The organism is Bradyrhizobium sp. CCBAU 53415 (genome assembly GCF_028128735.1).
Lineage (GTDB): Bacteria > Pseudomonadota > Alphaproteobacteria > Rhizobiales > Xanthobacteraceae > Bradyrhizobium.
Genome location: NZ_LBJF01000027.1, coordinates 514,802 through 976,174, shown reverse-complemented (window position 1 = coordinate 976,174; position 461,373 = coordinate 514,802). Strand labels below are relative to the sequence as shown.

General features: G+C 65.0%; 403 protein-coding genes, 5 pseudogenes and 3 riboswitches (2 of these 411 only partly in view). Of the genes and pseudogenes, 168 read left to right on the top strand and 240 right to left on the bottom strand.

The genetic code is table 11. The annotated features are described in order from the left end of the window. The 6 genes from XH87_RS32620 to XH87_RS32595 all read right to left on the bottom strand — a co-directional run. A protein-coding gene (locus XH87_RS32620; RefSeq protein ID WP_271590404.1) for a cytochrome ubiquinol oxidase subunit I crosses the window boundary here: on the bottom strand, positions 1 to 1,099 show its 5' portion. The gene continues 302 nt to the left of window position 1, outside the view; only the first 1,099 of its 1,401 coding nucleotides appear in the window; its start codon is at positions 1,097 to 1,099; the stop codon falls past the left edge of the window. A 240-nt stretch (positions 1,100 to 1,339) separates the two neighbouring features. Beyond that, a complete protein-coding gene (locus tag XH87_RS32615) occupies positions 1,340 to 2,014 on the bottom strand; it encodes a YoaK family protein (RefSeq protein ID WP_271590403.1) in 675 nt (224 codons plus the stop codon). 24 nt (positions 2,015 to 2,038) lie between these two features. Next, a complete protein-coding gene (gene fdhD / locus XH87_RS32610; RefSeq protein ID WP_271590402.1) occupies positions 2,039 to 2,875 on the bottom strand; it encodes a formate dehydrogenase accessory sulfurtransferase FdhD in 837 nt (278 codons plus the stop codon). Positions 2,876 to 2,892: 17 nt separating this feature from the next. Continuing rightward, positions 2,893 to 3,393: a Dps family protein gene (locus XH87_RS32605; RefSeq protein WP_035699250.1), complete on the bottom strand. Its 501-nt coding sequence runs from the start codon at positions 3,391 to 3,393 to the stop codon at positions 2,893 to 2,895. 109 nt (positions 3,394 to 3,502) lie between these two features. Then, positions 3,503 to 4,066, bottom strand: a complete 564-nt coding sequence (locus XH87_RS32600) for a cytochrome b (RefSeq protein ID WP_271590401.1) — start codon at positions 4,064 to 4,066, stop codon at positions 3,503 to 3,505. Further along, on the bottom strand, positions 4,063 to 5,115 hold the full coding sequence (locus XH87_RS32595) for a catalase family peroxidase (protein ID WP_271590400.1): 1,053 nt from the start codon (positions 5,113 to 5,115) through the stop codon (positions 4,063 to 4,065). The genes XH87_RS32600 and XH87_RS32595 overlap by 4 nt, the downstream gene beginning before the upstream one ends. A gap of 512 nt (positions 5,116 to 5,627) precedes the next feature. Here XH87_RS32595 and XH87_RS32590 point away from each other — a divergent pair. Further along, positions 5,628 to 5,903, top strand: coding sequence for a hypothetical protein (locus XH87_RS32590; protein ID WP_271590399.1), 276 nt, complete (start codon positions 5,628 to 5,630; stop codon positions 5,901 to 5,903). Positions 5,904 to 5,961: 58 nt separating this feature from the next. Here XH87_RS32590 and XH87_RS32585 read toward each other — a convergent pair whose 3' ends face one another. The 5 genes from XH87_RS32585 to XH87_RS32565 form a co-directional block, all read right to left on the bottom strand. After that, positions 5,962 to 7,248, bottom strand: coding sequence for an efflux RND transporter periplasmic adaptor subunit (locus tag XH87_RS32585; protein WP_271590398.1), 1,287 nt, complete (start codon positions 7,246 to 7,248; stop codon positions 5,962 to 5,964). Further along, on the bottom strand, positions 7,245 to 10,427 hold the full coding sequence (locus tag XH87_RS32580; RefSeq protein WP_271590397.1) for an efflux RND transporter permease subunit: 3,183 nt from the start codon (positions 10,425 to 10,427) through the stop codon (positions 7,245 to 7,247). Before XH87_RS32580 ends, XH87_RS32585 begins: the two co-directional genes overlap by 4 nt. Before the next feature lie 103 nt (positions 10,428 to 10,530). Next, positions 10,531 to 11,532, bottom strand: coding sequence for an RNA polymerase factor sigma-32 (locus XH87_RS32575; RefSeq protein ID WP_442868328.1), 1,002 nt, complete (start codon positions 11,530 to 11,532; stop codon positions 10,531 to 10,533). Positions 11,533 to 11,689: 157 nt separating this feature from the next. Continuing rightward, positions 11,690 to 13,114 (bottom strand): sensor histidine kinase, encoded by a 1,425-nt coding sequence (locus XH87_RS32570; RefSeq protein WP_271590396.1) that lies wholly within the window; start codon positions 13,112 to 13,114, stop codon positions 11,690 to 11,692. Positions 13,115 to 13,130: 16 nt separating this feature from the next. Next, complete coding sequence (locus tag XH87_RS32565) at positions 13,131 to 13,808, bottom strand: response regulator transcription factor (RefSeq protein WP_271590395.1); 678 nt, start codon at positions 13,806 to 13,808, stop codon at positions 13,131 to 13,133. Positions 13,809 to 14,293: 485 nt separating this feature from the next. Here XH87_RS32565 and XH87_RS32560 point away from each other — a divergent pair, with 485 nt between their 5' ends. From XH87_RS32560 to XH87_RS32550, 3 genes are all read left to right on the top strand, one after another. Continuing rightward, a complete protein-coding gene (locus XH87_RS32560; RefSeq protein ID WP_271590394.1) occupies positions 14,294 to 14,539 on the top strand; it encodes a hypothetical protein in 246 nt (81 codons plus the stop codon). Between the two features lie 267 nt (positions 14,540 to 14,806). Beyond that, positions 14,807 to 15,187, top strand: coding sequence for a hypothetical protein (locus tag XH87_RS32555; RefSeq protein ID WP_271590393.1), 381 nt, complete (start codon positions 14,807 to 14,809; stop codon positions 15,185 to 15,187). Between the two features lie 210 nt (positions 15,188 to 15,397). Further along, positions 15,398 to 16,258, top strand: a complete 861-nt coding sequence (locus tag XH87_RS32550; protein ID WP_271590392.1) for an alpha/beta hydrolase — start codon at positions 15,398 to 15,400, stop codon at positions 16,256 to 16,258. A 120-nt stretch (positions 16,259 to 16,378) separates the two neighbouring features. Here XH87_RS32550 and XH87_RS32545 read toward each other — a convergent pair whose 3' ends face one another. The 10 genes from XH87_RS32545 to XH87_RS32500 all read right to left on the bottom strand — a co-directional run bounded on the left by XH87_RS32545 (position 16,379) and on the right by XH87_RS32500 (position 27,092). Further along, a complete protein-coding gene (locus XH87_RS32545) occupies positions 16,379 to 16,732 on the bottom strand; it encodes a Rieske (2Fe-2S) protein (RefSeq protein ID WP_271590391.1) in 354 nt (117 codons plus the stop codon). Continuing rightward, positions 16,704 to 17,408 (bottom strand): ABC transporter ATP-binding protein, encoded by a 705-nt coding sequence (locus XH87_RS32540; RefSeq protein ID WP_271590390.1) that lies wholly within the window; start codon positions 17,406 to 17,408, stop codon positions 16,704 to 16,706. Before XH87_RS32540 ends, XH87_RS32545 begins: the two co-directional genes overlap by 29 nt. Further along, a complete protein-coding gene (locus tag XH87_RS32535; RefSeq protein WP_271590389.1) occupies positions 17,401 to 18,183 on the bottom strand; it encodes an ABC transporter ATP-binding protein in 783 nt (260 codons plus the stop codon). Before XH87_RS32535 ends, XH87_RS32540 begins: the two co-directional genes overlap by 8 nt. Continuing rightward, the gene (locus tag XH87_RS32530; protein WP_271590388.1) at positions 18,183 to 19,229 is read right to left on the bottom strand and encodes a branched-chain amino acid ABC transporter permease; all 1,047 of its coding nucleotides are present in this window, start codon (positions 19,227 to 19,229) and stop codon (positions 18,183 to 18,185) included. The genes XH87_RS32535 and XH87_RS32530 overlap by 1 nt, the downstream gene beginning before the upstream one ends. Continuing rightward, the gene (locus XH87_RS32525; protein ID WP_035699230.1) at positions 19,226 to 20,098 is read right to left on the bottom strand and encodes a branched-chain amino acid ABC transporter permease; all 873 of its coding nucleotides are present in this window, start codon (positions 20,096 to 20,098) and stop codon (positions 19,226 to 19,228) included. The genes XH87_RS32530 and XH87_RS32525 overlap by 4 nt, the downstream gene beginning before the upstream one ends. Positions 20,099 to 20,168: 70 nt before the next feature. Further along, on the bottom strand, positions 20,169 to 21,323 hold the full coding sequence (locus XH87_RS32520; protein WP_271590387.1) for an ABC transporter substrate-binding protein: 1,155 nt from the start codon (positions 21,321 to 21,323) through the stop codon (positions 20,169 to 20,171). A 75-nt stretch (positions 21,324 to 21,398) separates the two neighbouring features. Continuing rightward, on the bottom strand, positions 21,399 to 22,586 hold the full coding sequence (locus tag XH87_RS32515) for a xanthine dehydrogenase family Fe-S subunit (RefSeq protein WP_271590386.1): 1,188 nt from the start codon (positions 22,584 to 22,586) through the stop codon (positions 21,399 to 21,401). Then, complete coding sequence (locus XH87_RS32510) at positions 22,583 to 23,419, bottom strand: FAD binding domain-containing protein (RefSeq protein ID WP_271590385.1); 837 nt, start codon at positions 23,417 to 23,419, stop codon at positions 22,583 to 22,585. Before XH87_RS32510 ends, XH87_RS32515 begins: the two co-directional genes overlap by 4 nt. After that, positions 23,416 to 25,809: a xanthine dehydrogenase family protein molybdopterin-binding subunit gene (locus XH87_RS32505; RefSeq protein WP_271590384.1), complete on the bottom strand. Its 2,394-nt coding sequence runs from the start codon at positions 25,807 to 25,809 to the stop codon at positions 23,416 to 23,418. The genes XH87_RS32510 and XH87_RS32505 overlap by 4 nt, the downstream gene beginning before the upstream one ends. Before the next feature lie 5 nt (positions 25,810 to 25,814). Then, positions 25,815 to 27,092, bottom strand: coding sequence for an amidohydrolase/deacetylase family metallohydrolase (locus XH87_RS32500; RefSeq protein ID WP_271590383.1), 1,278 nt, complete (start codon positions 27,090 to 27,092; stop codon positions 25,815 to 25,817). A 184-nt stretch (positions 27,093 to 27,276) separates the two neighbouring features. Here XH87_RS32500 and XH87_RS32495 point away from each other — a divergent pair, with 184 nt between their 5' ends. Further along, a complete protein-coding gene (locus tag XH87_RS32495) occupies positions 27,277 to 27,771 on the top strand; it encodes a MarR family winged helix-turn-helix transcriptional regulator (protein ID WP_271590382.1) in 495 nt (164 codons plus the stop codon). A 266-nt stretch (positions 27,772 to 28,037) separates the two neighbouring features. After that, positions 28,038 to 29,456, top strand: a complete 1,419-nt coding sequence (locus tag XH87_RS32490) for a cytosine permease (RefSeq protein ID WP_271590381.1) — start codon at positions 28,038 to 28,040, stop codon at positions 29,454 to 29,456. Between the two features lie 79 nt (positions 29,457 to 29,535). On the opposite strand, the gene XH87_RS32485 is transcribed toward XH87_RS32490, so the two are convergent. Both XH87_RS32485 and XH87_RS32480 read right to left on the bottom strand, forming a co-directional pair. Then, positions 29,536 to 31,848 (bottom strand): TonB-dependent receptor, encoded by a 2,313-nt coding sequence (locus tag XH87_RS32485; RefSeq protein WP_271590380.1) that lies wholly within the window; start codon positions 31,846 to 31,848, stop codon positions 29,536 to 29,538. Continuing rightward, on the bottom strand, positions 31,829 to 32,908 hold the full coding sequence (locus XH87_RS32480) for a HoxN/HupN/NixA family nickel/cobalt transporter (RefSeq protein ID WP_271590379.1): 1,080 nt from the start codon (positions 32,906 to 32,908) through the stop codon (positions 31,829 to 31,831). Before XH87_RS32480 ends, XH87_RS32485 begins: the two co-directional genes overlap by 20 nt. Before the next feature lie 522 nt (positions 32,909 to 33,430). Between XH87_RS32480 and XH87_RS32475 the strand changes: the two genes are divergently transcribed. Further along, entirely contained in the window at positions 33,431 to 33,631 is a 201-nt protein-coding gene (locus XH87_RS32475) for a hypothetical protein (RefSeq protein ID WP_245333958.1), read from the top strand. Between the two features lie 25 nt (positions 33,632 to 33,656). Here the strand turns inward: XH87_RS32475 and XH87_RS32470 are convergent, their stop codons facing one another. The 10 genes from XH87_RS32470 to XH87_RS32425 all read right to left on the bottom strand — a co-directional run bounded on the left by XH87_RS32470 (position 33,657) and on the right by XH87_RS32425 (position 42,762). Continuing rightward, the gene (locus XH87_RS32470; RefSeq protein ID WP_271590378.1) at positions 33,657 to 34,658 is read right to left on the bottom strand and encodes a formate dehydrogenase subunit gamma; all 1,002 of its coding nucleotides are present in this window, start codon (positions 34,656 to 34,658) and stop codon (positions 33,657 to 33,659) included. A 40-nt stretch (positions 34,659 to 34,698) separates the two neighbouring features. Continuing rightward, the gene (gene fdh3B / locus XH87_RS32465; RefSeq protein WP_027571966.1) at positions 34,699 to 35,295 is read right to left on the bottom strand and encodes a formate dehydrogenase FDH3 subunit beta; all 597 of its coding nucleotides are present in this window, start codon (positions 35,293 to 35,295) and stop codon (positions 34,699 to 34,701) included. A 13-nt stretch (positions 35,296 to 35,308) separates the two neighbouring features. Then, positions 35,309 to 38,251: a formate dehydrogenase subunit alpha gene (locus XH87_RS32460; protein ID WP_271590377.1), complete on the bottom strand. Its 2,943-nt coding sequence runs from the start codon at positions 38,249 to 38,251 to the stop codon at positions 35,309 to 35,311. 13 nt (positions 38,252 to 38,264) lie between these two features. Then, positions 38,265 to 38,474 carry a twin-arginine translocation signal domain-containing protein gene (locus tag XH87_RS32455; protein WP_035699266.1) on the bottom strand — a complete coding sequence of 70 codons (210 nt, stop codon included), beginning with the start codon at positions 38,472 to 38,474 and terminating at the stop codon, positions 38,265 to 38,267. Between the two features lie 29 nt (positions 38,475 to 38,503). After that, entirely contained in the window at positions 38,504 to 39,283 is a 780-nt protein-coding gene (locus XH87_RS32450; protein ID WP_158670563.1) for a molecular chaperone TorD family protein, read from the bottom strand. A gap of 132 nt (positions 39,284 to 39,415) precedes the next feature. Then, complete coding sequence (locus tag XH87_RS32445; RefSeq protein ID WP_271590376.1) at positions 39,416 to 40,027, bottom strand: DUF3306 domain-containing protein; 612 nt, start codon at positions 40,025 to 40,027, stop codon at positions 39,416 to 39,418. After that, positions 40,024 to 40,539: a DUF3305 domain-containing protein gene (locus XH87_RS32440; RefSeq protein WP_158670561.1), complete on the bottom strand. Its 516-nt coding sequence runs from the start codon at positions 40,537 to 40,539 to the stop codon at positions 40,024 to 40,026. The genes XH87_RS32445 and XH87_RS32440 overlap by 4 nt, the downstream gene beginning before the upstream one ends. Next, on the bottom strand, positions 40,536 to 41,543 hold the full coding sequence (locus XH87_RS32435) for a DUF6352 family protein (RefSeq protein WP_271590375.1): 1,008 nt from the start codon (positions 41,541 to 41,543) through the stop codon (positions 40,536 to 40,538). Before XH87_RS32435 ends, XH87_RS32440 begins: the two co-directional genes overlap by 4 nt. Further along, a complete protein-coding gene (locus XH87_RS32430; RefSeq protein WP_271590374.1) occupies positions 41,540 to 42,079 on the bottom strand; it encodes a DUF6505 family protein in 540 nt (179 codons plus the stop codon). The genes XH87_RS32435 and XH87_RS32430 overlap by 4 nt, the downstream gene beginning before the upstream one ends. Further along, complete coding sequence (locus XH87_RS32425; RefSeq protein WP_333909209.1) at positions 42,076 to 42,762, bottom strand: biotin/lipoate--protein ligase family protein; 687 nt, start codon at positions 42,760 to 42,762, stop codon at positions 42,076 to 42,078. Before XH87_RS32425 ends, XH87_RS32430 begins: the two co-directional genes overlap by 4 nt. A 218-nt stretch (positions 42,763 to 42,980) precedes the next feature. On the opposite strand from XH87_RS32425, the gene XH87_RS32420 reads away from it, so the two are divergent. After that, positions 42,981 to 44,951, top strand: a complete 1,971-nt coding sequence (locus tag XH87_RS32420) for a 4Fe-4S binding protein (RefSeq protein ID WP_271590373.1) — start codon at positions 42,981 to 42,983, stop codon at positions 44,949 to 44,951. Here XH87_RS32420 and XH87_RS32415 read toward each other — a convergent pair. Beyond that, positions 44,948 to 46,159 (bottom strand): c-type cytochrome, encoded by a 1,212-nt coding sequence (locus XH87_RS32415; protein WP_271590923.1) that lies wholly within the window; start codon positions 46,157 to 46,159, stop codon positions 44,948 to 44,950. The genes XH87_RS32420 and XH87_RS32415 overlap by 4 nt on opposite strands. A 588-nt stretch (positions 46,160 to 46,747) precedes the next feature. Between XH87_RS32415 and XH87_RS32410 the strand changes: the two genes are divergently transcribed. Together XH87_RS32410 and XH87_RS32405 are read left to right on the top strand one after the other, a co-directional pair. Then, positions 46,748 to 46,954, top strand: coding sequence for a hypothetical protein (locus XH87_RS32410; RefSeq protein ID WP_158670558.1), 207 nt, complete (start codon positions 46,748 to 46,750; stop codon positions 46,952 to 46,954). A gap of 90 nt (positions 46,955 to 47,044) precedes the next feature. After that, on the top strand, positions 47,045 to 47,167 hold the full coding sequence (locus XH87_RS32405) for a hypothetical protein (protein ID WP_271590372.1): 123 nt from the start codon (positions 47,045 to 47,047) through the stop codon (positions 47,165 to 47,167). Positions 47,168 to 47,173: 6 nt separating this feature from the next. Here XH87_RS32405 and XH87_RS32400 read toward each other — a convergent pair whose 3' ends face one another. Further along, positions 47,174 to 48,169, bottom strand: a complete 996-nt coding sequence (locus XH87_RS32400) for a Bug family tripartite tricarboxylate transporter substrate binding protein (protein WP_271590371.1) — start codon at positions 48,167 to 48,169, stop codon at positions 47,174 to 47,176. A gap of 362 nt (positions 48,170 to 48,531) precedes the next feature. Here XH87_RS32400 and XH87_RS32395 point away from each other — a divergent pair, with 362 nt between their 5' ends. Next, positions 48,532 to 48,771 carry a hypothetical protein gene (locus tag XH87_RS32395; protein WP_035699280.1) on the top strand — a complete coding sequence of 80 codons (240 nt, stop codon included), beginning with the start codon at positions 48,532 to 48,534 and terminating at the stop codon, positions 48,769 to 48,771. Positions 48,772 to 49,093: 322 nt separating this feature from the next. Further along, positions 49,094 to 50,230 (top strand): GNAT family N-acetyltransferase, encoded by a 1,137-nt coding sequence (locus tag XH87_RS32390; protein ID WP_271590370.1) that lies wholly within the window; start codon positions 49,094 to 49,096, stop codon positions 50,228 to 50,230. Between the two features lie 67 nt (positions 50,231 to 50,297). On the opposite strand, the gene XH87_RS32385 is transcribed toward XH87_RS32390, so the two are convergent. Next, positions 50,298 to 51,521: an FAD-dependent oxidoreductase gene (locus XH87_RS32385; RefSeq protein ID WP_271590369.1), complete on the bottom strand. Its 1,224-nt coding sequence runs from the start codon at positions 51,519 to 51,521 to the stop codon at positions 50,298 to 50,300. Positions 51,522 to 51,978: 457 nt separating this feature from the next. On the opposite strand from XH87_RS32385, the gene XH87_RS32380 reads away from it, so the two are divergent. From XH87_RS32380 to XH87_RS32370, 3 genes are all read left to right on the top strand, one after another. Beyond that, a complete protein-coding gene (locus XH87_RS32380; RefSeq protein WP_271590368.1) occupies positions 51,979 to 53,325 on the top strand; it encodes a lipopolysaccharide biosynthesis protein in 1,347 nt (448 codons plus the stop codon). Between the two features lie 239 nt (positions 53,326 to 53,564). Further along, the gene (locus tag XH87_RS32375) at positions 53,565 to 54,740 is read left to right on the top strand and encodes a glycosyltransferase family 4 protein (protein WP_271590367.1); all 1,176 of its coding nucleotides are present in this window, start codon (positions 53,565 to 53,567) and stop codon (positions 54,738 to 54,740) included. Positions 54,741 to 54,769: 29 nt separating this feature from the next. Continuing rightward, on the top strand, positions 54,770 to 56,305 hold the full coding sequence (locus XH87_RS32370) for a glucosamine inositolphosphorylceramide transferase family protein (RefSeq protein ID WP_271590366.1): 1,536 nt from the start codon (positions 54,770 to 54,772) through the stop codon (positions 56,303 to 56,305). Positions 56,306 to 56,360: 55 nt separating this feature from the next. Here XH87_RS32370 and XH87_RS32365 read toward each other — a convergent pair whose 3' ends face one another. Further along, positions 56,361 to 57,284 carry a LysR family transcriptional regulator gene (locus tag XH87_RS32365; RefSeq protein ID WP_271590365.1) on the bottom strand — a complete coding sequence of 308 codons (924 nt, stop codon included), beginning with the start codon at positions 57,282 to 57,284 and terminating at the stop codon, positions 56,361 to 56,363. A gap of 107 nt (positions 57,285 to 57,391) precedes the next feature. Between XH87_RS32365 and XH87_RS32360 the strand changes: the two genes are divergently transcribed. The 11 genes from XH87_RS32360 (at position 57,392) to XH87_RS32310 (ending at position 68,261) form a co-directional block, all read left to right on the top strand. Next, the gene (locus tag XH87_RS32360) at positions 57,392 to 57,715 is read left to right on the top strand and encodes a Dabb family protein (protein WP_158667841.1); all 324 of its coding nucleotides are present in this window, start codon (positions 57,392 to 57,394) and stop codon (positions 57,713 to 57,715) included. Further along, positions 57,712 to 58,791, top strand: a complete 1,080-nt coding sequence (locus XH87_RS32355; RefSeq protein ID WP_271590364.1) for a maleylacetate reductase — start codon at positions 57,712 to 57,714, stop codon at positions 58,789 to 58,791. The genes XH87_RS32360 and XH87_RS32355 overlap by 4 nt, the downstream gene beginning before the upstream one ends. Before the next feature lie 4 nt (positions 58,792 to 58,795). Continuing rightward, positions 58,796 to 60,169 carry an amidohydrolase family protein gene (locus XH87_RS32350; RefSeq protein ID WP_271590363.1) on the top strand — a complete coding sequence of 458 codons (1,374 nt, stop codon included), beginning with the start codon at positions 58,796 to 58,798 and terminating at the stop codon, positions 60,167 to 60,169. Between the two features lie 21 nt (positions 60,170 to 60,190). Further along, complete coding sequence (locus tag XH87_RS32345; protein ID WP_271590362.1) at positions 60,191 to 61,093, top strand: NAD(P)-dependent oxidoreductase; 903 nt, start codon at positions 60,191 to 60,193, stop codon at positions 61,091 to 61,093. 15 nt (positions 61,094 to 61,108) lie between these two features. After that, entirely contained in the window at positions 61,109 to 61,993 is an 885-nt protein-coding gene (locus tag XH87_RS32340; protein ID WP_271590361.1) for an intradiol ring-cleavage dioxygenase, read from the top strand. Between the two features lie 59 nt (positions 61,994 to 62,052). After that, positions 62,053 to 63,447 carry an FAD-linked oxidase C-terminal domain-containing protein gene (locus tag XH87_RS32335; protein WP_271590360.1) on the top strand — a complete coding sequence of 465 codons (1,395 nt, stop codon included), beginning with the start codon at positions 62,053 to 62,055 and terminating at the stop codon, positions 63,445 to 63,447. After that, positions 63,444 to 64,970, top strand: coding sequence for a sugar ABC transporter ATP-binding protein (locus tag XH87_RS32330; protein ID WP_271590359.1), 1,527 nt, complete (start codon positions 63,444 to 63,446; stop codon positions 64,968 to 64,970). Before XH87_RS32335 ends, XH87_RS32330 begins: the two co-directional genes overlap by 4 nt. Next, positions 64,963 to 65,913 carry an ABC transporter permease gene (locus XH87_RS32325; RefSeq protein WP_158667848.1) on the top strand — a complete coding sequence of 317 codons (951 nt, stop codon included), beginning with the start codon at positions 64,963 to 64,965 and terminating at the stop codon, positions 65,911 to 65,913. The genes XH87_RS32330 and XH87_RS32325 overlap by 8 nt, the downstream gene beginning before the upstream one ends. Beyond that, positions 65,910 to 66,887 carry an ABC transporter permease gene (locus XH87_RS32320; RefSeq protein ID WP_035699329.1) on the top strand — a complete coding sequence of 326 codons (978 nt, stop codon included), beginning with the start codon at positions 65,910 to 65,912 and terminating at the stop codon, positions 66,885 to 66,887. The genes XH87_RS32325 and XH87_RS32320 overlap by 4 nt, the downstream gene beginning before the upstream one ends. A gap of 42 nt (positions 66,888 to 66,929) precedes the next feature. Continuing rightward, positions 66,930 to 67,904, top strand: coding sequence for a sugar ABC transporter substrate-binding protein (locus XH87_RS32315; protein ID WP_271590358.1), 975 nt, complete (start codon positions 66,930 to 66,932; stop codon positions 67,902 to 67,904). Positions 67,905 to 67,973: 69 nt separating this feature from the next. Continuing rightward, entirely contained in the window at positions 67,974 to 68,261 is a 288-nt protein-coding gene (locus XH87_RS32310) for a YciI family protein (RefSeq protein ID WP_158667851.1), read from the top strand. Between the two features lie 5 nt (positions 68,262 to 68,266). On the opposite strand, the gene XH87_RS32305 is transcribed toward XH87_RS32310, so the two are convergent. From XH87_RS32305 to hydA, 13 genes are all read right to left on the bottom strand, one after another. Continuing rightward, complete coding sequence (locus XH87_RS32305) at positions 68,267 to 69,244, bottom strand: ABC transporter ATP-binding protein (RefSeq protein WP_271590357.1); 978 nt, start codon at positions 69,242 to 69,244, stop codon at positions 68,267 to 68,269. Next, a complete protein-coding gene (locus XH87_RS32300) occupies positions 69,241 to 70,230 on the bottom strand; it encodes an ABC transporter ATP-binding protein (protein WP_035699335.1) in 990 nt (329 codons plus the stop codon). Before XH87_RS32300 ends, XH87_RS32305 begins: the two co-directional genes overlap by 4 nt. Positions 70,231 to 70,249: 19 nt before the next feature. After that, positions 70,250 to 71,173 (bottom strand): ABC transporter permease, encoded by a 924-nt coding sequence (locus XH87_RS32295; protein WP_271590356.1) that lies wholly within the window; start codon positions 71,171 to 71,173, stop codon positions 70,250 to 70,252. Next, positions 71,170 to 72,111 (bottom strand): ABC transporter permease, encoded by a 942-nt coding sequence (locus tag XH87_RS32290; protein ID WP_271590355.1) that lies wholly within the window; start codon positions 72,109 to 72,111, stop codon positions 71,170 to 71,172. Before XH87_RS32290 ends, XH87_RS32295 begins: the two co-directional genes overlap by 4 nt. 17 nt (positions 72,112 to 72,128) lie before the next feature. After that, on the bottom strand, positions 72,129 to 73,730 hold the full coding sequence (locus tag XH87_RS32285; RefSeq protein WP_035699341.1) for an ABC transporter substrate-binding protein: 1,602 nt from the start codon (positions 73,728 to 73,730) through the stop codon (positions 72,129 to 72,131). Positions 73,731 to 73,872: 142 nt separating this feature from the next. Beyond that, positions 73,873 to 75,543, bottom strand: coding sequence for a nickel ABC transporter ATP-binding protein NikE (nikE, locus tag XH87_RS32280; protein ID WP_271590354.1), 1,671 nt, complete (start codon positions 75,541 to 75,543; stop codon positions 73,873 to 73,875). Next, entirely contained in the window at positions 75,540 to 76,388 is an 849-nt protein-coding gene (locus XH87_RS32275) for an ABC transporter permease (RefSeq protein WP_158667856.1), read from the bottom strand. The genes nikE and XH87_RS32275 overlap by 4 nt, the downstream gene beginning before the upstream one ends. Next, positions 76,385 to 77,419 (bottom strand): ABC transporter permease, encoded by a 1,035-nt coding sequence (locus XH87_RS32270; protein ID WP_271590353.1) that lies wholly within the window; start codon positions 77,417 to 77,419, stop codon positions 76,385 to 76,387. The genes XH87_RS32275 and XH87_RS32270 overlap by 4 nt, the downstream gene beginning before the upstream one ends. Positions 77,420 to 77,447: 28 nt before the next feature. Next, positions 77,448 to 79,067 carry an ABC transporter substrate-binding protein gene (locus XH87_RS32265; protein WP_271590352.1) on the bottom strand — a complete coding sequence of 540 codons (1,620 nt, stop codon included), beginning with the start codon at positions 79,065 to 79,067 and terminating at the stop codon, positions 77,448 to 77,450. A gap of 96 nt (positions 79,068 to 79,163) precedes the next feature. Next, the gene (locus XH87_RS32260; protein WP_271590351.1) at positions 79,164 to 80,600 is read right to left on the bottom strand and encodes an NAD(P)-binding domain-containing protein; all 1,437 of its coding nucleotides are present in this window, start codon (positions 80,598 to 80,600) and stop codon (positions 79,164 to 79,166) included. Then, positions 80,597 to 81,346, bottom strand: a complete 750-nt coding sequence (locus XH87_RS32255) for an SDR family oxidoreductase (RefSeq protein ID WP_271590350.1) — start codon at positions 81,344 to 81,346, stop codon at positions 80,597 to 80,599. Before XH87_RS32255 ends, XH87_RS32260 begins: the two co-directional genes overlap by 4 nt. Before the next feature lies 1 nt (position 81,347). Then, complete coding sequence (locus XH87_RS32250; RefSeq protein ID WP_271590349.1) at positions 81,348 to 82,322, bottom strand: NAD-dependent epimerase/dehydratase family protein; 975 nt, start codon at positions 82,320 to 82,322, stop codon at positions 81,348 to 81,350. Positions 82,323 to 82,338: 16 nt separating this feature from the next. Beyond that, positions 82,339 to 83,808 (bottom strand): dihydropyrimidinase, encoded by a 1,470-nt coding sequence (hydA, locus tag XH87_RS32245; protein WP_271590348.1) that lies wholly within the window; start codon positions 83,806 to 83,808, stop codon positions 82,339 to 82,341. A gap of 56 nt (positions 83,809 to 83,864) precedes the next feature. Between hydA and XH87_RS32240 the strand changes: the two genes are divergently transcribed. Further along, positions 83,865 to 84,527 (top strand): aspartate/glutamate racemase family protein, encoded by a 663-nt coding sequence (locus XH87_RS32240; RefSeq protein WP_271590347.1) that lies wholly within the window; start codon positions 83,865 to 83,867, stop codon positions 84,525 to 84,527. Here XH87_RS32240 and XH87_RS32235 read toward each other — a convergent pair. The 9 genes from XH87_RS32235 to XH87_RS32195 form a co-directional block, all read right to left on the bottom strand. Further along, positions 84,524 to 85,183, bottom strand: coding sequence for a flavin reductase family protein (locus XH87_RS32235; RefSeq protein ID WP_271590922.1), 660 nt, complete (start codon positions 85,181 to 85,183; stop codon positions 84,524 to 84,526). The genes XH87_RS32240 and XH87_RS32235 overlap by 4 nt on opposite strands. 5 nt (positions 85,184 to 85,188) lie before the next feature. Then, positions 85,189 to 86,121, bottom strand: coding sequence for an N-carbamoyl-D-amino-acid hydrolase (locus XH87_RS32230; RefSeq protein WP_271590346.1), 933 nt, complete (start codon positions 86,119 to 86,121; stop codon positions 85,189 to 85,191). 112 nt (positions 86,122 to 86,233) lie between these two features. Beyond that, on the bottom strand, positions 86,234 to 87,916 hold the full coding sequence (locus XH87_RS32225; RefSeq protein ID WP_271590345.1) for a long-chain-fatty-acid--CoA ligase: 1,683 nt from the start codon (positions 87,914 to 87,916) through the stop codon (positions 86,234 to 86,236). Continuing rightward, a complete protein-coding gene (locus XH87_RS32220) occupies positions 87,913 to 89,208 on the bottom strand; it encodes a class-III pyridoxal-phosphate-dependent aminotransferase (RefSeq protein WP_199762918.1) in 1,296 nt (431 codons plus the stop codon). The genes XH87_RS32225 and XH87_RS32220 overlap by 4 nt, the downstream gene beginning before the upstream one ends. 11 nt (positions 89,209 to 89,219) lie before the next feature. Further along, positions 89,220 to 90,800 (bottom strand): hydantoinase B/oxoprolinase family protein, encoded by a 1,581-nt coding sequence (locus XH87_RS32215; protein WP_271590344.1) that lies wholly within the window; start codon positions 90,798 to 90,800, stop codon positions 89,220 to 89,222. After that, entirely contained in the window at positions 90,797 to 92,806 is a 2,010-nt protein-coding gene (locus XH87_RS32210; RefSeq protein ID WP_271590343.1) for a hydantoinase/oxoprolinase family protein, read from the bottom strand. Before XH87_RS32210 ends, XH87_RS32215 begins: the two co-directional genes overlap by 4 nt. Positions 92,807 to 93,233: 427 nt before the next feature. Further along, the gene (pdxR, locus tag XH87_RS32205) at positions 93,234 to 94,778 is read right to left on the bottom strand and encodes a MocR-like pyridoxine biosynthesis transcription factor PdxR (RefSeq protein ID WP_271590342.1); all 1,545 of its coding nucleotides are present in this window, start codon (positions 94,776 to 94,778) and stop codon (positions 93,234 to 93,236) included. An 89-nt stretch (positions 94,779 to 94,867) separates the two neighbouring features. Continuing rightward, the gene (locus XH87_RS32200; protein WP_271590341.1) at positions 94,868 to 96,301 is read right to left on the bottom strand and encodes an NAD-dependent succinate-semialdehyde dehydrogenase; all 1,434 of its coding nucleotides are present in this window, start codon (positions 96,299 to 96,301) and stop codon (positions 94,868 to 94,870) included. A 69-nt stretch (positions 96,302 to 96,370) separates the two neighbouring features. Next, positions 96,371 to 96,574 carry a hypothetical protein gene (locus XH87_RS32195; protein WP_442868327.1) on the bottom strand — a complete coding sequence of 68 codons (204 nt, stop codon included), beginning with the start codon at positions 96,572 to 96,574 and terminating at the stop codon, positions 96,371 to 96,373. Positions 96,575 to 96,634: 60 nt separating this feature from the next. Further along, positions 96,635 to 96,835: riboswitch (cobalamin riboswitch) on the bottom strand. Between the two features lie 72 nt (positions 96,836 to 96,907). On the opposite strand from XH87_RS32195, the gene XH87_RS32190 reads away from it, so the two are divergent. Beyond that, positions 96,908 to 97,480: a histidine phosphatase family protein gene (locus XH87_RS32190; RefSeq protein WP_271590340.1), complete on the top strand. Its 573-nt coding sequence runs from the start codon at positions 96,908 to 96,910 to the stop codon at positions 97,478 to 97,480. Between the two features lie 6 nt (positions 97,481 to 97,486). Here XH87_RS32190 and cobT read toward each other — a convergent pair whose 3' ends face one another. The 8 genes from cobT to cbiT form a co-directional block, all read right to left on the bottom strand. After that, the gene (gene cobT / locus XH87_RS32185; protein ID WP_271590339.1) at positions 97,487 to 98,539 is read right to left on the bottom strand and encodes a nicotinate-nucleotide--dimethylbenzimidazole phosphoribosyltransferase; all 1,053 of its coding nucleotides are present in this window, start codon (positions 98,537 to 98,539) and stop codon (positions 97,487 to 97,489) included. Between the two features lie 10 nt (positions 98,540 to 98,549). Further along, positions 98,550 to 99,299: a precorrin-6A synthase (deacetylating) gene (cobF, locus tag XH87_RS32180; RefSeq protein WP_271590338.1), complete on the bottom strand. Its 750-nt coding sequence runs from the start codon at positions 99,297 to 99,299 to the stop codon at positions 98,550 to 98,552. A 46-nt stretch (positions 99,300 to 99,345) separates the two neighbouring features. Next, the gene (locus tag XH87_RS32175; protein ID WP_271590337.1) at positions 99,346 to 100,023 is read right to left on the bottom strand and encodes an energy-coupling factor ABC transporter permease; all 678 of its coding nucleotides are present in this window, start codon (positions 100,021 to 100,023) and stop codon (positions 99,346 to 99,348) included. Between the two features lie 37 nt (positions 100,024 to 100,060). Further along, positions 100,061 to 100,279: riboswitch (cobalamin riboswitch) on the bottom strand. Positions 100,280 to 100,324: 45 nt separating this feature from the next. Further along, complete coding sequence (gene cobA, locus XH87_RS32170; RefSeq protein ID WP_271590336.1) at positions 100,325 to 101,056, bottom strand: uroporphyrinogen-III C-methyltransferase; 732 nt, start codon at positions 101,054 to 101,056, stop codon at positions 100,325 to 100,327. Next, positions 101,053 to 102,363 carry a cobyrinate a,c-diamide synthase gene (locus tag XH87_RS32165; protein WP_271590335.1) on the bottom strand — a complete coding sequence of 437 codons (1,311 nt, stop codon included), beginning with the start codon at positions 102,361 to 102,363 and terminating at the stop codon, positions 101,053 to 101,055. The genes cobA and XH87_RS32165 overlap by 4 nt, the downstream gene beginning before the upstream one ends. Then, a complete protein-coding gene (gene cobM, locus XH87_RS32160) occupies positions 102,363 to 103,145 on the bottom strand; it encodes a precorrin-4 C(11)-methyltransferase (protein ID WP_271590334.1) in 783 nt (260 codons plus the stop codon). The genes XH87_RS32165 and cobM overlap by 1 nt, the downstream gene beginning before the upstream one ends. After that, positions 103,142 to 103,510 carry a cobalamin biosynthesis protein gene (locus XH87_RS32155; RefSeq protein ID WP_271590333.1) on the bottom strand — a complete coding sequence of 123 codons (369 nt, stop codon included), beginning with the start codon at positions 103,508 to 103,510 and terminating at the stop codon, positions 103,142 to 103,144. Before XH87_RS32155 ends, cobM begins: the two co-directional genes overlap by 4 nt. Beyond that, entirely contained in the window at positions 103,507 to 104,688 is a 1,182-nt protein-coding gene (gene cbiT / locus XH87_RS32150; protein WP_271590921.1) for a precorrin-6Y C5,15-methyltransferase (decarboxylating) subunit CbiT, read from the bottom strand. Before cbiT ends, XH87_RS32155 begins: the two co-directional genes overlap by 4 nt. Before the next feature lie 10 nt (positions 104,689 to 104,698). On the opposite strand from cbiT, the gene XH87_RS32145 reads away from it, so the two are divergent. After that, positions 104,699 to 105,445, top strand: a complete 747-nt coding sequence (locus XH87_RS32145; protein WP_271590332.1) for a cobalt-precorrin-6A reductase — start codon at positions 104,699 to 104,701, stop codon at positions 105,443 to 105,445. Here the strand turns inward: XH87_RS32145 and cobJ are convergent. From cobJ to XH87_RS32110, 7 genes are read right to left on the bottom strand one after another with little or no spacing between them, the layout of a single operon-like run. Continuing rightward, a complete protein-coding gene (gene cobJ, locus XH87_RS32140) occupies positions 105,421 to 106,155 on the bottom strand; it encodes a precorrin-3B C(17)-methyltransferase (RefSeq protein WP_271590331.1) in 735 nt (244 codons plus the stop codon). The two genes, XH87_RS32145 and cobJ, sit on opposite strands and share 25 nt — an antisense overlap. Then, positions 106,152 to 106,883: a precorrin-2 C(20)-methyltransferase gene (locus XH87_RS32135; protein ID WP_271590330.1), complete on the bottom strand. Its 732-nt coding sequence runs from the start codon at positions 106,881 to 106,883 to the stop codon at positions 106,152 to 106,154. Before XH87_RS32135 ends, cobJ begins: the two co-directional genes overlap by 4 nt. A 2-nt stretch (positions 106,884 to 106,885) precedes the next feature. Further along, positions 106,886 to 107,515, bottom strand: a complete 630-nt coding sequence (locus tag XH87_RS32130; protein ID WP_035699398.1) for a precorrin-8X methylmutase — start codon at positions 107,513 to 107,515, stop codon at positions 106,886 to 106,888. Continuing rightward, positions 107,515 to 108,678: a precorrin-3B synthase gene (cobG, locus tag XH87_RS32125; protein WP_271590329.1), complete on the bottom strand. Its 1,164-nt coding sequence runs from the start codon at positions 108,676 to 108,678 to the stop codon at positions 107,515 to 107,517. Before cobG ends, XH87_RS32130 begins: the two co-directional genes overlap by 1 nt. Continuing rightward, complete coding sequence (gene cobN / locus XH87_RS32120) at positions 108,675 to 111,923, bottom strand: cobaltochelatase subunit CobN (protein WP_271590328.1); 3,249 nt, start codon at positions 111,921 to 111,923, stop codon at positions 108,675 to 108,677. The genes cobG and cobN overlap by 4 nt, the downstream gene beginning before the upstream one ends. After that, entirely contained in the window at positions 111,923 to 112,957 is a 1,035-nt protein-coding gene (gene cobW / locus XH87_RS32115) for a cobalamin biosynthesis protein CobW (protein ID WP_271590327.1), read from the bottom strand. The genes cobN and cobW overlap by 1 nt, the downstream gene beginning before the upstream one ends. Next, complete coding sequence (locus XH87_RS32110) at positions 112,954 to 113,328, bottom strand: DUF1636 domain-containing protein (RefSeq protein WP_271590326.1); 375 nt, start codon at positions 113,326 to 113,328, stop codon at positions 112,954 to 112,956. Before XH87_RS32110 ends, cobW begins: the two co-directional genes overlap by 4 nt. A 95-nt stretch (positions 113,329 to 113,423) precedes the next feature. Beyond that, a riboswitch (cobalamin riboswitch) is annotated at positions 113,424 to 113,643 on the bottom strand. 40 nt (positions 113,644 to 113,683) lie between these two features. Between XH87_RS32110 and cobO the strand changes: the two genes are divergently transcribed. Further along, positions 113,684 to 114,319 carry a cob(I)yrinic acid a,c-diamide adenosyltransferase gene (cobO, locus tag XH87_RS32105; RefSeq protein ID WP_271590325.1) on the top strand — a complete coding sequence of 212 codons (636 nt, stop codon included), beginning with the start codon at positions 113,684 to 113,686 and terminating at the stop codon, positions 114,317 to 114,319. A 12-nt stretch (positions 114,320 to 114,331) separates the two neighbouring features. Then, positions 114,332 to 115,780 (top strand): cobyric acid synthase, encoded by a 1,449-nt coding sequence (locus tag XH87_RS32100; RefSeq protein ID WP_271590324.1) that lies wholly within the window; start codon positions 114,332 to 114,334, stop codon positions 115,778 to 115,780. Here the strand turns inward: XH87_RS32100 and cobD are convergent. Continuing rightward, entirely contained in the window at positions 115,769 to 116,734 is a 966-nt protein-coding gene (cobD, locus tag XH87_RS32095) for a threonine-phosphate decarboxylase CobD (RefSeq protein WP_271590323.1), read from the bottom strand. The two genes, XH87_RS32100 and cobD, sit on opposite strands and share 12 nt — an antisense overlap. Before the next feature lie 11 nt (positions 116,735 to 116,745). Next, positions 116,746 to 117,687 (bottom strand): adenosylcobinamide-phosphate synthase CbiB, encoded by a 942-nt coding sequence (gene cbiB / locus XH87_RS32090; protein ID WP_271590322.1) that lies wholly within the window; start codon positions 117,685 to 117,687, stop codon positions 116,746 to 116,748. Positions 117,688 to 117,813: 126 nt separating this feature from the next. On the opposite strand from cbiB, the gene cobU reads away from it, so the two are divergent. The 4 genes from cobU to XH87_RS32070 all read left to right on the top strand — a co-directional run bounded on the left by cobU (position 117,814) and on the right by XH87_RS32070 (position 121,168). Beyond that, entirely contained in the window at positions 117,814 to 118,317 is a 504-nt protein-coding gene (cobU, locus tag XH87_RS32085) for a bifunctional adenosylcobinamide kinase/adenosylcobinamide-phosphate guanylyltransferase (protein ID WP_271590321.1), read from the top strand. Then, complete coding sequence (cobS, locus tag XH87_RS32080) at positions 118,314 to 119,099, top strand: adenosylcobinamide-GDP ribazoletransferase (protein ID WP_271590320.1); 786 nt, start codon at positions 118,314 to 118,316, stop codon at positions 119,097 to 119,099. Before cobU ends, cobS begins: the two co-directional genes overlap by 4 nt. Positions 119,100 to 119,103: 4 nt before the next feature. After that, on the top strand, positions 119,104 to 119,736 hold the full coding sequence (gene bluB / locus XH87_RS32075) for a 5,6-dimethylbenzimidazole synthase (RefSeq protein WP_271590319.1): 633 nt from the start codon (positions 119,104 to 119,106) through the stop codon (positions 119,734 to 119,736). Positions 119,737 to 120,238: 502 nt separating this feature from the next. Continuing rightward, complete coding sequence (locus tag XH87_RS32070) at positions 120,239 to 121,168, top strand: phosphatase PAP2 family protein (RefSeq protein WP_271590318.1); 930 nt, start codon at positions 120,239 to 120,241, stop codon at positions 121,166 to 121,168. Positions 121,169 to 121,265: 97 nt separating this feature from the next. Here XH87_RS32070 and XH87_RS32065 read toward each other — a convergent pair whose 3' ends face one another. Continuing rightward, positions 121,266 to 122,177 carry a LysR family transcriptional regulator gene (locus XH87_RS32065; RefSeq protein WP_271590317.1) on the bottom strand — a complete coding sequence of 304 codons (912 nt, stop codon included), beginning with the start codon at positions 122,175 to 122,177 and terminating at the stop codon, positions 121,266 to 121,268. Positions 122,178 to 122,305: 128 nt separating this feature from the next. Here XH87_RS32065 and XH87_RS32060 point away from each other — a divergent pair, with 128 nt between their 5' ends. From XH87_RS32060 to XH87_RS32050, 3 genes are all read left to right on the top strand, one after another. Further along, on the top strand, positions 122,306 to 123,244 hold the full coding sequence (locus tag XH87_RS32060) for a ring-cleaving dioxygenase (protein WP_271590316.1): 939 nt from the start codon (positions 122,306 to 122,308) through the stop codon (positions 123,242 to 123,244). Then, complete coding sequence (locus XH87_RS32055; RefSeq protein ID WP_271590315.1) at positions 123,241 to 123,861, top strand: alpha/beta hydrolase; 621 nt, start codon at positions 123,241 to 123,243, stop codon at positions 123,859 to 123,861. The genes XH87_RS32060 and XH87_RS32055 overlap by 4 nt, the downstream gene beginning before the upstream one ends. A gap of 296 nt (positions 123,862 to 124,157) precedes the next feature. Beyond that, positions 124,158 to 124,796 (top strand): cation transporter, encoded by a 639-nt coding sequence (locus tag XH87_RS32050; protein WP_271590314.1) that lies wholly within the window; start codon positions 124,158 to 124,160, stop codon positions 124,794 to 124,796. Positions 124,797 to 125,135: 339 nt separating this feature from the next. Here the strand turns inward: XH87_RS32050 and XH87_RS32045 are convergent, their stop codons facing one another. The 6 genes from XH87_RS32045 to XH87_RS32020 form a co-directional block, all read right to left on the bottom strand. Continuing rightward, a complete protein-coding gene (locus tag XH87_RS32045; RefSeq protein WP_271590313.1) occupies positions 125,136 to 126,632 on the bottom strand; it encodes an ABC transporter substrate-binding protein in 1,497 nt (498 codons plus the stop codon). 55 nt (positions 126,633 to 126,687) lie between these two features. Then, positions 126,688 to 127,692, bottom strand: a complete 1,005-nt coding sequence (locus tag XH87_RS32040) for an ABC transporter ATP-binding protein (protein ID WP_271590312.1) — start codon at positions 127,690 to 127,692, stop codon at positions 126,688 to 126,690. Then, on the bottom strand, positions 127,689 to 128,702 hold the full coding sequence (locus XH87_RS32035) for an ABC transporter ATP-binding protein (RefSeq protein WP_271590311.1): 1,014 nt from the start codon (positions 128,700 to 128,702) through the stop codon (positions 127,689 to 127,691). Before XH87_RS32035 ends, XH87_RS32040 begins: the two co-directional genes overlap by 4 nt. Before the next feature lie 2 nt (positions 128,703 to 128,704). Next, positions 128,705 to 129,592: an ABC transporter permease gene (locus XH87_RS32030; RefSeq protein ID WP_035699432.1), complete on the bottom strand. Its 888-nt coding sequence runs from the start codon at positions 129,590 to 129,592 to the stop codon at positions 128,705 to 128,707. Then, entirely contained in the window at positions 129,589 to 130,539 is a 951-nt protein-coding gene (locus XH87_RS32025) for an ABC transporter permease (protein WP_271590310.1), read from the bottom strand. Before XH87_RS32025 ends, XH87_RS32030 begins: the two co-directional genes overlap by 4 nt. Positions 130,540 to 130,638: 99 nt before the next feature. Then, on the bottom strand, positions 130,639 to 132,066 hold the full coding sequence (locus XH87_RS32020) for an amidase (RefSeq protein ID WP_271590309.1): 1,428 nt from the start codon (positions 132,064 to 132,066) through the stop codon (positions 130,639 to 130,641). Positions 132,067 to 132,183: 117 nt separating this feature from the next. Between XH87_RS32020 and XH87_RS32015 the strand changes: the two genes are divergently transcribed. Next, positions 132,184 to 133,071 (top strand): LysR family transcriptional regulator, encoded by an 888-nt coding sequence (locus XH87_RS32015; RefSeq protein WP_271590308.1) that lies wholly within the window; start codon positions 132,184 to 132,186, stop codon positions 133,069 to 133,071. A gap of 7 nt (positions 133,072 to 133,078) precedes the next feature. Here the strand turns inward: XH87_RS32015 and XH87_RS32010 are convergent, their stop codons facing one another. The 15 genes from XH87_RS32010 to XH87_RS31940 all read right to left on the bottom strand — a co-directional run bounded on the left by XH87_RS32010 (position 133,079) and on the right by XH87_RS31940 (position 148,232). Then, positions 133,079 to 134,014: a carbohydrate kinase family protein gene (locus XH87_RS32010; RefSeq protein WP_271590307.1), complete on the bottom strand. Its 936-nt coding sequence runs from the start codon at positions 134,012 to 134,014 to the stop codon at positions 133,079 to 133,081. A 5-nt stretch (positions 134,015 to 134,019) separates the two neighbouring features. Continuing rightward, entirely contained in the window at positions 134,020 to 135,663 is a 1,644-nt protein-coding gene (locus XH87_RS32005; RefSeq protein WP_271590306.1) for an FGGY-family carbohydrate kinase, read from the bottom strand. A gap of 39 nt (positions 135,664 to 135,702) precedes the next feature. Further along, positions 135,703 to 136,476, bottom strand: a complete 774-nt coding sequence (locus XH87_RS32000; RefSeq protein ID WP_271590305.1) for an SDR family NAD(P)-dependent oxidoreductase — start codon at positions 136,474 to 136,476, stop codon at positions 135,703 to 135,705. 43 nt (positions 136,477 to 136,519) lie between these two features. Next, positions 136,520 to 137,527 (bottom strand): ABC transporter ATP-binding protein, encoded by a 1,008-nt coding sequence (locus XH87_RS31995; RefSeq protein WP_271590304.1) that lies wholly within the window; start codon positions 137,525 to 137,527, stop codon positions 136,520 to 136,522. 14 nt (positions 137,528 to 137,541) lie between these two features. Next, positions 137,542 to 138,372: a carbohydrate ABC transporter permease gene (locus tag XH87_RS31990; protein ID WP_035699454.1), complete on the bottom strand. Its 831-nt coding sequence runs from the start codon at positions 138,370 to 138,372 to the stop codon at positions 137,542 to 137,544. Positions 138,373 to 138,375: 3 nt separating this feature from the next. Next, complete coding sequence (locus tag XH87_RS31985) at positions 138,376 to 139,248, bottom strand: carbohydrate ABC transporter permease (RefSeq protein ID WP_035699501.1); 873 nt, start codon at positions 139,246 to 139,248, stop codon at positions 138,376 to 138,378. A gap of 92 nt (positions 139,249 to 139,340) precedes the next feature. After that, positions 139,341 to 140,654: an ABC transporter substrate-binding protein gene (locus XH87_RS31980; protein WP_271590303.1), complete on the bottom strand. Its 1,314-nt coding sequence runs from the start codon at positions 140,652 to 140,654 to the stop codon at positions 139,341 to 139,343. A gap of 313 nt (positions 140,655 to 140,967) precedes the next feature. Then, a complete protein-coding gene (locus tag XH87_RS31975; RefSeq protein WP_271590302.1) occupies positions 140,968 to 141,918 on the bottom strand; it encodes a sugar-binding transcriptional regulator in 951 nt (316 codons plus the stop codon). A 7-nt stretch (positions 141,919 to 141,925) separates the two neighbouring features. Then, positions 141,926 to 142,588: an HAD family hydrolase gene (locus XH87_RS31970; protein WP_271590301.1), complete on the bottom strand. Its 663-nt coding sequence runs from the start codon at positions 142,586 to 142,588 to the stop codon at positions 141,926 to 141,928. Between the two features lie 73 nt (positions 142,589 to 142,661). Beyond that, entirely contained in the window at positions 142,662 to 144,578 is a 1,917-nt protein-coding gene (locus XH87_RS31965) for a nitric oxide reductase activation protein NorD (RefSeq protein ID WP_271590300.1), read from the bottom strand. A 9-nt stretch (positions 144,579 to 144,587) separates the two neighbouring features. Next, a complete protein-coding gene (locus tag XH87_RS31960; RefSeq protein WP_271590299.1) occupies positions 144,588 to 145,397 on the bottom strand; it encodes a CbbQ/NirQ/NorQ/GpvN family protein in 810 nt (269 codons plus the stop codon). A gap of 63 nt (positions 145,398 to 145,460) precedes the next feature. Continuing rightward, positions 145,461 to 146,807: a cbb3-type cytochrome c oxidase subunit I gene (locus XH87_RS31955; RefSeq protein WP_271590298.1), complete on the bottom strand. Its 1,347-nt coding sequence runs from the start codon at positions 146,805 to 146,807 to the stop codon at positions 145,461 to 145,463. A gap of 37 nt (positions 146,808 to 146,844) precedes the next feature. Then, positions 146,845 to 147,297 carry a c-type cytochrome gene (locus tag XH87_RS31950; protein WP_271590297.1) on the bottom strand — a complete coding sequence of 151 codons (453 nt, stop codon included), beginning with the start codon at positions 147,295 to 147,297 and terminating at the stop codon, positions 146,845 to 146,847. Between the two features lie 96 nt (positions 147,298 to 147,393). Then, a complete protein-coding gene (locus XH87_RS31945) occupies positions 147,394 to 147,654 on the bottom strand; it encodes a cytochrome C oxidase subunit IV family protein (protein WP_271590296.1) in 261 nt (86 codons plus the stop codon). 2 nt (positions 147,655 to 147,656) lie between these two features. Beyond that, positions 147,657 to 148,232 carry a cytochrome c oxidase subunit 3 family protein gene (locus XH87_RS31940; protein WP_271590295.1) on the bottom strand — a complete coding sequence of 192 codons (576 nt, stop codon included), beginning with the start codon at positions 148,230 to 148,232 and terminating at the stop codon, positions 147,657 to 147,659. Positions 148,233 to 148,403: 171 nt separating this feature from the next. Between XH87_RS31940 and XH87_RS31935 the strand changes: the two genes are divergently transcribed. Next, the gene (locus XH87_RS31935) at positions 148,404 to 148,559 is read left to right on the top strand and encodes a hypothetical protein (RefSeq protein WP_085973512.1); all 156 of its coding nucleotides are present in this window, start codon (positions 148,404 to 148,406) and stop codon (positions 148,557 to 148,559) included. A gap of 43 nt (positions 148,560 to 148,602) precedes the next feature. Here XH87_RS31935 and mmsB read toward each other — a convergent pair whose 3' ends face one another. From mmsB to XH87_RS31855, 16 genes are all read right to left on the bottom strand, one after another. Next, a complete protein-coding gene (gene mmsB, locus XH87_RS31930; protein WP_035699468.1) occupies positions 148,603 to 149,793 on the bottom strand; it encodes a multiple monosaccharide ABC transporter permease in 1,191 nt (396 codons plus the stop codon). After that, complete coding sequence (gene mmsA / locus XH87_RS31925; RefSeq protein WP_271590294.1) at positions 149,790 to 151,361, bottom strand: multiple monosaccharide ABC transporter ATP-binding protein; 1,572 nt, start codon at positions 151,359 to 151,361, stop codon at positions 149,790 to 149,792. Before mmsA ends, mmsB begins: the two co-directional genes overlap by 4 nt. A 192-nt stretch (positions 151,362 to 151,553) precedes the next feature. Further along, entirely contained in the window at positions 151,554 to 152,627 is a 1,074-nt protein-coding gene (chvE, locus tag XH87_RS31920; protein ID WP_271590293.1) for a multiple monosaccharide ABC transporter substrate-binding protein, read from the bottom strand. A gap of 72 nt (positions 152,628 to 152,699) precedes the next feature. After that, the gene (locus XH87_RS31915) at positions 152,700 to 153,578 is read right to left on the bottom strand and encodes an SMP-30/gluconolactonase/LRE family protein (protein ID WP_271590292.1); all 879 of its coding nucleotides are present in this window, start codon (positions 153,576 to 153,578) and stop codon (positions 152,700 to 152,702) included. After that, complete coding sequence (locus tag XH87_RS31910) at positions 153,578 to 154,654, bottom strand: aldose epimerase family protein (RefSeq protein ID WP_271590291.1); 1,077 nt, start codon at positions 154,652 to 154,654, stop codon at positions 153,578 to 153,580. The genes XH87_RS31915 and XH87_RS31910 overlap by 1 nt, the downstream gene beginning before the upstream one ends. 2 nt (positions 154,655 to 154,656) lie before the next feature. Then, positions 154,657 to 155,583 carry a Gfo/Idh/MocA family protein gene (locus XH87_RS31905; protein ID WP_271590290.1) on the bottom strand — a complete coding sequence of 309 codons (927 nt, stop codon included), beginning with the start codon at positions 155,581 to 155,583 and terminating at the stop codon, positions 154,657 to 154,659. After that, entirely contained in the window at positions 155,580 to 156,356 is a 777-nt protein-coding gene (locus tag XH87_RS31900; protein WP_271590289.1) for a FadR/GntR family transcriptional regulator, read from the bottom strand. The genes XH87_RS31905 and XH87_RS31900 overlap by 4 nt, the downstream gene beginning before the upstream one ends. After that, the gene (gene yjfF / locus XH87_RS31895; protein WP_271590288.1) at positions 156,353 to 157,333 is read right to left on the bottom strand and encodes a galactofuranose ABC transporter, permease protein YjfF; all 981 of its coding nucleotides are present in this window, start codon (positions 157,331 to 157,333) and stop codon (positions 156,353 to 156,355) included. The genes XH87_RS31900 and yjfF overlap by 4 nt, the downstream gene beginning before the upstream one ends. Beyond that, positions 157,330 to 158,322 carry an ABC transporter permease gene (locus XH87_RS31890; RefSeq protein ID WP_271590287.1) on the bottom strand — a complete coding sequence of 331 codons (993 nt, stop codon included), beginning with the start codon at positions 158,320 to 158,322 and terminating at the stop codon, positions 157,330 to 157,332. Before XH87_RS31890 ends, yjfF begins: the two co-directional genes overlap by 4 nt. Next, on the bottom strand, positions 158,319 to 159,863 hold the full coding sequence (locus tag XH87_RS31885) for a sugar ABC transporter ATP-binding protein (RefSeq protein WP_271590286.1): 1,545 nt from the start codon (positions 159,861 to 159,863) through the stop codon (positions 158,319 to 158,321). Before XH87_RS31885 ends, XH87_RS31890 begins: the two co-directional genes overlap by 4 nt. A 114-nt stretch (positions 159,864 to 159,977) precedes the next feature. Further along, positions 159,978 to 160,943 carry a galactofuranose ABC transporter, galactofuranose-binding protein YtfQ gene (gene ytfQ, locus XH87_RS31880; RefSeq protein ID WP_271590285.1) on the bottom strand — a complete coding sequence of 322 codons (966 nt, stop codon included), beginning with the start codon at positions 160,941 to 160,943 and terminating at the stop codon, positions 159,978 to 159,980. 555 nt (positions 160,944 to 161,498) lie between these two features. After that, positions 161,499 to 162,671 carry a fumarylacetoacetate hydrolase family protein gene (locus XH87_RS31875; RefSeq protein WP_271590284.1) on the bottom strand — a complete coding sequence of 391 codons (1,173 nt, stop codon included), beginning with the start codon at positions 162,669 to 162,671 and terminating at the stop codon, positions 161,499 to 161,501. Positions 162,672 to 162,783: 112 nt separating this feature from the next. Further along, positions 162,784 to 163,761, bottom strand: a complete 978-nt coding sequence (locus XH87_RS31870; RefSeq protein ID WP_035699488.1) for a HEAT repeat domain-containing protein — start codon at positions 163,759 to 163,761, stop codon at positions 162,784 to 162,786. Positions 163,762 to 163,763: 2 nt separating this feature from the next. Next, positions 163,764 to 163,997: a 4Fe-4S dicluster domain-containing protein gene (locus tag XH87_RS31865; protein ID WP_035699490.1), complete on the bottom strand. Its 234-nt coding sequence runs from the start codon at positions 163,995 to 163,997 to the stop codon at positions 163,764 to 163,766. 28 nt (positions 163,998 to 164,025) lie between these two features. Continuing rightward, complete coding sequence (locus XH87_RS31860) at positions 164,026 to 165,768, bottom strand: fumarate reductase/succinate dehydrogenase flavoprotein subunit (RefSeq protein ID WP_271590283.1); 1,743 nt, start codon at positions 165,766 to 165,768, stop codon at positions 164,026 to 164,028. 102 nt (positions 165,769 to 165,870) lie between these two features. Then, the gene (locus XH87_RS31855) at positions 165,871 to 166,644 is read right to left on the bottom strand and encodes a ferredoxin--NADP reductase (RefSeq protein WP_271590282.1); all 774 of its coding nucleotides are present in this window, start codon (positions 166,642 to 166,644) and stop codon (positions 165,871 to 165,873) included. Positions 166,645 to 166,853: 209 nt separating this feature from the next. Here XH87_RS31855 and XH87_RS31850 point away from each other — a divergent pair, with 209 nt between their 5' ends. The 5 genes from XH87_RS31850 to XH87_RS31830 all read left to right on the top strand — a co-directional run bounded on the left by XH87_RS31850 (position 166,854) and on the right by XH87_RS31830 (position 171,505). Beyond that, a complete protein-coding gene (locus XH87_RS31850) occupies positions 166,854 to 167,159 on the top strand; it encodes a gamma-butyrobetaine hydroxylase-like domain-containing protein (RefSeq protein ID WP_271590281.1) in 306 nt (101 codons plus the stop codon). Positions 167,160 to 167,357: 198 nt separating this feature from the next. Then, on the top strand, positions 167,358 to 168,131 hold the full coding sequence (locus XH87_RS31845; protein WP_271590280.1) for a Crp/Fnr family transcriptional regulator: 774 nt from the start codon (positions 167,358 to 167,360) through the stop codon (positions 168,129 to 168,131). A gap of 181 nt (positions 168,132 to 168,312) precedes the next feature. Further along, complete coding sequence (locus tag XH87_RS31840) at positions 168,313 to 169,734, top strand: ABC transporter substrate-binding protein (RefSeq protein WP_271590279.1); 1,422 nt, start codon at positions 168,313 to 168,315, stop codon at positions 169,732 to 169,734. Further along, the gene (locus tag XH87_RS31835) at positions 169,731 to 170,639 is read left to right on the top strand and encodes an ABC transporter permease (protein ID WP_035699499.1); all 909 of its coding nucleotides are present in this window, start codon (positions 169,731 to 169,733) and stop codon (positions 170,637 to 170,639) included. The genes XH87_RS31840 and XH87_RS31835 overlap by 4 nt, the downstream gene beginning before the upstream one ends. 5 nt (positions 170,640 to 170,644) lie before the next feature. Next, the gene (locus XH87_RS31830; protein ID WP_442868337.1) at positions 170,645 to 171,505 is read left to right on the top strand and encodes an ABC transporter ATP-binding protein; all 861 of its coding nucleotides are present in this window, start codon (positions 170,645 to 170,647) and stop codon (positions 171,503 to 171,505) included. Positions 171,506 to 171,715: 210 nt separating this feature from the next. Here the strand turns inward: XH87_RS31830 and XH87_RS31825 are convergent, their stop codons facing one another. The 7 genes from XH87_RS31825 to XH87_RS31795 form a co-directional block, all read right to left on the bottom strand. Further along, complete coding sequence (locus tag XH87_RS31825) at positions 171,716 to 172,774, bottom strand: YeiH family protein (protein ID WP_271590277.1); 1,059 nt, start codon at positions 172,772 to 172,774, stop codon at positions 171,716 to 171,718. A 111-nt stretch (positions 172,775 to 172,885) separates the two neighbouring features. Further along, positions 172,886 to 173,104, bottom strand: coding sequence for a hypothetical protein (locus XH87_RS31820; protein ID WP_035699514.1), 219 nt, complete (start codon positions 173,102 to 173,104; stop codon positions 172,886 to 172,888). A 166-nt stretch (positions 173,105 to 173,270) separates the two neighbouring features. Further along, positions 173,271 to 173,984, bottom strand: coding sequence for an ABC transporter ATP-binding protein (locus XH87_RS31815; RefSeq protein WP_271590276.1), 714 nt, complete (start codon positions 173,982 to 173,984; stop codon positions 173,271 to 173,273). Next, positions 173,981 to 174,736 carry an ABC transporter ATP-binding protein gene (locus XH87_RS31810; RefSeq protein ID WP_271590275.1) on the bottom strand — a complete coding sequence of 252 codons (756 nt, stop codon included), beginning with the start codon at positions 174,734 to 174,736 and terminating at the stop codon, positions 173,981 to 173,983. Before XH87_RS31810 ends, XH87_RS31815 begins: the two co-directional genes overlap by 4 nt. Before the next feature lie 132 nt (positions 174,737 to 174,868). Beyond that, complete coding sequence (locus XH87_RS31805) at positions 174,869 to 175,888, bottom strand: branched-chain amino acid ABC transporter permease (protein WP_158668026.1); 1,020 nt, start codon at positions 175,886 to 175,888, stop codon at positions 174,869 to 174,871. Next, positions 175,885 to 176,787 carry a branched-chain amino acid ABC transporter permease gene (locus XH87_RS31800; protein ID WP_035699521.1) on the bottom strand — a complete coding sequence of 301 codons (903 nt, stop codon included), beginning with the start codon at positions 176,785 to 176,787 and terminating at the stop codon, positions 175,885 to 175,887. Before XH87_RS31800 ends, XH87_RS31805 begins: the two co-directional genes overlap by 4 nt. An 86-nt stretch (positions 176,788 to 176,873) precedes the next feature. Further along, a complete protein-coding gene (locus XH87_RS31795) occupies positions 176,874 to 178,133 on the bottom strand; it encodes an ABC transporter substrate-binding protein (protein WP_271590274.1) in 1,260 nt (419 codons plus the stop codon). A gap of 173 nt (positions 178,134 to 178,306) precedes the next feature. Here XH87_RS31795 and XH87_RS31790 point away from each other — a divergent pair, with 173 nt between their 5' ends. Genes XH87_RS31790 through XH87_RS31780 form a run of 3 tightly spaced genes read left to right on the top strand, consistent with a single transcriptional unit; the run spans position 178,307 to position 182,345 of the window. Further along, on the top strand, positions 178,307 to 179,800 hold the full coding sequence (locus XH87_RS31790; protein ID WP_271590273.1) for an AMP-binding protein: 1,494 nt from the start codon (positions 178,307 to 178,309) through the stop codon (positions 179,798 to 179,800). After that, complete coding sequence (locus XH87_RS31785) at positions 179,797 to 180,438, top strand: TetR/AcrR family transcriptional regulator (protein ID WP_271590272.1); 642 nt, start codon at positions 179,797 to 179,799, stop codon at positions 180,436 to 180,438. Before XH87_RS31790 ends, XH87_RS31785 begins: the two co-directional genes overlap by 4 nt. Then, complete coding sequence (locus tag XH87_RS31780) at positions 180,435 to 182,345, top strand: flavin-containing monooxygenase (protein ID WP_271590271.1); 1,911 nt, start codon at positions 180,435 to 180,437, stop codon at positions 182,343 to 182,345. The genes XH87_RS31785 and XH87_RS31780 overlap by 4 nt, the downstream gene beginning before the upstream one ends. Before the next feature lie 141 nt (positions 182,346 to 182,486). Here XH87_RS31780 and ald read toward each other — a convergent pair whose 3' ends face one another. Then, positions 182,487 to 183,602: an alanine dehydrogenase gene (gene ald / locus XH87_RS31775; protein ID WP_035699530.1), complete on the bottom strand. Its 1,116-nt coding sequence runs from the start codon at positions 183,600 to 183,602 to the stop codon at positions 182,487 to 182,489. 144 nt (positions 183,603 to 183,746) lie between these two features. Between ald and XH87_RS31770 the strand changes: the two genes are divergently transcribed. The 6 genes from XH87_RS31770 to XH87_RS31745 all read left to right on the top strand — a co-directional run bounded on the left by XH87_RS31770 (position 183,747) and on the right by XH87_RS31745 (position 191,107). After that, positions 183,747 to 184,226, top strand: a complete 480-nt coding sequence (locus XH87_RS31770) for an Lrp/AsnC family transcriptional regulator (RefSeq protein ID WP_035699565.1) — start codon at positions 183,747 to 183,749, stop codon at positions 184,224 to 184,226. Between the two features lie 137 nt (positions 184,227 to 184,363). Beyond that, positions 184,364 to 184,855 carry a (2Fe-2S)-binding protein gene (locus tag XH87_RS31765; protein WP_271590920.1) on the top strand — a complete coding sequence of 164 codons (492 nt, stop codon included), beginning with the start codon at positions 184,364 to 184,366 and terminating at the stop codon, positions 184,853 to 184,855. After that, the gene (locus XH87_RS31760) at positions 184,852 to 185,868 is read left to right on the top strand and encodes an FAD binding domain-containing protein (RefSeq protein WP_158670877.1); all 1,017 of its coding nucleotides are present in this window, start codon (positions 184,852 to 184,854) and stop codon (positions 185,866 to 185,868) included. The genes XH87_RS31765 and XH87_RS31760 overlap by 4 nt, the downstream gene beginning before the upstream one ends. Positions 185,869 to 185,875: 7 nt before the next feature. Beyond that, positions 185,876 to 188,068 carry a xanthine dehydrogenase family protein molybdopterin-binding subunit gene (locus tag XH87_RS31755; RefSeq protein WP_271590270.1) on the top strand — a complete coding sequence of 731 codons (2,193 nt, stop codon included), beginning with the start codon at positions 185,876 to 185,878 and terminating at the stop codon, positions 188,066 to 188,068. Between the two features lie 99 nt (positions 188,069 to 188,167). After that, positions 188,168 to 190,525 carry an Orn/Lys/Arg decarboxylase N-terminal domain-containing protein gene (locus XH87_RS31750; RefSeq protein WP_271590269.1) on the top strand — a complete coding sequence of 786 codons (2,358 nt, stop codon included), beginning with the start codon at positions 188,168 to 188,170 and terminating at the stop codon, positions 190,523 to 190,525. Positions 190,526 to 190,531: 6 nt separating this feature from the next. Continuing rightward, positions 190,532 to 191,107: a GNAT family N-acetyltransferase gene (locus XH87_RS31745; RefSeq protein ID WP_271590268.1), complete on the top strand. Its 576-nt coding sequence runs from the start codon at positions 190,532 to 190,534 to the stop codon at positions 191,105 to 191,107. Between the two features lie 3 nt (positions 191,108 to 191,110). On the opposite strand, the gene XH87_RS31740 is transcribed toward XH87_RS31745, so the two are convergent. Beyond that, on the bottom strand, positions 191,111 to 191,323 hold the full coding sequence (locus tag XH87_RS31740; protein ID WP_035699540.1) for a hypothetical protein: 213 nt from the start codon (positions 191,321 to 191,323) through the stop codon (positions 191,111 to 191,113). Positions 191,324 to 191,440: 117 nt separating this feature from the next. After that, positions 191,441 to 192,490 carry a hydroxyacid dehydrogenase gene (locus XH87_RS31735; RefSeq protein WP_271590267.1) on the bottom strand — a complete coding sequence of 350 codons (1,050 nt, stop codon included), beginning with the start codon at positions 192,488 to 192,490 and terminating at the stop codon, positions 191,441 to 191,443. A gap of 260 nt (positions 192,491 to 192,750) precedes the next feature. Here XH87_RS31735 and XH87_RS31730 point away from each other — a divergent pair, with 260 nt between their 5' ends. The 3 genes from XH87_RS31730 (at position 192,751) to XH87_RS31720 (ending at position 194,390) form a co-directional block, all read left to right on the top strand. Continuing rightward, the gene (locus tag XH87_RS31730) at positions 192,751 to 193,317 is read left to right on the top strand and encodes a thiamine pyrophosphate-binding protein (protein ID WP_271590266.1); all 567 of its coding nucleotides are present in this window, start codon (positions 192,751 to 192,753) and stop codon (positions 193,315 to 193,317) included. A gap of 10 nt (positions 193,318 to 193,327) precedes the next feature. Beyond that, entirely contained in the window at positions 193,328 to 193,936 is a 609-nt protein-coding gene (locus tag XH87_RS31725; RefSeq protein ID WP_271590265.1) for a thiamine pyrophosphate-dependent enzyme, read from the top strand. 76 nt (positions 193,937 to 194,012) lie between these two features. After that, on the top strand, positions 194,013 to 194,390 hold the full coding sequence (locus tag XH87_RS31720; RefSeq protein WP_271590264.1) for a VanZ family protein: 378 nt from the start codon (positions 194,013 to 194,015) through the stop codon (positions 194,388 to 194,390). 43 nt (positions 194,391 to 194,433) lie between these two features. On the opposite strand, the gene XH87_RS31715 is transcribed toward XH87_RS31720, so the two are convergent. From XH87_RS31715 to XH87_RS31665, 11 genes are all read right to left on the bottom strand, one after another. Further along, on the bottom strand, positions 194,434 to 194,817 hold the full coding sequence (locus XH87_RS31715) for a DUF1236 domain-containing protein (protein WP_035699550.1): 384 nt from the start codon (positions 194,815 to 194,817) through the stop codon (positions 194,434 to 194,436). Between the two features lie 114 nt (positions 194,818 to 194,931). Then, positions 194,932 to 195,819: a 2-hydroxy-3-oxopropionate reductase gene (locus tag XH87_RS31710; protein WP_271590263.1), complete on the bottom strand. Its 888-nt coding sequence runs from the start codon at positions 195,817 to 195,819 to the stop codon at positions 194,932 to 194,934. A 102-nt stretch (positions 195,820 to 195,921) separates the two neighbouring features. Then, positions 195,922 to 196,707, bottom strand: a complete 786-nt coding sequence (hyi, locus tag XH87_RS31705) for a hydroxypyruvate isomerase (RefSeq protein WP_271590262.1) — start codon at positions 196,705 to 196,707, stop codon at positions 195,922 to 195,924. An 11-nt stretch (positions 196,708 to 196,718) separates the two neighbouring features. Next, positions 196,719 to 198,509 carry a glyoxylate carboligase gene (gene gcl, locus XH87_RS31700; protein ID WP_271590261.1) on the bottom strand — a complete coding sequence of 597 codons (1,791 nt, stop codon included), beginning with the start codon at positions 198,507 to 198,509 and terminating at the stop codon, positions 196,719 to 196,721. A 153-nt stretch (positions 198,510 to 198,662) separates the two neighbouring features. Further along, on the bottom strand, positions 198,663 to 200,465 hold the full coding sequence (locus XH87_RS31695) for an adenine deaminase C-terminal domain-containing protein (protein WP_271590260.1): 1,803 nt from the start codon (positions 200,463 to 200,465) through the stop codon (positions 198,663 to 198,665). Positions 200,466 to 200,546: 81 nt separating this feature from the next. Further along, positions 200,547 to 201,347, bottom strand: coding sequence for an NYN domain-containing protein (locus XH87_RS31690; RefSeq protein WP_271590259.1), 801 nt, complete (start codon positions 201,345 to 201,347; stop codon positions 200,547 to 200,549). A gap of 53 nt (positions 201,348 to 201,400) precedes the next feature. Then, positions 201,401 to 202,900: a tripartite tricarboxylate transporter permease gene (locus XH87_RS31685; RefSeq protein ID WP_271590919.1), complete on the bottom strand. Its 1,500-nt coding sequence runs from the start codon at positions 202,898 to 202,900 to the stop codon at positions 201,401 to 201,403. Next, entirely contained in the window at positions 202,900 to 203,385 is a 486-nt protein-coding gene (locus XH87_RS31680) for a tripartite tricarboxylate transporter TctB family protein (protein WP_271590258.1), read from the bottom strand. The genes XH87_RS31685 and XH87_RS31680 overlap by 1 nt, the downstream gene beginning before the upstream one ends. Beyond that, a complete protein-coding gene (locus XH87_RS31675) occupies positions 203,382 to 204,350 on the bottom strand; it encodes a Bug family tripartite tricarboxylate transporter substrate binding protein (protein WP_271590257.1) in 969 nt (322 codons plus the stop codon). The genes XH87_RS31680 and XH87_RS31675 overlap by 4 nt, the downstream gene beginning before the upstream one ends. A 105-nt stretch (positions 204,351 to 204,455) precedes the next feature. Continuing rightward, entirely contained in the window at positions 204,456 to 205,298 is an 843-nt protein-coding gene (locus XH87_RS31670) for an IclR family transcriptional regulator (RefSeq protein ID WP_271590918.1), read from the bottom strand. 143 nt (positions 205,299 to 205,441) lie between these two features. Then, positions 205,442 to 207,571 carry an acetate--CoA ligase family protein gene (locus tag XH87_RS31665; protein ID WP_035699576.1) on the bottom strand — a complete coding sequence of 710 codons (2,130 nt, stop codon included), beginning with the start codon at positions 207,569 to 207,571 and terminating at the stop codon, positions 205,442 to 205,444. A 349-nt stretch (positions 207,572 to 207,920) separates the two neighbouring features. Here XH87_RS31665 and XH87_RS31660 point away from each other — a divergent pair, with 349 nt between their 5' ends. The 3 genes from XH87_RS31660 (at position 207,921) to frc (ending at position 211,765) form a co-directional block, all read left to right on the top strand. Continuing rightward, positions 207,921 to 208,616 (top strand): GntR family transcriptional regulator, encoded by a 696-nt coding sequence (locus XH87_RS31660; protein WP_161537124.1) that lies wholly within the window; start codon positions 207,921 to 207,923, stop codon positions 208,614 to 208,616. A 74-nt stretch (positions 208,617 to 208,690) separates the two neighbouring features. Further along, a complete protein-coding gene (oxc, locus tag XH87_RS31655) occupies positions 208,691 to 210,424 on the top strand; it encodes an oxalyl-CoA decarboxylase (protein WP_271590256.1) in 1,734 nt (577 codons plus the stop codon). A gap of 63 nt (positions 210,425 to 210,487) precedes the next feature. Further along, the gene (gene frc, locus XH87_RS31650) at positions 210,488 to 211,765 is read left to right on the top strand and encodes a formyl-CoA transferase (protein WP_271590255.1); all 1,278 of its coding nucleotides are present in this window, start codon (positions 210,488 to 210,490) and stop codon (positions 211,763 to 211,765) included. Between the two features lie 365 nt (positions 211,766 to 212,130). Here the strand turns inward: frc and XH87_RS31645 are convergent, their stop codons facing one another. The 3 genes from XH87_RS31645 to XH87_RS31635 form a co-directional block, all read right to left on the bottom strand. Continuing rightward, the gene (locus tag XH87_RS31645; protein ID WP_271590254.1) at positions 212,131 to 213,126 is read right to left on the bottom strand and encodes a DUF2806 domain-containing protein; all 996 of its coding nucleotides are present in this window, start codon (positions 213,124 to 213,126) and stop codon (positions 212,131 to 212,133) included. 57 nt (positions 213,127 to 213,183) lie between these two features. Further along, entirely contained in the window at positions 213,184 to 213,432 is a 249-nt protein-coding gene (locus XH87_RS31640; protein WP_271590253.1) for a tyrosine-type recombinase/integrase, read from the bottom strand. A gap of 132 nt (positions 213,433 to 213,564) precedes the next feature. Next, entirely contained in the window at positions 213,565 to 213,810 is a 246-nt protein-coding gene (locus XH87_RS31635) for a hypothetical protein (RefSeq protein ID WP_271590252.1), read from the bottom strand. A gap of 113 nt (positions 213,811 to 213,923) precedes the next feature. Between XH87_RS31635 and XH87_RS31630 the strand changes: the two are divergent. Then, positions 213,924 to 214,287: pseudogene (locus XH87_RS31630) on the top strand (SphA family protein); the annotation flags it as partial. Positions 214,288 to 214,533: 246 nt separating this feature from the next. On the opposite strand, the gene bioB reads toward XH87_RS31630, so the two are convergent. Further along, entirely contained in the window at positions 214,534 to 215,535 is a 1,002-nt protein-coding gene (gene bioB / locus XH87_RS31625; protein ID WP_271590251.1) for a biotin synthase BioB, read from the bottom strand. A gap of 170 nt (positions 215,536 to 215,705) precedes the next feature. Here bioB and XH87_RS31620 point away from each other — a divergent pair, with 170 nt between their 5' ends. Further along, positions 215,706 to 216,395 (top strand): hypothetical protein, encoded by a 690-nt coding sequence (locus XH87_RS31620; RefSeq protein ID WP_271590250.1) that lies wholly within the window; start codon positions 215,706 to 215,708, stop codon positions 216,393 to 216,395. 76 nt (positions 216,396 to 216,471) lie between these two features. Here XH87_RS31620 and XH87_RS31615 read toward each other — a convergent pair whose 3' ends face one another. The 3 genes from XH87_RS31615 to XH87_RS31605 all read right to left on the bottom strand — a co-directional run bounded on the left by XH87_RS31615 (position 216,472) and on the right by XH87_RS31605 (position 221,897). After that, positions 216,472 to 218,577, bottom strand: coding sequence for a tetratricopeptide repeat protein (locus XH87_RS31615; protein WP_271590249.1), 2,106 nt, complete (start codon positions 218,575 to 218,577; stop codon positions 216,472 to 216,474). Between the two features lie 340 nt (positions 218,578 to 218,917). Beyond that, entirely contained in the window at positions 218,918 to 219,193 is a 276-nt protein-coding gene (locus tag XH87_RS31610) for a hypothetical protein (protein ID WP_271590248.1), read from the bottom strand. Positions 219,194 to 219,365: 172 nt separating this feature from the next. Next, positions 219,366 to 221,897 carry an arylsulfatase gene (locus XH87_RS31605; RefSeq protein ID WP_271590247.1) on the bottom strand — a complete coding sequence of 844 codons (2,532 nt, stop codon included), beginning with the start codon at positions 221,895 to 221,897 and terminating at the stop codon, positions 219,366 to 219,368. A 563-nt stretch (positions 221,898 to 222,460) separates the two neighbouring features. On the opposite strand from XH87_RS31605, the gene XH87_RS31600 reads away from it, so the two are divergent. From XH87_RS31600 to XH87_RS31585, 4 genes are all read left to right on the top strand, one after another. Next, a complete protein-coding gene (locus XH87_RS31600) occupies positions 222,461 to 223,531 on the top strand; it encodes a SphA family protein (protein WP_271590246.1) in 1,071 nt (356 codons plus the stop codon). A gap of 188 nt (positions 223,532 to 223,719) precedes the next feature. Beyond that, complete coding sequence (locus XH87_RS31595) at positions 223,720 to 224,163, top strand: SRPBCC family protein (RefSeq protein ID WP_271590245.1); 444 nt, start codon at positions 223,720 to 223,722, stop codon at positions 224,161 to 224,163. 304 nt (positions 224,164 to 224,467) lie between these two features. Further along, entirely contained in the window at positions 224,468 to 225,754 is a 1,287-nt protein-coding gene (locus tag XH87_RS31590) for a serine hydrolase domain-containing protein (RefSeq protein ID WP_442868326.1), read from the top strand. 143 nt (positions 225,755 to 225,897) lie between these two features. Further along, positions 225,898 to 226,344, top strand: coding sequence for a c-type cytochrome (locus tag XH87_RS31585; protein WP_271590244.1), 447 nt, complete (start codon positions 225,898 to 225,900; stop codon positions 226,342 to 226,344). A 37-nt stretch (positions 226,345 to 226,381) separates the two neighbouring features. On the opposite strand, the gene XH87_RS31580 is transcribed toward XH87_RS31585, so the two are convergent. Beyond that, complete coding sequence (locus XH87_RS31580) at positions 226,382 to 227,701, bottom strand: Hsp70 family protein (RefSeq protein WP_271590243.1); 1,320 nt, start codon at positions 227,699 to 227,701, stop codon at positions 226,382 to 226,384. A gap of 124 nt (positions 227,702 to 227,825) precedes the next feature. Next, on the bottom strand, positions 227,826 to 229,031 hold the full coding sequence (gene zigA, locus XH87_RS31575; RefSeq protein WP_271590242.1) for a zinc metallochaperone GTPase ZigA: 1,206 nt from the start codon (positions 229,029 to 229,031) through the stop codon (positions 227,826 to 227,828). Between the two features lie 264 nt (positions 229,032 to 229,295). Here zigA and XH87_RS31570 point away from each other — a divergent pair, with 264 nt between their 5' ends. The 15 genes from XH87_RS31570 to XH87_RS31500 all read left to right on the top strand — a co-directional run bounded on the left by XH87_RS31570 (position 229,296) and on the right by XH87_RS31500 (position 246,729). Next, positions 229,296 to 229,433 carry a hypothetical protein gene (locus XH87_RS31570; RefSeq protein ID WP_193374072.1) on the top strand — a complete coding sequence of 46 codons (138 nt, stop codon included), beginning with the start codon at positions 229,296 to 229,298 and terminating at the stop codon, positions 229,431 to 229,433. A gap of 461 nt (positions 229,434 to 229,894) precedes the next feature. After that, complete coding sequence (locus XH87_RS31565; RefSeq protein WP_442868325.1) at positions 229,895 to 230,902, top strand: Bug family tripartite tricarboxylate transporter substrate binding protein; 1,008 nt, start codon at positions 229,895 to 229,897, stop codon at positions 230,900 to 230,902. An 88-nt stretch (positions 230,903 to 230,990) separates the two neighbouring features. Continuing rightward, positions 230,991 to 231,482 carry a tripartite tricarboxylate transporter TctB family protein gene (locus XH87_RS31560; protein WP_271590241.1) on the top strand — a complete coding sequence of 164 codons (492 nt, stop codon included), beginning with the start codon at positions 230,991 to 230,993 and terminating at the stop codon, positions 231,480 to 231,482. A gap of 43 nt (positions 231,483 to 231,525) precedes the next feature. Continuing rightward, on the top strand, positions 231,526 to 233,025 hold the full coding sequence (locus tag XH87_RS31555) for a tripartite tricarboxylate transporter permease (RefSeq protein ID WP_035699600.1): 1,500 nt from the start codon (positions 231,526 to 231,528) through the stop codon (positions 233,023 to 233,025). Positions 233,026 to 233,432: 407 nt separating this feature from the next. Beyond that, positions 233,433 to 234,722 carry an oxalate/formate MFS antiporter gene (gene oxlT, locus XH87_RS31550; protein ID WP_271590240.1) on the top strand — a complete coding sequence of 430 codons (1,290 nt, stop codon included), beginning with the start codon at positions 233,433 to 233,435 and terminating at the stop codon, positions 234,720 to 234,722. A gap of 259 nt (positions 234,723 to 234,981) precedes the next feature. Then, a complete protein-coding gene (gene oxlT, locus XH87_RS31545) occupies positions 234,982 to 236,304 on the top strand; it encodes an oxalate/formate MFS antiporter (RefSeq protein WP_158668319.1) in 1,323 nt (440 codons plus the stop codon). 174 nt (positions 236,305 to 236,478) lie between these two features. Further along, positions 236,479 to 236,907: a CBS domain-containing protein gene (locus XH87_RS31540; protein ID WP_271590239.1), complete on the top strand. Its 429-nt coding sequence runs from the start codon at positions 236,479 to 236,481 to the stop codon at positions 236,905 to 236,907. Between the two features lie 97 nt (positions 236,908 to 237,004). Then, entirely contained in the window at positions 237,005 to 238,024 is a 1,020-nt protein-coding gene (locus XH87_RS31535; protein ID WP_158668320.1) for a 2-dehydropantoate 2-reductase, read from the top strand. Beyond that, the gene (locus XH87_RS31530) at positions 238,021 to 238,809 is read left to right on the top strand and encodes a fumarylacetoacetate hydrolase family protein (protein ID WP_271590238.1); all 789 of its coding nucleotides are present in this window, start codon (positions 238,021 to 238,023) and stop codon (positions 238,807 to 238,809) included. Before XH87_RS31535 ends, XH87_RS31530 begins: the two co-directional genes overlap by 4 nt. 547 nt (positions 238,810 to 239,356) lie before the next feature. Then, positions 239,357 to 239,554, top strand: a complete 198-nt coding sequence (locus XH87_RS31525) for a hypothetical protein (protein WP_193374073.1) — start codon at positions 239,357 to 239,359, stop codon at positions 239,552 to 239,554. 55 nt (positions 239,555 to 239,609) lie between these two features. Further along, positions 239,610 to 240,260 carry a hypothetical protein gene (locus tag XH87_RS31520; protein ID WP_271590237.1) on the top strand — a complete coding sequence of 217 codons (651 nt, stop codon included), beginning with the start codon at positions 239,610 to 239,612 and terminating at the stop codon, positions 240,258 to 240,260. 362 nt (positions 240,261 to 240,622) lie between these two features. Further along, a complete protein-coding gene (locus tag XH87_RS31515; RefSeq protein WP_158668322.1) occupies positions 240,623 to 241,618 on the top strand; it encodes an NAD(P)H-dependent flavin oxidoreductase in 996 nt (331 codons plus the stop codon). A gap of 25 nt (positions 241,619 to 241,643) precedes the next feature. After that, positions 241,644 to 242,612, top strand: a complete 969-nt coding sequence (locus XH87_RS31510) for a zinc-binding dehydrogenase (protein ID WP_271590236.1) — start codon at positions 241,644 to 241,646, stop codon at positions 242,610 to 242,612. 187 nt (positions 242,613 to 242,799) lie between these two features. Then, positions 242,800 to 244,173, top strand: a complete 1,374-nt coding sequence (locus tag XH87_RS31505) for a cation-efflux pump (RefSeq protein WP_271525585.1) — start codon at positions 242,800 to 242,802, stop codon at positions 244,171 to 244,173. A 225-nt stretch (positions 244,174 to 244,398) separates the two neighbouring features. Further along, the gene (locus tag XH87_RS31500; RefSeq protein WP_271590235.1) at positions 244,399 to 246,729 is read left to right on the top strand and encodes a PAS domain-containing sensor histidine kinase; all 2,331 of its coding nucleotides are present in this window, start codon (positions 244,399 to 244,401) and stop codon (positions 246,727 to 246,729) included. 274 nt (positions 246,730 to 247,003) lie between these two features. Here XH87_RS31500 and XH87_RS31495 read toward each other — a convergent pair whose 3' ends face one another. After that, entirely contained in the window at positions 247,004 to 247,897 is an 894-nt protein-coding gene (locus XH87_RS31495) for a LysR family transcriptional regulator (RefSeq protein ID WP_035699625.1), read from the bottom strand. A 224-nt stretch (positions 247,898 to 248,121) separates the two neighbouring features. On the opposite strand from XH87_RS31495, the gene XH87_RS31490 reads away from it, so the two are divergent. The 5 genes from XH87_RS31490 to XH87_RS31470 are packed head-to-tail and all read left to right on the top strand — an operon-like array spanning position 248,122 to position 254,099. After that, positions 248,122 to 248,595, top strand: a complete 474-nt coding sequence (locus XH87_RS31490) for a formate dehydrogenase subunit gamma (RefSeq protein WP_271590234.1) — start codon at positions 248,122 to 248,124, stop codon at positions 248,593 to 248,595. After that, on the top strand, positions 248,592 to 250,148 hold the full coding sequence (locus XH87_RS31485; RefSeq protein ID WP_271590233.1) for a formate dehydrogenase beta subunit: 1,557 nt from the start codon (positions 248,592 to 248,594) through the stop codon (positions 250,146 to 250,148). The genes XH87_RS31490 and XH87_RS31485 overlap by 4 nt, the downstream gene beginning before the upstream one ends. A gap of 10 nt (positions 250,149 to 250,158) precedes the next feature. After that, the gene (gene fdhF / locus XH87_RS31480; protein ID WP_271590232.1) at positions 250,159 to 253,044 is read left to right on the top strand and encodes a formate dehydrogenase subunit alpha; all 2,886 of its coding nucleotides are present in this window, start codon (positions 250,159 to 250,161) and stop codon (positions 253,042 to 253,044) included. A gap of 4 nt (positions 253,045 to 253,048) precedes the next feature. Next, positions 253,049 to 253,876 (top strand): formate dehydrogenase accessory sulfurtransferase FdhD, encoded by an 828-nt coding sequence (fdhD, locus tag XH87_RS31475; RefSeq protein ID WP_271590231.1) that lies wholly within the window; start codon positions 253,049 to 253,051, stop codon positions 253,874 to 253,876. Next, positions 253,866 to 254,099: a formate dehydrogenase subunit delta gene (locus XH87_RS31470; protein ID WP_035699633.1), complete on the top strand. Its 234-nt coding sequence runs from the start codon at positions 253,866 to 253,868 to the stop codon at positions 254,097 to 254,099. The genes fdhD (XH87_RS31475) and XH87_RS31470 overlap by 11 nt, the downstream gene beginning before the upstream one ends. Here XH87_RS31470 and XH87_RS31465 read toward each other — a convergent pair. The 20 genes and pseudogenes from XH87_RS31465 to XH87_RS31370 form a co-directional block, all read right to left on the bottom strand. Continuing rightward, entirely contained in the window at positions 254,056 to 257,043 is a 2,988-nt protein-coding gene (locus XH87_RS31465) for a bifunctional [glutamine synthetase] adenylyltransferase/[glutamine synthetase]-adenylyl-L-tyrosine phosphorylase (protein WP_271590230.1), read from the bottom strand. The genes XH87_RS31470 and XH87_RS31465 overlap by 44 nt on opposite strands. Before the next feature lie 160 nt (positions 257,044 to 257,203). Next, positions 257,204 to 259,005 (bottom strand): annotated as a pseudogene (xoxF5, locus tag XH87_RS31460) (lanthanide-dependent methanol dehydrogenase XoxF5). A 382-nt stretch (positions 259,006 to 259,387) separates the two neighbouring features. Next, the gene (locus XH87_RS31455; protein WP_271590229.1) at positions 259,388 to 259,756 is read right to left on the bottom strand and encodes a hypothetical protein; all 369 of its coding nucleotides are present in this window, start codon (positions 259,754 to 259,756) and stop codon (positions 259,388 to 259,390) included. Positions 259,757 to 259,810: 54 nt separating this feature from the next. After that, positions 259,811 to 259,984: a hypothetical protein gene (locus XH87_RS31450; protein WP_199763098.1), complete on the bottom strand. Its 174-nt coding sequence runs from the start codon at positions 259,982 to 259,984 to the stop codon at positions 259,811 to 259,813. A 712-nt stretch (positions 259,985 to 260,696) separates the two neighbouring features. Next, on the bottom strand, positions 260,697 to 262,115 hold the full coding sequence (locus XH87_RS31445; protein WP_271590228.1) for a DUF1254 domain-containing protein: 1,419 nt from the start codon (positions 262,113 to 262,115) through the stop codon (positions 260,697 to 260,699). A gap of 89 nt (positions 262,116 to 262,204) precedes the next feature. Further along, positions 262,205 to 263,014: a DUF2182 domain-containing protein gene (locus XH87_RS31440; protein ID WP_442868324.1), complete on the bottom strand. Its 810-nt coding sequence runs from the start codon at positions 263,012 to 263,014 to the stop codon at positions 262,205 to 262,207. Positions 263,015 to 263,031: 17 nt separating this feature from the next. Then, complete coding sequence (locus XH87_RS31435; RefSeq protein WP_158669988.1) at positions 263,032 to 263,691, bottom strand: DUF1326 domain-containing protein; 660 nt, start codon at positions 263,689 to 263,691, stop codon at positions 263,032 to 263,034. A 535-nt stretch (positions 263,692 to 264,226) separates the two neighbouring features. Then, the gene (locus XH87_RS31430; protein WP_035699644.1) at positions 264,227 to 265,687 is read right to left on the bottom strand and encodes a sensor histidine kinase; all 1,461 of its coding nucleotides are present in this window, start codon (positions 265,685 to 265,687) and stop codon (positions 264,227 to 264,229) included. After that, on the bottom strand, positions 265,671 to 266,351 hold the full coding sequence (locus tag XH87_RS31425; RefSeq protein WP_035699648.1) for a response regulator transcription factor: 681 nt from the start codon (positions 266,349 to 266,351) through the stop codon (positions 265,671 to 265,673). Before XH87_RS31425 ends, XH87_RS31430 begins: the two co-directional genes overlap by 17 nt. A 275-nt stretch (positions 266,352 to 266,626) precedes the next feature. Beyond that, the gene (locus XH87_RS31420; RefSeq protein WP_271525600.1) at positions 266,627 to 268,204 is read right to left on the bottom strand and encodes a Do family serine endopeptidase; all 1,578 of its coding nucleotides are present in this window, start codon (positions 268,202 to 268,204) and stop codon (positions 266,627 to 266,629) included. 221 nt (positions 268,205 to 268,425) lie between these two features. Next, positions 268,426 to 269,769, bottom strand: coding sequence for a methyl-accepting chemotaxis protein (locus tag XH87_RS31415; RefSeq protein WP_271590226.1), 1,344 nt, complete (start codon positions 269,767 to 269,769; stop codon positions 268,426 to 268,428). Between the two features lie 89 nt (positions 269,770 to 269,858). Further along, the gene (locus XH87_RS31410) at positions 269,859 to 270,359 is read right to left on the bottom strand and encodes a cytochrome c-type biogenesis protein (protein WP_271590225.1); all 501 of its coding nucleotides are present in this window, start codon (positions 270,357 to 270,359) and stop codon (positions 269,859 to 269,861) included. A 4-nt stretch (positions 270,360 to 270,363) separates the two neighbouring features. Next, on the bottom strand, positions 270,364 to 272,346 hold the full coding sequence (locus XH87_RS31405; RefSeq protein ID WP_271590224.1) for a heme lyase CcmF/NrfE family subunit: 1,983 nt from the start codon (positions 272,344 to 272,346) through the stop codon (positions 270,364 to 270,366). Further along, positions 272,343 to 272,852 (bottom strand): cytochrome c maturation protein CcmE, encoded by a 510-nt coding sequence (gene ccmE / locus XH87_RS31400; RefSeq protein WP_035699657.1) that lies wholly within the window; start codon positions 272,850 to 272,852, stop codon positions 272,343 to 272,345. Before ccmE ends, XH87_RS31405 begins: the two co-directional genes overlap by 4 nt. A gap of 37 nt (positions 272,853 to 272,889) precedes the next feature. Then, positions 272,890 to 273,993, bottom strand: a complete 1,104-nt coding sequence (ccmI, locus tag XH87_RS31395) for a c-type cytochrome biogenesis protein CcmI (RefSeq protein WP_271590223.1) — start codon at positions 273,991 to 273,993, stop codon at positions 272,890 to 272,892. Positions 273,994 to 274,123: 130 nt separating this feature from the next. Next, the gene (locus tag XH87_RS31390; protein WP_035699661.1) at positions 274,124 to 274,393 is read right to left on the bottom strand and encodes a hypothetical protein; all 270 of its coding nucleotides are present in this window, start codon (positions 274,391 to 274,393) and stop codon (positions 274,124 to 274,126) included. Between the two features lie 98 nt (positions 274,394 to 274,491). After that, on the bottom strand, positions 274,492 to 275,892 hold the full coding sequence (locus XH87_RS31385; RefSeq protein ID WP_271590222.1) for a hypothetical protein: 1,401 nt from the start codon (positions 275,890 to 275,892) through the stop codon (positions 274,492 to 274,494). Between the two features lie 162 nt (positions 275,893 to 276,054). Continuing rightward, entirely contained in the window at positions 276,055 to 277,431 is a 1,377-nt protein-coding gene (locus XH87_RS31380) for a sensor histidine kinase (RefSeq protein ID WP_271590221.1), read from the bottom strand. A gap of 121 nt (positions 277,432 to 277,552) precedes the next feature. Next, positions 277,553 to 278,227 (bottom strand): response regulator transcription factor, encoded by a 675-nt coding sequence (locus tag XH87_RS31375; RefSeq protein WP_271590220.1) that lies wholly within the window; start codon positions 278,225 to 278,227, stop codon positions 277,553 to 277,555. A 242-nt stretch (positions 278,228 to 278,469) separates the two neighbouring features. Then, a complete protein-coding gene (locus XH87_RS31370) occupies positions 278,470 to 278,625 on the bottom strand; it encodes a hypothetical protein (protein WP_271590219.1) in 156 nt (51 codons plus the stop codon). 230 nt (positions 278,626 to 278,855) lie between these two features. Here XH87_RS31370 and ku point away from each other — a divergent pair, with 230 nt between their 5' ends. From ku to XH87_RS31340, 6 genes are all read left to right on the top strand, one after another. Then, positions 278,856 to 279,845: a non-homologous end joining protein Ku gene (gene ku, locus XH87_RS31365; RefSeq protein WP_271590218.1), complete on the top strand. Its 990-nt coding sequence runs from the start codon at positions 278,856 to 278,858 to the stop codon at positions 279,843 to 279,845. A 59-nt stretch (positions 279,846 to 279,904) separates the two neighbouring features. Beyond that, complete coding sequence (locus XH87_RS31360) at positions 279,905 to 280,138, top strand: hypothetical protein (protein WP_271590217.1); 234 nt, start codon at positions 279,905 to 279,907, stop codon at positions 280,136 to 280,138. 278 nt (positions 280,139 to 280,416) lie between these two features. After that, on the top strand, positions 280,417 to 280,581 hold the full coding sequence (locus tag XH87_RS31355; protein WP_271590216.1) for a Flp family type IVb pilin: 165 nt from the start codon (positions 280,417 to 280,419) through the stop codon (positions 280,579 to 280,581). A gap of 139 nt (positions 280,582 to 280,720) precedes the next feature. Next, complete coding sequence (locus XH87_RS31350) at positions 280,721 to 282,262, top strand: thymidine phosphorylase family protein (protein ID WP_271590915.1); 1,542 nt, start codon at positions 280,721 to 280,723, stop codon at positions 282,260 to 282,262. Further along, positions 282,259 to 283,179 (top strand): ribose-phosphate pyrophosphokinase, encoded by a 921-nt coding sequence (locus XH87_RS31345; protein ID WP_271590215.1) that lies wholly within the window; start codon positions 282,259 to 282,261, stop codon positions 283,177 to 283,179. The genes XH87_RS31350 and XH87_RS31345 overlap by 4 nt, the downstream gene beginning before the upstream one ends. Continuing rightward, positions 283,176 to 284,771 carry an MBL fold metallo-hydrolase gene (locus tag XH87_RS31340; protein ID WP_271590214.1) on the top strand — a complete coding sequence of 532 codons (1,596 nt, stop codon included), beginning with the start codon at positions 283,176 to 283,178 and terminating at the stop codon, positions 284,769 to 284,771. The genes XH87_RS31345 and XH87_RS31340 overlap by 4 nt, the downstream gene beginning before the upstream one ends. 1,088 nt (positions 284,772 to 285,859) lie before the next feature. Here the strand turns inward: XH87_RS31340 and XH87_RS31335 are convergent. The 3 genes from XH87_RS31335 to XH87_RS31325 are packed head-to-tail and all read right to left on the bottom strand — an operon-like array spanning position 285,860 to position 289,222. Beyond that, entirely contained in the window at positions 285,860 to 286,492 is a 633-nt protein-coding gene (locus XH87_RS31335; protein WP_271590213.1) for a hypothetical protein, read from the bottom strand. A gap of 8 nt (positions 286,493 to 286,500) precedes the next feature. Beyond that, the gene (locus XH87_RS31330) at positions 286,501 to 288,756 is read right to left on the bottom strand and encodes a xanthine dehydrogenase family protein molybdopterin-binding subunit (RefSeq protein WP_271590212.1); all 2,256 of its coding nucleotides are present in this window, start codon (positions 288,754 to 288,756) and stop codon (positions 286,501 to 286,503) included. Between the two features lies 1 nt (position 288,757). Beyond that, entirely contained in the window at positions 288,758 to 289,222 is a 465-nt protein-coding gene (locus XH87_RS31325) for a (2Fe-2S)-binding protein (RefSeq protein ID WP_193374077.1), read from the bottom strand. A 246-nt stretch (positions 289,223 to 289,468) separates the two neighbouring features. Between XH87_RS31325 and XH87_RS31320 the strand changes: the two genes are divergently transcribed. The 3 genes from XH87_RS31320 to XH87_RS31310 all read left to right on the top strand — a co-directional run bounded on the left by XH87_RS31320 (position 289,469) and on the right by XH87_RS31310 (position 295,547). Continuing rightward, on the top strand, positions 289,469 to 291,247 hold the full coding sequence (locus tag XH87_RS31320) for a thiamine pyrophosphate-requiring protein (RefSeq protein WP_333909208.1): 1,779 nt from the start codon (positions 289,469 to 289,471) through the stop codon (positions 291,245 to 291,247). Between the two features lie 103 nt (positions 291,248 to 291,350). Next, a complete protein-coding gene (locus XH87_RS31315) occupies positions 291,351 to 293,831 on the top strand; it encodes a GAF domain-containing sensor histidine kinase (protein WP_271590210.1) in 2,481 nt (826 codons plus the stop codon). Positions 293,832 to 293,852: 21 nt separating this feature from the next. Further along, positions 293,853 to 295,547, top strand: coding sequence for an alpha/beta hydrolase (locus tag XH87_RS31310; RefSeq protein WP_271590209.1), 1,695 nt, complete (start codon positions 293,853 to 293,855; stop codon positions 295,545 to 295,547). Positions 295,548 to 295,636: 89 nt separating this feature from the next. On the opposite strand, the gene XH87_RS31305 is transcribed toward XH87_RS31310, so the two are convergent. Then, the gene (locus tag XH87_RS31305) at positions 295,637 to 297,220 is read right to left on the bottom strand and encodes an MDR family MFS transporter (protein WP_271590208.1); all 1,584 of its coding nucleotides are present in this window, start codon (positions 297,218 to 297,220) and stop codon (positions 295,637 to 295,639) included. Positions 297,221 to 297,544: 324 nt separating this feature from the next. Further along, entirely contained in the window at positions 297,545 to 298,060 is a 516-nt protein-coding gene (locus XH87_RS31300; RefSeq protein WP_271590207.1) for a YcgN family cysteine cluster protein, read from the bottom strand. A gap of 291 nt (positions 298,061 to 298,351) precedes the next feature. Between XH87_RS31300 and XH87_RS31295 the strand changes: the two genes are divergently transcribed. The 4 genes from XH87_RS31295 (at position 298,352) to XH87_RS31280 (ending at position 303,175) form a co-directional block, all read left to right on the top strand. Then, complete coding sequence (locus XH87_RS31295) at positions 298,352 to 300,640, top strand: transglycosylase domain-containing protein (protein ID WP_271590206.1); 2,289 nt, start codon at positions 298,352 to 298,354, stop codon at positions 300,638 to 300,640. A 9-nt stretch (positions 300,641 to 300,649) separates the two neighbouring features. Next, positions 300,650 to 301,228, top strand: coding sequence for a DUF1214 domain-containing protein (locus XH87_RS31290; RefSeq protein WP_271590205.1), 579 nt, complete (start codon positions 300,650 to 300,652; stop codon positions 301,226 to 301,228). Then, positions 301,225 to 301,809 carry a DUF1254 domain-containing protein gene (locus XH87_RS31285; RefSeq protein WP_271590204.1) on the top strand — a complete coding sequence of 195 codons (585 nt, stop codon included), beginning with the start codon at positions 301,225 to 301,227 and terminating at the stop codon, positions 301,807 to 301,809. The genes XH87_RS31290 and XH87_RS31285 overlap by 4 nt, the downstream gene beginning before the upstream one ends. A 385-nt stretch (positions 301,810 to 302,194) precedes the next feature. Then, entirely contained in the window at positions 302,195 to 303,175 is a 981-nt protein-coding gene (locus tag XH87_RS31280) for an ABC transporter substrate-binding protein (RefSeq protein ID WP_271590203.1), read from the top strand. A 74-nt stretch (positions 303,176 to 303,249) separates the two neighbouring features. Here XH87_RS31280 and XH87_RS31275 read toward each other — a convergent pair whose 3' ends face one another. Next, a complete protein-coding gene (locus XH87_RS31275) occupies positions 303,250 to 304,251 on the bottom strand; it encodes an AraC family transcriptional regulator (RefSeq protein ID WP_271590202.1) in 1,002 nt (333 codons plus the stop codon). Between the two features lie 393 nt (positions 304,252 to 304,644). Here XH87_RS31275 and XH87_RS36670 point away from each other — a divergent pair, with 393 nt between their 5' ends. From XH87_RS36670 to XH87_RS31250, 5 genes are all read left to right on the top strand, one after another. Further along, positions 304,645 to 305,031, top strand: a complete 387-nt coding sequence (locus XH87_RS36670; protein ID WP_035699705.1) for a helix-turn-helix domain-containing protein — start codon at positions 304,645 to 304,647, stop codon at positions 305,029 to 305,031. A 120-nt stretch (positions 305,032 to 305,151) separates the two neighbouring features. Continuing rightward, positions 305,152 to 305,826 (top strand): hypothetical protein, encoded by a 675-nt coding sequence (locus XH87_RS31265; RefSeq protein WP_271590201.1) that lies wholly within the window; start codon positions 305,152 to 305,154, stop codon positions 305,824 to 305,826. A 316-nt stretch (positions 305,827 to 306,142) separates the two neighbouring features. Beyond that, positions 306,143 to 307,576, top strand: a complete 1,434-nt coding sequence (locus XH87_RS31260; RefSeq protein WP_271590200.1) for a DUF1254 domain-containing protein — start codon at positions 306,143 to 306,145, stop codon at positions 307,574 to 307,576. Between the two features lie 202 nt (positions 307,577 to 307,778). Continuing rightward, positions 307,779 to 308,798: a SphA family protein gene (locus XH87_RS31255; RefSeq protein ID WP_271590199.1), complete on the top strand. Its 1,020-nt coding sequence runs from the start codon at positions 307,779 to 307,781 to the stop codon at positions 308,796 to 308,798. 535 nt (positions 308,799 to 309,333) lie between these two features. Continuing rightward, positions 309,334 to 309,741, top strand: coding sequence for a GFA family protein (locus XH87_RS31250; protein WP_035699772.1), 408 nt, complete (start codon positions 309,334 to 309,336; stop codon positions 309,739 to 309,741). Positions 309,742 to 309,807: 66 nt separating this feature from the next. Here XH87_RS31250 and XH87_RS31245 read toward each other — a convergent pair whose 3' ends face one another. The 7 genes and pseudogenes from XH87_RS31245 to XH87_RS31215 all read right to left on the bottom strand — a co-directional run bounded on the left by XH87_RS31245 (position 309,808) and on the right by XH87_RS31215 (position 314,899). Beyond that, complete coding sequence (locus tag XH87_RS31245; RefSeq protein WP_271590198.1) at positions 309,808 to 310,338, bottom strand: Spy/CpxP family protein refolding chaperone; 531 nt, start codon at positions 310,336 to 310,338, stop codon at positions 309,808 to 309,810. 96 nt (positions 310,339 to 310,434) lie between these two features. Further along, positions 310,435 to 311,046: a class I SAM-dependent methyltransferase gene (locus XH87_RS31240; protein WP_271590197.1), complete on the bottom strand. Its 612-nt coding sequence runs from the start codon at positions 311,044 to 311,046 to the stop codon at positions 310,435 to 310,437. Positions 311,047 to 311,200: 154 nt separating this feature from the next. After that, positions 311,201 to 311,780 (bottom strand): annotated as a pseudogene (locus XH87_RS31235) (efflux RND transporter permease subunit); the annotation flags it as partial. 1 nt (position 311,781) lies between these two features. Continuing rightward, a pseudogene (locus tag XH87_RS31230) lies at positions 311,782 to 312,006 on the bottom strand (FixH family protein); the annotation flags it as partial. Continuing rightward, positions 312,003 to 313,190 (bottom strand): MFS transporter, encoded by a 1,188-nt coding sequence (locus XH87_RS31225; RefSeq protein WP_442868323.1) that lies wholly within the window; start codon positions 313,188 to 313,190, stop codon positions 312,003 to 312,005. The gene XH87_RS31225 and the pseudogene XH87_RS31230, both read right to left, overlap by 4 nt. Continuing rightward, complete coding sequence (locus XH87_RS31220; protein ID WP_271590195.1) at positions 313,175 to 314,533, bottom strand: NAD(P)-binding domain-containing protein; 1,359 nt, start codon at positions 314,531 to 314,533, stop codon at positions 313,175 to 313,177. Before XH87_RS31220 ends, XH87_RS31225 begins: the two co-directional genes overlap by 16 nt. Before the next feature lie 48 nt (positions 314,534 to 314,581). Then, complete coding sequence (locus XH87_RS31215; RefSeq protein ID WP_271590194.1) at positions 314,582 to 314,899, bottom strand: ArsR/SmtB family transcription factor; 318 nt, start codon at positions 314,897 to 314,899, stop codon at positions 314,582 to 314,584. A 112-nt stretch (positions 314,900 to 315,011) separates the two neighbouring features. Here XH87_RS31215 and XH87_RS31210 point away from each other — a divergent pair, with 112 nt between their 5' ends. The 4 genes from XH87_RS31210 to arsC are packed head-to-tail and all read left to right on the top strand — an operon-like array spanning position 315,012 to position 316,993. Next, positions 315,012 to 315,374 (top strand): ArsR/SmtB family transcription factor, encoded by a 363-nt coding sequence (locus XH87_RS31210; protein ID WP_271590193.1) that lies wholly within the window; start codon positions 315,012 to 315,014, stop codon positions 315,372 to 315,374. Then, positions 315,367 to 315,894, top strand: coding sequence for an arsenate reductase ArsC (locus XH87_RS31205; protein ID WP_271590192.1), 528 nt, complete (start codon positions 315,367 to 315,369; stop codon positions 315,892 to 315,894). The genes XH87_RS31210 and XH87_RS31205 overlap by 8 nt, the downstream gene beginning before the upstream one ends. Next, entirely contained in the window at positions 315,894 to 316,595 is a 702-nt protein-coding gene (locus XH87_RS31200; protein ID WP_271590191.1) for an aquaporin, read from the top strand. Before XH87_RS31205 ends, XH87_RS31200 begins: the two co-directional genes overlap by 1 nt. Continuing rightward, positions 316,592 to 316,993: an arsenate reductase (glutaredoxin) gene (gene arsC / locus XH87_RS31195; protein ID WP_271590190.1), complete on the top strand. Its 402-nt coding sequence runs from the start codon at positions 316,592 to 316,594 to the stop codon at positions 316,991 to 316,993. Before XH87_RS31200 ends, arsC begins: the two co-directional genes overlap by 4 nt. A 34-nt stretch (positions 316,994 to 317,027) precedes the next feature. On the opposite strand, the gene XH87_RS31190 is transcribed toward arsC, so the two are convergent. Together XH87_RS31190 and XH87_RS31185 are read right to left on the bottom strand one after the other, a co-directional pair. Further along, a complete protein-coding gene (locus tag XH87_RS31190; RefSeq protein ID WP_158667977.1) occupies positions 317,028 to 317,789 on the bottom strand; it encodes a hypothetical protein in 762 nt (253 codons plus the stop codon). A gap of 16 nt (positions 317,790 to 317,805) precedes the next feature. Beyond that, entirely contained in the window at positions 317,806 to 317,994 is a 189-nt protein-coding gene (locus XH87_RS31185; protein ID WP_035699736.1) for a hypothetical protein, read from the bottom strand. A 265-nt stretch (positions 317,995 to 318,259) separates the two neighbouring features. On the opposite strand from XH87_RS31185, the gene XH87_RS31180 reads away from it, so the two are divergent. After that, entirely contained in the window at positions 318,260 to 319,231 is a 972-nt protein-coding gene (locus XH87_RS31180; RefSeq protein WP_271590189.1) for a DUF2336 domain-containing protein, read from the top strand. A gap of 264 nt (positions 319,232 to 319,495) precedes the next feature. Here XH87_RS31180 and XH87_RS31175 read toward each other — a convergent pair whose 3' ends face one another. The 4 genes from XH87_RS31175 to XH87_RS31160 form a co-directional block, all read right to left on the bottom strand. Beyond that, positions 319,496 to 319,840, bottom strand: coding sequence for a DUF1491 family protein (locus XH87_RS31175; RefSeq protein ID WP_035699739.1), 345 nt, complete (start codon positions 319,838 to 319,840; stop codon positions 319,496 to 319,498). A 53-nt stretch (positions 319,841 to 319,893) separates the two neighbouring features. After that, on the bottom strand, positions 319,894 to 320,106 hold the full coding sequence (locus XH87_RS31170) for a hypothetical protein (protein ID WP_199762855.1): 213 nt from the start codon (positions 320,104 to 320,106) through the stop codon (positions 319,894 to 319,896). A 157-nt stretch (positions 320,107 to 320,263) separates the two neighbouring features. Then, the gene (locus XH87_RS31165; RefSeq protein ID WP_271590188.1) at positions 320,264 to 320,977 is read right to left on the bottom strand and encodes a peptidoglycan-binding domain-containing protein; all 714 of its coding nucleotides are present in this window, start codon (positions 320,975 to 320,977) and stop codon (positions 320,264 to 320,266) included. After that, a complete protein-coding gene (locus XH87_RS31160; RefSeq protein WP_271590187.1) occupies positions 320,970 to 322,841 on the bottom strand; it encodes a PAS domain-containing sensor histidine kinase in 1,872 nt (623 codons plus the stop codon). The genes XH87_RS31165 and XH87_RS31160 overlap by 8 nt, the downstream gene beginning before the upstream one ends. Before the next feature lie 411 nt (positions 322,842 to 323,252). Between XH87_RS31160 and XH87_RS31155 the strand changes: the two genes are divergently transcribed. Then, a complete protein-coding gene (locus XH87_RS31155; RefSeq protein ID WP_271590186.1) occupies positions 323,253 to 323,699 on the top strand; it encodes a DUF5330 domain-containing protein in 447 nt (148 codons plus the stop codon). A 153-nt stretch (positions 323,700 to 323,852) separates the two neighbouring features. Beyond that, the gene (locus XH87_RS31150; protein ID WP_035699749.1) at positions 323,853 to 324,281 is read left to right on the top strand and encodes a SufE family protein; all 429 of its coding nucleotides are present in this window, start codon (positions 323,853 to 323,855) and stop codon (positions 324,279 to 324,281) included. Between the two features lie 4 nt (positions 324,282 to 324,285). On the opposite strand, the gene XH87_RS31145 is transcribed toward XH87_RS31150, so the two are convergent. Continuing rightward, the gene (locus XH87_RS31145; protein WP_035699751.1) at positions 324,286 to 324,702 is read right to left on the bottom strand and encodes a MucR family transcriptional regulator; all 417 of its coding nucleotides are present in this window, start codon (positions 324,700 to 324,702) and stop codon (positions 324,286 to 324,288) included. Positions 324,703 to 324,849: 147 nt separating this feature from the next. Then, positions 324,850 to 325,674, bottom strand: coding sequence for a DUF308 domain-containing protein (locus XH87_RS31140; RefSeq protein ID WP_271590185.1), 825 nt, complete (start codon positions 325,672 to 325,674; stop codon positions 324,850 to 324,852). A gap of 312 nt (positions 325,675 to 325,986) precedes the next feature. On the opposite strand from XH87_RS31140, the gene XH87_RS31135 reads away from it, so the two are divergent. Further along, positions 325,987 to 327,636: a glycosyltransferase family 39 protein gene (locus tag XH87_RS31135; RefSeq protein WP_271590184.1), complete on the top strand. Its 1,650-nt coding sequence runs from the start codon at positions 325,987 to 325,989 to the stop codon at positions 327,634 to 327,636. Between the two features lie 180 nt (positions 327,637 to 327,816). Continuing rightward, a complete protein-coding gene (locus tag XH87_RS31130; protein ID WP_271590183.1) occupies positions 327,817 to 328,596 on the top strand; it encodes a class II aldolase/adducin family protein in 780 nt (259 codons plus the stop codon). Positions 328,597 to 328,725: 129 nt separating this feature from the next. On the opposite strand, the gene XH87_RS31125 is transcribed toward XH87_RS31130, so the two are convergent. From XH87_RS31125 to XH87_RS31115, 3 genes are all read right to left on the bottom strand, one after another. Then, the gene (locus XH87_RS31125) at positions 328,726 to 330,120 is read right to left on the bottom strand and encodes a M20/M25/M40 family metallo-hydrolase (protein WP_271590182.1); all 1,395 of its coding nucleotides are present in this window, start codon (positions 330,118 to 330,120) and stop codon (positions 328,726 to 328,728) included. Between the two features lie 24 nt (positions 330,121 to 330,144). Beyond that, the gene (locus tag XH87_RS31120) at positions 330,145 to 331,473 is read right to left on the bottom strand and encodes a glycosyltransferase family 87 protein (RefSeq protein ID WP_271590181.1); all 1,329 of its coding nucleotides are present in this window, start codon (positions 331,471 to 331,473) and stop codon (positions 330,145 to 330,147) included. A gap of 196 nt (positions 331,474 to 331,669) precedes the next feature. Continuing rightward, a complete protein-coding gene (locus tag XH87_RS31115; RefSeq protein WP_271590180.1) occupies positions 331,670 to 333,295 on the bottom strand; it encodes a helicase HerA-like domain-containing protein in 1,626 nt (541 codons plus the stop codon). Between the two features lie 347 nt (positions 333,296 to 333,642). On the opposite strand from XH87_RS31115, the gene XH87_RS31110 reads away from it, so the two are divergent. The 9 genes from XH87_RS31110 to XH87_RS31070 all read left to right on the top strand — a co-directional run bounded on the left by XH87_RS31110 (position 333,643) and on the right by XH87_RS31070 (position 341,848). Beyond that, on the top strand, positions 333,643 to 334,008 hold the full coding sequence (locus tag XH87_RS31110; protein WP_271590179.1) for a DUF2267 domain-containing protein: 366 nt from the start codon (positions 333,643 to 333,645) through the stop codon (positions 334,006 to 334,008). A 25-nt stretch (positions 334,009 to 334,033) separates the two neighbouring features. Continuing rightward, on the top strand, positions 334,034 to 334,441 hold the full coding sequence (locus XH87_RS31105) for a DUF4332 domain-containing protein (protein WP_035716334.1): 408 nt from the start codon (positions 334,034 to 334,036) through the stop codon (positions 334,439 to 334,441). Between the two features lie 274 nt (positions 334,442 to 334,715). After that, entirely contained in the window at positions 334,716 to 335,576 is an 861-nt protein-coding gene (folP, locus tag XH87_RS31100) for a dihydropteroate synthase (RefSeq protein WP_271590178.1), read from the top strand. Further along, positions 335,573 to 335,941 carry a dihydroneopterin aldolase gene (folB, locus tag XH87_RS31095; RefSeq protein ID WP_271590177.1) on the top strand — a complete coding sequence of 123 codons (369 nt, stop codon included), beginning with the start codon at positions 335,573 to 335,575 and terminating at the stop codon, positions 335,939 to 335,941. The genes folP and folB overlap by 4 nt, the downstream gene beginning before the upstream one ends. 2 nt (positions 335,942 to 335,943) lie before the next feature. Then, entirely contained in the window at positions 335,944 to 336,435 is a 492-nt protein-coding gene (gene folK, locus XH87_RS31090; RefSeq protein ID WP_271590176.1) for a 2-amino-4-hydroxy-6-hydroxymethyldihydropteridine diphosphokinase, read from the top strand. 81 nt (positions 336,436 to 336,516) lie between these two features. After that, positions 336,517 to 338,388, top strand: a complete 1,872-nt coding sequence (locus XH87_RS31085; RefSeq protein WP_271590175.1) for a methylmalonyl-CoA mutase family protein — start codon at positions 336,517 to 336,519, stop codon at positions 338,386 to 338,388. Next, positions 338,385 to 338,849 carry a GFA family protein gene (locus XH87_RS31080; RefSeq protein ID WP_035716340.1) on the top strand — a complete coding sequence of 155 codons (465 nt, stop codon included), beginning with the start codon at positions 338,385 to 338,387 and terminating at the stop codon, positions 338,847 to 338,849. Before XH87_RS31085 ends, XH87_RS31080 begins: the two co-directional genes overlap by 4 nt. Positions 338,850 to 338,865: 16 nt before the next feature. Next, entirely contained in the window at positions 338,866 to 341,022 is a 2,157-nt protein-coding gene (scpA, locus tag XH87_RS31075; protein ID WP_271590914.1) for a methylmalonyl-CoA mutase, read from the top strand. Between the two features lie 37 nt (positions 341,023 to 341,059). Next, positions 341,060 to 341,848 carry an RsiV family protein gene (locus XH87_RS31070; protein WP_271590174.1) on the top strand — a complete coding sequence of 263 codons (789 nt, stop codon included), beginning with the start codon at positions 341,060 to 341,062 and terminating at the stop codon, positions 341,846 to 341,848. 7 nt (positions 341,849 to 341,855) lie between these two features. Here XH87_RS31070 and XH87_RS31065 read toward each other — a convergent pair whose 3' ends face one another. Then, positions 341,856 to 342,335 (bottom strand): SRPBCC family protein, encoded by a 480-nt coding sequence (locus XH87_RS31065; protein WP_271590173.1) that lies wholly within the window; start codon positions 342,333 to 342,335, stop codon positions 341,856 to 341,858. Positions 342,336 to 342,554: 219 nt separating this feature from the next. Here XH87_RS31065 and XH87_RS31060 point away from each other — a divergent pair, with 219 nt between their 5' ends. The 6 genes from XH87_RS31060 (at position 342,555) to XH87_RS31035 (ending at position 348,797) form a co-directional block, all read left to right on the top strand. Continuing rightward, positions 342,555 to 343,550, top strand: coding sequence for a tripartite tricarboxylate transporter substrate binding protein (locus XH87_RS31060; RefSeq protein WP_271590172.1), 996 nt, complete (start codon positions 342,555 to 342,557; stop codon positions 343,548 to 343,550). Positions 343,551 to 343,634: 84 nt separating this feature from the next. Then, positions 343,635 to 344,108: a tripartite tricarboxylate transporter TctB family protein gene (locus XH87_RS31055; RefSeq protein ID WP_035716347.1), complete on the top strand. Its 474-nt coding sequence runs from the start codon at positions 343,635 to 343,637 to the stop codon at positions 344,106 to 344,108. Between the two features lie 7 nt (positions 344,109 to 344,115). After that, positions 344,116 to 345,624 carry a tripartite tricarboxylate transporter permease gene (locus tag XH87_RS31050; RefSeq protein WP_035716350.1) on the top strand — a complete coding sequence of 503 codons (1,509 nt, stop codon included), beginning with the start codon at positions 344,116 to 344,118 and terminating at the stop codon, positions 345,622 to 345,624. A gap of 73 nt (positions 345,625 to 345,697) precedes the next feature. Next, complete coding sequence (gene meaB, locus XH87_RS31045) at positions 345,698 to 346,684, top strand: methylmalonyl Co-A mutase-associated GTPase MeaB (RefSeq protein WP_271590171.1); 987 nt, start codon at positions 345,698 to 345,700, stop codon at positions 346,682 to 346,684. After that, the gene (locus XH87_RS31040) at positions 346,681 to 347,334 is read left to right on the top strand and encodes a pyroglutamyl-peptidase I (protein WP_271590170.1); all 654 of its coding nucleotides are present in this window, start codon (positions 346,681 to 346,683) and stop codon (positions 347,332 to 347,334) included. Before meaB ends, XH87_RS31040 begins: the two co-directional genes overlap by 4 nt. 92 nt (positions 347,335 to 347,426) lie before the next feature. After that, positions 347,427 to 348,797 (top strand): TIGR03808 family TAT-translocated repetitive protein, encoded by a 1,371-nt coding sequence (locus XH87_RS31035; RefSeq protein WP_271590169.1) that lies wholly within the window; start codon positions 347,427 to 347,429, stop codon positions 348,795 to 348,797. 222 nt (positions 348,798 to 349,019) lie between these two features. Here XH87_RS31035 and XH87_RS31030 read toward each other — a convergent pair whose 3' ends face one another. The 4 genes from XH87_RS31030 to XH87_RS31015 form a co-directional block, all read right to left on the bottom strand. Further along, a complete protein-coding gene (locus XH87_RS31030) occupies positions 349,020 to 349,796 on the bottom strand; it encodes a TIGR03809 family protein (protein WP_271590168.1) in 777 nt (258 codons plus the stop codon). A gap of 587 nt (positions 349,797 to 350,383) precedes the next feature. Next, positions 350,384 to 352,093, bottom strand: coding sequence for a S8 family serine peptidase (locus tag XH87_RS31025; RefSeq protein WP_271590167.1), 1,710 nt, complete (start codon positions 352,091 to 352,093; stop codon positions 350,384 to 350,386). Between the two features lie 16 nt (positions 352,094 to 352,109). Then, positions 352,110 to 352,805, bottom strand: a complete 696-nt coding sequence (locus XH87_RS31020; RefSeq protein WP_271590166.1) for a hypothetical protein — start codon at positions 352,803 to 352,805, stop codon at positions 352,110 to 352,112. Beyond that, on the bottom strand, positions 352,802 to 353,371 hold the full coding sequence (locus XH87_RS31015) for a sigma-70 family RNA polymerase sigma factor (RefSeq protein WP_271590165.1): 570 nt from the start codon (positions 353,369 to 353,371) through the stop codon (positions 352,802 to 352,804). The genes XH87_RS31020 and XH87_RS31015 overlap by 4 nt, the downstream gene beginning before the upstream one ends. A 436-nt stretch (positions 353,372 to 353,807) precedes the next feature. Between XH87_RS31015 and XH87_RS31010 the strand changes: the two genes are divergently transcribed. Further along, complete coding sequence (locus XH87_RS31010) at positions 353,808 to 354,965, top strand: GGDEF domain-containing protein (RefSeq protein WP_271590164.1); 1,158 nt, start codon at positions 353,808 to 353,810, stop codon at positions 354,963 to 354,965. A gap of 63 nt (positions 354,966 to 355,028) precedes the next feature. Beyond that, entirely contained in the window at positions 355,029 to 356,132 is a 1,104-nt protein-coding gene (locus XH87_RS31005; protein WP_271590163.1) for a DUF2336 domain-containing protein, read from the top strand. 140 nt (positions 356,133 to 356,272) lie between these two features. On the opposite strand, the gene XH87_RS31000 is transcribed toward XH87_RS31005, so the two are convergent. Next, positions 356,273 to 356,911 carry an NrsF family protein gene (locus XH87_RS31000; RefSeq protein ID WP_035709467.1) on the bottom strand — a complete coding sequence of 213 codons (639 nt, stop codon included), beginning with the start codon at positions 356,909 to 356,911 and terminating at the stop codon, positions 356,273 to 356,275. A gap of 2 nt (positions 356,912 to 356,913) precedes the next feature. Beyond that, positions 356,914 to 357,459: a sigma-70 family RNA polymerase sigma factor gene (locus XH87_RS30995; RefSeq protein ID WP_158667953.1), complete on the bottom strand. Its 546-nt coding sequence runs from the start codon at positions 357,457 to 357,459 to the stop codon at positions 356,914 to 356,916. Between the two features lie 291 nt (positions 357,460 to 357,750). Between XH87_RS30995 and XH87_RS30990 the strand changes: the two genes are divergently transcribed. The 4 genes from XH87_RS30990 (at position 357,751) to XH87_RS30975 (ending at position 362,087) form a co-directional block, all read left to right on the top strand. Continuing rightward, a complete protein-coding gene (locus XH87_RS30990; RefSeq protein ID WP_271590162.1) occupies positions 357,751 to 358,404 on the top strand; it encodes a hypothetical protein in 654 nt (217 codons plus the stop codon). Between the two features lie 133 nt (positions 358,405 to 358,537). Next, a complete protein-coding gene (locus XH87_RS30985) occupies positions 358,538 to 359,317 on the top strand; it encodes an enoyl-CoA hydratase (RefSeq protein WP_271590161.1) in 780 nt (259 codons plus the stop codon). 187 nt (positions 359,318 to 359,504) lie between these two features. After that, entirely contained in the window at positions 359,505 to 360,935 is a 1,431-nt protein-coding gene (locus tag XH87_RS30980) for a TolC family outer membrane protein (RefSeq protein ID WP_271590160.1), read from the top strand. 189 nt (positions 360,936 to 361,124) lie between these two features. Beyond that, a complete protein-coding gene (locus XH87_RS30975; RefSeq protein ID WP_271590159.1) occupies positions 361,125 to 362,087 on the top strand; it encodes an amidohydrolase family protein in 963 nt (320 codons plus the stop codon). A 3-nt stretch (positions 362,088 to 362,090) separates the two neighbouring features. Here the strand turns inward: XH87_RS30975 and XH87_RS30970 are convergent, their stop codons facing one another. The 3 genes from XH87_RS30970 to XH87_RS30960 form a co-directional block, all read right to left on the bottom strand. After that, positions 362,091 to 365,207: an efflux RND transporter permease subunit gene (locus XH87_RS30970; protein WP_271590158.1), complete on the bottom strand. Its 3,117-nt coding sequence runs from the start codon at positions 365,205 to 365,207 to the stop codon at positions 362,091 to 362,093. A 29-nt stretch (positions 365,208 to 365,236) separates the two neighbouring features. After that, a complete protein-coding gene (locus XH87_RS30965) occupies positions 365,237 to 366,481 on the bottom strand; it encodes an efflux RND transporter periplasmic adaptor subunit (protein WP_271590157.1) in 1,245 nt (414 codons plus the stop codon). A gap of 145 nt (positions 366,482 to 366,626) precedes the next feature. Next, on the bottom strand, positions 366,627 to 368,039 hold the full coding sequence (locus XH87_RS30960; protein ID WP_271590156.1) for a CoA transferase: 1,413 nt from the start codon (positions 368,037 to 368,039) through the stop codon (positions 366,627 to 366,629). 110 nt (positions 368,040 to 368,149) lie between these two features. Between XH87_RS30960 and XH87_RS30955 the strand changes: the two genes are divergently transcribed. Continuing rightward, positions 368,150 to 368,440, top strand: coding sequence for a hypothetical protein (locus XH87_RS30955; protein WP_035709445.1), 291 nt, complete (start codon positions 368,150 to 368,152; stop codon positions 368,438 to 368,440). Between the two features lie 55 nt (positions 368,441 to 368,495). On the opposite strand, the gene XH87_RS30950 is transcribed toward XH87_RS30955, so the two are convergent. The 3 genes from XH87_RS30950 to XH87_RS30940 are packed head-to-tail and all read right to left on the bottom strand — an operon-like array spanning position 368,496 to position 374,258. Further along, positions 368,496 to 371,924, bottom strand: a complete 3,429-nt coding sequence (locus tag XH87_RS30950; protein ID WP_271590155.1) for an error-prone DNA polymerase — start codon at positions 371,922 to 371,924, stop codon at positions 368,496 to 368,498. Continuing rightward, the gene (locus XH87_RS30945) at positions 371,921 to 373,573 is read right to left on the bottom strand and encodes a Y-family DNA polymerase (RefSeq protein ID WP_271590154.1); all 1,653 of its coding nucleotides are present in this window, start codon (positions 373,571 to 373,573) and stop codon (positions 371,921 to 371,923) included. Before XH87_RS30945 ends, XH87_RS30950 begins: the two co-directional genes overlap by 4 nt. Then, positions 373,470 to 374,258 (bottom strand): ImuA family protein, encoded by a 789-nt coding sequence (locus XH87_RS30940; protein WP_271590153.1) that lies wholly within the window; start codon positions 374,256 to 374,258, stop codon positions 373,470 to 373,472. Before XH87_RS30940 ends, XH87_RS30945 begins: the two co-directional genes overlap by 104 nt. A gap of 162 nt (positions 374,259 to 374,420) precedes the next feature. On the opposite strand from XH87_RS30940, the gene XH87_RS30935 reads away from it, so the two are divergent. The 3 genes from XH87_RS30935 to XH87_RS30925 all read left to right on the top strand — a co-directional run bounded on the left by XH87_RS30935 (position 374,421) and on the right by XH87_RS30925 (position 378,823). Beyond that, complete coding sequence (locus XH87_RS30935; protein WP_271590152.1) at positions 374,421 to 375,656, top strand: putative DNA modification/repair radical SAM protein; 1,236 nt, start codon at positions 374,421 to 374,423, stop codon at positions 375,654 to 375,656. After that, positions 375,656 to 377,098, top strand: coding sequence for a UdgX family uracil-DNA binding protein (locus tag XH87_RS30930; protein ID WP_271590151.1), 1,443 nt, complete (start codon positions 375,656 to 375,658; stop codon positions 377,096 to 377,098). Before XH87_RS30935 ends, XH87_RS30930 begins: the two co-directional genes overlap by 1 nt. A 96-nt stretch (positions 377,099 to 377,194) precedes the next feature. Beyond that, positions 377,195 to 378,823 carry an inorganic phosphate transporter gene (locus XH87_RS30925; protein ID WP_271590150.1) on the top strand — a complete coding sequence of 543 codons (1,629 nt, stop codon included), beginning with the start codon at positions 377,195 to 377,197 and terminating at the stop codon, positions 378,821 to 378,823. A gap of 172 nt (positions 378,824 to 378,995) precedes the next feature. Here XH87_RS30925 and XH87_RS30920 read toward each other — a convergent pair whose 3' ends face one another. Further along, positions 378,996 to 380,168 carry a M20 aminoacylase family protein gene (locus tag XH87_RS30920; protein ID WP_271590149.1) on the bottom strand — a complete coding sequence of 391 codons (1,173 nt, stop codon included), beginning with the start codon at positions 380,166 to 380,168 and terminating at the stop codon, positions 378,996 to 378,998. 173 nt (positions 380,169 to 380,341) lie between these two features. Between XH87_RS30920 and XH87_RS30915 the strand changes: the two genes are divergently transcribed. The 6 genes from XH87_RS30915 (at position 380,342) to XH87_RS30890 (ending at position 385,810) form a co-directional block, all read left to right on the top strand. Then, the gene (locus tag XH87_RS30915) at positions 380,342 to 381,961 is read left to right on the top strand and encodes a GMC family oxidoreductase (RefSeq protein WP_035709411.1); all 1,620 of its coding nucleotides are present in this window, start codon (positions 380,342 to 380,344) and stop codon (positions 381,959 to 381,961) included. Positions 381,962 to 381,973: 12 nt separating this feature from the next. Then, positions 381,974 to 382,852, top strand: a complete 879-nt coding sequence (locus tag XH87_RS30910) for an alpha/beta fold hydrolase (RefSeq protein WP_271590148.1) — start codon at positions 381,974 to 381,976, stop codon at positions 382,850 to 382,852. 238 nt (positions 382,853 to 383,090) lie between these two features. Further along, the gene (locus tag XH87_RS30905) at positions 383,091 to 384,035 is read left to right on the top strand and encodes a metallophosphoesterase family protein (RefSeq protein ID WP_271590147.1); all 945 of its coding nucleotides are present in this window, start codon (positions 383,091 to 383,093) and stop codon (positions 384,033 to 384,035) included. A 26-nt stretch (positions 384,036 to 384,061) separates the two neighbouring features. Continuing rightward, positions 384,062 to 384,385 carry a cupredoxin domain-containing protein gene (locus XH87_RS30900; RefSeq protein ID WP_271590146.1) on the top strand — a complete coding sequence of 108 codons (324 nt, stop codon included), beginning with the start codon at positions 384,062 to 384,064 and terminating at the stop codon, positions 384,383 to 384,385. 112 nt (positions 384,386 to 384,497) lie between these two features. Then, a complete protein-coding gene (locus XH87_RS30895; RefSeq protein ID WP_271590145.1) occupies positions 384,498 to 385,046 on the top strand; it encodes a sigma-70 family RNA polymerase sigma factor in 549 nt (182 codons plus the stop codon). Further along, positions 385,043 to 385,810, top strand: a complete 768-nt coding sequence (locus XH87_RS30890) for an anti-sigma factor family protein (protein ID WP_271590144.1) — start codon at positions 385,043 to 385,045, stop codon at positions 385,808 to 385,810. The genes XH87_RS30895 and XH87_RS30890 overlap by 4 nt, the downstream gene beginning before the upstream one ends. 92 nt (positions 385,811 to 385,902) lie before the next feature. Here XH87_RS30890 and hpnO read toward each other — a convergent pair whose 3' ends face one another. Further along, entirely contained in the window at positions 385,903 to 387,294 is a 1,392-nt protein-coding gene (gene hpnO, locus XH87_RS30885; RefSeq protein WP_271590143.1) for an aminobacteriohopanetriol synthase HpnO, read from the bottom strand. Positions 387,295 to 387,435: 141 nt separating this feature from the next. Between hpnO and XH87_RS30880 the strand changes: the two genes are divergently transcribed. Continuing rightward, on the top strand, positions 387,436 to 388,080 hold the full coding sequence (locus tag XH87_RS30880; protein WP_271590142.1) for a DUF2147 domain-containing protein: 645 nt from the start codon (positions 387,436 to 387,438) through the stop codon (positions 388,078 to 388,080). On the opposite strand, the gene XH87_RS30875 is transcribed toward XH87_RS30880, so the two are convergent. After that, positions 388,048 to 390,636: an MMPL family transporter gene (locus XH87_RS30875; protein ID WP_271590141.1), complete on the bottom strand. Its 2,589-nt coding sequence runs from the start codon at positions 390,634 to 390,636 to the stop codon at positions 388,048 to 388,050. The two genes, XH87_RS30880 and XH87_RS30875, sit on opposite strands and share 33 nt — an antisense overlap. A 450-nt stretch (positions 390,637 to 391,086) precedes the next feature. On the opposite strand from XH87_RS30875, the gene ispH reads away from it, so the two are divergent. Next, positions 391,087 to 392,013, top strand: coding sequence for a 4-hydroxy-3-methylbut-2-enyl diphosphate reductase (gene ispH / locus XH87_RS30870; RefSeq protein WP_271590140.1), 927 nt, complete (start codon positions 391,087 to 391,089; stop codon positions 392,011 to 392,013). A gap of 36 nt (positions 392,014 to 392,049) precedes the next feature. After that, on the top strand, positions 392,050 to 393,210 hold the full coding sequence (gene hpnH / locus XH87_RS30865; protein WP_271590139.1) for an adenosyl-hopene transferase HpnH: 1,161 nt from the start codon (positions 392,050 to 392,052) through the stop codon (positions 393,208 to 393,210). Positions 393,211 to 394,550: 1,340 nt separating this feature from the next. On the opposite strand, the gene XH87_RS30860 is transcribed toward hpnH, so the two are convergent. The 8 genes from XH87_RS30860 to XH87_RS30825 all read right to left on the bottom strand — a co-directional run bounded on the left by XH87_RS30860 (position 394,551) and on the right by XH87_RS30825 (position 401,557). Further along, positions 394,551 to 394,943, bottom strand: a complete 393-nt coding sequence (locus tag XH87_RS30860) for a type II toxin-antitoxin system VapC family toxin (protein WP_271590138.1) — start codon at positions 394,941 to 394,943, stop codon at positions 394,551 to 394,553. Then, positions 394,930 to 395,205 (bottom strand): AbrB/MazE/SpoVT family DNA-binding domain-containing protein, encoded by a 276-nt coding sequence (locus XH87_RS30855; protein WP_271590137.1) that lies wholly within the window; start codon positions 395,203 to 395,205, stop codon positions 394,930 to 394,932. The genes XH87_RS30860 and XH87_RS30855 overlap by 14 nt, the downstream gene beginning before the upstream one ends. 186 nt (positions 395,206 to 395,391) lie before the next feature. Continuing rightward, positions 395,392 to 396,141, bottom strand: a complete 750-nt coding sequence (locus XH87_RS30850; protein WP_271590136.1) for a phosphorylase — start codon at positions 396,139 to 396,141, stop codon at positions 395,392 to 395,394. Beyond that, positions 396,138 to 398,090, bottom strand: a complete 1,953-nt coding sequence (gene shc, locus XH87_RS30845; protein WP_271590135.1) for a squalene--hopene cyclase — start codon at positions 398,088 to 398,090, stop codon at positions 396,138 to 396,140. Before shc ends, XH87_RS30850 begins: the two co-directional genes overlap by 4 nt. A 52-nt stretch (positions 398,091 to 398,142) precedes the next feature. Then, positions 398,143 to 399,420, bottom strand: a complete 1,278-nt coding sequence (hpnE, locus tag XH87_RS30840; protein WP_035709377.1) for a hydroxysqualene dehydroxylase HpnE — start codon at positions 399,418 to 399,420, stop codon at positions 398,143 to 398,145. Continuing rightward, complete coding sequence (gene hpnD / locus XH87_RS30835; protein WP_271590134.1) at positions 399,420 to 400,259, bottom strand: presqualene diphosphate synthase HpnD; 840 nt, start codon at positions 400,257 to 400,259, stop codon at positions 399,420 to 399,422. The genes hpnE and hpnD overlap by 1 nt, the downstream gene beginning before the upstream one ends. Further along, on the bottom strand, positions 400,249 to 401,133 hold the full coding sequence (hpnC, locus tag XH87_RS30830; protein WP_158668949.1) for a squalene synthase HpnC: 885 nt from the start codon (positions 401,131 to 401,133) through the stop codon (positions 400,249 to 400,251). Before hpnC ends, hpnD begins: the two co-directional genes overlap by 11 nt. 190 nt (positions 401,134 to 401,323) lie before the next feature. After that, positions 401,324 to 401,557, bottom strand: coding sequence for a hypothetical protein (locus tag XH87_RS30825; protein WP_035709369.1), 234 nt, complete (start codon positions 401,555 to 401,557; stop codon positions 401,324 to 401,326). Between the two features lie 463 nt (positions 401,558 to 402,020). Between XH87_RS30825 and XH87_RS30820 the strand changes: the two genes are divergently transcribed. After that, positions 402,021 to 402,518, top strand: a complete 498-nt coding sequence (locus tag XH87_RS30820; protein WP_035709366.1) for a hypothetical protein — start codon at positions 402,021 to 402,023, stop codon at positions 402,516 to 402,518. A gap of 250 nt (positions 402,519 to 402,768) precedes the next feature. Here the strand turns inward: XH87_RS30820 and XH87_RS30815 are convergent, their stop codons facing one another. The 4 genes from XH87_RS30815 to XH87_RS30800 form a co-directional block, all read right to left on the bottom strand. Next, positions 402,769 to 405,135: an efflux RND transporter permease subunit gene (locus XH87_RS30815; RefSeq protein ID WP_271590133.1), complete on the bottom strand. Its 2,367-nt coding sequence runs from the start codon at positions 405,133 to 405,135 to the stop codon at positions 402,769 to 402,771. Between the two features lie 209 nt (positions 405,136 to 405,344). Continuing rightward, positions 405,345 to 406,130, bottom strand: coding sequence for an ethanolamine ammonia-lyase subunit EutC (gene eutC / locus XH87_RS30810; RefSeq protein WP_271590132.1), 786 nt, complete (start codon positions 406,128 to 406,130; stop codon positions 405,345 to 405,347). A 6-nt stretch (positions 406,131 to 406,136) separates the two neighbouring features. Further along, complete coding sequence (locus XH87_RS30805; protein WP_035709358.1) at positions 406,137 to 407,723, bottom strand: B12-binding domain-containing radical SAM protein; 1,587 nt, start codon at positions 407,721 to 407,723, stop codon at positions 406,137 to 406,139. A gap of 158 nt (positions 407,724 to 407,881) precedes the next feature. Then, on the bottom strand, positions 407,882 to 409,264 hold the full coding sequence (locus tag XH87_RS30800; protein WP_271590131.1) for an ethanolamine ammonia-lyase subunit EutB: 1,383 nt from the start codon (positions 409,262 to 409,264) through the stop codon (positions 407,882 to 407,884). Positions 409,265 to 409,487: 223 nt separating this feature from the next. Between XH87_RS30800 and XH87_RS30795 the strand changes: the two genes are divergently transcribed. Further along, complete coding sequence (locus XH87_RS30795) at positions 409,488 to 411,227, top strand: methyl-accepting chemotaxis protein (RefSeq protein WP_271590130.1); 1,740 nt, start codon at positions 409,488 to 409,490, stop codon at positions 411,225 to 411,227. A gap of 84 nt (positions 411,228 to 411,311) precedes the next feature. Here XH87_RS30795 and XH87_RS30790 read toward each other — a convergent pair whose 3' ends face one another. The 5 genes from XH87_RS30790 to XH87_RS30770 form a co-directional block, all read right to left on the bottom strand. Beyond that, positions 411,312 to 411,887, bottom strand: coding sequence for an HdeD family acid-resistance protein (locus XH87_RS30790; RefSeq protein WP_035709348.1), 576 nt, complete (start codon positions 411,885 to 411,887; stop codon positions 411,312 to 411,314). Between the two features lie 129 nt (positions 411,888 to 412,016). After that, positions 412,017 to 413,540, bottom strand: a complete 1,524-nt coding sequence (locus XH87_RS30785) for an FAD-dependent oxidoreductase (RefSeq protein WP_271590129.1) — start codon at positions 413,538 to 413,540, stop codon at positions 412,017 to 412,019. 231 nt (positions 413,541 to 413,771) lie between these two features. After that, a complete protein-coding gene (locus XH87_RS30780) occupies positions 413,772 to 414,662 on the bottom strand; it encodes an alpha/beta fold hydrolase (RefSeq protein WP_271590128.1) in 891 nt (296 codons plus the stop codon). A 103-nt stretch (positions 414,663 to 414,765) separates the two neighbouring features. Beyond that, positions 414,766 to 415,593, bottom strand: a complete 828-nt coding sequence (locus tag XH87_RS30775; RefSeq protein ID WP_271590127.1) for an HD domain-containing protein — start codon at positions 415,591 to 415,593, stop codon at positions 414,766 to 414,768. Between the two features lie 220 nt (positions 415,594 to 415,813). After that, positions 415,814 to 416,713, bottom strand: coding sequence for a LysR family transcriptional regulator (locus XH87_RS30770; RefSeq protein WP_271590126.1), 900 nt, complete (start codon positions 416,711 to 416,713; stop codon positions 415,814 to 415,816). 157 nt (positions 416,714 to 416,870) lie between these two features. Between XH87_RS30770 and XH87_RS30765 the strand changes: the two genes are divergently transcribed. The 6 genes from XH87_RS30765 to XH87_RS30740 all read left to right on the top strand — a co-directional run bounded on the left by XH87_RS30765 (position 416,871) and on the right by XH87_RS30740 (position 423,068). After that, positions 416,871 to 418,022: an ABC transporter ATP-binding protein gene (locus XH87_RS30765; protein WP_271590125.1), complete on the top strand. Its 1,152-nt coding sequence runs from the start codon at positions 416,871 to 416,873 to the stop codon at positions 418,020 to 418,022. Further along, positions 418,015 to 418,962, top strand: coding sequence for a carbohydrate ABC transporter permease (locus XH87_RS30760; RefSeq protein ID WP_035709316.1), 948 nt, complete (start codon positions 418,015 to 418,017; stop codon positions 418,960 to 418,962). The genes XH87_RS30765 and XH87_RS30760 overlap by 8 nt, the downstream gene beginning before the upstream one ends. Continuing rightward, a complete protein-coding gene (locus tag XH87_RS30755) occupies positions 418,959 to 419,795 on the top strand; it encodes a carbohydrate ABC transporter permease (RefSeq protein ID WP_035709314.1) in 837 nt (278 codons plus the stop codon). Before XH87_RS30760 ends, XH87_RS30755 begins: the two co-directional genes overlap by 4 nt. Before the next feature lie 28 nt (positions 419,796 to 419,823). Next, positions 419,824 to 421,104, top strand: a complete 1,281-nt coding sequence (locus XH87_RS30750) for an ABC transporter substrate-binding protein (protein WP_271590124.1) — start codon at positions 419,824 to 419,826, stop codon at positions 421,102 to 421,104. 64 nt (positions 421,105 to 421,168) lie between these two features. After that, positions 421,169 to 421,993 carry a phosphodiesterase gene (locus XH87_RS30745; RefSeq protein ID WP_271590123.1) on the top strand — a complete coding sequence of 275 codons (825 nt, stop codon included), beginning with the start codon at positions 421,169 to 421,171 and terminating at the stop codon, positions 421,991 to 421,993. A gap of 454 nt (positions 421,994 to 422,447) precedes the next feature. Next, complete coding sequence (locus XH87_RS30740; protein WP_271590122.1) at positions 422,448 to 423,068, top strand: hypothetical protein; 621 nt, start codon at positions 422,448 to 422,450, stop codon at positions 423,066 to 423,068. A 168-nt stretch (positions 423,069 to 423,236) separates the two neighbouring features. On the opposite strand, the gene XH87_RS30735 is transcribed toward XH87_RS30740, so the two are convergent. The 8 genes from XH87_RS30735 to hpaR all read right to left on the bottom strand — a co-directional run bounded on the left by XH87_RS30735 (position 423,237) and on the right by hpaR (position 435,271). Continuing rightward, positions 423,237 to 424,115: a transglutaminase family protein gene (locus tag XH87_RS30735; protein ID WP_271590121.1), complete on the bottom strand. Its 879-nt coding sequence runs from the start codon at positions 424,113 to 424,115 to the stop codon at positions 423,237 to 423,239. Next, on the bottom strand, positions 424,112 to 426,637 hold the full coding sequence (locus XH87_RS30730) for a circularly permuted type 2 ATP-grasp protein (RefSeq protein ID WP_271590120.1): 2,526 nt from the start codon (positions 426,635 to 426,637) through the stop codon (positions 424,112 to 424,114). The genes XH87_RS30735 and XH87_RS30730 overlap by 4 nt, the downstream gene beginning before the upstream one ends. Before the next feature lie 27 nt (positions 426,638 to 426,664). After that, positions 426,665 to 429,934 (bottom strand): transglutaminase family protein, encoded by a 3,270-nt coding sequence (locus XH87_RS30725; RefSeq protein WP_271590119.1) that lies wholly within the window; start codon positions 429,932 to 429,934, stop codon positions 426,665 to 426,667. Between the two features lie 190 nt (positions 429,935 to 430,124). Further along, positions 430,125 to 431,429, bottom strand: a complete 1,305-nt coding sequence (locus XH87_RS30720) for a methyl-accepting chemotaxis protein (RefSeq protein ID WP_271590118.1) — start codon at positions 431,427 to 431,429, stop codon at positions 430,125 to 430,127. Next, entirely contained in the window at positions 431,407 to 431,925 is a 519-nt protein-coding gene (locus XH87_RS30715) for a PAS domain-containing protein (RefSeq protein ID WP_035709289.1), read from the bottom strand. Before XH87_RS30715 ends, XH87_RS30720 begins: the two co-directional genes overlap by 23 nt. A gap of 243 nt (positions 431,926 to 432,168) precedes the next feature. After that, the gene (locus tag XH87_RS30710; RefSeq protein WP_035709286.1) at positions 432,169 to 433,692 is read right to left on the bottom strand and encodes a UxaA family hydrolase; all 1,524 of its coding nucleotides are present in this window, start codon (positions 433,690 to 433,692) and stop codon (positions 432,169 to 432,171) included. Positions 433,693 to 433,861: 169 nt separating this feature from the next. Next, on the bottom strand, positions 433,862 to 434,638 hold the full coding sequence (locus XH87_RS30705; RefSeq protein ID WP_271590117.1) for an HpcH/HpaI aldolase family protein: 777 nt from the start codon (positions 434,636 to 434,638) through the stop codon (positions 433,862 to 433,864). 114 nt (positions 434,639 to 434,752) lie between these two features. After that, the gene (hpaR, locus tag XH87_RS30700; protein WP_271590116.1) at positions 434,753 to 435,271 is read right to left on the bottom strand and encodes a homoprotocatechuate degradation operon regulator HpaR; all 519 of its coding nucleotides are present in this window, start codon (positions 435,269 to 435,271) and stop codon (positions 434,753 to 434,755) included. A gap of 111 nt (positions 435,272 to 435,382) precedes the next feature. Between hpaR and hpaH the strand changes: the two genes are divergently transcribed. The 6 genes from hpaH (at position 435,383) to XH87_RS30670 (ending at position 441,986) form a co-directional block, all read left to right on the top strand. After that, complete coding sequence (gene hpaH / locus XH87_RS30695) at positions 435,383 to 436,189, top strand: 2-oxo-hept-4-ene-1,7-dioate hydratase (protein ID WP_271590115.1); 807 nt, start codon at positions 435,383 to 435,385, stop codon at positions 436,187 to 436,189. Between the two features lie 31 nt (positions 436,190 to 436,220). Further along, the gene (locus XH87_RS30690) at positions 436,221 to 436,619 is read left to right on the top strand and encodes a 5-carboxymethyl-2-hydroxymuconate Delta-isomerase (protein ID WP_271590114.1); all 399 of its coding nucleotides are present in this window, start codon (positions 436,221 to 436,223) and stop codon (positions 436,617 to 436,619) included. Beyond that, positions 436,612 to 438,150, top strand: a complete 1,539-nt coding sequence (gene hpaE / locus XH87_RS30685) for a 5-carboxymethyl-2-hydroxymuconate semialdehyde dehydrogenase (RefSeq protein WP_271590113.1) — start codon at positions 436,612 to 436,614, stop codon at positions 438,148 to 438,150. The genes XH87_RS30690 and hpaE overlap by 8 nt, the downstream gene beginning before the upstream one ends. A 132-nt stretch (positions 438,151 to 438,282) precedes the next feature. Further along, positions 438,283 to 439,266, top strand: coding sequence for a 3,4-dihydroxyphenylacetate 2,3-dioxygenase (gene hpaD, locus XH87_RS30680; RefSeq protein ID WP_271590112.1), 984 nt, complete (start codon positions 438,283 to 438,285; stop codon positions 439,264 to 439,266). Between the two features lie 195 nt (positions 439,267 to 439,461). Further along, positions 439,462 to 440,331: a fumarylacetoacetate hydrolase family protein gene (locus XH87_RS30675; protein ID WP_271590111.1), complete on the top strand. Its 870-nt coding sequence runs from the start codon at positions 439,462 to 439,464 to the stop codon at positions 440,329 to 440,331. A 26-nt stretch (positions 440,332 to 440,357) separates the two neighbouring features. Continuing rightward, the gene (locus tag XH87_RS30670) at positions 440,358 to 441,986 is read left to right on the top strand and encodes a thiamine pyrophosphate-dependent enzyme (RefSeq protein ID WP_271590110.1); all 1,629 of its coding nucleotides are present in this window, start codon (positions 440,358 to 440,360) and stop codon (positions 441,984 to 441,986) included. Here XH87_RS30670 and XH87_RS30665 read toward each other — a convergent pair. The 5 genes from XH87_RS30665 to XH87_RS30645 form a co-directional block, all read right to left on the bottom strand. Next, a complete protein-coding gene (locus tag XH87_RS30665) occupies positions 441,964 to 443,208 on the bottom strand; it encodes an MFS transporter (RefSeq protein ID WP_271590109.1) in 1,245 nt (414 codons plus the stop codon). The genes XH87_RS30670 and XH87_RS30665 overlap by 23 nt on opposite strands. Positions 443,209 to 443,264: 56 nt before the next feature. Continuing rightward, the gene (gene alkB, locus XH87_RS30660; RefSeq protein WP_271590108.1) at positions 443,265 to 443,918 is read right to left on the bottom strand and encodes a DNA oxidative demethylase AlkB; all 654 of its coding nucleotides are present in this window, start codon (positions 443,916 to 443,918) and stop codon (positions 443,265 to 443,267) included. A gap of 9 nt (positions 443,919 to 443,927) precedes the next feature. Beyond that, complete coding sequence (locus XH87_RS30655) at positions 443,928 to 444,674, bottom strand: 2OG-Fe(II) oxygenase (protein ID WP_158671685.1); 747 nt, start codon at positions 444,672 to 444,674, stop codon at positions 443,928 to 443,930. A gap of 82 nt (positions 444,675 to 444,756) precedes the next feature. After that, positions 444,757 to 445,443, bottom strand: a complete 687-nt coding sequence (locus XH87_RS30650) for a DUF2848 domain-containing protein (RefSeq protein ID WP_035709252.1) — start codon at positions 445,441 to 445,443, stop codon at positions 444,757 to 444,759. Next, on the bottom strand, positions 445,436 to 446,785 hold the full coding sequence (locus tag XH87_RS30645) for an amidase (protein ID WP_271590107.1): 1,350 nt from the start codon (positions 446,783 to 446,785) through the stop codon (positions 445,436 to 445,438). The genes XH87_RS30650 and XH87_RS30645 overlap by 8 nt, the downstream gene beginning before the upstream one ends. A gap of 176 nt (positions 446,786 to 446,961) precedes the next feature. Between XH87_RS30645 and XH87_RS30640 the strand changes: the two genes are divergently transcribed. The 4 genes from XH87_RS30640 (at position 446,962) to XH87_RS30625 (ending at position 450,793) form a co-directional block, all read left to right on the top strand. Beyond that, positions 446,962 to 447,375 carry a Zn-ribbon domain-containing OB-fold protein gene (locus tag XH87_RS30640; protein ID WP_100178942.1) on the top strand — a complete coding sequence of 138 codons (414 nt, stop codon included), beginning with the start codon at positions 446,962 to 446,964 and terminating at the stop codon, positions 447,373 to 447,375. Between the two features lie 3 nt (positions 447,376 to 447,378). Next, on the top strand, positions 447,379 to 448,518 hold the full coding sequence (locus XH87_RS30635; RefSeq protein WP_158671687.1) for a thiolase C-terminal domain-containing protein: 1,140 nt from the start codon (positions 447,379 to 447,381) through the stop codon (positions 448,516 to 448,518). A 125-nt stretch (positions 448,519 to 448,643) separates the two neighbouring features. Continuing rightward, on the top strand, positions 448,644 to 449,558 hold the full coding sequence (locus XH87_RS30630) for an SDR family oxidoreductase (protein ID WP_271590106.1): 915 nt from the start codon (positions 448,644 to 448,646) through the stop codon (positions 449,556 to 449,558). 116 nt (positions 449,559 to 449,674) lie between these two features. After that, entirely contained in the window at positions 449,675 to 450,793 is a 1,119-nt protein-coding gene (locus XH87_RS30625; protein ID WP_271590105.1) for an SMP-30/gluconolactonase/LRE family protein, read from the top strand. A 99-nt stretch (positions 450,794 to 450,892) separates the two neighbouring features. Here the strand turns inward: XH87_RS30625 and ppc are convergent, their stop codons facing one another. Beyond that, positions 450,893 to 453,691, bottom strand: a complete 2,799-nt coding sequence (gene ppc, locus XH87_RS30620) for a phosphoenolpyruvate carboxylase (RefSeq protein ID WP_271590104.1) — start codon at positions 453,689 to 453,691, stop codon at positions 450,893 to 450,895. Between the two features lie 1,309 nt (positions 453,692 to 455,000). Between ppc and XH87_RS30615 the strand changes: the two genes are divergently transcribed. Further along, on the top strand, positions 455,001 to 455,360 hold the full coding sequence (locus XH87_RS30615) for a GNAT family N-acetyltransferase (protein ID WP_333909207.1): 360 nt from the start codon (positions 455,001 to 455,003) through the stop codon (positions 455,358 to 455,360). Positions 455,361 to 455,800: 440 nt separating this feature from the next. Beyond that, complete coding sequence (locus XH87_RS30610) at positions 455,801 to 456,718, top strand: NADP-dependent oxidoreductase (protein WP_271590102.1); 918 nt, start codon at positions 455,801 to 455,803, stop codon at positions 456,716 to 456,718. 128 nt (positions 456,719 to 456,846) lie between these two features. On the opposite strand, the gene XH87_RS30605 is transcribed toward XH87_RS30610, so the two are convergent. From XH87_RS30605 to XH87_RS30590, 4 genes and pseudogenes are all read right to left on the bottom strand, one after another. Next, complete coding sequence (locus XH87_RS30605) at positions 456,847 to 457,251, bottom strand: YccF domain-containing protein (protein WP_158667570.1); 405 nt, start codon at positions 457,249 to 457,251, stop codon at positions 456,847 to 456,849. A 300-nt stretch (positions 457,252 to 457,551) separates the two neighbouring features. Further along, positions 457,552 to 458,215: pseudogene (locus XH87_RS30600) on the bottom strand (enoyl-CoA hydratase/isomerase family protein). Positions 458,216 to 458,363: 148 nt separating this feature from the next. After that, positions 458,364 to 459,908 carry an acyl-CoA synthetase gene (locus XH87_RS30595; RefSeq protein WP_271590100.1) on the bottom strand — a complete coding sequence of 515 codons (1,545 nt, stop codon included), beginning with the start codon at positions 459,906 to 459,908 and terminating at the stop codon, positions 458,364 to 458,366. 133 nt (positions 459,909 to 460,041) lie between these two features. After that, positions 460,042 to 460,851: a crotonase/enoyl-CoA hydratase family protein gene (locus tag XH87_RS30590; RefSeq protein ID WP_271590099.1), complete on the bottom strand. Its 810-nt coding sequence runs from the start codon at positions 460,849 to 460,851 to the stop codon at positions 460,042 to 460,044. A 105-nt stretch (positions 460,852 to 460,956) separates the two neighbouring features. Between XH87_RS30590 and XH87_RS30585 the strand changes: the two genes are divergently transcribed. Beyond that, positions 460,957 to 461,373: the beginning of an SDR family oxidoreductase gene (locus XH87_RS30585; RefSeq protein WP_271590098.1), read on the top strand. It continues 456 nt past the right edge of the window; only the first 417 of its 873 coding nucleotides appear in the window; its start codon is at positions 460,957 to 460,959; its stop codon lies beyond the right edge, outside the window.

Below are 461,373 nucleotides of genomic sequence, written 5' to 3'. Positions count from 1 at the left end.
AGGGCAATGGAAAGCTGAGGAAGATGCCCCACAGCAGCAGGCGGCTGCGCTCGAGCCGGTGCCTGAGCCCGAGCCAGGTCCCGAGCCAGGCAAGCCCCAACATCACGAAGCCGCAGCCGACCATGATGCGGAAGGCAAAGAACGGGATCGCCACCGGCGGGCGGTCCTGCGGCGCGAAGCTGCTCAGGCCGATCTCCTTCGAGCTCAGGCTCATGCTTGCGATGATGCTGCCGAGCACGGGGATCGATATCGCGTATTTGTTCGACTCGGTGCTTGAATCCGGGATCGCGATCAGCACCTCCGAAGCCGGTTGCTCGTCATGCCAGCGCGCCTCGATCGCGGCGAACTTGGCCGGCTGATAGTCGTGGACGTAGTCGCCGACGAGATGCCCGATGAACAATTGCAGCGGAAGCAGCACCGCCGCGAGCGCAAGACCCATGCGCAGCATCACATGCGCCTCGGCCCGATAGGTCCGCCGCAGCAGATACCACGCGCCGGTCGCCGCCACGCAGAACGCGCCGGTCAGATAGGAGGCCAGCAGCATGTGCGGAAACCGGACCCAGACCACCCGGTTGAAGATGATCTGCGCCCAATCGTCAGGCACGAACTGACCGTTTTGCAGGACATAGCCGGTCGGCGCCTGCATCCAGCTGTTGTTGACCATGATCCAGAACGCCGACAGCGTGGTTCCGAGCGCGACCATCGCAGTCGAGAACAGATAGAACCAGGGCGGCACCCGCGACCGTCCGAAGATGAGGATACCGAAGAAACCCGCCTCCAGCATGAAGGCGGTGAACGTCTCGTAGGCCAGCAGCGGGCCCTGGATCGGCCCCGACATCCTGGACAGCACGCTCCAGTTCGTTCCGAACTGGAACGCCATCACAACGCCCGATACGACGCCCATGCCGAAGGCGACACCGAAGATCTTGAGCCAGAACTCGAACAGCGTCCGGTACACTGGCCTGCCACGGTACAGGTGCATCGCTTCGAGCACGGTCAGCCAGGCGGCAAGCCCGATCGTGAACGCCGGGAAGATGATGTGGAACGAGATGGTGAACGCGAACTGCAGCCGCGACAGGAGAAGCGCCGTCGGATCCATTGGGAAGCCCCTTCTTTTCTCACGCTCGCTTCGCGAACTCGTCCGCCGGATCCGGCACTTCACCGAGGCTGCCGGTCTCTTTGCGGAGGTCGTTCATTCTTGCCTCCCTGGCAGTTGATGTCGGCGGCGCCGTTCCGGCACTTGCTGGAAATCATAGGCCGCGCACGGCGCCCCCGCTTCCGCGAGCGAACGTCCCTTTTCCGAATGGCATGGTGCGTCGGCGCATGTCCGGGAGACCGCTCAGCCGGTGTCGCACCAGCGCCGATTCCGCAAGCACACCAGGAGCACAGAGGTCGACAATGTGATCGGCACGGCAAGACCGGCCGCATCCAGCCGCCTCGTCGCATAGCCGCCGACCGCGGCGCCGAACAGGAACATCAGGCAGAGCACGAGCATGGCCGCGCCGCCACGCGAGGCGTCGCGATCGGATGTCGACACGAATTGATCGATGGCGCGCAGCATGTTGCCGGTCACGGTGACCGAGAGATAGCCCCAGCGCTCGACGTGCCTGAAGCTGGCGGACTGCAGCGCGATACCAAAGGAGATTCCGAGGATCACGATCGAATCAGGGACCCGGTGCAGCAGCAGCATCGCCGCCGCGAGGCAGGCAATATGCGCCATGAGACAACGCAGCGGCGCCTGGATGCGGATCGCCACCCAGGCGCCGAGCAGAAAGCCGACGATCGGCAGCAGATGGTGCTCGGCCCGCGGCCACCGTCCGGACAGGGCGTCGATGCCAAGGAAGACGACATTGCCGGTCTGCGAGCTCGCGAACACACCTCCGAGCGAGAGCCAGGTGAAGGCATCGAGAAAGCCGCCGGACATGGTCAGCAGGGATGCAACCAGGAGCGACCGCTCCGGCATATGGGCTGTGACGCGTGGCTCGGCTCCCGGCTCCGCCGATGCGGCCTGCATCACCATCCTGGTCGGCCCGCAATGTCAACAGCCGGGGCGCGGCGCGGCCTCGTCGGGCAGCACGACGCGTCGCGGGTGCGTGAACACGCCGTATCCGTCATCGCGGGCGATCGCCACGAGCGTGATGCCCGCTTCCCTCGCGGTCTGGATGGCGAGTGCGGTCGGGGCGGACACGGCAACGACGACCGGGGCGCCGATCATCGCCGCCTTCTGCACCATCTCGACCGAGACGCGGCTCGTCAGGAGCACGGCGCCTTCGCAGGCCGAACCGCCGCCGCGGAGGATCGCGCCCGCGAGCTTGTCGAGAGCATTGTGGCGGCCAACGTCCTCCCTGACCGGACCGATGCCGGTGCGAGGGGTCCAGAAGGCCGCTGCATGAACCGATCGCGTGTGCCGGTTCAATGTCTGAAGCGGAGACAGCGCCTGCATCGCGTCCAGCAGATCCGCTGCGTGAAAGGCAACGCCGCGATCTTTCACCCGCGAGGGCGCGCGGCGGGCCTGTTCAAGGCTTTCGATGCCGCATAGCCCACACCCAACCGGGCCGCTGATGGAGCGCCGGCGGGCCGCCAGGGATGCCGCGCGGTCGCCATCGAGCCACATCCGCACCTCGACGCCAAGCTCGTTCGGGATCAGATCGACGCTCCTGATCTCGCTTCTTCGTCCGACGATGGCCTCAGTGAGGCTGAAGCCGATACCGAAATCTTCCAGATCGGCGGGCGTTCCCATCATCACGGCATGGGTCGAGCCGTTATAGGTGAGCGCGATGGCCGTCTCCTCGGCAACCAGCCGCGAGGTCGACCGCATCTGACCGCCGCGCCAGGCAATCTCCCGGTGCCGCGTGAATGTCGAACCCGTCATCATGGCTCATAGCCTCGCGCTTACGAATTCGGGCCGCTTCGCCCGGTCTCGTACAGGAACCAGATCCGCCGCTCCGTCTCGTCGATCCAGTTTTCCAGCACGCTCGCGGTGGCGACATCGCCATATTCGTCACAGAGCTCGTGGACCCGGCGCATTTCCCGTGTCAGTTGCTGGTTGTCGCTGCGCAGTTCGGCCAGCATATCCTGCGGATCGACATAATCCGCATCGTTGTCGAGAATGCGCTGCTCGCGGGCGATGTGGCCGATCGAGCGCAGCGTGGTGCCGCCGATCTTGCGCGCGCGCTCGGCGATATCGTCGGTCATGGCGAAGATCTGTTCGGCCTGCTCGTCGAGCAGGAGATGGTAGTCGCGGAAGTGACTGCCCGACATGTGCCAATGGAAATTCTTCGTCTTCAGGTACAGCGCGAAAACGTCGGCCAGCAACGCTCTCAACGCGGCGGGAATGTCCCGGTTCGCATTGGCTCCCAGATCCGTCGGGCTTTGCAGGTCTGCTTTGGTCATGGTCGGCATCCTTGTCGGAGGGTCGGAAACTTCTCGCCAGACGGTGGGCAGCCGGTCTTTCCATCCCGAAGGATCGTTTCCGGATTGCACGCCTGCCAGCGCGGGAGGCTCATTCGGTCGGCTTCATCCGCTCCCGCTGCGGCAGGGGCGAGATCGTCGCGAACACGCCATCGCGACGGATCAAGGCGTGGAACAGGGCCGCGGCCAGATGCAGCAGCACGAGGGCGAAGAACGCGAGGCCCAGATACACATGGGCATTCCAGAGCAGCGTGTGCGCCTGGTCGCTCTGCGGCAGCAGCGCCGGTATCTGAATTCCGCCATACAGGACGACCGGATAGGCCGCGGACCAGAGCATGCCGAGGCCAAGCAACGGCATGACGATCATGAAGCCGTAGAGTAGCAGATGCGACAATCGCGCGCCCAGCTTCATCGCCGGCGGAAGGTCGGCCGGCAATGGCGGCGCGCCGAAATGAAGCCGCAGCGCCAGCCTGACCAGGACGAGCACGAGCAGTGCAACGCCGAGCGTCTTGTGGATCAGGATCAGCGGCAGGTAATTCGGCGCGACGGTGGACACCATGCCGACACCGATGAAGAGCATGGCGATGATGCAGAACGCCATCAGCCAATGCAGCAGCCGCTGAATCGGGGCGAAGCGATGCGGGACGTTGCTCATGGCTTGGCGGCCTCGCTTCTCGGATAATCCCTGGCTTCGGCCGCGCGCAGATCGTAGGATTTGCGGTAGACCGACGAGCGCGCCGCCGGGAAGGGATCGTCCGACACCCGGATTCCCTGCGGCAGCACGGTCGGATCGAAGTTGATATCGCGGCAGGGCCCATCCCGCTCGGGTTCAATTCGCTGCACGACCAGCGTTCCGACCTGCACCTTGCGCCGGTTCTCCGGCCAGGCTCTGCTGGGATCAGCGGTCGGATCGCCCGGATCGGCGACAGTCGTGACCATGGTCCATCGTTGCGGCGCGGACTGTACCCGGTCCGTGATCTCCTGCTCGAGAAAATCCGGGCCGCGCCTTTCCAGCTCCGCCTGCGAGATGGCAGCAGGCTCTGCCATGGGCACCAGCGACCATCGCACGGCGTGCTCGTCGCCTTTTGCATTCGTGAAGACGAAGCTGTTGAGACTGTTGTAGGGTTCTTCTGCATAGCTTCCGGTCCAGGGAGCCGCCTTGGCCCAGGCCGCGAAAGCCGCGAATTCCGGATTTGCGCGCGTGAACGTCTTCATCGCCTCCGGATCCTTCTTGCCGGCCGCAACCAGCAGGTCGTGAAACGCCTCGGGCGTCGACACCGCAAAGAATGGCGGATTGATCATTGCCATTCGCCATTCCTCTCCGTCCGCCGCCGATATCTGGAGCCCCATGCCGCGCACGCGCACGGTCGCGTCCACCGCGTTCGGATCGGCCGTACCGAGATTGAAACGACCCAGGACCGGATAGCGGCCCTGCACGAACACCTTGGCGCGGGACAGTTCCACACCATTTCCGCTCGCTTCGAACATGCCGGTGAAGCAGATGCCCTTGGCATGATTCCGCCGGTGTCCGAGCGGCGGTCCGCTCGGAGGCGTCAACGCCGCGATCATGCGATCCGGCGTAAGACGCTCCGGCGCGAGCCACCCCGCGGTGTATGCGAAGGCCGCCGCGCTACCGCCAAGGACGGCGGCAATCAGGGTGAGCCATCCAAGGCTCGAACGTTCTCGTCCACCCGACTGGTTCATCAAGTCTCCTTGCAACGCCTCGGCCGCCTGGCGCTCGAACGCGCGCAGCTCTCCGCCCAAATGACACGACGCGAAGCTAGCTGATCGCCGCCATGCCGATCTTCCCAAACGCACCGTCAATTTCGCGAAGGCACGGCCGGCCTGCCCCTCAGCACCCCGGCGGCAGGATCGGCGAGACTCCGGGCGTCGGCGCCGCACCTGACGCGTTGGCCGGCAGCACTGTCGCAGGCGATGCCAGATTCATCGTCATTCCTTCCGCACAGGTCGAGGTGTTGGGGCTGGGGGCGACGGCAGCGCTTGGATCAATGCCCGTGCCGACGTCGCCGCTGATGACGACCGGGATCGTACCCGGAGGCGGCCCTGCCTGCACTTGCGGGATCGTGAGCGGTAAACTCGCAGCGCTCGCCACCACCCCGCCTGGCGTTGAGCTGCACGCCACCGCCACTCCTGTCCCTGACGGCGCGGCCGCGGAAATTGTCCCGGTCGAGCTCCCGTTTTGTCCCGTGACCGGTATGATTGGACCCACATTGCCCGCCGTCGGCGATCCCGTGCTCGATGCGGTCGGCATCGTCGGCACCGACGTCGGAGACGTCGATGGTGGTGCACAGACGACGACCGTCCCCGGCGTCGTCGGGTCCGAGGCGAGCGGAACCGGTGACAGCGTGGTGTCGGGCGCGTCCTGCACGGTCGTTGCGGAGAACGGACCCGGGCTATTGAGCGGTGAGGTGACGATCGCGCCCGGCACGGTCGGGAGGCTCATCGCCGTGCTGCCGGTCGTCGCGACCTGAGCTTTGCCCGTGGAGCAGCCGAGCAGCAGGACGGCAAGCGTGGCGCATACGATCCGGATCATGTCGACGCCCCCTGGCTCGCCTCATCCTTGCGAATGGTGACTCTGCTGCCCTCCGCCAGATTGACCGCCGGATTGAGCACGACTTGCTCGCCGGGCCGCACGCCCTCGCGCACCTCTATCGAAGTGCCGAAATCTCGCGCGATCGAGATCTTCTGCAAATGAACGGTGCCGTTGCGCACGACTGCGACATGAAGGCCGTTCTGATTGAAGATCAGCGCATCGGCCGGAACCGACATCGACGGCGTCTTGCGCGGGATCGACAGTTCGACCGTGCAGTAGATGCCGGGGCTCAAGGCACCGTCGGGATTGGGCACGTCGATCTCGGTCAGCAGCGTTCGGCTCCCGGGCTGCAACGCGCTCGCGATGCGCGTGACCTTCCCCGGAAATGCCCGGCCCGGAATCTCGGGAACGTGAATCTCGGCATCGACGCCCGGCGTGACGCCGAAGGCCTCGTCCTGCGGCACGAAGACTTGTGTTCGGATCACGTTCGAATGCATCAGCGTGAACATGAAGGTCGATCCAGCCTGGACGAGGCTGCCATTGTCCACGTTGCGTTGCGTGATCACACCATCGAACGGCGCCACCACACGCTGATAGGCCTTCTCCTGCTGGAGAACACGAATCTGCGCCTCCTGTGCCGTGATGTTCGACTGGGCGACGTTTACGGCGGCCTGCTGGGCGCGCAGGGTGAGACGGTCGTTGTCGCCCTGCTGCGCCGTCAACCAGCCCTGCTTGACCAGATTGCTGTCCCGCGTATTGGTGACGTCGGCAAGCTCCCGACTCGCTTGCGCCTGCTGCAACGCGGCCTGGTTCTGCGCCAGCGTCGCCTGCGCCTGCGCGATCTGCTGGTCGAGTTCCGGCGCGGTGATCTCCGCAAGGAGATCGCCCTTCTTCACGTGATCGCCGATGTCGACGTAGCGCTTCTCGATGTAGCCGCTGGCCCTTGCGAAGATGTTCGCCGCCTCGAATGCCGTCGTCGTCGCCGGCAGGGTGACCTTCGTGAACTCGGCGCTGGCGCGGACCGTCCCCACGCGAACCGCCGGAACGGCGGTCCTGATCTGCTCTGCCGATACGGCAAGATCGCGTGCGGCCTGATAGTGCCGCCAGGCGCCCACGCCGACACCGCCGGCAAGGAGCACGAGCACGGCGCCGCCGAGCCATGCGCCGCCGTAGCGGCGCCGCGGTCGCGCGTCCTTGCCGGGCAGCTCCACGATGCGGCGGCTCTCCGCATCATGCGGCCCGCTCACGTCGTGGCTATTGGTCCGCACGCGAACATCACTCATTCCGGTAACTCCTCGAACACGCCGTGGTGAGGCTTGCCGTCATTGCCCTTGCGCAGCCAGGCAAAGAGATAGGGCACGATCAGCAATGTCGTCGGTGTTGCGAACAGCAGGCCGCCGATGACGGCGCGGGCGAGCGCCGCGTTCTGCTCCTCGCCCGGGCCTCCGATCGCCATTGGAATCATGCCCACGATCATCGCGGCAGCCGTCATCAGCACGGGGCGGATTCGCGTGCGACCCGCGCTCAGCGCAGCTTCGAACGCAGTGTGCCCATTCAATTGCGCATCGCGGGCGAAGGTCACGAGCAGAATGGAATTGGCCGATGCAACGCCCACCGCCATGATCGCACCCATCAGCGAAGGCACGTTCAACGTCGTCCCCGTGATGAAAAGCATCGTCACGATACCGCAGAAGGTCGCCGGCAATGCCATGATGACGACGAAGGGATCGCCGAAGTTCTGGTAGTTCACGACCATCAGCAGATAGACCAGGATGGCGGCAAACAGCAGACCGATCCCGAGGTCGCGGAACGATTGACGCATGCTCTGGATCTGCCCCAGGACCTGAATTGAATTTCCCGGCTGGAGCCGCTTTTGAAGCGTCGACGTGACCTTGTCGATGTCGGCCGAGACGCTGCCGAGATCGCGCCCCTGCACGCTCGCATAGACGTCAAACACCGGCTGAACGTTGGCCTGGTTCGAATTGGTCGGCACAGTCCCCCGCTTGAAGGTCGCGACATTGCTGAGCAGTCCAGGCACGGTTTGTCCGCTTGCAGCCGACGAGGCCGACACCGGTGTGTTCTCCAGCGCATTGAGTGAATTGGCTCGATACTCCGGCGTCTGAACGGCGAGATAATAGGGGATGCCCGACGTAGGGTCGGTCCAGAAATTCGGCGAGACCTGAACCGACGAACTGAGGCTGACATTGATGTTGGTTGCCACCGTGCTGGCATTGAGCCCCAGCTGTGCGGCCCTTGTGCGGTCGATGTCGGCGTAGAACGCGGGAGCGTCGACCTCCTGTTGAAGATGCGCGTCGACGACTCCCGGAATCGCCGCCAGGCTCTTTTGCAGCTCCTTCGCCACGGACAGATTGTTGGCGCCGTAGCCGACGGTACGAACGTCGATCTGCGCCGGCAGCCCGAAATTCAGGATCTGGGTGACAATATCGGCCGCCTGGAAATAGAAGGTGTCTTCGGGGAATGCCGCCGGCAAAACCTGGCGGAGCTTCCTGACGTAATCCGCAGTCGGCCTGTGGCCGTCCTTGAGCGATACGAGGATCGTGCCGTCGTTCACCCCTATCGTCGAACCGTCGGTGAAGGCCAGATTGTAAGGACGCGCCGGCAGTCCGATATTGTCGACGATCAGCCCGCGATCCCGGTCCGGAATGATTTCGCGGATCTTGTCCTCGACCGCCTGGAAGATTGCCTCGGTACGCTCGATGCGAGTCCCGGCGGGCGCACGAACATGCAGCTGGATCTGACCGCCGTCGATCAGGGGATAGAAATCCCTGCCCACGTAGACAAACATGACGGCCCCGAGCCCCAGCACGAGCACGGCAGCGACCGGCACGATGCTGCGACGCCGGAGCAGGGTCGTCAGGAGTTCGGAATAGCCGTCGCGCAGGCGCTCGAAGCCGCGCTCGAACATGGCCGAGGCGCGCGAAAACACGCCGGACGAACGCTCGCCATCGCCGTGGCGCCGCTCGCCCTTCAGCAGCAGACCGATCGTGATCGGCGTGAGAGTCCGCGACAGCGCATACGACGCCAGCATGGCAAAAACCACCGCAAGGCCGAGCGGCGTGAAGAGGTATTTGGCGGGTCCTTCGAGGAATACGACGGAGGTGAAGACGCAACTGATGGCGAGCGTGGAAACGAGCGTCGGTACGGCGATTTCGGCTGCGCCGTGCAGCGTCGCCTCCGACAGCGGCATCCCCTCCTCGGTCCAGAGCCGATGCGTGTTCTCGATCGTCACCGTCGAATCGTCGACCAGGATGCCGACCGCAAGCGCCAGCCCACCCAGCGTCATCGTGTTGAGGGTCTCGCCCAGGAAATGCAGGACGATGAGCGAACACAGCATGGCGAGCGGGATGGAGATCAGGACCACGAGCGTCGACCGCCACGATCCCAGAAAGACCAGGATCATCAGCGCCGTGAGACCGGCCGCGATCGCGCCTTCGCGCAGCACACCGTCGACGGAGTGGGTGACGAAGACCGATTGGTCGAACAATTCGGTGATCTTCAGCCCGGCTGGCGCCGAAGCCCGAATCGACTTCAGGGCCCGCTTGACCCCGTTGACGACGGCAAGCGTCGAGGCGTTGCCGTTCTTGATCACGCTGAGCAGAACCGAGCGGTGACCGTCCTCGCGCACGATATTCTGCTGGACCTGAGATCCGTCCCGAACCTGGGCGACGTCCTTCAGCAGGATCGTCGCCCCATTCGCGAACTTGACCGGGATCATGTTGAGATCCTTGATCGAGGCCGGCGTCGCATTGGTCCGCACGGTGTACTGGGTGTCGCCGATCTTCGCCGTTCCGGTCGGCAGCGTCAGGTTCTGGGTATTCACCGCATTGACGATGTCGAGCGGCGTCAATCCGCGCGACAACAGCTTGTTCGGATCGATGTCGACCATGATCTGGCGATACTTGCCGCCCGCGGGCGTCGGCAATGTCACCCCGGGAACGGGAGCCAGTTGCTGCCGGATCCGGTAGATGCCAAAGTCGTACAATTGCTGCTCGTTCAATTTGTCCGACTCGAGGCTGAGCTGAAGTACCGGCACGCTCGACGCGTTGAACTGCACGATGACGGGCGGCTGAATGCCCGGCGGCATCAGGGCGCGGATGGCGTTTGTTGCCGATACGATCTGCGAGATCGCGAGATCGAGATTGACGTCCGGCTGGAAGTAGATCTTTTGAACCGACAGGCCGTTGAGCGTCTGCGCCTCGATGTTCTTGATGCCGCTGACATTGGCGCTGATCGAGTACTGGCTGTAGGTGCTGACGCGCTGCTCCATCTCCGGCGTCGAGAGGCCGGTGTAGCTCCAGATGACCGTGACGACAGGGATGCGGATCTCGGGAAAGATGTCCGTCGGCGTCGACCAGACCGAGATGCCGCCCAGGAACAGGATCAGCGCCGCGAGCACATAGAATGTGTGCGGAAACCGGAGCGCAAAGCGGACAATTCCCATGGAGACGACTACCTGGAGCGGTTGCGGGAAATTTCTGTTCAGATGACGACGAGGCGCGACCGGTCAAATGACAACGAGTTCAGCATCGCCGGCGCTTGATCACTCACGTCGAAGCGAACGCCACGCGCCTCGCGTGCGAGATGTTGTCCGGACCGGCAGGTGGCGACAGGGACGGCGACACGTGCCGCCCCTGTCCGCGGGAGCTCGCCGGCTCCTCCGTGGCACGGATCGCGGCGCACCTGACCTTTGCAAAGGCCCGAATCTCGATCTGCCGAACGCGCTCGCTGGAGATCGAAAGCTCTCGGGCAAGTTGCTCGAGCGTCGGGGGATGCTCCGCCAGCCGTCTTGCCTCCAGCACGCGCCGCTCGCGCCACGTGAGGCCGTTCAGCGCAGCGCGCAGGGCGTCGGTCCGATGCTTCATCTGATCCTGATCGGCAAGGACGGTCTCGGCGTCGCTCGCCTCGTCCACCAGCAAGGCTTCCCACTCGGAACCGTGCTCGTCGCCGCCAACACGCGCATTCAGCGACAAGTCGCCGTTCAGGCGGCAATCCATCTCCATCACGTCACGGGCCGAGACTTCGAGCTTGGTGGCGATCGCCTCGGCGACATCAGGCGTAAGCCCCGCCATCCCGCCCCGGCCATCCTTTCTCATCTCGCGGCGGAGCCGGAAAAACAGCTTCTTCTGGGCGGCCGTCGTTCCGATCTTGACCAGCGACCAGGAGCGCAGGATGTATTCGTGAATGGCGGCCTTGATCCACCACGTCGCATAGGTCGAAAATCGCGAGTTTCGACCGGGCTCGAACCGCGACGCGGCGATCACGAGCCCGAGACTGGCTTCGGCCATGAGATCGGCGAACGGGAGATTGTATCCCCTGTAGCTCCGCGCGACCTTGGCGGCGAGCCGGAGATGGCTCGTGACGAGCATGTTCGCGGCATCACCGTCCCTCGTCTCCCGCCAGCGGCGCGCAAGCTGCTGCTCCTGCTCGCGTTCGAGCAGGTCGTACCGGCCGATGACTGCGGAATACGCACTGAACACACCGGCCGCCGTACGCCTGCCCGGCTCAGCCGCATCGATCTTGCTCAAACCCGCGCGACGCATTTGCATCCTTTGCTCCCACATTCTAGCCGACGAAGGGACAGTAAGAGGCCTCCGAATGACGGCGCCAGTAAATTGAACTTAACGAGCCTGAATTCGCTTTCAGAGATCTCGACCTTCTTTCCGCTTCGCACGTGTCGCACACGGCATCGGCGGTCATCGGTGGTCACATCGGCGCGAGGCTCGCGTGAAGCGAGCGGGCGGACGCGGACGCCGTGGCCTCGCGTGATGTCGCTCCCGTCGAGACCAGGATCTCCACCCGTCCGCCCGGTGCCGGGCAAATGGTCAGGCAGAAGCCGTGCAGCTTGACGATGGCCGCGACGAGGCTCAGTCCCAGTCCCACTCCCGGCGTGTTGCGCATCTTGTCGGAGCGGTAGAACCGACGCAGCACCGCCTCGCGCTCCCACTCGCCGATGCCGGGCCCCGTATCGCGCACGCGCATGAGCACGGCCCCGTCGTCCGACACCAGTTCGAGCGTCACCCTTCCGCCCGCGGGGGTGAACTTGACGGCATTGTCCACGAGATTGGCAATCGCCTCGAACAGCAGGTCCCGATCGCCCCGCACCTTCACTTTGCGCTCGATCTCGACCTCAATCTCGATATCCTTGTCTTCGGCAATGGGTTCGTAGACGTCGCACACCTGTCGCAGGATCTCGTCGAGCGCGACGTCGCCGAAACCGGCCGTGCGGCTGCTGCTCTCGATTTCGGCGAGGCGCAGCAGCGCGGTGACGATTGCGAGCGACTGATCGATTCCGGCCATTGCCTTGTCCACGATGTCCTGAAGGTCCTCCAGCGTGGCCGCATGCGTGCGCCCGCGCTCCAATGCCAGGCGGACTCGCGTGAGCGGCGTTCTGAGATCGTGAGCGATATCGTTGCCGACACCGGCCAGAGCGTTGATCGTGGTCTCCATCTCGTCGAGCATGCCGTTGACGATCCCGGCCAGCCGCGCAAACGGATCGTCCGCATTGGTCTGCGGGAGCCGCTCGCGGAGATCGCCGGCAACGATGCGCTGAACCCTCTGGTTCACCTGCTCCACGCGCCTCTGGGCGCGGACACTCAGCCAGGCCCCGGCCAGCAGGCAGAGGCAGAATGCCGGCAGCAGCCCCAGCACCAGCGCCTGGCCGACGACGCTGGATATCTCGCGCGTCTCGTCGACGTTCCTCCCAATCACGAGGATATGGCCGCTGCCCAGCCGCCTGCCGGCGGCCTTGACGACGGCATCGCGATCCGCCGACGGTCCGACCCGGGCGAGCCGTACGCTCTGAACCGGTCCGCCGAGTTCGAACTTCGACGGCAATCGCGCGATGTTGCCGGCAAGCCGGGCCCCTGCGGCATCGAACAGCCCGGCATATTGCACGCCCCTGGAATCCTGCTTGAGATGATCTGAGATCGCGTCGATGAGGCGGCCGGGCGGCAGTTCGGCCATGGAGTTGAGCTGCGTGGCGATCATGAGGTCGGATCGCACGATCAGGTAGTCGTCGATCTTCCAGTAGATGAACGCGAACAGCCCGGCGACGAACAACGCCAGTGCGGCTGCTATCGTCGCGGCCCACAGGAACGTGTTCGAACGAATGAACTGAATCTGGCGCATCGATCCGCCGGACTTGTCAGCGAGTGCGCAGCACGAAGCCGGAGCCGCGAACGTTGTGGATGAGCTGCGTCTCGCCGGAGCCGTCGACCTTGTGACGAAGGCGGCCCATGTGCACGTCGATGAGATTGGTGGTTGCCGGCACGAATTTGTAGTTCCAGACCTCCTCGAGCAGCATCGCGCGGGTCAGCAGCTGATCGCTTCGGCGCATCATGTATTCGAGCAGGCGGAATTCGCGCGGCAGCAGATCGATCTCGCGCTCGCCTCGCCGCACGGTCCGCTCGATCAGGTCAAGCTCCAGCGGCCCGGCGCGCAACGTGGACTCTCGGCTGTCGATCGGACGGCGCAGCAACGCCTCCACCCGGGCGACGAGTTCGATCAGCGCGAACGGCTTGGTGAGATAGTCGTCTCCGCCGACGCGCAATCCGCGCACCCTGTCATCGACCGCGCCGAGCGCACTCAGCACCAGGACGGGCGTCCTGACCTGATCCTTGCGCAAGGCCTCGATGACGGTCAGCCCGTCCATTCCGGGCAGCATGCGATCGACGATCAGGGCATCGGGAGACGATTCGCGCGCCCGATCGAGACCGCCGATGCCGTCGGGCGCCCATCGCACCTCGAACCCGCGCTCGGTGAGTTCGGCCACGATCGCATCGGCGGTCTCGGCATCATCCTCGATCAGGAGAATCCGCGTCATTGTGCTGGTCCCACGTCCTGCGAGGCCTCGAGGCCGGCGGCGAAGCATGGGCTCGGTGATCCGTGTCGGCATGTTCAACGCCCGCCCGGGCCGAACACGCGAGGCAGGACCGGCATGCGACGCACCGCTGGCTCGCAGGACAAGTAACCCTGCGCGGAATGGCACGCCATTAAATAGCATGTCAGAGAACAGGGGCGCGCAGCCACCGCTGGCGACGGCGCGATGGCGATCGAATGTGCTGTCGCAGCGATCATTTCTCATCTCCATGCTGCAGGACGCTTCCACACATAAGTCCTCGGGGAGGCCGCTGTTACGCGTCGGAAGCGCAATCGTTGCGCGTTTGCACGATCGTGCTTGCCGGCAAGGTCGGAATCACGGGCCATTGAACGCAGGTGAGCAATTCGTGCGTTTTGTTGACGCGCGCTCGTCCGCACCTCCTTCGCAGGCCGGCTTGGAATGCCGGCTGTCATCAAAGGAGAAGCCAAATGACCACTCTCAAGCTCTTGTCGACCGGACTGATCGCAGTCGCCATGCTCGGGGGACCCGTCATGGCGCGGGAAAGCCATGCCGTCGCGCGATCATCCGCCATGCAAGCCGATCCGATGGCATCGGACGGGTCGGTCTATCAGGTCGGCCACGCCTGCGTTCCGGCGCCACGTGTCGGCGCGTTTGCGACGGCGCCATGGACCGGCAACAACGTTCCCTGTGAGCCGGGCCCCGGCAGCTTCTGATGCCGACAACGCAGCGGCCGGCCGGGCGGGCGTCTCGCTCGGCCGCCACCGTTCAACGATGGGGATGGGCCCGACGCCGGGCCCGCCCTCGCGTGGTCGTCGCGCCGGATCACCCTCGCCGATGCGCAGCGCCCCGCTCCTGAAATCGAATTCAGTGGGATTGCCGCGCGACCTTCCTATCTCCCCTTCACGACGGGGCTTGCTGACGGCACGAGGCTGAAGCGACGGCATCGGCCGCCGGGCATCTGGACACGAAAGGAGTCTCTCATGAAACGAGCATTGATGATCATAGCGACCGCGGCGCTCGCCTCCGCGCTGGCTGTCGGAACGGCCGAGGCACATGGCGGCGGTGGCCACGGCGGCGGTGGCTTCGGTGGCGGACATATGGGCTTTGGCGGCGGCCATATGGGGTTTGGTGGCGGCGCGCATTTCGGCGGCATGGGACATGCCGGCGGATTCCGCAGCGGAGCCCGATTCGGCGGCGAGCACCTCGGCTTCGGCGATCATGTCGCAACCGGCGGCCTGCGGCAGCACGCATTTCACCGCTATGACCGCTTCCGGTCCGGATATGGCTTCTACGGCTATCCGGATTGCTATGACTGGTACGAGCTGCATCCCGGCCGGCCGTTGCCGCTGAGCTGCAGCTAATCCTGTGAAAGGCGCCGATCGGTCCGGACCACGCCAGCGCGCAGTCCGGATCGATCCAACACCAGCGGATGGCGCCTGTGCGTCATCTCGGGAGGATGCTGGCACGCCGGATGCATCGAGTGAGGCAAGCCCTATTGCATCCACGCACGGAATCGCCGATCCAAGCTGGACAAGTGCGCCACCCGGGGCGCAGGCGCAATGGAGAGTCTCTTGGCTGAGAGCGCTCATTCGACGGTTCGGTCGCTCGACCCCCGTGGCAGGTGGTCCGAGCTGCCGCAGGCAGAACGCGACGCCGCCTATGACAACAACGCGGCCGTCAAGAACAGCGCGGCCCTGATCGCCGAGCGCAACGAGGCCTCCAGCCGGCTGCGGGGCACGTTGAACTCCAACCTCGACCTGCCCTATGGCGAACGGGCCAACAACAAGATCGACCTCTATCCGGCCGCGAAACTTGACGCGCCGTGCCTGGTCTTCCTGCATGGCGGCTATTGGCAGCGCAATTCGCGCGAACTGTTCGCCATGCTGGTCGAAGGCGTCGCCGCGCATGGCTGGTCCGTTGCGATACCCGGCTATTCGCTGGCGCCCGAAGTGTCGCTGACTGATATCGTCGGCGAAATCCCGCGTGCACTCGACTGGCTCGCCGTGCATGGTCCGTCCTGCGGCGTTGCCGGGCCGACCGTGCTGGCGGGCTGGTCCGCCGGTGCCCATCTCGTGGCGATGGCGCTCGATCATTCGCATGTCCACGCGGGCCTGGCGATATCGGGCGTTTATGATCTCGCGCCGATCCGCGATACCGGGCTCAACAACGCGCTGAAGCTGACGGATGCGGAAATCGCCACGCTGTCGCCGCTGCGCCTGCCCGTGACGCCAAAGCGGCTCGACATCGCCTATGGCAGCAGCGAGCTGCCGGCCCTCGTGAACGATTCAATCGATTTCCACGACAAGCGCGCCGCGGCCGGAGCGCCCGGCAAGCTCATTCCCGTCGAAGGCGCCGACCATTTCACCATTCTCGAGGCCCTGCGTCGGCCGAACGGCATCCTGGTGGAGGCCGCTCGGAGGTTGCTGGACTAGAACTGCGAAAACAACCCCATGCACAGTAGAGACGTCGTTGTTTTCAAAGACACATTTTTGAAGACGGATCGACGCCGACGACCGCTTTGACTCGTCGGGCAAAACAGGGGCATGATGTCATCATCGCCCCGGTTGCCGCTCCTGCATCTCAATCCAGATTTGCTCGCCGATGATGCGCACCGGATAAAGCCGCAGCGGCGGGCTCGGCCATCCCGCGGTGATTGCTCCATCGCGCAAGTCGAATGATGCCGCATGGCGGGGACAATGGAGTCGCCCCGCTGTCACCTGTCCCAGAGCCAGATCCGCCTGCTCGTGCGGGCACGCACGTTTGCAGGCAACGACGTTGCCCTCGTTCCAGATCACGAGCAGGTCGCGCCCGACGACGCGGACGATCGCCTCCGCCTTCAGCCGGTCGAGATCGCAGGCCGGAATCCATACTGCCCCATCATCCACCGAGATAGGCCTTGCGCACATGCTCGTTTTCGATCAGCTCGGTCCCGGCGCCCGACAGCACGATACGGCCGTTCTCGAGCAGATAGGCATGGTCGCACATCTCCAGCGCGGCGAAGGCGTTCTGCTCGACCAGCAGCACCGTGGTGCCGGCATCACGGATACCGCGGATGATCGCAAAGGTGCGCTCGACGATGTTCGGCGCGAGCCCGAGCGATGGCTCGTCGAACATGATCAGCCGCGGCCGCGACATCAGTGCACGCCCGATCGCAAGCATCTGCTGCTCGCCGCCGGACAACGTCCCCGCCGCCTGCCGGCGTCGCTCGGCAAGCCGCGGAAATTCCGCGTAGATGCGGTCCCGGTCGGCTGCGATCTCGCCTGAACCGCGACGCAGGTAAGCCCCCATGTCGAGATTTTCCTCGACGCTCATATGCGGAAACACCCGCCGCCCTTCCGGACAATGCGCGATTCCGCACGCCAGCACGCGCGGGGCCCTCGCACCGGTGATGTCGATGCCCTCGAACCGCATCTGGCCCGAGCGTGGCGGCACGAGGCCGGAGATCGCGCGCAACGTCGTGCTCTTGCCGGCGCCGTTGGCACCGATCAGCGCGACCAGCTGGCCGGCCTTCACGTCGAGCGAGATGCCGCGCAGCGCAGTGACGCCGCCATAGCCGCACACCAGGTCGCGGATCTCAAGCACGTCCCGCTCCATGTCCGAGATAGGCCTCGATCACCGCCGGATCGTTGCGGATCACCTCCGGCGTCCCTTCCGCGATGATGCGGCCATAGTTGAGCACCACGATGCGGTCCGAGACCGTCATCACCATCGGCATGTCGTGCTCGACCAGGAGAATCGTGATGCCGCGGTCGCGGATGCTGCGGATGAGCTCGACGAATCGGTGCGTTTCCGAGGCGTTCATGCCGGACACCGGCTCGTCGAGCAGCAGCATCGATGGTTCTGCCGCGAGCGCCAGCGCGACACCGACGAGACGCTGCTCGCCGTAGGACAGCGAGCCCGCTGCATCGTGCGCGCGGCGTTCGAGCCCGACCCATTCCAGCAGCTCGCTCGCCCGCTGACGCAGTCTGCGCTCCGAGGCACGCGCGCCTGGCAGGCCGAGGATGGCGTCGAGCAGCCTGACCCGGCCTTGGCGGTGCAGGCCGATCAGGAGATTGTCGTAGACGGTGTCGTTGGGAAACACGCTGGTGCGCTGGAAGGTGCGGATCAGACCGAGATCGGCGACCTGATGCGGCTTCAAACCGGCGAGCGCAGTGCCCTGATAGGTGACGCGGCCCGCGCTCGGCGTCAGGAAGCCGGTCATGACGTTGAAGGCGGTGGTCTTGCCGGCGCCGTTCGGCCCGATCAGGCTGACGATCTCGCCCTCGCCGACCGTGAAACTCATGTCGGAGATCGCGACCAGGCCGCCGAACCGGACGGCAACCTGCTCGACGCTCATGGCAACGCTGCGCGCCGTCATCACGCCGGCTCCTTGGCAGCGGTCTCGGCCAGGGCGACAGGCGCCAGCGTCGTCACCCCGCTCCGTCGCCGGCCGAATCGCTGCGCGAGCGACGGCACGATGCCGCGCGGCAGCACGAACAGGATCGCGATCAGCACGCCGCCATAGGCGATCCACTGCGCTTCCGGCGCCATGACCGGCCGCAGCGCAACCGGCAGCAGCCCGAAGATCAGGCCGCCGACGACCGGGCCGGCCAGCGAGCCCTTGCCGCCGCTGATCACCATGATCACCATGGTGACGGTGTTGATGAAGGCGAAGACCTCGGGATCGATGATCCGGATGTAGTGCGCATAGAGGCTGCCGGCCGCCCCCGCGATCGCCGCCGATATCACCGCCGCGATCGTCAGCGTCCTGGTCACGTCGATGCCGACGGAGACCGCCAGCGTCTCGTTCTCCATCAGCCCGCGCATCGCGCGGCCGAAATGCGAATGAACGAGGCGCGCGATCAGGAGATAGGCGATGAGCGCCACCACCAGCACGAGGTAGTAGTTCTGCATCTTGGTGCGAAGGGTCAATTCACCGAAGCCAGGCAAGGCCAGCGCGATGGAGGGAATGTTGGTCAGCGCCAGCGGGCCCTGCGTCAGTTCGACCCAGTTCAGCGCGACCAGCCGGACCACCTCGGCAAAGGAGATCGTCACGATGACGAAATAGGCGCCACGGACGCGGAACGAGAGCAGCCCGACGAAATAGCCGCACAATCCGGCGATCAGGATCGCAAGCGCGAAGCCCGCGATCGGCGGCCAGGGCGCGTGGACCAGACGGATGTCTCCGGGCAGGCCGATGTCGAAACCGAGCGACGTCAGCGCGCTGACATAGGCGCCGATGCCGAAGAAGGCGATGTGACCGAGGCTGAGCTGGCCGGTGAAGCCGAGCAGCAGGTTGAGGCTCATCGCGCCGATGACGAAGATCCCGGTCGTGATCAGCGCATTCAGGAGATAAGGATCGCGCAGCCAGAGCGGCACCGAGGCCAGCGCCGCGACGGCGAGAATGGTGATGATCGCCTTCATCCGACGCGCTCCGCGCGCGCGAACAGGCCGGTCGGCCGGAAGATCAGCACCGCGATGATGATGAGGAAGCCCATGGCGTCGCGGTAGCCCGACGAGACGTAGCCGGCACCGAGCTCTTCGGCGAGCGCCAGGATGAAGCCGCCGATCACCGCGCCGGTGATGTTGCCGAGGCCGCCGAGGATGACGATGGCGAAGGCCTTCACCGCGGCGAGATCGCCCATTTGCGGGAAGATCACGTAGACCGGCCCGAGCAGCGCGCCCGCCGCCGCGGCCAGGCTGGAGCCGATCGCGAATGTCGAGGTGTAGATCATGTCGACATTGACGCCCATCAGCGACGCCGTGTCGTGGTCCTGGAACGTCGCCCGCATCGCGCGGCCCAAGCTCGTCTTGTTGATCAGGAGGTACGTCACCAGGATCAGCAGCGCCGCGGCGGCGAGCACGAACAGGCGCAGCCAGGAGACCGACACCGGCCCGAGCACCAGCGGCGCCTCCGGAAACGGCGTCGTCACCGATTTGGCGACCCCGCCCCAGATCCACAGCGCACCCGACTGCATCGCGATCCAGGCGCCGATCATGACCAGCATCGTGGTGTCGATGTCGGAGCCACGCAGTGGTCGCAGCAAGGTCAGCTCGATCGCCGCCCCGAGCAGCCATCCGGCCAGCACGGCCACGGGCAGGGCCAGAAAGAAGTTCAGCCCGAGCTGCTGCACCACGATGAACATGATGTAGGCACCGAACGTGTAGAGCACACCATGCGTGAAGTTGACGACGTTCATGATGCCGAAGATCAACGTGAGCCCGATGCCCAGCAGCGCATAGGTGCCGCCGAGCACCAGCATGTTGATCAGATGCTGGAGGAATTCGCTCAAGACCGTTCCTGTATGACTCGTAGTGAGGCGAGAGCGGCGATGTGCCGCTCTCGCCTGTGACTGACCGACGTTAGAGCGTCTTCATCGCGACCTTGCCGTCGTTGATCTCGATGAGATAGACGTTCGGCTGGCTCTGTCCGCTCTCCTTGCCTTCAGGACCGGACTTGCGGAACACGATGTCGCCGTTGAGTCCCTTGATGTTGATGTTCCACAGCGCGGCCTTGATCGCAGCAGGCTCGGCCTTGCCGGCCTTCTCGATCGCGGCCGCCGCGGTGCGGATGCCGTCATAGCCGCGGAAGCTCTCGGTGCAGCCGGCGAACTCGAAGCCGCGCTTCTTCCATTCCGTGATGAAGTAGTTGGTCGCTTCCGGATTCGGCGTCTTGTCCGGGAACCAGGGCAGGAAGGTGGTGAGATGCATGGTGCCGTTGGCGGCGGCTCCCGCCTGGGCGATGATCTGGTCCGGGTTCTGCGAGCCGCCGGTGGTGATGATGCGCTTCTTCAGGCCCAGCGCGGCGGCCTGCTTGAAGATCAGCGTCAGTTGGTCGACCGCGGTCGTGACGATGACCGTCTCGGAATCCGAGCTCTTGATCTTGGAGAGCTGGGCGCTCATGTCCTGCGCGCCCTGGTCCATGGTCTCGACCAGGCCGATGCTGATCCCCTTCTCCTTCATCATCTTGCTGAAGTCCTCGGCAGTGCCGCGGCCCCAGTCGTTGTTGATGACGAGGAAGTCGACCTTCTTCAGCGCGAGCTTGTCGACGATGCCCTTGAACGCGGCCGCCTCGATCGCCGAGGGCGGCGAGATGCGGAAGATGAAGGGATTGCCCGTCGTCGTGATCTTGCCCGAGGACGAGGTCTCGACCACCATCGGCGTCTCGTATTCCATCAGCTTCGGCATCACCGCGAGCGTCAGGCTCGAGCCCCAGGCCCCCATCAGCACCGGCACCTTGTCGCTGGTGATCAGTTTTTCGGCGACGGCGGCAGCTTCGGTCGGGTTGCTCTTGTTGTCCTCGATCACCAGCTCGATCTTCTTGCCCAGGATACCGCCCTTGGCGTTGATCTCGTCGGCGGCAATCTTCGCGCCGTTGACGACGTAGGTGCCCGATGCCGCGAACGCGCCGGTGAGCGGCTCGTTGACGCCGATCTTGATGGTCTGCGCCTGCGCGGCGCCGCCGACCAAGGCCACCGCAAGCGCGACGGCCGGAACCAGTCCGAGTGCTCGTGTCATGTTGTCTCTCCAATTCCCACGCTGTTGATGTCTAGTCTGTCCAGGCTTCGTCACTTCCGGTGTGCGGGCACACCGTCACCCCGCCTCGCTCCGGCGGCCAAAGATGCGGGCGATCCGCGCGCGCAAGACGTCCGACGCAATCGACCAGAAGCTCAGCTCCGCCGGGGCGATCTGCTCCGATGACGCGCCGGACATCTGGCGATCGAGATTTCCCGCGAACTCCGCGATCAGGCGCCGGGCGAGATCGCGCACCAGGCCGGGCCGGCCGATCTGGGCCAGCATTCCCGTGAGCGTGTAGCCGATCGACAGCTCGACCGCGGTCGCCGCACCGCCTTCGAGCGGAAGCAGGCGATAGCGAATCTCGCCTTGCGTCGCAGAATGGCTGCGGCGATCGGTCCCGATGCCGACGATGCGGCCGGAGAGCGTCACGGGATCGCGCTCGACGCGCGCGGCGCCCTCGAAGGCCGCGGCGACCGGCCCGAGCCTGACGCGGATGGCGCCTTCGACGCGCTCAGGGCTCGGTACCCCCGTCAGCGCCACGCCGGGAAGGCAGGATGCAATGCCCGCGATATCGTCGAACATCGCGAACACCTTTGCCGGCGGATGCGGCAGCGTGAAGCGCTGGTCGAGAACGGTCGCCGGGGTGAAGTCGGGAATGGTGCCTCGCGCGACGCTTGCGGACGCCGGAGCCAGCAACGTGCGCGCAGGCTGCGGGTCGTATCGGCCGGATTCAGCTCGCCCCGAGCCGGCCGGACCAAGGATAGTCCTGCCGCCATCGACCAGCGGCCCGATGTTGCGCGCGCGCCTCGCCTCGATCACGGACTGCACCGCGCGCACGATGCCGACATAGCCGGTGCAGCGGCAGAGATTGCCGCTCATGCCGACGCGGATGCGCCGCTCGTCGGCATCGGGCAGACGCAGCACGAGGTCGCGCGCCGAGACCAGCATTCCCGGCGTGCAATAGCCGCATTGCAGGGCATGCTCGCGGGTGAAGGCGGCGCGCAGCTCGGCCGTAACCTCGTCCTCGTCGAGGCCCTCGATCGTGGTGACGTCGGCCCCCTCGCAGGCCGCCGCATAGGTGATGCACGAGCGCGCCGGCACGCCGTCGAGCAGCACGGTGCAGGCGCCGCAGACGCCGTGCTCGCAGCCGAGATGAGTGCCGGTCAGATCGAGCTTGTCGCGAACGAAATCGGCAAGGCTGGTGCGCGGCTCGGCCGACAGCTCCACCGCGCGGCGATTGACGTTGAGCGCGATCGTGCTCATGCCGCGGCCTCCTGGACGGCGCGCTTCAACACGCCGACATGGATGTGGCGCTGCGCGGCATCGTCAATGCCGGCCTTGGCCAGAAGAACGTCGGCGACACGGACGTCGAAACGCTGCTTGTAGTCGGCGGCAATCCGACCGCGGAACAGCTCGGCGGCGTCGGTGATGACGATGGGAGCAGTGTCGATCGCGCCAATCACGATCCGCGCGGAAGCCGCGGCGGGATCGATCAGGACCGCGCCGATGGCATGGGCGAACTCGCCTGTCTTGCGGCAGCTCTTGGCATAGCCCCAATGCGCCGAGGCCAATCGCGCCGGCACATGGACCGCCTCGACGATCTCGCCCGTGTGCAGCGCGGATTCCAGAGCGCCCACCACGAACGCCTCGACGGGCATCGTGCGCGCCCCGGCAAGACTGCGCAGCGTCACCCGTGCGCCCAGAGCGGCGAGCGCCGAGATCCAGTCCGCGGCGGGATCGGCATGGCTGAGCGAGCCGCCGATCGTTCCGCGGTTGCGCACGGCGCGAAAGGCGATGTTGGCCGCCACGCCGCGCATGGCCCCGCGGGTCACGTCGGCCGCGCGCCCGTCTTCGATATCGGCATGGGTGACCAGGGCCCCGAGCACGAGCTCGCCGCCGGAAATCTCGGCGCGCTTGAGCTCGGCCAGACCGGAAATATCCACGATCAGCTCCGGCTGCACCAGCCGCAGATTGAGCATCGGCCCGAGCGACTGGCCGCCGGCGATGACTTTCGCCGAGCCGCTGCCGGCAGCCAGCATCGAGAGTGCTGCCGTGAGATCGCGTGGGCGTTCATAGGCGAAGGGAGCGGGCTTCATGCCGCACTCCCTTCGGCCACGCGCGCGGCCAAGACGGCAGCGACGATCCGATGCGGCGTGATCGGCGATTGCATCAGCTCGACGCCGAGCGGGCGCAGCGCGTCGTTGACGGCGTTGGCGATCGCGGCCGGCGGCGCGATCGCCCCGCCCTCGCCGATGCCCTTCACGCCGAACTGCGTATAGGGCGACGGCGTCTCCATGTGATCGAGGCGAGCCGCGGGAACTTCGGTCGGTCCGGGCAGCAGATAGTCGGCGAGCGTCGTCGCCAGCGGCTGACCGGAGGCATCGAACGGCATTTCCTCGTAGAGCGCGGTGCCGATGCCTTGCGCGAGGCCGCCATAGATCTGGCCGTCGACGACGAGCGGATTGACCAGCACGCCGCCGTCCTCGACGATCATATAATCGAGGATCTCGACCTCGCCGAGATCCGGATCGACCGCGACCACCGCCGCATGCGCGGCATAGCTGAAGGTGCCGCTGTCGCGCACCGGCTTGTAGCCTTGCGTCACTTCAAGCCCGCCCGGATCGACGTCAGCCGGCAGATCCTGCGGGCGGCGATACCAGGTGTGGGCGATCGCCTTCAGGCTGACGCTGCCGTTGACGCCGCGCACCTCGCCATTCTGCAACACCACCGAAGCCGAATCATGCTGCAACAACTTGGCGCCGATGCGCCGGGCGCGCTCGCCGAGCTCGCGGCAGGCCGTCGCGACCGCGCCGCCCGCCATCACCATCGAGCGCGAACCCCAGGTCCCGGTCGAATAGGGCGTCATCGCGGTGTCACCGAGGATGATGCGGATCTTCGCGACATCCACCCCGAGGATTTCATGCGCGACCTGGGCCAGCGTGGTTTCCATGCCCTGTCCGTGCGAATGCACGCCGACGCGCAGTTCGAGGCCGCCGTCGGGCGTCAGCCGGGCCGAGGCCTGCTCATGGCCCGGCACCATCGGGATGCCCCAGCCGGAATAGACTGACGTGCCGTGCGCGGCCTGCTCGCAATAGATGGAGACGCCGACGCCGATGCGGCGGCCGTCGGCCTCACCCTTGCGCTGACGGCCGCGAATGGCATCGATATCGATCTGTGCCAGCGCGCGGCTCAGCGCTTCCGGATAGTCGCCGCTGTCAAAATGTTTCCTGGTGATGTTGTCGAACGGCATCTGTTCGGGGCGCACCAGATTGCGCAGCCGCACCTCGCCGGGCTCGAGGCCGGCCTCCGCCGCCACGAGATCGAGCATCAATTCCAGCGCGAAGCAGACGCCGGTGCGCGCCACGCCGCGATAGGGCAGGATCGGGCATTTGTTGGTGGCGACCGAGAAGGTGCGGCAACGATAGGCCGGCATCCTGTAGGGGCCGGGCAGGATGCTGGCGACCTGCGCGGCTTCCAGGCAGGCCGAGAACGGATAGGACGAGTAGGCGCCGGAATCCACGGTCGCCTCGCAATCGATGCCGCGCAGCGTGCCGTCGCGGTCGGCGTAGACCGTGATCCTGTAGTGGTGTTCGCGGCAATTGGAGCTGGCGACGAGATGCTCGCGGCGATCCTCGAGCCAGCGCACGGGATGGCCGCAGCGCATCGTCAGCCAGGACAGGCAGACCTCTTCGGGCAGCAGGATGCCCTTGTGCCCGAAACCGCCGCCGACGTCGGGCGAGATGACGCGGATCTGGCCCTCCTCCATGCCGAGACATTCGGCAAGACCGCTGCGCGTGATGTGCGGCATCTGCGCTGCGGAATGCAGCGTGAGCTGGCCGAGCCTCGGATCGAAGGTCGCGACCACGCCGCGGCCTTCGAGCGGCGACATGCACTGCCGCGCGGTCGAGATTTCGCGCGTCACCTTGATCGGCGCATCCAGCGCGGCCGAGATGTCGACCTCGTAGTTGGTTTCGAGGAAGACGTTGTCGCCCCAATGCTCGTGCACCAGCGCCGTATCAGGCTCGCGCGCCTTCAGCATGTCGGTGACGGCGGGCAATTCCTCCAGATCGAGCGTCACCGAGGCCGCGATATCCTCCGCCTCGGCCCGCGTCGGCGCGAGGCACATCGCGACGAGTTCGCCGACCTGGCGCACCTTGCCGGTTGCCAGCACCGGCTGCTCGGAAATCTTGAAGCCCGGAAGAGCCGAGATCGCGCGGATGGGCTTGATGCCGTCGAGATCGGCCGCCGTGAACACGCTGCCGCGATGGCGTTCCGGCACATGAATCCCGCGGATGCGTGCATGCGCCAGCGGGCTGCGCACGAAGGCGACGTCCTGAAGACCGGCGAGCCTGATGTCGGCGACATACTGGCCGCGACCGCGCATCAGGCGGTCGTCCTCCTTCCGAGGCAGCCGCGCGCCCACGCCCTGCCCGGACTTGCCAGAAGGAAATTCTCGCTCGTTGCGCACGCCGGCGTTCTCCTCCACCGCCCTTATGCCGCGACAGCTTGCGGCAGGATCGGCGCGACCGCGTCGAAGCGCGTGCCGGCGCGCAGGCAGAAGGCCGGCTGCAGCAGGCGCTCCGCGATCACCTCGTTCTTCTCATTGTCCGTGAGGACGAAACGGCCGTTCTGCTCCGAGAGCACGGAGACGTCGGCATCCATGCCGACCCTGAGCGCGCCGATTTCCCCGCTGCGGCCGAGCATCTTTGCGGGATTGGAGGTGACCATCGGCACCACCTGCTCCAGCGACAGGCCGAGCGCCATCATCGAGCTCATCGCCTGGACCAGGCTGAACTTGGCCTGGCCTGCGAACGGATGGTTCTCCTCGTCCTCATGCTGGTCGGGCGTCCCGGCCGGCGCGGGCACATGGGTGTTGTAGCCATGGATGTCGGCGCCGAGCGTGGTCGGAATGATGCCGGCGGCGATCGCCTTCTTCGCGAGTCGATAGGAAAAGTGGCTGCCGTGCCCGACGTCGACCTTCAGCCCGCGATCGAGCGCGGCCCTAATCACCGGATGCACCTCGCCCTCGCGATTGACGAAGCCGCCGGGATGGCGCGTGAAGGGATGGGCGAGAATGTCGCCCTCGCGCAAGAGCGGAATCACACGCGTGAGGATCGTGTCGGCATCCTCGCCGTTGGCGCCGCTCTCGGGCAGGCCCCAGAGCTGCCCGAAATGCACGTAGACCGGCAGGTCGGCGCGCTTGCCGATCTCGGCCGCCATCTCGATGACGCGAATGCCCCAGCGCGCGAAACCGCCGATCTCGGCGTGGGCCTTGATGCCGCGCACGATGTCGGGATTGGCCGTCGCTGCCTTGACGGTCGCGCCGATGTCGACGCCATCGGGGCTGTAGAGCTGCGGATAATAGTGGCCCTCGAGGCCGCCGACGAGATAGGCGGACAGGAAGGCGTAGACGCGCGAGGCGGCGGGCTCCGCGATGAAGTGACGGAAGCCGGGCAGCGTCATGCAGGACGGGCCGCCCTGGTCGACCAGCGTCGTTACGCCCGACTGCACGCCGACCATGTCGGGATTCATGCCGAAGCGGCCGGAGACATATTGATAGACATGCGCATGGGTGTCGATCAGCCCGGGCAGCACCAGCTTGCCGCTGACGTCGACGACCTCCCTGGAGCTGGTCGGCAGAATGTCGGACGCGACCGCTGCAATCCTGCCGTTGCGGATGGCGACATCCTTGATGCCATCGACGCCGGAGGCCGGACAAATCACGCGACCGCCTCGCAGCAGAAGGTCGAAGCTGGCAGTGACGGACATGGTGCTCTCCTCATTCTTGCGAGGGCGAGGGCCTCGCCCGAATTACGAAGCATGCTTCGTATTTCGACATTACGAAGCATGCTTCGCATTTTGACAAAAGCAAGCTTCGTGCCATGATCCTGATGTGGCGGGCGCACTCGAATCGAGCTAAGCGCGGCAGGGTTCAGGCTTGGGAGAGTGTGCATTGCGGCAGGCGAAGACACGTCGCGGCGGGGGCAGGCACCGCCCCTGGCCATTGTCGGAACGGCCCGGCTATCTGATCCGCCGACTGCACCAGATTCACGTCGCGCTGTTTCAGGAAGCCTGCGGCGAATTCGAGGTCACGCCGCTGCAATACAGCCTGCTCTCGGCGCTGGCGGTGCGTGAAACCGCCGATCAGACCACTTTGGCCGCCGATATCGCCCTGGATCGGACCACGACGACCGGCGCCTTGAAGCGGCTCGCCGCCCGACATCTGGTCGAGCGCGCCATCAACAAGGACGATCGCCGGGCCCGGCTGTGCCGACTGACGCCGGCCGGCGCCGCGCTGCTGGTCAAGATCGAGGGCGCGGCGCGACGGGCGCATCGTGCGACGCTCGGCGATTTGAGCCAGCGGGAACAGACGCTTTTCATCGAGATGATGCAGCGCATCGTCGCCGGCAACCCCAGTCGCGACAGCGCCGCTGCCCTATTCGATTAGGAGTGACTGCCGCGCTTTTGAGTTGGGCTGCTCAATTTATCATCGTACCGCTGCCCGGCCGGGCAACATCGTCCGCCTCTCGCCGGCGCGCCAGACGTGCCGAAGCGCACTCACGCGCAGGATCGGGCTGCGCCTGAAAACGCAGTCGGATCCGGCGCGACGCGCGCGACCTCCGGCGTCGACGCCCGCCTGCTCGGCAGCCTCGCAATTCAATGGCACGATTTATGCTGCCGTGATGCGAAGCGTGCTTCGTATTGGGGGATGTCATGACGGATTCCGAACTTCGCGCTGATATTCACAGCATCGAGCCAATTCCCGACGCGGACCGGGACTCCACCGGGCCGCAGCAGATGTGGATCTGGGCCGGCGCCAACATCGCGCCGGTCAACTGGGCACTCGGCGCGCTCGGCATCATCCTGAAACTCGGGCTGATGGAGACGATCGCGGTCATCGTGCTCGGCAACATCGTCGGCTGCGCGATCTTCGCGACCTTCACGGTGATGGGGCACAAGACAGGCGTCAATCAGATGGTGCTGAGCCGGTCTGCCTTCGGCGTCCGCGGCGCCTATCTGCCCAGCATCCTGATGTTCCTGATGACGCTGGGCTGGATCGGCGTCAACACCTACTTCCCGGTCAAGGTCTCGATGGGCATCCTCGGCCAGTTCGGCGTGCCCGACACCTGGCTGATCGAGATCGTCGTCATCACGCTGGTGATGGCGGTGCAGGTGCTGATCGGCGTCTACGGCTTCTACGCGATCCGCACCTTCGAGAAATACACGGTGCCGCCGACCATCGCCATCATGGTGCTGATGAGCGTGCTGGCCTGGACGCAGCCCGGCGTCGTCAATTGGAGCCTGACGACCTCGCTGCCGCCCGGCGCGCATCTTGCGATGCTGACCTTGCTGACGACCGCGATCGGCGTCGGCTGGGGCATTTCCTGGGTCACCTGGGCCTCCGATTATTCGCGCTTCGTGCCGAGAAGCGTGCCGTCGAAATCCGTGTTCTGGTACAGCTATGTCGGCATGTTCGTGCCGACGGTCTGGCTCGGCATTCTCGGCGCGACCATCGCCTCGACGACGCTGGACACCGATCCTGCCAAGATGGTGAGCGCGGTGTTCGGCGGTCCCGTCAGCATCCTGGTCCTCCTGATGGTGCTGCACGGCCCGATCGCCACCAACATCCTCAACGTCTATTCGGCGACATTGGCGGCGCTGAGCGCGGGGCTGAAACTCCCGCGTTTCTGGCTCACCGTCATCGTCGGCATAGCCGGCTATCTGGTCACCCTCTACTTCATCTTCGCGCCGTCCTTTGCGAAGGCGTTCGACAACTGGATGATCAGCCTCCTGCTTTGGATGAGCCCGTGGGCCGGCGTGGTGCTCGCCGACTTCTTCGTCAAGCGCCAGGGCAGGATCGACGTCGCCGAGCTCTATCGCTCGCCGGAGACCAGCGCCTATGGCGACATCAATTGGGCCGGCATGATCGCGTTCTTCGCGGGTCTCGTCGCCGGCTGGCTGGTGGAGGACGGCCTGGTCGGCGCGCTGCAGGGGCCAATCTCGATCAACCTCCTCGGCGGCGCCGATCTGAGCTGGCTGTTCGGGATTGGAGTCGCGAGCCTCGCCTATCTTGCGCTCGGCAGGTTCGCGACCTCGCCCTCGCCGGCCGTCGCGAGCGGCGCAGGCAGGTAGCGGCGGGGACGGACCTCGTCCTGCGATCAGCCCTGCTGGCCAAGCCTCACGATCACGTCGCCGGGCACCAGACCGAGCCTTAAAACGTTCCGGCCATAGTGACCCGGAACGTCAGCGGCTCCACGGGGTGCAGCACGTAGTCCATCACGCCATTCTGACAGACTGCCGTTGGCGCGGTGCCTGATGTGCAGAGGTTGTAGAGCGTGTCGGTCTTGAGCAGCGACCCATAGGCGTAGGTGATCTGGTTCGCCTTCGTGTTGAAGAGGTTGAGAACGTCGAGCTGAAGGCGCCAGCCAGTGTCGATACGATAGCCGAGGCGGCCGTTGAAGATGCTGATGGCGGAGGAGCGGAACGCATTGTCCTCCGTCAGAGGGCTCGAGGCCAGATAGCGCCAGCGCAGGGTTCCGAACCAGCCGGTCTTCTCGCCCAGCGTGACGCCGGCTGACGCCACCATCGCCGGCGCGTTCGGAATGTAGTTTCCGGGCGCATTGCCGGTCTGCGCCTCGGGATAGCCGGCGAGCGAGGCATAGACCTCCGCCTGCTCGCTGTCATAGCCGCGAAAGCGCGCATGCGTCATTGCGAGATCGGCGTCGATGTCGACCCACGACCATGGCCGGTAGTGGTTGGTCCACTCGAAGCCGTCGCGGCGGCTGGCGCGGGACGCCGAGGTATCGCCGGCATCGCCGGAGAACAGGATCTCGGAATCCTGATCCAGGATGAAGAGGCTGAGCGAGGTGTCGAGGCCGGGAACGATCCTGCTTCGAACACCGATCTCTGCGCCTCTGGTGCGCACCAGGAGCGGCGACGGCGTCAGCCTTGTCGCGGGATCGGCGGGATCCTCCGTCGTGGTCGCGCCGCGGGCGTCGTTCGAATGCATGCCGTAGCCGGCACCAAGGAAGAATTCGGTCCGGTTGAACGGACCAAGCACCATCCTGAATTTGGGGCTGCCGAGCGCGGCATCTGCGCGACCGGAATTGCCGGCATTGAAGAGGGAGGTGACGTCCGCGGCATAATAGTCGCCACGCCAGCCCACCGTCGTCCTGAGCCAGTCGGTCCAGCGCACCATGTTTTCGGCATAGATCCCGACGCTGCCCTCGCCGACCTTGTCGCTGCGGATATTCGCAAGGAAGCCGCGCCGGAAAGTGTCGGTGAGCGCGAGGTCGATCGCATCGTAGCGCGACTGCAGGCCGAAGGTGGTCTGCATCGGCAGGCCGGCAAGGGAGCCGTTCAGCGTGCGCGAGACGTTGGCGCCGGCCATCAGGCGGTCGTCATGCTGGTGGAACTGGTCGCCGAGCACGGGATCGTCGAGGAAGTAGGTGAAGTTGTTGAAGAGGTCGAGCTGGCTCTTCACCACATAGGCGTTCGCCTTCCACGACCCCATATCGTCGGTCTGCGCGATCCGGCCGGAGAGCGCGAAACGGTTGGCGTTGCCACCGTCGCTCGGGTCTTCCGAACCGTATCGGTCGAGCGGGCCGCCGGTGATGGCGCGCTGCGGCACCTGGTCGGTCGAATTCCATTTGTTGACGTAGGCCATGCCGGTGACGGACACGCCGTCGGTCGCGGTGCCCCGGCTGTAGCGCACGAAGCCGTTGAGCTTTCGCACATTGTCCGGATTGTCCCACGGGCCGTTGTAGGTGCCGATCTCGCCAGCGACCAGCAGCGAACCGTCACCGACCGTCGCCGAATCCATGCCGAGCAGGCGGCGGTAACCGAAGCTGCCGGCGCTCACCTGCGCGAGTCTCCTGGTGCGGTCGATCAGGTTGATATGAACGCTTCCGACCGAGGCGAAATCGCCTTCGTCGGCGAAATAAGGTCCCTTGCGCACGTCCATTGCGGCGATGGTTTCCGGGATCAGCCAGTTGAGATCTGCATAGCCCTGGCCGTGCGCGTGGGTGCGCATGTTGACGGGGACGCCGTCGACCGTGATCGCAAGATCCGTGCCGTGGTCGAGATTATAGCCGCGCAGGAAATACTGGTTGGCTTTGCCCTCGCCGGAATGCTGCGTCACGATCAGGCCCGGCACGGCTTCGAGCACCTCGCCCGGCCGCGAGACAGGGCGCGCCTCGATCTCATCGCGGGAGACGGTGATCTCGCTGGCCATGCCGGCCTCGCCCTTGGCACCCGAGCCGGCACTGCGCGCGTCCGAGGCCTGCGTCGATGCCGGATTCAGGAAGATGCGGTGACCGACCGGGGGCGGTCCAGCGGCGCGCCGCGATGCGACCGGCATCTTGCGCCCCGGCGTCTCGCTGCCCACGACCTGGACCGGGGGCAGCTCGCGTGAGGCGTTATTGTTCTGCGCAAAGGCGCGGCCACCACCCGCGAGCAGCGCCAGGGCCGGGAGTACCGTCAGCGCGCCGCCGCGACGGCCGGGCTCAAGCCACCTCGGTCGCATCGGCGCATTCCAGAACTTTCGTCCCGGAACGGCGGCGGCCGTCCGCGACGATGCGGCGGTAAAGCACGACCGAGACGAGCCACGCGATCGCGAACAGCGCGATCACGATGAAGCCGACATTGGCGAGCGAATCATTCAGACCGTCGACGAGCGTCCACATGCCGCCGGAGAGGCCAAGTCGATCGCTGATCAGGCCGAGCGCCTCGATGCCGCCGATGAACAGCGCCACTGCGACGGAGGCCCCCGTGATCGTGAGGTTGTACCAGAGCTTGCGCAGGGGATCGACGAAGGCCCAGCGATAGGCGCTGACCATCAGCGCCGAATCGGCAGTGTCGACCAGCGCCATGCCGGCGGCGAACAGCGCAGGAAAGACCAGGACATCGGCGAACGAGGCGCCGCGCGCGGCTTCACTGGCGGAGATGCTGAGCAGGCCGATTTCGGTCGCGGTGTCGAAGCCAAGTCCAAACAGGAAGCCGAGCGGGTACATGTGCCAGGGCTTCGTCACCAGGCGGAACATCGGCCCGAGCAGCCGCGCCAGGACGCCGCGTTTGGCGAGCAGCGCGTCAAGCTGCGCAGCGTCATGAACGCCCTCCTCCCGTGCCGCGCGAAACGTCCGCCACAGGCCGGCGAAAATGACGAGGTTGATGGCCGCGACCACGAGCAGGAACAGCGCCGACACCGAGGTGCCGATGAAGCCTCCGATCTCCTTGAGCAGGCTATCGCCGCCGAGGGTCACGATGCCCAGCGCCAACAGCATGGTCGCGATCACGACCACGGTGGAATGCCCGATCGCGAAATAGAGGCCGACGCAACGCGGCGTCTCACCCGCATGCATCAGCTTGCGCACGACATTGTCGATGGCGGCGATGTGGTCGGCATCGACGGCGTGACGCAGACCGAACACCCAGGCCAGCAGCGCGGTCGCCATCACCGTCGGCCGGTCGCCGAACAGCGCCAAGGCCCAGGCCCAGGCGCCGGTGTTGGCGGCGACGAGCCCGCCGAACAGCACCACCGTTCCGGGCTCTACATCCCGCAAAATCCGCCTCGCAACTCGCTCCATCCGCCCGTCCCGCAGTATGACGTTTATCAAAATCCCTCATACTAGCAAGAGCAAGAGCTGGACCATTTTCGACCTGACGGCTGAAAAGCCGCCAGGAACGGAAGCCGAATGGTTGCTCTGATGGATGAATTCTGCGCTCAGCCCATCACGACGCCGGTGCGGAATGGGGCGCTTCCGTTGACAAGCTACCATCCACTTTGACGACCAAGTCGACGGTCGGCAGGGGATCATGGACGCGCCTGCCGCGTGGCGCCATCCAATCGGAGGATGACGCGCACGTTAAAGCGCGATGCGATTAGGATGAATCGTCATCGCGCTTTAGGTTGTTGTTTGAGCATGATCTTTTCGGAAAACCGCTGTGCACTTTTCCGGATCATGCTCTAGCGCCGCAAGTGCTGGCTGCTTCCAGAACAGGCTCCGTTTCAACGGATGTGGAACCGATCGCCGTGAAGCGGCTCACATCCAGCAGGACGATCTGGATGTATTGGTCGTGCCGGGTGGAGATGGCAGAGGGAGATGCGCATGAAACGCCTCATGCTCTCGTTCATTGCAGCCATGCTTCTCGGTGCAGCCAGCAACGCCTTCAGGTCGCATGCCGTGTTCCAGTTCGGTCAGCACGGCATGGCATCCATTCAAGACATGCAGACAGGCCAAGCCAACAAGCTTCCCGAGCAGGAGCTGCAGGATCGCTCCGTCCTATTTGCGAAAGAGCCGGCTCGGTAGTCGGAGCGCCCGCGTCGAGCTCGCCCTATTCGGCCGCCGCGGTTGCGGGTCGCGGTTGTCCGTCGTTCGGTCCGGTTCGCGCCTTCTGCTCGTCGAGCCAGAGGCTATGGTGCTCGCGGGCCCAGTTGACGTCGACTTCGCCCGAGCCCATGGCCTCGAACGCACCTTCCATCCCGATGGTGCCGATATAGATGTGCGCGATCATCGCCGCGACGAACAGGACCGCCACGATCGAGTGGACGATCTGCGCCATCTGCATGCCCTCGATGCCCGTGCCGTAGAACGGGAACATCAGCGCATAGCCGGATGCTGCGACGAGCCCGCCGCCGATCACGACGATCCAGTAGATCATTTTCTGGCCGCCGTTGAAGCGGTAGGCCGGCGGATGGTCATGGCCGATCAGACCGCCGCCGCGCTTCGCCCATTCGATATCCACCTTGCTCGGGATATTGCCGCCGATCCACATCAGGAAGATCAGGACGACGCCGATGGTGAACGGGAAGCTCAGATAGTTGTGAGCGAACTTGGCCCATTGCGACCATTCCGAGAAAGCCTCGAAGCCGATCAGCGGCAACAGCAATGGCCGACCGAACGTGATGTTCAGCCCGGAAATGGCCAGGACGATGAAGCAGCTTGCCGTCATCCAGTGAACGAACCGCTCGAATCCGTTGAAGCGCACGATGGTCCGGCCCGACCGTCCGGCTTCGAGACGCACCATTCCGACAGTAAGATAGAAGATCACGATGGCTACGATCATGCCGAGGATGGCGATGCCGCCGATCCATCGCAGCGTCACATTGCGGAACTCCCGCCACTCGCGTCCCTGCGGCTGCTCGAGAACGCCGGAGCGTTGATCGGGAATGCTGACGCGGCCCTGAATCCGGTTGAGCTCCTGCAGGAGCTGCTGCTCCTTGACCGAGCTCGCGGTCGGATTGACCTGTTGAGCGCTCGCGGGCACCGCCGTCACCAAAAGAAGCAGCGCCCAGGCGCCGAACGCCAGACGAATGAACCTTCCAAACGATGCCATCACGTCCTCCCCGGTATTGCGCGCCCTTCGGCTGCCCACGTCAGGACTCGATTGTCTCGCGATATGCGGTCTTCCAGCCCCATGCGCCCGAGCCATAGCCGCGCTTCATGACGCGCTCCTTGTAGATCTGCGCAATGATCTCGCCGTCGCCCGCAAGCAACGACTTGGTCGAGCACATTTCGGCACACAGCGGCAGCTTGCCTTCGGCCAGCCGGTTCGCGCCGTATTTCTCGTATTCCTCCTTGCTGCCGTCGGCCTCCGGGCCACCGGCGCAATAGGTGCATTTGTCCATCTTGCCGCGCGAACCGAAGTTCCCGACCTTCGGATATTGCGGCGCGCCGAACGGGCAGGCGTAGAAGCAATAGCCGCAACCGATGCAGAGGTCCTTGGAGTGCAGCACCACAGCATCCGCGGTGGTGTAGAAGCAGTTCACCGGGCACACCGCCGCACAAGGCGCGTCCGTGCAATGCATGCAGGCCATCGAGATCGAGCGCTCGCCCGGCTTGCCGTCGTTGATGGTGACGACGCGGCGCCGGTTGATGCCCCAGGGCACCTCATGCTCGTTCTTGCAGGCGGTGACGCAAGCGTTGCACTCGATGCAACGATCAGCGTCGCAGAGAAATTTCATCCGAGCCATGTGCGTGCTCCTCTCAGGCTGCGACGATCTGACAAAGCGTGACCTTCGGCTCCTGCATGCCGGTTGCAGGATCGTAGCCGTAGCTCGTGATCGTGTTGGCGCTCTCGCCCAGCACGATCGGATCGGTGCCGGCGGGATAGTTCTTGCGCAGGTCCGCACCGCCGAACCAGCCGCCGAAATGGAACGGCATCCAGGCAACGCCCTTGCCGACGCGTTCGGTCACCAGAGCCTTCATCCTGGCGCGCGAATTGTTCTCGGCACCGCTCACCCACACCCAGCCGCCGTCCTTGATGCCGCGATCGGCGGCATCAGCCGGGCTGATCTCGATGAACATGTCCTGCTGCAATTCGGCGAGCCATGGATTGGTGCGGGTCTCCTCGCCGCCACCTTCGTATTCGACGAGGCGCCCCGAGGAAAGGATCAGCGGAAACTGCTTTGCGATTCCCTTCTCCACCGCCGCCTTCTGCACCGAGAAGCCGATATTGGGCAGGCGGAACTGCCTGGCATCGGGCAAGGTCGGATATTTCGCAACGAGATCGACGCGCGGCGTGTAGATCGGCTCGCGATGCACCGGAATCGGATCCGGCAGGCCGAACGCATTCATGCGCGCCTTGCCGTTGCCGAAGGGCACGCAGCCATGCTTCAGCGCTACGCGCTGGATGCCGCCGGAGAGGTCGAGCGCCCAGGACACTGCATCCGGATTGGCCGGGTTGACCCGCTGGATCGTCGCCATTTCAGCCTCGGTGAGATCCTGGTCCCAGCCGAGCTTCTTCAGGCTTGCCAGCGTGAACTCGGGATAGCCGTCCTCGATCTCCGAGCCCTTGGAGAAAGATTTGTCGGCAAGCAGGCTCACCTTCCGCGTCGTGCCGTCCGGCAGCTTCTCCTCGCGTTCGATGCCGAAGCGTGGACGGAATGTGCCGCCGCCGTCCATCACGTGCAGATTGTTGTTGTAGAGCAGCGGCGAGCCGGGGTGCTTCACTTCGGGCGAGCCCCAGCACGGCCACGGCAGGCCGTAATAGTCGCCGCCGACTTCCGGATCGTCCTTGGGCGCGCGCATCGTCACCAGGTCGAACTTATGCTGGTTCTTCATATGCGCCTTGATGCGCTCCGGCGACTGCCCGCAGTATCCGGTCGACCAGCTTCCGCGGTTGATCTCGCGCAGCACGTCCTCGGCGACCGGAAGATTGTTCTCGACCTTGATGTTCTTGAACATCTTGTCGGCGAAGCCGAACTTCTTCGCCATCAGATAGATGACCTCGAGGTCGTCCTTGGATTCGAAGATCGGCTTGACGATCTGCTCGCCCCACTGCATCGAGCGATTGGAGGCGACGCGCGATCCCGTGCATTCGAACTGCGTGGCCACGGGCAGGATATAGACGCCGTCCTTGCGTCCCGCCTCGACCGCCAGGGATGCCCAGGTGGTCGGGTGTGGATCGGCGATCACCAGCAGTTCCAGCGCCTTCAGGCCCTTCATCGACTCCGGAATGCGGGTGATGCTGTTGCTGGCGTGGCCTTGCACGAATACCGCCTTGACGTTGTCCTTCTGTGCGACGTCGGCCTTCGGCAACAGCGCAGCATCGAACCACCGCGTCAGCGGGATGCCTGGCGTCTCCATCAGCTTCTTCTCGTCGAAGCGGGAGACGAGGTAATCGTAATCGACCTCCCAGACCCGGGACCAGTGCTTCCACGCGCCTTCGGCGAGGCCGTAGTAGAACGGCAGCGTCACGATATCGAGGCCGACGTCGGTCGCGCCCTGCACGTTGTCATGGCCGCGCAGGATGTTGGCGCCGGCGCCGGCCCTGCCGACGTTGCCGGTCATCAGCAGCGCGATGCAGCTCGCGCGCACGTTGGCGGTGCCGACCGTGTGCTGGGTCTGCCCCATGCACCAGATGATGGTCGCGGGCTTGGCCGTCGCGAACATCTTGGCAACGCGTTCGAGCTGCGCGGCGGGCACGCCCGTGACGCGCTCGACCTCTTGGGGATTCCATTTCTCGACTTCCTTTCGCAGGTCGTCGAAGCCGTAGACGCGCTGGGCGATGAACTCCTTGTCCTCCCAGCCGTTCTTCAGGATGTGCCACATCATGCCGTAGAGCACGGGGATATCGGTGCCCGGACGGATCCGGACATAGTCGGTGGCGTGCGCCGCGGTGCGGGTCAGGCGCGGATCGAAAACGATGAAGTTCGCCTTGTTGAGCTCCTTGGATTCGAGGAGGTGCTGCATGCTGACGGGATGCGCTTCCGCGGCGTTGCTGCCGATGAACAGCATCGTCTTGGAGTTGCGCATGTCGTTGATGCTGTTCGTCATCGCGCCATAGCCCCAGGTGTTGGCGACGCCGGTGACGGTGGTGGAGTGGCAGATCCGGGCCTGATGGTCGGTGTTGTTGGTGCCCCAGAACGCGCCGAACTTGCGGAACAGGTAGGAGCCTTCGTTGGTCATCTTGGCCGAGCCCAGCCAATAGACGGAATCGCTGCCCGACTTCTCGCGAACCTGGAGCAGCTTGTCGCCGATCTCGTTCACCGCCGTGTCCCACGACACCCGCGTCCACTGCCCGTTCACCAGCTTCATCGGATAGCGCAGACGGCGATCGCTGTGCACGAGCTCGCGCACCGAAGCACCCTTGGCGCAATGTGAGCCGCGGTTGATCGGCGAATCCCAGCTCGGCTCCTGCCCGATCCAGACGCCATTGAGCACTTCCGCCGTCACGGTGCAGCCCACGGCACAATGCGTGCAGATGCTCTTCTTGACGATGGCGCCAGCGGCGAGCGGGCCGGCAGCGGCCGCTTCCGCCTTGCGCACGCTGACGGCCGGCATGGTGCCCAGCGCGGCGAGAGCGCCGCCGGCCAGACCGGACCTGCGCAGGAATGTGCGGCGATCAAGTCCCCCGCCCTGGCCCGCAAGGGATTCGGCGACGGAGCCTCGGCGATCGGAACGCTGGTGTGTTCGCTTGATAAGCACGGCAGCCTCCCTCTCAGGCCGGATAACGATTGACGCGGTAATATGCCTTCACGTGATCGGATTCCTTGTAGCGCGCCTTGCGCTTCTCATCGTTGCTTTCGCTGTCCGCCTGCGCGGACCCGACCAACGGTGTCGCAAGCGTCGCGCCGACACCGGCCGTGCCCAAGCCGACCTTGCGAAGGAAATCGCGGCGTCCGACCTTTGCTTTCGTCTCGTCACTCATCGCATCTCTCCCGGACCGAGGCGCCTCGGTCAGTTGGCGAACGTGAATGCTTCCGTCTCTATCTCGATGAAGGCGCGACCGAGCGCACCGACCGCCGGATAGAATCGAGCGTTGCCCGCGCTCTCGATGTCGGCGAACAGCCGCCCCATCCAGGGCGACACGTGCTTTTCGAAGAAGCCGCGCTGCGCCGCCGGCGAGGCATCGAAGCGGCCATCGGCAAGGCCCGACATGATCTCGCACAGGATGGCGGCGTGATCCTCGGGTTCGGAATTGTTGGCGACCCGCTCGATGCCGAGCGTCGTCAGGTCCGCGCGCAGGCGCGACAAGGGCCGTTCGTTGAGAAAGCCCGTGAGATAGTAGGAGGCGTAAGGCAGCAATTCGCCGCGGCCGAGCCCGACGAACAGATCGAAATACTCGCGCTCGACTTTCGCCGCGACAGCGTTCGCGGCGGCGTCGGCCAGCGCCGCATGCGCGCGGCCGAGCGGCGTCGCATCGCCAGTCAATGCCGCAAGCTGCTCGAGCAATCGTTTCGACGGCGGCGCGGACAGCAACGTTGCCAGCAGCGCATATTCCTGCGCGCGCGCGGCATCGACGGGATCGACGAACTCCGCTGGGACGGCTCGCTCACTGTAGAGATCGGGCCGCAGATCGCTCCGGGAGACGCCGGTCGCGGTTTCGACTGCAACCACCCGTTGTGCGGGCACGCGGGTCCAGTTCGAGACGGAGGGCTGGCTGATGCCTATTTTGCGCGCAAGCTGAGCAATGCCGCCTGCGGCATCGATCGCACGATCAAGCCCGTCATCACGCACGTGGACCTCCCATCCGAGTCCCGTCTGCTTGATTATCGCTTTTGTTACAAAGCAGTAGACAGCGTAACCCCGGTTCCACGGACCGTCAATCGCCTGCCATAGCCTGGGCCTATAGCCTTTGGTCGGTGCCGCTCAGCGCGGCAGCGCACCACCGTGCGTACGGGGCCCGACGGGCTCGGCAGATTCCGCAGATCTGTCAGCTGCCCTCGGCTGCACTGCAGCAGGGATTGCCTGGCGTTCCGCCTTGTCCGACGGCTCAACGACATTGGAAACCACGGTCGCATCGGCTTGCTGCGATTCCGCCGAGGAATCCGCTGTTTCGATCGACGCCTCGGGGAGAGACTGCGCCACCTCGCGCACGCCACCGACAATGCGATCGGCCAGCGCGGCGAGTTCCTCCGACGAGCAATCCAGTGGTCCAAAACCCGGCATCGCAGTCGGGTCGTTGAAGTCCCATGCATTCTCCGCAAGCCCGACGAAATCGCGAATGGCGGGATCGGTCGCCCAGGCGCGGCGAAGCGCCGCACGGCTCAACTCCCGGGGAATATTCTTGCTGAGGAAGGCCGTGATGTCGGTCGCAGCATTGATCTCGTCGATCGACGGCAGACTCGAGAGATCGAACTCAGTCTCGTCGTCCCCGGCCTCGGACGCCGGCGTGTGCTGCGCCGCGACAGGCTTGGTCGGCTCCGCTCGCGCTTCACGCTTGCGGCGGGACCAACGTGCAAGGAATTCCTCCTCACTCATTCCTGTCCGCCTTCATGTTCGCGCCGTGCCAGCGCCTCCGGGTCGGCACGGCGCCGCTTGCGCTTGACGAACTCCCGCTCGACATGGTGCTCGGCAACGAAGCTTTCAATCGCTTCGCGCAGCACCTCCGGCATCGGCACGGCCTCGACGAGATTGTCGGCGGCTTCGGTAAAGCCTTCACCCTCGGCGGGGTCGGCGGTCACCGCGGTGACGGCATAGGGCCAGGCGCCGTCCGAGGGCGACAGCACAGTCCAGATGCTCGGACTGCCGGAGGCGAGATTGTCGCGATAGCGCGCCGTCTCGGACGGATAGAGATCGACGGTCGCGCTTCCGGCATAGAACAGGGTCGTGCCGTCCTGCTCGCGAAGCACGGTCCAGGGCTGTGTCACCGGCTCGTCCGGCAGGACGGCAATTCCGCGCCAGATGAAATCGACCCACGGCGAGTCAGCCTTTCGCCGCTCGACCACGACGCCGACGGCGATCGAGAGGGAGGGCAACGCCGCAGGGCTCATGTCGCCATCTCCAGGCGTTTCACCGGCAGGCCGGTCAGCAGATTTTGCGGCTTCATCCGGAGCTTCTGATCCGCCGTCATCGACAGGATCAGGTGAACCGGTTCAGCCCCGACATCGTCGAGGGCCCGGCTTGAATCCGCGAATGTCAGCTGGAACAGCGCGAGCACGCGGTCGGCGTCGCGCTCGCCAAGTTCTTCACCGTGCCACAGACGGTCGCCGAGCCTCGTGGCGCCAGCATCGAGCCCGACATACCAGGTGAGCCTTGCCTCGTGCAGCGCGCGCAGCGGCTCGATCACGACGTCGATGCCGAGCAGATGGGAGACCCAGCGCGTCATCGCCTGCGCCAGCGCAGCCGGCCCGCGGCCGCCGGCCGTGAGGTCGAAGGCCATGTCAAACTGGTCGCTGCGCTGCCAATAGGCCTCGGCATTCTCCTCGCTCAACACCTCCACCACCGCATCGGTGGCGGCACCCAGCATCGACATCAGAGAGAGCACCGGGGTCGGGCTCCGGCCACCGACGATCTCCTCGTCGCCGAGCAGCAGGGCGTGCTCATGCGGCAGGATGCGCTGGGTTCGGAAGAACAATTCGGCCGCGCGCAGCACGAATGGATCGTCGCAGCCATCGAGCGCGTTCCGCAGGATGACGTGCACGAGCTGATTGACGAACAGCGGCGGCAAATCGCTCGCGCCTGAACGCACCGATGCGAGATAGGCGGCTTCGAGCGTCGGATGCCGCAACAGAAGATCGCGAAACGTCAGCACGAGCTGCCAATTCTCCCGGGCATCGGCATCGACGATCCCGGCGATTTCGCCGGCACCGATCGCTTGGCGCGGGTCGGCAAGCAAGTCGCGGTGCAGCCGGCGCTCGATCGGGCACGCGTCGTCCGGCGGCATCAGCTCGGGACGGGCGAAATAGGCCTTGAGGAATTCCTCTGTGACACGGAGCCCACCGCCCTCGTCGCGATCGAGCAGATGATGACCACAGGCGATCCAGAAATCGTTCATCTGACGGTCGGCCCCCGGCCCAGATCCGCAAGCCTGAGATCGCCGTCAGGCTGGACGTCGTCCTCCATTTCCATGAACGAGAACGCCTTGCTGTGCCCCTGCCCCTGCCGGAGTTGCAGCCGGCGGAAGGACTCACGGACCTCGCCGCAGCTCGAGGTGCGGTGCACCGCAATAAGCGAGCTGACGGGATGACTGCACAGCGACCGCGCGAAGGCCACCTCCTCTTCCGCGGCGATCTTCGCTGCCGCCATGCCCGGGGCGCCGAAGCGATCGACGAGTTGCCTGGCAAGGAGATCGACCAGGCTGCGGCAGTCGTCCTCGGTCGCCGGAACGATCTGCGCCAGCGTCGACCAGCCCCAGGATTGCACCCCGAGGAAACCGCCGCGAAACGCCGCGCGCGCCTGGCCCTCGAGCTTCGCGCCGTCGCAATCCCAGAAGCGGAAAGCGCCGGAGACGGCCCATTCGCCCGGCTCTGCCGCCAAATCGAACACGAAGGTGTCGGAGGGATCGAGTGCGATGGTCCGCAGCAGCTTCACAGGCGCGGTCCTCCGTGGGCCGGATCGAGCCAGGACGGCGTCGCGAGCGCCTGGACGAGATCGCCCCGTTCGATCGTATCCGTCCCGATGCGGCGCGTCAGGACATCGCCGCAATCGTCGATGCGCTGAACCGTCTGCCTCTCACGCGGCACCCGCGTAAGATAATCACGCGCGACGCCGTCAAAGCCGTCGACCCGCCAGCCATCCAGCGTCAGCATCAGGTGCCGGGCAAAACTTTCCGTGATCTGCGCCGCGCCAGCCTCGCCGAAGCCTTCCTGATCGAGCGCCGAGGCCAGCGGGTGAACGCCTGGATCGTCATCGTTCATGGCAACCGTCCGGATCATGGCCCCGAATACCAGCCAGGGCGGCGGCTCATCCTCGTCAGCGGCAAAAGGCCACCCCATCCGTCCGCCGCCGACCAGCCCCCCGTCGATCCTGACCGCATCCGGCCAGCCGATCGTGATCGGCTTGCTCGGCGGCGCATAGGCGCGAAGCGCATCGGTGAGCGCGACCATGCCTGCGTAGAACGCGCGCCGCGCGCTGCGCAGCGGCTCTGTCGGCTCGAGCACCACGGCGAACTCGGCAAGGTCAAAGCGGCCGACATGGACAAGCGTTCCGGCGCCGCTTTCCGGTGCAATGCGGCATGCATGGGCAAAAGCGTCGCCACTCTCGCGCAACCGCACCAATGTGAACGGCGGCGGCAGCTGAATCGGTTCCGCCAGGGAAACTTGGCTCGCTGGGGTCGAAGGCAGGTCGTCCTCCGCTTTCCTTTTCTTCCCGATGGATAATGTCTATACGAGGCGAAGGGCCGGCGCGAGTCCGTCGTCGGCGTCCGAATGGCGGAGACGTTAACCTGGAGCAGCCAGCGAAGACCGTCCTGATCTGCTCGTGCGAAGACACGATGCGTCTCGACACGGCCGTGATCCAGCGTGGATGTCCCACCTGCGAGATCAAAAGCTTTCGCCATCTCTGCGGTCCGGAGCTCGATCATTTCCGCAAGGCCGCCGCAGCGGGAGGCGCGCTAACGGTCGCATGCACGCAGCAGTCAGCGCAGTTTTCGGACGAGGCCGGCGAACGGGCCGACGCGATCAGCTTCGTCAACATCCGCGAAACGGCCGGCTGGTCGCGCGACGGCGCGCACGCTGGCGCAAAAATGGCTGCCCTGCTCGCATCCGCCTCCATCCCCGCCCCGGACTATCCGCTCGTCACCCTGTCGAGCGAGGGCGTGATCCTGATCTACGGGCGCGACGAGGCCGCGATCGAGGCCGGCCGCCTGCTTGCCGATCACCTCGACGTCACGGTGATGCTGAAACAGCTCGATGACACGGTGTCGCCAGTTGCAACGGTCTTCCCGGTCGTGAAGGGTACGATCCGCTCCGCGACGGGACATTTCGGCGCGTTCGAGCTTGCAATCGACGACTATGCGCGTCCCCGCCCCTCTTCGCGCGATCGCTTCGTGCTGGACCCGCCGCGAAGCGGAGTGACGTCGCGCTGCGACATCGTGCTCGATCTTTCCGGCGATATGCCGCTGTTTCCCGCCCACGACCTGCGCGACGGCTACCTTCGCGCCGACACGAAAGAACCCGCTGCGGTGCTGCGCGCCGTGCTGACCGCGCGCGATCTCGTCGGCAGCTTCGACAAGCCGAAATATGTCGAACTTGCGCCCGCTCTTTGCGCCCATTCGCGATCGAAGCGCACGGGCTGCCATCGCTGCCTCGATCTCTGCCCGAGCGGGGCGATCACGCCTGACGGCGATCATGTCGCAATCGATCCGAACATCTGCGCGGGCTGCGGCCAATGCGCGGCTGCCTGCCCGACCGGCGCCGTATCCTACGCGCTGCCGCCCGCCGATGCGCAGCTCCGGAGAATTCGCGCCATGCTGCTCGCCTACCGCGAGGCCGGCGGCGTGAATGCCGTGCTGCTCTTTCATGACAGCCCGCACGGCACGCCTCTGATCGAGGCCCTCGCGCGGCATGGCGACGGCCTGCCGGCGAACGTGCTTCCCTTTGCCGTCAACGAGCTTACGCAGGTGGGGCTGGAAGCGATCGTCGGCGCCTTCGCCTACGGCGTATCCGCTGTGCGCTTCCTGCTCCGCGCCAGGCCGCGCCACGATGTGACCGGACTGTCGCAGACGATCGCAATGGCCGAAGCGATCCTCGGCGGCCTCGGATTTGCAGGCCGTCGCCTCGCCACCATCGAAACGGACGATCCCGATGCGCTCGGTGGGCATTTGACTGACATCGGGACGCTCGCGGCGGTCGCGACGCCCGCAACCTTCAAGACCGTCGGCAAGCGGCGCGACCTCTTGCGGTTCGCCCTGAGCGAGTTGCATCGTCTGGCGCCGCAACCGGTCGACGTGATCGCCCTGCCCGAGGGTGCGCCGGTCGGCGCAATCACCGTCGACACCAACGGCTGCACGCTGTGCCTGTCCTGCGTCTCGGCCTGCCCGACCGGCGCGCTGCGCGACGATCCCGAGCGGCCGGTGCTGAAATTCATCGAGGATGCCTGCGTGCAATGCGGCCTGTGCCAGAGCACCTGTCCGGAAAAGGTCATCAGCCTCAAGCCGCAGATCGATTTCCGCGCGGCGCGCGCTCCCGCCGCGATCGTCAAGGAGGAGGAGCCCGCACTCTGCATCCGCTGCGGCACGCCGTTCGGCGTCAAGAGCACGATCGACCGCATCGCAGCCAAGCTCGAAGGCCGGCACTGGATGTATCCGGCCGGCGACAAGCGGATCGAGGCCCTCAGGATGTGCGCCGACTGCCGCGTCGTCGTCATGAGCGAACAGCAATTCGATCCGTTCAAGGGCGTTCCGGAACGGACGCCGCCGCGGACGACGGATGACTATCTGCGGCCGCGCGACGGCAAGGACTAGCGCGACGTCGCGCGGCGGAGGAACTCGGTGAGCGCGCGGCGGTCCTCGGCCGAGCCGATGCGCTGCTCCGGCATCTTGGTGCCGGGGGTGTAGGCATTCGGCCCAATTTCGAACAGTCTTGCGACCGTCTCGGGCGTCCAGACGATGTCCATCGTCTTCAGCGCGTCGGAGAAGCGATAGCCCGGCAGCGAAGCGATCTTGCGGCCGTATAGTCCCGCAAGTGTCGGACCCGCACGCTGCACCTCCTTGTCCGACAGCGTGTGACAGGCAACGCACGCCCGAAATACATCGGCGCCATGATCGCCGGCATAGGCGGCGAGCGGATCGGCCGGTGTGCCGACCAGACCTGAGCCGACGGGATCGCCGGTGCGCGCATTCCAGCGCCTGATCCTGCCGTCCGCACCACCCGTCATCAGTGTCTCGCGATCTGGAAGGAAGGCGATCGACCACACCGGCATCCCGGGCCCAACCAGCGTGCGCAGCAGGTTGCGCGACTTGCGATCGATGATCGCCACTGTTCCGCCGATGCTGGCCGCAGCGATCAGCGCGCCGTCCGGCGAGATCGTCAAGGCTACCACCGGTGTCGGGCTGGCGGCGACCTCGCCGCTGACCTTGCCATCCGCGGCCAGCATGCGCAGCTTGCCATCGACCGCGCCTGTGACGATTTCACCATCCGGCGCCACGGCCACGGCGTTCAGCGGCGCCGGCAATGTCACGATTTCAGCCTGGCCATCCGACAAGCGCCAGATGCGCAGCGCAAGATCGTAGCCGACGCTGACAAGTCTGCCGTCCGGCACGAAGGCGACGCCGTTGACGTTCTGCGTATGACCTTCGAACACGCGCGACGTGCCGTCCGACAACGACCAGAGCCGTACCGTCCTGTCCCATGAAGCCGATGCGAGCAGCGTCCCATCAGGCGACACGGCAAGCGCCACGATCGGAGCGACATGTCCCTCCAGCACCCGGTCCGGCTCCAGCCGGCCCGCCGTCCACACCGCAATTCGTGCGTCGGCGCCGGCCGTGATCATGCGACCGTCCTTCAGAAACGCGACGGCATTGACGCCATCAGCATGATACCGGAGCACTTGCTCTGCGGTGTCCGTCTTGAGCGACCAGCGGATGACCGTCGTGTCGAAGCTGCCGGAGAGAAGGTCGCTCCCGTCCGGGGACACGGCAAGAGCCCGTATCGGGCCACCATGCCCGACCATGTCGGCGTGCGCGGATGATGCGGCAAAGATGGCCCACAGCACTACGGCCACCTTCGTGCACAAAGGTGATCTGTTCATTCCTGGCCGGCCCTGCTGGCATTCACGTTCCCAAGATTGCCAGAAGAGGCAATCGAAATGAATATCCGGGACCGGCCTACTTGTCCGGTGCCGTCGTGGTTTTGGACGATCCTTCGGGCGCGGCCTGCATTCCAGGCGGACTCTGGCCTTGGGGACTTTCGGCCGGCGCGCCACCCGAACCCGTATTGATCGGACCCGTCCAGCCTTGCGGCTGTGCTTGGCCCTTCTCTTCGGGAGGGGTTTGCGTCGCCGATGAGTTGGTTTGCGCGGGCTGGGCCAAGGCGCTCTCAACAAGGCAAAGTGCCGCGAAGCACAAGATCGCTCTCTGTAGTTTCACGCAAGGTCCTCCGATGCTCACTCAACTTGCAAGGGCTCCTTCCGTTCCGAAGCGTGCACCGCAACAGCCAACCCGCACATTCGCAGCTTGAATGCCGATCGGCCGCACACTAGACTCCGGCTGCTCACGTCAAGGACGACCGAATGCGGGAGCGAACGGGGCCAATTCTGCGGATGATTGCGCGGCTGCGCGTTCTTCGTGCCCTCGATGGCCTGCAAGATCCCGCCGCGCGAGAAGCCTCGCCTTTCCTCTTCCTCGTTGCCATCGTGCTTGCGCTGCTGCTCGCAATCCTGGAAGTCGATTTGAACAGCGCCGAGCTTCGGTCCCTTGGCTTGATGGGTGATGCGTTTTCCGCCGATCCCGTGTTCAAGAGCCCATAGGACCGCGGATGGCTGGAGCGATCAACGAGCTTGCTCGCGACAAGCCGTGTCGTATAGATGGCTTGCTGGTCCAATCGAGGGAGGCTGAGGATGAGGGCTTTTTTGCTCGGCTGCGTCGCGGCCCTGGTGATCGCGATTGCGGGGATGGAGATCCTGGATCGAATCCAGGAGCCCGTCGCCCAGGCGTTCGCCACGACCGCGGTGCGTCTCTGAGAACGCTCAGTCGCGCTTGAGTCCGATCGACTTGACGATGGGAGCCATGCGGGCGAGTTCGCTCTCGACCAGGCGCTGAAATTTGTCGGGGCCCGAATCGATGTCCGGCTCCAGACCCTGCGAACGATAGCTTTCCTGCAACTGAGGATCAGCCATCGCCGTGCGGGTCGCCGCGGCGATCCGCTCCACGATCGCGTCCGGGGTCGCTCTTGGGGCAAACAAGCCAAACCAGCCGGCATATTTGAGGCCGGGCATGCCGGATTCGATGACCGTCGGAACGTCCGGCGCGCCGCTCAACCGCCGTTCGCTCGTCACGGCGATCAGCCGCAGCTTGCCCGCAAAGTGCAATTGCAGGAGCTGGCTCGATACCACCGCGATGACCGAGTTGATCTGGCCACTGACGAGGTCGTTGGTAGCGGGCCCCATGCCCCGATAGGGGACGTGGACCAAGTCCGCCGCAAGCCCCGATTGCTGCCTGAACATCTCTCCGACGAGATGATTGCCGGTGCCGACACCCGGAGTGCCATAGGAAAGCCCGCCCGGATTCGCCTTCGCAAAAGCTGCCAGCTCGCGCAGGTCCTTCACCGGCGAGGACGGATGAACCGCGAATGCGAGCGTGCTTGTGATCAGCCGATACATGGCGCGGAAATCGCGAACCGTGTCGTAGGCAGGCTGCGACGAGGACAACGGAATCATCACTTGGGTGCTGCCATTGCCGAGCAGCAGCGAATAGCCGTCCGGCGCGCTCTGCGCCACCGCTGCGGACCCGATCGCACCACCGGCGCCGCCGATATTCTCGACATAGACCGGGCCCAGCAGCGACGCGATCTTGTCGGCCCAGGGGCGGCCGATCTGATCACCCGCAGCGCCGGCCGTATAGGGAATGACCAGCCTGATGGGGCGGGAGGGATAATCGTCGGCGTTTGCACCGCCGGGCCAGGCGGCCAGCGCGGTGATGCGCGCCGCAGCGTCAAACAGTTCTCGCCGTGAGAGGAACAACATCTTCTGCGCATTCAGGACCAGGCTCGCAATCATACACGAACAAGCGACCCAGAACACCCGCGCGCTACGATCGCCGCCCTGCATCGTACCGACGGCAACGACCGCGCCGGCTGTGCGATCGAGCGCTCAATCATGACATGAGTGACAGATTCCGTATCGAGAATGCGTCAGACATTCGTTGATGAATGTGCGCCATGGCTGACGCTCGTCCGCCTTCTCACAAGTGTGATGCATATCCGGTGGGGTCTGTGGACCACGCTGCCTATATCAGTCGAGACAGAAGACAATTCCGGAAACGCCACCAGCCGAGCAGCGATCCTCGCTCCAGCGACTCTCCGCACCGCAAGCAATGGAGAACCGCTATGACTGCATTCAAGATCCTGTTCGCCGCAACGCTGATCTCGACAGCAACGATATCATCGGCCTCTGCGGCCTGGTCCTTCGCCGACCAGGAGCCCGCGGCCTTTGCCTCGATGTATCCCGATCGCGACGTGTTGAACGGCGGCGCGTTGACCCCGGCGGGACGAATGGGGCTCGAACGCCCCGGCGGCGCCGCCGCGTTCGGCCCAGCTCCCATTCATAACCACCACTGGCGTCGATAACGAGGTGCACGCGCGCGCACATGATGCTGCCTGCCGGGCCGCCACGGGAGATTGTGAAGGCAACAGCCTCCAGCACTCAGGCGCTCGGTCGGCATCGTCGCCGACGAGGTTCGCTTCTCCGGCGGTGCCACTTGCGCGAGACACGGCTGCGTTGGCGAGGCCCATGCGTCTCCGGGGGTTAAGAATTTGGTAACGATACGAACATGGTTGAGTGCGTTAATGCAAATCGCACGCTGCCGGTGTCTGACCCGTAACCACCCTGCTATAAGCGCAGCTACGGTTCGATCGACGCTCGCGGATTACCTGGTTTCCTTGATTGCTCATGAACAAGCACAGCACCACGTTCGACATCGTCATCGAGCAGTCGTTCGACTTTCTGTCTCCGGAATATGCAGAGCTGTTTGACCGCTCGGCCGCCACTGCATTCCAGCATCCGATCTGGCTGCATAGCCTCTACACCACGCTCGCGCCGGAAGCGGGTGCAACGCCCATGGTCGTTGTGGTCCGCTTCCGCGCGACGGGGGCCCTTGCGATGGTGCTGCCCCTGCTCCGGGTCCGGCACGGTCCGATACGAACGGTCGAGTTCGCCGACCTCCGCGTTTCCGATTATCTGGCGCCGGTTTGCAGCCCGGCAGTGTTTTCGCAGCTGCTCGACGACGCGGCTGCATGCGCGCAGATTCGGCATCTTGTCCGTCCTTTCGATCTGCTCCGAATGGCCAAGCTGCCCGATGCCCGCCTTCCGATCGAAAACCTTCTGGCCACGTCCCGCCGCGTATCGATGGACACCAATGCCTACGCCACGGTTCTCGTCGCGCCGTTCGAGCAATGGCGGGCCAGCGCGATGGATCGCTCCTATCAGAAGGAGCTCGCAAAGAAATATCGTCAGCTCCAGAAGAAGGGCGCGCTGAGCTTCTCATGTTGCGGCGACAGCGCCACCGTGCTCGAGGCGCTGGACGTGATGAGGAAGTTTCGTGGCCCGCGCTTTCACGCACAGGGCGACGGCGATCTGCTACAGCGCCCCGAATATTACGGCTTCTATTCCGACGTCGCGCTTCGCGGCCTGGGCGCCTTTGTCCGCCTCTACGCCATGAAGATGGACGGCGAGGTGATTGCCGCCGTGCTCGGACTATGCCATCGGGGCAGCTTCCTCATCATCATGAGCGCCTTCGACATCGCCGGGTACAAGAGCCAGTCTCTCGGCGCGTTGATGTTCGAGCAGGTGGCGCGGGATTGTATCGAGCGCGAAGATCAGATGCTCGATTTCACCATTGGCGACGAGCCATACAAGAAATTGTTCGGCGCGCAGCCTTCGCCGGTGTGGGCGGTCACGCAAGCCGGCAGCATCGCGGGCGCCATCGCCCTCTTCGCGCTGAAGCAGGCTCCCTGGCTCAAGCTGGCGGCCAAGCGGCTGTCGGATCTGAGGCTCCAGCCCGCCCGCAGCCCAACTCCCACGCGCTGACCGGCGGCAGGCGCAGGGGGCGCACAACCTGAAGCGCGATGACGATTCATCCTCATCGCATCGTGCTTCAGGCGCGCAACGCGCCGCGGACACGCCCGAGCCAGCCCGGGTTCATCTGATCGACGCGGTGTGTCAGAGTGCGGCGCAGGAAGTGCAACCGTCGCCGCACGTCCCAGCCGATATCGTTGCGGGATGTCAGCGCCTGGCGGAAGCGCGCCATCTTCAGCGACTGCTGGTCCGCCGCGATCTTGTCGCGATCGGAATAGAACTGCGAAATCTTGTCCCGGCCCATGCCCGCGGTCACGAGCCACCGCGGCACGTATTCGGTGCAAAGACGATCGACGTCCACCAGCAGGCGGGCAACGCCCGTGCCGGCGGCGGGACAATTGGTCTGGAACGCATCGCCGACGAGCACGACGCCGGGCTGGAGATGTCCCTCGACGACGGTCAGATCCATCACCCAGTTCTGGACCCGGTCGGTCACGCGAAAATCGCCGAGGTAGTCCCGCAATCCCGGCAGCAGGCGCAAGACTGTCGCTTCCGGTTCGCGACGCAACTCGCGCATGATCGGATCGGTCGGATCGCGGAACATGAAAAGATTGGCCCGCATGCCGGCACGGACGGGAAACAGGCTGAGATAGTCGATGCCGTCCGCTGTACGTTCCCCATAGCAGGTTAGCGCCTCGAAATCGAACGGCGCGCCATCCTTGCGGGCGATCGTGAAGCCGAACGAAACCGAATGGCGCTCGGCCAGCACGCGCCGCCTGATGCCGAGCTTGTAACCCAGGACTCCCGCCATGCCCGTGGCGAGAACAACGAGGCGCGCCGTCACGCGCCGTCCGGAGGCCAGCGCGAGATGCTGGACGTCGTCGCTGCTGCTGATCGCCGTGACCTCGTCGACGATCAGGTTGGATGGATCTGGTATCTGGCTGCGCGCCATGGCGACGAGATCGGCATAGGGAAATCCGTAGGCCTGGCCGACGCTGACATCGACCACCTTGCCTTCGCGGATGTTGAGCACCCGATCGTATCGGCAAGCAACATGGTCGAGCGCGCCGAGGAAGCCCAGCTTGCGGAGCAGCTCCAGTTGATGACCGCCGATCTTTTCGACCCGGAACTCGTCCGGATGGACCGCCCGCTTGTCGACGAGAACAACGCGATGACCTGCCCGCGCCAGCACGGCCGCCGCAAGCGATCCCGCAAGGCCGCCGCCGACAATGGCGACGTCCGAGGCGATCGTCGCGGTCTCGCCGCCATCGATTGGCTCGGTCACGGTTCTGTCCGTCGTCATGGCTCCAGCTCCCACGGTTAACGGCGCTTCCGGTGCAATTCTCTCGCCTGATGTCGCATCGCAGGGCCAAGTGCGATCATTTCCGAAGATTGAGGTTAATGACCCGAAGCCCGGGGCTCGCTGCCGCCATCGCGGCACGCGTCTTGCTCGGGATGATCTGCAAATTCCGGTCTCGGCGGCCGATCGCTGCGAGCTATTCCGCGCTCAGACGGCCGATCTCGCCCTCGTCGGCCGTCGGTGCGGCGCCATGCCGTCAGTCCGTCGAGCTGGACCTTGCACTATTTGGGACAATGGAGACGGCGATGTTCCACAGTGAAGCAACCGGAATAACCGCAACATCGTGGCGACCGGCGACATCCCGCAAGTGGTCCATTAACACTCGCGTTTTTTCGACATGTTAGGTTGTCGCCGGTATCGGAACATGTCTCTTCAGGGGAGCGCAGCCCCTTAAACCCCCATGATCGAATCCATCCTCCAATTCATGCGGCGCGACGTCACGCGCGGTGTTGTCGGAACCATCCTCCTCAAGGTTGGCAGCGGCGTGCTCGCGTTTGCATTGTTCTCGCTGGCGGCACGAGCGATGTCGCCTGATGGCTTCGGTATCTTTGCGACCTGGCTTTCGGTCGCCCAGATCGCAGCCGTCGTGGGACTGGTCGGCCAGGAATCCCTGCTGGTGCGATTCCTGAACGAGTATCAGGTCGGCGACAGGCCGGACCTTACCAAGGGCGTCCTGCTGTCAAGCTTCAGGATCACCTCGGTCGCAATGCTGATCGTGGTCGCCGGGATCGCCATCGTGGCGGGCATGAGAGGCGACTGGTGGCTGCTGATCCTCGCGGTGTCGGCCTACACGGCCGTCAATGCCGGAGTGATGCTCGGGAGCCAGATCGCACGCTCGCTGGTCAGCATTCTCATGGGCGAAGGAAATCGCGAGTTCTTCTGGCGCGTCGTCGTGGTCCTGTTCCTGCTCGCCATGCTGCTCGGCCATCGGCAGCTCGATCCCGCCGAGTTGTTCGCGGTGATGACGATGGCCATGTCGGCGGGCCTGGTTGCGCAGATCGTTTCGATCGCGCGGGTGCTGCCGGATTTGCGCGGTACGCCGGCGCGCTCCGAAAAGTCCCGCTGGCGCTCGAGCGCCCTTCACTTCTGGCTCGCATCCATCCTTGAAGTTGCCAACCAGTATTTCGACGTCATTCTGGTCTATTGGATGCTGGATCCGGCAACTGCCGGAATCTACTTTGCCGCCTCGCGCCTCGCCAACATCTTCGCCATGCTGTCCGCAGCGCTGTACACTTTCGGCGCGCGCCGGCTTCCTTCGCTGTACTTCAGCAAGAACCACCAGGAGTTCGAGCGGACCCTGCAATTGATGGCGGAAGTGACCGCGCTTTGCGTTGTCGCCGGTCTTGCCACGATCTGGATTGGCGGCCCCTATCTCCTCAACCTGTTCGGACCTCATTTCACCGCGCAGCACTCGGTGCTGATCGTGCTCGCCATCGGAACGGCCATCCAGGCAGCAGGCGGCCCATCTGCCGCGATCCTGCAGCTGACCGGTCACGAACGAATCTATGTTCCCGTCGTTGCCGCCAACGTCGCGCTGCGGCTCGCGGGATTTCTCGTCCTCATTCCCTGGCTCGGCGTGCTTGGCGCGGCCATTTCGGCCACCGTCTCACTCGCGCTCGCGAGCATTGCCCTGAACGTCATCTGCCGCCGGCGAACCGGGGTGGATCCGTCAGTCCTCGTGCTCCTGCGCTTCTCTGCATCGAGGCGCGCCGACTATGCGGTCCGCGGTGCTGACTCGCGTGACTAGGTGTCATCACGCCGCCGCTCAGGTGATCCGCAGTCACGCGCCGGCAGCGCGCAAGATCAGTTGGTTAACGCGCTCGCCGAGCGCCAGCCGGGAACCCAAGGAAAATGCCGCGCGAACGCTGCCGTGGCCAAAGCCTCGCATTAACTCCGTTTGCCGCTAGTCGGTGTCCATGCGGTGCCCGCATGGTAGGTACGGGGTCAAGAAGGTGAAGATTTCGTTGCGTTAGCGGGTCGGGATCCGTGCTCCACTATCAGCCGAACAGGGAATTGGGCGAGACGAGCGTGACGGCACTCGCGCGACCGAACCGCGGCGGGCCGAAGCCGCACGTGCTTCTCGCGCAAACCCAGGCCGAGAACGCCGGCGCGCAGGAGATCTCCCGGCTTCTCGGCGCAGGGCTGACCGCTCGCGGCTATCGGGTCACCAATCTGTTCTTCTTCCGCAAATCGGTCTCGTTCGACGAGCCGCCCGATACGCTGTATTGCGCGCCGAGCCGGCCGGGCAATCCGGTGGCGCTGCTGCGGATGCTGTGGACACTCAGCCGCCATATCAGGACCACCAGGCCCGATGCCGTCCTGACATTCCAGCATTTCGGCAACGTCATCGGTGGTGGCGTGACCCGCCTCGTCAGCCGTGCACCGGTTGTCGCAAATCAGGTTTCATCCGCGCTGTCGATGAGCTGGCCGGTCCGCACCGCCGACATCGTCATGGGCAGCCTCGGCTTCTTTGACTGCATCACGCTCAATTCGCAGGACATGCAGCGTGAATATTCGCGCTACCCCGCGGCCTACCGGTCGCGCATGGTGCATGTGCCGCACGGATTCGACGACAAGGCCCTCTCCCTGTCGAAGGAGGCCGCACGACACAGGTTCAATCTGCCGCCGGACTGCGTCCTGCTCGGCTGCGCAGCAAGGCTGCATCCGCACAAGCGGCTCGATATGGCGATACGCCTGTTGCCGGATCGACCGTCCTGGCACCTTGCGCTCGCCGGCCAGGGCGCCGACGAGGGCCGGCTGAGGCAGCTCGCGAACGACTTGAACGTCTCCGACAGGTTGCATTTGCTCGGAGAAATCCCCCCCAGCCGGATGGCGGACTTTCTCGCCTGTCTGGACGTGTTCGTATTTCCGACACAGGCTGAAACCTTCGGTCTGGCCGCTGTCGAGGCCGCAAACGCCGGTGTTCCCTCCGTCGTGACTGATCTTCCCGTCCTGCGCGAAGTGTTGTCGTACGAAGGGAGACCGACTGCACTCTTCGTCGATGCCTCCGATCATGCAAAACTCTCCGCAGCCGTCTCCAGGCTCCTGACGGACAAGAATTTGAGCGACGAACTGCGACAAAATGCCAAAGGCCTGAGATTGCGCTATTCGGTAGATGCCATGGTGGAGGAATACGTTCGAATTCTCGACCGCGTCATTTGATCCGAGATGTTGAAATAGATTGGCTCGACATGATCATCGAGTTTCGCTGTGAACGCGAATACGCGCGGCAGTGGATGGGCCGCGAGACGCTGTCGATCGACGGCCGTGACGTTCCGGTTCGAATTGCATGGACGGCAACGACGGAGTCACGGCCCGCAGGTCTCGATGCCCTGTTCGAGCTCGAACGCGTGGTGTTGCATCGGGGCAAACACAGCGGCGCAGACAGGCTGAATCCCGTTCCGGAACGGACGCGGGCTTGCGGCGGCACGGCCGACGTGATCGTCGATTTTACGGGCGCCGCGCGGGATCCGAACTGCTCTGCCCTTCTGTATCTGCGTCCGCTGTTCAACGGAGTTGCGGGCGAAAATGCCGCGCTCGCCGCCATTCTCGCCGGCGACCTGCCCGTGATCGACATCGCCAACGAGGTCGACGGCTCGGTCCTCGACCGCGGCCATCCATCCGGAGAGATTGCCGCGGGCCTCAGCGGCGCGCTCGAAACGGTCATGGCGCGAACCCTGACCATGGTGGCGGCGATCCTGTCGGGAAGGCAGCGACTTGTGCCGCAACTGGCGCACCCCGCCGGGAATGGCTTGCGCCGCGGACCCGTTGGCTATGTCGCTCGCGGCCTTGCCGTATCGATCGCCAAGGAGATCTATCGTCTCTGCTGCTATGCCCCGCATTGGCATGTCGGATGGCGCTTCAATGACGGCGGGGGCGTCTGGCAGACCGGAGATCTATCGGGTCCAGGCTGGAACGTTCTGGAAGATCCTGGGAACCACTTCTACGCCGATCCCTTTCCCATCACGTGGCAGGGACGAACATTCGTCTTCTTTGAGGATCTCGATCATCGCGTCGGAAAAGGCATCATTTCGGCGATCGAGTTCGGTGACGCGGGACCGGTCGGCGAGGTGATACCGGTGCTGGAGGAGCCCTGGCACCTCTCCTATCCGTTTCTGATCGAAGACGATGGCGAGCTGTGGATGATCCCGGAGAGTTCGACGCGCGGGGACGTCGCCATCTACAAATGCGTTCGGTTTCCGGACAAATGGGAGCGATATGCGACGCTTCTTTCCGGCCTCGAGCTGGCCGACGCCACGATCACGCGGCACAACGGCCTGCATTATCTGTTTGGCGCCTGGCGCGACGGAACAGGCGGCTATTCGGACGCGCTGACGATCTACTACGCCGACCGCCTCCTGGGGCCCTGGTCGCCCCACGCCAGCAATCCGGTCCTGATCGACCGCGCCAGCACGCGGCCGGCGGGGAACTTCGTCACCCTCAATGACAAGCTGTGGCGACCGGTCCAGGACTGTGCCGACGGGTACGGCGCGGCGCTCGCCCTGGCGGAAGTGGTCGAACTGTCGCCGACGGCGTTCAAGCAGATCGTCCGCCACTCCCTGAAGCCGGGACCGACATGGCCCGGCAGGAAGTTGCACACCTTGAACCGCTGCGGCCGGCTCGAAGTGATCGACGGATCGCGTGTTCAGCCCAGGATGCGCGCTTTCGCGAGTTACTTTCCGTCGACGGTCGTGTCTGCGCGAACCAGCCCGAGTTCGGCTGTTTGATCTGCGTTTCGCGCGCCGATCCGCCTACGGCGACCCGAATTCTCGGGTTGCCCGCTCACTTCGCCGCGTCGATCCAGATGCCGGGCTGCGAATGCTCGCGGATATAGGTGACCAGGAAGTCCGAAAACACCCTGATCTTGGCGGGCAGCCTGACGCGGTTCTGATAAGCGATGTTCATGGTGAGCAGCGGCAGCTGCCAGTCCCGAAGGACGGGCACCAGCCGGCCGGCCGCGATGTCGCCCTGCACGATGTAAAGCGGCTGGATCAGGATGCCGAGCCCCGCGCGCGCCGCGCCGCAGATGATCTGGCCGTCATTGCTGTCGAGCGTCGGCGCGATCCGGATCGTCTGCGTCGTGCTGCCCTTGCTCAGTCGCAGCGAATAGGGATCGTTGGCGAGGTTGTAGATCAGCATGTTGTGGCGGGTGAGATCGGCGGGGTGCTCCGGACGGCCGTGCTTCGCCAGATAGGCCGGCGAAGCCGCAAGCACGCGGTGCATCTGGCCGATGCGGCGGACGACGATGTTGGAATCCGGCTCGTGCTCGCGCGTGCGGATCGCGACGTCGATGCCCGCTTCGATGAAGTCCAGATAGCGGTTGGCGCTGATGATCTGCACACTGAGATCCGGATAGAGCGCGCGGAACGCCGGCAGCATCGGCGCGAGATAGATCATCGCGAAGGACAGCGAAGACGTCACGCGCAGCATGCCCTTCGGCGACAGGGCGCGGTCGGAGACGGCGTCCTCGGCTTCGGCGAGTTCGTTCAACAACGGGCTGCAGCGCTGCAACAGCTCCTGCCCTGCCTCGGTCAGCCATTGCCGGCGCGTGTTGCGCTCGATCAGCCGGACCGCAAGCCGCTCCTCCAGCGCGCTGAGATGGCGGCTCGCGGCCGCATTCGACATCCGCAGGATCTCGGCGGCTTTGGACAGGCTGCCGAGCTCGGCGGTTTTGGAGAAGACTTCGAGTTGGAGCAGCCGGTCCATTTTTGCGAAAGCAGGAAAAGAGACTTACAAAGTTTGACCTTTATTTCCGTTTTCTGCAAGGCAAAATGACCTCAACAAAGCAGAATGGCAGGCGAGGAGATCAGGAAATGTCGGGCCCGATCAGGCACATCGTGATGTGGCGGCTGCGCGGGGAGACCCAAGAGGAGCGCTCCGCCGCCCGGCTTAAGGTCAAGACCCTGTTCGAGGGCCTCAAGGGCCGGATCGATGGCCTCACCCATATCGAGGTCGGCATGGATGTCAGCGCGGTCGACTACGCCTGCGACGTCGTTCTGTTCTCCGAGTTCACCGACCAGGCCGCGCTCGCCGCCTACGCCAACCACCCCGAACATTTGCGCGTCCGCGAGGCGCTGGGCAACTTGCGGATCGGCCGCTTCCAGGTCGATTATCCCATCAAAGAGACCGGCGCATGATCGGTTCGTTCACCTTCGAAAACCTGCCCTGCCGCGTCGTGTTCGGCAGCGGCACGTTGGCTGGCGCCAAGGCCGAGGTCGAGCGGCTCGGCGGCAAGCGCGCGCTGGTGCTGACGACGCCGCAGCAGGAGGCGCAAGGCAAGAGCCTCGGCGCGGCGCTCGGACCGCTCTATGCCGGCATCTTTCCCGGCGCCACCATGCACACGCCGGTCGAGGTCACCGAGCGCGCGCTCGTGGCGATGAAGGCGTGCGAGGCTGACTGCGTCGTCTCGCTCGGCGGCGGATCGACCACGGGCCTCGGCAAGGCGCTGGCCTTGCGCACCGGCGTCAACCAGCTCTGCATTCCCACCACCTATGCCGGCTCGGAGATGACGCCGATCGTGGGCCAGACCGAGAACGGCCTGAAGACCACGGTCCGCGATGCGGCCGTGCTGCCGGAGACCGTGATCTACGATGTCGATCTCACCTTGACGCTGCCGGTGAGCCTGGCTGCAACATCCGGCATCAACGCAATCGCCCATGCGGTCGAAGCACTCTATGCGCGCGACACCAATCCGGTGACCTCGCTGATGGCGGAGGAAGGCATTCGTGCGCTGGCGCGTGCCCTGCCCGCGATTGCCGCCAGAAGCGACGACCGCGAGGCCCGCACCGAGGCACTCTACGGCGCTTGGCTGTGCGGCGTGTGCCTCGGCACCGTCGGCATGGCGCTGCATCACAAGCTCTGCCACACGCTCGGCGGCACCTTCGACCTGCCGCACGCCGAAACGCACACCATCGTGCTGCCGCATGCGCTGGCCTACAACGCGCCGGCGGTGCCGGATGCGATGGCGCGCATCGCGCGCGCGATTGGCGCAGCCGATGCGTCCCGGGGGCTTTACGACCTTGCGAAGCGACTGGGCGCAAAGCTGGCGCTGCGTGATATCGGCATGCCCGAGAGCGGCATCGACAAGGCGGCCGACCTCGCCGTCACCAATGCCTATTGGAACCCGCGCCCGCTCGAGCGTGGCGCCATTGGCGACCTGATCGCGCGCGCCTGGGCCGGCGAACCGCCCGGCGCCGTCAAAGCGGCGGCGTGACGCGATGCGGCGCACGCTCATCAAATCGGCCACCGTCATCAGCATGGATGACGCGATTGGCGATCTTTCGAGCGGCGATGTGCTGGTCGAAGGCAGCCGCATTGTCGACGTGCGCCCGTCGATCGAGCTCGGCAGCGGCGCGACTGAGACCGAGATCATCGACGGCAATGGCCGCCTCGTCATCCCCGGCCTGATCAACGCGCACATGCACACCTGGCAGACGGGCTTGCGCGGCTTTGCCGCGAACTGGACGCTGCTGGAATATTTCCGCCGCATGCATGCGGGCCTCGCGACCGTGTTCCGGCCCGACGACATCCATATCGCGACGCTCGTCGGCGCTCTGAACCAGATCAACCACGGCGTCACCACGCTGGTCGACTGGTGCCACAACAATCCGACTCCCGCACACACCGACGCTGCGGTCCGCGGCCTGACCGAGAGCGGCATCCGCGCCGCCTTCTTCCACGGCTCGCCAAAGCCGGAGCCGAAGCCGGGCGAGCCGCACTTCTCGGAAGTGCCGCATCCGCGCCGCGAGGTCGAGCGGCTGCTGGCCGGCCCCCTCGCCGATCGCGACGGCCTCGTCACGCTGGGCCTTGCCATCCTCGGCCCGCATTATTCGACGCTCGACGTCGCCATGCACGATTTCCACCTGGCGCGCGAGCTGAACCTGATCGCCTCCATGCACCAGGGCGGCGGCGCGGCGAAGACGCCAGGCGGGTGGGAGAAGCTGATCGAGGCGGGCCTCGTCGGTCCCGGCATCAACATCGTCCACGGCAACGACCTGCCTGACGATCTGCTCGATCGGATCGTCGATCTCGGCGTGTCCTTTTCCGTCACGCCCGAGAACGAGATGATCCAGGGCCACGGCTTTCCGATCACCGGACGCCTCTTGAAGCGCGGCGTGCGCCCGACCATCGGCATCGACCTGGAATCCGTGCTGGCCGGCGATCTGTTCTCCGCCGCCCGCGTCGCGCTCTCGATGCAGCGGGCGCTCGACAATGCGGAGTCGCGCAAGGCCAGCGGCACCATCCCGGCAACGACCACGATTCCGGTGCGCGAGGCGCTGCGCTGGATCACAACAGAAGGCGCCCGCATGCTCGGCCGCGAAAACCAGATCGGTTCGTTGACGCCGGGCAAGCTCGCCGACCTCGTCATCATCAACGTCTCCGATCTCAACCTTGTCCCGGTGCACGATCCCGTCGCGACCATCGTGATGCAGACGAGCCTCGGCAACATCGAGGCGGTGATGATCGGCGGCGCCTGGAAGAAACGTAACGGCCGGCTGCTGGTCGAGGGGCTGGAGACGAAGAAGGACCTGCTGGCACAATCCGGCCGGCGGCTGGTGCAGGACATCGAACGACAGGGACGCGCCGCCTGAAGGCGCCAATGGACAAGAACAATGACTGATGCTTCAAGGAATATCGCTTTCATCGGGATCGGCAAGATGGGCCTGCCGATGTCGGCGCTCGTCGCCAAGGCCGGTTACGCGGTAACGGCGTTTGACCAGAGCGCGGCGCGGCTCGATGAGGCTCGCGCGCAAGGCGTTTCGATTGCCGCTTCGCCCGTCGAAACCGTGCGCGGCAAGGCCGCCGTTGTCACATCCCTGCCCGATGACGCCGCCTTGCGCGGCGCGCTGCTCGGCCCTGCCGGCCTGATCGCCGCGATGGCGCCCAAGACCGTTTTGATCGAGACCAGCACCGTCAGCGTCGATGCCTCTACCGAAGTTGCAGCCGCCGCGCAGGCACGCGACATTGCCTATCTTCGTTCCCCGGTCTCCGGCAATGCCAGCATCGTCCATACCGGCGCTCTGACCTGCTTCGTCTCGGGGCCGAAGGATGCCTTCGAGAGCACAAAGCCGCTGTTTGCCGCCTTCACCCGTGCCCAGACCTATCTCGGGCCGGCCGAGGAAGCGCGCTACGCCAAACTCTCCGTCAATCTGATGATCGCGGTCTCGGCCGCGATGATGGCGGAGAGCCTGGCGCTGGCGCGCAAGGGCGGCATCGCCTGGCAGGACATTCTGAAGGTGCTCGACGACAGCGCGATTGCCTCTCCGATGGTGAAGTACAAGACCGCGCCGCTGCGGACCCGCGATTTCGAGTCCACCTTCTCCTGCAAGCAGATGGCCAAGGATCTCGATCTCATCCTCGGCGCCGGACACGCCGTCGGCGTGCCGCTTCAGCTCGCGGCGCAAGTGCGCGAGACCTATGGCTCGCTGGTCGCGCAGGGCGACGGCGACACCGACTTCATCGCGACCGTCAGGCATCTCGAGCGGCTGTCCGGCCTCGGCGAGCCGAAGCTCTGATCAACGGAGGCACCCATGCGCAACTTCAACGAGACCACGATCACGGACGCGGTGCTGGAGCGGATCGCGGGCGCGACCGATCCGCGGATCAAGCAGGTCAGCGAGGCGCTGGTGCGCCACCTTCATGCCTTTGTGCGCGAGGTGCGGCCGACCCAGAAGGAATGGGAATACGGTATCGACTTCCTGACCCGCACCGGGCACATGTGCGACGACAAGCGCCAGGAATTCATCCTGCTGTCGGATACGCTCGGCGTCTCCATGCTGGTCGACGCGATCAACCATCCGGTGCCGGAAGGCGCCACCGAAACCACGGTACTCGGGCCGTTTTTCGTCCAGGCCGCGCCGGAGAAGGAGAGCGGCGCCGATATCTCGGGTCCGATGGAAGGCGATCCGATGCTCGTCACCGGCTCGGTCTCGACCATCGACGGAAAGCCGCTCGCAGGCGCCATTGTGGACGTCTGGCATTCCGATGACGACGGCTATTACGACGTGCAGCAGCTCGACGCCATCGGCGACCTCGCGATGCGCGCCCGCTTCCACACCGACGCCAATGGCCGCTTCCATTTCTGGTCGATCAAGCCTGCCGCCTATCCGATTCCGCATGATGGACCGGTCGGCGAGATGCTGGAGGTTCAGGGACGCCATCCCTGGCGCCCGGCCCACGTGCACTTCATGATCTCGGCGCCGGGTTTCGAGCAGCTCGTGACTCACGTGTTCGTTGCCGGCGATCAGTATCTCGACAGCGACGTGGTGTTCGGCGTCAAGGACAGCCTGATCCGCGAGTTCGTCCGCCACCCCGCGGGCCGTGCGCCGGATGGTCGCATGGTGGAGAGCGCGTATTTTCATCTCAACTATGATTTCGGTTTGAAGCAGCTTGCGAGCAACGCAAGGGCCGCATAAGCCAAACGACAACGCAGCGGACCGGCAAGAGTCCGATAGGGAGCAGACGGGAGCTGAGGATGGGACCGCGGGTCAGCACGAGCACATTGGCCGATCGCCTCACCAGCATGATCGGCCCGCGCGCGAGCGTCGCGCGCGGCGTGCTCGATCAGCATGGGCAGAGCGAGTCGCACTATCGGAGCCTGCCGCCCGACATCGTCGTCTTCCCTGAAACCACGCGGGAGGTCGCGGAGATCGTCAGGCTCTGCGCCGGCACCGGCATGCCGATCGTGCCGTTCGGCGCCGGCACCTCGCTCGAAGGCAATGCAGCCGCGGTCGCCGGGGGCGTCTGCTTCGACTTCGCTCGCATGAACAAGGTGCTGGCCGTGCACGACAGCGACATGGATGTCGTGGTGCAGCCCGGCATCACGCGCAAGCAGCTCAATGCGGAGCTGCGCAATACCGGCCTGTTCTTCCCGATCGACCCCGGCGCCGACGCCTCGATCGGCGGCATGACCTCGACCAGGGCCTCCGGCACCATGGCGGTGCGCTACGGCACCATGAAGGACAATGTGATGGCGCTGGAAGTGGTGCTGGCCGATGGCCGCGTGATCCGCACCGCCAAGCGCGCGCGCAAGTCGGCGGCCGGTTATGACCTGACGCGCATGTTCGTCGGCGCCGAAGGCACGCTCGGCGTGATCACCGAGATCACGCTGAAGGTGCACCCCGTGCCGCAGGCGATTTCGGCCGCGGTCTGCAGCTTCGACACCCTGCACGACGCGGTCGATACCGCGATCTCGGTGATCCAGTCCGCAATCCCCGTGGCGCGCATCGAGCTGCTCGACGACGTCATGATGCGCGGCATCAATGCCTACGCCAAGCTCGGCTATCGCGAGGCCCCCACCCTATTCCTCGAATTCCACGGCTCGGAGGCCTCCGTCGCCGAGCAGGCCGAGGCCGCGCAGGCCATCGCCGCCGATCATGGCGGCCATGGCTTTGCCTGGGCGAAGGCACCGGAAGACCGCAGCCGGCTCTGGCACGCGCGCGACAACACGCTCTATGCCGGCCTCGGCCTGCGCCCCGGCGCACGCGCGGTGATCACCGATGTCTGCGTGCCGATCTCGCGGCTGGCGGAATGCCTGACCGAGACGCGGAGCGACGCGGACGAGCACGGCTTTGTCGCGCCGATCGTCGGCCATGTCGGCGACGGCAATTTCCACATGTTGATCCTGGTCGATCCGGCAAGGCCGGAGGAGGCCGAAGGCGCCAAGGCGCTGCAGGCCCGCATGGTGGCGCGCGCCATCGCCATGGACGGCACCTGCACCGGCGAGCACGGCATCGGGCTCGGCAAGATCGAATATCTCGCTGACGAACTCGGCGACGCCGTCGACGTGATGCGGCAGATCAAGACCGCGCTCGACCCTGATGGACTGATGAACCCCGGAAAGATCTTTGCGAGCGGAGCACGCGCATGAGCAACGCGGCGCTGGCCATTGAGCCCTCCTCGCCAGTCCCGCTGCTGGAGTTGCGCGGCATCAGCAAGGAATTTCCCGGCGTCAAGGCGCTGGACGACGTGTCCTTTGCCGTCTACCCCGGCGAAGTCCACATGCTGCTGGGCGAGAACGGCGCCGGCAAATCGAGCCTGATGAAGGTACTGTGCGGCGCCTACCGCGCCGATGCCGGCGAGTTCTACTACAAGGGCGAGGCGGTCGCGATCAATTCCACCGCGAACGCGCAGAAGCTCGGCATTGCCGTGATCTTCCAGGAATTCTCGCTCGTCCCCTATCTCGATATCGCCCAGAACATCTTCCTGGGACGCGAGCCGAAGGGCCGCATCCCCGGTACCATCGACCGCCGCAGGATTCTGGCCGATGCGAAGCGCGTGCTCGATACGATCGGCTTCGATATCGATCCCTCCACCATTGTTGACAAGCTCGGCGTCGCGCAGCAGCAGATGGTTGAGATCGCGAAGGCGATCAGCCAGAAAGCCCGCATCCTCGTCATGGACGAGCCGACCGCGGCGCTGTCGGACCGCGAGACCGAGCTGCTGTTTGCACTGATCGCGCGGCTGAAGGCCGACGGCGTGTCCATCGTCTACATCTCGCACCGCATGGCCGAGGTGTTCGCGCTCGGCGATCGCATCACCGTGCTGCGCGACGGCCGCCGCATCGACGGCGTCCGTCCCGCCGACGTCACGCCGGACCAGCTGGTCCGCATGATGGTCGGCCGCAACGTCGACATGACCTATCCACGCCATTTCGCCGACAAGCCCGGCGACGTTCTGCTCGAGGTCAAGGGCCTGACGGCGCCGACCGGTATCTCCGACATCAACATCGAGGTGCGCCGGGGCGAGATTGTCGGCCTGTGCGGCCTCGTCGGCTCCGGTCGCAGCGAGGTCGCGCGCGCCATCTTCGGCGCCGATCCCGTCACATCAGGCGAGATCATCTTCGACGGCAAGACCATCTCCGGCGAGCCCGATCTCGCCGCCCGCCGCGGCATCGCGCTGATTCCCGAGAGCCGCAAGAGTGAAGGCCTCGCGCTGCTGCGTTCGGTGAGCGACAACCTCGTGGTATCGGCGCTGCGAAAACTGTTCCCGAGCGGCCTGTTCGACCAGCGCAGCGCGCAGCGCACCGCCGACAGCCTGATCCGCCAGTTGAGGATCGCGACACCGAGCGCGCGGCAGACCGTCGGCCTGCTCTCGGGCGGCAACCAGCAGAAGGTCGTGATCGGTAAATGGCTTGCGGCCGGGTCGAAGCTGTTCATTTTCGACGAGCCGACACGGGGCATCGACATCGGCGCCAAGTCGGAGATCTTTGCGCTGATCGACCGCCTCGTCGCGGAAGGCGCGGCGGCCCTGATGATCTCGTCCGAGCAGGTCGAGATCTGCCACGTCTGCGACCGCGCCTACGTCATGCGGGAGGGGCGCATTGCCGGACACCTGACGCGCAGCGAACTGACGGAGGAGAACATCGTGCGACTGGGGATGCATCATGCGTGAAGCCGCGGTCATCTCGCAGCCCAATCCGCTGCAGCGCATTCCCGGCGTCGCCATGGTGCTGGTGCTGCTGATCGCGCTGTTCAGCGTCATCGCGCCCGGCTTCCTGTCGGTCGCCAATCTCTCCAACGTGCTGGTGCAGTCGACCATTCTCACCATGCTCGCGCTGCCGATGACGCTGATCATCATGACCGAGGGGCTGGACCTGTCGATGGGCGCGGTGCTGACGCTGACCTCGCTCTGCGTTGCGATCGTATCGCTCGCGACCAAGTCGATGCTGCTGGGCCTCGGTGCCGGCCTGCTGGTCGGCACGGCCTTCGGCGTCGCCAATGGCTGGCTGGTCGCGATCCTGGGCATTCCGCCCTTCGTCGCGACGCTCGGCACGCTCGGCATGGCGCAGGGCCTGTCGCTCATCGTCAGCGACGGCCAGAGCGTGGTCGGCATTCCCCACAGCGTACGCGACATCTATTCGGCGACGCTTCTGGGCGTCCCGGTGCCGATCGTGATGGCGCTGGTCACCTATGCGGCCTTCCACGGCCTGCTCTATCACACTCGCTTCGGCACCTACATCTTCGCCCTCGGTGGCAACCGCGAGGCGCTGCGCTATGCCGGCCGCTCGCCGAACCGGCTGTTGATCGCGGTCTATGCGATCGGCGGCGCCATGGCCGGCATCGCGGGCCTTCTGATGACCGCGCGAATGAACTCCGGCCATCCCACCGCTGGCCTCGGCCTCGAATTCGATGCCATCGCCGCCGTCGCCGTCGGCGGCACCTCGTTCGAGCGCGGCAATGGCTGGTTGCTCGGCACCCTCCTCGGCGTCCTCTCGGTCGGCGTGCTACGCAACGGGCTGAACCTGATCTCGCTGCCGTCCTCGGTGCAGGTCGCAAGCGTTGGCGTGCTCGTCATCGTCGCTCTGTTCCTCGACGGCCTCAGGAGCCGCGCATGACCGACATCACCAAGGAGGCCATGGTGCCGCCCCGCTCCTTCCTGTCGCAGGATGCGATCCAGGTGTTCTATCGGCTGCTCGCGGCCCTCCTGATCTGCGCGGTGCTCGCCGTGCTCAGCGATTCCTTCCTGAGCCTCGGCAACATCCTCAACGTGCTCAGGCAGGCGAGCCTGACCTTCTTCATCGCCTCCGGCCTGACGCTGGTGGTGCTGACCGCCGGCCTCGATCTGTCCGTCGGCGCCAATGTCGCGCTGTCCGCCTGTATCGCCGGCACCGTGATCCACAAGACCGGCTCGCCGGCGCTCGGCATCCTCACCGGCCTTGCCTGCGGCGGCATCGTCGGCCTGCTCAACGGCATCATGGTCACCGCGCTCCGCATCCCCTCCTTCATTGCCACCTATGGCATGCTGTGGGTGCTGAACGGCCTCACCTATTGGTACATGGCGGGCGAGACCCTGCACGGCTTCCCCGCCGGCTTCCGCCAGATCGGCAGCGGCTATCTGTTCGGCCTGCCCATCCCGGTCTATCTGCTGCTGGTGTTCCTCGGGATCGGGACGTTGTTCGCGCAGCGCACGATCTGGGGCCAGGAGATCTATGCGATCGGCGCCAATCCGGTCGCGGCACGGCTCTCCGGCATTCCGGTCGCGCGGCGCCTGCTGCTGGTCTATGCCGTCTCCGGCACCATGGCGGGGCTTGCCTCGATCATCTTCCTGTCGCGGCTCAATTCGGCCGAGGCCGATATCGGCGAGAGCCTGACGCTGCCGGCGATCGCGGCCGTGCTGATCGGCGGCACCTCGCTGTTCGGCGGCGTCGGCACCGTGTTCGGCACCTTCATCGGCGCGCTGATCCTCACGTTGGTGCTGAACGGAATGAACCTGCTCTCGGTCAGCGCCAACTGGCAGCCGCTCGTGACCGGCGTCATCGTCATCCTCGCGGTCTGGCTCGACATGAAGACCCGCCGCGGCACGCAATGAGTTCCTGGAGTTCCAACAAGCAAAATGAGGGATGGAAGCGACATGAAACTGAAACTTGGCCACCTGGCGCTGCCGCTGCTGATGGCGACCGCACTGACCACCGAGGTACGAGCCGACGGCGAGACCATCGCCGTCTTCACCAAGAACCAGACCAATCCGTTCTTCCAGACGGTGCGGGTCGGCGCCGACAACATGGCGAAGACGCTGAACGCGAAGACGCTTCAGTACATCCCGACCAAGCCGGACTCGATCCCCGAGCAGCTCAGCCAGATCGAGGACGTCGTGGTGAAGAAGCCGAGCGCGATCGTCTTCACGCCGGTCGATTACAAGGCGATGGTGCCCGGCGTCGAGAAGATCAACGAGGCCAAGATCCCGGTCGTCAACATCACCGACCGTTCGGCGGGCGGCAAGTTCCTCTCCTTTGTCGGTGCCGACGACTACAGCCTTGGGCTGGAGACGGCGCGCTTCCTGCTCAAGACGCTGGGCGGCAAGGGCAACATCGTCATCATCGAGGGCGTCAAGGGCTCGCTGACCAATGTCGACCGCGTCCGCGGCTTCAACGACGCGCTCAAGGAAAGTCCGGGGGCCAAGCTGCTGGCCTCGCAGCCCGGTAACTACCAGCGGCTCCAGGCGCTCCAGGTCATGGAGAATTTGATGCAGTCGAATCCGCAGATCGACGGCGTGCTCGCCGCCAACGACGCCATGGCGGTCGGCGCGATCGAGGCGCTCGACGGCGCCAACCGCAAGGCCCAGGTGATCGGCATCAACGGCACCAAGGAGGCGATCGACGCGATCAAGTCAGGCAAACTGCTGGCGAGCGGCGACTACAACGGATTTGCGCAAGGCTGCCTCGGCACCATGATGGCGATCCGCGCCTTGCGCAACCAGCCCGTCATCGCCGAGATCGTGCTGAAGCCGACCGTCATCACCAAGGACAATTACGGGCCGTTCGACGTCCCGCTGGAGCAGCGGACCTGCCCGACCTTCGAGGACGCCGGCAAGCTCGGCGCCAAGTAGACCAACCCATCACGTCCGGACGGCCGCCATGGCGGCCGTCCCAAGAACCAAGTCAAGAAAGGAAGACCGATGTTGTTCGCCATTCACGCTCTCGACCGCACCGGCGCACTGCCGACGCGGCTTGCCAATTACGACGCGCACAAGGCCTTCCTGAGCGACACCTCGCGCTTCGGCGTCAGGATCGTGATGTCGGGGCCGTTGGTCTCCGACGACGGCCAGACCATGATCGGCAGCCTGTTCCTGATCGAGGCACCGGGCCGTAGCGAGGTCGAGGCCTTCAACCGCGCAGATCCCTTTGCTGCGGCCGGCATCTGGGAAAAGGTCACGATCACGGGCTTCCTGCGCCGGCAGGGTTGAGCCGCCTACGGCGGCTCGTCGAGGTGACAGGCCACCCATTGCTCCGGGCCGGCCGCGCGCAGCGTCGGCTCCTCTGTCCGGCAGCGGTCGAAGGCGAAGGGGCAACGGGTATGGAAGCGGCAACCGGGCGGCGGATTGATCGGGCTCGGCACGTCGCCCCTGAGGATGATGGGATTGCGCTGTGCCCCGGGCTCCGGCAGCGGCACCGCCGAGAGCAGCGCCTTGGTGTAGGGATGCCTTGGCGCGGCAAAGATCTGCCGGCGCGGCGCCACTTCCACGATCTTGCCGAGATACATGACCGCAACGCGATGGGTCATGTGCTCGACGATCGCGAGATCGTGGCTGATGAACAGCAGCGCGAGGCCGAACTCGCTTTGCAGGTCCTGCAGCAGATTGACGATCTGCGCCTTGACTGAAACGTCGAGCGCGGAGACCGCCTCGTCGCACACGATCAGCTCGGGTTCGGCCGCAAGCGCGCGCGCAATGCCGATGCGCTGACGCTGGCCGCCGGAGAATTCGTGGGGCCTGCGGTTCAGCGCCTCGCGCGGCAGGCGCACGGTGTCCATCAGCGATGTGACGCGAACCTCGAGATCCTCCGCGGATTTGGCGAGGCCGAAATTGCGGATCGGCTCGGCCAGGATGTCGCGCACGCGCATGCGCGGATTGAGGCTCGAGAACGGATCCTGGAACACCACCTGCACGCGGCGGCGCATCTGGCGCATCGTGCTCGGCGCAGCGTCGTCGATACGCTGGCCGTCGAGGATGACCTGGCCAGAAGTAATCTCGAACAGCCGCAAAATGGCGCGGCCGACCGTCGACTTGCCGCAGCCGGACTCGCCGACCAGCGACAGCGTCTCGCCGCGCGCGATCTCGAACGACACGCCGTCCACCGCATAGACAAATTCGGACTTGCGGCCGAACAGGCCCTTGTTGACCGGAAAATGCTTCTTGAGGTCGTTGACCTGGAGCAGCGGAGGACTCATGCCGCGACGGCTCCCTTGGCGGCGTAGTGACAGGCGGCGACGTGGCGCGGGCCCTTCTCCTCGAGCCCCGGCGCATATTGGCGGCAGAGATCGGTCGCGAGCGCACAGCGGCCGGCGAAGACGCAGCCGATAATGGGCTTGCGGAGGTCGGGCACCTGCCCCGGGATCTCGGCGAGCCGCGTTGCGGTCCCGGCCAGCGAGGAGCCGAGCTTCGGCACCGCGCCGAGCAGGCCTTGCGTATAGGGATGGCGCGGCGAACGGAACAGCTCGGCTACCGGCGCCTCCTCGACCTTGCGGCCGGCATACATCACCATGACGCGTTCGGCGATTTCGGCGACGACGCCGAGATCGTGGGTGATCAGGATGATGGCGGCGCCGACCCGGCGCTTCAGATCCAGCATCAGCCTCAGAATCTGCGCCTGGATCGTCACGTCGAGCGCGGTTGTCGGCTCGTCCGCAATGAGAAGCTTCGGATTGCACGCCAGCGCGACCGCGATCATCACGCGCTGGCGCATGCCTCCGGAGAGCTGGTGCGGATATTCGCCGACGCGCCGTTTCGGCTCGGGAATGCCGACCAGCGTCAGCATCTCGATCGCGTGCGCCTCCGCCGCCCGCTTGTCGAGGCCCTGATGGATCATCAAGGTCTCGCGAATCTGGCGGCCGACGGTGAGCACCGGATTGAGGCTGGTCATCGGCTCCTGAAAGATCATCGAGATGTCATTGCCGCGGATCGCACGCATCTCGCGATCGGACAGCTTCAGCAGATCCCTGCCCGCAAAGCGGATGGCGCCGGCGATCCTGCCCGGCGGCTCCGGAATCAGCCGCATCAGCGACATCGACGTCACCGACTTGCCGCAGCCGGACTCGCCGACGATGGCGAGCGTCTCGCCCTCGTTGACATGGAAGGACACGCCGTCGACGGCGCGATTGATGCCGCCGGGGGTACGGAAATGGGTCTGGAGGTTCTCGACTTCGAGCAAAGCCATCGCGATCAGCCTCGTTCCATCAGAGGCTCTTGGCCATGCGCGGGTCGAGCGCATCGCGAAGGCCGTCGCCGAGCAAATTCACGGCGAGCACGGTGACGGACAGGAACGCCGCCGGGAAGAACACGATGTATGGCTTCACCTGCCACAGCGCGCGGCCCTCGGCCATGATGTTGCCCCAGGACGGGATGGTCGGCGGCGTTCCGGCGCCGATGAAGGACAGGATCGCCTCGGTGATCATCGCGCTAGCGCAGATGTAGGTCGCCTGCACCAGCATGGGCGCAACCGTGTTCGGCAGGATGTGGCGCAGGATGATCATGGGCGTGCGCGTGCCGCAGGCGACCGCCGCATCCACATAGGGCTGCTCGCGCAGCGACAGCACCACGCTGCGGACGAGGCGCGAGACGCGCGGGATTTCGGCACCGGTGATGGCGAGGATGACGTTGCCGACGCTGCCGCGCGTCAGCGCCATCAGCGCGATCGCCAGCAGGATCGGCGGGATCGACATCAAGCCGTCCATGAACCGCATCAGGATGCCGTCGGCCCAGCGGACGAATCCGGAGATCATGCCGATGGCGAGGCCGGCCGCCGATGCGAAGATCGCGACCGACAGGCCGACCGTGAGCGAGACGCGCGCGCCGAACAGCACGCGCGAATAGATGTCGCGGCCGAGCACGTCGGTGCCGAACCAGAAATCGGCCGACGGCGCCCGTGTGCGCTTCGCCGGGGCCAGTGCAGTCGGATCGACCGTGCCGAGATAGGGCGCAAAAATCGCGATCAGGACCAGCGTCAGCAGCAGCGCGCCGCCGACCGCGACCGTCGGATGACCGCGCAAGAGGCCGACGAAGCCGCGCCGGATCGTGACCGGCCGCAGGATCTCAGGCAGATGTGGCGCGACGACGAGGCCGGCCGGAAGCGATTGCGGATTGACGGTGGTGTCGGTCAATAGCGGATCCTCGGGTCAACGAGCGTGTAGACGACGTCGATCATCAGATTGACGAGGACGTAGACGAAGCTGAACAGCAGCACGATGCCCTGGATCACCGGATAGTCGCGGCGCAGGATCGCGTCGATCGTGAGGCGGCCGAGGCCGGGGATCGCGAACACGCTCTCGGTCACGACCGCGCCGCCGATCAGGAGCGCGATGCCGATCCCGATCACGGTCACGATCGGCACCGCCGCGTTCTTCAGCGCGTGAATGAACAGGATGCCGCCCTGCCCTAGTCCCTTGGCCTTGGCGGTGCGGATATAGTCCTGCTGCAAGACTTCGAGCATGGCGGCCCGCGTGATGCGCGCGACCAGCGCGATATAGACGCAGCCGAGTGCGATCGACGGCAGGATCAGGTTCTCCAGCCACGGCCAGAAGCCCGAGCTGAGCGGCGTATAGCCCTGCACCGGCAGCCATTCCAGCTCGAGCGCGAAGATGTATGCGAGCATGTAGCCGACCACGAACACGGGCAGCGAGAATCCGAACACGGCAAAGCCCATGATGACGCGGTCGATCAGGCTGCCGGCCTTCCATGCCGCCACCACGCCGAGCGGCACGGCCACCACGATCGTGAGCAGCAGCGTGACGAACATCAGCGACAGCGTCGGTCCGAGACGCTGCCCGATCATCGCCGAGACCGGCAGATTGGTGAAGATCGAGGTGCCGAGATCGCCGTGCAGGATGCGCCAGACCCAGCCTCCGAACTGGACCAGGAACGGACGGTTGAGGCCGAGGCTCTGGCGGATGCGCTCCACATCCTCCGGACTCGCCTGGTCGCCCGCGATCACCACGGCGGGGTCACCCGGCGCGATATAGAGCAGGCTGAACACGAACAGCGCGACGATCGCCATGACTGGCAAGGTCGCGACGATGCGACGGAGGATGTAGGAGAGCATCTGGCCTCAGCGCACGATCATGCAGACTTGGATACGCCCCAGAAGAACGGCAGCGGCCCCTTGGTGATGCCGGAGACGTTCTTGCGCCATGCCGTGTAGCCGAGGAAGAAGCCGGTCGGCGCGAAGACGACGTCGTCGAGCGCTGCCTTGTTGAGGCGGGCGATCGTCGTCTTTTCCTCGTCGAGGTTTTTGGCCTCGAACCATGCGGCAACCTCCTTTTCGGTATCGGCGCTCGTGGGCCAGCCGAACCAAGCCTTGTCGCCGTTGGCGCGGATGGCATTGTAGGGCCCCGGATTGACGCAGTCCGCGCCCGCATGCCAGGTGTGGAACATGTGCCAGCCGCCCTGTCCCGGCGGCGTCTTCAGTGCGCGGCGGGCGCCGACGGTGCCCCAATCGGTCGCCACGAAGTCGACGTTCATGCCGAGCTTCTTCAGCAGGTCCGCAGTCACGTCGCCCTGCGCCTTGGTGATCGGCTGGTCCTGCGCGACCAGGCACGTGACCGGCTGCCCCGAATAGCCGCTCTCCGCGAGCAATTTCTTGGCCGCGTCAAAGTCGCGCTTGCCCTTCAGGATATCGCCGCCCATCTCCGAATAGAGCGGTGTACCCGGCGTGAAGAAGCCAGGCAGCGGCTTCCAGAGTGCGGTGTCGTCGCCGACGATCGCGCGCATGTAGTCTTCCTGGCTCATCGCCATCAGCACAGCGCGCCGCGCCTTGACGTCGTTGAATGGCGGATACAGGAAGTTCATGCGGAACGCGCCGATATTGCCGAGCGGATCGCCGATATCGACGCTGATGTTCTTGTTCTTCTTCAACACGGGTACGAGGTCCGCGATCGGATTCTCCCACCAGTCGATCTCGCCGTTCTGCAGCGCCGCGGCCGCGGTGGCCGCATCCGGCATCACCACCCACTCGATGCGATCGACCAGGATCTGCTTGCCGCCCGCCAGCCACGACGACTTCTCCTGGCGCGGTGCATAGTCGGCGAATTTCTCGAACACGGCCTTCGCGCCCGGAACCCACTCGCCTTTGACGAACTTCATCGGCCCCGACCCGACATATTCCGTGATCTGCTTAAATGGGTCGGTCTGCGCGATGCGCTCCGGCATGATGAAGGCGCAGGGCGAATTGTTCTTGCCCAGCGCGTAGAGCAGTTTCGGGTAAGGCGCCTTGAGGACCCATTTGAAGGTGCGGTCGTCGACCGCCGTGAGCTCCTGCTGAAGCGCCTTGATCATCAGCCCCATCGGATCGCGCACGGTCCAACGCGCGAGGCTCGCAACGACGTCCTTGCTGCGCACCGGCTCGCCGTCGTGGAACTTCAATCCGGGTCGCAGCTTGAACGTCCAGGTCTTGCCGTCAGCCGATACTTCCTCGGACTCGACCATCTGCCGTTGAGGCGTGAACGACGAGTCGATGCCGTAGAGCATGTCCCAGACCATCGCCGAGGCATTGCGCACGACATATTGCGTGCCCCAGATCGGATCGAAATTGGCGAGATTGGCCTGAGGCACGAAGCGCAAGGTCCGAGCGGATGCGCCCTGGGCGACCGCCGGGGCCGAGAGGCCGGTCAATGCCAGACCGCCCGCGCCGGCCAGTCCCTTCAATACGGTCCTGCGATCCATGAAGTCCTCCCAGTAATGCCGTGATGCCAGCTGTTCATTGGCAAAGGGCAAGTGAAACCAAGCCCATTTGCAAGCAAATGGTATGCCACTAAATGCGCCGTCGCCGATGGGATCTCGCCGCCCTTTCTGGCCGCTCGAGGCCTCAAAGAGCGGCCGCCAGCGCAGGTCCCCTCTCGATATGCGGGATCGCCTCGACCAATTTGCGCGTGTAGTCGGTCTTTGGATTGTCAAACAGGGCGCGGCTTTCGCCCTGCTCCACGATGCCGCCGTTGCGCAGCACGATGGTGCGGTCGCAGAGCATGCGCACCACGTTGAGGTCGTGGCTGACGAACAGCAGCGCGATGTCGTTCTCGCGCCGCAGGCGATCGAGCAGCTGCAGCACCACCGCCTGAACCGAGACGTCGAGCGCGGCGGTCGGCTCGTCCAGCACCAGGAGCCGCGGCCGGCAGGCGATGGCGCGGGCGATGCCGACGCGGGCTTTCTGCCCGCCGGAGAGCTGATGCGGAAACCGCGGCAGCAGATCCAGCGGCAGTCCCACCCGCTCCGCGCATTCTTCCACCCGTTTGCGCAGCGTCTCACCCGCACGCATGCCGTCGAGTCGCATCAAGGGGTGGGCAATGCAATCGAACGCCGTAAAGCGCGGGTTGAGACTTTCGTTCGGGTCCTGGAAGACCATCTGGATGTCTTTGCGCAATGGCGAGCGGTGAAAGTCACGCGACGCCACGTGGCCGATCGACTGCCCGTCGAACACGATGTCGCCCTCGCTCGGATCGATCAGGCGGCAGATCATGCGCGAGGTCGTGCTCTTGCCGGAGCCGGACTCGCCGACGAGCCCGACGCTCTCGCCGCCGGCCATCGTCATCGAGAAGTCGGCAACCGCCGCGGAACCCTGGTCGAAACGCTTTGCGAGCTTCCGCACCTCCAGGAGCGGCGGCGTGCCGTGAGCGGGCTCCTGCCTGGGCTTGCCGACTACAGCGGAGTAACGCTCGCTCTCCTCCGCCGTCACGAGGTCCTCGATCCGCGACGTCGCCGTCGGCGATGCCGCAACCAGGCGCCTCGTATAGGCGTGCTGCGGCGCGCCGAAGAGCGTGCCGGGGCTCGCCTCCTCGACGATGCGGCCACGCTCCATCACGGCGATGCGGCGGCAATAGCGCGCTGCGAGGCCGAGGTCATGCGTGATCAGGATCGTCGCCATGCCTCGCGCGGCGGCAATGTCTGCCAGGAGATCCATCACGACCTTCTGGGTGGTGACGTCGAGCCCGGTCGTCGGCTCGTCGGCGATCAGCAGCGCGGGATTGCAGGAGATCGCAATCGCGATCATGACGCGTTGGCACATGCCGCCGGAGAGTTCGTGCGGATAGGCGCTCATTCGCACCTCGGGGTCGCGGATTTGGACGGCGCGCAGCAAGTCCAGCGCCTCCGCTCGCGCGGCCTCCTTCGAAATGCGCTTGTGGGTGAGGATCGCGTCGGCGATCTGCAATCCGATGGCCCGGATCGGATTGAGCGCAGCCCTCGGGTTCTGGAAGATCATCGACATCGCGGCGCCCTGAAGCTGACGGAGGTCATCTCCCCCAAGCTTCGTGACGTCCTGCCCGCGGAACAGGATCTTGCCGCCGGTGACGCGCCCGGCTGCATCGAGCAGCCGTGTCGTCGCAAAGCCCGTGACCGACTTGCCCGAGCCGCTCTCGCCGACGAGGCCGAGCATCTCACCGGCCTCGACCGTGAGCGTCACGCCGCGTACGGCCTCGACCATTCCGCGCCGCGTCGAGAACGCGACGTGGAGGTCGTCGATCCTGAGCAGTTCCTCGCTCATGTGCGCATCCGGGGATCGAGAATGTCCCGCATCCCGTCGCCGAGGAGGTTGAAGCACAGCACCGCCATCATCAACGCCAGGCCCGGAAAGGCCACCAGCCACCAACGCCCGGTCGAGATGAAGCGCGCCCCCTCCGCGACCATGATGCCCCATTCCGGCGTCGGCGGCTTGACGCCGAGGCCGATGAAGGACAGGCCGGCTGCATTCAGAATCGCCCAGCCGAGATTGAGCGAGATCTGCACCGCCATCGCCGGCAGGATGTTCGGCAGCAGGAAGCGCAATACCACCGAGAAATGGCTCTCGCCGCAGGCGCGAGCGGCCTCGACCCAGCCGACATTGCGCCTGACATTGACCTCGGCCCGTGCGAAGCGGATGTAGAAGGGAAGGTTGATGATCGCGGTCGCGATCACGATGTTCTCGATCCGGTTGCCCAATGCGGCGACCATCGCCATCGCCAGCACGAACAGCGGAAACGCCATCATCACGTCGACGAAGCGGCCGACGGCGCGATCGAGCCGGCCGCCGGCATAGCCGCAGAACGCGCCGACGACGGCTCCGATCACGAAGGAGATCCCGACTGCGGAGACCGCGATGGCAAGGTCGAGCCGCGCGGCGATGACGAGGCGGCTGAACACGTCGCGGCCGAGCTGGTCGGTGCCGGCAATGTGCGCCGCACTGGGCGGCAGCAAGGCCTCCGATACATTCGAGGCCACGGGATCGTAAGGCACGATCCACGGCCCGAAGATCGCGACCAGGACGAAGACGAGCACGCCGGTCGCGGCAACCGCGGTGAGCGGATTGCCGCGCAGGATCCAGACCGAATGGCGAAGAGTTGCGCTGGTCATTCGATCGACACCCTGGGATCGGCGATGCCGTAGCAGATGTCGACCACGAGATTGACCAGCACGAACAGGCTGGCCATCAGCAGCACGAAGCCCTGCACCGGCGCGTAGTCGGAGGACAGCAGCGCATCGAGCGCATAGGAGGCAACGCCCGGCCAGGAGAACACCTTCTCCACGAGGACGTTGGCACCCAGCATGGTCGAGAACACGATGCCGGCGATGGTGATGACGGGAAGGATCGCGTTGCGCAGCGCGTAGGTCACGACCACCTTGCGCCAGGACAATCCGACCGAGCGCGCGGTGCGCACGAAATCGCTGCCGAGCGAAACCAGCATCGAGGCGCGCGTGATCCGCGCCAGCGGCGCGATGACGAACAGGGCCATGCTCAGTGCGGGCAGGATCAATTGCTTGAAGGCGGCCCACCAACCCTCGACGTCGCCGGCGAGCAGGAAGTCGATCGACAGGAAACCGGTGCGTTGTGGCGGCAGCGAGGTGAAGACGTCGATCCGCCCCGTGGGATCAGGCGCGAGCCCGAGCAGATAGTAGAAGACGTAGATCAACAGCAGGCCCGAGACGAAGGTCGGCACGCAGACACCGAGCGCGCAGAACAGCCGCACGCCGTGATCGACGACCGAGCCCGGCCGCAAGGCAGCGACCACGCCGAGCGGCACCGCCGCGATCAACGCGATCAGGAGCGCGGCGAAAGTGAGCTCGAGCGAGGCCGGCAGCCGCTCGCGCAGATCCTTCAGAACCGGCTGCCCGGTCATCATGGAGCGGCCGAGATTGCCGTGGCCGATGTCGGAGAGATAGAGCACGAGCTGCTCCGGCACGGATTTGTCGAGCCCCATCTGCTTGCGGATCTGCGCGATCTCCTCCTTCCCGGCGTTCGGCCCCGAGGCGAAGAACACCGCGGGGTCGCCCGGCAGGACGCGCATCAGGAGAAAGGTGAAGACCAGCACACCGAACAATGCCGGCAGCGACGACAGAAGCCGCCTGCCCGCTCTCATTATCGTTGCACCAAGACCGGTCTTCACCCTTAGCAGCCTCTCTTGCCTTCAGACATTACTTGCGGCTGAGGTTGCGGTAGTCGACCTGACGATGGAACTCGTAGATGTAGCCCTCGACCGAGGGCGCCATCACCGCATCCTGGTTCGGCTGCCACAGCATGATCTGGGGCATCAGGTCGACATGCATCGCGTTGAGCTTGCGGCCGTCCTCCTCGTATTTGGCCTTATCCGGCTCGAACCGGGCTTCCTGGGCGATCGCCGACAGCTCGGCATTGTTGATCGAGCTGTAATTCCAGCGCTGATTGCCAGTATAGAAGTTGCGGTAGAAATAGTCCGTCGACGGCAGCCAGGCGATGATGCCTTCGGTGAAGAAGGGCACCTTCTTCTCGTTGATCAGCGTCGACATCTGCGCGTCCGGCAGCTTCTGGATGTCGACCTTGATGCCGATCTTGCCGAGCGACTCCTTGACCAGCGCCGCCATCGGCTCCGCCTGGGAGGCCCATCCGACATTGAAGCTGAAGGTGGTCGAGAAGCCGTCCGGAAGGCCGGCGGCCTTGAGATATTCTTTTGCCTTGTCGAGGTCGAGCTTGACCGGCTGCTGGAACGGATAAGTCCCGCTCAGCGGCTTGCCGTCCGGCCAGCTGGCGCCGTACAGCGGCGCGCCGCGGCCGAACAAGGCTGCCTTGAACATGTCCTCGTAAGGCAGCGCGAACGCGATGGCGCGGCGGACGTTGACGTTGTCGAAGGGCGGGATCTGGTTGTTCATCGAGACGAACGTGATCGCGTTGTATTGCGGCGTCGAGACCACCTTCAACTTGCCCTTGGCCTCGAGCGACTGCACGTCGCTTGCCTGAAGATCGAGCACGATATCTGCGTCGCCGCGCTCGACCAGATTGGCGCGGGTTGCCGGCTCCGGTACCGATTGCACGATGACGCGCTTGAAGGAGGCGGGCCTGCCGGGAGAACCGCGGTTCCAGGCCTCGTTGCGCTTGAGGGTCACCTGCTCGCCGGGCTTGAAGGTCTCGACGATGTAGGCGCCGCTGCCTGCGGTGTGCTCCTTCAGCCAGGCCATCGCCCACGGATCGTCTGCGGTCGCATGCTCCTTCGCCAGCTTCGAATTGATGATCATCGGATAGACGGTGGCGAGATTCGGCAGCGCCAGCTTGTCGGGTTTCGGCAGCGTCACCTCGATCGTCAAGGGATCGATCACCTTGAACTGATCGGCGGATGTCAGCGACCCCGTCAGCAGTTGCGCCTTGCCGAGGATCGGCGCGGTGACGCAGCGGTCGAGCGACCACTTCACGTCATCCGCCGTCACCGGCGAGCCGTCCTGGAACTTGGCGTCCTTGCGCAGATGGAACGTGATCTTCAGCTTGTCAGGACTGACGTCATAGGACTCGGCGAGCTCGCCCGTGATCGTGTCGAGATCGAACACCCATTTGCCGTTGAGCTGCTTGCGGCCGAACGACACAAGCCGATCGTAGGTGCTCATGCTGAGCCCGAAGGATTCGCGCGTCGCGCCGGGAATGTTGGGATCGAGCGTGTTGACCGACGCGCCGGTCACATAGCGCAGCGTCTCCGCTCTGGATTGCGCGTGCGAAGGCGCGGTCGCGATCAGCAACAGCGCAGTGATGGCAAGGACTGAGGTCGCGGACCTGAAAGACACAAAACGCATTCGTTTTCCCTTGAATTTCGAGCAGGAAGGCCGGCAAGGCTGGTCAAGAAAGAAGCAATTTGCGCGCCAATCTTCGCCGTGGCGGGGCATGGATGATCATCGCGGTTGCTCCATTGTTCGCGCTGGCCGCGTGACCACGGCCTGCGGCACGTCATAGGCGCTGAGCGAGGCCCAGTGCCGTTCAACGTCGGCGCGGAACAGGCCGCGCGTCAGGCCATGGACCAGCTTGGGCACGGCGGTCGTCATCGCATTGATCGACGATCCCGATGCACCGAAGCTCATGGTGGACGCGATGGCGAAGAGATGGATATCGGAGATCCACGGCGTCTTGCCTGGTTCACGCTCGGTGAAGGCGTAGTCGTCGGCGAGATAGGGGAAGCGGCCGAGCCGTGGGTTGCGCTCGTCCTCGGGCGGCTGGTAGCGATCGGCCCAGGTGGCGATGTTGCCGGCAAATCGGCCGAGCTCGCCGCGTTCGGCGAAGTTCATGTCGATGCCGGTGCCGCAGATGACGAAATCCGCGGTGATGGCGCCGCGCGGCGTTCGGAGTTCAACGCCTTTGCCGGTCACGCACACGGCCTCCACCGGCGCCCCCTCGTGCAGCGTGAAATTGGCATGACGCGCGCAGCGGTCATAGGTGGCCTGCGGAAATCCCTCGCGCATTTCGAGGATGGTGCGCATGAAGCGCCAGCGCCAGGCATCGTCGAGATCGCTGAGATGGCGCAGGAAGCCGCGGAAGGTCAGCCAGCGATAGGGTTGGATCACCTGGATCTGCGTCCGGCGGCACAGCAGGTGCACCTCGGCAGCACCCGCCTCCAACGCGGTGGCCGCATTGTCGAAAGCGGATGCGCCCGCACCGATCACGGCGACACGCTTGCCGCGAAGTCCTTCGAAATCGATGTCGTCGGCGACGGTCGCGACCGAGCTTGCCGGCAGATGCGCCAGCTGCTCCGGAATCATCCAGCCGCCCATCCCCTCCTGCCCCGTCGCCAGCACGATCTTGCGCACATAAAGCGTTTCCGTCCCTTCGGCATGCTTCACGCGCGCGGCGAGCAGGCCGTCGGCCGCTGGCGCAATCTCCAGGAGCTCACAGCCGTTGCATACCGGCAAGCCGATCGTGCGCCTCAGCCAGAGCAGGTACTCGGCCCAGTGCGCGCGCGGAATCAGATCGAGCGTCTGCCAGCTTTCCTTGCCGAACCGGGCTTCGTGCCAGGACTGGTAGGTGAGGCTCGGGATGTCGAGGTCGGGGCCGGTGTAATCCTTCGGGCTGCGCAGCGTCGGCATCCGGGCATAGGTGAGCCATGGGCCCTCCTTCCCTTCCTCGGCCTTGTCGATCAGGAGGATGTTGCTGACGCGGGAGCGCATCAGGCCGAAGCCGATGGCGATGCCGGATTGGCCGGCGCCGATGATGAGCACATCCAGCGCAGGATTGCCGTCCGGCCCGGTCTTCGGTTCGAGCCATGCGGCACCGGGATGCGCGATCTTGTCGAGATCGGCGCGAATGTCGGCTTCGAGTTTTGCCAGCGCGTCGCTCATGCCGCGAGCCAGCCTCCGTCGACCACCATCACGGTGCCCGTCGTGAACGAAGAGGCATCGCTGGCGAGATGTAGCGCGGTCTGCGCGATCTCCTCCGCCTGACCGAACCGCTTCATGGCATGGCGGTTGCGCGAGGCCTCGCGCACTTCCTCCGAATTGACGTGACGGGCAAAGCTGCGGCGAAGCATCGGCGTATCGATCGCACCCGGCGCAATCGCGTTGACCCGAATGCCGTCCGTTGCGAAATCCACCGCCATCGTCCGCGTCAGGCTGACGATCGCGCCCTTGGCGGCGATATAGGCACTGTTGCCCTTGCCGCCGGCCATCGCAAGCTGCGATGCCAGCGTGATGATCGATCCGCTGTTCTGCCGTTGCATTTGCGGCACCGCCGCCCGCGCCCACAGCCAGGTGCCACCGACATTGGCGCGGAACACCGCATCCCAGTCCTCCACGCTCGTGGTCAGCACCGTGCCGCCGCAGGAGAAGCCGGCGGCAGTCATGAGGACATCGAGCCGGCCGCGCTGCGCGATGACATCGCCGACGACGGTCTCGGCGAACGCGGCATCGCCGACGTCGCCGACATGCGTCGTGGCCTCGCTCACCATGCGAAGCGTCTCCTCGAGCCCCGCGGCGTCGCGATCGACCAGAGCGAGACTGGCGCCCTCCTCCGCAAACAGCTTCGCACTGGCCCGGCCGATGCCGGAGCCCGCGCCCGTGATGATGGCCGTGCGTCCCTGCAGCCGCATGTCAGATCCACTCCCTGTGCTGCATCCACCAGGCGCTCATGGCGGCGGCCGACTCCGCGCAGCCGAACCGGGCGCGCCAGCCGAACTCATCGGCCATCCGCTTGACCGACATCGGCGCACGGTCCCCGCCGTGGAGCTTGATCACGGTCTTCTCTCCGGGAGAAGCGAGCCGACACACCAGATCGGGATGCAAGGCCGCGAACGCCTCGCCCCATTGCAACGCAGACCAGGCCGTGCCGCTGGAGATGTTGTAGAGCCGGTGGCGCGGCCGCTCGGCTTCGATCAGCAGCGCCACGGCTTCGGCGGCGTCCGGCGCGTAGGTCCAGTCCTTGATCCCTGGTCCCGGCATGATCGCGGGCTCGCCGCGGGCGAACGCCGCCAGGATCTGGAACTGAAGGCTGGGCGTATCACGCACCGCGCCGGCCCGCTCCCACGGACCGAACACCGCGCTCAGTCGCACGCTCAGGAAATCGCCGCCAAAGAGCTCGGCATGACGCGCCACGGAGCGCTCCGAGGTGAACTTGCTGATGGCGTAGAACGAGACGGGATCGCAGGGCGTTTCCTCGTCCAGAACTTCGAACCGCAACCCCGCCGCACCATAGGCCGACGCCGAGGACAGATTGACGACGCGGCGAACGCCGTGACGGATCGCCGCTTGCAGGATCGGCATCTGCGCCATCACGTTGATCTCGAGAACGCGCGCCGGCGAGGCCCGCTCGAGATCATCACCTGCGGTGATCGCCGCGCCCAGCACGATCGCATCGCATCCCCTTGCGACAAGGACGTCGATGGCTTCTACGTCGGCGATATCGCCCTGCACGGCTTCAAGCCGAGCGCCGTAGTCGGCCAGAGATCGCTGCGCACTCGGCGGCAACGCCGCACGATCATACAGCGTCACCTCGTGCCCGCGCGCGAGCAGCACCTCGGCGAGATTGAGGCCGACAAAGCCGGTGCCGCCGAAGATGACGATCTTCATTGCGCGCGATCCGCGATCACAGCAGCTTCGCTCCGAAATTCCGTTCCGGATCCATATCGGCGACCAGCCGGCCCGTCGGCTTTGCCGCCTCGCCGCCGCTGCGCGCGAGGAATTTTCCGCTGCCGGCGGACGCGAGACACTTGTTGCCGTCGATAATGACGCGGCCGCGCGACAGCACCGACACCGGCCAGCCCTTCAGCTTACGGCCCGCAAACGGCGTGTAGCCGGCGAGGTCATGCATCATCTCGTCCGCGACCGTGACTTCACGATCGGGATCCCAGATCGCAATATCGGCATCGGCGCCAACCGTGATCGAGCCCTTGCGTGGATGCAGGTTGTAGATCTTTGCCGGCGCCGTCGCGGTCAGCTCGACGAATTTTTCGAGGCCGAGCCGCCCCTTCGACACCATCGCGTCGAACAGCAGCGGCAGCCGCAGCTCCAGCCCCGGCAGGCCGTTGGCGACCTGCTTGAAATTCGGGTTGGGACCGGCGCGCAGCTTGCCGGTCTCGTCATAGCGATACGGCGCGTGATCCGATGAGATGGTCTGGAGATCGCCAAGCGAGAGCGCCTGCCACAGCGCCTCCTGGTCGGCATGGGTGCGCGGCGGTGGGCTGCACATCCATTTGGCGCCCTCGGAGCCGGGCTTGTCGAGATCGCCTGCGGTGAGAAACAGATATTGCGGACAGGTCTCGGCGAATACCTTGAGCCCCTGCCCGCGCGCATCGCGGATCACCTTGGCGCCTTCGGCGGTCGAGACGTGGAAGATCATGATCGGCTGGTCGATCAGCGCCGCCATGCCGATCAGCCGGGTGAAGGCCTCCGACTCCGACACGCGGGCGTGGCTGACGGCGTGGTACTTCGGCATCGTGTAGCCGCGCGCGAGCAGCCGCTTCACCATCCAGGCGATGATGCCGTGGTTCTCGGCATGGGCGCACAGCATCGCCCCGGACTGGCGCGCGGCGAGCAGAATGTCGAGCAGCGGCTCGTCGTCGACCTTGAGCCGGTCGTAGGTCATGAAGATCTTGATCGAGGCGTGTCCCTGCTTCACAAGGGCGGGGATATGCTCCTCGACCGTCTCCCTGGTGGCATCGGCGATGATCATGTGGAAGGCGTAGTCGATCACGGCACCCTTCCTGGCCAGCGCGTGATAGTCCTCCACCACCTGCGGCAGCTTCATGCCGACATGCTGGGCGGCGAACGGGATCACCGTGGTGGTGCCGCCGAAGGCCGCCGAAACCGTCGCGCTCTCGAATGTGTCGGCATTCATGATGCCGGCGGCGGACAATTGCTCGATATGAGCGTGGCTGTCCACGCCGCCGGGCAGCACCAGCTTGCCGCGCGCGTCGATCTCGCGCTTCGCTTGCGGAAGCCCGCGGCCGATGGCCGCGATGGTCTCGCCGGAGATGCCAACGTCGGCCTCGAACACGTCGGTGGTGGTGGCGACGCGGCCGCCGCGGATGATCAGGTCGTAAGCGGGTTCAGTCATGAGGCGCTCCGTGATAGGCTCAAGGCACGACATCGTAATTTCGCAGGAAGACCGTCATGTCCCGGCCGCGCATCCTCGTCATCAATCCGAACTCCAACCACAAGGTCACGCAAGGACTGGAGGATGCGTTGAAGCCGCTCGACTTCGAGGGCGGGCCGGAAGTCGTCTGCCAGACGCTGGCCGAGGGTCCCTTCGGTATCGAAAGCCAGGCCGACGTCGACAGCGTCGCCATGCCGCTGCGCCGGCTGGTCGAAAGCGACAACAGCTCGGCCGCCTTCGTCATCGCCTGCTACAGCGATCCCGGGCTTCAGGTGTGTCGTGAAGGCACCGACCGCCCCGTGTTCGGCATTGCCGAGTGCGGCGTGCTGGCGGCGCTCGCTCGCGCCGAGACCTTCGGCGTCATCGCCATCGCCCAGCGATCGATCCCGCGCCATATGCGCTATCTCAGGCAGATGGGACTGACCGATCGGCTCGCGGGCGAACGGCCGCTGAACATGAGCGTCGCGGAAACCGCATACGGTGAGGGAACGCTGGCGAAGATGATCGAGGTCGGCCGCGCGCTGCGCGACGAGGACGGTGCTCGCGCCATCGTCATGGGCTGCGCCGGCATGGCGCGCCATCGCCGTCCGCTCGAAGACGCGCTGCGAATTCCCGTGATCGACCCGACACAGGCGGCCGTCACCATGGCGCTGGGTACGGTGCAGTTCTCGGCTCACTAGGCGTCCTTCAGTTCCTTGGCGTCCTGCCGCGCGAGCCATTGCGCATGGCTTTCGCGGACAAGCGCAAACGTATCCCGCTGCGTCGTGTAGAGATTGCCGAACATGCGGCCGATCGGTCGGTAGGCATCGAGATCCACATACATGTTGGCGGCATCGACGAGGCCCTCGCGGACGTGCACCCTGAGCACCTCGCCAACCAAGAGCTCGCGATCCGGCGAGAAGGTCAGCACCACATGCCGGCGGCATTCCAGCGCGAACGGCGCTGTGGCGAGGCGCGGCACCTTCACATCGACGGAGGGAAGCGTGGCAAGCCCGGTCGCGGCGATCTCGCTCTCGCCGGAGGGGAAATCGACCGCGCAGTCGTTCATCGCCACCGACAGCGCCTCATCCACCATATGCACGACGAACTCGCCGTCGCGATGGATGTTGCGGGTCGTGTCCTTCGGGCTGTGGTCGGGCTTGTGCTGGAGCCCGAGCACGATCAACGCGGGGCTTTCCGAGAACACGTTGAAGAAACTGAACGGCGCGGCATTGACAGCGCCGTTCGCGTCCAGCGTCGTCACCAGCGCGATCGGCCGCGGCACCACCACGCCGCAGAGCAGCTTGTAGCGATCGCGCGGATCCAGTTCGCGAAGTGATATGCCCTTGTCCGCCATCGGCATCACGTCTCCGGCGGCGGCACCGCGCCGGTCTGGCTGGTGATCAGGCCGTAGTGCTCGATGCGGCGATGGCGGGCGAAATCGAAGATCGTGGTCTTTCCGAAGGTCGTCGCATCGAGATCGCAGGCGTGGACCAGGACCTCGTCGTCGTCCGTCTTGGCCTCGGCGACGATCTCGCCGTTGGGATCGACGATCAGGCTGCCGCCGAACAGCGGGTGGCCGTCCTCATTGCCGGCCTTGGCCACCGCGACCACCCAGGTCGCGTTCTGGTAGGCGCCGGCCTGCACCGAGAGGCGATTGTGGAACAGGCGCTTTTCGACGCCCTCTTCGCTCTTCTCGGCATTCACCGATGGCGTGTTGTAGCCGATCAGCACCATTTCCACGCCCTGCAGGCCCATGACGCGATAGGTCTCGGGCCAGCGGCGGTCGTTGCAGATCGCCATGCCGATGATGCCGCCGAGTTCGCGCCAGACCTTGAAGCCGAGATCGCCCGGCTCGAAATAACGCTTCTCCAGATGCTGGTGCGAACGCCTGGTGTCGTATTCCACATGGCCCGGCAGATGAACCTTGCGGTATTTGCCGACGATCTTGCCGGACTTGTCGGTCAGGATCGCCGTGTTGAAATGATGGCCGTCCGGCGTCAGCTCCGCATAGCCGAAATTCATCGCGATTCCGTGCTGCGCCGCACGCTCGAACAGCGGCCTCGTCGCCTCATTCGGCATCTCGCGCTCGAACCAGATGTCGAATTCGGCGCGGTCCTCCACGTACCAGCGCGGGAAAAACGTCGTGAGCGCCAATTCGGGATAGACGATCAGGTCGGCGCCATTGGCTTTCGCTTCGTCCATCAGCGCGATCATGCGCTTGACCACGGCCTCGCGGCTGTCGGCTCTCTGGATCGGCCCCATCTGGGCGGCGGCGACGTTGACGATGCGCATCAGCGAATTCCTGATCTCTTCACGAATTTCCTGGCGAGGCTGGGGATCGCAGCTTCAAGGACGTACCGGCAGCACAACGCTGCCCTGCCTCCGTTTTCCAGCCAAGCAGCTTTCATGCCGTTCGCCCCCATTCGGCGTCCTGCAACAGTCGCCAATTGATCTTGTTGCTCGCGGTGCGCGGGAGCTGGTCGACGAAGACGACCGTGCGCGGCGCCTTGTAGCTGGCCATCGCGCCGCGCGCCCAGCCAACGATGTCATCGGGCGATGTTGTTGCCCGCGCCGCCTCTTCCAGCACGACAAGCGCCTTGACGGTCTCGCCGCGGTAGTCGTCCGGCGTCGAAATGATGCAGCACTCCCGGATAGCGCGGTTCTGATACATCGCGGCCTCAACCTCGGCCGGCCACACCTTGAAGCCGCTGACATTGATCATCCGCTTCAGACGATCGACGGCGAAGAAATAGCATTCTGCATCGCGAAAGCCGAGATCGCCCGTACGCAGAAACCGCTTGCCGTCGAGTTCGATGAAGGCCTCGGCATTCGCCTGCGGCCTGTTCCAATAACCCTGCAACACCTGCGGTCCGTGCACGACGATTTCACCGACCACGTTGTCGCCGAGCTCGATCAGGCTCTCGGGATCGACGACCCTTGCGTCGGTCTCCTGCACGGCAATGCCGAGACACTGTCGCTTCGGCGCCGCCATCGGATTGAGATGGGTCGGCGACATCGTCTCGGTCATGCCGTAACCCTCGACGAAGTCGAGCCCGAAGCGCCCTTTGAGCCGTTCGGCGACCGCGGTCGGCATCGCCGCGCCGCCGCCGGTCAGAACCCTGAGCTTCGCAAAGCATGTGTCGCGGAAGCGGGCGCTGGCGAGCACGTCGACGATCATGGTCGGAGCGGCGTTCCAGAAGGTCACCCCATAGGTCTCGAACAGATCCGGCAACAGATCCTTGTCCCAGCGCGCCATCAAGAGCAGCGTGGCCCCAGTGACCATGGCCGCATTCATCGAGCCCTGCATGCCCGCAACATGGAACAACGGCATGAAGCCGGTCATCACGTCGTCGCCGGCGAGCCCATACCAGCGCGCCTGCAACACGGCGGTGAACAGCGCGCTGCGATGCGTGTGCATGCACGCCTTCGGCTTGCCTGTGGTTCCCGACGTGTAGGGCAGGATCATGAGATCGTCCGGCCCCGCGGTCATCACACCCGGCTTCAAGCCTCGTGCGATCGCGGACGGCCAGGAATGCCAGCCCGGCGATGACGGCACCTCGGCCGCGGCTTCCGTAACGCATGATGGCAGCGTATAGGGCGTCGCGGCTGGAATCTCGTCACGATACTGCGCGACAATCGCATGCCTGATGGCCTCGCCCAGCAGCGGGGCAAACACATCGCTCAATTCGCTGCCGATGATCGCGACCTTGGCGCCGCTGTCCACGGCGAGATATGCGATCTCGGCAGTTTTGTTCATGGGATTGACCGGTACGATCACGGCGTCCGCCCGCATCACCGCGTAATAGGCGATGACGTATTGCGGCGAGTTCTGAAGCGCGATCATGACGCGGTCGCCGCGCTTCACGCCGCAGGCGCCTTGCAGGAAGCCTGCCATGGCATCGACACGGTCGCACAGCTCGGCGTAGCTCAGGCTCGCGCCGTAAAACACCGTCGCCGGATGCGACGGTCGTTCACGTGCAGCACGCGCCAGTGCGTCGTAGAGCGTTCCCTCCGGCATCGCGAGATGCCAGGGCTCATCCGCCGGCCAGGCCGGCGACCGGCGGAGCGTTGCGTGATCCGCGCTCACCCGTGCTCCTCGTCGGCAATATCGAGGCCGTGGTCGAGCGCGTCCAGAAGCTGGTCGGCCTCGCGCTCGGAGATGACGAGCGGCGGCGCCAGGAACAGCGAGGTCTGCTCGCCGCTGGTGCCGATCACCGCACCGGCTTCGAGCGCCCGCTCCGCGACGCGCGAGGCGATCGGCACTTCGGTCGTGTCGGCGTACCACGAGCGCCAATCCGGCCCGTGCAGCTCCACCGTCCAGTGCAGCCCTTGCCCCGCGACGCGCTGCACGCTCGGATGCTTCTGCGCGATCGCGAGCAGGCGGCGGATGAACAGCTTCTCGAGATTTTGCACGTGCTCCAGAATTTTGTCGTCGACGACGACCTTCAGGTAGGCGCTCACCGCAGCCATGCTGATCGGATGGCCACGCAGCGTGCCATAGTTCTGCCAGCTCGTACCCTTGAGCCGCTCGACGATGTCTTTGGACACCACGACCGCCGCCACCGCGGCCGCGCCGCCGCCGAGCGACTTGCCGAGCGTCACGATATCGGGGCGGCTCTGCGCGCCCTGGAATGCGAACCAGCGGCCGGCGCGCCCAGCCCCGGTGACGACCTCGTCGGCGATCCAGTACGAGCCCGCCTGCCGCGCACGGCGCGCCACCTCGTCCTGATAGGCGCCGTCGTAGTAGATGCCGCCCTGGGTGTAGTCGATGATGGTCGCTGCGGTGTCCGAGAGCACGCGCGCGGCATCGGCGAGATATTCGCTCGGCGGCGTATTGTTGGCCGGTGCGCCATAGATCGCACCACCCGGGGCCGGAAGCACCCTTACCGGCGCCATCGGCGCCGGCAGCTTCGAGCCGCCCGAGTGCACCGCAAGGCCGCCGTGCCATTGTGGCTGGACCGTCATGCTGCGCGATAGGCCGGTGATGCCGTGATAGGCGCGCTCGCGGGTCGCCAGCGCCGAGCGCTGCGTCAGCGCCTGGCAGAGCGAGAGCGCCATGTCGTTGGCCTCGCTGCCGCTGATGCAGAAGCGCACCGCGCCGACCCAGTCCTGCTCGCCTTTGAAGGCAGTCGCCATCAGATCGTCGGCGGCCTGCTCGCGGCCGACCCAGGTCCATCCCTCGTTCACGACCGGCGTGTCGGCGGCGCGCCGGATCGCCTCCACCATCGCGGGATGACGATGGCCGAGACCGCCACCGGTGTTGCTGCCATCGATCAGCTTGCGGCCGTCCGCAAGATGAAAATAGACCCCCTCGCCGCCGACCACGGCCATCGGCGCGCTGTCGCCCGCATTCAGGCCGGTTCGCAACAATCTGCTCATCGCTGGTCCCCTCACCCTGCTGCCACCGCGCCATAGCCGCCGCCGCCGCACATCTCGATCGTGACGAGATCGTCCTGCTGCAACACCAGATTCGACTTGCCGTCGATCGCGACGTTGGCGCCCTGCCTGACAAGCGAAATTCGGCAGGCTTTGCCGGATTCGCCGCCCTGCATGCCCCAAGGCGCGATCACCATGCGCTCGATGCAGGTGGTCAGATGCATGGAGGGGGCGAGGATGCGGTAGGTACGGACCGAGCCGTCACCGCCGCGATGTGCCCCCGCACCGCCGGATCGTCGGCGGATGGCCTGCTGCTCGAGCCGGATCGCGTAGTTCGCCTCGATCACCTCGACCGGCGTGTTCGAGGTGTTGGACAGATGCACCCGGGTTGCCGAGATGCCGGCCCGATCGTGGCGCGCACCTTCGCCGCCGCCGTGAACCTCGTAGAGCATCTTCCACGATCCGTTCGGTCGCGGTTCGGCAAAGAACAGCACACCCGCAGTGGTCGCCCCGCCGGCCGACAGGCGTTCCGGAATGGTGTCCTGCATGGCGCGAAAGATCGCATCGACGATGCGCATGGACGTCTCATGGTTGCCGGCGGCGACGGACGCCGACCAACCCGGCTCCAGGATCGAGCCCGGACGCGTGACGATGGTCAAAGGCCTGAGCGCACCGGCGTTCTGCTGCATGTCGCGCCCGCTCATGATGCGCGCGGCATAGGCGACCGCCGAGCGCGCCATGAACGGCGTGGTGTTGCAGAAATTGGAGACGCGGTCGCAGCTTCCGGAGAGGTCGAAGGTCGCCTCGTCGCCGCGAATGGTGATCTTCACATGGATGCGCGCCGGCGCGTTGTTGGCGCTGCCGTCGTCGAGGTAGTCCTCGCCCTCGTAAACGCCGTCCGGAAGGTCGCGCAGCGCCTCGCGCATCTCGATTTCGGAGAGATCGTGCAGGCGCGACTGCGTCGCCATGAAAATGGCCTTGCCGTGCTCGCGGCAAAGCTCGACGATGCGCCGCTCGCCGGCCTTGGTCGCCGCGATCTGGGCGAGGAGATCGCCCTCGCAGGATTCGGAGTCGCGAACATTGGCCTTCAGCAGCTGCACGATCGGCGCATTGACGCCGGCCGCGGTCGCGATCAGCACGGGCGGGATGCGCATCGCCTCCTGGAAGGTGTCGACCGCTTTGGCAAAATAGCTGCCGGGCCAGGTGCCGCCGATATCGGGCCAGTGCGCGAGGCTGACCGCGAACGCCACGATCTCGCCCTCGAAGAAGACGGGCCGCACGACCTTGACGTCGTTGAGGTGATTGCCGCCGAGCGCGCCGACATTGTAGATCAGCACGTCGCCGTCGTTCAGGCTGTCGCGCGGCACCACCTTCAGCAATTCGGGGATGGTGTAGGCCATCGCGCCGAGATGGATCGGGATGTCGCGACCCTGGCCGACCAGGCCGCCGCGTCCGTCGGTGATCGCGGACGACAGGTCGCCGGCCTCGCGGAGCAGCGGTGAGCGCGCCGAGCGCGTCATCACCAGGCTCATCTCCTCGGCCGCGGCAGAGAGCCCGTGCCTGATGACCTCGACAACGAATGGATCGAGCTTCATGCCCTCCTCCGCGTCAGGAACAGATTGCCCGTGACGTCAGGTTCCGCCTGCCAACCGGGCGGAACGACCACGGTTGACCAGGCGTCTTCAATGATCGCCGGGCCGCTGACGATCTCGGTCAGCGAGGCGCGGTCGACGATCGCCGTCGCCGTCTCGTGGAGACCGTCGAACGAGCAGACACGCGTGCCTATGGACACCGCCCTCGCCGCCGTCGCCGGCCGGCTCACGACGGTTGTCGACGGGCGGCGGGCCTGCACCCGCACGGATTCGATGACGCAGGGCTCGCCGGTCGCATAGCCGAACAGCTCGTGATGCCGCGTCAGGAAATCCTGCTTCAGCTTGGCCACATCCAGCGGCAAGGCGAAGGGCACCGGAATGGCATCGTTCTGCGCCGCGTAGCGCATCAAGGCCACCGGCTCGACCTGGATCTCCGCCTTGGCAACGCCATTGGCGAGCAGCGGCGCCGAGGCATCGGTAATCAAGGCCTCGATACGCTCCGATACGCGTGCGAGATCGATGCCGTCGAGGGCGGCGCGAAGAGTCTGCTGCTGGAGGAAGCTGAAATCGGCGGTGAGACAGCCCAGCGCCGAGAAGGCGCTGGATGCACCGGGTACGACGACCTGCGCTATGCCGTAGAGATCGGCGAGACCCGCGGCATGCATCGGGCCACCGCCGCCGAAGGCGAGCAGCGTGCAGTCGCGCCCGTCGATGCCGCGCTCGACCGTGACGCGGCGGAGCGCACGGGCCATGGTCGCATTCGCGACCTTGATGATGCCGAGCGCCGTCTCCGTCAGGCTCAGTCCGAGCGCGCGCGCGATCGGCGCTACGACACGCCTGGCTGCCTCGACGTCGATGCCAATGCGCTCACCGAGCTTGGTCTCGGGATTGAGATAGCCGAGCACGGCATTGGCGTCCGTGATGGTCGGCTCCGTGCCGCCCCGGCCGTAGCAGGCCGGCCCCGGCTCCGAGCCGGCACTCTCCGGCCCGACCGTCAGGCCGCCGGGACCGTTACGCACGATCGATCCGCCGCCCGCGCCGATGGAATGAACGGCCAGCATCGGCTGGCGCAACGGCTTGTCGCCGAGCATGCGGCCGTCGGTCATCTCGGCCTGGCCGTCGACGATCAGGCAGACGTCGGTCGTGGTGCCGCCCATGTCGAAGGTCAGCATGCGCGACGTCCCGAGCTGGCGCGCGATGCTGACCGAGGCCGAGACGCCGGCCGCCGGGCCCGACATCGCCATCACCAGCGGCCGACGTTTCACCGCGGAGATCGGGATCATGGCGCCGGCGGAATGAAACACCTGCAGGCCGGGGCCGATCGGCAGCCGCTGCTCCAGCTCGCTGAGATATTCGACCGCGATCGGCATCGCGGCGGCGTTGAACACGGTTGCCGAGGTCCGCTCATATTCGCGTGCCTCGGGGTTGACCTCGTGCGATAGCGAGACATGCGCGACGACGCCCTCGAGGCGCTCGCCAAGCATCTTCTCGTGGACCGGATTGGCATAGGCGTGAAGCAAGGCCACCGCAACGCTTTGTACGCCGGTCTCCTTCAGCCAGGCCACCAGCCGCTCGATCTCCGCCTCTTCCAGCGCCTTCAGCACCCGGCCCTGGTGATCAAGGCGCTCGGCAAGCCCGAAGCAGCGTTCGGGCGGCACCAGCGGCGGCGATTTCGGCGGAATGTCGAGCCGATAGAGATCGCGCCGGCGATAGCGCGCGATCTCGAGCACATCGGCAAAGCCTTCGGTCGCGACCAGCGCAACCTTCGGCAACCGGCCTTCGACGATCGCGTTGGTGACGCGCGTGGTGCCATGGACGAAGCGCTTGACCTCGCTCTTGCGCAGGCCCACCGCCTCGATCGCCTCCAGCATCGCCTGAACCGGCGCCTGCGGGCGCGACGGCACTTTTGCGATCCGGGCCTCCGCGGAATCGCGCCTGATGGCGATGATATCGGTGAAGGTGCCACCGATATCGGTGCCGACTTCCCAGTGATCTTCGAAAGCGCTCATGTCTTGGGGGTCAGCTACGCGTGAGGCCCGAACCGGACGCCGGGTCCTTCTCGTCCATCGCAACGTCGAATGCCGAACCGAGAGCGCTCATCATGCATCCCCTGTCATGCCACCGCCTGGGAGCGTGCGACAGAGCGGTGGCCTCCGATAGGGCCAGAGTTGTCGCAATTCGCTGGGCCAGCAAATAGCCGGCGCAGCGCGCCGCGCCATCAGATGCACGTTTTGGTGCAACAGTGCCTGCACAGACAGCACGCGATCGCGCACCGTTGCACGCCGGTAACGTGCAACGCATCACGGATTTCTCTGAGCAAATCGTGATGCCTCTTGCACCGCAATCCGAACGACTGGAACCAGTTGTCTAATTTGCAGGCGGTCAGGCGGCCGCGCGGAATCTCCGGATGCCCATGAGCTATGCAGGGCGCTCGGCTCAGCTTCTCTTTATTGTACGATCAGTAAGGGAGCGTACCGCCCGGTCCGATGGTGCGTTGCGAGAAGCGCCGCCGATGCAGGCTGCGATCCTCGCAAGCAGCGGAGCGGCATCCTCGACGTGCAGCCGCCCGTAGCCGAACACCAGGCCTTGCCGCGTGGGCTGTTCCAGGAAATTCTGCGACAGCGGCTGCACATGGATGCCGGCCCGCTTCAGGACCGCGACCGCCTCGCGATCGCTCATCCGTGCCCGCATTGCATCGGTGAACAGCGCCACCAGGTGCAGGCCGGTGACGGCGGAGGACACGGTCAGATCATCCGGCATCAGCGCTCCGATCGCGTCGATCAGCGCCTTGCGCCTCGCAGCATAGACCCGCCGCATTGCGCGCAGGTGCCTCAGGAGGTGCCCTTCCCGCATGAACTCCGCCAGGGCGAGCTGTCCGATGCCGGAGGTGTGTACGTCGATGCGTGCGCGGCCCTTGGCGAATCCCTCGATGAAATGCCTGTTCGCGACGAGGTATCCAAGCCGCAGGTTCGGCATCATGATCTTCGAGAAGGTGCCGAAATAGATCACCCGGCCCTCGCGATCGAGCGAACGCAGCGAGGCGATCATGCTGTCCTGATGCCTGAATTCCGAATTGTAGTCGTCCTCGATGACCCAGATGTCGTTCTTGTTCGCCCAATCGAGAAGCTCGAGCCGGCGCTCCAGGCCCATGCTGACCCCGAGCGGATATTGATGCGATGGTGTGACCACGATCAGCCGCGCGCGTGGTGCGCGCCGAATTCCTTCCGAGACGACCAGCCCCTTGTCGTCGACTGGAATCGGAACGAGCTTTGCGCCGGCCGCGGTGAGCGCCCATCGCGCCTCGACGAAGCCGGGCTCCTCGACCCAGACCTCGTCGCCGGGGTCGAGGATCATCCGGCTGCAGAAATCCAGCGCCCCCGACGTGCCGGAGGTGACGACGACCTCTTCCGGCGAGCAGACGAGACCGCGCACGGAGCCGAGGAAGTTCGCGATCTCGCTCCGCAATCGCGGATGGCCTTCGGGCGGAAGATCGAGGCACTCCTGCTCTCTTGGATTTTGCCAGGCCTGGCGCAGCAGGCGCGACCAATCCTTGAAGGGAAAGGTTGAAATGTCAGGCGCACCCGGACTGAACTCCGACGGCCAGTTGGTCTCGTAGTCGAAGGCCAGCAGCGACCGCCAGCGCTCCGACATGTGGGCGGGCCTGGCCGCGGACGACGCGGACGACGGCTCCGCATGTGGCGAGGCTACCGATGCCACCATGACGCTGCCGCGCGGCGTCGATTCCAGATAGCCCTCGGCGTAGAGCAGATCCCATGCCGTCAGCACCACGGTCCGCGAGCAACCCAGTTCGCGCGCGATCTCGCGCGAACCGAGAAATTGCGTTCCTGAGGGAAAGGCGCCGCACAGAATGCCGTCCCGGATATGCTTCGCGATCTGCAAATGCAGCGGCACCGCGGAGGTCCGGTCGATATGCATCCCGGCAAGGGACACGCGCTTGCCCGGATGACGGCTGCTGTTCATGTCTCGCCCGCCGCGCAATGCAGATATTGTCCACCGTCATTCCGGGTCGCACCCTTGCCGCGAGCCCGGAATGACAGCGCGACTCTTCCTTACGCGCTCGCCTGGGTCACGAACTTCGTGTTCAGGTACCCCTCGATCGCCTCGAGGCCGCCTTCGGAGCCGTAGCCGGAATCCTTGATGCCGCCGAACGGAACTTCCGGCAGCGCGAGACCGTGATGGTTGATCGAGACCATGCCGCTCTCGATGTCCGCACCGATGGCCTGCATCGTCTTGGTCGAGGTGGTGTAGGCATAGGCCGCAAGGCCGTAAGGCAGACGGTTGGCCTCGGCCACCACCTCGTCATAGCTGCGGAACGAGGTGATCGGCGCCAGCGGCCCGAACGGCTCCTCGTTCATGATACGCGAATCGCGGGGCACGTCGGTGAGCACCGTCGGCTCGAAGAAGAAGCCTTCGTTGCCGATGCGCTTGCCGCCGGCCTTGACCTTGGCGCCGCGCTGGACCGCGTCGGAGACGAGGCCTTCCATGGCATCGACGCGGCGCGGGTTCGCCAGCGGTCCCATGCGGGTGTCCTTGTCGAGGCCATTGCCGACCTTGAGGCTCTTGGCCGCGGCCACGAACTTGTCCACGAAGGGCTCGTAGACGCTCTCATGCACCAGGAAGCGCGTCGGCGAGACGCAGACCTGGCCGGCGTTGCGGAACTTGTTGGCGGACAGAATTTTCGCGGCGTTGTCGAGGTCGGCGTCAGCGAACACGATCGCCGGCGCATGGCCGCCGAGCTCCATGGTGACGCGCTTCATGTGCAGGCCCGCGAGCGCAGCCAGATGCTTGCCGACGGCAGTCGAGCCGGTGAAGCTGATCTTGCGGATGATCGGATGCGGAATGAGATACTCCGACACTTCCGCCGGCACGCCGAACACCAGTTGCACGACGCCGGCCGGAATGCCCGCATCCGCATAGGCCCGCACCAGCTCCATGCAGCTTGCAGGCGTCTCTTCCGGTCCCTTGACGATGATCGAGCAGCCCGCGGCGAGCGCGGCCGAGATCTTGCGCACCGCCTGGTTGATCGGGAAATTCCAGGGCGTGAACGCCGCGACCGGGCCGACCGGCTCCTTGGTCACGAGCTGCGAGACGTTGCCCATCCGCGGCGGCACGATGCGGCCATAGGCGCGGCGCGCTTCTTCCGCGAACCAGTCGATGAGATCTCCGGCCAGCATGGTCTCGCCCTGCGCTTCCACCACCGGCTTGCCCTGCTCCATGGTCATCACGGGCGCGATCTCGGCGGCGCGCGAGCGGATGATGTCGGCGGCCTTTCGCATCAGCTTGTAACGGTCGAACGGGGAGGTCTTGCGCCAGATCTCGAAGCCGGCCTTGGCCGCCTCCAGCGCACGGTCGAGATCCCCACGCGAGGCATGCGGGGTCTTGCCGATCGGCTGGCCGGTGGCGGGATTGAGGATGTCCTCCGACTTGCCGGACGAACCATCGGTCCACTCGCCGGCGATGAACATCTGAACTTTCGGGTACATCCGTGCTGCCTCCTGCATGGTTTCGGTCGTCGGCGAGACCAGCGCCCGCCGTTTCGAGCCGCCGCAGAGCTACACCGAAAGCCGGGCGGCGAAAAGGGACCAGTGATGGCGGTGGTCAGGTCGAGCGGCTGGGTCGGACCCAGCAGTGTTGGCTGCGATATCTGCGCCGGTGGCGTACTGGCCGAAGAAGCTCAGGCCGGGAACGGCCTCCCACGTGTAGCCGATGCGGCGACGCGGGGGGCCGCCGACCAGCGCGAAGCTGCGCGTGAGCATCAGCTGGTCGTCGAACGACAGCGCCTCGTCGTCGATCCGCGCGGTGTGCTACATCTTCGCGTGTGACCACGGCTGACGGCAGGTCTCCTGGCTCGCGGGTCGCGACCGCTTCGTCGCCTTCCCGGAAACGAGGCCCAGTGGCTCGTGACGAAGGATTCTCCGCCCACAGTTGCGGGAGCCGCCACGGCATTGGGGACAACGTCCCCGCACCGCATTCCCTTTTCATCCCCTCTCGGAGAAACCGTCGAGAGCACCTAGGATTACCAACAAGAGTGAGTCAATGTACCAGTTTCGGCGTTGTAGCCACAGCGACCAACTTCCTCGGAGATGAGCATGGAAGGCGAGACCTTCCTTTGGCTGATACGGCATGCGCCCGTCCGCGGCACCGCGGGGACGATCCATGCTGCCGATGCGGCGGCCGATCTCGGAGATCACGCGTCGTTGGTGGCCTTGCGGCACCGTCTGCCGCCGGATGGCGCCAGCTATGCCAGCCCGTCGCGGCGCACGGTCGAGACGGCGCGCGCACTGGGGCTCGAACCGGAATTGATGAGCGAATTCCGCGAGCAGGATTTCGGCGACTGGACCAGCCATCGTCACGACGAGCTCGCCGCGACCGGTGGCGATGCATATGCACAATTCTGGCGCGATCCGGCGAGTGGACGGCCGCCGAACGGCGAAAGCTTTGCGGATCAGGTCGCGCGCGTCCGGCAGGGCCTGTCGCGGATTGGCGACGGTTCAGCGACGCTCGTCGTGCATTCCGGCACCATCCGCGCCGCCCTCTGCATCGCGCTGGACCTGACGCCCCAGGCAGCCTTGCGCTTCGTGATCGATCCGCTGTCGCTGACCCGGATCGACCGGCTCGCGGCGGGCTGGCGAGTCGTCACGGTCAACCAGCGCGCGGCTTGAGCCGGATCAGGTCGGGCGATCCGGTACGTTGGCCTGCGCGAACGTCGCCATGCCATTGTGCAGGCTGCATGCGAGACGCACCAGCGGCAGCGCGATGGCCGCGCCCGATCCCTCGCCGAGCCTGAGATCGAGGCTGATCAGCGGCTGCACGTTCAGCGCGCGTAGCACCAGCCGATGCCCTTGCTCCGCCGATTGATGCGAGGCCAGCAGGAACGGCCGGCAGGACGGATTGAGGCGTGCCGCCGCCAGCGCCGCGACCGACACGATGAAGCCGTCGATCAACACGGGAATGCGGCGCTGCGCGGCCGCAATGATCGCGCCTGAAATCGCCGCGATCTCGAGGCCGCCGACGGCGCACAGGATCTCCTCGGCCGAGGCTCCGGCGACGCCGTGGCGTGCGATCGCCGCATCGATCACCCGCGCCTTGTGCGCGCGGCCGGCCGCATCGACGCCGGTGCCGCTGCCCGCGATCTCGTTGGCGCTCACACCAAGCAGGCTTGCCGCGATCGCCGCGGATGCCGTGGTGTTCCCGATGCCCATCTCGCCGAAGATCAGAAGATCGGGCTGACTGGTCTCGGCGCGCACCACCGCACGCCGGCCGGCCTCGAAGGCACAGGCCAACTCCACAGGCGTGAGCGCAGCCTCGACGCTGAAATCGCGCGTGCCGCTGCGTGGCTTGTCGGTGACGACGCCCGCCATCTGCTCCTGGGCCAGCGTGCCGGCGTCGACCACCTCCAGGCTCGAACCCAGTTCACGCGCCAGCACCGAGATCGCTGCGCCTCCGGACGCAAAATTCGCCATCATCGCGATCGTCACGGCTTGCGGATAGGCCGACACGCCCTGCGCGACGATGCCGTGGTCGCCGGCGAAGACGATGATCGGCACGCGTGCGGCACGCGGCTGCTCGGTCGCTTGCAGGCCCGCAAGCTCGATCGCGAGTTGCTCGAGCCGGCCGAGCGCGCCGGTGGGCTTCGTCAGTTGCGCCTGCCGCGCCAATGCCGCCTCGCGATGGACCGCGGAGACCTCCGGGCAGTTCTGATAAATCCATTCGGGAAGCATGCTGCCTCGCCTATCCCCTGCGCTTGAGAATATAGCTGTCCATGATCCAGCCGTGCCGCTCGCGCGCCTCCTGCCGTGCGGTGACGATGCGCGAGCCCACGTCCGCGAGCCGACCGGACATCAGGATCTGATCGGGCATGCCGAGATAGGCACCCCACCAGATGTGGAGCCCGGTCGGATCGAGCGACTGAAATGCCGTGCCGCCGTCGAGCATCACCACGACGGTATCGACTCCCTGCGGCCAGCCGCGTTCGCCCAAGCGCCGCCCCGTCGTGACCAGGAACGGCTCGCCGACGTCGTTGAGCGGCAGTGCATGCGCCGCGCATAGCGCCTGGATCGAAGTGATGCCGGGCACGACTTCGATCTTCGGCAAGGGATCGAGCCGCCGCGCAATGCGCAGCGAGGAATCGTAGAGCGAGGGATCGCCCCAGATCAGCAGCGCAACCTTGCCTTCACCTTCGAGATGCCTCGCGATCGTCTGCGACCAGGTCGCGGCAACCGCATCGTGCCAAGCGTCTACGCCCTTGCGGTAATCAGCTTCGCCGGCATCGCGCACGGGAAGATCGAATTCGGCGATGGCTGTCTCGTCGCTGGTGAGCACGTCCGCGCAGATCGTTCGCCGGAGATCTGCGAGATCGGACTTCGCGGCGCCCTTGCGCGGGATCAGGACAAGATCGGCTGTGTTGATGGCGCGGATCGCGGCGCTCGTGAGCTGCTCGGGATCGCCGCAACCGATGCCTATCAGGGAGAGCGTGAGCATCGCGAGCGCGAAGGGCGGCCGCAGCGGCCGCCCATTCGCTTGTCTCTCAGGCAGCGTTGTGCAGACGCGGGGTGACGAGGCCGGGCGCGATGACACCACGCAGCGACTTCGCCAAGGCCAGCACAGCGAGATCGGCGAGCGGCTCGATCACGATGACCAGCGCGTAGGAGGCCGCGAAGGTCGCGATGTTGGCGAGGTTGCTCGCGGCAAAGCCGGAGCCATAGAGCGCCCAGAACGCCACCCAGGCGACCACGCCGGCCTGATAGGTCGTCGAGAGCGCCAGCGCCTGACGGTACTTCAAATCGACATAGGCGGTGTTGCGCGAAATGATCCGCGTCGCGATCGCCTGGATCGCGAACAGCGGCACCAGCAGCGTCGTGACGTTCATGCCGTATTGCGGCAAGTCGGTCGGCACGAAGAAGATGCCCTGGAGCAGGAGGCCGAGTGCGAGGCCGAAGGCCGCGGGCGCAGCACCAAACAGCAGGAACAAGGTCGAGCCGAGGATGAAGTGCACTTCGGAGACGCCGACCGGGAAATGCGGCAGGACCTGAAAGAAGGTGAAGACGAGGCCCGTGGTGGCCAGCGTGCGCGCCGCGAACGAGCCGACGCCCTGCTCGCGGACGGTTTCGGCCGCCAGCTTCAGCGCAATGCCGCCTGCGGCGATGCCGGTTGCGTAACTCAACACGAGCTTGGCGCCCGTCACTACTCCGGGTTCGATATGCATGGCTCAATTCCTTCCTGCCGTCACACCCGACGGCCTTGGCCTCAAAACGTGCAGGGCCGGTCTCCTGGCTCGCGGGTCACTGGGTTCTCCGGCCTTCCCGAACCTTTCGGCCCAGTGGCTGATAGGAGCCCCTCACCGCTTACAGTCGCGGGGGCGGCTGGGGTTTTGGGCGCCGCAACTGGGTCCGCCCACCCCCATTCCCGATTATGCTCCGGCGCTTTGCGCCGCGTCGAGCACCATGCCTCTCCTGTGTGCCCCTTTCGCGGAGCCGGCGTCAAGGGGCGAAGGGTGGCTGCGGCCGTCACGAGGGATAATCCCCTGCCAGCGCGCCGAACAGGATGACGGCGGCGGTGGACGCGGCGCCGCCGCGCGCAAGCTGCTCGGCGAGCTCGGCAATGGTGGTGCGGACCAGCCGTTCGTCAGACCGCCCGAGGGATTCGGCGAACAGCGCCGGGGTGGTCGGGGCGAGGCCGTGCGCGATCAATCTTGCGGCAAGCGCCGGAAAGGTGCGCCGGCCCATATAGACCACGGTCGTCGCCTCAGGGTCCGCCAGCGCCGCCCAATTCAGGTTCTGCGGCAGCTCGCCGCTGACATCGGCACCGGTGATGAACTGCACCCGGCGGGAGGTATGTCGGCGGGTCAGGGGAATGCCGGCCTGGGCTGCGGCGACGCAGGCGGATGTGACACCGGGAATGATCTCGTAGCCGATGCCCGCCTCGCGCAGCGTCTCCAGCTCCTCCTCGAGCCGGCCGAAAATGCCGGCATCGCCCGACTTCAGCCGTACGACGCGGGCGCCGGTTCCGGCATAGTCGACCAGGAGACGGTTGACATGGTGCTGCTTGGTCGAGGGCCGCCCCGCCCGCTTCCCCACCGCGACGAGATTGGCGCCGGGCCGGGCGAGATCGAGGATCGCGCCGGAGGCGAGGTCGTCATAGAGCACGACGTCGGCCTCGCGCAGCCGCGCGGCCCCCCTCACCGTGAGCAGCTCGGGATGGCCAGGACCGGCGGAAATGAAGGAGACGAATCCGCTCACCGGTCCTCCGCGATCAGATGGAAGAATGTGCCGGTGGCGCGGCCGCGCTGCGAGCCGGTCTCGGCGATGACGGCGCCCGTCGCATCGTGCACGACCGCCAGCGGCGCATCAGGCTGCGCGACGATCGTCGAATAGTGGAACTCGTGGCCGCGCAGGCGTGCACCGGCCTGATGTCCCGGCATCGGGGATGCGAGCGTGGCGAGACGATAACCAAGATGCATCCGCCGTTTGGCAAAGCTCGTCTCGAGGCCAAGCAGGCCCGCCATCTCATGGCGGACGCCGTCGGCATCGGTCAAAGCAGCTCCCAGCACCATATAGCCTCCGCACTCGCCATGCACCGGCCGTGTCTCGGCGAACGCGCGCAGGCCGCTGCGAAAGCGCGCATTGGCCGCGATCTTGCCGGCGTGCAGCTCGGGATAGCCGCCGGGAAGCCAGCAGACGTCGGCGCTCGCGTCAGGCGCTTCATCGGCGAGCGGAGAGAATGTCGAGATCTCGGCGCCCGCCGCGCGCCAGGCTTCCAGCATATGCGGATAGACGAAGGAGAATGCCGGATCGCGGGCCAGCGCGATGCGCTGGCCGGGCGGCGTCACATTCAGACCGTTCGCCGCAGGTTGCGGCGACCATTTGGCTGCCGATTGCAACACCACATCGAGATCGACGTGCTCGGCAATAAAGCGCGCGGCCTCGTCGATCAGCTTGCCGATCTCCGCCTGCTCCTCGGCCTGCACCAGGCCGAGATGCCGCTTCGGCAGGCTGATCTCGGCATGACGCGGCAGCGCGCCGAACACGGCGATTCCTGCATCGTTGAGCGCACGCCGCACGAGATCTTCATGACGCGGGCTGGCGACACGGTTGAGCACGACGCCCGCAAGGCGCACGCCGGCGCGATAATCGCGAAGGCCTGCGGCGATCGCCGCCGCAGTCTGCGCCTGGCCAGAGGGATCGATCACCAGAACCACCGGCCAGCCGAGCAACTCCGCAATATCAGCGGTGGCACCGGTGCCGGAGACACCGCGTGCGGCAACACCGTCGAACAGGCCCATCGATCCCTCGGCGAGCACGACATCGGCGTCGGCACCGCGGCTGACGAGATGCGCGATGCCTGCGCGGTCCATCGCCCAGCTGTCGACATTGACGGAGGCGCGTCCCGTGGCGGCAGCGTGAAAGGCGGGATCGATGTAGTCGGGGCCGCTCTTGAAGCACTGCACGTTCAATCCGCGATGGCGCCAGGCGCGGGCAAGCGCCAGCGTCAGCGTCGTCTTGCCAACACCGGAGGCCGGCGCGGAGATCACGAGCCCTGCGGGCATCACGATGCCTCCGGAAAACGCGGCTCGGCGCCCATGGGCCGATAGCGACGATCGTAGTCGGCGGCGTAGAGGCGGCTCTCGTCAAAATCCGCCGAGCCCAGTGTCCGGCCGACCAGGATCAGAGCGGTGCGCTCCATCTCCGTACCGACGGCCGCATCGAGCGAGCCGAGCGTGGCACGAACGATGCGCTCGTCCGGCCAGCTCGCGCGCCAGACAATTGCGACGGGGCAGTCCGCGCCATAATGCGGCGTGAGCTCGGCGACGACCTTGTCGAGCAGGTGAATCGACAGATGGACCGCGAGCACCGCGCCGGTCGCGGCGAATGCGGCAAGCTTCTCGCCTTCGGGCATTGCGCTGGCCCGCCCCGGCGTGCGCGTCAGCACGACCGTCTGGGCAAGACCGGGCAGCGTGAGTTCAGCCTCCAGCGCCGCGGCAGCAGCTGAGAACGACGGCACGCCCGGCGTCACCGAAAAGGGAATGCCGAGCGCGCGCAAACGGCGGATCTGCTCGCCCATCGCCGACCAGATCGAGAGGTCGCCGGAATGCACCCGTGCCACATCCTTGCCTGCCGCATGCGCGGCGGCGATCTCCGCTATGATCCCGTCGAGCGACAGCGGCGCGGTATTCACGATGCGCGCACCGGGCGGGCAATGCGCCAGCACGCCCTCCGGCACCAGCGAGCCGGCATAGAGGCAGACCGGAGAGGCAGCGATCAGATCGCGGCCGCGCAGCGTCAATAAATCGGCAGCGCCAGGCCCAGCGCCGATGAAATGCACCGTCATGCGCCGTCTCCTTCCGCGATTGCGGCAGTGGCCGAGCGATCCTGCGAGACTACACGCGTCGCAATCAGCCGCGCGCGAGGACCGGCGGCAGCAAGGGCCGCAGCTTCGGCTACCGATCCGGTGCCGAACTTTTCCACGACGAGCTTTGACTGCGTCCGCGTGTCGACACCAGACAGCACATCGGCCGGAACGGCCTTGATCGGCACACCACATTCGCGTGCGAGCTGCTTCAACACCTCTGCGTCGGCCTTGTCGCTGACTGTCGCCACCGCCGCGAGGCCTTCCGGACCGCCGGCCGCCAGCAGTGCCTCGCGCAGCGAAGCCAGCGAGACATCCTTCTTGAATCCGAATCCCGCGACCTTCATCGGATCGCACTCCATTGCACCACGGGCCGCGTCGCTTCCCACGACCGGTAACGGCCGAGCGGGGCGGCATGGGCCATCTCCACCCGCATCAACTCGCCGCCGTGACGCTGGTGCAATTCGCCGAGCAGCGCTTCCGTTTCCAGCGTGACCGAATGTGCAACCAGCCGAGCGCCCGGCGCAAGTCGGGACCAGATCACAGCGAATATTGTACTATCAAGGCCGCCGCCGATGAAGACAGCATCCGGCGGGTCCTGCGCAGCAAGGGCTTCGGGCGCCTTGCCTGCAATGACGTGGATCCGATGCGCCAGTCCGAACGCCGCTGCATTGCTGCGAACGTTCGCGGCGCGATCTTCACGCAGCTCGATGGCGGTGGCCGTCCCACCACACAGCGCCCACTCCACCGAGATCGAACCCGAACCGGCGCCGACGTCCCACAGCCTTTCGCCGGGCCGCGGCGCCAGCGCCGAGAGGGCGAGCGCGCGCACCGGCCGCTTGGTGATCTGGCCGTCATGGACGAAGAGATCGTCCGATAATCCCGAACTGCGGGGAACGCCTTTGCCTCCCCGCGCCTGCACCGCCACCGCAACCAGATTGCCGGCAATATCCCCAGCAAAGAGATCGGCGCGATGCTGGTCGATCATTTCGCGTGGGCCGCCAAGCGCAGCGAGAGTCCACACGAGTGAGGCGCCCCATCCACGTTGCGTCAGCCACTTCGTGAGATCGCCGACCGCCGTTGCGTCGCGCACCAGGCATATGATGCGTGCATCTTGCGCCAGATGCGGCACGAGACGCTCGAATGGCGCCGCATGAAGGCCGAGGCACACAACCGACTCGAGGCGCCAGCCCAGCCGCGCGGCCGCAAGCGAGAATGTCGACGGTGCGGAATGCGCGATCCATTCCCCGCCGTCGAGCTTCTCGGCGAGACTCGCGCCGGCGCCATGCCAGAACGGATCGCCGGAGGCGAGCACCACCGTCGGCCTGCCACTGCAGCTCAGCACGACATCCGCATCGAACGGCACCGGCCACGGCTGGCCGCGGCCGCCGACCTCCGCAAGCGCAAGGTGGCGCTCGCCACCGAACACGGTTTCAGCCTCGGCAAGCGCCTTTCGGCTTGCCTCGGACAGCCCGGCAAGGCCATCTTCGCCGATACCGATGATGGTCAGCCAGGGATCAGCCAAGGAATCACTCATGACACGCGCCCTCATTCTGGGCGGAACGGCCGATGCGAGCCTGCTCGCAGCGGAGATCGCGCGCGCCGGCGTCGACGCCGTCTATTCCTATGGCGGCCGCACCCGCGCGCCGGCCGACCAGCCGCTGCCGACTCGCATCGGCGGTTTTGGTGGCGTGAGCGGGCTGGCCGATTACATTCGTCGTGAAGCCATTACACATGTGATCGACGCAACGCATCCCTTTGCCGCCGAGATGAGCCGCAATGCCGTCGCGGCTTGCGCAGAAGCGGGTACGCCGTTGATTGCACTGGAACGCGCGCCCTGGACGAGAGCGACCGGCGATCACTGGATCGAAACTCGCGATGTCAACGCGGCAGCCGCTGCGTTGCCCGAGGCGCCCGCAAACGTGTTCCTCGCCATCGGCCGTCAGCACATCGCGCCGTTTGCGAGCAGGCCGCAGCATGTCTACACGTTGAGGTTCGTCGATCCGCCAGAGGCGCCCCTGCCCTTCGCCGCCGACGTGATCGTATCGCGCGGGCCATTCACGCTCGAAGGCGAGCTCGAGATGATGCGCACGCGCGGCATCGCCTGGATCGTCGCCCGCAATTCCGGTGGCGAAGGCGCACGCGCCAAGATCGACGCCGCCCGCATGCTCGGCCTGCCCGTGATCATGATCTCGCGACCGCAACTGCCCGAGCGGTTGCGGGCCGAAAGCGTTACGGAGGTGATGCAGTGGCTCGGTCATCGGACCTGCCTCGGTGCATAGACCCAGCGGCCGACCTGGCGCGTCTGCGAATTGCCGACGATCACGAGCGTGCGCATGTCGGCCATCTCGGGTGTCGCCTCGTCCAGCATGACGGTCGTGATCTTCTCGTCAGCCGCGCTGATCGCGCGTGCGAAGATCACCAGGCGTTCGCCGCAACCGGCCTCTCGAAGCACCGCAAGCGCGCGGCCAAATCCTTCCGGCCGGCTCGCCGAGCGCGGATTGTACATCGCAATGGCAAAATCGGCTTCCGCGGCCAGCCGCAAACGCTTCTCGATCACCGTCCACGGCTTGAGATTGTCCGAGAGATTGATCGCGCAGAAATCATGGCCGAGCGGCGCGCCCGCACGCGCGGCCGCCGCCAGCATCGCGGTGATACCCGGCAACACGCGGATCGGCAGCTGCTGCCATTGCGGCGCCTGTTCGAGCGCCTCGAACACGGCCGAGGCCATCGCGAACACGCCGGGATCGCCGGAGGACACGACGACGACCTGCCCGCCTTCGTCCGCAAGTCGCAGGGCCTCGCGCGCGCGTTGCAACTCCTCGCGATTGTCCGACGGGTGCAGCCTGAGCCCAGCCCGCGGCGGCACACGCGCGACATAGGGCGCGTAGCCCAGAATGTCAGTCGCGGCTGCAAGCGCGGCGGAAACCTCCGGCGTCAGCAGCGCGTCGCTCCCGGGCCCGAGGCCTGCGATGGTCAGCGTGCCCGTCATTCGGCCGCCTCCAGATGCCGGCCCTTGCCGTGCACGAGCACGATCGCAAAATAAGGACAATCGGCGACATCGATCTCGGCGAGCCGCGCGACACGTTCGCCGGGCATGGTGCCGCGCTCGACCAGCCAGGCATCGCCCAGCCGGCCGGCAGAGCCAAGCGCGCGGCGCACCTTTGCGAGATTGCGGCCAGTCTTCATGACGACGAGCGCATCGGAATCGCGCATGCGCCGTTCGAGCTCGTCTTCGGGGAGCGTGCCCATCAACACCGTCGTCACGTCGTCGCCGAGCGCGATCGGCCGTCCGACTCCGTTCCAGCACCCGACCATGCCGGGAATCCCTGCGATCACCTCGATCTCGACGCGGCCCTGCAGGCGCGTGTGCAGATGCATGAACGAGCCGTAGAAGTAGGGATCGCCCTCGCAGAGCACGACGACATCGACCGCGCGCGCCAGACGCGCCAGGCGCTCGGCCCATTCATCATGAAAGCCGGCGAGCAGCTGCACGTATTCGGGGCTGTCGAAAGCGATCTCCGTAGTCACAGGATATTCCATGGGATATTCGGTGACATCAGGAGCGAGCATGCCTTCGACGATGCGCCGCGCCTGACCCGGCCTTCCCTTCTTGCGGAAATAAGCCACGTGCTTGGCCGCGCGCACCGCGCGGTCGGCGCGCACGCTCATCAAATCGGGATCCCCGGGGCCGAGACCGCAGCAGATGATGCGTCCCATGGCTATTCGCTCCGGCTCGCCAGCGCGTTCACGGCAGCAACCGTGATCGCGGAGCCGCCGAGGCGGCCCTCGACCGTCAGTGCCGGCACCGGCGGATCCTCCATCAGCGCGGCTTTCGATTCGGCGGCGCCGACGAAGCCGACCGGACAGCCGATGATCGCCGCAGGCCGGGGGCAGTCGCGATCCTCCAGCATGTTGAGCAGATGAAACAGCGCGGTCGGCGCATTGCCGATCGCGACGATCGCGCCGCCCAGATACGGCCTCCATAGCTCCAGCGCCGCAGCCGAGCGCGTGTTGCGCATGGATTGCGCGAGCGCGGGAACGGCGGAGTCTCCGAGCGTGCAGATGACGGCATTCGCCGCCGGCAATCTTGCGCGCGTAATGCCTTCCGAGACCATGCGCGCATCGCACAGGATCGGCGCGCCCTTCTGCAAGGCCGCGCGCGCGAGGGTTGCCATGCCTGACGTGAAGCGGACATGCGCCTCCAGGCCGACCATGCCGGCGGCGTGGATCATGCGCACCACCACCGGCTCCTCGTCGGGCGTAAAGCGCGCAAGATCGGCCTCGGCCCGAATGGTCGCAAAGGATTGCCGGTAGATCGCCGCGCCGTCGGTCTCGTAGGTGTGCGGCATCAGTTCCCTCCGACCAGGATGGAGGGATCGCTGACGATATCGGCGCCGCTCAGCCCGCGCAGGATCGGCTCGTCGCGGGTCGAGCCGTTGCGGACGAGATCGAATCCGGCATGCGTCGCAATCAGCGTGACCGCAGCCCTGCCGGAATGGGCGCAGCCCTTGCCGCAGCCGGAGACGTGGAGCCGCGTATCGGCGGCAATGCGCGGCGCCAGCGCTGCTGCGAGCGCGCGCGTATCGGCATGGGCTTCCCGGCAGCGCGGTGCGCCGCTGCAGGCGATGACGCGCAGCGCCGGATCGTACGGCTCGGTGATGAGGCCCGCCCCGCTCGGCATCTCGCGCTTACCCTCGCTGAGCACCATCCGCCAGGGCGTCATGCGCAGCGCATGTCCGCAACCGGAGAACTGATGGAGCGTGGCGTGGAGCATCTGCCCGAACGCGACGCCGACCATCGCGCCTTGCGGATAGTGCCCGGGCCGAGCCGCGGCCATCACGGGCGCCGGCTCGGTCTCGCCGCGCAGCGATTGAGGCAACGCCGTCCCGGACGCGATGTGGGCCGCCATGCGCCCGCGCCCGCCCCTCGCGCCGCCGGAGATGATGAACCAGCTTGCGAGCGCCAGCGCCGTGCTCACGGCCTGTCCGCGGGCGACCGAGCGGCCGAGCCTCGCGCCGTCGGGCCGCACCAGGAGACGGCCCGAGCGATCGCGCTCGATGCGTATGTCGGCGGAATCGCCGGCCAGGACGCGCGACCTTCCGTCATCGATGGCGAAGCCGAACTTGGTGGGAAGCGCGAGGCCGGAATCGGCAAGCGCCTCCTCGAGCTCCGCAGCGAGCGACTGCGTTTCGTCGCCGCTGCTCCAGAACGGCGTCACCAGGATGTTGCGTCGAGCTTCGATGTCGGCGTCGCGGTCGAGCAGCTGGAGCTGCGCAAGGCCGTCGAGCAACGGAAGATGGCTCTCCTCCTTGACGCCCCTGATCTGGAGATTGGCCCGGCTTGTGACGTCGATCAGGCCGTTGCCGAAGCGCTCGGCGAGTTCGGCCAGCCCGGAGATCTGTGGCGCTTCAAGGCGCCCGCCAAACGGACGCACGCGCACCACGAGCCCGTCGCCCGATAGCATCGGTCGCAGCGCGCCGGGACACCAGCCCTTGACTGCCGCCGCGCTCATGAGGCCTCCCGCAGCGCCGCCGCGATCGAATTGCGGCGGGTTCGCCAGAGTGAGGCTTCGTGCAGCCGTGTGAAGCAGGCCTCCATCGCGGCGAGCGCGAACGGATTTTCACGGGCCATGAAGGCGCGGACGTCGTCGTTGCCGAGTGTCGCATCGTAATAGAGGTCGAACAGATGCGGCGGCACGGCGCCGGCGAGATGCGCGAAGGCGGCCATATGCTCCAGCGTCGCGGTGATCTCGGCGGCGCCACGAAAGCCGTGACGCATCATGCCCGCGATCCAGGCCCGATTGGCCGCGCGTGCCCGGACGACACGTGAAATCTCCTCCGTCAGCGTGCGCGCATGCGGCTCGCCGGATCGTGTCGCATCGAGATGATAGAGTGACGGCGCGCCTGCACCGAGGCGGGCTGCAGCCGCAGCGACGCCCGCTTCATGCGCGGCATAGTCAGCGGCGAGCAGGAGATCGGTTTCCGGCAAGTCCTGGATATGGACAAAAGCGTCTGCGGACGCGAGGCGCTGCTCGATGCCGGTACGATCCGGCTGCATCGTACCATCCGCGGAGAACGCCCAGGACGATGCCGACAACCAGGCTTCGCCGGCCGCATCGCGCGTCTCGGATGTGAAGGCATCCGGGATCGCCGAGAGGCCGACGCCATATTGTCCGGGCCGCGGCGCGAACACGCGGGCCACGCGGTGACGATACGGATTCTCGTCGCCCTCGTCCTCGCGCTCCGCAAGCGCCCCGGAAGCGGCTTCGAACAATTGCGCGAGACCCGCGAAGACATCGCGGAACAGGCCCGACACGCGTAGCGAGACGTCGATGCGCGGACGGCCGAGTTCGGCCGGCGCGATGATGTCGTACCCGGTGACGCGGCCGGAGGCGTGATCCCAGCGCGGCGCAAGGCCGGCCAGGTGCAGCGCCATGGCGAATTCCTCGCCGGCGGTGCGCATCGTCGCCGAGCCCCAGAGATCGACGATGAGGCCCTTCGGCCAGTCGCCATGATCCTGCAAATGGCGGCGGAGCAGCTCTTCGGCGAGCTTGATGCCTTGCGCATGCGCAGACGGCGTCGGCACCGCGCGCGGATCGACGGCGAAGAGATTGCGCCCGGTCGGCAGCACGTCCTGGCGGCCGCGATAGGGCGAGCCCGATGGTCCCGGCGCAACGCGTCGGCCTGCCAGCGCAGCAAGCAGCGCGTCCCGCTCCGCTTCGCCGCAAGCTCCGCGGCCGAACACATGCAAGCCGTCGCCGAACTGGCTCTCCTTGAGATCGCAGACGAAGCGATCGATCCGCGGGATCGCTTCGGCCGGCGCCGCCGATGCATCGAGACCGAGATCCTCTTCGAGGCCGGCGGCGCGGGCCTCGTCGCGGATCGCCGCGATGAGGCGCTGCCGGCGGGCGGGATCGAGACCGTCGGCGGTCGAATATTCGTCGAGCAGCCGCTCGAGACGGCGCAGGCCTTCCGGCACCGCGGACATTGCGAGCGGTGGCGGCAAATGGCCGATCGTGACCGCGCCGACGCGCCGCTTGGCCTGAGCGGCCTCGCCGGGATCGTTGACGATGAAGGGATAGATGATCGGGAGATCGCCGGTCAGGGCTTCAGGCCAGCAGTTCGATGACAGCGCCACGGATTTCCCGGGCAGCCACTCCAGCGTGCCGTGCGCGCCCATATGCACGACGGCGCCACAGCCCTGCTGCCCGAGCCAGAGATAGAAGGCGACGTAAGCATGGCGCGGCGTGCGGGCGAGATCGTGATAGTCGGCATCGCGCGAGGCGGCATCGCCGCGCTCCGGCTGAACTGCGACGATCGACCGACCACATTGGATCGCGGCGAAACGGAACGCGCCGTCGCGGCAGCTCGGATCGTCTTCCGGCGAGCCCCAGGCTTGCGCGAGATCATCCCGCAAGGATTGCGGCAGGCGCGAGAGCGCCGCGCGGTACTCGGCGACATTCCAGATCAATTGCTGCTTGAGCAGCGTCTCGCCGAGCGCATGAACCTGAGCAACAGCGAATCCGGCCTCAGCGAGATCGGACACCAACGCTTCGACCGAAGCCAGCGCATCGAGACCGACCGCATGCGCGATCTGGTGCGGCCGGCCGGGATAGTTCGAGAGCACGATCGCCGCCCGCTTCTCGCCGGCCGGCGTCTCGGCAAGCCGCCGCCAGGCCGCGACGCGCGCGGCGACGGCCTTCACACGCTCCGCATCGGGCGCGTGCGCCAGATGCGAGAATTGCAGATCGGGATCGCGCATCGCGGACGATTTGAAACTCACCACGCCCGCGAACAGGCGTCCATCGACCTCGGGCAGCACCACATGCATCGCAAGGTCGCCGGGCGACAGGCCGCGGAGCGACTCCGCCCAATCCTCGCGCCGCGCCGTGGAGAGCGCGACCTGAAACACGGGGCACGTCGCGGCATCGAACGGCGTCGTGCCGTCGTCGCCCACGGCCGAGAACGCCGTTGCGTTGACGATCGCGGCTGGAGGATCTTGCGCAAGATATGCGCGCAGCCAATCGGCGGCGCCCGGAGCCTTCAGCGAGGTGACGAAGGCGCCATGGGCGTCGAATCCCCTCTCGCGCAGCGCGGCAATCAGGGCATCGACCGGGCCGGTGTCCGCAGCGGTGAGATAGGAACGATAGAACGTCACTAGCGCGCGCGGCTTCCCCTCGCGGTCCGCCGGCGCCGCAATGACGCCGCGCGCGGGATCGTAGAACCCCATCTCGGGCACGCTCATCTCGCCGACGACCGGACCGGCATAGAGACCCGAGGCCAGCGCGAGCTGCGCGATAGCCGCTTGCGCCGCGACCGGGCCGCCCGTGTCGCAGAGCACCTTGAGCCGGCGCAGCGTCGAGACCGGCAGGGTCGAGTATGCATCGAGCCGCGCGTCGTCGCGGCCGTCGGCCGGCAGCACGGCCAGCACGATATTGCGGTCTCTCGCAAGTTGCTGCAGGGCCGCGAGCCCGTACGGCCAGTAGGACTCACCACCGATCAGGCGCACGAGGATGCCGCGCGCCTGCGACAGCGTACGCTCGATATAGGTGTCGACCGACAGCGGATGACGGAGCTCCGCAAGATTGGCGAGCCGCAGCGACGGCAGGCTGTCGCGCCCACGCCGCCAGCCGGCCGCGAACGCAGCCAGATCGGAATCGGAATACGAGAGCACCACGAGATCGGCCGGGTCCTGGCCGATATCTCTTGGCGTCGCGGTCTCCTCCAGACCGCGGCTCTCGCGGAAGACGACGTGCATCAGACGCCCAGTCCTGACCTGATCGCGGCCTCGTCGATGTCACCGTGCTCGCCGATCACGACCAGCTTTGACTGCCTGAGACCCGTGCCCCAGGGCTTGTCGAACTGGTGACGCACGCGCTCGCCGACGGCCTGCAGCAGGAGGCGCATCGGCTTGCCCGCGACCGCGATATAGCCCTTGGCGCGCAGCACGTTCTGCTCGCGCGCCAGACGCTGGACCGAGGCCACCAGTGCATCGATATCCGCGACCTCCGGAAGATCGATCACGACGGAGGCGAAATCGTCGTGCTCGTGCTCCTCCTCGCCGTCATGATGCGACGGGCGCGCGGCGAGATCGTTCTCGGCGGCAGCGCCAAGACCGAGGATGACACGCGCATCGATCGCACCGTCGGTGATGGGAAGCATCGGCACGCGGCGCGGCATCTCGGCGATGATCGCCGCCTTGGCGGCTTCGATTCCCGCCGCGCCCGCGAGATCCGCCTTGGTCAGCAGCACGATGTCCGCGCAGGCGATCTGGTCCTCGAACACTTCCGACAGCGGCGTCTCGTGGTCGAGATTCTCGTCCGCCGCGCGCTGCGCATCGACCGCGGCCGGATCCGGCGCGAAGCGGCCGGCTGCGACGGCTTCGGCATCGGCCAGCGCGATCACGCCATCCACCGTGATGCGCGAACGGATCTCCGGCCAGTCGAATGCCTTCAGCAGCGGTTTTGGCAGTGCCAGGCCCGAGGTCTCGATCAGGATGTGATCGGGCTTCACGGGGCGCGCCAGCAACTGCTCCATGGTCGGAATGAAATCGTCGGCGACGGTGCAACAGATGCAGCCATTGGCGAGCTCGACGATGTTCTCCTCCGGACAATTGGCGTCAGCGCATGATTTCAGGATCTCGCCGTCGACGCCCTCGCTGCCGAACTCGTTGACCAGCACGGCGAGCTTCTTGCCGCCCGCATTGCTGAGCAGATGCTGGATCAGCGTGGTCTTGCCGGAACCGAGAAACCCCGTAACCACCGTAACGGGGACTTTTGCGAGCGAGTTCATTCGGCGGCCTCCGGCACGACGGCAATGGGGGGAATGCGGGCAAGCGACTGCTTGCGGAATATTTCCGGCCGGCTGCGCCAGGGCACGAGGCCGTCGGGCGCGGCCGCATAGGCCGCGGCGCCCGCGACCACGTCGTTCGCATTCGTCTCCGACAGGCGGCCGTAGACATAGGACCAGCGGCCGGGAGCGCTGAGCGCGACCGAGCAGCCCTGGCTGCAGGCCGACAGGCATTCCACGGGAACCACATTGACGCCGTCGGGGACGCCGGCGTCGAGGATCGCGCCATGCAGGCGCTTGCCGGGCGTCGTCTCGCCCTCGCCAAGCGTCTCGCCGGCGCGGCAGGTGATGCAGACGTGAAGTGTGACGGTCATCGCCTCTTCCAGGATAGTCGGCGGGAGGCGAGAGGCGCACGGACCCTGACTCGAGAGGCCCGTTTCCCCGTCGCGGAACACCCCGTCCGCCGGTCCAAAACTCGTCCGCGCTGGCAGGTCTCCCGGCTTGCGGAGCAGGGCTTTGCCCTTCGATCCCCGCCTTCCCGATTCCCAAGGGGATCAGTGGCTTCGGGCATCTCTCCGGTCACGGTCGCGGGGGCGGCTGCATTTTGGACCCAAATCTTGCCGATTCGGACCCTATCGCATTCCCTCTTCGCCTGTCATAGGACAGGAACCAACGCCGGGCCACCATTTGCCGGTGGCCGCCACTTGTCAAGCCGAAGGACCGGGTACCATGACGCCTGAACCGGATACCCAAACAGCTGAGGAAACCGACGCCCGGCACGCCAAGAAAATGGCGAAGAAGAAGGCTGCCCGCGACAAGATCATGGCGGCCAAGAGCGGCGAAAAGGGCCTGATCATCGTTCACACCGGTGCCGGCAAGGGCAAATCCTCCTCGGCCTTCGGCATGATCGTCCGCTGCGTCGCCCATGGCTTCCCTTGCGCGGTCGTGCAGTTCATCAAGGGCGCCTGGGACACCGGCGAGCGACGCCTTCTCACCGGCCATTTCGGCGATCTCTGCCAGTTCCACGCGATGGGCGAAGGTTTTACCTGGGAGACGCAGGACCGCGCTCGCGACATCGCCGCCGCGCGCGCCGGCTGGGAGAAGGCCAAGGAACTGATCCGCGATGAAAGCTTGCGCATGGTCGTGCTCGACGAGATCAACATCGCGCTGCGCTACGATTATCTCGACATCACTGAAGTGGTCGACTTCCTGACGACGCAGAAGCCGCCGATGACGCATGTCGTGCTCACCGGGCGCAACGCCAAGGACGAGTTGATCGAGATCGCCGACCTCGTCACCGAGATGACGCTGGTCAAGCACCCATTCCGCTCCGGCATCAAGGCGCAGGCCGGCGTCGAGTTCTGATTGGGCTCCGCGATGACGCGCGCATTGATGATCCAGGGGGCCGGCTCGGACGTGGGCAAGTCGCTCATCGTCGCCGGCCTTGCGCGTGTCTTCACGCGGCGCGGCCTGCGCGTGCTCCCCTTCAAGCCGCAGAACATGTCGAACAACGCGGCCGTGACCGTCGACGGCGGCGAGATCGGACGCGCCCAGGCGCTGCAGGCGCTGGCCGCCGGAGTCGAGCCGCACACCGACATGAACCCGGTGCTGCTCAAGCCCGAGACCGATGTCGGCGCGCAGGTCATCGTTCACGGCAAGCGCATCGCCACGGCGCGTGCGCGCGACTACGCCGCGATGAAACCGTCATTGATGGGCGCGGTGCTGGAGAGCTTCGAGCGGCTGAAGGCGCGCGCCGATCTCGTGCTGGTCGAAGGCGCCGGCAGTCCGGCCGAGGTGAACCTGCGCAAGGCCGACATCGCCAATATGGGCTTTGCACGCAAGGCAGACGTGCCGGTCGTGCTGGTCGGCGACATCGACCGCGGCGGCGTCATCGCCCAGCTCGTCGGCATCAAGACGGTGATCGACCCCGACGATGCCGCGATGATCCGCGGATTTGTCATCAACAAGTTCCGCGGCGATCCCACGCTGTTCGACGACGGCTACAGGCTGATCGAGGAGAGGACGGCCTGGCGCGGCTTCGGCGTGCTGCCCCGGTTCGCGCGTGCCGGCGAACTGCCGGCCGAGGATGCGCTCGGCCTGCGCGATGCGCGCAAGCCCGGCCAATGCAAGATCGCCTGTCTCGCACTGTCGCGGATCGCCAATTTCGACGACCTCGATCCGCTCAAGCTCGAGCCGGGCGTCGATCTCGTGATGGTCCGTCCCGGCGAAGCCATTCCGGGCGACGTGCGCCTCGTCATCATTCCCGGCTCGAAATCCACTCGCGGCGACTTGGCCTTCCTTCGCGCGCAGGGCTGGGACATCGATCTCCTCGCGCACCACCGCCGGGGCGGCCACGTGCTCGGCCTCTGCGGCGGCTATCAGATGCTGGGGCGCAGCGTTGCGGACCCGCAAGGAATCGAGGGTCCCGCGGGCGACACGCCCGGCCTCGCGCTGCTGGATGTCGAGACGATGATGAGCCCGCAGAAGACGCTGACGCGGGTCACGGCCGTGCATGCCGCCACCGAGCAGCCGATCGAAGCCTACGAAATCCATATCGGCCGGACCGACGGCCCCGATCGCGCCCGCCCGTTCGCGAAACTCAATGGCGAGCCGGAAGGCGCGATCTCGAGGGATGGACGCGTGCAAGGCAGCTATCTGCATGGCCTGTTCAGTTCGGATGATTTCCGCAAGGCGTTCCTGGCCAGGCTCGACATTCCCGCAGGCGACGAGCCCTATCGCGCCAGGGTCGAAGACGCGCTCGATGCGCTCGCCGACCACATCGAAACCCATCTCGACGTCGAAGGTCTGCTTGCGCTAGCGCGGTAGGACCTCGGCAAGGCGCGCCCATTCGGCGTCGCTGCCGGGAAGCCCGAGGCGCAGCCATGTCGGCTTTTGGGCGAAGACGCGGGACCAGATCTGGCGACGCGCGAGCTTCTCTTGCGCGGCCAGCGCGTGAGGCGTCTCGTACAAGCGAAACAGCGGCGCGCCGCCGACAAGCCGCCAGCCCTGCGCCCGCGCCATGTCGTCGAGGCGGCCACAGTCGCGCGCAAGCCGCGCGGACGTGGCCCCGGCCCAGGCCTCGTCGCGCAAGGCGCGGCAGCCGATCTCGATCGCCGCTCCCGAGACCGGCCATGGACCCGACATCGCCGCGAGCCTGGCGATATCGGCGGCATTGCCGATCGCGAAGCCGAGCCGCAGGCCGGCAAGGCCATAGAACTTTCCGAAGGAGCGCAAGATCAACAGTCCCGGTCGATCCGCTTCCGGCGCAAGCGACAGCTCCGGCACGGCATCCGCAAAGCTCTCGTCGATCACGAGACGGCCGACGCGCGGCAGCAGTGCCAGCAGATCCCTTGGCATATGACGCCGGCCGTCGGGATTGTTGGGATTGACGACGATGGCGAGATCCGCGCCCGCCAGCGCGTCAGGCTCCGCGATCTCCTGGACCTCCCAGCCTGCAGCCGACAGGACGCCTGCATATTCATTGTAGGTCGGCGCGAGAATGCGGGCGCGACCAGGTGGCGCCAGTTGCGGCAGCAATTGAATGGCGGCCTGCGCGCCGCCCATCGCAATGGCGGGTGCACTCGTGCGGCAGGCCTGCTGTGCAGCCCGATGCAAGGCCTCGATCTCGGCTCGCGACGGCAGCGCGCTCCACGCATGCAAGCTCACCTCACCCACCGGATAAGGCAGCCGGTTGATCCCGGTCGAAAGATCGATCCAGTCTTCCGCGCGTCCACCAAAACGCAGCTGGGCCTGATCCAGATTTCCACCGTGCTCGCGCATGCCCCGTTCTTTCACGCGAAAGCCAGGACCGCAAGCAGGCCTGCGAGCAGCAGCATGGCGCGGCGGTAGACCGTCAGCGCCCCGGCGATCTCGGCGGCGCGCGGATCGCGGGCGCCCTCGTTCAGCCAAGGCTCGTTGGTGATGCTACCGTGATAGATGCGGGGGCCACTGAGCCGCACGCCGAGCCCGCCGGCCATCGCGGCTTCCGGCCAGCCGGCATTGGGCGAGCGGTGACGGCGCGCATCGCGGGTCATGCACGACAGCGCCTCCGATCGCTGCGGTGCCAGCAGTACGAAGAGAAATCCGGTCAGCCGCGCCGGAATGAAATTGGCGACATCGTCGATGCGCGCCGCAGCCCACCCAAAGGCTTCGTGCCGTTCGCTGCGGTGGCCGATCATGGAATCCAGCGTGTTGATGGCCTTGTAGCCGAGGATTCCGGGCAAGCCGAATAGCGCGCCCCAGAACACCGGCGCCACGATGCCGTCGGAGGCGTTCTCCGCGAGACTCTCGATCGCCGCACGCGCGATGCCGGCTTCATCGAGCGCCGCGGGATCGCGGCCGACGATGTGGGACACCGCGTCTCGTGCAGCGGCGATGTCGCCGGCCTGCAACGGGGCTGCGACGGCGGCAACGTGGTCGTGCAGCGAGCGCAAGGCGACCAGGGGCCAGGCCAGGATGCCCACCAGCATGATCTGGATCCAGCCTGAGGGAAGCAAGGATTGAAGCCCCCAACCGAGCGCGACCGAGAGCGCGATCACCACGAGTGCGCCGGCAACGCCGGCAGCGCGGCGCGACGCCGGCGGATCGGACGCGCGATTCCAGGCGGAGTCGATCGCGGCAATCAGCCAGCCCAGCCAGGTGACGGGATGGCCGATCCGCACGAACAGCGACGACGGCCAGCCCAGAAGGGCATCCACCGCCATCGCCACTGCCATGGCCCCCGCAAATTCCACGCAAATCTCCCGTCTCGCTCCGCCCCTGTTGCGCAAGACGGCGGCCGAGCGCAAGTCCCTCGCCGCATGATTTCGGCTTTGTCTTTGGGCGCGTTTGATGATTAGTGCTGGCGACAGGAGACCTTCATGGCCGTCATCTTGATCACCGGCGGAGCGCGATCGGGCAAGAGCACCCGGGCGGAAGCGCGCGCGCGCAGCTTTCCCGGCCAGCCCGTCTACGTCGCGACCGCCGAGGCGCTCGACGGCGAAATGGAGGAGCGCATCGCTCGACACCGCGCGCGGCGCGGAGCCGACTGGATCGAGCGCGAAGTCCCGCTCGATCTCGTGCCGGCGCTGCTCGCAACCGATGGCGGCGGCGCACGGCTGGTGGACTGCCTGACGCTGTGGCTCTCCAACCTGATGCATGCGGCGCGCGACTGGGAGCGAGACGTGAGGGAACTCGCCGGCGCCCTGCCCCGCTTGAGCAGCCCCGTCATCCTGGTGACCAACGAAGTCGGCCTCGGCATCGTGCCCGACAACGCGCTGGCGCGCAGCTTCCGCGATGCCGCCGGGATCATGAATCAGACCCTTGCCGGTGTCGCCGACGAGGTCGAGTTCGTCGTCGCCGGCCTGCCGATGAAGCTGAAATGATCCCGCGCGCCGAGCTCTTGCGAGACGTCGTCGCCGATCTCAGGATCGCAGCATCGTTCGTCACGATCCTCCCCGTCGCATCGTCCAAGCCCGCCGGCGACGGCGCGATCGCGCGCGCGACCTGGGCGCTGCCCGTCGCGGGACTGCTGGTCGGCCTCGCCGGCGCGTTGATCTACAAGATCTCCATTCGCTTCGGACTGACACCGGGCCTTGCCGCCCTGCTCGTGCTGGCCACGACCGCCCTCATCACCGGCGCGCTGCACGAGGACGGACTTGCCGACACCGCGGACGGACTCGGTGGCGGCCGGACACGCGAGCGCAAGCTCGAGATCATGCGTGACAGCCGGATCGGGACCTATGGTACTTGCGCGCTCATCCTGTCGTTCGGCCTGCGCTGGAGCGCGCTCGCTGCGATCGCAGATCCATGGGCCGTCATGCTGGCGCTGTGCGCTGCGCACGCAGCAAGTCGCGCCGGCGTGCCGGCCTTCATGTCGCTGGTCGCTCCGGCGCGGCCTGACGGGCTGTCGGCCAGCGCCGGTTCGCCGCCGGGCCGCAGCGTCGCCATGGCCTTCGCCGTTGGAACGCTCGCGCTTGCCCTGGCATTGGGCCCGGGCAAGGCGCTGGTCGGCCTGGTCCTGCTGTCGCTCGCCGGCCTGATGCTGGCGCGGCTTGCCATCCGCCAGATCGGCGGGCAGACCGGCGACATCCTCGGCGCGTTCGAGCAGACCGGCGAGATCCTGATCCTGCTGGTTGCCGCCGCGTCGTTCCAGACGGGACATTGACGTCATGGTCGAGTTCGACGACGCCTTCCGCCAGCACTTGCGCGAGCTGTTCGTGTGGCGCCGCGACGTCCGCCGCTTTCGGACCGATCCCCTGCCGGACGGCACTATTCCTCGCCTGATCGATACCGCCTGCCTGTCGCCTTCGGTCGGCCTCAGCCAGCCCTGGCGCTTCGTCATCGTTGACGATCACGCAACACGCCGCGCCGTGATCGAGGACTTCAAATCGTGCAACGCCGATGCGCTGAACGCCTATTCCGGCGACCGCGCAGCGCGCTATGCCACGCTGAAACTATCGGGCCTCGAGCAGGCCCCCGGCCACCTCGCCGTGTTCGCGGACAAGGCCAGCAGCATCGGCCACGGCCTCGGCCGCGCGACCATGCCGGAGACGACCGAATATTCCGTGGTCGCCGCGATCACCGCGATGTGGCTCGCCGCACGCGCCGATGGCGTTGGCCTTGGCTGGGTATCGATCCTGAGCCCGGATCGGATCCGCGCCATTCTCGACGTGCCCAGCGCCTGGAAGTTCATCGCCTATCTCTGCATCGGCTATCCGGAAGCCGAATGCGACCGGCCTGAGCTGGAGCGGGCGGAATGGGAATACCGACGCGGTGCGGACGAGTTCACGCTGCGGCGCTAGTCAGGCGCGGCGCTCGAACGCGGCGGCTCAGACAACCTGGCCGAACCGCAGGTGTCAGGATTTGGCGCTCAGCGGCCCATCCGAGTGCGGTTTCCGTTTGTGATCTTGGCGGACGTCGCTGCCGGGGCCTACTTCCAGCGCCATTTGAAACATTCGAATTGGACCCAAATTAACGGTTCGGATTCAAGCCTCCTTAATTTCTTCACGAGTAAATTTGGGTTGTTGCAACCAATTGATACACGCGACAAATACAATCGGAAGGAGACGAGTAAAGCGGCGCGGGCACGGCGTTGAGCGGTGCATTCATGGACATCAACACCAGGCTGACCACACCCTAACCTTCACGAAAAGCGGGCGGCCCACCCCCCAGCGCACCAAGGATTCCTTCGTGCGGCGATCGGTAGCTCTTCATATCTCAACCTTAAGATGTAATACGGGGAAGATGCACGACGTGCCGAATACGGATGACCGACTGTTGTCCACCGTCACGTGGCAGACCACCATGGCGATCGCTCTCCTGGCGGCGCTCTCGCTCAGCCTCGCGGGTCTGGGCTGCAGCATTGAGGTGTCAGCCGATACCCTCGTGTTGATGTCATGCTATGCTTTCTGCGCCATATATTTCAGTTTCGTTCGACCGAATCCAAAGATCGCGCGCGGCCTCATCTGCTTTGGCCAGCTCGTTGTCGTGATCCTCATGGGAGTGATGCTGAGCTACGCCGCGTCCACAGTGCCGCTGCCTTACCGGGACGCCGATCTCCACGCCATGGATCAGTGGCTTGGATTCGATCGCGCCGGCTATCTCGCTGTCGTGAAAAAGCACGAAGGACTTCGCAACGCACTTTCTCTCGCCTACAACTCCATGATGTCGCAGAATATCTTGGTGCTGGCCGCCGCCATTCTGACGCGACGGCTTGACCGATTGCAGTTCTACATCATCGCATTTGCGGTTGCTGTAACGGCGACCGCCGCAATTGCGTGCTTCATTCCGGCCGCAAACGCGATAATCTATGTGGACAGGGTTGCCACCGAACTATCAACCCTGCCGGACGGCGGGCACAGCTATTTCCCTGTCCTGGAAGGGCTTCGCAACGGAACGCTACGCGTCATCGATTTTCGGTCTGTGGAGGGGCTGATCTCCTTCCCGAGCTTTCACACGGCCAATGCCATTTTGTTTGTTTGGGCTCTTTGGCCGATCCGCATCTTGCGCTTCGTTCTCGTTCCCTTGAATCTCCTTCTCATCGCCGGAACGCCACTCTGCGGCGCGCATTATGGCGTGGACGTCATTGGCGGCGCGGCCGTGGCATGCGGAGCCATTGCTGCAACAACGTGGCTCGTCCGGGCGCGAGGCCCGAGCAGCGACCTCGTGCAAGCCATTCCCTCACCGATCGACGGCAAGCCGTGGCTGGGCCCGATCCGGTTCTCACCCGACTAGATACTGGACGATCAACGCAGGTCGAGCGCGAAGCCTGCTCATTGGGCCAAACAGACGTCGGTCGGCTGCGCCCTCGATCCGTTCGAAGCCTCGAGTCTCAACGCGCCCGCACACCTGCCTCGTCCTCCCGCCCAAACCGCTCGACCAGAAAATCGATGAACAGCCGCACCTTGACCGACAGATGCCGCGTCGGCGGATAGACCGCGTACAGCGCGAGCGGCGGCGCGGAATAGTCATGGAGCACGACGCGCAACTCGCCGTTCCGCAAGGCATCGGCGGCGATGAAATCAGGGAGCAGCGCCAGTCCCCTGCCCTTGATCGCGACGTCGCGCAGCACCTCGGCATTGTTGACGCAGAGCGACCAGGCCGGCTGGATCCAGTGATCGCCGTCGCTGCCTGAGAGCTTCCACTGGTTGCCGGTGAGCAGGAAGCCGTAGGTCAACGAGGCGTGCTCGCGCAGATCCTGCGGATGCTTTGGCGTGCCGTGGCGCGCGAGATAATCGGGCGAAGCGCAGACCATGCGCGCCACCGGCATGATTTTTCGCGCGATCAAGCTCGAGGACTCCAATTCCGCAATCCGCAACGTCACGTCGAAACCGTCCTGCACGGGATCGAGCAGATCGTCGCTGAGCACGATCTGGAGCTGCAGTTCCGGATAGCGCGCCATGAAATCGGCCAGCACCGGCCCGAGCCGCATGGTGCCGAACGACATCGGCGCGTTGACGCGTAGCAGGCCCCGCGGCGCCGACTGCGCTTGCGTCACCGCCTGGTCGGCGGCCTCGATCTCCGAGAGGATCACGACGGCGCGCTCGAAATAGCGCTGGCCGTTCTCGGTCGGGCTGGCGTGACGCGTGGTCCGGTTCAACAGCTGGACGCCGAGGCTCTCCTCGAGGTCGGCGATGTATTTGCTGATCGCCGAGCGCGACAGCCGCAGCTGCCGGCCCGCCTCGGCAAAGCTGCCGCTTTCGACCACCTTCACGAAGGCCCGGAGGCTGGCGACCTTATCCAAGGGGCCGCCCCGGCGATTGTTTCCAAATCGTAGACATAGCCGTCACAATTGCATGGATTGTCTCCAATCCAAAGCGGAACAATATTTCCAGCCAGAGCAAGACGCTCCCCGAGCTTTGGAGGACGACAATGTCTGGACTTCACCATGTCACCGCGATCGCCGGCGATCCCATCAGGAATTTCGGCTTCTACACCCGGGATCTCGGCCTGCGCTTCGTCAAGAAGACGGTCAATTTCGACGATCCTGGCACCTATCATTTCTATTATGGCGACGAGACCGGCCGGCCCGGCACCATCCTGACCTTCTTCCCGTGGGCGGGCGTTCCGGCCGGACGCCGCGGCGTCGGCGAAGCCCATCAGACCGCTTTCCGCGTGCCGCAGCGCTCGCTCGGCTACTGGACGCAACGCTTCATCGAGAAGGGCATTCCTCACGAAGCCCTGGAGAAGCGCTTCGGCGAATCCGTGCTGCCGTTCACCGACCCGGACGGCATGGCGCTCGCACTGGTCGGCATTCCCGGTGCCGAGGACGAGCCCGGCTGGAGCAACGGCGATGTGCCGGCCGAACATGCGATCCGCGGCTTCCACGGCGTGACCTTGCTGCTGGACAGCGCGGCGAAGACCGCGGCCGTCCTCACCGACGTGTTCGGCTTCAAGGAGACGGGACGCGAAGGCTCGGTGATCCGCTTCAAGGCATCAGGCGATGCCGAAGGCAGCATCGTCGACATCTACGAGGCCAAAGGATTCCTGCGCGGACATCAGGGCGGCGGTTCGGTGCACCACATCGCCTTCCGCGCGGCTGACGATACCGAACAGGGCAAGATGGCGCAGAAGCTCGTCGGCAATCACGGCCTGCACCCGACCGAGCAGCGGGACCGCAACTACTTCCGCTCGATCTACTTCCGCGAACCCGGCGGCGTGCTGTTCGAGGTCGCGACCGACATCCCCGGCTTCGCCGTCGACGAGCCTGTCGCGACACTGGGGCGTGAGCTGAAGCTGCCTGTTTTCCTCGAACAGCATCGCAAGCAGATCGAGGAAGTGCTGCCGAGCCTGGAAGAGACCGCATCATGACCGAGTTCATCCATCGTTTCGAGCCCGCACGCGATGCGGGCTCACCCCCGCTGCTGCTGTTGCACGGCACGGGCGGCGACGAGAACGACTTGCTCGGCCTCGGCAAGATGATCTCGCCGGGCGCCGCCCTGCTCTCGCCCCGCGGCCGCGTGCTCGAGCACGGCATGCCGCGCTTCTTCCGCCGCCTCGCCGAGGGCGTGTTCGACGAGGACGACGTGCGCCGCCGCGCGCGCGAACTCGGCGACTTCGTCACCGAGGCGCGGCAGCGTTACGGCATCGCCGCGCCGATCGCAGTCGGCTTCTCCAACGGCGCCAACATCGCGGCAGCGCTGTTGCTGCTGAAGCCGGAGGCGCTTGCGGGCGCGATCCTGCTGCGCGCCATGGTGCCGCTGTCGGATTCGCCGAACGCCGACCTTGCAGGCAAGCCTGTTCTGCTGCTCTCCGGGCAGGCTGATCCGATCGTGCCGGCGAGCAATTCGGCGCGGCTCGCGGCGCTGCTGTCGCAAGCGGGCGCGCGCGTGACCCACAAGGTCCTGCCGGCCGGCCATCAATTGTCGCAGGCCGACGTGACGCTGGCCCGCGACTGGATCGGCAACGTCGCGGCGGAAGCGGCCTGACTCGCGAGCGGCGCATCGTTTGCGAACGGTGCGCCGCCTCTCAATCGAACCCGCCGCGCCGCCTGAACCGGATCAGCGGCAGCAGGCCCGCTGGCAATGACATCTGCGCAAGGACCGCAACGGCGTTCGTAGCGCTGATTCCCTTGTACATTGCCCCTGCCCGGCTTTTCAGTGATCCTCATGCGGCCCTGGCAAACCCTTGGCTTCTGGTGAAACCAATTTGCTGCAAAGGCGATTGAAGCGACGAGAGTTTCGGGCAGACAAACCACGATGACGAAGCCTCGACGGAGGTGGGCATGGCAAGTTGCGGTGGCTGTTGCGGCAGCAGTGTAAAATTTGAGGGCCTTTCCTCAGACTACAAGCGGCGGCTGTGGACAGTAATCGCGCTCAATGCCGGCATGTTCATCGTCGAAACGGCAGGCGGTCATCTGGCGGGATCGAAGGCGCTGCAGGCTGACGCCCTGGATTTCCTTGGCGACGCTTTGACCTATGGGATCACCCTCGCAGCAATCGGGGCGACGGCGGCAATCCGGGCCAAGGCGGCCCTCTTCAAGGGCTTCACGCTGTTCGCAATGGGCCTGTGGGTCTTTGGATCGACGGCATATCACGTCATTGTTCTGGACGTCCCACGGGCCGAGTTGATGAGCGCAATCGGCTTTCTCGCGCTATGTGCCAACGTCTCGAGTGTCCTGCTGTTGATGAAATACAAGGATGGCGACGCCAATGTGCGCTCCGTCTGGCTGTGCTCACGGAACGATGCCATCGGCAACGTTGCCGTAATGGTCGCAGCAGGGGCCGTATGGCTCACGGCGTCAAAGTGGCCCGACCTCATCGTTGCGGCATTGATGGCGGGACTTTTCCTGTCCTCCGCGTTTCAAATTCTTCGCCAGCCGCTCGCGGAGTTGCGGGCTCCGGTCGGCGTTGCCGCCGAGTAATTTCCGGCCCCGACGTGCGGCTTGATCACGGGCGGAATCCAGGGGTGGGCTGCGTATCCGCTATAACGGGATGCCGTGCCACGGCTTCTTCAGAGGTGCCCCGCCTGATGGCGCGTCCCGAACCACGAGACCGCCCACGATCACATCATGCCAGTGTTTTGCCCGACGGGTCAACGTCGGCCCCCTTCGCGCAGACCACGGAGGGTGCAACGCGCAAGCCCTTGAAATGACTGGCCCCGTCTACTGTGCATGGGGTTGTTTTTCAGGTTTTTGTTTTGGAGCCCGTGATCTTCTCTCGGGAGAATGGACACGATCCTTTCGACCTGAGCCCGCGCGCCCCTACTCCCAATGCCACGTCGAGAAATCGTTCTCGTATTGCGGCACGTCCTTCCAGACGCCCTTCAGCTTCTTGTTGGTGATGGTGATGAGCTGCGGCTGGTACAGGTAGGCGGAGACGGCGTCAGTCGCGAGCATGCGCTGGGCGTCGCCGAGAAGTTTTGCGCGTGCCGCCTCGTCCGGCGTCGAGACGATCTGCTTGTAGAGCGCGTTGAACTTCTCGTTGTTGTAACCGAGGTAGTAGTCCGGCTCGGTGATCTTGACGAGGTCGAACGGCTCGACATGGCTGACGATGGTGAGATCGAAATTGTGCGGACCGTTGGGCGCGAACACCTGCGACAGCCACTGCGCCCATTCGACGTTCTCGATCTTGGCGATGATGCCGACCTTGGCGAGCTGGGCTGCGGCAATCTCGCCGCCCTGCCGCGCGTAGGACGGCGGCGGCAGCTTGAGCGAGAGCTCGAGCGGCGTGGTGACGCCGGCTTCAGTGAGCAGCTTCCTGGCCTTCTCGGGGTCGTAAGGATTGATCCCGGTGGTGTCGACATAGCCGAGCGCGCCGGGCACGTAGAAGCTGCCGATCGGCGTGCCGAAGCCGTCGACGGCGCCGTCGATCATGGCCTTGCGGTCGATCGCGGCAAGGATGGCGCGGCGGACGCGGACGTCGTCCAGCGGCTTCTTGCGGTGGTTGATCGCGACGATGGTCTTGGCCCTGGAGCCGCCGACCAGCACCGTGAAGCGCGGATCGGCCTTGAACTGCGCGATGGTGCGTTGGGCCGAGACCCGCGGGAACGCGTCGACGTCGCCCGAGAGCAGCGCTGCGGTCTGCGCCGCCGGATCCGAGATGAAGCGGATGGTCACCTTGGACAGCTTGACCGCGGCGGCGTTGCGGTAGTCGGCCCATTTGGTCAGCGTGATCGAGGAGCCCTTGGTCCAGGCGCCGAGCTGATAAGGCCCGGTGCCGACCGGCTGGGTAACATTGGTTGGCGCGCTCTTCGGCTCCACGATCGAGCCGCTCGCCTGCCCGAGCAGGAACGGCAGGTTCGGCTCGCCATATTTCATCGTGATCACGACCGTGTCGGCGTCGGGCGCATCGACCTTCTCGAAGGCCTGGAACAGGCTCTTGTCCTTGTTGGTGCTGGTCGGCGCGGCGTTGCGCTCGAACGAGAACTTCACCGCGGCGGAATTGAATGCTTCGCCGTTGTGGAATTTGACGCCCTTGCGCAGCTTGAACGTGTAGGTCTTCAGGTCGGGCGAAGCGGTCCAGCTCTCGGCCAGCAGCGGCGAGACCGAGCCGTCCTCGTTGATCTTGGTCAGCGTCTCATAGATGTTGTAGAGCGTGACCTCGGCGATCGCAGCCGCAGCGGCATTGGTGGGGTCGAGCCCCGGCGGCTCCAGCGCCATCGCCATGACGACGCTGTCCTTCTTGCCCTGCGCCAGCACCGGCAAAGGCGCTGCGGCAAGCGTGAGGGCAAATGCGACGATCGATAGTTTCCTGAACATGCGTAACTCCCCGGCCTGTTCTGTTCTTAAGCCTACGCCAATCCTGCTGAGGACACTAACCTTCCATGGCCGCCTGCGGCAACGCCATCACGGCCTCGGCCTTGTGGCAGGCGGCAAGGTGCTCCTCGCCGACCTTGCGTAACTCAGGCAGAACCTCGCGGCAATGCTGGTCGGCGAGCGGACAGCGCGCGACATAGGGGCATCCGGCCGTTGCCGCCGATTGCGAGGCGATCGCCTGGCCCCCGCGCCGCCGCCGGCCGCCGCCGGCGCGCGCCCGCGGCACGGCATCCAGAAGTGCTCGCGTATAAGGGTGGGCACAGCGCTCGAACAGATCTTCCGGCCGCCCCTGCTCGACGATCCGGCCGAGATACATCACAGCAACCTCGTCGCAGAGATAGTCGACGACGGCGAGGTCGTGGCTGATCAGGATGTAGCTAAGGCCGAACTGCTCCTGGAGGTCCTGCATCAGGTTCAGCACCTGCGCCTGCACGGAGACGTCGAGCGCGGAGACCGGCTCGTCGGCAACGATCAGCTTCGGCTGGGTGATCAGGGCACGCGCAATGGCGATGCGCTGGCGCTGACCGCCGGAGAATTCGTGCGGATATTTGTCCATGTCCGCATCGCGCAAGCCGACCTGGCGCAGCACCGCGGCGACGCGTTCGCGGAACGTGGTGCGGTCGGCGCCTTCAAGCACAGTGAGCGGCTCGGCGACGATCCGCGCGATGGTCTGGCGCGGATCGAGCGAGCCATAGGGGTCCTGGAACACCATCTGGAAATCACGCCGCGCGCGGCGCAACTCGTCGGCGGAGATCCGGTTGAGATCGCGACCGAGCAGCGCGACCTGCCCCGACGTCGGCTGCTCCAGCGCCATCACCAGCCGCGCGAAAGTCGACTTGCCCGAGCCGGACTCGCCGACGACGCCGAGACTCCTGCCGGGTTGGACCTGCACGCTGACCCCGTTGAGCGCACGCACCTGTCCCGGCGGCCGGAACAGGCTTTCGCGCGGCAGCGTGTAGCGTTGTTCGAGATCCCTGACGTCGAGAAGCGGCACGGCAATCATGCGGTCAGCGCTCCGACGTTTTCGGCCATCGACACGTCCGTCCTGATGCAGCGCACGAAATGGCCCGGAACGACGTCCACCATCGGCGGCAGCGCAGCGCGGCACTGATCGATCACGAGCGGACACCGATCGGAGAAAGTGCAGCCGGAAGGCAGATCGGCGAGCTCCGGCACCGTGCCCGAGATCGTCTTCAGCCGCGTTCCCTTGCGCGCGCCGAGCTTCGGCCGGGCGCGGAACAGGCCCTGCGTGTAGGGATGGCCCATGCGGCGGAACACCTCGTCGGTCGGTCCGCTCTCGACGACAGTACCACCGTACATCACCATCATGCGCTGCACGTTTTCGGCGATGACGCCGAGATCGTGCGAGATCAGGATCATCGACATGCCGCGCTCCGCGACGAGATCGGCGATGAGGTCGAGGATCTGGCCCTGGATGGTGACGTCGAGCGCGGTGGTCGGCTCGTCCGCGATCAACAGGTCGGGCTCACAGGCGAGCGCCATCGCGATCGTGATGCGCTGGCGCTGCCCGCCGGAGAACTGATGCGGATAGGCGTCGACGCGCCTGACAGCATCGGGCAGCCCGACACGGTCGAGCAAGGCGATCGCCTCTTTCCGCGCCTGCGCCGCCGAATATTTCTTGTGACGGCGCAGCGGCTCGGCGACCTGATGGCCGATCGTGTGCATCGGGTTGAGCGCGGTCATCGGCTCCTGGAAGATCATGCTGATGCGGTTGCCGCGCAGGCGGCAATAATCCGCATCGGACAGGCCGACGAGCTCGCTGCCATCCAGCTTGATGCTGCCGGCGACGACCGCACTGTCCGGCAGCAGGCCCATCAACGACAACGCCGTGACCGACTTGCCGCAGCCGGATTCGCCGACGAGCCCTAGCGTCTCGCCCCGCCTGAGAGCGAAGCTGACTCCGCGCACGGCCTGCGCCAGCCCACGGCTGGTATTGAGGCGGACGCCGAGATTGCTGACTTCGATCAGCGGCATGTTGGAACGCTCGCCCATCATCATCGCTCCCGCGCCAGCCTGGGATCGAGCAGGTCGCGCAATCCGTCACCAAGCAGATTGAGACCCAGCACCGCGATCGCAATCGCCGCACCCGGATAGACCGCGAGCATCGGCGACTGGAACAGCAGCGTCTGCGCATCATTGAGCATCCGCCCCCACGACGGCTGCGGCGGCTGGGTGCCGAGACCGAGATAGGACAGCGCAGCTTCGGCGAGAATGGCGAGCGCGAACTGGATGGTGGCCTGGACGATCAGGATCGACAGGACATTGGGCAGCACATGCTCGATGGTGATGCGAAAGCGCCCCTTGCCCGCGGCGCGTGCCGCCAGCACGAATTCGCGCGCCCAGATCGCGTTGGCCGAGCCGCGCGTCAGCCGCGTCAGTGTGGGTATCTGGAAGATGCCGATCGCGATGATCGAGGTCACCATGCCCGGCCCCGCCACCGCGGCGAGCATGATCGCGGAGAGCACCGCCGGAAAGGCGAAGGTGAAGTCGGAAAAGCGCATGATGATCTCTTCCGTCCAGCCGCGCCGGGCCGAGGCGATCAGGCCCAGCGTCACGCCGAAGGTGAGACCGATGCTGACGGCGATGACGCCGACCATGATGGTGGATCTGGCACCGGCGAGCAGCAGCGAGACGATGTCGCGGCCGAAGGAATCGGTGCCGAGCCAATGCGACGAAGACGGCGGCCGGAGTTTCGAGGCGATGTCGATCTCGTAAGGAGACCACGGCGTCCACAGCAGCGACAGCAGCGCCGAAGCGACCACCAGCAGTGTCAGTGCGCCGCCGAGCATGAAGCTCCGATGGCGCAGCGCACGGCGCCAGAACGTGCGGGCCGGCAGCGGTCGTGTTGCGATCGGCGCGTCAATGGTCAGGGGCGCGCTCACAGATCGTGGACCTTGATGCGAGGATCGATGAAGGCATAGAGCACATCGACCGCGAAATTGACGATGACGACCATGGCGGCGAGCAGCATCACGCAATTGCGCACCACGATCAGGTCGCGGTTGGCGATCGACTGGAAGATCAGCCTGCCAAGGCCCGGCAGGTAGAACACGTTCTCGATCACGATGGTGCCGGCGAGCAGATTGGCGAATTGCAGCCCCATCACGGTCATCACGGGGATCATGGCGTTGCGCAGCACGTGGCTCCAGAGCACCTCGCGCTTGCCGAGGCCCTTTGCGCGCGCAGTGCGGACGAAATCCTCGCGCAGCACTTCGAGCACGGCCGAACGCGTGACGCGCGCGAGGATGGCGGCCTGCACCACTGCGAGCGAGATTGCCGGCAGCAGCAGCGACTTCACGCCGAGCCAGATGCCGTCCTCCCAGCCGGCAAAGCCGCCCGCCGAGAGCCATTGCAGCCGCACCGAAAACAAGAGCACCAAGAGAATTGCGAACCAGAAGTTCGGCAGCGCGATGCCGACCTGGGTCAGCGACATCACGCCGACGTCGCCGAGCTTGTTGTGGTTGGCGGCGGTGTAGATGCCGGCCGAGAGCGCCAGCGCCACGGTGCTCGTCATGGCCATGATCGCGAGCGGAATGGTCAGCACCAGCCGCTCCGCGATCAGGCTGGCGACCGGCGTGCCGTAGACATAGGAGTTGCCGAGATCGCCGACGAGCAGCCCCTTGATCCACTGCAGATAGCGAACCGCCAGCGGCTGGTCGAGCCCGAGCTTGACGGTGAGCGCGCGGACTGCATCCGCCGATGCATCGGCGCCCATCAGCATCTGCGCGGCATTGCCGGGAAGAGCGTCGAGCACCAGGAAGATGATCAGCGATGCGCCGACCAGCGTCGCCAGCAAGGTCAACAGACGTCGGAGGACAAAGACGCTCATGCGCGCTCGGATTCAGGGCTTACCCGCGGCACGATCAACATGTCCGGACGCCGGAGGCAAGTCCTTTGCACACAAGCCCCTTGCTGCATGCTCATCTCCTCAAGCCGGCCAGCGGGACAGAAGATCGCTTGAAGCCTCGAACAGTGCGCTCACGCGCAGCAATTCCGCGTCAGCGCGGAAACGACCGACGAGCTGAAACCCGATCGGCAGGCCGTCGCGGGCAAAACCGGAGGGCAGGCTCACAGCTGGATGGCCGGTCATGTTGAAGGGCATGGTCCAGGGGAACCAGTGCGGCCGGACGCTGTCGAAATGCCGACCGTCGATCTCGATGGTGCCGAACAGATCCTGCTTGATCGGCAGCGCAGTGCGCGTCAGGGTCGGCATCGCCAGGAAGTGACCGCGCGCAAGCAGCGATTGCATGCGGCGGAACAGCGCGGTGCGCGCGAACATTGCCTCCTGATAGTCGACGCCGCTGACCTCGGTGGCGAGCGCGAGCTGCTTGAGAAAGGCCTCGCTCAGCTGGTCCTTGTGTTCAGTCGCCAGTTTTGCGAAGCGCGTGCGCCAGACGGTGTGGTTGATGGCCCGCCAGATCGGCTCGATGTCAAAGCCTTCGCCGGAGAACTCCTCGAGCTCGGCACCCAGGCTCGCGAGCCGATCGAGGCTCGCCTTGAAATTGGCGGCGACCTCCGTGGACACCGGACGGCCTGGCGGGGTCAGGCAGTACAGGATCCTCTGCCCGCGCAGATCGCCGCGCGGGCCAACCATGCCGACGAAGTCCGGCACGGGAACGCCGATCGACCAGGGATCGCAGGCGTCCTCACCGGCCATCACCTGCATCATTAGCGCCGTATCGGCGACGGTACGTGTGGTCGGCGTGACATAGGTCTGGTTGCCGAACACATCCAGCGCCTGGCTGTGCGGGATGACGCCGTTGCTCTGCTTCAGCCCGACCACGCCGTTGCAGGCGGCCGGAATTCGCGTCGAGCCGCCACCGTCGGTCGCGATCGCGAGCGGGGCGATGCCGCTGGCAACAGCGACCGCCGCGCCGCCGCTGGAGCCGCCGGAGGAACGACACGCGTCCCAGGCATTGCGGGTGCGACCGAACAAGGGCGAATCGGTCAGGCACTTGCTGCCGAATTCCGGCGTCGTGGTCTTGCCAATCAGGATCGCGCCCTCCGCGCGCAGTCGCGCGACCGCGACGGCATCCTCGTTCGGCACATTGTCCTTGTAGGGAACGGCGCCGAAGGTCGTCTTGACGCCCTTGGTGTTGACGATGTCCTTGACGGTGACGGGGATGCCGTGCAGCAGCCCGAGCGGCTCTCCGGCCATCACCTTGCGCTCGGCCGCGCGCGCCTGTGCCATCGCCTCGTCGCCGCAGAGCGTGATGAAACAGTTCAGCTCGCTCTGGAGCGCTTCGGCGCGCGCAAGCACGGCGCTGACGATCTCGACGGGCGAAATCCGCTTTGCGGCGATGAGGCCGCGCAATTCGGTTGCGGACAAGAGACAGGGATCGCCGTTCGTCGTCACATCACGCTCCGAATCTGGCCCTCGTTGGCCCAAAGCATTGACATCGAGGATGACAGTTTTGTTAACTCGCCGTCCAATACGATTTTGATCGCCAACCCATACATTTTCGGTATGCCAATGGATCTTCGCCGGCTCCGCTATTTCGTCGCCGTCGCCGAGGCGCGCAGCATCGGCAAGGCCGCCGAGCGGCTGCGGATGGCGCAGCCGCCGCTCTCGGTCCAGATCCGCAAGCTGGAGGCCGAGATCGGCGCGCCGCTGTTCCGCCGCGGCACCCGTGGCATGGACCTGACGGAGGCAGGCCAGGCGCTGCTGGCGCGCGCAAGCGAGGCGCTGGCGCTGGCCGTCGACGGCGCCGAAGCCGCGCGCGCGGTCGCCGCCGGCAAGCGCGGGCGGCTCTCGGTCGGCTATATGTTCGTGCTGGCGAATGCGATGCTGCCGCGGCTCATCCCCGAGCTACGCCGCTCGGTTCCCGGCGTCGACCTTCAATTCGCCGAGCTCAGCGCATCGACGCGCGAGGCCCGGGTGCTCGATCGCAGCGTCACGGTTGCGCTGTGCATGCCGGCCATCAACCATCCCGAAATCCAGGTGGCGAGGATCGGTGCGCAACGCTTCATGCTGGCGATGCCGAGCAGCTCGCCGCTCGCCCGCCTGGGCTCCGTGCCGATGGCCCGGTTGAATGGCCGTCCGCTGATCGCGCTGCCGCATCCGGACCACGGTCCCGCCTCGTCGGCCGTGGTCCCCCTGTTGCGCCGGCATCAGGTGGTGATGCCGATCGCGAGCCGGGTGGAGACGGTGCATTCGGCGATGAGCCTGGTTCTGGCCGGCGAAGGCCTTGCCATCCTGCCGGCCTGCGCGCAGCTCGGCGCGCCGCGCGGCATCGTGTTCAGGCCGCTGCGCGATGCCACCGACTCCCTCGACATGGCGGTGTGCTGGCGGCGCGATTCCCAGAGCCCACTGATCGGGATCTTCATCAAATGCGCCGAGAAAGCCGTCGCGCGGATGTGAGGCGGTGCTACCAGCTCCAATTGATCTCGCGGCTCCAGGGCGGATCGGCGCCTGGGCGCGTGCAGGTCAGGCCGGCGCAATTGGCGGCAAAGGACAGCGCGCGGCGGAGCTCGTCGGCACCGATGTCATCGAGCCGCGCGCGCGCAAGACGTTGCTGCTTGTGCAGGGCAAACAGCAGCGCCGCCTGAAAGCTGTCGCCCGCCCCGATCGTGTCGGCGACCTCGACCCTGGGCGCCTCCACCTCGATCTGCCCTGCCCTAGCGTGCCAGGCGATCGCGCCATTGTTGCCGCGAGTCATGACGACGAGGCTGGTGCCCTGTCCGAGCAGCGCGCTCGCGCGCAGCGGATATGGCTCGTCGCCGAAGAGATAGGCGAAATCGACGTCCGACATCTTAATGAGATCCGCGCTGGCGGCGAAGCCGGCCATGCACGCGAGATAGGACGGCTTGTCCTTGACCAGATTGGGGCGGCAGTTCGGATCGAAGGAAATCGTGGACGTCGCCCGCGCGTCTGCGATCAGCGCCTTGGTCTCGGCCGCGCCCTGGTCGTTGACCAGCGTGGTCGAGCCGACATGGAGCGCTTCGACCGTGTCGAACGGAATTGTCCCGCGTCGGTAAGTCCACTTCCGCGTCGCGGTCTCGGCATCGTAGAACGCATATTGCGACTCGCCTGCGACGATGCGGACGAAGGCGAGCGTGGTCTGGTGATCGCTGCGGGCGGCGAGGCTGATATCGACACTGGAGGCCGTGGCATGTTCGGCGATCATCCGCCCGAACAGGTCGGTCGAGATGCCGCCGACAAAACCGGCCGGCGCGCCCAGCCGCGCCATTCCGATCGCGACATTGAGGCAGGAACCGCCGACCGCCGGCATCACGGCCTCACGCCCATCGACGTTTCGCGTCGGCACGAAATCGATCAGCGCATCGCCGCTGGCAATCAGCATGTCCCTCAACCTCTCGCGACGCTGCGCATCGCGGCACGGCTGCCGCGATCGACCTCGCGCAGCAGCTTGTAGACCTCGCGTTTGCCGGCATGAAAGGCCGCCATGTCAGGCACAGTCGGCTCGCTCTTGCGTCCCAGCGCCGACATCCTGGCCATGGTCTCGCCGATGGTGGCATAGGCACCACCGGCCACCGCCCCCAGCATCGCGGCGCCCAGCAGCACCGGCTCCTTGGTCTGCGGCAGCGCGACGGTGAGACCCGTCGTATCCGCCATGATCTGCCGCACCAAAGCACTGCGGCTGGCACCGCCGCCCATGATCATGATGTTCGAGCGCACGCCATGCGCGGCAAAGGCCTCGATCACCTCGGCGAGACCATAGGCGAGCCCGCACAGACCGGCGACGAACAGGCGCTCCATCGAGGCGATGTCGGTGTCGAGATCGAGGCCGGCGATCACCGCGCGCGTGTCAGGGTCGGCATAGGGAGAGCGGTTGCCGATGAATTCGGGCAGCACGTGGAGATGACGCGCGAGCAGCGCGGCGCGGCTGGCATCGCCGGCGCGCGCGATGATGCGGCGCTCGAGGAAATCGATGAGGTCGAGACCCTTGCTCCGTGCCGCCGCGCTCGCCTCGGCATGGCCGGGATGCGACTTGAGCAGATGGTCGATCGCCGCGCCCGCGGCCGACTGGCCGCCCTCGTTGAGCCAGAAGTCCGGGACCATGCCGGAGTAATAAGGTCCCCACACTCCCGGCACGAAACACGGTTCCTTCGTCGTCGCCATGATGCAGGCCGACGTTCCCATGATGTAGGCGAGACGGTCGCTCACATCTTCCGCCCCGCCCGCCCCATCGCGGCCGCCGATCGCGCCGACACCGCCGGCATGCGCGTCGATCAGCGACGCGCCGACCGGCGTGCCCGGTGCCAGACCGAACTCGGCCGCGGCGGCGCGCGTGAGGCCTGCGCCGAGCCGCGTGCCCGGTGCGACGATCTCGGTGCCGATGCGCGCGTAGTTCTCGGCGACGAAGTCGGATAGACCGATGCGCTTGAAGAACGACGCACTCCAGCCACCATCATGGGCGAGGTAGTTCCACTTGCAGGTGACGGTGCAGGTCGAACGCTGCAGCGAGCCGGTCGCGCGCCAGGTCAGATAGTCGGCCAGATCGAAGAAGTGACCGGCGGCGTCAAAACTCGCGCGCAGATGCCGCTTCAGCCATAGCAGCTTCGGCATCTCCATCTCCGGCGAGATCGAGCCGCCGACGTAGCGCAGCACCGCGTCCTCGGTCTCGTTGATCAGCCGCGCTTCGGCCGTGGCTCGGTGATCCATCCAGACGATGACGTTGCGCTGCGCCTCGCCGGACGCGCTGACGGTGAGTGGCTCGCCTTGCGGATCAAGCACCACAAGGGAACAGGTGGCGTCAAAACCGATGCCGCCGACGCCGTCAGGCGTGATGCCGGCCTCCGTCATTGCGGCGCGTACCGATGCCGCGCAGGCGTCCCAAATGTCCTGGGACGACTGCTCGACGATATCGCCGGCCTCGTGCCAGATCCGGATCGGGTGTCGTGCCATCGCGAGCAGCGTGCCGGCCTCGTCAAACACCCCTGCCCGCGTGCTCATGGTCCCCACGTCGACGCCAATATACGCTCGCGGCATTGTCGCTCCCGGAAGCTCTCGTCAATTTTGACGGTAAGCCTACCAGCAAGTGTAGCCGCCATCCACCAGCACGATGCTGCCGGTCATCAGGCTCGCGGCGTCCGAAGCGAGAAACAGCACGACGGAGGCGATCTCCTCGACCTGCCCCATCCGCGCCATCGGAGTTCCACCGATCCAGGCGTCGTACATTTTCGGATTGCTCTTCACGAAGGCATTGAGCGGCGTTTCGATATAGGTCGGCGCCACCGCGTTGACACGGATGCCGCGCGCGCCCCATTCGGCAGCCAGCGACTTGGTCAGATGGTGCACGGCGGCCTTGGAGGCGTTGTAGAAGCACTGCTCCTGCGGCTTGTTGACGATGAAGCCGGACATCGAGCCGACATTGACGATGGCGCCACTCCTGGCCTTGAGCATGTGCTTGCCGAACTCGCGGCAACACCAGAAGGTGCCGTTGAGGTTGACGTCGATGACGTTGAGCCAGTGCTCGTCGGTCACGGTCTCGGCCGGGGTCTCGCTGCGGGCGATGCCGGCATTGTTGACGAGAATGTCGACCTTGCTGTGACGGGCGACGAGGTCGTTCGCCACTTCCGCCACGCGCCTGGCGTCGGTGACGTCCATGATCGCAGTCTCGATGTCAAAACCCTTCGCCTTCAAGCCGGCCTTGGCGCTGTCGGCGACCTTGCTGTCACGGTCGCCGATGATGACCCTGGCCCCGGCCTCGGCCAGCGCCTCCGCGCAGCCAAGGCCGATGCCCTGCCCGCCGCCGGTGATGAACGCGGTCTTGCCGTTCAGCTTGAATTTTTCCAGGTACATGATCGTCTTTCCGTTTTCTTGCCGTTTTCTTGCCGGTTTCTTGTCAGCCCCGAAGAGCGTTGCCGCTGTCATCGAAGCGGTGAATTCGCGCAGGGTCCGGCACCAGCGACACGCGGTCGCCGGCATGCAGGCTCAATTCGCCGATGTAGCGTGCCGTGAGCATGCCGAGCGGGCCGGCATCGACATAGAGGAACGTATCGCTGCCGAGATGCTCGGCGACCGAAATCGTCCCCCGCCAACCGCCGGCACCGTCGCGCTCGATCTTCAGATGCTCCGGACGCACCCCGATCGTGGCTGCGCCCTGCTGCTTGGCGTGCTCGCCGGTGACGAAATTCATCCTGGGCGAGCCGATGAAGCCGGCGACGAAGAGATTGGCGGGCCGCTCGTAGAGCTCCAGCGGTGACCCGTACTGCTCGATCTTTCCGCCGTTGAGCACGACGATCTTGTCGGCCATGGTCATGGCCTCGACCTGGTCGTGGGTGACGTAGACTGCGGTGGTGCCGAGCTGCTTCTGCAGCCGGGTCACCTCGATGCGCATCTGCACACGCAGCGCGGCATCGAGATTGGAGAGCGGCTCGTCGAACAGGAAGGCCTTGGGCTCGCGCACGATGGCACGGCCAATCGCAACGCGCTGACGCTGGCCGCCGGAAAGCTCCCGCGGCTTGCGGTCGAGATAGGGCGTGAGGTTGAGCGTCGCGGCCGCGGCCTCGACCTTGCGGTTGATCTCGTCCCTGGGCAGCCCGGCCATCTTCAGGCCGAAGCCGATATTGCCGCGCACGCTCATATGCGGATAGAGCGCGTAAGACTGGAACACCATCGACAGCCCGCGCTTGGCGGGCGGTGTGTCGACCACGTTCCTGCCGTCGATCAGGATGTTGCCGCCGGAGACGTCCTCGAGCCCCGCGATCAGCCGCAGCAGCGTGGTCTTGCCGCAGCCGGATGGACCGACGAACACCACGAAGGAGCCGTCGGCGATGTCCAAATCGGCGCCCTTGATGATGTGCACTGGGCCGAAGGATTTCTGCACGCCCTGAAGTGTGATCTGACCCATGATCCGGCAGCCCCCTACTTCACCGCGCCAAAAGTGAGCCCGCGCACGAGCTGCTTCTGGCTGAACCAACCGAGGACGAGAATCGGCGCGATCGCCAGCGTGGACGCCGCCGACAGCTTCGCCCAGAACAGCCCTTCCGGACTGGAATAGGACGCGATGAACGTGGTGAGCGGCGCCGCACTCGAGGTCGACAGGTTCAGCGTCCAGAACGCCTCGTTCCAGGCCAGTATCAAATTGAGCAACAAGGTCGATGCGAGCCCCGGAATCGCCATCGGCGTCAGCACGTAGACGAGCTCGCGGCCGATGGTGGCGCCGTCCATGCGCGCGGCCTCCAGAATGTCGCGCGGGATCTCCTTGAAATAGGTGAACAGCATCCAGATCACGATCGGCAGGTTGCCGAGGCAGAGGATGAAGACGAGGCCGATGCGGGAATCGAGCAAACCAAGACTCTTGTAGATCAGGTAGATCGGCACCAGCACGCCGACCGGCGGCATCATCTTGGTCGAGAGCATCCAGAGCAGGATGTCCTTGGTGCGCCTGGTCGGCGAGAACGCCATCGACCAGGCCGCGGGAATGGCTATCAGAAGCGCGATCAGCGTCGAGCCGCCGGCGATGATGACCGAGTTCATCGCGTGGTGGAAATAGTCGCTGCGCTCCTGCACGGTCACGTAGTTCTCGGTGGTCCAGTGGAAGAACAGGAAGGACGGCGGAATGGCAAAGGCCTCGAGCTCGGTCTTGAAGCTCGCCAGCACCATCCAGAGGATCGGGAAGAAGATCAAAAAACCGAACAACCAGGCTACCGCCGTCGATACCACCACCCGACGCGTCGTCGCCATGCGCGCCATGCTTCAAGCCTCCAGGTTGCGGCCGACGATGCGGACCAGGAAGAAGGCGACGATATTGGCGATCACCACCGCGACGAGGCCGCCCGCGGAGGCACTGCCGACGTCGAACTGGATCAGCGCTTGCGAATAGATCAGGAACGCGATGTTGGTGGTCTGAAGGCCCGGGCCGCCGCCGGTGGTGACGAAGATCTCGGCGAATACCGTCAGCAGGAAGATGGTCTCGATCAGGATCACCACCGTGATGGGGCGCGCGAGATGCGGCAGGGTGATGTAGATGAAGGTCGAAACCGCGCTGGCGCCGTCCATCTCGGCGGCCTCCTTCTGCTCCTCGTCGAGCGATTGCAGCGCGGTGAGCAGGATCAGCGTCGCGAACGGCAGCCATTGCCACGTCACGATCAGGATCACCGCAAGCAGCGGCACATCGTTGAACCAGTCGATCGGCGTCAGGTGGAATAACGAGGCGAGCCAGGCGAACAGGCCGGATACCGGATGCATCAGCAGGTTCTTCCAGACCAGCGCGCTCACCGTCGGCATCACGAAGAACGGCGCGATCACCATCAGGCGGACGAAATTGCGGCCGATCACCGGCTGGTCCATCAACAGCGCCAGCGGAATGCCGAGCAGGATGGTCAGCGCCAGCACCGAGCCGACCAGCACCAGAGTGTTCTGGAGCGAGGCAAGGAATGCGGGATCGGTGAGGAAGTAGCGGAAGTTTTCCAGCCCGACGAAGGATTCGGAGCCGGGATCGAGCAGGCTGTAGTGCAGCGTCGAGAAGTAGATCGTCAGCGCGAGCGGGACGATCATCCAGACGAACAGCAGCCCGACCGCCGGCGTCAGGAGCGAGCGCGCAAGAAATTGCGTCTGCCGGGTCGCCATCCCTGGCTTCTCCTTTTCGGGGAAGAAGGCGGCCATTCATCCGGGGATGGGTGGATGGCCGCAAGTCTGAGCTCAGGAGGAAGAGGCCGGATTCACTTGATGTAGCCGGCGCGCTTCATCTCGCGCTCGGTCGCCGATTGCGCCGCGGTCAGCGCGGCATCGACCGTCATCGATCCCGCAAGCGCGGCCGAGAATTGCTGGCCGACCTGGGTGCCGATCCCCTGGAATTCGGGAATCGCAGCGTATTGCACCCCGACGTAAGGAACCGGCTTTACCGTCGGCTTGTTCGGATCGGCCGCGTCGATCGAGGCCAGCGTCAGCTTGGCGAACGGCGCGACCTTGAGATAGTCGGGGTTCTGGTAGAGCGAGGTGCGCGTGCCCGGCGGCACGTTGGCCCAGCCCTCCTTCGACGCGACGAGCCTGGTGTAGTCCTTGCTCGTCGCCCAGGCGATGAACTTCTCGGCTGCTTCGGTCTTCTTCGAGCCGGCGGGTATCGCCAGATTCCAGGCCCACAGCCAGTTGGCGTTCTTGCCGAGACCGGTGTTGGGCGCCAGCGCGAAGCCGACCTTGTCGGCGACCTTGGAGTCCTTCGGGTTGGTGACGAAGGAGGCCGCCACCGTGGCATCGATCCACATCGCGCATTTGCCGGCGTTGAACAGTGCCAGGTTCTCGTTGAAGCCGTTGGAGCTTGCGCCGGGCGGGCCGGCCTCCTTCATCAGATTGACGTAGGTCGTCAGCGTCGCCTTCCATTCCGGAGTGTTGAATTGCGGCTGCCACTTCTCGTCGAACCAGCGCGCACCGTAGGAATTGGCCATCGCCGAGAGGAAAGCCATGTTCTCGCCCCACCCCGCCTTGCCGCGCAGGCAGATGCCATACGTGCCGCCGCTCTTGTCGGTGAGCTTCTTGGCCGCGTCGATCACGAAGTCCCATGTCGGCTTCTCCGGCATCTTCAGGCCGGCCTTCTCGAACAAATCGGTGCGGTACATCACCATCGAGCTCTCGCCGTAGAACGGCGCGGCGTAGAGCTTGCCGTCGGCGGAGACCGCGTCCCTGATCTTCGGCAGGAGGTCGGCGACGTCGTAGTCGGCGCCGAGATTGGCGAGCGGCACCAGCCAGCCCTTCTTGGCCCAGATCGGCACCTCATAGGTGCCGATGGTGAGCACGTCGAACTGGCCGCCCTTGGTGGCGATGTCCGTGGTGACGCGCTGGCGCAGCACGTTCTCCTCCAGCGTCACCCATTTCACGCTGATATCAGGATTTCTCTTGGTGAATTCGCTCGTGAGCCCCTGCATGCGGATCATGTCGCCGTTGTTGACGGTGGCGATGGTCAGGGTCGTTTCGGCCATCGCGGGGACGGCCAGCAGCAGGCAAGACGCGCCGCACACGGCGCCCAGGACATGTTTCACGGTGACCTCCCTTAAGTCGCGCCTTTGAGCATATGCCCACGCGTTGAGCGTATGTTCAACGCAAGGAAAGAGGATTGTCAAGCAGGCGGCGGGCGTTTGCGCAACTTATGAGTGCTGCGGTGCGGGAGTGATGGAGTGGTGCCCCCTCACCCACGGTGTCATGCCCCGCGAAGGGGCATCCAGTACTCCGTGCCGTCTATTGATTTGCCTCAAGCTTGGCCGCGGCGTACTGGATCGTCCGCTTTCGCGGACGATGACAGCGGTGTGGGTTGATAGGTCGCCCGCCTCGCGAGCGAATGGCGAGAGCTAGCCTCTACCGCTCCAGAATCGCCCTCGCCGTCGTCTCGTCCGTGATCAGGCCGTTGATCAGCCCCCCGCTCAGCGCCGCCGCGATTGCTGCCACCTTGGCCCCACCCACCGCAGCCCCGATGGTCGTGGTCTTCGCCGGCACTTCCGGCGGAATGCTGGTGAGGCGCTTGTTGGTGCCGGCCTTGAGCAGGCGACCCTTGGCATCATAGGCCCAGCCGGTGATCTCGCCGATGGCACCCAGCCGCATCATCTCGAACAATTCGTCGCGGGTGACGAAGCCGTCGACGTGCACCTGCGCCTTCTGGTCCATCTGGCCGATGCCGACGAGGCGCAGGTCAGCCCTGGCCGCGACCGCCTTCACCTTCGCGATCGGCTCGATGCGCACCATCCTGTTGCGCTCGTCCTCCGACGACATCAGGAACGGCAGCGGCATCGGGTAATGCCGCGCGCCGGTGCGGTCGGCGAGCCGGCCGACGGTGTCGTAGAAGCTCGCCGATCCGTCGGCGGAGATGTTGCCGACCAGCGAGACGATCTGGTGATTGGGCCGGTCGATCGGCGTGACGCGCTCGACCGCAGCACGCACCGCGCGGCCCGTGCCGAGCGCGACGATGACGGGCGTCTCCGAGCGCAGCGTCGCGTCGAGCAGGTTGGCACAGCGTTCGGCAATGCCCGCAGTCGCCTGCGGCGCGGCAGGATCTGCCGGCACGACCTCGCAATGGACGAGGTTGAACCGCTCCTTCAGGCGCGAGGCCAGCTCCATGCAGGCGGCAATGGGATGCTCGAGCCGGAACGTGATCAGACGTTCGGCCAGGCACAGCGAGACCAGCCGCTGCGCCGAAGCGCGCGAGACCTGGAGCATCCTGGCGATCTCGTCCTGGGTGTGGCCGGCGATGAAATAGAGCCAGCCGGCACGTGCGGCGTCATCGAGTCTCGACTTGTCGTTCTCGACGGCCATGCGGGCCTCACGCCTCCCAGAAATCGCTCATATGCGCGAAGACCCGATCGGCCCCGGCGGCGGACAATATAGCGCGGCCGTCGCGGGCGCGATAATGGCTGCCGCCGACAAATCCCCAGACGGTCATGCCGGCCGCCCTGCCTGCCTGCACGCCGCTGACGCTATCCTCGATCACCAGGGTGCGCGCAGGTTGCGCCCCCATCTTCTCCGCCGCGTAGAGGAAGAGATCGGGCGCCGGCTTGCCGTGCTCGACCATCTGCGCGGTGTAGATCCGATCGCCGAAATGCGCCCGAAGATTGGTGACGTCGAGCGACAGCGAGACGCGATCGATGTCGCTCGATGAGGCCACGCAGACCGGCACGGCGAGCCCCGAGATCACCGCCCCTACCCCCGGGATCGGCTCGAGCGATGCGGCAAACCTCTCCAGCACGCGTGACTTCAATCCCGGCAGGAAGCTGTCCGGTAGCGACCTCCCGAGATCACGATAATGCTGCTCGATCGCCTTGGTGCTGCGTCCGAGAAACAACTCCAGCGCCTGCGCCTCGCTGAGCGCGAGACCGAACCCGGCCAGCTCTTCAGACAGGCAGCGGCAGCTCAAGAGCTCGCTGTCGACGAGCACGCCGTCGCAGTCGAAGATGATCAGATCGGGTTGTGGCCGGCATTGGTGCATCCGCCCATTCGATCATATACCCAATCTATGAGCAATAGCTCACGAAGATCAAGCAAGGTTTAGGCCTGCCGGGTCAATGCGCCACCTGCCGGTAGATCGCTGGCAGTGCCCCCGGCAACCGCTTGACGTTGCCGACGATGGCGTAGCCACCGCGTCCGAACAGCGTCGGAAAGTAGGATTGTGCCGTCGCGTCGATCGTCACTCCGAAGACCGCGATGCCGAGCCGGCGCGCCTCCTGCACGGATTTCCTGGTGTCTTCGACCGCAAAGCGCCCTTCATAGTGATCGACATCATTCGGCTTGCCGTCGGTGAGGACGAGCAGCAGCTTCTTGCGCTGGGGTTGGCGCGCCAGCTCGGCCGAGGCGTGGCGGACGGCCGCCCCGATCCGGGTGTAATAGCCGGGTTTGAGCGCGCCGATGCGGCGCTCGACGACTCCGCTCATCGGCTCGCCGAACGCCTTGATGGTCTCGATCCGCACCCAGGATCGCCGGCGCGAGGTGAAGGTCAGGATGCTGTGGTGATCGCCGCAGGCCGACAGTCCGCGCGCGAGCACGAGCAGCGCCTCCTTCTCGACGTCGAGCACGCGATAGCCGTCGACCCAGGCGTCCGTGGAAAGCGAAACGTCGACCAGCAGCGTGACGGCGAGATCGTGCCCCTGCGGGCGCATCGCCATGTGGACACGATCGAGACCACTGCTGCTGCCGGCGCGGAGGTCGCATCTCGCCCGCACGAGCGCATCGAGGTCGAGATCATGTCCGTCGGCCTGGGCGCGCATCAATTCGCGGCGCGGCCGCAAGACCTCGAAGCGGCGGCGCACCTGGCGGACGTGCCGGCGCATGGTTTCATCAGGCGTCCAGCTCTCGCCTCGGTCGGAGGCCGCAGCGGCGAGCACGCGACAATGATCCGGCAGATAGGAGCTGCTGCGATAATCCCATTCGGGATAGGTCAGGTCCGCATTGAGCTGTGAGGCATCGAGGGCCTCCGGAGGCAGGTCCAGATCGAACTTGAACCGGCTCGCGGGCTTGCCGCTACGACGGCTGAGCGTGATCTCCTCGAGATCGTCGGCCGCCTTCTGCGCGTCCTCGTCCTCGCCGTTGTCGGCCGGACGATCGACATTGACCATCTCGGCCATCGCCAGGATCTTCTCGAAGCGGTTGAGCACGAAAGGATCGCAGCGGTTGGCGTTGTCCTCACGCTCGCGGACGGCAAAGCGTTTGCGATCGTTCTCGGCCGCGGCCTCCGCGCCCGGCTCGCACTCGTCCTCGCCGGCATGCGTAGGCGAGAGATCGCGCGTCCAGCAATCCCCCCAGAGTGGGCATGGCAGGATCGAATGATAGCCCGGAGGCGCCTTGGCCGGCAGCGGACACGTCCCCACCATCGCCGGCCACAGCCTGCCCGCGGGTGCTTTGCCGGCTCCGAGCAAGGCCACCACGATCTGCTCGAGCTCCTGCTCGATGCGCGGCAAGGAACGGCGAGGCCGGGCCTCGGCAGTTGCCGCGGCGAGCCGGGCGTAATCGGCGACAAGGCCGGGAAACAGGGTGAGCACGAAGACCGCCGTCTCGCTCGCCCGGCGCAACACCAGAAGATCCCGCCGCAGCGGATCGGCCTCCGCGATCGTCTCGATCGGCGCCGCCGCGAACCATGCCGCAAGCCAGCGATAGAGCGATGCATTCAGCGCACGGTCGGGAAAGATTGCGATGCGATCGGGAAGGAAGATGGTTGCGGCATCGCGGCCCGGCTGCTCGAGCCGCTCGTCGCCAAGACCGATGCGCTGTCGCCAGCCGAGACGATGCCCGGATTTTCGGGCCCCTGCGCTCGCGATCTGCACGCCCGTCTCACCGCCGAGCGCGCGGAACGTCACCGCGAGACGACCTCTCATCTCGGAAAGCGCGACGGCATGATCGTCATGAACCGGATAGCTCGCGGTGCCGCCGACCATCCGATGCCAGGCGCGGCCGATCGTCTCCTCCAGTTCGAGGAAGTCGAGCATGACGCGGCCTCACGCGATGACGGCGCGGGCGACGTCGAGCAGCGCCGCCTTCACGTCGGCGTCGTCAGTCAGCGGCTCGATCATGCCGGCCGGCACGGCATCGGCGACCGGCGTGCCCGCCGCAATCAGGGTCGCGCAATAGACGACGAGCCGGGTCGAGACGCCCTCCTCCAGATCGTGGCCCCTGAGCGCGCGCAACCGGCCAGCCAGCGCGACGAGCGGCCGCACGCGCTCCGGCGACAGTCCGCTTTCGGCGGACACGACGGCGATCTCCTGCTCGGGCGGCAGGAAGCCGAATTCGATGGCAACGAAGCGCTGCCGCGTCGAGGGCTTCAGCGCCTTCAGCAGCGTCTGGTAGCCGGGATTGTAGGAGACGACGAGCATGAAGCTGTTCGGCGCCACCAGTTCCTCGCCGGTACGCTCCAGCGGCAGGATGCGGCGATCATCGGTCAGGGGATGCAGCACTACGGTGACGTCCTTGCGCGCTTCCACGACCTCGTCGAGATAGCAGATGCCGCCCTCGCGCACGGCGCGCGTCAGCGGACCGTCGGTCCATACCGTGTCGCCGCCGCGGAGCAGATAGCGGCCAGTAAGATCGGCCGCGGTGAGATCGTCGTGGCAGGCGACGGTATGCAGCGGCAGTCCCAGCCGCGCCGCCATGTGCGCGACGAAGCGTGTCTTGCCGCAGCCGGTCGGCCCCTTGAGCAAAACCGGCAGACGCCGTCGCCAGGCATGCTCGAACAGCTCGCATTCGTTTCCGGATGGAACATAGGCCGGCAGCGCCGGCGCCGAGGTGACCGTGTGAAGGGCAGCTTTCATGATATCTCTCCGGACGTTCCAGGAAGCCTGGCGGCCGCGGCGAACCGCGGCCGCCAGTTGCGTTTACTCAGCCGGCTGCAGCGCGACGGGAATGGCCGCCTGCTTTTCGCGGCCGGGCACCAGCACGGCCCAGACGAACATCAGCGCGGAGATCGCGACGAACACACCGGAGCCGAGCCGGACCCAGTAGAACATCGCCAGCTGGTCCTGCACGTCCATGTAGCCCTGGCCGAGCACGCGCTGGAGATGGACCTGGACCACGCCGGCGAAGGTCAGCGCGAAGGTCATCACCATCATGGCGGTGCACATGATCCAGAAGCTGGTCATGGAGAGCCACTGGTTGTACGGCGCCCGTCCCTTCAGCTGCGGGATCGCATAGGCCATCACCGACAGGTTCAGCATCACATAGGCGCCGAAGAAGGCGAGATGGCCATGCGCCGCGGTGACCTGGGTGCCGTGGGTGTAGTAGTTCACCGAGGACAGCGTGTGCAGGAAGCCCCAGACGCCGGCGCCGAGGAACGCCATCACCGAGCAGCCGACCGACCACAGCAGCGCGGCGCGGTTCGGATGCTTGCGGCCGGCCTTCCAGGTCATCTGCACCGTGAAGATCACCATGGTGAAGAAGGGTGCAACCTCGAGCGTGGAGAACAGCGAGCCGATCCACTGCCAGTAGCCGGGTGCGCCGATCCAGTAGAAGTGATGACCGGTGCCGAGAATCCCGGAGAAGAGCGCAAGGCCGATGATGACATAGAGCCATTTCTCCACGACCTCGCGGTCGATGCCGTTGAGCTTGATCATGAGATAGGCGAGCACGGAGGCCATGATCAGCTCCCAGACGCCTTCGACCCAGAGATGGACGACGTACCACCAGTACATCTTGTCGACCGCGAGGTTCGCGGGGTTGTAGAAGGCGAACAGGAAGAAGATCGCGACGCCCCACAGGCCGAACAGGAGGATGTTGGTGACCGTGGTCTTGCGGCCCTTGAGCGCCGTCATCGTGACGTTGAACAGGAACATCAGGCAGACGACGACGATGCCGACCTTGATGATGAAGGGCTGTTCGAGGAATTCGCGGCCCTCATGGTAGTGGAAGAGATATCCGACCACGGCCACGCCTGCCGCGCCAAAAAACATCCAGAACTGGATTTTCGCCAGTAGCGGGCTGTACAACTCGGTCTCAGTTTCCTCAGGCAACAGGAAGTAGGTCGCGCCCATGAAGCCGATCAGCGACCATACGATCAGCGCGTTGGTGTGGATCATCCTGACGATGTTGAACGGCAGGAGGGTCGACAGGGTGTTGGGCAGGACGTAGATGGTTCCGGCGAGCAGGCCGAGCAGGACCTGGGCCAGGAACAAGGTCAGCGCGCCGTAGAAATACAGCATCGCGACTTTCTGGGTCTGATATTTCATCTCGGGTTCTCTCTGTATTGAAGAGGATGCGGCGTGTTCAACCGGCCTTGTTCGGCGGCCAGTCCTGGCGCTTGATCGTGCTCACCCATTGCAGGAAGTCGGCGAGATCGTTGAGCTCCTGGTCGGTGAGGTTGAACTGCGGCATCTGCCGGCGGCCTTCCGCGCCCGACGGCTGGGACTGCATCCAGGCCTTCAGCGTCTCGCGCGCAGCGGCCGGGTCTTCCTTGCCGCCCCAGCGATCCCAGACATTGCCGACTTCGGGCGCGAAATAGGCGCCCTCGCCCAGCAGGGTGTGGCAGTTGATGCAGGAGTTCTTTTCCCAGACATGCTTGCCGCGGGCGACCGACGACGTCAGCATGGTCGCGTCCGTGGAAGTCGTGGCCATGTAGTAATGGCTGTGCGCCGTCAGCCCTATGAAGATGGCGAAGAAGAAGGCCGAGCCGCCGTAGAAGACATTTCGAGCGGCCGACTTGGTCAGGCGTTCAGCCATTGCCAATCCTTTCCGGTTTGATTCCTGGAGAAATGCGATGGTGCGATTTATTGCCGCTTTGCCCCGCGCGTTCTTTGTCAGGGCGCAATGAGCGCGTCAGATCAGGGCGACGACGGCCGAGGCGAGCCACGCAAGCAGCAGAACGATCAGGATCCAGATTCCGACCAGACCACGCCAGAGCGCGGGCGCGGCGCGAAGATCCATGAAGTCGAGCGCGAGTCGGCGGCCCTTGAGCACGGCGAAGGCGAGCAGCAGAGCATTGCCGAGCAGCGCCCGCGGCACCAGCGGCGGCACCAGGATGGTCGCAAGCGCGAGGCCGATCAGCACGATCCAGGTGATGTCGATACGATTCGGCATCGTCATTTCACCAGATAGACAATCGGAAACATGACGATCCAGACCAGATCGACCATGTGCCAGAAGGCCGTTCCCGTCTCGACGCCCAGTATCCCGGCGCGGCGGCACACCACGGCGAGGATGACGATGCCGAGACCGACATGCAGAAGATGAAAACCGGTCAGGAGGAAGTAGAGCGTGAAGAACGGGCTGGTTTCGAGCCCGACGCCTCGTCCAATTTCTTCCGCATATTCGGCGAGCTTGATCGCGATGAAGAGACCGCCGAGCGCCATCGCGCCGAAAATCCAGGATCGCGCCACCGGCCGCTCCCCTGCACGCGCCGCCTTCGTCGCTCTTGCCGCAGCCCAGCCGCTGGTGACCAGCACGAGGGTATTGAGGCCGGCGAGATTCGAATCGAGTGCTGACTGCCCCGCCGCGAACATCGCGGGGTGGATCGCGCGCGCGACCGAGAAGGCGCCGAGGAACAAGCCGAAGGCGACGAGTTCGCTGAAGATCAGCACCCAGATCATGGGATCACCGGGGAGATCTTCCAGGATTCCCCAGCCGGCTTCTTGTTGTTCGCACTCGGCGGTCGACATCGTCTTTCCGGATCAGGACACCGGTCAGACTTAGCCCGGCTGCTCCGTTCCGAGTTTGTCGCGGGACAAACTGGAGAGTTACCGGGCGCTTGTTTGCGCCGACGCAACGTCCGGCCGGCCGGATCGCGGTACGAAATTGGCTCAGGGTTCCACTGAGCTGCGAACGTTCAAATGAGTGATGCACAAATCGGGCTGATGACCGCGACCCCAATCATTATCGCCTTCGCCATCGCTCTGCGGCGCATGGGCGTGCTGTCGACGGTGGCGACCGTATCGGCGGTCAGCCTCTCCCTCGCGATCGCAACAGTGTTGTTCACGACGCAGTAAAGAAGCCCGGATGGAGCGATAGCGCAATCCGGGCTCCGCAGCGTTACCGCCGCTGGTTATACACGTCGATGCACACTGCTCCCAGCAGCACCAGGCCCTTGATCACCTGCTGATAATCGATGCCGATGCCGAGGATGGACATGCCGTTGTTCATCACGCCCATGATCATGGCGCCCACGACGGCACCGCCGACCCGCCCTACCCCGCCATAGGCCGAGGCGCCGCCGATGAAGCAGGCGGCGATGACGTCGAGCTCGAAGCCGAGACCGGCCTTCGGCGTCGCGGTGTTGAGGCGCGCGGCGAAGACGAGGCCGGCGAGCGCGGCGAGCACGCCCATGTTGACGAAGGTCAGGAAAGTCAGCCGCTCGGTCTTGATGCCCGACAGGCTTGCCGCCTTGGCGTTGCCGCCGACCGCGTAGATCTGCCGGCCGATCACGGTGCGACGCGTGACGAAGCCGTAGAGCGCGATCAGCGCGGTCATGATCACCAGCACGTTGGGCAGGCCGCGATGCGAGGCAATCAGATAGGTGAAATAGAGCACGGCGCAGGCCAGCAGGATGCTCTTTCCGAGGAAGAACGCGTAGGGCTCGACCTCAATGCCGTGCGACTGCTCGCGCGACCTCCCCTTGGCGCCGGCGTAGACGAGCCCGAGCGCGAGCACGGCGCCGATCAGCATGGACGTCGGATGCAGCGTGCCGGCCTCGGGCAGCAGTTCCGGAATGAAGCCGGACGACAATTTCTGGAAGGTCGGCGGGAACGGGCCGAGCGACTGCCCCTGCAACACCGCAAGCGCGAGCCCCTTGAACACCAGCATGCCCGCAAGCGTGACGATGAAGGACGGGATCTTGAAATAGGCCACCCAATAGCCCTGTGCGGCGCCGATCGCGGCACCAACCAGGAGGCAGGCGATGAAGGCGAACGTATAGTCGACCTTCCAGGTCACCATCAGCACCGCGGCGACGGCGCCGATGAAGCCTGCAACCGAGCCGACCGAGAGGTCGATATGGCCGGTGACGATCACCAGGAGCATGCCGAGCGCCATGATGACGATGTAGCTGTTCTGGAGCACCAGATTGGTGAGGTTGAGCGGCTGCAGCAGCGTGCCGCCGGTCACGACCTGGAAGAACAGCATGATCGCGATGAGCGACATCAGCATGCCGTAATTGCGCAGATTGTTCTTGATGAAGCTGCCGTGCCGGCGCTCCTCGGGCAGCGACACCGTCTTGTCGGTCATGGCTGCGATCCTCCCATCTCCGCGGACGCGGCGTTCCCAGTGCTTCGTTCGTTGCGCATGATGGCGCGCATGATCTTCTCCTGCGTCGCGTCCGCGCCCTTGAACTCGCCAACGAAGGCGCCGTCATTCATGACGCAGATGCGGTCGCAGATGCCCAGCAGCTCGGGCATCTCCGAGGAGATCACCACGACGCCGCGGCCGGCTTCCGCCAGCTCGTTGATGATACAGTAAATCTCGTATTTGGCACCGACATCGATGCCGCGCGTCGGCTCGTCCAGGATCAACACCTTGGGGTCGGTCATCAGCCATTTCGACAGCACGACCTTCTGCTGGTTGCCGCCGGAGAGCTGGCCGGCCTCCTGGTAGACGTCGGAGCAGCGGATCCGCATCCGGTTGCGGTAGTCGCTGGCGACCTTCAGCTCCGCGATATCGTCGATCACCCGCCCCGGCGCGACCTGGTCGAGGCTCGCCAGCGTGATGTTCTTGCGAACGTCGTCGGCGAGGATCAGGCCGAGTTGCTTGCGGTCCTCGGTGACATAGGCAAGGCCGGCGTCGATCGCGGCCGCGACGCTCGGGAGCACGATTTCATGGCCTTCGAGCCGAATGCTGCCGCTGATATTTGTACCCCAGGAGTGACCGAACAGGCTCATGGCGAATTCGGTGCGCCCTGCACCCATCAGGCCGGCGATGCCGACAACCTCGCCGCGCCTGACGCTGAAATTGACGTTCTTGATCACCTGCCGTTCGGCATGAATGGGGTGGTAGACCGACCAGTTCTCAACGGCAAGGACGGGTTCGCCGATCTTCGTGTTGCGCTCCGGGAAGCGGTGCGCGAGATCACGATCGACCATGCTGCGGATGATGCGGTCTTCCTGGATCGGCTCGGCGTGACAGTCGATGCTGTCGACGGTGCGGCCGTCGCGCAGCACGGTGATGTGGTCGGCGACCTTGGCGACCTCGTTCAGCTTGTGCGAGATCAGGATCGAGCCGATGCCCTGCTCGCGGAAGGCCATCAGACGTTCCAGCAGCGCGGCACTGTCGGCTTCGTTGAGGCTCGCGGTCGGCTCGTCCAGGATCAGCATCCGCACCCGCTTGGACAATGCCTTGGCGATCTCGACCAGCTGCTGCTTGCCGACGCCGAGATCGGTAATCAGCGTGTCCGGCGATTCCTTGAGGCCGACCTGCGCGAGGAGCTCCCGCGTGCGCCGGTAGACCTCGTCGCGGTCGATTACCCCCAGATTCGACGGCGGATGCGACAGGAAGATGTTCTCCGCGATCGACATCAGCGGAATCAGCGCCAGCTCCTGGTGAATGATGATGATGCCGAGCGCCTCGGAATCGTTGATGTCGCGAAAGCGCCGCTCCTCGCCCTCGAAGACGATGGTGCCCTCGTAGCTGCCTGCGGGATAGACCCCGCTCAGCACCTTCATCAGCGTCGACTTGCCGGCGCCGTTCTCGCCGACAAGGGCATGGATCTGTCCGGCATGAACCGAGAAGTTGACGTCGCGCAGCGCCTGCACACCGGCAAAGCTCTTGCTGACGTTGCGCATCTCCAGCATGGCGGTCATCGGATCATTCTCCCGGACTTTTCCACGTCGTCATGGCCGGGCTTGTCCCGGCCATCCACGTGCCACCGCTTGCGAGGAAGGCCGTGGATGCCCGGGACAAGCCCGGGCACGACGGAGTACGTGGACATACGCTTCGTCCCTCATAGAGAGCTGCCTCTCGCACGCACGCGGGGTGAGGGAAAAGAAACAGTCTCACTGGAACTGCGACTTCTTGTAGTAACCGCTGTCGACCAGCACCTTCTCCCAATTGTCCTTGTAGACCACGACCGGCTTGAGCAGGTAGGACGGCACGGTCTTGACGCCGTTCTCGTAGGTCTTGGTGTCGTTGACGGTGACCTGCTTGCCGGCGAGCGCGGCGTCGACCATGTCGGCAGTCACCTTGGCGAGATCGCGGGTGTCCTTGAAGATGGTCGAGTACTGGTCGCCGCGCAGCATCGCCTTGATCGATGGCACCTCGGCGTCCTGACCCGAAATGATCGGCATGGGCTGATCGGCGCTGCCATAGCCGACGCCCTTCAACGAGGAAATGATGCCGATCGAGAGTCCGTCATAGGGCGACAGCACAGCGTTGACCTTCTTGTTGCCGTAGTAGGCGCTGAGCAGATTGTCCATGCGGGCCTGCGCTGTGGCACCGTCCCAACGCAACGTCGCGACCTTGTCCATGCCCATCTGGCCCGAGGGGACGACGAGCTTGCCGCTATCGATGTAGGGCTTCAGCACGCTCATCGCGCCGTTGTAGAAGAAGTAGGCGTTGTTGTCGTCGGGCGAGCCGCCGAACAGCTCGATGTTGAACGGCCCCTTGCCGTCCTTCAGGCCGAGGCCTTTTTCGATCGACTGCGCCTGGAGCACGCCGACCTGGAAGTTGTCGAAGGTCGCGTAATAGTCGACATTCGGCGTGCCGCGGATCAGCCGGTCATAGGCGATCACGGTGATCCCCTTGGCCTTGGCCTGCTTGAGCACGTCGGACAGCGTGGTGCCGTCGATCGCAGCGATCACCAGGGCCTTCGCGCCCTTGGTCACCATGTTCTCGACCTGCGAGAGCTGGTTCGGGATGTCGTCTTCGGCATATTGCAGGTCGGTGTTGTAACCGCGCTCCTTCAGTACCTTGACCATGTTGTTGCCGTCGTCGATCCAGCGCGCCGACGATTTGGTCGGCATCGCGATGCCGACGGTCGCCTTGTTCTGGGCGGAGGCGGTGAGGCCCGTGGCTATCGTCGCAACGCCCGCCAGCGCCAGCGCGAGGAATGTGGTCTTCAGTTTCGGCATGTTTCACTCCCTTGGGTGTCAGACTGTTTCTTCGTGTCGTCGCGAATGTGGTCGTGGGCTGCTTCGGGTCTCCTATGCGAGCTTGACGTCCGGCTCCGTGCGACCGCGCGCGGATGCCTCCAGCAGAAAAGTGCAACCGGCCAGCGGATCGGCGGCACGTGCCGCCGCGTCCATATCCTGCCAAGCCGAGGTGACGAGAAGGCGCGACAGATCTGCGCCGACGAAAGCGGGACAACTCGCCTGTCTTGCCGGCACGCTCAATGAGCGCAAACGCTCGCCTTGCGGCGAATAGACATCGATCCGGCTCGCACCCCAGCAGGCATTCCAGATCCTTCCATCGGCGTCGCACACCGAACCGTCGAGGCCGCCGATGCCCGTGTGGCGCAACAGCACCTCCGGCTCGCCGCGCGGCAGGCCAGTCGAGGGATTGAGCGGCACCGCATAGAGCACCGCGCGCGCGGTGTCGGCGAAGTAGCCGATCGCGCCATCCGGCGAGAAACAGATCGAGTTGGGAATGCTGATGCGGGGAAACAGCAGCGAGATCTTGCCGCGATGAAACGCGTAGATCGCGCCTGCCCCTGCTTCCGCCTCGCGGCCCATAGTGCCGATCCAGAACGTGCCGGACTGATGCACGCGGGCATCGTTGGAGCGGGTCGTGGGATTGTCGGCTTCGAGCGGACAAAGCAACGTCATCGCGCCGTCGGCAAGCTTGCGGATGTAGAGCCCGTCCTCGGCGACGATCAACTGCCGTTCGGCATCGATACGCCCGAGCGCACTTGCCATCCGGCCGAGCGCATGGACGCGGATGCTGCCGCTGCTCAAGTGCGCCTCGAACAGCCGTCCCTCGCGGATGTCGAACCACCAGGCGGTATCGGTGGTCATGTCATACGTCGGGCCTTCGCCGAGATGGCAAGGATCGTCCGAGAGAACGGAGGTGGGCACCTTCTCCATCACGGCGTCCTCACTGCAAAGCGATAAACCGTGTGATGGCGATAGACCTGGCCGGGATCGAGGCGCGGGCTCGGAAAATCCGGCCGGTTCGGCGCGTCAGGCCAGATGTGCGGCTCCAGGCACACGGCGTCCGACTGACGGATCAGCTTGCCGCCCTTGCCCGAGATCGTGCCATCGAGATAGTTGCCGGAATAAACCTGAAGTCCGGGCTGATCGGTAAACAGCTCCATGATGCGCCCCGAGCGCGGCGCCTCCAGCCGGGCCGCAAGCGCGAGCTTGCCGTCGCGGCCGAGGCAATAGGTGTGGTCATAGCCCCTGCCGTTGCGCAATTGCTGATCGCTCTCACGGATACGCTCGCCGACCGACCGCGGCTCGCGGAAGTCGAACGGCGTGCCGGCCACCGGGCGTGGCGACTCCGGCAGCGGAATAGCAGTGGGATCGGTCGCGAGGAAATGCTCGGCGGCGACGGTCAGCTTGTGGTCGAGAATGGGCGTGCCCGACATGGCACCTTCCAGATTGAAGAAGCTGTGGTTGGTCAAGTTGACGATGGTCGGCCGGTCTGTCCGCGCCTCCATCGTGAACGACAGTTCGGTCGGGCCGCTGACGCGATAGGTCAGGCGGACATCGAGCCTGCCGGGATAGTTCTCCTCCCCGTGCGGGCTGACATAGGTCAGCGTCACCGCGGGCGCGGCGCCGTCGTCGATCTCGGCGATCTCCCAGAGTTTGCGGTCGAAACCGTCGAGACCGCCGTGCAGCGCATTGGGGCCGTTGTTGACGGCAAGCTGCACCGTCTCGCCGTCGAGCGAGAACTGTCCCTTGGCAATGCGGTTGGCGTAGCGGCCGACGGTCGCGCCGAAAAACTTTCGTTCGGCGAGATAGCCGGAGAACGCGTCGTAACCGAGTACGACATCGTCGTATCCGCCCTTGGCGTCCGGCGCAATCAGCGCCTGGATCACCGCGCCATGGCTGATGATCCGCGCCTCGAAGCCGCCCTCCCCGCGCAGCACGATGCGTTCGACCTTGCGGCCGTCCGGCAGCGTCCCGAAGACGTCTCTTGTGATTCTTGATGCGGCCATGTTCAGTCCACAAACGGCTCCACGATCGTGCGCTTGGCGAGCAGGAAGGCGTCGGCGACAAGGCGAAGCGGCGTCAGATCGACGTCGCTTGCACCGGTCGCCGCGAGCTCGACGAAACGCCGGTAGAGTCCGCGATATTCCTCGTCGGGCGCCTCGGCAAGCACCTTGCCGTCAACGGCCATGCGCGCCCCACCGCTGGACAGCGTCATCCGGCCCTGATCGGTGTCGACGATGATATCCCAGCTCTGCGGCCCGGTCTGGCGAAAGTCGAACTCGGCAGTCACAGGCAGACCGCCAAGATCCGTCAGTGTCAGGTTCGCGGCGATCGGCGCCTGGCAATTGGCGGGAAAGGCCAGTTCGGCCGCGGTGACGAACACCGGCTTGGGCAGGATCCTGGTCAGGATCGACAACGCGTTGATGCCGGGGTCGAACACGCCAAGACCGCCTGGTTCCCAGATCCAGCCCTGATCGGGATGCCAGACGCGGACGTCCTCCTTCCAGCTGATGTGTACCGAGGCGATGCGGCGCTCGGCGAGCCATTGCCGCGCCGGCTCGACCGCCAGCGCATGGCGCGAATGCCAGGTCGCGAACAGCGTGCGTCCGGCGTTGGACGCCATCGTGATCAGCGGGTCCAGCTCGGCGACGCCGGCGCCGGGTGGTTTCTCCAGCATGACATGCTTGCCGGCGGCGAGCGCGGCTGCAGCCTGGGCCCGGCGCACCTGCGGCGGCGTACAAAGCGACACCGCATCGATCGGCGGTCCCTGCTCCAGCAATTCCTCGATCGTGGCAAAATGCGGCAGTTCCGGCAGCGAAGCGTTGCGGCTGGCAACGGCCGCCAGCGTCGCGCCCGGCACCGCGGCAATCGCGCCGACATGCTGGTCGCGCGCGATCTTGCCGAACCCGACGATGGCGATGCGAAGCTCGGTCACGATCCTTCTCCAGATTTCGCGGATGGCAGCACCTCGGCCGGCGCGGTCTCGATCGTGGCGCCCTCATGGCGGTGCATCCCGTTGTGAATGACGAAGACCATCGCTTCGGCGGCGGCGTCGGCATCGCCGGCCGCAATGGCATCGACGATCTTCTGGTGCCAGAGCAGCACGGTGTCGCGGTCCTCCGGCTCGACCGGAGCGCTGAGCAGGAACGAGGCACGCAGCGCGGCCTCGATGACATGCCCGATCGAGCGCATGAACAGATTGCCGGAGGCGCGCGCCACGGCGACGTGAAGCGCGAGATCGGCATCGGCAAAGCCGACCGAGTCGGACGCTTCAAGCCGCATGCGCTCCAGGCTGCGCCGAAGTTCGGCGAGATCCTCCTCCGACCGCTGCGTGGCCGCCAGCATCGCCGCGCGTGGCTCGACCGCGAGACGGATCTCGGCGAGATCGTTGAGGAAGCGCTTGTCGATGCCGGCGTCGAGGTGCCAAGCCAGCACATCCGCGTCGAACATGTTCCAGGCGCCGCGCTCGCGCACGACGGTACCGACCCGCGCCTTGGTCGTGAGCAGGCCCTTGGCGACCAGCGTCTTCACGCTCTCCCGCAGCACCGGCCGCGACACGCCGAACATCGCGATCATCTCGGCATCGCCGGGAAGCCGCGTGCCCTCCGCATAGCGGCCGGCGATGATGTCGACGCCGATCGAACGGGCCACTTCGGCATGGTTGGAATGGGCCCGCCGCGTCGGGATGACGACGATCCGCGAGGTCATGAGGCAGCTCCCATGCTCTTCGCCACGGGCCTGCGCGCCAGCGCAACCAGCCCCTGCTGCAAGGCGATGAAGGCGAACAACAGCACGCCGGTCGCGATCTTGGTCCACCAACTCGACAGTGTGCCGTCGAAATTGATGTAGGTCTGGATCAGGCCCTGGATCAGCACGCCGAGGAAGGTTCCGATCACCGAGCCCTGCCCGCCCGTGAGCAGCGTGCCGCCGATCACGACGGCGGCGATGGTGTCGAGTTCGACGCCGACTGCGGAGAGCGAATAGCCGGCGCTGGTATAGAAGGAGAAAACGATGCCGGCGATGCCTGCCAACAGGCTCGACAGCATGTAGATCTTGATCGTCATCTTGCCGACGGCAACGCCCATAAGGCTCGCGGTCGCGCGGCTGCCGCCGAGCGCATAGACGTTGGCGCCGAACCGCGTGAGATGCAGCAGCAAGGCACCACCGATAACGATCACCAGCATGATGATCGCAATCGCCGTCAACCGCCCGCCGCCCGGCATCCGCAGCGCGAAGTCGGAGATCGTCGAATAGACAGGTGCGGCGATCGGGACAGATTCAGTGGAGAGCAGGAAGCTCGCGCCGCGCGCCAGGAACATGCCGGCCAGCGTCACGATGAAGGGTGGCAAATCGAAGACATGGATCACGGTGCCCATCGCCGCGCCAAAGGCTGCCGAGAGCGCGAGGATGGCGACGAAGGCGACCGGCGGCGGCACGCCCCAGCGCTCGATCGCAAGCGCAACGAACACGGTGGTGAAGCCGATCACCGAGCCGACGGAGAGATCGATTCCGCCGGAGATGATCACAAATGTCATGCCGGTCGCAACGATGCCGAGGAAGGCGTTGTCGGTGAGGAGATTCCCGACCACGCGCGTGGAGGCGATATTGGGAAACTGCACGGCGCAGAGCGCGAAGCCCGCAACGAGCACGGTGGCGGTGATGAGGACTGGCGGCAAGCCTTTCATGCTTTTGCCCTCCGCAGCCGCGCAGCGATTCCGGCAAGGCCGGACAGTTTCGGCGATTGCAATAGCAGCACTGCGAGCACCACCACCGCCTTGACCAGCAGGTTGAACTCCGGAGGATAGCCTGACAACAGGATCCCGGTGTTCATGGTCTGGATGATCAACGCGCCAAGCACCGCGAGGACGAGGCTGAAGCGGCCGCCGAACAGCGAGGTGCCGCCGATCACCACGGCGAGAATGGCGTCGAGCTCCAGCCAGAGGCCGGCATTGTTGGCATCGGCGCCCATGATGTCGGCGGCCGCGATCACGCCGGCGAGCGCCGCGCAGATGCCGCACCAGACGTAGACCGCCAAGATCATTGCGCGCGTGCCGACGCCGGCAAGCTCGCTTGCCCGCGCATTGCCGCCGGTCGCCTCGATCAGGAGGCCGAGCGCCGAGCCGCGTACGACCGCGCCGGTGAGGATGAGCATCCCGAGGGCAATCGCAACCGGCACCGGCAGGCCCAGAATGGCGCCATTGCCGAGCCAGACCAGATCCGGCGAGGAAAAAGTTACGATGCGCCCCTCCGTGATGAGCTGGGCGACGCCGCGACCGGCCACCATCAGGATCAGCGTCGCCACGATCGGTTGCATGCCGAGCACGGCGACGAGAAATCCGTTCCACAATCCGCAGACGAGGCCCGCCCCAAGCGCGGCGACCAGCACCACCGGCAAGGTGTGGCCATCGGCGAGGCTCGCGGCGATCGCTCCCGAGATTGCCATGACCGCACCGACCGACAGATCGATGCCGCGCGTCGCGATCACCAGCACCATGCCGAGTGAGAGCAGCGCCACCGGCGTGCCGCGGTTGAGCACGTCGATCACGCTGCCGAACAGACGGCCGTCCTGAAGGCGCAGGTCGAAGAATTGCGGGGATACCATACGATCGGCCGCGAGGATGACGATCAGCGCCAGGATCTGGGCAAGGCCGCGGCGCGGCAACAGCGCGGTCATGCCCGGCCCTCATGCACGGTCGCGGCGCCATCGGCGGCGATCGCCGCGAGAATGTTGCCGACGTCGATCGCCTCGCCCGCGAGCTCCTCGACATGGGCACGGTCACGCAGCACCACCACGCGGTCGGAATAGGTCACGATCTCGTCGAGCTCGGAGGAGATCACGAGCAGCGAAAGCCCATCGTCACAGAGTTCGCGGATCAGGCGGATGATCTCGGCATGCGCGCCGACGTCGATGCCCCGCGTCGGCTCGTCCAGCACGAGCAGCCGCGGCGAGGTCGCGAGCCAGCGCGCCAGCAATACTTTCTGCTGATTGCCGCCGGACAACAGACCGACCGGGCGCTCGGGATCGGCCGGGCGGATGTCGAGCATCCTGACGTAGCGGTGCGCGATCTCGTCCTGTTCGCGGCGTGACAATGGCCGATGCAGGCCGCGCTTGGCCTGAAGCGCGAGCACGATGTTCTCGCGCACGCTGAGCTCGGCGACGATGCCGTCTGTCTTGCGCTCTTCCGGGCAGTAGCCGAAGCCAAGGCGGACGCCGTCGCGCGGCGAGTGTAGCCGTACGGCTGCGCCCTCCACCCTCGCCTGCCCGCGGTCGGCGCGCTCGGCACCGAACACCAGGCGCGCCGTCTCGGTACGACCCGAGCCGAGCAGGCCTGCAAGGCCAACGACCTCGCCATGGCGCAGCTCGAGATTGAACGGCGCGACATAGCCGGCCCTGCCGTAGCCTTCGAAGCTCGCGCAGGTCTCGCGCGCCATATGCTCGCTCGCAGAAGCCCGCGTGCCGGTGGTCTCCGCAAGCTCGCGGCCGAGCATCATCCGGATCAGGTCGAGCCGCGGCAGCGAGGCGGTCTCGCGCTCGCCGACCAGGCGGCCGTTCCGCAGCACCGTGATGCGGTCGGAGATCTCGTAGACCTGATCGAGGAAGTGGCTGACGAAGACGATGCCGATGCCGCGCTGGGCGAGCTGACGCATGATGCCAAAGAGGATCTCGACTTCGTGTCGGTCGAGACTCGCGGTCGGCTCGTCCAGGATCAGCACGCGCGCCGAGAGATCGACGGCGCGAGCGATCGCGGTGACGTGCTGGATGGCAACCGAATAGTTGCCGAGCGGCGCGGCGACGTCGATATCGAGACCGAAATCCGCAAGCAGCGCCTTGGCGCGGCGGCGCATCTCGCCTTCACGCACGATGCCGAAGCGCATCGGCTGGCGGTCGAGAAACAGGTTCTGTGCTACCGACAGGTTCGGCAGCAGGTTGACCTCCTGGTAGACGGTGGCGATGCCGGCCCCAAGCGCCGCCTTGGCCGAACGCGGCGCGACCTCTTCGCCGCCGAGCCTGACGATACCGACATCGCGTGGGAACACTCCGGTGATCACCTTGATCAGCGTGGACTTGCCGGCGCCGTTCTCGCCGAGCAACGCATGGACCTCGCCGGCGCGCAGCGTGAAGTCGACCTCCTGCAAGGCACGCACGGCGCCAAAGCTCTTGCTGATCCCGCGCACCTCAAGGAGCGGCGGAGCAGGATCCGGGCTGTTTTCCATCGCGACGTCACTCCCATGGGCGTCCGCTGATGATGCGGACGCCCAGCCTATTCGTTCGCGCAGCGGTCTCGAAGGGTGCCGGACCGCTGGACGCAGTCCGGCGTGTTGCCCGCCTCAGTAACCAAGGCCCTTCTTGCTGTCGTAGATCTTCTGCGGATCGTCGGCGGCGGTATAGAGCCTGGATTCGGTCTGGATCCATTTCGGCGGAACCGTGCCCTTCTCCTTGAACGCCGCGACGGCATCGAGCGCAGGGCCCGCCATGTTCGGCGTCAGCTCGACCGTGGCATTGGCCTCGCCCGCGGCCATCGCCTTGAAGATGTCGGGCACGGCGTCGATCGAGACGGTGAGAATCTCCTTGCCGGGCTTGAGGCCGGCCTCTTTCATCGCCTGGATCGCGCCGACCATCATGTCGTCGTTGTGCGCGTAAACCGCGCAGATCGACTTGCCGCCGCCTTCGGCCTTGATGAAGCTCTCCATCACCTCCTTGCCCTTGGCGCGGGTGAAATCGCCGGTCTGGCTGCGCACCACCTTCAGGTTCGCATGCTTGGCAATGGCGGTGTCGAACCCCTTCTTGCGATTGGTGGCGACGCTGGCGCCGACCGTACCTTGCAGCTCCACGATGTTGCAGGGCTTGCTACCGACGGTGTTGGCGAGCCAATCGCCGGCGACCTCGCCTTCATGCACGCTGTCCGAGGTGACGGCGGTGAGATAGAGTTCCTTGCCGGAAGGATCGATATCGCGGTCAAGCAGCACGACCGGAATCTTCGCCTCCTTGGCTTCCTTCAGCACCGAATCCCAGCCGGTCGAGACGACGGGCGCAAGGAAGATCGCATCGACGTTCTGCGCGATAAAGGAGCGGATCGCCTTGATCTGGTTCTCCTGCTTCTGCTGCGCGTCGGCGATCTTGAAATTGACCTTCCGCTTGGCTGCTTCCTGCTTGGAGACCGAAGTCTCGGCCGCACGCCAGCCGGACTCCGATCCGATCTGCGAGAAGCCGATGGTGAGCTGACCGGCATTGGCCGGCAGCGCGAGCAGCAACGCGGCCGTGGCGCTGGCCGCAAAGAGGGCTTTGAGGATCATCAGGCGTATCTCCCAAGATATTTATCCGGGGCACCAATTGGTATCGTGGCACCCGCAGGCCGGCCTTTAAGCCGGCGGAAGGCACTATTTCACGGAAGATTGGTTCCGACTAGTCATATTATTTTACTATTTGCGGAAAACACGATTTAGCAGGTTGGCCGTTCCATGACACACGGAGAGCGATTTTGTTCCGAAGATGCAACGCGGAGGTGAAGGAATTGATGGGAGCTGCGACGGCGGCGGTGCGCTTCCTCGCTCTTGCGGGGCTGCGACGAGATTCGTTCGCACCGAGAAGGCTCGGCTGAGGGACTCTCTCCACGCAAAGGTAGAAGACAAATGCCCGCACCTCTTCTCCGCGTCATTGCGAGCGCAGCGAAGCAATCCAGAATCCGTCCGCGGAAAGACTCTGGGTTGCTTCGTTGCGCTCGCAATGACGGTGTAGAGAGCTCTGCGTATCTCGACCATATCGACTCGTGGTGAGTCCCCCTCACACGGGTCGCATCTTCAATACAATCCGGCCTCTCCCGTGAGCGGGAAGCGGCGAAGGCCAGCGAGCTAAATCAGCTTCCGTTGCGCCAGGTTCTTCATCAGCGCACTGAAGCCGAAGGTCCAGGGCTCGCACTCGTCGCTTGTGCGCATGCGATTGACGAGCTTGCCGAGCTCCGGCGCTGAGATCGTGACGATGTCGTCGCGCTTATGGGTGAAGCCCTGCCCTGGGGCATCGCGGTCCTTGACCGGCGCGAACATCGTGCCGAGGAACAGCACGAAGCCATCAGGGTATTGATGGATCTTGCCGATCGTCTGCGCGACGAGGTCAGTCGGATCGCGGCTGATCTTGCTGATCGAGGAACGGCCGTCGAGAACGAAGCCGTCCATACCCTTCACGTTCAGGCTGATGTCGAGCTTGCGCGCGTCGTCGAGCGTGAAGGTGTCGTCGAACAGGCGCAGCAGCGGGCCGATCGAGCAGGACGCGTTGTTGTCCTTGGCCTTCGACAGCAACAGCGCCGAGCGTCCCTCGAAGTCGCGCAGATTCACGTCATTGCCGAGCGATCCGCCGACGATCTTGCCGCGGCTGGAGATGAACAGCACGAGTTCGGGCTCGGGATTGTTCCAGGTCGACTTCGGGTGCAGGCCGGCATCCATGCCGGTGCCGACCGAGGACAGGGTCGGCGCCTTGGTGAAGACTTCAGCGTCGGGGCCGATGCCGACCTCAAGGTACTGGCTCCAGGCGTTCTGGTCGATCAGCACCTGCTTGAGGTGCATCGCCTGGTCCGAGCCCGGCTTGAGCTTTGACAAATCGTCGCCGATCAGCCGCGTCACCTCTTTGCGGATCGCCTCGGCCGAAGCCGGATTGCCCTTGGCCCGCTCCTCGATGACGCGCTCCAGCATCGAGATGGCAAAGGTAACGCCCGCAGCCTTCAATGTCTGGAGATCGACCGGCGCAAGCAACCACGGCTTTTTCGGATCACGTCCGTCGGGTGCCGTGTTGGCAACGATTGCCTCGAGATCGCCGATGCGTTCACCCCTGGTCGAGCTGAGCGCCTTGGCGGGATTGTCTTCCTCGCACAGCGCGCTGACGGTCGGAAATTTCGCGGTGACGTCGAACACGCCGTCGGCGCGCACGGCGACCACGGCCGGACCGTTGACCTGCGGCAGCCAGACGCGGCCGGCCAACGTTCCCCGCGTGCCGTCCTCGGGGAGAAGGTCCTTCACAGTCAATGTCGTCATGGCCGGCGTCCTCGCTGCTTCTCGGACCGGCCTCGCTAGAAGACGACCGATCACGTTGGCGAAGACCAATAAACGTCTGGCCGGGGAAGTCCAGAGCGGCCGCGAAGAGCCGCTATGCCCCTGCCCGCGCCTTTCGCGCCGCGATCTGCTGCAGCGCCCAACGCGCATTCTTGCGGACATCGGGATCGGGATCGTCGGCGATGACGGCCAGGAACGCTTCACCGTCAGCATGGGCGATCTCGCCGAGCGCGGCGGCCGCCTCTTTCCGCAAATTCGCCTGATCGTGGTTGACGCAATTGCCGATCGGACGCACAGCGCGTTCGATCTTCATCTTGCCGAGGCTGCGGATCGCCTTCAGCCGCACCTGCCAGAACTCGTCGCCGAGGCAGGCGACCAGTTGGTCGGCTGCGATCGCGCCATTGACGTTGAGACCGAGCGTTTCAGCCGCCATCTCGCGGACCATCCAGTCGGCATCCTTCAGTGCGCGCGTGATCGTCTCGGCCGCCGGCTTCATCTGGGAGAAGGCCAGCGCGCTCACGGCGGCACGGCGGACATGGGCGTCGGGATCGTTGATCAGCGCGGTCAGCGCGGGAATGGATTCTTCGAGCTTCAGGAAGCCGATCACGCCGATCGCCTGCACGCGCACGGCGGCATCCGTGTCCTGGAGCGCTTCCAGCGCCGGCTTCAGCGTGTCCTTGCAGCGCAGTTCCTTCAGCGCACGCAGCGCACCCATGCGGACGAAGGCGTGCGCGTGCTTGACCAGCGGCAGGATGATCTCGGCACAGGCCGGATCCTTGAACTCGGCCATGCTGTCGGCCGCCGCCGCCGCAACGATTCTCTCAGGGTCGACCAGCAGCTTCACCAGTGCGCTCGCCGCCTCCGGCCCGTCGAACTCCCCGAGCGCCATCGCCACCTGCTGGCGCACGCCTGCGTCCGGATCGGCCACCATATTGGCGAGATGTGCGACCGCGGCCGGATCGCCGGAATGGCCGAGCGCGATGATGGCGACGCGGCGCTCGGCGGGATCGGCGGCCTGGAGCCGCTCATCCGCGTCTTCGAGGTCGTCATAGGACTCGAACGGGCTCGACATGACTACCTCAGGAGATAGGGAATGTTGACGGTGACGGCGCCGGTCGGGCAATCGGCCTCACAGGGCATGCAGTACCAGCACTCGTCATAGGCCATGTAGGCCTTGCTGGTCGTGTCGCTGATGCGCAGCACGTCGAGCGGGCAGACGTCGACGCAGACGGTGCAGCCCTTGTCCGCGATGCATTTGGCGTCGTCGACGACCACGGGAACCGATGTCTGATAAGAAGCGAGCGGCATCGTTGTCTCCTATTGTTTCGCGATGGGATCAGGCCGAAGCGCGGATGCGCTGCTTGTCGTAGAGGTCCTTCTCATCGTCCGCGATCGGCACGACATAAGGCTCGACGGCACGCTTCTCGCTGGTCATCCTGCCGTCTTGCTTGGACAGCAGCGTGTGGCAGAACCAGTTCTCGTTGTCCTTCTCCGGGAAATCCGTGCGCCAGTGATAGAGGCCCCAACGGCTCTCCTCGCGATAGAGCGAGGCGTGCGCGGCCATGTCGGCACAGTCCATGATCGACTGCACTTCGAGGGCGCGGAGCAGTTCATGCGCGTTGCGCGCGATCATGCGCTCTTGCATATCTTCCCGCGCTTCGGCAAGGCGGCGCATGCCGAGCTGGTATTTGCGGGTGACCTTCGGCGGCTGCAGATAGTCGTTGACGAGACGGCGGGTCTTGTACTCGATCTGGTTCGGCGGGATGCCGTCTTCGCGCTTCGTCGGCGCCATCACGCGGTCGCGCTCCATCGCGACGTCAGCAGCGTCGAACTCCGCGAAGTCGTGGCTGTCGGCGAACTCCATCGCATCGATGCCGGCAACGGCCCCGTTGGTGAAGGCGCCAAGCATGTAATTGTGCGGGACACTCGCCATGTCGCCGGCGGCGTAGAGGCCGGGCACGGTGGTGCGGGCGTTGTCGTCCACGAACACGCCGGAAGCACTGTGGCCGGAGCAGAAGCCGATCTCGGAGATGTGCATCTCGATCGACTCGCTGCGATAGTCTATGCCGCGCCCCTGCTGGAACAGGCCGCGCGTCGGACGCTCGACCTTGTGCAGCGTGGATTCGATCTCGGAGATGGTGTCGGGATGCAGATGCTTGAGCTGGAGGAACACCGGGCCCTTGCCGGACAGCAGCTCGTTATAGAACTCCAGCATCATCTGGCCGGACCAGTAGTCGCACTCGATGAAGCGCGATCCCTCGTTGTTCGCCGTATACGCGCCGAAGGGACCTGCGACATAGGCACAGGCCGGGCCGTTATAGTCCTTGATCAGCGGGTTGATCTGGAAGCATTCGAGGTTCGCGAGCGCGGCGCCGGCATGATAGGCCATGGCGTAGCCGTCGCCGGAATTGGCGGCGTTCTCATAGGTGCCGAACATGTAACCGGAGGTCGGCAGGCCGAGGCGGCCGGCGGCGCCCATGCAGAGGATCACGGCCTTGGCCTTGATCACCAGCATCTCGGCGGTGCGGGTGTTGACGCTGATGGCGCCGGCGATGCGGCCGTCGGACGATTTCAGCAGCCGCGTCGCCATGTAGCGGTTGGAGATCAGGATGCGGGCGCGGCGGAGCTGACGGTAGAGCGCCTTCTTCACGGTCTCGCCGTTCGGCATCGGCAGCACATAGGTGCCGATGTGATGCACCTTCTTGACGGCATAGTCGCCATTCTCGTTCTTCAGGAAGCGGATGCCGAAGCTGTCGAGCTCTTCGATGATCTCAAAGCAGTCCTGCGCGTATTTATAGACCGCCTTCTGGTCGACGATGCCGTCGTTGGCGATGGTGATTTCCTTGGTGTACTGCTCCGGCGTCGCATAACCGGGGATGACGGCATTGTTCAGCCCGTCCATGCCCATCGAGATCGCGCCGGAGCGCTTGACGTTGGCCTTTTCGAGCAGGACGACATTGGCCTTCGGGTTCTTCAGCTTCGCCTTCAGCGCCGCCATCGGGCCGGCCGTGCCGCCGCCGATGACGAGCACATCGCAGGAAACCTCCGAAAGTCCATCGACGATCTGATCTAGTGCCATCACTTGCTCCTGGTTCGCCGGTCCCCGGCGCCTTTGCGTCAGATTTGTTCAGGGGGCGTTCCGGAGATAGCAATTAGTTGTCGCCGGGACGCGATTTGCGCCTCAGCGCTCGACAAAGGCCTTTTCGATGACGAAATGGCCGGGCTGGCTGTGGTTGCCCTCGACGAAGCCGCGTGCGGAGAACATTTCGTGGAGCTCTTCGAGCATCGCCGGGCTGCCGCACAGCATGATGCGGTCGGTCTCGACATCGAGGCCCGATTGCCCGACGTCGTCGAATAGCTGATTGGAGGCGATCAGGTCGGTAATGCGGCCGCGATTCCGGAATGGCTCGCGGGTGACGGTCGGATAGTAGACCAGCTTGTTGCGGATCAGCGGGCCGAAAAACTCGTGATTGCGCAGACCTTCGACGACGTGCTCGCCATAAGCGAGCTCGGAGACCTGGCGGCAGCCATGGGCGAGCACGATGGTCTCGTAGTTCTCGTAGACGTCGGGGTCCTTGATCAGGCTGGCGAACGGCGCCAGTCCCGTTCCGGTCGAGAGCAGCAGCAGGCGTTTTCCCGGAATGAGATTGCCGGTGATCAACGTACCCGTCGCCTTGCGGCCGATCAGGATGATGTCGCCTTCCCTGATCTTCTGAAGACGCGAGGTCAGCGGACCGTCCTGCACCTTGATCGAGAAGAACTCGAGGGCTTCCTCGTGATTGGCGCTCGCCAGGCTGTAGGCCCGCATCAACGGCTTGCCCTCGATCTCCAGCCCGATCATCGCGAACTGGCCGTTCTGGAAGCGGAAGCCGGGATCGCGCGTCGCGGTGAAGCTGAACAGGGAGTCGGTCCAGTGGCGGACCGACAAAACCGTTTCCCTCTGAAATGCGCTCATGGTCTCTCCTTGGCCATCGATGGCGCACAAGGTTTCGGAGAGAGGAGAGTCCGGCAATTCGGAAGTGAAATTCCCGGTCGATTAGTTTCACATTTCGCCGGCGCTGATCGAAGTCGAGGCAGCCCAGGTCCGCGCCACACGTCCGCGACGGCAATTAGTTGCTATTCGCGTTCGTCCACGACGGCATACAAAGACGCCGGAGGCTCGTCATGACCATGACCGCATTGGTGGCACCGACCGTGACCGACTATGAAGCCAGCGCCGACCTGGCATCGCTTCTCGTCCGCACCACGCAGGACGACGCGCTGAGCGTACCGGCCGAAAAACTCCGCCTCTCCTGCAAATGCGCCCACTGCACCCGCGCCCGCTTCGACGGCCGCTTCCCGCAAGCATTTCCCGGCATCACCATCACTGATATCGGCGATCTCGGCTATGGGCTGAACATCTCGTTTTCGGATGGGCACAACCGGGGGATCTACCCGAAGCCCTATCTGCTGAGCTTGGCTGGGCGATAAGGGGCGCGCGAACGCTCCTCACTGCCCCGCCGTCATTCCCCGCGAAAGCGGGGAATCCAGTACGCCGCGGCCCCTCCGTATCCCATTGACGCCTCTGGAATACTGGGTCGCCCGGACAAGCCGGGCGACGCCAGCGGAGTGAATCTGGCACGGACATTGCTCCTCTTTAGAACGATTTGAACGTTCCGGAGGCAGACGATGTTGCAGGCGGCCAATGTGGTTCGCAGAGTTGTGGCCCCGGCAGTCCGCCCTGCCGGAAGCTCCTCGCTGCTGCTCACGGAGAACCAGCAATGGATCGGCGGACCGCCGCCGCTGATGGACAAGCTTTCTCCACGCGAGCGGGAGCTGGTGCTCAAGCAGGGCCGGCGCAAGGTGCTCAACCGCGGCCAGACGCTGTTCAGCCAGGGCGGCAAGCATGACGGTATCTGGCTGATCGAAAGCGGCCGCATCCGCGTGTTCTACACGTCGCCGCTCGGGCGCGAGATCACGCTCGCCTATTGGCATGTCGGCAATTTCGTCGGCGGCCCCGAAGTGTTCGAAGGCACCGTGCATCAATGGTCCGGCGTCGCATCCAGCAATTGCAGCGTGGTGCACCTGCCCGGAAAGGAATTGCGGTTCCTTGCCGCGGAGATCCCGAACCTCGCGATCGGGCTCATTGAAGGCCTGACCTTCAAAGGCAAATGTTATTCGGCGCTGGCGCAAATGCTGGGAACGCGCTCGATCACGCAGCGCCTCGCGCATCTCTTGCTGCATCTCGTCGAGCTCTATGGCGTCGAGGATGCCGACGGCACCGTGATCGCCGCAGCCTTCACCCACGCCGACATCGCCCACATGGTCGGCGCCACCAGGCAATGGGTCACGATCAGTCTGAAGCGGATGCAGGAGAAGGGAATCGTGCTGACCAAACGGTCGCAGATCGTGGTCTGCCGGACCGACGTGCTGGAAGAGATGCGCGGTCACGCGTCTGACTAGCCGAATTGGCGACCAAGGCCGGTGCACAGGCAAGCGGCTTTATAGTGCAGGACTGCACAAGGAGTATGCAATCAGCTTTTCCCGGCAACTAATCGACTGCGACAGCCACTCCGGATTTGCCCTGCCCACGCCCTCACCCAATCATGGCAACCACAGCACATCCAACCGAATGAGGATGAGAATGGTCCGCCATCTTCCCACGCTCTCGATCGCGATGTCCGTGACATCGCTGGCGCTACTCGTCACGCAGCCGGCCTCGGCGGAAACCGTCACGCTCGGCATCGGAACGCAGGACACCACGACCAACACGGTGACCGCCGGCGTCGTCATCCGCCAGTTGCATCTTCTTGAAAAATATCTGCCAAAAGACGGCAAATACGCCAACATCAAGTTCGAGCTGGAGTGGCAGAATTTCACGTCCGGCCCACCCGTCACCAACGCGATGATGGCGAACAAGCTGCAGATCGGCATGATGGGCGACTATCCGCTGATCGTGAACGGCTTCACGTTCGAGAGCAATCCGGAGAGCAAGAGCCGCCTCGTCGGCGTGGCTGCTTACAGCCTCGAAGGTTCCGGCAACGGCATCGTCGTTCACAAGGATTCGCCCTATTACGAACTCGCCGATCTGAAAGGCAAGCTCGTCAGCGTGCCGTTCGGCTCCGCGGCGCACGGCATGGTGCTGAAGGCGATGCAGGATCGCGGCTACGCGTCCGACTTCTTCCAGCTCGTCAGCCAGAGCCCCGAGGTCGGCTCGACCAATCTTCAGGAGAAGAAGATCGACGCGCACGCCGACTTCGTTCCGTTCGCCGAGCTGCTGCCCTTCCGCGGCTTCGCGCGAAAGATCTTCGACGGCGTCGAGACCAATCTGCCAACGTGGCACGGCGTCGTCGTGAGAACCGACTTTGCGGAGAAGTATCCCGAGGTCGTCGTCGCCTACTTCAAGGCGCTGATCGCCGCCAATCAGTGGCTGCGCGACGATCCCAAGCTCGCGGCCGAGAAGATCCAGGAATGGACAGGCATCAACAAGGAAGTCGTCTACATCTTCCTCGGCCCCGGCGGCAACATGACCACCGATCCCACCATCAAGCCGGCGCTGATCGATGCCGCCGCGACCGACGTCAAGGTGCTGCAGAATCTCGGTCGCATGAAAGAATTCGATCCCAAAAAATGGGTCGACGACAGCTACGTCCGCAAAGCCTTTGCCGAGATGAAGCTCGACTATGACGCGCAGCTTGCAAGCACGAAGAACTACGAGATTTCCGGCGAAGATTCCTTCTGCAAGAAGCCGATCGCCGATCCGCGCAAGGCCGGCGAGGTCTGGGTGGATGATGGCGGTATCATGGCCTTCTCGTCAGCCAGTTGCACACTCGGCGCCTATGCCGACTTCAAGGCCAAGGGCAAGAAGATCAACGTCGCCTACGTCTTCGACACCACGCGCGGCATCAAGCTGTTCGCCGACCAGGCCTTTTTCGCAGTCGGCAGCGGCGAGGTCGCCCCGTTCCTGCTCAAGAAGGACGCCGAAGCCTACGCCGCCAAGGTCAACGGCAAGGTGCTCGGCTTCGACGACGCCGTGAAAGCGGCGGTCGGCGGAGGCAAGACGTGAGCAGCCCCGCCCTCCTCAGACACGCCGAGGACAGCATGCCGGCAACAGCCATTGCGGAGGCGGGCCCCGCGCCCGCCGTCACACCACCCGCAACACGACCCTCCTTCGGTACGCTGGCGCTGCGCTGGTACCGGCTCAACCAGGGCCGGCTTCGCGCAACCGCGATCGGCATCATCTCGCTGCTGGCCTTCCTGCTGGTGTGGCACCTGCTCACGACCTATCGCGTCGTGTTCTTCGTCCGCTTCACCAACGTGCCCTCGCCGCTCGCGGTCTATGCGAGCTTCACCAAGGCGATCCACGACCCGAAATTCCTGTTGCACATCGCCTTGAGCTGCCGGCGTATCTTCATCGGCTTCTCGCTGGCGGCCATCGTCGGCGTGCCGCTCGGCCTCATCATGGGTCGCTTCAAGCTGGTGCACGAGATCATCTTCCCCGTGGCCGAAGTGCTACGGCCGATCCCGGCGATCGCCTGGGTACCGATGGCGATCATGCTGTGGCCAACCAACGAGCAGAGCATCGTCTTCATCACCTTCCTCGGTTCGTTCTTCCCGATCCTGGTCAACACGCTCCACGGCATGTCGCTGGTCGACCCCGTGCTGGTCCGCGCCGCGCAATGTCTCGGCGCCCGCGAGCGGTCGATCTTCCGCGAGGTGTATTTTCCTGCCTCGCTGCCACACATCTTCACCGGCCTCACCGTCGGCATGGGCGTCGCCTGGGTGTCGCTGATCGCCGCCGAGATGATCTCGGGCCAATACGGCATCGGCTATTTCACCTGGGAAGCTTATTCGCTGGTCCAGTATGCCGACATCGCGCTCGGCATGATCGCGATCGGCGTGCTCGGGCTCGGCTCGAGCCTGCTGATCCGGGGCGCAGGACAATTGGTGATGCCGTGGAGGTCGACGTGAGCGAGATGGTTGCGAGTCCGAAGGGACATATCGAGGTCAAGCACTTCTCCCTCGCCTATGAGACGATCGAGGGAGCGGTGCAGGCCGTGACCGACACGCAGATCCATGTGAAGCCCGGCGAGTTCGTCTCGATCGTCGGTCCCTCCGGCTGCGGAAAGTCGACGCTGCTCAACGCAGTCGCCGGCTTTCTCAAGCCGACCACCGGCATCGTCACCGTCGATGGCGAGCGCGTCAACGGTCCCAGCGCCGAACGCGGCATGGTGTTCCAGCAATATTCGCTGTTCCCCTGGAAGACGGTGCGGGAGAACGTCGAGTTCGGCCTGAAGATGCGCGGCATGCCACGCTCGCAGCGCGAACGCGCCGCGCGCACGCTGCTTGGGCTCGCGGGGCTGGAGGCGTTCGAGAAACACTATCCGGAAAAGCTGTCCGGCGGCATGAAGCAGCGCGTCGGCATCGTCCGCGCGCTCGCTACGGGACCGAAGGTCCTGCTGCTGGATGAGCCCTTCGGCGCGCTCGACGCGCAGACGCGCGTCATCATGCAGCAGATCCTCACCAACATGTGGCAGCGGCTGAAGATCTCGGTGCTGTTCGTCACCCACGATATCGACGAGGCGATCTTCCTGTCCGACCGCGTCTACTGCATGACCGCGCGGCCCGGCTCGATCAAGGCAGAGATTCCGATTCCGCTGGAGCGGCCGCGGCAGCAATCCATGATGATGTCGTCGGAGTTTCTGGCGCTACGCCGCGGGCTGATGTCGCTGATCCGCGAGGAAAGCCTGAAGGCGATGGGCGGCGAGATCAACGACATGGGCATGCAGGGGCTCAACATCGAGCTGCATGGGCATTCGCTCGCGGATGTGATCTAGGATCTCGCGACGCTTGCTCGCTCTTGTTCCCTCCCCTTGCGGGAGAAGGTGGCGCGAAGCGCCGGATGAGGGGTATGTCTCCGCAAGCTCACTGCAACAGATTCACGCGCGGATAGAGACCCCTCACCCGTCTCGCCGCTAACGCGGCGAGCCACCCTCTCCCCTTGTGAAGCCCGCAAGGGGAGAGGGTGCACCGTCCTTGCGGCACGTTCACTTGAACCAGTGCACCAGCGCGAGGCTGATGCCGAGCAGCAGCAGCAGCGACAGCGTGACGGCTGCCGTCACCCTGCCTCCGACATTGGCGAGCACGCGGACGTCGACACCTAGGCCGAGTGCCGCCATCGACACCACGGTGAGAAACCCGGTAATCTTCGTCACGGGGCCGACCACTGTCGCCGGCACAATCTCGAGGGAGCGCAGGGTCGCCAGCGCAAGAAAACCGAGAATGAACCACGGAACCAGGCGGAAGAAGCCGACATTGGTCTTCTTGGTATCGGCCTGCCAGCGCGAAGCGACCAGCGACAGGCCGACCACGACGGGCCCGAGCATCAGGACGCGCATCAATTTCACCAGCGTGCCGATCTGGGTCGAGACGAGTCCGGCCGGCACTGTAGCGGCCAGCACCTGCGGCACCGCATAGACGGTGAGGCCCGCGAGGATGCCGTATTGCGTGGCCGACAATTGCAGCAGCGGGATCAGGAGCGGCAGCCCAAGCACCATCATCACGCCAAGGATGGCGGTGAAGGAGATCGAGGATGCGATCTCCTCGTTGTTGGCGCCGATGATCGGCGCCACAGCGGCGATCGCTGAATTGCCGCAAATCGAGTTGCCGCAGGCGATCAGGATCGACAGGCGTGTCGACAGACCCAACAGACGGCTGAGGCCGAACGAGACCCATAGCGCGATCACGACGATGGCCGCGATCGAGGCGAGGAGCGCGACGCCCGAGGCGGCGATCGCGGCGAAGCTGATCGAGGCTCCCAGCAGCATGACTGCGACCTCAAGGAGTTGTTTTGCGCTAAAGGCGATCCCGGCCTGCCACCGGGCCGCCGGCTTCCAGAAGCTCCGGAGCGCCATGCCGAGCAGGATCGCCATGACGAGCGCTTCGACATAGGGATGCTCGAACATAACCAGTTCGGCGCGCTCCAGCAGGCCGGAGACGCCGGCGATCAGAACGCAAAGAAGAATGCCGGGAATCAGCGCCGCAATGCGGCTCGCGGCTGTGGCAGGCTTGGCGTCGGCCGGGCTGGATGCTTGATTCTGCGACACAAATCTCTCCCTAGGGAGAAAGATTTATACGCAGCGCAACCCGATAGGGAAATAAGTTTTCGACATATCAGGTCCGAGGGGAGTTCTATCCTCAGCCCGGAACGGCCAGCCTCAGAAGATCAGGCTCTTGGCGAGCGAAGCGACACGGCTGAAGGCGTCATAAACGCCGGGCTCGAAGAAGGCGGCGCGGGCAAGCACGATACCCGCAACCAGCGACCAGAACAGTCCGGTGCCGGCGCGCAGCAAAAGCTTCGACGCACGCGACTGCGGCTGGGTGTCCGTCGCAGAAACCAATTGCTCGCCGAAGGGTTCGAATCCGGTACGTTCCATGGCTCTGGCCAATCCATCAAATTCTGATGGGAATGTCGTCGTTTCGGCCTCAAACGGCAATGGAAGCGATTGGCGTTTTTGCCCTCTCGAAGGAAAACTCCTTCCGTCCGACAAGCTCAGGACAATAGTTTTCTTCTTCCGGCCTATTTGGACACCGGCGCCCGACTTACAGGGCCAGATAGCGGCGCCGGATTGCCTCGTTGGCCTTGAGTTCGTCGATCCCGGCGGCATAGACGATCTGGCCCTTGTCGATGACGGTGGCGTGGCTCGCGAGCCCCAGGCAGAAATGCATGTTCTGCTCGGCGATCAGCACGGTCGATCCGAGCTGGCGGAGCTGCCGCAACAGCTCGCCGATCCGCTGCACGATGATCGGCGCGAGCCCCTCGCTCGGCTCGTCCAGCAGCAGCAGCGCGGGGTTGCCCATCAGCGTGCGCGCGATCGCCAGCATCTGCTGCTCGCCGCCGGAGAGGCGCCCGGCGATGCGATGGCGCAGCGGCTCCAGGAGCGGAAAGACCTGGTAGATTCGCTTGATCGGCCATTCGTCCTGGCCGTCCGGTCCCTTCTTCTTCCCGATGACGAGATTGTCCTCGACCGTGTGCTCCGGAAAGATCTGGCGGTCCTCCGGCACGAAACCGAGGCCAGCGCGCGCGATTGTATGCGGCTTCAGGCCCGAGATCACCGCGCCGCGCAGGCTGACCCTGCCGCGCCGCGGCGGCGCCAGTCCCATGATCGCCCTCATCGTCGTTGACTTGCCGGCGCCATTGCGACCGAGCAGCGCCATGGTCTCGCCCTGCCGCACCGACAGGCCGACGCCGAACAGGATCTGGCTGGTGCCGTAGTAGACATCGAGATCGGCGACTTCGATGACCGCCCCGCTCATGCGGCGGCTCCCGCATGCTCGGTGCCGAGATAGGCATCGATCACGGCGCTGTTGTTGCGGATCTCATCCGGCGTGCCGGTCGCGAGAATACGGCCATAGCAGAGCACGACAATTTTTGGGGCGATCTTGAAGACGATGTCCATGTCGTGCTCGATGAAGACGACAGTGATCTTCTGGGTGTCCCAGAGCTCGCGCACCTTGTCGATCATGCGCCAGCGCTCCTCCGGGCCCATGCCGGCGGTGGGTTCGTCGAGCAGCAAAACCTTGGGCTCGAGCACCAGAGCCAGCGCGATATCGAGCAGCTTCTGGTCGCCATGCGACAGCGTCGCGGCCGTACGGTGACGCTTGCCGGCGAGGCCCAGCAGCTCCAACACATGCTCGGCGCGGTGGCGCGTCTCGGGCAATGGAAAGCGTTTGTGCAGCACCGCGGAGGTGCCCTGGTCGGCGCTGACGGCGGCGAGCATGGTCTCCTGCACCGTCAACGATTTGAATATGCTTGCGACCTGGAAGGCGCGGCCGACGCCGTGACGGACGATTTCCGGCGGCGAGCGACCGGCGAGATCGACGCCGTCCAGCAGGATCTGACCGGAGTCCGGCCTCAAGGCGCCGGTGATCAGGTTGAAGAAGGTGCTCTTGCCGGCGCCGTTCGGGCCGATCACCGCGGTGAGCGAGCCTTCGGCAAAATCGAGCGAAACGTCGTTGGTCGCTTTCACACCGCCGAAGGACTTCGCGAGGTTGCGGATCTCAAGCATGGTGCGCCTCGCGCCGTTGTCTGGCACCGTCATTCCGGGATGGTCCGTTAGGACCAGACCCGGAATCTCGAGCTTCCGGGTTCGCATTTCGTGCGCCCCGGAATGACTGCGCAATGGATCCACCGAGCATGGCTAGCGCCCCTCACCCGTCTCGCGCCGGTGCGCGAACCAGTCGGCTGCGAAATCGAGCAGGCCCTTACGCAGGCCCAGCGCGAAGAACAGGATGACGATTCCGAGCACGATACCGTGATACTCGGTGAAACGTGTAACGGTGTCGTTCAGCAGCAGCAGTAATACGGTGCCGACCATCGGGCCGAGAAACGTCGAGACGCCGCCGAGCATGTTGATGAAGATGGCTTCGCCCGAGATGGTCCAGTAGGCGAATTCCGGATAGGCGCCGGAAACGAACAGCGCCATCACCATGCCGCCCATTGACGCGAACAGCGCCGCCAGCACGAATACGGTGAGCTTGGCGCGCCAGACGTCGATGCCGAGGAAGCTGGCGCGCGCGGCGTTGTCGCGGATCATGCGCAAGGTGTAGCCGAACGGCGATTGTGCAATCTGGCGCATCGCGAGCAGGCCGAGGATCAGCAGCGCGCAGCTCGTGACATAGAGATGGACGTGATTGGACAGATCGATGCCGAGAAAGACGGGCCGCGGAATGCCGCCGCGCAGGCCCTGATCGCCGCCAGTGAACGAGGCCCATGACAGGATGGTCGAGTGGATCAGCATCTGGAAGGCGAGCGTGACGAAGGCGAAATAGATTTCCTTCAGCCGCACGCAGATCGCGCCGATGATTGCCGCAACGACCGTCGTGATGGCCAATGTCGTGACGAAAGCCACCGGAATCGGCACGCCGAGCTTCTGCATGATCAGGCCGAAGCTGTAGGCGCCAAGGCCAAAGAACATGCCGTGCCCGAACGAGATCAGACCGGTGTAGCCGACCAAGAGGTTGAGCGAGGTCGCGAACAGGCCGTAGGCCGAGCAGCGGATGACGAAATCGAGCAGCGCCTTGCTGCCCGTGAACAGCGGCAGGCTCGCCAGCACCGCGAAGGCGATCAGCGCGATCAGGACGTCGCGGTAGCGTTGCAACGCGGCAGCGCTCCGTACCGGTACCAGCGTTTGCGCGCGGCCCGCCTCCAGCTCGGTCATGCCGCCTCCTTGCCGAACAGGCCGGTGGGCTTTGAGACCAGCACGATCACCATGAACAGATACATCAGGCCTTCCGTGAACAGGGGGAAGCCGAGCGAGCCGAACGAGCGGATGAGGCCGAGCAGCAGCGCGCCGATCAGCGCGCCCAGGATCGAGCCCATGCCGCCGATCACCGTGACGATGAAGGATTCGATCAGCACGGAAAAACCCATCCCCGGCGTCAGCGAACGCACCGGCGCGGCCAACGCCCCTGCAAGCCCCGCCAGCATACCGCCGAGCGCGAACACGCCGCCATAGATCAGGCCGGTATTGATGCCGAGCGCGGAGACCATGCCGGGATTGTGCGCGGCCGCGCGGATCACCTTGCCAATACGGCTGCGCGACAATCCGATGCCGAGCACGATGGCCGCGAGAAGCGCGACGCCGATCAGCAGCAGGTAATAAGGCGGCACCACGCCACCGGCGATGAACAGCGGCATCACCTGGAACGCGGACGGCATGCCCATCGACTTGAACTCCGGTCCCCAGATGATCCGCACGACATCGTCGAAGATCAGGACGAAGGCATAGCAGACGAGCAGCTGCATCAGCACGTCCGCACCATAGACACGGCTCATGAAGACGCGCTCGAAGACCAATCCGAGAATGGCGGTGCCGGTCGCCCCCGCCAACATCGCGAGCGTAAAACTGCCGGTGAGCTGGTAGGCCGTCATCGCAAAGTAGGCGCCGAACATGTAGAAGGCGCCGTGGCTGAAATTGACCACCTTGAGCACGCCGAAGATCAGGGTCAGCCCGACCGCGACCAGGAATAGCAGCATGCCGATGATGAGGCCGCTGGTGGTTTGCGTCACCAGGCAGGCGGAACTGGAGAGACAGCCGGCAAGCGCGTCGATGTCCACGGGATCACTTCCATTGCGGGCGCGCCCGACACGGCGCGGAAAACGAGACGACGGCGGAGACGGTCACCCGTCCCCGCCGCGCGTGATCAGGTGTAGCCTTTGCTCTTCTTCCACTCGGCCTCCAGCTCGAAGATGGTCTTCCAGTCGCCGGCCTTGACCTCGGGGACATACGGCTCCTGCGGGATCGTCGTGCCCCAGCCGATGGCATAGCCGACCAAGGTGTGATCGTCGCCGCGCATGGTCACGGTGCCGTCGGCGCCGAACGGGCACTTGATGGTGAGGCCCTTCAGCACCTCCGCGATCTTCTTGCCGTCCGCCGAGTTCGCCTTCTTCGCAGCTTCCGCCATCAGCATGATTGCGGTGGCATTCTCCCACGACCAGTTGGTCGGATATTCATTGAACTTTGCCTTGTAGGCATCGCCCCAGGCAGCATTCTCCGGCGTGGTCGGGAAGGTCTTGATGTAACGGTTGCCGGAGTGGATGCCCTTGGGCAGGTTCTTCACCACGGTGAGCGCGGTGTAGTCGGCCATATTGACCGCGAACACTTCCATCTGGCCGAACATCGCGTAGATGTTGGCCTGGTCGATATAGGAGGTGAGATCGCCGCCCCACAGGCAGGAATAGAGCGCCTGGGGTTTGGCTTGCAGGATCTTCGTCACCACCTCGGTGTAGTCGGGCTGGAACAGCTTCGGCCAGGACTCGCTGATGATCTCGACATCGGGGGCGAAGCGCTTCAGGTACAGCGTGAACTCACCGGTGGTGTCGCGGCCATAGGCGTAGTCGGGCGAGCAGGTTGCCCATTTCTTCAGGCCCTTTGCCTTGGCGATCGCTGCGGCATAGCTGCCGCCGACAATGGAATCGTGCACGCCCTGCCGCGCGGTGCGGAACGCGTTGGGGATGTGCTGCTTGGGATCCGCGGTCAGCGCCGAGGTCTCCGAATTGGTGTGGATGCAGAACACGCCGAGATCGCGCGCGACCTCGTGCACCGCGAAGGCGCCCGAGGAGGCTTCGGCATCGATCATGAGCTCGCAGCCGTCGGTGTTGACGAGCTCACGCGCGACACGGGCAGCTTCCTGCGGCTGGCCCTTGGAGTCGCGGATCACCATCTCGATCTGCCGACCGGCGAGCCCGCCGGCGGCGTTGACCTTCTCGATCTCGAGCATCACCGCATTGCGCGAGGACGTGCCGAGCTGCGCGACGCGGCCCGACAAAATCGTCGGCATTCCGATCTTGATGGTCTTGGCTTGCGCACGCGCCACCCAGGGCGCGGCAACACTCATCGCACCGGCGCCCATCAGCGCCAGTGTCGAACGGCGGCTGATGCCCGGCATGCGGGTTCTCGTCATTTTCCCCTCCCTCTTTCGGGTCGGCGTTTCCTGATCCCTGTCGGAGATCGTCTCGTCTCCGTGTTTCCGAGGATTTCAGAGGTAGGGGGGTGACGTCAAGCCAAAGATGAATTACGAGTCAGAATTCATCACGGGAGAAAACGAGGCCGGCAACTGGCCCGAAACCAGCGAAAATGATCAATCTGTCGAGCTTCATCGCCTTTCATGCCCGACGCACGCCGGAGCGCCCCGCGCTGAAATATCGCGGCGAGGAGATTTCCTACGCGGCCCTTGATGCACGCGTCCGCAAGGTCGCCGGGTGGCTTGCTGCGCAGGGCATCGGCCCCGGCGATGTCGTGGCCGTATTGATGAAGAACAGCGCGGCGTTCCTGGAGCTGGTGTTTGCCACCAGTCATCTCGGCGCAGTCTTCCTGCCGATCAACTTCCGCCTCTCGCGCGATGAGGTCGGCTACATCGTCGGCAATGCCGGCGCGCGCCTGCTGATCGTCGACGAGGAGCTGGCGGCGAATGCCGCGGGCGCGAAGGTCGTCGTGCTCGATGAAGCCGCGCAGGACAGCGTCACGCGTCTCGCAAGCAACGCTGCGCCTGCGCCAATGCATCCGCGCCAGCCATCGGACCTGATGCGGCTGATGTACACCTCGGGCACGACCGATCGCCCCAAGGGCGTGATGCTCTCTTACGATAATTTCTACTGGAAGTCCGCCGACCAGACGATTGCGCTCGGCCTCAATGCCGAGACGCGACTTCTCGTCGTCGGCCCGCTCTATCACGTCGGCGCACTCGACCTGCCGGGCATCGCCGTGCTCTGGCATGGCGGCTTCATCCGCATCCAACGCAATTTCGAGCCGGAGACGGCGCTTGCGGCAATCGCCGAGGACAGGCTCAACGCCGCCTGGTTCGCGCCGGTCATGACCACCGCGATGCTCACCTGCCCCACCCGAGATCGCTATGACGTCTCCAGCCTGACATGGGCGATCGGCGGCGGCGAGAAGACGCCGGAGGTACGCATCCGCTCCTTCTCGGAATACTTCCGCAACGCGCGCTACATCGACGCCTATGGCCTCACCGAAACCGTCGGCGGCGACACCTTCATGGAAACCGGCCGCGAGATCGAGAAGATCGGCTCCACGGGGCGCGCCATCGCCCATGTCGAGATCGAGATTCGCGACGAGGACGGCAAGGTACTGCCGCCGGACGTCAACGGCGAGATCTGCCTGCGGGGCCCCAAGATCACGCGCGGCTATTGGAAGGATCCGGAGAAGACGGCTTCCGCCTTCTTCGGCGACTGGTTCCGCAGCGGCGACGTCGGTTATCTCGACGACGAAGGCTTTCTGTACCTGACCGACCGCAAGAAGGACATGATCATCTCGGGTGGTGAGAACATTGCCTCCTCCGAGGTCGAACGCGTCATCTACGATTTGCCCGAGGTGCGCGAAGTCGCCGTGATCGGCCTGCGCGATGCACGCTGGGGCGAGCGTCCCGTCGCCATCGTCGTGCTGGCTGACGGCGCCAGCCTCGACCTGCCTGCCCTCACCGAACACTGCCGCGCGCGGCTGGCGAGCTTCAAGGTGCCGAAACAGCTCGTCGTCCGCGACAGCCTGCCGCGCAATCCCAGTGGCAAGATTCTGAAGCGCGTGCTGCGCACCGAGCTGGAGACGTCTCAATGACGCAAGTGAACGCCAAGGTGACAAAGCTCAATCGCCTCGAGCGCAACGCCTGGACCAAGCAGAAGATTTTTGACGCCGCGACCAAAGTCGTCGGCAAACATGGCTATGCCGAAGCCTCGGTCGCCCGCATCACCGAACAGGCCGGCGTCGCGCAAGGCACCTTCTACAATCATTTCGAGAACCGCCAGGAGCTGCTCGACCAGCTCCTGCCCAAGATCGGCCTCGACATGGTCGCGTTCATCCGCGCCCGCACCGGCAATGCGCACGCGGCGCGGCAGGAGATCGAGCGTTTCTCCGCCTTCTTCGACTTCATCCGCGAGGTCCCGGAATTCTTGCGCATCCTCAACGAGGCGGAGTTCTTTGCACCTCACGGCTACCAGAAGCATCTCGATAACATCTCGGTCGCTTATGTCCGTATCCTTCGCCGGGCTCGGCTCGCGGGCGCGATCGAGAACTACAGCGACGAGGAATTCGAGGCGATCGTCCACATGCTGATGGGCGCGCGCGGCTATCTCAGCCGCCGCTATTCCTATTCGCAAGGCGGCGTCACGGTCGTCCCCGATCACGTCATTTCCGCCTACCGCAAGCTGATGACGCGCGGTCTCTTCGCCTCATCCGGAGATCAGGACACGCCATGAACATCGAATCGCCGCACAAGGCGCTCGACCTCGCCTCGACCATAGCCGAGGGTGACATCCGTTGCCTGCTGATGGTGCTGGTGCACATGACGGGCGACGAGAAGTGGCTCGAATCGCCGTACCTGCCCAAGCGCGACATCCGCCTCATCCCCGATCCCGAGGCCGGCGTGCCCCAGGAGATTCAGGACGAGATCCGTGCCGCGGTCGTCGAACTCTTCGCCGATGGCATACCAAAACCTGTCATCGACGACCCCGGCGAGGAATTGCTGCTGAGGATGATGCGCGTCTGCCTCGGCGAGAACGTCGCGCCGGAATATGCGCCCCTGATGCGAGAGGAGATGGGCTTCGTGGCGCGCGAGGCACGCTGGACGACGCCCCCTCCCGACAGGAAGCTTGCAGACCAGCATGTGCTGATCGTCGGCGCCGGCGTCTGCGCCATCGCGCTCGGCGTGGCGCTCGGCCATCTCGGCATCCCCTACACCATCGTCGAGAAGAACGAAGAACTCGGCGGCACCTGGTGGATCAACCGCTATCCAGGTTGCGGCGTCGATACGCCAAACCACTCCTATTCGTATTCGTTCGGCTCGCGCAATGCCTGGACGCGCTATTTCTGCCAGCGCGAGGAGCTGCTCGGCTATCTCCTGAAGGTCGCGGACGAATACGGAATCCGCAGACATCTACGGGTCGGCACCGAGCTGACATCGTCGCGCTGGGACGAAGGCAGGCGACGCTGGATCTCCACGCTGAAAACGAAGAATGGCGAAGAGACTTTCGAATCCACCGCACTGGTCTCGGCCATCGGCCAGCTCAACGATCCCTCCCGCGCGCACTTCAAGGGCGAGGACGGCTTCAAGGGAACGATCCTGCATTCGGCATTGTGGTCCGATGACATCAACGTCGAGGGCAAGCATGTTGCCGTGATCGGCACCGGCGCGACATCGATGCAGCTGGTGCCCGCGATCGCCGGCCGCGCTGCCTCGGTCACGGTCTACCAGCGCAGTGCGCAATGGGCGCGGCCGGTGAAAGGCTATGCCGATCCGATCAGCGAGGGCGCGCGCTGGCTGCTGGCGCATCTGCCATTCTATGTGCAGTGGTATCGCTTCAACATGTTCTGGCGCTACGGCGATGGCCTCCTGCCCTTCCTCCGCAAGGACCCGGCCTGGCCGCATCCCGAGCGCGCCGTCAACAAGGGCAACGACCGCCACCGCCAGGAGCTGACCGACTTCATCCTGTCGGAATTGCAGGGCCGGCCGGACCTGATCGAGAAATGCGTGCCGACCTATCCGCCCTATGGCAAGCGCATCCTGCTCGACAACAACTGGTTCAAGACCTTGAGACGGGACAACGTCGAGCTCGTCACCGGGACGATCGATCATTTTGACGAAAGCGGCGTCGTCACCGCCGACGGCCGGCAGCGCCCGGCCGACATCATCGTCGTCGCCACCGGCTTCAAGGTCACGGAGATGGCCGCGCGTCTCAACATACGCGGGCGCGACGGCAAGGATTTGCGTGAAGCATGGGCCAACGACAATCCGACCGCGTTCCTCGGCCTCACCGTGCCGGGCTTTCCAAACTTCTTCTGCATGCTCGGTCCCAATTCAGGGCCGGCCCATGGCGGCAGCGTCATATTCCAGTCGGAATGCCAGAGCCGCTACATCTCGGCGTGTCTGGTCGACATGATCGAACGAGACATCGCAGCGGTCGATGTCCGCCGGGACGTGCTCGACGAGTACGTCCGCAGGGTCGATGCCGAGCACGAGACGATGATCTGGACCCATCCGGGCATGAGCACCTACTACCGCAATTCGAGCGGCCGCGTTTTCTCGGCAATGCCGTGGCGGTTCGTGGACTACTGGCGCATGACGCACGATCCGGATCTGCGGCACTACAGGCTGACGAAGTTATAAGGCCGTCTCAGCGCTGAATCTGGCCGACGCTTGAGTTGCGCTCGTCCCACATCGTCATTGCGAGCGTAGCGAAGCAATCCAGACTCTTTCCGCGGGGGATTCTGGATTGCTTCGCTATCGCAATGACGGAGGTTGCGGCCTCTACGCCGCCAGCCCGCTCTCCACCGGAGCGAACTCCAGTCCCAAGCTCTCCGCCACCGCCCTGTTGGTGATGCGCCCGCGATGGACGTTCAGCCCGTTGCGCAGATGCGGATTTTCCAGCACCGCGGCGAATCCCCTATTCGCGAGCATCAGGCCGAACGGCAGCGTCGCGTTGTTCAGGGCCTGGCTCGAGGTCACCGGCACCGCGCCCGGCATGTTGGCGACGCAATAATGCACGACGCCGTCGACCTCGTAGGTCGGCTCCGCGTGCGTGGTCGGGTGCGAGGTCTCGAAGCAGCCGCCCTGGTCGATCGCGACGTCGACCAGCACGGCCCCCGGCCGCATCGATTTCAGCATGGCGCGCGTGACGAGCTTCGGCGCACTGGCGCCCGGCACCAGCACTGCGCCGATCACGACGTCGGCGGCGAACACCTCGTCCTCGACCGACTCGATGGTCGAGAAACGGGTGCGCACGCGTCCGGCAAAGAGATCATCCAGTTCGCGCAAGCGCGGAATCGAGCGGTCGATCACGGTGACCTCGGCACCGAGGCCGGCTGCCATGCGCGCAGCCTGCGTTCCGACGACGCCTCCGCCGAGCACGACGACGCGTGCCGGCTGCACGCCGGGCACGCCGCCCAACAGCAAGCCGCGGCCGCCGGCCGAGCGCTTGAGCGCGGCGCCGGCGGCCTCGATGGCGAGGCGGCCGGCGACTTCGCTCATCGGGGCGAGCAGCGGGAGGCGACCGCTCGCATCCGTGACGGTTTCATAGGCGATCGCGCTGCAGCCGGAGTCGATCAGGCCCTTGGCCTGGTCCGGATCCGGCGCAAGATGAAGGTAAGTGAACAAGATCTGGCCCTCGCGGAGCTGGGCCCATTCGCTCTTCTGCGGCTCCTTTACCTTCACGATCATCTCGGACCTGGCAAAGATCTCGCGGGCGGTCTCTGCAATGGACGCCCCTGCCCGCCGATACATTTCGTCGGACGCGCCGATGCCACTGCCGGCGCCGGTCTCGACCGTCACCTGGTGCCCGGCGACGACATACTCGCGGACGGCGCCCGGGGTGAGCCCGACGCGATATTCCTGCACCTTGATCTCCCTGGGCACACCGATGCGCATCCCGAACTCCCTTGCCAACGCACTGATTCCGCTCGTTCATCGTAGCGACGGTGCCCGTTTGGTTTCATGCAAATATCCGCTAGGTTCGGCATGCGCGCGCCGGTTTCCGGCGCAAAAGTGCCCTTTGACGCTGGAAACGAAACCTTGGCCCTCGACCGGAAAGACCTCGCCATCCTCGCGGAACTCACGACCAATGCGCGAGCCAGCCACACCGAGCTTGCCAACAAGGTCGGCCTGTCGAGCACGGCGCTGGCACGGCGGCAGAAGGCGCTGGAGGACGACGGCTACATTCAGGCCTACCAGGCCGCGCTCGACCTCGCCCAGTTCGGCCTCACCACCACCGTGCTGGTTCGCATTGCGCTGGAGAGCCAGAGTGACGATGCGCTGAAGGCGTTCGAGGCGGAGGTGGTGAAATGTCCCTCTGTCGTGCGCTGCTTCCTGATGTCCGGGACCGACGACTACATCCTGATCGTGCTCGCCCGCGACATCCAGGATTTCGAGCGCATCCACCGCACCGAACTGTCTCGCCTGCCCCGCGTCGCGCGGGTGCAATCGAGCTTCGCGCTGCGCGAGATCGTCAACCGCGCGGTGCCGACCGTGGTGTTCGGGGAGACGAAGCGCTGACCTCGTCCGTCCAAACGGGGAACCGGTCGGGAACCAAGCAACCCGTCATCCGTTAGGCGCTATTGGCCAGCGGCGGCAACGCATCCTCGCGTCAGCATCCAGACTTTGCCAGCTCGGCCTTCCGCAGGGAACAGAACATGGCCGATCTCAAGGATCAGATCCCCGAACGCATTTCGATCAACCTCGTCGTCAACGGCGTCAGGCGCACACTCGAGGTCGTGCCGTGGACCACGCTTCTGGATGCCCTGCGTGACCGCCTGGAGTTGACTGGCACCAAGAAAGGCTGCGATCACGGCCAATGCGGCGCCTGTACCGTGCTGATCGACGGAAGACGGGTCAATTCCTGCCTGACCCTCGCCGTCATGAAGGATGGCGCTGAGATCACGACGATCGAAGGCTTGGCCAAGGACGGCACGCTGCATCCCCTGCAACAGGCCTTCATCGACCATGACGCCTTTCAGTGCGGCTATTGTACGCCGGGACAGATTTGCTCTGCCGCGGGCCTGTTGGCCGAAGGCCGTGCGCGGGATGCCGACGAGATCCGGGAGCTGATGAGCGGAAATCTCTGCCGCTGCGGCGCCTACCCCAACATCGTCGCTGCGATCGAACAGGCAATGAGCCCGTCATGAACAACTTCCAGTATTCCCGCGCAAGCGACGTCGCCGACGCCATTCGCCTGCTCGCCGCCGATCCTGGCGCGAAGCCGATTGCCGGCGGCACCAACCTGATCGACCTGATGAAGGAGAATGTCGAAAGGCCCTCCCGGCTGATCGACATCTCCCGCCTGCCGCTCCGCGACATCGAGGAGACTGCCGACGGCGGCCTGCGCATCGGCGCCTTGGTGCCGAATTCGGATCTCGCCTACCATCCGCTGATCGAGCAGCGCTATCCCCTGCTCGCCAGCGCCATCCTGGCAGGTGCATCCGCGCAACTGCGCAACATGGCCTCGGTCGGCGGCAATCTGATGCAACGAACGCGCTGCCCCTATTTCTATGACACGACGACGCCTTGCAACAAGCGAAGTCCCGGTATGGGCTGCTCGGCACTCGATGGCCTCAACCGGAACCATGCAATCCTCGGCACCAGCGAATCCTGCATTGCGACCAGTCCATCCGACATGGGCGTGGCGCTGGCCGCGCTCGGAGCGCTCGTGCACATTGCAGGCCGCACCGGCGATCGCACCATCGCGCTGACGGATTTCCATCGGCTTCCTGGCGACAAGCCTCACATCGATACGAATCTCGGCAGCGGCGAGATCATCACCGCAGTCGAGTTGCCGCCGCAAGGTTTTGCCCGGAACTACAGCTATCTGAAGATCCGCGACCGGCTGTCCTACGCCTTCGCCCTGGTCTCGGTCGCGGCCGCGCTCGAGCTGGAGGGGAACGCAGTCAGCGAAGCGCGCCTTGCGCTCGGCGGCGTGGCTCACAAGCCCTGGCGAAGCCTCGAGGCCGAAGCGGCATTGCGCGGCCAGGCGGCGACACCGGATCATTTCGGGCGCGCCGCCGACCTGCTGCTGCAGGGAGCAACTGCTCGTTCTCATAATGGTTTCAAGATCGAGCTGGCGCGCCGAGCCATCGTGCGTACGCTGATGCAGGCCACAAGCGCCACGCCGCAATCGCAAGCTCACAAAAAGATCGCATGAGGATCCGATGAACGCCTATGTCGGAACACCAACGTCGCGCGTCGACGGCCGGGCCAAGGTCACCGGAACCGCGAAGTATGCCGGCGAGTTCACCGCCGACGGCCTGGTCCATGGTTTCGTGGTGGAGGCCACCATACCGCGCGGGCGTATCGTGCGGCTCGACACCAGCGAGGCGTTGAAGGTGGCCGGAGTGCTCGACGTGCTCACGCACGCCAATCGTCCTTCGCTCGCCGACAAGGACGAAGCCTGGAAGGACGAGGTGGCCCCAGAGGGTTCGCCGTTCCGGCCGCTATATGACGACTTGATCAGATTTAACGGGCAGCCAATTGCTCTCGTCGTCGCCGAAGAATGGGAGACCGCGAAGTTCGCCGCAACGCTGGTGCTGATCGACTACGAGCAGGACGGGTTTGCAACCGATCTCGAGGCCGAGCGCGGCAGTGCCAGCGAGATGGACAAGCCGCACAGGCCCCGCGGCGACGCCAAAGGAGCGCTCGCGGCCGCAGCCCTGCGGCACGAAGCGGACTACCTCATTCCGACCGAGCATCACAATCCGATGGAGCTCTATGCGACGACGGCGGTCTGGGAAGGCGACGGCAAGCTCACGGTCTACGACAAGACGCAAGGCGTCCAGAACGTGCACAAGTTCCTCTGCGCTGTATTCGACAAGAAGCCGGACGACGTCCGCGTGATCTCGCCCTTTGTCGGCGGCGCGTTCGGTTCCGGTCTGCGGCCGCAGTATCAGGTGGTGCTGGCGACGCTGGCCGCGCTCGCGCTCAAGCGCTCCGTCCGCGTCGTGCTGACACGGCGGCAGATGTATGGGCTTGGCCATCGGCCGATGACCATCGAGCGCGTCGCGCTCGGGGCAAGGCCCGACGGCACGCTTAACGCCGTCACCCACGAAGCTGTTGCTGTGACCTCACGCTACGAGGATTTCTCGCGCAATGACACCGGCTGGGCCGAACAGCTCTACAAGAGCCCTAACAGTCACTTTTCCCACAAGCTGGTCGATCTTGACGTCTCGACGCCCTGCGACATGCGCGCGCCGGGCGCGGCATCGGGAGTCTGCGCGCTCGAATGCGCCATGGACGAACTGGCCGTCGCGCTGAAGCTCGATCCGATCGAGCTGCGGCTGAAGTGCTACTCGGATCGGGACCAGAGCGAAGACCTCCCCTACACCAGCAAGCAATTGCGCGAATGCTACGCCCGCGGCGCGGAAGCCTTCGGCTGGGCCCGACGCACCCCCGCGCCGCGCTCCATGCGCGACGGCAAGGAGTTGGTCGGCTGGGGCATGGCGACAGGGGTGTGGGAGGCGCTGCAGATGCCGGTCGCCGTCCGCATCGTGTTGACGTCGAACGGCCATGCCGAGGTCTCCTGCGCCGCGTCCGATATCGGCACCGGGACGTACACCATCGTGGCGCAGGTAGCGGCCGATGCCCTCGGGCTGCCGATCGAGAACATCAGCGTCCGGCTCGCCGACTCGGCCTTGCCGCAAGCCCCCGTCGAGGGCGGCTCCTGGATGGCTGCGTCCAGCGCGCATGCCGTGTTGGGAGCGGCTGAAGACATTCGCCAGGAGCTCGCACGTCTCGCCAAGGCAATGCCGGACTCGCCGCTCGCTCACCTCGACGCCGCCAACGTCGCCCTGGTTGACGGCATGATCGGCAGGAACGGAGCTGCCGTCTCGATTGCGGATGTCATGCGCCACAGCAACATCGAGCGGATCGAAAAGGAGAAGCTCAACCAGTTCGCGGAGGACAAGTCGCATGCCCGCAACACGCATTCGGCGGTTTTCGCCGAGGTGAAGGTCGACGAGCAGCTGGGCGTCATCCGCGTCACGCGGGTCGTGAGTGCGGTCGCGGCCGGGCGCATCCTGAACACCAAGACCGGTCGCAGCCAGATCCTAGGCGGTGTGGTCTGGGGGATCGGGATGGCGCTGCACGAGGAGACGGCGATGGATCACCGCTTCGGCCGCATCATGAACGCGAACATCGCCGAGTACCATATTCCCGTGAACGCCGACATTCACGACATCGACGTCATTTTCGTCGATGAGCCCGACGACCGGATCAACAGGCTGGGCATCAAGGGTCTCGGCGAAATCGGCATCGTCGGCGTGCCTGCGGCGATTGCGAACGCCGTCTATCATGCCACCGGCAAGCGCATCCGGCGCTTCCCGATCACGCTGGACAAGCTGCTGGACTGAGGCCGCGGGTACTCGAACCGTCCTGCGGCACTCGGGCCTGTCATCCAACTGTCATCGAATGTGCCGAGAGGTGTGTCTCCGGCACATTCGGGACCCGACATGGACTATTTCAAGCGCTTCAACTTCCTGTTCGCCGCACCTGTGTTCGACGCCGACGATCTCGAAGGCGTCCGCTTCAACCAGATCATCGAGGAGATCCAGCGCTCCGGCTTCGAGGTGGTCCGCGCCCGCAAGCTCGAGGACGCCGAGATGGCGGTGCAGACCGACGCCGCCATCGGCTGCATGGTGGTGGATTGGGGCAAGAAGGGCCTCGAAGGCAAGACCTCGGCGCTGATCAATCTGATGCGCCGCCGGGGTCTCGACTTCCCGATCATACTCCTGATCCGTCGCAAGCGGTTTGAGGATTTGCCGGTCGAAGTGCTCGATTTCATCGACGGCTACGTCTTCCTGTCCGAGGAGACGCCGACCTTCATTGCCAAGAACCTGATCAGCCGTCTCAAGCAATATGCCGAGACGCTGAAGACGCCGTTCTTCGGCGCACTGGTCGATTATGCCGAGGAAGGCAACCAGCTCTGGACCTGTCCGGGCCACAATGGCGGCGTGTTCTACAATCGCAGCCCGATCGGGCGCGTGTTCGTCGAGCATCTCGGCGAGTCCGTGTTCCGCGACGACCTCGACAATTCCGTCCTCGATCTCGGCGACCTTCTCACCCATGAGGGCCCGGCGCTGAAGGCGCAGAAGGAGGCGGCGCAGATCTTCGGTGCGGAAAAGACCTATTTCGTGCTCAACGGCACCTCCACCTCGAACAAGGTCGCGCTCGGCGCCCTCGTCACCGACGGTGATCTCGTGCTGTTCGACCGCAACAACCACAAGGCCGCCCATCACGGCGCTCTGATGATCAATGGCGGCGTCCCCATCTACGTCCCGACCGTCCGCAATGCGTGGGGCCTGATCGGCCCGATGCGCTGGGACATGCTCGATGAGAAGGTCCTGCGCGAGGCGATCCGCAACCATCCGCTGCTCAGGGATCGCGACGCCTGGCGCAAGGAGCGGCCGTTCCGCGTCGCCGTCGTCGAGCAGTGCACCTATGACGGCTCGATCCACAGCGCCGAGATGATCCTGAAACGCATCGGCCATCTCTGCGACTACATCCTGTTCGACGAGGCCTGGGCCGGCTTCATGAAATTCCACCCACTCTATGCCGGCCGCTTTGCCATGGGCCTGGCCAATCTTCCTCCAGAGGCCCCCGGCATCATCGCGACCCAGTCGACACACAAACAACTGGCGAGCTTCTCGCAAGCCTCCCAGATCCACATCAAGGATCGTCACATCCGCGGCCAGAAGCGGCGCGTCGAGCACCGCCGCTTCAACGAAAGTTTCATGCAGCACGCATCAACGTCCCCCTTCTATCCGCTGTTCGCCTCCCTCGACGTCGGCGCACAGATGATGAAGGGCCGCTCCGGCGAAGTGCTGTGGGACGACACGATCCGCCTCGGCATCGAGCTGCGCAAGAAAATCCGCGCGATGCGCCGGGAGTTCGAGGAAAAGGAGCAGAACCCGGACCGGCGCTGGTTCTTCGAACCCTTCGTTCCCGACCGCATCGCCATTCCCGACGTCAGCCGCCCCGGCGCCGCGCACGACGTCGCCTGGGAAACGCTTTCCACCGACGAGCTGGCCACCAATCCCGCGGTGTGGCAGCTCTCCCCCGACAGCAACTGGCATGGCTTCCCCGGCCTCGCCGAGGGCTTTGCCATGACGGATCCGAACAAGCTGACCTTGCTCACGCCCGGCTTCGACCGCGCCACCGGCGCTTATGCCGAGCACGGCATCCCCGCCCCGGTCGTCGCGCAGTATTTGCGCGAAAACCGCATCGTCCCCGAGAAGAACGACCTCAACTCCCTGCTCTTCCTGCTCACACCCGGCGTCGAGGCGAGCAAGGCCGGCACGCTGATCTCCGGCCTCGTCGCGTTCAAGAGGCTGCATGACGACAATGCGCTGCTGGCCGACGCGATCCCGGAATTCCAACAGCGGCGGCAGGCGCGCTACGCAGGCGTACGCTTGCGCGATCTCTGCGGCGACATGCACCGCTTCTTCCGCAGCGCCGACGTCAGCGCGCTCCAGGCCCGGCAGTTCATGGCCGAGCACATGCCCGAGATCGCGATGTCGCCCCGCGATGCCGCGCGCTATTTGTTCCGCAACGACGTCGACTACCTGCCGATCGAGGCGATCGCCGGCCGCATCGCCACCACGCCCTTCGTGGTCTATCCGCCCGGCATCGCCACCATCGTGCCCGGCGAGCGGCTGACGGAACGGGCCAAGCCCATGATCGACTATCTCAAGATGTTCGAGACTTGCTTCAACACCTTCCCGGGCTTCGACGTCGAGATCCAGGGCGTCTACAAGGAGATCGACGCCAACGGCCGCATCGGGCTTTATACTTACGTCGTTGCCGAGTAGGTGCCGATGAACGAAACAGCTGCGCGCGGAAGTGACGAACCCGTCCTGGTCAGGCCGTCACGCGAAAGCGATGTCGAGGCGATGCTGGCGATTTACCGCCATCACGTCCGCAATGGCGTGCCGCGCGATGTCGAGGGCACCGGTGCGCCGGAGCCGGACGATCTGCGCGACCGGCGCAAGAACCTCAAGCAGACCCGCCTGCCCCATCTGGTCGCGACCTATCGCGGCGAGATCGTCGGCTATGCGTATGCCGTGCTGTTCCGCAAGCGTCCGGCCTATCGCTACACGGCCAAGCACTCGATCTACGTCCACCACGCGCATCTCGGCCGCGGAGTCGGACGTCTATTGCTCCAGGAATTGATCGATGCCTGTGCGGCAGCCGGCTTCCGTCAGATGATCGGTTATATCGACGCCGACAATGCAGCCTCGCTGGCGCTGCACGAGAGGTTCGGCTTCGCGCGCGCCGGTCTGCTCTGCGGCGTCGCCTATCGCCACGGCCGCTGGTCCGACACCGTGATGGTGCAGCGATCACTCGGCCCAGGCACAACAACACCTCCACCCACCACGACGCCTGGGCGGTAGGCCTTAGGACGGAAAGTCAGCCGGTCTGACATGGATGCGGTCGGCATGCAGCGACCAGTGATGCAATGCCTGGTCCTTGCAGAATCTTGCTTTCGCCCGCTCCCTGGCCTCATCCTCGTCGGCGGCGTCGATCTCGAGCGTACCCTGGCAAACCTCGCTCTGCCGACCGCATTCGCCGAGCACGTCCTTCATGAACTTGACAACATAGGTAGACATGGGACCTCCCAACTGCCCCGGCGGCACTCTAGTCCCATTTAGGTCAGCCGGGGGAAGGAGATTTTGACGCGGATCAAGGTCGGTAGGGTGATTTTCCACCATCGGTTCCGGCCGGCGCTACCCCGGCGTCACCCCGAATGCCTGCTTGAAGCGCTCTGCATAACGCGGCCAGACCTCGGGATTGATGATGCGCGGCGGGCGCTTGCCGTCGAGCGTCTCCAGCACCTGCTCGGCGGCGATCCGGCCCATGTTCTGGCGCGCCTCGACCGTCACTCCCGCGGTATGCGGGCTCGCCAGCACGTTGTCGAACTGGAGCAACGGATGCTCCGGCGGGGGCGGCTCCTTGGACCAGACGTCGAGGCCCGCGCCCGCGATACGCTTGTCGCGCAGCGCCTGCAGCAACGCGTCCTCGTCGTGGATGAAGCCGCGCGCCGTGGTGATGAAATAGGCATGCGGCTGCATCAGCGCGAATTCGCGTACGCTGATCATGTTGCGGCTGCCCTTGTTCAGCGGGCAGGAGATCGAGACGAAATCGGCGCGGCGCAGCAGCTCGTCGAGTTCGACCTTCTCTCCACCCCGCTCGGCCATCACCTCCGCGGTGAGGTATGGATCATAGGCCAGCACCTTCATGCCGAGCAGGCCCTTGCATAGCGCGGCGATGCGCCGGCCGACATTGCCGAGGCCGATGATCCCGACGGTCTTGTGCTCGACCTCGTTGCCGACGAGTTCGTTGCGGTTGACGTCGCGCTCGTGGCGCAGGCGGCGATCCGACTGGATAATGCGCTTGGACAGCGTCAACATCATCGCGAGCGCATGTTCGGCAACCGAGTGGGCGTTGCCGCCGGACTGGTTGACGACCACGACGCCGGCGGCCGTGCAGGCCTCGACGTCGACCGGGTCGAAGCCTGCGCCATTGCTGGAGACAAGCAGCAAATTCGGCGTCCGCTTCAGGAAGGCGGCATCGACGTGGAAATGCGGCGCCAGCTCGTCACGGGCCGCGCCGATCTGGTAGACATGGGCCGCGTCCAGGATCGGCGCATAGAAATCCTCAGGGCTCTCGTTCTCGATCCGATCGAGCCGAACGTCGGGCCGTGCCTTCAGGATGTCGATATAGATCGGGTTGGCCAGGTATTTGACGTAGAAGACGCGCTTGCTGTTGACGGACATCAGGACCTTCCGGCTCGCTCGCGAGGGAGCCCGGCAAGGTGGCGCGATGCGCTCCTCTTGTGCTTCCTCCTCGTTTTTTCGTTGTCGCCTTATGACATGGCGAGGCCAGCCACGGCAGGCCTTCTGGCGCAGATCACGGTGCCGCCCCGGACATGTTGACAATCCCGCTGCCTGCGTCAAGTTCGGCGAACCGCCGCGGCGCGCCCGAACACCGATAGGCGTGCAGCGCGGCCCATAAAAATACGCCAAGGGAGATCGCAATGGCGATTGCGGAACAGCAGGCGGCGCCCCAGGCGGCTCAAGGCTCCGGCGACAGGAGCTGGCACGGGATCGTCCTGCAAACGTTGAAGCGGAACGAGATCAGCCTCATCCCTTACGTGCCCGACCGCGTTCTGACGCCGCTGATCAAGAACCTGCACGCCGATCCCTTCTTCACCGCTTTTGCCACGGCCCGAGAGGAAGAGGCCGTCGGCATCGTCTCCGGCGCGTGGATGGGCGGACGGCGCGGCGCGGTGCTGATGCAGACTTCCGGCTTTGCCACGCTGGCCAACGTGCTGGCCTCGCTCGCGGTGCCGTACCAGATCCCGCTGATCATGTTCGTGTCCGAGCGCGGCACGCTCGGCGAGTTCAACTACGGCCAGTCGCTGGTCTGCCGCACCATGCGCCCGGTGCTGGATTCGCTGGCGCTGGAGCACCACACCATCACCCGGCTCGACGAGCTCGAATTCATCGCGGACCGCTCCATCAAGCAGGCCGTCACCACCCAGGCGCCGGTCGCGCTGATCCTCAACCCGCTGCTCACCGGCGGCAAGGTCTTCGACAAGTGAGGCCGGTCAAATGAATACTGACTTGAACGCGCGCAATACCAAGGTGATGAACCGGTTCGACGTCACTTCGCGCCTGATCGCAAAGCTCGGAAGCGAGGAAGCCGTGATCGGCGGCATCGGCAACACCAATTTCGATCTCTGGGCCGCCGGCCACCGCCCGCAGAATTTCTACATGCTGGGCAGCATGGGGCTCGCCTTTCCGATCGCGCTCGGCGTGGCGCTGGCGCAGCCCGGTCGCCGCGTCTTCGCACTCGAAGGCGACGGCTCGCTGCTGATGCAGCTTGGCGCGCTATCGACGATTGCAGCCCTGAAGCCGAAAAACCTGACGATGATCGTGATGGACAACGGCATCTACCAGATCACCGGCGCGCAGCCGACATCGGCAGCGAACGTCGCCGACATCGTCGCCATCGCCATCGGCTCCGGCCTTGCCAACAGCGCCTGGGCCGCGGACGAAGAGGATTTCGAGCGCCTGGTCGACGATGCGATGGCTGCCAGCGAGCCGGGCCTGATCGCGGTCCGGATCGACGACAAGCCGGGCGTGGGCACCACCCGCCGCGACCCCGTGCAGATCCGGGAGCGCTTCATGCACGGCCTCGGCGTGCGCGAGCCACTTTAACATTTTGTCATTAACTACACGGCGATCTGATACCGACCTCGCGACAACCCGGCCAGATCCGTGCTAAGCGGTCCGGATGTCCATTTTCATTCGTTCCTTTGCCTGGCTTCTCGCGGCCGCCGTCACTTTCGCCACTCTAGGTCCCCCCGGCCTTCGTCCCCATTCCGACCTCGGTCAGGACGGCGAACATGCGCTCGCCTTCATTCTGGTGGGATTGGCCTTCGGCCTCGCCTATCCGCGCCGGCGCCTGTTGAGCGCAGCGACCGCGGTGGTCCTGATCGGCGTGCTCGAACTGATGCAATTTTGGGCACCGGGACGCCACGCCAGGCTCGAGGATTTCCTCGTCGACGCGCTCACAGCCTGCATCGGCTTTGCGCTCGCGGCCGCGACCGATTGGCTGCTCACGCGCTTTCGCGCAGGCTCCGCCGTGACAAGCGAAGGCCCCGCGGAGTGACACCCCGCAGGGCCCATCTTCTCAACGCAAAGGTCAGCACCGATCAGTCGATGATCTTGACCACGCGGCGCGTGCGCGGCTCGACGATCACGCGGCGATCGTTCACGACCGCATAGCGATATTGCGTATAGTTCGGCACTGGGCGCAGCACCACGGTGGGCGGCAGTGGCTCGCCAACCACGACGCGCTCGTGAATCACCACGGAATCGTCGCGCGGGATTCCGCCCAGCACGGCGTTCGGAATTTCGAGGCCGGCGCCGACGGCCGCACCAACAGTGCCGCCGACCATGGCGCCGATCGGGCCACCGATGTCGCCGCCCGCGCGCGCGCCGTCCCTGGCGCCCTGTTCGGTCGTCGACTGAGCAAAGGCTGCACTCGACGCCAGCAGAGACGCGGCAGCCAACGAAATCGCAAAACGGGTCTTCATGTCCTCATGTCTCCAGTGATTGCTATTCGCCTTCAACCGCGGGGCCGGACCGTTGTTCCGGTTCCCCCGTGGCGAAAGACACGCCAGATCTGGAGACTGTTACGGCGTAACAGTTCAGGCTGCGGCGATCTCGTGACCCGCCATCAGTTCCAGCGCTCGCACCATCCCCGAATGATCCCAGGCCTGGCCACCATGTGCGGTGCAGGCCGAGAACAATTGCTGGGCCACCGCCGTGCTCGGCAGCGACAGGCCAAGCGTGCGCGCGACCTCGAGCGCGAGGTTGAGATCCTTCTGGTGCAGCTCGATGCGGAATCCCGGATCGAAGTTGCGCTTCACCATGCGCTCGCCATGCACTTCGAGAATCCGCGACGAGGCAAAGCCGCCCATCAGCGCCTTGCGCACCAGCGCTGGGTCCGCACCAGCCTTGGATGCAAACAGAAGCGCTTCGCTCACCGCCTCGATCGTCAGCGCAACGATGATCTGGTTGGCAACCTTCGTCGTCTGACCATCGCCATTGGCACCGACATGCGTGACATTCTTGCCCATCTTGTCGAAGATCGGCTTCATGGCGCAAAAAGCCCGCTCCGGCCCGCCGACCATGATGGTGAGGCTCGCCGCCTTGGCGCCGACCTCCCCACCCGACACCGGCGCATCGAGATAGTCGGCGCCGAGCGCCTCGATCTTCTTGGCGAATTCCTTCGTGGCCAGCGGCGAGATCGAGCTCATGTCGACGACGATCTTGCCCCTGGAAATGCCGCTCGCGACCCCGTCCGTGCCGAACAGCACGGCTTCGACATGCGGTGTGTCCGGCACCATGATGATGACGGCATCCGCCTCCTCTGCGACCTGCTTGCTGGACTTGCATGGAATGCCGCCGGCCGCGATCAGCTCCGGCGCGACCGGCGCGACATCATGCAGGAAAACGCGATGGCCTGCCGCCAGGAGATGGCCGGCCATCGGCCGTCCCATGGTGCCAAGTCCGATGAACCCGATGTTGGTCATGTCTGACTTTCTCTCAGTTGGATTAGCGAAATTTTATCCGCACGCTCGGTGCACCTCTCCCGCAAGCGGGAGAGGGAGCGCACCGTCGCCGTGGCCGCACTCTCACGTCTCGAACGTCTGCGCCGCATGCCACGAAAGCCCTTCCGGCGTCGTGGTGCGCGGCTTGTATTCGCAGCCGATCCAGCCGCGATAGCCGATTGCGTCGAGGTGGCGGAACAGGAAGGGATAGTTGATCTCGCCGGTGCCAGGCTCGTGCCGGCCGGGATTGTCGGCGAGCTGGATATGGGCGATCTCCGGCAGATATTCCTGCATGGTGCGGGCGAGATCGCCCTCCATGATCTGCATGTGATAGATATCGTATTGGACGAACAAATTGTTCGACCGTACCTCCGAGATCAGCTGCACCGCCTGCTCGGTACCGTTGAGGAAGAAGCCGGGAATGTCGAGCGTGTTGATCGGCTCGACAAGCAGCTTGATCTTCTCCCGCGCCAACGTCGACGCAGCGAAGCGGAGGTTACCAACCAGCGTTTCGTTGAGCTCGCGCGGATCGGCGTCGGCAGGCGCGATGCCCACGAGACAATTGAGCTGCTCGCAATCGAGCGCCTTGGCGTATTCGATGGCTCGGAACACGCCGTCGCGGAATTCGGCGGTGCGGTCAGGCAGGATCGCGATGCCGCGCTCGCCCGCCGCCCAGTTTCCGGCCGGCAGATTGTGCAGCACCTGCGTCAGCCCATGGGCTTCGAGTTGCTCGCGCAGCTGCGCCTTGTCGAAATCATAGGGGAAGAGATATTCGACCCCGGCAAAGCCCGCCGCCTTCGCCGCGGCAAAGCGGTCGAGGAACGGCATCTCGTTGAAGAGCATGGTGAGGTTTGCGGCGAATCTCGGCATGATGCTGTCTCCTATTCCGCCGGCTGCAGCACGCCGGGCCGCGTGGTCCCGCCCTCGTCGAGCGGCAGATCAAGCACCTCCTCGAACTCGACGATGTTGTCGATCTCCGTGCCCATCGCGATGTTGGTGACGCGTTCGAGGATGAACTCGACCACCACGGGAACGCGGTGCCTGGTCATCAACTCACGCGCGGTGGCGAACGCGGCCTGCGTGTCCTTCGGGTCGGTGACGCGGATCGCCTTGCAGCCGAGGCCTTCGGCGACCGCGACGTGGTCGACGCCGTAGACGCCGATCTCGGGCGCGTTGATGTTCTCGAAAGAAAGCTGGACATGATAGTCCATGTCGAAGCCGCGCTGGGCCTGACGGATCAGGCCGAGATAGGAATTGTTCACGACGACGTGGATGTAGGGCAGATTGAACTGCGCCCCCACCGCGAGCTCCTCGATCAGGAACTGGAAGTCGTAGTCGCCTGAGAGGGCGACGATCTCGCGATCGGGGCATGCGGCACGCACGCCGAGCGCGGCGGGCAGCGTCCAGCCGAGCGGACCCGCCTGCCCGGCATTGATCCAATTGCGCGGCTTGTAGACGCCGAGGAACTGCGCGCCGGCGATCTGCGACAGTCCGATCACGCTGACATAAGTGGTGTCGCGACCGAACGCCTTGTTCATTTCCTCGTAGACGCGCTGCGGCTTGATCGGAACGTTGTCGAAATGGCTCTTGCGCAACATCGTCCTCTTGTGGTCGCGGCAGGCCGCGGGCCACGCCTGGCGCTCGCGGAGCCTGCCTGACCGGCGCCACTCCCTGGCGACGGTGACGAACAGCTCGAGTGCAGCCTTCGCGTCCGAGACGATGCCGAGGTCGGGATTGAACACGCGCCCGATCTGCGTCGGCTCGATGTCCACGTGAACGAATTTGCGACCCTTGGTGTAGGTTTCGACCGAGCCTGTATGACGATTGGCCCAGCGGTTGCCGATGCCGAGCACGAAGTCGGACTCCAGCAGAGTTGCGTTGCCGTAGCGATGGCTGGTCTGGAGGCCGACCATGCCCGCCATCAGCACGTGGTCGTCGGGAATAGCACCCCAACCCATCAGCGTCGGTACGACAGGCACGTTGGCGATCTCGGCGAATTCGACCAGAAGGTCCGAAGCGTCGGCGTTGATGATGCCACCGCCCGCAACGATCAGCGGACGCTCGGCGGCGTTGAGCATCTCCAGCGCCTTCTCGACCTGCTTGCGCGTCGCGGTCGGCTTGTAGACCGGCAGCGGCTCATAGGTCTCGTCGTCGAACTCGATTTCGGCCAGCTGCACGTCGAGCGGCATGTCGATCAGCACCGGCCCCGGCCTCCCTGAGCGCATCACGTGAAACGCCTGGCTGAACACGCGCGGCACCAGCGCCGGCTCGCGCACCGTCACCGCCCATTTGGTCACCGGCTTTGCAATCGATTCGATATCGACCGCCTGGAAATCCTCCTTGTAGAGACGCGCGCGCGGCGCTTGCCCCGTGATGCAGAGGATCGGAATGGAATCTGCGATCGCCGAGTAGAGCCCGGTGATCATGTCGGTGCCGGCCGGCCCGGAGGTGCCGATACAGACCCCGATATTGCCGGCCTTGGCCCGCGTATATCCTTCTGCCATGTGCGAGGCGCCCTCGACATGCCGCGCCAGGATGTGGCGGATCGAGCCGCGCTTCTTCAGCGCCGAATAAAGCGGATTGATCGCAGCCCCGGGAACGCCGAAGGCAGTCGAGATGCCTTCCTTTTCCAGGATACGCACGGCAGCATCGACGGCTCGCATCTTCGCCATATCGGACCTCGCTTGGTTCAAGTCAGCGAGCGAGATCATCAGGTGCGCAGAAGCCGATCTCAACGAGATCGATTTTATTTTCCACGATGCGGCAGCCACGAAAAAATCGCGGATGTCTCAATCGGTTACATGGAGAGATGCGTGAAAGCCGCTTCACTCGAACAGCGGCGCCAGTTCCATCTGCGGCACCAGCACGAGACCCTTGTCGGTGATGCGAATTTCCGGAATGACCGATAGCGGAATCAAATTGAAGCCCATGTAGGGGATGGTGCAGCCGGCTTCCGTCCATTCCTTCTTCAGCACCTTCACTTCTTCCGCTACTTCGGTGACGCGCTTGTCGGACAGCAGCCCGGCAATGGGCAGCGGAACCAGCGCCCTCACCTTGCCTTCGGCGACGACGCAGACGCCGCCCTGCCGCTCCTTGATCGCGGCGATGGCGACCTGCATATCGCCCTCGTTGGTTCCGGCGACGATGAGGTTGTGGCTGTCGTGCCCGACGCTGGAAGCGACCGCGCCGCGCTTCAGGCCAAAATCCTTGAGGAGGCCATGGGCGACGTTGCCGGCGGATTTGCCGTGACGCTCGACCACCGAGACGAAGCAGAGGCCGTAGCGCGCGAACAGCGAGGGCCAGTCCTTGGCCGGTTCGATCGCGACCTTCTCATGGATCAGTGTGATGCCGGGCAACGCGGTCTTGATCGCGTTGACGGTGCAGGCTTTCACCGGCAGCTCCGGCGTCAGCCTCAGTTCTTCCGGAAGCTTCACCGTGGCGTAGGCGGCCCTCGGATATTGGTAGCGCTGCGACAAGGCCTGATCGAGCCGAGGCGTGATCTTGCCGTGCTCGACCACGAGCTCGCCGCCATACCAGGTGCATTGCGGCTTGAGCTGATCGTCCATCAGCACGAGATCGGCGCGGCGGCCGCCGCCGAGCCCGCCGACATCGCCGTCCATACCGAAACGTGTTGCGCCATGAAGCGAGCCCATCGACCAGGCCTGCTCCGGCGACATCCCCGCCTTCACCGCCTCGCGCACCACCCAGTCGAGACCGAACAGCAGCAGATCGTCGGCATCGCGATCATCTGTGCAGACCGCCGTGCGCTTGTGCGAGGCCCCGAGCTCGGTCACGGTGCGGATCGCCTGCGGCAGCGAATGCCAGGGCGTCGTGGGCGGGCCGCCGCGGAGGAACACCCAGACGCCGGCGTCGAGCAGATCGTCAGCAATATCCCGGTCGATCGCCTCGTGCGTATCGGTGACGCCGCTCGCCGCATAGGCGGCGACGAACTCGCGGCCATAGACATGACCGGACACCGGACGCCCGCGCTTCAGGGCCGCGGCGAGGATGGCATGGCTGCGCTCGTCACCCATCGTGACAGGCACAAAATCCATCTTCTCGCCAAGCGCCACCGCTTCGGGCCAGCGGTCGAACAGGCCGGCGATCTTGTCCGGCGTGAGATCGCCGCCCGCGGTTTCCAGTTCCGCCGACGTCGCCGGCACCGTGCTCGGCACCGTCAAGAAGATCGACAGCGGCGCCTCGCGCGCGTCCTCCAGCATCGCCTCGACGCCGGCGACGTCCATGACGTTGCCGATCTCATGGCTGTCACAGAAGATCGTGGTGGTGCCGTTGAGCAGCGCTGCCTCCGCATAGGCGCAGGCCGTCACCATCGAGGATTCGATGTGGATGTGCGGATCGACGAGGCCCGGCGCAATGATGCCGCCGGCTGCGTCGTAGAGCGGCACCTCGCTCCAGGCCTTCTTCGCTGTACCGCTCGGCTTCACCGCCGCGATGCGGCCGCCGGAGATCCAGACCTCCCGCCCCCGATGGATACGCTCGGAATAGGTCGAGAGCACGCGCGCCCCCGTGACGACGAGATCCGGCACGACGCGCTCCGAGGCGACGTCGGCGAGGCGCCGCGTCATGCTGTGCAGTGGCGCGACGGCGAAACGGGTAAGTTTGGTCATCGGAGCTCTCTGGTGACGTTACGGCCGAGCGATGGTTACGCCCGCCCCCCAGGCAAGCTCAAATATAGCGGCAGGACCTACTTACGTCTTCGGCGCCGAAACAGCTGCCGCCCCCGCGCCCGAAGGCCTGCGCGGGTTCCGCCTTCGCCTCGGCGGTGCGGCAGTGGGCTTGACCCGAATGCGCATCGACCGGCCTTTGGGCTCATCGATCTCGAACGCATTCGTCTTTCGCACGAGGTCGCTCAACTTGCGGAAGCCGAACGTCCTCGGATCGAAATCCGAAGCCAGATTGGCGAGTTGCCGTCCGACTTCGCCGAGCGCGACCCAGCCGTCCTCGCTCTCCATCTGGGTGATCACTTTCTTGATGATGGGCGTGGCGGCATCGGGCGGCTGAAGCGGCGGCGACCTCGAGGCGGCATCCTGGGTGTTCGCCGGGGCGGCAACCAGGTTCTCGGTGTAGACGAACCTTCGGCAGGCCTGCCGGAAGCTTTCCGGCGTCTTCTGCTCGCCGAACCCGAAGACGTCGACGCCCTGCTCCCGGATGCGGGCGGCGAGACGGGTAAAGTCGCTGTCGGAAGACACCAGGCAGAAGCCGTCGAACCGGCCGCTGTGAAGCAGGTCCATCGCGTCGATGACCAGCGTTATGTCGGACGCATTCTTTCCCGTCGTATAAGCGAATTGCTGTTGCGGGATGATGGCGTGCTTCGACAGAATGTCGGCCCAGCCCCTGGAACGCGCATTGGAGAAGTCGCCATAGATGCGTCGGACGCTGGCCTCGCCGATCTTGGCGATCTCCTCGAAAAGTCCATCCGCGATCTTCGCAGAGGCATTGTCGGCGTCGATCAGGACGGCCAGACGGGGCGAGCGAAGTTCCGACGGCATGGCATTTCTCCACGGGATGGACGCAGCATTAGAACACGCGTGCGTCTTAACGGCTAATCCTCGCTAGCCTTGAACCGGCCGAGCCCCTTCAGCACGAAGGGCGCCAGCAGCGCGATCAGCGCGATGCCAAGCAGCGTCGCCGAGATCGGACTTTGCAGCAGCGCCATGGGATCGCCGAGGCTGATCGCGAGCGCGCGGCGCAGCTGGCTCTCGGCGATCGGTCCGAGGATCAGGCCGACCACGACGGGCGCGATCGGGAAATCGAACCGGCGCATCAGGAAGCCGAGCACGCCGAAACCGGCCAGCATCGACAATTCGACCACGGACGGCTTTGCCGCGATGGTGCCCATGGTCGCGAACACCAGGATGCCGGCATAGAGCCAGGGCTGCGGGATCGCCAGCAGCCGCACCCACAGGCCGACCAGCGGCAGATTGAGCACCAGCAGCATCATGTTGGCGATGAACAGGCTTGCGATCAGGCCCCACACGAGGTCGGGCCGCTCGGCGAACAGCAGCGGCCCCGGGTTGAGGCCGTATTGCTGGAAGCCCGCCAGCATCATCGCGGCCGTCGCCGAGGTCGGCAGTCCCAGCGTCAGGAGCGGAACCAGCGTGCCAGCCGCGGAGGCGTTGTTGGCGGCTTCCGGCCCCGCGACGCCTTCGATCGCGCCTTTGCCGAACTCTTCCGGATGTCTGGTGAGACGCTTCTCGGTCGAATAGGAGAGAAACGTTGGAATCTCCGCGCCGCCCGCAGGCAGTGCGCCGATCGGGAAGCCGAACATCGTGCCGCGCAGCCACGGCTTCCACGAGCGCTTCCAGTCTTCCTTGGTCATCCACAGCGAGCCGCGCACCGGCTCGAGCTTCTCCTCGGTGTGGTGGCGGCGGGATGCGACGTAGAGCGCCTCGCCCACCGCGAACAGCCCGACCGCCAGCGTCGTCACCTCGACGCCGTCGAGCAGTTCGGGGACGCCGAACGCAAGCCGCGCCTGTCCCGTGAGCTTGTCGATCCCGACGAGTCCCAGCGTCAGGCCGATGAACAGGCTGGTCAGGCCGCGGACCGGGGAATCTCCGAAGGTCGCCGACACCGTGACGAAGGCGACGCACATCAGCGCGAAGTAATCCTCGGGGCCGAAGCGCACGGCGAAATCGACCAGCCATGGCGCGAGGAAAGCGAGCCCGATCGTGGCGATGGTGCCGGCGACGAAGGAGCCGATGGCGGAGGTCGCGAGCGCCGGCCCGCCGCGGCCGGCCTTGGCCATCTTGTTGCCTTCGAGCGCGGTCGCCATCGAGGCGCTCTCGCCGGGCGTGTTGATCAGGATCGCGGTCGTCGAGCCGCCGTACATGCCGCCATAATAGATGCCGGCAAACATGATCAGCGAGCCGCCGGGATCGAGCTTGTAGGTCACCGGCAGCAGTAGCGCGACCGTCAGCGCCGGGCCGATACCGGGCAGCACGCCCACAGCGGTGCCGAGGAACACGCCGATCAGCGCGTAGAGCAGGTTGATCGGCTGAATGGCGACGGCCATGCCGTGCGCCAGCGCCGCAAAAGTGTCCATCACAGCAGTCGCTCCAGCGGGCCGGTCGGAAGGCTCAGCGTCAACAACCGGTCGAACGCGAGATAGATGAGGGTCGACATCACGAGGGCTATGATGGCGTCGATGAGGATGGCACGGCGTCCGAAAGCCGCCGACGTCGTCACGAACAGCGCCGACGTCGCCAGGATGAAACCGCCGCCAAAACCGATGATGGCGATCAGCAGAGCAAGGCCGACGAGGATCAGAACCACGGGGATAGGATCGGCGCTCTCGCGCGCGGGCAGATTGCCGCGCAGCGCGTCGACGAAATTGCCGATCGCCAGCAGCGCAAGGCCGCCGGCGACCACGACCGGCATAGCCTCGGGTCCCATCCCGTACATCGTGGCGGATTGCAGGCCACGCGCGTCCCAGACCAGCACCACGGCGAGCGCCGCAAGCAGTGCTGCGATGACGATGCCGGCTCGGTCGACGCGCCGCGGCGGCTGGACGGGATCGCCTGAGGTCATGACTTGACCAGGCCGACCGATTTCAGCACGTCGGTGACGCGCACCGTTTCCTTCTTCAGGAAGTCGGCAAACGCGTCGCCGCCGAGATAGGCATCCTCCCAGCCCTTCTGCTTGAGGATCTCCTTCCAGGCGTCAGACTTCACCATCTTCTCGACCGCATCGCTCAAGATCTTGCGCTGCTCGGGCGTGATGCCGGGAGGCGCGACCACCGAACGCCAGTTGGCGATCACGAGGTCGATTCCCTGTTCCTTGAAGGTCGGGATGTCGCTGCCTGCGATGCGCTTCTCCGAGGTCACGCCGATCGCGCGCAGCTTGCCGGACTTGATCTGCCCTTCATATTCGCTCAGTCCCGAAATGCCCGCAGTAACCTTCCCGCCGAGAATCGCAGCCAGCGACTCGCCGCCGCCGGAGAACGGGATGTAGTTGATCTTTTTCGCATCGGCGCCGACGGCGCCGGCGAACATCGCCGCCATCACATGGTCGACGCCGCCGGCGGAGCCACCGGCGAATGTCACCTTGGCGATATCCGCCTTCACCGCGGCAGCAAGATCCTGTGCATTCTTGATCGGCGAGCTCGCGGGAACCACGATCACCTGGATTTCCTCGGTGAGGCGCGCGATCGGCGTGACCTGCTCCAGCGTCACCGGAGACTTGTTCATGGCGAGCGCGCCGACCATGACGAAGCCGTTGACCATCATCTGGTTGCCGTCGCCCTTGGCACCATTGACGAATTGCGCGATGCCGACGCTGCCGCCGGCGCCGGGAACGTTGGTGACCTGCACGCTGCGGGCGACGCCCGAAGCCACCAGGGCCTGCTGCATCGAGCGCGCGGTCTGGTCCCATCCCCCGCCCGGGGCCGCCGGCGCCATCAACTTGAGCTCGAGCTGCTGGGCGAAGGCCGGATTGGCTGCCGCCAGGGTCAGCGCGACGGCTGCGCCGACAAGGCGCGCGGAAAATCGAAACATGGGGGCATCTCCAGGCTCATGCGGACGTTTGCCGCATTGTGTCGTTTGGTCGCATATCAGCCAAAACGGCCGATGCTGTCCAGTGACATCCCCCCGGGGTTTTTGTCAGCGGGGCGTCGGGATCACCCCGCCGAGCGCGTCCGTCAGTTCGGCGGCGACATCCCGGACGATTTGCCCGATTTCCGGCAACCTCTGGTCCGTCAGCCGGCTGGTCATGCCGGAGACCGAGATCGCCGCAAGCGGCTCGGCGCAGTCGTTGTAGACGACCGCCGCAACACAGCGCAGGCCCATGCATGCCTCTTCATCGTCGAGGGCGTAGCCGAGCTTGCGGATCTTTTCGAGTTCCCTAAACAGATCGCTCGGCCGCACGATCGACTTCTCGGTCAGGCGGGGCATGCCGTGATGGCGGATGACGGCGCTGACGTCCTCGTCCGAATAGGTTGCGAGCACCGCCTTGCCGACGCCGGAGGTCACCATGGGAACGCGGCCTCCCACCTTGGTCAGCGAGCGCATGATCTCGCGACTCTCCATGCGGGTCAGCACGATGATGAACTCATCGTCGACCACGGCGAGATTGGCTGTCTCACGGGTGAGATCGCGCAGCTTGCGGAGGTATGGAATCGCCTGCGCGGAGAAATTCCGCCGCCGCGCGAAGCTCGCGCCGACCGTGAAGCTGCGAACGCCGACATGCCATTTGGATTTGGCACGGTCGAACTGCACGAAGCGCCGGCTTTCCAGCGTCGCCAGCAGGCGGTGCACCGTGGAGGCCGACAGGCCGGTGCGGATCGCGAGATCGCTGAGGCGATAGCCTTCATCGTCCTCGGCCAGCGTCTCGATGACCGACAGCGCGCGGTCGACGGACTGCACGCCGCCGTCACGGCCCTCGTGCTCGGCCTCCGACGGCGACCGGGCTTCGTGCGATCTGCGCCGGATCACGTCCTTGCTCATCGCGACCTGCCGCTTGTGCATCCGTCATTCCGGGATGGTGCGCCGGGACTGCGCGCAGCGCGGGCCTGGCGTACCAGACCCGGAATCTCGAGATTCCCGGGTTCGATGCTGCACATCGCCCCGGGATGACAGGAGAGTTAGGCTCAGAGCAGCCCTGCCCCACGTGCCCATTTGTACTTGGCGCCGAGGACCTCGACCGGCAGCTCGGTCGAGTAGGCATAGGCCGGGATGCCGTGCTGGTAGAGATATTCGGCGGCTTCCTCGACCTCGACATCGCCGGCGAGCGAGGCGACCATGGGCTTCACAAACCCCTTGGCCTCCATCTCCTTCTTCACCTCGACCATGTTGCGGGCAAACACCATCGGCGGGGTGACGATGGTGTGCCAGTAGCCGAGGATCAGCGCGTGGATGCGCTCATCCGACAGGCCGAGCTTCACGGTGTTGACGTAGGTGATCGGCGGCTCGCCGCCGGTGATATCCACAGGATTTCCGGCAGCGCCAAACGGCGGGATGAACTTGCGGAAGGCCGCATCCAGATCCGGCGGCATCGACATCAGCGACAGGCCGTTGTCGACGCAGGAGTCCGACAGCAGCACGCCCGAGCCGCCTGCACCGGTGATGATCAAGACGTTCTCGCCCTTCGGCGTCGGCAGCACCGGCACGCCGCGGGCGAATTCGAGTAGCTGGCGCAAGCTCCGGGCGCGGATCACGCCGGATTGCTTGAACACGTCTTCGTAGATGCGATCGTTGCCGGCGAGCGCGCCGGTGTGCGACGAGGCCGCCTTGGCGCCGGCCGAGGTGCGGCCAGCCTTGAGCACGACGACCGGCTTCTTCTTGGAGACGCGCTTGGCGGCTTCGGCAAAGGCGCGGCCGTCCTTGAGGTCCTCGCAGTGCTGCGCGATCAGATTGGTGTTCGGATCCTGCTCGAAGAAGGCGAGCAGATCGTCCTCGTCGATGTCGGACTTGTTGCCGAGGCCGACGATCGCCGACACCCCCATTTTCGCCGAGCGCGAGAAGCCGATGATGGCCATTCCGATGCCGCCCGACTGCGACGACAACGCCGCGTGGCCCTTGACGTCATAGGCGGTGCAGAAGGTGGCGCAGAGATTGGCCGGCGTGTAGTAGAAGCCGTAGATGTTCGGCCCCATCAGGCGGATGTCGTACTTCTTGCCGACCTCGACGATCTCGGCCTGCAGCTCCGGCGCACCGGCCTCGGCGAAGCCCGACGGGATCAGCACCGCGCCCGGGATTTTCTTCTCGCCGCATTCGGTCAGCGCCGCGGCAACGAACTTCGCGGGAATCGCGAAAACCGCGACGTCGATCACGCCCGGCACGTCCTTGACGCTCTTATAGGCCTTGTAGCCGAGGATCTCGGCGGCCTTGGGATGGATCGGAATGATCTCGCCCTTGTAGCCGCCGTTGATGAGGTTCTTCATCACGGAATTGCCGATCTTGCCGTCCTCCGCGGAGGCGCCGATCACGGCGACCGCCTTCGGCTGCATGATGCGGTTCATCGCCGCGACGATCTCTTCGGTCGGGCGCGGCTTCGGCTTCGGCACATAGGCGAAGTCGACGACGATGCGGACGTCCGCGGCGGTCGCGCCCTTCGCCGTCGCGAACACAGGGTTGAGGTCGAGCTCGACGATCTCGGGGAAATCGGTGACGAGCTGCGAGACCTTGACGATGACGTCGGCGAGGGCGTTGCGGTTCACCGGCTCGCCGCCGCGCACGCCCTTCAGGATCTCGTGCGCCTGGATGCCGTCGAGCATCGAGAGCGCGTCCTCCTTGGTCGCGGGCGCGAGGCGGAAGGTGATGTCCTTGAGCACCTCGACCAGCACGCCGCCGAGGCCGAAAGCGACCAGCTTGCCGAACGAGCCGTCGGTGATCGAACCGACGATCACTTCGGTGCCGCCCGCCAGCATCTGCTGCACCTGGACGCCTTCGATCTTGGCGTCGGACTTATATTTCTTGGCGTTGCCGAGAATGGTCTCGTAGGCCTTCTCGGCCTCGTCGGCCGTCTTGAGGCCGACGATGACGCCGCCGGCTTCGGTCTTGTGGAGAATGTCCGGCGAGACGATCTTCATCACGACCGGGAAGCCCATCGCGGTGGCCATCTTGCCGGCCTCGCCGGCCGACTTCGCCACGCCCTCCTTCGGCACCGGAATGCCGTAGGCGTCGCAGACCAGCTTGCCTTCCGGGGCCGTCAGGCTGGTGCGGTTGTCCGCCTTGACCTGGTCAAGCACCTTGCGGACGGCATCTTTGGAATTGGACATGTGGCTTCTCCCTTGACCTCAGTTCGTTCTTTACAAAGCGCGCGCGTGTTTGCGGCCGCCCGTGATGCTTGCCATTCGCCGCGCTCTGTTCCATGTCGCGGGTCGGAGCGGCGTAAAACGCCAGATTACTCCGCCGGCATGGATCAAAAATGGCTGGCGATGGCATTTGGTATGCCAGAAGCCAACTTGTCAAGCTGGAGCATGCCTTAGAACGCCGCAAAAAATAGCCAGCTTGACATTCTGGCATGTGGTATGCCAAAAACTTTCCGTCATTATTCCTGTAAAAGACGACTCCCACTGGAGGAGATTCGTCGTGTCACAACGGAAACCAATCAAGGCGTTGCCGAACATGGCCGAGGCAGACATCGCAATCGTTCGTATTGCCCCGGAGAGCAGCTTCAAAAACAAGGCGTATGACGCCTTGAAGGAAGCCATCCTCAAGATGGACATCTACTCGACGCCCGAGCCGGTGATGCTCGACGAGCGTGCGTTGTCCGAGAGGCTTGGTGTCAGCCGCACCCCGATCCGCGAAGCCATCGCGATGCTCGAGCAGGACGGTTTCGTGAAAACGGTGCCGCGCCGCGGCATCATGGTGGTGCGCAGAACCAAGAGCGAGATCGTCGACATGATCCGCGCCTGGGCGGCGCTGGAGAGCATGGCCGCGCGCCTCATCACCACCACCGCACGCAAGAAGGACATCACGGCGCTGCGCGACTTCTTCAAGGATTTCGGCAAGGACCGCCTGCCCGAGGATCACGTCGAGGAATATTCACGCGCCAACATCGCCTTCCATCAGGCGCTGATCTCGCTGTCGGAATCGCCTGTTCTGGTCGACCTCACCAACGACCTCCTGCTGCACGTGCGCGGCTATCGCCAGCTGACCATCGGACGCAAGGATCGCACCGCGACGTCGCTGCCCGAGCATCTCGGCATGATCGAAGCGCTGGAAGCGCGCGACACCGAGCTCGCCGAGAAGCGCGCCCGCGATCACACCCTCGGCCTTGCCGCTTACGTCGAAGCGCACGGCCAGGAACTGTTCACGTAGCTCTTTACCCAGCGAACGTTCACCAGAAGGGCGAAGCACTCGCCCCACTACTTGAGACCAGGGAGACAAGGCCCATGCTGAATACCGCGACCAAGTCCGAGGCACCGGGCACCGAGCAGGAACTGACGGATGGTTTTCATCTCGTCATCGACGCGCTCAAGCTGAACGGCATCAACACCATCTATAATGTGCCGGGCATCCCGATCACGGATCTGGGCCGCATGGCGCAGGCCGCCGGTATTCGCGTGATCTCCTTCCGCCACGAGCAGAACGCCGGCTACGCCGCAGGCATCGCCGGTTATCTCACCAGGAAACCCGGCGTCTGCCTCACGGTCTCGGCACCCGGCTTCCTCAATGGTCTCACCGCGCTCGCCCACGCCACCACCAATTGCTACCCGATGATCCTGGTCTCGGGCTCTTCGGAGCGCGAGATCGTCGACCTCCAGCAGGGCGACTACGAGGAGATGGACCAGCTCGCGATCGCCAAGCCGCTGTGCAAGGCAGCCTATCGCGTGCTGCACGCCCAGGACATCGGCATCGGTTTCGCCCGCGCCATCCGCGCCGCGGTCTCGGGCCGCCCGGGCGGCGTCTATCTCGACCTGCCGGCCAAGCTGTTCGGCCAGGTGATGAACGCCGAGGCCGGCCGGAAGTCGCTGGTCAAGGTGATCGATGCCGCGCCGGCGCAGATCCCCTCGCCCGCTTCGGTGAAGCGCGCGCTTGACGTTCTGAAGAGCGCAAAGCGTCCGCTCATCATCCTCGGCAAGGGTGCGGCCTACGCGCAGGCCGACGAGGAGATCAAGAGCTTCGTCGAGAAGAGCGGCGTGCCGTTCCTGCCGATGAGCATGGCCAAGGGACTGCTCCCCGACACGCATCCGCAGTGCGCGGGCGCTGCCCGCTCGACGGTGCTGAAGGACTCCGACGTCGTCATGCTGATCGGCGCGCGGCTGAACTGGCTGCTCTCGCACGGCAAGGGCAAGAGCTGGGGCGAGACGCCGAAGAAGTTCATCCAGGTCGACATCGAGCCGAAGGAGATGGACTCCAACGTCGAGATCGTCGCCCCCGTGGTCGGCGACATCGGCTCGGTCGTCTCCGCGTTCAACCAGGCGATGGGAACGGGTTGGACCGCCCCGCCCGCTGAATGGACCAAGGCCGTGTCAGCCAAGCGCGAAGAGAACGTCGCGAAGATGGCGCCGAAGCTCATGAACAACAAATCGCCGATGGACTATCACGGCGCGCTCGGCGTGCTGAAGAACGTCATCAAGGAGCACCCCGAGGCGATCCTCGTCAACGAAGGCGCCAACACGCTCGACCTCGCCCGCGGCGTCATCGACATGTACCGCCCGCGCAAGCGTCTCGACGTCGGCACCTGGGGCGTGATGGGCATCGGCATGGGCCAGGCGATCGCGGCCGCGCTCGAGACCGGCCATCCCGTGCTGGCGGTCGAAGGCGACTCGGCCTTCGGCTTCTCCGGCATGGAGGTCGAGACCATCTGCCGCTACAACCTGCCGATCTGCGTCGTCATCTTCAACAATGACGGCATCTATCGCGGCACCGACGTCAACGGCGCCAACGCCGACCCGGCGACGACGGTGTTCGTCAAGGGCGCGCGCTACGACAAGATGATGGAAGCCTTCGGCGGCGTCGGCGTCAACGCGACCTCGCCCGACGAGCTCAAGCGCGCCGTCAACGAGGCGATGAAGTCCGGCAAGCCCACGCTCATCAACGCGGTGATCGATCCGGCCGCGGGCTCGGAGAGCGGCCGCATCGGCAACCTCAATCCGCAGAGCGTTCTGCAGAAGAAGAAGTAAGTCCACCCCTCAACCCTTTATTCCCTGCCGGGTGCAGGGGCAGACAGAGTACGGAGCAACATGATGACCAAAGCGCTCGAGGGCGTTCGCATTCTCGACTTCACCCACGTTCAATCAGGACCGACCTGCACGCAGCTGCTGGCCTGGTTCGGCGCCGACGTGATCAAGGTGGAACGTCCGGGCGTGGGTGACATCACCCGCGGCCAGCTGCAGGACATCCCGAACGTCGACAGCCTGTATTTCACCATGCTCAACCACAACAAGCGCTCGATCACGCTCGACACCAAGAACCCCAAGGGCAAGGAAGTCCTGACCGAACTGATCAAGAAGTGCGACGTGCTGGTGGAAAATTTCGGCCCCGGCGTGCTCGATCGCATGGGCTTCCCCTGGGAGAAGATTCAAGCGATCAACCCGAAGATGATCGTCGCCTCGATCAAGGGCTTCGGCCCCGGGCCTTACGAGGACTGCAAGGTCTATGAGAACGTCGCGCAGTGCACCGGCGGCGCCGCTTCCACCACCGGCTTCCGCGACGGCCTGCCGCTCGTCACCGGCGCCCAGATCGGCGATTCCGGCACCGGCCTGCATCTGGCGCTCGGCATCGTCACCGCGCTCTACCAGCGCACGCATTCGGGCAAGGGCCAGCGCGTCACCGCCGCGATGCAGGATGGCGTGCTCAACCTCTGCCGCGTCAAGCTGCGCGACCAGCAGCGCCTCGCCCACGGCCCGCTCAAGGAGTACAGCCAGTTCGGCGAAGGCGTGCCGTTCGGCGACGCCGTGCCGCGCGCCGGCAACGACTCGGGCGGCGGCCAGCCCGGCCGCATCCTGAAGTGCAAGGGCTGGGAGACCGATCCCAACGCCTACATCTACTTCATCACGCAAGCCCCGGTCTGGGAGAAGATCTGCGACGTGATCGGCGAGCCCTCGTGGAAGACCGATCCGAACTACGCCAAGCCGGCGGCCCGCCTGCCGCGTCTCAACGAGATCTTCGCCCGCATCGAGCAGTGGACGATGTCCAAGACCAAGTTCGAGGCGATGGAGATCCTCAACAAGGACGACATCCCCTGCGGCCCGATCCTGTCGATGAAGGAGATCGCGGAAGACCAGTCGCTGCGCGCGACCGGCACCGTGGTCGAGGTCGACCACCCCACCCGCGGCAAGTACATCTCGGTCGGCAACCCGATCAAGCTGTCGGATAGCCCGAGCGACGTGCAACGCTCGCCGCTGCTCGGCGAGCACACCGACGAGATCCTGCGTTCGGTGCTCGGCTTCAGCGATCACCAGGTCGCCGATATCCACAAGTCCGGCGCGCTCGCCCCGCCGCAGAAGCAGGCCGCCGAGTAAGCGACGCCGCCTTGAACGATACGCGAGGGCCGCCCGAAGGGGCGGCCCTTTTTGCTTGCGAACGTCCTGCAATCGCGGGCGCCAACCAAAAAACGGAAAAACAACCCCATGCACAGTAGCTAACCTCTTGGGCGCAAGCCAATTTCCTATTTTGCGAAATCACTTTTGACCCGTCGGGCAAAACAGGGGTATTATGCCATCGTCGATGTCGTGCCGGGAGTGCACATCGGGGCGCTCGCCTGTTGCCACATCGGAACGGATCCCCGACCACACCCCGTTCGCGGAAAGCGGCTGCAAAGGTCGGTCCGGAGTCCAAGGGCGGCTATCGGACGTCAGCGCGTCGCAAGGACGTCAGCGATGAGCTGTTATCGGGCACTATAGCCCCCCTCGACACGCTTCAATCGAAGCACATCGCCGTAGGACTGCTCCAGCTTCTGAGCGTAAGCTTCCAGTACTTCCTCGTCCCTTTTTGGCAAGATCCTCGAAACGGCATGTCCCGCCTGAGTGAGAATATAGACTGGGATGACCGGCTGCCCCTCGTAAAGTCCAATTGGTTCAGTGCTCATAAGCGGTTGACGGGAAAGTGAGCTGATATCGCGAATCCCGATCGCCACTTCGCCCGTCCCGAGCATCCAAATCTTGTCGTCTGGATTCGAAGTGTGCGTCGACTCCACGAAATACTGTAGCTGCCCGCCCTCGCCAGGATCCAGGAGAAGCCCGGCCTCGACCAGCCGCGTTATTTTCTCGAACTCAAGCACTCCAGACAAAGTTCGCGGAATCACATCATTCAAACGGAAATTGCAAACCTCTTCGAACACTCGGGCAGTTTGGCCGTCCAGCTCATCGACCACCCTCAGAACTTTTGGCGCAAATGATCCGGGCTCTCGCACTTCCGCAGCCAGCACCCGGCCCCATTTTTCCCTCAGAGCTTCTGTTGATGCCTCCTCCGCGTGTCGCTCTAGTTTATCGACAAACAGAGGATCTAAGTCGCTCGCTTTGCCCGAAGCTGATGGATCTCGGCGCAAGTCCTCGATCGCATGCCGGGCAACGCCGTCCTTATTCTCTTGGCGGATACCAATGGACCGGAGATAGCTCGACACCGCGCGGTCGGCGAATTCGGCGTCCGTTTTCATTCGGCCAATGGCGTGTTTGCGCATTGCGTCCATCAGCTGGCGCTCCGCTTCGATCTTTGTCCTTGATCGAACGTTGCTGGCTTCTACTGGCAAATTGACGAAATCTACGAGGTTTCCAACCAGCCGGTCCAATGCTGCGGCGGCACGGCTTCTTGCATTGGCGTTGAGGCCTGCTTCCGTCAGTTCGACTCCGACAGAGATCTTCTTGTCCAGCGGATCGTGGGTCATCAGCTCAGCTCTCGTTTGGGAAACAGAGCTAAGCCGGAATCCTTCGCGACCGCAAGTTTACGAGCCATCGCCAGCGTGATCATCGAATTCGGTCTCGCGCCGGTCGTAAATCTTGAGCGTATCGATCTTCCTGTGCCGCGAGATCTTCGAGACCTTCAGCGGATCCTGGCCGTCGGCGAGCGCCGAAGTGACGAAGCCGGCGCGCATCGAGTGCCCGGAGAAGATGGTCTCGTCCAGCCCGGCCGCCTTAACGGCCCGTTTCACTACCCGCGCGATCGAGCGGCCCGAAAGTGGGGCCAACCCCACCTTCCCGTGTCGATCGACTTCCCGGAAGATCGGCCCCTCGGTGATGCCGGCGGCATCGAGCCATGCGGCGAAGGCGTCGACAGGCCGAAGCTGGCGGCCGTTCGGTACCGGGAGCTCTTCGCCCTTCCCTTCCTAGTCGGTCTTGGAGGCGTCGATGTGCAGCACGATTCCGCGGGCGCAGCGCTCGATGTGATGCACATGTAAGGCGGTCAGCTCAGATCTGAGCAGCGCGGCGGCGAAACTGACAAGCAAAATCGCCCGATCGCGCAAGCCGGCGAGCGCTTTTAGCAAGATGTGAATCACACGGGCGAGCAGCTCGGCCGTGGTCGAAGCCTTCCGGGGCTGCCGGACGCCGAGGGTGCGGCGGATGCCGCGCATCGTCGCCTTGACGCCTTCGGCGCTGGTCGGCAGCGGGTCGAAGCCGATTACGATGACAGTGCACTCAATTGTACTTCGCCAGCGGCAGATTAGGTGCACTGTCACCGTACTTCAACTTCGAGAACGCGGACACGAAATATCAGAGCGGCGTCGACATGCACTTCGATTGGGGCGCATCGCAATTCTTGACCAAGCAGGTCCAGGTCGGTTTGGCCGGCTACGTCTACAAACAGCTCGGCTGCGACAGCGGCTCCGGGGACCGCGTCGGCTGATTCCGCTCGCAGGTGGCCGGGATCGGTCCTCAGATCGGCTTCATTTTTCCGGTCGGCGACATGCAGGGCTATCTCAACTTCAAGGGTTATGGGGAGTTTACCGCAGAAAACCGGCCCTCGGGCTGGAACGTCTGGGTGACATTTGCCGTCTCGCCAGCCGCGCCCGCCGGCAGTGACGCCGACGAAGCACGTGAGCAGGAAGTAGCGCGTCACTGACAAGGGCGTGCGCTCGGTGCTCGGCTTCAGCGATCACCAGGTCGCCGACATCCATACGTCCGGCGCGCTCGACCCGCCGCAGAAGCAGGCCGCGGAGTAAGCGGGACGCATCGAACGAGACGACAGGGCCGCCCGAAGGGGCGGCCCTTTTTGCTTGGGAAGGCAGCGCTGACAGACGCATCAGCGAAGAAAATGAAAAAAACAACCCCATGCACATCGAAGCACCGTCGATGCCTCAAAGAGCTTCCAGCCCGAGCCGGCGGAACAGCTTTCGATCGGCCTCGTCCTGCGGATTGCCCGCCGTCAGCAGCGTGTCGCCGACGAAGATCGAGTTTGCGCCGGCAAAGAAGCACAGCGCCTGCATCTCGTCGGTCATGGCCGAGCGCCCTGCCGAGAGCCGCACGAATGAGGCCGGCATCATGATGCGCGCCAGCGCGACGATGCGCACGAACTCGATCGGACCGATCGGCGGCGCTTTCGCCATCGGCGTTCCCGCAATCGGGATCAGCATGTTGATCGGCACGCTCTCCGGCGCTTTCGGGAGGTTGGAGAGCGTGACCAGCATGTCGACGCGGTCCTGTTCGCTCTCACCCATGCCGAGAATGCCGCCGCAGCACACTTTCATGCCGGCCTCGTGGACATGCGAAAGCGTATCGAGACGATCGGCGAATGTGCGTGTGGAGATGACGCTCGTATAGTAGCGCTCCGACGTATCGATATTGTGATTGTAGTAGTCGAGCCCGGCCGCGCTCAGCCGGTCGGCCTGCCCGCGGTCGAGCATGCCGAGCGTCATGCAGGTCTCGAGCCCAAGCTGCTTCACGGCGCCGACGATCCCGACGATGGCATCCATGTCGCGCGGCTTCGGATTACGCCAGGCCGCTCCCATGCAATAGCGCGTCGCGCCACTCTCCTTGGCTTTGCGCGCCTCGGCGACGATCTTCTCGACCTCCATCAGCTTGGAGGGCGCAACAGCTGTTGAATGATGCGACGACTGGCTGCAATAGCCGCAGTCTTCCGGGCAACCGCCGGTCTTGATGTTCAGCAGCCGACTCAACTGCACGCGATTTGGGTCGAAATGCTCGCGATGCACGGATTGTGAACGGAACAGCAGATCGTTGAAGGGAAGCTGGTAGACCGCCCAGGCATCCTGGCTGGTCCATTCCTGGGTTACCGCGCGAGCCGGGGATTTTTCTTGTGAGGGGATTGGTTTGGTCTCCCCTTCTTTCGCGCCGAGCATCACACATCTCCTGACAATGCGGCGGGACCATCGCTCGATCGCGAGGTTGGCCGCTTTCGGTCGTGAGTTGGACGAGAACGGTAGCGGAATTGTGGCTTCGCTTGTCGAGGCGGCACACCTTGCCGCCGCCGTTGGCATTGAGGCAAACTGCCCGAGAAAGGGAGGTCAGCATGGCACTGCTCGGCAAGGCCGCGGTTGCGATGTGGTGGAGCGTTCGCCCGGAGCAGCGCAACGAGTTCGGCGACTGGCACTCGCATGAGCATTTTCCGGAGCGGATGAGCATTCCCGGCTTCCGGCGCGGATCGCGCTGGAGCAGCACGACGGATGCCGAAGGCTTCTTCGTGCTCTACGAGCTCGAGCAATATGAGGTGCTCACGTCGAAGGGATATCTCGACCGGCTCAACGCGCCGACGCCGTGGTCGAGGAAGATGATGCCGCATCATCTCGGCATGGTGCGCAGCCAGTGCCGGATCGTGGCGAGCTTTGGCGGCGGCATCGCGGCATCGCTTGCGACCATCAGGCTGTCGCCGGACGTCGGACGGGAGGCAGAGTTGCGGACACGCATCTCGGAAACGCTCGGCGCATTGGCGCAGAAGCCGGGACTGACAGGCGCCCACCTTTTCCTCACCGAGACGCCTCCCACGAGCGCGCCCACGACCGAGCAACAGATCCGCGGCAAAGACGGCGCCGCCGACTGGATCGTGCTGCTGTCTGGCTATGATTGCGACGTGGTCGAACGCGCGGTTGGCGACCAGCTCTCGACGCGGGTGCTTTGCGCCGCGGGCGCTCAGAATCACCCGACGGTCGGCCGCTACCGGCTGGCGTTCACGATGACGCCACAGGACATGGCGGCGATCTGACAGATCGAAGCAAGGGCCGGCCAGCCTGTCTTTGGCGAGAGCCCGCCAGCGCGGCGCCGCTCGCTTCCCGGCCCAGCTATCGCTTGAGCTCTCTGATCAGGTTCCTCAATCGTGGATCGTCAGGTCGGAAGAGCGCCAGTCGCTCGGCGTAACGAAGCGCTGCTTCGATATCCCCCTTCTCCCTGCTGAAGCTCAAAGCAGCTGAAAGCAGCTCCAGATTGTTCGGATGTCTGCGCAGACTCTGATTGAGCACAGAAAGCGCATCGTCGCGCCGGCCCATTCCGTTCAGTCCGACAGCATAGACATAGGCGTACCGCATTTGGCCGGGGTCAAGAGAGGTCGCCCGATGCAACTCGTCGATGGCCTCCTCGCTGCGCTTCTGGCGCACGAGTGTCAGGCCAAGCGCGTGGTGGAGAGATGCGTCCTGCGCCGACGCGGAGAGTGCTTCACGCAGGACTTTCTCCCCGTCACTGTCGCGCCCGAGCTGCCGATACAAGTCGGACAGGTTGACGGCGGCCGCCGCAAACGAGGGATCGAGCCTGAGGGCGGCGCGGTATTCGGCCTCCGCCGCGCCGGGATTGGCCTGGCGCAGGAAGAAGTTGCCGAGCGCCGTTCGCGAATCCGGCCGATCCGCATTCAGCTTCTGCGCAGCAACGAATTCGGCAGCCGCCCGCATGAACTTGTCGCGATCGGCCGCTGGCTGGCGCGCTGGAGGCATGGCGGCCAGAAGTTCTGCGGCGCGGACGCGCACACCTCGCACGGGATCGTCCAGCTGCGGCGAAGCGAGCGGCCAGAGCTGATCGGCCGGCACTCCTTCGAGCCGATCGAGCGCGCCGAGCCTCACGAGCGGATCGGGGTCGGAAAGCCCATGCCGGATCAGATCGAGATCCGGTGCCGGAAGCTCCGCCAGCGCGCTGGCGCGGACGATAGCAGGAACGTCGGCCGATTCGGCGATTGCGGCAAGCCGCGCTTGCGCGTCGGCAGCTTCGCTCCAGGCAGCGTGGAAGGCAGGTGCATAGATCTGATGGCCGCGTCGCTCCGGCCCGAACCAGCCCTCGATCTGATACGCTGCCCAGGCCGCTGGCTTGTCGCGATGGCAGTGGTTGCACGCATTCGGTGCGCCCGTCTGCACCGAGAGATCGGGACGCGGAACGCGGAAGCCGTGGTCGTGGCGGCGATCGACGACCATGTAGCGGCGCTCCGGCATATGGCAGGCCGGACAGCCCAGCGGCGGCGAGACACCGGCGTGGTGCCGGTGCGCCGCGGATTCATACTTGGCGGGCGTATGACACTGCGAGCAAACGCCGTCTCCGGGCGCCTTCAACGTTGCGCTGTGCGGATCGTGGCAATCGCTGCAGGTCACGCCCTTGGCGAACATCCTGCTCTGCTTGAAGGGTGCGTAATTGTAGGTCTCCTCGTCGTCGCGCATCTGGCCGTCGGCATGGAAGCGTTGGCGGTCGAGCAGCGATACGCGGTGGGTGTCGGAGAGCGGTCGGCCCGGTATCCAGTCTTCCGAAAGCTGCCCGCGGCGCGCGTGGCAGCGCCCGCAGGTCTCGACCTCCTTGCGCAGGACCGGCGCCGGCGCGCTGCGTGCGGGCGTCAATGAGCCGGCGGAGGCGGACCAGGTGATGCCGGTGCGCTCGTCGAAGCGGACCAGCAGGCCGTTATCGGCCTCGCGCGCCGCCGGCTTGCCGTGCGCCCAGGCGACGTGGCGCGAGCCCGCACCGTGGCACGCCTCGCAACCAATGCTGATCTCGGCGAAGGTCGTCGCGAAGCGGTTATCGGCAGCGTCGTAGTTCTTCTGTACGCCGGTCGAATGACACTCGGAGCACATGAAATTCCAATTCTGATTCAGCCTGGTCCAGTGCAAGGGGTCGTTACTGGTGATCGCGGCATCCGGATAGAGATGAAACCAGCGCTGCCCGCCCTGGTCTTTCGGCCTGGTGTCCCAGGCGATGGACAGGGCCTGGATGCGGCCGTCCGAAAACTCGATCAGATATTGCTGTAGCGGGTCGAAGCCAAACGTGTACTTGATCTCGAAGGTCGCAAGCTTGCCGTCCGATCCGTCTGTCTCGACGAGAAACTTGCGACCACGACGAGAGAAGCGCGAGCGAGTGCCGGCGTATGCAAACACCGCGTCGTTGAAATCGCCACGAACGGATTGGTCGGTCGCATGATCCATCGCGTGTCGGTGCTGCGAGTTCTGCCAGAGCATAGCCTGCCTCGCATGGCAGCTGCTGCACGCTTCGCTACCGACGAAGGTCAGTTCGGCCATTTGCTGTGGTCTGGCTGGGACGTTCGAAATTCTGGGCCAGAGTAGTACCCCCGCGATCAGAACGAGCAGCGAACCGCCCATCAGTACAGCGGCCTTCAGCCTGGTGGCCGAGGACTGTTGCGCGGGATGAGCAGGTTCAGGCGCGCGCGCCTTCGTGCCGGCCGTTTCGCGCTTGCGGTTCTTTCGCGAATCTTTTGCCACGTCTGCTCACCGGAGGCAGAACATCAAAAGCGTCGCCGTGACCGGGTCATCGAAGGGCCTCCACCTTCGCTGCCATGTCGGGAAAGCGGCTGACCCGATAGGTCCCATTGTCGCATTTGAGAACCCAGACCTCATGATCCGGCTTCGAGCGCTTTGTGTCCTTGCTGGCGCCGAGCGGCTTGTCACAGGCAAAGCCCTGCATGCGGATCTGGGCTGCGAGCATACCCTGAGGCGTTTCGCCGTCAGTTTGCGCGAAGCAAACGGATCCGACCGGCAGAATGCCGAAAGACAGGGCTGAGATAAGGATGAAACGAACTTTCACGATGCCTCCACCTTTGCCAGTGGCAAACGATCAATCAGACGGAACAGGGAGGTGGGGCGGACGCCCCGCCTTTGCGACTCATTGTTCCAGGGTCTATTCAACGAGTTCGCTGGCGAATGCCGTACACCCGGCCGTGAAACCAGTTCGCGGCGCTCGGCCATCGGCACCGATCCTATTTGGCGTCACGCGCGAGGCGGGCGCCATCCATCAGCTTCTTCTCGTCCTCCGCGGTCAGTTTCGGTGGATCGAGCTCGACCGTCACCTTATTGACCTTGCCGGTGAAGGCGAACGGCACCTGGTAGTCGCCATCGTCCAGCGGCGTGCCGGAGTCCTCGCCGATGTCGAAGGTCTCGTCGATCGGCAGGATGAGAGGAACGGTACGCTCCATCTTCTTCGTCGCGACGGTCTTGCCGTCCACCGTGAGGGTGCCGGTGCCGCCCTGGCCGATGCCGCTGACGCTGTTGAAGGCGAGCGTGGCGAAGCCGAGCCCGTCGTATTTGAAGTCGAACTTCAGGGTATGTTTTCCGGGAGCGAGCGCGAGGTCGCCGCCGTCCCAGCGCACCATTCCGAGCCCCATCAGGTTCCACAGGAACACCGGCTTGCCCTTGAGCAGATACAGCCCGTAGCCGCCGTACCGCCCGCCGTAGGTGACGACGACGCCCTCACCGCCTCCCTGCGGCACGTCGACTTCGGCGGTGATGGTGTAGGACGTGTTGAGCAGGTTCGGCGCGACACTTTCAGCCAGATGCACCACTGGCGTCGTATAGGTGAACTCCCTGCGGCCCGCCGTGACCGAGGGGCGCGGAGAAGCGAGCCGCGTGGCGGCCGAGGCGTCGAGCGGCAGCACCTGATATTTGGCGAACTCGCCGAACATCAGGTCACGCATCTCCTGCACCCTGGCGGGGTTGGCCGCGGCCACATCGTTCATCTGCGTCCAGTCGTTCTTCACATCGTAGAGCTCGAACTTGAACGCAGAGGCGGGATTCGGGATCGCCTTGCCGGCCAGATCCCAGGGCGCGCGCTGCGGAACTGCGCTGAGCATCCAGCCCTCGTTGTAGAGCCCCTGCACGCCCATCATCTCGAAATACTGCGTGCGGTGAGGTGACGGCGCGTCGGCCTTCGCCTTGTCGAAGGTATAGGCGAGGCTGACGCCCTCGATCGGCTTCTGCGCGATGCCGTCGATCGTCACCGGCGCCGGAATGCCGGCGGCTTCCAGCAGGGTCGGCACGATGTCGATCACGTGGTGGAACTGGTGACGGATGCCGCCCTTGTCGGTGATCCGCGCCGGCCAGGAGATCGCCATGCCGTTGCGCGTCCCGCCGAAAAAGGAGGGAATCTGCTTCGTCCACTTGAACGGCGTGTCGAAGCACCAGGCCCAGCCGATAGAATAATGCGGATAGGTCTTGTCGGTGCCCCAGGCGTCATAGAACGGCATCTGGTCCGCGATCGGCACAGTGATGCCGTTGAACGGAACGAGCTCGAACGGGGTGCCGTTGGCGGTGCCTTCGGCGGATGCGCCATTGTCGCCGCTGATGAAGATGATCAGCGTATTGTCGAGCTTGCCCATGTCCTGGACCGCCTGCACGACGCGGCCGATCTCATGGTCGGTATAGGCGAGATAGGCGGCGTAAACCTCAGCCTGGCGGATGAAGAGCTTCTTCTCCTCGTCGCTCAACTTGTCCCAGCTCTTCAGCAGATCGTCCGGCCAGGGCGTGAGCTTGGCGTCCTGCGGGATCACACCGAGACGTTTCTGGTTGGCGAAAATCTGATCACGCACCGCGTTCCAGCCCTTGTCGAACAGGTGCATGTCGCTGATCTTCTTGATCCACTCCGGTGTCGGATGGTGTGGCGCGTGGGTGCCGCCCGGCGCGTAGTAAAGCAGGAAGGGCATCGCCGGATCGATGGCGTTGAGCTGGCTGAGCCAGTCGACCGCCTCGTCCGCCATGCCGGTGATAAGATTCCACTGCGGCTTCCCACGATAGGGCTCGATGCGGGTCGTGTTGCGGAATAGCAGCGGCTGCCACTGGGTGGTGTCGCCGCCGATGAAGCCGTAGAAATATTCAAACCCCATGCCGCCTGGCCATTGATCGAACGGCCCGGCCTGGCTTGCCTGATACGTCGGCGTATTGTGATTCTTGCCGAACCAGGACGTGCGGTAGCCGTTTTCCAGCAGGATGCGGCCGATGGTGCCGGTGTCTTTCGTGATGATGCTGTCGTAGCCGGGGAAGCCCGTCGCCTGTTCCGAGATCACGCCGAAGCCGGCGGAGTGGTGATTGCGCCCGGTGATCAGCGCCGCGCGCGTCGGCGAGCATAACGATGTGGTGTGGAAGTTGGAGTAGCGCAGGCCGTTGGCCGCGATGCGGTCGAGGGTCGGCGTGGGAATGACGCCGCCGAAAGTGGACGGCGCACCGAATCCAACATCATCGGTGAGGATCAGGAGCACGTTGGGCGCGCCCTTCGGGGGCACCACGCGCATCGGCCAGGCCGACTTGGATCGCAAGGCATCGAGGCCGATCTCGCCGCGGAAAGGCTGGGGCGGCGGCGGCAGAGTGCGGCCATCGATGGTGGTGGTCGCGTTCGGCGAACCGGGGATGCCCGTAGTTTGCTGAGCGTCCGCGCTAAATACCGTCAATGGTAACAGCAAGAGAGAACCGAGCAGAATGCGTAGCGTAACTCGGTGATGCAGGTTCGAGACACTCATCATTGGCTCCTCCCGAAGACCAAACTGGCCTAAATTGGCTGGAAACCGGATCGTCTCTCCTAGACAGCAGCACGTCGCCCCATGTGTAATTTGGGTAGGTCTTGATTTGACTCGAACGGTTCGCGGACGTGCGATGCTTTGACCGGCTCGTCCGTCGTTATGTTTGCTGCTCAAATGCCGGAGCGTTGACGACGAAGGTAGTGAGATCAGAAATTTTGGGAATATTCATTGCAAATACACTGCCACGTTTCATAGCTCTACCTCAGATCGCATCTGATCGTCGAGCCTTGATCCAGATCAATGGTGCCAAATGACGCGGAAGGCTCTGAGTCCCATCAAATGAGCAAGGTAATACCATTGTTGCCACATGCGGCAGCGTTGCTGTCGGTAGTTGGCGCCTGGGAGCTGGCGAAAGCACCGTCTGCAGACGGCGGCAGCTATTCTTGCGGGCGAACCTACGTGACCTCAGCGCAACAGGTCTGAGGGACTTCATGAGATTGCTACCTTGGAGCGAGACATGGAATCACAGCCTGATACACTGTCGTTTGTTGGCGGGAGGACAATAAATGACGCGGTTCATACCCGAACCCTGGTCTCGCTTTCTTGTTCGAGCAACGATCGGCGTAGCGGTGGCGTTGGCCAGCTTCGTGTCGAACGCTGCTTATGCCGATGAGGACGGAGTTTCGTATTGGCTTCCGGGACGCTTCAGCAGCCTTGCGGCGGTGCCTGCGGTCCCTGGCTGGTCAATGGCCGAGGTCTATTATCACACGAGCGTCTCGGCCTTCGGTAGCGCCGCAGCGGCGCGAGAAATTCGTGTCGGCCGAATCCCCGCCAACGTCAATGTCGATTTGAATTTGCGCTTGAACGCGCAGGGAGACCTTCTCCTGCTCAACCCAACCTACACATTTGCAACGTCGGTACTCGGCGGACAATTAGCAATCGGCGTCACCGGCTTGTTTGGCCGATCCGCCGCAACGCTCGACGGAACACTAACGGCGGCGGTCGGGCCGTTTGCGACAACCCGCACGGGCTCGCTTTCTGATTCGGTCACCTCCATTGGCGACCTATATCCGCAGATGACACTGAAGTGGAACGCGGGCATCCACAATTTCATGACATATCTGACCGGCGACGTTCCGGTCGGCGCCTACGATCCGATGCGTCTTGCAAACCTTGGCATCGGTCACGGCGCGATCGACGGCGGCGGCGGCTACACCTACTTCAATGAGAAGTTGGGGCACGAATTTTCGGCGGTCGCCGGGTTCACTTACAATTTCAAGAACCCTGACACGCAATACCAAAGCGGCATCGATTTCCACATCGACTGGGGTGCTTCGCAGTTTCTTTCGAAGCAGCTCTTCGTCGGGCTGGTCGGCTACTATTACCAACAGATCACGGACGATTTTGGCCAGCCGCCGATCCTGGGTGGTTTCCGGTCGCGCGTGGTGGGAGTCGGTCCTCAGATCGGATACCTGTTTCCGGTCGGCGGCTGGCAGGGATATTTGAACTTGAAGGGCTATGGCGAGTTCGCCGCAGAAAATCGGCCGGCTGGCTGGAATACGTGGCTGACGTTCTCGATCTCACCGATGGCGCCCACCAGCACTGTCGCGCCGACGAAGCACGTCATCACGAAGTGACGGGCGTTCACAATGACGCCGGTGGTGTGGCGGCCGCCTAGCGGCTCGCGCCAGACCATCTGCCGCGGCGTCCTCGACAAAAAAATCCAAGACGCGTGTCGGATCGGCGGCTTCCCGGTCGTCCTCGTGACATGAATGGGCCATAGACGCCAAACTCGGGCCCATCAATCACTGAGGATGAACGAAACATGCCCAATACTGTCCGCCTGCACCGCGTCCTGGCCACCAGCCCGGAGAAAGTCTATCGCGCCTTCCTGGAGGCCGATGCGATGGCGAAATGGCTTCCGCCGAACGGCTTCACCTGCGCCGTGCATCATTTCGAGCCCAAGGTCGGGGGCACGTTCAAGATGTCGTTCCGGAATTTCACCACGGGCAACGGGCATTCGTTTGGTGGCGAATATGTCGAACTCGTCCCCGGCGAACGCATCCGCTATACCGACAAGTTCGACGATCCCAATCTGCCCGGCCTGATCGAGGTGACCGTGATCCTGAAGAAGGTCTCGGTCGGAACCGAAATCGACATCACGCAGTCAGGCATCCCGGACGTCATCCCGCCGGAGGCCTGTTATCTCGGCTGGCAGGAATCGCTGCGAAACCTCGCAAGGCTGGTCGAACCGGAGATCAACCAGTAGTCTGAACGAAATAGCTTCGGGCCGAACCATCCGGGCCGCGGGCGCGTTCAACCTCTCCCGCTTGCCTTGCGAGGGAGGTCGGCACGAAGCGCCGGGCGGCACGATCACGGCGATATATTTCAGTGGTGCAACGGGCCAGCCGCAGCCCCGGCGCGGGAGCTCCCACGCCCACAAGCGGAAATATTCGGAACAGACGTGGCGCAGCAAGCGCCCTCCCGCCTGCATGCAGGCGCTCCCTGCAGTTCGATGCCCCTTGTGCCGGTTGAGCGGACGGCTAAACTCGGGCGGAATCGGGAGGGGGTTGATGAAACCATTCCAGGCGTTGCGGATGTTTGCCTGTGGCGCGCTGCTTGTTGCGGCCGCGGCAGCTTCGGCCCGGGCCGAAGGGACTTTTGAAATTCCCGCGGGAGCACATTTCAACAAGGACAGGCTGGCAAAGATCGACGAGTTCTTCCGAAACGAAGTGGCGACGGGGAAGATTCCCGGAGCGATCCTGCTCATCCAACAGCACGGCAAGCCGGTCTATCACCAAGCCTTCGGCGTGCAGGACGTGGTGTCGAAGGCCCCGATCACCGACCAGACCATCTTCCGCCTGTTCTCGATGACCAAGGCCATCACCAGCGTGGTTGCCGTGCAGATGATCGACGAGGGCAAGTTCTCCCTCGACGACCCGGTTGCAAAATACATTCCCTCGTTTGCAAATGTGAAGGTCGGCGTCGAGAAGCAAGCCAGCGACGGTACCAAGACGCTCGAACTGGTGCCGCCGAACCGGCCGCCGACAGTGCTCGACCTGATGCGTCAGACCTCCGGCGTCACCTACGGCTTCTACGGCGACAGCCTGGTTCGCAAGGCCTACAAGGCTGCCGATATCTATGCCGGTGATTTCGACCTCGCCGAGTTCGCCGAGCGGATCGCAAAACTGCCGCTGCACAATCAACCCGGCGCACTCTGGCAGTATGGCCATTCCACCGACATCCTGGCGCGGATCATGGAAATCACGTCCGGGAAGTCGCTGATCGAGGTCGAGAGGGAAAAGCTGCTCGATCCGCTCGGCATGAAGGACACCGGCTTCTTCGTCGGCGCCCCCGACAAGCAGAAGTTGCTCGCCCAGCCGATGCCGAACGACAGCGATTTCCGGGTGGGGCGCGAAAACGATCCGACCAAGCCGAAGAAGATGATGTACGCCAGTGGCGGCATGGTCTCGACGATGGCGGACTACGCTCGCTTCGCTCAAATGCTGCTCAATGGCGGCACGTACGAGGGCAAGACCATTCTCAGCCCCAAGGCGTTCAAGCTGCTGACGACGGATCAGGTCGGGCCCGGATCGGGCGTCGAGCGGGACTTCTTCTACTTTCCGGGCGACGGTTTCGGCTTTGGGCTCGGCCTCGCCGTACGCACCGATCCGGGCAACGCCAAGCCGCCGCCGCCGGGCGATCTGGGCGAACTGAAATGGGACGGCGCCAGCGGGTGCTATTTCGTGATCGATCCCAAGCAGGACATGTTCTTCGTCTTGCTCGAGCAGACGCCTTCGGAGCGCCAGCGCATCCAGAGAACTGTGAAGCAGCTGATTTATGAGGCGATGGAGAACTGACGGCGTCAGGTCGGCGAGCGAGCGACTGCAAACCGATGTGCACGCTTCAGTTCTGGCTGTGCGGTCTTGATGTGCGTCAAACTGTCAAAAGGGCAAAGCGGCTAGGAGCACGAGTCTTCCCTGCCGGCGTCGGAGGCGAGATGATGAGATCTGCTGTCGAATGGTTGATCATTGCCGGTCTTGCCGCTGGTTTCGCTGCCGCCGCCAAGGCCGAAGAAGTCGACATCGGGAAGGCGGAATTTCTGTCTTCGTGCGCGAGTTGTCATGGCGCCGACGCAAAGGGGAAGGGACCGGTCAGCGGCCAGCTCAAGACACCGCCTTCGGACTTGACCATGCTGGCCAAGAACAACAACGGGGTGTTTCCCACCAACGCCGTTTACGAAATCATCTATGGGTCGAAATCGGTCCCGGCTCACGGCACGCGTGAAATGCCGGTCTGGGGCGAACGATTCAACCCCATCGTCAACCTGCCTCACACCGTTGATCCCTATTATTGGCAAAAAGCCGGGCCGCAGCAAAACCCGGAGGTCGTCGTGCGGACGCGCATTCTCGCCGTGATCGACTACCTGAACCGAATTCAGCAGAAATAGCGACCGAACAGCGTCGCCGCAGGAACGCTGCCGCCTGCTACGCGACCGTGGCCTGACTTGCTGCCCAGCGATCCGGTTCGGGGCTATGTCCGATCAGCGCAAGCCCGTAGGCGATCGACTCGAACTGGTCGCCTGACATCAGCCGCTCGTTGCCGAACCGCTCGGCGAACAGTTTCCGGACGGCCGGCACGAAGGACGTGCCGCCGGTCAAGAACACCTTCTCGACCTCGCGCGCGGTGATGCCGGCCTCGCCCAGCACCTTGTCGACGGTCGCCCCCAACCGGGCGATATCGTCGGCGATCCAGGCTTCAAAATTCTTCCGTGTGATGGCCGCGCCGATCTCGACGCCGCCGCCCTTGAAGCGGAAGTCCACCTCGTCCCGCGCCGACAGCGCGACCTTGGCGTCGGACACGGCGCGGTAGAGCGCAAAGCCGAGGTCGAGATCGACGATGGTGATGAAATCCTCGAGCAGATCAGGCTTCAGCGCGGTGCGCGCAAGCTCGCGGAGCTCGCGCAGATCGCCGTTGCTCTTCATCATCGCGAGCTGATGCCAGCGCGCGAGGTTGGTGTAGTGGCCGCTCGGGACCGGCAGCACCTTGTCGAACGAGCGGAAGCTGGAGCCCTTGCCGAGCCGCGGCGAGACGACGTGGTCGACGATGCGGTAGTCGAAGGTGTCGCCGGCAATGCCGATGCCGGCATGGCCGAGCGGCTCGGCGCGAAGGCTGCCGCCCGCACGCGAGAAACGCATCACGGAGAAATCGCTGGTGCCGCCGCCGAAATCGGCAACCAGCACGGTGGCATCGCGCTCCAGCCTTCGGGCAAAGGAGAATGCCGCGCCCACGGGCTCGTAGACGTAGCGCGCGTGGCCGGCCCCCAAGCGCTCGAACGCGGCGCGGTAGCGCTGCATCGCCAGCGCCTCGTCGGGATTGCCGCCGGCAAAGCGCACCGGGCGGCCGACCGTGATGTTCGCCGCCTCGAAGCCGAACTTCCCTCCGCCATGGCGCGCCAGCGTCCGCAGGAACGCCGCCAGAATATCCTCGAACTTGTAGCGCTGCCGGAACACCTGGGTGGTGTTGAAGCTGCTGCTCGCTGCAAACGTCTTGAACGACTGGAGGAAGCGGTAGACGTGACGCCCTTCGAGGAACTGCTCGATCGCCCACGGACCGCCCTCGGCCTGGGCGCCGGCGCCAGGCCGGTCCTCCCAGAAGCACAGGGCCGACACGTAGACGCTGTGGCGCTGTCCGCCATGATCGAAGCGGATGGCCTCGACCCGGCGGTCGTCCGCCGCAATCGCGACGACCGTATTGCTGGTCCCAAAATCGATGCCGATCGAGACGGCGGGCGAGGCGCTCGACATGAACCACTCTGACAGATGATTGGAAAGGGGGGCAGAGCACTAACGGCTTTGCCGTCCCCTTGCAAGACCTGGTCGGAGATGGTCGCGCCCGGACCTCACGCCGAGGCTTTGATATTCACGTCGATCAGTTGGACTGCTCGCCGCGACGCCAGGCCGGAAACGGATCGGCGAGAGCGGACCATGCGGCGATGTCCATGGTGGACGTATCAGGGACAAGGCATGCGTCCAGCCTGCGGCGGATCTCGGCTTCGTCCATGCCGGTGCCGATGAACACGATCTCCTGGCGGCGATCGCCGTACACCTTGTCCCAATACTGGCCGAGCCGCTTGCGCCAGGCCTCGTCGTTCGGCCACCGCTCCCTTGGAACGCTCGCCCACCAGAAACCCAGCGCTTCGGTCCTCACGATCGCTCCCGCCTGGCTGATTTCACCGAGCCATTGCGGCCGCGTCGCCAGCCAGAAATGACCCTTCGCCCGGATCACGCCGGGCCAGGCCCCCTTGACGAACGTGTCGAACTTCGATGGATCGAACGGCCTGCGGGCGCGGTAGACGAAGTTCCTCACGCCATATTCCTGCGTTTCAGGCACGTGGTCGGCGAAACCATAGAGCTCCTTGTACCAGAGCGGATGCTGCTGGGCCTTCTCGAAGTCGAACCGGCCGGTGTTGAGCACGCGGTCGAAGGGCACGCGGCTGTGATTGGCCTCGATGATGCCGGCTTCGGGATTCAACGAGCGGATGATCTGCCGTGCCGCCTCGCGCTGTTGCGGCGAGGCATCGTCCACCTTGTTGAGGACGATCACGTCGGCGAACTCGATCTGCTCCACGAGGAGATCGACCAGCGTCCGCTTGTCGCCGTCCAGCACCTCGCCGCGCTCGCCGAGGAACTCGGTCGAGGAATAGTCCTTCAGCAGGTTGGCGGCGTCGACCACCGTCACCATCGTGTCCAGGTGGGCGATGTCGGAGAGGCTTTCGCCCTCTTCCGAGCGGAAATCGAACGTCGCTGCGACCGGGAGCGGCTCCGAAATGCCCGTCGATTCGATCAGCAGATAATCGAAGCGCCCGCTTTCGGCGAGCGCACGTACCTCCCTCAGGAGATCATCGCGCAGGGTGCAGCAGATACAGCCATTGGTCATCTCCACCAGTTTCTCGTCAGTCCGCGAGAGGTTGGCACCACCATCGCGGACCAGTTCCGCATCGATGTTCACCTCGCTCATGTCGTTCACGATCACCGCCACTTTCAGGCCGTGCCGGTTGTTCAGGACGTGGTTCAACAAAGTGGTCTTTCCAGCCCCGAGGAAGCCGGACAGGACGGTGACGGGAAGTTTGGGCATGGAGGTCGAACAGCCTTTTGAGCGGGATGGGTCGAGGACGGCGAGACACGGCATCTCATTATGTTATGTTATAACATAACATTCTCTGTCCGACGTGCCCCTGTCAAGGTGCCCTGCCGGCGGGGGGAACCCACCGCCCATGCCGCAATGCGGAACAACGAATGCTGCTATGCAAACAAACGTATGGACGCTGGCATCTGGTATACATAGATTGCCTTTCGAAATGAGGCAGCAAGAATGACTGTCTCGAGAAAGGGATCTCCGATGTCCAAGACCGCTGCCGTCGCTCTCGCCTCCTCCTCATCGCTGTTCGCCCGCCTGATGGCCGCGATCGACAGCTTCCTGATGGCGAGCGCAGAGATTTCCAATCACAACGGCGACCTGCCGCGTTTCGGCCTGTAGGAAGGCCTTGCCCGCCCGCCAAACGGTGGGCTGACAGACCCCGCAGACGCCAGGTTCGACCAAATGGCCCCGCATGTTCGGGGCCATTTTCTGTTGCCTCCCTGCCTGGCTTCCGACCACAACTGCGACAATTCGTCCGCCGGACCGACCGCCGATCCGATTGTCTGTTCGCTGGCATCGCGCATACCATTGGACAAGCAAGAACGGTTGCACAATCCAAAGTGTAAGGCGGGGAAACGTAACGCAAGGCGGGAACGGCAGAGGGGCACATTTGCCTCGAACCTTGGCGGGATCTTAGCCGAAAGGAGCGGATGCCGCGCCCTGCCCCTGCTCATACAGTTTCTACCGGGATTGCCATGGGAGATCGACCGCAAGGATGACACCAGGCATCTGAATCGAGATGGGCTGACGCAAGTCGACGAAGAGCGGCTGCGTTGAGGGTTCGACAGGGAGAGAAACAAATGAAGCCATCCGTTCTGAATGTCGCTTTGGCGGCAATCGCGATGTCGTGCGCCAGCAGCACCGCAAGCCGTGCTGCCTGGGAGCCGGTCCGTCCGGTCGAGTTCATCGTGCCCGCGGGCACCGGCGGCGGCGCCGATCAGATGGCACGCACCATTCAGGGCATCGTCACCAAGCACAACCTGATGAAGCAGCCGCTGGTCGTCATCAACAAGGCGGGCGGCGCGGGCGGTGAAGGCTTCCTCGATGTGAAGACGTCGTCGGGCAATCCGCACAAGATCATCATCACGCTCTCGAACCTGTTCACGACGCCGCTGGCCACGGGGATTCCGTTCAACTGGAAGGATTTGACCCCGGTCGCGATGCTGGCGCTCGATGAGTTCGTGCTCTGGGTCAACGCCGAGAAGCCGTACAACAGCGTCAAGGATTACGTCGATGCCGTGAAGAAGGCGCCGCCTGGCTCGATCAAGATGGGCGGCACCGGCTCGAAGCAGGAAGACCAGATCATCACGGTCGGCATCGAGAAGGCGATCGGCTCGAAGTTCACCTACATCCCTTACAAGGGCGGCGGTGAGGTCGCGGTGCAGCTCGTCGGCAATCACCTCGATTCGACCGTCAACAATCCGATCGAGGCGGTCGCGCAATGGCGCGGCGGCAAGCTTCGTCCGCTCTGCGTCTTCGACGCCCAGCCGATGGCGTATGACGAACCGATCGCCGACGGCAAGGCCTGGAAGGATATTCCGACCTGCAAGTCGCAGGGCCTTGCGATGGACTATCTCATGCTGCGCGGCATCTTCATGTCGCCCAGGGCCACGAAGGACCAGGTCGAATACTACGTCGAGCTGTTCAAGAAGGTACGCGCCACGCCGGAATGGCAGGAGTTCATGAAGAACGGCGCCTTCAATACAACCTTCATGACTGGCGCCGACTACGCCAAGTGGATCGAGGCCGAGGAGAAGCGCCACGAAGGCTTGATGAAGGAAGCCGGCTTCCTCGCATCGGGGAATTGAGCCGCGACATCGGCGACGGCTGAGGACGCTGCTCGTCCTCACGCCCCGCCGCGACCGCGGAACACCGCCATTCCGCCCGGAGGCCCCCATGTCTGAACGATCTGAACGCGGCCCGACCCACAAGACGCTGGAAATCGGGATGGCGCTGTTGATCGGCGCCTTCGGCCTCGTCGTCATCTTCGGCAGCCTGAAGGCCGGCATCAACTGGGGCGCCGAGGGCCCGCGCGCCGGCTTCTTCCCCTTCTATGTCGGCGCCGCCATCGTCGTTGCGAGCGCCATCAACCTCTGGCATGCGCAACGCGACGACGATGGCCGGCTGTTCGCAGAATGGAGACAACTGCGCCAGGTGATGAGCGTCGTCGTGCCGACCGCGATCTATGTCGGCTCGATGCCGTTCATCGGCCTCTACGTCGCCTCGATGGTCTTTATCCCCTGGTTCATGCGCTGGCTGGGCGGCTATCGCTGGCTGACGACTATCGCAGTGGCGGTCGGCATGCCGGTGCTGACCTATCTCGTTTTCGAGCGCTGGTTCCTGGTCCCGCTGCCCAAGGGTCCGTTCGAGGAATGGCTCGGTCTGTAAGAGCTGCGCCGTCGTTTCCGTCACTGCTGCAGGACGTATCGATATGGAAGAGTTAGCCAATCTGTTTCACGGCTTCGCGGTCGCCCTGCAGCCCTACAACATCATGCTGATGATCATCGGCATCACGCTCGGGGTCATCATCGGCGTGCTGCCGGGGTTAGGGGGCGCCAACGGCGTGGCGATCCTCCTTCCCCTGACCTTCAGCATGCCGCCGACTTCGGCGATCATCATGCTGTCCTGCATCTATTGGGGCGCATTGTTCGGCGGCGCCATCACCTCGATCCTCTTCAACATACCCGGCGAGCCCTGGTCCGTGGCGACCACCTTCGACGGCTATCCGATGGCGCAACAGGGCAGACCCGGCGAAGCCCTGACCGCAGCCTTCACCTCCTCCTTCGTGGGCGCGCTGTTTGCCGTGATCATGATCACGCTGGTCGCGCCCCTCGTCGCGGGCTTCGCACTGCGATTTGGTCCGGCGGAGAAGTTCGCGGTATACTTCCTCGCCTTTTGCAGCTTCGTCGGCCTGAGCAAGGAGCCGCCGTTCAAGACGATCGCGGCCATGATGATGGGTTTTGCGCTCGCGGCGGTGGGCCTCGATTCGATCACCGGACAGTTGCGGCTGACCTTCGGTGTCACCGAGTTGCTCAACGGCTTCGACTTCCTGATCGCCGTGATCGGCCTGTTCGGCATCGGCGAGATCCTGCTGACCATGGAGGAAGGGCTGGCGTTCCGCGGCGGCAACGCCACCATCAACCTTCGCGTGGTGCTGCAGACCTGGCGGGAGTTGCCGGCCTATTGGATCACCTCGCTGCGTTCCTGCCTGATCGGCTGCTGGATGGGCGTCACGCCCGCCGGCGCAACGCCGGCCTCCTTCATGAGCTACGGCATCGCCAAGCGCCTGGCGCGACGCGGCAACAATTTCGGCAAGGGCGAGATCGAGGGCGTGATCGCGCCGGAGACGGCCGCGCATGCCGCGGGCACCTCCGCGCTGCTGCCGATGCTCTCGCTCGGCGTGCCCGGGTCCCCGACCGCCGCCGTCCTGCTCGGCGGATTGTTGATCTGGGGCCTGCAGCCCGGCCCCATGCTGTTCGTCGAGCAGAAGGAATTCGTCTGGGGCCTGATCGCATCGATGTATCTCGGCAATCTCGCCGGCCTCCTCGTCGTGCTCACCTGCGTGCCGCTCTTCGCCGCCATCCTCCGCGTGCCCTTCGGCATCATCGCGCCGCTCATCCTGGTGCTCTGTGCGATCGGCGCGTATTCGGTACACAACAGCACCTTCGACGTGATGCTGATGCTGGTGTTCGGCGTGCTCGGCTATCTCCTGAAGAAGTGCAACTACCCGCTCGCCCCGCTGGTGCTCGCCATCGTGCTCGGCGACAAGGCCGAGGAAGCCTTCCGCCAATCGCTGCTGGGATCGCAGGGATCGCTCGGGGTGTTCTTCTCCAACGGCCTCGTCAGCACGATCATGGCGCTCGGCCTGGTCGCCCTGTTCTGGTCCGCGATCCAGGAAGGCTATAGCCGGCTGCGCACGTCGATGGCGTGAGGTGCCACCTGCGCAATCGGCGCCGCCGACGCCAAATTGCCGCAGGTCGGACTTCTGGAATATAGAATTCCAGGAATGCGTGGTTGTTGACGGACCGCGCCTCGGCTGGCGCGACCAGCGCACGCGTGGAAAATTCTCAAAGCGTGCGGGCTTTCAACAGTGGTCTTGCAACGCCGTGACGGCACGAAAGTGTTCGCTGAATCAATTATTTGAATGAGCTCAGCCGCCATCGCCGCCGGCGCGCCGGCGGCGATTTGGGCTTTACAATCCCGCACTCATGGCGCATGTGAACACGCCCGCGTTATTTCGCCGCACCTCCCGTCCTCCGCTTGAATCTTGGCATAATGAATACCAGGATGCGGGCAGCGCATGCATAAAAATGATCGGCGCATTCGGGAGGGTTTTTAATGACGGACATGGTGCAGTCGGCAGCGGCCCCCAATGCCGCACGCGTAAGCGATGCCTATCGCTGGGCGCAGTTGGCGATCGGCGTGGCGGCGATGGTGATGATCGCCAACTACCAATATGGCTGGACGTTCTTCGTCCCTGACATCCAGAAAAAGTTCGGCTGGGATCGCGCCTCGATTCAATGGGCCTTCACGCTGTTCGTGCTGTTCGAGACCTGGCTCGTGCCGGTCGAAGGATGGTTCGTCGACAAATACGGACCGCGCGTGGTCGTGCTGGTCGGCGGCGTGCTCTGCGCCATCGGCTGGGCGATCAACGCTCAGGCCACCTCGCTCAACGGCTACTATCTCGGCATGATCATCGCAGGCATCGGCGCCGGCGCCGTCTACGGCACCTGCGTCGGCAATGCGCTGAAATGGTTCCCGGACAAGCGCGGTCTTGCCGCCGGCATCACCGCCGCGGGCTTCGGTGCGGGCTCTGCGCTGACAGTCGCGCCGATCCAGGCCATGATCAAGGACAGCGGCTTCCAGACCACCTTCCTCTATTTCGGCCTCGGGCAAGGTATCGTCATCTGCATCCTCGCCTTCTTCCTGCTCGCGCCGAAAGCGGGCCAGGTGCCGAACGTGGTTGCGAACGCCAATCTGCTGCAGACCCGGCGCAACTATCAGCCGACCGAGGTGCTGCGTCAGCCGGTCTTCTGGCTGATGTACTTCATGTTCGTGATCGTCGGCGCCGGCGGGTTGATGGTGACCGCAAACCTGAAGCCGATCGCGGCCGACTGGAAGGTCGACAACGTGCCGGTCACGCTGATGGCGGTGACGATGACGGCGGTGACGTTCGCGGCCACGATCGATCGCGTGCTCAACGGCCTGACGCGTCCGTTCTTCGGCTGGATCTCCGACATGATCGGCCGCGAGAACACGATGTTCATCGCCTTCGGCATGGAAGGTGTCGGCATCTGGATGCTCTACCTCTGGGGCCACGATCCGATCTGGTTCGTGCTGCTCTCGGGCTTCGTGTTCTTCGCCTGGGGTGAGATCTACTCGCTGTTCCCCTCGACCTGCACCGACACGTTCGGCGCCAAGTTCGCGACCACCAATGCAGGCCTGCTCTATACCGCGAAGGGCACCGCCGCGCTTCTGGTGCCGATCGCCAACTACATGCAGCAATCGTCGGGCACCTGGGACAGCGTGTTCATCATCGCGGCCGGCGCCAACATCCTGGCTTCGCTGCTGGCGATCGCGGTGCTGAAACCCTGGCGCAAGGTCGTGGTCGCGAAATCGACCATCTGACCGCTCCGCCACAACTCACGCGAGCACGACGCCCGGCCCCGCGGCCGGGCGTTTTCGTTTGGCGGAAGACCGCCGCGATTCTCCGGATACGAACCGAACCCGCCGCATTTTGTGAACGGGAAGCCAAGATAGGGCTTGCAATCTGGGATATCGTATACCAATCTCCGGGCAGCGCCTGCGACGATAAGACACAATATTTGCGACATCAGGTCATCTTGGCAAACTGATGCGCAGCAGACCGGCGCATTGGGAGGTTCTGATGATTTCCAGCCCGGATGGCGCCGTCACCGCCGCACCGCTTCGCACCGGTTTCCGTTGGCTCCAGCTCGGCATGGGCATCGTCTGCATGGCGATGATCGCCAATCTGCAATATGGCTGGACGCTGTTCGTCGATCCGATCGACGCCGCCCATCATTGGGGGCGCGCAGCGATCCAGCTCGCTTTCACCATCTTCGTGGTCACCGAGACCTGGCTGGTACCGGTCGAGGCCTGGTTCGTCGACAAGTACGGCCCGCGCATCGTCGTCATGTTCGGCGGCGCGATGATCGCACTGTCCTGGGTGCTCAACTCCTACGCCGATAGCCTCACCCTGCTCTACGCAGCGGCAATCATCGGCGGCATTGGCGCGGGCGCGGTGTACGGCACCTGCGTCGGCAACGCGCTGAAATGGTTTCCCGACCGTCGCGGCCTCGCGGCGGGTGCGACCGCCGCCGGCTTCGGCGCCGGTGCCGCGCTCACCGTGGTGCCGATCGCGAGCATGATCGCATCGAGCGGCTACCAGCACGCGTTCCTCACCTTCGGCATCGGCCAGGGCCTCGTCGTGTTCGTGCTCGCCTTCTTCATCCAGCCACCGCGGATCTCGATCCCGCCGAGGAAGAAGCAACTCAATCTGCCGCAGACCAAGATCGACTTCACTCCGCCGCAAGTGCTGCGCAGCCCTGTTTTCTGGGTGATGTATCTCGTCTTCGTCATGGTCGCCTCGGGCGGGCTGATGACCGCGGCGCAGATCGGCCCCATCGCGCACGACTACAAGATCGCGAATACACCGGTGACGCTCGCAGGATTCCAGATGGCGGCGCTGACCTTTGCGATCTCGCTCGACCGCATCTTCGATGGTTTTGGCCGGCCCTTCTTCGGCTTCGTCTCCGACACGATCGGCCGAGAGCCCACCATGTTCATCGCTTTCGGCACCGCCGCGCTGATGCTGCTGACGCTGTCGGCCTACGGTCACATCCCCATCGTCTTCGTGCTGGCGACCGCGGTTTACTTCGGCGTGTTCGGCGAGATCTACTCGCTGTTCCCTGCGACGTGCGGCGACACCTTCGGCTCGAAGTTCGCAACCACCAACAACGGCATGCTCTATACCGCGAAGGGCACGGCCTCCCTGCTCGTCCCGCTCGCAAGCGTGATCTCGGCGGCATATGGCTGGAAAGCCGTGTTCGTGGTCGCGGTGGCGTTGAACGCAACGGCGGCGCTGATGGCGCTGTTCGTAATCAAGCCGCTGCGCCGCTCCTTCATCCTCGGCAAGGAAGCCGAGAGCACTGAGGCCGCGACCGGCAGCGCCAAGACCGAGACGGCGTAGCAACGACCCGCCTTCACGAAGAGAAAGGGGCGCAGCGATGCGCCCCTTTCTTTTTTGGCCGGCGACAAACGTCAGTGTTCCTGCCGCAAGATTTTTCGGATCGCCCAAATCCAGCGCTTGACGATTGGCATAATGTATACCACAATTCCTCATCGTTCACCCAAGGAGGTTGCAATGCTGGTCGGAGACATTCTGCGCAAGAAGACGCCGCGCGTTGTCACGGTGCGTATGAACGAGACGGTGGGTATCGCGGCCAAGCTGATGCGCGCCAACAACATCAGCGCGCTGGTGGTCAAGGACGTGGTCCGCTCCGAGGGCAACACCGCGGTCGGCATGTTCACCGAACGCGACGTGGTGCGCGCCGTCGCCGAGCACGGTGCGAACGCCGTCAACGTCAAGGTCTCGCAGCTCGTCTCGGTGCAGCAGCTGGTGTCCTGCACCTCCTCCGACCCGATCGAGCACGTCCGCCATCTGATGAACCGGCATCACATCCGCCATCTGCCCGTGATCGACGATTACAGCCTCGTCTCCGTCATCAGCATGCGCGACATCGCCGCTGCCGTCGACGAGGCGCTCAACGGCGCGCCGCAAGCGGCAGCCTGACAGGCGGCATCCTTCCCCTGCGACTACCGGCCGGCTCGGACCCGTTCGAGCCGGACCGGATCTTTCGCGCAAAATTCCGGTCTCCCGCGAGGATTTCATGAAGATCTGCATCTACGGCGCCGGCGCAATCGGCGGATATCTCGGGGTTCAGCTCGCGCGCGCGGGGGCCGATGTCAGCCTGGTCGCACGTGGCGCGCACCTTGCCGCGATGCGCGATCGTGGCCTGACGCTGCTCGCGGGCGAAGAGAAGCACACCGTGCATCCGCGCTGCACGGACGATCCCGCCGAACTCGGCGTGCAGGATTACATCGTCATTACGCTGAAGGCGCATTCGATCACCGGCGTGATCGAGAAGATGCAGCCGCTGCTCGGGCCCCACACCCGCATCGTCACGGCCGTCAACGGGATTCCCTACTGGTACTTCTACAAGCACGGCGGCCAATACGAGAATTCGACGCTGGAGAGCATCGATCCCGGCGGACGGCAGTGGCGCGAGATCGGCGCCGGGCGCGCCATCGGCTGCATCGTCTATCCCGCCACCGAGATCGAGGCGCCCGGCGTGATCCGTCACGTCTACGGCAACAATTTCCCGCTCGGCGAGCCCTCCGGCGAAACCACATCGGACGTGCAGCGCCTTGCCGACCTGTTCGTCGCCGCGGGGCTCAAGGCCCCGGTGCTCGACCGCATCCGCGACGAGATCTGGCTGAAGCTGTGGGGCAATGTCTGCTTCAACCCGATCAGCGCGCTGACCCATGCAACGCTCGATGTGATCTGCACCGATCCGGCGACGCGTGCACTGTCGCGGGCGATCATGGTCGAGACGCAGGCGATCGCCGAGACCTTCGGCGTCAAATTCCGCGTCGATGTCGAGCGCCGCATCGAGGGCGCCCGCAAGGTCGGCGCGCACAAGACCTCGATGCTCCAGGATCTCGAGCGCGGCCGCCCCATGGAGATCGACCCCCTCGTCACCGTGGTGCAGGAGATGGGCCGCCTTACCGGAATCGCGACGCCCGCGCTCGATTCAGTGCTGGCGATGGTGACCCAGCGCGCCCGCGTCGCCGGCCTCTATGACGGGGTCTCGACGCCATCAGATCCGCGCGCACTGGCGGTGGCATGATGGGGAGCGAGATGAAGAAGTGGCTCCGCTTCCGGAACAATGGTGCGGCCGGCTTCGGCACGCTAAGCCCGTCAGGCATCAGCGTGCATGAAGGCGAGATGTTCGGCCGCAATGCCGCGACCGACAAGACGCTGGCGCTGTCGGAAGTCGAGCTGCTCGCGCCCTGCGTGCCCGGCAAGATCGTTGCGCTCTGGAATAATTTCCATGCGCTCGCGGCTAAGCTGAACCAGCCCGAGCCGTCGGAGCCGCTCTATCTCCTGAAAGCCACCACCAGCATCACAACGCCGGGCGCCGTGATCCGCCGCCCCTCCTGCTACGACGGCAAGACGACCTATGAGGGCGAGCTCGGCATCGTCATCGGCAGGACCTGCGCGCGCGTATCGGCGACAGAAGCCGACAGCTTCATCTTCGGCTACACCTGCGTCAACGACATCACCGCCAACGACATCCTGACGCGCGATCCCACCTTCCCGCAATGGGCCCGCGCCAAGGGCATCGACGATTACGGCCCGTTCGGTCCAGTCATCGCGACCGGCCTCGATCCGGCCAGGCTCGTGGTCCGCACCATCCTCAACGGTGCGGAGCGGCAGAACTATCCGATCTCGGACATGATCTTCAGCGCGCAGGAGCTGGTCAGCAGGATCTCCCACGACATGACCCTGCTCCCCGGCGACCTCATCGCGGCGGGCACCTCCGTCGGCGTCGGCGTGATGAAGGAGCCGGTGAACACGGTGACGGTCGCGATCGACGGCATCGGCGAACTGACCAACGAGTTTCGGCTGTAACCGCCCCGCAGCGCAACAAAATTGATCCGGCGCAAATCGGCCGTCGCGGCCACCGGTATCCTTCCCCCTGCAAAGGGAGGACGCCATGACGAATGCCGGTAATGCGCTTTTGTGGACGGCCCTGTACTTCGCTCTCTCGTTCGCGGCAATTTTCGTAGTGTGGTTCGCCGACAGGATCCGCTCGAACTTCCTCGGGAAACGATAGTCGGAGGCGCACTGGTTGTTTTTTGATGCAGGCGGCTGGCCCTGGTCCACGCGAGCCGGCGCAGGCATGCGCACGTCACCTCGCGTTCGCGCGCAGCGCTTGGCGCTGCTGGAATTCCGGTGCTGCGCGAACGGACGATCCGCAAAGCCCCCTCCCTACGAAATCGCAGACGTCACGCCCCCCCCGAAACATCCGGACACATCACATCTGCGCGCGCCAGACATATGCCGCCAACATGTCCCGCGCCTGCCGCAACTTGGACGCATTCGGCCGCCCTTCTGTGGGGCGTGTCTGGGGGCACGGCATGACCGTGTTTGGACCAAACCTTCTAGGGGTATCACTGTGAAAAAGACTGTACTTGCTCTGGGTGCTTCGCTTGCTCTGGTGACGGCTGCAAACGCTGCGGATCTGCCGCGCCGACAGCCCGTGCCCGCCTATCCGGCCGAGCAGGCGCCGATCGGCAAGATGCCGATTGGCAAGAGCCCGGTTGGAAAGGCCCCGATCGGCAAGGCGCCCGGCCCGGTCGCAGCGCGTTACTGACGCGCAACACGATACGCATCTCGCGTAAAGCGGCCGAGAGTCGAGGGGCAACAGCGTGACGTACAAACCTGATCGATCCGGATCCTGCATCCTCGCGGGCCTCGCGCTCGCGGCCATGATCGCATGCACGATGCCCTCGGCCTCGGCCCATGAAGCGAACAAGCGCGTTGCCGATACGAACGCGCTTGCTACGACCGACACCGTCTCGCGGCCGGCGCCGCAAGCAACGCGGCGCTCCGTCGTGCGCGCGGAGAAGGGCCCCTACTACGTCGATTTCCGCGCGCGGACCGCCGCGAGCTGGGGCCATGCCTTCGTCTGGTATGGCAAGACCAGCGAGCGCGCAGTCGAGGTCGCCGGCCTGACGCCGGCCGGCGACACGCTTGCTTACGTGCTCGGTCACATCACTTTTGTGCCGTCCGAGACCGGCGCGAGCTACGGCGATCTCGATCCGGAATATCTGACCGCGAGCTATCGGGTCTACCTGAACGAAGCGGACGCCAAGCGCGTGTTCGCCTACATCAAGAAATTGCAGGCGAATTCGCCGGTCTGGAACGCCGAGACCATGAACTGCACCGGCTTCATCGGCGACATCGCCGAGTTCATGGGCCTGGAGGTTCCCAACCGCTGGCAACGTCCGGAAAACTTCGTCAACCGCCTCAAGGAAATGAACGGCGGCCGCCAGATGGTGCGGCTGTCGGCGGAGTAGCAGTGCGCCAGCCCGCCATTGCGTTACTGCATATTGCTTGTCCGTGCCCCGGACGCAGCGCGGCGTCTCTTTGACGGTGCGCTGCAGAGCCTCGATCAGAACATCCGCGGCTGCGTGGGTCCCGGCTCAGCGCCGCCACTGAAGAGCGTTGCAGCGCGTCCGGGACAAGAGATCGCGTGGCGCCGCCCCATGTGGTCGTTGCACACCGAAATTATCCGCGTCACGGAATCATCCCCGCCGCCCGCATGACGCCTTGCCCCCACCGCACGCCCCGCTGATAGACTTTTGCCATCTCCGGCGGCATCCTCCCCGTCATCAACCGACAACAGAGCCCGCGGGCCACCCAGGGGGGAAACACATCCATGTTGCAGACACGGTTCACCAAACTCGTCGGCGTCGAGCACCCGATCGTGCAGGGCGGCATGCAGTGGGTCGGCCGCGCGGAGCTGGTGGCCGCGGTCGCCAATGCCGGCGCGCTCGGCTTCATCACCGCACTGACCCAGCCGACGCCGGAGGACCTGACCAGGGAGATCGCGCGCTGCCGCGACCTCACCGACAAGCCGTTCGGCGTCAACCTCACCATCCTGCCCGCGATCAAGCCGCCGCCCTATGCCGAGTACCGCGCCGCCATCATCGAGAGCGGCATCAAGGTGGTCGAGACCGCCGGCAACAAGCCTCAGGAGCATGTCGACGAGTTCAGGAAGCACGGCGTCAAGGTCGTGCACAAATGCACCAGCGTCCGCCACGCGCTCTCGGCCGAGCGGATGGGCGTCGACGCCATCTCGATCGACGGCTTCGAATGCGCCGGCCACCCCGGTGAGGACGACACGCCCGGCCTGATCCTGATCCCGGCCGCGGCCAACAAGATCAAGATCCCGATGATCGCCTCGGGCGGCTTTGCCGATGCCCGCGGCCTCGTCGCGGCGCTGGCCCTGGGTGCCGACGGCATCAACATGGGCACGCGCTTCATGGCCACCAGGGAAAGCCCGATCCACCAGCTCATCAAGGAGAAGATCGTCGCCAATGACGAGCGCGAGACCGAGCTGATCTTCCGCACCATGCGCAACACCTCGCGCGTGGCCAGGAACGCAGTCTCGACCAAGGTCGTCGCGATGGAGAAGGAAGGCGCGAAGTTCGAGGACATCCGCGAGCTCGTTGCCGGCGCCCGCGGCAAGATGGTCTATGCCACGGGCAATTCCGACGAAGGCATCTGGTCGGCCGGCCAGGTCCAGGGCCTGATCCAGGACATCCCGACCTGCGCCGAGCTCGTCACCCGCATCGTGCGCGAAGCAGAGGCGATCATCCGCGACCGGCTCGAAGGCATGATCGTTCAGCCGCAACGCGAAGCTGCGGAATAATCACTGGAAGTCGCGAGAGTATTGCATGAAGGCTTACGTCTACGGTCCTGATGGGGCTCGTATTTCCGACGTCGTTCAACCAAAGCCTGAGGGTACGCAGGTGCTGGTCCGCGTCCGCGCCTGCGGACTGAACCGCGCCGACACCGGCATGCGCAAGGGCCACGCCCATGGCGCGGCCGGCGGCGTCGGCACCGTGCTCGGCATGGAATGGGCCGGTGAAGTCGCCGAGCTCGGGCCGGATGCCAAAGGTGTCAAGGTCGGCGACCGCATCATGGGATCGGGCGGCGCGGCGTTTGCCGAATACACGCTGGCCGATCACGGCCGGCTGTTCCACGCACCCTCGAACATGAATTTCGAGGAGGCCGCCACCCTCCCCGTCGCGCTCGCGACCATGCACAACGCCGTCGTCACCGTCGGCGGGGTGCAGGCGGGCCAGAGCGTGCTGATCCAGGGCGCGAGCTCCGGCGTCGGCCTGATGGCGATGCAGATCGCCAGGCTCAAGGGCGCCAGGCTCGTGATCGGCTCGTCGACCGACGCCTATCGCCGCGGCCGGCTGAAGGAGTACGGCGCCGACCTCGCCGTCGATAGCTCCGATCCGAAATGGGTCGACGAGGTGCTGAAGGCCACGAACGGCGAAGGCGTCGACCTGATCGTCGACCAGGTCTCCGGCAAGGTCGCCAGCCAGAACCTCGCCGCGACGAAGGTCAGGGGCCGCATCGTCAATGTCGGCAGGCTCGGCGGCACCCATGCCGATTTCAACTTCGACCTGCATGCGGCCCGCCGCATCGACTATGTCGGCGTCACCTTCCGCACCCGCACCATCGAGGAGGTCCGCGAGATTTTTGCGGAGGTCCGCAAGGACATCTGGGGCGCGGTGGAGTCGCGAAAGCTGCAGCTCCCCATCGACAAGGTGTTTTCGTTCGACGACATCGACACGGCGTTCGCGCACATGGAGGCGAACAAGCATCTGGGGAAGATCGTGGTGACGGTGTGAGCGGCATGACGGGATAGCGAGAGTGACAGCGCACTCCTCTCTCCGTCGTCATGGCCGGGCTTGACCCACGGCTGTCCGGTTCAAGCCCGGGCATGACGGGCGTTGTGGTCACGCTCCTGCAACTCACTCGCGACTACAGCTGTGGATCGTCGCTTGATGTTCACCCCCGGGCTGCTAAATCCCCGCCATGACCTCCCAGCACAGCAAAACCTCGGTCGCCGCGATCTCGATCTTCGCCAGCGGCGGCATGGCGGCGGCCAAGTTCGTGGTCGGGATCGCGATCGGCTCGCTGGCGCTGATCTCCGAAGCCCTGCATTCCTCGATCGACCTGGTCGCGACCATCATCACCTGGGCGGTGGTGCGGGTGTCCGACAAGCCCGCGGACGACGAGCACCATTACGGCCATGGCAAGCTGGAAAGCATCTCCGCGCTCGGCGTTACCGCCCTGCTCTACGTGCTGGCCGGCGGCATCCTGGTCGAGGCCTATAGCCGGCTGAGCGAGGGAACCCCGCCGCCGACGATCTCGGCCGTCCCCTTCGTCGTGCTGGTGATCGACATCGTCGTCAATCTCTGGCGCGCCCGCGCCCTGCATCGCGCCGCGCGCGAGACCAGGAGCCAGGCGCTGGCGGCGGATGCGCTGCATTTCGCCTCCGACGTGATGGGCTCGTTGGCCGTGATCGCTGGCCTGGTCCTCGCCGCCCTCGGCTTCTGGTGGGGCGACGCGGCGGCAGCCGCGGCGGTTGCCGTGATGATCGCAGCCCTCGGCCTGCGCATGGCCGGCTCCACCGTGCAGACGCTGGTCGATCGCGCACCGGAAGGCGCGCAGGAGAAGGCCACCGCCGCGATCCGCGGCGTACCGGGCGTGATCGACGTCGACCGGTTGCGTGTGCGCATGGTCGGAGCGACCACGTTCATCGACACCATCGCGCAGGTGCCGCGAACCTATCCGATCGACCGCGTCGAGGAGATCAAGCGGAGCGCGCAAATCGCCATGGACAAGGCGTTCGGCGACGCCGACCTCACCTTCACCGCCGTCCCTGTCGCGCGCAACAACGAGACCGTGCGCGACCGCATCATGGTGATTGCGCACAATTCGGGCCTCGCCGTCCACCATGTCACGGTACACGACCTCGGCGCCAAGCTGATCGTCGGCATCGACCTCGAGGTCGACGCCGACATGCCGCTCGAGGCCGCCCATGACGTCGCCAATACGCTGGAGCGCAACATCCAGGAGGAGTTCGGCGAGGACGTCGAGGTCGACGTTCACATCGAGCCCCTGGAACCCGAACTGCCGTTCGGCGTCGATGCCGCACCGGAACGCGTGCGGACCATCGCCGCCGCGCTGGCCGAATTCGCCGGCGAAGGCGAGATCCACGACATCCACAATGTGCGGGTCCGCAACACCGACGCCGGCGAGATCGTCAATTTCCACTGCCGCGCGGCACCGTCGATGAGCGTGATCAAGGTGCACGAGCATGTCGACGCGATCGAGCGCGCCTTGCGGCGCGCGTTCCCGAGCGTGAAGCGCGTGATCAGCCACGCCGAACCGCCGCGCGCGTGAACCAGAACGTGCGGGGAGTCGCGCGTTCTCGTTTCGGACTCTTCGCGCCCGCGAGTTTGCGGACACCCGCCGCACAAACTGCGCGTTGGATAAGAATAATTTCGCGTTAACGATTCGTTGACTCTCGACAGCCCGCGAAAACTGGATTCAAATCGATGTGATTCGGAAGCAACGTGGGGCTGCTTTCGAACTTCAGTTGCAGGCAGGTTTGAGGGGGCCGAAGGCATGTCGCGTGCAGACGCCGCGAACGCGTGCGTCCAATCCGATTCGATCAAGGGATTGGCGCAATCGATCGCGAAACCTGCCTATCATCGGCTCCTGATCGCGGAGCCGGCGCTGCGCCGCGCCGTACCGACACTCATCATCGCATTCCTGATCACGATCTGCCTCGGCGCGTTCGTGCAGGTTGTCGATCAAACGCGCCAGAAGCGGCTGGTGATCCGCCACGACATTTCGGCCCTCGCCGACCTGCTCGCCGAGCGCATCGACCGCCTCACCTCGGTGCGGCAGGAGCGGCTGAAGAATATCGAGAGTCTGCCGGCGCTGTTGCCGGATCTGATCCCGGCCTGGGGCACGGCCTCGGGCCGCCACGTCATCGTCACCTCGGCTGGAATCGACCGCCGCATCCTTGCCCGCATCCCGGCCGACAGCGATCCCGTCGGCAATGACCGTCTGCTCGATGCGATCACGACGGCGCAACTGATGGCGGCGCCGCTACGCGACGGCAACGTCTCCGACTTGACGCTGCCCAGCGGCAACGCCGCGATGGCGACCTCGCGGCAGATCAAGTCGCTGCCCGGCTTCGTCACCGTGATCCAGGAGCGCAACGAGCCGATCTGGGGCTCGGACGCCGCGCTCTCGGTGACGCTGTCGGCGACCACCGGTTTCGTCGTACTGATCCTCGGCTTCGCCTTCCATTGGCAGTCCACCCGCGCCCGCGAGGGCGATCTCATCAACGACGCCGTGCGCGGCCGCATCGACACCGCGCTCAACCGCGGCCGCTGCGGGCTGTGGGACTGGGATCTGTCGCGCGGCCGGATCTTCTGGTCGCAGTCGATGTTCTCGATGCTCGGCCTCGACGGCCGCAACGAGCTCCTCACCTTCGGCGAGGTTAACGCGCTGGTGAAGTCCGACGACATCGACCTGTTCGCGATCGCCGACCAGCTCATCTCCGAGAAGATCGACCACATCGACCAGACCTTCCGCATGCAGCATGTCGACGGCCACTGGATCTGGCTCCGCGTGCGTTGCGAGAAGACGCGCGGGGCGACCGATTCCAGCGTGCACCTGATCGGCATCGCCGTCGACATCACCGAGCAGAAGAGCCTCGCTGCGCGCACCGTGGAAGCCGACCTCCGACTGCGCGACGCGATCGAGACGATTCCGGAGGCCTTCGTGCTGTGGGACGCCAGCGACCGCCTCGTGCTCTGCAACTCGCACTTCCAGCGCCTGCACAAGCTGCCCGACACAGCCGTCATTCCCGGCACCTCCTACGAGACCGTGCTCGAGGTCGGCCGCATGCCGGAGGTGCGCACCCGCCACAACGAGACCGCGGCCCAAGGCCCGGGCGCACGAACCTTCGAGGCGCAGCTCGACGACGGCAACTGGCTGCACATCAGCGAGCGCCGCACCAAGGACGGCGGCTACGTCTCGGTCGGAACCGACATCACCCGCATCAAGGAGCACGAGCAGAAGCTGGTCGACAACGATCTGCGCCTGCGTGCCACCGTCATCGACCTGAAGCGCTCGCAGGCCGCGCTGGAGCGCCAGGCGGTCGAGCTCGCCGACCTCGCCGAGAAGTACCAGCGCGAGAAGACCCGCGCCGAGGAAGCCAACCAGACCAAGTCGAAATTCCTCGCCAATATGAGCCACGAGCTGCGCACGCCGCTCAACGCCATCATCGGCTTCTCCGAGATCATGGGCTCGGGCATGTTCGGCGAGCTCGGAAGCGAAAAGTACCAGGAATACTGCCAGGACATCCTGACCAGCGGCCACTATCTACTCGAGGTCATCAACGACATCCTCGACATGTCGAAGATCGAAGCCGGCCGCATGAAACTCGACCTGGAACAGCTCGACCTCTCGAAGACGCTTGCGGAGTCCCTGCGGGTCGTCAGCGGCCGTGCGCAGGACAAGCACCTGACACTCGACGCCGACATCGCAAAATCCATCTCCGTCGTCGCCGACCGCCGCGCCACCAAGCAGATCTTCGTCAACCTGCTCTCCAACGCCGTGAAGTTCACCCCCGACGGCGGACGCGTCGTGGTGCGCAGCCGGCAGCTCGACGACAGGATCGTGCTGATGATCGCCGACACCGGCATCGGGATCGCGCCGCATTCGCTGGCGCGGCTCGGCCGCCCGTTCGAGCAGGTCGAGAGCCAGCTCACCAAGACCTATCACGGCTCGGGCCTCGGCCTCGCGATCGCCCGCTCGCTGGCGCAGCTCCACGGCGGCTCGATGCGGCTGCGCTCGAAGATCGATGTCGGCACCGTCGTCCGCGTGACCCTGCCGCGCGAGGCGGTCAAGGCGGCGTCAGGGATCTCGGCTGCGGCCTAAAGCATGATCCGGAAAAGTGCGAAGCGGTTTTCCGGAAAGATCATGCGCAAACAACAACCTAAGGCGCGATGACGATTCATCCAAATCTCATCGCGCTTTAGCGCACGGCGGGAAGCTCGCCCGAGGCCATCCTTCGAGACGCCCGCCCCCGGCGGGCCCTCGGGATGAGAGAGCGGAGTATGGGCAGCCGTTTCAACGAACACCGATACAACGGAGCCTCATCCTGAGGAGCCCGCGAAGCGGGCGTCTCGAAGGACGAGGCGCTTGCTCGGATCTACAATTGCAGCGAAGGCGCAACCTCGCGCGCGACATTGACCAGCGCCGCGATCAGCGGCGTCATCGGATCGCGCTGCGGGATCACCATGCCGATGCTGTAGTTGACGTCGGGATCGACGATCGGGATCGAACGGACGGTGTCGGACAGGCCGAGCGTCTCGGCGAGCTTGGCCGGCATCACGCTCGCCCAGCGCCCCGTCTTCACATGCGTGAACAGCACCAGCAGCGAGTTCGAGGTCAGCGTCGGCGTCGCCTCCGCGCCGACCGAGCGCAACGCGCGATCGATGATGCGGCGGTTCTGCATGTCGGGCGTCAGCAGGCACAGCGGCACCTGCCCGACCTCCTTCCAGGTCACCGTCTCGCGGTCGCCGAACATCGCATCCGGCGCGGTCAACAGGCGATAGCTCTCGTTGTAGAGCGGGATGGTGCGCACCTTGCCGATCGGCTCGTTCTCGATGTAGGTGAGCCCTGCATCGACCTCGAGGTTTTCGAGCAGCCCCAGCACCTCGGACGAGGTGGTGGACTGGATACGGAAGCGCACCTCGGGATGCCTCGCACGATACGGCGTCGTCAGCGCGGCGACCATGCCGAGCACGGTCGGGATCGCGGCGATGCGGATCTCGCCGGAGAGCTGATGCTTCAGTCCGTTGATCTCCTCGCGCATCGCGCGGGCATCGCCCACGATCCGCCGCGCCCAGTCGAGCGCCCGCTCGCCTTCGGGCGTAAATCCCTGGAAGCGCGAACCGCGCTGGACCAGCATCACGCCGAGGATCTCCTCGAGCTGCTTGAGCCCGGTCGACATCGTCGGTTGCGTCACGCCGCAGGCCTCCGCCGCGCGTCCGAAATGCCGCTCCTTCGCCAGTGCCAGCAGCAGTTCAAGCTTGTCGATCAACCGGACGTCCCCTTGAAATCCATCGTGGCATCCAAGCTAGCACGCCCACCCCTCCGCAACACGCAAAAACCGCCTGCCGGAACGGCCTTAATCGCAATTTGAAATCGATCGATTGCACTTGCCAATCGATCGGAATTCGCAATCGCAGCACGGGACAGCTTTATTGATCTTCGAATGATTCCAAATAGTTTGGGAGCAAGAAACGCTCTGGTTGAGAATGAAGAATGACAGCGGTTTATGATTGGGACGAAACGCGCGGCGCCGAGATCATTGCCGAGCATGCCGGCAAGGAAGGCGCGACGCTCGTCATCTTGCATGCGCTTCAAGAGGCGTTCGGCTACGTGCCGGAGGCGGCGATTCCCATGGTGGCGAAAGCACTCAATCTGTCGCGCGCCGAAGTCCATGGCGTGTTCACGTTCTACCACGATTTCCGCCACAAGCCGGCCGGCCGCCACGTGCTGAAGCTGTGCCGCGCGGAAGCCTGTCAGGCCGCGGGCGGCGACGCGCTGGCTGCGCGCGCCGAGGCGAAGCTCGGCGTCTCGCTCGGCAACACCACGGCTGACGATCGCGTCACGCTGGAGCCGATCTACTGCCTTGGCCTGTGCGCGACCGCGCCGTCCGCGATGCTTGACGGTCGCCTCGTTGGCCGGCTCGATCAGAAGCGTCTCGATGCGCTGGTTGCGGAGGCGCAGCGATGAGCATCCGTCTATACGTCTCGCGCGATGCCGGTGCGGTTGCCGTCGGCGCCGACGAGGTTGCCCTTGCGTTGGAGCAGGCCGCAGCCAGGCGCGGCATTGCGGTGGAGATCGTCCGGACCGGCTCGCGCGGCCTGTACTGGCTGGAGCCGCTGGTCGAGGTCGCAACGCCCCAGGGCCGGATCGCCTTCGGGCCCGTCACCGAGACCGACGTGCCCTCGCTGCTCGACGCGCTCGCGAACAATACGCCGCATCTGCTGCGGCTGGGAGCGACCGACGAGATCCCCTGGCTGAAGCGCCAGACCCGCCTCACCTTCGCCCGCTGCGGCGTGATCGATCCGCGCTCGCTCGACGATTACCGCGCCCACGGCGGCTACAAGGGTTTTGAGCGCGCACTCTCGCTCGGACCTGATGCGATCCTCAACGAAGTCACGGCGTCCGGCCTGCGCGGCCGCGGCGGCGCGGGCTTTCCGACCGGCATCAAGTGGAAGACGGTTGCCCAGGCCAAGGCCGACCGCAAGTTCATCGTCTGCAACGCCGACGAGGGCGACAGTGGCACCTTCGCCGACCGCATGATCATGGAAGGCGATCCCTTCCTGGTGATCGAGGGCATGACCATCGCCGGCATCACCGTCGGCGCGACCAAGGGCTACATCTACATCCGCAGCGAATATCCGCACGCGGTCGAGGCGATGAACGCCGCGATCCAGGCTGCAAAGCGCAGCGGCTATCTCGGCGACAAGGTCGGCGGCTCGACCCACAGCTTCGACCTCGAAGTTCGCGTTGGCGCCGGCGCCTATGTCTGCGGCGAGGAGACCTCGCTGCTGGAGAGCCTCGAAGGCCGTCGCGGCATCGTGCGCGCCAAGCCGCCGCTGCCGGCGCATCACGGCCTGTTCGGCAAGCCGACCGTTATCAACAACGTGCTGTCGTTCGCCGCCATCCCCTTCATCCTCGCCGAGGGCGCCAAGGCCTATGCCGATTTCGGCATGGGCCGCTCCCGCGGCACGATGCCGATCCAGCTCGCCGGCAATATCCGCTACGGCGGGCTGTTCGAGACCGCCTTCGGCGTCACGCTCGGCGAGCTCGTCGACGACATCGGCGGCGGCACGTTCACGGGGCGTCCGGTCCGCGCCGTGCAGGTCGGCGGCCCGCTCGGCGCCTATTTTCCCCGCGCCCTGTTCGACACCCCGTTCGACTACGAGGCCTTCGCCGCACGCGACGGCCTGATCGGCCATGGCGGCATCGTCGTGTTCGACGACAGCGTCGACATGCGCAGGCAGGCGCGTTTCGCGATGGAGTTCTGCGCCATCGAATCCTGCGGCAAGTGCACGCCATGCCGCATCGGCTCGACCCGTGGCGTCGAGACCATCGAGAAGATCATCAACGGCGAGCGCGTCGCCGAGAATCTCGCGCTCGTCGAGGACCTCTGCAACACCATGAAATTCGGCTCGCTCTGCGCGCTCGGCGGCTTCACGCCCTACCCCGTGCTCAGCGCGTTGAAGCACTTCCGGGAGGATTTCGCACCCGTCCCGACCACGCTTCAGGCCGCGGAATAGGAGAACGACAATGTCTCTGATCGAGGAAATCGACTTCGGTACGCCGGCTTCCAAATCGGAAACGATGGTGACGCTGACCATCGACGGCAATGAGGTCACGGTGCCCGAGGGCACCTCGATCATGCGCGCGGCGATGGACGCCGGCCACCAGATCCCGAAGCTGTGCGCCACCGACATGGTCGACGCGTTCGGCTCCTGCCGCCTCTGCCTCGTCGAGATCGAGGGCCGCGCCGGGACCCCCGCGTCCTGCACCACGCCCGTCATGGACGGTCTCGTCGTGCATACCCAGACCGAGCGGCTGAAGCAGCTGCGCAAGGGCGTGATGGAGCTCTACATCTCCGACCATCCGCTCGACTGCCTCACCTGCGGCGCCAACGGTGATTGCGAGTTGCAGGACATGGCCGGTGCGGTGGGCCTGCGCGACGTGCGCTATGGCTATGAGGGCGAGAATCATGTCTTCGCCAAGACACCTGGCAAGACGGACGGCTGCGCGAACGACCACTGGATGCCGAAGGACGAGTCCAACCCGTACTTCACCTACGACCCCTCCAAATGCATCGTCTGCTCGCGCTGCGTCCGCGCCTGCGAGGAGGTGCAAGGCACCTTCGCGCTGACGATCTCGGGCCGCGGCTTCGACAGCCGCGTCTCCCCCGGCATGAGCGAGAGTTTTCTGGGCTCCGAATGCGTCTCCTGCGGCGCCTGCGTGCAGGCCTGCCCGACCGCGACGCTGACGGAAAAATCCGTGATCGAGATCGGCCAGCCCGAGCACTCCGTCGTCACCACCTGCGCCTATTGCGGCGTCGGCTGCGCCTTCAAGGCCGAGATGCGCGGCGAGGAAGTCGTGCGCATGCTGCCGTACAAGGACGGCAAGGCCAATCGCGGCCATTCCTGCGTCAAGGGCCGCTTCGCCTGGGGCTACACCAACCACAAGGAGCGCATTCTCAAGCCGATGATCCGCGAAAGAATCGAGGATCCCTGGCGTGAAGTGTCCTGGGACGAGGCGTTCTCGTTCGCCGCCGCCAAGATGCGCGGCATCCAGAAGAAATTCGGCCGCGACGCCATCGGCGGCATCACCTCGTCCCGCTGCACCAACGAGGAAACCTACCTGGTGCAGAAGCTGATCCGCGCCGGCTTCGGCAACAACAACGTCGACACCTGCGCCCGCGTCTGCCACTCGCCGACCGGCTATGGCCTCGCCACCACCTTCGGCACTTCGGCCGGCACGCAGGATTTCGACTCCATCGAGGACACCGACGTCGTGGTGGTGATCGGCGCCAACCCGGCCTCCGCCCATCCGGTGTTCGCTTCCCGCCTGAAGAAGCGGCTGCGCCAGGGCGCCAAGCTGATCGTGATCGACCCGCGCCGCACCGAGATGGTGGAATCGCCGCATGTGAAGGCGCTGCACCTCCCCCTGATGCCCGGCACCAACGTTGCGGTCATGACGGCGCTGGCGCATGTCATCGTCACCGAGGGCCTCGTCGACGAAGCCTTCGTGCGCGAGCGCTGCGACTGGAGCGAGTTCGAGGAATGGGCCGCCTTCGTCGCCCAACCACAGAACAGCCCGGAAGCCACTGCCATCCTCACCGGCGTCGATCCGAAGGATCTGCGTAAGGCGGCCCGCACCTACGCCACCGGCGGCAACGGCGCGATCTATTACGGGCTCGGTGTCACCGAGCACAGCCAGGGCTCGACCACGGTGATCGCGATCGCCAACCTCGCGATGGCGACGGGCAATATCGGCCGTCCCGGCGTCGGCGTGAACCCGTTGCGCGGCCAGAACAACGTGCAGGGCTCCTGCGACATGGGCTCGTTCCCGCACGAGCTGCCCGGCTACCGCCACATCTCGGGCGACGCGGTGCGCGACCAGTTCGAGGCGCTGTGGAACGTCAAGCTCAACCCGGAGCCGGGCTTGCGCATTCCCAACATGTTCGACGCCGCGGTCGAAGGCACGTTCATGGGGATCTACGTGCAGGGCGAGGACATCCTCCAGTCCGATCCCAACACCTCGCACGTCGTCGCGGCACTGTCGGCGATGGAATGCGTCATCGTTCACGACCTCTTCCTGAACGAGACCGCGAACTACGCCCACGTCTTCCTGCCCGGCTCGAGCTTCCTCGAGAAGGACGGCACCTTCACCAACGCCGAACGCCGCATCCAGCGCGTGCGCAAGGTGATGACGCCGAAGAACGGCATGGCCGACTGGGAGGTCACCATCGGCCTTGCCAAGGCGATGGGCTTCGAGATGAACTACAATCACCCATCCGAGATCATGGACGAGATCGCGGCGCTGACGCCGACCTTCGCCGGCGTCTCCTACGCCAAGCTCGACGAGCTGGGCTCGGTGCAGTGGCCCTGCAACGACAAGGCGCCCGAGGGCACGCCGGTGATGCACATCGACGGCTTCGTCCGCGGCAAGGGCAAGTTTGTCGTCACCGAATATGTCGCAACCGACGAGCGCACCGGCCCGCGCTATCCGCTGCTGCTCACGACGGGGCGCATCCTCAGCCAGTACAATGTCGGCGCGCAGACGCGGCGCACCGAGAATGTCGTCTGGCATTCCGAGGACCGCCTCGAGATCCATCCGCACGATGCCGAGCAGCGCGGCGTGCGTGACGGCGACTGGGTGCGGCTGAAGAGCCGTGCCGGCGAGACCACGCTGCGCGCGGAGATCACCGACCGCGTCGCGCCGGGCGTCGTCTACACCACCTTCCACCATCCGGACACGCAGGCCAACGTCATCACCACGGACTATTCGGACTGGGCCACCAACTGCCCCGAATACAAAGTCACGGCGGTGCAGGTCTCGCCCTCGAACGGCCCGTCCGACTGGCAGAAGGCCTATGACGCGCAGGCGCGGCACTCCCGCCGCATCGCGCCGGCCGAGGCCGCGGAGTAAGGGCATGCACGTTCCGGTCCAGGCCATCGACCGCGAGATCTGGCGCGACGGCGCCGCGTCCGAGGGCGCGCGGCTGGTCCCCGAGGAGACGCCGCTGGCCCTGACCTATAATGGCGGCACCTACGCCGTCATGATGGGGACACCGCAGAACCTGGAAGATTTTGCGGTCGGCTTCAGCCTGGACGAAGGCATCATCGCATCGGTCGACGACATCAAGTCGCTCGACGTGGTCCGCCTCGACGACGGCATCGAGCTGCGGATGTGGCTGGCATCGGAAGATGCAGCCCGCATCAGCGAGCGCCGTCGCCACGTCGCCGGACCCACCGGCTGCGGCATCTGCGGCGTCGAATCCATTGCCGAGGCGGTGCGGCCGGCGGCCGTGGTGCCGCAGGGGCAGAGCTTCGCGCCGGAGCAGGTCATGGCGGCGATGCAGGCCATCGCGCCCCTGCAATCGATCAATCTGCAAACCCGTGCCGTTCACGCCGCCGCGTTCTGGTCCCCTGCGGGCGGCATCGCCGCGCTGCGGGAGGATGTCGGCCGTCACAACGCGCTCGACAAGCTCGCCGGCGCCCTGGCGCGCAGCCGCACGGATGCGCGCCAGGGCATGGTGCTGCTGACGAGCCGCGTCTCGGTGGAGATGGTGCAGAAGACGGCCGCGATCGGCGCCCCCGTCATGGTCGCCGTCTCCGCACCGACCGCGCTCGCGGTCCGCACGGCGGAAGCCGCCGGCATCACGCTGATTGCGATCGCCCGGCAGGACGGGTTCGAAGTATTTTCGCATGGCAGCCGGATCGTTGCGCGCCATGCCACGGAGGTTGCCGATGTCGCCTGACCGCCTGATCTACATGGCCAACCAGATCGGCAAGTTCTTCAAGAGCCAGGGCCATGACAAGGCCGTGCCTGGAATCGCCGAGCACATCAGGAAATTCTGGGATCCCCGCATGAAGCGCGCGATCTTCGCCCATCTCGAAGCCGGCGGCGCCGGCCTCGAGCCTGACGTGCGCGAGGCCCTCACCTCGTTGATGCAGGCGACGTCCCTTCCAGCAGCGCCCTGAACACGCGCCGCACCTCGCTCTGGGTCTCCTTCACCCGCGCCTCCAGCGACGAGAAATCCGGCGCGTCGCCGGCGCGCGCCAGCACGCGCAGGAGGTCGGTGCCGGCGGTCTCCGGCTTGAAGCGCTCGCTGACGCAAAGCCGCAGGATCTGCGTCAGGTCGTGATACAGCCGCGCCGCGGCGCGCAGGATCTCGGTCTCGGATTGCGCGAGCACGCCGAGCCTGCATGCATTCTCCAGCACCTGCACGGTGCTGACGTCGAGAATGTCCGGCTTCTCGTGGGCATGCACGAGCTGGAGATATTGCGCGATGAAGTCGATGTCGACCATGCCGCCGGCGGCATGTTTGAGATCCCAGCAATCGGCTTCGCCCTTCTCCTGCGCGATCGCACGCCGCATGTCGGCAACGTCGTTGGCCGTGATTGCGGGATCGCGGCGGCGGGTCAGGACATCGCGGATGACGCGCTCGATCCGTTCCCGGAATTCGGGCGAAGCCGACACCACGCGCGCGCGCGTCAACGCCATGTGCTCCCAGGTCCAGGCCTCGTCGGCCTGGTAGTCCGCGAATGAAATCAGACTCGAGGCCACGGGGCCGGCGCGACCCGAGGGCCGCAGCCGCATGTCGATCTCATAGAGCACGCCGTAATTGGTGCGCGTCGTGAACGCACTGATAAGGCGCTGGGTGAAGCGGGCGAAGTAATGCGCGCCCTGCAGCGATTTCGGCCCATCCGAGTCCGGATTGTCACCATCGAAATCGTAGAGCAGGATCAGGTCGAGATCGGACGAGGCCGTCATCTCGCGGCTGCCGAGGCGGCCCATCGCGATGATCGCGGTCTCCTGCCCCTTGATCCGGCCGTGCTGGGCGGCAAAGCGCTCGGCGACGAGGCCGTGCACGGTGTGCACGATGCCTTCGGCGACGTCTGCAAAAGCCGTGCTCGCCTGCTGCGCCGAAACCGTGCCGGACAGGATGCGCGTGCCGATCAGGAACAGGCTCTCCTGCCCGAACAGGCGCAGGCGATCGAGGAACTCTTCGTATGAGCCGGCGTCCTGCACGGTCGCAGCTAACCGCCCCGACAATTCCTGCCTGTCGGGCATGGCGCCGAAGAAGCGCGGATCGATCAGGCCGTCCATGAGCTGCGGCTGCCGCGCCAGCATCTCGCCGAGCCGGGGCGCCGCCCCCAGCACAAGCGCCACCAGCGCGACGAGATCGCGGTTCTGGCCGAGCAGCGTGATCAGCCGGCCGCCGCGCTGGAGCGCGCCGAGGAAATGATCGAACGCCACGACGGCGCGATCCGGCTCCTCGGCATGGGCAAGACCGTCGATCAGGGCCGGCACGAATTCGACGAAGGCGCTTCGCGTCGCCTCATTGCGGAATACGCGATAATCGCCGGTGATCCAGTCGCGCACGGTCTGCGCGACCGCGGCGGGCTTCTTGAAGCCGAGCGTCGTCAGATGCTGGAGCAGGCGCGGATCGTCGGGACCCGCACCGTAGTCGAGCGCCGGCAGCCTGGCCGTCCCGGTCGGATCGTCGCCCTCGAACAGTTTCTCGTAGTGCCCCTGGACGATCTGGAGCTGCCGCAGCAGGTCGGTCGCAAAGGCTTCACGACCGGGATAGCCGAAGAATTGCGCAAAACGCTCGACCGCGTCCTTGTCTTCGGGCAGCGCGTGGGTCTGCTCGTCGGCGATCATCTGGAGGCGATGCTCGACCCGGCGCAGGAACTCGTAGGCGGTCGTCAGCTCGTCGCGCGCCGCGGAGGTGATCCAGTTGCTGGAGGCGAGCACATCGAGCGCCCTGAGCGTCGGCCGCACCCGCAATTCCGGATGGCGGCCGCCCGCAATCAGCTGCTGAGTCTGCGCGAAGAACTCGATCTCGCGGATGCCGCCGCGCCCGACCTTGACGTTATGGCCCTCGACCGCGACTTCGCTCTGGCCGCGATAGGTCTGCATCTGCCGCTTCATGTCGTGCACGTCGGCGAGTGCAGCGAAGTCGAGATGCTTGCGCCAGACAAAGGGCGCGATTTCTGCCAGAAGCGCTTCACCTGCCCCGGGATCTCCGGCGCAGGCCCGCGCCTTGATCATGGCAGCGCGCTCCCAGGTGCGCCCTTCCCGCTCGTAATAGTTGAGCGCGGCGTCCCGCGAGATCGCCACCTGTGTCGAGGACGGATCGGGGCGCAGGCGCAGATCGACCCGGAAGACGTAACCGTCATAGGTGCGCTGCTGAAGGATGCGCGCCATGCCCTGCGTGACCCGGACGAAGAAAGGTTGCGGCTCGATGTCCGCCGCCAGCGTCGTGGCATCGGGATCGAAGAACACGATGAGATCGATGTCGCTGGAATAGTTCAGCTCGCCCGCGCCCATCTTGCCCATCGCGAGCACGATCAGCCCGCAGCCCTCTTCGGGTGCCTCCGGATTGGGCGGCGAGAGCTTGCCGCGTGCGGCTTCCTGCCGCAGCAGATATTGCAGCGCCGCCTGCACGGAGGACACGGCAACATCGGTGAGCGCCGCCGTCACCCGCATCACCGGCCAGACACCGCCGATGTCGCACAGCGCGATCAGCAGTGCGGCCTCCCCCTTCATCCGGCGAAGCAGCCGCATCACCTCGGCCTCGTCAGGCGCCGCGAGCACCGCGCCTCTTGCCTCAGCGATCAGTGCGGCGAGACGCGTATCCGGATCGCATTCGAGCAGCCGGATCAGGCGCAGGGCATCGGCGCGGACCAGATCGAACAGATAGGGCGAGAATTCCGCGATCCCGGCCAGGATGTTGCGGGCGAATGGGCGGCCCAGGAGCGCTTCCAGACGGGCCGATTGGGCCGGCTCGAGCTCGGCCAGCCAGCTTTCCAAACGTCGTTCGTCGGTTGTGGAAGCGGCAATATGGGGAGCTTCCGCGAAACGTGCGGCCAGCCTCTCACCATTCTTGTCCGCGTTTCCCGGCGCGGAGTGGTTCATGCCACCTTCTGTGGCACATCCTGCATCGGCGGAGCAACCCTGTCGCCACCGCCCGCGCGCGCCGGAAGCACCAGCGTGGCGACAAGACCGGGATGGGCATCGCCCAAGCGCGCATCGAACACCCGGCTTGTCCCGTGAGGTCAAGCCGGGATCTGAGGCCTCAGCTGCCCGGCAGCGAGAAGACCGTGAGCTGCCCTCCCAGCGCCGTAAAGTCATGAAGGCCAGCGTAGCCACCGACTGCACCCAAACCAGCAGTAGGCTCCGTCAATCCGGCGGCGAGCCCGATTCCGGCCCAACCACCTACTCCGGAGAGGACAGCAATGAACTGCTTCCCGTTATGTTCGTAGGTCGTCACATTGCCGATGATACCTGACGGCGTCTTGAACTTGTAAAGTTCCGTGCCCGTCTTGGCATCGACCGCCTTGAGATAGCCTTCGAGCGTTCCATAGAACACGACGTTGCCTCCGGTCGTTAACGCGCCCGACCAGACCGAGAACTGCTCCTTGTTCGACCATACGATCTTGCCGGTACGGGCGTCCCAGGCAATGAAGTTGCCCATGTGGGTCTCGCCTGGCGGCGGGTACATCGATAACGTGGCTCCGACATAGGGTTGCCCAGCAGTGTAACTCACCTTGAACGGCTCATAGTCCATACAAACATGGTTGGTCGGTACGTAGAACAAGCCGGTATCAGGTGAGAACGCGGCAGGCTGTTGGTCCTTGGTTCCCAATGCAGCCGGGCAAATCCCCTTCACATTGGTGTCCTCTCGCTGGGTAGAGTATTTCGCGTCGACGAGGGGACGGCCATAGGTCTGCGAGGCCTTGTCCATGTCGACCTTTGTGGCCCAGTTGACCGCCGGATCGTACTTTTCTGCAACGAGAAGCTCACCATTGGTTCGGTCGAGCGTGTATGCAAAGCCATTTCGATCGAAGTGAACAAGCAGCTTACGCGGCGTGCCACCGATGGTCTGGTCGACCAGGATCATTTCGTTGACGCCATCGTAGTCCCACTGGTCGTGTGGCGTCATCTGGTACACCCATCTGGTCATCCCGGTATCCGCATCGCGCGCGAAGATGGTCATCGACCATTTGTTGTCACCCGGCCGTTGGCTCGGATTCCATGTCCCCGGATTGGCGGAGCCGTAATAGACCAGGTTGAGCTCGGGATCGTAGGAGTACCGTCCCCAAGTCGTGGACCCGCCAAGCTTCCACTGCTCACCTTGCCAAGTCTTGAGGCTCGAGTCGCGGCCGACGGGCTTGCCGAGTTCTGCGGTCTTCTGCGGATCGATCAGCATTTCGTTGTCAGGCCCGATCGAATACGCACGCCAGGCTTGCTTGCCGGTCTTCATGTCGTACGCCGTCATCAAGCCACGAACCGCAAACTCGCCGCCGGAGATGCCGACGAACACCTTGTCCTTGATCACCATCGGAGCCGAGGTGCCGGTCTCGCCCCGCGATGGATCACCGTTCTTGGCTGACCAGACGACCTTGCCAGTCCTGGCGTCGAGAGCGACCAGCGTGGTATCCGCTTGATACAGGAAGATCTTGCCGTCGCCATAAGCCAAGCCACGATTGACGTATCGCAGCACATGACGGGAATCACATTGGGATCCTGCTTGGGCTCGTGCTTCCAGAGGATCTTGCCGTCATTATTGAGATCAAGCGCAAAGACTGGATTCGGAAACGGACCGTGGACGTACATGACGTCGCCGATCACCAGTGGCCCGCCTTCGTGTCCGCGCAAGACGCCAGTCGAAAACGTCCACGCTACCTGCAGCTTCGCGGCATTTTCAGAAGTGATCTGCTTGAGCTGGGAAAAGCGATGATTTGCGTAGTTGCCTGTCGCCATCACCCATTCTTTGGGATTCTGCGACATCTTGTTGAGTTCGTCATTCGCTCTGGCCACACCGATGGCAAGGCCGGCCGCAGCGCCGACGCAGACCTTGAGCAGGAGATAGCGCATCAGAGTCCTCCCTGTTGCACTTGTTAGACACGCGCCAGCTCCTGCAAGACGTTACCGCGACCGCAAGGACTCGTGCTTCGTCGCTAGGCTTTGATATCGGCATGTACTGCGGTTTTCGGCGTTTGGGCAGACGCATGTTTGTCGCGCGACAATGCGAGAACGGATGACGAAGCCGTCGGAAACATCACCGCTCAGAAATTACAACATGGCACGTATCTTCAAGTCGGAGCGGATCTTCAGTCCCGAAAGCGATACGGTGCAGGCTTCGACGTGGACGAAGGCGTGCAGCCAAATCGGAAAGTTGAGCTTGATCGCCATTCGCGGCTGCTCCCGGCCGGCGCCACTCTCGGCCTGCTGAGGACGGCCCAATACACTCGCCAGGCTAGAGTCCCGCAGTCTGCGGTTTCAATAGCAAGGCAGTGCAGGCTCTCACCAGGCCGTAATCGATGTAGCTCTTGCCCGGACGCTTGATCAGATCGGCTGGAAACGAATCCTTCGCCAGGTAGCTGTCCCGGTGAGCAGCCAGCACCTTCAGGCGTTCCTTTGCATCGGGTAGCGCTCGAAACTCGGACGCACACCCGGGCGCAAGCGCGGCCACAACCGCCTGGTCACTCTCTTCCGCCGCGAGCTTATGTGCAGTCGAAGGACTCATGAACCCGAACACCTGTGAAAGCACGACCGCGCCGACCACCATACCCGCAGCGCCACTCCAAAGACTTGGCCTCACAATGTCCCAATTGATGGCTTCCATAAAATTTCCCACGACAAGTCCCTCCTGTATGGGCAAACTCCGTTGGTCGAATTTTCAGGTCCGTTCTTGACCGTGCTCATCCCGCGTTTGACGCTTCCCCAATCTTGCCTCCAGTTCACTGACAATTTCATGGACGAGCCGGGCCGCAAACGGGTCTGTCGTTTCCTTCTCCAGCGCTTGGAGTCGCGCCAATTGCGACAAGGTCACTTTGTCTGACTTGCGATTCATCACAGCGACCCTCCTTGATAAGAGAGTCAACCTTTGCGCTCGCTGGTCGGTTCCTTTGACCTTGGTCTATTGACCGTTCAGCAGCGTACCATCTGCACTTCACGGAAGTAGCGAAAGTGAGTCGTCGGGATTTTCCTGACATAACGTGAGGAATTCGCTCGTCTGCAATCATCTGGTCCTTGAGACGCGGCTCCCGCACCAAGTGCGATATCGTACACCACGGTAAAGTTGCATGGATGCTTCAACGATCTCGATTGCAAGGCACTCCACTGCCGCACTGCCCGACTCGCTGAGGCTGACTGATGCTTAACAGGGGTCGCGCATAGACGCGCCGATCTTTCGGATACGAACGCTGCGAGGCTGGCCATGCTCGAAACGAGGGGAATCGAGATGGGCCTCTATCGGTTCGCGCGTGTCGCGCTCGGTAAGCGACCACCGCACCTCCTCGCCGCACCTCGAGGCATTTTTCGAGCGCTATCGCGCGATCGCTTACGGTCGTCGTAACCACTGGCTGAATGCACCACTCTGTCGTGCCGTCGACTATGAGATGGACCAGCATGTTCGCGATTTCGCGCGCATCACTCGTGTACTGCGGGACCTTTCCTGGTCTCGCCCGGCCATCCAGTTCGCCAACGATTCCATGCGTCGGCCGGAATGCAAACGATACCGTTGCTTTCTCCCCGAGTTCGACGCTGCTTTAGTTGCGAATGATTTACAGTATCCGCTTCAAGCCGGGCGGCTGCCACGTCCCTTTACCGATCGGCAGGATTGAGGGTAGTTCGGCTTTCGGCCAGTACAGTCGCATCGCTAGCAACAGCGGTCCGTTGGGGGCTGGCAGCCAGTTGGCCTTTCTGTCAGCGTCCGGCGGCTTATTCTGAATGTAAATCGTCAGCCCATGTTCATCTGTCGTCATCGTCGGAAGCATTGATGAATTGACGAGATACCGGTTGATTGGATTTCTGACCAGCAGCCTGGTTTTTCCGTCATAGATCGTCAGCGACCAAAATGCGTTCACCGGCGGCATTTGATCTGGCGCAAACGTCAGTGTGTATTTGTTTTCGCTGCCGTCTAACGTTTTGGCATCCTCGTCAACCTGGGCGAACAAAGAGACTGCTTCTACCGGCTCGGTGCCGAAAAAATCTGCTTTGGCTGCGGCAGCTCGCAACAACCAATTACCGTTGTAGAAGGCGCTATCGCCGAAATAGGCAGCAACACGCCACCCGTTCACGACGACGTTTGCATCGGCAATAGCTCGATCGATCTTGCGGGCACCTGCTCTGATCCCGAGGGTTATCTCCAGCTTCCGCTTCAGTGAGAGATCCCCGAAATCAAACGTCCTGCCAGGCCCGACGCCCAGTTTCGCAAGGTTTGCGTGAGCCTCCAATTCAATGAATTGAGCTGGCGCAAACTGCAAAGCAAATGCCAGGTGCTGAAAGAAATTCCTTCTCAGCAGCTTCTTCCTGATTTTCTGGAAATGGGCGATCTGGGCGGGCGGCGGTGGAGCCTGCTTAGAAAGCGGCTCCGCTCTGTATCCGGCTTGCACTTTCCTGACGTTTTCGACGTCGCCCGGGTCGAAGAGCTGCGTGCGATACAGTGCCATTGCAAACTGAGTGCTCGACCGAAATACCTTGCAGATACCGGACGGGATTTTACCGCTCCAGTCAGGCCCGACCACCATATAGTCGCCAGCGTCATTCCCTGTGCTGCGAGAGCCTATGTAACCGCAGTTGTAGAAATTGTGATCGCGCAGCATAATCGAATAGTAGCGCTTCGGGTCAATCGCGGGAACGGAGAGGACAATCGGCTCCGCACGCAGATCCATCCAGACCAACGAGCAGAGCGTATCGTTGTTCGGCAGAACCACGGCCGCGTCCTTGTAGCTAAAGACGCGGCTTTCGTTCTTTATCTGGTTGAAGGGTGCTTTGAATTTGCCTGAGCGACGGTCGACGGCATGCTCGTACATCACGGCATAGCTCATTACGATAGGCAGACCGTAGATGAATCCGTCGCGGGCGATCGCCCTTGTCGCGATAAATCCATAGCGCTGCGTCTGCGCCAACGCCCGTGTAGATCCAACCGTCGGAAGGCTCGCCAATGCGGCAGCATGGAGAAGCTGGCGTCTGGTCAACATCGGAGAGCCTCCACAGGCTCGCGCCTCGTATTTCCAAGCTCCCCCTCCATCGCCTGTGTTCCCGGAATTCGCGCGTTCTTAGTCGCCCGTCAGCCTGCCACGGACGTAAGGGCCAACGAAACGCCCCACAGGATCAAGCCAACTCCCACAACACGGGCAAGTACGCGACCACCCGGAATCATCTTTTCTAACAACACAAGAATCGTCAGTAGAGCTATCCACAAAACATTCATAACGCCACCGACAAAGAGCAAGGCCATTAGTGCCCAGCAGCAGCCGACGCAGTAAAGACCGTGGCGAAAGCCGATTACCAGCGATCCAGATGCGCTCGGTTGAAACCCACCATGTCGTTCAATGAAGATAAGAGGGGATTGGCAATAGGCTAGGCAGGCCTGTTTCAATGGTGTCCATTGAAACAGGCCTGCAGCAATCAGCACTAGGCTCCCAAGCTCCCTGCTGGCCGTTGCCATCATAGGCGTCAGGATTGCGGCACGCTCCAACAGCCATTGGCTCAGGGTTGCGATCAGCGAGAAGAACGTCCACGCGAGAAGGTAACCGCCACCAAAAGCTCCCGTGGCAGCGAATGGCGTGCCTTGCGCGCGGGCCTCGCGACCAACCCGGGCGTAGAGAAGAACTGTCGGCGAGACCGACGGGGTCATCATCCCGACCATCATGACGGCCCACATAACGAATACGTAAAGGAAATCAATCGCGGTCCACGATTTGAAGCCAGGTGCCAACATCGACACCACGCTTCCGTCAGGAACGCGCGACATCGCCGCCGCCGGCATGCTCATATGACGGGCCAGCCAAAGTGTATACGCCCATGCCAGCCCCGTCAGTGTCGCCAATGCGACGATCACAATCGTCCGGTCGCGCCTGAGTACGGTATCCAACACAGCCGGCTCCAAAGCAGCTATGCCGCGGCGGTCATTCCATCACGGACAATGCCGTGGTCCGAGAGATGAATGTTTGCGAACTGACCGTAGGAGTCGTGGAGTTCCATTTTGATCGGACCTCCTGAAACCGCACTCCAGCCGCGACCGCTCTCGGAGATTGAATACTCGAATCCGTCAGGAATATCGATGCGGACTCGATGCTCTTTTCCGGTAACAGGATTCAGTATCGGTTCACCGCGGCCTTCGGTGAAGCCTGGTACAATAACGCGTGCCCGACGGGCACGAACATCGACTTCGAAGTCGATAGCGGCGAACGCTGGGTCGTGGACCTTTTGCAGCGTGGTGGAAAACACTTGGAAGACGGTCGCACCGGGCTCAGTGTCCTGACCGCTGACGATACGCAACAACGATTCACGTTGTCGCTCATTCGCACGATCGTCCACAATGAGAAAAGCTTCACCCTTTCCTTCGTGGATCGGGCCCGGCCAGCGAAAGATGCCGATGAATCGGAGGCCATCCAGCCGGACCTCGCCGTGAAATCCTTCGTCGATCTGGAAGGCGCCTACGGCTTGACAGTATCCCGATGTTGGCGAGGCATTGAATTGGCAAGGGCACCCATAGGCGCAATTGCAATTTACGAACTCTCGTCCTTTTAGTTCCCACGTGACGGCTGCCATTTTGATACCTCCGTCGATCTTTCCTCCCACTCCAGCGAGGTCGTCGTTCGTTCCCTTAACTGGCAAGGAAGACAACCGTCGCGTCGGCTATCAAGGACAACGCCCAGCATCTTCGATAGCGGCATGCTCGTCGCATATCATAGCAAAATATTGAAAGCCCCGCCGCGCGTGAACGAAATATGCGTACGCTAGCGTCCCAAGTTTACTCATAGTGCCATGTGAAAGGATGCCATGTGAAAGGTCATAGGAACGAGTCACCTTCGTAAAGAATCCCCGCTACGAGACACATGGTCGCGAATTTATGTCCGCTCCCGGAACGTCCACGAATTGCGGATGACACTTGGGGGCGCTTTCATCGCGGGTGGCGTGACCACTCAAGCATCACGGCTGCCGCTGTCCCCGGGTCTTGACGTCACCCAACGTCCGATGGAAGGGTCGTGGCTGTCCGCAAACAGGCGGTCCGTATGGGGAGCTTCCGCGAAACGTGCGGCCAGCCTCTCACCATGCTTGTCCGCGTTTCCCGGCGCGGAGTGGTTCATGCCACCTTCTGTGGTACATCCGGTGTTGGCGGAGCAACCCTGTCGCCGGCGCCCGCGCGCGCCGGCAGCACCAGCGTGGCGACAAGACCGGGATGGGCGTCCCCCAGCCGCAATTCTCCGCCATGCAGCGTGGCAACAGCCGAGGCGAGGCTGAGTCCGAGGCCTGAGCCCGGCAGCGTGCGGCTCGTTTCCAGCCGGACGAAGCGCTCGACGGCATGCTTGCGGTCGCTTTCGGGGATGCCGGGGCCGCGATCGGTGACGCTGAGCAGCACCTGGTCGCCTTCGCGCCGGGCCTCGATCGTGATCTGCCGGCTATCCATGCTGACCACGGTTTCCGCGGGCTGCGAAGCGGGCTTGCCGTACTTGATCGCATTCTCGACCAGATTGGCGAGCGCTTGGCTGATCAACTCGCGGTTGGCATGAACCGGCGCCGGATCGGCCTTCACCTTCAAGGTCATGCCGTCGTCCTCGGCAAGCGGCTCGTAGAGCTCGTGGATGCCACCTGCGACCTCGGCGGCGTCGAAATCATCCATGTTGCCGCGCGCCTGCCCGGACTCGGCGCGCGCGATCATCAGAAGCGCGTTGAAGGTGCGAATCAGCCCGTCGGATTCCTCGATGGTCCGCTCCAGCGCGACGCGGTAATCGGCCTCGCTGCCTGATCTCGCCAGCGCCTCCTCGGCGCGGTTGCGCAAGCGCGTCAGCGGCGTCTTGAGATCGTGGGCGATGTTGTCGGAGACTTCCTTCAGCCCCGCCATCAAGGCCTCGATCCGCTCCAGCATCGCGTTGAGGTTTTCGGCGAGGCGATCGAGTTCGTCGCCGCTGCGCCCCACGGGCAGGCGCCCGCTGAGATCGCCGGTCATGATGCGCTGGGCGGTGCCGGTCATCGCGTCGATGCGCCTGAGCACCCTGCGCGCCACGAAGATGCCGCCGCCGAGGCCGAGCACCACGACGATCAGGACCGACCATTGCGCCGCCTTGGCGACGATGCCGAACAGGCGCCGCCGCTCGGCGAGGTCGCGGCCGATCAGAAGCCGGAAGCCGTTTTCGAGCTCGGTGACGCGCACCAGTGCACGATGATCGCGGTCATCGGCGTCCTCGATCCGCCGGTAGGCGGTCTCGGTCCAACCGCGCGTCGCCATCACACCGGGCGCGAGCGAGCCGACATTGCCGGCGATCGCCTGCCCCGTCGGCGTGGTCACGAGGTAGAGGTTGGCGCCCGGACGCAGCGCGCGATACTCGATCGTGCGCACGAGGTTGTACATGCCGCGGCGGTCGTAGATCTCGCTGATCTCCGAGGTCTCGGCATTCACCGTCTGCGTGATTTCCTCGGTGATCAGCCGCCGCGTGTTCCAGGCGAAATAGCCGAGCAGCGAAGCCGCGAACATCGCGAACAGCAGCAGATAGACCAGCGTCAGCCGGAACGCCGTGGTGCGGACGAGTTTACCGAATGCCGTCACGGATCATGTACCCGGCGCCGCGGATCGTGTGCAGCAGCGGGCGCTCGAAACCCTTGTCGATCTTGGAGCGGAGCCGCGAAATGTGCACGTCGATCACGTTGGTCTGCGGATCGAAATGATAGTCCCAGACGTTCTCGAGCAGCATGGTGCGCGTCACCACCTGGCCGGCGTGCTTCATCAGATATTCGAGCAGGCGGAATTCACGCGGCTGGAGCGTCAGCTCGTCCTTGCCGCGGGCGACGCGATGCGACAGCCGGTCGAGCTCGAGATCGCCGACGCGGTAGAGCGTGTCCTCGGCCGGGCCGCCGCGGCGGCGCGACAGCACCTCGACACGGGCCAGGAGCTCGGCGAAAGAATAGGGCTTCGGCAGATAATCGTCGCCGCCGGCACGCAGGCCCTTGATGCGGTCGTCGACCTGCCCGAGCGCGGAGAGAATCAGCACCGGCGCGGTGTTGCCCTTGTCGCGCAACGCGCCGATCAGCGACAGGCCATCGCGCTTGGGCAGCATGCGATCGACCACCAGCACGTCGTAATCGCCGTTCTCGGCCATGGCGAGGCCTTCCTCGCCGTCAGCGGCGTGGTCGGCGATGTGTCCGACTTCGCGAAACGCCTTGGCGAGGTAGTCGGCGGATTCGCGGTCGTCTTCGATGATGAGGAGGCGCATCGTGCGTTCGGCGGCGGTCAAGGAGGTCAACCTTCTCTAAACATGGCGCGAGCGGCAACGGCATGCAAGCCGAGCGGGAGAATGTCGAAGCAGGAAAAAGGCGGGCGGTGAGGCTGGGGGGACCTCACCGCCCTAGGCCTTCCGACGGAGGGGGGCGTAATTCCACCGGAAGGTAGACGGGGGAAGCCAGCGTTGCGCTGCTTCCCCGAAGGGCACCGGCGGCGGGGGCGACTGATGCCGGCGGTACCCTTCATCTCGTAGGCCTCCTTAAGCCCTCAGCCCTTGGCGAGGGGCACCGCGACGAAGCGCGACTGGCCGCCGCTCTTCACGCGCATCAGGACGCTGTTCTTGCTGTCGGTCCGCGCCGCATTGATGGCCTCGCGGACGTCGCCGGCGGTGCTCACGCTCTTGCCGCCGACTTCGAGGATCACGTCGCCTTCCTTGAAGCCGCGTTCGGCCGCGGCGCTCTTCGGATCGACCTCGGTGACGACGACGCCTTCCTTGCCGGCGCCGGCCACGGAATTTGCGGGCGCAACGGTCATGCCGAGCTTGGGCACGTCGGTGCCGCGATTGGCACGCTTGCCGCCGTCATTGTCGGTGTCGGCCTTGGCCTCGACCGTGTTCGGCAACTGGCCGAGGGTGAGGTTCACGACCTTGTCCTGGCCCTTGTGCAGCACGTTGAGCTTCACCGTCGCGCCTGGCGCCATGCCGCCGATGGTGCGGGCGAGCTCGCGGGCGTCCTTGACGGATTCGCCGTTGACCGCCGTGATCACGTCGCCGGACTCGATGCCCGCCTTGGCGGCCGGACCGTTGCTCTGCGGCTCAGCCACCAGCGCACCTTCGGCCTTCTTCATGCCGAGGCTGTCGGCGATGTCGGAGGTCACCGGCTGAATCTGCACGCCGATCCAGCCGCGGCTGACCGAGCCCTTGTCCTTGAGCTGGGCAACCACGCTCTTGACGGTGTTGGCAGGAATCGAGAACGCGATGCCGACGCTGCCACCCGAGGGCGAGTAGATCGCGGTGTTGACGCCCATCACCTCGCCGTTGGTATCGAAGGCGGGACCGCCGGAATTGCCCTTGTTCACGGGCGCGTCGATCTGGATGAAGTCGTCATAGGGGCCGTTGCCGATGTCGCGGCCGCTGGCCGAGACGATGCCGGCGGTCACGGTGCCGCCGAGGCCAAAGGGATTGCCGACCGCAAGCACCCAGTCTCCGATCCGCGGCTTGCTATCGGCAAGCTTCGCGAACGGGAAGTTCGAGCCACCCTCGACCTTGATCAAGGCAAGGTCGGTGCGCTGGTCGGTACCGATCACCTTGGCGGTGTAGGTCTTGCCGTCATCGGTGGTGACCTCGACCTTGTCGGCGCCGTCGACCACGTGGTTGTTGGTCACGGCATAGCCGTCGGCCGAAATGAAGAAGCCGGAGCCCTGGCCCTGCACGACGCGGCCGCGGCCTCCCTTCAGGCCCGGGAAACCATCGGGACCGCCGAAGCGGCGGAAGAAGCGCTCCATCGGCGAACCCGGCTGGAACGGCGAGGAGGAATCATCGCCGTCATCGTTGCTTGCGATCTTCTCCTTGATGTTGACCTTCACCGAGATCACCGAGGGCTTCACGCGCTCGACGATATCGGCGAAACCGACCGGACGTTCGACCTTGCGAACCTCGTTATTGACCTGCGCATGCGCCGGGCTGGAGAACAGATCGGCCGGCGAGCTCGATGGGCTGAAGCCATAGACAGCCGCGCCGAGGCCGGCGACGACCGAAGCCATCAGCGCGAGCTTGCGCGCAGAAAATACCGACCGGCGCGGCTGCCGGTACGACGGAAGGTTCGAGAGGTCGGGACGTTCGGTCATGCGGAAATCTCCAGGGCCCTGAATTCCTTTGGTGCCGGATGCCAGCACCTTACGGACCTGAAGATGGGGACTCCCGCCTTACCGCGCGCTGGCGGCGGGGTTAAACTTTTGTAATGAAGAGACGAGGCGGATGCGGCAGTTTAGCGCAGGCCGAAAATCGTGATCTTACAGGAACTTAGCCGGGCTCGCGGAACCGCGCATGGGCACGATTTTTGGCGGCCTCAGCTCGCCCTGACGCTGACGATGAACTCATCGACTTCGCGCTTCAAGGTCTCGGCCTGCTGCGACAGGTCGACCGCCGAGTCCCGCGCCTCGGCGGCCATGCGGCCTGTCTCCGCGGAGGTCGAGGTGATCTGGACGATATGGTTGGAGACGTCGAGGGTTCCGCGCGCGGCGTCCTGGGCGCTGCGCGTGATCTCCTGCGTGGCGTTGCGCTGCTGGGCGGTGTCGATCTCGATGCCGGACATGATGGACGAAATCTCCGACAGCGTCCTGGAAATACCGTCGATCGCGCCGCGGGTCTCCGCGGTGATGCCCTGGATGCTGGCGACATGGGAAGTGATCTCCTCCGTCGCCTTGCTGGTCTGATGCGCCAGATTCTTCACTTCAGAAGCGACCACCGCAAACCCCTTGCCCGCCTCCCCTGCCCGTGCCGCCTCGATGGTGGCATTGAGCGCCAGGAGATTGGTCTGCGATGCGATTGCCTGCACGAGCTGGACGACCTCGCCGATCTTGTCGGCGGCATCGGACAGCGTGTGGATGGTATCGCGGCTCTTCTCCGCCTGGGACGCCGCGCCCTCGGCGCGCTGGGTCGCGTCCGTGACGCGGCGGCTGATCGTGCCGATCGAATTCGTCATCTCCTCGGCAGAGCCCGCGACCGTCTGCACGCTGCCACTGGCCTGCCCCGCGGCGCTCGCGACCGCATTGGCCTTGGTGCTGGTGTCGTTGGCCGTCCGCGACAGCGTCTCGGCATTGGTCTTCAGATGCACGGCCGATGACGCCACGCTGTCGACCACGCTGGCGACGAGATCGTTGAAGCGCCTGATCCGATCGTCCAGGAATTTCGACCGCGCGGCCTGATGCTGCGCTTCATGTAGCTGCTGCTCGGAGAGGCGGCGCCGCTCGAGGCCGTTGGTCTTGAACACCTCCAGCGCACTGGCGAGCAGGCCGATCTCGTTGGTGCGGCCGAGCCCCGGAACCGATGTCTCGAACTTCTGGTCGGCGACCTCGCGCATGGCATGGACGATCGCCGCCAGGGGACCGAGAATGCCGTTGCGCACCGCGAACCAGGTGGTGAGGCAGATCGCGGCGGCGACGACCGCAATCACGCCGCAGGCGACCAGGAAGTAGGAGAACGCGGTCTGCGCCTGCTGATAGATCTGCATGGCATGCTCGCGCACCGGGCCGCTCAGCGTGGCGAAGTCCGAGGAGAGGCTGGTGATCTCGTTGTTGAGATAGAGCACGGCAATGAAGCCGGTGCCGCCGCCGATGCCCAGCAGGAACAATAACGCAGCGACGACGGCGCCGACCAGGAAGCGGATCGTCAGATTGCTGTTCGCGAACATCGGAGGACTCAGAGTCTGGAATCGAATCTCGGGACAAGGTTCCAGACAAAGGTCAACATAGCATGAACCACGCGGCCGCGGCCGGCGGCCTACGTAGCTTTACGTATCTCGGAAGATTTGGTGTCGTCCGACATCAAGGCTGCGAGTCGCGCCTCTTCATCGGGCGTGAGCGGCGACGTCGGTACGTCGGCACCACTCCGCGAGCGACGGCGGATTTGTAGCCACAGCGCCAGGCCGCCCCCGATCAGCAGCAGCGGCCCGAGCAGCCACAGCAGAAGGGTCTGGCGCTCGAAGCGCGGTTTCAGCAGCACGAACTCGCCGTAGCGCGCCACCAGGAAGTCGAGCACCTGTGCATTGCTGTCGCCGGCCGCAATGCGCTCGCGCACCAGGAGCCGCAGGTCGCGTGCCAAGGGCGCGTCGGAATCGTCGATCGACTGGTTCTGGCAGACCATGCAGCGCAGCTCGCGCGACAGCTCGCGCGCGCGCGCTTCCTTGGCGGGGTCCGACATGATCTCGTCGGGCTGGACAGCGTGGGCCGCAGGCAAAGCCAGCAGCATCAACGCGATGAACGCGACCATCATCCGGCGCATCGGATCACTCCGCGGGCTGGAGGCGCTGCTTGGCCCGGGCCGGCTTCGGCGCGCCGACGCGCAGGCGGCGGTCGGAGAGCGAGAGCACGCCGCCAAACGCCATCAGCACCGGCCCCCACCAGATCAGCAACACCATCGGCTTGTAGTAGATGCGCACGGCGATCGCGCCTTCGGCGGTGGCATCGCCGAGCGAGACGTAGAGCTGGCTCGCGCCGCGGGTCAGCAGCGCTGCCTCGGTCGTCGACGAGCCGCGCGTGGTGAAGCTGCGCTTCGATGGCGTCATGACCGTGAGCGCTTCGCCATCGCGGCTGATCTTGAACTCGGCGATCATCTCGCGGTAGTTCGGGCCCTGCCGTTGAAGCAGCCCGTCGAGCTTCAGGTCATAGCCGGCGACATGGGCAATGTCGTTCGGCTTCATCGTCGCGATGTATTCGCTGTTCCAGGTGGTCTCGCAGACGATCCCGATCAGCGCAACGCCGAGACCGGCATGCGCAAACGCCGTACCCCAGGCCGATCGCGGCAGGCCGCGCGCCCGGTGCAGCACCGTTGCGAACGGCAGGCGAACCAGGCCTGTCCGCTCGACGATGTCGGTGACGGCGCCGGCGATGACGAAGACGCCGAGCCCGATCGCGAGCGGCGCCAGCGCACTGCCGCCCCGCACCCAGGCCCAGGTGATGGCGATCACGACCAGCCCGGCAAGGCCGGCTGCGAGCAGGCGCTGCGTCACGCCGAGCAGGTCCCCGCGCTTCCACGCCAGCATCGGCCCGAACGGCACGGCCAGCAGCAGCATGGCAAACAGCGGCGCGAAGGTGAGATTGTAGAAGGGCGCGCCGACCGACATCTTGAAGTCGGCGAGCATCTCCATCGCCAGCGGATAGAGCGTGCCGAACAGCACCACCGCGCAGGCCACGGTGAGCAGCAGATTGTTCAGCACCAGCGCACCCTCGCGCGAGATCGGCGCGAACAGGCCGCCCTGCTTCAAGGAGGTGGCGCGGCCCGCGAACAGCGCAAGGCTGCCGCCGATGAACAGGCAGAGGATCAGCAGGATGAACACGCCGCGGGTGGGATCGGTGGCGAAGGCGTGCACTGAGGTGATGACGCCCGAGCGCACCAGGAAAGTGCCGAGCAGCGACAGCGAGAAGGTCAGGATCGACAGCAGGATGGTCCAGACCTTCAGCGCATTGCGCTTCTCCATCACCAGCGCCGAATGCAGCAGCGCGGTGCCGGCCAGCCACGGCATCAGCGAGGCGTTCTCGACCGGATCCCAGAACCACCAGCCGCCCCAGCCGAGCTCGTAATAGGCCCAGTACGAGCCCATGGCGATGCCGAGCGTCAGGAAGATCCAGGCGACCAGCGTCCACGGCCGCACCCAGCGCGCCCAGGCCGCATCGATCCGTCCCTCCATCAACGCCGCGATGGCAAAGGAGAACGAGATCGAGAAGCCGACATAGCCGAGATAGAGCATCGGCGGATGCACGGCGAGGCCGATGTCCTGGAGCACCGGATTGAGATCGCGTCCCTCGATCGGCGGGTTCGCGATGCGCAGGAACGGATTCGACGTCATCAGGATGAAGAGATAGAAGGCGCTGGCGATCCAGGCCTGCACGGCCAGCACATGCGCGCGCAGCGACAGCGGCAGATTGTTGCCGAAGCTCGCGACCAATCCGCCGAACAGCGCGAGGATCGACACCCACAGCAGCATCGAGCCTTCATGATTTCCCCAGACGCCGGTGATCTTGTAGAGCAGCGGCTTCATCGAGTGGGAGTTCTCGTACACGTTGGCGACGGAGAAATCCGAGTTCACGTGCAGCATCACCAACGCGACGAACGAGGCGCCGACGAAAAGCAGCTGCGCCAGCGCGGTGGAGCGCGCCACGTTCATCAGGGCGACATCGCCCAGGCGGGCGCCGATCAATGGTACGGTGGACTGGATCAGTGCCAGTCCGAGCGCCAGCACCAGCGCGTAATGTCCGGATTCCGCGATCACCGCATCGCTCCCTGCGGATTGCCCTGCGCGGTCGTGGCCGCAGGCTTGCCGCTGTCAGAAGGCTTGCCGCCGTAATCGTCCTTCCAGTGCCCCTGCTTCTTCAGGGCATCGGCGACGTCCTTGGGCATGTAGGTCTCGTCGTGCTTGGCAAGGACAGTGTCGGCCTTGAACACGCCGTTGGCGTCGAGCGCGCCTTCGGCGACCACGCCCTGCCCTTCGCGGAACAGGTCGGGCAGGATGCCCTTGTAGGCAACCGGCAGCTTGGCGTTGCCGTCGGCAACCTCGAAGGTTACCGCGAGATTGTCGCCGCGCTGCAGCGAGCCGGGCTGCACCAACCCGCCGAGGCGAAACCGCCTGCCCGGCTCGACATGCTTCTCGGCGACCATGGTCGGCGTCGAAAAGAACACGATGGAGTCGCGAAGTGCGTTGAGCACCAGCGCGGCCGCGAGCGCGAGCACGGCGAGCGAGCCGCCTATGATGGTCATACGTCGCTGCTTGCGCGTCATGGCGTATTCGTTCTCCGCTCGTCTCGTCCCGAAATCGTCATCCGTCGACCCCGAGAGTCCTCAGGCCTTCGTTGAGCTGGCGCAGCCGCTCGGCGTCGCCGGCAACCGCCTGCCGGGCATCGGCCGAGGCCCCCATGGCCTTGTCTCGCTCGCCCATCACGAGATAGGCGCGCACCAGACGCAGCCAACCCTCGACATCGTCGCCGTTCTGTTTCAGCCGCGTGGCCAGACGATCGACCATGCCGCGCACCATCGCGTTGCGATCGCCTTCGGCGATATCCTTGGAAGCAGCTATCGTCTCATCGGACAGCGCGGGCATCGTGCCGCCGCCGACCCGCGCCAGCGAGGACTGCACCAGGGCACGCCACGGTGCATCTGCAGGCGCCTTCGCCAGCAGCGCGCGCCACATCGTAGCTGCGTCGCCCTTGCGGCCATCCTGCTCGGCCGCAAGTCCCAGGAAGTAGTTCGCCTTGGGATCGTCGGCGTTCAAGGCGTGCGCACGCTCGAATTCAGTCTTGGCCTCGGCTGTCACCACACCGCCGGCAGCAGCCGAGATCGCTTCGCCGAGATCGGACCGGCGCTCCGCGCTCTCGCCATTGTAGGTGAGCGAGTTGCGATAGGCGCGCACCGCGTCGTCGAAACGGCCAAGCCGCTCCAGAACCGGCGCGAGCACGTTCCAGCCGCGCCCGTCGGTCGGACTCTTTTCCAGATGTTGCTCGACCTGAACGACGAGGTTCTCGAGTGACTGCGCCATGCCGGACCCGCGCTGCCGCTGCGCCAGGGGAAAGTCCTGAAGCTTGGGTGAGCCGAGTGGCATGTAGACGGCGACTGCAACGAGCGGCAGGCCGGCGAGCGCCAGCGCAGCCGCCACACGGCGCCATTTGAGGTTCGACTTCGGAGCCATTGCGGGCTCGCTGGCGGCCGCCGCGAGCAGCCTGCGGCTGATCTCGACACGCGCAGCCTCGGCCTCCGGCGCAGGGATCAGCCCTGCGGCGAGATCACGCTCGATCTCGGCCAGCTGGTCCTTGTAGACCGCGACCTCGCTGCCCTGATCTTGCGCGCCGCTACCCCGGCCAAGCGGCCAGAGCACGGCGAAAATCGCCGCGACCGTCATCAGCGCGAACACGAACCATAGCGTCATCTGGCAAGCTTCCGGCAGCGCACGAACCGCGCCTATAGGTGCCTTTACACCACGGCCGGACGATGCGGCAATTGACAATTGTCAATTCGCGCGACCGCATTCGGTCCCGAAAATGTGAAAATCCAACGGCTTAGCCGATCTCGAAGTCCGCACTTCGCGCCGCGTCCTCGCCGTGCCCGTTGAAGGCCCTCAGGAAGTATGTTCCCGGCTTGATTGCGTCCGGCAATCTGATGCGCAACGCTCCGACCGGAACCCGAGATGCAACCCTCGTGATTGTCTCAGGCAGCTGCCGATCGCTTGCCTTCTCGACCAGCACCACCTTGGCCCCAACCATCAGCCTCTGATACTTGGCAACGATGACGCGGTTCTCAATTTCGATGGAGCTGATAACGGGTTTCATGCGCCTACAGATAGAAATTCCCCGGACTTGCTCGGGGACCGTACGGCGCGCCATCGATATCGTCAACCAGAAATTGTGACCAGGAAATTTGCGCCCATTCAACCCGCGCGCGACGATTTGCGCTCGCCTGTGAGCGCGTTCTCGGCGGCCCGACTCATCAACGAGGCGTAATCGTCGCCGAACAGCACCTGGCAGAAGCGGATCGCGGCCTGCACCTGCTGCTGCCGATAGGCGCGGACCTTGTGATCGGCGGCGCGCAGTGACTGCACCAGCTGCTCGGTCGAGCGTTCCACATATTGCTGGAGATCGGAATAGGTGCGCAGCGTCACCTCGTTGATCGCAAGCTCGCTCGCATAGTTGCGGCAAGTCGCGACGAAGTCGATCAGCGCCACGGTTTCCTCGACCTCGGTGCTGTCGACCCGCGCGCCCGGCGGAATGTCCTTCTCGGGGCGCTGGCGCAGGATGCGGCGAACGCGGCCGGGAACGCTGTCGATCTCGGATTGCAGCGCATTGGAGATGTCGGCGCGGATCGACGTCAACTGCTTGCCCCAGGCGGAATCGTTGCGCAGGTCGAGCTCGGTGCGCAGGCCGCGCACGCCGTCGTGCAGCGTCTTGAGATTGCCGGCGACGTTGTCGAAATGGCCGCGCTTGATGTCCATGCGAAGGATCGCGGCCACGCAGGACAGATCATGCAGCGCGATCGTGACGGCAACGCCATAAGGCGTTGCCGCGACGCGGATCTCGTCGTCGGACGCGGCAATCTTGATGGCGAGGCGGATGATCTGCCAGGGGGCGGTCATCCGCTGCACCACCATCGAGAGCGCGAAGGGCAGCATCTGCGGCGTCTGAAGCGCGGGAATGTTGAGCGCCGACGTCACCGAGGCGATCTGGGGATCGCCGAAGGCGCGCAGGAAGCGCGGCAGCTTCTCGTTCACGGCGGCGATCGCCTCGCGGACCTGGAGTACCGCACCTATCGAATAGAGATCCTCGATCACGTTCGGCGGGCCGACACGGGCCAGCGCGCGCGATTTGTCGCCTCCGCCCGGCCCCGTCAGCTCGAAGATGGCATCCGCGGCCACCATCTGGAGCCTCGAGGTCAGGGCTTCGACCTGTCCTGCATTGTCGGCCGGCATGCGCGACAGCACCGCCTCGAATTCGTTCACCTTATCCGGTGCGCCGTCACGGCCGAGCCACTGCCAGATCGGCTGTAGCGAGGAGCGGCGAATCTGGCCGACCCGGACCGGGGTGCCCGCCTCGACCAGAAACGGTTCCAATACCTGGAACAGCAGCCGCGACAGATCGTCCGTGCGCGGCGGCGGAGCCTCATCGGCTTCGGTCTTGCGGACGATCTTGCGCAGCTGCTCGAGCACCAGGGTTGCCACAGCCGTGTCCTGGCCGCGCTCCAGTGCGCGCTCGAACTCCCGCATCAGCAGGGCCTGCGCCTGCGGCGGGAGCTGCGCGAGATATTCCCTCAGCCGCTCGATCGATGTCTGGCTCATGCGCCCGGGTTATGCACGGTAAAATGGCGGACATGGGATGCGTCCGGGCGCGATCATAGGACGGCCCCACTTAAGAAGCCGTTTAGGAAGTGGGTCCGAATGCCCCCCGGTTTCCTCCGGACGGGGATCGGCGAGGACGAAAAACCATCTCGAAACAAGGGACTACAGTCCCGGAAGGACCAATTCGGCCCGCAGGCCGCCGGTCGGCGCAGCTCCGAGCGAAAGGCTGCCGCCATAGAGCGCGGCGAGATCGACCACGATGGACAGGCCCAGTCCCGATCCGGGCTTGGACTCATCCAGCCGCTGGCCGCGCCTGGAGACCTGCGCGCGCTCGGCCTCCGACAGGCCGCGACCGTCGTCATCGACGATGATCCGCAAACGCGGGCCGGCGCCGGTCTGGTGCGGCGTCTCGACCAGAACCTCGATCAAGACGCGCGAGGCGGCCCATTTGCAGGCATTGTCGACGAGATTGCCGACCATCTCCTCCAGATCCTGCCGCTCGCCGCGAAATTTTGCCGACGCGTCGGTCTTGGCTTCGACGACAATGCCACGGTCGCGATGGATCTTCTCCATGGTCCGCCGCAGCGCCTCGATGGCAGGCGCCACGTCCGTCACGGTCGCGACCACCGATACCCGCGCTGCAATGCGCGCACGTTCCAGATGATGGGCGACCTGGTCGCGCATCAGGTCCGCCTGCTCCATCACCTTGGCCGCAAATGGATCGGCCAGGTGGGCGCCGGCCTCGTTGACGATGACCGAGAGCGGCGTCTTGATCGCATGGGCGAGATTGCCGACATGGGTGCGCGCGCGCTCGACGATCTCGCGATTGGCATCGATCAACGCGTTGGTCTCGCGCGCCAGCGGCGCGATCTCGACCGGGAATTCACCCTCGAGCCGTTCCGCCCGCCCGGAGCGAATGTCGGCGATCGACTCCGAGATGCGCTTGAGCGGTGCGAGGCCGAACCGGACCTGGAACACGGTCGTCAGCAGCAGCACGATGCCGAGCGCGGTGAAGGTGCCGCCGAGATAGTAGTCGAAGCTTCGCGTCTCGTCGAAGATCTCGGTGTCGTCGCCGGCGACGCTGACGAGAAATTTGCCGTCGGCGCCGAGATCGACCGGCCGTTCCACCATGCGCAGATTTTGCCCTTCCGGGCCGTCGACATAGGCGAGCCTGATGCCGGCCGCGGTGAGCTCGGCGCCCTGCTCCTCCAGCTTCGGCAGCTTCTTGTCCCAGAGCGAGCGCGAGGACCGCACCTCCGGCTTCTCGGTGTCGGTGCGCGTGATCTGCCAGTACCAGCCGGACAGCGGCAGCTCGAACAGGGGCTCGCCGAGCGACTGGAACTGGCGATCCGGCGGCTCGTCGGGGGTCGCGACCTCGGCGATGAGGGTGCGCAGATAAAGATTGAGCCGACGGTCGAAGGCGCGCTCGGTGGCGTTCTTGTAGACCGACGACAGCACCACGCCCGTGATGGCCAGGATCACCACGAGCCAGGCGGTCGCCGACAAGAACAGTCGGTTCGCAAGCGAGCTAGCGGCCATCGGAACGGTCCAGACGGAGGCTGGAAGTCAGGTCGTCGGAAGTCATGTCGTCTGAAGTCATGGGCCGACCAAGGCCCGTGTCGGGGCGGCCGTCAAGCCCGGACCGCTCGAAGTCCAGGCCTCAAGCGCCCGGCGCAGGCGGCGGCGTCAGCAGATAGCCGAGGCCGCGGACGGTCTGGATGATGTCGACATCGAGCTTCTTGCGGATGCGGCCGACGAATACCTCGATCGTATTGGAGTCGCGGTCGAAATCCTGGTCGTAGAGATGCTCGACCAGCTCCGTGCGCGAGACCACCCGCCCGGAATGGTGCATCAGGTAGGCCAGAAGCCGATATTCGTGCGAGGTCATCTTGACGGGATTGCCCGACACGCTGACGCGGCCGGTCCTGGTGTCGAGCGTGACGGGACCGCAGCTGAGTTCGCTCTGGGCATGACCCGCCGAGCGGCGCAGCAGGGCGCGGATGCGCGCCAGCACCTCCTCCAGGTGGAACGGCTTTGCGACATAGTCGTCGGCGCCGGCATCGAAGCCCTGCACCTTGTCGCTCCAGCGGTCGCGTGCGGTGAGGATCAGGACCGGCATGGTGCGGCCGTTGCGGCGCCAGGCCTCCAGCACCGAGATGCCGTCCTTCTTCGGCAGGCCGATGTCGAGCACCACGGCATCATACGGCTCGGTGTCGCCGAGATAGTGCCCCTCCTCCCCGTCGAAGGCCCGATCGACCACATAGCCGGCGTCGGTCAGCGCCTTGGTGAGCTGGCGATTGAGATCGGGGTCGTCCTCAACAACGAGCAGGCGCACGCTTCTCTCCAAGGATAGGCTACAAGAACAGGCTGCATGAACACCGCCAGAGATGAGCAATTCCGGCGTGAACTGAATATGAACGCGGGGAACCGGCCTACGTTACTTTTTGGTCATATAGGACCCGTCGCAAGCGAATGCGACTGCGCCCGCCATGCCGCGGGACGAGCCGGCGGCATGGCGGGCGCAATGTGCCGCGTCGCGCGGCAAGCCGGAAGGTCCGGCCGTCCGGGACCCGGTCGTCAGGTCCGGAAGAACACGAACCAGACGACGGCGAGGATCAGGATTGCAAGCCCGGTCGAGATGGCGAGCAGCGCCGCCACCGAAGGCCCGAGTTCGCCCTGGCGCGCCTCGGTCGGAGTTTCCACGATCCGCTTCTGCTCTCGCGTGGTTGCCATGGGTGACCTCAATCTCTGGCTGGCGCGTCCGATCGCCGCGACGTCTTCGCGGCTATGAAGTGCCGGGGCAACGCGTGATCTCGGGCGATGTTCCGGACCATGGGCGGCCCGGCAACAGGGCGCAGGCGGCAGTTAACGCCGTTGCAAGATTCCGCGCCGGCGGTTGCTATGATTCGCACCGGTACGATGTTATCTTTGCCGCTTGTCCTCTGTTGCGTCTGGAGTAGCCCATGGCCCCCCGCGCCAATTGGAAGGGTTTTCTGCGTCTGTCGCTCGTGACCTGCCCGGTCGCGCTCTATCCGGCCACTTCGGATACCGAGAAGGTCTCGTTCAACCAAATCAACCGCAAGACCGGCCACCGGATCAAGTACCTCAAGGTCGACGCCGAGACCGGCGACGAGGTGACCTCCGAGGACATCGTCAAGGGCTACAAGGTCGACACCGACACCTATATCGAGGTCACCAAGGACGAGCTGGACGACATCGCGCTCGACTCCACCCACACGATCGAGATCGACGAGTTCGTGCCCAAGGCCGACATCGACAACCGCTACCTGATCCGTCCCTATTATCTCGTGCCGGACGGCAAGGTCGGCCACGACGCCTATGCGGTGATCCGCGAGACTATCCGCAGCATGGACAAGGTCGCGATCGGCCGCGTCGTGCTGACCAACCGCGAGCACATCATCGCGCTGGAGCCGCTGGAGAGCGGCCTGATGGGCACGCTGCTGCGCTACCCCTACGAGGTCCGCAGCGAAAAGGAATATTTCGACGACATCCAGGACGTGAAGCTCACCAAGGACATGCTCGATCTCGCAAAACACATCGTCGAGAAGAAGTCCGGCGCGTTCGAGCCCGAGCTGTTCGAGGACCATTACGAGACCGCCCTGATCGATCTCATCAACAAGAAGCGCAGCGGCATGCCGATCACCGCGAAGGTCGCACCGAAGACCGGCGGCAACGTCATCAACCTGATGGACGCGCTGAAGAAGAGCCTCGCGAGCGAGAAGGAAGCGGCACCTGCGGCGAAGGTCGCCAAGGAGACCGCCAAGGAGACAGCCAAGGGCAAGAGGCCGAAGAAGCGCGTCGAGGGCCAGCGCGAGATGCTGCTGCCGATCGCCGGCAAGGGCGGCGGCACGGCGAAGACAGCGACCAGGGAAGCGACCAAAGACACTTCGAAGAAGGCCGACAAGCCGGTGCGAGCGAAGAAGGCCGGCTAACAGCATCAAGACCGGTGGTCGCGCCGTGATGTCTCTCCTCGCCGATCGGCCGGTCTGACATGCCCTGGTCGACCGCGTTCGACGATCCTGTTCGCGTGGGCAAGCGCAAGCTGCTCACGCTTCAGGATGCGGCGGACTACATCATGCAGCTGCCCGAGGCCGCCCAGCACGAGGCGCACTGGCAGACCGCCATCGAGACTTTGATCAATGCGGCCGAGACGGGCGGCGGCTGGGTGATGTTCGCCCGCATCGCCATGTTGCGGGCGCTGAATGCGGGCGGCCGGAGCGGATGAAGCGCGATCGAGATGTCCTTGCCGGCCCATTGACGAACAGGCTCAACAATCGGTTAAGCGGCCGCACGATCACGGCCTGACGGGCCGGTCCAGCCCCTGGGCTGCCGATTTGAAACCATTTGGACGGATCAACGGAACCTTAATTTAATGAATGCCGTCGTATGAGCAGGGATCGCGCCGGGCTCGATTCTTCTGGCGCGCACAAGGTCATATTCGATCGATTTACGAGTCCAACAAGGGCGCGACCATACATTGGATCGGATGAACGGGAGCTGGCAATGCGTCTGCTGAGGTCTTTCCTTGTCGATGAGAATGGCGCAACCGCAATCGAGTATACCCTGATCGCCGCCGGGATCGCTCTGGCAATCGTGACCGTCGTGAACAACACGGGTGGCGCGCTGCTCAACAACAAATTCAACTCGATCAGCTCGGCGATGAAGTAACGGCCGGCCCCGGCCTGCGTAACGGCGCGCCGCGCTCGCGCCCATGTCTGCCGGGCTCCGCGGGCCATGATCTGGGTCAACAGCATCAAGACGGGGACGCTTAAGCATGGAGATCCAACTCCCTGCTGCCGGCCTGTCCATGCATCCAGACCTTCCGCACTCCCAACTGAAGATCCGCCGCGTCCGGCTCGATACCGGCCGCGAGAACGTCGTCGTCGTCTCCAGGCACTCGAAGGCGCTGCGCGCGGAGATCTTCCGCGGCTTCAGCCGTGTCGAGCTTCGTCAGGGCGGCAAGGTCATGCTGGCGACGTTGCTGATCACGGATGACGACACGCTGGCCGCTCCGGACGAGATCGGACTCTCCGAACCTGCGTTCCGGCGCTTCGCGGAAGCCGCCGGCACGCCGGTCACGGTCAGGCCCGCCGCGCCTCCGGAGAGCCTGGAAGCGGTGCGCGCCAAGATCCGCGGACGGACCTTGAGCCAGGCCGAGATCGGCGCGATCATCAGCGACCTCGCGCATTATCGCTACTCCGACATGGAGATTGCCGCCTTCCTGATCGGTTCGGCCAGCTTCATCACCAGCGACGAGCTTCTTGCCCTCACCGGGGCGATGGCGCAGGCCGGCACGCAATTGGTGTGGCCGACCCCGGTCGTCGTCGACAAGCACTGCATCGGAGGCATCCCGGGCAATCGCACCTCGATGGTCGTGGTGCCGATCGTCGCCGCCCATGGCCTGCCGATCCCGAAAACCTCCTCGCGCGCCATCACCTCGCCCGCCGGCACCGCCGACACGATGGAGGTCCTGGCGCGGGTGAATATCGGCGTCGAGGAGATGAAGGCGATCGTCTCTTCCTGCAACGGCTGTCTGATCTGGGGCGGGCACGTGAACCTGTCGCCGGCCGACGACGTCCTGATCTCGGTCGAGCGCCCTCTGAGCCTCGACACGCGCGAGCAGATGGTCGCCTCCATCATGTCCAAGAAGATCGCGGCAGGCTCGACCCATCTGTTGATCGACATCCCGGTCGGGCCGACCGCGAAGGTCACCGGCGGCGTCGAGGCGATGCGGCTGCGAAAGCTGTTCGAATTCGTCGGCGACCGCTTCGGCCGCACGGTCGAGGTGATCACGACCGACGGAAGCCAGCCGATCGGCAACGGCATCGGGCCGGTGCTGGAAGCCAACGACGTCATGGCGGTGCTCGGCAACGAGCCGGGCGCGCCGCGTGATCTGCGCGAGAAGTCGCTCCGGCTCGCCGCCCATCTCCTCGAATACGATCCGAAGCTGCGCGGCGGCGCCGGCTATGCCCGCGCGCGCGACCTGCTCGACAGCGGCGCGGCGCTGAAGCAGATGCAGAAGATCATCGACGCCCAGGGTCCATCGACCTGCAGCAACGAGCTCGGACCGCTCAGCTTCGAGATCGAGGCACCGCATGACGGCATCGTGGCCGCGATCGACTGCCTGCGCCTGAACCGCCTCGCCCGCAGCGCCGGCGCGCCGCTCGACAAGGGCGCCGGCATCCGCCTGTTCAAGAAGATCGGCGACCGCGTCGAGCAGGGCGAGCCACTCTATCGCGTCTACGCTTTCGACCGCCCCGAGCATGATCTGGTTGCCGCCGCTGCGGCCGAAGAGAGCGGTTACCTCGTCAACGGTCACGAGGCGCCGCAAGGCAAGACGGCGCCATGAGCACGATCGCGCTCCAGACCTTGCCGTGCGGCGCAGATGCGGCGAAGCGCCTCGCGGCACGGCTTGGGCTTGCCTGCGGCGAGATCGCCGTGCATCGCTTTCCGGACGGAGAACTGCGCGTCGCGGTCGCGCCGGCGACCGACACCGCGATTCTCTACGCCCCGCTCGATCAACCCAACGACAAGCTGATCACCCTGCTCTTCGCTGCGGAGGCCCTGCGACGTGGCGGCGCGAAGCGGCTCGTCCTGGTCGCGCCCTATCTCTGCTACATGCGGCAGGATGCTGCATTTCATGCGGGCGAGGCCATCAGCCAGCGCGCCATGGGCAATCTGCTTGCAACCACCGTGGACCGCGTCGTCACCGTGGATGCGCACTTGCATCGCACCCCCGACATCAGGACCGTATTTCCGGGTATCGAAGCGGAGAACCTGTCCGCCATGCCGGCCATCGCGAAGGCGCTGGCGGCGGGCGGCATCGATCCGGCGACCGTCGTGATCGGTCCCGACATGGAGTCCGAGCCCTGGGTGACCGACGTCGCGAGTCGGTTGCGATTGCAGCACATGGTGGCGGGAAAGACGCGGCACGGCGATCGATCCGTGGCCGTCAACCTCGCCGATCCTGCCCTGCTCTCGGGACGACCGGCGCTCATGGTGGATGACATCGTCTCCTCCGGGACGACGCTGATGGCGACGGCGAAGGCGCTGAGAGCAATGGGCGCGACCGCCGTCGATGCGATCGCGACGCACGCGCTGTTTCCACCCGCGATGATCGCGGCATTCTCTGAGGCCGGCATCCGATCGATCCGCTCGACCGACAGCGTGCCGCATCCGACCAATGCGATTTCGCTCGACGAGATTCTCGCGGCCGCCTTGCGGTCCGAATTGACCACGGCCCAACTTCCGGAGACGACGACATGAGCATCACCGTTCGATTTTGCGGTGCCGCTCGCACCGTGACCGGCTCGAGCTATCTGTTCCAGACCGCGACCGGCCGCTTCCTGGTGGATTGCGGCCTGTTCCAGGGCCAGAAGACGCTGAAGGAGCTCAACTACGGCGCATTTCCGTTTCGCCCCGCCGATATCGATGCCGTGCTGCTCACGCATGCCCACATCGATCATAGCGGCCTGCTGCCGAAACTCGTGCGCGCGGGGTTCGAGGGACCGATCCTGGCGACGCGCGGCACGATCGACCTCTGCTCCTACATGCTGCCCGACGCCGGTAACATCCAGGAATCGGAAGTCGCTCAGCTCAACCGGCGCAACGCCTCGCGCGGGCGCAAGGAGGTGCAGCCGATCTATACGCAGGCCGATGCGATTGCATCGCTGCAATCGTTTCGCGCGGTCGACTATGAACGCTGGACCGGCGTGATCCCGGGCGTGCGCGCGCGCTACTGGAACGCCGGCCATCTGCTCGGCTCCGCCTCGATCGAGCTCGAAATCGCCGAGCAAGGTTCGACGCGACCGCTGCGCGTGCTCCTCTCCGGCGACGTCGGGCCGGAGGCCAAGCTGCTCCAGCCCGATCCCGAAGCGCCAACCGATTTCGACTACGTCATCTCGGAAGCGACCTATGGCGACCGGGTGCGTGAAACCACGACGCCTGCGCTCCGCCGCAAGCACCTCGCGGCCGAGGTGCGCGATGCTGCGGCGGCCGGCGGCGCGCTGCTGCTGCCCGCCTTCGCGGTCGAGCGCACCCAGGAGTTGATCGTCGATCTCGTCGACCTGATGGAGCACGGCGGGATTCCGACGGCACCGATCTTCCTCGACTCGCCGCTCGCGATCCGCGCGACCGAAGTGTTCCGCCGGCACGCCGAGAGCCTCGACCCATCCGTCGACGTCGCCCGCCTGCTCAACTCGCCGCATCTCAAATTCACCGAAACCGCGGACGAGAGCAAGGCGATCATGCGTCTGTCCGGATTCCACATCATCATCGCCGCGAGCGGCATGTGCGATGCCGGCCGCATCCGCCATCATCTGAAGCGCTGGCTGTGGAACGAGCGCGCCACCGTGCTGCTCGCCGGCTTCCAGGCCAACGGCACGCTCGGCCGTTTCCTCCAGAACGGAGCCAGGGCCGTGCGGATCCAGGGCGAAGAGATCAAGGTCGCGGCGCGCATCCGCATGATCGACGAATATTCGGGCCATGCCGACGGCCCCGGCATCGCCGGCTGGATCGCGGCGCGCCGACCCATCGCCCGCGGGCTGTTCCTGGTCCATGGTGAGGAAGATGCCATCGCGGGGCTCGCCGAACGCGTCGCCGAGCGCATCATTCCGGCGGCCAGGGTTTACCAGCCGATACTGGACGACATCTACGAACTCGCCGCGCCCGAACCGCGCGTGCTCGACGTCGATCACCGCCGGCGGCTGGCGCCGGAGGCCGTGACCCGTCTCGACTGGCACAACGAGATGTCGGAGCTCATGCTCGATATCAACGATCGTGTCGCAGCCGCCGCCGACGACCGCGCCCGCGGCGTCATCATCCGAAGGCTGCGCCGCGCGCTGCAGGAGAAGGCGTAGAGAGGGACGCCGATCGCAGTCAGAGACATCGGCGTCGGTCAATCTCGTCATTGCGAGCGCGTGCCGCCATAACGCGCGTCTCTCGTGTCCCGGACGCGCTGCAGCGTTCTTACGCTGCTGCGCAGAGCCGGGACCCGGAAGGCTGCGCATTTCATTGAGCGTGGGCCCCGGCTCTGCAGCGCACCGCTGAAGGAAGCGCTGCGCTGCGTCCGGGGCACGAGACCGCTGTTCAACGATAGACATAGCTGCTTATCCTCGCGGCGCGTTTCGCCCGAGCTTTGCTGTCTTCTTCCGCCCTTATCTCAACAAGGGCGCAGGGAAGGCCGGGCGCCGGCTGGCACCCGAAGTCCCGCGTGTGCGAGAGAACGCGCACGGGGTGGACGACAGGCAACGCCGGGACATCCCGGCCTTCCCTGCGCGATGGTTTTCACGGTGTCCTTCGTGCTCTCCCCGGGGAGCGATGCACTATTGCCCCCGTCACCTTGCGGATGGCTGACGCGCACACCCGGTCGGGCCGCCACATCACCGCAAGCCTTGACGCACAGACCCCGGGCGTCAGGACCACACGACTTCTCCGTCCGCGCACATCCTCATCCGCATTCCCGACGGCTGGCGTGCGCTCACCGTCGAGGCCGAACAAGGACGCTGTCAGCGCCGTGTCGTATCGCGTCTGCCGCTGCTCACGGATTTCCCCGCCCTGCAGCCAACTTCGCGCGCCGACGCCGTCGCGGCCACCGCATCCCGGCCCGCGTCTCGTGACGATCGCGAAACGCCCCTTGCGGCGGGCGGGATAACGCGGGTTGTATGGTAAAACAGAATTTCTGTAAATGCGAATATTTTGCCGCAGGGCAATTGACCCGGCATTGGCGTGTTTTGCCCGTCGGGCAGCACAACGGATTGTAGCCGGGGTGGACCAAGCTCGTGCAGGACCGATCCGGCGGCGGCATCGGCGTGCTGGACGGGGGTCCCGGCGACAACGTCGTGATCCAGTCGTTGCTCGCCCAGGCAAGCTTCCACGCGGGCACGCTGGTCCGAGCACGTGATGGTGCGGTGGGCACGATCGTGCGCGACCTCGGCGCGCGCGATCGTCAGTTCGGACAGGGTTGTCCGGCGGCGCCCCACAGGGCCATGTCCTTGACGTGATCCTCGAAGGTGCCCGGCGGCGTCGAACGGCCTGCTCCGGGCGCCCAGCCCCGCGGGATGAAGCCGTTCAGCGACGCATCGTGCCGCAAGTGCTCGACGAGGCCGGCGGCGTCGCGCCCCCCATTGCGCTTGGGGTCCTTCATCTGCGCGCAGATCTCAGCGCCGCTCTTGCCGAACCAGATGAAAGCCACCGGCGCGAGTTGCCAGTCGATGCCGGCGCGCGGCGGCGACGGTGCCGGCTCGTTCGCCTGGGTGGACGTCATGTGACAGGTTGCGCAGGGAATCGCCTCCGCGCCGATGCGGCTCTCGCCACCGTGAATATTCATGCCATGCGGGCGCGGCCTGGTTTCGCCTGCCGGGGTCCAGATCGGTATGGCCTTGGCATCGACGTGGCAGTTGGCGCACCGGGGATGGGTCACGACGGCCTCAATCCGCTTCCAAGCCTCCAGTCCGGCGGCGCGGCTGACGCTGCCGGGCGGCAGCACATCCTTTGCGGCCTCGTCGTTGGCTGCGACGATCCCGGTGAAGGCCGCGATCGCAGAAGCCGCGAAGACGACCGCAATCAGAGATCTCTTCATGGCTCGCCTCACACGAAATCGATGAACTTGTTGAAGGGCATTTCGCGGATGCGCTTTCCGGTCGCCGCGAAGATCGCATTGGCGAGCGCGGGCGCAGCAGGCGGCACCGGCGGTTCGCCGACGCCCCTCACCTTGGGATCGTTCTCCAGCCCGCGAACTTCGATGACCGGACATTGATAGATCCGCATGGCTTCATGGTGGTTGTAATTGGTCTGCTGCACCGCGCCGTTTGCGTAAGTGAGTTCGCAATTGATCGCATGGCCGAGCCCCCAGACGACGCCACCCTGCACCTGGTTCTCGAAATTGACGGGATCGACGACCTTGCCGACATCGGCCGCGACCCAGACCTTGTCGATCCTGATGCCCCGGTCCGTGGCCGTCACCTCGACGACTTCAGCCGTCGGTGTGCCGAACGATTCCACGAAGGCGACACCCCGTCCCCGGCCGTTGCCGAGCGGCCCCTTCCAGTCCGACATCTCCGCGACGGTCTCCAGCACCTTGCGATAGTGCGGCACGGTGCACATCGCGATGCGCGCCTTCATCGGATCGAGGCCGGCCGCATGGATCAATTCGTCGATGAAGCTTTCCGTGAAGAAGCCTGATGTCGAAGCGCCGACCGAACGCCACGTGGTGCTTGGCGACAGTCCCTGCGCCTCGTAGCTGGTGGCCCGGAAATTGGGGATGTCGTAATAGACGTTCCACAGGCCGGCGGCCAATTGCCCGTCGGGATCCTTCGAGGGCGTGCCCGAACGCTCGAGCAGTCCCTTGAGCGGCGTCGTCGAGGCCAGTTGCAGATCGGCGGCGACGATCTTGCTCTTGTCGACGCTGCCGCGATGCCGCGCGATCGCAATCTGCCGCGGAATGTCCTGGAGGAAATCCTCTTCGCGCGAGAACACGAGCTTGATCGGCGTGCCCTTCATCTGATTGGCGATCTCGGCGAGAACGCGGACGTTCTCGTACTCGAGACGGTGGCCGAAACTCCCACCACTCCACTGGTTGTGGAAGGTGACCTGTTCCGGCTCGAGGCCGATCGCCGTCGCCGCGACATATTGCACGAAGCGCGGGCTCTGATGGCCGACCCAGATCTCCATGCCCTTGTCGGTGACGAGGCCGATCCCGTTCAGCGGCTCGAGCGGCTGATGCGCCACATAGGGCGCGCGATATTCGGCTTCGACGAGCTTGCCCGTCTTCAGGCCGGCTTCGATGTCGCCGATTTTTCGCCACTCCTTACCCAGGAATTCCGGCTTGAAAGAGGATTCCAGCACTTTCCAATGGTCGGCCTGCTCGGCGGGATAGGCGGAGGGCGCCCACTCGCAGGCGATGGCCTCGACCGCCTTCATCGCGTACCAGCTGTTCGTGGCGATCACCGCGACGCCATTCTTGATTTCGAGGATCTTCTTGACCCCCGGCATCGACCGGGCCTTGCCGGCATCGTATGATTTCAGCGGCTGTCCCTTGTTGGGGTTCAGCTTGACGGAGGCATACATCATGCCCTCCGTTCTCTGGTCGATGCCGAACTTCAGCTCGCCCATCACTTTCGAGCGGACGTCGAGCCGCATCATCGGTTTGCCGAGCATACGCCATTTGGACGGGTCGCGCGGCTGCGCATCGAGCACCGGCGGAATTTTCGACGCCTCCGCCGCGAGTGCGACATAGGCGATCTTGGTTCCGTTGGGCAGGATCACATGGCCTGATTGAGTGCGAAGGTCGGCCACTGCGACGCCCGAACGTTTGGCGGCAGCGGCTTTGAGCGTTTCGCGCGCAACCGCGCCGGCGACACGCAGCTTGTCGTAGCTGTCCGGCAGCGTGCTCGACCCACCGGTCATCTGCAGGCCGGCCTGTCTCAGCCATTCGAGCGTCTTGGCGCGCGCTTCCTCCGCGGCCGGGCTCTGGTCCGCCGCCACGAACGGCGCGAACTCGTCGGCGAAGCCGGTGTTGAAATAGGCGGGGCTTGGACCGGCGAACCGGATTTCGAACTGGCCGGGGTCGAGGTCCATCTCTTCCGCGATCATGATCGGCTGCACCGAGCCGACGCCCTGGCCGATGTCGGCGTGTTGCGCGATCAGCGTGATCTTGTCCGGGCTGATCTCGACCCAGGGATTGAAGGTCACCGAGTTCGGTCCGAGGCCGGCGGCCAGCGGATTGTCATCGGCGCTCGGCGCGGCCGCTTCGGCGCTGCCATAGGCGCCGAAGGCAATGCCGCCGGCGACCGCGGCGGAGCCGATAACGAAGGCCCGGCGCGAAAGGCTCTGTATGTGACCCATCTCACTTCTCCGCCATCTTCTTTGCCGCAGCCGCGTGGATCGCCGCGCGGATGCGCGGATAGGTGCCACAGCGGCAGAGATTGCCGGACATCACCTGGTTGATCTCGTCGTCGGTCGGATTGGAGATCAGATCAAGCAACGAGATGGCCTGCATGATCTGGCCGGTCTGGCAATAGCCGCATTGCGGGACCTGATGCTCGATCCAGGCCTGCAGGACCGGATGCTGCTCCTTCTTGTCCAACCCTTCGAGCGTGACGACCGACTTGCCCGCGACCTCGCCGATATGCGACTGGCAGGACCGCACCGCCATGCCGTCGATCTGGACAGTGCAGGCGCCGCATTGCGCGACCCCGCAGCCGTATTTGGGACTGGTGATGCCGAGTTCGTCGCGCAGCACCCACAACAAGGGCATCTCAGGAACGACGTCGACCTGGCGCTTGATCCCGTTCACCGTGAGCTCGATCATGTCGGCATACCCCTTCGCGGCGTTGGAGTTAGCGTGCCCTCGAGCCTTCAACGCTGTCAAACCGAATCCCCACCGCGTCTGCGCCCCGTTTCGAATTCGCACGATGACGATAGAGGATTTGCGTTTGGAGGGCAGTTGCACGCGGTGAACCGCCTATCGCGACAGCAGCGGAGCGCACGAGTGCACCTTCTCGTCGCGCGACATTCTGATCAATGCCAGGACGACACTGCGAACCGCTAAGTAGCGATGGCGAACCTTCCTGCGCGCGCGTCCTGCATGGCTGACCTACCTGCGGATGCGATCAGCCATGCTTTACGCCTCCGGGAATTCCTGATCCTCTCTCCCCAATCGGCCGGACCAACCGGCCAAGCCTTAAGGGAGAGAGACGCCATGAAGCTCGGCACCGCGATTGCGGAAATCATGAGGCGCGAGGGGATCGAGATCCTCTGCGGCTATCCGGTCAACCATCTGATCGAGCATGCGGCGAAAGCCGAGATCCGCCCGGTGATGGTGCGGCAGGAGCGCGTCGGCATCCACATGGCGGATGCGATCTCGCGGGTGACGTCGGGGCGCCGCATCGGCGCGTTCTGCATGCAGCACGGGCCCGGCGCGGAGAACGCGATGGGCGGCGTCGCGCAGTGCTTCGGCGAATCCGTGCCGGTGCTGGTGCTGCCGATGGGCTATCAGCGCAGGCTGTCGCATATCGAGCCGAACTTCAATTCCAGCGAGGCGATGAAGCCGTTCGCGAAGTCGTCCGAGCCGATCATCCTGGCCGCGGAAGTCGCCAACATCTTCCGCCGCGCCTTCACCAGGCTGAAGAACGGCCGCGGCGGGCCCGTCATCGTCGAGATCCCCTCGGACATGTGGAACGAGGAAGTGCCGGAGCCGCTCGACTACACGCCGGTGCTGCGCACCCGCTACGGCGCCGACCCTGTTCACGTGAAGGAAGCAGCCAGCCTGCTCGTCAACGCGAAACGGCCGGTGATCTATGCCGGCCAGGGTGTGCATTACGCGCAGGCGTGGCCGCAACTGAGGCGGCTGGCCGAGCGGCTGGCGATCCCCGTCACCACCAGCTTGGGGGGCAAATCGTCGTTTCCGGAAACGCATCCGCTCTCGCTCGGCTCCGGCGGCCTCGCGGTGCCGCGCGCGGTGCCGAAATTTCTGAGCGAGGCCGACATCATCTTCGGCATCGGCTGCTCCTTTACCGAGACCAATTTCGGCATCGCGATGCCGAAGGGCAAGACCATCATCCATTCGACGCTCGATCCCAATCATCTCAACAAGGATGTGGAAGCCAGGATCGGCCTCGTCGGCGATGCCGGCCTCGTGCTCGATGCGCTGCTGGAAGAGATCGGCAAGGCCGTCACCGCGGATCGCGATGCCTCGGCGGTCGCAGCCGAGATCGCGGCCTCGCACAAGGAGTGGCTGGCGAAATGGATGCCGAAGCTGACCAGCAATGACGCGCCGCTCAGTCCATATCGTGTGCTTTGGGACCTGCAGCACAGCGTCGACATCGAGAACACCATCATCACCCACGATGCCGGCAGTCCGCGCGACCAGCTCTCGCCGTTCTGGAAGGCGGTGAAACCCCTGACCTATCTCGGCTGGGGCAAGACGACGCAGCTTGGTTACGGCCTTGGGCTGGCGATGGGCGCCAAGCTCGCAAGGCCCGACAAGCTCTGCATCAATGTCTGGGGCGATGCAGCGATCGGCTTCACCGGCATGGATTTCGAGACCGCGGTGCGCGAGCGCATCCCGATCATGTCGATCCTGCTCAACAATTTCTCGATGGCGATCGAACTGAAGGTGATGCCGATCTCGACCGAAAAATATCGCTCGACCGACATCTCCGGCGACTACGCCGCGATGGCGCGCGCCTTCGGCGGCCATGGCGAGCGGGTGACCAGGCCGGAGGACATCGTGCCCGCGATCAAGCGGGGCATCCAGAAGACGCAGGAAGGGATCCCGGTGCTGCTGGAGTTCATCACCAGCAAGGAGACGGAGGTGTCGCGGCCGGGCACGTGAGCAGGGCGGTTTTCAGCAAGGCTTCCGACGCTGGCTCCGGCCGTAGGGAATGTGATAATCCGGCGCGGTGCCGCGTGCGTCGCGGCATCGAGCCGGATTACGGATGACCAGCCCTCCGAACAACATCGCCGATGAACTCGCAGCCGAGAACGCGCGGCTGCGGAGCGAGCTTGCGGTAGCGTGGGATCGTCAGAGTGCCAGCGCCGAGATCCTGCGCACCATCGCGGCCTCGCCCTCCGACGCGCGGCCGGTGTTCGCGGCGATCGCGTCCAGCTCGAAGCGCCTGCTCGGAGGCTTCTCCGCCACCGTGCTTCAGTTCATCGGCGACGAGCTGCACCTCGTCGCGTTCACGCCGACCAGCCCGGAGGCTGACGAAGGGCTGATGGCGTCGTTCCCGCGCAAGATCGCGGACTTCCCGACCTTTGCCCTCGTACGCGACGGCGAGACGATCCAGTTTCCCGACAGCGAGGCCGCCGACGTTCCCGAGCTGAACCGGGAGCTCGCGCGGCTGCGCGGCTTCCGCAGCGTGCTGTTCATGCCGTTGATGAACCGGGGCGCGCCGGTCGGCATGATCAGCGTCACGCGCGCCGAGCCCGGCGCATTCGCGCCCGATCACGTGCAGCTGCTCCAGACCTTTGCCGACCAGGCCGTGATCGCGATCGAGAACGCGCGGCTGTTCAACGAGACGAAGAAGACGCTCGAGCGCCAGACGACGACGGCGGACATCCTGAAGGTGATGGCCGCCTCGCCCTCGGACGTGCAGCCGGTGTTCGATGCCATCGCCGCCAACGCCAATCGCCTGATCGGCGGATTCTCCACAGCGGTGCTGCGCTATATCGACGGTGCCGCACATCTTGCGGCATTCACGCCGACCGACCCCGCGGGCGATCGCGAGCTCCAGGCCTCCTTCCCGGTGCCGTTTGCACAGTTCCCGCCCTACCCGCTCGTGGCCAATGGTACCGCGGCGCAACTGCCCGACACCGAGCTCGAGCCGGCCGCGCGCGACATCGCCCGCGCCCGCGGCTATCGCAGCATGCTGTTCGCGCCCTTGATGAGCGAGGACGAAGCCATCGGCATCATCATCGCCACGCGCCGAACGACCGGCCATTTCGCCGAGCATCACGTGCGGCTGCTACAGACCTTCGCGGATCAGGCGGTGATCGCGATCAAGAACGTGAGCCTGTTCAACGCGACCAGGGAAGCACTGGAACGTCAGACCGCGACCGCCGATATCCTCAAGGTGATCGCGGCCTCACCGTCAGACGTCACGCCGGTGTTCCAGGCCATCTCCGACAGCGCCAAGGCGCTGATCGGCGGCCACTCCTCCACCGTCACCCGCATCGTCGACGGCATGCTGCATCTGGCGGCCTTCACCACCGACAATGACGCCGGCAACGCCGATCTGCTCGGCTCCTTCCCGGCGCCGCTCTCGGCTTCTGGCATTCACAGCCGGGTGGCACGCAGTGGACAATATGCCTTCCGCAGCGACATGCAGAGCGAACCTGATCTCACCGAAGCCATGAAGGAACTGGCGCGAACGCGAGGTTATCGCAGCATCCTGGTGGTGCCGATGCTGCGCGACGGCGTCGCGATCGGCACCATCGCCGTCACGCGGCGGGAGCCCGGTCATTTTCCTGACAAGGCGATCAACCTGCTCAAGACCTTTGCCGACCAGGCCGTGATCGCGGTCGAGAACACGCGCCTGTTCAACGAGGTGCAGGACCGCACGAGCGAGCTGGCCAGATCACTCGACGATCTGCGCGCCGCGCAGGACCGGCTGATCCAGACCGAGAAGCTGGCCTCGCTCGGCCAGCTCACCGCCGGAATCGCCCACGAGATCAAGAACCCGCTCAACTTCGTCAACAATTTCGCCTCGCTGTCCGCCGAGCTGACCGAGGAGCTGAACGAGGTGCTAGCGCCGGTATCGCTCGCAGACGATGTCCGCGCGGAGGTCGACGAGCTGACGGGGCTTCTGAAGGACAATCTCGCGAAGGTCGTGCAGCACGGCCGCCGTGCCGATTCCATCGTCAAGAACATGCTGCTGCATTCGCGCGAAGGCGGCGGCGAGCATGGGCTGAGCGACATCAACGCGCTGGTCGAGGAAAGCCTCAACCTCGCCTATCACGGTGCACGCGCCGAGAAGCCCGGGTTCAACGTGACGCTGGAGCGCGCGCTCGACCCCGCGGCCGGGCAAGCCGAAGTGTTTCCGCAGGAGATCAGCCGGGTGCTGCTGAACCTGATCTCGAATGGATTTTACGCGGTGACGAGGCGCAAGGCGAAGGACGGCACCGCAGGCTACGAACCGGTAGTGACCGCCACGACGCGCGATCGCGGCGACAGCATCGAGATCCGGATCCGCGACAACGGCACCGGTATTCCGGACGAGGTGAAGGAGAAGATGTTCAATCCGTTCTTCACCACCAAGCCGGCCGGCGAAGGCACCGGCCTCGGGCTGTCGATGAGCCATGATATCGTGGTGAAGCAGCACGGCGGCACGATCGACGTCACCACCGAGCCGGGCGAGTTTACCGAATTCACGATCCTGCTGCCGCGGAAGAGCGGCTTCCCCGACAAGGACAGGTAGCTACGCTCGGAAGGTGCTTTCATGAATCTGACCCGGCTCATTCGGCGACAACTGGTTTCGCTGTCCGGCGTCGGCCTCGTGCTGGGCGCGCTGTTCTTCGCGGCCGCGCTGACGCCGACGCTGGTGCCGCGGAGCTATCTCACGCAAGGCGCCCTCGCCGGCGCCTGCTTTGCGATCGGCTACCTCGCCGGCAACCTCTGGCGCTGGCTGTGGCACTATCTCGAGCTGCCCGAGCCCTCGACGCGCCTGCGCTCGTCTGCCAACGCACTGGTCGCGGCCGGCTGCCTGGTCGTCGTCGTCATCTATCTGCGGCGCGCCGCAGAGTGGCAGAACTCGATTCGCGCTGTGATGAAGATGCCGCCGGTCGAAACCGCGCATCCCTTCAAGGTCTGCGCCATCGCCCTCGTCACGTTCGCCGCATTGCTGCTGCTGGGGCGGCTGTTCGCGCTTGTGTCGCGATTCCTCGCCAGGCACACGAAGCGCATCATTCCACGCAAGGTCGCGAACGTCATTGGCGTGGTGGTCGCGGGCCTGCTGTTCTGGTCGATTGCCAGCAATGTCCTGATCAGCACGGCATTTCGTGCGCTCGATTCGTCCTTCCGTGAACTCGACGCCCTGCACGAGCCTGAACGACCGCAGCCGACCGCGCCGGATCGCACCGGAAGTCCGGCGTCGCTGGTGAAGTGGACGGAGCTGGGGCGCACAGGCCGCCGGTTCATTGCCTCGGGTCCGACCGCAGCGGACATCGGCGCCGTCACAGGCCGGGCCGGGCATGACCCCGTGCGCGTCTATGTGGGCCTTGCCGGCGGAGGCACGGCGCAGGCGCGCGCGAAGCTCGCGCTGGAGGAGCTCAAGCGCCAGCACGGCTTTGAACGCAAGATCCTGATCGTGATTACGCCGACCGGGACCGGCTGGATCGATCCGTCCGCGATGGATACGGTCGAATATCTCCACCACGGCGATGTCGCGAGCGTCGCGATGCAATATTCCTATCTCAACAGCCCGCTGTCACTGCTGTTTCAGCCCGAATACGGCGCAGAGGCAGCGCGCGCCTTGTTCGCGGAAATCTACGGCTACTGGACGAGCTTACCGAAGGACCGGCGGCCGAAGCTGTATCTTCACGGGCTCAGCCTCGGCGCCATGAATTCGGAAAAATCCGCGGAGCTGTTCGAGACGATCGGCGATCCCATTGCCGGCGCGCTATGGAGCGGGCCACCGTTCGAGAGCCGCATCTGGCGCTCGGTCACCGCGAGCCGCAACCCCGGCTCGCCGGCATGGCTCCCGGAATTCCGCGACAGCCGCTTCGTGCGCTTCATGAACCAGAATGGGCCGACAGTGCCGCCAGATACGCCCTGGGGCCCGATGCGCGTCGTCTACCTGCAATATGCCAGCGACGCGATCACGTTCTTCGCCTATCGCGATGCCTATCAGGCCCCGGCCTGGATGAGCGTGCCGCGCGGACCGGACGTCTCGCCGGAGCTGCGATGGTATCCGATCGTGACGATGCTGCAGCTCGCCCTTGATATGGCGGTCGCGACCAATACCCCGATGGGCTTTGGCCACGTCTACGCGCCCGAGCACTACGTCGATGCCTGGGTCGCGGTCACCGATGTCCGTGATTGGTCTGCTGAAGCGCTGGCGCGGCTCAAGGAACAGCTCGCAGCGAAAGCGCGGAAGACCGGCAATGCCGACGACGATCCCGATCGCGGCGGATAGAGCATGATCCGGAAAAGTGGGCAGCGGTTTTCCCACGCGACAAACGCGAAACGCGTTTGCGCGGAGATCATGCTCAAATAATAGAATCCCTAGTCCGCCATCTCGACGTGCTTGGTGACGGAAGGGCCGGCCAGCGGCCGCTCCTCCATCACGATCAGGCAGAGCGCGGCGCCGGTCATCAGCGCGGTGGCGGCGCCGAAGACGTAGCGGAATGCATGCCGCATGTCCTCGGCGGGGATCGCGGGGATGCCGCCTGCGGCGTGATGCTCGCCGGCGAGCGGGATGTCGGTGCCGAGCGCGATCAGCAGGATCGCCGCGAAGGCCGCGACAGTGAACGAGGACATCAGCGAGCGGAAGAAGTTCAACGCGCCGGTGATGGTGCCGACCTGTGGTCGCGCGACCGAATTCTGCACCGAGACCACACAGACCGGAAAGGTCGTGCCGAGGCCGAGCGCGAACGCCGCCATCAGCGTCAGCAGGCCCCATAGCGGCAGCGTCGTCAGCGTGAGACCGAGGCCGCACAGCGCGGCCCAGGACGTGCCGATGATGGCGACGCGCTTGTAGTGCTTGGCCCGCGCCATGGTACGCCCGGCGATGGCCGCACCGCAGGTCGAGACTGCCGCCAGCGGAATCAGCGCAAGCCCCGCCTCGCTGGCGCTGAGGCGGTAGACAGATTCGTAATAGAGCGGGAGCTGGACCGTGAGGCCCGTAATCGCGCCAAGCGCACAGCCCCCGGCCATCAGCCCGAACGGTACGACGCTTCCGCCGAGCAGCGGCAGCGGCAGGAACGGCTCCTCCGCCCGCCGTGCGTGCCAGACGAAGGTGACGACGAGCGCGACGGCGCCGCCCACCATCGCGAGCACGGTCGGCGACAGCCATGGATAACGCGTGCCGCCCCAGGTCAGCACCAGCATGAAGACGACGGCCGAGGCCATCAGCAAGACACCGCCGAGCCAGTCGACCTTGCGCTTGCGGTGGAACACCGGGATCTTCTTCATCTTCGGCAGCAACAGTCCGAGCGCCGCGGCGGCGAGCGGCAAGTTGATCCAGAAAATCATCGACCAGTGCAGATGCTCGGCGAACACGCCGCCGATGACCGGACCGAGGATGCCGCCGACCATCCAGACGCTGGAGAAATAGGCCTGGTACTGGCCGCGCTCGCGCGGGGAGACGACGTCCGAGATCACGGTTTGCACGACAGGCATGATGCCGCCGCCGCCGAGGCCCTGAAGCCCGCGCGCCAAGATCAGCATCGGCATGTTCGGCGCGATCGCGCACAGCACCGAGCCCGCGACGAACAGGCTGAGCGAGATGATGATCATGACGCGGCGGCCATAGATGTCGCTGAGCGTGCCGAACACCGGCGCGACCGCGGTCGAGGCGAGCAGATAGGCCGTGATCACCCAGGAAAGATTGGAGACGTCCTGGAACTGGCGCCCGATGGTCGGCAGCGCGGTCGCCACGATGGTCTGGTCGAGCGCGGCGAGGAACATCGTCAGCATCAGGCTGATGACGATGGTGCGGACCTCGTCGGAGGTCAGCGGCACCGGCGGCGCGATGGACGGCGCGTCATCGACGCTCAACACCTCGCTGGGAAGGCGGGAAAGCTCGTCGGCAATGTCGTCAGGCAATGTCTGGACGTCGGCAGCGTTTTGCCGTTCGAATTTGTTCATCTCGATCGGAGTTATGTCGCGGCGCAACGCCGCGCAGGATTCGTTCTATGCAATCCAATGTAGACAGCAAAGTTCTTCCCAGGCAGGCGCCGCGGCGCATGGGTGCATCCCGCCCCGGGGTCATCCCGAACACGTGATCAGTCGAATGAACGAAACTTCCGCGACGCTGGACCCTCTCTCCATCGTCATGGCCGGGCTTGTCCCGGCCATCCACGATCGCTCGTGCGGTGCAGAGAACGTGGATGCCCGGGACAAGCCCCGGGCATGACGAGTTTGCGGAACGGCTGCGGGCTCGAGAGGACTGATCCTGCCCTGGAAGGCGGATCAGTCCCTTGGGCGTCGCTTCAGACGGGCCCGTTTCGGCAGCACGGCCGGCCATTGCACGATGTGGTGCTCGAGCTCCTCGTCCGGGATCTCCTCTTCGCTGCCTTCCACGCGGCCGCGGACGGAAACGCCGGCCTCATGCACGGTGTTGGGATCGCCCGAAACCAGCGGATGCCACCAATAGAGGTCGCGCCCCTCGGCGACGAGCTTGTAGCCGCAGCTCGGCGGCAGCCAGTTCAGGGTGCGAACATTGGCCGGGGTCAGGCGGACGCAATCCGGAACCTTGTCGGAGCGATTCGGATAGTCCTTGCAGGCGCAGCTCACCCCATCGAGCAGCTTGCAGCCGACATGGGTGAAGTAGATCCGCCCGGTATCCTCGTCCTCGAGCTTGTTCAGGCAGCAGCGCCCGCAGCCGTCGCACAGGCTTTCCCATTCGGGCCCCGACATCTCTTCCAACGTCTTGGTTTTCCAGAAGAATTCTTCCTGACCTGAAGGTCGTTTGGGAGCTGCGGTCATGCGCCTCAACAAGATTCGAAAGAGCTACGGCGACGTCATCTAGGGCGCGCCGCCGCACGGGTGCAAGCAAGGCCTCCTTGAAGCCCGTAAAGACCCGGGGTCAATTAGGCCTGTTGCTCAAAATCGCGAGCGTGACCATTGGTTTATGGACCCCGCTCGGCTAGAACGAACAGCAAGTCCCTCGGATGCTGGCCGGGCGCCTTGGGTTTGCCGCAACATTCCCTCAAGACGTCTCGATGCCGTCCCGGCCGGGTGCTTGAACGCTTTCGACGCAGGCCTCAAGGGTTCTAGGTGCGCCAGATCATACCACCGCATTGGAAGCAGAGGGTCCGGAATTTCTTCCTCGACCTCGATGCGCGCATCGACTCCTCGCTGTTCTCCTCGGCCAAGGGCATCCGCGAGCTCTACGAGCGCTACTCGACCTTCATGGACCGCTTCTATGTCGGGCGCTGGAAGCGCTGGGTGTTCGTCGAGCCGCTGTCGGAAGCCGCGACCCTCGGGCTCGGCGGCCTGGTCGTGATGCTCACCCTCGCCATCCCCGCCTTCCGCGAGACCGCGGACGAGGACTGGCTGAAGAAGTCCGATCTCGCTGTGACCTTCCTCGACCGTTACGGCAACCCGATCGGCAGCCGCGGCATCAAGCACAACGACTCGATCCCGCTGGAAGATTTTCCCGATGTCCTGATCAAGGCGACGCTGGCGACCGAAGACCGCCGCTTCTACGAGCATTTCGGCATCGACATCGCCGGCACCGCGCGCGCGCTCGTCACCAACGCCCAGGCCGGCGGCGTGCGACAGGGCGGCTCCTCGATCACCCAGCAGCTCGCCAAGAATCTGTTCTTGAGCAACGAGCGCACGATCGAGCGCAAGGTCAACGAAGCCTTCCTCGCGATCTGGCTGGAATGGCGCCTGACCAAGAACGAGATCCTCAAACTGTATCTCGACCGCGCCTATATGGGCGGCGGTACGTTCGGCGTCGACGGCGCCGCGCATTTCTATTTCAACAAGTCGGCGCGCGACGTGACGCTGGCGGAAGCCGCGATGCTCGCCGGCCTGTTCAAGGCGCCGACCAAATATGCGCCTCACATCAACCTGCCCGCCGCCCGCGCCCGCGCCAACGTCGTGCTCGACAACCTCGTCGATGCCGGCTTCATGACCGAAGGCCAGGTGTTCGGCGCCCGCCGCAACCCGGCCTTCGCGGTCGACCGCCGCGACGAGGCTTCGCCGAACTATTATCTCGACTACGCCTTCGACGAGATGCGCAAGCTGGTCGACACGTTCCCGAAGTCCTACACCGAGCGCGTCTTCGTGGTTCGCACCGCGATCGACACCAACGTGCAGAAGGCGGCGGAAGACGCGGTCGAGAACCAGTTGCGCCAGTTCGGCCGCGACTATCACGCGACGCAGGCCGCGACCGTCGTCGCCGATCTCGACGGCGGCATCCGCGCCATGGTCGGCGGCCGCGACTATGGCGCCAGCCAGTTCAACCGCGCCACCGATGCCTATCGGCAGCCCGGCTCCTCGTTCAAGCCCTACGTCTACACCACGGCGCTGCTGAACGGTTACACGCCGAATTCGGTCGTGGTCGACGGCCCCGTCTGCATCGGCAATTGGTGCCCGCAGAATTATGGCCATTCCTATTCCGGCTCGGTGACGCTGACGCAGGCGATCACGCGCTCGATCAACGTCGTGCCGGTGAAGCTGTCGATCGAGATCGGCCGGCGGGATCAGCCGAAGGCGCCGAACCCGGCCAAGATCGGCCGCGCCAAGATCGTCGAGGTCGCGCGCCGCTTCGGTCTCAAGGCGCCGCTGCCCGACACGCCATCGCTGCCGATCGGTTCGGACGAAGTCACCGTGCTCGAGCATGCCGTCGCCTACGCGACCTTCCCCAACCGCGGCAAGGCGGTGACGCCGCATGCGGTGCTCGAGGTGCGCACCGGCGCCGGCGACCTGGTCTGGCGCTGGGACCGCGACGGGCCGAAGCCGCGCCAGGCGATCCCCGCCTCCGTTGCCGCCGACATGGCCGGCATGATGAGCCACGTCGTCAGCGAGGGCACCGCGCGCCGCGCCGCGCTCGACGGCATTCCGACCGCGGGCAAGACCGGCACGACCAATGCGTATCGCGACGCATGGTTCGTCGGCTACACCGGCAATTTCACCTGTGCGGTCTGGTACGGCAACGACGACTACTCGCCGACCAACCGCATGACCGGCGGCTCGCTGCCGGCGCAGACCTGGCACGACATCATGCTCGCCGCGCATCAGGGCGTCGAGGTCCGGGAGATCCCCGGCGTCGGCATGGGCCAGAAGCTGCCGCCGCAGCACGTGGCCAACGCGCAGGCCCATGCGGCACCGAGGGTGCTGGAGACCAAGCCGGGTCCGCCGCCGGTGCTGACCAAGCGCGGCGCCGACATCCTGGTGCGCGTCGAGAAGCTGCTCGACGATGCGGCCAGGACCGCGAATAAATCCGCGGCCGACGACGGCAAGCCGGCCCAGCCGTCTTCGTCGACCAGTGCGCTCGCCTTCCCGCAGAACTATGCGGAAGAGAGCCTCAACGCTTCCGCTCCACGCAAGAACTGATCGAAACCCGTGCGGCTGATCCTGATCACATTGACGGCGCTCCTTCTCGCAGGCGTGGTCGGCGTCGGCGCGACCTGGATGACGACGACGCGCGGGACCGAGATCGGCGCGCTGACCATCGGCGCCTGGACCGCACGGCCGCGCACCGGCACCGCCGACGTCGATCCCTATTCGCGCGCCACCATCGTGCGCAACGGCGAATTGCCGATCGGCACCGGCGACGGCGTCGCCTTCACCGCCACCACCGACGACAGGAAGAAGGCGCTCGACGGCCGCTGCGACGTCGTCGTCTCCGGGGTGACGCCGCCGGCGCGGTTCTGGACGCTGACGCTCTACGACCGCAAGGGCCATCTCGTCGCCAATTCGCTTGCCCGCTACGGCTTCACCAGCCAGGAGATCGTGCGGCAGTCGGACGGCTCGTTCGAGATCCGCATCGCCTCGCGCTCGCGCGCCGGCAACTGGCTGCCGACCGGCGGCATCGAGCGCTACGCGCTGATGCTGCGCCTCTACGACACCCCGGTCGGCGTCGCAACGCGCACCCAGCGCGATGCGCCGATGCCCAGCATCACGACGGTGGGCTGCTCATGATCCGGCTCGTGTTCACCATCATTGCCGGCGTGGTGCTGGGCCTCGTGGTCCATCTCGTCAGCGTGCTGGCGCTGCCGCGGATCGCGACGCAGGATGCCTATTCGCGGCTGACGCCGATGACGAAGGTGAACGCCGTCACCCAGCTTCCCCTCGCCGACCCCAGCAGTTCGCCGATGCCGTTCATGGATCCGGCCTTTGCGCTGGCGATCTGCCGCTACGACCTGTCGGGCGGACCGATCAAGCTGACGGTGCCCGTCAGCCAGGCCTACACCTCGGTGTCGTTCTACACCCGCAACGAGATCGCCTATTACGCCATCAACGACCGCTCGGCCGGCAGGAAGGTGATCGAGCTCGATTTGATGACCGAAGCGCAGCACAGCGAGCTGCCCGAGGACGAAGAGGTCACCGCGGCCGACCGGCTGATCATCGATTCCCCAAGCACGACCGGCCTGATTCTGATGAAGGCGCTCGCCCCCGAGCCCGGCCTGATGCCGCAGGCGCAAGGTTCGCTTGCGGCCGCAACCTGCGCCCCGCAGACCGAACCGCCGGCCAAGGCCGAAGCCCCGCGCGGCCGGCGCTGAGCGCGGCCGTTTTGGCGGCGCAAAACAAAAACTGCGAAAACAACCCCATGCACAGTAGCGGGGACGTTGAAATCATTACGTTCTTCCGTCGGCGATAACGAAGCTACCGGGCGACGCCTACGCTCCTTTGACCCGTCGGGCAAAACACCGGCATACTGGCATCATCGAGAGTTCGTCACACCCGCGCGGAGCAGCCCGTCGCGGGTGTTCTCATTTGGGAGCACGGATTGCGATGACCGAGAGATCCCTATCGTTCCCCACGACAAGCAAGACATAGCCGTCCCGGGCCGCGCGTTGCGGCGCAGCAATTTGCGACCACAGAGTGCGCCGACTATCAAGACCTGATACCATATCGCCTTGGTCCTCACGCTGCGATGAGGGTCGAATGAAACGGCGGAAGTTCATAGCGGGCACCGCGGCGCTGCTCATTTCGCCATGTTATTCCCGGGCGCAGGGAAAACGCCGTCGAATCGGCTTTCTCGCCGTAGGTGATGGAGGTGGGAAAGCCCTCAATCAAGCCGAGCTTGTGCTTCTTGATACGCTGCGAAGCCTCGGCTGGGTCGAGGGAAAAAATCTCGTCATCGAGTATCGCTTTTCCCATCCCTCGGATCGACTGGCGGCATCTGTCGCCGATCTGATTGCCCTCAGTCCCGATCTGTTGGTCGCTCCCGGTCCGCAAGCGGCCGTAGCGCTGAAGTCGGCAACCACCACCATTCCCATCGTATTCGTGAGTGTGGCCGACCCCGTGAAGCTTGGCCTCGTGCAAAGCCTGTCGCGTCCCGAAGGCAACGTGACGGGCCTTTCGACCATGGTACCGGATGACTTCCTCGCGAAACGTCTCGAAATCCTTCGAGAACTCGTCCCCGGCGCCTCGAAAATCGCGCTCTTGGTCAATCCGGACAATCCAATGCAAAGGCTATATCTCGCGGAAGACGTACCCCGCCTAGGCCGGGAGCTCGGCGTGGCCTTGCTGCCGGTCGAGGCAGCCACGGCCGAGGAGCTCGACGTCGCGTTTGCATCCGCTGCCGCCCAGCACGCCGATGCGATCATCGATTTTGGCGATACGCTCACCTATGTTCAGGCTCCGCGGATTATCGCGCTCGCGGCGAAATATCGCCTGCCGGCAAACTATCTGTTCCGGCATTATGCTGATGGCGGATTATCGGTCTACGGAGCCGACGCCCGAGATCTGTTCCGCCGTGCGGCGCACTACGTGGACAAGATTCTCAAAGGCGCCAGGCCTTCCGAGTTGCCGGTAGAGAGGCCAACCAAATTCGAGCTGATCATCAATATGAAGACTGCCAAAGCGCTGGGCCTCACCGTGTCCCCCTTACTTCTCGTCCGCGCCGACGAGGTGATCGAATAGCGACGACGATTGCGGAGGTGCAGGAGTCCCTTCATGGCGGATGCCGCCCGCCAAAGCTCCCAAAGTCGGACCACCTAGCTTGGTCGCGATTGCGCACGAAACTGTCGTGGCGTAACACCGGAAATCCGACGGAAGGCGCGAGTAAAGTGGGCCGGATCAGCGTAGCCCGAGGAGAAAGCGATCTCGATAATCTTGGAATCCGTGTCACGCAAAAGCCTGCCGGCATTCTCGAAGCGGATCGTATCGATCAGATCCGAGTACGTGAGACCGGCGTACGCGAGCTTGCGTTGCAAGCTCCTCGTGCTGGCGCCCGCCATCTCCGCGATTTCAGCAAGGGCTGGAAGTCCTTGATCCAGGTAAGCCGGCAACATCAACTTGAGCGTTGCGATGATATCATGATCTGACGGACCAACCTCGCCATCCTGCGAAGAAACCACGTTTTCCCTTGCACGATTGGGAAGGCTGAGGAGCGCGATCGGCACATCGATCCACGAAGACTCCTGACCAGACAGGAAGCGCGTGCTTGGCCAGAATGATTGACACGCAAGGCTCGGCGTATGGCGCGCTTCAAAGGCGATCGTTGCCGGAGCCCAATCCGGTCCGGCAAATTGCTGGACGATGTATATCGGGAAGATATTCTGAAGCCATTGTGAATGCTCGAGATGCAACAGTCCTTTTGTTCCGGTGAGTCTGCTGCAAAATCTCACGTGATCGTCGTAGCGCTCGATCCAGTTGCTCAAGTTCGAGTCCTCGATCGAGGCCCATTTGCAAGCCTGTTGCAATGCGACCAACAGCGTTGGGGAATGGCCGATCAGGGTCCGGGTTTTCTCGCTCAGGTGACAATAGTGCAGACGTCGAGAAGCGTGGTATCCGAAATCCGTGATGCCTTGCGATCTGCTGGCGATTTCTGCGAAGTCGATTGCTTGCAGTATCGGAACGTAGTGATTGGCCTTTTCTTCCAACGATGGGGGGAGACGAGTTCTTTCCAGGAGCGAACCCGCGGCTGCGCCCATTTCTCTAAGGATATCAGCGAAGGGCATGAGGAATTGGCAACGCGTCAGATGAATTGTTGCCATCGGTGCGCCCCCTCAATCGTAGCCGGATGCTGGGTTGGAATTGCGCCGTGATCCCGCAGCGATCGCCTGCGTCGAGCAGCAAAGCCGCTCCTTCGCGCCGGGTTGCCGGCTTCTTTGGCGCCTAATGGCCAGACGGCCAACAGCTTGCTGCATAGGCTTTGCATGAAATCAAGACGACGACCGAAAGATGTTCAGCTTCTCGTGCTGCATTCTCATGAACCCTGTCGCCAGCTTCGCAGCATTGCACGCGCGCGACAACTGTCGTGCGAGGGCCGCCAGGTGACGAAAGGCAATGTCTGACAAGCCGCGGTTTACCCGGGGTAGACTGCCAGAAGGGGCCCCGGAAGCGAAGGTTTTCTCCAGAGGGAGCATAGGCTTCGTGCCTCATACCAGATGAGAGCTGTCCGTTTGCCGTCATCCGACGCTGTCCGCGCGGCCATTGTCGCGTCGCTGCGACACGGTGACGCAACTCTAAATGGTACGGCCCGGATATGCAAGATCAGTACGCGGACGTTGCAGCGTCATCTCGGCCGGATGGGCACCAGCCACAGCGCGATGCTTGCAGAGGTTCGCTTGAACATCGCGTGCCGACTCCTCGCGGGTTCGAGCAAGCCCCTGTCCGATATCGCAAAATTCCTCGGCTATGCCAATGCAAGCAGCTTCAGCCGCATTTTCGTGCGTTTGATGAACGTTCAGCCCATCGTCTATAGACAGCAGCAACTTGCCGGCAAGCGACAACGGGCAGGCCATCGCAGACGCGCTCGCGCGATTGACGGCTGAGGTCATCAGCGACGATTGGCGCGAAATGGCAAGACGCTCGATCTGAATTGGCGCCAAATGCGCAGCGAAGCGACCGTCGGGCCTGGACGAAAACAATGCCGTCCCATTTCAGGGAGAGAAATGATCATGACACTTCGTGCTGCTCTATTTGCATCTTGCGCGGGCGCGTTATTGGCTTGCCCCCAAGACGTTCATGCTCAAACGGCCCTCGAATATAAGCCGCACGTTCCGCTGGAGAAATCCATCGGCCAGGCAAAGCCGGAAGTGGTGCCGTCTCTGTTCGTCCTCAATTCGCGCGGCGTGAGCTTGAAGGACGGAAAGCTTGTGCTGGCGGGAGTTTCGCCGAATGCGATCGTGTTCGCGGATCGACCGGTTCGCGCGGCCGGTCACGATCTCACGGCTCGCATCGTCGAGGATTGGGGCAACGGCACTGACAATTTCGCGAAGGATCCGCCGAACGCCACCGTTTCCGGATTCAGGAAAGACGGATCGTCGGTGGCGGATGCCGTGGTCGTTCTAAAATCGCCGAAACTTGACGGTGACAAGCTCACCTTCGATGTCGACGTGCTGGAGGGCGATCTCGCCGGCACCGATGGACCGGCCTCGGTCTTCATTGACATGATCGGGCGGCCATTCACACCGCTGTCCTTTGCCGGTGTCGCCCGCCGGACGGCTTGGCGCGGTGCATTTTATCGTGGCGCCACCTATGCGGGAGCTGCGGCCGCTGTTGGAGCCGCAACCTATCCGTACTACGCTCCCCGATGCGGATACTACCCCTATCCGCCTTGCTATTGAGCGCAGGTGCTGAGCTAGGAGGCTTTGTCGAACAAAGGGGTGCTACCACGGCCTCGCCCGCAAACATTGCCTCGACATCAAGAGGTCCCGGCAAGCCGACCACGAGGTGATCCAACACTGCACGGCTCATCCAGACCAGCTCATCATCGAAGCGATCGCAGTCGTCTTCAAGGACACGAGAGCAGCACTTGGAATCAAAATGCAACCATAGCCGCAGACAGGACGGGAGGCGCTGAAGGTCGACGCGTTGATCCCGTGTGGTCGGAGCGGTCCTCCGAAATTATTTTAAATCGTTTCAATGCAAGGGAGAGAACAAATGAACATCACTCGTCGCAATCTCACGTTTGGTGGAATGGGTCTGCTCACAGGAGCAGCGATGGGGCAATCGGCGCTCGCCCAGGACGGTTCCTTCCTGGGCGTCGGTCAAGGCTTGGAGGATTTCTGGCTGGCGAGCGACGCCTACATCTTCGGCTATCCGCTGGTGACGATGGAGATGACGCGCCGGGTCATCACCAATGTTGCCGAACCCGTCGGAACGCGCGGGCCGATGGGTCAGATGATCAAGCTGCGTCAATATCCGGACGCTTCATTCAGGGATGTCACCGCGCCCAACGCGGACACTCTCTACACAACCTCCTTCTTCGACGTCGGGAAAGAGCCGTGGGTCCTCAGCATCCCGGACATGAAGGGGCGCTATTTCCTGATGCCAATGCTGGACGGCTGGACGACAGTGTTTCAAGTGCCCGGAAAGCGCACCACCGGCACCGGAGCGCAGACCTACGCGATCACCGGACCCGGATGGAAGGGCACACTGCCGGCCGGCGTGAAGGAATACAAATCACCTACCAGTATCGTGTGGCTGCTTGGCCGCATCTATTGCACCGGCACGCCGGAGGACTACGCCGCCGTTCACAAGCTGCAGGATGAGTGCAAGCTCGTACCACTCAGTGCTTACGGCAAGCCGTACACGCCACCTCCGGGAAAGGTCGATCCGTCGATCGATATGAAGACCGCCGTCCGCGAACAGGTCAATCGCATGGACGCGGTGTCGTATTTCAAGCTGCTGTGCGAGCTCATGAAGACCAATCCGCCATCGGAAGCAGACGCGCCTCAGCTTGCCAAATTTGCCCGCATCGGCATCGATCCCGGACGGGACTTTGACGAGAGCAAGCTCAAGGCGGACTTCCTGAAGCGTCTACCAGAGGTGTCGTTTGACCGGATCATGCTCCAGTTCAAGATCAACAAGGCCGTCAAGGACGAGAATGGCTTTGCCTTCACAACGAAGACCGGCATCTATGGCACCGACTATCTGATGCGGGCCCTGGTGACCGCGATCGGGCTCGGCGCCAACCGTCCGCAGGACGCAGTCTACCCGACCTCGCTCAAGGACGCCGATGGCCGCAAATACAATGGCGCCAACAAGTACATCATGCGGTTTCCCAAGGGCCACCTGCCGCCAGCGGAGGGATTTTGGTCGCTGACGATGTACGATAGCGCGTACTTCTTCGTGAAGAATCCGATTGATCGCTACTCGATCAGCGCGCGGGAAGATTTGAAGGAAAACCCGGACGGCTCAACCGATCTCTACATCCAGAAAGACTCGCCGGGCAAAGACAAGGAATCGAACTGGCTTCCCGCGCCTGGGGGAGATTTCATACTGATGCTGCGCATGTACTGGCCGCAGGAAACAGATCCCTCGATCATCAACGGCACATGGACGGTTCCCGCCGCGAGGAAGGTTGGGACGTGAGAGATCGAGCGGATGCCGACCCATAGGGGGGCGGCATCCGTCAAATGAGCTCGCGCCGCGGAAGGAACGATGCCGCGGCAGAACAGATTGTTGCGCGATACGCCCGGAAGTGAAGGGGTGAGAGATGGACGCGGGAAAGGGACACGCCAACAGTCGAGGTCAAACAAAGCGAGGGATCCGTTTCCCGTTCAGAAGCCCGGTCATGGCTATGGCCATGCTGACAACGTCGGTCTGGTCAGCAACCGTCCGCGCCGACGAGGCCGGAGTTTCATATTGGCTTCCCGGCCGTTTCAGCAGCCTCGCAGCAACCCCTCAGGTCGCCGGGTGGTCGATGGCGGAAGTCTACTATCACACCAGCGTAAGCGCCTTCGGCAGTGCGGCGGCCTCAAGGGAAATCCAGGTCGGGAGAATTCCCGCCGCTGTGAACGTCGATCTGAACTTGCGCCTCAATGGGCAGGGCGATCTCGTTCTCCTCAATCCCACCTACACGTTTGCGACGCCGGTACTGGGCGGGCAACTCGCCATCGGCATAGTCGGACTATTCGGACGCTCGAGCGCGAACCTCGACGGAACGCTGACGGCGGCTGTCGGCCCGCTCGCGACGACGCGCACGGGCAGTTTCGGCGACTCGATCACGGCGGTCGGCGACTTGTATCCGCAGGCGACGCTCAAGTGGAACGCAGGCGTGCACAATTTCATGACCTACGTGACAGGCGATATTCCCGTCGGGGCATACAGCCCGACGCGTCTGGCAAATCTCGGCATCGGTCATGCCGCGATCGACGGCGGCGCCGGTTACACCTACTTCAACCCGCAAACGGGGCATGAATTTTCGGCGGTGGCGGGCTTCACCTACAACTTCAAGAATCAAGATACGCAATACCAGAACGGCATCGACTTCCACATCGATTGGGGCGCCTCGCAATTTCTATCCAAGCAGGTTTTCGTCGGCCTTGTGGGATATGCCTATCAGCAGATCACGGATGACTTTGGCCAGCACCCTGTGCTGGGAGGCTTTCGCTCGCGGGTGCTCGGCGCCGGGCCGCAAATCGGCTATCTGTTTCCGGTGGGGGACATGCAGGGCTATTTGAACCTGAAGGGCTACGGTGAGTTCGCCGCCGAGAATCGTCCAGCCGGTTGGAATACCTGGCTGACCTTCTCGATCTCGCCGATGGCGCCCACGACCACGGTGACGTCGACCCGGCGAATGACGACGAAATAGCGAAGCAAGCCAATATTGACGGATACCGCATCGGTTCGTCAGATTTCTCACGTTGTTCCCAGGCGGCGGCACCCGCGTTTCCTCTCGGCCCCTTGGCCGCATTCATTGCCGTGCTGATAGCCCGCCTGAACAGGATCATCGACCGATCAATCTACCTGAACCCGATCTCGCGCGAGAGGTTCGGATCGCGCTCAGCACGTTGGATGCCGGCCGCTTGAGGGACGGTGCCGCGTATTCGGCGGCCGGCGTCCGAAAGCCTGCAATGGAGGAAACCGAGCCTGAGGGAACGTAAGGCGTGCGGCAGGTGCTATCGGGATTTGAGCGCCGCGGGCGATCTGGCTGATTGAGATCGAGCCGATGCCACGAGTTGAAGAAGAACCGCAGCGTCGAGACGGTCTGGTTGATGGTCGGCACGCCGACCCATGGCAGGAGCTGTCACGCGACAGTAGGACGCAATCGCAAATCGATTGCGGCATTGAAGCGACACGTCTCGAGGGCTATCGAGCGGCGAAGCCATCTTCGATCGGAGGAACGCATGAGCACCATCACCGGCGGCTGTCATTGCGGCGCGATCCGCTATGAGGTCGAGGGCGAGGCGATCGTCCACGCGCTGTGCCACTGCCGCGATTGCCGGCTCCACGCCGGCGCCCCGGTCGTCGGCTGGACGATGTACGCGGAGGATGCCGTCAAGGTGACCAAGGGCGAGCCGAAGGTATACCACTCCTCGGAACATGCCCGGCGGCACTTTTGCGGCGACTGCGGCACCGGACTGTTCTATGTCAATGCCAGCATGATGCCGGGTGTGATCGACATCCAGAGCGCGACCTACGACGATCCCGAGGCGGTGCCAGCGACGATGCAGATCCAGGTCGCCGAGCGACTTCGCTGGATGGAGCATGCGCACGAACTGCCGGCATTCGACCGCTATCCTCCACAACCCTGACGGCGGAGGAGCACCGGCACTTTTGCCACCATCCCGAGACAGGCAACGCCCGAATCGAGGGTCAGGTCATCGATGGTGCCGGTGGCGCTCCGCGGCGTCGCTGGATGTGTACCCGCGGAGCTCGGCGTATCTTGCCAGTTGCGCTTGATCGAGAACCGCCGCAGCGCGCAGGTGATATTTGAGGTGAGCCTGCCGCAGCTCGCCCTGCGTTTTCGCGATGGCCGCCGTGGCAGAACCAAGACTTTCGGCCGTGATCGTGCGGCTGGCGAACTGCCGATCCAGATCCGCCTCCTTCTCGATCAATCTGGTGCCGATGGGAGTGGTTTCGGCCTTCATCTCGGAGAACATCTCCTCAAACTTGCTCCGCTGCTCAGGGTTCAATCCCAATTGGTCCGAGAGTTCGAGCACGTGGGAGGGCCCGGGATATCCATTGAGCTCGGCAGCGAGTGCGAGCCCCATGCCGCGTCCCGCCCGCAGATCGCCAATTTGCTGGTCCGAGAGCGCCTTGATGTGGCGGGACTGCATGCCGGCATAGGGTGTCTGCGCCCAGGCGGCAGCCGGCGCGAGCAAAGCGATGATCAAAACGACGATCTTCATGACTTTCCACCCATGTTGCGGGACATCAACCAATCATTACTGGGCGGCTTCGGGGACGTATACGCCAATCCCGCGGAGATGCTGCCGCCACGGGCATCAACGAGGGCTCGCCTGGCCCTCGTACATGAAGGTCATGGGCTTCAGCCCATTCATATATCCGGTGCGCATCTCGTCGATGCGGAAGCCGTTCCGGGTCAAGACGTCGGCAATGTCCCGATTGAGATGACAACCGCCCGAGATACGCATCCATGCGGGTGTCAGGCGATCCTGCCACCAGCGCACGCGCGGTTCGGGCGCGCGGCCATGCTCGACGAAGACCAGCTTCCCTCCCGGTTTCAGCACACGCCGCGCCTCCGTCATCGCGCGATCGACGTCCGGAATGCTGCACATGGTCCAGGTCGTCACGACCGTGTCGATGCTGCGGTCCTCGATCGGAAGCGCCTCGGCCGAAGCTTCGACAAACCCGACTGGAGTTTCCGGATGGGGAGCGTGCCGCGCCATCTCCAGAAGCTTTGGAGCGGGTTCAAGCCCCACAACCTGCTTCACCGTAGCCCCGTAGAACGGCAGGTTGCGGCCGGTCCCGACGCCGATCTCGAGCACCCGGCCCTGAGCCGCACGGGTCGCGCGTAGCCGGTAGGGCGCAAGTTCCTTGTTGCGCATCGCAAGGTCGCAAAGCCGTGGAAGAATGACGTCATTGTAGAAGCCCATGCGCGCATCTCCTAGCATCGCCGCTCAATGGTCTTGCTGATCTCTTCAGGTGCGGCAAAGATGACGTCCGCACGGTCTCCCATCATGCCAGCGGATACCAGGGCCGGCGCCCCACTTTCTGGACCATCTTTGCCCGAATCCGTCTTCAAGCGCAGATTGCGCTCCCAGAAAGCGCGCGTGACCCGGTGCCGGTGCTCCACATTATCGGCAGCAGGCCCGCCATGATGGCAACCACCGTCATCATCTTCGGGCAGACGCGCTCGACGGCGCCCTCCATGATGGCCTGGTGTCACCGCACATTGCGCCTCAGCGACGTAGCTGCCGATATCGCGATCGCGGATGTCGACGTAGCTGTCGGTCGCGAGCTGGCCATTCTCCGTCCGGATCGACGTCGGCCCCCGTGCAGGCTCGACCGTGGCGACTTCGCCAAGCGGCACGGCGCCGCCCGCGGGCATCGGCACCAGGATGTCGCCGGCGATCGCCTTCGGATTGTCGCGCAGGTCGCGCGGATAGCGCATGTTCACCGTGAACCGCTGCCGTCCTTCCACCGTCGTCGTGACCGTCTGACCACCGAGCGCGGCCGCGATGGTGTCCTGAACGTCCTGGATCAGGATGCCGTAGCGGGCGAGCGCCTCGCGATCGGGGACGATATCCAGATAGTAACCGCCGATACCGCGCTCGGCGTAGGCCGAGGATGTGCCCGGGACGGTCTTGATCACGCGTTCGACCTGCCTCCAGGGCCGACTCCATCTCGGCCATACCGTCCGGAGCCATGTCGACGCGTGTCTTGAAGATGACGGCATCCGCAACCGGCTTGCCGGTCTGCTTGTTGGTCAAGCGAACGGCGAGCGTGACGTCGCCACACTTCTTCATCTCGGGATTGACCGGCTCGAAAGCGTAATCGCCGGCACCCGCCATGGCGGCCGGAGGATGCAAGGGACTCATATGCAAGGGACTCATGTCGTCCGATCCGCACGAAGCAGCAGCAGCGCGAAGAAGGCGGAGACCGAGGCCGCCGCGCTGATCCACAGCGCGCTGCTGCCGAAATGCTCCACCATCAGTCCCAGCGCAAGCGGCGCGAAGGCGCCCGTTGCCCTCGACGGCAGCGAGATCACGCCGACACGCCTGCCGAACCCTACCGGCCCGAACAGCGCCAATGGCAGCGTACCGCGCGCAATGGTGATGATGCCGTTGCCCGCGCCATACAGCACCGTGAAGGCCGGCGCGAGCCAGGGGCCGCCCGCGACCAGTGCGAGCACGCCGACCGGATTCATGAGCACGGCGAGCCTTGTCGACAGCAGTGGATGAAACCGGCTGAGCCATCCTGCCTCCAGAAGGCGGGCGCCGACTTGCGCAGGTCCGACCAATGCTCCTGCGAACAAGGCCTGTGCCGGCGTGGCGCCGAACGCAACCAGCATGGCCGGCAGAATGGCCGAGACTCCGGAGCTGACGAAGCTTGCGGCCGCAAACATGTAGGCCAGCAGCATCATCGCGAAGGTTTCGCTCTGGCGGCCGGATTGTCGGCTCGTGCCCGGGCCCGGTCGGGAGTCCTGGTCCAACGGAGCGGCACGGGGCAGAGAAAGATTGAGCGGCAATGCAACGCCGATATGGATTGCCGCCCATACCTGACAAGCCGTGCGCCAGCCGTACTCCGAAGCGAGCCACGTCGTGAGAGGCCAACCGAGGGTGCTGGCGAAACCGGCAATCAGGGTGATGCCGGTGATCGTTCCTCGCGCATTGGCGCCGTAGATGCGCGCAAGCGTCGCGAACGCCGCTTCATAGAGGCCCATGCCCATGCCGATCCCGAGCAGGATCCAGGCGGTGACCAGCACCGCCACACCATGGGACACGGACAGCAGGAGCAGGCCCGCCACGAAGACGAGGTTCGAGACGGCAAGCAGGCTGCGCCCTCCGAACGTGTCGATGGCATGCCCGACTCTTGGGCCGAGCAGGCCTGAGATGACGAGCGCTCCCGACAGCGCGCCGAACAGGTAAGTCGGCGCAAGACCGAGATCGTGCGCAATCGGCGCGGCCAGGATCGCAGGGAGATAGTAACTCGACGCCCAGGCAATGGTCTGGGCACTGCCGAGCGCCACGACGACAGCGAGCGGGCTCGCGGTGCCTCCCGTCATGAGCAACCGCATCCCGCGCCGCCCGCCTTCCTGGCCGATTCATCGGCCGCGCAGCAGGCCGAGGGTACGTCCTTGGCCGGACCGCCGCAGCATCCCGCCGCGCCGGCGGACTCCACGCCGCCGCGTGTGCAGACGCCGGTCTCCGGCAGCACGAGTTCGACCCGTGCGGCAGCCTCCTTGTCGCCCGCGATGTCGGCGACGATCGAACGGACCTGCTCGTATCCGGTCGTCATCAGGAAGGTCGGCGCCCGGCCGTAGGATTTCATGCCGGCGAGATAGAAGCCCGGCTCGTCATGCGCCAGCTCGCGAGCGCCGTGAGGCCGCACTGTTCCACAGCTATGCTCGTTGGGATCAATGAGCGGCGCAAGCGCGACGGGCGCCTCGATCGCCGGGTCGAGCCGCAGCCGCAGCTCGGACAGGAACGAGAGATCTGGACGGAAGCCGGTCGACACCACCAGCTCGTCCGCAACCACGCTCCGCGCACCGCAGCAGGCGCCTGCCGAAATCCTGAGACGTCCCTCGAAGTCCGAAAGATGGGTGACACCGAAGCCGGTCTCGACCCCGATCTTTCCGGCAGCCACGAGCGCGGCGAAGCTGGAGCCCAGCTCGCCGCGCGCGGCAAGCTTGTCGTTGCTGCCACCGCCGAAGGCCTTTGCAGGATCGCCGCCGCGCAGCAGCCAGACGGGCTTGGTGCCGGGCACCTCCTCGGCGAGCCGCGCGAGATCGATCAGCGTGCCAAGCGCGGAATGGCCGGCACCGAGCACGGCCACGGCCTTGCCGGCATATCTGCCGCGATCCGTGCCCCGCACATCCGGCATGCCATAGGCGATGCGATCCGTGCGCTCGCGTTCGCCGATCGCTGGCAGGCCGTTGCTGCCCGCCGGATTGGGCGAGAACCACGTGCCCGACACGTCGACGACGGCGTCGGCGCGCAGCACCTCGGGGCCCTTGCCGTTCTGATAGCGGAGTTCGAAGGGCGCCTGCTCGCGGCCCCTGGTCTTCGCCTTGTCGAAGCCGGTGCGGCTGATGGCCGTGACGCGGCTCGACGTCCGGATCGCCTCGCGCAGCTTCGTTCGCATTGCGAGCGGCGCGAGATAGCGCTCGATCAGTTCGCCGCCGGTCGGATAGGATTGAGGATCGGGCGAATTCCAGCCCGTCGGCGCGAGCAGGCGCGCCGCCGACTTGTCGACATTGTATTCCCACGACGAGAAGAGCTGGACGTGCTGCCACTGCCGCACCGCATGCGCGGCCTCGGGCCCGGCTTCGAGCACGACGGGAGACATGCCGCGTTCGAGCACGTGCGCGGCGGCCGCGAGACCGACCGGCCCCGCCCCGATGATGGCTACAGTCTTCATTCCGATTCTCCTATATTTCTAGAATTATGGAATAAACGGTCAAATGAATCAGGCTGCCGTCTGAGCATCCTCGCATGCGGCTTCGTCCGCACAGCACTCTGCGACCAGGTAGTCGACCAGGCCCCGCATGGAGTCGAAATTGGCGTGGCAGATCAGGGTCGTCGCTTCCCTGGTCTGACTGACCAGTCCGACCGAGACCAGGGTCTTGATGTGGTGCGACAGCGTTGACGCCGGGATCTTCAGCTTGTCCTGCAGGCGGCCAACCGGCATGCCCGCGTGCCCGGCCCGGACCAATGCGCGGTAGATCTGAAGCCGGGTCCGGTTCCCCAGGGCTTCCAGACGTGCCGCTGCGTCATCGATCTTCATGGGCGCCACGATGTGTGCGTGCACACGAGTTGTCAAACGCTATTTCTAGAATGTTCGAAATAAACGCGCACGGAAGTTGACGCGATCCCAACAATTCCATAAGTCTGGATATATGGAAACAGAAGAGGCCGTTCTGGCGCTCGCCGCGCTGTCGCAACCGACCCGTCTGGAGGCGTTCCGGACGCTGGTCAGACACGAGCCTGACGGTCTTGCGGCCGGCGACCTCGCGCGCCTGCTCGAAGTCCCCCAAAACACGCTCTCGGCGCATCTGTCGATTCTGAGCCGCGCGCGCCTCGTGTCTTCCGAGCGGCACAGCCGCTCGATCATCTATCGCGCCAACCTCGGCGAATTTCGCGAAATTGCAGTGTTCCTGCTGCGCGATTGCTGCGGCGGACGGCCGGAGGTTTGCGACCCCGTCGTCGAGACCCTGCAATCGTGCTGCGCTCCCAAGCGAAAGGAGAAGGCCCGTGCCTGACCGCGTCTACAATGTGCTGTTCCTCTGCACGGGCAATTCGGCCCGGTCCGTGCTCGCGGAATCGATCCTACGCAAGGACGGTCGCGGGCGCTTTCGCTCCTTCTCCGCAGGAAGCACGCCGAAAGGCGCCGTGCATCCGCTGGCGCTGCGCACGCTGCAGAGCATGGACTACCCGATCGACGGGATGCGCTCGAAGAGCTGGCTGGAATTCGCGGCCGCCGATGCGCCGGTGATGGATTTCGTTTTTACCGTCTGCGACAACGCAGCCGGTGAATCCTGCCCGATCTGGCCGGGGCAGCCGATGACAGCACACTGGGGCATCGAAGATCCCGCGGCCGTCGAAGGCACCGATCTGGAAAAGCAGGCGGCATTTGTCACCGCATTCCGCTACCTGAGAAACCGGATCGATACTTTCGTGAACCTGCCGCTGAGAAGCATCGACAAGCTCTCGCTCGGCACCAGGCTGCGTGAGATTGGTCGCTCCGAAGGTGCGACGCACTCAACATCGAAGGCCGGCTAATGGACTCGTTCGACCTTTCGCGTCGGCTCGCTGCCGAAGCGCTCGGCACCGGCGTTCTCGTCGCCACTGTGGTCGGTTCCGGCATCATGGCGGAAACGCTAACCAAGGATGTGGCGCTTGCGCTGCTGTGCAACACCTTGCCGACCGGGGCCATCCTGGTTGTCCTGATCACCGTGCTCGGTCCGATCTCGGGGGCGCACTTCAATCCCGCCGTCACCCTCGTCTTCACCAGCAAGCGCGAATTGCCGGTGAATGAAGCCGCGCTCTACGTAATCGCGCAGATCGCCGGCGGCATCGCTGGGACGATCGCGGCGCACCTGATGTTCGGACTGCCCCTGCTCGACCTCTCGACCAAGCTGCGAACCGGAGGGCCGCAATGGTTTGCCGAAGCCGTCGCGGCGTTCGGGCTGGTCGCGACGATCCTGGCCGGCATCAGCTTCCAGCGGACGGCGGTTCCCTGGCTGGTCGGCCTCTACATCACTGCGGCCTACTGGTTCACCGCCTCGACCTCGTTCGCCAATCCGGCCGTCGCCATCGCAAGGTCGCTGACGAACACGTTTGCCGGGATCCGTCCCGTCGACCTGCCCGGCTTCATTGTTGCAGAGCTCTGCGGCGCCTTCGTCGGCATGCTGCTGATGAACTGGCTGCTCGGCCCCTCGCGAGCCCGCGGCCCTGTTCCGATTGCGGAGACACCCCGATGACCGTCACGATCTATCACAACCCCGCCTGCGGCACCTCGCGTAACACGCTCGCGATGATCCGGCAGAGCGGCACCGAGCCCGTCGTTATCGAATATCTCAAGACGCCGCCCTCGCGGGAGAAGCTCATCGAGCTCATCGCGACGATGGGCGTTCCGGTCCGCGCGCTGCTGCGTGAGAAGGGAACACCGTACAAGGAGCTCGGCCTCGACGACCCCAAATGGTCCGATGACGAGCTGATCGATCAGATGATCGCCCATCCCATTCTCATCAACCGTCCGATCGTGGTGACCCCGAAGGGCACGCGCTTGTGCCGGCCGTCGGAGGCCGTGATCGATCTGCTCGACAATCCCGTCGGCCGCTTCGTCAAGGAAGACGGCGAAGTGGTCGAAGCCCGATAGGATCGGGCGCTTGCGTAGCAGACGCAGGAAGCCCCTACCCCTTCGAGATGACCGCGCGGCCGTAGGGCGGTTGTGCCTGGACCGGCGGGTTGGCGGTCTGGGCGGCGAGCTCGCCGATCAGGCGGTCGGCATCGGCGGCCATGCCGTCGGGGGCCTGGATCACCAGGCGTTCCAGCGCCCAGCGGTAGGACGAGATGCGCTGCTCCAGGCACTGCTGCACCCACTGGATGATCAGCGAGTTCTCCTGCATGCGCGCGACCGCATCGTCCCTCTCCCCTGGCGAGAGCGCGGAGACGCGTGCCATGCTAGCATTGCGCTTCCTGTCGAGATCAATGACGCGGATCGCCGAGGCGAAGAACGGCTCGAAACGCGTGATGTCGTTGCGGACGTCCTCGATCAGCTGCGCATAACGCGAGGAATGCGAGCGGTGCGGCTCGTCGATCAGCGTGCGTCCGTACATGGTGCGGTCGAACACGATCTTCTGCCGCCACGGCGAGGGCAGCGCCTTGTAGTCGCCGAACACGCTCTTCCAGGCGGGGCGCGACAGCGGCGGCTCGATCATGGGATAAGCGAGGTCGCGGAGCTGGCGCTCTTCGTCGGTGAGCTGGAATTGCGAAGGCCGCAGGCCGACGCTGGAGGTCACCTCCGCGCCCAGCCAGCGATGCATGTCGTCGCTGCGCATGTCGGCCCGCGTGCGGCCGAAATCGCCGCCGCTGCAGGCGCAGAGCCCGGCGCCAAGCAGCGCAAGCAGGACGGCCGACAGGACTGGCCGGATCTGGCGGATGGAGTCCGGCATTGCCTGAAGCCGGATGTCAGCGACGGCGACGACGGCGCCCCGGCGCTGCGCCCTGCTCCGGCCCGCGATCGCCGCTGGTTTCGTCCGCCTCACGCTCGATCCGGATCACGGGAAGGATCAGCACCGTTCCCATGTCCGCGCGCGGAGCGACATCCCCCGACGAGCCCACCCGGCGACCGGCCGGAAATTCGATGATGGTCCCCATGTCAGCTCTCTTCGATTGCCGCGCGACCGAACGCGCCCCTGCAACATGCATTCATTAAGATCAGTTCATGGTTAACGGGATGTAAACGCGCCCCTCGGTCGACCCTTGGACCGTAACCTCACGGGCGCGCCGCGCCGTCCCGTTGCGGCACGACAACGCCTTAAGTTGCAGGGCCGGCTTCACGCCTCGTTTTCCTTAACGAGGCTTTAAAAGAACCTGCGCTAGGCTCGCCAACGAGTATCTTTCCCGAGTTGCGTACGCCTCCATGACCAAGTCGCTGTTTCCCGGATTCGACGGGCTGATGACCCTGTCCCGTCGCGAAGGTGTCGATGTCCGTCCGACGCTGCTGCGCGTGCTGACCGACCTTTATGTCCAGACCAGCACCCACAGCGACGATGAGCAGCGGCAGTTCGTCGAACTCGCCACGCGGTTGATCGACCAGGTCGACGATGCGACGCGCGCGGCCGTCAAGGCGCGGCTCGCGGTCTATGCGCAGACGCCCGTCCCGGTCCTGCAGAAGCTCGGGCTGGTCGCGACCCATGAGGGCCGCAGGGTGCCATTGGCCCGGGAGATCCCCACTCCGCCGTCCGGGCCCTCCCGCGTCCCGACCGAGGCCGAGCAACGCATGGCCACCAACATGGCGATGCAGCCGAAGGAGGCCGCCGAGATCCACGACATGTTCTTCCGCGCCGGTGCCTCCGAGCGCGCCCTGATCCTACACAATCTGGCGCAGAGCCCGCTGAAGGCCGCGCCGCGCATCCCGACCGTGCGCGCCAGGCGCGCGATCCAGATCCTGGAGATGGCGGCGATCGCGGGCGACGTCGAGAACTTCGCCTTCGAGCTGGTCGAGAGCCTGATTTTGCCCTCGCGCGTCGCAGCCCAGATCGTCGACGATGCCGGCGGCGAGGCGCTCGCGGTCGCCGCGCGCGCGCTCGACATGCCGAGCCCGGTCTTCCAGCGCATCCTGCTGTTCTTCAAGCCGGAGATCGGCACCTCCGTGAACGAGGTGTACCGGCTGTCGCGGCTCTACGACCGCCTCGGCGAGCGTGCGGCGCTGGTGATGCTGGCGGCCTGGCGCGGCTCGACGCTCGCTGTCACGCGCGCGAAGTACCAGGCAGCGCTGCATGACGGCGAACGCCAGCGCGCGCGGGCGGGCGCCGGCCAGACGCGGCCGGGCGCGCAGCCCGGCTCCGCGCCAGGGGTGCGGATGGGCACCGGCGGGTCGTCGGACCGCTGATTTGTTCGCGCCCGCTCCTGTTGGCGTTGAGTGTCAAGCACTCAGCGCGTTCCAAGCTCGTCATTGCCGATGCAGCGAGCGACACATTGCCCTCGTGCCCCGGACGCAGCGCAGCGCCCCCGGCGCTGCGAAGCATCGTCCGGTGCGGTGCGCTGCAGAGCCGGGGTCCATTTCACCGCGTCGATTCATGCCGCTTTCTAAGTCCCGGCTCTGCACGGCAACGCTGACGTATTGCCGCTTGTCCGGGACACGGCGGGGCGATAGCTAGGCCTTCGCCAATTCCAGAAAATGCCGCCCGGCACGATCTTCGGTCTCGACGATCCACGCGTCGGGATCGAAGCGGATTTCCTTGGTCAGCCGCTCCTCGATCGTGTGCTCCGCCAGCGGCTGCGGCGAGACGGGCACGAAAAATCGATCGATCGGCCGGCCGTCGTCATAGACGGTCTGCGGCGCCGGCGCGTACAGCATCGCGTTGCCGTCGAGCAGCGACACCTTGACGAACACCGCACCCGCCTCCTCAGCGCCGCGGCGCCGCACGGCACCGAACACGCCCTCGGTCTGGCAGCGGCGCAAGTAGGCCGCTACCCAAATGTTGGATTTCAAACGCATGAGTTCGACGATAGGCCAGCGCGAGGTCTCATGCCAGCCTCACCTCGTCCGTCTCACGCCTTGCGCGCGCCGTCCTGGCCGCCGCGAATCTGGGTCGCGACGAAATATGACAGCGGCATCGCGAGCGCGAATCCCACGGCCACGGCATAGGGGATGTTCCTGATGGCGTCGGCGGCGAAGCTCGGCACCATCAGCACGACGATCAGGCTGATGCCCGCCAGCGTCGTGCCGAGCATGATCCATACGAGAATCGAGACCTTGAACATGACGACCTCTCTTCCTTGATGAGGATGAGTGATCATGTTCCCCGAGGCCGCCCGCCGTCATTGATCCCACGCAAATCGCGCTCGCTCGCGGATCTGGTCTGCTGTGCGGGAGCCCGACGCCGGAATTGATTTGCGTCAATGACGGCTTGAGGTGCGGCTATTCGACGGGATGGCCGATCGCAGCGGCGAGTTCGCGCAGCAGCCGATCGGACAGCTGGCCGGTGACCGGCATCTTGTGCTCGCGCTCGAACTTCTGGATCGCGGACTGGGTCTCGCCGCCCATCGTGCCCGTGATCTTCAAATTGCCGTAGCCATATTCGGACAACGCGCGCTGCACGCCGGCAATACGTCGCGCGGCCGGGCTCTGCACCGGAATCGGCGCCGGCGGACGCAGGGCCGCGGGCGGCGTCGAGGTCGTCGCCTTGACCAGGTTGGTCATCGGATCGTTCGAGCGCGTCGATGCGGTCGCCTCGACGGGCTTTTCGGGCGCCTTCTCGACGGCATGCTCGGCAGGTTTGGGCTCGACGCGGAACTCCGTCGCTCGCGGCTCGAGCGGCGAGGTATCGGCGCCGACGGGGCGCGGACGCGGCAAGGGGTTCGACAGCGGCACGGACGACGGCGCGGGAAGATTGATCACCGTGCCGAACATCGGCGCGGGGTGCCGGCCGGTCTGCAGGAACAGCGCATTGGCAACGATCGCAGCGATCGCAGCGACGGCAACGAGGCCGGCCAGCGTATCCTTGGGACTGTGCAGCAGCACGCGCATCACGAGGTTGCGCTCGGTCTCGACATCGATGACCGCGGCCTTGACTCCGCCCTTGGCGCCACGGCGGCGCGGAGCGGCTTCGTCCTTGGCAGACTTCTTAGGCACTTTTCTTCACCAGAGCGTGTTGGTCGTGAGTTTGGTCTTGAAGGTCCTGGCGCAGCACCGGCGTCAGCGTCGCGATCTTGCTCTCGCTCGCCTTCTCATGGGCCGGCCTGATTTGCGGCGGCGTGTAGACGAGCGGCAGCTTGATGGTGACGGCGGTGCCCTCTCCCAACCTGCTTTGTACCGTCAATTCGCCGAGATGCAACGCCACGAGACTCTTGACGATGGAAAGTCCAAGTCCGGTGCCTTCGTGACGGCGCTGATAGGTCTTGCCGGCCTGGAAGAACGGCGCGCCGATGCGCTTGAGGTCGTCGGGTGCGATGCCGACGCCGGTGTCGCTGATGCGCAGCGTCAGCTGCGAACCCGACGCCGCGGCCGATACGGAGACCTGACCGCCGCGCTCGGTGAACTTGATGGCATTGGCCACGAGGTTGAGCACGATCTGCTTGAAGGCCCTGGGATCGCCGGTCATGACGGGCAGATCTTGCGGCACGTCGGTGATCAGGTCGATGCCGTTCTCCCGCGCCTTCAGCGCCAGCAGATTGCAGCAATGGAGCAGCGAGGCGCGCGGCGCGAACGGCTCGGACGCGATCTCGAAATTGCCCGACTCCATCTTCGACATGTCCAGGATGCCGTTGACGACAGAGAGCAGATGCTGGCCGGAATCGTTGATGAGCTGGGCGTATTCCTTGCGCTGGGCCGCCCCGAGCATCAGGGTCTGCTCCTGCGCGATCATCTCGGAGAAGCCGATGATGGCATTGAGCGGCGTGCGCAGCTCGTGGCTCATGGTGGCGAGGAAGCGCGTCTTGGCCGCATCGGCCGCCTCGGCGGCGCTGCGCGCCTGATCCAGCGCCTGCTCGAAAAGCTTGCGGTCGGTGACGTCGCGCATCACGGCGACGACTTCGACTTCACGGGTGGAAGCACGATCGGTATCCTGGCGGCCCGGATCCCGGTCGAGCGGGCGGCAGCGCATCTCGACCCAGATGAAATCGACCTGACTGCGCTCGGAGTCAACAGGTTCCCGCCGCAGCCGGAACTCGACGCTGCCGATGTCGCCACGCGCCGCATCCGACAGAGCGGTGAGATAGGCCGGCCGATCGGCGACATGGACGCGGTCGAACAGGCCGTGGCCGAGCAGCTGCGCCACTTGCACGCCGAGCATGGCCTCCACCGCCGGCGAGATGAACTGGACGGCGCCGTTGCGCTGATGCCGCGAAATCACGTCGCTCATGTTGCGCGCGAGCAGGCGATAGCGCTCCTCCTCGCGCGACAGGAGCGCGACGCCGGTGCGCGCGAGCGATTCCGCGCCGAAGGCGAGGCCTGCGGCATAGAGGGTCGCAGACGCAACGCCGAACGCCATCAGCACGCCGCGCTCGGCCGCACTCGGCTCCGCCACCGGCAGCCAGCCGAACTGGCTGATCAGGATCAGCATCCCGGCGCAGGACAGCGCGAGCAGCGAAGCGAAAGCCGCAACGCGCCGCGAGGCCGACAGTGCAGCTTCGAGCGGAACCACGACCAGCCAGACCGCGGCGAACGATTCGATGCCGCCCGTCGTGACCGCGACCGCCATGATCAGGCCGGCGAGCGCCAGCGACGACAGCACATGCGCGCCTTCGTAGCGTCCAGTGCGCGACAGGAACCAGGACAACATGATCGGCGCGATCAGCCAGGCGAAGGCCGCGACCTCGACCGCGCTCGGTGCGCCACGCAGGGCGAGATAGACCGGGAATGCGGCGAAGGCGGCCAGGCTGCCGAGCAGCCGCGGCGCCATGAAGGCACGATGGCGCGCTCGCATCAGCGCATCGTAGCGCGCGGAGGGATGCAGCAGTGCATCGAGACAATCGCGGATGATACTCAAAACTGTCACGGGTCTCGCGCTTCGGCTCGATCGTCTTCTGGAAGACGCGCCGGAACGCCTCCTTGTCGTTGAGCCACCGTGTCAGAGCGACCTTAAACGAGTGCTAAGGCGGCGCCGCGTGCCGACGGACAGCGCGCCGTCGCGGAGCTTTTTAGACGATTTGGCGACGTCTTCGCTGCGGATGGTGAACACAGGGTTTCACCGTCCTCCGCATGGTTTCGAATTGGTGGATGCGGGCGGCCGGCGGAATCACGGACGCGGACGTCAATCGAAAATTTACGAGACCGTCGCTTCCGAAGAATCTTGCGTCAACTTTTCGCGAATTAAGCTCAAGGCAATCACTTGCGATTTATCGAGAGTTGCTAGGTCCGGCATCCGCGGAGATTGCCGCGGGCGGACTCTAACGGACAGGTCGACAAGATGCGCTTTCTGCTTCGCATCACATTCTGGCTCGGGCTGGTGCTGGTGCTCCTGCCGCGGGACAAGACGCCCGAATCGGAGAAGCTGCCGCAGATCGGCGCCGCCGACGCGGTGCAGGCTGCGACTGCGGCCGTCTCCGACATGACCCAGTTCTGCAAGCGCCAGCCGGCGGCCTGCGAGGTCGGCGGACAGGCCGCGACCATCATCGGCCAGCGCGCCCAGGACGGCGCGAAGAAGCTCTACCAGATTATCAACGACAAGAAAGAGCAGATCACCAACGACAAGAACGACAAGACCGACAAGAAGGCGCCCGACCATACCGGCTCGATCGCGATGGCCGGCGAAGACGTCAATGCCGAGAACGAGGCGCCGCGCGACACCCTGACCCAGGACGACCTCGCGCTCGAATGGCGCGGACCTGCGGCGGCGAATCAGGACAATCAGTGAACTGAACCGGTGCGAGCGTGGCCCGCCTTTCGCGAGGGCGGAGGTGAGCCGGACGACCGGCTGCAGACATTCCGATCGTCAATTTGGGGCCCAACCCTATCGATTTCACGGCTTCGCGACCTTATATTGGCTTGAACGCGAACACGGGCCAGCATGACGACGATCGACGAAATCAGGGACAATTTCGAGCTTCTGGACGAGTGGGACGACCGCTACCGGTATGTCATCGAGCTCGGCCGTACCCTGGAACCGATGCCGGAAGCGGAACACTCGGCCGCCAACAAGGTACAGGGCTGCGTCAGCCAGGTCTGGCTCCAGAAGCTGGTCGACCGCGGCAATGGCGAACCGATCCTGAAATATCGCGGCGACAGCGACGCGCATATCGTGCGCGGGCTGGTCGCGATCGTGCTCGCGCTCTATTCGGGCCGCACGCCGCAGCAGATCCTCGATACCGACGCGATCGCGGTGTTCAACGAGTTCGGCTTTCGCGATCACCTGACGCCGCAGCGCTCCAACGGCCTGCGCTCGATGGTCGAGCGCATCAAGACCGACGCGAAAGAGGCGCTGGCGGAGGCGACGTAAGAAATTACTTCCGCCTCCGCTGCTGCTGCCCGAGGCCCATCCGCTTGGCCAGCTGCGAGCGCGCCACCGCATAGTTCGGAGCGACCATGGGATAGTCGGCCGGCAAGCCCCACTTCTCCCGGTATTGCTCCGGCGTCATGTTGTACTGCGTGCGCAGATGGCGCTTCAGCGACTTGAAGCGCTTGCCGTCTTCGAGACAGACCAGATAATCGGGCGCAATCGACTTCTTCAGCGAGACCGCCGGCTTGGCCGGCTCCAGCGGCGCGGTTTCGGTGCGGCCCGACGAGACGCGCACCAAGGCGCCATGCACCTGGCTGATCAGGTTCGGAATTTCGGCCGCAGGCGTCGAATTGTTGCTGAGATAGGCCGACACGATGCTCGCCGTCAGCTCGATGAAATTCTTCGCCCCAGCGTCCGACATCGGCCCGCCCTCTCTCCACCTTGCGTCTCACGGCATTGACGACGCCAAGGTATTCCGTGTCAACAATACGTTCGATTGAAATGCGACAACTGAGGACGACCCGCTGATTACTGATGAACGGCGCGGTTTTACTTGCCCGCGGCGGCCTCAACCGCGCTGGTCGAGATGGGCGCGGAGCTCGTCGATCGAGGCAAAGCGCATCATGCCTTCCGGCATCTGCGCCTCGATCGAGCCGTCGGAATAGAGCGAATAGGCCATGCCGTCGACGACGCCGGATTTGAGCACGGTCACGGGCGCCGGCTCGACAGCTGGCGGCGGTTCGGGTGCAGGCGGTGGGGCGGCCTCCGCAAAGGTCGACGGAGAACGCGGCGGCGGACGGCGCGGGGCGGGCGGCGGCTCCGGCGCGCGCGTACGGTCCGGCTTCGGCCAGGCGACGTCAAAGCTCGCAGGCGGAAGGTCCGGGGCCTCACCGGGCTCCGCAGGCGGCTGCGGCATATCTTCAGGGGCCTTCGCCTCCGCGCGCTCGCGCTCCTTGCGCGAGGTCGAGGCGAACAACAGGTTGCGCCGGCGCGGCGCTTCCGGAGCGGGCGGCGGCGTAGCAGCTTCCGCCTCCTGCGGTCCCTCGACGCGCGGACGCTCGCGCGCAGCAGCTTCGCTCTGCCAGGGCGGCGGACCTGCGGATGGCGGCGCTGGCTCGGGCGCAGCTGCGCCAGATACGGCGAGACCCGGCAGCACGGGCCTGACCCGCACCTCGGACGGCACGACCACATCGGCCAGCCGGCGGGCAATGCCCTTGAGCTCGATCAGCACGAGACGCAGGCCGATCAGTAACATTCCGGAGCAGACGCCGATGGTGCCGGAGATTATGAGAGTACCGCCGAGGCTGAACTCACTGATCGTCAGGCCGAAAATGATCGCGAGGAGACCCGCCAGTACGGCGCAAATCCCCACGATCAACAATGCCAAGCTCATCGAACTCACCCCCGGCCGCGCATCCACACGCGACAACCGCTGCGCCAAGATACCGTCATACGATGTTCCACGCCAACGGCCAATTGCGGGCGGTGTTCCTAAAGGGAAGGAAATCAGAGACTTATTCACATTCCCTTCAGCTCCGGCTCGGTACTGCTGAAACTCCTCTCAAGAACGGGAATTGCTGCGTCGCATCAGGAATTTAGCCATAATGCCCAATTACTTGGTAATGGAACTGCGCTATAGGGAGTCCGGGGAGCAGGCCCGCGCGCACCAGCAGGGCCAAGAGGGGATCCCGGGGCACCGATAGCCATGACATCCATCACGACCTCGGCGATCGACACGCCTCTGCGGCGCTCGGTCGAACGGACTTGCGACGATCTCGCCATGCTGGTGCTGGCCGCGGTCGCCGTCATTGCAGGCTTGACCTTCCGCGACTACGGGCTCGGCTGGGACGACTACACCCACGCTGAATATGCCGACCTGCTGCTGCGCATGTTTGGTTCCGGCTTCAGGGACACCGCGGCGCTCTCCTTCGCCAATCTCTACATGTATGGTGGCGGCTTCGACATGGTCGCGGCCCTCCTGCACAAGGTCATTCCGCTCGAATTGTTCGAGACGCGCCGTCTGGTCGGCGCCATCGTCGGCGTGATCGGGCTTGCGGTGACGTGGCGGCTCGGCCGCCGCGTCGGCGGCCCCCTTGCCGGTCTTGCCTCGCTCCTGCTGCTCGCGCTCTGCCCGATCTTCTACGGCCACATGTTCATGAACCCGAAGGATGCGCCCTTCGCGGTGGCCATGATCATCCTGATGCTCGGCCTCGTCCGGCTCGCCGAGGAATATCCGCAGCCGTCGCCGCGCACGATCCTCATTGTCGGCCTGGGTGCCGGCCTTTCGCTGGGCTGCCGCATTCTCGGCGGGCTCGCATTGGTCTACGCCGTGCTCGGCTTCATGCCATTGTTCCTGGAGGAACTGCGCACCGAAGGTTTGCGCGAGTCGGTCCGCCGCTTTGCCCATGTCGTCTATGTGCTGCTGCCCGGCCTCGTGCTGGGTTACCTCGTGATGGGCCTGATCTGGCCGTGGTCGATCATGGAGCCCGGCAATCCCTTCGAGGCGCTGACCTACTTCTCGCATTTCTTCGAGAAGCCGTGGAAGGAGATGTTCGACGGCGCGATCGTGTCGGTGCCCGACATGCCCTGGTCCTATCTGCCGACGCTGTTCGCACTCCAGCTGCCCGAGGTGATGCTGGTGCTGATGGCCGGCGCCGTGTTCGGCACGTTCGCCATGCTGCCCCGACGCGAGGTTCCGGCGCGCCGCAAGACCATCCTCTTGATGCTGACGCTGGCTGCCACCCTGCCGCTCGCGATCGCGATGGTGAAGCGCCCGGCATTGTACAACGGCATCCGTCATTTCGTCTTCGTGATCCCGCCGATGGCGGTGCTCGGCGGCGTCGCCTTCGCCTGGGCCATGGAGCGCCTGCGCGCCAATCACCGCACCTGGCAGCCGGTCGTGCTCGCGACCTTCTGCTTCGGCCTCGCGCTGTCGCTCGCCGAGATGATCCGGCTGCACCCCTATCAATACACGCATTTCAACCACATCGCCGGGACCGTTCGCGGCGCCGACAACCGCTTCATGCTGGACTATTGGGGCCTCGCCCTGAAGCAGGCCTCCGACGAACTGCGCGAGCAGCTCGTCGAGCGCCAGGAAGTGCCGTCCACCAATCGCAAGTGGAAGGTCGCGGTGTGCGGTCCGCAGCGTCCGGCCCAGGTCGCGCTCGGGCCCGACTTCACCATCGGCTGGGATTCCAACGCGGCCGATTTCGCCATGACCCTCGGCGAGTTCTACTGCAAGGGTCTCACCGCACCCGTCATGGTCGAGATCAAGCGCGACGACGTGGTTTTCGCCCGCGTCTACGACATCCGCGGCCGCAGCATTTCCAGCCTGCTGTCGATCCCGGCGCCGTAGTGATCGTGTCCGGCAGCCCGGATGAGCGGAAAGTGACATCCGGAACCCCTCGCCTGGTCCCGCATACGCTTGCGCTCATGCGGACTACGCTTGACTGCCGCGCTCCGGACGCGCCTTGCCGCCGCCCACCGCCACGACTAGGGTGCATCCCCGCAACAACGATGTTCGGAGAGATCGGCCATGTCGCCAGCGGAAGCGCGCCTTAAAGAAGTGCCGTCGAACATGACGGAGGCGGAGTGGCAGCAACGGGTCAATCTCGCCGCCTGCTATCGCCTCGTCGCGCTGTACGGCTGGGACGATCTGGTCGACACCCACATCTCCGCGCGCGTGCCCGGCCCCGAGCATCACTTCCTCATCAATCCCTACGGGCTGATGTTCGACGAAATCACCGCCTCCAGCCTCGTCAAGGTCGACCTGCACGGCAACCAGCTCTCCGAGAGCGAATACAGCATCAATCCGGCGGGCTTCACCATCCACTCGGCCATCCACGAGGTGCGCGAGGACGCGATCTGCGTGCTTCATCTCCACACGCTCGACGGCACTGCGGTGTCGAGCAGCGCCGAGGGCCTGTTGCCGCTGAACCAGACCGCCCAGCTCGTCACCCACGACCTCGCCTATCACGACTATGAAGGCATTGCGCTCGACCACGACGAGCGGCCGCGGCTCCAGAACGATCTCGGGGACCACAACCACATGCTCCTGCGCAACCACGGCACGCTCACGGTCGGCCGCTCGGTCGCCTCCGCCTTCGAGCGCATGTATCATCTCGAGCGCGCCTGCTCGATGCAGGTGCGCACGCGCGCGCTGGGCACGCCGGTCTATCCGGTCGACGATGTCGCGATCGACAAGAACACCGAGCTGCTGTCGAACCGCGACCGCGCCGAGCTGCGCGCGACCAACCTGGTATGGCCGCCCCTGCTGCGCAAGCTCGACCGCGTCAACCCGGGCTACAGGTCTTGAGATATTCGGGATCTGGTGTAGAGTAGCGCCCAACCAACCTCTACGCCTTTTGGAATGAAACGCCGCCCAATTCCGGGCGGCGTTTTTATTTGGTGCGGCCTTTCATTGCGAGGGTAGAGTTCTTGGTCCTCAGTTCACCTCCGCCAGCGCCGCGAGGATGCGGGCCCAGGAGCGGATGCCCTTCTGGAAGCTGCGCAGATCATATTTCTCGTTCGGCGAGTGGATGTTGTCGTCGTCGAGGCCAAACCCTACCAGCAGCGAGTCGAGGCCCAACGTGCGCTTGAAGTCGGCCACGATCGGGATCGAGGCGCCAGACCCCATCAGCACCGTCTCCTTGCCCCATTCCTCCGTCAGCGCCTTGCGGGCGGCGGCGAGCGGCTTCATGTTCCAGTCGAGCGCGACCGCGGGCGCGGCGGAGTGGTCGCCGAACTCGACCTTGCAGTCGCCGGGAATCCGCGCGGTCACGTAATCACGGAAGGCCTTGCGGATCTTTTGCGGGTCCTGGCCCTGCACAAGGCGGAACGACACCTTGGCCGAAGCATGGGACGGAATCACGGTCTTGGAGCCTTCGCCGATATAGCCGCCCCAGATGCCGTTGACGTCGCAGGTCGGACGTGTCGACGCCTGCTCGACGAGCAGTCGCCCCTTCTCACCGGCCGGGATCGACAATCCGACCGGCTTGAGGAAGAAATCCGGGGTAAAGCCGAGCTTCTTCCACTGCTCCAGGATCTCCGGCGGCGTCTCCTTCACACCATCGTAGAAACCGGGAATGGTGATGCGGTTGTCGTCGTCGAACAGGCCGCCCAGAATTTTCGTGAGCACCCGGATCGGGTTCATCGCGCTGCCGCCGAACACGCCGGAATGCAAATCGCGGTTGGCCGCGGTGATCTTCAGCTCTTCATAGAGCAGGCCGCGCAGCGAGGTCGTGATCGCCGGCGTGTTGCCGTCCCACATGCCGGTGTCGCAGACCAGCACGTAATCTGCCTTGAGCTCGTTCCTGTTGGCCTCGATGAAGGGCACGAAATTCTTCGAGCCGACCTCCTCCTCGCCTTCGATCAGGAAGGTGACGTCGACCGGCAGCGAGCCCGTCACCTTCTTCCAGGCGCGGCAGGCCTCGACGAAGGTCATCACCTGGCCCTTGTCGTCCTCGGCGCCTCGCGCGACGATGATCTTGCGGCCGTCGGCATGATCCGCGACGACGGGCTCGAACGGCGGACGGCGCCAGAGATCGAGCGGATCGACCGGCTGCACGTCGTAATGGCCGTAGAACAGCACGTGCGGCCGCCCGCCCGCTCCGGTCCTGCCGACGACGGCGGGATGACCCGCGGTCGGTCTCACCTCGGTCGCGACACCGAAGCTGGCGATGTCCTTGGCGAGATGCTCGGCCGCAGCCTTGCAATCATCCGCAAAGGCCGGATCGGCCGAGATCGACTTGATGCGCAGCAACGAGAACAGGCGCTCCAGGCTGCCGTCGAAATCCCTGTCGATGTGGTCGAGCACGGATTGGAGCTGCGCATTGGCCATGGTCGTGATCCTGATTGTTGGGTCTCAAGAGGTCCCGGGTTTTAGCGCCGGCGCGGCCCTGGGGCTAGCCGCAACCGGTGGATGCCTGATGTGCCAGGCGAGGCACCCTGCGAGGACGGCCGTCGCAGCGAGGTTGTTGCCACAGGCCTGGATGACCTTGGGAAACCACGGCAGCGACAACAGCATGAGGATGCCGGCGGCGCCCAAAGCGAGCCAGGTTCCCAGGCGCACATGCGCTCGCACGTCGAAGGCGGCACGATGCATCAACACCGTGATCGGGAAGAACAGCCACATGAAGTAGTATTGCCGGGCCAGAGGCGAGGCCACCGTCATCAGGCAGAACAGGATGCCGAGCTCCTCTGCATCGGAGCGCTCCGTTCGCCGCCGCTGTGGCGGCATCACCGCGACGAAGCCGAGCCCAAGCAACGCCGACACCGCAAGCACGATCCAGTTCGCCGTCCTGTAGTCGACGTCGATCACATTCATCGTGCGCGGCGGCTTGTTGGGATCCTCCTGATTGTAGTTGATCGGCCGGACCAGCCGATGCGTGACGGCAATGACGGACTGGTTGACCCACGACCAGTTCTGCTCGTCACGCTGACCAAAACCCTTTTCCGAGTTCGTCCCGACCATGCCCTGATACCAGGTCGCAAGCTCGGCCGCATTGCGCTCGAAGCCGCGGATCGGCGCCGGCGCGACATAGAGAAGGATGCCGGTGAAGACGATCGTGCTGACGAGGGCGGCCCACCTGCGGCGCCAGAGCAGATAGGGCAGCACGGCGATCGGAAACACCTTGATGGCGACCGCGAGCGCGAACATGAAGCCTGCTAGCCACGACCGCTGATGCCGCAAGCTCCAGAAACCGTAGAGCATCATCGCCAGCAGGACGAGGTTGGGCTGGCCAAGGTCGAACATGTCGAACACGAAGACCACAGTGACGAAGGCCGGCAGCGCTTCCAGCCAGGGGCCAGGCTTGCGGTCCGAGCCGGCCATGACTTGGGAGAACGTCCCGGTGTACCACCAGGCCACGGCGTTCAAGATCGACAGAACGACGTAGAGCGGGATCTTGCCGAACCAACTCGGGATCGCCAGCAGCATTGCCGGGAGCGGCGGATAGATGAACTCGAAATACTCGCGGGCCGTGGCCGGATAGAGCGGCCCACCCTGCAAGACCTGCTGCCCGGCCCAGTACCAGAGCGAGTAATCCTTGGTCTTGCCGTGGCCGAAAATCTCGGGGACGAGCACGTCCGCCGTCAGGAGGACGCAGCAGAATAGAAAAAGCAGGTCGAGCGGCGCACGCGGCGACAGGCGTCTCGGCGCATCAGGCTTGGCTAACGGGGCGGGAGGGGTCACGGTGCGGTCCTGTGCGGCGACGAAACAGGACCTAGCAGACCGGCAGAGGCTTGGAGAGCCCCTCACCTGAAATTGTACCGGCGCTGGCCTCGGACAACCGAGCTTCCGCAGCGTCAGGGGCGGGCTTGTCCAGGACAAGCCCGGGCATGACGACCTATTGTGGTCGAGCGGAATTGCCCGACACAGGGCGTTCTGCCTAACGCCGCAGCAATCCGCCGAGCGCGCCGCGGACCAGCGTGCGGCCGATCGAGCCGCCGAGCTGGCCACCGACCGACTTGCCTATATTGGCGGCCATGCCGCCGATCACCTGGTTGGTGACCGATCGTGTCACGTCCCGCGCAATGACCTGGCCGGTCGACAGACGGCCTCGCTTGACGTTGGTGCCGAAGATGGTGCCGACGATCGCACCGATCTGGCCAAGGATGCCGCCGGCGCCGGCTCCGCCATTTTGTGCGTCCGCAGGCGCAGCCGTGCCGGCCACGCGCTTCTGCAGTATCTCATAGGCGGACTCACGATCCACCGCGGTATCGTACTTGCCCTTCACCGGGCTCCTGCTCATGATCGTCTTGCGCTCCTCGGGCGTGATCGGCCCAATCCGCGCCGTCGGCGGCCGGATCATCACCCGCTCCACCATCGAAGGCGTGCCGTTGCCCTCGAGGAAGGACACCAGCGCCTCGCCCTTGCCGAGCTCCGTGATCACCTTGGCGGTGTCGAGCTTCGGGTTGGGCCGGAAGGTCTGCGCCGCGGCGGCGACCGCCTTCTGGTCGCGCGGCGTGAAGGCGCGCAGTGCATGCTGCACGCGACCACCCAACTGGGCCAACACCTTGTCTGGCACGTCGATCGGATTCTGCGTGACGAAATAGACGCCGACGCCCTTGGAACGGATCAGACGAACCACCTGCTCGATCTTGTCCATCAGTGCCTTCGACGCATCGTTGAACAGCAGATGCGCCTCGTCGAAAAAGAACACCAGTTTTGGCTTCGGCAGATCGCCGGCTTCAGGCAGTTCCTCAAACAACTCCGACAGCAACCACAACAGGAAGGTAGCGTAGAGCCTGGGGCTCTCCATCAGCTTGTCGGCAACCAGAATGTTGACGATGCCGCGACCGTCGCTATCGGTCTTCATGAAATCCTTCAGCTCCAGTGCCGGCTCACCGAAGAATTTCGTTCCGCCCTGGTTTTCCAGCACCAGAAGCTGGCGCTGGATGGTGCCGACCGTCGCCTTGCTGACATTGCCAAAGCTCTGCGCGGCCTTGCGGATCTCGGCCAATGGATCTTCCTCGGCATCCGCGGCCTTCTTGCCGCTGGCGGGAACGATCGCATCCAACAGCGACCGCAGATCCTTCATATCCAACAATGGCAGACCATTCTCGTCCGCAACGCGGAAGGCGACGTTGAGAACGCCTTCCTGCACGTCGTTCAGGTCGAGCATGCGCGCGAGCAGGAGCGGCCCCATTTCCGTGACGGTGGCGCGCACCGGGTGGCCCTGCTCGCCGAACACGTCCCAGAACACGGTCGAGAACTGGTCCGGCTGAAATCTGAGGCCCATCTCGCCCGCGCGCTTGAGGATGAAGTCCTTGGCCTCGCCGACTTCCGAGATCCCAGACAGATCGCCCTTGATGTCCGCCGCGAAGACCGGAACACCGGCGCGCGCAAATCCTTCCGCCATGACCTGCAACGACACGGTCTTGCCGGTTCCGGTTGCACCCGTGACGAGGCCGTGGCGATTGGCGAGCGCCAGCGTCAGCCATGCCTGCTCCTCTCCCTTGCCGACGAAGATCTTGTCGTCGGTATCGCCGAGCTTGCTGTCTTGTGCGGTCATTATTCTCTCTGATCTCTCTGCCCGGTTTCGCGTATCGACGCTCGAATGCACCAGTTCCGTAGTCTAACGCATGTCGCGCACCGATTAAAATCGTTCAACCCGCCCCGATCGGCGGCATTGTCGGACCAAATGGACGACATCAGCCGAAAGTAGGAACGAGACATTCGCAACGCGGCATTTTTTTGCCGGTTCGATCTCCGCTCTTGCACGGCTGCAACACTTTTCGCGCGTTCGATGATGAATCGGGACGGCGCCTGCGTTCATCGCTTGAATTTCACATCACACCGGCTCAAGATCATTCTTGAAAGCAATACTCCGGCATGTGAACCGGCTGAGGGGCAGGCCATATGGACGAGCTGATCGGACGGCTGGCGACAAACGCCAGCATAGATAGTGCTGTCGCCGAAAAAAACGTGGGCATTATCCTGGGCTTCCTCCGCAACGAGGGTCCTTCCGACAGCGTGCAGGCCCTGATCGACCAGATTCCCGGTGCGGAAGCCGCGATCGAGACGTCGAGGAGCGGCGGCGGACTGTCGCGGCTGATGGGCGGCGGCTTGATGGCGGTCGGCACGCGCCTGATGGGCCTTGGACTTGGCATGTCCGAGATTCAAAACGTCGCCCGTGAACTTTTCCGCTACGGGCGAGACAAAATCGGAGCGGATCAGATGGGCAAGATCATCGCGGGGACGCCGGGCCTCAGCCAATTCGCCTGAAGCCACGCATTTCACATCGAGTATCATGACATATCCGATCTCCGAGATTGAGGGACTGTCGGCCTTTGCAGCCAACAAGCTGAAGGCGCAAGGAATCCGCACCACCGACGCGCTGCTCGAGGCGGCCTCGACCGTGAAGGGCCGCAAGGCGCTTTCCGCCAAGACGGGCATCAGCGAGCAGTTGCTGCTGGAATGGGCGAACGTCTCCGACCACATGCGCATCCCCGGCATGGGCAGGGCCAAGGTCGGCCTGGTCCGCGCCGCCGGCGTCACCACCGTGCGCGAGCTCGCCTATCGAAATCCGGCACGGCTCGCCCAGAGCATGCGCGAGGCCAACGAGAAGAAGAAGCTCGTCCGCATCCTGCCTTCCGAGAAGTCGGTCGGCGACATCATCGCCAAGGCCAAGAAGCTGCCGCCGAAGATCACGTATTAGGGCGGACGTCTCAGCATTGGGCGAGCCGAGCGGCTTCTCGGCATCGTTTGCCTAGCGCGCAATAATGCCTGCTCCAACTCCGCGGTCATACTCCGCGAAAGCGGAGTATCCAGTACGCCGCAGCTTCTCCGTATCACGGCACGGCCTCTGAATACTGGATTGCCCGCTTTCGCGGGCAATGACAGCGGGGGGTGCGATCCCCCTGCCCAAACCTCGGCACCGCCCACTCCACTCCCGCCTTGACTCCCCGTCCCCGCCCGCTAAAGCCACCGGCATGAACGCCTCGCGCTCCCCTTCCGTCCCGCCGGCCGGCTCGGCCGGGCCTGATGCGCTGCGGACGCTGCTGGAGCGGCCGCTTCCGGCGGTGATGGGTGTGCTCAACATCACCCCGGATTCCTTCTCCGACGGCGGCGCGTTCATCGCGCCCGCGCGGGCGCTGGAGCGGGCGCGGGCGATGATCGCCGATGGTGTCGACATCATCGATATCGGCGCCGAGTCCACCCGGCCCTACAAGGGCGCCCGGCCGGTCACGGCGGCGGAGGAGCTCTCGCGGCTGAAGCCGGTGCTGTCCGACGTGGTGGCGCTCGGCGTGCCCGTCTCGATCGACAGCATGAAGGCGGAGGTGGTGGCCTTCGCGCTTGACCAGGGCGCGGCGATCGCCAACGACGTCTGGGGCCTGCAACGCGACGCCGACATGGCGCCACTGATCGCCGCAAGAGGCGCCCCCGTCATCGTCATGCACAATCGCGACAGCGTCGATCCCGCGATCGACATCATCGCGGACATGAAGGCGTTCTTTGCACTCTCGCTGGAGATCGCGGCAAAGGCCGGTATCGCGCGCGACAAGATCGTGCTCGACCCCGGTATCGGTTTCGGCAAGACGGCCGAGCAGAGCATGACCGCGCTGGCGCGGCTGCGCGACTTCGACATATTCGGCCTGCCGATCCTGGTCGGCGCCTCTCGCAAGCGCTTCATCGCCTCGGTGTCGCCGTCGGAACCATCGGAGCGGCTCGCCGGCTCGATCGCGGCACATCTGATCGCCGCGCAACGCGGCGTGAAGATCATCCGGACCCATGATATCGCCGAAACCCTGCAGGCCCTGCGCGTGGCGCATGCAATCGAGAGCAAGCAATGACCGACACGATCTTCGTCACTGGCCTGTCGATCCATGCCCGCCACGGCGTGATGGATCACGAAACCGAAGTCGGCCAGCGCTTCGTCATCGATCTCGAGCTCTATACCGACCTGTCGGAGCCCTCGCGCAGCGACCGGCTCGCCGATACCGTGTCCTACGCCGACGTCGTGGCGACGACAACGGCGGCGTTCAAGAATACCAATTACAAGCTGCTGGAGCGCGCGGCCGGCGCCGTGGCCGACGCCATCCTGTCGCACTTCCCGCGCATCCGCGCCGTGAAGATCACGGTGCACAAGCCGCATGCGCCGATCGCCGCGATCTTCGACGATGTCGGCATCATGCTGATGCGCTCGCGGCATCCCTGAGCATGGCAAGCGTGCTGATCGCGCTGGGCGGCAATGTCGGCGATGTCCGCGCGACGTTCGGCAAGGCGATCGCCCACGTCTGCGGCATGGCGCAAGCCGCGCTGATTGCACGCTCGTCCGACTACACGACGCCGCCATGGGGCGACGAGGACCAGGATCCCTTCATCAATGCCTGCATCGAGATCGAGACCAGTCTCGATCCGCACGCGCTGTTGTTCGTGCTGCAGAAAGTCGAGCAGAAATTCGGCCGCACGCGCGAGAAGGCAAGGCGCTGGGGCCCGCGCACGCTCGATCTCGACATGATCGCCTATGACGATGTGTCCTTGCGGAAGCCGGATCTGACGCTGCCGCATCCGCGCCTGTTCGAGCGCGCCTTCGTGCTGGTGCCGCTGGCCGAAATCGCGCCTGACCGCGTGATCTCTGGCATTCGTGTGCGTGACGGGCTCGCCGGCGTCTCGACGCAAGGCATTGAGCGGCTTCCGGATACCGGTTAACCAAAAACAACCGTTTGCAGGGACGGTCTGCCGTGGCAATTTCGCCTGCGAATAACGAGACGTTTGGGAGCCCCTCGCCGCATGACCTCCATGACTGACGACCTGCCGCTGTCGGCGGATTTTCCCAGGGCCACCGTCGAGGACTGGCGCAAGCTGGTCGACGGCGTGCTGAAGGGCGCGCCGTTCGAGAAGCTGGTCGGCAAGACCTATGACGGCATCAGGATCGATCCGCTCTATCCCCGCGCCAAGGGCGTTGCGCCCGTCGTGGGCCGGCCGGCGGCGGCGCCCTGGCAGATCGTGCAGCGGATCGACCATCCCGATGCGGCGCTCGCGAATGCGCAGGCGTTGCAGGATCTGGAGAACGGTGCGACCGGGCTCGCGCTGGTGTTCGCCGACGCCAATGGCGCGCGCGGTTTCGGCCTGGAACCTTCAGCCGAGGCGGTTGCAAAGGTTCTGAAGGACATTCATCTCGACGCCGGGATCGGCATCGAGCTCGAGATCGGCCCGCAGTCGCGCATGGCTGCGATCCATGTCGCGGAATATGCGAAGAGCAAGGGGCTCGATCCCGCAGCCTGCAACATCCGCTTCGGACTCGATCCACTCGCGGCCGCAGCGGTGTGGGGCCACAGCCCCTACACCTGGGACGAGATCGTTCCTGCCATCGCCGGCGCCATCAAAGGCCTCGCCGCGCTCGGCTTCAAGGGACCGTTCGCGTCCGCCGACGGGCGCGTGATCCATGATGCCGGCGGCTCGGAGGTGCAGGAGCTCGCCTTCGTGCTCGCCTGCGGCGTCGCTTATCTGCGTGCGATCGAAGGCGCCGGCATTCCTCTCGAGCAGGCGCAGGGCATGGTCTATGCGCGGCTGGCCGCAGATGCCGACCAGTTCCTGACCATGGCCAAATTCCGCGCGCTGCGGCTGTTGTGGGCACGGATCGAAGCAGCGTGCGGGCTGTCGCCAAAACCGCTGTTCATCGCCGCCGATACGGCCTGGCGCATGCTGACGCAGCGCGACCCCTACGTGAACATGCTGCGCGCGACCATCGCGACGTTCGCGGCCGGACTTGCCGGCGCCAACGCGATCACCGTGCTGCCGCATACGCTGGCGCTCGGCCTGCCCGATCCGTTCGCGCGGCGTGTGGCACGCAACACGCAAGCCCTGCTGCTGGAAGAAAGCAACCTCGCCAAGGTCAGCGATCCCGCGGCGGGCGCAGGCGGCATCGAGACGCTGACCGCGCAGCTTTGCGACGGCGCCTGGGCCCTGTTCCAGGACAGCGAGAAAGCCGGCGGCGCCTTCGCGGCGCTTCGGCACGGCCTCTTCCAGAGCAAGGTCGCGGCGGCACGCAAGGCGCGCGACGCCAACATCGCAAAGCGCCGCGACGTGCTGACCGGCGCCAGCGAGTTTCCGAACCTGCATGAGAGCGAAGCCGCCGTACTGAAAGCGACACCGATCACACTCGCTCCTTACGGCGAGCCAAAATACAAGTTCGATGCGCTGCCGCCGATCCGGCTGGCCGAACCGTTCGAGGCGCTGCGCGACAAATCCGACGCGGCGTTGAAGGTGCGCGGCATGCGGCCAAAGGTGTTCCTGGCCAATCTCGGCGTGCCCGCCGATTTCACGGCGCGCGCCACCTTCGCGAAGAGCTTCTTCGAAGCCGGCGGCATCCAGGCCGTGGACAGCGAGGGTTTTGCCGATCCGGCCAAGCTGGCCGCCGCCTTCAAGGCTTCCGGCGCCGAGCTCGCCTGCCTTTGTTCCAGCGACAAGGTCTATGCGGAACACGCTGAAGCTGCGGCCAAGGCCCTGCAAACCGCAGGCGGCCGACATATCTATCTGGCGGGCCGCCCGACGGATACCGAGGCGGCGCTGCGGGCCGCCGGCGTCACCGGTTTTGTCTTCGCCGGAGGCGATGCGCTTGCCACGCTGCAAGACGCCTACCGACGGATGGAGCAGCCATGACCGAAACCAGCAAACCCGTTCTCACCGGCGGCTGCCAATGCGGCGCCGTGCGCTTTGCCGTCATGACGGCGCCGACCAGGATTTCGATCTGCCACTGCCGGATGTGCCAGAAGGCAGCCGGTGCGCCATTCGCCTCCCTTGCCGACATCAACAAGACCGAGTTCGCCTGGACCAGGGGACGGCCCTCGTTCTTCCGCTCTTCCACCATCGCCGAGCGCGGCTTTTGCGCCGCCTGCGGCACGCCGCTGAGCTTCGGCCGCATCGACGGCGACCGCATCGAGATCATGACCGGGGCGTTCGACCACCCCGACCGCGTGATCCCGACGCGGCAATTCGGCACCGAATCCCGCCTCGGCTGGGTGGTCGGCATCGCCAATTTGCCGAGCCAGACCACGCAGCAGAATTACGGACCGGAGAAGATGGCGACCATCATCAGCCATCAGCATCCGGATCATGATTGATGATATGGTTGAAACCATGAGCCGCATTCCCAATTTCGCAAACATTGCCTTCGAGCGAGCCGCCACAGCCGCCCCGACCGGCAGCGCCGAGCCCTGGCTGACGCCCGAGGGCATTCTCGTAAAGCCCGCCTATGGCGAGGCTGATCTCGCCGGGCTCGATTTCCTCGACACCTATCCCGGCATCGCGCCGTATCTGCGCGGCCCCTACCCGACCATGTATGTCAACCAGCCCTGGACGGTCAGGCAATATGCCGGCTTCTCCACGGCGGAGGATTCCAACGCGTTCTACCGCCGCAATCTCGCGGCGGGCCAGAAGGGCCTCTCGGTCGCCTTCGATCTCGCCACCCATCGTGGCTATGACAGCGATCATCCGCGCGTCGGCGGCGACGTCGGCATGGCCGGCGTTGCCATCGATTCCATCTACGACATGCGCACGCTGTTCGCGGGGATTCCGCTCGACCAGATGAGCGTGTCCATGACCATGAACGGCGCGGTGCTGCCGATCCTCGCGCTCTACGTCGCCGCCGCCGAGGAACAGGGCGTGCCGCCGGAGAAGCTGTCGGGCACCATTCAGAACGACATTCTGAAAGAGTTCATGGTGCGCAACACCTATATCTATCCGCCCGCGCCCTCGATGCGGATCATCTCGGACATCTTCGCCTACACCTCGCAAAAGATGCCGAAATACAATTCGATCTCGATCTCCGGCTATCATATGCAGGAGGCCGGCGCGACGCAGGATCTCGAGCTCGCCTATACGCTCGCCGACGGCGTCGAATATCTGCGCGCCGGCCTCGCCGCCGGCCTCGACGTCGACCGCTTTGCCCCCCGCCTGTCGTTCTTCTGGGCGATCGGCATGAACTTCTTCATGGAGGTTGCCAAGCTGCGCGCCGCGCGCCTGCTCTGGGCGAAGCTGCTCAAGCCGTTCAATCCGAAAGACCCGCGCTCGCTGTCGCTGCGCACGCATAGCCAGACCTCGGGCTGGTCGCTGACCGCGCAGGATGTCTTCAACAATGTGATGCGCACCACCGTGGAGGCGATGGCGGCGACGCAGGGCCACACCCAGTCGCTGCACACCAACGCGCTCGACGAAGCCTTGGCGCTGCCGACCGATTTCTCGGCGCGCATCGCCCGCAACACCCAGCTCTTCCTGCAGCAGGAGAGCGGCACCACCCGCATCATCGACCCCTGGGGCGGCTCGTATTATGTCGAGCGACTCACCCGCGACCTCGCCGCGAAGGCCTGGAGCCACATCCAGGAGGTCGAGGAACTCGGCGGCATGGCCAAGGCGATCGAGGCCGGCGTGCCCAAGCTGCGCATCGAGGAGGCTTCGGCCAAGACCCAGGCGCGCATCGATGCCGGCAAGCAGGCGGTGATCGGCGTCAACAAGTACAAGCCGACCGACGAGGACAGAATCGACATCCTCAAGGTCGACAACACCAATGTCCGCCGCCTGCAGATCGACAAGCTCAAGCGGCTGAAGGCCGAGCGCAACCAGAAGGACGTCGATGCCGCGCTCGCCGCGCTGACTCGCTCGGCCGGCGAAGGCAACGGCAACCTGCTCGCGCTCGCGATCGACGCGGCACGGGCAAAGGCCACCGTCGGCGAGATTTCGGACGCGATGGAGAAAGTGTTCGGCCGGCACCGCGCCGAGATCAAGTCCATCACCGGCGTCTACAAGCGGGAGGCGTCCAGCATGGGTAACCAGGTCGAGAAGGTGCAAGCGCTGATCGACGCGTTCGAGGAGGCGGAAGGCCGCCGCCCGCGCATCCTGGTCGCCAAGATCGGCCAGGACGGCCACGATCGCGGCCAGAAGGTGATTGCGTCTGCCTTTGCCGATATCGGCTTCGACGTCGATATCGGGCCGCTGTTTGCCACCGCCGACGAAGCCGCGCGGCAGGCGGTCGAGAACGACGTGCACATCCTCGGCGTCTCCTCGCTCGCTGCGGCCCATCTCACCGCCGTGCCGGAGCTGAAGGCCGCGCTGAAGAAGCAGGGCCGCGACGACATCATGATCATCGTCGGCGGCGTGGTGCCGCCGCAGGATCACGATGCGCTCTATGCCGCCGGGGCGGAGGCGATCTTCCCGCCGGGCACCGTGATTGCCGACGCGGCCGAGGAGCTGATCCGCAAGCTCAACGCCCGGCTCGGGCATAGCGAGGCGGCGGAGTAGCTTCGCCGTCAATTTCCCGACAGGAAGGATTTGCGTGATGTTTCTCGCGCCAACGTTGATGCGCGCGCTCGCCGTTGCCGCAGTTTGCGGCGCGCTGTTCGGTCCCGCCCTCGCCGCCGATCCGAAGCCCGACGCCATCGTCAAGACGAAGAGCATCGAGGCCCGCATCTTCCTTGACGACAAGATCAAGGCGGATGCGGCACTGGCGGCGGATTGCCTCGCGGAGGGCAAAAAATGGCTCGACAAGAATGCCGCGGAAGCTGCCGCCTCGCGCAAAGCGGGCCCGCAGTTCTTCAAGGACGGCGGCTGGGATTTCGAGCGCAAATATGAGATCCGCTCCATCGTTGCCGATCGCTATGTCAGCATCCTGCGCAACGACTACATGAACACCAGCGGCGCGCATCCCAATTCGGACGTGAACACGATCCTGTGGGACAAGGCCGACAACAAGCGCATCTCGATCCGTCCGTTCTTCACCGAAACCGCCGACAAGGGCCCAACCATGAAGGCGATGGTGAAGGCCATCATCGCCTCGCTCAAGACCGAGAAGAAGAAGCGCGATGCCGACGAGACCGCGACCGGCGAATGGTTCAAGAGCGTGGAGCCGAGCCTGCTCAAGGTCGGCGCGGTGACGCTCGCGCCATCGACCGAGGCGGGCAAGAGCTCCGGGCTGACCTTCCATTACCCGCCCTACGCCGTCGGTCCCTACGCCGAGGGCGAGTATGTCGCCTTCGTGCCGTGGGAAACGCTGAAGCCTTACCTCACCGCGGAAGGCGCCCGCATCTTCGGCGGCGCGCGGCCGAAGAGCGACGCGGACGAACCGTGAGCGATCGCTAATCCAGTCGCGGATGGGCCCGCGCCAGCGTCCGCGCAAGCGACTCCGTCCAATCGGGAATCCACGACGCGAACAGCGCTTGCCAGCGATCTGCGTCCGCAGGTTCGGTATCGAGGACGACCGACCATTCGATGAGGGTGCGGTCGCCTTCGACGATCGGACGTAGATGCATGGTGCCTCGATAGCGCGTCGGCGCCGGCGTCCGGCTTCCGTCATCCTGCGGATACGGCAACGCTTCAAGACCGGCATAGGTCAGGCTGTGCTGCCGGTCCGAGTGATCGACCAGGCGCTGGCGGATCCAGTTTCCGAGATAGCAGAAGCGCCTGACGGCGCCGACTTCATCGCCGCGCTTGTCGTCTTCGATCACACTCTCGCTCACGCCGTCGATATAGGCGGGGTAGTTGTTGAAATCGCGGATCAGCGACCAGACTTCGTCCAGTGGGCGGTCCAGCACGGCGCTGTAATAGGCTTGGGTCATTGATGGCTCGCCTCCGGCTTTTGTTACGCGCTCAGGTTGGCAATGCGCGCAGGTAAAACCCACCCGATTTCCGACCGCCCGTCCGATGGGCACGCTGTTTTCACACAACAAGTCGGTCTCCTTGGTAGCGCTACCTTGCGGCGGCGCTGCAAAGCCGACTAGAATGCTGCCATCGACAAGAGAGCGCCCGACGTCACGGGCGCCGCTGGGAGGCATTCAATGTCCAAGATTTCGCGCCGCACCTTTGCGGCTTCGACCGCTGCTATCGCGGCATCCGCCGCTTTCGGCTTCAAGCCGGCATCCGCCGATGACGCCTATCCCACCCGGCCAATCCAGCTGATCTGCCCGTGGGGGGCCGGCGGGGGAACCGATGCCACCGCCCGCATCGTCGGCGTGCTGCTGGAAAAGGAATTCGGCCAGCCGGTGAACGTCGTCAACCGCACCGGCGGCTCAGGCGTGGTCGGTCATTCTGCGATCTCGACCGCCGCGCCGGACGGCTACACGCTCGGCATCATCACCGTGGAAATCGCGATGATGCATTGGGCCGGCCTGACCCAGCTCACGCCGAAAGATTTCACGCCGCTGGCGCTGATGAACGAGGACCCTCCCGGCATTCAGGTCAAGGCGGATTCATCCTACAAGACGGTGAAGGACCTCGCCGACGCGATCAAGGCCTCGCCACCGGGCAAGTTCAAGGCGTCCGGCACCGGTCAGGGCGGCATCTGGCATCTCGCTCTGGTGGGCTGGCTCAAGGCCATGGGCCTGCCGCCGAACCAGGTGGCATGGGTGCCCTCCAACGGCGCCGCGCCGGCGATGCAGGATCTTGCGGCGGGCGGCATCGATTTCACCACCTGCTCCATCCCGGAAGCCCGCGCGATGATCGACGCCGGCAAGGCCCGCAGCCTCGCCATCATGGCGCCGAAGCGCGCAGCGACGTTCCCTGATGTGCCGACCCTCAAGGAGGCGATGGGCGTCGACTATACGACCGGGGCTTGGCGTGGCTTCGCCGGACCGAAGGGACTTCCGCAACCGATCGCAACCAAACTGACGGCTTCGCTGAAGAAGATCTTCGAGTCCAAGGAATACAACGAGTTCATGTCGTCGCGCGGCTTCGGCGTCGTATGGAACGACGCTTCCGGCTACGCCGCTTTCATGGACAAGTCGGACGCGCAGATGGGCGAAGCCATGAAGGCTGCAGGTATCGCAAAGACCTGAAGCCCGGCTGAAAGACCCTAACCGCCCAGACTTCGAGGCCGCGCCGTCCGCGGCGCGCCTCGCTTCGATCCCAGGGAGCCGCCATTGCGCGCCAATGATGCCATCGCCGGCCTTGTGCTCATCGTTCTCTCCATCGTGATGATTGCGCTGACCGCGAGTTTCCCCGACTTTCCCGGACAGAAATACGGGCCTTCGCTGTTTCCGCGTATCCTCGGCGCCGGACTGATCGTCTGCGGCGGGATCCTGATATGGAATGGATTGACCGCGCGGCGCATGGGCGCACCGTGGGTCGAGCTCGCGCCATGGGTCAGGGAACCACGCCGCCTGGTGACGTTCTTCCTGGTTCTCGCCCTGTTGCTGCTCTACATCTTCGCGGCCGAAACCGTCGGCTTCATTCCGCTCGCCCTGCTGTTTCTGGTGACACTGTTCCTCTGGCTCGGCGTGCGGCCGTGGATCGCCGCGGCCACGGCGGTCGTCGGTACCTTCACGATCTACTGGTTCTTCGCCACGCTGCTTCGCGTGCCGCTGCCGCGCGGCTGGCTGAACTCGATTCTCTGAGGCTGACATGAACGCCCTGCTCGAAGCGAGCCGCCTGATCTTCGATCCCTACGTGCTCTGGGTCATCGCCGCATCGGCGGCGTTTGGCATGTTCGTCGGCGCAATGCCGGGGCTCACCGCCACGATGGCGACGGCGCTGCTCGTACCGGTGACGTTCTTCATGGACCCGGTGCCGGCGCTCGGCGCGATCGTCACGGCAACCGCCATGGCCATCTTCGCCGGCGACATTCCTGCGGCGCTGCTCCGCATTCCAGGAACGCCGGCGTCGGCCGCCTACACGGACGAGAGCTATGCGATGTCCAAGAACGGACAGCTCGACCTCAATCTCGGCGTCAATCTGGTATTCTCCGTGCTGGGCGGCTTCGTCGGCGTCGCCATCCTGATCATATGCGCGCCGGCGCTGGCCGAGGTCGCGATCAATTTCTCCTCGTTCGAATATTTCTGGCTGGCCCTGCTCGGCCTGACCTGTGCCGTCTTCATGACCAGTGACGTGCCGCTGAAGGGAATCACCTCCCTGCTGTTCGGCCTCGCCGTCAATTGCATCGGCATCGATCCCGCAGCAGGCTATCCGCGCTTCACCTTCGGCAGCGTCGAACTGCTGCAAGGCATCAGCTTCATTCCCGCGATGATCGGCATGTTCGCGCTGTCCGAACTGCTCCGCGGCATGGTCCACGCCGATGCGACGGGAGCCGTCATCGCGCAAAGGATCGGCAATATCTTCAGCGGCGTCTTCGGCGTCTTCAAGCGCTATTGGTTCAACTTCCTGCGCGGGTCGGCCATCGGCGTTCTGATCGGTGCACTCCCCGGAGCCGGCGCTGACATCGCGGCCTGGATCTCGTTCGCGATCTCGAAGCGCTTTTCGAAAGAGCCGGAAAAGTTCGGCACCGGCCATATCGAAGGTATCGTCGATGCGACCTCGGCCAACAATTCCGCGCTCGGCGGCGCCTGGATCCCGGCGCTGGTTTTCGGCATTCCCGGCGATTCCATCACCGCGATCGTGATCGGCGTTCTCTACATGAAAGGGATGAATCCCGGGCCGACCGTATTCCTGCAAAACCCGCAATTCATCTACGCCGTGTTCATCATATTCGTTCTCGCCAACATTCTGATGCTGCCGCTGGGCTGGATCGCGATCAAGGGCGGCAAACAGCTGTTGCGGGTGCCGCGAAACGTACTTCTGCCGGTGATCCTGATGTTCTGCCTGGTGGGATCCTACGCCATGACCAACTCGGTCTATGGCGTCATCATGATGGTGGTCATGGGCCTGATCGGCTGGCTGATGGAAGAGCACGGCTTCCCGATCGCGCCAGCGATCCTGGGACTCGTCCTGGGCGAGATGCTGGAACAAAACTTCATGACCTCGATGATCAAGGCAGACGGGGCGTTCGTCATGTTCTTCGAGCGGCCGATCGCCGCAACGCTGGGGGTCGTGACGCTGCTGATCTGGGGCACGATGCTGTGGCGCGGGATCAAGGGTAGGCCCGCAACTCTGAGTGAGGTAGCTCCGGCGCCGTGATGGGCGGCAAACGGACGGACGGTGGCGGGCGCGAACCTCTCGCCTGCGTCGACTGGCCGTTGTACATCAAGGTATGATTCAGAAGGCCAATCTCGACATCAAAACCCTCGCCAAGGAGCTCCGCGCCGGCAGCCGCGCGGCGCTGGCGCGGGCCATCACGCTGGTGGAGAGCCGTCGCGCCGACCATCAGGCGCTGGCGCGCGAGCTGGTGCAGATGCTGCTGCCCGACACCGGCAAGGCGTTTCGTGTCGGCATCACCGGTTCGCCCGGCGTCGGCAAATCCACCACCATCGATGCGCTCGGGACCTATCTGATCGAGCAGGGCCACAAGGTCGCGGTGCTCGCGGTCGATCCGTCCTCGGCACGCAGCGGCGGCTCGATCCTCGGCGACAAGACGCGGATGGCGCGGCTGTCGGCCTCGAGCGATGCCTTCATCCGCCCTTCGCCGTCCTCGGGCACGCTCGGCGGCGTCGCGGCGAAGACGCGCGAGGCGATGCTGCTGTGCGAGGCGGCCGGATTCGACGTCGTGCTGGTCGAGACCGTCGGCATCGGCCAGTCCGAAACCGCAGTCTGCGACATGACGGATTTCTTCCTGGCGCTGATGCTGCCGGGCGGCGGCGACGAGTTGCAAGGCATCAAGAAGGGCTTGGTCGAGCTCGCCGACATGATCGCCATCAACAAGGCGGATGGCGACAATCTCAAGCGCGCCAATGTCACCGCCGCCGACTATCGCGGGGCACTGCATATTCTCAGCCCTCGGTCCGAACACTGGCATCCGCCCGTTATCACCTATTCGGCGCTGGCCGGCACCGGCATCGACGCGCTCTGGCGGAAGATCCTCGATCATCGCAAGGCGATGAACGCATCCGGCGATTTCGCCGCGCGGCGGCGCGAGCAGCAGGTGAAGTGGATGTGGTCGATGCTGGAGCAGCGCATGCTGGCAAGGTTGCGCAGCGAGGCATCGGTGCGGACGAAGGTCCGGAAGATCGAGGCCGAGGTCGCCGAAGGCCGTCTCACGCCGGCGCTCGCCGCCGAGCAGATCCTGGAATTGCTGCAATGAGCGACAAGCTCCGCATTCTCCTCACCGGCTTCGGAGCGTTCCCCGGCGCGCCCTATAATCCGACGCAGCCGCTGGTGGCGCGGCTGGCGCAACTGCGCCGTCCGGCACTCGACGATGTCGAGCTGTCGAGCCACATTTTCCCGGTCACCTATGCCGCGGTCGACCGGCAATTGCCTGAGGTGCTCGCGAGAGTGAAGCCGGATGCACTTTTGATGTTCGGCCTCGCCGCGCGCACGCCCTATCTGCGCGTCGAGACCCGCGCGCGGAACGCCGTGACCATGCTGTGGCCCGACGCCGCCAACACCCGCTCGAGCAAGCGCGGCATCTCCGGCCATGCGGATGCGATGAGGTTCGGCCCGCACACCGCAAGGCTGCTGCGCGCCGCGCGCCTCACCGGCATCGACGCGCGCCCCTCACGCGACGCCGGCGCCTATCTCTGCAATTACCTGAGCTGGCGCGCAATCGAGAACGTCAGGGCCGGCGGGCCGCGGCTTGCGGCCTTCATCCATGTTCCCCTGCTTGCGCGCGGCGGCGCGGCACGGCGAAAAGGGGCACCGCGCATCACGTTGGAGGAACTGGTGGATGCAGGGGAAGCCATGCTGATGGAGATGGTGCGGCTGGCAAGGAAGACACGCAGCCCGATTGCGTAAACATTTAACCCTACCGCGAACAATCCTGACCACCCTCGCCGCCCTGCGCTACCTAATGCACGCGGACCCCCGCGTCCGCCGGAGGACGCGTCATGGACCTCAATCGCCGCCATCTCATCGGAGCTTCGACCGCGGGCATCGCCGGCGCGCTCGCCATGCCGGCCGACGCCGCGCGCGCGGCGCCGCTGACGTCCCTGCTCGGCCGCGACGCCACGCAATATGGCGTGCGCCCCGGCAGCAGCGAGGATCAGACGCGCGCGCTGCAGCGCGCGATCGACGAGGCTGCGCGGGCGCAGATGCCGCTGGCGCTGCCGCCAGGCACCTATCGGACCGGTCTGTTGCGGCTCCCGAACGGCGCGCAACTGATCGGCGTGCGCGGTGCGACCAAGCTGATCTTCACGGGCGGGGCCTCGATGATCCAGAGCGACGGCTCCGATGCGATCGGCCTCACCGGCATTACCTTCGACGGCGGCAACATTCCGCTGCCGACCCGGCGGGGGCTGATCCATGTTCTCGGCGGGCGCGACGCGCGCATCGCCGACTGCGCGTTCGCCGGCTCCGGCGGCAGCGGCGTCTGGCTCGAGCAGGTCGCGGGCGACATCTCCGGCAACATCTTCACCAACATCGCGCTGACGGCGGTGGTGTCGTTCGACGCCAGGGGCCTCAGCGTCTGCCGCAACACGATTCTCGGCACCAACGACAATGGAATCGAGATCCTGCGCACCGCGATCGGAGATGACGGCACGCTGGTCGCCGACAACCGCATCGAGGACATCAAGGCGGGTCCCGGCGGCTCAGGCCAGTACGGCAATGCCATCAACGCCTTTCGCGCCGGCAACGTGATCGTGCGCGGCAACCGCATCAGGAATTGCGACTACTCGGCGGTGCGCGGCAACTCGGCCTCCAACATCCACATCAGCGGCAACAGCGTCAGCGACGTGCGCGAGGTCGCGCTCTATTCGGAATTTTCGTTCGAGGCCGCGGTGATCGCCAACAACACGGTCGACGGCGCCGCCGTCGGCGTCTCCGTCTGCAACTTCAACGAGGGCGGCCGCATCGCGGTGGTCCAGGGCAACATCATCCGCAACCTGATTCCGAAACGGCCGATCGGCACCGCCCCCGACGATGATGCCGGCGTCGGCATCTACATCGAGGCGGACACATCGGTCACCGGCAATGTGATCGAGAATGCGCCGTCCTACGGCATCGTCGCCGGCTGGGGCAGATATCTGCGCGACGTCGCGATCACGGGGAACGTGATCCGAAAAGCGCTGGCCGGGGTTGGCGTCTCCGTGGTGCCGGGCGCCGGCACCGCGCTCGTCAACAACAACATGATCTCCGAGACCCCGCGCGGCGCCGTGGTCGGCCTCGACCACGCCCGCGCGGTGACGTCGGATCTGTCGGCCGACGGGGCGCAACGCTTCGCGCAGGTAGTGGTCGGCGGCAATGCGGTGCGGCGCTAGAGCGTTTTCGAGCGAAGTGGGCGCCGGTTCGCGTCAAGAAAACGCGTCAAAACAAGAGTCTAGAGCCCCGTTCCGATTCCATCGGAACGGAAAAGGCTCTTGGTGTGCGGCTGCTGACGGGCCGTGCATCCTTCGAGGCTCGCTCTTGCGGTGCTCTGCACCGCAAGGCTCACGCCTCAGGATGACGGGGTTGGAGAAGTTCGGCCGCCCTCTTGAACATCCCTAGAACGCGTTCCTGAGCAGCGGGTACTTCGCTTCCAGGCCATCGAGGCTGAAGGTGAATTCAACGACCCGCTCGGGGGCCGCGACGATTTCGGCGACGGGCGGGGCGAACTGCGGCAGGAGCGCTGCCATCGCCGCAGGCGCCGTCTTCGGCAGCTTCACGGCAGGCACCGCGAGCGGCGGCCTCACTTCGGGCGCGGTGAACGGCGTCATGACGGCGGGCGCAAGGGGTGATCTCACGGCAGGCGCGCTTAGCGGCGCCCTCGCGGCGGGAGCCTTAAGCGGCGGCATCTCGGCGGGGGCGGTAAACGAAGCCACCGCGACAGGTGCAGTGGGCGGCGCCATCGCGACGGATGGCAACACCGCCGCGATCGGTGCCTCGGTGATCTCCGCGAGCACGTCCGGCTGCTGATCGAGCCTGACCGCCACAGCGGTCTCGGGCGCGATGTGAACGGCCTTGGGCTGGACGATCTGCGCCTGCTGCTCGCGTGGTGCGGTGCGGGGCATCGTCGCCGGCGACCAACCGAATGCGGGCGTCACGCTTGCAGCCGCCTCGGCGACGTCCCCGCCGGTTGCGAGCGCGCGCCAGGTCTGGACCGCACGCTTGGCTTCCTGGATGTTTTCAAGGAATTCGATCTCGGAATGATACCGGCGCCAACGGCCGGTCTCGAACATCTCGGAGAGATGTTGCAGGCGCTGTTCGGCGAGAGCGCACCAGCGCGCCGCGATGGCGCGCCCAGCGACTGCGTCGCGAACGAACTCTTGGCGATGTGTCATGAACCAGCCCGTCAGGAAAAAATACGGACGCGGGGGACGCAACGCACACGAATCAATTTAGACGCGACATGAATATTTTGTGGAAAAGATTTGACTTGTCCAGCAGCGACACGGCATTGGTCATCAAATACCGTAGTCCTCCGGAAATTCGCTGCGTTTTCGAGTCAAGCTTCGCACAAGCATAACGGAGTTGCGGCGCCTTGCGCGCGCGACGGCAACGGACGGCTGCGGCGATCCTCAACCGCAAGCTGAACGAATGCGGAGCTTCAAAAGATCGGATGCCCAAAGCTTCGGTTCCGATTGAATCTGAACCGACGCTCTAGATGCTTGTTTTGACGCGCTTTCTTCACGCGAACCGGCATCCACTTCGCTCAAAAACGCGCTGAAAAGAAAAGACCCGTCCGGGGGGACAACCGGACGGGTCGAGCCATATGGGCGCTTGGGGTGGATGGGCGCTCGCGCCTGATATGACTGATGGGGAGGGATGACCGCTCCCACATCAGTTGGTCGTGGCAGCTTGCTGAACGTTCAATGCGGGGGGTCGCCTTTTTCTGCCTCAGGCCCGCACGGATCTTCGGTGGCAGCTGCTATCGCGCCGCCGGCTTATCTGCCTGAGAAACCGCGGATTTATCGTCCGCGCTCGACAGCGAGGGCTGCTCGATCGCGCGGCTGCCGGGCTCGTCGCGACGCTTCTCCGCATCTTCACGTTTTGTTGTACCGGACGCGGCCGCAACCGGCGTCGCACGGTCGGCAGGAACGGCCATGACCGCGGCAAACGCGTCGGTCTGACCGTCGCCGAACAGGTCGTCACGCCCGGGTGAACCGAGGTCGCGCGCGGTCTTTGCCAGCGTCATGCGCAGCGCCTCCGGCTTCAGGGCGTGGTTGCGCTCGAGGAGCAGCGCCGCGACGCCGGAGACATGGGCCGCCGAGAACGAGGTTCCCGAGGTCATCTGATATTTGCCGTCGGGTGCCGGCAGGAAGATGTCGACGCCGGGGGCTGCGAGTGCGATGTAGTTTCCGCGGTTGGAGGCGGAGAACAACCTGTCCTGCCGATCCGTCGCGCTGACCGCGATCACATTGGGATTGGCAGCCGGATAAAGCGGCGGCGATTTCGCGCCGGCATTGCCGGCGGCCGCGATCAGCACGAGGCCGCGCGCGGCCGTCGCCGCGATCGCGCGCTCGACGACCGCGTCCTTCGGACCGGCAAAGCTCATATTGACGATCTGCGCACCGTGCTCGGCGGCGTAGTTCAGTGAGCGCAGGATGATGTAGGACGAGCTCTCGGCGCCGCCGTTGGCACCGCCGAAGGCCCGGATGGCGATGATGCGCGCCTCGGGCGCGCTGCCCATCAGACGGGCATGCGCCACGATGGCACCGGCGATGCCGGTGCCATGGACGTGCGGCCCTTCGGCACTGCCGAGCGCATCGAAATTGTCGGCGATGGAATTGGCGAGTTCGGGATGCCTGGCGTCGATGCCGGAATCGATCACGGCAACCGTGACGTTGGCGCCGTGCGCCAGCGTATGCGCCTGCGGCAGGCGGAGTTTCGTCAGTGCATATTGCGCGGGATCGCCTTCGACCGGCGCGGACGGTTTCTGGTCCTGGAGCACGTAGCGGAAGTTCGGCTGGACCGAACGCACGCTGCCGTCGGCCGCGAACTCGCGCCGCACCGTCTCATATGGCCGGCCGTCGGTGATGCGGAACAGGCCGAACGTCGCCCCAATCAGCGGAAAATTCTCGGATGCGACGCGCGCGAGGCCGTGGCGACGCGCAAGCTCGTCGGCCTCCGTCACCGACAGGGTGCCGTCGATCTCGGCGACGAATTCGCCTGCGAAGGTGCGCTGGTTCACCGCGACCGGCGTGTTGTTGCCGCGCCCCTTGCCTGCGCTCTTCTTGCCCGATTTCCCGCTGCCCTCGCCGCCCGCGTGCGGCTGCGCCAGGCATTCGCCGTCGGCAGCTCGATAGGGCGCCGTGCAGGCCGGGTAGAGGTTGGGGGAGTAGCGCACATAAGGCAGCACCGGCGCCGGCCCTATCCGCGCCGACGGGATCCGGGCGGTCGTGATCGGACGCGGGCCGCGGTCGACCGACACCGCCCGGGCGGATACGGTCGGGCTGACCCGCGGGGCGATGCTCGGAGAGATCGTCGGCGTGCGCGAGGGAACGCTGATCGTAGGCGTACGCATGATCGCCTGCGCCTTCGCAACCTCGACGCCGAGACAGAAGGTGACCAGAAGCGCGGCCGCGACGGATGAAGCGTAGGCCCCGGCACGCACCCTGCTCTCGGACTCGCCCGTCATCGGCTCAGCGGCGCGCCTAGGGCGCCGCGACGGCGAGGTTGACGAACTTCTCGCGCTGCATCCTGCCGAGCAGCGAGGCGAGCTCGTCCTGGCTCATCGCCTTGTCGAACTGGAGGCGGAACATGCCGCCCTTGGCGTCGCCGATGATCGAAGCCTGGTAGCTGTCGAGCAGCGCGGTGATGTCGGCGACGCGCGCCTCGGGCGTGAATCGCACCAACGCGCGCGCCGGCGCAGCGGAGCCGGCAAGTTCGCGCGTGATCGGCGCGCCGGTCGAGAGCGAAGCCGTCTGGAAGGTCGCCGGCTGGTTCTTCATGAGCACGGCGCCGATGATTCCGGCCTGCAGCACGAGTGCGATCGCGCCGAGGCCCGCCGACCACGCCAGCGTCCGCGGCGACAGGCTCGCGAAGAAGGTCGAGATGCGCGCCGACAGCGGCAGCGAGCCGCTTGCCCGTGCCGGCTCAGCGTCGATCGCGGCGAACAGCTTCTGCATCGCGCGCGCCGACGGAGCGCCCAGGCTCTCGTTCAGATGGATGGTCTCTTCGTACTCGCCGCGGATCGCGGCATATTGCCTGGCAAGCACGGGATCGCGCGCCAGCGCCTCCTCGACACGGCGCGCATCGCGCGCGTTCAGCGTGCCGGCGGCGTGCCAGGGCAGCAGCAGTTCAATTTCACTGGGCTCTTGCTCCAGCATCTTCTTGCTCAATGCCATCATGGCCAGCCTCGCTCGACGCCGGCTGCCTTCAGCAGTTCGGCCAGTTTCTTGCGCGCATAGAACAAGCGCGTCTTCACAGTGTTCTCCGGAATTCCGACGATTTCGGCCACCTCTTCCACGGACTTCTCGTGGTAGTAGACGAGATCGACGATTTCCCGGTGTTCCGGCGAGAGCCCCGTCAGGCACTCTCCCAACGCTGCGCTGGTATCCTTCTTCTGCACCACCGTTTCCGGATCGTCGGACGCATCCTCGATCGCGTTGGCGGCTTCTTCGTCCAACTCGAAATCCTTCCTGCGCCGGAGCGCAGACAGGGCCTTGAATCGGGTGATGGCCAGCAGCCAAGTGGAAACGGCGGATCGGCCCTCGAACTTGCCGGCTTGACGCCAGACGTCGAGAAACACCTCACTGATGAGGTCTTCCGCCGCCTGCTCGTCCCGCACGAGCCTCAGTCCGAACCTGTAGACCCTGACATGGTGCCGCCCGTACAGCACCTGCATGGCGAGCCGGTCACCTTGAGCGATCCTGGCGATCAGAACCTCGTCGGAAGCCGCCTGTGTCACGCTCAATGGCCGTCTCGCAAAGTTGGTCGGGTCGATGCGGCGGAGGGTTCGACGAGGGGTGCAAAATTGTTCAGTCTACCGCAGTCATACGGGAGCCGGTGTGAGCTACCCCACATACGCGCATTTTTCTTGTCCCACCCGCGAGGGACAGCGGTGTCGATCCATATCGGTAACATAATACTGCGTACTTCCCTGCGGAATGCCCTTCCGGCACAGGCGGCCGGCCGAGCCGGGTTCTATAGCGGCCCTGCGCTACGTTTGTCGCGCCAAGCCCTGCTTTGGCTCGACCGCATCGCACACGATGTACGATCGCCGTTAAGAATTCTCGCGCCGGCTGATCGCCTTGTTCCGTGCTGCACGGTTCGGATTCGTTTTCAAAGGATACCAAACCTAAAGGCTTGCCATGTAGATTTTTGCGCTGACATCCACCATTGGCGGGACCATGAGCACGGCCGCGACGTCCTTTCCCGAGAGGAATGCCGCAGAGGTCGCGGATCTCGTCCTCGCGCCGGAGACAGCCGCCCCCGAAGTGAGGGCGCGCCGGGCCCGGCAGCGCCGCCAGATGTATATCGGCCAGGTCGCGAGCTACTCGCTCGGCACCTCGGTCCTGCTGCTCTACGCCTATGACGGAACGATCTCCATGGGCGTTCCGTCGCTGTTCTGGCTCGGCGGCCTCCTGATCATCGGTACGTTCACGGTGCTGTCGGAAGCCGGATTCGGCGACCGGTTCGAGGATCATTACCTCACCGTCTATCAGATCTCGGCGCATATGGCGCTGCAACTGGTGTTCCTGCTCGCGGTGCCGACGGTCGGGGTCGCGTTCCTGGCCGTGTTGTTTCTGATCTTCGCGTTCGGCACGCTGCGGATGACGTCGAGCCAGGCGATGCTCACCTGGGGCCTTGCCACCTGCGGTCTCGTCCTGGTTTTCCTGGGATCGGACCTGCCGATCGGACTGCCGGTCACGACCCGGCTGCAGCGAACCGCCTCGATGCTCTGCTTCGTGCTCGTGATCGGGCAGTGCGCCTTCCTCGGCCTGTTCGGCGCCACCCTGCGCAAGGTCCTGTACCGGCGCAGCATCGAACTGAAGGCCGCCTATCGGCGCATCGAGGAGCTGGCCGAGCTCGACGAGCTCACCGGCTCCTACAACCGCCGCTGCATCATGCGGCTTCTTGACGCCGAGATCGAGAAGTCGCGGCGGGCATCCGCGCCTTGCGCGATCGCGCTGATCGATCTCGACTGGTTCAAGCGGATCAACGACGCCCACGGCCATCCCGTTGGCGACGAGGTGCTGCGCACCTTCGCGATCACCATTTTCGCCAACCTCCGGCCGGCCGACGGTTTCGGCCGCTACGGAGGCGAGGAATTCCTGCTGCTGCTGCCGGACACGTCGGGCGACGTCGCGCACCGCATGCTCGAGCGCCTGCGCGGCATCGTTGCCGAACTCGACTGGAGCGCCTTCACTCCGGGCATGCGGGTGACCATTTCCGCGGGCGTCGCGACGCTGCACGACATTGATACTGCCGACACATTTCTCGCACGCGCCGACCGCGCGCTCTATTCCGCCAAGGCGCAAGGGCGCAACTGCATTGTAACGAACTGACCAATCCGTTTTCTCCCGGCGCGACAGAAGCCGCTGCCGGGCCGAACGCTCCAGGACAGGGCAATGAGAATCAAATCCGCAAGACCATCCGAAAACCTGCTCGAGGAATTGCAGTCTGCCCTCTCGCACGGCACCGTTGCGCGTCGGGTCGAGACGCTGCGCCGCGTCACCGATCTCTTCGTGGGCAACGCAGTGGACTATTCCGACGACCACATCCGCGTGTTCGACGACGTGTTCCAATGCCTGGTCGAGCAGATCGAGACGTCGGCCAAGGCGCTGCTCGCCGATCGCCTCGCACCGATCGCGGCTGCGCCGCCGAAAATCATCCGTACACTCGCGCTCGATGAGGTCATCGAGGTCTCCGGCCCGGTGCTGTCAAAATCGGAACGGTTGGACGAGGCGACCCTGATCGAAATCGCGCGCACCAGAGGTCAGGCGCATCTCAAGGCGATCTCGCTGCGGCGGATCCTGTCGGAAGCGCTGACCGACGTGCTGGTGGCGCGAGGCAACGAGGACGTGGTGCAGTCGACCGTCAGCAATCCGGGCGCGCGGCTCTCCGAGGAAAGTCTCACCGATCTCGTCATCCGCGCCGAACGCGACGACGACCTCGCCGGCTGCATCGGCATGCGGCCCGACCTGCCGCGCCATCACTATTTGAAACTGGTCGCCAAGGCGTCCTTGAGCGTGCGCAGGAAGCTTGCGGCCACGCATCCTGAGCTTGCGGAGGAAGTGTCGAGCGTGGTCCAGCAAGCGGCCCAACGGGTTCGCGCTGCAGCCATGACGAAACAGACCGAGATGGCCCGCGCGCTGGTGAAATCGCTGCACGACGACGGTCGCCTGAACGAGGTCCAGGTCACCGCCTTCGCCGAGCAGGGCAAGTTCGACGAGACCAATGCGGGGCTCGCAGCACTCGCGGGCGTCACGGTCGAGACCGCCGAGACCATGATGATCGAGAGCCGCACCGAAGGCGTGCTGATCCTCGCCAAGGTCGCGGGCATGCAATGGCCGACCGTGCGCGCGATCATCACCATGCGCGAGAAGCTCTCCGGCGGGCCGCAGACCGACATGCTGACGCTGCGCGATGCCTACGAGGCGCTACGCTCATCGACAGCGCAGCAGGTGCTGCGCTTCCACCGCATGCAGCTGGGCACGACGGCGCCGGCGTGAAGCCGGCGCGCTAAAGCGCGATGCGATTAGGATGAATCGTCATCGCGCGTTAGGTTGTTGTTTAAGCATGATCTCCGCGCAAACGCGCGTTCCGCGTTTGTCGCGAGGGAAAACCGCCGCGCACTTTTCCGGATCATGCTTTAGTAGCGCAGAACTCTGGATCCCACCAGCGCCCCTATCGCGGTCACCACCGCGGTCGCGAGCGTGTACCAGGTCGCGACGAACAGGGGCGAGTCGTCGGTGCAGTGCGAGGCGTAGAGGGTCGCAGCCAGGCCGGCCGACACCAGGCCGGCGAGCGCTCCGGCGAGCGCGGGACGCGACGGCGCGCCGTGGCGCAGGCCGAACAGCGCACCCGCAAGCAGCGGCAGTGACATCGCAGGGATCGCGACCAGGCACACCCTGGAGTTCCTGCCCATCAAGCGCATCGTCATCGGCATGGCCGGGGCCATCATCGCCTCGCTGCCAATCGCCACCGCCAGCAGCCCGACGGGCAGCAGCAGCAGCCAGCCCCAGCCGCGCAGCAGGGCTTCGGGACGCGACAAATGCAGGCTGACGATGATCGCGGGGATTGCGAGCGACAGCGTCACCGCGAACTTCATGTCGAAGAACGGGTTGTGCATGGCGCTCATCACGTCGGCGCGCACGCCGAGGAATGTCGCAAAAATCAGGATCGACAAGGGCGCAGCCACCAGCAGCGCCATGGTCAGCACCGCGCCGACACGTGGAGCGCGGTGCGCGTTGTCGGCTGCGAGCGAGCGAATGAGTTGATCGGTGTCCATGACTAATGGTCCCGCAGTTTGGCCGTCAGCGCGGCAAGTCCGCGATGCAGCGCGACCCGCACCGCACCCTCGCTCATCGAAAACTTTGCGGCCGTATCCTTGATCGAGGCGGCTTCGACCGCGATCGATTGCAGCACGTCACGCTGACGCTGCGGCAGGGTGCCCAGTTGGGCGGCGACCTCGCCGGCTGACGCGGTCTCCTGCGGCGCCTCGCCCGGCAGCGTCTCGGCGAAATCGTCGATGTTGACGAACACGCGCCTGCCGCGCCGGCGGAGCGTGTCGATCAGCTTGTTGCGGCCGATCGCAAACAGCCAGGGCGCGAAGGGGGCTTCGCTGTCCCAGGTGTGCCGCTTCAGATGCACTGCCAATAAAATCTCCTGCACGATGTCCTCAGCCTGGTCGGGAGGCTGACCTGCCCGCGCCAAGCCGCGTCTCGCCGCAGCGCGCAGCACCGGCGTGACTGCCTTCAACAAGCGATGATAGGCCGCGTCATCGCCAGCCATGGCCGACCGCATCAGGCCGGTCCATTCGTCCTCACGTCCGCGCACGCGCGCCCCTCACCATGCAATTCGGCCGCTCTTTCAATTTGTTACGCGGACGCCGGATATATCACAAATTCGTGATCAGAACCCGGGCCTCGCGACCGATGCAGCCGCAAACATCTGCGACGGCTCATAACACCGATCGGCGCGTCCCGCATCGGGCGGCCAGCCGCGAGGGGCGGTTTGCCCCGTTTTTGCCGGGTGAAACCCGAAGATTCCCATTTTCTGCCCCGCTGTCGTCACGCCCCAGGGTCTCTCTTCATCGCCGGGACAGGCGGAATTGGGGAGATCGTCAACATGATGAAAGCCAGCGCGCGCGCGGCCCTGACTGTCTTGGCCGGGCTTTTCTTGCTGTTCGGGGGCGTTGCACAGGCGGCGCCGGCTTCGGCCGCAAGCAACAAATCGGACAGCGCGGAGAAGCAGGCGGACACGGCCAAGCACCGGCGCCATGACTCGCGCCGCACCAGCAGCAGCAAGACGGCTCAGAAATCCGCCGACAAGCAGGACGCTGCGGCACGGGCCGACGGGGCCAAAAACGACAACAAGGTCGACAGCGGGATGCCGGCATCGAGCCAGATGCCGCCGGGGGTCGCCAATGCCAACGCGCAGCTCGCCGCCGATACGCCGACTGCGGCCGCCGCCTCGGCCATGACGAACCGCGCCAACGACAATGTTCAGGCCGCAGCAGATAATACCAGCGCCGCGTCCCCCGAAAGCCAGGTCGTCGCGCCCGATCAGCTCAACGACATCGATCGCGCCCTGCAACAGGAAAACCCGCCGGCGCAGAAGGCGGTGATTGCCGCAACCGAGGCGCAGCCACGGCCGGCGCCGGTGATGGCGAGCAGCCAGCAGAGCTCGGCCTGGGACCAGAGCTCCCTGATCGGCAAGATCTTCATCGGTGTCGGAACGCTGCTGACACTGGCGTCCGCCGCACGGATGTTCATGGCGTGATTGCCGGCCGAATACTGGCCCGAGGGACCTCGTCCGGAACGCCGTTATCGCCGCGTTCCGGCGGCCCCTAACCCCTTGAAGCCCACCGCGCCAGCGGGCACATTGCCCGCCCAATCAAAAGCGTGGGTGGAGCATGAGCACGTTCGAACACATCATCGTCGAAGGCAAAGGCGCGGTCGGCATCGTCAAGCTGAACCGGCCGAAGATGCTCAACGCGCTCTCCTTCGGCGTCTTCCGCGAGATCGCCGCGGCGGTCGACGATCTCGAGGCCGATGACGCCATCGGCTGCATCGTCGTGACCGGCAACGAGAAGGCCTTCGCCGCCGGCGCCGACATCAAGGAGATGCAGCCCAAGGGCTTCATCGACATGTTCTCCGAGGATTTCGCCGCGATCGGCGGCGACCGCCTCGCGCGTTGCCGCAAGCCGACGATCGCGGCGGTTGCCGGCTATGCGCTGGGCGGCGGCTGCGAGCTCGCCATGATGTGCGACATCATCATCGCCGCCGACACCGCCAAGTTCGGCCAGCCCGAGATCACGCTCGGCACCATCCCCGGCATCGGCGGTACCCAGCGCCTGACGCGCGCGATTGGCAAGTCCAAGGCAATGGACCTCTGCCTCACCGGCCGGATGATGGATGCGGCGGAAGCCGAGCGCTCAGGACTCGTCAGCCGCATCGTACCCGCCGACAAGCTGATGGACGAAGTGATGGCGGCAGCCGAGAAGATCGCCGCGATGTCGCGCCCTGCAGCCGCGATGGCCAAGGAAGCGGTGAACCGCGCCTTCGAGACCACGCTCGCCGAGGGCATGAGCGTCGAGCGCAACCTGTTCCACTCGACCTTCGCGCTCGAGGACCGCTCCGAGGGAATGGCGGCGTTCATCGAGAAGCGCAAGCCGGTGAACAAGAACCGGTAAGGCGCAAACAGGTCAGGCTGCTGTAAGGCTCTGCCGTGTTCCCGCAGAACGCTGTGACGGAGCTGCAACAAGCACGGATTTCATGGGGGTTTTCCCCGCGGCAGTTTGCCTGCGGGACCTCGGCTGGTTAAACAGCTAAGACGACCGCCGTTGGCGGGGGCGGGCAGCCGGGAATTCGCGGGAACATATGACTGGGCGTATCGCCAGAGCTGGTCGCGGGGTGACGCGGCACCGATCGGGCGTGGGTCCCGCGTTTGCGACATGGGCCACGCTGGCGCTCTCCTGCGCCCTGCCCTCCGCCGCCTGGGCCGAAGCCCTGCCGGAGGCTCTGGCGAAGGCCTATCAGACCAATCCGCAGCTCAACGCCGAGCGCGCGCGCCAGCGCGCGACCGACGAGAACGTGCCGCAGGCCCTCGCGGGCTACCGGCCGCAGATCGTGGCGAGCCTGAGTGCAGGCCTGCAATCGGTGCGCAATCTGTTGCCCGACAACACCATCCAGACCGCCAATCTGAAACCCTGGATCATCGGCGTCACCGTGACGCAGACCCTGTTCAACGGTTTCCGCACCGCCAACAGCGTGCGGGCCGCCGAACTCCAGGTGCAGTCGGGCCGCGAGGCGCTGCGCAATGTCGGCCAGGGCGTCCTGCTCGACGCGGTGACCGCCTACACCAACGTGCTCGCCAACCAGTCGCTGGTGGAGGCACAGCGCTCCAACGTCGCCTTCCTGCGCGAAACACTCTCCGTCACCCAGCGCCGCCTCAACGCCGGCGATGTCACGCCGACCGATACCGCGCAGGCCGAAGCCCGCCTCAACCGCGGCCTTGCCGATCTCAACGCGGCCGAGGTCGCGCTCGCCGTCAGCCAGGCGACCTATGCGCAAGTGATCGGCAATTCACCGTCGCAGCTTCGGCCCGCCGAGGTCGTCGACCGTTATCTGCCGAAGAGCCGCGAAGACGCCATGACGATGGCGATCCGCCAGCATCCGGCAGTAATGGCCGCAAGCTTCGACGTCGACGTTGCCTCCACCAACATCCGCATCGCCGAAGGCACGCTGCTGCCCAGCGCCAGCATCCAGGGCAGCGCAAGCAAGAGCCGCAACAACGACCCGACGCTGGGCACCTTCGCCGAAGACCAGGCTTCGATCGTGGCCAACGTCACCGCACCGATCTATGACGGCGGCCAGGCCGCGGCGCAGACCCGGCAGGCGAAGGAGATCACGGCGCAGAGCCGGCTCGTGCTCGACCAGGTGCGCAATCAGGCGCGCACGGCGGCAGTGAGCGCCTGGGTTGCCAATGAAGGCGCCAAGGTCACGGTCTCGGCCTCGGAGTCCGAGGTGAAGGCCGCGACCGTCGCGCTGCAGGGCGTGCAGCGCGAGGCCGCCGGCGGACAGCGCACGACGGTGGACGTCTTGAACTCGCAAGCCGATTTGATCCAGGCCAAGGCCCGCCTGATCGGCGCGCTGCGCGACCGCGTGATCGCCTCCTACACGCTGCTCAGCGCCATCGGCCATCTCGACGTCAAGACCTTGAGCCTGAACACGCCGGACTACCTGCCCGAGGTGCACTACCACCAGGTCCGCGACGCCTGGCACGGCCTGCGCACGCCATCGGGGCAGTAGCAGCCGACGCACAGCGTCTCCAGCGCTCCACCCGCTCGCCGTTTTGACGGTGCCCGGTCGGACGCGTTGACGACTCACGTCCGCTTGCGGACCTTGTTGGGCAGCTATGCAGCCGAGCGCAGCAGCTGACCCGGCTGATCTGATACTGTCCCGACAGCATTTCCAAAGGACAAGACAGGGAGAGAAGGCATGCGCAGCCGACGCAGCGTCCTGCTCGCCTCCCTTGCCGCCGGAGCAGCCATGACCAGCAAAGCCCATGCCCGCGCAGCGCAGCCCGCAACGCCGATCAATTTCGACGTACCGGCAGGTGCCTGCGACTGTCACACCCACATCCATGGCGATGTCGAAGACTTTCCGTTCTTCGCAGGGCGCGTCTATACGCCGGGACCGGCAAGTCCGGAAGAAATGGCAGCGCTGCACGAGGCGCTGCACATCGAGCGCGTGGTGATCGTCACGCCGAGCATCTACGGCACCGACAATTCCTCGAGCCTGTTTGGCATGAAGGCCCGCGGCGCGACGGCGCGCGGGGTAGCCGTGATCGACGACAAGACCAGCGAGGCCCAACTCGATGCAATGCATGCGGACGGCTTTCGCGGCATTCGCATCAATCTTGCGACCGACGGCGTCAACAATCCCGATGTCGGCCGCGCCCGCTTTACCGCCGCCGTCGAGCGCATGACGGCGCGCGGCTGGCACGTGCAACTCTACACCACGCTGGCGATGATCTCGGCCATCAAGGATCTCGTGCTGGCCTCACCGGTGCCCGCCGTGTTCGATCATTTCGGTGGGCTCGAGGCCGGTCTCGGACTCGAGCAGCCCGGGTTTTCCGACCTCGTCGCGCTGGTCAAGTCAGGCAAGGCCTATGTGAAGATCTCCGGCGCCTATCGCTCGTCGGATCTCGCGCCCGACTATCAGGACATGGTGCCCTATGCGCGCGCGCTGATCGCCGCAAACCCCGATCGTATCGCCTGGGGTACCGACTGGCCGCACCCGGATTCGGCGCAAGTCGCAGGCCGCAAGGCCACCGATCTCGCACCGTTTCACCAGATCGACGATGGCCGGCTGCTCAACCAGCTTCCGATGTGGGCGCCGGAGGCCACCGTGCGTAAGAAGATCCTGGTCGACAATCCAGCGCGGCTCTACGGGTTCTGACGGTCAGCGCGCGCGGCGGGAGAAGAAGGAGATCAGGACCGGCAAGGTCACGAGGATCACGACCGGCGCCAGCATCATGCCGGTGACGACGACGACCGCGAGCGGCTTCTGCACCTGCGAGCCGATGCCTTCCGACAGCGCCGCCGGCAAGAGGCCGACGCCGGCGACGACGCAGGTCATCAGCACGGGCCGGAGCTGCAACTCGCCGGTGCGCACCACCGCGCTCATGCGGTCCATGCCTTCTTCGATGAGCTGGTTGAACTGCGACAGGATGATGATGCCGTCCATCACGGCGATGCCGAACAGCGCGATGAAGCCGATCGCCGCAGAGACGCTGAATGCCGTGCCTGATATCAACAGGCCGAGCACGCCACCGAAGATCGCCATCGGGATCACGCTCATCGCGAGCAGCGTGTCGGTCATCGAGCCGAAATTGAACCAGAGCAGCACGCCGATCAGCGCCAGCGAGATCGGCACCACGATCGACAGCCGCCGGATCGCGTCCTGGAGATTGCCGAACTCGCCGACCCATTCCATGTGCGAGCCGGGCGGCAGCTGCACCTGCTCGGCGATCTTGTCCTGAGCCTCGCGGATGGCGCTGCCGAGATCGCGCTCGCGCACCGAGAACTTGATCGGCAGATAGCGCTCCTGCTGCTCGCGATAGATGTAGGCCGCGCCGGAGACGAGGCTGATGGTGGCAACCTCGCTCAGGGGAATCTGCGTGACGGTGCCGTTCGGCCCGGGCGCGCCGATCCGCAAATTCTGGATTGCCTCGGCACTCCGGCGGTATTCCGGCGCGAGACGCACGATGATCGGGAAGTGGCGGTCGCTTCCGGGCTCGTAGAGGTCGCCGGCGGTGTCGCCGCCGATTGCGACCTTGATGGTGGCATTGATGTCGCCCGGCGCAAGGCCGTAGCGCGCGGCCTTGGCGCGGTCGATGTCGATCTGAACGGTCGGCTGCCCGAGCGAGGTGAACACCGCAAGGTCGGTGACGCCCTGTACGGTGGCCAGCACCGATTTGATCTTGTTGGCGGTGTCGGTCAGGGCCTGAAGGTCGCTCCCGAACAGCTTGATCGAGTTCTCGCCCTTCACCCCGGAGACGGCTTCGGAGACGTTGTCCTGGAGATATTGCGAGAAGTTGAACTCGACGCCGGGAAAGCGGTCGTCGAGCTGCTTGAGCAGTTCCGCGGTGAGCTCTTCCTTGTCGCGAGTGCCGGGCCACTGACTCACGGGCTTGAGCGGCGCGAAGAATTCCGCGTTGAAGAAACCGGCGGCGTCGGTGCCGTCGTCGGGACGGCCGTGCTGCGACACGACGGATTCGACCTCGGGCCGGGCGCGGATCACCTTGCGCATCTCGTTGACGTAGCTGTTGCCTTCCTGAAGCGAGATGGTCGGCGGCAGCGTGGCGCGGATCCAGAGATTGCCCTCCTCCAGCTTCGGCAGGAATTCGAGGCCGAGCAGACGGCCGAGCGCAACCGTCATCAGCACGAGGCCGACCGCGCCGCCGAGCACGATGTTGCGATTGGCGACCGCCCATTGCAGCAGCGGCGAGTACAACCGGTGCAGGATCAGCATCACCTTCGTCTCGGTTTCCTCGACATGCGCGGGCAGGATGATCGCGGACAGTGCGGGCGTGACGGTGAACGTCGCAAGGAGCCCACCGGCGAGCGCATAGGCATAGGTGCGGGCCATCGGCCCGAAGATGTTGCCCTCGACCCCGGACAGCGTGAACAGCGGCAGGAAGGCCGCGATGATGATCGCCGCGGCGAAGAAGATCGAACGCGAGACGTCGGCGGCCGCGCTGAGGATAGCGTGGCTCTTCATGCCGAACAGCGTCTCGTTGGACATATGCTCGGCTTCCGACATCGGCGTCGTCTGCGTCAGGCGGCGGAAGATCGCCTCCACCATGATGACGGTGGCATCGACGATCAGGCCGAAATCGATCGCGCCGACCGACAGCAGGTTCGCCGATTCCCCGCGCAGCACCAGGATGATGACGGCGAAGAACAGCGCGAACGGAATGGTGGCGCCGACGATCAGCGCGCTGCGCAGATCGCCGAGGAAGATCCACTGCAGCAGCACGATCAGCAATATGCCGATCACCATGTTGTGCAGCACGGTGTGGGTGGTGAGCTCGATCAGGTCGCCGCGGTCGTAGATGCGCTCGATGCGCACGCCGGGCGGCAGGATGCTGGAATTGTTGATGGCTTGAACGAGCTGGTGGACGCGCTTGATGGTCGGCGAGCTCTGCTCGCCGCGCCGCATCAGGACGATGCCCTGCACGATGTCGTCGGCCTCGTCGAGCCCGGCAATGCCGAGGCGCGGCTTCTGGCCGACGGTGACGGTCGCGACATCCTTGACCAGCACCGGATTGCCGCCCGTCTGCGCCACCATGGTGTTGGCGAGATCGTCGATCGACCGGATCAGGCCGACGCCGCGCACGACGGCCGACTGCTGGCCAATATTGACGGTGTTGCCGCCGACATTGACGTTGGAGTTGCCGACCGCCTGGAGCAATTGCGGCAGCGTCAGACCGTTGGCGACGAGCTTGCTGAAGTCGACCTGGATCTCATAGGTCTTGCTCTTGCCACCCCACCCGGTGACGTCGATGACCCCCGGCACCGCGCGGAAGCGGCGCTGGAGAATCCAGTCCTGAATGGTCTTGAGGTCGAGCACGCTGTAGTTCGGCGGGCCGACCAGACGGTAGCGGAAGATCTCGCCGATCGGGCTGAGCGGCGAGATCTGCGGCTGCACGTTGCCCGGCAGCGGCGCGAGTTGCGCCAGGCGGTTCAGCACCTGCTGCAACGCCTCGTCATAGGTGTAGGCGAAGGAGAACTGAATTTTGACGTCGGACAGACCGTAGAGCGAGATGGTGCGGATGGTCGTGATGTTCTTCAGGCCCGCGACCTGGGTCTCGATCGGGATCGTGATGTAGCGCTCGATCTCCTCCGCCGACAATCCCGGGCTCTGCGTCACGATGTCGACCATTGGCGGGGTCGGATCGGGATAGGCCTCGATGTTGAGCTGGTTGAACGCGATCAGGCCGCCGATCAGCACGGCGGCGAACATGCCGACCATCAGGAACCGCCGGTTGACGGCAAGGGCAACGAGACGATCCATTCAGGTCTTCAATTTCTTGGGGTCGTCGATCAGCTGCCGGACGCCGCGCGGTCGATGAACAGGCTGCCTTTGGTGACGATCTGCTCGCCGGGTTTCAGATTGCTGGTGACCTCGACGAGGTTGCCGTTGATGAGGCCGATCTTGATCTGGCGCAGCTCGACCGACTTGTCGTCGCGCGCGACCCAGATGCGGACCTTGTCGGCTTCGTAGATCAAGGCCTGTTTCGGCACGGCCGGCGCGGCGCGGTCGCCGGCCGAATAGATCGTGACATTGGCGAACATTTCCGGCTTGAGCAGGCCGTCCTTGTTGTCGATAGTGGCGCGGACCAGCAGACGGCGGGTGTTGGGGTCGATCGCGGCGGCGACGTAGTTGATCCTTGCGGTCAGCGGACGGCCCGGCAGCGCCATCACGTTGACGGTGATGTCCTGCCCGATGCACACCGCGGCCGCGTCGCTCTCGCGCACGAAGGCGGTAAGCCAGACGGTGGAGAGATCGCCGATCACGAAGACCGGATCGCTGGCACCGGAATTGACGTATTGGCCGGGGCCGATCTTGCGCTGCACGACCGTGCCCGCGATCGGCGAATAGATCGTGATCTCCGGATTGATCGCGCCTCTGTCCTGGAACGCCTTGATGGTCTCGTCGGTGAAGCCGAGGATCCGCAGCTTGTTGCGTGCGGCTTCCAGCGCAGTCCCCGAGGAGCGCATGTCGTTCCGCGCCTGGACCTGGGTCGCTTCCGCCTGCTGATAGTCCTTCAGCGGAATGGCATGGCCCTCGTAGAGGTCCTTGGCGCGCTTGAACTGAATGTCGGAGAGCTCGAGCGCCGACTTCGCCTTGTTCTGCGAGGTCATCGCCGCGATGAAATCGTTCTGGGCCTGCACCGTGTCGGCGGCCTCGATCGTGAACAGCGGTTGACCCTGCCTCAGCGTCTCACCCGGCTTGGCCAGCAGCTTGGTGACGCGGCCGGCATAGGGCGAGAACACCGGCGTCGAACGATCCTCGTCGACGGCGACCTTGCCTTCGGTGACGTATTCGGCGCGGAAGGCCCTGGCCTTGACCGGCTCGATCGTCAGCGTCGCCCATTCGGACGGCGTCGGCGCGAAGTTCTGCGCATTCCTGCGCGACTGGCTGGAGATCTCGGAGTGCTTCTTTTCCTTGGCCCCCAGAGCGCGGAAGCCGTAGGCACCGGCGCCCGCAAGAGCGAGTAAAACTACGGATGTGACCACCCGCTGTTTTGTAAGCACCTGCGATCGCTTGGTCTTTTCAAGTACCATGGGGCCCGGTCGTGTCTGCGACGATCTCGGCAAATGATCGCCTCATCGGTCGCGCTAATAGTGCCGAATTGGGATTTCAAACAACCTAAAAAACGCCGGGCCCCTTGCGGTTTGCGTTAAAATTTTGCGACGTGTCAGCTTCATGTCAGCTTCGCGCAGGCCATTCTGCGGGATGAGTGCCGAGTGGCATCGCGGGACGGCTCCATTGTGCCGGCGTCTTCGACAGCACTGCCGAATGACGCACCGCCTTCAACCTGCCGAAGCCAGATGGCATGTCTTCGATGAACGCAGCATGTACGGCCTCGCCCGTAAGATCCGGGGTGTGCAGCCCGCGGTCGAGCCGGCCGAGGCTCCACAACCAGCGTCCGGTCTGCGCCAGCGACACGCGCACGTGCCAGCTGCCGCCTTCGCGGGCCTGGCGTGCCCGGGCCATCATCGCGCCGAACGCCATCAGATAGCCGGTGGCGTGGTCGAGTATTTGCGCAGGCAATTCCTTCGGACCATCGATGCCGGCGGCCTGGCCCTCGGCATGGTTGAAGCCGGTCGTGGTCTGCACCAGCGAGTCGAAGCCGCGCCGCTCGGCCCAGGGGCCGATGTGGCCATAGGCCGACAACGTGACATAGACGATGCCGGGATTGATGTGCGCTGCGTCCTCCGGCGCGAAGCCGAGGGCAGCAAGCGCACGCGGGCGATAGCCTTGCGAGAAGATGTCGGCGTCCTCCAGCAGTTCGCGCAATTGCGCCCTGCCCATCTCGCTCTTCAGTTCGATGAAAGTCGTGAGCTTGCCGCGGCCGGTGTCGATGGTGAGCCAGGGAATGGCTGGCAGCTCCGGCCCCGACACCAGCAGCACGTCGGCGCCGTGCGCGGCGAGCGTACGCCCGGCGACGGGACCCGCGATGACGCGGGAGAGGTCGAGCACGCGAAGGCCCGAGAGCGGACGATCGCCGTTTGACGATCCTTGCGGCCATGGCTTTGGCGGAGCCTCGCCGATCTTTTCGATCGAGATCAGCGGCAGTTCGGCGAGCGCGCGCGCCTGTGGCCGCGCCGACCATTCGTCGTAGCTCCGCATCAACGCAACGACGCCGCCTGCAGCATAGGCCGCGGTTTCAAAATCCTCGCCCGTCCATTGCATCAGCGCCGCCTGCACCTCCTCGCGCTCAGGCTCGCAAGCCAGCACCTTGCAGACGGCATCGCGATGATGCCGGAAATTGGTGTGGCAGCGGACGAAGCGGCCATCGCCGGTTCTGTAGACGCCGGCAATGGCGTCCCACGCCGGAGGCGGCGGCTTGTCGTCGAGACGCAGATAGCGCTCCGAGCGGCATTCGGCGGCGGCGTGGCACATGTCCACCGAAACGTCCTGCGCCTCGCCGCTGCGCAGCCGCCAGATCTCGGCCGCGGCGAGGCCTGCGGCGGCGATCGTGGTTTGCCCGGCGACAGCGACACGAAACGAGGACGGAAGCTGCGGCTCCTCGCCGGTCAGCCGCACGCGTTCGAGCGCGGCCGGATCGCCGCCGGCGGAGGTCCAGATACCCTTGAGAATGTCGGCGGAGCTTTGCATGACCGCTTCTCTCCCGTTGAAGTTGAGCATGATCTTTCGGAAAACCGCTGCACACTTTTCCGGGTCATGCTGTATTTTTACGACCATCCATCAGCACATAAGGGAATGCAATGGCCGCCATCGATCCCCTCATCGCAGGTGCCGTATTCATCGCGACGGCGGCCACCGACGCCGTCTATGTCATGTTCACCTCGGCCGTGATCGCGCGCAAGCGCATTCCGGCGGCGAACTGGAGCGCGGTCTGGTACCTGCTCTCCTCCTACGCCGTGATCAGCTACACCGAAAACGCCTTCTATGTCGCCTTCGCCGCGATCGGCTCCTGGGTCGGCGCCTACGCGTCGCTGACCTTCCTGCACCGCCCGCCCGGCGGCGGCTCGCCGGTGGGCGCGGCACCGGAGTGAGCGGCCCCGTCTCTCTCTACATCATTGCGAGCGCAGCATCCTGCGCGCCGCTCCCTCAATGAAAATCCCGCGACGGCGGCAGGATGCGGACGTTGCGGGGATGGCGGATTTTCTGCGCCGGCATATCCGCATGCGCGCGGGGGTCGTCATTGAGCGGTTCGACGACGGTGGCGCCTGCCGGCACCGGATGCTTGCGGCTCATGGCATCGTTGGCGAGGCCGACCAGATCGTGCGAGCGGTCGACCATGCGCTGGGCGATGAGATGCGTCACCTTCTCGGGGCTGCTCTGGATGTAGCCCTCGACCAGGATGAGGCGCGCGCCCATCACCTCCTTGCGATACTGCTCCATGATCTTGGGCCACACCACGACATTGGCGATGCCGGTTTCGTCCTCCAGCGTCATGAACACGACGCCGCTGGCGCTGCCCGGCCGCTGGCGCACCAGGACCACGCCGGCGCAGCGGACGCGGCGCCGCTCGTTCTCGTGGCTGATCTCCTTGCAGGCGACGACGCGCTCGCGTGAAAACATCTCGCGCAAGAATTCCATCGGGTGGCCCTTCAGCGACAGACGGATGGTCTGGTAGTCCGCGACTACCTGCTCGGCGCGCGGCATTACCGGCAGCGGCTTGGCGTGCTCGTCCGGCTGCTCGCGCGCGGTCGCCGCCTCGAACAGCGGCAGCGGCACGTCGTCGGGCAACCGCCGCACCTGCCACAGCGCCTCGCGGCGGTCGAGCCCGAGCGAGCGGAACGCGTCGGCATCCGCCAGCAGGATCAGCGCCCGCTTGGGCAGGCCGGTGTCGCGGGCGAAGTCTTCGAGCGAGGTGAAGGGACGACGGTTGCGGGCGGCAATGATGCGGTCGGCCCAGTCCTGCTCAAGGTCATTCCGGGGCGATGCGTCAGCATCGAACCCGGAATCTCGAGATTCCGGGTTCGCGCTTTGCGCGCCCCGGAATGACAACTGGGAGCGCTTCAGGCGTTCCTCATCTTCATCGAGCCAGTGGAAACCGTCGATCTGGCGGAAGCCGAGCCGCACGGCGCAGTATCTTTTGTCGGTGTTCTCCAGCGTGTTCCGCGCAAAGCTGTAGGACACGTCGATGTCGCGAACCTCGACGCCGTTCTTGCGGGCGTCGCCGACGATCTGCGCCGGCGCATAAAACCCCATCGGCTGCGAGTTCAACAGACCGCAGCAGAAGGCGTCGGGATGGTAGTGCTTCAGCCACGAAGAAACGTAGACCAGTTGTGCGAAGCTCGCGGCATGGCTCTCGGGAAAACCGTAGGAGCCAAATCCCTTGATCTGGTCAAAGCAGCTTTTGGCGAAATTGGGATCGTAGCCACGCGCCACCATGTTGCCGATCAGCTTCTCCTCGTATTGGCCGATGGTGCCGACATTGCGGAAGGTCGCCATCGAGCGACGCAGGCCGTTGGCTTCCTCGGACGTAAAATGTGCGGCCTCGATCGCAATGCGCATCGCCTGCTCCTGGAACAGCGGGACGCCGAGCGTCTTGTGCAGCACCTTGTAGAGCTCGTCCTTGTCGCCATGCTCCGGCGACGGCGAGGGATAGCTCACCTTCTCGATCCCGTTCCGCCGCCGTAAATAGGGATGCACCATGTCGCCCTGGATCGGCCCGGGCCGCACGATCGCGACCTCGATGACGAGATCGTAGAAGGTCCGCGGCTTCAGGCGCGGCAGCATGTTCATCTGGGCGCGGCTCTCGACCTGGAAAACGCCGAGCGATTCCCCGCGACACAGCATGTCGTAAACCTTGGGATCGTCCTGCGGGACGCTCGCCAGCACCCAGCGCTCGCCCTTGTGCTGATCGATCAAATCGAAACATTTCCGGATGCAGGTCAGCATGCCGAGCGCAAGCACGTCGACCTTCATCATATGAAGCGCGTCGACGTCGTCCTTGTCCCATTCGATGAAGGTGCGGTCGTCCATCGCGGCGTTGCCGATCGGCACATAGGTGTCGAGCCGGTCCTGCGTCAACACATAGCCGCCGACATGCTGGGAGAGATGGCGCGGGAATTCGATCAACTCGGTCGCAAGCTCGACCGCGAGGTTGATCATGGGATTGTCGGGATCGAGCCCGGCCTGCCTGACCTGCATGTCGTTGAGGCCCTTGCCCCAGCTGCCCCAGACGGTATCGGCGAGCGCGGCGGTGACGTCCTCGGTCAGGCCCAGCGCCTTGCCGACGTCGCGGATGGCGCTGCGCGGACGATAATGGATGACGGTGGCGATGATCGCGGCGCGGTTGCGGCCGTAGCGGCGATAGACATATTGCATCACCTCCTCGCGGCGCGAATGCTCGAAATCGACGTCGATGTCGGGCGGCTCCAGCCGCTCCTTGGAGATGAACCGCTCGAACAACAGATCAACCTTGGTCGGATCGACCGAGGTGATGCCGAGCACGTAGCAGACGGCCGAATTCGCCGCCGATCCCCGCCCCTGGCACAGGATGTTCTGGCTGCGCGCGTAATGCACGATGTCGTGCACGGTGAGGAAGTAATGCGCGTATTTCAACTCGGCGATCAGCGCGAGCTCCTTGTTGAGCGTCGCCCGCAGCTTGTCGTCGATCTTGCCGTCGAAATATTTGTCGACGCCGGCCCAGGTCAGATCCTCCAGATGCCCCTGCGCGCTCTTGCCCGGCGGCACCGGCTCGTCCGGATATTGGTATTTGAGCTGGTCGAGCGAGAAGTCGATCTTGTCCGCAAAGCGCATGGTCTCCGCGATCGCATCAGGGAAATCGCGGAACAGACGCGCCATCTCGCGTGGCGTCTTCAGGAACCGCTCGGCATTGGCCTCAAGCTTCCGCCCCACAGCATCGATCGTGGTCTTTTCCCTGATGCAGGTCAGCACGTCCTGGAGAGGACGACGCGCGGGATGGTGATAGAGCACCTCGTTGGTCGCAAGCAGCGGCACTTTTGCTTTTGCCGCGAGATCATCGAGCCGCGCCAGGCGACGCCTGTCGTCGCCGCGATAGATCAGGCTCGCCGACAGCCACACGCCCTCGGCGCGGCTGTCCCTGAGCTTTGAAAGAACATTCAGCACCTGCGCCGGGTCGAAGCGATGCGGCAGCGTCAGAACCAGCAGCTGACCTTCCGAAAACTCCAGGAGATCAGCGAAAGCGAGATGGCATTCGCCCTTCTCGATCCGCGTGATGTCGTCGCCACGCTTGCCTTTGGTCAGGAGCTGGCAGAGCCGGCCATAGGCAGCGCGGTCCCGCGGATAGACCAGGATGTCGGGCGTGCCGTCGGTGAAGACGATGCGGGCGCCGATCAGCAGTTTCGGCTTGTGCAGCACCTTGTCGTTGTCGAGCTCCTTGTAGGCCCGCACCACGCCGGCGAGAGTGTTATGGTCGGCAATGCCGATCGCGGGGATGCCGAGGATGCTGGCTTGATGCACATAGGCGCGCGGATCCGAGCCGCCGCGCAGGAAGGAGAAGTTGGTGGTGATGCCGATCTCGGCATAGGCGGGGATGTTCATGCGAAGAGACCATGCACATACCAGCCGGGAGAAGCGGGCTTGCCTTCGCCGTCGAACACTTCCCCCTCGTAGAGACCGTCGCGAAAGATCCAGAAACGCAGGCCCTCGGCATCCTCGATGCGGAAATAATCCCGCGTCAGCTGCTTGCCGTCCTGCCGCCACCATTCCATGGCGATGCGCTCGGGCCCCTCCACCCGCACCACCGCATGCAGCGCGCGGCGCCAGGTGAATTGATGCGGCGGGCCATCCGGCACAGTCGCGAACGGCACCTTGATCGGCTCCGGCTTCTCGAACAGGCGCAAGGGACGCAGCGGCGGCTCGCTTTCGGTGCGCGCCGGCCATGCGGCTTGCATGGCAGCCGTGAGATGATGCTGCGCCGGCGCGGCCAGCACCGCCCTTTCAGGGATATGGGTGTCCTGCGGCAGGTGCACGACGACGCGCTTTCCGCCGATGCGCGCTGCGATGCGGTCGATCAGCGCGGCGAGCTCGTCATTGTCGTGGACATGGGCGTCGAGATCGCGCTGCTCCTGCACCACGATCTCGGTGCGGCTCGCCGACAGCCGCACCATGTCGAAGCCGAAGCCGGGATCGAGCGGATCGGCGAGCGCATCGAGGCGCTCGCGAAACAGGCGGTCGATCACCGCGCTTCGCGTCACGGGGCGTCCGGTCTCGACCGTGATCGCGCGCACCACGCCGTCGGTGCGGAAGAAGGCGGCTTCCAGCCGGCGCGCACCCTTGCCCTGCTTCTCCATGGATGCGATCAGCGTGTCGGCGAGCCGCGACAGCGTCATCGCGATCATGGTGTCGGTCGCGATCGGCTCGGCGAAGCGCTTCTCCACGATGTAGTCGGGCAGCGGCTTTCGCGGGTTGATCGGCGCATCGCCCTGCCCCAGTGCATGCGCAAGCAGCGTGGAGAACCGCGCGCCAAACCGCGCCGTGATTTCGTGCGGCTCGCGCGAGGCGACATCGCCGATGGTCTTCAGACCGGCGCGACGCAAGCCGGTGGTGATGGCCTCGCCTGCACCGAGCGCGGACACCGGAAACTGGTCGATCGCCGCCGCCTCTCCGCCATCGACAACGACGGTTCCCGTGGCCTGCCGCGTCAGCGTGCGCGCGCAGACCGAGGTCCCGGCGATCGCCGCGCCGACGGCAAAGCCCTGTCGGCCGAGCGCCCGGACCAGCGTCTGCAACAGCGCGGCTTCACCGCCGAACAGATGCGCGCAGCCGGTGATGTCCAGGAACAGCCCGTGCGGCGGATCGAGCGCCACCAGCGGCGTGAAGCGGTCGCACCAGTCGGCGATATCGCTGAGCGTCTTCGCGTCGGCCACGACATCGGCATCGAACACCTTCAGGTCAGGACACATCGCCCGCGCATTGGCCAGGGGTTGGCCGATGTACAGGCCGAGGCGCTCGGCGACCTCATCCAGCGCATGGATCACCAGCGCATTGTTGTCCTTGATGACGACGATGCTCGGCTCAGCTTTTTGTTTTGACGCGTTTTCTTCACGCGAACCGGTACCCATTTCGCTTGAAAACGCTTGGGCTTTACCCAGCCCGGCGCTGCCAAGGAACCGCTGGATCCGGTCGATGGGCAGGCGCGGCAGCCACAGGCTGAGAATACGTCGACGGTTCACTGAACTGGCACTCATCACAATTCCATTCCATGATCCACCGGCCGCATGGGCCATGACGATTGCGCAGGAGCTCGGCATCGAACACCGGCGCGCCCCAGGCACTCCATACTGAGCCCGGCGGCGAATGCGCCGCACGCAGCATCCATCGCGTCTCCGCGGTCGAAGGCAGCGGCTGCGCGGCCATCCGCAGCAAGAGACCGGTAACGCCGGAAGATTGCGCGGCAAGCGTCAGCTTGCGGCTCGCCACGAGATCGAACTGTCTGGTCTCGCCCCAGAGCTCGAGCACGACGGCGCCCAGCGCATCGCAGGCGAGCGCATCGGCCGAGGTGCGCAGCGCGCTCTCGACATCGGCGGCGCGCACCATCACCACGCGGCGCGGGTCGAGGCCGAGCTCGGCTAGCCCGCTCATCGACAGCGCGCCCGTTTCGATTTCAGAAAAATCCTGCCGCACCCACAGCAGCGGCCGACGCGCGCTCACGCGTCCCGCAAGGCCCATGACGAAGCCGGTCGCGGCAGCGCCCTGACGCCCTTCGCAAAACACCTCGTGGATCGCCGCGCGCACGAGCCCACCCTTCAGCGCGCCGTCGGCCTCGCCGTGGCCGAGCGCGACGCGATCGTGTTGATGCACGACCTCCGCGGTCTCGATGCGCTCGATCTGCCCGCGCAGGATCGCAAGCGCGCTGATGCGTGCGCCGCTCATGCTCGCCGCTCCTTCAGGAATTGGTGCCGTGGTCTTCAAAAGAAGAACCAACGGCTGGCTCATTTGTTCATGATATGTTCTAATATAAAGCTAACGGCGCGCGGAGAGTCAATCGAATAGGCGTGCTGCCGGATTCATCAGCGGAATCAACGGGATTTAGACATGGACGTACAACGCAAGCTGGAAATTCTGGCTGATGCCGCCAAATACGACGCGTCCTGCGCCTCCAGCGGCACCGAGAAGCGGGATTCCAGCGACGGCAAGGGCATGGGCTCGACCGCGCCAGGCATGGGCATCTGCCATTCCTATGCGCCGGACGGACGCTGCATCTCCCTGCTCAAGGTGCTGCTGACCAACGCCTGCAATTACGATTGCCTCTATTGCGTCAACCGCGCCTCCTCGAACGTACCGCGCGCCCGCTTCACCATCGACGAATTGGTCAAGCTCACGCTCGACTTCTACCGGCGCAATTACATCGAGGGCCTGTTCCTCTCCTCCGGCATCATCCGCAGCCCCGACTACACCATGGAGCAGGTGGTCAGCGTCGCGCGCAAACTGCGCGAGGAGCATCACTTCCGCGGCTACATTCACCTGAAGACCATTCCCGAGGCTGACGATGCGCTGATCGCGGAAGCCGGCAAATATGCCGATCGCCTCTCGATCAACATCGAGATGCCACAGGAGACGAGCCTGCAGCAATTCGCGCCCGAGAAGGACGTCCGCGCGATCCGCCGCACCATGGGCCGGCTGCGGCTGAAGCTGGATGAGGCCGAGGAGAACCGCGCAACGAAGGCGAAGGCCAGGCCGCAGCGCTTCGCGCCGGCCGGTCAGAGCACGCAGATGATCGTCGGCGCAGATAGCGCCTCCGACCACACCATCCTCCATACCAGCGCCAATCTCTACGGCGCCTACCGGCTGCGGCGCGTTTATTATTCCGCGTTCAGCCCGATCCCCGACGCCAGCCGCGCACTTCCCCTGCGGGCGCCGCCGCTGCTGCGCGAGCACCGGCTCTACCAGGCCGACTGGCTGATGCGGTTCTACGGCTTCGATGTCGGCGAGATCGTCGACGACAGCGCGATGCTGCCGCTCGACATCGATCCGAAGCTCGCCTGGGCGCTGCGTCATCGCGACCGTTTCCCGCTCGACGTCAACCGCGCCAGCCGCGAGGAGCTGCTGCGCGTGCCGGGCTTCGGCACCAAGGCGGTCGAACGCATCATCGCGACGCGGCGCACCACCACGATCCGCCTTGCCGATCTCGCACGGCTGCACGTGCCCCGCAACAAGGCGCTACCGTTCATCGTCCTCAGCGATCATCGCCCCTCGCCACATCGCCTCGACGAGGCGCGGCTGATCGAACGGTTCAAGCCGAAGGCAATGCAACTGGGATTTGGCTTCTGATGCAGTACATCACCCTCGACACCGAAACCGATTTCGACGGCTGGCGCAGAGCCGCGCGCAGCCTCGTGCTTCGCCACGTGAGGCCCAGCGATGTCACCTGGACCGTGAAAGGTGGCGAAGCGGATTTGTTCGCACCGCCCGCGCCGTCTCCAATCCTCGAGGTGAACGACGGCACCTTCACCGTATCAGGCAAATTTATCGAGCTGGCCAAGGCCGCGATCCTGCACCGCGATCCCGAGCGCTTTGCGATCCTCTATCGCCTGCTCTGGCGATTGAAGGACAATCACGACCTCATCGAGGTCGCGACCGACCTTGATGTCGCGCAGATCACGGCGATGGCGCGAGCGGTCCATCGCGACGAGCACAAGATGCACGCTTTCGTCCGCTTTCGCGAGATCGGCCGGGAACGCGACGCCTACTACGTCGCCTGGTTCGAGCCGGAGCACCACATCGTCGAGCTCGCCGCGCCGTTCTTCGCCAAGCGCTTTGCCGACATGCCCTGGTCGATCCTGACGCCGGACCTTTGCGCGCATTGGGATGGCCACGCGCTCTCGTTCACGCCGGGTGTCAGCAAGCGCGAGGCGCCGAGCGAAGACCGGCTCGAGGAAACCTGGCGGCGTTACTACGCCAGCATTTTCAATCCGGCCCGGCTCAAGGTGAAGGCGATGCAGGCCGAGATGCCGAAGAAATACTGGAGGAACCTGCCCGAGGCTTCGATCATTAAACCCTTGATCGAGGATGCCGAGCGCATGACCGGTGCCATGATCGCCAATGCCGCAACCGATCCGCGCAAGCCTCAGAAGCGGCCGGAGGCTCCGATGACACGCAAGACCGCTGCCGACGATCTCGAAGCGCTCCGCGAGGAGGCCGCGCATTGCCGCGCCTGCCATCTCTACAAGGACGCGACCCAGACCGTGTTCGGCGAAGGACCGAAGAACGCCAACATCATGCTGGTCGGCGAACAACCCGGCGACAAGGAAGATCTCGCCGGCCACCCCTTCGTCGGTCCGGCCGGCCAGATGCTCGACCGCGCGCTGGAGGAAGCCGGCGTCGACCGCAAGAAGGTCTATGTCACCAACGCGGTGAAACACTTCAAATTCGTGCCGCGTGGAAAAATCCGCCTGCACCAGAAGCCGAACACGCCTGAGATCCGGGCGTGCCGGCAATGGTATGAGCGGGAAGTTGCGGCAATTCAGCCCGATCTCATCGTGGCGATGGGCGCCACCGCCGCGCAAAGCGTGTTCGGCAAGATCACCCCGATCGGCAAGAACCGCGGCCGGCTCATGGACCTTCCCGATGGACGCAAAGCGCTCGTGACGGTGCATCCGTCCTATCTGCTGCGGCTGCCCGATCCGGAAGCCAAGCTGCTGGAGTATCAGCGCTTTGTCGAGGATTTGAAGATCGCCGCCGGCTTGCAGAAGAAGGCCGCCCGGGCCGCTTAAACCTCGCAGGACAACGGCTTCACGCCCTGGTTGTCATCCGGCCTTCAAATCCATCGCGGACAATACCCTTACTTCAAAGTTAAGGGGCGTCCAGACATGACCGATGTTGCATTCGACCGAGCGATCGCCGATCCCGCACCGATCCAGCCGGCTTCGCGGCCAAATCTCGACAAGGGCTTCAATCCGCTGACGATGATCCTGTTCTTCGGCATCCTCGCCGCGGGCCTGCTGTTCGTCGCCTACAGCATCTATGTCGACGTCAACGCGACGGGCGCGCGGGTGACGACCTACCTGCCCTACATCCTCCTGTTCGTTGCGCTCCTGATCGCGCTCGGCTTCGAATTCGTCAACGGCTTCCACGACACCGCCAATGCGGTGGCCACGGTCATCTACACCCATTCGCTGCCGGCCGAAGTCGCCGTGATGTGGTCGGGCTTCTTCAACTTCCTCGGCGTGCTCCTGTCCTCCGGCGCGGTCGCCTTTGGCATCGTCTCGCTGCTGCCGGTCGAGCTGATCCTCCAGGTCGGCTCCAGCGCGGGCTTCGCCATGGTGTTCGCGCTGCTGATCGCGGCGATCCTGTGGAATCTCGGCACCTGGTTTTTCGGCCTGCCCGCCTCCTCCTCGCACACGCTGATCGGCTCGATCATCGGCGTCGGCGTCGCCAACGCCGTCATGCGCGGCCGCGACGGTACCTCGGGCGTGGATTGGAGCAAGGCAACGGAAATCGGCTACGCACTACTGCTGTCGCCGCTGTTCGGCTTCATCTGCGCCGCCGTGCTGTTGCTGCTGCTCAAGTTCATCGTGCGCAACCCGGCCCTCTACGCTGCGCCCGAAGGCAACAAGACGCCGCCGCTCTGGATCCGCGGCCTCTTGATCGCAACCTGCACCGGCGTCAGTTTCGCGCACGGCTCGAACGACGGCCAGAAGGGCATGGGCCTGATCATGCTGATCCTGATCGGCACCGTGCCGACGGCCTATGCGCTCAACCGCGCCCTGCCGGAATCCCAGGTCGTCCAGTTCCAGAAGACCTCGGAAGCCGCCGCCAAGGTAATCTCCGCAAAGGGCGCCGGCCACAGCATCATCGGCGATCCCCGCCCCGCTGTGACGCAATACATCGCACTGCATCAGATGAACGAGGGCACCTATCCCTCGCTCGCAGTGCTGGTGAAGGATGTCGGCGATCAGGTCGCCCAATACGGCTCCCTGAACAAGGTGCCCGCGGAGGCGGTCGGCAATACCCGCAACGACATGTACATGACCTCCGAAGCGATCCGGTTCCTGATGAAGGACAAGGAGAACGATCTCAACAAGGAGGAGATCGCGACCTTGAACGCATACAAGGGCTCACTCGACGCCGCCACGAAGTTCATCCCGAACTGGGTGAAGATCGCGGTCGCCATTGCACTCGGCCTCGGCACGATGATCGGCTGGAAGCGCATCGTGATCACGGTCGGTGAGAAGATCGGCAAGTCCCATCTCACCTATGCGCAGGGCGCCTCGGCCGAGCTCGTGGCCGCCGCCACGATCGGTGCCGCCGACGTGTTCGGCCTGCCTGTCTCGACCACACATGTGCTGTCGTCGGGCGTCGCCGGCACCATGGCAGCCAACGGCTCGGGCCTGCAATGGTCGACCATCCGCAACCTGCTGATGGCCTGGGTGCTGACGCTGCCCTGCGCGATCATGCTGTCGGCCACGCTGTACGTGATCTTCTCGCGGATGTTCTGAGCAAAACGACACTCCATGAACGCGGATGGCCGGGTTTGTCCCGGCCATTTGCATTCCAGGCTGTCATTCCGGGGCGGTTCGAGGAGCCGAACTCCGGTGCGCGATTGCGCACCTGAGAATCTCGAGATTCCGGGTCTGGTCCTTCGGACCATCCCGGAATGACGACGGAGCCTTACGACGCCGCCAGCTGCTCCTCGACCAGCTTGACCCAGTAGGACGTGCCGTAGACGATCGCCTCGTCGTTGAAATTGTAGGCGGGGTGATGCAGGCCGGCGCTGTCGCCGTTGCCGCAGAAGATGAAGGCGCCGGGCCGCGCTTCCAGCATGTAGGCGAAATCCTCGCCGCCCATCAGCGGCGGCATCTCGTGCACGTTGGCCTCGCCCGCGACCTGCTCGGCGATGCGCCGCGCCACCTCGGTTTCCGCCGCATGATTGTTCACGACGGGATAATTGCGCTTGTAGCGCAGGTCGATCTTGGCGCCCGTGATCTGCGCCACGCCTGCCACGACTTCGTGCACGCGCTTCTCGACCAGCTTGCGCACTTCCGGCGACAGCGTGCGGATAGTGCCTCTGAGCGTCGCGGTCTGCGGAATGACGTTACGCGCGTTGCCGGCGTGGAATTCGCAGATCGAGATCACGGCCGATTCAAGGGGATCGACGCTGCGCGCGACGATGGACTGCAGTGCGGTGATCACCTGCGCACCGACCAGCACGGAATCCACGCATTTGTGCGGACGCGCGGCATGACCGCCGAGGCCCTCGATCATGATGTCGACCTCGTCGGTCGCCGCCATGATCGGACCTGGCCGGATCGCGAACGAGCCGACCGGGATGCCGGGGCCGTTGTGCATGCCATAGACCTGCTCGATGCCGAAGCGTTCCATCAGCCCGTCCTTGACCATGGCAGCGCCGCCGGCGCCGCCCTCCTCGGCCGGCTGGAAGATCACCACGGCATCGCCGGCAAAATTGCGGGTCTCGGCGAGATAGCGGGCTGCCCCCAGCAGCATCGCAGTGTGGCCGTCATGGCCGCAGGCGTGCATCTTGCCAGGGGTCTTGGAGGCGTAAGGCAGGTTGGTCTGCTCCTCGACCGGCAGCGCGTCCATGTCGGCACGCATGCCGATCACCTTGAGCCCCTCGCCGGCCGGCTTGTTGCCCTTGATCACGCCGACCACGCCGGTCTGGCCGAGCCCGGTCACGACCTCATCGCAGCCGAACTCCCGCAAGCGATCCGCGACGAATGCTGCGGTGCGGTGAACGTCGTACAACAGCTCCGGATGCTGATGGATGTCCCGGCGCCAGGCCTGAATATCGGGTTGAAGGTCGGCGACGCGATTCACGATGGGCATGGAGGTCTCGAGCATTGTTGGAAATACAGGACTGTCTACCATGCAAGCGCCGGTCCACCCAACTGCCTGACATCGGGGCCTAGCCCTGCCCACCCGGCATGGCCGGGCTTGTCCCGATCCGCTGCGTCTGCCTAATAGGCGGAACGCAAAGTGACCATCCGGGTGGAAGCAGAATGCCAAGGCGGCTCGAAGGCGAGTTTGACTACATTGTCGTCGGGGCCGGCACGGCCGGCTGCATCATCGCCAACCGGCTGTCAGCCCTCCCAAGCAACCGCGTTCTCATCCTTGAAGCCGGAGGCGACGACAACTGGATCTGGTTCCACATCCCGGTTGGCTATCTCTTCGCCATCGGCAATCCCCGCTCGGACTGGATGTTCAAGACCGAGCCCGAGCCCGGCCTGAACGGCCGCGCGCTCGCCTATCCCCGCGGCAAGGTGATCGGCGGATGCTCGGCGATCAACGCCATGATCTCGATGCGCGGACAGGCTGCCGATTACGATCACTGGCGCCAGCTCGGGCTGACCGGCTGGGGCTATGACGACGTGCTGCCGCTGTTCAAGCGGCTGGAGGATCACTTCCTGGGGCCGAGCGAGCACCACGGTGCCGGCGGCGGCTGGCGCATCGAGGCGCCGCGACTGTCCTGGGCCGTTCTCGACGCCGTCGGCGATGCCGCCGAGGAGATGGGCATCAAGCGCATCCCGGATTTCAATACCGGCGACAACGAAGGCACCAGCTATTTCCACGTCAACCAGAAGCGCGGCCGGCGCTGGTCGTCGGCACGCGGCTTCCTCAAGCCCGCACTCCACCGCTCCAATCTGCGTCTCGAGAAGCGCGTGCTGGTCGACCGCCTCATCATCGAGCAGGGCCGCGCCGTCGGCGTGCGCTTCATCCAGAACGGCGAGATCATCGAGGCACGGGCGAAACGCGAGGTGATCCTCTCGGCCGGCGCGATCGGCTCGGTGCAGGTGCTGCATCGCTCCGGCATCGGACCCGCCGACTGGCTGTCGCCGCTCGGCATCGACATCGTCATGGACAGGCCCGGTGTGGGACGCAATCTCCAGGACCACCTGCAGCAGCGAGCGATCTACAAGGTCGAGGGCGTGCGCACGCTGAACGAGACCTACTACAACCTGTTCCGCCGCGGCCTGATGGGGCTCGACTACGCCTTCCGCCGCCGCGGTCCCCTGACGATGGCACCGTCACAACTCGGCATCTTCACGCGCTCCGATGCGACGCGCGCGCGCGCCAACATCCAATTCCACGTGCAGCCGCTGTCGCTCGACAAGTTCGGCGATCCACTGCACCGCTTTCCCGCCATCACCGTCAGCGCCTGCAATCTTCAACCGACCTCCCGCGGCACCGTGCGGCTCCGCTCGGCGACGCCGGAGGAAAAGCCGATCATCGCGCCGAACTACCTGTCGACCGACGACGACCGCCAGGTTGCCGCCGACGCCATTCGCACCACGCGACGCCTGATGCAGCAGAAGGCGCTCGCCAGGTATCGGCCCAGCGAATATCTGCCCGGGCCCTCGGTCGGCGACGACGACGCCTCGCTCGCAAAAGCCGCCGGCGATATCGGCACCACCATCTTTCATCCCGTCGGCACGGCAAAAATGGGCGCGGCGAATGATCCGCTGGCCGTGGTCGACGAACGCCTGCGCTTCTACGGACTGTCCGGCCTGCGCATCGTCGATGCCTCGATCATGCCGACCATCACCTCGGGCAACACCAACACGCCGACGGCGATGATTGCGGAGAAGGGCGCGACGATGATCCTGGAGGATGCGAAGTAGCGTCCGGCCATCATGATCAGTCAGCGCTTTTCAATCGGCCCCGCCGACGCAGAGATCGCCATCCTGCAATGGGGCGAGAGCGGCAAGCCGCCCGCCCTCCTCGTGCACGGCACCGGCTTCGTCGCCGACGTCTGGGACGAGGTCGCGCGCGATCTTGCATCGACCTACACGGTCTATGCGCTCGACCGCCGCGGCCATGGCACGAGCCACAAGCCGAGCGCCTATCATTTCCTCGACTTTGCCGGCGACATCCGTCGGGTGATCGACGCGTTGAAGCTGCGCAACGTCTACGGCATTGGCCACAGCGCGGGCGCAACCGATCTCCTGCTTGCGGCAAAGCTGTTGCCCGGATGCTTCACGCGGATGTTCGTGATGGAGCCGACCATCATGGATCCGCGCGCGGTGCTCTCCGGCGGATTGGACGAAGACTCCCTGTCTCGCGTGCAAGGTGCGCTGCGCCGTCAGGCCGAATTCGACAACTCCGATGCCGCCTTCAACCGCTACCGCGCAGCGCCGGCATTCGCGGACTGGACCGACACCTCGCTTCGGGCCTATGTGCGACACGGCTTCGTGACGCTCGACGATGGCAGGGTCCGGCTCCGCTGCATGCCGGAGATCGAGTCGGCAATGCTCCGTCCGATCTATGAGGCGATGGCGCAGGTCTACGTTGGCGATGCCCGCGGCAATCCGTTCGGCTCCCTCGCCGAGATCGATTGCCCGGTCCGCGTCACGACGGCCGCGAAGTCGGGGCCGATCTACCGGGAGATGGCGCGACGCGCGGTGTCGCTCATTCCGCGCGTCAGTACGCTGATGTTTGAGGATGCCGGGCATTGTGTGGCGCAGGAAAAGCCGGAGCGCGTGGTGGAAGCGGTGAGAGATTTTTCGAAATAGGTCTCGTTCCCCGGACGCAGCGCAGCACGCAGTGATGCGCTGCTGAGCCGGGGCCTATCTTACCGCGTACCGTGTGGCTTTCTGAGTCCCGGCTCTGCGGCGCACCACCAAGAGCGCTGCGCCGCGTCCGGGACACGAGATCGCGTCCTCACGAAATCGTCATCCCGTCCGGGAATAAGTCTTCCCCTCCCCCGATCACCTCCCCGAAGCCCAATTCCGGGCGACGTGGAGATGCGCGATGAGCGGACACAATCACGGGGATGACGGCGTCAGCCGCCGCAAGGTGCTGGAATGCATGACCTGGGCCGGCACCGGGGTGCTCTGGACCGTGACGGGCGGCGTGCCGCGGTCGCTCGGCATCATCGATTCCGCTGAGGCTGCGACCGCGGCCGCGCCGGGCATGAGCTTCCTCCAGATCAGCGACAGCCATGTCGGCTTCGACAAGCCGGCCAATCCCAATGCGCTCGGCACGCTGGAGGAAGCGGTTGGCAAGATCAACGCGATGCCGGCCAAGCCGTCCTTCATGATCCACACCGGCGACATCACCCATCTGTCGAAGGCCGCCGAGTTCGATAATGCCGATCGCATCATCTCGCAAAGCAAGCTCGATGTGCACTACGTGCCCGGCGAGCATGACTTCCTCGACGAGGAGGTGAAGCTCTACCGAGAGCGCTACGGCCGCGGCACCAAGGGCCAGGGCTGGTATTCGTTCGACGCCGGTGGCGTGCATTTCGTCGGCCTCGTCAACGTCGTCGACCTCAAGGCTGGCGGCCTCGGCAATCTCGGCGCCGAGCAGCTCGCCTGGCTCGAGGACGATCTGCGCGGCAAGTCGAAGTCGACGCCGATCGTGCTGTTCGCGCATATCCCGCTTTGGACCGTCTATCCCGAATGGGGCTGGGGCACCGAGGACGGCGGCCGCGCGCTGGAATACGTCAAGGGTTTCGGCTCGGTCACCGTGTTGAATGGCCACATCCACCAGGTGATGCAGAAGGTCGAGGGCAACGTTACCTTCCACACCGCGCGCTCGACCGCCTTCCCGCAGCCGGCGCCGGGAACAGCTCGCTCGCCCGGCCCGATGAAGGTCGAGGACGCAAAACTGCGTTCCATGCTCGGCGTCGCCAGCATCAACTTCAAGCAGAACGACCAACGGCTCGCGATCATCGACACGCCACTGCAAGGCTGAATCCACCGCTGAAATGGAAGCTGACCATGAAGACACTCAATCGCCGCGACTTCGGTCTCGCGATGGCCGCGGCTGTCCTGTTGCCCGCAACAGCGGCCCGTGCCGACGACATGGACGTGTATATCGACAATTTCGTCTTCCAGCCGGCCGAGCTCAAGATCAAGGTCGGCACCACCGTGACCTGGACCAACCGGGACGACATTCCCCACACCGTCGTATCGGCCGGCAAGTTCAGGTCCAAGACCCTGGACACCGACGACAAGTTCTCGTTCACCTTCACCAACGCGGGCGACTACAAATATTTTTGTTCGCTGCACCCGCACATGACGGGGATGATCAAGGTTGAGTGAAGTCTCGAACCAAGGCATCAACGTCCTGCCCGGCCGGCGGTCCCACGCCGGCCGGGGTCCCGCGTCTTCGATCACACGGCGAGAAGCACAGGAAGAGGCAAGGCGAGGAGCGATGCCCGCCACCGACGATCTGCAGAAGGCACGGCGCTTTCGCGAAGCGGCACTGCCCTATCTCGACGACGTCTATACGCTTGCGCGCTATCTCCTGCGCGATGCCTCCGACGCCGAGGACGCCGTGCAGGAGTGCTATCTGCGCGCGCTGAAGCACTTCGACAGCTATCGCGGGCCGGCGATGAAGCCTTGGCTGTTCGCGATCCTGCGCAACGTCTGCAACGCCGAACATGCGCGGCGCGCGCGCCGGCCCGGCGCGATCGAGGACACGCCCGGCGCCGCCGAGCAGACGCCGCTCTGGCAGGAGGCCGGAGCGAGCCCGGAAAGCGAAGTGCTGCGCAGCCGCGATGCCGGCTCCATTCGCAAGCTGATCGACGCGCTCGCCGAACCGTTCAAGGAAACCTTCGTGCTGCGCGAGATCAACAACCTGTCCTATCGTGAAATCGCCGAGGCCGTCGGCGCCCCCATCGGCACCGTGATGTCCCGCCTCGCCCGCGCCCGCGCCATGCTGCGCGCGGCGTGGACGGCGGAAGAGGAGCAAGCGAAATGACCTGCGACGAAGCAAGAATCCTGCTTCACGCGCTGCTCGATAACGAGCTCGACGCCGGCCATGCGCGCGAGGTCGAAGCCCACATCGCCGGCTGCCCGGCCTGCGCCGCCGAGTTCGCCGCACAGCGCGAGATGCGGCGCGTGCTCGCCGACACCAATCTGCGCTACGTGGCGCCGGCAAGCCTTCGCAGCCGGATAGAGGCCTCACTGCCCGGGCCGCAGAGCCAGCAACCGACCCGTCGCTCCGTGCTGCGCGGCTTCGCGATGGGTTCGGCCGTCTCCGCCCTCGCCGCCTCCGGGGTCGTCGCCGTGGTGCTGCGTCAGGACGACCAGCAGCGTATCCTGTCGGAGGTCGTCTCCGCCCATCTGCGCTCGCTCCAGGCCGGCCACCTCACCGACGTGGTCTCGACCGACCAGCACACCGTCAAGCCGTGGTTCAACGGCAAGCTCGACGTCGCCCCGCCCGTGATCGATCTCACCGCGCAAGGCTTTACGCTCGTGGGCGGCCGGCTCGACTATATCGACGCCCGCGCCATCGGCGCCGTCGTCTACAAGCGCCGGCAGCACGTGATCAACCTGTTCGTATCGCAGACCACGAGCACCGAAGACCGGCCGCCGAAGACCCAGACCATGCAGGGCTTCAATTGCCGCCGCTGGGGCGAGCGTGGCCTGAACTTCTGGGCCGTCAGCGACATCGGCGCCGACGAGCTCGCCGAATTCGTCGACAAGTTCGAGGCGGCGATGAAGGCGAATGTGGAGGGGTAACTGGAGCTGGCGTCGTCATTGCGAGAAGCTCGCGACAAGATTGCGCTGAAGCAGCGAAGCAATGACGAATGCCGGGATACCTCGGCGAAGACTCAAGCCGACCTTCGCACCGCGTTGTCCACCAGCGTCTTGCCGAGCGACCAGATCGCGCCGGGGACCTTGTGGCTGCCGGCGATGACGTCGTCGAAGGCGCGCTCGATCCAGCTGCAGTCTTCCTCGGTGATGGTGAGCGGCGGCAGCAGCTTGATGGTGTGGCTGCCGTGGCCGGCGACCTGGGTCAGGATCTTGTGATCCTTGAACAGCGGCACGGTGATGAGCTGGCAGAACAGGCCCTTGTTGGCAGTCTCCAGCACGTTCCAGGAGGCGCGCAGGCGCAGCGACTTCGGCGGACCGAACTCGACGCCGATCATCAGGCCCTTGCCGCGCACTTCCTTCATCAGCTCGTAGCCGGGCACCATGCGCGTCAGCGCGAGGCGCAGCTCGGCGCCGCGCTTGGCCGCGGACTCGATCAGCTTCTCGGACTCCATGACGTCGAGCGTGGCGATGCCCGCAGCCATGGCAAGGTCGTTCTTGGAGAAGGTGGAGCCGTGCACCACGGCGCGGTCCATCTGGTTGAAGATCTTGTCGAAGATGGCCTTGCGCGTCAGCACCGCGCCGACCGGAACGTGGCCGCCGGACAGCGACTTCGACAGCAGCACCATGTCGGGCTCGACGTTCCAGTGCTCGACCGCGAGGAAGCGGCCGGTGCGGCCCATGCCGGTCTGGATCTCGTCGGCGACGAACAGCGTGCCGTATTTCTTGCAGAGCGCGGCAGCGCCCGGCAGAAACTCGTCCGTGGGCATGTTGACGCCCTTGCCCTGGATCGGCTCGACGACGAACGCCGCAACCTCGCGCGAGGCCAGGGCCTTTTCCAGCGCGACCAGATCATTGAACGGGACCGGGGTGCAGCCCGGCAGCAGCGGCTCGAATCCGGTACGGAAATTCGAGTCGCCGGTCAGCGACAGCGCGCCATAGGTCAGGCCGTGATAGCCGTGCGCGCAATAGACGATGCCGGGACGACCGGTCGCGCCACGCGCGAATTTGATCGCGGCCTCGACGCATTCCGCGCCGGAATTGGCGAAGAACGCCTTGTCGAGATAGGGGACGTATTTCAGGAGCCGTTCGGCGAGTACGCCGGCGAGCGTCGAGACGTCGAACTGGACGAGGTTGGGCAGATCGGCATCGAGCACGCTCTTGAGCGCATCGCGCATGACAGGATGATTGCGCCCGATCGCAAACACGCCAAAGCCGGACAACAGGTCGAGATAGCGAGCGCCCTCGCGATCGTAGAGGTACTGCCCCTGCCCCTTCTGGAAGCCGACATCGTAGCCGATGGTCTTGAGAACCCGAACGAACTGCTCGTTCAGATACCGGTTATGCAGGGTGCTGCGCTGGGCCTGACGGTCCGCGAATAGCTGAGACATGTCTGGATTTGGGCTGTGCATCCGCTACATACTTCGGTTGAGGGCAGTCTCGTCAACTGAAAACGGACCGTGACTGAAAACGGTCTGTGCGGCCTTTTGCCCTTTTTCGGACCATCTTCGCAAGCACAGCTTTAGCCCATGTTGCACTGCCGAGGAACTATCATGCGTTTAGCCCTTTACACCGGACTAATACTGGCTGGCGGTTACACCTGCCTGACGCCCGCGCTCGCTGCAGACCCGACCGGCGACTGGCGGGTCGCCGACGGCGTCGCCAACATTCGTGTCGCCCAATGCAATGGCAGCATGTGGGGCGCGGTTTCCTGGGAAAAGCAGCCCGGCGGGCGCGACGAGAACAACCCGGATGTCTCGAAGAAGAACAGGCCGACGCTGGGCATGGCGACCCTGATCGACATGAAGAAGAAGCCCGGCATCGATCAGTGGGAAGGACAGGTCTACAACGCCAAGGACGGCCAGCTCTACAGCGCGACCATCACGCCGGCTGGTCCCGACCAGCTCGAAATCAAGGGCTGCGTGATGGGCTTTCTCTGCGGCGGCGAGACCTGGACCAGGGTCGGCCCGCCAATCCCCTCGAGTCCTGCCAACGCCATGGCCAAGGGCGCGCCGAAATCCGGCGGCGCCGCGCCGAAGGCTCATGGGACGCAGGCAGCCCAGGCCACGACAGGCGCCACCGCCCCTGCGCCCGCAGCGCCGAAGGCCGCCGGCGCAGCCAAGCCCGGCCAGAAGGGCGCCGCCGACCCCGTCGGCGACATCTGCCTACTCCCTGAGATTGCGGGGTTTGCCCATTAGGGCCGGCTGGAACAGCAGCACGGCGGCGAGCGTCGTCACCAGCGAGAGCGCCAGCAGCTTGCCCATGCTGGACGTCCCCGGATGGCTCGACAGCCACAGGCTGCCGAACGCGGTCGCCGTCGTCAGCGCGCTGAAAAAGATCGCGCGCGTGAGGCTGGTCTGAAGCAGATTTGTTCTGCCCGAGCGCCAGGCCACGACATAATAGATCTTGAAGGCGACACCGACGCCGAGCAGCAGCGGAAACGCAACGATATTGGCGAAGTTCAGCGGCAGGCCGATCAACACGCAGATCTCGAGCGTCACCGCGCCGGCAACCAGAAGGGGCACCAGCGTCATCAGCACGTCGACGAACCGGCGTAGCGTGATCCACAGCAACAGCCCGATCACCAGCAGCGCGTAGATGCCGGCATGGATGAATGCCTTCACCACGGTGTCGCCGGATTTCAGGATCGAGACCGGTCCGCCGATCGCGGTCGGCTCGGCCGCGAGCACCGCCGCCGCGAATTTGCGCAGCGTGTCGTTGTCGTTGGGATCGCCCTTGGGCAGCGCCTCGACGCGGATGATGCCGTCCTTGCTCTTCCAGGCGCTGACGAGATCGGGCGGCAATGACTTCAGGGTGACCGGCTCGGCCTGCATCGCGTTCCTGAGCTGATCGAACACGATCTTCATCGGCGTGACGAACACGTCCTGCGCCTTGTTGCGCGTGGCCTCGTCGCCATTGGCGAGCTTTTCGAGCGCGTCTGCAAGACGGCGCGAGGCGACCGCACCCGGCCCCTTCGCGTCGCCCGCGGTCCGGCGCAGACTGTCGACCGAGGATTTCAGCGACTCGACATTTTCCTGATCCGACGGCGCCGCATCGATCTGATCGGGGTTGAGCGCGGGGTTCAGCACCTTGGCGCCCTGTGCGATCAGCTTCAGCTTCGGCGGCTGATCCTGCGGCACGAAACTGTTGAGTGACATCACCCGCAGCACTTCGGGCACCTTTTCCAGCCTCGCCTCCACCTGCCTCGCCTGCTCCTCGGACGTGGTCATCACGTTGATGGCATTGGCGCCGGTGTTGGGATCCTTGCGCAAATCGAGGAAGGTCGCGATCGATTCGGCCTTCGGGTTGCGCAGGTTCATCGGGTTGAAGTCGAACTTCATGAAGTAGAGCAGCGGCAGGCCGCCGAACGCCAGCAGCAGCGTGCCGCCGACGATCAGCACGCGGTGCTTTTCGAGGAAGTGATCGAGCGGCGCCAGGAAGGCGTAACCGACCGGCTCGGGTTCGCCGGGCGGGTTCAGCAGCTTGAGCATGGCCGGCAGAACGGTGATCGACGAGAGGAACGCCACCAGCATGCCGACGCCGGCGATCTGGCCGAGCTCCGCGATGCCCTTGTAATCGGTCGGCATGAAGCAGAGGAAGCCGGCGGCCGTCGCCATCGCCGCGAGCGACAGCGGCACCGCCGACCGCTTGGCGGCCAGCACCAGCGCGCTCGAGAGGTCGTTGTGCTTGTAGCGCTCGGAACGATAGCGGACGCTGTACTGGATGCCGAAATCGACGCCGAGGCCGACGAACAGCACCGCGAATGCGATCGACAGCAGATTGAACGATCCGACCATCATCAGGCCGGCCGCAGTCGTGATCGCAAGGCCCACGAAGAGATTGACGAAGACGGCGAGGATGATCTTCGCCGAATGCAGCGCCAGCCACAGGATGAGCAGCACGACGAGAACCGTGCCGATGCCGTTGACGACGGCGCCTTCCTGGACCGTCGCGTATTCCTCGTTGGCGATCGGGACCGGGCCGGTCAGTCGCACCCGTGCCTGGTATTTGGTGGGGAAATCCAGATCCGCTGCGGCCTTGCGGATCGCATCCGTGGCGTCCTTGCCGGGCTCCAGCGCGTTGTAGTCGAGGATCGGCTTGAACTCGATGAAGGCGCGCTTGTCCGAATCCTTCAGCGGCTCGTCGCTGACGAGCTCGCGCCAGGAGAAGCTGGCATTGCCCTTGTTCAGCACGGTCTCGACCGTCTGCGCGATCAGGTTGAAGGGCCGCGCGGTATTGTCGAGCTTGACCTGGCCGCGCTTGACGCCGGCAAGGCCCGTCTCCAGCGCGCCGGTGAGGCCGCGGATCGAAGGATCGCCGGCCATGATCTCGATCAGGGGCGCGGCGGATTCGAACTCGCCGGTGGTCTTGCCGACTTCTTCCGTCGGCAGGAACAACAGCCCGTTCTTCTCGAAGAACTCGCCGCTACCGAGTTGCTGCATCGACCGGAAGTTGGCCTTGTCGTCCTTCAGCCTGGCATAGAGCGCGTCTGCCGCGGCGCTCGTCATCTCCGGCGTCCGGGCCTCGATTACAGCGAGGATCGTTTCGTTTTGATCGAACGCCTGGTCGAATTGCTGGTCGCGCTTGCGCCAGTCGAGATTTTGAGAAATCAGCGAGTTGATGTCGGTGTTGATGGCGAAGTGCCGGGACGCGTAGTAGCCCGCACCCACCGCCAGCAGGAGCCCGAGAACGACGACGAGGGAGGCAAACCGGGTGCAGGCCCTGACGATGGCAACGACGACGCTTTGCAGCACTTCTTTTCTTTCTGCGGTTAACAGCTTGCCGGAAACGCCCGCTGTTTATCGGAGTTCCCGGGCGAAACCTATTGCTGTTTTGAGTGGTTCTCGCCGCGAGAAGGTTCGAGGTAAACGGCGGGGACCGTGGCAAAATCATGCGGGGCGGCCGGTATAGCCGGGGAGTTGAGGCGGGAAAGTGACGAAGGACGATGCACGAGTGTCGCGCATTGCGCACACCACCCGCCCTACTAAAATACCTCAAAGTTGCGTTGCCAACCTTCCCGGTCTTTCCTTGCCGCCGATTTTTTGACACAAAGCGCTGTGCCTCCATGCGCCGGAGCCTACGGGGGTGGGCGGCTACCGCTTGCGCGAACCAATGGTGCGGATATTGCAGCTCATTGGCCAGTATCGGGGTGCCGCCGGGGACTTACGAAAGCGGATTGGTGCAACTTGCGTGATGGGCGTCCAATGGAAGTTTATCTGGCGCAACCGCGCGGCTTCTGCGCGGGCGTGGTGCGTGCGATCGAGATCGTGGAGCGGGCGCTGGAGAAGTACGGCCCGCCCGTCTACGTGCGCCATGAGATCGTGCATAACAAATACGTCGTCGAGAGCCTGAAGAGCAAAGGGGCGATCTTCGTCGAGGAACTCTCCCAGGTTCCACCGAAGGCAGTGACGGTCTTCAGCGCCCATGGCGTCGCCAGCAGCGTCGAGGAAGAGGCCGCCGCGCGCGACCTCCCGGTGCTCAATGCCACCTGCCCTCTGGTCACGAAAGTTCACAATCAGGGGAAGCGCTACATTGCCAAGGGCCGCACGCTGATCCTGGTCGGCCATGCCGGCCACCCCGAGGTCGAGGGCACGATGGGCCAAGTCCCGGGGCCGGTGCAGCTTGTCCAGAGTGTTGAAGAGGTTAAGGCGCTCACGCTGCCGGCGGATACGCCAGTGGCCTACATCACCCAGACCACCCTGTCGGTCGATGACACCAAGGACATCATCGCGGCCCTGCAGGCCCGCTTTACAGATCTTCAAGGTCCGGATATCCGGGATATCTGCTATGCGACACAGAACCGCCAATCTGCGGTAAGGGACTTGAGCAAACTGGTCGACGTGATCCTGGTGGTAGGCGCTGCCAACAGCTCGAACTCGAACCGGCTTCGCGAAATCGGCACCGAAGCCGGCGTCGCGAGTTATTTGATTGCCGACGGCAGCGAGCTCAATCCGGCGTGGTTGAAACATGCCAGGACCGTCGGCGTCACGGCCGGCGCCTCGGCGCCCGAGGTACTCGTGGATGACGTGATCGAAGCGATGCGGCGGATCGGACCGGTCAAGGTCCAGGTGCTGCCGGGCCGCGAGGAAAACATCGAATTCCGGCTTCCGGCCCAGTTGGCTGCGAGCTGACCCCACCCGAATTTCAAGCCCAGAAAGAAACGTGTAATGGCTATCCCCTTCTTCAAGGAAATGCGTATCGGCGGCTATTTGCTCAAGCAGAAACTGCTTGGCCGCAAGCGCTACCCGCTCGTGCTGATGCTGGAGCCGCTGTTTCGCTGCAACCTCGCCTGCGTCGGCTGCGGCAAGATCGACTACCCCGACGCGATCCTGAATCGTCGCATGACCGCGCAGGAGTGCTGGGACGCCGCCGACGAGTGCGGCGCGCCGATGGTCGCCATTCCCGGCGGCGAGCCGCTGATCCACAAGGAGATCGGCGAGATCGTGCGCGGCCTCGTCGCGCGCAAGAAGTTCGTCTCGCTCTGCACCAACGCGCTGCTGCTGGAGAAGAAGCTCGACCTGTTCGAGCCCTCGCCCTACCTGTTCTTCTCGGTGCATCTCGACGGCCTGAAGGACCATCACGACAAGGCCGTGTCGCAGAAGGGCGTGTTCGACCGCGCCGTCTCCGCGATCAAGGCGGCCAAGGCGCGCGGCTTCACCGTCAACGTCAACGCCACCATCTTCGACGGCCATCCGGCCGAGGAGATCGCGAAGTTCCTCGATCTCACCGTCGAGCTCGGCGTCGGCGTCTCGATGTCGCCGGGCTACGCCTATGAGCGCGCGCCGGACCAGGAGCACTTCCTCAACCGAACCAAGACCAAGAAGCTGTTCCGCGACGTCTTTGCGATGGGCAAGGGCAAGAAGTGGAATTTCATGCATTCCGGCCTGTTCCTCGACTTCCTCGCCGGCAACCAGGAATACGAGTGCACGCCCTGGGGCATGCCCGCGCGCAACATCTTCGGCTGGCAGAAGCCCTGCTACCTGCTCGGTGAAGGCTACGCCAAGACCTTCAAGGAGCTGATGGAGACCACCGACTGGGATTCCTACGGCACCGGCCGCTACGAGAAGTGCGCCGACTGTATGGCCCATTGCGGCTACGAGCCGACGGCCGCGACGGCCGCACTCAACAACCCGCTGAAGGCGATGTGGGTGTCGCTGCGCGGCATCAAGACCTCCGGCCCGATGGCACCGGAGATCGACATGAGCAAGCAGCGCCCGGCGCAGTACATCTTCTCCGAGCAGGTCCAGAAGAAGCTGTCGGAGATCCGCAAGGACGAAGCCGCCGCCGCGCAGGCGAAGGCCGCGCAGAAGGCTTCGACGGCGGCGTAAGCGCGCACGATCAAATCTCAAGACGAAAGCCCGGCCGCCAGCGCGACCGGGCTTTTTCTTCGGGCGCCGTTGTGCCGCAAGCAGCGGTCCGTGTCCCGGACGCGCTGCAGCGCTCTTTGCGCTGCTGCGCAGAGCCGGGACCCAGCGGCCGCGAGTCTTCGATGCATGGGCCCCGGCTCTGCAGCGCACCGTCGAAGGGACGCTGCGCTGCGTCCGGGGCACGAGACGAGATCGAGTCATTCTCTCTGGCCATCAGACGCACCATCGCGTTCTCGCGGCTTCTTTCGCCCGAGCTTTGCTGTTCGTTTCGCCCTCGAAAGACCAGAGGGCGCAGGGAAGGCCGGGCGCCGGCGGCACCCGCGGTCCGCGTGCATGGAAAACGCACACGGGGTGGACCACAGGTGATGCCGGTCGCCCGGCCTTCCCTGCGCGGATGGTTTTAACGGTGTCCTTCGTGCTCTCCTCGGGGAGCGCTGCACTATTGCCCCCGTCGCGTTGCGGATGATCGATGCGCGCGCCCGGTCGGGCCGCCGCATCACCGCATTGCTTGACGCCAGCCTGCGGGCGTCAGGACCACACGACTTCTCCGTCCGCGGACGGTTCGACCTGATCGCCGGGAGCTCGCGTGTGCTCGCCCCCGACGACGACCGAAACCGCTGTGACCGCGCCGTTCGTCCCGCGTCGCGCATGACTCACGGTTGCCCGCCCCGTCATCGCTTTCCGCGCCGGCGCTGCCGCGTCCACCGCACCCCGACCCGCATCTCGTGACGATCGCGAAGCGCCCCTCTGGCAGGGCCGGGATGGCGTCATATGCCACAAATCCGAAATTCGGGAAAGTAAAATGTTTTTCCGAGGAGGGATTGACGGACTTTGCGGTGTTTTGCCCGACGCCCCTCACTGGCGCCGGCCAAGCCCTCCGTATACATAGATGAGCATCTACAGGAGGCCGCCCTGCCCTACATCGCCAAGTCTCCAAGTCCGGCAATGCCCAGTCCGTCCAGCTGCCGAAGCAGCTCCATGTCTCGGCCGACGAGGTCGAGGTGGCACAGCAAGGTGACGACATCATTCTGCGTCCGAGGCGAAACGCTGCCGGCCCCTGGGCCTCGCTTCGCGCAGCCGTGGCGCGCGGCTTCAGCCCTGACTTCACGATGGAGAAATGAGCGAGTGGTCGCCCGTGATCCGCGATGGACACCGACTACGTGTGCCGAACCGCAACGAATTGCCGTGTCTCACTTGAGGGGGTGCAGTCCAGTGCTGGACTGCACCCCCTGAAGTGAGACACGAGGATTATAGTGACAGCGCTCCGATCGAGGCCATCAGTCCCGGCGCGTCAACCAAGACTACCCTACTTCGCGCACCCCCGCATGACCGGCCGCCTTCGCCGCCTTGACGAGCTTGCGATCGAAAGTGACGAAAGCATCGCAACGTCCCGATCTCGTCAGATGCAGGGCATCGGCGAAATCCATTCCCCTCTCGGCAAGCTCGAGCGCTGCCGCGACCATCGCGCCGTCCTCGACCATAACGGTCGGAAGCCCCGCGAACACACGAAGCGCGTGCACGATGTCTGCGGCCTGATAGCCGTACGCGCTTCGCAGCACCCATTCGACTTCGAGGAGCACCGTGACGGCGGCAAAGACCCTCTGGCCGTCGATCAAGGCGCGGGCACGCGCGGATTGAGTGGCGTGATCTCGGGTCAGGTAGCGGGCGATCAGATTGGTATCAATCGCGATCATGCCGCCGCCTGGCTTCGGCAAGCACGCTTGCGTCCATCTCTTCGAGCGTCTTCGGCTCGCCTCGATAATTCAAGACTCCGAACACTTCTTCCGGCCGCGTCGCCGCAAAGGCCGGCGCAGGCTTCAACAGGACGCCCTCCGAAGTCTCCTCGACAGTCAGCCGCGTTCCGGCCTTCCAGTCCCGCGACCTGCGAATAGCGCTGGGCAGGATGACCTGCCCCTTGGTGGAAACGACAGTGGTGAGCTTGTCTGTGTCGGCCATGGCCCAACCCCGAGGTAAGACAAACGTAAGATAAGCGTAGATGGACTCAAATTCAAGTCGGCGGCTGGCGGTAGGGAACCACATCGCGTCGATGGCCCCGCCTGTGACAACGATCTCGCAGCCCAAAAGAAAAGGCCCGGTCAGACGACCGGGCCTCTTCTTTTTCAGCTTCTCGAAGACGCCGCTTCACGCCGCCTTCGACACCAGCACTTCGCTCTCGATGAGCTCCGTCCCGATCAGATAATCCCGGCAACCGCGCAAGCTTCGCAGGGCGCGGTTGAAGTCGAGGCCGGTCGAGACCAGCGCATGCAGCGTCGCCGGATTGCGCACGATGCCGCGCAGCACGGCGGCGAGGTCGATCTGGCCGTTCGGCTTGATGGCGGCGCGGGCGAGTGCCGGCAGCGCGCGATGGGCGGGATCGCTGATGACGCGGACCGCGGCAAAGGGCAGCCCGACCTCGGCGGCATAGGCGGCCGCGATGTGGCTCTCCATGTCGACGGCAGAGGCTCCCGTCTCCGAATGCAGCGCAGCCTTGCAGGACCGCTTCGTGACCACCTCCTCGGCGCCGGCAAGGCTGCCGCGGACCACGCGGCGGCGGCCCGAGGTCAGGCGCTCGATCAGGTCGTCGCCGAGCGAGAGCCCAGCGGCCCAGCGGGTGTCGCCGGACAGCACTTCGGTTGCCAGCACGACGTCGCCGGAGCGCAGGGTCGGGTCGAGCCCGCCGGCCACGCCGAACGAGATCACGCCGCGAATCGTCTCGGGATCCACCACGGTCAGGAGCGCCCGCAACTGGGTCGGGCTGCTGGATGAACAGATCACCGCCATACCGGGCCCGGCCGCGATGCGGGCCTCCTGAACCAATCCGGTCACGATCAGTATCGGCCGCGGGTCAATGGCATGACCCGCGGTAAAATAGTCCCCCGTCCCCAAAGTCACATTCCGACCCCTACCACCCTGCTGTTGGTGTTCCGCAAGTTCCGATACCGCGCCAATGCCCACAGCGGAAAGAACTTCGGGTAACCATGATACCGTAGATAGAATACACGGGGGAAGCCTGTGGCGGTGTACCGCTGCTCGTCCCACAGTCCTTTTTTGTTTTGTGTTGCAATCAGGTACTCCACCCCGCGGGCGACGGCCGGGTGATCAACCTCGCCTGCCGCCATCAGGGCAAGCAAGGCCCATGCCGTTTGCGAGGCCGTCGAGGGCGCCGCTTCCCAGCCCTTGTAGTCCAGCCGGTAGCTGACGGCGTCCTCGCCCCAGCCGCCGTCCTCGTTCTGGATCGAGGCCAGCCAGTCGGCGGCCTTCCGGATCATGGGATCCTTTTGGTCGACGCCGGCCATGTTGAGGGCGCAGAGCACCGACCAGGTTCCATAGATGAAGTTCATGCCCCAGCGGCCGAACCAGGACCCTTCCGGGTGCTGGGTCTTCCGCAGGTAGGCGACCCCGTCGGCAACCTGCTTGCTGGTCTTCGCGGTGTCGCCGAGCTGGGCCAGCATCGAGATGCAGCGCGCGGTGACGTCCTCGGTCGGCGGATCGAGCAGCGCGCCATGGTCCGAGAACGGGATGTTGTTGAGGTAATATTCGAGATTGTTGACGTCGAAGGCGGCCCAGCCGCCATCGTCGCTCTGCATGCCCTCGATCCACTCGCGGCCGCGGGCGATCGCGGCATCATAGCCGGCCGCACCGTGCTCCCGGCGCATGCGGTCCATCGACATCACCACGACCGCGGTGTCGTCGAGGTCAGGGTAATGGGCGTTGTTGTACTGGAAGGCCCAGCCGCCCGGACGCACGTCGGGCCGCTTCGCGGCCCAGTCGCCCTTCACCTCGAGCTCCTGCTTCGGAATCAGCCAGTCGAGTCCACGCTTGGCGGCCGGTACGGCTTGCGCATCGCCCGCCTCCAGCAGCGCGTGCGCGGTCAGCGTCGTATCCCACACCGGCGAGACGCAGGGTTGGCAATAGGCCTCGTCGTCGCGGATCACGAGCAGCTTGTCGATGCCCCGCCGCGTCGTCGCGCGCGGCGGGTAGTCCTCGCCCTTGCCGAGCGCGTCGTACATCATGACGATATTGGCCATGGGCGGATAGATCGCGCCCATGCCGTCCTCGCCGTTGAGCCGCTCCTCGATGAAAGCGAGCGCGGCGTCGATCGCGCGCTTGCGCAGTCGCTTCGGAAACAGCGGCTCGATCACGCGCAGGATTGCGTCGAGGGAGCGGAACAGCAGGAACCAGGCCATGCTCTGGTGCGGCGCCTTCGCGGTCATGCCGATCGAGCGCGGGTCCTGGAGAAACAGCTCGTCGATGCCGATACCCAGCGGATTCCTCGCGCGCGGCTTCAGCGCGGCGATCACCATCAGCGGCACCATCGTGGTGCGCGCCCAGTAGGAGATCTTGTTGAGATGGAACGGTGACCAGAACGGCAGCAGCACGATCTCGATCGGCAGCACCGGCACCGCGCGCCAGGTCACGACGCCGAACGTCGCCAGCAGGAAGCGCGTGAAGACGTTGCTGTGAATCGCGCCGCCGCGGGCATGGATCGCCTCGCGCGCACGCACCATGTGCGGCGCGTCGACGGAGTCGCCGATCATCTTCAGCGCAAAGTACGCCTTCACGCTGGCGCTCATGTCGAACTCACCGTCATGCACGAGGGGCCAGCCGCCATGAGCGCCCTGGACGCGGCGCAGGTAGTTGCCGATCTTGGCCTCGAGCACGGTGTCGACGGGCTCGGCGAGATAATGGCGCAGCAGGATGTACTCGGCCGGAATCGTGCAGTCGGCCTCGAGCTCGAACACCCAATGGCCGTCGGACTGCTGGAAGCCGAGGATGCCTTGGGTGGCCGACGCAATGCTCGATTCCAGGGTCTCGCGGCTGGTCGCGTTCACGGAATCCATGTCGCTCGATTGCTCCGATAGTCGATTGAAAGTTGACCGGGACATTTGCCCGTCAGGGCCGCTTTTCAGGATTGGCGGCCAGAACCAGATCGGCGGCGCGGTCGCCGGACCGGACCGATCCCTCGATGGTTGCCGGTAATCCCGTAGCAGTCCAGTCGCCGGCGAGGAACAGGTTTTTCAGCGCGGTGACCGGCCCCGGGCGCAGGGCATTCTGCGCAGGCGTGGCCGCAAACGTGGCGCGGCGCTCGCGCACGATCTGCCAAGGGGGCAATGGAGGCGGCAGCTCACCGGACACGCCGCCCGCCTTGCAGACGTCGTTCCAGATCGCCTGTGCGAGCTCCTCGCGCGGCATGTCGACCAGACGGTCGCCATTGCTGATCGTCACCGAGAGCCGGTTCGGAAACGCGAACAGCCATTCCACCACACCGCCGATCACGCCGAGGATCGGCGCCGAGCCCGGCGGCGGTTCGAAGCGGAAATGGGCGTTGACGATGGCGCGGAATTCGGTCGGCGTCTTCAGGCCCGGCAACAGGCTGGAAGCCGCGCGCGGCGGCACCGCCATCACGACGACATCGCCCGCACCGAACTGGATCACGTCCTCGCCGCCGAAATTCAGCGCGGTCACCTTGCCGTCGGTGCTGACGAACGAACGCAGCTCATGGCCGAGCTGAACGGTGTGGCCGCGTTCAGCCAAGAACTTCACGGCAGGCTCGATCAGCACGGCGCTGAGGCCGTCGCGCGCGATCAGGGGACGGCAGGCCTGCCCGCCGGCAAGCAACGTCTCGCGCACGATTGCGCCGGCGAGCCCGGCCGAGCCCTCGGGCGGATCGACGTTGAGCGCGGCCAGCAGCAGCGGCTGCACCAGGCGCTGGTAGAGCACGCCTTCACAAGGAATGGACTTGCCGACCAGCGTCTCCTCCGACGCCCAGACCAGCGGCGCCAGCTTCAGATAATCGGTTACTCCGGTATCGGGCACACGGCGGCTCTCGTCGAGCACCCAGGTCGGCAGCCGGCCGGCGCCGAGATCGATCTGCCAGCGCTGCCCGGTCTTGAGGTCGACGAAGGGAAACTGCGCCCGCTCAGGGCCGACCAGCCCCGCCTCAGTGCCGATCGCGCGCGCATAGGCGCGCGCATGGCTGTTGCCCGACAACAGCAGATGGTTGCCGTTGTCGATGGTGAGATTGGTGGCGCCGTCGAAATAGGAACGGCAACGGCCGCCGGCCTGGTGCGTCGCCTCGTGCACGGCGACCTTGAAGCCGGCATTGGCGAGCCGCACGGCGGCGGAGAGGCCGGAAATCCCGGCGCCGATGATATGAGCTGTGTTTTGCATCAGATGAAAGCGTAACGGAGCAGGATCAGGATGCGTGTGATCTTCGACACACGCACCGGCTCGCGCGGCGCGGTGAAGCCGCGCGCGATCAGAAGATCCAGAATGGAATGATAATATTTCGACATGATCCGCGGCGCACGCACGGCGCGGCGCTTGTTGCGTTTCATGATCTCGTCCGACTTCTCGAAATGCGACTTCGCGCGCTGCGCCAGCGGCAGGCAGACCTTCGGCAGCGCGCGCTCGGCAATCACGCGGTTCGGATCATCGGAGGTGATGCCGGCATGCAGCAGCGCCTCGCGCGGCAGATAGAGCCGGCCGAGGCCGGCGTCCTCGTCGATGTCGCGCAGGATGTTGGTGAGCTGAAGCGCGCGACCGAGATGGTGCGCGAGCAGGATGCCGTCTTCCTCGGGCATGCCGAACACCCGCACCGACAAACGCCCCACCGCGCTGGCGACCCGGTCGCAGTAGAGATCCAGCGTCGCCATGTCGGGCGCGCGGATGTCCTGCGGCACGTCCATCTCCATGCCGTCGACGATCGCAAGGAAATCCTCGCGCTTGAGCCCGAAGGTCTTCACCGAGGCGACGTAGTCCTTCAGCCGCGGCGGCGGATGGCCCTGATAAAGGGCGTCGATGTCGTTGCGCCACTGCTGAAGCGCGGCGAGCCGCTCCTCCCGCGGCCCGTCGGAATCGGCGATGTCGTCGACCTGGCGGCAGAAGCTGTAGATCTGGAACATCGCTTCGCGCTGGTCATGCGGCAGGATGCGCATCGCGGCGTAGAACGAGCTGCCGGATGCGGTCGAGCCGTAATTGGCGCCGGGCGTGGTCGCCTCAAGCGTCATGCGCAGTCCCCGGTCTGGAAATGGCCTTGCGACCGATCACGCGGCGGCCGGCTTCGCCGATCATCCCGGCGAGGCTGAAAGCGAGCAGCTCGAACTTATTCAGATGCACGCGTTCGCGCAGGGGATCGCGCACCTTCAAGAGGCGCACGATGCGGTCGGCATAGGCCTGGATCACCGCGACGTCGACGCCGAGACGGAAATCCCGGATCTCGGCGGCGAGCGACCTGCCCTCGTCGAGCAGCGCCTCGTTGCGCGCGGCGAGCCCCTGCAGGCAGGCCAGCATCGCAGGCGGCGACTGTGACAGCCCGAGCTGCTCGACCGAAGCGCCGCTCGCGGCCAGCGCATCGCGCGGCAGATAGACGCGGTTGAGCTCGCGGAAATCCTTGCCGCAATCCTGCAAGTGATTGTTGATCTGCAGGCCGGCGCAGAGCGCGTCCGACGCGGCCCAGGTCGAAGTGCTCTCGCCGTGGACGTCGAGCATGAAGCGGCCGACCGGCATCGCCGAATAGCGGCAATAGTGGATGACCTCGTCCCAGGTCTCGTAACGCAGCTTGGTCACGTCCATGCGGAACGCGATCAGCACGTCGAGCGCATGGCGCGGCGCCATGCTGCGCTCGGCTAGCGCGCGACGCAGGGTGACGGCCTCGGCCTGGGTGTCGCCCTTGCCGAGCAGTTCCGCCTCGAGCAGGTCGAGGTAGGCGAGCTTCTGGTCGGGCGGCAGCGTCGCGTGGTCGGCGATGTCGTCGGCGGTGCGCACGAAATTATAGTACGCCAGGATCAGGGCGCGATGACGCGGATGGATGATCCAGGACGCGACGGGAAAATTCTCGTCGCGGTCACCCTTGCCGGATCGCAATTCGCTCGCAGAGGTCATCGAGGGCTGGTTTACAATCGTTTGGACAGGAAGGCTTTTTCGCTCGCGCGGGCTCATGCCGACGATGCCGCCGCGGCCCCCATATAGGGGAATACGGCCGCAAAACCAATCCTGTCTCTCGATGGCTGCCCTTTGCGGATCCGACCCCAAAGGCGGCTCCGGGATTCGCCTTTGGGGTCAATGGCCGGGCTTATTGGTTGTGGTTCTTCAGCACCTGGTCGCAGGCCTGCGAGATCTTGGTCCGGTTCTCCTTGAGGCAGGCCAGGATGGTGAAATCGCCCTGGTCGATGACCGGACGGCAGAACTTCTGCACGTCGCGCGTGCAGGCCTTCTGCTCGGCGTCCGTGCCACGCCCTTGTTGGGCGAACGCCACCGTCGAAAAAGATGCCGACAGCAGGGTGAGAGCGACGAGAAGCTTACGCATTGTATTCCTTCATTCTGACGGCAGAATCGCACCGGGCCCGGACTGCGCAGGGCGGACGACCGGAACGGACTATTCTGATGGCAAGTCGCCGCGCGGAAAGTGCGGCCTCAGAGAAGGCACAAGCACTGGCAAATGCGGCCAAATTGGCGCCGCGCCCGCCAAATCAGGTCTTCTCTCGACCTTCATTGGCAGATGTAAGAGATTGATACTACGTCATAATTCAGACAAGGCGCATTTTGCTGCATGGCTGTTGCAGCGCTGCATCTCTACGACCCGCCGTTTCGGCCGGAAACATGCCGAAACACGGCAGATCGCAGGGCCCGGGCACCCCGCCGGTATCCCGTGAACCGCCATCCCTGGTGCCTGCTTGTTGAACCTGACACAGGCTCGGAACACTAAACCTTCGATGTGGCGAGACGTCTTCGATCTAGGACGGACGTCGTTCCAAAACGGGATATTTGAGATGAAATTCTTTGGGCGATCTGGACTGGCAATCAAGGCGGCCGGCATCGGGGCGGCGCTGCTCTTCTCAGTCTCGGCAAGCCATGCTCAGTCGTCCGGACCGTTTGCCGGCTTCGACGGCGCCTGGACCGGCACCGGCACGGTGTCGTTGTCCGACGGCTCCACCGAGCGCATCCGTTGCAAGGCCGACTACAAGGTCGCCGGCGGCGGCCTCAATCTGAAGCAGGCGCTGCACTGCGCGTCCGACAGCTACAAGTTCGACCTCACCAGCGACGTGACCAGCCAGGGCGAGCGCATCTCCGGCAATTGGAGCGAGTCCAGCCGCAATATCTTCGGCAATCTCCAGGGCACCGCCGGCGGCGGCCAGATCGACGTGTTCGTCGAGGCCAACGGCTTTGCCGCCAACCTTTCGTTGCGCACCAACGGCACCAAGCAGACGGTGCAGATCTCTTCCAAGGGCGAGATCCGCGGCGTCAACATCACGATGACGAAGGGCTGACGCCCTTCCCGCTCCGATGGGGAAAAAGCCCCCGGTTCTTGCGAGCCGGGGGCTTTTTGCCGACATGGACCAGGTTCGCAGGTGTCCGCTCGAGACCAACGGGGCGAAAAAGGTGGTTGAATCGCCACCCCGCCTCCGCTGAAATCCCACGATCGAGTTGTCGTGCCGCATCGTCCGCATGGCGCCCCGGCCGGAATATCGGCTCAGCCGTTCAGGCTGCGCCGAACCCATGTCCGATGAATGAAGCCGCTCAGATCGCCGGCTTGTCCGGCCCTTGCAGCTTACCGTGCAGGTTGATCAGCCACATCGCCGTCGGCCGCAGGATGAAGAGGTCGGCGACGAGCGCCATCACCATCGAGAAGGCGCTGAGCCAGCCGAACAGCCGCAGCGACGGCAGGTCCGAGAACACGGTGACGACGAGGCCGCAGGCCAGCACCACCGTGGTCAGGATCAGCGCAGGTCCGACCAGAACAGTGGCGCGCTCGACCGCGAGCGCCGAGCCGACGCCCGGCTTGCTCTCGAGCCTCAAGCGGTTGAGGAAGTGGATGGTGGCGCTGAGGCCGAGGCCGAACGAGACGGTGAGCGCGACGACGCTGGCGAATTGCAGCCCCTCGCCCATCGCCCACAGCACCGTTCCCGACATCACCACCGGGAAGATGCCCGGCAGGATGCAGGCGAACATCACCACCCAGGAGCGGAACGCGAGGCCGATGAAGATCGCGACCAGCGCAAACTCGATGGTGAGGCCGTGGTTCAGCTTCTCGATCATGCTGGCCGAGTTGCGCGCAGCGATGGCGGCAAGACCCGTCACCGCGATCTCGTAGCCGGGATGCTTCTTGCGGACGGCGTCGAGCTCGTGGTCGAGCTTGTCGACGATCGGCAGCAGCTGGCTGGAATCCTTGTCCGGTACGCGGCCGGCGACCACGACGGCATCCTGCGCGGCATCGATGAACCGCCGCACCAGATGCTCGGGGATGACATTGACATATTCCTTCAACGTCGCCACGTCGGCGCTGCCCGCCCTCTCGGCCAGCCAGCGGCGTAGCGTCTCCAGCGACCAGACGTTGCCGACACCGGCCGTCTTCTCCACGGTCGCATGCACGTCGGCGATGGTCTGGAGCGTCTCCGGCGAATAGAGTGATTCGCCCTTGGGGAACTGGATCAGCACGTTGACCGGGTTGGCGCCGGTCAGCTTGGCATCGAGCCGGTCGCTGGCGGCGACCGCCTGGCGCTTGTCCGGCACCTGGTCGGCGAGCCGGTAGCGCGGCTCCAGATTGGCGTAGATGACGCCGAGGCCGCCGACGAACAGCACCGCGATCAGGCTGAACAGGCCGGGACGGCCCACCATGCGCACCGCGATCCAGTAACAGAAATTGCGCAGCGCCTGGACGCCGGCATCGGCGCCCTGGAACTTGACCGCGAAGACCTTCTCGTTGCGCACGAACAGCACGCCGAAAACAGGCACCAGCGACAGTACCGCGACCAGCGCGATGATGGTGGCGGCGAGCCCCGCCTCGCCGAACTTGCGGATCAGGTCGGAGTCGGAGAATTGCAGCGCGATGAAGGAAATGCCGGCCGTGCCGTGCGTCAGCACGCAGGCAGGTCCCACCACCAGCACCGCATTCTTGAACGCGGTGAACTTGTCCTGGCCCGCGATCAGCCGGTCGCGCGCGGCGAAGGTCAGCTGCATCGAGTCCGAGAAGCTGATGACCATGATGAGCGGCGTCATCACGTTCAGGAACATGTTGAGGTTGAAATTGGCCCAGCCGAGGGCGCCGAGCGCCAGCAGGATCGCGATCATCGGCGGGAACGCCGCCGCGATCATGAACGAGATCTTGCGGAAGAAGATGATGGCGATGATACAGCCGGCGAGGATGCCGAGGATGTTGTAGGTCAGCCCGTCGCGCTCGACCGCGTTGCGGATCTCGAGCTGCATCACCGGCACGCCGGAGAGCTGCACGTTGAGCCCGGTGTCGCCGAGGTCTTCCTTCATCAGCGCGCGGATGTCGCCCACGGTCTTGGTCAGCTTGTTGGAGGCGACCACCTCCGGATCGAGCGAGAGCACGATCAGCGCCAGCGTGCCGTCCTCCGACAACAGCTTGCCGCGGATGATCTCGTTGTTCTTGACGGTTTCGATGAACTTGTCATAGGCCGCGCCCTCGGGCAGATCGGCCGGGAACAGCGCCGCCGGCAGCTTGCCCGGCGCCGGTGCCTGACGCGCCGAGAACAGCGAGACCAGCCCGCGCGTGCCATCCACGAGTTGCAGGTCGGTGACGAAGTCGCGCAGCTTCTCCAGATTGTTCCGTGCCAGCAGAGTCTTGCCCTCGACCACGACGAGGACATCGAACTCCTCCGCGGGAAACTTCTTCGTCACCTCTTCGTACTGGCGGAATTCGCGGGTGTCGGAGCGGAACAGCTGCGACAGCGAATCGTCGATCTTGATCCTGTGGATGCCGAACACGGCGCCGACGATCAGGGCGAGCAGGACGATGCAGGAGACGATCGGCGCCCGGACGGCGATCAGCCCGAGGCGCTCCAGGCCGAAGGCGATCGAGGACGCAGGTCCCTGCTCGACCTTGTCGACATGAACCTCACTCTCGCTGTGCTTTTCGAGCATGCCTTGTCCAGTTCCTAGATCGGCTCGGTCTTGAGAGCTTATTGCGCTCCGCGAACGGCTTGAAAACGCCATACCAATGGGAGGCTTGGCCTTTGAAAATGCGCGGAAAATCGCCGCGAGGGGTTTAGCAGGTCAACAGGTCTTTTCGCAAGCTGGCGAAGCGGGGCCGAATCGATCAAGAAGCGGCGATTCCGGGTTCCAATCGCCTATCATCCCGACGACGCTGTGCCAATCTGGCGCGGCGCGCGGTCCGCGCTCTCGTCCTTCAAAGCCACGCCGGTGGTCTGCCGGGCGAGGCCCTCGCGGACGAGCCAAGCGATCTTGAACGCGGCCTCGTCGTAGCTCAACCCGGCGTGGTGGATGTTCGACACGCAATTGCGTTCGGCGTCGGTGCGGCCGGGCTTCGGCGCGAAGGTCAGATAGGCGCCGAGACTGTCGGGTGCGGACAGGCCCGGCCGCTCGCCAATCAGCACCGCGACCATGCGCGCACCGAGAATGGCGCCGATCTCGTCGCCGAGCGCAACGCGCGCGCCTGATGCGATAACGACATGGCCGATCGCGACGTCATCGCCCTGCGCGAGCAACGGCAACAGGCGCCTCACCACGATCGCCGCATGGGCGTGGACCGCCGCCGCGGACAGGCCGTCTCCGATCACGAGCGCGAGCTGGCACGGCGCCGAGGCGCTTCGTGCAAGGAGTTGCGCCGAGCCGGGTTCGAGCTGTCGTCCCAGATCCGGCCGCCGCAGATAGTCGCTGCGATCGACCGCCCGGCTCCTCACCTCGGTCACGGCAAGCCCGAGGGCGCCGAGATCGGCGACCAGACGCAGCGTGTCGAAGGCCGCATGTACGGCATCGCGCGCGCGGGCATGGTCCAGCGTGAAATCAAGCAGCGCCCTCGTCGGCATGCTCGCGCCGCTGCGCCCGAGCGCGACCCGCGCGGGCGTGAACGCCCGCAAATCGCGGGCCGGACGGCGCGGCGGAACCGGATCAGACATGTCGCATCATTCGGCGGGAACGGCGGCCTCGCGCAGGCGGATCGAATAGTTCGAGGCGTTCTGCTTGCCGCTGGAAGCCGCGCGCGCAAAGGTGATGAGATGGTGCGCGATCAGCGTGCAGCCGATCAGGCCTTCGATGTCGCCGCGCCTGATGCGCCCCAGCGCAAACTTCCAGAACACGCGCCTGTAGTCGCCGAGCACGCCGACCTTCCAGAAGATGTTGCGCAGCATGACGAGGCCGCGCCGGATGTTCGGCCAGGTCTTCATCTCGTCCGGCACCGGCATCTTGAGGCGGCGCGCATAGACGTGGTCGCATTGATACTGATAGCGCGCGTAGACCTTCTCGGGCGCATAAGCCACGCTCATCGCGTGTTTCCAGGATGCGACGACTTCGTCATAAGGCAACAGGAAGTCGACGTTGGAATCGCGGCCGTCGTCGTGGACCAGGCGGCCCTCGCGCTCCAGACGGTCCCATAGCGGCGTCTTCGGCAGCGCCTGGAGCAGATTGATGGTGAGCAGCGGAATCCGGGACTCCTCGACGAAGGCGAGCAACGCCTCCGAGGTGTTCGGCTTGTCGGTGTCGAGCCCCATGATGATGCCGGAGACCACCTCCATGCCGTGGGAGTTGATGGCGCGCACGCCCTCCAGGATCGGGACCATCATGTTGTGGTCCTTGTGCATCGCCTTCAGCGCATCGGGGTCGGGCGTCTCGATGCCGCAGAAGATGGTGACGAAATAGGCCTCGCGCATCTTCTCTAGGATCTCGGGCCGCTTGGCGATGTTGAGCGTCGCCTCGCAGGCGAGCCGCACCACATAGCCGGTCCGCTTCTGCCATTCGACCAGATGCGGCAACAGGTCCATCGCCGCCTTGCGGTTGCCGATGAAATTGTCGTCGACGAAATAAACCGTGTCGGTCATGCCGCATTCGCGCAGCCGGTCGAGCTCGGCGATGATCTGCTGCGGCGTCTTGATGCGCGGATTGCGGCCGTAGAGGCCGGGGATGTCGCAGAACTCGCACTGATAGGGGCAGCCGCTGGAATACTGGATGCTGCCGAGGAAGTACTTCTTCACGTCGGCAAGCTCGTAGGCGGGGATCGGAAACTCCGTCATCGCCACGCGATCCTTGGTGGTCAGCACCACCTGGGCCTCGGGACGCGAGGTGTCGCGCGACAGGATCTCGATCAGCTGGTTGGTGGCGTCGCCGAGCTCCCCGACATGCAGATAGTCGAAGGACGGATAGTAGTCAGGGCAGGCGCTGACCGATGGCCCGCCGAGCGCGACCGGCAGATCGAACTCATGGGCGCGACGGCAGATGTCGTTCATCTGCTGGCGCTGGATGTGCATGCCGCTGACGAAGACTGCTTCCGCCCATTCGAATTCCTCCCTCGTCGTGCGGCGCAGGTTCTCGTCGACGAATTTGACCTGCCACTCTTTCGGAAGGTAGGCGGAGATCAGCAGCAGTCCCTGCGGCGGCATGAAGGCGCGGACGCCGTCGGTCAAGGGATAGGAATGCTCGAACGTACCGAAGGACGAGGTGTAGCGCGGAAACACACAGAGAATCCGCCGGGACGTTCCGTTACTTTCAGCTCGCATCAAAGCTCCCCCGCCACGCTCGACCGATGGTGCGGAAATTGCCAGCCAGGACACCCAGCGTAATGCTGTCGCCGGAATTTCTCAATATTGTGGCAGAAGCATAATTCCGGGAGGCGCCGATGGTTTCCTCGACGGGAGAGTTGGCATCTTCCACCGCCTCACGCGATCAGCCGCGAGGCAAAATCCGGCAGCAGACCTGCATCGCCGGCCAGGCGGAAATCGGCGCCCGTAATGCCCGAGCGCGCCAGCCAGTCGTCGAATTCCGGCGCGCGGCGCAAACCGAAGACGTCGCGAACATAGAGCGCGTCGTGAAAAGACGTCGACTGGTAGTTCAGCATGACATCGTCGGCACCGGGGACGCCCATGATGAAGGTGACGCCGGCGGCGGCGAGCAGCGTCAGGAGATTGTCCATGTCGTCCTGGTCCGCCTCGGCATGGTTGGTGTAGCAGATGTCGACCCCGAGCGGCAGGCCGAGCAGCTTGCCGCAGAAATGATCCTCCAGTCCCGCCCGGATGATTTCCTTGCCGTCGTAGAGATATTCCGGGCCGATGAAGCCGACCACGCTGTTGACGAGCAGCGGGGCAAAGGCGCGGGCGACCGCATAGGCGCGCGCCTCGCAGGTCTGCTGGTCGACCCCGTGATGGGCGCCCGCCGAGAGCGCCGAGCCCTGGCCGGTCTCGAAATACATCACGTTCTGCCCGACCGTGCCGCGCCTCAGCGACAGCCCGGCCTGCTGCGCCTCTTTCAGAAGTGCGAGGTCGATGCCGAAACTGCGGTTGGCAGCCTCTGTGCCGGCGACCGACTGGAAGACGAGGTCGACCGGCACGCCCTGCCCGATCAGCGACAGCGTCGTGGTAACATGGGTCAGGACGCAACCTTGCGTCGGGATCATCAGCCGCGCAATGATTTCGTCGAGCAGCCGCAGCAATTGCGCGATGACGGCGGGATCGTCGCTCGCGGGATTGATGCCGATGCAGGCATCGCCGGCACCGAGCAGGATGCCATCGAGGATCGAGGCGGTGATGCCCCTGGCGTCGTCGAACGGATGGTTCGGCTGGAGCCGCGTGCTCATCCGCCCCTTCAGCCCGATGGTGTCCCGGAAGGCGGTGGTGACCTCGCATTTCCGCGCTGCGAGGATCAGATCCTGGTTCCGCATCAGCTTTGACACCGCGGCCGCTATCTCCGGGGTGATGCCGGGCGCGAGCTTGCGCAGGGCCTCCGATGTCGCAGCGTCTGACAACAGCCAGTCGCGGAAGGCCCCCACCGTGAGCGATGCCACCGGCGCAAAGGCCATGGCGTCATGGCTGTCGATGACGAGGCGTGTAACCTCGTCATTCTCGTAGGGGATGACCACCTCCTGCAGGAATTGGGCGAGCGGGACGTCGGCGAGCGCCATCCGGGCCGCGATCATCTGCGCGGCTGTGTCGGCGGCGACCCCGGCCAGCCGGTCGCCGGAGCGCGGCGGCGTCGCCTTGGCGAGGAGGTCGCGCAGGTCCGGAAACACGTAGCTCGTGGCGTCGATGGTATGGCGGTAGACCAAGGGCCTCTCCGGGATTCGTCGGCCAACGGCCGACTCCAAGACTATCCCGAAACTATACCTTCGGATCAAGACGCTGAAATATCTTACCTTTCGTTCGACCAAGGACGAAGAGAGGCAACCGGCGCGTTAACGCCGCATCCATCTTCATTCCGCATAGTTTCGCATCAATTTCGCACGACCCCGTTCACCGGCCGCTTCAGGCCATTCCGGGCCCCTGAACACCATGACATCAGACCGATCTGGGAATGCCATTGAGCTGGCAGGCCGCTTCACGCTTGCCGCCAAGCTCTACGCGATCTTCGCATTGTTCGCGCTGCTCACGGCGGCGATCGCGATGCTGTCCGACTACAACAGCCGCCGCAGCGCCGACCTGACCAGCGCGATCGAGACGGCGAATGCCGCCGCGCTGAACGTCGAGCGCGTCAACTCGCTGGTCTATGCGGTGGTGATGGAATCGCGCGGCGTCTACATGTCGACCGAACCCAAGGTCGTGAAGAAGTACGGCGACGGCCTGCTCAGGTTCAACGCCCAGATCCTCGACGTCGTGAAGCGCTGGGAGACCATCGTCAAAGCCGACGATGCCAGGCAGTTTGCCACCTTCAAGCAGCGCATCGAGCAGTTCGTCGAGTTCCGCAAGGAGTTGGTGCGCCGCGGCGTCGAGATCAATGCGGCCGCGGGCCGCGAATGGGGCGACAACGACGCCAACCGCGCCGTGCGCTCGGCGCTGAACAAGGATCTCGAGGCGCTGTCCAAGGTCTATGCCGAGCGCGCCAGGCAGATCGCGCAGCAGACCGAGACCAATCGCGAATTGTCCTTCGTGCTGACCTGCCTCGGCGGCGTGGCGCTCGCCCTCGTCGCGATCGGCATCGTCATCATCGCCCGCTCGATCGCCCGGCCGCTCGCCTCGATCACCGCCACCATCAAGCAGGTCGCCGACGGCGCCGAAAATGTCGTGGTGCCGCACTCGGACCGCGCCGACGAGATCGGCGCGCTGGCCCGCGCGATCCAGGTGTTCCAGGACGCCATGGGCCGCAACCGCAAGCTCGCCTCGCAAGTGTCGCAAGACGCCGCCGCACGCGAGAAGCGCGCCCGCGACATCGAACGGTCCGTCGAGGAGTTTCGCGAGGCGATCGGTGCGATCATGCGCGGCCTCAGCGACATCGCGTCGGTCATGCGCGAAACCGCGCAGAGCATCACGCGTGTCACTGCGGATGCGAGCAGCCGCGCCGGCACCGCGGCGAACGCCACCGAGCAGGCCTCGCACAACGTCACGGCGGTCGCAGGCGCGGCCGAGGAACTGTCGGCCTCGGTGGTGGAGATCGGCCGCCAGGTGCGGCAGAGCGCCGGCGCGGTCGAGCAGACCGGCCAGCGCACTGAGAAGTCGATCTCCGAGATCGAGAGCCTCGCCGCGGCCACGCAGCGCATCGACGGTGTGCTCAATTTGATCCAGGCGATCGCCGAACAGACCAACCTGCTCGCGCTGAACGCCACCATCGAGGCCGCGCGCGCCGGCGATGCCGGCCGCGGCTTTGCCGTGGTCGCCCATGAGGTGAAGGCGCTCGCGGGCCAGACCGCCAAGGCCACGGCCGAGATCAGCGAGAACGTCGCGATGATCCAGGCCTCGACCCGCAACGCGGTCGACGCCGTCCGCGAGATCGGCGGCGCGGTGCGCGAGATCAACGAGGTCACATCGGCGATCGCCGGCGCCGTCAGTCAGCAGGACGCCGCCACGCGCGAGATCTCGTCCAACGCACAAAGCGCCGCGCAGGGCAACGAGACGCTGGTGGCCAACATCACCTCGCTGCGCGACGCCATCGGCGAGACCGACACGGCGGCAGCTTCGGTGCTGACGGCGGCAAGTAGCCTGACCGCGACCGCGGACACGCTGTCGCGCGAGGTGGAGAAGTTCTTCCAGAACCTGCGGTCGGGGTCGGCGGACGTCCGCATCGCGAAGGCGGGATAGCGGCGCGGATGCCGCCGAAGAGGCCTCCGGCAAAAAAACGGAGTTCCCAAGGATGGTCCCGCGTCGAGTTGATGGCCTGCTGGCCTAACGCCGCTGCTTCAGGCCGAGGCCCAGGCTGACCCAGCCTGCGCCCGCCATGATCAGGTCGATGCCGAGGAACAGACCGAGGATGTAGACGCTGTTCACCGGCCAGCGCGCCAAGATCAGCAGCCCGAGCAGCAGCGTGATGACCGCCGACAGCGCCACCCAGACCCAAGGGCTTTCGCGCTTCATGCTGAAGGCGAGAAACAGCCTGACTGCGCCGGAGGCCAGCAGCGAAGCGCCGAGAAAGAGAGTGAGCAGCACGGCGGCGAAGAGCGGGTTCTCGAAGGTGAGGAATCCGGCAACGATGTAGAGCACGCCGAGCAAGGCCCAGATCAGGAACTTGCCCCAGCTTTTCACCTGGAATGCGCCGATCACCTCGGTCACGCCGGCAACGATCATCATCGCGCCGACCACGATCACGCTCGCCACCGTTGCCATCACCATGCTGCCGAGCGCGACGAAGCCGGCGATGAGGTAAACGACGCCGAGGGCAACGATCCAGCCCCATTTGGCATGTAGCGCCGAGATACCCGAGCCGAGACTGGAAGGATGAGACGCATCTGAAGTACTTGTCATGGCAGCCACTCCTGCATGCGAAGCCCGCGGGGACACGCCAGGATAGCACGCGCCGTACCGGGACAACAGCCAGCAGAGCAGCCCTCGCCTGCAGCAATATTGACGCAAATCAAGACTGAATGCGGCGCTTCAGGCGTGCGACCGCTCCATCTCCAATTCGGCCTTGAGATTGTCGAGATCGCGATAAATTGAAGCGACCGCAAGCACCCGACCGGCCCTGCGGTACTTCAGCAGGCAGTCCCTTCCGGAGATACTGCCGTCGATCGCGATGTCGTCGAAGCTCTCGGCGTGGCCGACATAGTTGATCGGCACGTCGTAGTGCTGGCTCCAGAAGAACGGCACCGCATCAAAGCGCTCGCGCTTGCCGAGCATGTTGCGCGCTGCGGTCTGGCCCTGCCGCTCCGCCACGACCCAATGCTCGACGCGGATGGTTTGCCGCGAATGCGGATCAGGCCAGCGCGCGATGTCGCCGGCGGCGAAGATGCCGGCGAGGCTGGTTTCCAGATATTCGGACACGCTCACGCCGCGATCGGCGGCAAGCCCCGCCTGCTCGGCGAGCGCGAGGCGCGGCTTGACGCCGATGCCGACCACAACCAGGTCAGCCTCGATGACGGCGCCGCTCTTCAGCGTCGCGCGCATGCCAGCGAGCTTTTCCACCGTATCCTTCAAGTGGAAGACGACGCCGTTCTCCTCATGCAGCGACCGGACGAAGTCGCCCATCTCGGCGCCGAGCACCTTCTGCATCGGCCGTTCTTCCGGCGCGACCACATGCACCTCGATCTTGCGCGCCCGCAAGGACGCCGCGACTTCGAGGCCGATGAAGCTCGCGCCGATCACCAGCGCATGCCTGGCGCTGCCCGCCGTCTTGATGACAGCGCGGCTGTCGGCAACGGAGCGCAATGTGTGGACATGCGGCTGGTCCGCGCCCGGGACCTGCAATCTGACCGGCTCGGCGCCGGTCGCGAGCAGCAGCCGGTCGAACGACAGCCTGTCGCCGTTGCCCAGCGTGACGCTGCGCGTCTTCGCATCGATCGCGGAGACATTCGTGTTCAGCCTGAGATCGATGCCGGCGTCCTGATAGTAGTCCGCGCCCCGCAGCGGCAGCCAGTCCTCCGGGGCGCTGCCGGCAAGATAGTCCTTGGAGAGATTGGGCCGGTCGACCGGCATCGCACCGTCATCGCTGAGCATGGTGATGGCACCGGCAAAGCCCTCACGCCGAAGCGTCTCGGCCGCGGCGAATCCGGCCGCACCTCCGCCGACGATGACGAATTTGTCCGGCGTCGGCGCGCTGCGACGAGCTGCGGACGGTTTTGGCGCCTCGCGCCGGCGCTGAACAATGATCTTGTCGCGATCACGCATCACCTCCCATACCGCCAGCGCATTCAGCGCCGGCGGACGCGTGGCTTCGCCCGATCGCAAGGAAAAGCAGGCGTGATGCCAGGGACAGCGGATGGTGTCGCCAACCACCAGCCCCTCCGCGAGCGGGCCGTGGTAGTGGCTGCAAGCCGGTTCGATCGCAAAGATCTCGCTGCCGGCCTGCACCAGCAGGACATCCTCCTCACCGACGTGGCCGAGCAATTTGGCTTCCTTGAAGTCGGTCAGCGACACGCCTTTGGTCAGGTCGGGACCGCTCGGCTTCCTCTTCTCGGTCATGGCATGTCTCCTCAAGCTAGCGCGGATCACCCGCCCGACCCACCGCGACACGCGCCAGCCCACGCACTTGTGACTTCATCAAGAACCCCCCTATCAAGAACCCTCCTGGCGACGGGCCGGCCACAGCGGCGCCTCTCAGCTTGGACGGCCTCAATCCGAAAAGGTTCCCCAGATCAGGAAAGATCGGACGGCCGGCGGACCCGGCCGGTCGGCAGGACGACAAATCAGGCTCTAACTGGCCGCATTGCGCACATCGAGCACCGCCCGCGCCCATTCGGCCGGCCGTTCCTGCGGCAGATTATGACCGGCATCCTTGAAGACGCGCCGCTCGAAATATCCCTCGAACATGCGCGCGTGGTGGGCGGTGCCGGAATTGACGCCGTCGCTGTCGCCGTCGATCGCAATCGTCGGGACGCGGATCGGCGGCTGGGCGGCGAGCCTGGCCTCGATCGCGGCATAGGCGGGATCGCCCGCCACCAGCGCGTAGCGGTGGCGGTAGGAGTGGATCACGACATCGACGAAATCAGGATTGTCGAAGGACGCGGCGGCTGTCTCGAACGTCGCGTCATCGAACGCCCATTTTGGCGACCACATCGTCCAGAGCTGGCGGGCAAAGCCGCGGCGGTTGCGCTCCAGCGCGCGGCGGCCGCGCTCGTTGTGGAAGAGATATTGATACCAGAGCGCCGCCTCCTCCGGCGGCGAAGCCGGCTCCATGGCGCGGGCGATGTTCTGGATGTTGTAGGAATTGCCGGAGACGAGCCCGATCACGCGCTCCGGATAGAGCGCCGAGACCACGCAGGCCGCACGCCCGCCCCAGTCATAGCCGCCGACGATGGCGCGCTCGATGCCGAGCGCATCCATGAAGGCCAGCAGATCGGCACCAAGCGCTGCCTGCTCGCCGGAGCGCAGCGTCCCGGCGGAGCGAAACCGCGTCGGCCCATAGCCGCGCAGCCAGGGCACCAGCACCCGCGCGCCGGCCTCGGCAATGATCGGCGCGGCCTCCGCGTAGGCGTTCACGTCGTAGGGAAAGCCGTGCCCGAGGATGCAGGGCCAGCCGGCCGGCGCGCCGTATTCGCGATAGGCGATGTCGAGGACATCCGTGGCGACGGTCTTTTGTTGCATGGTTTTCTCACGGATTTCGTAGCCGGATGAGCGAAGCGGCATCCGGGATTGGGCGCCACCGGCCCCGGAGTCGCCACGCCGATCCGGACTGCAAGATCGCAGCCTATCTCTGCGGGCCAGACAGCGAGATGTCGCGCTCGGCGCGGAATACGTTGCTGTAGAGGTTGGCGATCCACTGCCGGCCGATCTCGGTCTTGTTGAGATAGCCGATCTCTGTCTGGATGTGCGGTGCGACGCTGTTCCAATAGAATTGCGGATATCGGTTCACGATGTCGGCGGGCGAGTCGTAGCCGAGCTGACGGTTGATGCCGACCTCCTCGAACTCGCAATAGAGCGCGTTGGCCTTGCGCAGATAGTTGGGATCGCCGAGCTGGCCGATGAAGTCGGCCGCGCGCAGGATCGAGGCTTCCTCGTCATATTCCTGGCCTTCACGGGCGGGAAAGCGCGTCCCTTCGATGGCGCGAGCAATGCGCTCCGGGTCGAGACCGCGGATCGGCGGCAGCCGCCGCAGCACGAACAGTTTCGAGCGATCGACGTGATACATCATCAGACTGGCATCCGATGCACCGCGCGGTAGCGACACCTTGGTCCCGGCCTCGTCAATGATGAAACCGTCTTCGTCATCCTCCGGAAACAGGCCGCGGACATAGCCGATGTCGTGCGCCAAGCAGGCGATCAGGATGTGGAGGTAGTCCTCCGCCGCAAGATGCGCGTGGAGATTGCGTCCCGAGAGGATCGCCTGAGCGGCCAGAGTCACGAGCATGGTATGCTCGATGTTGTGGTAGAGCGCGTCGCTGTTGCCGATACACTCCATCGCGGTGCGCGTCGAGCCCTCCAGTACCCGAGCGGAAGGTTCGTCGTACCGGCGACGCATGAACCGACCTAGCATCTTCTCCAGGGTTTCGGCCGCCAGTCTCGGTAACGTCATCATGGATGCAGCCCCGTCCGCCGCTGGTGTCCCATGCCATCTCCCGACGTCTCATTCTTGTCCTCGACGCAGTGGAGAGCATAGCCCATCTTGGGCCGGGTAAACCAATCGCCGGAGCAAAAATACGTAAAATATCTTGCGGTCCCGCTGCGCAGCAGCATGGTTGTCGCTACATCTCACCACAACCAAAGCTGGCTGGAAAGCCCCAACCCCGACCAGCGCTTCAAGGTGCAGCCAGGATGTCGACGCCGGCGGCCGAGCGCGAAAGACTTCTGGCCAGATAGAACAGCTCGACCAGCTTGCCGCGTTTGCCGGCCAGCGAGAAGATGTATTCGGGCGACTCCGCCTCGATTTCCGCGATCGCCACCTTCGCGATCCGGTCGATGCGGCTCGAGCCGTGCTCCCAGACGAAGCCGACGCCGAGCCGATTGGCGACCGCCTCCAGCATCCCCTCGCGTGTATTGACGACGATCGCCGGACTGGCGCGCAGCTTGACGACGCGAAACGCCCTGTCCACGGCGCGCTGGGTCGCGGAATCCCGGGTCCGAAAGACCAGCGGGTATTGCATGAGGCCGGCGATAGACACGCGCGATTGACGACTGAGGTCGTGAACGGGATGGCAGATCGCCACGACGCGCTGCTGTACGCAGGGTTCGCGACGGAAGCGGTTGTCCTGCGGCACTTCCGGCAATACGGCGACGTCGACACGCTGGTCGACCACCGCGGCCATGATCGCCGACCAGCTGCCGATCTCGATGTTGATCTGGATCTTCGGATACAGATTGCGGAATGCTGCGATCAGCGCCATGCCCGGCATGGCGTTGCCGAGCCCGATGCGAAGCTCGCCTCCCGTGGGCTCGTCGCGCTGCTGAAGGATAGCCAGCGCATCCGCCTCGATCGCTTGCATGCGGCTCGTTGCAGCGTAGAGCCGCCGGCACAACGGCGTCGCGATCAGCGTCTGGCCGTGCCGGTCGAACAGTGCAACCGCGAACTCGGCCTCCAGATCGCGCACGAGTTGCGCAACTGCCGGCTGCGACACCCCCAGCCGCCTCGCTCCGGCCGCAAAGCTGCCGGTCTCGAACACCGCATTGACCGCACGGACGCGCGACGATGTCAACGCCACCACAACAACCCCAAGATCGCCATTCTCCCCTGTTCCGGACCCGGCGAAAGCAAAACCTGGGATGACCATAAGGACCGCCATTGACCGTAATGTGAATGTCAGATGCGCTCCTTAACTCCTCATGCGCCGCAACAAGGCCAGCAGGGGACCAGCGCGCATGGCGCAGATCGAACTTTCCGCAATCCGCAAGTCCTTTGACGGCACCGACGTCCTGAAGGGCATCGATTTCCGAATTGAGAACGGCGAGTTCATCTCGCTGGTCGGTCCTTCCGGCTGCGGCAAGTCGACCCTGCTCCGCATCATTGCCGGCCTCGAGCCGCAGAATTCCGGCCAGGTCCACATCGACGGCCGCCCGGTGGACGCCGTTCGCCCGAGCGCGCGCAACCTCGCGATGGTCTTTCAATCCTACGCGCTCTATCCGCATTTGAGTACCTTCGACAATATTGCGGTGCCGCTCAGGATGCGGCGCCTCTCGGCGATCGAACGGCTGCCGCTGCTCGGCACGCTGCTGCCGAGCCGACGCGCCAAGGAACGGCACATTCGCGCCGACGTCGAAGGGATCGCCGAGCAGCTCGACATCGCGCCATTGCTGCGGCGCAAGCCCGGGCAATTGTCCGGCGGACAGCGGCAACGCGTCGCAGTCGGACGCGCCATGGTGCGCGAGCCGCTGGCTTTCCTGTTCGATGAACCGCTCTCCAATCTCGACGCAAAGCTGCGTGTCCATATGCGCGCAGAACTCGCGGAGCTGCATCGCCGCCTCAAGGCGACGTTCGTCTACGTCACGCACGACCAGGCCGAGGCGATGACGATGTCGAGCCGGATCGCCGTCATGATGGGCGGTGAATTGATTCAGGCCGGGACGCCTGCGGAGATCTACAACCACCCCAACGACATCCGTGTTGCCGAATTCATCGGCAGCCCCAAGATCAACGTCCTCCCCGGCCGGATCCGCAAGGACGGCGGCGTCGACGTGCTGGGGACTGCCCTGAGGCTTTCGTGCAATGCGGCGGCCGGCGAATGCCGCGTCGGCGTCCGCCCGGAGCGGATCGACGTGGGCGCGGGGCCGTTCTCCGGAACCGTTGTCCATCTGGAGAATCTCGGCGCCGAGGCGTTCGTGCACCTTGCGATCGATGGCGCCGGATTACGCCTCATCGCGCGGCTCGCCGACGTCAGGCATTTGCCTGCAATGGCCAGCTCCGTCGCCTTCGGTTTCGCCGCCGACGCGGTGCGGATTTTCGATCCGGCCGGGAAGCGGATCGAGCTCAGAGCGGAGCAAGCCGAGCGCATGCGCGAGCCCGCCCATGTCTGACGGCTCCATGACCATTGGCGCGGCCATCGCTCCCGCAGGCGCGACACGGCGCACGCTGCCGGCCCACGGCAGCCGACGGACATACTCCGCTTACGCCCTGGTGACGCCGGCCGCGGCACTGATGCTGATCATGCTGCTTGGTCCGCTCGCCGGCGTGATCGCCCTCTCCTTCACCGACTATCAGCTCGGCGCGCCGCATTTCTCCTGGATCGGCCTCGCCAATTACCGGGACCTGTTCGCCGACAAGGTGTTCTGGACCGCGCTGCGCAACACGCTGGCCTATGTCGTGATCGTGGTGCCCGGCGCCGTGATCGCAGGCCTTGCGATCGCGCTTCTGATCCAGAGCGGCACCAGCCTGCGCAGCCTCTACCGGACGATCTATTTCCTGCCCGTGATGGCGACCCTGATCGCCATGGCGGTCGTGTGGGAGTTCATGCTGCACCCGCAATTCGGCCTGGTGAACGGGATGTTGCGCAGCGCGGGCCTGCCGGCCTTTGCCTGGCTGCAGGACCGCAGCACGGCCCTCTATGCGCTGTGCGCAATCGGCATCTGGCAGGCGGTCGGCTTCAACATGGTGCTGTTTCTCGCCGGCCTCGTCTCCATCCCCAAGCAGCTCTACGAGGCGGCCGAGATCGACGGTGCGTCGAGCGGCTGGGCTCGCTTCCGCCTCGTGACCTGGCCGATGCTGGGGCCGGTCACGACCTTCGTCGTCGTGATCTCCGGCATCCGCTCGTTCCAGGTGTTCGACACCGTGCACGTACTGACCAAGGGCGGCCCGTCGAAATCGACCGAGGTCCTGATCCACACCATGTACACGGAAGGTTTCGAGTTCTTCCGCTCAGGCTACGCCGCCGCGATCACCGTCGTCTTCCTGGTGTTCGTTCTCTTGCTCACCCTGATCAAATCGAGGCTCGCCGATCGCGGCGTGCACTACACATGAGCAATGCACATCCCATCCCATTCCGGGCGATCCTCCGCCACGTGCTGCTGATCGCCGGCGCCGCGCTCATGCTGGCGCCCTTCATCTGGATGATCTCGACCGCGTCCAAGCCGCAGACCGAGATCTTCTCCAGCGAGCTGCACCTGATCCCCTACCGGTTCGCGCTGGCGGATAACCTGCGCGAGGCCTTCGCCAAGGCCAATCTGCTGCGCTTCCTGCTCAACGGCGTCATCGTCACGATCTCGATCTTCGTGCTGCAGGTGATGGTGGCGCTGCCGGCGGCCTACGCGCTCGCAAAACTTCGCTTTCTCGGCCGCGAGGCGCTGTTTGCGCTCGTGCTGTTCGGGATCCTGATCCCGCCGCAGGCGACCGCGATCCCCGTCTTCCTGATGCTGCACAAGGCCGGCCTGCTCGACAGCTATGCCGCGCTCGTCCTGCCCTTCACGATCTCGGTCTTCGGCATCTTCCTGATGCGCCAGTTCTTCAAGACCGTGCCCGACGATCTCGTCGATGCGGCGCGCATGGACGGCATCTCCGAATTCGGCATCGTCTGGCGGGTGATGCTGCCGGCCGCGATTCCCGCAGTGACCGCCTTCGGCATCTTCTCCGTGGTCGCGCATTGGAACGACTATTTCTGGCCGCTGATCGTGCTCAACAGCGAGCAATTGCGTACGCCGCCGCTTGCGGTCGCGCATTTCCGCAACAACGAGGCCGGCACCAGCTACGGCCCGCTGATGGCCGCCGCGATGGTGATCATCGCGCCGCTCGTCATCGCCTTCCTCTTTGCCCAACGCCGCTTCATCGAGGGCATCACCCTGACCGGGATCAAGTAACCACGTCACCTCAAACAGGAGTCTATCCATGCTGAAGTCCATCATCGCCGCGGCGGCTCTGTCGCTAGTGGCCGGAGCTGCGCTCGCGCAGACAAAGACCGAGATCGTGATGCAGTATCCCTATCCGGAGCTGTTCACCGAGACCCACAAGCGCATCGCGGAGGAATTCGCCAAGGTGCACCCGGAGATCAAGGTCACGATGCGGGCGCCTTACGAATCCTACGAGGACGCCACCCAGAAGGTGCTGCGCGAAGCCGTCACCAATCAGATGCCCGACGTGTCGTTCCAGGGCCTGAACCGCATCCGCGTCCTGGTCGACAAGAACATCCCGGCCGAGCTCGGCGGCTACATCGCGGCCGAAAAGGATTTCGACAAGCAGGGCTTCCATCAGGCGATGTATGACATCGGCACCGCCGGCGGCAAGGTCTACGCCCTTCCCTTCGCGATCTCCCTGCCCATCGTCTACGTCAATCTCGACTTGGTGAAGCAGGCCGGCGGCGACGTGAACAACCTGCCGAAGAGCTGGGACGAGCTGATCGCGCTCGCCAAGAAGATCAAGGCGCTCGGCAACGACACCAACGGCGTCACCTATGCCTGGGACATCACCGGCAACTGGCTGTGGCAGGCGCCGGTGTTCGCGCGCGGCGGCACCATGCTCAATGCCGACGAGACCAAGGTCGCGTTCGACGGAGCGGAAGGCAAGTTCGCCATCAACATGATTGCGCGGCTGGTCAACGAGGGCGGCATGCCCAACCTCGACCAGCCGTCGATGCGCGCGGCGTTCGCTGCCGGCAAGACCGGCTTTCACATCACCTCGACCTCGGACCTCAACAAGGTCACGCAGATGACCGGCGGCAAGTTCGCGCTGAAGACGATTCCGTTCCCGGACGTCGTCTCCCCGAACGGCAGGCTGCCGGCCGGCGGCAATGTCGTGCTGATCCTCGCCAAGGACAAGGCCAAGCGCGACGCCGCCTGGGAAGCTGTGAAGTTCTGGACCGGCCCCAAGGGCGCCGCGATCATGGCGGAGACCACCGGTTACATGCCGCCGAACAAGGTCGCCAACGAGGTCTATCTGAAGGACTTCTACGTCAAGAACCCCAACAACTACACCGCGGTCAGCCAGCTCGCGCTGCTCACCAAATGGTACGCCTTCCCCGGCGACAACGGCCTGAAGATCACCGACGTGATCAAGGATCATCTCAACTCGATCATCTCGGGCGCCCGCGCGAGGGAGCCCGAGGCCGTCCTCGCCGACATGACCACGGACGTGCAGAAGCTGCTGCCGAAGACGACAGGCGCGGCGCGCTGAGCGTCCTGACATCCACTGGCACGGGGCGCGCCGGCGCCCCGTGCCCCGCTGACTGGAGATGGCGATGAAACTGCTTCACCTGAGCGACATTCACCTGACCGCGCCCGGCTCGACCATCGGCGGCCGCGATCCGCGGGTCAATTTCGAACGGGCGCTGGCGCATGCGCTGAAGGATCATCACGACGCCGAGTTGATGGTGATCACCGGCGACCTCTCGGATTGGGGCGATCTCGCCGACTATCAATGGCTCAAGCAGCGCCTCGACGAATATCCGCTGCCGGTCCGGCTGTGCATCGGCAACCACGACCGACGCGCCGCCTTCCTGAGCGTCTTCCCCGACCTCGCCGACGAGAGCGGCTTCGTCCAGGGCATCCACGATACCGCCGCCGGCCGCTGCTTGTTCCTCGACACCGCCCAACCGGAAACGCACGCCGGCCGTTATTGCGAAGATCGTCTCGGCTGGCTCGAGGCACGGCTTGCCGAGCATGACGGGCCATTCCTGCTCTTCATGCACCACAATCCCATGCCGGTGCATCTCGTCCCGTTCGACCAGATCGGCCTGCTCGACGAAGCTCCATTCCGGCGTCTCATCAATCGCCACCGGGCGAAGATCCGCCACGTGTTCTTCGGGCATTGTCACTTGCCTCTCGCAGGCTCGATTGCAGGCGTCCCGGTCTCGTCGCTGCGCGGCACCAACCATGCGAGCTTTCCGCTCTTCTCCGAGACCAAGCTGCTGAGCGCCTGCGACCTGCCGCAATCCTACGGCGTCGCATTCCTCGGGGAGGATTATGTGACCGTGCACATGGTGGAATACGGCTACGACGGTCCCATCCGCACCCAGGGTTCACCGGACTACAAGGCCTGGGATCGCGAGACCATGGTGCGATGAATGGCGAGCTCCGACCATTTTCAGGGCGCGTCCTCTTGAATCTGCGCTGCACTTCTTGGAGAGTCTGCTCCACCTTATAGCCGCGCGTTGGCGTCCCTCACCCTAGTTCGGAGATGGACCAGTTGCAGACATCGGCTACACGCGCGCATGCGCAACCTTTCAAAGCATCGAATAGTCGAACCCGGTGAAGGTTTCCAAGACTTGTGATCCTATTGCCCTGCAATTCGAACTGGTATACACGTATAAATATATTACTTGATTACGCTACATTTTTTGATTGGTCAGGTGATTGTTCATATCTGACATCGGTACCGGGACAAAGGTTGCCGTTGGCGCAGGCGTCGCTGCTGCTCTTATCGGAGGTAAAATATTATCGCATTCCGGGTCGGTCGTTTCCCACACTGGTTCAGTTATCTCCCATACCGCTCCGGCAGTAACTCGTTCAGAAATCGCATTGGGTCGCGTTGCCGAGGACATAGGTACAGGGGCGACCAGCGGCAGGATTGCTCGCGATGCTCCAGACGCGCTGGCACCCGGCGTTCATTCCACACAAATTGCGCGTGCGGGCCACGGCGGCGATTCCATCTTTGACACCAACAAACCGCTCGACGTGGGCAAGCAGGCTGAATTTACGGCCACCCGCCCGGTCGCAACCTATGCCGAAGGTGATCCGCGCTCTGTTGTTGGTCGCTATATTGCCAGTGCTGAGCCGAAACTGATCGGAGATCTGGCCAGCTTATCTCCACCGCTTTCAAAAGCCACGATTGAGATCATCATCAAAAACGATCTGGCAACAACGGCGCAGAACCTTGCCAAGGCACCTGACGCTAACGTTTCGTTCGATGTCCTCTCAGGCAAGCTGAAGGTGAACACCGCGCGGGTCGTTGGCGGCGTCAAAGTCTCAGGCGGCGAGATCAATATCTACGTCGTCGGAAGCGGCGTTACAGCGGCCGTTTTGGCATGCAATGCAGTCTCGGAAGTGACATTTAAAAATTGTATCGACGCCGGTATCAAGAAAGCAATGGCTAAGGTCTTTGATGACATTCGACCGGCCACAGCTAGGAAGGCGGACTAACGGCTGCGGAAAAAATCAATGAAGACGGGCCTAGAGGATTACCGTCGGGTATTGTGAGCCCAACACGTTAGCCATCGGTCAGGGGAGTTGCATCACAAGCTGCCAATGACCTGCAAGATGGCAGACTTCCCCTTTGCGTTGGAAAGCCGACGCTTATGAGCACCCGCCCTACTCCGTCAGCAGCACGTCGACGGCGACGCCGAGCTTCTGCTTGTGTGAGCCGACGATGATGCCGTCGACCGGCGAGACGTCGGAAAAATCGCGCCCCATTGCAAGCACGATGTGATCGTTGCCGATCAGGAGATCGTTGGTCGGATCGAGATCGACCCAGCCAAGCTCCGCTCCGCACCACAGCGACACCCACGCGTGGGTGGCGTCGGCGCCCTGCAAACGAGGCTGGCCCGGCGGCGGAATGGTGCGCAAGTAGCCGCTGACATACGCCGCCGGCAGGCCGAGCCCGCGCAGCCCCGCAATCATCACATGGGCAAAGTCCTGGCACACGCCGTGACGCTTGTCGAAGACCTCGTCGAGCGGCGTCGAGATCACCGTGGCCTTGGGGTCGTAGCGGAACTGGTTGCGGATGCGATGCATCAGATCGACCGCGCCTTTGAGGATGCCCGCGCCGGGCGGAAAGCTGATCCCCGCATAGGCGCTGACCGGGCGCAGCACCGGCACCAGGGGGCTCGCAAAGACATAGCCGACGGGCGAAGCCGGCCCGAGGCTGGTCGCCTCGAAGGCAAGATCGCGAATGCTCTCCCAGGACGGGCTGAACGCATCACGTGCCGGCGGCTGGCGCGACACCGACACGCGCGAGCGCGAGTCGATGCGCAAATTGCGATGCGCGGCTTCGATCACGACGCTCTCGGTCAGCGTGCCGAAGAAATCGCGCCGGACATTGCGCTCGGCCGGGCGCGGATGGATCTCGAGTTCGTGCGAGATCAGCTCCTGGCCGCCGCCGCTTCTCGGCTCCAGCCGCAGCGTGCAGCGGGCGAAGCTGACGGGATTCTCGTACTCGTAGGTGGTGACGTGACGGATGTCGTAGATCACGCCAGCCCCGTCAGCTTTTCCGGCCGGCTGGCATTGGGACCGTGCGGGAAGTAGTGCTGCCCGATCGCGTCGGCGAGGCTGAGCAGATCCTGCTCCAGCGCGAACAGCGTCTTGACCTCGAGCTTCTCGGCCTCCGCGGTCGCGAGCATCGCCTGCATCGCCACCGCGAGACGTTGGGGCTTCTCGATCAGGCCGTGCTCCTTCAGGCTCGGCAGCGCGGCAATGTGCTCGTTCAGCGTCGTCACCTGGAACGCCACCGACCGCGGATTGTAGCCGTCGAGCACGGCGAGGTCGCGCACCGGCGCCAGGATCGGCGCCAGCAGATAACGCGAACGGTAGGTGATCTGGCAATCGACCAGCGTCAGCAGGATGTCGAGATCCTCGTCGCCGGCCTCGTCATAGGCGAATTGCCGCGTGAAGCGCGTGGTATTGATGGCGCGTTCGATGCGGCGTCCGATGTCGAGGAAGCGCCAGCCGGCGGCGCGATTCATGTTCTCCTGCGCGAGGCCTGCGAAGCTCGCAAGCTCCTGCAGGGTCAGCTCGGCTGCGCTCAACACGCTGTCGTCGTCCTCGACCTCGTAGGCCAGACGCTCGGCCATCTCGGTGATGACCTGCCAGGCATCGGGCGACAGCCGCTCGCGCAAGGAGGTCGCCGTGCGCTGGGCCGCGCGCACCAGCGACAGCGCCGAGCCGAAACGCTCCTCGCCCTGCAACGCCTCCGCAGTGATGCGCCCGGCAGCCGCCCGCGACGTCTGCGAGATCGCGCCCCAGGCCACCAGCAGGCGCTGGATGCGTTCGGCCGATTGCGCCGAGGCCGCGGTACCCTTGTTGGGCCCGCTCGGCGAGCCCAGCGCGCGGACCAGCCGCAGCGTCGCCTCGGCGCGTTCGAGATAGCGGCCGAGCCAGAACAGGTTGTCGGCGGCACGGCTCGGCAGCACGCCGGCGATGCGGCGGATGCGCACCTTGTCGGTCGCCGGCAGCAGCGTCGCGGTCGGGACCTGCTTGTCGGAGACCACCCAGACGTCGGCGGCACGCGCGCCGTCCCCCATCGACACCGCGCGCGCATCGGCCTGCTCGGCAATCCGGCAGAATCCGCCGGGCATGATGGCCCAGCCGTCGGGCGTGGCGGCCGCGAACACGCGCAGCACGAAGGGACGCGGGGTGAGCAGGCCCTGCTCCCACACCGGCATGGTCGAGAGCCGCACCACTTCCTGGCCGACATAGTCCATGCCGCGCGCGGTGATGGCGTCGACCAGGCGCTGGCGGTCGGCGGCATCCAGCTCGCTCGCGAGCACCGGACCATTGCTGTCGAAGCCGGGAACGCCGCGCCGGTAGGCGCCTTCGATCGCGACCTCGTCGAGCCGCGCCAGCACCTCGTCGCGCGCCGCGCGCTGGCCGCACCACCAGGTCGCGATGTGCGGCATCTTCAGGTCTTCGCCGAGCAGGCGTCGGCTCAGCGCCGGCAGGAAGCCGAGCAGCGCCCGCGCCTCCAATACGCCCGAGCCCGGCATGTTGGCGACGACGACGCCGTCCTTGCGCAGCACATCGATCAGGCCGGGAACGCCGAGCCGCGAGGAGGCATCGAGTTCGAGCGGATCGAGCGAGTTGGAATCCACCCGCCGCAAGAGCACATCCAGCCGCTTCAGGCCGGCCACGGTGCGGATGTGGACGCGGTTGTCGCTGACCGCGAGATCGTCGCCTTCGACCAGCAGGAAGCCGAGATAGCGCGCCAGCGTCGCGTGCTCGAAATAGGTCTCGCTGAAGCTGCCGGGGGTGAGCACGCCGATCCTGGGCTCGTCGCGGTCGGCGCGCGCGCGAAGGCTGTCGCGGAACGCCTCGAAGAACGGCGCGACGCGCGGCACGTTCATCGACTTGTAGAGGTCGGAGAAGGCACGCGAGAGCACCAGGCGGTTCTCCAGCGCGTAGCCCGCGCCCGATGGCGCCTGGGTGCGGTCGCCGAGCACCCACCAGCGGCCGTCGGGCCCGCGGCCGACATCGGCGGCATAGAGCGAGAGATAGCGCCCGCCGGGCGGCGGCACGCCGCAGACGGGACGGAGATATTCGGGGCTGCCGGCGATCGCGGCCGCCGGCAGCGCGCCTTCGGCAACGAGCCGGCCCTCGCCATAGATGTCGCGCAGCACGCGTTCCAGCAGCTCGGCGCGCTGGGTGATGCCGGCGCAAAGCTGCTGCCAGTCGGCCTCATCGATCAAAAGCGGCAGATGGCTGATCGACCAGGGCCGGTCGGCGCTGTCGCCGGGCGCGCGGTAGGTGACGCCGGCCTCGCGGAGATGACGGTCGGCCATGCCGAAACGCCGCTCGATCTCGTCGGGCGCCAGCGCGCCAAAGGCATCGAAGAAGCGGCTCCAGACCGCGCGCGGGGCGCCGTCCGGGCCCAAGAACTCGTCGGGGATACCGGGCAGGCGGCTATAGTCGCGGACCCATTGCGCGAGGCGGCGCCGGGCTTCACGCTGATCTTGCGCCTTTCCCGCCTTGTCGTCCTGTTCGGCTGCGCCCTCGCCCATGCGCGTCTCCTTGCCCCCGCATTCTACTCATTGCAGGAGCGGGGTCCGCAAGTCGAGGGTCAGCGGAAACTCATTTGTGCGTTCCTCGGGCGGCGGCTGCATCGGACCCGGGGTATGGCCGTGGTCCTGGAAGCGCGCCAGCCGCCGCGCCTCGGCCTCATAGGTGTTGACCGGCTTGGTGTCGTAGCTGCGGCCGCCGGGATGGGCGACGTGATAGACGCAGCCGCCGAGCGAGCGGCCGTTCCAGGTGTCGATCAGATCAAAGGTCAGGGGCGCGTGAACGGGGATGGTCGGGTGCAGGCCGGAGGCCGGCTGCCAGGCCTTGAAGCGGACGCCGGCCACGGCCTCCGCCGAGCGGCCGCTCGGGGTCATCGGCAGGCGGCGACCGTTGCAGGTCACGATGTGGCGGCCTTCGACGAAGCCCTCCGCCTTGACCTGGAGCCGCTCGACCGATGAATCGACATAGCGCACGGTGCCGCCGGCCGAGCCCTCCTCGCCGAGCACGTGCCAGGGCTCCAGCGCCTGGCGCAGCTCCAGCGTCACGCCGCCATGATGAACCCGGCCGAAGGCGGGAAAGCGGAACTCGAGCTGGGCCAGATACCATTCCGGCTCGAACGGATAGCCTGATTGCTTCAGCTCGGTGAGCACGTCCTGAAAATCTTCCCAGATGAAATGCGGCAGCATGAACCGGTCGTGCAGCGCGGTGCCCCAGCGCACGAACTTGCCTCCCAGCGGCTCGCGCCAGAACTTCGCGATCAGCGCGCGGATCAGGAGCTGCTGCGCCAGCGACATGCGCGGATCCGGCGGCATCTCGAGCGCGCGGAATTCGACCAGGCCGAGCCGCCCCGTGGGCCCTTCCGGCGAATAGAGCTTGTCGATGCAGATCTCGGCGCGGTGGGTGTTGCCGGTGATGTCGACGAGCAGATGCCGGAACAGCCGGTCCACCAGCCAGAGCGGCGTCTGATAGCCCGGCGGCGGCACGTGCGAGAGCGCGATCTCGAGCTCGTAGATGCTGTCGTGCCGGGCTTCGTCGATGCGCGGTGCCTGGCTGGTCGGGCCGATGAACAGGCCGGAGAAGAAATAGGACAGCGACGGATGCCGCTGCCAGTACAAGACCAGACTCTTCAAGAGATCGGGCCGGCGCAGGAACGGCGAGTCCTGCGGGCTGGAGCCGCCGACCACGACGTGATTGCCGCCGCCGGTGCCGGTGTGGCGACCGTCGACCAGGAAGCGGTTGGCGCCGAGTCGCACCTTCGCTGCGTCCTCGTAGAGTCCGGAGGTGATCTCCACCGCGTCGCGCCAGCTCTTCGCCGGCTGGATGTTGATCTCGATGACACCAGGGTCGGGCGTAACCTTGATCACCTCGATGCGCGGATCGAACGGCGGCGGATAGCCCTCGACATGGACCTGCAGCTGCATCTCCTCCGCGGTGGCTTCGAGCGCAGCGACCAGTTCGAGATAGTCCTCGATGCGCTCGACCGGCGGCATGAAGGCGCAAAGCACGCCGTCGCGGACTTCGACCGACATCGCGGTGCGCACCGGGACGGAGGTGTTGAGATGCTCGGGCGCGGCCCGTGGCGGGGATTCCGGACGCGCGGCGAGCGTGAACACCGGCAGCTTGTCCCGCGCCTCCATCGGGTCCTGCTCGACGATGTAGGGATATTGGTTGGGCGGGACGTAACCGAGCGACCCGATCGGCAGGCGCAAACCGAGAGGCGAATCGCCGGGCATCAGGAACAGATGATTGCGCCGGAGTTGCCATCGCTCGCTGCGCCAGCGCGGCGGCGCGTTCCAGCGCTGCACCGGCAGCACGAAGCCGCGCGGTGTGTTGAGGCCCTCGTTGAACACGCGCGCCATCCGCGCGCGGGCTTCCGGATCCGATAGTTTGGAATCGGAGGGGTCGACGTTGACGGGGAGCTCAGCCTCCTTCTGGAGCCAGTACGCGGCATCCTCATAAGCCGGCATGATGTAGCCGGCATCGAGTCCGAGCCGGGCCGCCGTGCCTTCCATGAAGGCCTCGGCGTCCTTCACCTCGGCGCGGCGCGGATTCTCGATCTTGGCAATGAGATCGGCGTTCTTCCAGATCGGCACGCCGTCCTTGCGCCAGTAGAGGCCGAAGGCCCAGCGCGGCAGGCTCTCGCCCGGATACCATTTGCCCTGGCCGTAATGCAGCAGGCCGCCCGGCGCGAAGCGCGTGCGCAAGCGGCGGATCAGGTCGTCGCCGAGCGCCCGCTTGGTCGGGCCGACGGCTTCCGTATTCCACTCGCCCGCCTCGAGATCGTCGACCGAGACGAAGGTCGGCTCGCCGCCCATGGTGAGGCGCACGTCCTGGCTCGCGAGATCGCCGTCGACCTGCTCGCCGAGATCGTTGAGCCGCGCCCAGGATTCGTCGGAGAACGGTTTTGTGATGCGCGGCGCTTCGCGGATGCGGCGGACGCTCATGTCGAAGGCAAACTCGACCTCGGCAAAGCCGGCGCCACCGGAGATCGGCGCCGCCGAGCGATAATGCGGCGTGGCAGCGACCGGGATGTGCCCCTCGCCCGCGAGCATGCCGGAGGTCGCGTCGAATCCGATCCAGCCCGCGCCCGGCAGATAGACCTCGGCCCAGGCGTGCAGATCGGTGAAATCGTTCTCGACTTCGGGCGGTCCCTCGATCGGATCGATGTCGGGACGGATCTGGATCAGATAGCCGGAGACGAAGCGGGCGGCGAGGCCGAGATGGCGAAACGTCTGGATCAGCAGCCAGGCAGAGTCGCGACACGATCCTGCGCAGGAGGCAAGCGTCTCTTCCGGCGTCTGCACGCCCGGCTCCATGCGGATGATGTAGCGGACCTTCTTCTGGAGCTCGCGATTGAGCTCGACCAGGAAGTTGACTGTGTTCGGAGCTTCCTGCGGGATCGAGTCGAGAAATTTAGAGAACAGGCGATCGGGCTTGATGGTCTCGAGATAGGGCGCGAGCTCGGTCTTCAGGTCCTTCGGATAGTCAAATGGAAAACTGTCGGCATAGGGCTCGACGAAGAAGTCGAACGGGTTGACCACGGTCATCTGCGCCGTGAAGTCGACCTCGAATTTCAGCTCGGTGGTCTTCTCCGGAAAGACATAGCGCGCGAGCCAGTTGCCTTGCGGGTCCTGCTGCCAGTTCACGAAATGATTGGAGGGCGTGACCTTGAGCGAATAGCTCAGGATCGGCGTGCGCGTATGCGGCGCCGGCCGCAGCCGGATGGTCTGCGGGCCAAGGTCGATCGGGCGGTCGTATTTGTAGTGCGTGACGTGGTGTAATGCGACGTAGATCGACACGGGGTGCGATGCTCCAGCAGCTTTTTTGAGCAGAACACCTGAGCTCAGCGCGATCAAGCACTAACAACGGGCAGAGGGTGCCTATGGCACGGGCGATTGGCGAATGGCGGGAATGAAGCCATTCGCCATTCGCCACTCGCTATTCCCTATTCGCTCGCTAGAACGTCCCCATAACGAGACACCGGGCAGCCTACGCCGCCGAGGTCAGCCGCTGCAGGAACTGGGTCACCTCGCGGCGGAGCGTCTCGACTTCGCCGTGGACGCGCTCGGAGGCGCTGTTGACGCGGCTGGCAACGCGGCCCGTATCGGCGGCGGCTTCGCTGATGCCGGTGACGTTGGAGGACACCTGCGAGGTGCCGGCGGAAGCTTCGTGAACGTTGCGGGCGATCTCGCGTGTCGCAGCCCCCTGCTGCTCGATGGAAGCCGCAATCGAGGCGGTGATGCCGTTGATCTCGGCGATGGTCTGCGCGATCGCTTCGACGGCCGCAACCGAATTGGTGGTCGATTGCTGCATCTCGCCGACCTTGGCGCTGATCTCCTCGGTCGCTTTCGCGGTCTGGTTGGCGAGGCTCTTGACCTCGGAGGCCACCACCGCGAAGCCGCGGCCGGCCTCGCCCGCACGGGCGGCCTCGATCGTGGCGTTGAGCGCCAGGAGGTTGGTCTGCTCGGCGATTTCGCTGATCAGCTTGACGACGTCGCCGATCTGCATCGCGGCGCCCGCAAGCATGCGGATCTCGCTGCCGGCGCGATTGGCTTCGTTCACCGCCCGCCCGGTGCTCGCGGTCGAGCCGGCCACCTGGCGGTTGATCTCGGCGATCGATGAGGCGAGTTGCTCCGCGGCGCTGGCAACGGTGGCGACGTTGCGTGAAGCCTGGTCGGACGCACTGAGCACGCCGGAGGTCTCCTGGCTGGTCTTCTCCGCCGCCGCCGCCATCCGCCCGGCATCGGATTCGAGATCGGTCGCGGCGCCCATGAGGCCGCCTGCAACCGCGTCGAGATGCGTGCCGAACTCCCGCGCGAGGCCGGCGATCTCCACAACGCGGCGGCCAAGGCTGTCGGTGCCGGCATTGATGACGACCGCCGAGCGGCGGAACGAGCCGGGCAGACCCCGCGCGAGGATCTTGCGGAAATACTTGCCGTGGCTCGCATAGTCCATCGAAGCCGAGGCCTCGCGGACGAAGGCGTCGGCGATGTCGAGCATGTCGTTGACGGATTTCTGGATCGTCCCGATCCGCCCGGCCTGCCGCTCGCTCAGGATGCGCGCATCCAGATCGCCATGCGCCGCCTTGCGGCACACATCGGCGATCTCATCGACGGCCACGGCCGTGCGATGCTGGCACCACACGGCATAGCCGAGCAGCACCACCGTCGTGCCGAGCAAGGCGGCACCTGTGATTCCCGTCACACCGAGAAGTGAGAGAACGAACGCGACGACGGCAACAACACACGCGAGCGCGGTCGCTCCCTGCGCCTTAGAGAGAGAGCACAAATTCATCGTAACCGACACCCTGTTGCTTGAGCAGCCCGACCATCGCCTCGAAGCTTGCATGCATGCCGTCCTTGGCATTGGCATGCCGCGCCTCTTCCGCGCACAGCGTCCTGTAGATCGGCTTGATGCGCTCGATCTGCGCTGGATCCGGCTTGCGGCGGTTGGAGTGATAGCCGACGATATTGCCGCGCTCGTCGAATGTCGGCGTGACGTGGGCGAACACCCAGTAATGGCTGCCGTCCTTGGCCAGATTGACGACGTAGGCGAAGATCTCCTGCTTGGATTGGAGCGTGTCCCACAGCAGCTTGAAGACGGCGCGCGGCATGTCGGGATGGCGGATCAGGCTGTGGGGAGCGCCCATAAGCTCATTCCACGAGTACTTCGCCATCCGGATGAAGACATCATTGGCGTAGGTGATGCGGCCCTTGAGATCGGTCTTCGATACAATCAGCTCCTCCTCACCGAGGAGATTTTCCACCCCAGTGGGACGTATCGCTTGCATCGGTTCGATCCTCAGTAAAGGCCGGCCCCGCGACGGTGCGGAGCCGTATCGGGCTCTGTCTACGGCAACAGTGTTAATCAGGTGTAAGCCGGGGAACTCTTGCGAGCGACGCTCACCTCCGTATCACTACGTAGCGAACCATTGTTGCATGCGTCGAATCACATGCGGATGCCGCAATTGGCCGCGAGCGACGATTGCCGGCTGCTTCTGATTGCGTTGCGCGACCGCGCTCGCCCAGCGCGACTACATCGTCGCGCCGAGCACCCAGGGCGCGAATTCGGCGCCGCCGAAATCAAAGCTCTCGCTCTTGGTCGGCTGTCCCGAGGCTGTCTTGAGGATGAGATCGAAGATGCGCTGGCCGCATTGCGCAACGCTCTCCTCGCCTTCGAGGATGGTGCCGCAATTGACGTCCATGTCCTCTTCCATGCGCTTGTACATCGGCGTGTTGGTGGCGAGCTTGATCGAGGGCGCCGGCTTGCAGCCGAACACGCTGCCGCGGCCCGTGGTGAAGCAGACCAGATTGGCGCCGCCGGCGACCTGTCCGGTCGCAGCCACAGGATCGTAACCAGGCGTGTCCATGAAGACGAAGCCCTTCTTGGTGACGGGCTCGGCGTAGCGCAGCACCTCGACGAGGTTGGTGGTGCCGGCCTTCGCCATCGCGCCGAGCGATTTTTCCAGGATCGTGGTGAGGCCGCCGGCCTTGTTGCCGGGGCTGGGATTGGCGTTCATCTCGGCGCCTTCGCGCGCGGTGTACTCGTCCCACCAGCGCATCAGGTCGACCAGCTTCTCGCCGACCTCGCGGCTGACGGCACGGCGCGTGAGCAGGTGCTCGGCGCCGTAGGTCTCCGGCGTCTCCGACAGGATCACGGTGCCGCCATGACGCACGATGAGGTCGCTCGCCGCGCCGAGCGCTGGATTGGCGGAAACGCCGGAATAGCCGTCCGAGCCGCCGCATTGCAGCGCCACGGTGAGCTCGCTCGCGGGCACCGTCTCGCGCTTCACCTTGTCGGCGTCGGCGAGCGCCTCGCGCACGAAGGCGATGCCCGCCTCCACCGTCTTCCGAGTGCCGCCGACCTCCTGGATGTCCATCGCGCGCAGGCGGCCGGCGAGCTTCTGCTCTTCCATCAGGCCGCCGATCTGGTTCACCTCGCAGCCGAGGCCGAGCACGATGACGTGGGAGAAGTTGACGTGCCGCGCATAGCCGCCCAGCGTGCGGCGGAGCAGCGCCAGCGGCTCGTTCTGCGTCATGCCGCAGCCGGTCTTGTGGGTCAGCGCCACGACACCGTCGACATTGGGGAAGTCGGCCAGCGGATTGTCGCCGGTGAAGGGATTTTTCTTGAAGACATCGGCGACGAGGCTCGCGACATGCGCGCTGCAGTTCACCGAGGTGAGAATGCCGATATAGTTGCGCGTGGCGACGCGACCGTCCGGTCGGCGGATGCCTTCGAAGGTCGCCGGCAGGTCGAAATTCGGCGTCGGCCTGACGTCGGCGCAATAGGCATAGTCCTTGGCGAAATCGCCCATGCCGCAGTTCTGGGTGTGCACGTGCTGGCCCGGCGCGATGGCCTGGGTGGCAAAGCCGATGATCTGACCGTAGCGCCTGATCGGCTCGCCAACGGCGATCGGCTTGATCGCGACCTTGTGGCCGGAGGGAATGCGGTCGACCGTGGATACGCCCTCGGCCACCAATGTTCCGGGCGGCAGGCTGGCGCGCGCGATCAGCACGCCATCATCGGGATGCAGGCGGATGACGGGGCTGATGGTCATGCGAGGTCTCCTGTATCGAAACTATCGTGCCCCGGACGCAGCGCAGCGTGAAACGGTGCGCTGCTGAGCCGGGGCCCAGTGTTACGTCATCTGCTTCGCTGGCTTCTGGGTCCCGGCTCTGCGGAGCGGCACTGCGTGCCGCACCGCGTCCGGGACACAGAGAATGTATTCAAGCCTTGCCGCCGGAATCCTTGCGGGTCGCATTGACCTGCATCTTGGCGTAGGTCGTCATCAGGCCGACCTCGTTGGACAGCGTCACCAGCTTGAAGCCCATGTTGATGGCGCGCGCCGCGCCTTCGGCGCCGCTGCAATGGATGCCCGGATTGAGGCCGCGCTTGCCGCACTCCTTGATGATCTTCTCGTAGATCGCGAGGATCTCGGGCTCGCTGCGATCGAGCTTGGGCTCGAGGCCGTAGGAGAAGCCGAGATCGGACGGGCCGATATAGACGCCGTCGATGCCCTCGACGTCGAGGATCGCTTCCATGTTCTCGACCGCCGTTCTGGTCTCCATCATCGGCAGCAGCACGATCTCGTCGTTGGCCGTCTTCTGATAGGAGCCCGCGGTGCCGTACATGCCGGCGCGAATCGGACCGTTGGAGCGCGTGCCCTTCGGCGGGTACTTGGAATAGGAGACGAGGTTGCGGGCTTCCTGCGGCGTGTTGACCATCGGGCAGATCACGCCATAGGCGCCGCCATCGAGCACCTTGCCGATGATGCCGGGCTCATTCCAGGGCACGCGGACCATCGGGGTGACCGGATGCTTGTCCATCGCCTGGAAGCACTGCACCATCGACAGATAGTCCTGCACGCCATGCTGCATGTCGACGGTGACGCTGTCGAAGCCGCATTGCGCGACCATCTCGGCCGAGAAGCCGGAGGGAATCGCAAGCCACGCGTTGACCACGGCCTTGCCCGACTTCCAGATCTCTTTGACTTTGTTCGCCACGTTGCCTTTCCTTCCCTGTGCTCTCACTCGCCGCTGATCGGGTTGGGCCGCACTTTGAGCGAAAATAAGCGTGAATGTCCATGGCTCTCGCCGCGCACGCACGCATATCTGGGTTCACCCCTCGGCTATTGTCTCATCCGCGCTTCCGAGCCCCGCCAGACTCTGTTCGAGTTCGCCGAGCATCTCCTGCAATTCGGCGAGCTTGCGGGCGCCAAAGCGTCGCGTGATCTCGGCGTAGATCGCTTCCGACGTCGGCGCCACCGAGGCCATCAGCTTCACGCCCTCCTTCGAGATGGAGACCATGCTGCGGCGCTGGTCAGCTTTCGCGGTCCGGCGCTCGATCAGGTTGCGCGCCTCGAGATCGCGTAGGATGCGAGACAGGCTCGGCCCGAGCAGGAACGCCGTGCGCGCGAGTTCCGTGACCTCGGCCGCCTCGATGGAAGCGAGCGCGCGCAGGATGCGCCATTGCTGCTCGGTCAAGCCGTGCCCGCGCAGCGAGGGACGAAACTGCCGCATCACCGCCTCGCGGGCCCGCAGCAGCGACATCGGCAGCGAGCGCGAGAAGTCCCGCATCGGCACCTGCCGTGCGGCAGGCACGCTTCCGTTGGCGGGATCGGCGGATCTCTTCGTCATGACGCCCTTTCAGACCGCAAACCGTTTGCAGTGCAGCAAGCCGAAATTGTGTTTGACGCATTCACTTAACATGTTAAGCATCTCCCGGCACCACGATTTGTAAGATCACGGATGGCGCTTTCCAACGACGATATCCAGGCTTGCGCGAGGCGTCTGCACCAGGCGGAGAAGACCTGTACGCAGATCCGGCAGCTCTCGCAGGACTTCCCGGACATCACCATTGCGGACGCCTACGCGATTCAGACGGCCTGGGTCGACGTCAAGATCGCCGAGGGACGCGTGGTGAAAGGCCACAAGATCGGCCTGACCTCGAAGGCGATGCAGAGCGCGCTCGACATCGACGAGCCGGATTCCGGCGTGCTGCTCGACGACATGTTCTTTGCCGACGGCGGGATCATTCCGACCGAGCGCTTCATCGCGACGCGCGTCGAGGCCGAGCTCGCCTTCGTCATGAGCAAGCGGCTCTCAGGCCCCGACTGCACGATGTTCGACGTGCTCAACGCCACCGACTTCGTGGTGCCGGCGCTGGAGATTCTGGACACGCGGATCGAGCGCGTCGACCCCGCGACCAAGGCGACCCGAAAGATCTTCGACACCATCGCCGACAATGCGGCGAATGCCGGCATCGTGCTCGGGGGACGGCCGATCCGTCCGCTGGATGCTGACCTGCGCTGGATCGGCGCGCTCTGCTTCAAGAACGGCCAGCTGGAAGAGACAGGCCTTGCCGCCGGCGTGCTCAATCATCCCGCCACGGCGGTGGCTTGGCTCGCCAACAAGATCGCGCCGCTCGGCCTTGCGCTGGAGCCCGGCCAAATCGTGCTCGCCGGCTCCTTCATCCGTCCGATCGAGACCCGCAAGGGCGACACAATTCAGGCCGATTATGGCGCCTACGGCTCGGTCAGCTGCTACTTCGCTTAAGGCGAACAGGAAGACAGGGAGTGAAACCGCGATGCCGCATTTCACGATCGAATATTCGGCCAATCTCGATGGCCGTCTCGACATCGCAGCGGTGTGCGAGGTCGTGCGCAAGGCGGCGGTCGAGACCGGCATCTTCCCGCTCGGCGGCATCCGCGTCCGCGCCCTCAGGTGCGAGCATTATGCGATCGCGGATAACAGGCCGGACTACGGCTTTCTCGACATGGTGCTGCGCATCGGCGAGGGCCGCGACCTCAAGACGCGCCAGAAGGCCGGCGAGCACGTGTTCCAGGCGCTCTCGAGACATCTTGATCCCGTCTTCGCCGCCAGCAAGTTCGCTCTGTCGTTCGACATGCAGATCAACGACAAGGACGTGAGCTGGAAGCGCAACAACATCCACGACGCCCTGAAAGCGGAGGCCGCCCATGGATAAGCCCGCGCCGAAAGCAGACGTGTTCCACGCCAACCGCGACCGCGTCGCGCCGCTGTTGAAGACGCTGCGCGCCGATGGCATCGGCCACATGATCGACGGCAAGGTCGTCGCCTCGATCTCGGGCGAAACGTTCGAGACGAAGTCGCCGGTCGATGGCGCAACGCTCGCCAGCGTCGCGCGCGGCGATGCGGAGGATATCGACGCTGCGGCAACCGCCGCCGCGCTGGCCTTCAAGTCCTGGCGCGACATGGGGCCTGCGATGCGGCGCAAGCTGCTGCATCGCGTCGCCGATGCGATCGAGGACAATGCCGAGGACATCGCCGTGCTCGAATGCATCGACACCGGCCAGGCCTATCGCTTCATGGCCAAAGCCGCGATCCGCGCCGCCGAGAATTTCCGTTTCTTCGCCGACAAATGCGCGGAGGCGCGGGACGGCCTCAACACGCCGAGCGACGAGCACTGGAACATCTCGACGCGCGTGCCGATCGGTCCCGTCGGCGTGATCACGCCGTGGAATACGCCGTTCATGCTCTCGACCTGGAAGATCGCCCCTGCCCTTGCCGCGGGCTGCACCGTCGTGCACAAGCCGGCGGAATGGTCGCCGGTGACGGCTTCCATTCTGGCGAAGCTCGTCAAGGAAGCCGGCGTTCCCGATGGCGTGCTCAACACCGTCCACGGCCTCGGTGAAGAGGCCGGCAAGGCGCTGACCGAGCATCCCGCCATCAAGGCAATCGGCTTCGTCGGCGAGAGCGCGACCGGCTCGGCGATCATGATTCAGGGCGCGCCGACGCTGAAGCGCGTGCATTTCGAGCTCGGCGGCAAGAACCCGGTGATCGTGTTCGATGATGCCGATCTCGACCGCGCGCTCGATGCCGTCGTGTTCATGATCTACTCGCTCAACGGCGAGCGCTGCACCTCGTCGAGCCGCCTGCTGATCCAGGCCAGCATCGCCGAGACATTCGTGGAGAAGCTGACGGCGCGCGTGAAGGCGCTGAAGGTCGGCCATCCCCTCGATCCCTCAACCGAGATCGGGCCGCTGATCCACGAGCGGCATCTCGCCAAGGTCTGCTCCTATTTCGACGTCGCGCGTCAGGACGGCGCGACCATCGCAGTCGGCGGCAAGGCCTATGACGGCCCGGTCGGCGGACATTATGTCGAGCCGACGCTGGTCACCGGCGCGCACGGCAAGATGCGCGTGGCGCAGGAAGAGGTGTTCGGCCCCTTCCTCACGGTGCTGCCGTTCCGGGATGAGGCGGACGCGATCGAGATCGCCAACGACATCCGCTATGGCCTCACCGGCTATGTCTGGACCAACGACATGGGACGGGCGCTCCGTGTGGCGGACGCACTGGAGGCCGGCATGATCTGGCTCAATTCGGAAAACGTCCGCCACCTGCCGACGCCATTCGGCGGCATGAAAGCCTCGGGCATCGGCCGCGACGGCGGCGATTATTCGTTCGACTTCTACATGGAAACCAAGCACGTCTCGCTGGCGCGGGGCACACACAAGATTCAGAAGCTGGGAATTTAGAGCAACGTCGTTCCGGGGCGGCGCGCAGCACCGAACCCGGAACCTCGAGATTCTCAGGTGCGCAATTGCGCACCCTAGCTCGGTCCTGACGGACCGCCCCGGAATGACGGGGCCTAACGAGGGGAAACGCCAATGCCCGTACCGCAACACGTCTTCGAGCCGCCGTTCAACATCATCCGCTCCAGCCATGTCGTGCTCGACGTGACTGACCTGAAGCTGAGCCGCGACTTCTACGAGACCACCGTCGGCCTGCATGTCGAGGACGCCGACGACGAGGTCGTTTACCTGCGCGCGGCGGAAGAGCACCAGCATCATTCGCTCGTCCTGCGCAAGGCGGCAGCGCCGGCCTGCGCGCGGCTCGGCTTCAAGGTCGGCAATGACAAGGATCTCGACAAGGCCGCCGCCTTTCTCTCCGAGAACGGCCTGGCGTACGCCTTCGTCGACCAGCGCTTCCAGGACCGCACGCTGCAATTCACCGATCCCTTCGGCTTCCAGATCGAGCTCTACGCCGCGATGGACCGGCGCCCCCATCTGTTGCGCCGCTACGACCTCTACAGGGGCTGCCATCCGCAACGGCTCGATCATTTCAACGTCTTTGCCGCCGAGGTGCAGGACACGATGGAATTCTACGCCCGGCTCGGCTTCCGTCTCACCGAATATGCCGAGGAGGATGGCCCGAACGGGCGCATCGCCGCGGCCTGGATGCATCGCAAGGGCAACGTCCATGATTTCGCCATCACCAACGGCAAGGGTCCGCGCCTGCACCATTTCGCCTACTGGACGCCGACCGCGATGAACATCATCCATCTCTGCGACGTCATGGCCGCGCAGGGATACGTCAAGAACATCGAGCGCGGCCCCGGACGCCACGGCATCTCGAACGCGTTCTTCCTCTATGTGCGCGATCCTGACGGACACCGCCTCGAGCTCTACACCAGCGACTACTTCACGGGGGATCACGACCACGAGCCGCTGCGCTGGTCGCTGCGCGATCCGCGCCGCCAGACGCTGTGGGGTGCGCCTGCCCCGCGCTCCTGGTTCGAGCAGGGCTCGCCGTTCACGGGCCAGGCCGTGCGCGAGCCGAAATTCGTCGCCGACGTGCTGGTGGCGGACTGATGCCGGTGACAGGCACAGCCTCTCTCCCCCGTCGTCCCTGCCTAGTGCGCAATTGCGCACGGGGAGCAGGGACCCATAACCACAGGGAGGAGTTTGGCGAAGTTTGGTCGTTCGGGATTGCCATCGCGCGCTATCGATAGATCACGCGGTATGGGTCCCTGCTTTCGCAGGGACGACAAGAGAGATAGATTGCCGATGAAGCTGCCTCGCCTCGCCACCTATTCCGTCAAAGGTGCAACCCGCTACGGCGCCGTCGTGGACGGCGGCCTCGTCGATCTCTCCGCACGTTACGGCAAGGACTATCCGACGCTGCGCGAGGTGATCGCCGCAGGCAAGCTCGTGAGCTTCGCCGAAGAGGCCGCCGGCCGCACGCCGGACCACGCGCTCAGCGAGATCACCTGGCTGCCGCCGGTGCCCGCGCCGGAAAAGATCATCTGCATCGGCGTCAACTATCCCGACCGCAACGCCGAGTACAAGGACGGCCAGGACGCGCCGAAATATCCGAGCATGTTCATGCGCTCGCTCCGCTCCTTCGTCGGCCACGACACGCCACTGGTGCGCCCGCGCGCGTCCGCGCAGCTCGACTATGAGGGCGAGATCGTGCTGGTGATCGGCAAGCAAGGCCGGCACATTCCCGAGAGCGCCGCGCTCGACCACATCGCAGCACTGACGCTCTGCAACGAGGGCTCGGTGCGCGACTGGCTGCGCCATGCCAAGTTCAACGTCACCCAGGGCAAGAATTTTGATGGCAGCGGCAGCCTCGGCCCGTGGCTCGTCCCTTACACATCTGAATCACAGATCGCCGACATTCGTCTCACCACGCATGTCAACGGCGAACTCAGGCAGGACGATCGCACCAGCCGGCTGATGTTTCCGATCCGCTATCTCGTGAACTATATCTCGACCTTCGCAACCCTCGTCCCCGGCGATATCATCGTGACGGGCACGCCGACCGGCGCGGGTGCGCGGTTCGATCCGCCGCGATACCTGAAGCCCGGCGACGTCGTCGAGGTCGCGGCCGAGGGCGTCGGACGCCTGCGCAACGGCGTCGTCGACGAAGCCTGAACAATCATCGAAGTGGAACAGCCAGAATGACCACCCTCACCGGCGGCGAAGCGATCGTAAGCGGGCTTGTTGCTCACGGCGTCGACACCGTGTTCGGCCTGCCCGGCGCGCAGGTCTACGGCCTGTTCGACGCCTTCCATCAGGCGCAGCTCAAGGTGATCGGCGCGCGGCACGAGCAGGCCTGCGGCTACATGGCCTTCGGCTATGCGCGCTCCAGCGGCCGGCCCGGCGTGTTCAGCGTGGTGCCCGGCCCCGGCGTGCTCAACGCCAGCGCGGCATTGCTCACCGCCTTCGGCTGCAACGAGCCGGTGCTGTGCGTCACCGGGCAGGTGCCGACGCAATTTCTGGGCACGGGCCGCGGCCATCTGCACGAGATGCCCGACCAGCTCGCGACCTTGCGCACCTATGTGAAGTGGGCGGACCGGATCGAATATCCCGGCAATGCGCCGACGGTCGTCGCGCGCGCCTTCCAGGAAATGAATTCGGGCCGGCGCGGCCCCGCCTCGGTGGAGATGCCCTGGGACGTCTTCACCCAGCGCGCCGCTACGGCGGCGGCCCAGGTGCTGGAGCCGCTGCCCGCCCCGCAGCCCGACCCTGATCTCGTGAAGCAGGCGGCTGCGCTGATCAAGGCCAGCAAGGCGCCGATGATCTTCGTCGGCAGCGGCGCGATCGAGGCGCGTGACGAAATCCTCGAGCTCGCCGAGATGATCGATGCGCCCGTGGTCGCCTTTCGCAGCGGCCGCGGCATCGTCTCCAATGCGCACGAGCTCGGGCTCACCATGGCCGCCGCCTACAAGCTGTGGCCGAAGACTGATCTGATGGTCGCAATCGGCACGCGCGCCGAGCTGCCGGCATCCGGATTCCGCTGGCCTTATCAACCGAGCGGACTGAAATCCATTCGGATCGACATCGATCCGGCCGAGATGCGCCGGCTCGCCGCCGATGTCGCGATTGTCGCCGACGCCAAGGACGGGACCGCCGATCTCGTCGCAGCTGTGAAGAAGGCCGGCTACGCGAGGAGCAGCGGCCGGCGCGGAGACATCCGCGAAGCCACCGCGGCAGCGCAAGCGGAGATCCAGCGCGTCCAGCCGCAGATGGCCTATCTCAACATTCTGCGCGAGGTGCTGCCGGCGAATGCGATCGTGACGGATGAATTGTCGCAGGTCGGCTTCGCCTCCTGGTACGGCTTCCCGGTCTACGAGCCGCGCACCTTCATCACCTCGGGCTACCAGGGCACGCTCGGCTCGGGCTTTCCGACCGCCTTAGGCGCCAAGGTGGCGAACCCCGACAAGCCCGTGGTCGCCATCACCGGCGACGGCGGCTTCATGTTCGGCGTGCAGGAGCTGTCGACTGCCGTGCAGTTCAACATCGGCGTGGTAACGCTGGTGTTCAACAACAACGCCTACGGCAATGTCCGCCGCGACCAGCGCCAGCATTTCGACGGCCGCGTGGTGGCGTCCGATCTCGTCAATCCGGATTTCGTCAGGCTTGCGGAATCCTTCGGTGTTGCGGCCGCGCGCGTCACCGCGCCGGAGCAGTTCAAGGCGGTGCTGGAGAAGGCGCTGGCCCATGGCGGGCCATATCTGGTCTCGGTCGAGGTGCCCAGGGATTCGGAAGTGAGCCCCTGGGCGTTCATCCACCCGCCGAAGCCTTGAGCTCGACACCGCCCTGTAGCCGCGCAGCCGCGATCACCAGCAGGCCCGCGCCTGCGACCGACCAGCAGGCGACCGGCGCCCAGTGGAGCAGCGGCGCGTAGTCCGGCATCTTCTGCAGGCCGCCCGCGACCGCCGCCATTCGCGCGAAGGTGCCGAGGGCCAGCGCCGAGAAGACAAGGCCGGTGACCTTTCCTTCCGCGCCAGTCGAGCCGATCGCGAGCGCGGCCGAGACCGCGCTCATCAGCATGCATCCCCACGCAGCGCCGGCGAGGAACTGGGCGACGATCAGCGTATTGAGGCTGCCGGCAAGCTCCGCCACGACAATCGCCACCGCACCGAACAGTCCGGCGGCGCCCAGCACGATCAGGCCGCCCCGGTGCTTGACGACCAGGCTCGCCGGAAACATCGCGATGTTGAAACCGATCCAGAACACCGGCATCAGCCATTGCAGCTCATCCGGCTTGGCGAAGCGCAGATAGAACGGTGCGCTGTTCATGGCGAAGTGCAGCTGGTAGCCGAGCGCCAGAGCCACCATCGCGACGATGAAGGCGATTGGGACGAGGCCCAGCGGCTTTGCCGCCTCGGCCGGCATCGGCCGCGCGGTGTCGCGCGCCACGTCATGCTCGATCCGTGACAGGCCCAGCACTGTCAGCAGCAGCACCGCGCTCGATATCACGAATGGCAGCCGCGCATCGTGATCGCGCAGCACGACGCCGAGATAGGGCGAGACGGCGCCGGCGACGCCATAGCCCAGCATGGCCATCGCCGCGAGGAACGGCACCTGCGGCCGAGCACGGTATTTGCCGAGCAGGGTGAGCGGGGGTGCACGGAGGGCCGACGACGTGATTGACCAGACCACGATCAGCACGATGAACCAGACCTGCGCGCCGGCACCGATGCCGGCCACGAAGGGCAGCGCGACGAAGGCGGCACAAGAGATCGCCGCCAGCACACCGACGAACAGGCCGAGCCTGCCGACGACGGGCGTGAGCTTGTCGGCCGCGATCCCCATCGCGGTATCGGCGATGGTGAAGATCGCCTGGTCCAGCATCAGGACAAGAATCACGGCCGCCGGCGCAAGGCCGACGTCCGCCGCGAGCTTCGGCAGGTAGATGACATAGGTCGTCCAGCCCAACGTGAACACGAGTTGCAGAACGGCCAAATAGAGCCCCGTGTGCGATGCGCTCGTGTGCGCGCCGGTCGATATCTGTGCAGTCGTCATGTCGTTTCGCCCCCTTCGCAGAAGCTTAGACGACTGCGATGCCTCTTGGGAATGCCTCAGATCACCTTGCGGAAGGTCAGGTTGATGCGCCGCCGTCCGAGCAGCGGATGCTCGCCATCGGCAAGCGGCGCCACGCCGTGATAGGCGAGCCTGCTAGGCCCGCCCCAGACGACGACGTCGCCATGCACCAGCCGGAAACGCCGCGGCTTGTCGCTGCGCGCCATGCCGCCAAACAGGAAGGTCGCGGGCAGGCCGAGCGACACCGAGACGATCGGCGCGGAATAGTCCAGCTCGTCCTTATCCTGGTGCAGCGACAGCCGCGTGCCGGGCTCGTAGCGGTTGACGAGGCAGGCATCGGGCGCAAAGCCTGTAAAACCACCCTGCTCCGCCGCGCGGCGGGCGAGATCGCAAAACACCGGCGGCATCGCCGGCCATGGTGCACCGGTGCGCGGATCGATGGGGTCATAGCGATAGCCGGTGTGATCGGTGATCCAGCCGCGCTCGCCGCAATTGGTCATCGCCACCGACATCAGATGGCCGCCGGGCGTGGTCATGCGGCGGAACGGCGATTGCGCCACGATGGCGCGCACCGCCTCGATCAGCTCGCTTTCGATGGCCCGGACGAATCCGCGCAGCAGCACGGCGCCGTCCGCGATCTCCTCGCGCGACGGCTGTGCTTCGGCAACACTGTCGAACAAATCAGCCGTCAATGGCTCCGCTCATTTCGCGTCGTGAAAGATCACGCCCAGGGTGTGGCGTTGGCCGGACCTGATCCGGCTGACGCCATGGCGCAGATTAACGCGGTAGGTGCCGCGTGTCCCCTGCACCGGGCGGTGATGCACAGCGAAGGCGACCGCATCGCCCTGCGCGAGCGGCACCACCTCGGCGCGGGACTGCATGCGCGGGCGCTGCTCGGTCAGCACGAACTCGCCGCCGGTGAAATCGTGGCCGGGCTCGGACAAGAGGATCGCGACCTGGAGCGGGAACACGTGCTCGCCATAGAGGTCCTGGTGCAGGCAATTGTAGTCGCCGGCCTCGTATTGCAGCAGCAGCGGCGTCGGCCGCGCCTGCCCCGCCTCGTGGCAGCGCTTCAGGAACGCCGCATGCGCTGTGGGATAGCGGATATCTATGCCCATCGCCTCGTTCCAGCGATTGGCGACGTCTTGAAGATGCGCGTACAGCGCCGGGCGGAGCTGTCCGATCAAATCGGGCAGCGGATAGGCGAAATACTTGTACTCGCCGCGGCCGAAGCCGTGGCGGCCCATGACGATGCGGCTGCGGAATTGCGCATCGTCCGGATAGAGCGCGGCGATGGCGCGGCACTGGTCTGGCGTCAGCAGGCCCTTGAGGATGGCGCAGCCGTGGCTGTCGAGCTCGGCGGTGATTTGCGGCCAGTCGAGGGTATCGACATGAACTGTGGGGTCGGGAACGGCGGATTGGGCTGACTTTCGCGCGGTCATTGTCATAGCAATCACCTTTGCAGTCCGACGTCCGCCCCGCCACCCGATTTCCGATGACTATCTCCTCGTCATTGCGAGCGGAGAGAGCTCAGCCTCTTACCGGCAGCGTCAGCACGTCGTATCCATGCCTGATCCTGCGCTTCAGCACGGGATCCTCGAGCTCGAAGTCGAAGCGCTCCGCCGGGCGGATGCCGCCCTTGGCGGCGAACGTGCCGCCGAACATGGCGCAGCCGTCGGGGAACTTGCCACCGTCAAAGCCACGCGCGATGAGCTCGGTGACCGGCAGCATCGCGTCGAGCGTGCCTTCCTGGTAGAGCACGCGCTCGCCCTTGATGGTGGCGTAGGAGCGCAAAATCATCCTGTCCCAGTGGCCGATGACGTCCTCGAGCTCCCACAGCGTCGAAGCGATCGGCTTGTCGCACATCTGCTTGGAGACCGTGACGTTGTAGGCCTCGACCTTGCGGTCGGTATGATCCGAGCCGCAGCCGACGAAAATGCGGCCCTGCCAGCCGATCAGCACGAACTCGACCTCACCGGACGAGTCTCCACCGGTGCATTCGATGCGGTCTTCCTGAGTCAGGCGCCGCGCCGAGCCGCGATAGTAGATCGGCGTCGAGGCCGGCGGGGCGATGCCCATCTCCTGCAGCTCGGCGATGTGCTTGTCGCGCGCGATCGTGTCGCGGCCGGTCCAGCCCGCGATGACCATCTGATCGATCGCCAGCGTCAGCGGCGTGGTGGTGTCCTGGGCGTCGATGGTGAAAGTGAGGTCAAACACGAATGACGGCCTCCATGCCGGCAGCAAGTTCAAAGATACGACGGTCTGATCCGCCCGCACCCGCCAGCATCAGGCCGACCGGGACGTCGCCCGCACGATGCGCAGGGATCGAGATGGCGCAGCCATCGATCATGTTGATCAGGGTGCAGTTGCGCAGCGCGCGCAGGTTCTGAGTGGTAAAGGTCTTGTCATCGGCGAGATCGGCGATCTTCGGCGGCGTGTTGGCGGTGGTCGGCAGCACCAGCGCGTCATAGGACGCGATGCGCGCATTGACGCGGGCTATCAGCGAGCGGCGCTCGTTGAGGAGATCAATGTAATCGGCCGCGCTCTGCGCCTCGCCGCGCATGATGCGCACGGCGACCCTGGGGTCATAGACATCGCCCTTCGCCGTGATGAGATAGCGATGCCAGGCATAGCTCTCAGAGGCCGCGAAACCGCCCTTGGCGTTCATCGGGCCGACATCGTGAAACTCCGCCATCTCGATGCGCTCGATGATGGCGCCGTGATCGGCAAGCGTCTTCAAGGCACGCTCGAACGTCCTGGCCACGTCCGCATCGAGGTCGTCGAGCGCGATCGTGGTGGGCACCGCGAGCCGCATGCCCTGGATCGGCCGCGGCTTCAATGCGGCGATCGGCTCGCTCGCGAGCACGGCATCGAGTATGGCACAGCAGCTGACCGATCGTGCCAACGGGCCGATGCTATCGAGCGAGAACGAGAGCGGCACGGAGCCGTCGAGCGGCACGCGGCGCTGCGTCGGCTTGTAGCCGACAATGCCGTTGAAAGCCGCCGGAATCCGGCAGGAGCCGCCGGTGTCGGTGCCGAGCGCGCCATGCGCCATGCCGTCGAGCACGGACACCGCCGCGCCCGAGGACGAGCCCCCGGGCACGTGGCCTTCGGACCGGTTCCAGGCACCTTTCGGCGTGCCGTAATGCGGATTGATGCCGATGCCCGAATAGGCGAACTCGGTCATGTTGGTGCGACCGATCACGACGAAGCCGGCCCTGCGCAGCCGCGCCACCGTCGCGGCATCCTGCTCGGCAGGCGGCGAATCGTCGAGCGCGCGCGAGCCGGCGCGCGTCACCTGGCCCTTGATGTCGAAGAGGTCCTTGATCGAGATCGGGATGCCGGCATAGCGCGACGGCGCCGCCTTCACCTTGCGCAAGCCGTCCATTGCATCGGCCGCTGCCAGCGCGCCGTCCTTGTCGACATGGATGAAGGCGCGCTGGCCCTCGCCGGCGGGATCGGCGATCCTGGCAATGCACGCCTCGACCAGCTTGCGGGAGGTGGTGCGGCCGCTTTCGAGGTCTTCGGCGAGCTTCGCCAGTGTCGGAAAATCGGGCATGTCTGTCTCACGGAATATTGGCGCCGCAATCTATAGCGCTGCCTCGGTTCGACACAAGCATTGTGCGCATGATGGCATGCATGCGCATTGCTGGACCGTTGACGCATGATAGCCGATTGTCGCATCAAGATCGAAACAGGCGGGCGTGAAGCCTGCCTCTTGGAGGAGCCGCCAATATGGCCGAACCGCAACGCGCGCGACCGAAACCGACGCCCGAGACCCAGCATTTCTGGGATGGCACGAAAGCGGGCGAATTGCGCCTGCAGCGCTGCGACGCCTGCGCGCATGTCTACTTTCCGCCGCGCCCGTTCTGCCCGTCCTGCGCCTCGCGCAAGGTCAGCATCTTCAAGGCGAGCGGCAAGGGCTTCCTCTACAGCTACGTGATCAACCATCGCCCCGCGGCGCCGGGCTTCACGCCGCCTTACGCCATCGCCGTGGTCGAGCTCGACGAGGGGCCGCGGATGATGAGCAACATCATCGACTGCCCGCAGACCCCGGAAGCGCTCGAGCTCGACATGAAGCTCGAGGTCGCCTTCCAGGCGCTCGACGACAAGATCACCCTCCCCGTGTTCCGTCCGGCCAAGGGGTAAGCCATGCGCAGGAATCAGGTTGCCGTCGTCGGCGCGGCCGAGACCACCGAGCTCGGTGTCATCCCCAACGCCTCGCAGCTCCAGCTGCACGCGGATGCGGCGCTCAACGCCATTGCGGACGCCGGGCTGAAGCTTTCCGACATCGACGGCTTTGCCACCGCGGTCGAAACGCCGCAGCAGGTCTGCCACTATCTCGGCATCAAGCCGACCTGGGTGGACGGCACCTCGGTCGGCGGCTGCTCGTTCATGCTGCACGTCCGCCACGCGGCCGCGGCGATCGAGGCCGGCCTGTGCAAGACCGTGCTGATCACTCATGCCGAGAGCGGCAAGTCGATGATCGGCAAATTGCCGCGCTCGACGCCGGCGGACAGCCTCAACGGCCAGTTCGAGGCGCCCTACGGCGTCTACGGTCCGCCCAGCATGTTCCCGATCCCCGTGCTGCGCTTCATGAAGACCTATGGCATCACGCATGAGCAGCTTGCTTCGGTGGCGGTGGTGCAGCGGGAATGGGCGGCGAAGAATCCGCGGGCGATGATGAAGGACCCGATCACGGTCGCTGATGTGCTCAACTCGCGCATGATCGCCTATCCGTTCCGCCTCCTGCAGTGCTGCCTCGTCACCGACGGCGGCGGTGCGCTGATCCTGACCTCGGCCGACCGCGCCAGGGATTTTCCGAGGAAGCCCGTCTACATCATGGGCACCGGCGAGAGCGTGGAAACGCCGATGGTCAGCCAGATGGAGACGTTCAACTCCTCGCGCGCGTTCAAGACCGCGGGGCCGCTGGCGTTCAAGGAGGCCGGCATCGCGCACAAGGACGTCGACCATCTCATGATCTACGATGCGTTTGCGCACCTGCCCCTGTTCGGGCTCGGCGATCTCGGCTTCATGCCCTATGAGGAGACCGGGAAGTTCATCGCGGACGGCAACACGCGGCCCGGCGGCAAGCTGCCGCTCAACACCAATGGCGGCGGATTGAGCTACATGCATTCGGGCATGTACGGCATGTACGCGCTGCAGGAGAGCGTGCGCCAGATGCGCGGGATTGCGCCGGCGCAGGTGCCGAACGCGAAGATTTCAGTGTGCCACGGGGTCGGCGGCATGTTCGCGGCATCAGGCACGATCGTGTTCACGAACGAGAGGTAATAGCCCGTCGTTCCGGGCGCGCGCAGCGCGAACTACGGTGCGCAATTGCGCACCTGAGAATCTCGAGATTCCGGGTCTGGTGCTTCGCACCATCCCGGAATGACGGGCACAACAGGAGAACGCACATGAGCAAATCACTGCAGGACAAGGTCATCATCGTCACCGGCGCAGGCCGCGGCATCGGGCGCGAGATCGCGCTGCTCTGCGCTGGCGAAGGCGCCAAGGTCGTCGTCAACGATCCCGGCGGAGCCGCCGACGGCGCCGGCTCGAACGCGGCTCCGGCCGAGGAAGTGGTCGAGGAGATCAGGAAGCGCGGCGGCACGGCGGTCGCCAATTTCGAGTCGGTGGCGGAAGCGATCCCGGCGAGCAAGATCGTGAAGACCGCGACCGATCATTTCGGCCGGCTCGACGGCGTCGTCAACAATGCCGGCATCCTGCGCGACATGATCTTCCACAAGATGAGCGTGGAGGCGTTCGAGGCCGTCATCAAGGTGCATCTGATGGGCTCGTTCTATGTCAGCCACGCCGCCGCCCGCATCTTCCGCGAGCAGGAGTCGGGCTCCTTCGTGCATTTCACCTCGACCTCCGGCCTGATCGGCAATTTCGGCCAGGCCAACTACGCAGCCGCCAAGCTCGGCATCGTCGGGCTCTCCAAGTCGATCGCGCTCGACATGGGCCGCTTCAACGTCCGCTCGAACTGCGTCTCGCCGTTCGCCTGGACGCGCATGATCGGCACCATCCCGACCGAGACCGAGGCCGAGAAGGCGCGGGTCGAGAAGATCAAGCAGATGGGGCCGGAGAAGATCGCCCCGCTGTGCGGTTATCTGCTCGGCGATTCCGCCAAGGACGTCACCGGGCAGATCTTCGGCGTGCGCATGAACGAGATCTTCCTGTTCAGCCAGAACCGCCCGATCCGCTCGGTGCAGCGGAGCGAAGGCTGGACGCCGCAATCGATCGCGGAACACGGCATGCCGGCGCTGAAGGGCTCGTTCTACAAGCTCGACCGCTCGGCCGACATCTTCACCTGGGATCCCGTCTAGCCGCATTTCCGGCATCCCTGCCCTGCGATCTCCGGTTGTCTCGGCCGGAGATTGCTCCGCTTTATGCCCGATTGCGGGCGAATGGTGCTCCTCCCAACAATCTTTGGGAGGAAACCATGACAAGAATGCTGACCAACTCCAACGACATCACTGTAAGTGGGCACGGCGGCCCCGGCCGCCGCACGTTTCTCAAGGGAGCAGCAACCGCCGCCGCGACCGCTCTGCTCGCCTCGCGCACTGAGGCCCGCGACTTCGGCGCCAATGCCGAGCCGCAGCGCTATCCCGACCCCGACATCGTCGTCATCGATCCCAAGCGGTTCAAGGCCAAGGTCGGCAACACCGCGATCAAGCGGCTCTACACCGGCTGCCTCTGGGCCGAGGGGCCGGCGTGGAATGCGCAGGGGCAATATCTCGTCTGGAGCGATATCCCGGCCAACCGGCAGCTCCGTTATCTCGACGACGACGGCCACATCTCCGAGCAGTTCCACAAGCCGTCGAACGAAGCCAACGGCAACTCGTTCGACACCGAGGGACGCCAGCTCACCGCCGAGCGCACCCGCCTCGTCCGCTACGAGCACGACGGCTCGGTGACGACTCTGGCCGAGCAGGCGGGTGGCAAGCCGCTCAACGGCCCGAACGACATGGTGGTGCATCCCAACGACAAGGCGATCTGGTTCACAGATCCCGGTTATGGTGCGATCAGCATCTACGAAGGCAAGCTCGCCAAGACCGGCTCGCTGCAGCCGCACCAGAAGGAAGCCGTCTATCGCCTGGACACCCAGACCGGACAGCTCGCGAAGGTCGCCGACGAGCCGTTCAAGCCGAACGGCATTGCCTTCAGCCACGACTACAAGAAGCTCTATGTCTGCGACACCGGCATCACGCATTACCCGCAGGCCGAGAACGTGGTGTGGTCCTACGACATCGACGGGGCGAAGCTGTCCAATCCGACGAAGCTGATCGACATGAAGCTCGAGGGCAAGTCGGGCTTCCCAGACGGATTGCGCGTCGACACCGAGGGCAACATCTGGGTCGGCGCCGGCTGGGTCGGTCCCGGCTATGACGGCGTGCAGGTATTCGCACCGAACGATGGCACGCGCATCGGGCAGATCCTGCTGCCGGAGACCTGCGCCAACGTCTGCTTCGGCGGCAAGAAGCGCAACCGCCTGTTCATGACCGCGAGCCAGTCGCTCTATGCGGTCTATGTGGAGACGCAAGGCGCGCATTTCTGTTGAAATTGGTGCCGTCATTCCGGGGCGGCTCGTAGAGCCGAACCCGGAATCTCGAGGTTCCGGGTTCGATGCTTCGCATCGCCCCGGAACGATGGGGTGGGGCTACCCCGTATTCCGCAACCCCGCCGAGATGCCATTGATCGTCAGCTGAATCCCGCGCAGCACCTGCTCGTCCGGGTTCTGGGCGCGGTGCTCCTTCAAGAGCTCGACCTGCACATGATTGAGCGGATCGAGATAGGGGAAGCGGTGGCGCACCGAGCGCTCCAGCAGCGGATTGCTCTGAAGCAACCGGTCCTGCCCCATGATGTCGAGCAACTTCTCTATCGAGGCGTGCCATTCACGGCGGATGCGGCCGAATATCTTCTCGCGCAACGCTTCGTCCGGCACCAGTTCGGCATAGCGCGAGGCGATCGCGATCGAGCTCTTCGCCAGCACCATGTCCATGTTGGACAAGAGCATGCGGAAGAACGGCCATTCCTGATAGAGCTCTTTCAGGAACGGCATGCCCTTGTCGGGATGCTCGGCGATCCACTGCTCGACCGCGCTGCCGAAGCCATACCAGCCCGGCAGCATCAGGCGGCATTGCGCCCAGGAGAACACCCAGGGGATGGCGCGAAGGTCCTCGATCGCGCGGGTCTTCTTGCGCGAGGCCGGGCGGCTGCCGATGTTCAGGGTCGCGATCTCGTTGATGACGGTGGAAGCCCAGAAATAATCGACGAAGCCGTCGGTCTCGTAGACGAGACCGCGATAGGCCTTGAAAGCGAGATTGGAAAGCTCGTCCATCGCGACCAGGTATTCGCGTTGCGGCGCGCTCCGGCGCGGATGCAGCAGGCTTGCCTCGAGCGTCGCCGCCGCGAGGATCTCCAGATTGTTGCGGCCGACTTCCGCGTTGGAATATTTCGACGAGATGATCTCGCCCTGCTCGGTGATACGGATCTGGCCGTTCACGGCGCCGCCGGGCTGGGCGATGATGGCGTCATAGCTCGGACCGCCGCCACGGCCGACCGAACCGCCGCGACCGTGGAACAGGCGCAACCGCACATGATGCCGTTCGAACACGTCGACGAGGCCGATCTCGCCCTTGTAGAGCTCCCAGCCCGAGGTGACGAAGCCGCCGTCCTTGTTGCTGTCGGAATAGCCGAGCATGACCTCCTGCACGCTGCCGCGGCTGTCGACCAGCCGGCGGTAATCGTGCAGCGACAGCATGCGATCCATGATGCCGGATGAAGCCTGCAGATCCTCGATGGTCTCGAACAGCGGCACGATGTTGATGGCGCTGCGTCCGGAGGGATGGACGAGGCCGACCTCCTTCAGGAGCACCGCGACCTCGAGCATGTCCGACATGCCCTTGCACATCGAGATGATGCATTGGGGGATGGCATCCGAGCCGAACTTCGCATGCGCTTCCGCGGCGGCATGGAAGACGTTGAGCTCGCCCATGGTCTCGTCGCTGTACTTGACGAACGGCGACACCAGCGCGCGCGTCGAGCGCAATTCGTTGGTGAGCAGCGAGATGCGCGCCTCCTCGCCGAGGGCGAGATAGGACATGCCGGGATTGGCGGCATCCATCAGCTCGGCGATGGTGCGCTCGTGCACGGCCGAGTTCTGGCGGATGTCGAGCCGCGCCAGATGGAAGCCGAAGCAGTCCACCGCGCGGCGGAGCAGCCGCAGCCGGCCGCGGGCGATGACGCGGGCATTGTTGGAGATCAGCGAACGGTGCAGCACGTCGAGATCGGCCAGCAGCTCCCTGACGCCTTCATAGGGCTTGCCCTTGCCGACCGGCCGCCGGGTGATCTCGACCTCGAGCTTTTCGGCCGTGGCGGTGAGCCGGGCATAGATGCCGGACACGGCCAGACGATAGGGCTCGCCGCTCCGGTGCGGCGAGGTGTCCGGCGAGCGCTCCGCCAAATTGCGCAGCTCCTCGGAGACGTCGGCGAGATGGGCTGCGATCGACAGCTCGGAGCCGAGCACGTGCAGCTCGTTCAGATAGAACTGCATCACCCGGCTCGACTGCAGCCGCAGCGTACCGCGCATCACGTCGGCGGTGACGAACGGATTGCCGTCGCGGTCGCCGCCGATCCAGCTGCCCATGCGCAGGAACGAGGCGATCTCGCCCGCCGCCTGCTCGCCGCCCTCCTCCAGCCGATCCTCCAGCGCGTTGACCAGGCGCGGCACCTCGCGCAGGAAGGTGTAGTCGTAGAACGCCAGGCCGTTGGCGACCTCGTCGAGCACGGTGAGCTTGGTCCGGCGCAGCAGATTGGTCTGCCACAGCGTCAGCACCTCGCGGCGAAGCTGCTCGTCGCTGGCATCGGCCTCCTCCGCGGTCAGCGCGACGCGCTCGCGGCGGTCGAGCAGGCCTGCGACCTCCATCTCGCGGTCCATGGTGCTCTTGCGGCGAACTTCGGTCGGATGCGCGGTCAGAACCGGGCTGACCAGCGCACCCTTGAAGAAGTTGCGGAGCTGGTCGGGCCCGATGCCCGCCGCCTTGGCGTGCGCCAGCGTCTCCGCCAGCACGCCGGATCCGTCGCTTTTGGCAGCGGCGCGGGCGCGCATCTGGCGAATGTTGTTCTGGTCCTCGGCGATGTTGGCGAGGTGGGAGAAATAGCTGAAGGCGCGGACGATCCGCACCGTCTCCGAGATCGACATGCTGTCGAGGATCTGTTCGAGCTCGCGGCGCGCAAGCCGGTCCTCGTCGCGGTGGAACCGGATCGAGGTCTGCCGGATGCGCTCGACCAGGTCGAACACGTCGGCGCCCTCCTGGTCGCGCACGGTGTCGCCGAGGATGCGCCCGAGCAGGCGGATGTCGTCGCGCAACCGCGCCTCTGCTTCCGTGACCTGAACGTCCTCAGGGCGGTTGGGACGATGCTCGGTGGCGTCGGATGGTACGGTCTGGAGGGACATGGCTCGCTCCTTCTAGAGCTCCCTTGGCTCCCTGGTCCGAAGGAGTGTGCGATATTTTTCTGCCGCAGTGCAAGATGAACTTGGGGGCGGCGCACACCGTCGGCGGCATCCGTGTCCCGGACGCGCTGCAACGCTTTTGGCGTTGCTGCGCAGAGCCGGGACCCAGAAGCCGCATCATCGCTCGCAATAGTCTGGGCCCCGGCTCTGCAGCGCACCACGCCGCGAAGACGCGTCGCGCTGCCCTGCGTCCGGGGCAGGAAAAATGAGCCAGTTCTGGAAATAAACATGCCTTCGCGATCTCGCGGCGCGTGTCGCCCGAGTTTTGCTGTCCGTTTCGCCCTCATCGAGAAGAAAGGGCGCGGGGAAGGCCGGGCGCCGGCTGACACCCAGGGTCCGCACGCGACAAGACGCACGCGGGGTGACCACAGGTGACGCCGGGACATCCCGGCCTTCCCTGCGCAATGGTGTTACGGCTTATGGCGCGCTCTCCCCGGGGAGCGATGCACTATTGCCCCCGTCGCCTTGCGGATTTCAGATGCGCGCACCCGGTCGGGCCGCCTCACCACCGCAAGCCTTGACGCACAGACCCCGGGCGTCAGGACCACACGCTTTTGCCGTCCGCGGACGTCCCTCCCCGGACAATCGGAGGCTCGCGCGTGCTCGCCCCCAATGCCGAAAAGACACGCTGTGACCGCGCCGTGTCGTACCGCGGATCGTGACGACTCACGGGCCTCAACCCGCCCTGCCATCCCGTCACGCGCCGGCGCTGCCGCGTCCATCGCATCCCGGCCTACGTATCGTGACGATCGCGAAACGTCCCTTTTGACGGGGCCGGGATGGAATGCGGTTTAACCGAAACTACAAATTCGGTCAATCGGAATATTTGCGACCCCGTCCCTTGACCAGCATGTGGCGTGGTTTGCCCGTCGGGCAACGCGAGGGATTGTATGACGGCGTAGGATGGGTAGAGCGAAGCGAAACCCATCCTGTTTCGTCATCTGAGAGCAGATTGACGGATTTCGCTGGCGCTCTACCCATCCTACGAGCTGTCGTGACAGACCGACGTCCGCTCCACCACGACAGCCGCCCCGCTGCTGCCGCTCTCTGTTCGTCTCTGGGCGCGAGAAGCTGGCGAGCCGAAATCGCATCTTGGGGTTGTGAACCGAGGCATTCTGTACATAATTGCCGGATGGAAATTCGGGATGCCGAGATTGAGGACGCAGAGGCCGCTTGCCTCGTTATGAGGCGCTCGATAGCAGACCTATGCGCGGCCGATCATAAGAACGATAGCGCCATCTTAGAGCGATGGTTGGGAAATAAGACTCCCGAGATTTTTGTCTCTTGGATCAAGCAGCCTGGAAATTCGGTGCTCGTAGCCGCTGAGGAGAATGACATTCTCGCTGTGGGATCCGTCACTGACGCCGGCCAAATTACTTTGAACTACGTTTCTCCCGACGTGAGATTCCGTGGCATCAGTCGTGCGTTGCTTCGTGCGCTCGAAGCACGAGCGCTGGAGCGAGGCAACACGCGATGCACCCTGACTAGCACCGAAACCGCCCTTCGATTCTATGGCTCCAACGGCTATACGGCGGACGGCCAGCCCGTCGGCAATTTCGGTACCGGCTCCGGCTATCCAATGTCGAAGGCGCTCGTTACGCATACGCGTTGACCGCCAACGACTTCGCCTAAGGGTTGCATGCCGCCGAGGCTACGCAAGCCGCGCGACTTCCGCTTCGCCGCCGAAGGCCGAGCCCGTAGGATGGGTTGAGCCCTTGCGAAACCCATCATGCCTCGTCTCCGGCGGATGGATTGATGGGTTTCGCTGGCGCTCTACCCATCTTACGAGCTCGATCTGTTCGCCGTCTCAATGCGCTTGGTACAGCCAAAATCTCCAATCTTGGTACTGGTGTCATGACCAGGCGCAACGCATCTACCTGCTGGTGCCACGACCGAAGCGATCCCGATCGACAGTCTCAGTGGGAGCCCCGGTCAATGCAGACAGCGCAGATCGCAGACACGTCCACACTGTCTGGTCGTTTGTGGATAGCCGTCGCGCTCACGAGGCCTGCAACAGTCGCATCAAGGGACAATGACCAAGGAGATAATCCCATGAAGGCAATCGTTGTAAGGGACCAGGCCGCGGGAACGGCGGGGATGAAGCTGGTCGACCGGCCCGAGCCGCAGGCTGCGATAAACGACGTCGTGGTCCAGGTTCATGCGGCGAGATTTGTCCCGACTGAGCTGACGTGGCCTTCGACCTGGACTGATCGCCTCGATCACGACCGAACGCCCTCGATCCCCGGGCACGAGCTCGCCGGAGTGGTCAGCGCTCTTGGATATGGAACGACAGGACTGGTGCTGGGACAGCGGGTGTTCGGCCTCGCGGACTGGTATCGCGACGGCACGCTGGCCGAGTATGTGGCGATCGAGGCGCGCAACCTCGCGCCGCTGCCGGGCGACGTCGACTTCACGGTGGGGGCGAGCCTGCCGATCTCGGGTCTGACCGCATGGCAAGGGCTGTTCCAGCATGGCCGCCTTCAGGCGGGACAGAGCATCCTCGCACACGGCGCGGCCGGCGCAGTCGGATCGATGGTGACGCAACTCGCACGAGAGGCGGGCGCCTACGTCATCGGCACCGGACGCGCCGCCGACCGTCAGACGGTGCTCGACTTCGGCGCGAAGGAGTTCGTCGACCTCGACAAAGATTCGCTGAAAGACGTCGGCGAAGTCGATCTGGTATTCGATGTTATCGGCGGTGACATACAGAAGCAGTCCGTAGGACGGATTCGAGCCGGAGGAACACTGGTGACCGTCGTCGGGCCGGCCGAGGCGCGGCCCCCCGACGGCCTGGCGGTCAACTTCGTCGTCGAGCCGGATCGCGCCCAACTGAGCGAGATCGTCCAGCGGGTGCGGGACGGACGACTAAGGACGCACATCGGCAAGGTCTCAACCCTTGATGAATCCGTCGCCGCCTTGAATCCGACCGAGCGACGCAAGGGGAATACGATCATCCGCGTTCGTCCTTGAGCGAGGCCCGCCCAAAGAGGCACGCAGCACGTAGGATGGGTTGAGCTCTTGCGAAACCCATCATGCCTCGTCTCCGGCGGATGGATTGATGGGTTTCGCTGGCGCTCTACCCATCCGACGCGTTCGCCCTACGCCGGTACGATCACCTTGCCGATCGGCCAGAGCGCTATCCCTGCGAGCTTCAGATGCGCCCAGGCAAAGGGGATGCCGATGATGGTCACGGCCAGCACCAGCGCGGTCAGGAGGTGGCCGAGCGCCAGCCACCAGCCGGCCAGCACGAACCAGATGATGTTGCCGATCACCCCGAGCGGGCCGGTGCCGATATCCTCGACACCGGTCACGTCGTAGCGGTTGACCGCGCGCGAGCCGAACGGCAGCAGCGTGTAGACGGCGATGTTGAACGCCGCCCGCGCCCAGGGCAGGCCGATGATGGTGACGGCCATGATGACCGCGGCCACCAGCCAGCCGAACGCCATCCAGGCGCCGCCGATGAGGATCCAGAGGATGTTCAGGAGCATGGATACGGGGGTCATGGGACGATCCGGAAGTCAGTGCCTCCGTTCATATAGGGACGAAATCTGTCTCTGCGAAGACGGCCTAGCCCCGGATGAAGCGCATATCGCATTTTCCGCGAGCGGAGCGCGCGCCTCGTCCTTCGAGACGACCGCTTCGCGGTCTCCTCAGGATGAGGCTAAGCAGCATTGGCGCCCGTTGAAGGTGGCGCCGCACACCAGGTCCTCATCCTGAGGGCCCGCCGACGGCGGGCGTCTCGAAGGATGGCCGCAGGCGAAATCGCTCCGACATGCGATTCCTCCGGGGTTACGGACAACCGCCTACCGTCCCTCGAATTTCGGCTCCCGCTTTTCCATGAAGGCCTTCATGCCTTCGGCCATGTCCTCGGTCTTGAATAGTGCGAGTGATCAGGTCGGCATCTGGCACGACCTCGTTGGCGAGGCCCCATTCCAGACATTCGCGCGCGCTGAGCGTGCGGCCCGTGAAGATCAGCTCGGAAGCCTTCGCCCAGCCCAGCATGCGCGGCAACAGCCAGGTGCCGCCGGATTCCGGCACGACGCCACGCTTGACGAAGGCAGCGGCAAGCTTGGCGGATTCCGCCATGACGCGGATGTCGCAGCCGAGCGCGGTGTCCATGCCGTAGCCGGCAGCGCCGCCATTCACGGCGCAGATCGTCGGCTTGTCCATCGCCTGGAGCACAGTGGGCGGCGTGTTGCGGAGGTTGATCGTCGTCGGCGAGGACGCGGCGCTGAGGCCGTTGCCGTCGCGCTCCTTGCGCAGGTCGAGGCCGGCGCAGAACGCCCTGCCCTTGCCGGTGAGGATCACGACGCGGACGTTCTTGTCCTCATTGGCTTCGGTGAGTAACCGCGCGAGATCGTTCAGCATCGGACCGGAGATGGTGTTCATGCGCTCCGGCGCGTTCAGCGTGATGGTCGCGATGTGATCGGCGACGGTGTAGAGGACTTCGTTGGTCGCGTCGGTCATATGTCTCCCCATTCGTTGTCCCGTAAGGTGGGCAAAGGCGCATTTGCGCCGTGCCCACGATCTGTCTCCATAAGCGAATATGGTGGGCACGCCTCCGCCTTCGCTCTTCGAGCTACGGCGGGCGCTTTGCCCACCCTACGGCACCGCCTCAGATCTTCCGGCCCGCCTGCTCCCAATAGGGATCGCGCAGGCGACGCTTGAAGATTTTCCCGGAATCTTCGCGCGGCAGTCCGGTGCGGATCTCGATGTGCTTGGGCACCTTGTAATCGGCCAGATGCGCCTTCAGCGCGACCCGGACGTCGGACGCCTCGAGCGCCACGCCCGGCTGCGGCTCGACCACGGCCATCAGAGCCTCGCCGAACTCGGCGTCGGGGATGCCGAATACGGCGCAATCATGCACGCCGGGCACGGCATGCAGAACGGATTCGATCTCGGCTGGATAGATGTTGACGCCGCCAGAGATCACCATGTCGCGCTTGCGGTCGCAGATGAAGACGTAGCCGTCCTCATCGATATAGCCGACATCGCCCGATGTGATGAAGCCGCCGCGATCGATCTCGGCGCGCTTCTCCGGCTTGTTGTGGTAGGTGAAATCGGCCATCTCGGCCATGCGGGAATAGATCTCGCCGATCTCGCCCACATCGAGCACGCGGCCATCCTCGCCGATGAAGCGCAGCTCGGCGCCGGGCGAGATCTTGCCGACCGTGCCGGGCTTCTTCAGCGCGTCCTCCGAGGTCGCAAAGGTGACGGCGCTGGATTCGGTCGAGCCGTAGAATTCATAGATGACCGGCCCCCACCATTCGATCATGGCGCGCTTGACGTCGGCCGGGCACGGTGCGGCGGCGTGGATGACGTGGCGCAGCGAGGAGACATCGTACTTCCCGCGCACCTTCTCCGGCAGCTTCATCAGGCGGATGAACATGGTCGGCACCATGAAGATGGTGTCGATCTTGTATCGCTCGATTGCTTCCAGGAACTCCTCCGCCTCGAAGCGCGGCATCAGCACCAGAACCCCGCCGAGCCTGCCGGCGCGGATGCCGAACGAGTTCGGCGCGGAATGATAGAGCGGGCCCGGCAGCAGCGCGCGGGCGCCGGGCTTGAGCCCATAGATCATCGCGCGCATGCGCTCGCCGGCCGCCTGCTGCTCCGGCGTCGGCGCATTGCGGCGGACGCCCTTGGGATGGCCGGTTGTGCCCGAAGTGTAGATCATGTTCATGGGCTGCGGCACGACCGGGCCGTCATAGGGCCGGTGCTGCGCGAGCCACGTCTCGAAATCGATCGCGAAGTTCGGCGTCGCCAGATGATCCGGATCGATCTTGTAGTTGGACAGGATCTCCGGCGGCGTCGGCACGCTGAGCACGGTGACGCCCTTCGGTATGGCATTGCGCAAACCGTGCAGCATGTCGGCATGCCCGATCAGGACCGCGGTGGCGGAGTCCTCGAGGATGTAGGTGATCTCTTCCGGCTTGAAATGCCAGTTGATCGGCACGCCATAGGCGCCGAGGCGCATCGCGGCGTAGGCCGATTCCAGGAAGGCAATGTCGTTGCGCATCAGCATGCAGACGCAATCGCCCTGGCGAACGCCGATCTTGGCGAGGCCGGATGCGATGCGGTCGGCGCGATTGGCGACTTCGGTGTGGGAACGACGGCGCTCGCCGGACACGATGCCGAGGAATTGGGACGTTTCGCTCATTTTTGTTTTTTCTTTTTCGCTACGTTGTCATTCCGGGATGGTCCGAAGGAACAGACCCGGAATCTCGAGGTTCTCAGGTGCGCAATTGCGCACCTTAGTTCGATGCTGCGCATCGCCCCGGAACGACGGCAAATCAATCCTCAAACTTCGCCGCGCGCTTTTCCAGATTGGAGCGCACCGCTTCGGTCTGGTTCGGACTGCCGATCAGCTTCTGCTGCTCGACGGATTCGGCGAGCAGCGCGGGGCCGGGATCAACCGAGAGATTGTTGAGGAGACGCTTGGCCGCGCGGATCGCATCGGGGCTCTTGCCGGCGATCTCGCGCGCGACCTCGAAGGCGGCGGCACGCGGATCATCGCAGACGCGGGTGGCGAGGCCGTAGGCCATCGCCTCCTGCGCGGAGAAAATGCGGCCGGTATAGGTGAGATCGCGCAGGATATCGTCGCGCACGAGCGAAGCCAGGATCGGCGTGCCCGCCATGTCGGGGACGAGACCCCATTTGATCTCCATGATCGACATCCGCGCATCTGAGCTGAGAAAGCGCATGTCGGCGCCGAGCGCGAGCTGGAAGCCGCCGCCGAACGCGACGCCATGCACGGCTGCGATCACTGGAACCGGAAGCTGACGCCAGCCCCACACGGCGGCTTGCGGAAAGTTCGCCTGACCATGGGTGCGCTTGGTGAGATCGCGATTTTCGCCGCCCGGAATTCCGTTGCCGCCCTTCTCCTTCATGGCGGCAAAACGCCCCATGTCGAGGCCGGCGCAGAAGGCGCGGCCCTCGCCTGACAGCACAACGGCACGCACGCCCTTTTCCTTCGAAAGCCGGTCGGTTGCAGCGACGAGCGCCTCGAACATGGCCTGATCCAGCGCATTCATCTTGTCGGCGCGCACCAGCCGCACGTCGGCGACGCCTTCCGAAATCGAGATCGAGACGCGCTCTTCCATGGATCAATTCTCCCCTGTTCTTGTTCGGTGCCGCTTTACAGGACGCTGGCGGCCGGATTTAGTCAATCGACCAATTAACTGACAATCCCTACGGGGGAAACAGCCATGTTCAAGGAAAATCTTCTGGCCGGCCGGCGCATTCTCGTGACCGGCGGCGGCACCGGTCTCGGCAAGTCGATGGCGGCGCGCTTCCTCCAGCTCGGCGCCGACGTGCACATTTGCGGCCGGCGCAAGATCGTCTGCGACGAGACCGCGACCGAGCTGATGGATCTCCATGGCGGCCGCGTCACCAGCCACGGCGTCGACATCCGCAACGCGCTCGCGGTCGAGGAGATGGTGGAGAACATCTTTCGCGATGGCCCGCTCACCGACCTCATCAACAACGCCGCCGGCAACTTCATCTCGCGCACCGAGGAGCTGTCGTCGCGCGGCTTCGACGCGGTCGCCAACATCGTCATGCACGGCACGTTCTACGTGACTCATGCGGTCGGCAAGCGCTGGATCGCTTTGAAGCAGCCCGGC

Coding starts and splice junctions, on each gene's coding strand:
- XH87_RS32615 (WP_271590403.1), bottom strand. CDS start 2,014: ATGCAGGCCGCATCGGCGGAGCCGGGAGCCGAGCCACGCGTCACAGCC.
- fdhD (WP_271590402.1), bottom strand. CDS start 2,875: ATGATGACGGGTTCGACATTCACGCGGCACCGGGAGATTGCCTGGCGC.
- XH87_RS32605 (WP_035699250.1), bottom strand. CDS start 3,393: ATGACCAAAGCAGACCTGCAAAGCCCGACGGATCTGGGAGCCAATGCG.
- XH87_RS32600 (WP_271590401.1), bottom strand. CDS start 4,066: ATGAGCAACGTCCCGCATCGCTTCGCCCCGATTCAGCGGCTGCTGCAT.
- XH87_RS32595 (WP_271590400.1), bottom strand. CDS start 5,115: ATGAACCAGTCGGGTGGACGAGAACGTTCGAGCCTTGGATGGCTCACC.
- XH87_RS32590 (WP_271590399.1), top strand. CDS start 5,628: ATGATTGGACCCACATTGCCCGCCGTCGGCGATCCCGTGCTCGATGCG.
- XH87_RS32585 (WP_271590398.1), bottom strand. CDS start 7,248: ATGAGTGATGTTCGCGTGCGGACCAATAGCCACGACGTGAGCGGGCCG.
- XH87_RS32580 (WP_271590397.1), bottom strand. CDS start 10,427: ATGGGAATTGTCCGCTTTGCGCTCCGGTTTCCGCACACATTCTATGTG.
- XH87_RS32575 (WP_442868328.1), bottom strand. CDS start 11,532: ATGCAAATGCGTCGCGCGGGTTTGAGCAAGATCGATGCGGCTGAGCCG.
- XH87_RS32570 (WP_271590396.1), bottom strand. CDS start 13,114: ATGCGCCAGATTCAGTTCATTCGTTCGAACACGTTCCTGTGGGCCGCG.
- XH87_RS32565 (WP_271590395.1), bottom strand. CDS start 13,808: ATGACGCGGATTCTCCTGATCGAGGATGATGCCGAGACCGCCGATGCG.
- XH87_RS32560 (WP_271590394.1), top strand. CDS start 14,294: ATGACCACTCTCAAGCTCTTGTCGACCGGACTGATCGCAGTCGCCATG.
- XH87_RS32555 (WP_271590393.1), top strand. CDS start 14,807: ATGAAACGAGCATTGATGATCATAGCGACCGCGGCGCTCGCCTCCGCG.
- XH87_RS32545 (WP_271590391.1), bottom strand. CDS start 16,732: ATGTGCGCAAGGCCTATCTCGGTGGATGATGGGGCAGTATGGATTCCG.
- XH87_RS32535 (WP_271590389.1), bottom strand. CDS start 18,183: ATGACGGCGCGCAGCGTTGCCATGAGCGTCGAGCAGGTTGCCGTCCGG.
- XH87_RS32530 (WP_271590388.1), bottom strand. CDS start 19,229: ATGAAGGCGATCATCACCATTCTCGCCGTCGCGGCGCTGGCCTCGGTG.
- XH87_RS32520 (WP_271590387.1), bottom strand. CDS start 21,323: ATGACACGAGCACTCGGACTGGTTCCGGCCGTCGCGCTTGCGGTGGCC.
- XH87_RS32515 (WP_271590386.1), bottom strand. CDS start 22,586: ATGAGCACGATCGCGCTCAACGTCAATCGCCGCGCGGTGGAGCTGTCG.
- XH87_RS32510 (WP_271590385.1), bottom strand. CDS start 23,419: ATGAAGCCCGCTCCCTTCGCCTATGAACGCCCACGCGATCTCACGGCA.
- XH87_RS32500 (WP_271590383.1), bottom strand. CDS start 27,092: ATGTCCGTCACTGCCAGCTTCGACCTTCTGCTGCGAGGCGGTCGCGTG.
- XH87_RS32490 (WP_271590381.1), top strand. CDS start 28,038: ATGACGGATTCCGAACTTCGCGCTGATATTCACAGCATCGAGCCAATT.
- XH87_RS32485 (WP_271590380.1), bottom strand. CDS start 31,848: ATGCGACCGAGGTGGCTTGAGCCCGGCCGTCGCGGCGGCGCGCTGACG.
- XH87_RS32480 (WP_271590379.1), bottom strand. CDS start 32,908: ATGGAGCGAGTTGCGAGGCGGATTTTGCGGGATGTAGAGCCCGGAACG.
- XH87_RS32475 (WP_245333958.1), top strand. CDS start 33,431: ATGAAACGCCTCATGCTCTCGTTCATTGCAGCCATGCTTCTCGGTGCA.
- XH87_RS32470 (WP_271590378.1), bottom strand. CDS start 34,658: ATGGCATCGTTTGGAAGGTTCATTCGTCTGGCGTTCGGCGCCTGGGCG.
- fdh3B (WP_027571966.1), bottom strand. CDS start 35,295: ATGGCTCGGATGAAATTTCTCTGCGACGCTGATCGTTGCATCGAGTGC.
- XH87_RS32455 (WP_035699266.1), bottom strand. CDS start 38,474: ATGAGTGACGAGACGAAAGCAAAGGTCGGACGCCGCGATTTCCTTCGC.
- XH87_RS32445 (WP_271590376.1), bottom strand. CDS start 40,027: ATGAGTGAGGAGGAATTCCTTGCACGTTGGTCCCGCCGCAAGCGTGAA.
- XH87_RS32440 (WP_158670561.1), bottom strand. CDS start 40,539: ATGAGCCCTGCGGCGTTGCCCTCCCTCTCGATCGCCGTCGGCGTCGTG.
- XH87_RS32435 (WP_271590375.1), bottom strand. CDS start 41,543: ATGAACGATTTCTGGATCGCCTGTGGTCATCATCTGCTCGATCGCGAC.
- XH87_RS32420 (WP_271590373.1), top strand. CDS start 42,981: ATGCGTCTCGACACGGCCGTGATCCAGCGTGGATGTCCCACCTGCGAG.
- XH87_RS32415 (WP_271590923.1), bottom strand. CDS start 46,159: ATGGTCGGGCATGGTGGCCCGATACGGGCTCTTGCCGTGTCCCCGGAC.
- XH87_RS32410 (WP_158670558.1), top strand. CDS start 46,748: ATGATTGCGCGGCTGCGCGTTCTTCGTGCCCTCGATGGCCTGCAAGAT.
- XH87_RS32405 (WP_271590372.1), top strand. CDS start 47,045: ATGAGGGCTTTTTTGCTCGGCTGCGTCGCGGCCCTGGTGATCGCGATT.
- XH87_RS32400 (WP_271590371.1), bottom strand. CDS start 48,169: ATGTTGTTCCTCTCACGGCGAGAACTGTTTGACGCTGCGGCGCGCATC.
- XH87_RS32395 (WP_035699280.1), top strand. CDS start 48,532: ATGACTGCATTCAAGATCCTGTTCGCCGCAACGCTGATCTCGACAGCA.
- XH87_RS32390 (WP_271590370.1), top strand. CDS start 49,094: ATGAACAAGCACAGCACCACGTTCGACATCGTCATCGAGCAGTCGTTC.
- XH87_RS32385 (WP_271590369.1), bottom strand. CDS start 51,521: ATGACGACGGACAGAACCGTGACCGAGCCAATCGATGGCGGCGAGACC.
- XH87_RS32380 (WP_271590368.1), top strand. CDS start 51,979: ATGATCGAATCCATCCTCCAATTCATGCGGCGCGACGTCACGCGCGGT.
- XH87_RS32370 (WP_271590366.1), top strand. CDS start 54,770: ATGATCATCGAGTTTCGCTGTGAACGCGAATACGCGCGGCAGTGGATG.
- XH87_RS32365 (WP_271590365.1), bottom strand. CDS start 57,284: ATGGACCGGCTGCTCCAACTCGAAGTCTTCTCCAAAACCGCCGAGCTC.
- XH87_RS32360 (WP_158667841.1), top strand. CDS start 57,392: ATGTCGGGCCCGATCAGGCACATCGTGATGTGGCGGCTGCGCGGGGAG.
- XH87_RS32355 (WP_271590364.1), top strand. CDS start 57,712: ATGATCGGTTCGTTCACCTTCGAAAACCTGCCCTGCCGCGTCGTGTTC.
- XH87_RS32350 (WP_271590363.1), top strand. CDS start 58,796: ATGCGGCGCACGCTCATCAAATCGGCCACCGTCATCAGCATGGATGAC.
- XH87_RS32345 (WP_271590362.1), top strand. CDS start 60,191: ATGACTGATGCTTCAAGGAATATCGCTTTCATCGGGATCGGCAAGATG.
- XH87_RS32340 (WP_271590361.1), top strand. CDS start 61,109: ATGCGCAACTTCAACGAGACCACGATCACGGACGCGGTGCTGGAGCGG.
- XH87_RS32335 (WP_271590360.1), top strand. CDS start 62,053: ATGGGACCGCGGGTCAGCACGAGCACATTGGCCGATCGCCTCACCAGC.
- XH87_RS32330 (WP_271590359.1), top strand. CDS start 63,444: ATGAGCAACGCGGCGCTGGCCATTGAGCCCTCCTCGCCAGTCCCGCTG.
- XH87_RS32325 (WP_158667848.1), top strand. CDS start 64,963: ATGCGTGAAGCCGCGGTCATCTCGCAGCCCAATCCGCTGCAGCGCATT.
- XH87_RS32320 (WP_035699329.1), top strand. CDS start 65,910: ATGACCGACATCACCAAGGAGGCCATGGTGCCGCCCCGCTCCTTCCTG.
- XH87_RS32315 (WP_271590358.1), top strand. CDS start 66,930: ATGAAACTGAAACTTGGCCACCTGGCGCTGCCGCTGCTGATGGCGACC.
- XH87_RS32310 (WP_158667851.1), top strand. CDS start 67,974: ATGTTGTTCGCCATTCACGCTCTCGACCGCACCGGCGCACTGCCGACG.
- XH87_RS32305 (WP_271590357.1), bottom strand. CDS start 69,244: ATGAGTCCTCCGCTGCTCCAGGTCAACGACCTCAAGAAGCATTTTCCG.
- XH87_RS32300 (WP_035699335.1), bottom strand. CDS start 70,230: ATGGCTTTGCTCGAAGTCGAGAACCTCCAGACCCATTTCCGTACCCCC.
- XH87_RS32290 (WP_271590355.1), bottom strand. CDS start 72,111: ATGCTCTCCTACATCCTCCGTCGCATCGTCGCGACCTTGCCAGTCATG.
- XH87_RS32285 (WP_035699341.1), bottom strand. CDS start 73,730: ATGGATCGCAGGACCGTATTGAAGGGACTGGCCGGCGCGGGCGGTCTG.
- nikE (WP_271590354.1), bottom strand. CDS start 75,543: ATGAGCGAGGAACTGCTCAGGATCGACGACCTCCACGTCGCGTTCTCG.
- XH87_RS32275 (WP_158667856.1), bottom strand. CDS start 76,388: ATGACCAGCGCAACTCTTCGCCATTCGGTCTGGATCCTGCGCGGCAAT.
- XH87_RS32265 (WP_271590352.1), bottom strand. CDS start 79,067: ATGCGTTTTGTGTCTTTCAGGTCCGCGACCTCAGTCCTTGCCATCACT.
- XH87_RS32260 (WP_271590351.1), bottom strand. CDS start 80,600: ATGAGCGACGCGCTGGCAAAACTCGAAGCCGACATTCGCGCCGATCTC.
- XH87_RS32255 (WP_271590350.1), bottom strand. CDS start 81,346: ATGCGGCTGCAGGGACGCACGGCCATCATCACGGGCGCGGGCTCCGGC.
- XH87_RS32250 (WP_271590349.1), bottom strand. CDS start 82,322: ATGAAGATCGTCATCTTCGGCGGCACCGGCTTTGTCGGCCTCAATCTC.
- hydA (WP_271590348.1), bottom strand. CDS start 83,808: ATGACTGAACCCGCTTACGACCTGATCATCCGCGGCGGCCGCGTCGCC.
- XH87_RS32240 (WP_271590347.1), top strand. CDS start 83,865: ATGTCCCGGCCGCGCATCCTCGTCATCAATCCGAACTCCAACCACAAG.
- XH87_RS32235 (WP_271590922.1), bottom strand. CDS start 85,183: ATGGCGGACAAGGGCATATCACTTCGCGAACTGGATCCGCGCGATCGC.
- XH87_RS32230 (WP_271590346.1), bottom strand. CDS start 86,121: ATGCGCATCGTCAACGTCGCCGCCGCCCAGATGGGGCCGATCCAGAGA.
- XH87_RS32220 (WP_199762918.1), bottom strand. CDS start 89,208: ATGAGCAGATTGTTGCGAACCGGCCTGAATGCGGGCGACAGCGCGCCG.
- XH87_RS32215 (WP_271590344.1), bottom strand. CDS start 90,800: ATGAAGCTCGATCCATTCGTTGTCGAGGTCATCAGGCACGGGCTCTCT.
- XH87_RS32210 (WP_271590343.1), bottom strand. CDS start 92,806: ATGAGCGCTTTCGAAGATCACTGGGAAGTCGGCACCGATATCGGTGGC.
- pdxR (WP_271590342.1), bottom strand. CDS start 94,778: ATGAACAGCAGCCGTCATCCGGGCAAGCGCGTGTCCCTTGCCGGGATG.
- XH87_RS32200 (WP_271590341.1), bottom strand. CDS start 96,301: ATGTACCCGAAAGTTCAGATGTTCATCGCCGGCGAGTGGACCGATGGT.
- XH87_RS32195 (WP_442868327.1), bottom strand. CDS start 96,574: ATGCTCACGCGCAGCTTCGCGCTGGTCGGCGGCCCCCCGCGTCGCCGC.
- XH87_RS32190 (WP_271590340.1), top strand. CDS start 96,908: ATGGAAGGCGAGACCTTCCTTTGGCTGATACGGCATGCGCCCGTCCGC.
- cobT (WP_271590339.1), bottom strand. CDS start 98,539: ATGCTTCCCGAATGGATTTATCAGAACTGCCCGGAGGTCTCCGCGGTC.
- cobF (WP_271590338.1), bottom strand. CDS start 99,299: ATGCTCACGCTCTCCCTGATAGGCATCGGTTGCGGCGATCCCGAGCAG.
- XH87_RS32175 (WP_271590337.1), bottom strand. CDS start 100,023: ATGCATATCGAACCCGGAGTAGTGACGGGCGCCAAGCTCGTGTTGAGT.
- XH87_RS32165 (WP_271590335.1), bottom strand. CDS start 102,363: ATGCCCGCAGGGCTCGTGATCTCCGCGCCGGCCTCCGGTGTTGGCAAG.
- cobM (WP_271590334.1), bottom strand. CDS start 103,145: ATGACGGTGCATTTCATCGGCGCTGGGCCTGGCGCTGCCGATTTATTG.
- XH87_RS32155 (WP_271590333.1), bottom strand. CDS start 103,510: ATGAAGGTCGCGGGATTCGGATTCAAGAAGGATGTCTCGCTGGCTTCG.
- XH87_RS32145 (WP_271590332.1), top strand. CDS start 104,699: ATGACACGCGCCCTCATTCTGGGCGGAACGGCCGATGCGAGCCTGCTC.
- cobJ (WP_271590331.1), bottom strand. CDS start 106,155: ATGACGGGCACGCTGACCATCGCAGGCCTCGGGCCCGGGAGCGACGCG.
- XH87_RS32135 (WP_271590330.1), bottom strand. CDS start 106,883: ATGGGACGCATCATCTGCTGCGGTCTCGGCCCCGGGGATCCCGATTTG.
- XH87_RS32130 (WP_035699398.1), bottom strand. CDS start 107,515: ATGCCGCACACCTACGAGACCGACGGCGCGGCGATCTACCGGCAATCC.
- cobG (WP_271590329.1), bottom strand. CDS start 108,678: ATGAGCGCGGCGGCAGTCAAGGGCTGGTGTCCCGGCGCGCTGCGACCG.
- cobN (WP_271590328.1), bottom strand. CDS start 111,923: ATGCACGTCGTCTTCCGCGAGAGCCGCGGTCTGGAGGAGACCGCGACG.
- cobW (WP_271590327.1), bottom strand. CDS start 112,957: ATGAACTCGCTCGCAAAAGTCCCCGTTACGGTGGTTACGGGGTTTCTC.
- XH87_RS32110 (WP_271590326.1), bottom strand. CDS start 113,328: ATGACCGTCACACTTCACGTCTGCATCACCTGCCGCGCCGGCGAGACG.
- cobO (WP_271590325.1), top strand. CDS start 113,684: ATGACGCCTGAACCGGATACCCAAACAGCTGAGGAAACCGACGCCCGG.
- XH87_RS32100 (WP_271590324.1), top strand. CDS start 114,332: ATGACGCGCGCATTGATGATCCAGGGGGCCGGCTCGGACGTGGGCAAG.
- cobD (WP_271590323.1), bottom strand. CDS start 116,734: ATGCGCGAGCACGGTGGAAATCTGGATCAGGCCCAGCTGCGTTTTGGT.
- cobU (WP_271590321.1), top strand. CDS start 117,814: ATGGCCGTCATCTTGATCACCGGCGGAGCGCGATCGGGCAAGAGCACC.
- cobS (WP_271590320.1), top strand. CDS start 118,314: ATGATCCCGCGCGCCGAGCTCTTGCGAGACGTCGTCGCCGATCTCAGG.
- bluB (WP_271590319.1), top strand. CDS start 119,104: ATGGTCGAGTTCGACGACGCCTTCCGCCAGCACTTGCGCGAGCTGTTC.
- XH87_RS32070 (WP_271590318.1), top strand. CDS start 120,239: ATGGCGATCGCTCTCCTGGCGGCGCTCTCGCTCAGCCTCGCGGGTCTG.
- XH87_RS32060 (WP_271590316.1), top strand. CDS start 122,306: ATGTCTGGACTTCACCATGTCACCGCGATCGCCGGCGATCCCATCAGG.
- XH87_RS32055 (WP_271590315.1), top strand. CDS start 123,241: ATGACCGAGTTCATCCATCGTTTCGAGCCCGCACGCGATGCGGGCTCA.
- XH87_RS32050 (WP_271590314.1), top strand. CDS start 124,158: ATGGCAAGTTGCGGTGGCTGTTGCGGCAGCAGTGTAAAATTTGAGGGC.
- XH87_RS32045 (WP_271590313.1), bottom strand. CDS start 126,632: ATGTTCAGGAAACTATCGATCGTCGCATTTGCCCTCACGCTTGCCGCA.
- XH87_RS32040 (WP_271590312.1), bottom strand. CDS start 127,692: ATGATTGCCGTGCCGCTTCTCGACGTCAGGGATCTCGAACAACGCTAC.
- XH87_RS32035 (WP_271590311.1), bottom strand. CDS start 128,702: ATGGGCGAGCGTTCCAACATGCCGCTGATCGAAGTCAGCAATCTCGGC.
- XH87_RS32025 (WP_271590310.1), bottom strand. CDS start 130,539: ATGAGCGTCTTTGTCCTCCGACGTCTGTTGACCTTGCTGGCGACGCTG.
- XH87_RS32015 (WP_271590308.1), top strand. CDS start 132,184: ATGGATCTTCGCCGGCTCCGCTATTTCGTCGCCGTCGCCGAGGCGCGC.
- XH87_RS32010 (WP_271590307.1), bottom strand. CDS start 134,014: ATGCTGATTGCCAGCGGCGATGCGCTGATCGATTTCGTGCCGACGCGA.
- XH87_RS32005 (WP_271590306.1), bottom strand. CDS start 135,663: ATGCCGCGAGCGTATATTGGCGTCGACGTGGGGACCATGAGCACGCGG.
- XH87_RS32000 (WP_271590305.1), bottom strand. CDS start 136,476: ATGTACCTGGAAAAATTCAAGCTGAACGGCAAGACCGCGTTCATCACC.
- XH87_RS31995 (WP_271590304.1), bottom strand. CDS start 137,527: ATGGGTCAGATCACACTTCAGGGCGTGCAGAAATCCTTCGGCCCAGTG.
- XH87_RS31990 (WP_035699454.1), bottom strand. CDS start 138,372: ATGGCGCGCATGGCGACGACGCGTCGGGTGGTGGTATCGACGGCGGTA.
- XH87_RS31985 (WP_035699501.1), bottom strand. CDS start 139,248: ATGGCGACCCGGCAGACGCAATTTCTTGCGCGCTCGCTCCTGACGCCG.
- XH87_RS31975 (WP_271590302.1), bottom strand. CDS start 141,918: ATGGCCGTCGAGAACGACAAGTCGAGACTCGATGACGCCGCACGTGCC.
- XH87_RS31970 (WP_271590301.1), bottom strand. CDS start 142,588: ATGCACCAATGCCGGCCACAACCCGATCTGATCATCTTCGACTGCGAC.
- XH87_RS31965 (WP_271590300.1), bottom strand. CDS start 144,578: ATGCTCGACTTCCTCGAACTGGAGGAGACGATCGGCCGCGCCTGGCAT.
- XH87_RS31960 (WP_271590299.1), bottom strand. CDS start 145,397: ATGAAAGCTGCCCTTCACACGGTCACCTCGGCGCCGGCGCTGCCGGCC.
- XH87_RS31955 (WP_271590298.1), bottom strand. CDS start 146,807: ATGAAATATCAGACCCAGAAAGTCGCGATGCTGTATTTCTACGGCGCG.
- XH87_RS31950 (WP_271590297.1), bottom strand. CDS start 147,297: ATGGCTGAACGCCTGACCAAGTCGGCCGCTCGAAATGTCTTCTACGGC.
- XH87_RS31945 (WP_271590296.1), bottom strand. CDS start 147,654: ATGCCGAATCGTATCGACATCACCTGGATCGTGCTGATCGGCCTCGCG.
- XH87_RS31940 (WP_271590295.1), bottom strand. CDS start 148,232: ATGTCGACCGCCGAGTGCGAACAACAAGAAGCCGGCTGGGGAATCCTG.
- XH87_RS31935 (WP_085973512.1), top strand. CDS start 148,404: ATGAGTGATGCACAAATCGGGCTGATGACCGCGACCCCAATCATTATC.
- mmsB (WP_035699468.1), bottom strand. CDS start 149,793: ATGACCGACAAGACGGTGTCGCTGCCCGAGGAGCGCCGGCACGGCAGC.
- mmsA (WP_271590294.1), bottom strand. CDS start 151,361: ATGACCGCCATGCTGGAGATGCGCAACGTCAGCAAGAGCTTTGCCGGT.
- chvE (WP_271590293.1), bottom strand. CDS start 152,627: ATGCCGAAACTGAAGACCACATTCCTCGCGCTGGCGCTGGCGGGCGTT.
- XH87_RS31915 (WP_271590292.1), bottom strand. CDS start 153,578: ATGGAGAAGGTGCCCACCTCCGTTCTCTCGGACGATCCTTGCCATCTC.
- XH87_RS31910 (WP_271590291.1), bottom strand. CDS start 154,654: ATGGCCGCATCAAGAATCACAAGAGACGTCTTCGGGACGCTGCCGGAC.
- XH87_RS31900 (WP_271590289.1), bottom strand. CDS start 156,356: ATGACCTCGCGGATCGTCGTCATCCCGACGCGGCGGGCCCATTCCAAC.
- yjfF (WP_271590288.1), bottom strand. CDS start 157,333: ATGAAAGGCTTGCCGCCAGTCCTCATCACCGCCACCGTGCTCGTTGCG.
- XH87_RS31890 (WP_271590287.1), bottom strand. CDS start 158,322: ATGACCGCGCTGTTGCCGCGCCGCGGCCTTGCCCAGATCCTGGCGCTG.
- XH87_RS31885 (WP_271590286.1), bottom strand. CDS start 159,863: ATGGAAAACAGCCCGGATCCTGCTCCGCCGCTCCTTGAGGTGCGCGGG.
- ytfQ (WP_271590285.1), bottom strand. CDS start 160,943: ATGATCCTCAAAGCCCTCTTTGCGGCCAGCGCCACGGCCGCGTTGCTG.
- XH87_RS31875 (WP_271590284.1), bottom strand. CDS start 162,671: ATGACGACATTGACTGTGAAGGACCTTCTCCCCGAGGACGGCACGCGG.
- XH87_RS31870 (WP_035699488.1), bottom strand. CDS start 163,761: ATGTCGAGCCCGTTCGAGTCCTATGACGACCTCGAAGACGCGGATGAG.
- XH87_RS31865 (WP_035699490.1), bottom strand. CDS start 163,997: ATGCCGCTCGCTTCTTATCAGACATCGGTTCCCGTGGTCGTCGACGAC.
- XH87_RS31860 (WP_271590283.1), bottom strand. CDS start 165,768: ATGGCACTAGATCAGATCGTCGATGGACTTTCGGAGGTTTCCTGCGAT.
- XH87_RS31855 (WP_271590282.1), bottom strand. CDS start 166,644: ATGAGCGCATTTCAGAGGGAAACGGTTTTGTCGGTCCGCCACTGGACC.
- XH87_RS31850 (WP_271590281.1), top strand. CDS start 166,854: ATGACCATGACCGCATTGGTGGCACCGACCGTGACCGACTATGAAGCC.
- XH87_RS31845 (WP_271590280.1), top strand. CDS start 167,358: ATGTTGCAGGCGGCCAATGTGGTTCGCAGAGTTGTGGCCCCGGCAGTC.
- XH87_RS31840 (WP_271590279.1), top strand. CDS start 168,313: ATGGTCCGCCATCTTCCCACGCTCTCGATCGCGATGTCCGTGACATCG.
- XH87_RS31830 (WP_442868337.1), top strand. CDS start 170,645: ATGGTTGCGAGTCCGAAGGGACATATCGAGGTCAAGCACTTCTCCCTC.
- XH87_RS31820 (WP_035699514.1), bottom strand. CDS start 173,104: ATGGAACGTACCGGATTCGAACCCTTCGGCGAGCAATTGGTTTCTGCG.
- XH87_RS31815 (WP_271590276.1), bottom strand. CDS start 173,984: ATGAGCGGGGCGGTCATCGAAGTCGCCGATCTCGATGTCTACTACGGC.
- XH87_RS31810 (WP_271590275.1), bottom strand. CDS start 174,736: ATGCTTGAGATCCGCAACCTCGCGAAGTCCTTCGGCGGTGTGAAAGCG.
- XH87_RS31805 (WP_158668026.1), bottom strand. CDS start 175,888: ATGACCGAGCTGGAGGCGGGCCGCGCGCAAACGCTGGTACCGGTACGG.
- XH87_RS31795 (WP_271590274.1), bottom strand. CDS start 178,133: ATGACGAGAACCCGCATGCCGGGCATCAGCCGCCGTTCGACACTGGCG.
- XH87_RS31790 (WP_271590273.1), top strand. CDS start 178,307: ATGATCAATCTGTCGAGCTTCATCGCCTTTCATGCCCGACGCACGCCG.
- XH87_RS31785 (WP_271590272.1), top strand. CDS start 179,797: ATGACGCAAGTGAACGCCAAGGTGACAAAGCTCAATCGCCTCGAGCGC.
- XH87_RS31780 (WP_271590271.1), top strand. CDS start 180,435: ATGAACATCGAATCGCCGCACAAGGCGCTCGACCTCGCCTCGACCATA.
- ald (WP_035699530.1), bottom strand. CDS start 183,602: ATGCGCATCGGTGTGCCCAGGGAGATCAAGGTGCAGGAATATCGCGTC.
- XH87_RS31765 (WP_271590920.1), top strand. CDS start 184,364: ATGGCCGATCTCAAGGATCAGATCCCCGAACGCATTTCGATCAACCTC.
- XH87_RS31760 (WP_158670877.1), top strand. CDS start 184,852: ATGAACAACTTCCAGTATTCCCGCGCAAGCGACGTCGCCGACGCCATT.
- XH87_RS31755 (WP_271590270.1), top strand. CDS start 185,876: ATGAACGCCTATGTCGGAACACCAACGTCGCGCGTCGACGGCCGGGCC.
- XH87_RS31750 (WP_271590269.1), top strand. CDS start 188,168: ATGGACTATTTCAAGCGCTTCAACTTCCTGTTCGCCGCACCTGTGTTC.
- XH87_RS31745 (WP_271590268.1), top strand. CDS start 190,532: ATGAACGAAACAGCTGCGCGCGGAAGTGACGAACCCGTCCTGGTCAGG.
- XH87_RS31740 (WP_035699540.1), bottom strand. CDS start 191,323: ATGTCTACCTATGTTGTCAAGTTCATGAAGGACGTGCTCGGCGAATGC.
- XH87_RS31735 (WP_271590267.1), bottom strand. CDS start 192,490: ATGTCCGTCAACAGCAAGCGCGTCTTCTACGTCAAATACCTGGCCAAC.
- XH87_RS31730 (WP_271590266.1), top strand. CDS start 192,751: ATGGCGATTGCGGAACAGCAGGCGGCGCCCCAGGCGGCTCAAGGCTCC.
- XH87_RS31725 (WP_271590265.1), top strand. CDS start 193,328: ATGAATACTGACTTGAACGCGCGCAATACCAAGGTGATGAACCGGTTC.
- XH87_RS31720 (WP_271590264.1), top strand. CDS start 194,013: ATGTCCATTTTCATTCGTTCCTTTGCCTGGCTTCTCGCGGCCGCCGTC.
- XH87_RS31715 (WP_035699550.1), bottom strand. CDS start 194,817: ATGAAGACCCGTTTTGCGATTTCGTTGGCTGCCGCGTCTCTGCTGGCG.
- XH87_RS31710 (WP_271590263.1), bottom strand. CDS start 195,819: ATGACCAACATCGGGTTCATCGGACTTGGCACCATGGGACGGCCGATG.
- hyi (WP_271590262.1), bottom strand. CDS start 196,707: ATGCCGAGATTCGCCGCAAACCTCACCATGCTCTTCAACGAGATGCCG.
- gcl (WP_271590261.1), bottom strand. CDS start 198,509: ATGGCGAAGATGCGAGCCGTCGATGCTGCCGTGCGTATCCTGGAAAAG.
- XH87_RS31695 (WP_271590260.1), bottom strand. CDS start 200,465: ATGACCAAACTTACCCGTTTCGCCGTCGCGCCACTGCACAGCATGACG.
- XH87_RS31690 (WP_271590259.1), bottom strand. CDS start 201,347: ATGCCGTCGGAACTTCGCTCGCCCCGTCTGGCCGTCCTGATCGACGCC.
- XH87_RS31685 (WP_271590919.1), bottom strand. CDS start 202,900: ATGGACACTTTTGCGGCGCTGGCGCACGGCATGGCCGTCGCCATTCAG.
- XH87_RS31680 (WP_271590258.1), bottom strand. CDS start 203,385: ATGACCTCAGGCGATCCCGTCCAGCCGCCGCGGCGCGTCGACCGAGCC.
- XH87_RS31675 (WP_271590257.1), bottom strand. CDS start 204,350: ATGTTTCGATTTTCCGCGCGCCTTGTCGGCGCAGCCGTCGCGCTGACC.
- XH87_RS31670 (WP_271590918.1), bottom strand. CDS start 205,298: ATGAGCAAGGACGTGATCCGGCGCAGATCGCACGAAGCCCGGTCGCCG.
- XH87_RS31665 (WP_035699576.1), bottom strand. CDS start 207,571: ATGTCCAATTCCAAAGATGCCGTCCGCAAGGTGCTTGACCAGGTCAAG.
- XH87_RS31660 (WP_161537124.1), top strand. CDS start 207,921: ATGGCCGAGGCAGACATCGCAATCGTTCGTATTGCCCCGGAGAGCAGC.
- oxc (WP_271590256.1), top strand. CDS start 208,691: ATGCTGAATACCGCGACCAAGTCCGAGGCACCGGGCACCGAGCAGGAA.
- frc (WP_271590255.1), top strand. CDS start 210,488: ATGACCAAAGCGCTCGAGGGCGTTCGCATTCTCGACTTCACCCACGTT.
- XH87_RS31645 (WP_271590254.1), bottom strand. CDS start 213,126: ATGACCCACGATCCGCTGGACAAGAAGATCTCTGTCGGAGTCGAACTG.
- XH87_RS31635 (WP_271590252.1), bottom strand. CDS start 213,810: ATGCGCGGCATCCGCCGCACCCTCGGCGTCCGGCAGCCCCGGAAGGCT.
- bioB (WP_271590251.1), bottom strand. CDS start 215,535: ATGCTCGGCGCGAAAGAAGGGGAGACCAAACCAATCCCCTCACAAGAA.
- XH87_RS31620 (WP_271590250.1), top strand. CDS start 215,706: ATGGCACTGCTCGGCAAGGCCGCGGTTGCGATGTGGTGGAGCGTTCGC.
- XH87_RS31615 (WP_271590249.1), bottom strand. CDS start 218,577: ATGGATCATGCGACCGACCAATCCGTTCGTGGCGATTTCAACGACGCG.
- XH87_RS31605 (WP_271590247.1), bottom strand. CDS start 221,897: ATGATGAGTGTCTCGAACCTGCATCACCGAGTTACGCTACGCATTCTG.
- XH87_RS31600 (WP_271590246.1), top strand. CDS start 222,461: ATGACGCGGTTCATACCCGAACCCTGGTCTCGCTTTCTTGTTCGAGCA.
- XH87_RS31595 (WP_271590245.1), top strand. CDS start 223,720: ATGCCCAATACTGTCCGCCTGCACCGCGTCCTGGCCACCAGCCCGGAG.
- XH87_RS31590 (WP_442868326.1), top strand. CDS start 224,468: ATGAAACCATTCCAGGCGTTGCGGATGTTTGCCTGTGGCGCGCTGCTT.
- XH87_RS31585 (WP_271590244.1), top strand. CDS start 225,898: ATGAGATCTGCTGTCGAATGGTTGATCATTGCCGGTCTTGCCGCTGGT.
- XH87_RS31580 (WP_271590243.1), bottom strand. CDS start 227,701: ATGTCGAGCGCCTCGCCCGCCGTCTCGATCGGCATCGATTTTGGGACC.
- zigA (WP_271590242.1), bottom strand. CDS start 229,031: ATGCCCAAACTTCCCGTCACCGTCCTGTCCGGCTTCCTCGGGGCTGGA.
- XH87_RS31570 (WP_193374072.1), top strand. CDS start 229,296: ATGTCCAAGACCGCTGCCGTCGCTCTCGCCTCCTCCTCATCGCTGTTC.
- XH87_RS31565 (WP_442868325.1), top strand. CDS start 229,895: ATGAAGCCATCCGTTCTGAATGTCGCTTTGGCGGCAATCGCGATGTCG.
- XH87_RS31560 (WP_271590241.1), top strand. CDS start 230,991: ATGTCTGAACGATCTGAACGCGGCCCGACCCACAAGACGCTGGAAATC.
- XH87_RS31555 (WP_035699600.1), top strand. CDS start 231,526: ATGGAAGAGTTAGCCAATCTGTTTCACGGCTTCGCGGTCGCCCTGCAG.
- oxlT (WP_271590240.1), top strand. CDS start 233,433: ATGACGGACATGGTGCAGTCGGCAGCGGCCCCCAATGCCGCACGCGTA.
- oxlT (WP_158668319.1), top strand. CDS start 234,982: ATGATTTCCAGCCCGGATGGCGCCGTCACCGCCGCACCGCTTCGCACC.
- XH87_RS31540 (WP_271590239.1), top strand. CDS start 236,479: ATGCTGGTCGGAGACATTCTGCGCAAGAAGACGCCGCGCGTTGTCACG.
- XH87_RS31535 (WP_158668320.1), top strand. CDS start 237,005: ATGAAGATCTGCATCTACGGCGCCGGCGCAATCGGCGGATATCTCGGG.
- XH87_RS31530 (WP_271590238.1), top strand. CDS start 238,021: ATGATGGGGAGCGAGATGAAGAAGTGGCTCCGCTTCCGGAACAATGGT.
- XH87_RS31515 (WP_158668322.1), top strand. CDS start 240,623: ATGTTGCAGACACGGTTCACCAAACTCGTCGGCGTCGAGCACCCGATC.
- XH87_RS31510 (WP_271590236.1), top strand. CDS start 241,644: ATGAAGGCTTACGTCTACGGTCCTGATGGGGCTCGTATTTCCGACGTC.
- XH87_RS31505 (WP_271525585.1), top strand. CDS start 242,800: ATGACCTCCCAGCACAGCAAAACCTCGGTCGCCGCGATCTCGATCTTC.
- XH87_RS31500 (WP_271590235.1), top strand. CDS start 244,399: ATGTCGCGTGCAGACGCCGCGAACGCGTGCGTCCAATCCGATTCGATC.
- XH87_RS31490 (WP_271590234.1), top strand. CDS start 248,122: ATGACAGCGGTTTATGATTGGGACGAAACGCGCGGCGCCGAGATCATT.
- XH87_RS31485 (WP_271590233.1), top strand. CDS start 248,592: ATGAGCATCCGTCTATACGTCTCGCGCGATGCCGGTGCGGTTGCCGTC.
- fdhF (WP_271590232.1), top strand. CDS start 250,159: ATGTCTCTGATCGAGGAAATCGACTTCGGTACGCCGGCTTCCAAATCG.
- fdhD (WP_271590231.1), top strand. CDS start 253,049: ATGCACGTTCCGGTCCAGGCCATCGACCGCGAGATCTGGCGCGACGGC.
- XH87_RS31470 (WP_035699633.1), top strand. CDS start 253,866: ATGTCGCCTGACCGCCTGATCTACATGGCCAACCAGATCGGCAAGTTC.
- XH87_RS31465 (WP_271590230.1), bottom strand. CDS start 257,043: ATGAACCACTCCGCGCCGGGAAACGCGGACAAGAATGGTGAGAGGCTG.
- XH87_RS31455 (WP_271590229.1), bottom strand. CDS start 259,756: ATGGAAGCCATCAATTGGGACATTGTGAGGCCAAGTCTTTGGAGTGGC.
- XH87_RS31450 (WP_199763098.1), bottom strand. CDS start 259,984: ATGAATCGCAAGTCAGACAAAGTGACCTTGTCGCAATTGGCGCGACTC.
- XH87_RS31445 (WP_271590228.1), bottom strand. CDS start 262,115: ATGTTGACCAGACGCCAGCTTCTCCATGCTGCCGCATTGGCGAGCCTT.
- XH87_RS31435 (WP_158669988.1), bottom strand. CDS start 263,691: ATGGCAGCCGTCACGTGGGAACTAAAAGGACGAGAGTTCGTAAATTGC.
- XH87_RS31425 (WP_035699648.1), bottom strand. CDS start 266,351: ATGCGCCTCCTCATCATCGAAGACGACCGCGAATCCGCCGACTACCTC.
- XH87_RS31420 (WP_271525600.1), bottom strand. CDS start 268,204: ATGACCGAACGTCCCGACCTCTCGAACCTTCCGTCGTACCGGCAGCCG.
- XH87_RS31415 (WP_271590226.1), bottom strand. CDS start 269,769: ATGTTCGCGAACAGCAATCTGACGATCCGCTTCCTGGTCGGCGCCGTC.
- XH87_RS31410 (WP_271590225.1), bottom strand. CDS start 270,359: ATGCGCCGGATGATGGTCGCGTTCATCGCGTTGATGCTGCTGGCTTTG.
- ccmE (WP_035699657.1), bottom strand. CDS start 272,852: ATGACGCGCAAGCAGCGACGTATGACCATCATAGGCGGCTCGCTCGCC.
- ccmI (WP_271590223.1), bottom strand. CDS start 273,993: ATGACGCTATGGTTCGTGTTCGCGCTGATGACGGTCGCGGCGATTTTC.
- XH87_RS31390 (WP_035699661.1), bottom strand. CDS start 274,393: ATGAAACCCGTTATCAGCTCCATCGAAATTGAGAACCGCGTCATCGTT.
- XH87_RS31385 (WP_271590222.1), bottom strand. CDS start 275,892: ATGAGCCAGACATCGATCGAGCGGCTGAGGGAATATCTCGCGCAGCTC.
- XH87_RS31380 (WP_271590221.1), bottom strand. CDS start 277,431: ATGGCCGCTAGCTCGCTTGCGAACCGACTGTTCTTGTCGGCGACCGCC.
- XH87_RS31370 (WP_271590219.1), bottom strand. CDS start 278,625: ATGGCAACCACGCGAGAGCAGAAGCGGATCGTGGAAACTCCGACCGAG.
- ku (WP_271590218.1), top strand. CDS start 278,856: ATGGCCCCCCGCGCCAATTGGAAGGGTTTTCTGCGTCTGTCGCTCGTG.
- XH87_RS31360 (WP_271590217.1), top strand. CDS start 279,905: ATGCCCTGGTCGACCGCGTTCGACGATCCTGTTCGCGTGGGCAAGCGC.
- XH87_RS31355 (WP_271590216.1), top strand. CDS start 280,417: ATGCGTCTGCTGAGGTCTTTCCTTGTCGATGAGAATGGCGCAACCGCA.
- XH87_RS31350 (WP_271590915.1), top strand. CDS start 280,721: ATGCATCCAGACCTTCCGCACTCCCAACTGAAGATCCGCCGCGTCCGG.
- XH87_RS31345 (WP_271590215.1), top strand. CDS start 282,259: ATGAGCACGATCGCGCTCCAGACCTTGCCGTGCGGCGCAGATGCGGCG.
- XH87_RS31340 (WP_271590214.1), top strand. CDS start 283,176: ATGAGCATCACCGTTCGATTTTGCGGTGCCGCTCGCACCGTGACCGGC.
- XH87_RS31335 (WP_271590213.1), bottom strand. CDS start 286,492: ATGAAGAGATCTCTGATTGCGGTCGTCTTCGCGGCTTCTGCGATCGCG.
- XH87_RS31330 (WP_271590212.1), bottom strand. CDS start 288,756: ATGGGTCACATACAGAGCCTTTCGCGCCGGGCCTTCGTTATCGGCTCC.
- XH87_RS31325 (WP_193374077.1), bottom strand. CDS start 289,222: ATGATCGAGCTCACGGTGAACGGGATCAAGCGCCAGGTCGACGTCGTT.
- XH87_RS31320 (WP_333909208.1), top strand. CDS start 289,469: ATGGCGAACCTTCCTGCGCGCGCGTCCTGCATGGCTGACCTACCTGCG.
- XH87_RS31315 (WP_271590210.1), top strand. CDS start 291,351: ATGACCAGCCCTCCGAACAACATCGCCGATGAACTCGCAGCCGAGAAC.
- XH87_RS31310 (WP_271590209.1), top strand. CDS start 293,853: ATGAATCTGACCCGGCTCATTCGGCGACAACTGGTTTCGCTGTCCGGC.
- XH87_RS31305 (WP_271590208.1), bottom strand. CDS start 297,220: ATGAACAAATTCGAACGGCAAAACGCTGCCGACGTCCAGACATTGCCT.
- XH87_RS31300 (WP_271590207.1), bottom strand. CDS start 298,060: ATGACCGCAGCTCCCAAACGACCTTCAGGTCAGGAAGAATTCTTCTGG.
- XH87_RS31285 (WP_271590204.1), top strand. CDS start 301,225: ATGATCCGGCTCGTGTTCACCATCATTGCCGGCGTGGTGCTGGGCCTC.
- XH87_RS31280 (WP_271590203.1), top strand. CDS start 302,195: ATGAAACGGCGGAAGTTCATAGCGGGCACCGCGGCGCTGCTCATTTCG.
- XH87_RS31275 (WP_271590202.1), bottom strand. CDS start 304,251: ATGGCAACAATTCATCTGACGCGTTGCCAATTCCTCATGCCCTTCGCT.
- XH87_RS36670 (WP_035699705.1), top strand. CDS start 304,645: ATGAGAGCTGTCCGTTTGCCGTCATCCGACGCTGTCCGCGCGGCCATT.
- XH87_RS31265 (WP_271590201.1), top strand. CDS start 305,152: ATGATCATGACACTTCGTGCTGCTCTATTTGCATCTTGCGCGGGCGCG.
- XH87_RS31260 (WP_271590200.1), top strand. CDS start 306,143: ATGAACATCACTCGTCGCAATCTCACGTTTGGTGGAATGGGTCTGCTC.
- XH87_RS31255 (WP_271590199.1), top strand. CDS start 307,779: ATGGCTATGGCCATGCTGACAACGTCGGTCTGGTCAGCAACCGTCCGC.
- XH87_RS31250 (WP_035699772.1), top strand. CDS start 309,334: ATGAGCACCATCACCGGCGGCTGTCATTGCGGCGCGATCCGCTATGAG.
- XH87_RS31245 (WP_271590198.1), bottom strand. CDS start 310,338: ATGAAGATCGTCGTTTTGATCATCGCTTTGCTCGCGCCGGCTGCCGCC.
- XH87_RS31240 (WP_271590197.1), bottom strand. CDS start 311,046: ATGGGCTTCTACAATGACGTCATTCTTCCACGGCTTTGCGACCTTGCG.
- XH87_RS31225 (WP_442868323.1), bottom strand. CDS start 313,190: ATGCGGTTGCTCATGACGGGAGGCACCGCGAGCCCGCTCGCTGTCGTC.
- XH87_RS31220 (WP_271590195.1), bottom strand. CDS start 314,533: ATGAAGACTGTAGCCATCATCGGGGCGGGGCCGGTCGGTCTCGCGGCC.
- XH87_RS31215 (WP_271590194.1), bottom strand. CDS start 314,899: ATGAAGATCGATGACGCAGCGGCACGTCTGGAAGCCCTGGGGAACCGG.
- XH87_RS31210 (WP_271590193.1), top strand. CDS start 315,012: ATGGAAACAGAAGAGGCCGTTCTGGCGCTCGCCGCGCTGTCGCAACCG.
- XH87_RS31200 (WP_271590191.1), top strand. CDS start 315,894: ATGGACTCGTTCGACCTTTCGCGTCGGCTCGCTGCCGAAGCGCTCGGC.
- arsC (WP_271590190.1), top strand. CDS start 316,592: ATGACCGTCACGATCTATCACAACCCCGCCTGCGGCACCTCGCGTAAC.
- XH87_RS31190 (WP_158667977.1), bottom strand. CDS start 317,789: ATGCCGGACTCCATCCGCCAGATCCGGCCAGTCCTGTCGGCCGTCCTG.
- XH87_RS31185 (WP_035699736.1), bottom strand. CDS start 317,994: ATGGGGACCATCATCGAATTTCCGGCCGGTCGCCGGGTGGGCTCGTCG.
- XH87_RS31180 (WP_271590189.1), top strand. CDS start 318,260: ATGACCAAGTCGCTGTTTCCCGGATTCGACGGGCTGATGACCCTGTCC.
- XH87_RS31175 (WP_035699739.1), bottom strand. CDS start 319,840: ATGCGTTTGAAATCCAACATTTGGGTAGCGGCCTACTTGCGCCGCTGC.
- XH87_RS31170 (WP_199762855.1), bottom strand. CDS start 320,106: ATGTTCAAGGTCTCGATTCTCGTATGGATCATGCTCGGCACGACGCTG.
- XH87_RS31155 (WP_271590186.1), top strand. CDS start 323,253: ATGCGCTTTCTGCTTCGCATCACATTCTGGCTCGGGCTGGTGCTGGTG.
- XH87_RS31150 (WP_035699749.1), top strand. CDS start 323,853: ATGACGACGATCGACGAAATCAGGGACAATTTCGAGCTTCTGGACGAG.
- XH87_RS31145 (WP_035699751.1), bottom strand. CDS start 324,702: ATGTCGGACGCTGGGGCGAAGAATTTCATCGAGCTGACGGCGAGCATC.
- XH87_RS31140 (WP_271590185.1), bottom strand. CDS start 325,674: ATGAGCTTGGCATTGTTGATCGTGGGGATTTGCGCCGTACTGGCGGGT.
- XH87_RS31135 (WP_271590184.1), top strand. CDS start 325,987: ATGACATCCATCACGACCTCGGCGATCGACACGCCTCTGCGGCGCTCG.
- XH87_RS31130 (WP_271590183.1), top strand. CDS start 327,817: ATGTCGCCAGCGGAAGCGCGCCTTAAAGAAGTGCCGTCGAACATGACG.
- XH87_RS31125 (WP_271590182.1), bottom strand. CDS start 330,120: ATGGCCAATGCGCAGCTCCAATCCGTGCTCGACCACATCGACAGGGAT.
- XH87_RS31115 (WP_271590180.1), bottom strand. CDS start 333,295: ATGACCGCACAAGACAGCAAGCTCGGCGATACCGACGACAAGATCTTC.
- XH87_RS31110 (WP_271590179.1), top strand. CDS start 333,643: ATGGACGAGCTGATCGGACGGCTGGCGACAAACGCCAGCATAGATAGT.
- XH87_RS31105 (WP_035716334.1), top strand. CDS start 334,034: ATGACATATCCGATCTCCGAGATTGAGGGACTGTCGGCCTTTGCAGCC.
- folP (WP_271590178.1), top strand. CDS start 334,716: ATGAACGCCTCGCGCTCCCCTTCCGTCCCGCCGGCCGGCTCGGCCGGG.
- folB (WP_271590177.1), top strand. CDS start 335,573: ATGACCGACACGATCTTCGTCACTGGCCTGTCGATCCATGCCCGCCAC.
- folK (WP_271590176.1), top strand. CDS start 335,944: ATGGCAAGCGTGCTGATCGCGCTGGGCGGCAATGTCGGCGATGTCCGC.
- XH87_RS31085 (WP_271590175.1), top strand. CDS start 336,517: ATGACCTCCATGACTGACGACCTGCCGCTGTCGGCGGATTTTCCCAGG.
- XH87_RS31080 (WP_035716340.1), top strand. CDS start 338,385: ATGACCGAAACCAGCAAACCCGTTCTCACCGGCGGCTGCCAATGCGGC.
- scpA (WP_271590914.1), top strand. CDS start 338,866: ATGAGCCGCATTCCCAATTTCGCAAACATTGCCTTCGAGCGAGCCGCC.
- XH87_RS31070 (WP_271590174.1), top strand. CDS start 341,060: ATGTTTCTCGCGCCAACGTTGATGCGCGCGCTCGCCGTTGCCGCAGTT.
- XH87_RS31065 (WP_271590173.1), bottom strand. CDS start 342,335: ATGACCCAAGCCTATTACAGCGCCGTGCTGGACCGCCCACTGGACGAA.
- XH87_RS31060 (WP_271590172.1), top strand. CDS start 342,555: ATGTCCAAGATTTCGCGCCGCACCTTTGCGGCTTCGACCGCTGCTATC.
- XH87_RS31050 (WP_035716350.1), top strand. CDS start 344,116: ATGAACGCCCTGCTCGAAGCGAGCCGCCTGATCTTCGATCCCTACGTG.
- meaB (WP_271590171.1), top strand. CDS start 345,698: ATGATTCAGAAGGCCAATCTCGACATCAAAACCCTCGCCAAGGAGCTC.
- XH87_RS31040 (WP_271590170.1), top strand. CDS start 346,681: ATGAGCGACAAGCTCCGCATTCTCCTCACCGGCTTCGGAGCGTTCCCC.
- XH87_RS31035 (WP_271590169.1), top strand. CDS start 347,427: ATGGACCTCAATCGCCGCCATCTCATCGGAGCTTCGACCGCGGGCATC.
- XH87_RS31030 (WP_271590168.1), bottom strand. CDS start 349,796: ATGACACATCGCCAAGAGTTCGTTCGCGACGCAGTCGCTGGGCGCGCC.
- XH87_RS31025 (WP_271590167.1), bottom strand. CDS start 352,093: ATGACGGGCGAGTCCGAGAGCAGGGTGCGTGCCGGGGCCTACGCTTCA.
- XH87_RS31020 (WP_271590166.1), bottom strand. CDS start 352,805: ATGATGGCATTGAGCAAGAAGATGCTGGAGCAAGAGCCCAGTGAAATT.
- XH87_RS31010 (WP_271590164.1), top strand. CDS start 353,808: ATGAGCACGGCCGCGACGTCCTTTCCCGAGAGGAATGCCGCAGAGGTC.
- XH87_RS31005 (WP_271590163.1), top strand. CDS start 355,029: ATGAGAATCAAATCCGCAAGACCATCCGAAAACCTGCTCGAGGAATTG.
- XH87_RS31000 (WP_035709467.1), bottom strand. CDS start 356,911: ATGGACACCGATCAACTCATTCGCTCGCTCGCAGCCGACAACGCGCAC.
- XH87_RS30990 (WP_271590162.1), top strand. CDS start 357,751: ATGATGAAAGCCAGCGCGCGCGCGGCCCTGACTGTCTTGGCCGGGCTT.
- XH87_RS30985 (WP_271590161.1), top strand. CDS start 358,538: ATGAGCACGTTCGAACACATCATCGTCGAAGGCAAAGGCGCGGTCGGC.
- XH87_RS30980 (WP_271590160.1), top strand. CDS start 359,505: ATGACTGGGCGTATCGCCAGAGCTGGTCGCGGGGTGACGCGGCACCGA.
- XH87_RS30975 (WP_271590159.1), top strand. CDS start 361,125: ATGCGCAGCCGACGCAGCGTCCTGCTCGCCTCCCTTGCCGCCGGAGCA.
- XH87_RS30970 (WP_271590158.1), bottom strand. CDS start 365,207: ATGGATCGTCTCGTTGCCCTTGCCGTCAACCGGCGGTTCCTGATGGTC.
- XH87_RS30965 (WP_271590157.1), bottom strand. CDS start 366,481: ATGGTACTTGAAAAGACCAAGCGATCGCAGGTGCTTACAAAACAGCGG.
- XH87_RS30960 (WP_271590156.1), bottom strand. CDS start 368,039: ATGCAAAGCTCCGCCGACATTCTCAAGGGTATCTGGACCTCCGCCGGC.
- XH87_RS30955 (WP_035709445.1), top strand. CDS start 368,150: ATGGCCGCCATCGATCCCCTCATCGCAGGTGCCGTATTCATCGCGACG.
- XH87_RS30950 (WP_271590155.1), bottom strand. CDS start 371,924: ATGAACATCCCCGCCTATGCCGAGATCGGCATCACCACCAACTTCTCC.
- XH87_RS30945 (WP_271590154.1), bottom strand. CDS start 373,573: ATGAGTGCCAGTTCAGTGAACCGTCGACGTATTCTCAGCCTGTGGCTG.
- XH87_RS30940 (WP_271590153.1), bottom strand. CDS start 374,258: ATGAGCGGCGCACGCATCAGCGCGCTTGCGATCCTGCGCGGGCAGATC.
- XH87_RS30935 (WP_271590152.1), top strand. CDS start 374,421: ATGGACGTACAACGCAAGCTGGAAATTCTGGCTGATGCCGCCAAATAC.
- XH87_RS30930 (WP_271590151.1), top strand. CDS start 375,656: ATGCAGTACATCACCCTCGACACCGAAACCGATTTCGACGGCTGGCGC.
- XH87_RS30925 (WP_271590150.1), top strand. CDS start 377,195: ATGACCGATGTTGCATTCGACCGAGCGATCGCCGATCCCGCACCGATC.
- XH87_RS30920 (WP_271590149.1), bottom strand. CDS start 380,168: ATGCCCATCGTGAATCGCGTCGCCGACCTTCAACCCGATATTCAGGCC.
- XH87_RS30915 (WP_035709411.1), top strand. CDS start 380,342: ATGCCAAGGCGGCTCGAAGGCGAGTTTGACTACATTGTCGTCGGGGCC.
- XH87_RS30910 (WP_271590148.1), top strand. CDS start 381,974: ATGATCAGTCAGCGCTTTTCAATCGGCCCCGCCGACGCAGAGATCGCC.
- XH87_RS30905 (WP_271590147.1), top strand. CDS start 383,091: ATGAGCGGACACAATCACGGGGATGACGGCGTCAGCCGCCGCAAGGTG.
- XH87_RS30900 (WP_271590146.1), top strand. CDS start 384,062: ATGAAGACACTCAATCGCCGCGACTTCGGTCTCGCGATGGCCGCGGCT.
- XH87_RS30895 (WP_271590145.1), top strand. CDS start 384,498: ATGCCCGCCACCGACGATCTGCAGAAGGCACGGCGCTTTCGCGAAGCG.
- XH87_RS30890 (WP_271590144.1), top strand. CDS start 385,043: ATGACCTGCGACGAAGCAAGAATCCTGCTTCACGCGCTGCTCGATAAC.
- hpnO (WP_271590143.1), bottom strand. CDS start 387,294: ATGCACAGCCCAAATCCAGACATGTCTCAGCTATTCGCGGACCGTCAG.
- XH87_RS30880 (WP_271590142.1), top strand. CDS start 387,436: ATGCGTTTAGCCCTTTACACCGGACTAATACTGGCTGGCGGTTACACC.
- ispH (WP_271590140.1), top strand. CDS start 391,087: ATGGAAGTTTATCTGGCGCAACCGCGCGGCTTCTGCGCGGGCGTGGTG.
- hpnH (WP_271590139.1), top strand. CDS start 392,050: ATGGCTATCCCCTTCTTCAAGGAAATGCGTATCGGCGGCTATTTGCTC.
- XH87_RS30860 (WP_271590138.1), bottom strand. CDS start 394,943: ATGATCGCGATTGATACCAATCTGATCGCCCGCTACCTGACCCGAGAT.
- XH87_RS30855 (WP_271590137.1), bottom strand. CDS start 395,205: ATGGCCGACACAGACAAGCTCACCACTGTCGTTTCCACCAAGGGGCAG.
- shc (WP_271590135.1), bottom strand. CDS start 398,090: ATGGATTCCGTGAACGCGACCAGCCGCGAGACCCTGGAATCGAGCATT.
- hpnE (WP_035709377.1), bottom strand. CDS start 399,420: ATGCAAAACACAGCTCATATCATCGGCGCCGGGATTTCCGGCCTCTCC.
- hpnD (WP_271590134.1), bottom strand. CDS start 400,259: ATGACGCTTGAGGCGACCACGCCCGGCGCCAATTACGGCTCGACCGCA.
- hpnC (WP_158668949.1), bottom strand. CDS start 401,133: ATGACCTCTGCGAGCGAATTGCGATCCGGCAAGGGTGACCGCGACGAG.
- XH87_RS30825 (WP_035709369.1), bottom strand. CDS start 401,557: ATGCGTAAGCTTCTCGTCGCTCTCACCCTGCTGTCGGCATCTTTTTCG.
- XH87_RS30820 (WP_035709366.1), top strand. CDS start 402,021: ATGAAATTCTTTGGGCGATCTGGACTGGCAATCAAGGCGGCCGGCATC.
- XH87_RS30815 (WP_271590133.1), bottom strand. CDS start 405,135: ATGCTCGAAAAGCACAGCGAGAGTGAGGTTCATGTCGACAAGGTCGAG.
- eutC (WP_271590132.1), bottom strand. CDS start 406,130: ATGTCTGATCCGGTTCCGCCGCGCCGTCCGGCCCGCGATTTGCGGGCG.
- XH87_RS30805 (WP_035709358.1), bottom strand. CDS start 407,723: ATGCGAGCTGAAAGTAACGGAACGTCCCGGCGGATTCTCTGTGTGTTT.
- XH87_RS30795 (WP_271590130.1), top strand. CDS start 409,488: ATGACATCAGACCGATCTGGGAATGCCATTGAGCTGGCAGGCCGCTTC.
- XH87_RS30790 (WP_035709348.1), bottom strand. CDS start 411,887: ATGACAAGTACTTCAGATGCGTCTCATCCTTCCAGTCTCGGCTCGGGT.
- XH87_RS30785 (WP_271590129.1), bottom strand. CDS start 413,540: ATGACCGAGAAGAGGAAGCCGAGCGGTCCCGACCTGACCAAAGGCGTG.
- XH87_RS30780 (WP_271590128.1), bottom strand. CDS start 414,662: ATGCAACAAAAGACCGTCGCCACGGATGTCCTCGACATCGCCTATCGC.
- XH87_RS30775 (WP_271590127.1), bottom strand. CDS start 415,593: ATGATGACGTTACCGAGACTGGCGGCCGAAACCCTGGAGAAGATGCTA.
- XH87_RS30765 (WP_271590125.1), top strand. CDS start 416,871: ATGGCGCAGATCGAACTTTCCGCAATCCGCAAGTCCTTTGACGGCACC.
- XH87_RS30760 (WP_035709316.1), top strand. CDS start 418,015: ATGTCTGACGGCTCCATGACCATTGGCGCGGCCATCGCTCCCGCAGGC.
- XH87_RS30755 (WP_035709314.1), top strand. CDS start 418,959: ATGAGCAATGCACATCCCATCCCATTCCGGGCGATCCTCCGCCACGTG.
- XH87_RS30750 (WP_271590124.1), top strand. CDS start 419,824: ATGCTGAAGTCCATCATCGCCGCGGCGGCTCTGTCGCTAGTGGCCGGA.
- XH87_RS30745 (WP_271590123.1), top strand. CDS start 421,169: ATGAAACTGCTTCACCTGAGCGACATTCACCTGACCGCGCCCGGCTCG.
- XH87_RS30730 (WP_271590120.1), bottom strand. CDS start 426,637: ATGGGCGAGGGCGCAGCCGAACAGGACGACAAGGCGGGAAAGGCGCAA.
- XH87_RS30720 (WP_271590118.1), bottom strand. CDS start 431,429: ATGAATTTGTGCTCTCTCTCTAAGGCGCAGGGAGCGACCGCGCTCGCG.
- XH87_RS30715 (WP_035709289.1), bottom strand. CDS start 431,925: ATGCAAGCGATACGTCCCACTGGGGTGGAAAATCTCCTCGGTGAGGAG.
- XH87_RS30710 (WP_035709286.1), bottom strand. CDS start 433,692: ATGACCATCAGCCCCGTCATCCGCCTGCATCCCGATGATGGCGTGCTG.
- hpaR (WP_271590116.1), bottom strand. CDS start 435,271: ATGACGAAGAGATCCGCCGATCCCGCCAACGGAAGCGTGCCTGCCGCA.
- hpaH (WP_271590115.1), top strand. CDS start 435,383: ATGGCGCTTTCCAACGACGATATCCAGGCTTGCGCGAGGCGTCTGCAC.
- XH87_RS30690 (WP_271590114.1), top strand. CDS start 436,221: ATGCCGCATTTCACGATCGAATATTCGGCCAATCTCGATGGCCGTCTC.
- hpaE (WP_271590113.1), top strand. CDS start 436,612: ATGGATAAGCCCGCGCCGAAAGCAGACGTGTTCCACGCCAACCGCGAC.
- hpaD (WP_271590112.1), top strand. CDS start 438,283: ATGCCCGTACCGCAACACGTCTTCGAGCCGCCGTTCAACATCATCCGC.
- XH87_RS30675 (WP_271590111.1), top strand. CDS start 439,462: ATGAAGCTGCCTCGCCTCGCCACCTATTCCGTCAAAGGTGCAACCCGC.
- XH87_RS30670 (WP_271590110.1), top strand. CDS start 440,358: ATGACCACCCTCACCGGCGGCGAAGCGATCGTAAGCGGGCTTGTTGCT.
- XH87_RS30665 (WP_271590109.1), bottom strand. CDS start 443,208: ATGACGACTGCACAGATATCGACCGGCGCGCACACGAGCGCATCGCAC.
- XH87_RS30655 (WP_158671685.1), bottom strand. CDS start 444,674: ATGACAATGACCGCGCGAAAGTCAGCCCAATCCGCCGTTCCCGACCCC.
- XH87_RS30645 (WP_271590107.1), bottom strand. CDS start 446,785: ATGCCCGATTTTCCGACACTGGCGAAGCTCGCCGAAGACCTCGAAAGC.
- XH87_RS30640 (WP_100178942.1), top strand. CDS start 446,962: ATGGCCGAACCGCAACGCGCGCGACCGAAACCGACGCCCGAGACCCAG.
- XH87_RS30635 (WP_158671687.1), top strand. CDS start 447,379: ATGCGCAGGAATCAGGTTGCCGTCGTCGGCGCGGCCGAGACCACCGAG.
- XH87_RS30630 (WP_271590106.1), top strand. CDS start 448,644: ATGAGCAAATCACTGCAGGACAAGGTCATCATCGTCACCGGCGCAGGC.
- XH87_RS30625 (WP_271590105.1), top strand. CDS start 449,675: ATGACAAGAATGCTGACCAACTCCAACGACATCACTGTAAGTGGGCAC.
- ppc (WP_271590104.1), bottom strand. CDS start 453,691: ATGTCCCTCCAGACCGTACCATCCGACGCCACCGAGCATCGTCCCAAC.
- XH87_RS30610 (WP_271590102.1), top strand. CDS start 455,801: ATGAAGGCAATCGTTGTAAGGGACCAGGCCGCGGGAACGGCGGGGATG.
- XH87_RS30605 (WP_158667570.1), bottom strand. CDS start 457,251: ATGACCCCCGTATCCATGCTCCTGAACATCCTCTGGATCCTCATCGGC.
- XH87_RS30595 (WP_271590100.1), bottom strand. CDS start 459,908: ATGAGCGAAACGTCCCAATTCCTCGGCATCGTGTCCGGCGAGCGCCGT.
- XH87_RS30590 (WP_271590099.1), bottom strand. CDS start 460,851: ATGGAAGAGCGCGTCTCGATCTCGATTTCGGAAGGCGTCGCCGACGTG.